Annotated in this window: 438 protein-coding genes, 7 tRNA genes, 1 other RNA gene, 1 pseudogene and 2 riboswitches (1 of these 449 only partly in view); of the genes and pseudogenes, 228 read left to right on the forward strand and 219 right to left on the reverse strand. The window is 59.2% G+C overall.

What is annotated here, in order from left to right; genetic code table 11:
- The coding region (locus AGR7B_RS26080; protein WP_208616007.1) for a hypothetical protein at positions 1-182 on the reverse strand (182 nt) is incomplete at its 3' end.
- Positions 183-204: 22 nt separating this feature from the next.
- Here AGR7B_RS26080 and recQ point away from each other — a divergent pair.
- Positions 205-2,013: a DNA helicase RecQ gene (gene recQ / locus AGR7B_RS00005; protein ID WP_078053952.1), complete on the forward strand. Its 1,809-nt coding sequence runs from the start codon at positions 205-207 to the stop codon at positions 2,011-2,013.
- 54 nt (positions 2,014-2,067) lie between these two features.
- Here the strand turns inward: recQ and AGR7B_RS00010 are convergent, their stop codons facing one another.
- Positions 2,068-3,300 carry an ROK family transcriptional regulator gene (locus AGR7B_RS00010; RefSeq protein ID WP_065656364.1) on the reverse strand — a complete coding sequence of 411 codons (1,233 nt, stop codon included), beginning with the start codon at positions 3,298-3,300 and terminating at the stop codon, positions 2,068-2,070.
- Positions 3,301-3,564: 264 nt separating this feature from the next.
- Here AGR7B_RS00010 and AGR7B_RS00015 point away from each other — a divergent pair, with 264 nt between their 5' ends.
- The 8 genes from AGR7B_RS00015 to nrdF all read left to right on the forward strand — a co-directional run bounded on the left by AGR7B_RS00015 (position 3,565) and on the right by nrdF (position 11,711).
- On the forward strand, positions 3,565-4,587 hold the full coding sequence (locus AGR7B_RS00015; RefSeq protein ID WP_003524279.1) for a sugar ABC transporter substrate-binding protein: 1,023 nt from the start codon (positions 3,565-3,567) through the stop codon (positions 4,585-4,587).
- Between the two features lie 223 nt (positions 4,588-4,810).
- Positions 4,811-5,893 carry an ABC transporter permease gene (locus tag AGR7B_RS00020; protein ID WP_078053951.1) on the forward strand — a complete coding sequence of 361 codons (1,083 nt, stop codon included), beginning with the start codon at positions 4,811-4,813 and terminating at the stop codon, positions 5,891-5,893.
- Entirely contained in the window at positions 5,893-6,675 is a 783-nt protein-coding gene (locus tag AGR7B_RS00025; RefSeq protein WP_003524281.1) for an ATP-binding cassette domain-containing protein, read from the forward strand. Before AGR7B_RS00020 ends, AGR7B_RS00025 begins: the two co-directional genes overlap by 1 nt.
- Positions 6,672-7,301 carry a nucleoside triphosphate hydrolase gene (locus AGR7B_RS00030; RefSeq protein WP_080855737.1) on the forward strand — a complete coding sequence of 210 codons (630 nt, stop codon included), beginning with the start codon at positions 6,672-6,674 and terminating at the stop codon, positions 7,299-7,301. Before AGR7B_RS00025 ends, AGR7B_RS00030 begins: the two co-directional genes overlap by 4 nt.
- Positions 7,302-7,434: 133 nt before the next feature.
- A riboswitch (cobalamin riboswitch) is annotated at positions 7,435-7,658 on the forward strand.
- A gap of 255 nt (positions 7,659-7,913) precedes the next feature.
- On the forward strand, positions 7,914-8,135 hold the full coding sequence (gene nrdH, locus AGR7B_RS00035) for a glutaredoxin-like protein NrdH (RefSeq protein WP_003524283.1): 222 nt from the start codon (positions 7,914-7,916) through the stop codon (positions 8,133-8,135).
- Positions 8,136-8,147: 12 nt separating this feature from the next.
- Positions 8,148-8,546, forward strand: coding sequence for a class Ib ribonucleoside-diphosphate reductase assembly flavoprotein NrdI (gene nrdI, locus AGR7B_RS00040; protein ID WP_080855738.1), 399 nt, complete (start codon positions 8,148-8,150; stop codon positions 8,544-8,546).
- Positions 8,534-10,720 (forward strand): class 1b ribonucleoside-diphosphate reductase subunit alpha, encoded by a 2,187-nt coding sequence (nrdE, locus tag AGR7B_RS00045; RefSeq protein ID WP_080855739.1) that lies wholly within the window; start codon positions 8,534-8,536, stop codon positions 10,718-10,720. The genes nrdI and nrdE overlap by 13 nt, the downstream gene beginning before the upstream one ends.
- Positions 10,721-10,736: 16 nt before the next feature.
- Complete coding sequence (gene nrdF / locus AGR7B_RS00050; RefSeq protein WP_080855740.1) at positions 10,737-11,711, forward strand: class 1b ribonucleoside-diphosphate reductase subunit beta; 975 nt, start codon at positions 10,737-10,739, stop codon at positions 11,709-11,711.
- A gap of 28 nt (positions 11,712-11,739) precedes the next feature.
- Here the strand turns inward: nrdF and AGR7B_RS00055 are convergent, their stop codons facing one another.
- Entirely contained in the window at positions 11,740-12,843 is a 1,104-nt protein-coding gene (locus tag AGR7B_RS00055) for an alpha/beta hydrolase (RefSeq protein ID WP_080855741.1), read from the reverse strand.
- A gap of 152 nt (positions 12,844-12,995) precedes the next feature.
- On the opposite strand from AGR7B_RS00055, the gene recF reads away from it, so the two are divergent.
- From recF to AGR7B_RS00070, 3 genes are read left to right on the forward strand one after another with little or no spacing between them, the layout of a single operon-like run.
- Entirely contained in the window at positions 12,996-14,123 is a 1,128-nt protein-coding gene (gene recF / locus AGR7B_RS00060) for a DNA replication/repair protein RecF (RefSeq protein ID WP_080855742.1), read from the forward strand.
- A gap of 22 nt (positions 14,124-14,145) precedes the next feature.
- The gene (locus AGR7B_RS00065) at positions 14,146-14,913 is read left to right on the forward strand and encodes a molybdopterin-synthase adenylyltransferase MoeB (protein ID WP_080856928.1); all 768 of its coding nucleotides are present in this window, start codon (positions 14,146-14,148) and stop codon (positions 14,911-14,913) included.
- Positions 14,910-15,386, forward strand: coding sequence for a GNAT family N-acetyltransferase (locus tag AGR7B_RS00070; protein WP_080855743.1), 477 nt, complete (start codon positions 14,910-14,912; stop codon positions 15,384-15,386). The genes AGR7B_RS00065 and AGR7B_RS00070 overlap by 4 nt, the downstream gene beginning before the upstream one ends.
- Positions 15,387-15,392: 6 nt before the next feature.
- Here the strand turns inward: AGR7B_RS00070 and AGR7B_RS00075 are convergent, their stop codons facing one another.
- Positions 15,393-16,397, reverse strand: coding sequence for a 2-hydroxyacid dehydrogenase (locus AGR7B_RS00075; protein WP_080855744.1), 1,005 nt, complete (start codon positions 16,395-16,397; stop codon positions 15,393-15,395).
- A 180-nt stretch (positions 16,398-16,577) separates the two neighbouring features.
- Here AGR7B_RS00075 and AGR7B_RS00080 point away from each other — a divergent pair, with 180 nt between their 5' ends.
- On the forward strand, positions 16,578-17,111 hold the full coding sequence (locus tag AGR7B_RS00080) for an SH3 domain-containing protein (RefSeq protein ID WP_162934144.1): 534 nt from the start codon (positions 16,578-16,580) through the stop codon (positions 17,109-17,111).
- Here the strand turns inward: AGR7B_RS00080 and AGR7B_RS00085 are convergent.
- Positions 17,104-18,096, reverse strand: coding sequence for an adenosine kinase (locus AGR7B_RS00085; RefSeq protein ID WP_080855746.1), 993 nt, complete (start codon positions 18,094-18,096; stop codon positions 17,104-17,106). The genes AGR7B_RS00080 and AGR7B_RS00085 overlap by 8 nt on opposite strands.
- 477 nt (positions 18,097-18,573) lie before the next feature.
- On the opposite strand from AGR7B_RS00085, the gene AGR7B_RS00090 reads away from it, so the two are divergent.
- The gene (locus AGR7B_RS00090) at positions 18,574-19,518 is read left to right on the forward strand and encodes an AEC family transporter (RefSeq protein WP_080855747.1); all 945 of its coding nucleotides are present in this window, start codon (positions 18,574-18,576) and stop codon (positions 19,516-19,518) included.
- A gap of 15 nt (positions 19,519-19,533) precedes the next feature.
- Here the strand turns inward: AGR7B_RS00090 and AGR7B_RS00095 are convergent, their stop codons facing one another.
- The 9 genes from AGR7B_RS00095 to rimP all read right to left on the reverse strand — a co-directional run bounded on the left by AGR7B_RS00095 (position 19,534) and on the right by rimP (position 30,804).
- Complete coding sequence (locus AGR7B_RS00095; protein ID WP_080855748.1) at positions 19,534-20,550, reverse strand: class I SAM-dependent methyltransferase; 1,017 nt, start codon at positions 20,548-20,550, stop codon at positions 19,534-19,536.
- A 75-nt stretch (positions 20,551-20,625) separates the two neighbouring features.
- Complete coding sequence (gene pnp / locus AGR7B_RS00100; protein ID WP_065656375.1) at positions 20,626-22,773, reverse strand: polyribonucleotide nucleotidyltransferase; 2,148 nt, start codon at positions 22,771-22,773, stop codon at positions 20,626-20,628.
- A 280-nt stretch (positions 22,774-23,053) separates the two neighbouring features.
- Positions 23,054-23,323, reverse strand: a complete 270-nt coding sequence (gene rpsO, locus AGR7B_RS00105; RefSeq protein WP_004439050.1) for a 30S ribosomal protein S15 — start codon at positions 23,321-23,323, stop codon at positions 23,054-23,056.
- Positions 23,324-23,486: 163 nt separating this feature from the next.
- A complete protein-coding gene (truB, locus tag AGR7B_RS00110; protein ID WP_080855749.1) occupies positions 23,487-24,434 on the reverse strand; it encodes a tRNA pseudouridine(55) synthase TruB in 948 nt (315 codons plus the stop codon).
- A gap of 3 nt (positions 24,435-24,437) precedes the next feature.
- Positions 24,438-24,854: a 30S ribosome-binding factor RbfA gene (rbfA, locus tag AGR7B_RS00115; protein WP_065656377.1), complete on the reverse strand. Its 417-nt coding sequence runs from the start codon at positions 24,852-24,854 to the stop codon at positions 24,438-24,440.
- Positions 24,855-24,987: 133 nt separating this feature from the next.
- Positions 24,988-27,726, reverse strand: coding sequence for a translation initiation factor IF-2 (gene infB, locus AGR7B_RS00120; protein ID WP_080855750.1), 2,739 nt, complete (start codon positions 27,724-27,726; stop codon positions 24,988-24,990).
- 102 nt (positions 27,727-27,828) lie between these two features.
- The gene (locus AGR7B_RS00125) at positions 27,829-28,530 is read right to left on the reverse strand and encodes an RNA-binding protein (RefSeq protein ID WP_080855751.1); all 702 of its coding nucleotides are present in this window, start codon (positions 28,528-28,530) and stop codon (positions 27,829-27,831) included.
- A complete protein-coding gene (nusA, locus tag AGR7B_RS00130; protein ID WP_059758923.1) occupies positions 28,527-30,143 on the reverse strand; it encodes a transcription termination factor NusA in 1,617 nt (538 codons plus the stop codon). Before nusA ends, AGR7B_RS00125 begins: the two co-directional genes overlap by 4 nt.
- Positions 30,144-30,207: 64 nt before the next feature.
- Entirely contained in the window at positions 30,208-30,804 is a 597-nt protein-coding gene (gene rimP / locus AGR7B_RS00135) for a ribosome maturation factor RimP (protein WP_059758925.1), read from the reverse strand.
- A 287-nt stretch (positions 30,805-31,091) separates the two neighbouring features.
- Here rimP and AGR7B_RS00140 point away from each other — a divergent pair, with 287 nt between their 5' ends.
- The gene (locus tag AGR7B_RS00140; protein ID WP_004439071.1) at positions 31,092-32,720 is read left to right on the forward strand and encodes an MFS transporter; all 1,629 of its coding nucleotides are present in this window, start codon (positions 31,092-31,094) and stop codon (positions 32,718-32,720) included.
- A 185-nt stretch (positions 32,721-32,905) separates the two neighbouring features.
- Here the strand turns inward: AGR7B_RS00140 and AGR7B_RS00145 are convergent, their stop codons facing one another.
- Positions 32,906-34,171 carry a lytic murein transglycosylase gene (locus AGR7B_RS00145; protein WP_080855752.1) on the reverse strand — a complete coding sequence of 422 codons (1,266 nt, stop codon included), beginning with the start codon at positions 34,169-34,171 and terminating at the stop codon, positions 32,906-32,908.
- A gap of 38 nt (positions 34,172-34,209) precedes the next feature.
- On the reverse strand, positions 34,210-34,815 hold the full coding sequence (gene recR, locus AGR7B_RS00150) for a recombination mediator RecR (protein ID WP_003524309.1): 606 nt from the start codon (positions 34,813-34,815) through the stop codon (positions 34,210-34,212).
- Between the two features lie 37 nt (positions 34,816-34,852).
- Between recR and AGR7B_RS00155 the strand changes: the two genes are divergently transcribed.
- Positions 34,853-35,488: an MOSC domain-containing protein gene (locus tag AGR7B_RS00155; RefSeq protein ID WP_162933996.1), complete on the forward strand. Its 636-nt coding sequence runs from the start codon at positions 34,853-34,855 to the stop codon at positions 35,486-35,488.
- 57 nt (positions 35,489-35,545) lie between these two features.
- On the opposite strand, the gene AGR7B_RS00160 is transcribed toward AGR7B_RS00155, so the two are convergent.
- The 3 genes from AGR7B_RS00160 to ffs all read right to left on the reverse strand — a co-directional run bounded on the left by AGR7B_RS00160 (position 35,546) and on the right by ffs (position 37,944).
- The gene (locus tag AGR7B_RS00160; RefSeq protein ID WP_003507179.1) at positions 35,546-35,869 is read right to left on the reverse strand and encodes a YbaB/EbfC family nucleoid-associated protein; all 324 of its coding nucleotides are present in this window, start codon (positions 35,867-35,869) and stop codon (positions 35,546-35,548) included.
- Positions 35,870-35,893: 24 nt separating this feature from the next.
- Positions 35,894-37,768, reverse strand: coding sequence for a DNA polymerase III subunit gamma/tau (locus AGR7B_RS00165; protein WP_078051463.1), 1,875 nt, complete (start codon positions 37,766-37,768; stop codon positions 35,894-35,896).
- Between the two features lie 79 nt (positions 37,769-37,847).
- An RNA gene (gene ffs / locus AGR7B_RS00170) (signal recognition particle sRNA small type) lies at positions 37,848-37,944 on the reverse strand.
- Between the two features lie 65 nt (positions 37,945-38,009).
- Between ffs and AGR7B_RS00175 the strand changes: the two genes are divergently transcribed.
- On the forward strand, positions 38,010-38,438 hold the full coding sequence (locus tag AGR7B_RS00175; protein WP_162933997.1) for an HIT domain-containing protein: 429 nt from the start codon (positions 38,010-38,012) through the stop codon (positions 38,436-38,438).
- Positions 38,438-39,400 carry an NAD(+) diphosphatase gene (nudC, locus tag AGR7B_RS00180; RefSeq protein WP_080855753.1) on the forward strand — a complete coding sequence of 321 codons (963 nt, stop codon included), beginning with the start codon at positions 38,438-38,440 and terminating at the stop codon, positions 39,398-39,400. The genes AGR7B_RS00175 and nudC overlap by 1 nt, the downstream gene beginning before the upstream one ends.
- 15 nt (positions 39,401-39,415) lie before the next feature.
- On the opposite strand, the gene AGR7B_RS00185 is transcribed toward nudC, so the two are convergent.
- Together AGR7B_RS00185 and AGR7B_RS00190 are read right to left on the reverse strand one after the other, a co-directional pair.
- Positions 39,416-40,279 carry a prephenate dehydratase gene (locus AGR7B_RS00185; RefSeq protein WP_003524315.1) on the reverse strand — a complete coding sequence of 288 codons (864 nt, stop codon included), beginning with the start codon at positions 40,277-40,279 and terminating at the stop codon, positions 39,416-39,418.
- A gap of 11 nt (positions 40,280-40,290) precedes the next feature.
- Positions 40,291-41,046: a 3-deoxy-manno-octulosonate cytidylyltransferase gene (locus AGR7B_RS00190; RefSeq protein ID WP_065654786.1), complete on the reverse strand. Its 756-nt coding sequence runs from the start codon at positions 41,044-41,046 to the stop codon at positions 40,291-40,293.
- Between the two features lie 149 nt (positions 41,047-41,195).
- Between AGR7B_RS00190 and AGR7B_RS00195 the strand changes: the two genes are divergently transcribed.
- Complete coding sequence (locus AGR7B_RS00195) at positions 41,196-41,771, forward strand: c-type cytochrome (RefSeq protein ID WP_065654785.1); 576 nt, start codon at positions 41,196-41,198, stop codon at positions 41,769-41,771.
- Positions 41,772-41,866: 95 nt separating this feature from the next.
- Here AGR7B_RS00195 and AGR7B_RS00200 read toward each other — a convergent pair whose 3' ends face one another.
- The 3 genes from AGR7B_RS00200 to AGR7B_RS00210 form a co-directional block, all read right to left on the reverse strand.
- Positions 41,867-42,595, reverse strand: a complete 729-nt coding sequence (locus AGR7B_RS00200; protein ID WP_080855754.1) for a sugar transferase — start codon at positions 42,593-42,595, stop codon at positions 41,867-41,869.
- A 289-nt stretch (positions 42,596-42,884) separates the two neighbouring features.
- On the reverse strand, positions 42,885-45,179 hold the full coding sequence (locus tag AGR7B_RS00205; RefSeq protein WP_065654783.1) for a transglycosylase domain-containing protein: 2,295 nt from the start codon (positions 45,177-45,179) through the stop codon (positions 42,885-42,887).
- Positions 45,180-45,328: 149 nt separating this feature from the next.
- On the reverse strand, positions 45,329-45,787 hold the full coding sequence (locus tag AGR7B_RS00210) for a YbaK/EbsC family protein (protein WP_080855755.1): 459 nt from the start codon (positions 45,785-45,787) through the stop codon (positions 45,329-45,331).
- A 470-nt stretch (positions 45,788-46,257) separates the two neighbouring features.
- On the opposite strand from AGR7B_RS00210, the gene AGR7B_RS00220 reads away from it, so the two are divergent.
- Entirely contained in the window at positions 46,258-46,467 is a 210-nt protein-coding gene (locus AGR7B_RS00220; RefSeq protein WP_003492998.1) for a cold-shock protein, read from the forward strand.
- A gap of 403 nt (positions 46,468-46,870) precedes the next feature.
- Here the strand turns inward: AGR7B_RS00220 and AGR7B_RS00225 are convergent, their stop codons facing one another.
- Positions 46,871-48,262 (reverse strand): dipeptidase, encoded by a 1,392-nt coding sequence (locus AGR7B_RS00225; protein WP_065654781.1) that lies wholly within the window; start codon positions 48,260-48,262, stop codon positions 46,871-46,873.
- A gap of 166 nt (positions 48,263-48,428) precedes the next feature.
- On the reverse strand, positions 48,429-48,863 hold the full coding sequence (locus AGR7B_RS00230) for a MarR family winged helix-turn-helix transcriptional regulator (protein ID WP_035259662.1): 435 nt from the start codon (positions 48,861-48,863) through the stop codon (positions 48,429-48,431).
- 414 nt (positions 48,864-49,277) lie between these two features.
- On the opposite strand from AGR7B_RS00230, the gene polA reads away from it, so the two are divergent.
- From polA to AGR7B_RS00280, 9 genes are all read left to right on the forward strand, one after another.
- Positions 49,278-52,277, forward strand: coding sequence for a DNA polymerase I (gene polA, locus AGR7B_RS00235; protein WP_080855757.1), 3,000 nt, complete (start codon positions 49,278-49,280; stop codon positions 52,275-52,277).
- Positions 52,278-52,543: 266 nt separating this feature from the next.
- Positions 52,544-52,729 carry a 50S ribosomal protein L32 gene (rpmF, locus tag AGR7B_RS00240; protein WP_003507205.1) on the forward strand — a complete coding sequence of 62 codons (186 nt, stop codon included), beginning with the start codon at positions 52,544-52,546 and terminating at the stop codon, positions 52,727-52,729.
- 187 nt (positions 52,730-52,916) lie between these two features.
- Positions 52,917-54,719, forward strand: coding sequence for a sensor histidine kinase (locus AGR7B_RS00245; RefSeq protein ID WP_065654778.1), 1,803 nt, complete (start codon positions 52,917-52,919; stop codon positions 54,717-54,719).
- Positions 54,716-56,062 (forward strand): sigma-54-dependent transcriptional regulator, encoded by a 1,347-nt coding sequence (locus tag AGR7B_RS00250; RefSeq protein WP_080855758.1) that lies wholly within the window; start codon positions 54,716-54,718, stop codon positions 56,060-56,062. Before AGR7B_RS00245 ends, AGR7B_RS00250 begins: the two co-directional genes overlap by 4 nt.
- 198 nt (positions 56,063-56,260) lie before the next feature.
- Entirely contained in the window at positions 56,261-57,244 is a 984-nt protein-coding gene (locus tag AGR7B_RS00260) for a tripartite tricarboxylate transporter substrate-binding protein (protein ID WP_065654776.1), read from the forward strand.
- Between the two features lie 101 nt (positions 57,245-57,345).
- A complete protein-coding gene (locus AGR7B_RS00265; protein WP_065654775.1) occupies positions 57,346-57,807 on the forward strand; it encodes a tripartite tricarboxylate transporter TctB family protein in 462 nt (153 codons plus the stop codon).
- A 9-nt stretch (positions 57,808-57,816) separates the two neighbouring features.
- Positions 57,817-59,322 (forward strand): tripartite tricarboxylate transporter permease, encoded by a 1,506-nt coding sequence (locus tag AGR7B_RS00270; RefSeq protein ID WP_065654774.1) that lies wholly within the window; start codon positions 57,817-57,819, stop codon positions 59,320-59,322.
- A gap of 148 nt (positions 59,323-59,470) precedes the next feature.
- Complete coding sequence (locus AGR7B_RS00275; protein ID WP_059759493.1) at positions 59,471-59,683, forward strand: SlyX family protein; 213 nt, start codon at positions 59,471-59,473, stop codon at positions 59,681-59,683.
- Positions 59,684-59,696: 13 nt separating this feature from the next.
- Entirely contained in the window at positions 59,697-60,248 is a 552-nt protein-coding gene (locus tag AGR7B_RS00280) for a DUF924 family protein (protein WP_080855759.1), read from the forward strand.
- A 66-nt stretch (positions 60,249-60,314) separates the two neighbouring features.
- Here the strand turns inward: AGR7B_RS00280 and dnaJ are convergent, their stop codons facing one another.
- The 3 genes from dnaJ to AGR7B_RS00300 form a co-directional block, all read right to left on the reverse strand.
- Positions 60,315-61,451, reverse strand: a complete 1,137-nt coding sequence (gene dnaJ / locus AGR7B_RS00285) for a molecular chaperone DnaJ (RefSeq protein WP_004439156.1) — start codon at positions 61,449-61,451, stop codon at positions 60,315-60,317.
- A gap of 90 nt (positions 61,452-61,541) precedes the next feature.
- Positions 61,542-63,443 (reverse strand): molecular chaperone DnaK, encoded by a 1,902-nt coding sequence (gene dnaK / locus AGR7B_RS00290; protein WP_065654771.1) that lies wholly within the window; start codon positions 63,441-63,443, stop codon positions 61,542-61,544.
- Positions 63,444-63,752: 309 nt separating this feature from the next.
- A tRNA-Ser gene (locus AGR7B_RS00300) sits at positions 63,753-63,842 on the reverse strand.
- 220 nt (positions 63,843-64,062) lie between these two features.
- On the opposite strand from AGR7B_RS00300, the gene AGR7B_RS00305 reads away from it, so the two are divergent.
- The 10 genes from AGR7B_RS00305 to deoA all read left to right on the forward strand — a co-directional run bounded on the left by AGR7B_RS00305 (position 64,063) and on the right by deoA (position 73,285).
- Positions 64,063-64,380: a hypothetical protein gene (locus AGR7B_RS00305; RefSeq protein ID WP_003524345.1), complete on the forward strand. Its 318-nt coding sequence runs from the start codon at positions 64,063-64,065 to the stop codon at positions 64,378-64,380.
- Positions 64,381-64,454: 74 nt separating this feature from the next.
- Complete coding sequence (gene msrA / locus AGR7B_RS00310) at positions 64,455-65,105, forward strand: peptide-methionine (S)-S-oxide reductase MsrA (protein WP_065654769.1); 651 nt, start codon at positions 64,455-64,457, stop codon at positions 65,103-65,105.
- 213 nt (positions 65,106-65,318) lie between these two features.
- Positions 65,319-66,311 carry a BMP family lipoprotein gene (locus tag AGR7B_RS00315; protein WP_003524348.1) on the forward strand — a complete coding sequence of 331 codons (993 nt, stop codon included), beginning with the start codon at positions 65,319-65,321 and terminating at the stop codon, positions 66,309-66,311.
- An 81-nt stretch (positions 66,312-66,392) separates the two neighbouring features.
- Positions 66,393-67,898 (forward strand): ABC transporter ATP-binding protein, encoded by a 1,506-nt coding sequence (locus AGR7B_RS00320; protein ID WP_080855761.1) that lies wholly within the window; start codon positions 66,393-66,395, stop codon positions 67,896-67,898.
- Positions 67,899-67,905: 7 nt separating this feature from the next.
- Positions 67,906-69,009: an ABC transporter permease gene (locus AGR7B_RS00325; protein ID WP_003524352.1), complete on the forward strand. Its 1,104-nt coding sequence runs from the start codon at positions 67,906-67,908 to the stop codon at positions 69,007-69,009.
- Positions 69,010-69,015: 6 nt separating this feature from the next.
- A complete protein-coding gene (locus AGR7B_RS00330; protein WP_003493080.1) occupies positions 69,016-69,987 on the forward strand; it encodes an ABC transporter permease in 972 nt (323 codons plus the stop codon).
- A gap of 19 nt (positions 69,988-70,006) precedes the next feature.
- Complete coding sequence (locus tag AGR7B_RS00335; RefSeq protein ID WP_003524353.1) at positions 70,007-70,396, forward strand: cytidine deaminase; 390 nt, start codon at positions 70,007-70,009, stop codon at positions 70,394-70,396.
- Positions 70,396-71,196 (forward strand): purine-nucleoside phosphorylase, encoded by an 801-nt coding sequence (locus AGR7B_RS00340; RefSeq protein WP_080855762.1) that lies wholly within the window; start codon positions 70,396-70,398, stop codon positions 71,194-71,196. Before AGR7B_RS00335 ends, AGR7B_RS00340 begins: the two co-directional genes overlap by 1 nt.
- A 2-nt stretch (positions 71,197-71,198) precedes the next feature.
- Positions 71,199-71,972, forward strand: a complete 774-nt coding sequence (gene deoC, locus AGR7B_RS00345; protein ID WP_003524355.1) for a deoxyribose-phosphate aldolase — start codon at positions 71,199-71,201, stop codon at positions 71,970-71,972.
- On the forward strand, positions 71,969-73,285 hold the full coding sequence (gene deoA / locus AGR7B_RS00350) for a thymidine phosphorylase (RefSeq protein ID WP_080855763.1): 1,317 nt from the start codon (positions 71,969-71,971) through the stop codon (positions 73,283-73,285). The genes deoC and deoA overlap by 4 nt, the downstream gene beginning before the upstream one ends.
- Here the strand turns inward: deoA and AGR7B_RS00355 are convergent.
- The 9 genes from AGR7B_RS00355 to cyoA all read right to left on the reverse strand — a co-directional run bounded on the left by AGR7B_RS00355 (position 73,278) and on the right by cyoA (position 82,247).
- On the reverse strand, positions 73,278-73,799 hold the full coding sequence (locus AGR7B_RS00355) for a TIGR02281 family clan AA aspartic protease (RefSeq protein WP_080855764.1): 522 nt from the start codon (positions 73,797-73,799) through the stop codon (positions 73,278-73,280). The two genes, deoA and AGR7B_RS00355, sit on opposite strands and share 8 nt — an antisense overlap.
- Positions 73,800-73,933: 134 nt before the next feature.
- Positions 73,934-74,563, reverse strand: a complete 630-nt coding sequence (gene upp / locus AGR7B_RS00360; RefSeq protein WP_003524359.1) for a uracil phosphoribosyltransferase — start codon at positions 74,561-74,563, stop codon at positions 73,934-73,936.
- 96 nt (positions 74,564-74,659) lie between these two features.
- Positions 74,660-75,637, reverse strand: coding sequence for an adenosine deaminase (locus tag AGR7B_RS00365; RefSeq protein WP_080855765.1), 978 nt, complete (start codon positions 75,635-75,637; stop codon positions 74,660-74,662).
- Positions 75,634-76,854, reverse strand: a complete 1,221-nt coding sequence (locus tag AGR7B_RS00370) for a phosphopentomutase (RefSeq protein WP_065654760.1) — start codon at positions 76,852-76,854, stop codon at positions 75,634-75,636. The genes AGR7B_RS00365 and AGR7B_RS00370 overlap by 4 nt, the downstream gene beginning before the upstream one ends.
- Before the next feature lie 113 nt (positions 76,855-76,967).
- Positions 76,968-77,729, reverse strand: a complete 762-nt coding sequence (locus AGR7B_RS00375; RefSeq protein WP_065654759.1) for an SURF1 family protein — start codon at positions 77,727-77,729, stop codon at positions 76,968-76,970.
- Positions 77,730-78,008: 279 nt separating this feature from the next.
- The gene (gene cyoD / locus AGR7B_RS00380) at positions 78,009-78,404 is read right to left on the reverse strand and encodes a cytochrome o ubiquinol oxidase subunit IV (protein WP_003514416.1); all 396 of its coding nucleotides are present in this window, start codon (positions 78,402-78,404) and stop codon (positions 78,009-78,011) included.
- Positions 78,404-79,030, reverse strand: coding sequence for a cytochrome o ubiquinol oxidase subunit III (cyoC, locus tag AGR7B_RS00385; protein ID WP_065654758.1), 627 nt, complete (start codon positions 79,028-79,030; stop codon positions 78,404-78,406). The genes cyoD and cyoC overlap by 1 nt, the downstream gene beginning before the upstream one ends.
- Before the next feature lie 6 nt (positions 79,031-79,036).
- Complete coding sequence (gene cyoB, locus AGR7B_RS00390; protein WP_065654757.1) at positions 79,037-81,040, reverse strand: cytochrome o ubiquinol oxidase subunit I; 2,004 nt, start codon at positions 81,038-81,040, stop codon at positions 79,037-79,039.
- A gap of 76 nt (positions 81,041-81,116) precedes the next feature.
- Positions 81,117-82,247, reverse strand: a complete 1,131-nt coding sequence (cyoA, locus tag AGR7B_RS00395) for a ubiquinol oxidase subunit II (protein WP_065654756.1) — start codon at positions 82,245-82,247, stop codon at positions 81,117-81,119.
- A gap of 249 nt (positions 82,248-82,496) precedes the next feature.
- Between cyoA and AGR7B_RS00400 the strand changes: the two genes are divergently transcribed.
- From AGR7B_RS00400 to AGR7B_RS00415, 3 genes are all read left to right on the forward strand, one after another.
- Entirely contained in the window at positions 82,497-83,825 is a 1,329-nt protein-coding gene (locus AGR7B_RS00400) for an MFS transporter (RefSeq protein WP_065654755.1), read from the forward strand.
- A gap of 406 nt (positions 83,826-84,231) precedes the next feature.
- Positions 84,232-89,574, forward strand: coding sequence for a glutamate synthase-related protein (locus tag AGR7B_RS00410; protein WP_080855768.1), 5,343 nt, complete (start codon positions 84,232-84,234; stop codon positions 89,572-89,574).
- Positions 89,571-91,340, forward strand: a complete 1,770-nt coding sequence (locus tag AGR7B_RS00415; protein WP_080855769.1) for a sulfite reductase subunit alpha — start codon at positions 89,571-89,573, stop codon at positions 91,338-91,340. Before AGR7B_RS00410 ends, AGR7B_RS00415 begins: the two co-directional genes overlap by 4 nt.
- 38 nt (positions 91,341-91,378) lie before the next feature.
- Here AGR7B_RS00415 and AGR7B_RS00420 read toward each other — a convergent pair whose 3' ends face one another.
- The 5 genes from AGR7B_RS00420 to fabA form a co-directional block, all read right to left on the reverse strand.
- Positions 91,379-91,972 carry a TadE/TadG family type IV pilus assembly protein gene (locus AGR7B_RS00420; protein ID WP_003524372.1) on the reverse strand — a complete coding sequence of 198 codons (594 nt, stop codon included), beginning with the start codon at positions 91,970-91,972 and terminating at the stop codon, positions 91,379-91,381.
- Entirely contained in the window at positions 91,969-92,565 is a 597-nt protein-coding gene (locus AGR7B_RS00425) for a TadE/TadG family type IV pilus assembly protein (protein ID WP_003524373.1), read from the reverse strand. The genes AGR7B_RS00420 and AGR7B_RS00425 overlap by 4 nt, the downstream gene beginning before the upstream one ends.
- 187 nt (positions 92,566-92,752) lie before the next feature.
- Complete coding sequence (gene fabI, locus AGR7B_RS00430; RefSeq protein WP_065654751.1) at positions 92,753-93,559, reverse strand: enoyl-ACP reductase FabI; 807 nt, start codon at positions 93,557-93,559, stop codon at positions 92,753-92,755.
- A gap of 6 nt (positions 93,560-93,565) precedes the next feature.
- A complete protein-coding gene (gene fabB / locus AGR7B_RS00435; protein WP_065654750.1) occupies positions 93,566-94,789 on the reverse strand; it encodes a beta-ketoacyl-ACP synthase I in 1,224 nt (407 codons plus the stop codon).
- A 75-nt stretch (positions 94,790-94,864) separates the two neighbouring features.
- Positions 94,865-95,380 (reverse strand): 3-hydroxyacyl-[acyl-carrier-protein] dehydratase FabA, encoded by a 516-nt coding sequence (gene fabA, locus AGR7B_RS00440; protein ID WP_003507274.1) that lies wholly within the window; start codon positions 95,378-95,380, stop codon positions 94,865-94,867.
- A gap of 317 nt (positions 95,381-95,697) precedes the next feature.
- Here fabA and irrA point away from each other — a divergent pair, with 317 nt between their 5' ends.
- The gene (irrA, locus tag AGR7B_RS00450; protein WP_003507276.1) at positions 95,698-96,117 is read left to right on the forward strand and encodes an iron response transcriptional regulator IrrA; all 420 of its coding nucleotides are present in this window, start codon (positions 95,698-95,700) and stop codon (positions 96,115-96,117) included.
- 75 nt (positions 96,118-96,192) lie between these two features.
- On the opposite strand, the gene AGR7B_RS00455 is transcribed toward irrA, so the two are convergent.
- Complete coding sequence (locus AGR7B_RS00455) at positions 96,193-96,831, reverse strand: trimeric intracellular cation channel family protein (protein ID WP_003524379.1); 639 nt, start codon at positions 96,829-96,831, stop codon at positions 96,193-96,195.
- Between the two features lie 78 nt (positions 96,832-96,909).
- Between AGR7B_RS00455 and AGR7B_RS00460 the strand changes: the two genes are divergently transcribed.
- The gene (locus AGR7B_RS00460; protein ID WP_003524381.1) at positions 96,910-97,428 is read left to right on the forward strand and encodes a hypothetical protein; all 519 of its coding nucleotides are present in this window, start codon (positions 96,910-96,912) and stop codon (positions 97,426-97,428) included.
- Positions 97,429-97,440: 12 nt separating this feature from the next.
- On the opposite strand, the gene AGR7B_RS00465 is transcribed toward AGR7B_RS00460, so the two are convergent.
- The gene (locus AGR7B_RS00465; RefSeq protein ID WP_078051438.1) at positions 97,441-98,151 is read right to left on the reverse strand and encodes a YoaK family protein; all 711 of its coding nucleotides are present in this window, start codon (positions 98,149-98,151) and stop codon (positions 97,441-97,443) included.
- Positions 98,152-98,357: 206 nt separating this feature from the next.
- Here AGR7B_RS00465 and AGR7B_RS00470 point away from each other — a divergent pair, with 206 nt between their 5' ends.
- The 8 genes from AGR7B_RS00470 to AGR7B_RS00505 all read left to right on the forward strand — a co-directional run bounded on the left by AGR7B_RS00470 (position 98,358) and on the right by AGR7B_RS00505 (position 105,725).
- Entirely contained in the window at positions 98,358-99,299 is a 942-nt protein-coding gene (locus AGR7B_RS00470) for an ABC transporter substrate-binding protein (RefSeq protein ID WP_065654746.1), read from the forward strand.
- A gap of 138 nt (positions 99,300-99,437) precedes the next feature.
- On the forward strand, positions 99,438-100,211 hold the full coding sequence (locus AGR7B_RS00475) for an ABC transporter permease (protein WP_059759013.1): 774 nt from the start codon (positions 99,438-99,440) through the stop codon (positions 100,209-100,211).
- On the forward strand, positions 100,211-100,996 hold the full coding sequence (locus tag AGR7B_RS00480) for an ABC transporter ATP-binding protein (RefSeq protein WP_020809178.1): 786 nt from the start codon (positions 100,211-100,213) through the stop codon (positions 100,994-100,996). The genes AGR7B_RS00475 and AGR7B_RS00480 overlap by 1 nt, the downstream gene beginning before the upstream one ends.
- A 34-nt stretch (positions 100,997-101,030) precedes the next feature.
- The gene (gene hutC / locus AGR7B_RS00485; RefSeq protein ID WP_080855770.1) at positions 101,031-101,768 is read left to right on the forward strand and encodes a histidine utilization transcriptional repressor HutC; all 738 of its coding nucleotides are present in this window, start codon (positions 101,031-101,033) and stop codon (positions 101,766-101,768) included.
- A 193-nt stretch (positions 101,769-101,961) separates the two neighbouring features.
- A complete protein-coding gene (gene exbB, locus AGR7B_RS00490; protein WP_162933999.1) occupies positions 101,962-103,179 on the forward strand; it encodes a tonB-system energizer ExbB in 1,218 nt (405 codons plus the stop codon).
- Between the two features lie 6 nt (positions 103,180-103,185).
- Positions 103,186-103,662, forward strand: coding sequence for a TonB system transport protein ExbD (exbD, locus tag AGR7B_RS00495; protein ID WP_065654742.1), 477 nt, complete (start codon positions 103,186-103,188; stop codon positions 103,660-103,662).
- Positions 103,659-104,585 (forward strand): cell envelope integrity protein TolA, encoded by a 927-nt coding sequence (gene tolA, locus AGR7B_RS00500; RefSeq protein ID WP_080855771.1) that lies wholly within the window; start codon positions 103,659-103,661, stop codon positions 104,583-104,585. The genes exbD and tolA overlap by 4 nt, the downstream gene beginning before the upstream one ends.
- 150 nt (positions 104,586-104,735) lie before the next feature.
- A complete protein-coding gene (locus AGR7B_RS00505) occupies positions 104,736-105,725 on the forward strand; it encodes an Ldh family oxidoreductase (protein ID WP_080855772.1) in 990 nt (329 codons plus the stop codon).
- A 219-nt stretch (positions 105,726-105,944) separates the two neighbouring features.
- On the opposite strand, the gene AGR7B_RS00510 is transcribed toward AGR7B_RS00505, so the two are convergent.
- The 16 genes from AGR7B_RS00510 to phnG form a co-directional block, all read right to left on the reverse strand.
- Positions 105,945-106,190 carry a helix-turn-helix domain-containing protein gene (locus AGR7B_RS00510; protein WP_078051433.1) on the reverse strand — a complete coding sequence of 82 codons (246 nt, stop codon included), beginning with the start codon at positions 106,188-106,190 and terminating at the stop codon, positions 105,945-105,947.
- Positions 106,191-106,654: 464 nt separating this feature from the next.
- Positions 106,655-107,695 carry an AraC family transcriptional regulator gene (locus AGR7B_RS00515; RefSeq protein ID WP_080852850.1) on the reverse strand — a complete coding sequence of 347 codons (1,041 nt, stop codon included), beginning with the start codon at positions 107,693-107,695 and terminating at the stop codon, positions 106,655-106,657.
- Positions 107,696-107,782: 87 nt separating this feature from the next.
- Entirely contained in the window at positions 107,783-108,382 is a 600-nt protein-coding gene (gene phnN, locus AGR7B_RS00520) for a phosphonate metabolism protein/1,5-bisphosphokinase (PRPP-forming) PhnN (RefSeq protein ID WP_162934000.1), read from the reverse strand.
- Positions 108,379-109,515, reverse strand: a complete 1,137-nt coding sequence (locus tag AGR7B_RS00525) for an alpha-D-ribose 1-methylphosphonate 5-triphosphate diphosphatase (RefSeq protein ID WP_078051431.1) — start codon at positions 109,513-109,515, stop codon at positions 108,379-108,381. Before AGR7B_RS00525 ends, phnN begins: the two co-directional genes overlap by 4 nt.
- Positions 109,512-110,210, reverse strand: coding sequence for a DUF1045 domain-containing protein (locus AGR7B_RS00530; RefSeq protein ID WP_174014058.1), 699 nt, complete (start codon positions 110,208-110,210; stop codon positions 109,512-109,514). Before AGR7B_RS00530 ends, AGR7B_RS00525 begins: the two co-directional genes overlap by 4 nt.
- A gap of 271 nt (positions 110,211-110,481) precedes the next feature.
- Positions 110,482-111,831 carry a phosphonate ABC transporter, permease protein PhnE gene (gene phnE / locus AGR7B_RS00535; protein WP_078051430.1) on the reverse strand — a complete coding sequence of 450 codons (1,350 nt, stop codon included), beginning with the start codon at positions 111,829-111,831 and terminating at the stop codon, positions 110,482-110,484.
- Positions 111,831-112,817, reverse strand: a complete 987-nt coding sequence (gene phnE, locus AGR7B_RS00540) for a phosphonate ABC transporter, permease protein PhnE (protein WP_080855773.1) — start codon at positions 112,815-112,817, stop codon at positions 111,831-111,833. Before phnE (AGR7B_RS00540) ends, phnE (AGR7B_RS00535) begins: the two co-directional genes overlap by 1 nt.
- Before the next feature lie 70 nt (positions 112,818-112,887).
- Positions 112,888-113,793 carry a phosphonate ABC transporter substrate-binding protein gene (phnD, locus tag AGR7B_RS00545; RefSeq protein WP_078051428.1) on the reverse strand — a complete coding sequence of 302 codons (906 nt, stop codon included), beginning with the start codon at positions 113,791-113,793 and terminating at the stop codon, positions 112,888-112,890.
- Positions 113,794-113,878: 85 nt separating this feature from the next.
- A complete protein-coding gene (phnC, locus tag AGR7B_RS00550; protein ID WP_080855774.1) occupies positions 113,879-114,739 on the reverse strand; it encodes a phosphonate ABC transporter ATP-binding protein in 861 nt (286 codons plus the stop codon).
- Positions 114,740-114,972: 233 nt separating this feature from the next.
- Complete coding sequence (locus AGR7B_RS00555) at positions 114,973-115,590, reverse strand: transferase hexapeptide repeat family protein (protein WP_080855775.1); 618 nt, start codon at positions 115,588-115,590, stop codon at positions 114,973-114,975.
- Positions 115,587-116,294, reverse strand: coding sequence for a phosphonate C-P lyase system protein PhnL (phnL, locus tag AGR7B_RS00560; RefSeq protein ID WP_003524417.1), 708 nt, complete (start codon positions 116,292-116,294; stop codon positions 115,587-115,589). Before phnL ends, AGR7B_RS00555 begins: the two co-directional genes overlap by 4 nt.
- Positions 116,295-116,298: 4 nt before the next feature.
- Positions 116,299-117,075: a phosphonate C-P lyase system protein PhnK gene (gene phnK / locus AGR7B_RS00565; protein WP_003524419.1), complete on the reverse strand. Its 777-nt coding sequence runs from the start codon at positions 117,073-117,075 to the stop codon at positions 116,299-116,301.
- Positions 117,072-117,974 carry an alpha-D-ribose 1-methylphosphonate 5-phosphate C-P-lyase PhnJ gene (locus tag AGR7B_RS00570; RefSeq protein WP_065654731.1) on the reverse strand — a complete coding sequence of 301 codons (903 nt, stop codon included), beginning with the start codon at positions 117,972-117,974 and terminating at the stop codon, positions 117,072-117,074. Before AGR7B_RS00570 ends, phnK begins: the two co-directional genes overlap by 4 nt.
- A gap of 133 nt (positions 117,975-118,107) precedes the next feature.
- Positions 118,108-119,217, reverse strand: coding sequence for a carbon-phosphorus lyase complex subunit (locus AGR7B_RS00575; protein ID WP_080855776.1), 1,110 nt, complete (start codon positions 119,215-119,217; stop codon positions 118,108-118,110).
- A gap of 1 nt (position 119,218) precedes the next feature.
- On the reverse strand, positions 119,219-119,827 hold the full coding sequence (gene phnH / locus AGR7B_RS00580) for a phosphonate C-P lyase system protein PhnH (RefSeq protein WP_162934001.1): 609 nt from the start codon (positions 119,825-119,827) through the stop codon (positions 119,219-119,221).
- Positions 119,827-120,288, reverse strand: coding sequence for a phosphonate C-P lyase system protein PhnG (gene phnG / locus AGR7B_RS00585; RefSeq protein ID WP_080855778.1), 462 nt, complete (start codon positions 120,286-120,288; stop codon positions 119,827-119,829). The genes phnH and phnG overlap by 1 nt, the downstream gene beginning before the upstream one ends.
- Before the next feature lie 82 nt (positions 120,289-120,370).
- Here phnG and phnF point away from each other — a divergent pair, with 82 nt between their 5' ends.
- On the forward strand, positions 120,371-121,108 hold the full coding sequence (gene phnF, locus AGR7B_RS00590) for a phosphonate metabolism transcriptional regulator PhnF (protein WP_078051423.1): 738 nt from the start codon (positions 120,371-120,373) through the stop codon (positions 121,106-121,108).
- Positions 121,109-121,116: 8 nt separating this feature from the next.
- Here phnF and dapB read toward each other — a convergent pair whose 3' ends face one another.
- The 4 genes from dapB to mepA form a co-directional block, all read right to left on the reverse strand.
- Positions 121,117-121,944 (reverse strand): 4-hydroxy-tetrahydrodipicolinate reductase, encoded by an 828-nt coding sequence (gene dapB / locus AGR7B_RS00595; protein WP_078051422.1) that lies wholly within the window; start codon positions 121,942-121,944, stop codon positions 121,117-121,119.
- 130 nt (positions 121,945-122,074) lie between these two features.
- Positions 122,075-123,097 (reverse strand): glucokinase, encoded by a 1,023-nt coding sequence (locus AGR7B_RS00600; protein ID WP_080856931.1) that lies wholly within the window; start codon positions 123,095-123,097, stop codon positions 122,075-122,077.
- A gap of 22 nt (positions 123,098-123,119) precedes the next feature.
- A complete protein-coding gene (locus AGR7B_RS00605; protein WP_020812947.1) occupies positions 123,120-123,503 on the reverse strand; it encodes a methylglyoxal synthase in 384 nt (127 codons plus the stop codon).
- Positions 123,504-123,603: 100 nt separating this feature from the next.
- On the reverse strand, positions 123,604-124,653 hold the full coding sequence (gene mepA / locus AGR7B_RS00610; RefSeq protein ID WP_080855779.1) for a penicillin-insensitive murein endopeptidase: 1,050 nt from the start codon (positions 124,651-124,653) through the stop codon (positions 123,604-123,606).
- 205 nt (positions 124,654-124,858) lie between these two features.
- Here mepA and AGR7B_RS00615 point away from each other — a divergent pair, with 205 nt between their 5' ends.
- The 7 genes from AGR7B_RS00615 to AGR7B_RS00645 all read left to right on the forward strand — a co-directional run bounded on the left by AGR7B_RS00615 (position 124,859) and on the right by AGR7B_RS00645 (position 134,997).
- Positions 124,859-126,703: an extracellular solute-binding protein gene (locus AGR7B_RS00615; RefSeq protein ID WP_080855780.1), complete on the forward strand. Its 1,845-nt coding sequence runs from the start codon at positions 124,859-124,861 to the stop codon at positions 126,701-126,703.
- A 140-nt stretch (positions 126,704-126,843) separates the two neighbouring features.
- Positions 126,844-127,938, forward strand: a complete 1,095-nt coding sequence (locus AGR7B_RS00620) for a microcin C ABC transporter permease YejB (RefSeq protein WP_065654722.1) — start codon at positions 126,844-126,846, stop codon at positions 127,936-127,938.
- The gene (locus tag AGR7B_RS00625; RefSeq protein WP_078051418.1) at positions 127,938-129,083 is read left to right on the forward strand and encodes an ABC transporter permease; all 1,146 of its coding nucleotides are present in this window, start codon (positions 127,938-127,940) and stop codon (positions 129,081-129,083) included. Before AGR7B_RS00620 ends, AGR7B_RS00625 begins: the two co-directional genes overlap by 1 nt.
- Positions 129,084-129,088: 5 nt before the next feature.
- Entirely contained in the window at positions 129,089-130,729 is a 1,641-nt protein-coding gene (locus AGR7B_RS00630) for an ABC transporter ATP-binding protein (protein ID WP_078051543.1), read from the forward strand.
- A gap of 101 nt (positions 130,730-130,830) precedes the next feature.
- Positions 130,831-132,078: an NAD(P)/FAD-dependent oxidoreductase gene (locus AGR7B_RS00635; RefSeq protein WP_078051417.1), complete on the forward strand. Its 1,248-nt coding sequence runs from the start codon at positions 130,831-130,833 to the stop codon at positions 132,076-132,078.
- Positions 132,079-132,332: 254 nt separating this feature from the next.
- A complete protein-coding gene (locus tag AGR7B_RS00640; protein WP_161987720.1) occupies positions 132,333-133,694 on the forward strand; it encodes a glutamine synthetase family protein in 1,362 nt (453 codons plus the stop codon).
- A gap of 1 nt (position 133,695) precedes the next feature.
- A complete protein-coding gene (locus AGR7B_RS00645) occupies positions 133,696-134,997 on the forward strand; it encodes an NAD(P)/FAD-dependent oxidoreductase (protein ID WP_162934003.1) in 1,302 nt (433 codons plus the stop codon).
- Here AGR7B_RS00645 and AGR7B_RS00650 read toward each other — a convergent pair.
- From AGR7B_RS00650 to rirA, 7 genes are all read right to left on the reverse strand, one after another.
- Positions 134,994-135,482 carry a gluconokinase gene (locus tag AGR7B_RS00650; protein ID WP_162934145.1) on the reverse strand — a complete coding sequence of 163 codons (489 nt, stop codon included), beginning with the start codon at positions 135,480-135,482 and terminating at the stop codon, positions 134,994-134,996. The two genes, AGR7B_RS00645 and AGR7B_RS00650, sit on opposite strands and share 4 nt — an antisense overlap.
- A gap of 108 nt (positions 135,483-135,590) precedes the next feature.
- A complete protein-coding gene (locus tag AGR7B_RS00655; protein WP_080855782.1) occupies positions 135,591-136,331 on the reverse strand; it encodes an ABC transporter permease in 741 nt (246 codons plus the stop codon).
- Entirely contained in the window at positions 136,328-137,266 is a 939-nt protein-coding gene (locus AGR7B_RS00660) for an ABC transporter ATP-binding protein (RefSeq protein WP_080855783.1), read from the reverse strand. Before AGR7B_RS00660 ends, AGR7B_RS00655 begins: the two co-directional genes overlap by 4 nt.
- A complete protein-coding gene (locus AGR7B_RS00665) occupies positions 137,263-138,429 on the reverse strand; it encodes an ABC transporter permease (RefSeq protein WP_162934004.1) in 1,167 nt (388 codons plus the stop codon). The genes AGR7B_RS00660 and AGR7B_RS00665 overlap by 4 nt, the downstream gene beginning before the upstream one ends.
- Positions 138,430-138,522: 93 nt before the next feature.
- Complete coding sequence (gene osmF, locus AGR7B_RS00670) at positions 138,523-139,434, reverse strand: glycine betaine ABC transporter substrate-binding protein OsmF (protein WP_003524447.1); 912 nt, start codon at positions 139,432-139,434, stop codon at positions 138,523-138,525.
- Between the two features lie 141 nt (positions 139,435-139,575).
- Entirely contained in the window at positions 139,576-140,622 is a 1,047-nt protein-coding gene (locus AGR7B_RS00675) for an AbrB family transcriptional regulator (RefSeq protein ID WP_080856934.1), read from the reverse strand.
- Positions 140,623-140,792: 170 nt separating this feature from the next.
- On the reverse strand, positions 140,793-141,263 hold the full coding sequence (gene rirA, locus AGR7B_RS00680; RefSeq protein WP_059759126.1) for an iron-responsive transcriptional regulator RirA: 471 nt from the start codon (positions 141,261-141,263) through the stop codon (positions 140,793-140,795).
- A gap of 173 nt (positions 141,264-141,436) precedes the next feature.
- On the opposite strand from rirA, the gene AGR7B_RS00685 reads away from it, so the two are divergent.
- Positions 141,437-142,486: a Fe(3+) ABC transporter substrate-binding protein gene (locus AGR7B_RS00685; protein ID WP_245317682.1), complete on the forward strand. Its 1,050-nt coding sequence runs from the start codon at positions 141,437-141,439 to the stop codon at positions 142,484-142,486.
- Positions 142,487-142,578: 92 nt separating this feature from the next.
- Here AGR7B_RS00685 and AGR7B_RS00690 read toward each other — a convergent pair whose 3' ends face one another.
- Positions 142,579-144,075 carry a CoA-acylating methylmalonate-semialdehyde dehydrogenase gene (locus tag AGR7B_RS00690; protein ID WP_003524451.1) on the reverse strand — a complete coding sequence of 499 codons (1,497 nt, stop codon included), beginning with the start codon at positions 144,073-144,075 and terminating at the stop codon, positions 142,579-142,581.
- A gap of 106 nt (positions 144,076-144,181) precedes the next feature.
- Between AGR7B_RS00690 and AGR7B_RS00695 the strand changes: the two genes are divergently transcribed.
- The 7 genes from AGR7B_RS00695 (at position 144,182) to pncB (ending at position 151,050) form a co-directional block, all read left to right on the forward strand.
- Positions 144,182-145,063, forward strand: a complete 882-nt coding sequence (locus AGR7B_RS00695) for a LysR family transcriptional regulator (RefSeq protein ID WP_080855785.1) — start codon at positions 144,182-144,184, stop codon at positions 145,061-145,063.
- Between the two features lie 123 nt (positions 145,064-145,186).
- The gene (locus tag AGR7B_RS00700) at positions 145,187-146,104 is read left to right on the forward strand and encodes a DMT family transporter (protein WP_121490394.1); all 918 of its coding nucleotides are present in this window, start codon (positions 145,187-145,189) and stop codon (positions 146,102-146,104) included.
- Positions 146,105-146,395: 291 nt separating this feature from the next.
- A complete protein-coding gene (locus tag AGR7B_RS00705; protein ID WP_065654712.1) occupies positions 146,396-147,502 on the forward strand; it encodes a DUF475 domain-containing protein in 1,107 nt (368 codons plus the stop codon).
- A gap of 363 nt (positions 147,503-147,865) precedes the next feature.
- Positions 147,866-148,210, forward strand: a complete 345-nt coding sequence (locus tag AGR7B_RS00710; RefSeq protein ID WP_080855786.1) for a MarR family winged helix-turn-helix transcriptional regulator — start codon at positions 147,866-147,868, stop codon at positions 148,208-148,210.
- Positions 148,211-148,228: 18 nt separating this feature from the next.
- Positions 148,229-149,080 carry a C40 family peptidase gene (locus tag AGR7B_RS00715; protein ID WP_080855787.1) on the forward strand — a complete coding sequence of 284 codons (852 nt, stop codon included), beginning with the start codon at positions 148,229-148,231 and terminating at the stop codon, positions 149,078-149,080.
- A gap of 95 nt (positions 149,081-149,175) precedes the next feature.
- Positions 149,176-149,535, forward strand: a complete 360-nt coding sequence (locus AGR7B_RS00720; protein WP_078051538.1) for a hypothetical protein — start codon at positions 149,176-149,178, stop codon at positions 149,533-149,535.
- 210 nt (positions 149,536-149,745) lie between these two features.
- On the forward strand, positions 149,746-151,050 hold the full coding sequence (gene pncB / locus AGR7B_RS00725; protein ID WP_065654709.1) for a nicotinate phosphoribosyltransferase: 1,305 nt from the start codon (positions 149,746-149,748) through the stop codon (positions 151,048-151,050).
- A 101-nt stretch (positions 151,051-151,151) separates the two neighbouring features.
- On the opposite strand, the gene AGR7B_RS00730 is transcribed toward pncB, so the two are convergent.
- A complete protein-coding gene (locus AGR7B_RS00730; RefSeq protein ID WP_035264577.1) occupies positions 151,152-152,546 on the reverse strand; it encodes a leucyl aminopeptidase family protein in 1,395 nt (464 codons plus the stop codon).
- 142 nt (positions 152,547-152,688) lie between these two features.
- Here AGR7B_RS00730 and AGR7B_RS00735 point away from each other — a divergent pair, with 142 nt between their 5' ends.
- A complete protein-coding gene (locus AGR7B_RS00735; protein WP_080855788.1) occupies positions 152,689-153,510 on the forward strand; it encodes a tetratricopeptide repeat protein in 822 nt (273 codons plus the stop codon).
- 72 nt (positions 153,511-153,582) lie between these two features.
- Here the strand turns inward: AGR7B_RS00735 and AGR7B_RS00740 are convergent, their stop codons facing one another.
- The 9 genes from AGR7B_RS00740 to AGR7B_RS00780 all read right to left on the reverse strand — a co-directional run bounded on the left by AGR7B_RS00740 (position 153,583) and on the right by AGR7B_RS00780 (position 162,485).
- Positions 153,583-154,569: a type II secretion system F family protein gene (locus AGR7B_RS00740; protein WP_065654708.1), complete on the reverse strand. Its 987-nt coding sequence runs from the start codon at positions 154,567-154,569 to the stop codon at positions 153,583-153,585.
- Between the two features lie 8 nt (positions 154,570-154,577).
- A complete protein-coding gene (locus AGR7B_RS00745; protein ID WP_080855789.1) occupies positions 154,578-155,582 on the reverse strand; it encodes a type II secretion system F family protein in 1,005 nt (334 codons plus the stop codon).
- A 15-nt stretch (positions 155,583-155,597) separates the two neighbouring features.
- Complete coding sequence (locus AGR7B_RS00750; protein ID WP_065654706.1) at positions 155,598-157,070, reverse strand: TadA family conjugal transfer-associated ATPase; 1,473 nt, start codon at positions 157,068-157,070, stop codon at positions 155,598-155,600.
- A 33-nt stretch (positions 157,071-157,103) separates the two neighbouring features.
- Complete coding sequence (locus tag AGR7B_RS00755) at positions 157,104-158,387, reverse strand: CpaE/TadZ family protein (protein WP_080855790.1); 1,284 nt, start codon at positions 158,385-158,387, stop codon at positions 157,104-157,106.
- Positions 158,388-158,421: 34 nt separating this feature from the next.
- A complete protein-coding gene (locus tag AGR7B_RS00760) occupies positions 158,422-159,111 on the reverse strand; it encodes a CpaD family pilus assembly protein (RefSeq protein ID WP_080855791.1) in 690 nt (229 codons plus the stop codon).
- Positions 159,112-159,167: 56 nt separating this feature from the next.
- Complete coding sequence (locus AGR7B_RS00765) at positions 159,168-160,751, reverse strand: type II and III secretion system protein family protein (RefSeq protein WP_080855792.1); 1,584 nt, start codon at positions 160,749-160,751, stop codon at positions 159,168-159,170.
- Positions 160,748-161,554 (reverse strand): Flp pilus assembly protein CpaB, encoded by an 807-nt coding sequence (gene cpaB, locus AGR7B_RS00770; RefSeq protein WP_078051407.1) that lies wholly within the window; start codon positions 161,552-161,554, stop codon positions 160,748-160,750. The genes AGR7B_RS00765 and cpaB overlap by 4 nt, the downstream gene beginning before the upstream one ends.
- A gap of 127 nt (positions 161,555-161,681) precedes the next feature.
- Positions 161,682-162,194 (reverse strand): A24 family peptidase, encoded by a 513-nt coding sequence (locus AGR7B_RS00775; protein WP_078051406.1) that lies wholly within the window; start codon positions 162,192-162,194, stop codon positions 161,682-161,684.
- 99 nt (positions 162,195-162,293) lie between these two features.
- Positions 162,294-162,485, reverse strand: coding sequence for a Flp family type IVb pilin (locus AGR7B_RS00780; RefSeq protein WP_003524475.1), 192 nt, complete (start codon positions 162,483-162,485; stop codon positions 162,294-162,296).
- Between the two features lie 413 nt (positions 162,486-162,898).
- Here AGR7B_RS00780 and AGR7B_RS00785 point away from each other — a divergent pair, with 413 nt between their 5' ends.
- Together AGR7B_RS00785 and AGR7B_RS00790 are read left to right on the forward strand one after the other, a co-directional pair.
- Positions 162,899-163,309 (forward strand): pilus assembly protein N-terminal domain-containing protein, encoded by a 411-nt coding sequence (locus AGR7B_RS00785; protein ID WP_020812471.1) that lies wholly within the window; start codon positions 162,899-162,901, stop codon positions 163,307-163,309.
- Between the two features lie 308 nt (positions 163,310-163,617).
- Positions 163,618-163,785, forward strand: a complete 168-nt coding sequence (locus AGR7B_RS00790; protein ID WP_162696018.1) for a hypothetical protein — start codon at positions 163,618-163,620, stop codon at positions 163,783-163,785.
- Positions 163,786-163,807: 22 nt separating this feature from the next.
- Here AGR7B_RS00790 and AGR7B_RS00795 read toward each other — a convergent pair whose 3' ends face one another.
- Positions 163,808-164,701 (reverse strand): hypothetical protein, encoded by an 894-nt coding sequence (locus AGR7B_RS00795; protein WP_080855794.1) that lies wholly within the window; start codon positions 164,699-164,701, stop codon positions 163,808-163,810.
- 103 nt (positions 164,702-164,804) lie between these two features.
- On the reverse strand, positions 164,805-165,377 hold the full coding sequence (locus AGR7B_RS00800) for a hypothetical protein (RefSeq protein ID WP_080855795.1): 573 nt from the start codon (positions 165,375-165,377) through the stop codon (positions 164,805-164,807).
- Positions 165,378-165,507: 130 nt separating this feature from the next.
- Here AGR7B_RS00800 and AGR7B_RS00805 point away from each other — a divergent pair, with 130 nt between their 5' ends.
- Together AGR7B_RS00805 and AGR7B_RS00810 are read left to right on the forward strand one after the other, a co-directional pair.
- Positions 165,508-166,074, forward strand: a complete 567-nt coding sequence (locus AGR7B_RS00805) for an AlbA family DNA-binding domain-containing protein (RefSeq protein ID WP_080855796.1) — start codon at positions 165,508-165,510, stop codon at positions 166,072-166,074.
- Positions 166,071-166,772 (forward strand): hypothetical protein, encoded by a 702-nt coding sequence (locus AGR7B_RS00810; protein ID WP_080855797.1) that lies wholly within the window; start codon positions 166,071-166,073, stop codon positions 166,770-166,772. The genes AGR7B_RS00805 and AGR7B_RS00810 overlap by 4 nt, the downstream gene beginning before the upstream one ends.
- A gap of 9 nt (positions 166,773-166,781) precedes the next feature.
- On the opposite strand, the gene AGR7B_RS00815 is transcribed toward AGR7B_RS00810, so the two are convergent.
- The 3 genes from AGR7B_RS00815 to AGR7B_RS00825 all read right to left on the reverse strand — a co-directional run bounded on the left by AGR7B_RS00815 (position 166,782) and on the right by AGR7B_RS00825 (position 169,014).
- Positions 166,782-167,384 (reverse strand): M48 family metalloprotease, encoded by a 603-nt coding sequence (locus AGR7B_RS00815; protein WP_162934005.1) that lies wholly within the window; start codon positions 167,382-167,384, stop codon positions 166,782-166,784.
- A 47-nt stretch (positions 167,385-167,431) separates the two neighbouring features.
- A complete protein-coding gene (locus AGR7B_RS00820; protein WP_245317683.1) occupies positions 167,432-168,388 on the reverse strand; it encodes an Abi family protein in 957 nt (318 codons plus the stop codon).
- A 116-nt stretch (positions 168,389-168,504) separates the two neighbouring features.
- Positions 168,505-169,014, reverse strand: a complete 510-nt coding sequence (locus AGR7B_RS00825) for a thermonuclease family protein (RefSeq protein WP_425352607.1) — start codon at positions 169,012-169,014, stop codon at positions 168,505-168,507.
- A gap of 146 nt (positions 169,015-169,160) precedes the next feature.
- Between AGR7B_RS00825 and AGR7B_RS00830 the strand changes: the two genes are divergently transcribed.
- Together AGR7B_RS00830 and AGR7B_RS00835 are read left to right on the forward strand one after the other, a co-directional pair.
- On the forward strand, positions 169,161-169,493 hold the full coding sequence (locus AGR7B_RS00830) for a hypothetical protein (protein ID WP_425352576.1): 333 nt from the start codon (positions 169,161-169,163) through the stop codon (positions 169,491-169,493).
- Positions 169,490-169,810: a hypothetical protein gene (locus AGR7B_RS00835; protein WP_080855802.1), complete on the forward strand. Its 321-nt coding sequence runs from the start codon at positions 169,490-169,492 to the stop codon at positions 169,808-169,810. Before AGR7B_RS00830 ends, AGR7B_RS00835 begins: the two co-directional genes overlap by 4 nt.
- A 393-nt stretch (positions 169,811-170,203) precedes the next feature.
- On the opposite strand, the gene AGR7B_RS00840 is transcribed toward AGR7B_RS00835, so the two are convergent.
- Positions 170,204-170,659 carry a hypothetical protein gene (locus AGR7B_RS00840; protein WP_080855803.1) on the reverse strand — a complete coding sequence of 152 codons (456 nt, stop codon included), beginning with the start codon at positions 170,657-170,659 and terminating at the stop codon, positions 170,204-170,206.
- Positions 170,660-170,987: 328 nt separating this feature from the next.
- On the opposite strand from AGR7B_RS00840, the gene AGR7B_RS25785 reads away from it, so the two are divergent.
- Positions 170,988-171,320 carry a hypothetical protein gene (locus tag AGR7B_RS25785; RefSeq protein ID WP_162934006.1) on the forward strand — a complete coding sequence of 111 codons (333 nt, stop codon included), beginning with the start codon at positions 170,988-170,990 and terminating at the stop codon, positions 171,318-171,320.
- 143 nt (positions 171,321-171,463) lie between these two features.
- On the opposite strand, the gene AGR7B_RS00850 is transcribed toward AGR7B_RS25785, so the two are convergent.
- The 12 genes from AGR7B_RS00850 to AGR7B_RS00905 form a co-directional block, all read right to left on the reverse strand.
- A complete protein-coding gene (locus tag AGR7B_RS00850; protein WP_080855805.1) occupies positions 171,464-171,829 on the reverse strand; it encodes a hypothetical protein in 366 nt (121 codons plus the stop codon).
- Complete coding sequence (locus tag AGR7B_RS00855; RefSeq protein ID WP_080855806.1) at positions 171,826-174,039, reverse strand: phage tail tape measure protein; 2,214 nt, start codon at positions 174,037-174,039, stop codon at positions 171,826-171,828. Before AGR7B_RS00855 ends, AGR7B_RS00850 begins: the two co-directional genes overlap by 4 nt.
- 2 nt (positions 174,040-174,041) lie before the next feature.
- A complete protein-coding gene (locus AGR7B_RS00860) occupies positions 174,042-174,617 on the reverse strand; it encodes a hypothetical protein (protein ID WP_080855807.1) in 576 nt (191 codons plus the stop codon).
- Between the two features lie 2 nt (positions 174,618-174,619).
- Positions 174,620-175,597, reverse strand: a complete 978-nt coding sequence (locus tag AGR7B_RS00865; protein ID WP_080855808.1) for a hypothetical protein — start codon at positions 175,595-175,597, stop codon at positions 174,620-174,622.
- A gap of 93 nt (positions 175,598-175,690) precedes the next feature.
- A complete protein-coding gene (locus AGR7B_RS00870) occupies positions 175,691-176,011 on the reverse strand; it encodes a hypothetical protein (protein ID WP_080855809.1) in 321 nt (106 codons plus the stop codon).
- A 7-nt stretch (positions 176,012-176,018) separates the two neighbouring features.
- Complete coding sequence (locus tag AGR7B_RS00875; RefSeq protein ID WP_080855810.1) at positions 176,019-176,339, reverse strand: hypothetical protein; 321 nt, start codon at positions 176,337-176,339, stop codon at positions 176,019-176,021.
- Complete coding sequence (locus tag AGR7B_RS00880) at positions 176,336-177,247, reverse strand: hypothetical protein (RefSeq protein WP_080855811.1); 912 nt, start codon at positions 177,245-177,247, stop codon at positions 176,336-176,338. Before AGR7B_RS00880 ends, AGR7B_RS00875 begins: the two co-directional genes overlap by 4 nt.
- Positions 177,237-177,551 carry a hypothetical protein gene (locus AGR7B_RS00885; protein WP_080855812.1) on the reverse strand — a complete coding sequence of 105 codons (315 nt, stop codon included), beginning with the start codon at positions 177,549-177,551 and terminating at the stop codon, positions 177,237-177,239. The genes AGR7B_RS00880 and AGR7B_RS00885 overlap by 11 nt, the downstream gene beginning before the upstream one ends.
- Complete coding sequence (locus tag AGR7B_RS00890; RefSeq protein ID WP_080855813.1) at positions 177,551-177,751, reverse strand: helix-turn-helix domain-containing protein; 201 nt, start codon at positions 177,749-177,751, stop codon at positions 177,551-177,553. The genes AGR7B_RS00885 and AGR7B_RS00890 overlap by 1 nt, the downstream gene beginning before the upstream one ends.
- Before the next feature lie 222 nt (positions 177,752-177,973).
- Positions 177,974-179,191, reverse strand: a complete 1,218-nt coding sequence (locus AGR7B_RS00895; protein ID WP_080856936.1) for a tyrosine-type recombinase/integrase — start codon at positions 179,189-179,191, stop codon at positions 177,974-177,976.
- A gap of 191 nt (positions 179,192-179,382) precedes the next feature.
- Positions 179,383-179,469: transfer RNA gene (locus AGR7B_RS00900), tRNA-Leu, on the reverse strand.
- A gap of 119 nt (positions 179,470-179,588) precedes the next feature.
- Positions 179,589-179,894: an Rdx family protein gene (locus tag AGR7B_RS00905; RefSeq protein ID WP_003524477.1), complete on the reverse strand. Its 306-nt coding sequence runs from the start codon at positions 179,892-179,894 to the stop codon at positions 179,589-179,591.
- Between the two features lie 145 nt (positions 179,895-180,039).
- Between AGR7B_RS00905 and AGR7B_RS00910 the strand changes: the two genes are divergently transcribed.
- The 4 genes from AGR7B_RS00910 (at position 180,040) to AGR7B_RS00930 (ending at position 182,890) form a co-directional block, all read left to right on the forward strand.
- Positions 180,040-180,489, forward strand: coding sequence for a DoxX family protein (locus tag AGR7B_RS00910; RefSeq protein WP_003524478.1), 450 nt, complete (start codon positions 180,040-180,042; stop codon positions 180,487-180,489).
- 137 nt (positions 180,490-180,626) lie between these two features.
- Positions 180,627-181,352: a type 1 glutamine amidotransferase gene (locus AGR7B_RS00920; RefSeq protein WP_162934007.1), complete on the forward strand. Its 726-nt coding sequence runs from the start codon at positions 180,627-180,629 to the stop codon at positions 181,350-181,352.
- Positions 181,353-181,410: 58 nt separating this feature from the next.
- On the forward strand, positions 181,411-181,599 hold the full coding sequence (locus tag AGR7B_RS00925) for a YegP family protein (RefSeq protein ID WP_059759498.1): 189 nt from the start codon (positions 181,411-181,413) through the stop codon (positions 181,597-181,599).
- Positions 181,600-181,777: 178 nt separating this feature from the next.
- Positions 181,778-182,890, forward strand: coding sequence for a glycoside hydrolase family 25 protein (locus AGR7B_RS00930; protein WP_080855815.1), 1,113 nt, complete (start codon positions 181,778-181,780; stop codon positions 182,888-182,890).
- Between the two features lie 12 nt (positions 182,891-182,902).
- On the opposite strand, the gene AGR7B_RS00935 is transcribed toward AGR7B_RS00930, so the two are convergent.
- The gene (locus AGR7B_RS00935; RefSeq protein WP_065654698.1) at positions 182,903-183,778 is read right to left on the reverse strand and encodes a DMT family transporter; all 876 of its coding nucleotides are present in this window, start codon (positions 183,776-183,778) and stop codon (positions 182,903-182,905) included.
- Positions 183,779-183,893: 115 nt separating this feature from the next.
- Between AGR7B_RS00935 and AGR7B_RS00940 the strand changes: the two genes are divergently transcribed.
- Together AGR7B_RS00940 and AGR7B_RS00945 are read left to right on the forward strand one after the other, a co-directional pair.
- Complete coding sequence (locus AGR7B_RS00940; RefSeq protein ID WP_162934008.1) at positions 183,894-185,306, forward strand: aminotransferase-like domain-containing protein; 1,413 nt, start codon at positions 183,894-183,896, stop codon at positions 185,304-185,306.
- A 72-nt stretch (positions 185,307-185,378) separates the two neighbouring features.
- Positions 185,379-185,696: a hypothetical protein gene (locus AGR7B_RS00945; RefSeq protein ID WP_003524488.1), complete on the forward strand. Its 318-nt coding sequence runs from the start codon at positions 185,379-185,381 to the stop codon at positions 185,694-185,696.
- A gap of 71 nt (positions 185,697-185,767) precedes the next feature.
- Here the strand turns inward: AGR7B_RS00945 and AGR7B_RS00950 are convergent, their stop codons facing one another.
- Positions 185,768-186,226, reverse strand: a complete 459-nt coding sequence (locus AGR7B_RS00950; protein ID WP_020808452.1) for an Rrf2 family transcriptional regulator — start codon at positions 186,224-186,226, stop codon at positions 185,768-185,770.
- Positions 186,227-186,380: 154 nt separating this feature from the next.
- Here AGR7B_RS00950 and AGR7B_RS00955 point away from each other — a divergent pair, with 154 nt between their 5' ends.
- On the forward strand, positions 186,381-187,268 hold the full coding sequence (locus tag AGR7B_RS00955) for an NAD(P)/FAD-dependent oxidoreductase (protein ID WP_080855816.1): 888 nt from the start codon (positions 186,381-186,383) through the stop codon (positions 187,266-187,268).
- On the opposite strand, the gene AGR7B_RS00960 is transcribed toward AGR7B_RS00955, so the two are convergent.
- Positions 187,269-188,045, reverse strand: coding sequence for an AraC family transcriptional regulator (locus tag AGR7B_RS00960; RefSeq protein ID WP_162934009.1), 777 nt, complete (start codon positions 188,043-188,045; stop codon positions 187,269-187,271).
- 94 nt (positions 188,046-188,139) lie between these two features.
- On the opposite strand from AGR7B_RS00960, the gene AGR7B_RS00965 reads away from it, so the two are divergent.
- A complete protein-coding gene (locus AGR7B_RS00965) occupies positions 188,140-188,547 on the forward strand; it encodes a DUF2000 family protein (RefSeq protein ID WP_078051400.1) in 408 nt (135 codons plus the stop codon).
- Positions 188,548-188,616: 69 nt separating this feature from the next.
- Here AGR7B_RS00965 and lepA read toward each other — a convergent pair whose 3' ends face one another.
- The 3 genes from lepA to AGR7B_RS00980 form a co-directional block, all read right to left on the reverse strand.
- Positions 188,617-190,455 (reverse strand): translation elongation factor 4, encoded by a 1,839-nt coding sequence (gene lepA / locus AGR7B_RS00970; RefSeq protein WP_035240402.1) that lies wholly within the window; start codon positions 190,453-190,455, stop codon positions 188,617-188,619.
- A 61-nt stretch (positions 190,456-190,516) separates the two neighbouring features.
- Positions 190,517-191,386, reverse strand: a complete 870-nt coding sequence (locus tag AGR7B_RS00975; protein ID WP_080855817.1) for a carbon-nitrogen hydrolase family protein — start codon at positions 191,384-191,386, stop codon at positions 190,517-190,519.
- Positions 191,383-191,991 (reverse strand): GNAT family N-acetyltransferase, encoded by a 609-nt coding sequence (locus AGR7B_RS00980; protein ID WP_162934010.1) that lies wholly within the window; start codon positions 191,989-191,991, stop codon positions 191,383-191,385. Before AGR7B_RS00980 ends, AGR7B_RS00975 begins: the two co-directional genes overlap by 4 nt.
- Positions 191,992-192,064: 73 nt before the next feature.
- Between AGR7B_RS00980 and AGR7B_RS00985 the strand changes: the two genes are divergently transcribed.
- From AGR7B_RS00985 to AGR7B_RS00995, 3 genes are all read left to right on the forward strand, one after another.
- Positions 192,065-192,466, forward strand: a complete 402-nt coding sequence (locus tag AGR7B_RS00985; protein WP_065654689.1) for a ketosteroid isomerase-related protein — start codon at positions 192,065-192,067, stop codon at positions 192,464-192,466.
- 95 nt (positions 192,467-192,561) lie between these two features.
- Positions 192,562-193,143: a helix-turn-helix domain-containing protein gene (locus tag AGR7B_RS00990; protein ID WP_080855819.1), complete on the forward strand. Its 582-nt coding sequence runs from the start codon at positions 192,562-192,564 to the stop codon at positions 193,141-193,143.
- Between the two features lie 20 nt (positions 193,144-193,163).
- Complete coding sequence (locus AGR7B_RS00995; RefSeq protein WP_065654687.1) at positions 193,164-193,682, forward strand: GNAT family N-acetyltransferase; 519 nt, start codon at positions 193,164-193,166, stop codon at positions 193,680-193,682.
- 18 nt (positions 193,683-193,700) lie between these two features.
- Here AGR7B_RS00995 and AGR7B_RS01000 read toward each other — a convergent pair whose 3' ends face one another.
- Positions 193,701-194,774 carry an alpha/beta hydrolase family protein gene (locus AGR7B_RS01000; protein ID WP_080856939.1) on the reverse strand — a complete coding sequence of 358 codons (1,074 nt, stop codon included), beginning with the start codon at positions 194,772-194,774 and terminating at the stop codon, positions 193,701-193,703.
- A gap of 146 nt (positions 194,775-194,920) precedes the next feature.
- Between AGR7B_RS01000 and AGR7B_RS01005 the strand changes: the two genes are divergently transcribed.
- Positions 194,921-196,015 carry a helix-turn-helix domain-containing protein gene (locus tag AGR7B_RS01005; protein ID WP_162934011.1) on the forward strand — a complete coding sequence of 365 codons (1,095 nt, stop codon included), beginning with the start codon at positions 194,921-194,923 and terminating at the stop codon, positions 196,013-196,015.
- 6 nt (positions 196,016-196,021) lie between these two features.
- Here AGR7B_RS01005 and AGR7B_RS01010 read toward each other — a convergent pair whose 3' ends face one another.
- On the reverse strand, positions 196,022-197,125 hold the full coding sequence (locus AGR7B_RS01010; protein WP_080855821.1) for a TRAP transporter substrate-binding protein: 1,104 nt from the start codon (positions 197,123-197,125) through the stop codon (positions 196,022-196,024).
- Positions 197,126-197,287: 162 nt separating this feature from the next.
- Entirely contained in the window at positions 197,288-197,758 is a 471-nt protein-coding gene (locus AGR7B_RS01015; RefSeq protein ID WP_121490395.1) for a group III truncated hemoglobin, read from the reverse strand.
- Between the two features lie 140 nt (positions 197,759-197,898).
- Between AGR7B_RS01015 and mbfA the strand changes: the two genes are divergently transcribed.
- Positions 197,899-198,882: an iron exporter MbfA gene (gene mbfA / locus AGR7B_RS01020; RefSeq protein ID WP_078051392.1), complete on the forward strand. Its 984-nt coding sequence runs from the start codon at positions 197,899-197,901 to the stop codon at positions 198,880-198,882.
- Positions 198,883-198,938: 56 nt separating this feature from the next.
- Here mbfA and AGR7B_RS01025 read toward each other — a convergent pair whose 3' ends face one another.
- Both AGR7B_RS01025 and AGR7B_RS01030 read right to left on the reverse strand, forming a co-directional pair.
- Positions 198,939-199,553 carry a transglutaminase-like cysteine peptidase gene (locus AGR7B_RS01025; protein WP_003524508.1) on the reverse strand — a complete coding sequence of 205 codons (615 nt, stop codon included), beginning with the start codon at positions 199,551-199,553 and terminating at the stop codon, positions 198,939-198,941.
- A 118-nt stretch (positions 199,554-199,671) separates the two neighbouring features.
- Positions 199,672-200,460 (reverse strand): alpha/beta hydrolase, encoded by a 789-nt coding sequence (locus AGR7B_RS01030; RefSeq protein ID WP_065654682.1) that lies wholly within the window; start codon positions 200,458-200,460, stop codon positions 199,672-199,674.
- A 187-nt stretch (positions 200,461-200,647) separates the two neighbouring features.
- Here AGR7B_RS01030 and infC point away from each other — a divergent pair, with 187 nt between their 5' ends.
- From infC to pheT, 6 genes are all read left to right on the forward strand, one after another.
- On the forward strand, positions 200,648-201,184 hold the full coding sequence (gene infC, locus AGR7B_RS01035) for a translation initiation factor IF-3 (RefSeq protein ID WP_078051391.1): 537 nt from the start codon (positions 200,648-200,650) through the stop codon (positions 201,182-201,184).
- A 189-nt stretch (positions 201,185-201,373) separates the two neighbouring features.
- On the forward strand, positions 201,374-201,577 hold the full coding sequence (rpmI, locus tag AGR7B_RS01040; RefSeq protein ID WP_035264590.1) for a 50S ribosomal protein L35: 204 nt from the start codon (positions 201,374-201,376) through the stop codon (positions 201,575-201,577).
- A 40-nt stretch (positions 201,578-201,617) separates the two neighbouring features.
- Positions 201,618-202,022, forward strand: coding sequence for a 50S ribosomal protein L20 (rplT, locus tag AGR7B_RS01045; RefSeq protein WP_003493358.1), 405 nt, complete (start codon positions 201,618-201,620; stop codon positions 202,020-202,022).
- A gap of 176 nt (positions 202,023-202,198) precedes the next feature.
- Positions 202,199-203,077 (forward strand): lipopolysaccharide kinase InaA family protein, encoded by an 879-nt coding sequence (locus AGR7B_RS01050; protein WP_078051390.1) that lies wholly within the window; start codon positions 202,199-202,201, stop codon positions 203,075-203,077.
- Positions 203,070-204,152 carry a phenylalanine--tRNA ligase subunit alpha gene (pheS, locus tag AGR7B_RS01055; RefSeq protein ID WP_078051389.1) on the forward strand — a complete coding sequence of 361 codons (1,083 nt, stop codon included), beginning with the start codon at positions 203,070-203,072 and terminating at the stop codon, positions 204,150-204,152. The genes AGR7B_RS01050 and pheS overlap by 8 nt, the downstream gene beginning before the upstream one ends.
- A gap of 24 nt (positions 204,153-204,176) precedes the next feature.
- Positions 204,177-206,600, forward strand: a complete 2,424-nt coding sequence (gene pheT / locus AGR7B_RS01060) for a phenylalanine--tRNA ligase subunit beta (RefSeq protein WP_078051388.1) — start codon at positions 204,177-204,179, stop codon at positions 206,598-206,600.
- Between the two features lie 59 nt (positions 206,601-206,659).
- Here the strand turns inward: pheT and AGR7B_RS01065 are convergent, their stop codons facing one another.
- Entirely contained in the window at positions 206,660-207,661 is a 1,002-nt protein-coding gene (locus AGR7B_RS01065) for an aldo/keto reductase (protein WP_080855822.1), read from the reverse strand.
- A 115-nt stretch (positions 207,662-207,776) separates the two neighbouring features.
- Between AGR7B_RS01065 and AGR7B_RS01070 the strand changes: the two genes are divergently transcribed.
- Positions 207,777-208,667, forward strand: a complete 891-nt coding sequence (locus AGR7B_RS01070) for a LysR family transcriptional regulator (protein ID WP_080855823.1) — start codon at positions 207,777-207,779, stop codon at positions 208,665-208,667.
- Here AGR7B_RS01070 and AGR7B_RS01075 read toward each other — a convergent pair whose 3' ends face one another.
- The 4 genes from AGR7B_RS01075 to AGR7B_RS01090 form a co-directional block, all read right to left on the reverse strand.
- Positions 208,668-209,111, reverse strand: coding sequence for a GNAT family N-acetyltransferase (locus tag AGR7B_RS01075; protein ID WP_080855824.1), 444 nt, complete (start codon positions 209,109-209,111; stop codon positions 208,668-208,670).
- Position 209,112: 1 nt separating this feature from the next.
- Entirely contained in the window at positions 209,113-210,063 is a 951-nt protein-coding gene (locus tag AGR7B_RS01080) for an aldo/keto reductase (RefSeq protein ID WP_080855825.1), read from the reverse strand.
- Positions 210,064-210,171: 108 nt separating this feature from the next.
- Positions 210,172-211,155 (reverse strand): GlxA family transcriptional regulator, encoded by a 984-nt coding sequence (locus AGR7B_RS01085; RefSeq protein WP_080855826.1) that lies wholly within the window; start codon positions 211,153-211,155, stop codon positions 210,172-210,174.
- Complete coding sequence (locus tag AGR7B_RS01090; protein ID WP_080855827.1) at positions 211,155-211,715, reverse strand: cysteine hydrolase family protein; 561 nt, start codon at positions 211,713-211,715, stop codon at positions 211,155-211,157. The genes AGR7B_RS01085 and AGR7B_RS01090 overlap by 1 nt, the downstream gene beginning before the upstream one ends.
- 180 nt (positions 211,716-211,895) lie before the next feature.
- On the opposite strand from AGR7B_RS01090, the gene AGR7B_RS01095 reads away from it, so the two are divergent.
- Positions 211,896-212,879: a Gfo/Idh/MocA family protein gene (locus tag AGR7B_RS01095; protein ID WP_080855828.1), complete on the forward strand. Its 984-nt coding sequence runs from the start codon at positions 211,896-211,898 to the stop codon at positions 212,877-212,879.
- Here AGR7B_RS01095 and AGR7B_RS01100 read toward each other — a convergent pair.
- Entirely contained in the window at positions 212,876-213,247 is a 372-nt protein-coding gene (locus tag AGR7B_RS01100; RefSeq protein WP_065654671.1) for a hypothetical protein, read from the reverse strand. The two genes, AGR7B_RS01095 and AGR7B_RS01100, sit on opposite strands and share 4 nt — an antisense overlap.
- Before the next feature lie 12 nt (positions 213,248-213,259).
- Positions 213,260-213,502, reverse strand: a complete 243-nt coding sequence (locus AGR7B_RS01105; RefSeq protein WP_020812414.1) for a hypothetical protein — start codon at positions 213,500-213,502, stop codon at positions 213,260-213,262.
- Between the two features lie 189 nt (positions 213,503-213,691).
- On the opposite strand from AGR7B_RS01105, the gene xseA reads away from it, so the two are divergent.
- Positions 213,692-215,290, forward strand: coding sequence for an exodeoxyribonuclease VII large subunit (xseA, locus tag AGR7B_RS01110; RefSeq protein WP_080855829.1), 1,599 nt, complete (start codon positions 213,692-213,694; stop codon positions 215,288-215,290).
- Here xseA and AGR7B_RS01115 read toward each other — a convergent pair whose 3' ends face one another.
- The 3 genes from AGR7B_RS01115 to AGR7B_RS01125 all read right to left on the reverse strand — a co-directional run bounded on the left by AGR7B_RS01115 (position 215,291) and on the right by AGR7B_RS01125 (position 217,856).
- Positions 215,291-216,493, reverse strand: a complete 1,203-nt coding sequence (locus tag AGR7B_RS01115) for a mandelate racemase/muconate lactonizing enzyme family protein (RefSeq protein WP_080855830.1) — start codon at positions 216,491-216,493, stop codon at positions 215,291-215,293.
- Positions 216,494-216,540: 47 nt separating this feature from the next.
- Entirely contained in the window at positions 216,541-217,248 is a 708-nt protein-coding gene (locus AGR7B_RS01120; RefSeq protein WP_078051376.1) for a FadR/GntR family transcriptional regulator, read from the reverse strand.
- 107 nt (positions 217,249-217,355) lie between these two features.
- The gene (locus tag AGR7B_RS01125; protein ID WP_162934012.1) at positions 217,356-217,856 is read right to left on the reverse strand and encodes a MarR family winged helix-turn-helix transcriptional regulator; all 501 of its coding nucleotides are present in this window, start codon (positions 217,854-217,856) and stop codon (positions 217,356-217,358) included.
- 81 nt (positions 217,857-217,937) lie between these two features.
- Between AGR7B_RS01125 and pecM the strand changes: the two genes are divergently transcribed.
- Positions 217,938-218,801: a 4-hydroxybenzaldehyde efflux transporter PecM gene (gene pecM / locus AGR7B_RS01130; protein ID WP_080855831.1), complete on the forward strand. Its 864-nt coding sequence runs from the start codon at positions 217,938-217,940 to the stop codon at positions 218,799-218,801.
- Positions 218,802-218,807: 6 nt separating this feature from the next.
- Here the strand turns inward: pecM and AGR7B_RS01135 are convergent, their stop codons facing one another.
- The 3 genes from AGR7B_RS01135 to AGR7B_RS01145 all read right to left on the reverse strand — a co-directional run bounded on the left by AGR7B_RS01135 (position 218,808) and on the right by AGR7B_RS01145 (position 220,971).
- Positions 218,808-220,046, reverse strand: coding sequence for an aminopeptidase (locus AGR7B_RS01135; RefSeq protein ID WP_080855832.1), 1,239 nt, complete (start codon positions 220,044-220,046; stop codon positions 218,808-218,810).
- Between the two features lie 88 nt (positions 220,047-220,134).
- Positions 220,135-220,611 carry a Cys-tRNA(Pro) deacylase gene (gene ybaK / locus AGR7B_RS01140; RefSeq protein ID WP_020812408.1) on the reverse strand — a complete coding sequence of 159 codons (477 nt, stop codon included), beginning with the start codon at positions 220,609-220,611 and terminating at the stop codon, positions 220,135-220,137.
- Between the two features lie 12 nt (positions 220,612-220,623).
- Complete coding sequence (locus tag AGR7B_RS01145; protein WP_003520139.1) at positions 220,624-220,971, reverse strand: ArsC family reductase; 348 nt, start codon at positions 220,969-220,971, stop codon at positions 220,624-220,626.
- A gap of 237 nt (positions 220,972-221,208) precedes the next feature.
- On the opposite strand from AGR7B_RS01145, the gene AGR7B_RS25790 reads away from it, so the two are divergent.
- The gene (locus AGR7B_RS25790; RefSeq protein WP_003503889.1) at positions 221,209-221,376 is read left to right on the forward strand and encodes a hypothetical protein; all 168 of its coding nucleotides are present in this window, start codon (positions 221,209-221,211) and stop codon (positions 221,374-221,376) included.
- A 194-nt stretch (positions 221,377-221,570) separates the two neighbouring features.
- Here the strand turns inward: AGR7B_RS25790 and AGR7B_RS01155 are convergent, their stop codons facing one another.
- Entirely contained in the window at positions 221,571-222,287 is a 717-nt protein-coding gene (locus tag AGR7B_RS01155) for a 2'-5' RNA ligase family protein (RefSeq protein ID WP_080855833.1), read from the reverse strand.
- Between the two features lie 189 nt (positions 222,288-222,476).
- Here AGR7B_RS01155 and AGR7B_RS01160 point away from each other — a divergent pair, with 189 nt between their 5' ends.
- The gene (locus AGR7B_RS01160; RefSeq protein ID WP_065654664.1) at positions 222,477-223,055 is read left to right on the forward strand and encodes a TetR/AcrR family transcriptional regulator; all 579 of its coding nucleotides are present in this window, start codon (positions 222,477-222,479) and stop codon (positions 223,053-223,055) included.
- A gap of 143 nt (positions 223,056-223,198) precedes the next feature.
- Positions 223,199-223,687 carry a hypothetical protein gene (locus tag AGR7B_RS01165; RefSeq protein ID WP_065654663.1) on the forward strand — a complete coding sequence of 163 codons (489 nt, stop codon included), beginning with the start codon at positions 223,199-223,201 and terminating at the stop codon, positions 223,685-223,687.
- Positions 223,688-223,726: 39 nt separating this feature from the next.
- On the opposite strand, the gene guaA is transcribed toward AGR7B_RS01165, so the two are convergent.
- The 13 genes from guaA to AGR7B_RS01230 all read right to left on the reverse strand — a co-directional run bounded on the left by guaA (position 223,727) and on the right by AGR7B_RS01230 (position 237,288).
- Positions 223,727-225,304 carry a glutamine-hydrolyzing GMP synthase gene (gene guaA, locus AGR7B_RS01170; RefSeq protein WP_080855834.1) on the reverse strand — a complete coding sequence of 526 codons (1,578 nt, stop codon included), beginning with the start codon at positions 225,302-225,304 and terminating at the stop codon, positions 223,727-223,729.
- An 83-nt stretch (positions 225,305-225,387) separates the two neighbouring features.
- On the reverse strand, positions 225,388-226,026 hold the full coding sequence (locus AGR7B_RS01175) for a 5'-methylthioadenosine/S-adenosylhomocysteine nucleosidase (protein ID WP_065654614.1): 639 nt from the start codon (positions 226,024-226,026) through the stop codon (positions 225,388-225,390).
- A complete protein-coding gene (locus AGR7B_RS01180) occupies positions 226,023-226,472 on the reverse strand; it encodes a PaaI family thioesterase (protein ID WP_003520131.1) in 450 nt (149 codons plus the stop codon). Before AGR7B_RS01180 ends, AGR7B_RS01175 begins: the two co-directional genes overlap by 4 nt.
- 78 nt (positions 226,473-226,550) lie before the next feature.
- Complete coding sequence (locus AGR7B_RS01185) at positions 226,551-227,003, reverse strand: TspO/MBR family protein (RefSeq protein WP_080855835.1); 453 nt, start codon at positions 227,001-227,003, stop codon at positions 226,551-226,553.
- 51 nt (positions 227,004-227,054) lie between these two features.
- Complete coding sequence (locus AGR7B_RS01190; protein ID WP_080855836.1) at positions 227,055-228,149, reverse strand: DUF1513 domain-containing protein; 1,095 nt, start codon at positions 228,147-228,149, stop codon at positions 227,055-227,057.
- Between the two features lie 4 nt (positions 228,150-228,153).
- A complete protein-coding gene (locus tag AGR7B_RS01195) occupies positions 228,154-229,275 on the reverse strand; it encodes an imelysin family protein (RefSeq protein ID WP_080855837.1) in 1,122 nt (373 codons plus the stop codon).
- Entirely contained in the window at positions 229,275-230,798 is a 1,524-nt protein-coding gene (locus tag AGR7B_RS01200) for a di-heme oxidoreductase family protein (RefSeq protein WP_080855838.1), read from the reverse strand. The genes AGR7B_RS01195 and AGR7B_RS01200 overlap by 1 nt, the downstream gene beginning before the upstream one ends.
- Before the next feature lie 58 nt (positions 230,799-230,856).
- Complete coding sequence (locus tag AGR7B_RS01205; protein ID WP_080855839.1) at positions 230,857-232,134, reverse strand: imelysin family protein; 1,278 nt, start codon at positions 232,132-232,134, stop codon at positions 230,857-230,859.
- 155 nt (positions 232,135-232,289) lie between these two features.
- On the reverse strand, positions 232,290-233,579 hold the full coding sequence (locus AGR7B_RS01210) for an RsmB/NOP family class I SAM-dependent RNA methyltransferase (RefSeq protein WP_080855840.1): 1,290 nt from the start codon (positions 233,577-233,579) through the stop codon (positions 232,290-232,292).
- Positions 233,580-233,640: 61 nt separating this feature from the next.
- Positions 233,641-234,009 (reverse strand): septal ring lytic transglycosylase RlpA family protein, encoded by a 369-nt coding sequence (locus AGR7B_RS01215; protein WP_059759243.1) that lies wholly within the window; start codon positions 234,007-234,009, stop codon positions 233,641-233,643.
- Between the two features lie 428 nt (positions 234,010-234,437).
- On the reverse strand, positions 234,438-235,310 hold the full coding sequence (locus tag AGR7B_RS01220; protein ID WP_080855841.1) for an SDR family oxidoreductase: 873 nt from the start codon (positions 235,308-235,310) through the stop codon (positions 234,438-234,440).
- 3 nt (positions 235,311-235,313) lie between these two features.
- Positions 235,314-236,465 carry a tRNA epoxyqueuosine(34) reductase QueG gene (gene queG, locus AGR7B_RS01225; RefSeq protein WP_080855842.1) on the reverse strand — a complete coding sequence of 384 codons (1,152 nt, stop codon included), beginning with the start codon at positions 236,463-236,465 and terminating at the stop codon, positions 235,314-235,316.
- A 130-nt stretch (positions 236,466-236,595) separates the two neighbouring features.
- On the reverse strand, positions 236,596-237,288 hold the full coding sequence (locus AGR7B_RS01230) for a glutathione S-transferase family protein (protein WP_003520121.1): 693 nt from the start codon (positions 237,286-237,288) through the stop codon (positions 236,596-236,598).
- Between the two features lie 159 nt (positions 237,289-237,447).
- Between AGR7B_RS01230 and AGR7B_RS01235 the strand changes: the two genes are divergently transcribed.
- A complete protein-coding gene (locus AGR7B_RS01235) occupies positions 237,448-238,254 on the forward strand; it encodes an undecaprenyl-diphosphate phosphatase (protein WP_080855843.1) in 807 nt (268 codons plus the stop codon).
- Between the two features lie 606 nt (positions 238,255-238,860).
- On the opposite strand, the gene AGR7B_RS01245 is transcribed toward AGR7B_RS01235, so the two are convergent.
- The 6 genes from AGR7B_RS01245 to dnaN form a co-directional block, all read right to left on the reverse strand.
- On the reverse strand, positions 238,861-239,841 hold the full coding sequence (locus AGR7B_RS01245) for a complex I NDUFA9 subunit family protein (RefSeq protein WP_080855845.1): 981 nt from the start codon (positions 239,839-239,841) through the stop codon (positions 238,861-238,863).
- A 121-nt stretch (positions 239,842-239,962) separates the two neighbouring features.
- Positions 239,963-240,250, reverse strand: coding sequence for a DUF1330 domain-containing protein (locus AGR7B_RS01250; protein WP_065654603.1), 288 nt, complete (start codon positions 240,248-240,250; stop codon positions 239,963-239,965).
- Positions 240,251-240,270: 20 nt separating this feature from the next.
- Positions 240,271-240,978, reverse strand: coding sequence for an orotidine-5'-phosphate decarboxylase (gene pyrF, locus AGR7B_RS01255; RefSeq protein WP_003503850.1), 708 nt, complete (start codon positions 240,976-240,978; stop codon positions 240,271-240,273).
- Between the two features lie 4 nt (positions 240,979-240,982).
- Positions 240,983-241,579, reverse strand: coding sequence for a histidine phosphatase family protein (locus AGR7B_RS01260; protein WP_078051357.1), 597 nt, complete (start codon positions 241,577-241,579; stop codon positions 240,983-240,985).
- 95 nt (positions 241,580-241,674) lie between these two features.
- Positions 241,675-242,268 carry a phospholipid N-methyltransferase PmtA gene (gene pmtA, locus AGR7B_RS01265; protein WP_080855846.1) on the reverse strand — a complete coding sequence of 198 codons (594 nt, stop codon included), beginning with the start codon at positions 242,266-242,268 and terminating at the stop codon, positions 241,675-241,677.
- A 193-nt stretch (positions 242,269-242,461) separates the two neighbouring features.
- Positions 242,462-243,580 carry a DNA polymerase III subunit beta gene (dnaN, locus tag AGR7B_RS01270; RefSeq protein ID WP_065654600.1) on the reverse strand — a complete coding sequence of 373 codons (1,119 nt, stop codon included), beginning with the start codon at positions 243,578-243,580 and terminating at the stop codon, positions 242,462-242,464.
- 267 nt (positions 243,581-243,847) lie between these two features.
- Between dnaN and rsmI the strand changes: the two genes are divergently transcribed.
- From rsmI to AGR7B_RS01320, 10 genes are all read left to right on the forward strand, one after another.
- Positions 243,848-244,789, forward strand: a complete 942-nt coding sequence (gene rsmI / locus AGR7B_RS01275; RefSeq protein WP_065654599.1) for a 16S rRNA (cytidine(1402)-2'-O)-methyltransferase — start codon at positions 243,848-243,850, stop codon at positions 244,787-244,789.
- Complete coding sequence (locus tag AGR7B_RS01280; RefSeq protein ID WP_065654598.1) at positions 244,779-245,147, forward strand: YraN family protein; 369 nt, start codon at positions 244,779-244,781, stop codon at positions 245,145-245,147. Before rsmI ends, AGR7B_RS01280 begins: the two co-directional genes overlap by 11 nt.
- Before the next feature lie 13 nt (positions 245,148-245,160).
- Positions 245,161-245,721 carry a sugar O-acetyltransferase gene (locus AGR7B_RS01285; protein ID WP_078051355.1) on the forward strand — a complete coding sequence of 187 codons (561 nt, stop codon included), beginning with the start codon at positions 245,161-245,163 and terminating at the stop codon, positions 245,719-245,721.
- 108 nt (positions 245,722-245,829) lie between these two features.
- Positions 245,830-247,128, forward strand: a complete 1,299-nt coding sequence (locus AGR7B_RS01290; protein WP_080855847.1) for an extracellular solute-binding protein — start codon at positions 245,830-245,832, stop codon at positions 247,126-247,128.
- Between the two features lie 83 nt (positions 247,129-247,211).
- On the forward strand, positions 247,212-248,180 hold the full coding sequence (locus AGR7B_RS01295) for an ABC transporter permease subunit (protein WP_208616008.1): 969 nt from the start codon (positions 247,212-247,214) through the stop codon (positions 248,178-248,180).
- 11 nt (positions 248,181-248,191) lie between these two features.
- Positions 248,192-249,034, forward strand: a complete 843-nt coding sequence (gene ugpE, locus AGR7B_RS01300; protein ID WP_080855848.1) for a sn-glycerol-3-phosphate ABC transporter permease UgpE — start codon at positions 248,192-248,194, stop codon at positions 249,032-249,034.
- A gap of 10 nt (positions 249,035-249,044) precedes the next feature.
- Positions 249,045-250,145, forward strand: a complete 1,101-nt coding sequence (locus AGR7B_RS01305) for a sn-glycerol-3-phosphate import ATP-binding protein UgpC (protein WP_080855849.1) — start codon at positions 249,045-249,047, stop codon at positions 250,143-250,145.
- Positions 250,146-250,254: 109 nt separating this feature from the next.
- Positions 250,255-250,767 (forward strand): cupin domain-containing protein, encoded by a 513-nt coding sequence (locus AGR7B_RS01310; RefSeq protein WP_035264088.1) that lies wholly within the window; start codon positions 250,255-250,257, stop codon positions 250,765-250,767.
- A 244-nt stretch (positions 250,768-251,011) separates the two neighbouring features.
- Positions 251,012-251,971 carry a glutathione synthase gene (gene gshB / locus AGR7B_RS01315; RefSeq protein WP_065654862.1) on the forward strand — a complete coding sequence of 320 codons (960 nt, stop codon included), beginning with the start codon at positions 251,012-251,014 and terminating at the stop codon, positions 251,969-251,971.
- Positions 251,972-252,155: 184 nt separating this feature from the next.
- Complete coding sequence (locus AGR7B_RS01320; protein WP_080856942.1) at positions 252,156-253,688, forward strand: YifB family Mg chelatase-like AAA ATPase; 1,533 nt, start codon at positions 252,156-252,158, stop codon at positions 253,686-253,688.
- A 217-nt stretch (positions 253,689-253,905) separates the two neighbouring features.
- On the opposite strand, the gene cysK is transcribed toward AGR7B_RS01320, so the two are convergent.
- From cysK to dut, 3 genes are all read right to left on the reverse strand, one after another.
- Positions 253,906-254,874, reverse strand: a complete 969-nt coding sequence (gene cysK, locus AGR7B_RS01325) for a cysteine synthase A (protein ID WP_003520103.1) — start codon at positions 254,872-254,874, stop codon at positions 253,906-253,908.
- A gap of 141 nt (positions 254,875-255,015) precedes the next feature.
- On the reverse strand, positions 255,016-255,633 hold the full coding sequence (locus AGR7B_RS01330; RefSeq protein ID WP_080856943.1) for a LysE family translocator: 618 nt from the start codon (positions 255,631-255,633) through the stop codon (positions 255,016-255,018).
- A gap of 87 nt (positions 255,634-255,720) precedes the next feature.
- The gene (gene dut, locus AGR7B_RS01335; protein ID WP_080855850.1) at positions 255,721-256,191 is read right to left on the reverse strand and encodes a dUTP diphosphatase; all 471 of its coding nucleotides are present in this window, start codon (positions 256,189-256,191) and stop codon (positions 255,721-255,723) included.
- A gap of 90 nt (positions 256,192-256,281) precedes the next feature.
- Between dut and AGR7B_RS01340 the strand changes: the two genes are divergently transcribed.
- The 3 genes from AGR7B_RS01340 (at position 256,282) to AGR7B_RS01350 (ending at position 259,511) form a co-directional block, all read left to right on the forward strand.
- Positions 256,282-257,865 carry a peptide chain release factor 3 gene (locus AGR7B_RS01340; protein ID WP_003520100.1) on the forward strand — a complete coding sequence of 528 codons (1,584 nt, stop codon included), beginning with the start codon at positions 256,282-256,284 and terminating at the stop codon, positions 257,863-257,865.
- A gap of 69 nt (positions 257,866-257,934) precedes the next feature.
- Positions 257,935-259,140 (forward strand): bifunctional phosphopantothenoylcysteine decarboxylase/phosphopantothenate--cysteine ligase CoaBC, encoded by a 1,206-nt coding sequence (gene coaBC, locus AGR7B_RS01345; protein ID WP_080855851.1) that lies wholly within the window; start codon positions 257,935-257,937, stop codon positions 259,138-259,140.
- The gene (locus AGR7B_RS01350; protein WP_080855852.1) at positions 259,137-259,511 is read left to right on the forward strand and encodes an MmcQ/YjbR family DNA-binding protein; all 375 of its coding nucleotides are present in this window, start codon (positions 259,137-259,139) and stop codon (positions 259,509-259,511) included. Before coaBC ends, AGR7B_RS01350 begins: the two co-directional genes overlap by 4 nt.
- A 9-nt stretch (positions 259,512-259,520) precedes the next feature.
- On the opposite strand, the gene olsE is transcribed toward AGR7B_RS01350, so the two are convergent.
- The 3 genes from olsE to ubiE all read right to left on the reverse strand — a co-directional run bounded on the left by olsE (position 259,521) and on the right by ubiE (position 262,988).
- The gene (gene olsE / locus AGR7B_RS01355) at positions 259,521-260,435 is read right to left on the reverse strand and encodes an ornithine lipid hydroxylase OlsE (protein WP_080855853.1); all 915 of its coding nucleotides are present in this window, start codon (positions 260,433-260,435) and stop codon (positions 259,521-259,523) included.
- 165 nt (positions 260,436-260,600) lie between these two features.
- A complete protein-coding gene (gene ubiB / locus AGR7B_RS01360; RefSeq protein WP_080818093.1) occupies positions 260,601-262,175 on the reverse strand; it encodes a 2-polyprenylphenol 6-hydroxylase in 1,575 nt (524 codons plus the stop codon).
- 36 nt (positions 262,176-262,211) lie between these two features.
- Positions 262,212-262,988, reverse strand: a complete 777-nt coding sequence (ubiE, locus tag AGR7B_RS01365; RefSeq protein ID WP_080855854.1) for a bifunctional demethylmenaquinone methyltransferase/2-methoxy-6-polyprenyl-1,4-benzoquinol methylase UbiE — start codon at positions 262,986-262,988, stop codon at positions 262,212-262,214.
- A gap of 143 nt (positions 262,989-263,131) precedes the next feature.
- Here ubiE and mutM point away from each other — a divergent pair, with 143 nt between their 5' ends.
- The 4 genes from mutM (at position 263,132) to dnaA (ending at position 267,624) form a co-directional block, all read left to right on the forward strand.
- A complete protein-coding gene (gene mutM / locus AGR7B_RS01370) occupies positions 263,132-264,028 on the forward strand; it encodes a bifunctional DNA-formamidopyrimidine glycosylase/DNA-(apurinic or apyrimidinic site) lyase (protein ID WP_078051346.1) in 897 nt (298 codons plus the stop codon).
- Positions 264,029-264,059: 31 nt separating this feature from the next.
- On the forward strand, positions 264,060-264,833 hold the full coding sequence (locus AGR7B_RS01375; RefSeq protein WP_065654587.1) for an enoyl-CoA hydratase: 774 nt from the start codon (positions 264,060-264,062) through the stop codon (positions 264,831-264,833).
- Between the two features lie 195 nt (positions 264,834-265,028).
- Positions 265,029-265,295, forward strand: a complete 267-nt coding sequence (gene rpsT, locus AGR7B_RS01380; RefSeq protein ID WP_006310170.1) for a 30S ribosomal protein S20 — start codon at positions 265,029-265,031, stop codon at positions 265,293-265,295.
- Positions 265,296-266,163: 868 nt separating this feature from the next.
- Positions 266,164-267,624 carry a chromosomal replication initiator protein DnaA gene (gene dnaA, locus AGR7B_RS01385; RefSeq protein WP_003520091.1) on the forward strand — a complete coding sequence of 487 codons (1,461 nt, stop codon included), beginning with the start codon at positions 266,164-266,166 and terminating at the stop codon, positions 267,622-267,624.
- Positions 267,625-267,696: 72 nt separating this feature from the next.
- Here dnaA and hemW read toward each other — a convergent pair whose 3' ends face one another.
- The 3 genes from hemW to rph are packed head-to-tail and all read right to left on the reverse strand — an operon-like array spanning position 267,697 to position 270,280.
- A complete protein-coding gene (gene hemW, locus AGR7B_RS01390; protein ID WP_065654859.1) occupies positions 267,697-268,896 on the reverse strand; it encodes a radical SAM family heme chaperone HemW in 1,200 nt (399 codons plus the stop codon).
- 5 nt (positions 268,897-268,901) lie between these two features.
- A complete protein-coding gene (gene rdgB / locus AGR7B_RS01395; RefSeq protein WP_003520089.1) occupies positions 268,902-269,546 on the reverse strand; it encodes an RdgB/HAM1 family non-canonical purine NTP pyrophosphatase in 645 nt (214 codons plus the stop codon).
- Between the two features lie 17 nt (positions 269,547-269,563).
- Entirely contained in the window at positions 269,564-270,280 is a 717-nt protein-coding gene (rph, locus tag AGR7B_RS01400; RefSeq protein WP_003503798.1) for a ribonuclease PH, read from the reverse strand.
- Positions 270,281-270,415: 135 nt separating this feature from the next.
- Here rph and hrcA point away from each other — a divergent pair, with 135 nt between their 5' ends.
- Positions 270,416-271,507 carry a heat-inducible transcriptional repressor HrcA gene (gene hrcA, locus AGR7B_RS01405; RefSeq protein WP_080855855.1) on the forward strand — a complete coding sequence of 364 codons (1,092 nt, stop codon included), beginning with the start codon at positions 270,416-270,418 and terminating at the stop codon, positions 271,505-271,507.
- A gap of 112 nt (positions 271,508-271,619) precedes the next feature.
- On the forward strand, positions 271,620-272,255 hold the full coding sequence (gene grpE / locus AGR7B_RS01410; RefSeq protein WP_078051343.1) for a nucleotide exchange factor GrpE: 636 nt from the start codon (positions 271,620-271,622) through the stop codon (positions 272,253-272,255).
- Positions 272,256-272,336: 81 nt separating this feature from the next.
- Here grpE and ptsN read toward each other — a convergent pair whose 3' ends face one another.
- The 6 genes from ptsN to lptC all read right to left on the reverse strand — a co-directional run bounded on the left by ptsN (position 272,337) and on the right by lptC (position 277,567).
- Positions 272,337-272,798, reverse strand: coding sequence for a PTS IIA-like nitrogen regulatory protein PtsN (gene ptsN, locus AGR7B_RS01415; protein WP_003503792.1), 462 nt, complete (start codon positions 272,796-272,798; stop codon positions 272,337-272,339).
- A gap of 82 nt (positions 272,799-272,880) precedes the next feature.
- Positions 272,881-273,453, reverse strand: coding sequence for a ribosome hibernation-promoting factor, HPF/YfiA family (gene hpf, locus AGR7B_RS01420; RefSeq protein ID WP_003520085.1), 573 nt, complete (start codon positions 273,451-273,453; stop codon positions 272,881-272,883).
- A gap of 234 nt (positions 273,454-273,687) precedes the next feature.
- Positions 273,688-275,238, reverse strand: a complete 1,551-nt coding sequence (rpoN, locus tag AGR7B_RS01425; protein ID WP_080855856.1) for an RNA polymerase factor sigma-54 — start codon at positions 275,236-275,238, stop codon at positions 273,688-273,690.
- A gap of 267 nt (positions 275,239-275,505) precedes the next feature.
- Positions 275,506-276,315, reverse strand: coding sequence for an LPS export ABC transporter ATP-binding protein (gene lptB, locus AGR7B_RS01430; protein WP_003520083.1), 810 nt, complete (start codon positions 276,313-276,315; stop codon positions 275,506-275,508).
- A 9-nt stretch (positions 276,316-276,324) separates the two neighbouring features.
- Positions 276,325-276,888 carry an LptA/OstA family protein gene (locus AGR7B_RS01435; protein ID WP_003503784.1) on the reverse strand — a complete coding sequence of 188 codons (564 nt, stop codon included), beginning with the start codon at positions 276,886-276,888 and terminating at the stop codon, positions 276,325-276,327.
- 13 nt (positions 276,889-276,901) lie between these two features.
- Positions 276,902-277,567, reverse strand: a complete 666-nt coding sequence (gene lptC / locus AGR7B_RS01440; protein ID WP_059759327.1) for an LPS export ABC transporter periplasmic protein LptC — start codon at positions 277,565-277,567, stop codon at positions 276,902-276,904.
- 234 nt (positions 277,568-277,801) lie between these two features.
- Here lptC and sppA point away from each other — a divergent pair, with 234 nt between their 5' ends.
- The 27 genes from sppA (at position 277,802) to trmB (ending at position 307,069) form a co-directional block, all read left to right on the forward strand.
- Entirely contained in the window at positions 277,802-278,755 is a 954-nt protein-coding gene (gene sppA / locus AGR7B_RS01445; protein ID WP_080856944.1) for a signal peptide peptidase SppA, read from the forward strand.
- A gap of 2 nt (positions 278,756-278,757) precedes the next feature.
- On the forward strand, positions 278,758-279,084 hold the full coding sequence (locus AGR7B_RS01450) for an integration host factor subunit beta (RefSeq protein ID WP_219256707.1): 327 nt from the start codon (positions 278,758-278,760) through the stop codon (positions 279,082-279,084).
- A gap of 62 nt (positions 279,085-279,146) precedes the next feature.
- Positions 279,147-279,488, forward strand: a complete 342-nt coding sequence (locus AGR7B_RS01455; protein ID WP_065654584.1) for a LapA family protein — start codon at positions 279,147-279,149, stop codon at positions 279,486-279,488.
- Positions 279,489-279,581: 93 nt separating this feature from the next.
- Complete coding sequence (locus tag AGR7B_RS01460; RefSeq protein ID WP_121490396.1) at positions 279,582-280,715, forward strand: class I SAM-dependent methyltransferase; 1,134 nt, start codon at positions 279,582-279,584, stop codon at positions 280,713-280,715.
- Complete coding sequence (locus AGR7B_RS01465) at positions 280,712-281,572, forward strand: TrmH family RNA methyltransferase (protein ID WP_080855857.1); 861 nt, start codon at positions 280,712-280,714, stop codon at positions 281,570-281,572. Before AGR7B_RS01460 ends, AGR7B_RS01465 begins: the two co-directional genes overlap by 4 nt.
- Positions 281,572-282,060, forward strand: a complete 489-nt coding sequence (gene lspA, locus AGR7B_RS01470; RefSeq protein ID WP_078051339.1) for a signal peptidase II — start codon at positions 281,572-281,574, stop codon at positions 282,058-282,060. The genes AGR7B_RS01465 and lspA overlap by 1 nt, the downstream gene beginning before the upstream one ends.
- 55 nt (positions 282,061-282,115) lie before the next feature.
- The gene (locus tag AGR7B_RS01475; RefSeq protein ID WP_078051338.1) at positions 282,116-284,362 is read left to right on the forward strand and encodes a hybrid sensor histidine kinase/response regulator; all 2,247 of its coding nucleotides are present in this window, start codon (positions 282,116-282,118) and stop codon (positions 284,360-284,362) included.
- A gap of 94 nt (positions 284,363-284,456) precedes the next feature.
- Positions 284,457-285,338 carry a l-ornithine N(alpha)-acyltransferase gene (gene olsB / locus AGR7B_RS01480; protein WP_065654580.1) on the forward strand — a complete coding sequence of 294 codons (882 nt, stop codon included), beginning with the start codon at positions 284,457-284,459 and terminating at the stop codon, positions 285,336-285,338.
- Positions 285,339-285,528: 190 nt separating this feature from the next.
- Entirely contained in the window at positions 285,529-288,180 is a 2,652-nt protein-coding gene (gene mutS, locus AGR7B_RS01485) for a DNA mismatch repair protein MutS (RefSeq protein WP_080856945.1), read from the forward strand.
- A 96-nt stretch (positions 288,181-288,276) separates the two neighbouring features.
- A complete protein-coding gene (locus tag AGR7B_RS01490) occupies positions 288,277-291,105 on the forward strand; it encodes a [protein-PII] uridylyltransferase (RefSeq protein ID WP_080855858.1) in 2,829 nt (942 codons plus the stop codon).
- Positions 291,106-291,109: 4 nt separating this feature from the next.
- On the forward strand, positions 291,110-292,699 hold the full coding sequence (gene murJ, locus AGR7B_RS01495; RefSeq protein ID WP_080855859.1) for a murein biosynthesis integral membrane protein MurJ: 1,590 nt from the start codon (positions 291,110-291,112) through the stop codon (positions 292,697-292,699).
- Positions 292,699-293,106 (forward strand): VOC family protein, encoded by a 408-nt coding sequence (locus tag AGR7B_RS01500; RefSeq protein WP_078051335.1) that lies wholly within the window; start codon positions 292,699-292,701, stop codon positions 293,104-293,106. The genes murJ and AGR7B_RS01500 overlap by 1 nt, the downstream gene beginning before the upstream one ends.
- Before the next feature lie 100 nt (positions 293,107-293,206).
- A complete protein-coding gene (gene trpS / locus AGR7B_RS01505; RefSeq protein ID WP_059759352.1) occupies positions 293,207-294,271 on the forward strand; it encodes a tryptophan--tRNA ligase in 1,065 nt (354 codons plus the stop codon).
- Positions 294,272-294,385: 114 nt separating this feature from the next.
- Positions 294,386-294,877 (forward strand): universal stress protein, encoded by a 492-nt coding sequence (locus AGR7B_RS01510; RefSeq protein ID WP_003503758.1) that lies wholly within the window; start codon positions 294,386-294,388, stop codon positions 294,875-294,877.
- Between the two features lie 145 nt (positions 294,878-295,022).
- Positions 295,023-295,586, forward strand: a complete 564-nt coding sequence (locus tag AGR7B_RS01515) for a NifU family protein (protein ID WP_020812436.1) — start codon at positions 295,023-295,025, stop codon at positions 295,584-295,586.
- A gap of 19 nt (positions 295,587-295,605) precedes the next feature.
- The gene (gene tsaB, locus AGR7B_RS01520; protein ID WP_080855860.1) at positions 295,606-296,274 is read left to right on the forward strand and encodes a tRNA (adenosine(37)-N6)-threonylcarbamoyltransferase complex dimerization subunit type 1 TsaB; all 669 of its coding nucleotides are present in this window, start codon (positions 295,606-295,608) and stop codon (positions 296,272-296,274) included.
- 52 nt (positions 296,275-296,326) lie between these two features.
- Positions 296,327-296,821, forward strand: coding sequence for a GNAT family N-acetyltransferase (locus AGR7B_RS01525; protein WP_020812438.1), 495 nt, complete (start codon positions 296,327-296,329; stop codon positions 296,819-296,821).
- A gap of 63 nt (positions 296,822-296,884) precedes the next feature.
- Positions 296,885-297,313, forward strand: coding sequence for a Fur family transcriptional regulator (locus AGR7B_RS01530; protein WP_003503749.1), 429 nt, complete (start codon positions 296,885-296,887; stop codon positions 297,311-297,313).
- 30 nt (positions 297,314-297,343) lie between these two features.
- Positions 297,344-298,138 (forward strand): lyso-ornithine lipid O-acyltransferase, encoded by a 795-nt coding sequence (olsA, locus tag AGR7B_RS01535; RefSeq protein ID WP_080855861.1) that lies wholly within the window; start codon positions 297,344-297,346, stop codon positions 298,136-298,138.
- A gap of 65 nt (positions 298,139-298,203) precedes the next feature.
- Complete coding sequence (miaB, locus tag AGR7B_RS01540) at positions 298,204-299,607, forward strand: tRNA (N6-isopentenyl adenosine(37)-C2)-methylthiotransferase MiaB (RefSeq protein ID WP_065654573.1); 1,404 nt, start codon at positions 298,204-298,206, stop codon at positions 299,605-299,607.
- A gap of 40 nt (positions 299,608-299,647) precedes the next feature.
- Positions 299,648-300,703, forward strand: a complete 1,056-nt coding sequence (locus tag AGR7B_RS01545) for a PhoH family protein (protein ID WP_080855862.1) — start codon at positions 299,648-299,650, stop codon at positions 300,701-300,703.
- Positions 300,704-300,712: 9 nt separating this feature from the next.
- Entirely contained in the window at positions 300,713-301,219 is a 507-nt protein-coding gene (gene ybeY, locus AGR7B_RS01550) for an rRNA maturation RNase YbeY (RefSeq protein ID WP_080855863.1), read from the forward strand.
- 15 nt (positions 301,220-301,234) lie between these two features.
- The gene (locus AGR7B_RS01555) at positions 301,235-302,380 is read left to right on the forward strand and encodes a hemolysin family protein (RefSeq protein ID WP_080855864.1); all 1,146 of its coding nucleotides are present in this window, start codon (positions 301,235-301,237) and stop codon (positions 302,378-302,380) included.
- A 223-nt stretch (positions 302,381-302,603) separates the two neighbouring features.
- Positions 302,604-304,193, forward strand: coding sequence for an apolipoprotein N-acyltransferase (gene lnt / locus AGR7B_RS01560; RefSeq protein ID WP_080855865.1), 1,590 nt, complete (start codon positions 302,604-302,606; stop codon positions 304,191-304,193).
- 133 nt (positions 304,194-304,326) lie between these two features.
- Entirely contained in the window at positions 304,327-304,746 is a 420-nt protein-coding gene (locus AGR7B_RS01565; RefSeq protein ID WP_003520055.1) for a helix-turn-helix domain-containing protein, read from the forward strand.
- A 190-nt stretch (positions 304,747-304,936) separates the two neighbouring features.
- Entirely contained in the window at positions 304,937-306,199 is a 1,263-nt protein-coding gene (gene metK / locus AGR7B_RS01570; RefSeq protein WP_003520054.1) for a methionine adenosyltransferase, read from the forward strand.
- Between the two features lie 171 nt (positions 306,200-306,370).
- Positions 306,371-307,069: a tRNA (guanosine(46)-N7)-methyltransferase TrmB gene (trmB, locus tag AGR7B_RS01575; RefSeq protein WP_080855866.1), complete on the forward strand. Its 699-nt coding sequence runs from the start codon at positions 306,371-306,373 to the stop codon at positions 307,067-307,069.
- A gap of 12 nt (positions 307,070-307,081) precedes the next feature.
- Here trmB and AGR7B_RS01580 read toward each other — a convergent pair whose 3' ends face one another.
- On the reverse strand, positions 307,082-307,981 hold the full coding sequence (locus tag AGR7B_RS01580; RefSeq protein ID WP_080856946.1) for a ribokinase: 900 nt from the start codon (positions 307,979-307,981) through the stop codon (positions 307,082-307,084).
- A gap of 53 nt (positions 307,982-308,034) precedes the next feature.
- Entirely contained in the window at positions 308,035-309,228 is a 1,194-nt protein-coding gene (locus AGR7B_RS01585) for a DNA recombination protein RmuC (protein WP_003520050.1), read from the reverse strand.
- Positions 309,229-309,376: 148 nt separating this feature from the next.
- Here AGR7B_RS01585 and def point away from each other — a divergent pair, with 148 nt between their 5' ends.
- Genes def through truA form a run of 3 tightly spaced genes read left to right on the forward strand, consistent with a single transcriptional unit; the run spans position 309,377 to position 311,673 of the window.
- A complete protein-coding gene (gene def, locus AGR7B_RS01590; RefSeq protein WP_003503724.1) occupies positions 309,377-309,889 on the forward strand; it encodes a peptide deformylase in 513 nt (170 codons plus the stop codon).
- Positions 309,890-309,934: 45 nt separating this feature from the next.
- Complete coding sequence (gene fmt / locus AGR7B_RS01595; RefSeq protein ID WP_080855867.1) at positions 309,935-310,870, forward strand: methionyl-tRNA formyltransferase; 936 nt, start codon at positions 309,935-309,937, stop codon at positions 310,868-310,870.
- Positions 310,870-311,673: a tRNA pseudouridine(38-40) synthase TruA gene (truA, locus tag AGR7B_RS01600; RefSeq protein WP_080855868.1), complete on the forward strand. Its 804-nt coding sequence runs from the start codon at positions 310,870-310,872 to the stop codon at positions 311,671-311,673. Before fmt ends, truA begins: the two co-directional genes overlap by 1 nt.
- 22 nt (positions 311,674-311,695) lie before the next feature.
- Here the strand turns inward: truA and AGR7B_RS01605 are convergent, their stop codons facing one another.
- The 3 genes from AGR7B_RS01605 to dapD are packed head-to-tail and all read right to left on the reverse strand — an operon-like array spanning position 311,696 to position 314,342.
- Positions 311,696-312,292 carry a hypothetical protein gene (locus tag AGR7B_RS01605; RefSeq protein WP_003520047.1) on the reverse strand — a complete coding sequence of 199 codons (597 nt, stop codon included), beginning with the start codon at positions 312,290-312,292 and terminating at the stop codon, positions 311,696-311,698.
- Entirely contained in the window at positions 312,276-313,472 is a 1,197-nt protein-coding gene (gene dapE, locus AGR7B_RS01610; protein WP_080855869.1) for a succinyl-diaminopimelate desuccinylase, read from the reverse strand. The genes AGR7B_RS01605 and dapE overlap by 17 nt, the downstream gene beginning before the upstream one ends.
- A 15-nt stretch (positions 313,473-313,487) precedes the next feature.
- Positions 313,488-314,342 carry a 2,3,4,5-tetrahydropyridine-2,6-dicarboxylate N-succinyltransferase gene (dapD, locus tag AGR7B_RS01615; protein ID WP_003520045.1) on the reverse strand — a complete coding sequence of 285 codons (855 nt, stop codon included), beginning with the start codon at positions 314,340-314,342 and terminating at the stop codon, positions 313,488-313,490.
- Positions 314,343-314,480: 138 nt separating this feature from the next.
- Between dapD and AGR7B_RS01620 the strand changes: the two genes are divergently transcribed.
- Entirely contained in the window at positions 314,481-315,347 is an 867-nt protein-coding gene (locus AGR7B_RS01620) for an LOG family protein (RefSeq protein ID WP_423748603.1), read from the forward strand.
- A 166-nt stretch (positions 315,348-315,513) separates the two neighbouring features.
- A complete protein-coding gene (locus AGR7B_RS01625; RefSeq protein WP_080855870.1) occupies positions 315,514-317,847 on the forward strand; it encodes a methyl-accepting chemotaxis protein in 2,334 nt (777 codons plus the stop codon).
- Positions 317,848-317,917: 70 nt separating this feature from the next.
- Here the strand turns inward: AGR7B_RS01625 and AGR7B_RS01630 are convergent, their stop codons facing one another.
- The gene (locus AGR7B_RS01630) at positions 317,918-318,862 is read right to left on the reverse strand and encodes a nucleoside hydrolase (protein WP_080855871.1); all 945 of its coding nucleotides are present in this window, start codon (positions 318,860-318,862) and stop codon (positions 317,918-317,920) included.
- 205 nt (positions 318,863-319,067) lie between these two features.
- Here AGR7B_RS01630 and AGR7B_RS01635 point away from each other — a divergent pair, with 205 nt between their 5' ends.
- Complete coding sequence (locus AGR7B_RS01635; protein WP_080855872.1) at positions 319,068-319,493, forward strand: Hsp20 family protein; 426 nt, start codon at positions 319,068-319,070, stop codon at positions 319,491-319,493.
- 56 nt (positions 319,494-319,549) lie between these two features.
- Positions 319,550-319,807 carry a BQ00720 family protein gene (locus tag AGR7B_RS01640; RefSeq protein WP_003520040.1) on the forward strand — a complete coding sequence of 86 codons (258 nt, stop codon included), beginning with the start codon at positions 319,550-319,552 and terminating at the stop codon, positions 319,805-319,807.
- Positions 319,808-319,847: 40 nt separating this feature from the next.
- Here AGR7B_RS01640 and AGR7B_RS01645 read toward each other — a convergent pair whose 3' ends face one another.
- Positions 319,848-320,465, reverse strand: a complete 618-nt coding sequence (locus AGR7B_RS01645) for an EF-hand domain-containing protein (RefSeq protein WP_080855873.1) — start codon at positions 320,463-320,465, stop codon at positions 319,848-319,850.
- 100 nt (positions 320,466-320,565) lie between these two features.
- Complete coding sequence (locus AGR7B_RS01650) at positions 320,566-321,279, reverse strand: pyrimidine 5'-nucleotidase (protein WP_078051319.1); 714 nt, start codon at positions 321,277-321,279, stop codon at positions 320,566-320,568.
- Between the two features lie 106 nt (positions 321,280-321,385).
- Between AGR7B_RS01650 and AGR7B_RS01655 the strand changes: the two genes are divergently transcribed.
- A complete protein-coding gene (locus AGR7B_RS01655) occupies positions 321,386-322,303 on the forward strand; it encodes an EamA family transporter (protein ID WP_080856947.1) in 918 nt (305 codons plus the stop codon).
- Between the two features lie 46 nt (positions 322,304-322,349).
- Here AGR7B_RS01655 and argB read toward each other — a convergent pair whose 3' ends face one another.
- Positions 322,350-323,234, reverse strand: coding sequence for an acetylglutamate kinase (gene argB / locus AGR7B_RS01660; protein ID WP_003503698.1), 885 nt, complete (start codon positions 323,232-323,234; stop codon positions 322,350-322,352).
- A gap of 270 nt (positions 323,235-323,504) precedes the next feature.
- On the opposite strand from argB, the gene AGR7B_RS01665 reads away from it, so the two are divergent.
- Positions 323,505-323,882: a hypothetical protein gene (locus tag AGR7B_RS01665; RefSeq protein WP_065654560.1), complete on the forward strand. Its 378-nt coding sequence runs from the start codon at positions 323,505-323,507 to the stop codon at positions 323,880-323,882.
- Positions 323,883-323,894: 12 nt separating this feature from the next.
- Here the strand turns inward: AGR7B_RS01665 and yihA are convergent, their stop codons facing one another.
- Genes yihA through rpmH form a run of 4 tightly spaced genes read right to left on the reverse strand, consistent with a single transcriptional unit; the run spans position 323,895 to position 326,904 of the window.
- The gene (gene yihA / locus AGR7B_RS01670; protein ID WP_035263945.1) at positions 323,895-324,548 is read right to left on the reverse strand and encodes a ribosome biogenesis GTP-binding protein YihA/YsxC; all 654 of its coding nucleotides are present in this window, start codon (positions 324,546-324,548) and stop codon (positions 323,895-323,897) included.
- Positions 324,545-326,347 (reverse strand): membrane protein insertase YidC, encoded by a 1,803-nt coding sequence (gene yidC / locus AGR7B_RS01675; RefSeq protein WP_078051316.1) that lies wholly within the window; start codon positions 326,345-326,347, stop codon positions 324,545-324,547. The genes yihA and yidC overlap by 4 nt, the downstream gene beginning before the upstream one ends.
- Complete coding sequence (gene rnpA / locus AGR7B_RS01680) at positions 326,347-326,730, reverse strand: ribonuclease P protein component (protein WP_003520031.1); 384 nt, start codon at positions 326,728-326,730, stop codon at positions 326,347-326,349. The genes yidC and rnpA overlap by 1 nt, the downstream gene beginning before the upstream one ends.
- A 36-nt stretch (positions 326,731-326,766) precedes the next feature.
- Positions 326,767-326,904: a 50S ribosomal protein L34 gene (gene rpmH / locus AGR7B_RS01685; RefSeq protein ID WP_003493611.1), complete on the reverse strand. Its 138-nt coding sequence runs from the start codon at positions 326,902-326,904 to the stop codon at positions 326,767-326,769.
- 352 nt (positions 326,905-327,256) lie between these two features.
- On the opposite strand from rpmH, the gene AGR7B_RS01690 reads away from it, so the two are divergent.
- From AGR7B_RS01690 to AGR7B_RS01775, 17 genes are all read left to right on the forward strand, one after another.
- A complete protein-coding gene (locus AGR7B_RS01690; RefSeq protein WP_080855874.1) occupies positions 327,257-329,305 on the forward strand; it encodes a methyl-accepting chemotaxis protein in 2,049 nt (682 codons plus the stop codon).
- Between the two features lie 250 nt (positions 329,306-329,555).
- Positions 329,556-330,974 carry an ATP-binding protein gene (locus AGR7B_RS01695; protein WP_162934014.1) on the forward strand — a complete coding sequence of 473 codons (1,419 nt, stop codon included), beginning with the start codon at positions 329,556-329,558 and terminating at the stop codon, positions 330,972-330,974.
- A 217-nt stretch (positions 330,975-331,191) separates the two neighbouring features.
- A tRNA-Arg gene (locus tag AGR7B_RS01705) sits at positions 331,192-331,268 on the forward strand.
- 174 nt (positions 331,269-331,442) lie between these two features.
- Positions 331,443-332,255 carry a class I SAM-dependent methyltransferase gene (locus AGR7B_RS01710; RefSeq protein ID WP_080855876.1) on the forward strand — a complete coding sequence of 271 codons (813 nt, stop codon included), beginning with the start codon at positions 331,443-331,445 and terminating at the stop codon, positions 332,253-332,255.
- A gap of 217 nt (positions 332,256-332,472) precedes the next feature.
- Entirely contained in the window at positions 332,473-333,618 is a 1,146-nt protein-coding gene (locus tag AGR7B_RS01715) for an ABC transporter ATP-binding protein (protein ID WP_020811732.1), read from the forward strand.
- A complete protein-coding gene (locus AGR7B_RS01720; RefSeq protein ID WP_003520025.1) occupies positions 333,615-334,541 on the forward strand; it encodes a carbohydrate ABC transporter permease in 927 nt (308 codons plus the stop codon). Before AGR7B_RS01715 ends, AGR7B_RS01720 begins: the two co-directional genes overlap by 4 nt.
- Positions 334,541-335,362, forward strand: coding sequence for a carbohydrate ABC transporter permease (locus tag AGR7B_RS01725; RefSeq protein ID WP_065654553.1), 822 nt, complete (start codon positions 334,541-334,543; stop codon positions 335,360-335,362). The genes AGR7B_RS01720 and AGR7B_RS01725 overlap by 1 nt, the downstream gene beginning before the upstream one ends.
- 42 nt (positions 335,363-335,404) lie before the next feature.
- The gene (locus tag AGR7B_RS01730; protein WP_003503651.1) at positions 335,405-336,697 is read left to right on the forward strand and encodes an ABC transporter substrate-binding protein; all 1,293 of its coding nucleotides are present in this window, start codon (positions 335,405-335,407) and stop codon (positions 336,695-336,697) included.
- Positions 336,698-336,763: 66 nt separating this feature from the next.
- Entirely contained in the window at positions 336,764-337,564 is an 801-nt protein-coding gene (locus AGR7B_RS01735) for a phosphodiesterase (RefSeq protein ID WP_080855877.1), read from the forward strand.
- Positions 337,565-337,854: 290 nt separating this feature from the next.
- On the forward strand, positions 337,855-339,351 hold the full coding sequence (gene scpC, locus AGR7B_RS01740) for a succinyl-CoA:acetate CoA-transferase ScpC (protein ID WP_080855878.1): 1,497 nt from the start codon (positions 337,855-337,857) through the stop codon (positions 339,349-339,351).
- A 186-nt stretch (positions 339,352-339,537) separates the two neighbouring features.
- Positions 339,538-340,860, forward strand: coding sequence for an alpha/beta hydrolase (locus AGR7B_RS01745; protein ID WP_080855879.1), 1,323 nt, complete (start codon positions 339,538-339,540; stop codon positions 340,858-340,860).
- 129 nt (positions 340,861-340,989) lie between these two features.
- A complete protein-coding gene (locus AGR7B_RS01750; protein WP_080855880.1) occupies positions 340,990-342,027 on the forward strand; it encodes a 4-hydroxyproline epimerase in 1,038 nt (345 codons plus the stop codon).
- 113 nt (positions 342,028-342,140) lie between these two features.
- Entirely contained in the window at positions 342,141-343,178 is a 1,038-nt protein-coding gene (pyrC, locus tag AGR7B_RS01755; protein ID WP_080856948.1) for a dihydroorotase, read from the forward strand.
- A 164-nt stretch (positions 343,179-343,342) separates the two neighbouring features.
- Positions 343,343-344,041 (forward strand): orotate phosphoribosyltransferase, encoded by a 699-nt coding sequence (locus tag AGR7B_RS01760; RefSeq protein WP_003520012.1) that lies wholly within the window; start codon positions 343,343-343,345, stop codon positions 344,039-344,041.
- A gap of 100 nt (positions 344,042-344,141) precedes the next feature.
- Positions 344,142-345,068, forward strand: a complete 927-nt coding sequence (locus tag AGR7B_RS01765; RefSeq protein WP_080855881.1) for a carbohydrate kinase family protein — start codon at positions 344,142-344,144, stop codon at positions 345,066-345,068.
- Between the two features lie 124 nt (positions 345,069-345,192).
- Positions 345,193-346,158 (forward strand): acetylxylan esterase, encoded by a 966-nt coding sequence (locus AGR7B_RS01770; protein ID WP_080856949.1) that lies wholly within the window; start codon positions 345,193-345,195, stop codon positions 346,156-346,158.
- Positions 346,155-346,883, forward strand: coding sequence for an esterase family protein (locus tag AGR7B_RS01775; RefSeq protein ID WP_080855882.1), 729 nt, complete (start codon positions 346,155-346,157; stop codon positions 346,881-346,883). Before AGR7B_RS01770 ends, AGR7B_RS01775 begins: the two co-directional genes overlap by 4 nt.
- Positions 346,884-346,943: 60 nt before the next feature.
- Here the strand turns inward: AGR7B_RS01775 and pgi are convergent, their stop codons facing one another.
- Together pgi and AGR7B_RS01785 are read right to left on the reverse strand one after the other, a co-directional pair.
- Positions 346,944-348,569, reverse strand: coding sequence for a glucose-6-phosphate isomerase (pgi, locus tag AGR7B_RS01780; RefSeq protein ID WP_080855883.1), 1,626 nt, complete (start codon positions 348,567-348,569; stop codon positions 346,944-346,946).
- A 139-nt stretch (positions 348,570-348,708) separates the two neighbouring features.
- Positions 348,709-350,421, reverse strand: a complete 1,713-nt coding sequence (locus tag AGR7B_RS01785; RefSeq protein ID WP_065654545.1) for a long-chain fatty acid--CoA ligase — start codon at positions 350,419-350,421, stop codon at positions 348,709-348,711.
- Between the two features lie 359 nt (positions 350,422-350,780).
- Here AGR7B_RS01785 and AGR7B_RS01790 point away from each other — a divergent pair, with 359 nt between their 5' ends.
- From AGR7B_RS01790 to AGR7B_RS01815, 6 genes are all read left to right on the forward strand, one after another.
- Positions 350,781-351,836: an ABC transporter ATP-binding protein gene (locus AGR7B_RS01790; protein WP_080855884.1), complete on the forward strand. Its 1,056-nt coding sequence runs from the start codon at positions 350,781-350,783 to the stop codon at positions 351,834-351,836.
- A gap of 149 nt (positions 351,837-351,985) precedes the next feature.
- Complete coding sequence (locus AGR7B_RS01795) at positions 351,986-353,002, forward strand: extracellular solute-binding protein (protein WP_080855885.1); 1,017 nt, start codon at positions 351,986-351,988, stop codon at positions 353,000-353,002.
- Between the two features lie 73 nt (positions 353,003-353,075).
- On the forward strand, positions 353,076-354,752 hold the full coding sequence (locus AGR7B_RS01800) for an ABC transporter permease (RefSeq protein WP_080855886.1): 1,677 nt from the start codon (positions 353,076-353,078) through the stop codon (positions 354,750-354,752).
- Positions 354,753-354,931: 179 nt separating this feature from the next.
- Positions 354,932-357,121, forward strand: a complete 2,190-nt coding sequence (locus AGR7B_RS01805) for a TonB-dependent siderophore receptor (RefSeq protein ID WP_080855887.1) — start codon at positions 354,932-354,934, stop codon at positions 357,119-357,121.
- Positions 357,122-357,230: 109 nt separating this feature from the next.
- Positions 357,231-358,112 (forward strand): helix-turn-helix domain-containing protein, encoded by an 882-nt coding sequence (locus AGR7B_RS01810; protein ID WP_162934015.1) that lies wholly within the window; start codon positions 357,231-357,233, stop codon positions 358,110-358,112.
- A gap of 126 nt (positions 358,113-358,238) precedes the next feature.
- The gene (locus AGR7B_RS01815; RefSeq protein ID WP_020810556.1) at positions 358,239-358,631 is read left to right on the forward strand and encodes a PRC-barrel domain-containing protein; all 393 of its coding nucleotides are present in this window, start codon (positions 358,239-358,241) and stop codon (positions 358,629-358,631) included.
- Between the two features lie 82 nt (positions 358,632-358,713).
- On the opposite strand, the gene AGR7B_RS01820 is transcribed toward AGR7B_RS01815, so the two are convergent.
- Entirely contained in the window at positions 358,714-358,956 is a 243-nt protein-coding gene (locus AGR7B_RS01820; RefSeq protein WP_065654540.1) for a DUF982 domain-containing protein, read from the reverse strand.
- Between the two features lie 317 nt (positions 358,957-359,273).
- The gene (locus tag AGR7B_RS01825; RefSeq protein WP_020811433.1) at positions 359,274-359,432 is read right to left on the reverse strand and encodes a YqaE/Pmp3 family membrane protein; all 159 of its coding nucleotides are present in this window, start codon (positions 359,430-359,432) and stop codon (positions 359,274-359,276) included.
- Between the two features lie 262 nt (positions 359,433-359,694).
- Between AGR7B_RS01825 and AGR7B_RS01830 the strand changes: the two genes are divergently transcribed.
- Positions 359,695-359,958, forward strand: a complete 264-nt coding sequence (locus AGR7B_RS01830; RefSeq protein ID WP_078051301.1) for a hypothetical protein — start codon at positions 359,695-359,697, stop codon at positions 359,956-359,958.
- Positions 359,959-360,056: 98 nt separating this feature from the next.
- Here AGR7B_RS01830 and AGR7B_RS01835 read toward each other — a convergent pair.
- Together AGR7B_RS01835 and AGR7B_RS01840 are read right to left on the reverse strand one after the other, a co-directional pair.
- Positions 360,057-360,132, reverse strand: a tRNA-Thr gene (locus AGR7B_RS01835).
- A 136-nt stretch (positions 360,133-360,268) separates the two neighbouring features.
- Positions 360,269-361,231 (reverse strand): NAD(P)H-dependent flavin oxidoreductase, encoded by a 963-nt coding sequence (locus AGR7B_RS01840; RefSeq protein WP_080855888.1) that lies wholly within the window; start codon positions 361,229-361,231, stop codon positions 360,269-360,271.
- A gap of 255 nt (positions 361,232-361,486) precedes the next feature.
- Between AGR7B_RS01840 and AGR7B_RS01845 the strand changes: the two genes are divergently transcribed.
- Complete coding sequence (locus AGR7B_RS01845) at positions 361,487-362,632, forward strand: hypothetical protein (protein ID WP_080855889.1); 1,146 nt, start codon at positions 361,487-361,489, stop codon at positions 362,630-362,632.
- Between the two features lie 49 nt (positions 362,633-362,681).
- On the opposite strand, the gene ppk2 is transcribed toward AGR7B_RS01845, so the two are convergent.
- Complete coding sequence (ppk2, locus tag AGR7B_RS01850) at positions 362,682-363,563, reverse strand: polyphosphate kinase 2 (RefSeq protein WP_080855890.1); 882 nt, start codon at positions 363,561-363,563, stop codon at positions 362,682-362,684.
- A gap of 233 nt (positions 363,564-363,796) precedes the next feature.
- On the opposite strand from ppk2, the gene phoR reads away from it, so the two are divergent.
- The 7 genes from phoR (at position 363,797) to phoB (ending at position 371,731) form a co-directional block, all read left to right on the forward strand.
- Entirely contained in the window at positions 363,797-365,068 is a 1,272-nt protein-coding gene (gene phoR, locus AGR7B_RS01855; RefSeq protein ID WP_080855891.1) for a phosphate regulon sensor histidine kinase PhoR, read from the forward strand.
- A gap of 195 nt (positions 365,069-365,263) precedes the next feature.
- Positions 365,264-366,298 carry a substrate-binding domain-containing protein gene (locus tag AGR7B_RS01860; RefSeq protein ID WP_065654533.1) on the forward strand — a complete coding sequence of 345 codons (1,035 nt, stop codon included), beginning with the start codon at positions 365,264-365,266 and terminating at the stop codon, positions 366,296-366,298.
- Positions 366,299-366,561: 263 nt separating this feature from the next.
- Complete coding sequence (pstC, locus tag AGR7B_RS01865) at positions 366,562-368,046, forward strand: phosphate ABC transporter permease subunit PstC (protein ID WP_080855892.1); 1,485 nt, start codon at positions 366,562-366,564, stop codon at positions 368,044-368,046.
- Positions 368,043-369,365: a phosphate ABC transporter permease PstA gene (gene pstA / locus AGR7B_RS01870; protein ID WP_003519987.1), complete on the forward strand. Its 1,323-nt coding sequence runs from the start codon at positions 368,043-368,045 to the stop codon at positions 369,363-369,365. Before pstC ends, pstA begins: the two co-directional genes overlap by 4 nt.
- A gap of 14 nt (positions 369,366-369,379) precedes the next feature.
- The gene (pstB, locus tag AGR7B_RS01875) at positions 369,380-370,195 is read left to right on the forward strand and encodes a phosphate ABC transporter ATP-binding protein PstB (RefSeq protein WP_003519986.1); all 816 of its coding nucleotides are present in this window, start codon (positions 369,380-369,382) and stop codon (positions 370,193-370,195) included.
- Between the two features lie 96 nt (positions 370,196-370,291).
- On the forward strand, positions 370,292-371,017 hold the full coding sequence (gene phoU, locus AGR7B_RS01880; RefSeq protein ID WP_065654531.1) for a phosphate signaling complex protein PhoU: 726 nt from the start codon (positions 370,292-370,294) through the stop codon (positions 371,015-371,017).
- 30 nt (positions 371,018-371,047) lie between these two features.
- Positions 371,048-371,731, forward strand: coding sequence for a phosphate regulon transcriptional regulator PhoB (gene phoB / locus AGR7B_RS01885; RefSeq protein WP_003493692.1), 684 nt, complete (start codon positions 371,048-371,050; stop codon positions 371,729-371,731).
- A 379-nt stretch (positions 371,732-372,110) separates the two neighbouring features.
- On the opposite strand, the gene AGR7B_RS01890 is transcribed toward phoB, so the two are convergent.
- Entirely contained in the window at positions 372,111-372,644 is a 534-nt protein-coding gene (locus AGR7B_RS01890) for a GcrA family cell cycle regulator (RefSeq protein WP_080855893.1), read from the reverse strand.
- Between the two features lie 431 nt (positions 372,645-373,075).
- On the opposite strand from AGR7B_RS01890, the gene AGR7B_RS01900 reads away from it, so the two are divergent.
- From AGR7B_RS01900 to AGR7B_RS01910, 3 genes are all read left to right on the forward strand, one after another.
- A complete protein-coding gene (locus AGR7B_RS01900) occupies positions 373,076-374,275 on the forward strand; it encodes an aspartate aminotransferase family protein (protein ID WP_035265073.1) in 1,200 nt (399 codons plus the stop codon).
- 57 nt (positions 374,276-374,332) lie between these two features.
- On the forward strand, positions 374,333-375,250 hold the full coding sequence (gene argF / locus AGR7B_RS01905; protein WP_003519982.1) for an ornithine carbamoyltransferase: 918 nt from the start codon (positions 374,333-374,335) through the stop codon (positions 375,248-375,250).
- A gap of 242 nt (positions 375,251-375,492) precedes the next feature.
- Complete coding sequence (locus AGR7B_RS01910) at positions 375,493-376,482, forward strand: Hsp33 family molecular chaperone (protein ID WP_065654528.1); 990 nt, start codon at positions 375,493-375,495, stop codon at positions 376,480-376,482.
- A gap of 49 nt (positions 376,483-376,531) precedes the next feature.
- Here AGR7B_RS01910 and apaG read toward each other — a convergent pair whose 3' ends face one another.
- Positions 376,532-376,924, reverse strand: a complete 393-nt coding sequence (gene apaG / locus AGR7B_RS01915) for a Co2+/Mg2+ efflux facilitator ApaG/CorD (RefSeq protein WP_003503545.1) — start codon at positions 376,922-376,924, stop codon at positions 376,532-376,534.
- A 233-nt stretch (positions 376,925-377,157) separates the two neighbouring features.
- Positions 377,158-378,342, reverse strand: coding sequence for an O-succinylhomoserine sulfhydrylase (locus AGR7B_RS01920; RefSeq protein WP_078051292.1), 1,185 nt, complete (start codon positions 378,340-378,342; stop codon positions 377,158-377,160).
- Positions 378,343-378,385: 43 nt separating this feature from the next.
- Positions 378,386-378,464, reverse strand: a riboswitch (SAM riboswitch).
- 73 nt (positions 378,465-378,537) lie between these two features.
- Here AGR7B_RS01920 and AGR7B_RS01925 point away from each other — a divergent pair.
- The 9 genes from AGR7B_RS01925 to AGR7B_RS01965 all read left to right on the forward strand — a co-directional run bounded on the left by AGR7B_RS01925 (position 378,538) and on the right by AGR7B_RS01965 (position 389,514).
- The gene (locus AGR7B_RS01925) at positions 378,538-379,635 is read left to right on the forward strand and encodes a 2'-deoxycytidine 5'-triphosphate deaminase (RefSeq protein ID WP_080856951.1); all 1,098 of its coding nucleotides are present in this window, start codon (positions 378,538-378,540) and stop codon (positions 379,633-379,635) included.
- Positions 379,636-379,691: 56 nt separating this feature from the next.
- Positions 379,692-379,765: transfer RNA gene (locus AGR7B_RS01930), tRNA-Gly, on the forward strand.
- A gap of 163 nt (positions 379,766-379,928) precedes the next feature.
- Complete coding sequence (locus AGR7B_RS01935; protein ID WP_080855895.1) at positions 379,929-381,161, forward strand: tyrosine-type recombinase/integrase; 1,233 nt, start codon at positions 379,929-379,931, stop codon at positions 381,159-381,161.
- 184 nt (positions 381,162-381,345) lie between these two features.
- Positions 381,346-384,369, forward strand: a complete 3,024-nt coding sequence (locus AGR7B_RS01940; protein WP_121490397.1) for a type I restriction endonuclease subunit R — start codon at positions 381,346-381,348, stop codon at positions 384,367-384,369.
- Complete coding sequence (locus tag AGR7B_RS01945; protein WP_080855897.1) at positions 384,359-385,636, forward strand: restriction endonuclease subunit S; 1,278 nt, start codon at positions 384,359-384,361, stop codon at positions 385,634-385,636. Before AGR7B_RS01940 ends, AGR7B_RS01945 begins: the two co-directional genes overlap by 11 nt.
- Positions 385,633-386,862, forward strand: coding sequence for an AAA family ATPase (locus AGR7B_RS01950; RefSeq protein ID WP_080855898.1), 1,230 nt, complete (start codon positions 385,633-385,635; stop codon positions 386,860-386,862). Before AGR7B_RS01945 ends, AGR7B_RS01950 begins: the two co-directional genes overlap by 4 nt.
- Positions 386,859-388,502 carry a type I restriction-modification system subunit M gene (locus AGR7B_RS01955; protein ID WP_080855899.1) on the forward strand — a complete coding sequence of 548 codons (1,644 nt, stop codon included), beginning with the start codon at positions 386,859-386,861 and terminating at the stop codon, positions 388,500-388,502. The genes AGR7B_RS01950 and AGR7B_RS01955 overlap by 4 nt, the downstream gene beginning before the upstream one ends.
- Before the next feature lie 113 nt (positions 388,503-388,615).
- Positions 388,616-388,705: transfer RNA gene (locus tag AGR7B_RS01960), tRNA-OTHER, on the forward strand.
- Positions 388,666-389,514, forward strand: coding sequence for a hypothetical protein (locus tag AGR7B_RS01965; RefSeq protein ID WP_162934016.1), 849 nt, complete (start codon positions 388,666-388,668; stop codon positions 389,512-389,514). The genes AGR7B_RS01960 and AGR7B_RS01965 overlap by 40 nt, the downstream gene beginning before the upstream one ends.
- A gap of 123 nt (positions 389,515-389,637) precedes the next feature.
- Here the strand turns inward: AGR7B_RS01965 and AGR7B_RS01970 are convergent, their stop codons facing one another.
- The 5 genes from AGR7B_RS01970 to AGR7B_RS01990 form a co-directional block, all read right to left on the reverse strand.
- A complete protein-coding gene (locus AGR7B_RS01970) occupies positions 389,638-390,189 on the reverse strand; it encodes a recombinase family protein (RefSeq protein ID WP_080855901.1) in 552 nt (183 codons plus the stop codon).
- A gap of 206 nt (positions 390,190-390,395) precedes the next feature.
- Positions 390,396-392,051 (reverse strand): IS66-like element IS66 family transposase, encoded by a 1,656-nt coding sequence (locus AGR7B_RS01975; protein ID WP_080855902.1) that lies wholly within the window; start codon positions 392,049-392,051, stop codon positions 390,396-390,398.
- 45 nt (positions 392,052-392,096) lie between these two features.
- The gene (gene tnpB / locus AGR7B_RS01980; RefSeq protein ID WP_425352577.1) at positions 392,097-392,462 is read right to left on the reverse strand and encodes an IS66 family insertion sequence element accessory protein TnpB; all 366 of its coding nucleotides are present in this window, start codon (positions 392,460-392,462) and stop codon (positions 392,097-392,099) included.
- A complete protein-coding gene (gene tnpA, locus AGR7B_RS01985; protein ID WP_080855904.1) occupies positions 392,441-392,848 on the reverse strand; it encodes an IS66-like element accessory protein TnpA in 408 nt (135 codons plus the stop codon). The genes tnpB and tnpA overlap by 22 nt, the downstream gene beginning before the upstream one ends.
- Positions 392,849-393,232: 384 nt before the next feature.
- The gene (locus tag AGR7B_RS01990) at positions 393,233-395,089 is read right to left on the reverse strand and encodes an SEC-C metal-binding domain-containing protein (protein WP_080855905.1); all 1,857 of its coding nucleotides are present in this window, start codon (positions 395,087-395,089) and stop codon (positions 393,233-393,235) included.
- A 600-nt stretch (positions 395,090-395,689) separates the two neighbouring features.
- Here AGR7B_RS01990 and AGR7B_RS01995 point away from each other — a divergent pair.
- Together AGR7B_RS01995 and AGR7B_RS02000 are read left to right on the forward strand one after the other, a co-directional pair.
- Positions 395,690-396,844: an MBL fold metallo-hydrolase gene (locus tag AGR7B_RS01995; protein WP_080855906.1), complete on the forward strand. Its 1,155-nt coding sequence runs from the start codon at positions 395,690-395,692 to the stop codon at positions 396,842-396,844.
- A gap of 190 nt (positions 396,845-397,034) precedes the next feature.
- Positions 397,035-397,364, forward strand: a complete 330-nt coding sequence (locus AGR7B_RS02000; protein ID WP_080855907.1) for a hypothetical protein — start codon at positions 397,035-397,037, stop codon at positions 397,362-397,364.
- A gap of 213 nt (positions 397,365-397,577) precedes the next feature.
- Here AGR7B_RS02000 and AGR7B_RS26135 read toward each other — a convergent pair whose 3' ends face one another.
- From AGR7B_RS26135 to AGR7B_RS02015, 3 genes are read right to left on the reverse strand one after another with little or no spacing between them, the layout of a single operon-like run.
- Positions 397,578-398,009, reverse strand: a complete 432-nt coding sequence (locus AGR7B_RS26135) for a ubiquitination-like system serine protease family protein (RefSeq protein ID WP_080855908.1) — start codon at positions 398,007-398,009, stop codon at positions 397,578-397,580.
- Positions 398,006-399,196 (reverse strand): ThiF family adenylyltransferase, encoded by a 1,191-nt coding sequence (locus AGR7B_RS02010; protein WP_080855909.1) that lies wholly within the window; start codon positions 399,194-399,196, stop codon positions 398,006-398,008. The genes AGR7B_RS26135 and AGR7B_RS02010 overlap by 4 nt, the downstream gene beginning before the upstream one ends.
- Positions 399,171-399,830 carry a multiubiquitin domain-containing protein gene (locus AGR7B_RS02015; RefSeq protein ID WP_080855910.1) on the reverse strand — a complete coding sequence of 220 codons (660 nt, stop codon included), beginning with the start codon at positions 399,828-399,830 and terminating at the stop codon, positions 399,171-399,173. The genes AGR7B_RS02010 and AGR7B_RS02015 overlap by 26 nt, the downstream gene beginning before the upstream one ends.
- A 141-nt stretch (positions 399,831-399,971) precedes the next feature.
- Here AGR7B_RS02015 and AGR7B_RS02020 point away from each other — a divergent pair, with 141 nt between their 5' ends.
- A complete protein-coding gene (locus tag AGR7B_RS02020; RefSeq protein WP_080855911.1) occupies positions 399,972-400,361 on the forward strand; it encodes an MbcA/ParS/Xre antitoxin family protein in 390 nt (129 codons plus the stop codon).
- On the forward strand, positions 400,351-401,064 hold the full coding sequence (locus AGR7B_RS02025; protein ID WP_245317685.1) for an RES family NAD+ phosphorylase: 714 nt from the start codon (positions 400,351-400,353) through the stop codon (positions 401,062-401,064). Before AGR7B_RS02020 ends, AGR7B_RS02025 begins: the two co-directional genes overlap by 11 nt.
- Before the next feature lie 209 nt (positions 401,065-401,273).
- Here AGR7B_RS02025 and AGR7B_RS02030 read toward each other — a convergent pair whose 3' ends face one another.
- From AGR7B_RS02030 to AGR7B_RS02040, 3 genes are read right to left on the reverse strand one after another with little or no spacing between them, the layout of a single operon-like run.
- Positions 401,274-402,707: a hypothetical protein gene (locus AGR7B_RS02030; protein WP_080855913.1), complete on the reverse strand. Its 1,434-nt coding sequence runs from the start codon at positions 402,705-402,707 to the stop codon at positions 401,274-401,276.
- Positions 402,704-403,249: a DUF805 domain-containing protein gene (locus AGR7B_RS02035; protein ID WP_080855914.1), complete on the reverse strand. Its 546-nt coding sequence runs from the start codon at positions 403,247-403,249 to the stop codon at positions 402,704-402,706. The genes AGR7B_RS02030 and AGR7B_RS02035 overlap by 4 nt, the downstream gene beginning before the upstream one ends.
- A gap of 48 nt (positions 403,250-403,297) precedes the next feature.
- Positions 403,298-403,648: a hypothetical protein gene (locus AGR7B_RS02040; protein ID WP_080855915.1), complete on the reverse strand. Its 351-nt coding sequence runs from the start codon at positions 403,646-403,648 to the stop codon at positions 403,298-403,300.
- Between the two features lie 104 nt (positions 403,649-403,752).
- Here AGR7B_RS02040 and AGR7B_RS02045 point away from each other — a divergent pair, with 104 nt between their 5' ends.
- A complete protein-coding gene (locus AGR7B_RS02045; RefSeq protein WP_080855916.1) occupies positions 403,753-404,019 on the forward strand; it encodes a helix-turn-helix domain-containing protein in 267 nt (88 codons plus the stop codon).
- Positions 404,020-404,044: 25 nt separating this feature from the next.
- Here AGR7B_RS02045 and AGR7B_RS02050 read toward each other — a convergent pair whose 3' ends face one another.
- Together AGR7B_RS02050 and AGR7B_RS02055 are read right to left on the reverse strand one after the other, a co-directional pair.
- Positions 404,045-404,410: a DUF3768 domain-containing protein gene (locus AGR7B_RS02050; protein WP_080855917.1), complete on the reverse strand. Its 366-nt coding sequence runs from the start codon at positions 404,408-404,410 to the stop codon at positions 404,045-404,047.
- A gap of 5 nt (positions 404,411-404,415) precedes the next feature.
- Complete coding sequence (locus tag AGR7B_RS02055) at positions 404,416-405,021, reverse strand: hypothetical protein (RefSeq protein WP_080855918.1); 606 nt, start codon at positions 405,019-405,021, stop codon at positions 404,416-404,418.
- Positions 405,022-405,318: 297 nt separating this feature from the next.
- Here AGR7B_RS02055 and AGR7B_RS02065 point away from each other — a divergent pair, with 297 nt between their 5' ends.
- Positions 405,319-408,222, forward strand: coding sequence for a UvrD-helicase domain-containing protein (locus AGR7B_RS02065; protein WP_245317686.1), 2,904 nt, complete (start codon positions 405,319-405,321; stop codon positions 408,220-408,222).
- Between the two features lie 20 nt (positions 408,223-408,242).
- Here AGR7B_RS02065 and AGR7B_RS02070 read toward each other — a convergent pair whose 3' ends face one another.
- From AGR7B_RS02070 to AGR7B_RS02090, 4 genes and pseudogenes are all read right to left on the reverse strand, one after another.
- Positions 408,243-409,145 carry a hypothetical protein gene (locus tag AGR7B_RS02070; RefSeq protein WP_080855921.1) on the reverse strand — a complete coding sequence of 301 codons (903 nt, stop codon included), beginning with the start codon at positions 409,143-409,145 and terminating at the stop codon, positions 408,243-408,245.
- A gap of 120 nt (positions 409,146-409,265) precedes the next feature.
- Positions 409,266-409,934 carry a hypothetical protein gene (locus tag AGR7B_RS02075; RefSeq protein WP_080855922.1) on the reverse strand — a complete coding sequence of 223 codons (669 nt, stop codon included), beginning with the start codon at positions 409,932-409,934 and terminating at the stop codon, positions 409,266-409,268.
- A 252-nt stretch (positions 409,935-410,186) separates the two neighbouring features.
- Positions 410,187-411,311, reverse strand: a pseudogene (locus tag AGR7B_RS02085) (IS3 family transposase).
- A 686-nt stretch (positions 411,312-411,997) separates the two neighbouring features.
- A complete protein-coding gene (locus AGR7B_RS02090) occupies positions 411,998-412,981 on the reverse strand; it encodes a hypothetical protein (protein ID WP_080855923.1) in 984 nt (327 codons plus the stop codon).
- A gap of 381 nt (positions 412,982-413,362) precedes the next feature.
- Between AGR7B_RS02090 and aqpZ the strand changes: the two genes are divergently transcribed.
- A complete protein-coding gene (aqpZ, locus tag AGR7B_RS02095; protein WP_080855924.1) occupies positions 413,363-414,088 on the forward strand; it encodes an aquaporin Z in 726 nt (241 codons plus the stop codon).
- 52 nt (positions 414,089-414,140) lie between these two features.
- Positions 414,141-414,434 carry a hypothetical protein gene (locus AGR7B_RS02100; RefSeq protein WP_003519942.1) on the forward strand — a complete coding sequence of 98 codons (294 nt, stop codon included), beginning with the start codon at positions 414,141-414,143 and terminating at the stop codon, positions 414,432-414,434.
- 177 nt (positions 414,435-414,611) lie between these two features.
- Here the strand turns inward: AGR7B_RS02100 and AGR7B_RS02105 are convergent, their stop codons facing one another.
- Complete coding sequence (locus AGR7B_RS02105) at positions 414,612-416,582, reverse strand: glycosyltransferase family 2 protein (protein WP_162934017.1); 1,971 nt, start codon at positions 416,580-416,582, stop codon at positions 414,612-414,614.
- Between the two features lie 170 nt (positions 416,583-416,752).
- Between AGR7B_RS02105 and AGR7B_RS02110 the strand changes: the two genes are divergently transcribed.
- A complete protein-coding gene (locus tag AGR7B_RS02110) occupies positions 416,753-417,514 on the forward strand; it encodes a transporter substrate-binding domain-containing protein (protein WP_078051290.1) in 762 nt (253 codons plus the stop codon).
- 36 nt (positions 417,515-417,550) lie between these two features.
- On the opposite strand, the gene uppX is transcribed toward AGR7B_RS02110, so the two are convergent.
- Positions 417,551-418,843 carry a Wzx-type polysaccharide biosynthesis protein UppX gene (uppX, locus tag AGR7B_RS02115; RefSeq protein WP_162934018.1) on the reverse strand — a complete coding sequence of 431 codons (1,293 nt, stop codon included), beginning with the start codon at positions 418,841-418,843 and terminating at the stop codon, positions 417,551-417,553.
- A 287-nt stretch (positions 418,844-419,130) separates the two neighbouring features.
- Between uppX and uppY the strand changes: the two genes are divergently transcribed.
- Together uppY and AGR7B_RS02125 are read left to right on the forward strand one after the other, a co-directional pair.
- Positions 419,131-420,426, forward strand: coding sequence for a Wzy-type polysaccharide biosynthesis protein UppY (uppY, locus tag AGR7B_RS02120; RefSeq protein ID WP_078051518.1), 1,296 nt, complete (start codon positions 419,131-419,133; stop codon positions 420,424-420,426).
- A gap of 26 nt (positions 420,427-420,452) precedes the next feature.
- Positions 420,453-421,205 carry a polysaccharide deacetylase family protein gene (locus AGR7B_RS02125; RefSeq protein WP_078051289.1) on the forward strand — a complete coding sequence of 251 codons (753 nt, stop codon included), beginning with the start codon at positions 420,453-420,455 and terminating at the stop codon, positions 421,203-421,205.
- Positions 421,206-421,260: 55 nt separating this feature from the next.
- Here the strand turns inward: AGR7B_RS02125 and AGR7B_RS02130 are convergent, their stop codons facing one another.
- Together AGR7B_RS02130 and AGR7B_RS02135 are read right to left on the reverse strand one after the other, a co-directional pair.
- Positions 421,261-421,911 carry a S24 family peptidase gene (locus AGR7B_RS02130; protein WP_003519935.1) on the reverse strand — a complete coding sequence of 217 codons (651 nt, stop codon included), beginning with the start codon at positions 421,909-421,911 and terminating at the stop codon, positions 421,261-421,263.
- A gap of 112 nt (positions 421,912-422,023) precedes the next feature.
- Complete coding sequence (locus tag AGR7B_RS02135) at positions 422,024-422,674, reverse strand: response regulator (RefSeq protein ID WP_035265127.1); 651 nt, start codon at positions 422,672-422,674, stop codon at positions 422,024-422,026.
- A 244-nt stretch (positions 422,675-422,918) separates the two neighbouring features.
- Here AGR7B_RS02135 and AGR7B_RS02140 point away from each other — a divergent pair, with 244 nt between their 5' ends.
- Positions 422,919-423,272 carry a DUF952 domain-containing protein gene (locus tag AGR7B_RS02140; protein ID WP_078051288.1) on the forward strand — a complete coding sequence of 118 codons (354 nt, stop codon included), beginning with the start codon at positions 422,919-422,921 and terminating at the stop codon, positions 423,270-423,272.
- Positions 423,272-424,363 carry a quinone-dependent dihydroorotate dehydrogenase gene (locus tag AGR7B_RS02145; RefSeq protein ID WP_080855925.1) on the forward strand — a complete coding sequence of 364 codons (1,092 nt, stop codon included), beginning with the start codon at positions 423,272-423,274 and terminating at the stop codon, positions 424,361-424,363. Before AGR7B_RS02140 ends, AGR7B_RS02145 begins: the two co-directional genes overlap by 1 nt.
- Before the next feature lie 190 nt (positions 424,364-424,553).
- Here the strand turns inward: AGR7B_RS02145 and AGR7B_RS02150 are convergent, their stop codons facing one another.
- Both AGR7B_RS02150 and AGR7B_RS02155 read right to left on the reverse strand, forming a co-directional pair.
- The gene (locus AGR7B_RS02150) at positions 424,554-425,051 is read right to left on the reverse strand and encodes a CAP domain-containing protein (protein WP_080855926.1); all 498 of its coding nucleotides are present in this window, start codon (positions 425,049-425,051) and stop codon (positions 424,554-424,556) included.
- A 1-nt stretch (position 425,052) separates the two neighbouring features.
- A complete protein-coding gene (locus tag AGR7B_RS02155; protein ID WP_003493739.1) occupies positions 425,053-425,319 on the reverse strand; it encodes a DUF6460 domain-containing protein in 267 nt (88 codons plus the stop codon).
- Between the two features lie 168 nt (positions 425,320-425,487).
- On the opposite strand from AGR7B_RS02155, the gene AGR7B_RS02160 reads away from it, so the two are divergent.
- The 3 genes from AGR7B_RS02160 to AGR7B_RS02170 all read left to right on the forward strand — a co-directional run bounded on the left by AGR7B_RS02160 (position 425,488) and on the right by AGR7B_RS02170 (position 427,888).
- Entirely contained in the window at positions 425,488-426,429 is a 942-nt protein-coding gene (locus AGR7B_RS02160) for a class I SAM-dependent methyltransferase (protein WP_162934020.1), read from the forward strand.
- 134 nt (positions 426,430-426,563) lie between these two features.
- A complete protein-coding gene (locus AGR7B_RS02165; protein WP_035236585.1) occupies positions 426,564-427,175 on the forward strand; it encodes a YitT family protein in 612 nt (203 codons plus the stop codon).
- A 71-nt stretch (positions 427,176-427,246) separates the two neighbouring features.
- Positions 427,247-427,888 (forward strand): YitT family protein, encoded by a 642-nt coding sequence (locus AGR7B_RS02170; protein ID WP_035236609.1) that lies wholly within the window; start codon positions 427,247-427,249, stop codon positions 427,886-427,888.
- Between the two features lie 26 nt (positions 427,889-427,914).
- On the opposite strand, the gene AGR7B_RS02175 is transcribed toward AGR7B_RS02170, so the two are convergent.
- Together AGR7B_RS02175 and AGR7B_RS02180 are read right to left on the reverse strand one after the other, a co-directional pair.
- Positions 427,915-428,376, reverse strand: coding sequence for a carboxymuconolactone decarboxylase family protein (locus AGR7B_RS02175; RefSeq protein ID WP_035227571.1), 462 nt, complete (start codon positions 428,374-428,376; stop codon positions 427,915-427,917).
- Positions 428,377-428,473: 97 nt separating this feature from the next.
- Positions 428,474-428,977, reverse strand: coding sequence for an RrF2 family transcriptional regulator (locus tag AGR7B_RS02180; protein ID WP_080855927.1), 504 nt, complete (start codon positions 428,975-428,977; stop codon positions 428,474-428,476).
- Positions 428,978-429,098: 121 nt separating this feature from the next.
- Between AGR7B_RS02180 and AGR7B_RS02185 the strand changes: the two genes are divergently transcribed.
- Entirely contained in the window at positions 429,099-431,618 is a 2,520-nt protein-coding gene (locus AGR7B_RS02185; protein WP_065654495.1) for a ligase-associated DNA damage response DEXH box helicase, read from the forward strand.
- A 34-nt stretch (positions 431,619-431,652) separates the two neighbouring features.
- A complete protein-coding gene (pdeM, locus tag AGR7B_RS02190) occupies positions 431,653-432,381 on the forward strand; it encodes a ligase-associated DNA damage response endonuclease PdeM (protein WP_080855928.1) in 729 nt (242 codons plus the stop codon).
- Positions 432,382-432,429: 48 nt separating this feature from the next.
- On the opposite strand, the gene AGR7B_RS02195 is transcribed toward pdeM, so the two are convergent.
- The 4 genes from AGR7B_RS02195 to podJ form a co-directional block, all read right to left on the reverse strand.
- On the reverse strand, positions 432,430-432,867 hold the full coding sequence (locus AGR7B_RS02195; protein ID WP_003522788.1) for a universal stress protein: 438 nt from the start codon (positions 432,865-432,867) through the stop codon (positions 432,430-432,432).
- 160 nt (positions 432,868-433,027) lie between these two features.
- Positions 433,028-433,855: a TIGR02186 family protein gene (locus AGR7B_RS02200; RefSeq protein WP_065654492.1), complete on the reverse strand. Its 828-nt coding sequence runs from the start codon at positions 433,853-433,855 to the stop codon at positions 433,028-433,030.
- Positions 433,852-434,778: a sulfite exporter TauE/SafE family protein gene (locus AGR7B_RS02205; protein WP_080855929.1), complete on the reverse strand. Its 927-nt coding sequence runs from the start codon at positions 434,776-434,778 to the stop codon at positions 433,852-433,854. Before AGR7B_RS02205 ends, AGR7B_RS02200 begins: the two co-directional genes overlap by 4 nt.
- 263 nt (positions 434,779-435,041) lie before the next feature.
- Positions 435,042-438,791: a cell division protein PodJ gene (podJ, locus tag AGR7B_RS02210; RefSeq protein ID WP_080855930.1), complete on the reverse strand. Its 3,750-nt coding sequence runs from the start codon at positions 438,789-438,791 to the stop codon at positions 435,042-435,044.
- Positions 438,792-439,167: 376 nt separating this feature from the next.
- Between podJ and AGR7B_RS02220 the strand changes: the two genes are divergently transcribed.
- From AGR7B_RS02220 to AGR7B_RS02260, 7 genes are all read left to right on the forward strand, one after another.
- Complete coding sequence (locus AGR7B_RS02220; protein WP_080855931.1) at positions 439,168-440,964, forward strand: acyl-CoA dehydrogenase C-terminal domain-containing protein; 1,797 nt, start codon at positions 439,168-439,170, stop codon at positions 440,962-440,964.
- 36 nt (positions 440,965-441,000) lie between these two features.
- Positions 441,001-442,209, forward strand: coding sequence for an acetyl-CoA C-acetyltransferase (locus AGR7B_RS02225; protein ID WP_080855932.1), 1,209 nt, complete (start codon positions 441,001-441,003; stop codon positions 442,207-442,209).
- 254 nt (positions 442,210-442,463) lie between these two features.
- Complete coding sequence (locus AGR7B_RS02235; protein ID WP_080855933.1) at positions 442,464-444,680, forward strand: 3-hydroxyacyl-CoA dehydrogenase NAD-binding domain-containing protein; 2,217 nt, start codon at positions 442,464-442,466, stop codon at positions 444,678-444,680.
- A gap of 153 nt (positions 444,681-444,833) precedes the next feature.
- Positions 444,834-445,259: a hypothetical protein gene (locus AGR7B_RS02240; RefSeq protein ID WP_003522779.1), complete on the forward strand. Its 426-nt coding sequence runs from the start codon at positions 444,834-444,836 to the stop codon at positions 445,257-445,259.
- A 239-nt stretch (positions 445,260-445,498) separates the two neighbouring features.
- A tRNA-Phe gene (locus tag AGR7B_RS02250) sits at positions 445,499-445,574 on the forward strand.
- A 169-nt stretch (positions 445,575-445,743) separates the two neighbouring features.
- The gene (locus tag AGR7B_RS26520) at positions 445,744-446,250 is read left to right on the forward strand and encodes a Panacea domain-containing protein (RefSeq protein WP_080855935.1); all 507 of its coding nucleotides are present in this window, start codon (positions 445,744-445,746) and stop codon (positions 446,248-446,250) included.
- A 12-nt stretch (positions 446,251-446,262) separates the two neighbouring features.
- Positions 446,263-446,982, forward strand: coding sequence for a hypothetical protein (locus tag AGR7B_RS02260; protein WP_080855936.1), 720 nt, complete (start codon positions 446,263-446,265; stop codon positions 446,980-446,982).
- A 28-nt stretch (positions 446,983-447,010) separates the two neighbouring features.
- Here the strand turns inward: AGR7B_RS02260 and AGR7B_RS02265 are convergent, their stop codons facing one another.
- Positions 447,011-447,343 (reverse strand): helix-turn-helix domain-containing protein, encoded by a 333-nt coding sequence (locus AGR7B_RS02265; RefSeq protein ID WP_208616010.1) that lies wholly within the window; start codon positions 447,341-447,343, stop codon positions 447,011-447,013.
- 126 nt (positions 447,344-447,469) lie between these two features.
- On the opposite strand from AGR7B_RS02265, the gene AGR7B_RS02270 reads away from it, so the two are divergent.
- Positions 447,470-447,748, forward strand: a complete 279-nt coding sequence (locus tag AGR7B_RS02270) for a hypothetical protein (RefSeq protein WP_080855938.1) — start codon at positions 447,470-447,472, stop codon at positions 447,746-447,748.
- Here AGR7B_RS02270 and mnhG read toward each other — a convergent pair whose 3' ends face one another.
- The 6 genes in view from mnhG to AGR7B_RS02300 are tightly spaced (each overlapping or abutting the next) and all read right to left on the reverse strand, a layout consistent with a single transcriptional unit that may run on beyond the window.
- A complete protein-coding gene (mnhG, locus tag AGR7B_RS02275; protein WP_003522773.1) occupies positions 447,749-448,093 on the reverse strand; it encodes a monovalent cation/H(+) antiporter subunit G in 345 nt (114 codons plus the stop codon).
- Positions 448,090-448,371 (reverse strand): K+/H+ antiporter subunit F, encoded by a 282-nt coding sequence (locus AGR7B_RS02280; RefSeq protein WP_078051276.1) that lies wholly within the window; start codon positions 448,369-448,371, stop codon positions 448,090-448,092. The genes mnhG and AGR7B_RS02280 overlap by 4 nt, the downstream gene beginning before the upstream one ends.
- Positions 448,368-448,856: a Na+/H+ antiporter subunit E gene (locus AGR7B_RS02285; protein WP_162934021.1), complete on the reverse strand. Its 489-nt coding sequence runs from the start codon at positions 448,854-448,856 to the stop codon at positions 448,368-448,370. The genes AGR7B_RS02280 and AGR7B_RS02285 overlap by 4 nt, the downstream gene beginning before the upstream one ends.
- Entirely contained in the window at positions 448,853-450,499 is a 1,647-nt protein-coding gene (locus AGR7B_RS02290) for a monovalent cation/H+ antiporter subunit D (protein WP_162934022.1), read from the reverse strand. The genes AGR7B_RS02285 and AGR7B_RS02290 overlap by 4 nt, the downstream gene beginning before the upstream one ends.
- A complete protein-coding gene (locus tag AGR7B_RS02295) occupies positions 450,496-450,831 on the reverse strand; it encodes a Na+/H+ antiporter subunit C (RefSeq protein ID WP_020810384.1) in 336 nt (111 codons plus the stop codon). The genes AGR7B_RS02290 and AGR7B_RS02295 overlap by 4 nt, the downstream gene beginning before the upstream one ends.
- On the reverse strand, positions 450,831-451,587 hold the end of the coding sequence (locus AGR7B_RS02300) for a monovalent cation/H+ antiporter subunit A (protein WP_080855940.1). It continues 2,162 nt past the right edge of the window; only the last 757 of its 2,919 coding nucleotides appear in the window; its start codon lies beyond the right edge, outside the window — the gene reads right to left on this strand; the stop codon is at positions 450,831-450,833. The genes AGR7B_RS02295 and AGR7B_RS02300 overlap by 1 nt, the downstream gene beginning before the upstream one ends.

Consider the following 451,587-nt stretch of genomic DNA (forward strand, 5'->3'; position numbering starts at 1 on the left):
AATAGCAAAACAAAACCCCGTGCACCCGCGACGGGGTTTTTTGTGTTTCTGGACTTATGAAATTGTGCCGTCAGGGAGAAACTAGGCCGCTGATCACAAAGCCAATCCCACAATCTCCTTCCATGAACAAAGCCATCTTCGCCATTGCCATCGATCAGAAAACGGTGATGATGCGCCATCATTCCATTTCGGATAAAAAATGCCGTGACCGCTGATCCCTTGCATATCCTCAAGACCGTCTATGGATACGATGCGTTTCGTGGAAGGCAGGCCGATATCATTCGGCATGTGGTGGCGGGAAACAATGCCTTCGTTTTGATGCCGACGGGCGGTGGGAAGTCGCTTTGTTACCAGATCCCGGCGCTTGCTCGTAATGGCATGGGGTTGATCGTTTCGCCGCTCATCGCATTGATGGTCGATCAGGTTGCAGCCCTGCGTCAGGCCGGCGTGCGGGCCGAAGCTCTCAATTCCGATCTTTCTCCGGAAGAGCGGCGCGCGCTTTGGCGGGACATGCGGGCCGGCAAGGTCGATATTCTTTACGCCGCGCCGGAAACCCTGCTCAAGCCTGATGTCCTCGATGCGCTGCAATCCATCGACCTGTCGCTGATCGCGGTCGATGAGGCCCATTGTCTCTCTCAATGGGGACATGATTTCCGGCCGCCCTACCGCCAGCTAGACACGCTGATCGAGCGTTTTCCCGATACGCCGCGCATGGCGCTGACGGCGACGGCCGACGAGCCCACGCGCGCCGAAATTCTCGGCCACCTGGGGATTGAAGAGCACGATGCCTTCATCGCCGGGTTCGACCGGCCCAATATCCGCTATGCGATCATGGAAAAGGATAATCCGCGCGCGCAGCTGAAGCGCTTTTTGAAGGATCGCGACAGTGAGAGCGGTATCGTCTATTGCCTTTCCAAACGCAAGGTGGACGAAACGGCCGCATGGCTGCGGGAGGAGGGTCGCGATGCGCTGCCCTATCACGCTGGCATGGACAAGGCTGCCCGCGAGGAGAACCAGACCCGTTTCCAGCACGGCGAGGCGGTCATCATTGTCGCGACCGTCGCTTTCGGCATGGGCATAGACAAGCCGGATGTGCGCTTCGTGGTTCATATCGACCTGCCTGGCAGCATCGAGGCCTATTATCAGGAAACGGGCCGAGCCGGTCGCGATGGTCTGCCGTCGGACGTGCTCATGCTGTACGGCTACGAAGATATTGCCCTGCGCAATCGTTTCATCGAAGAATCTGATGCCGCGGATCAGCGCAAATATATGGAGCGCCAGAAGCTCGATGCGCTGCTTGGCCTCGCAGAAACGGCGAGTTGCCGCCGGCAGGTTCTGCTCTCCTATTTCGGCGACCGGTGTGAGCCCTGCGGCAATTGCGATACCTGCGCCGAGCCGCCGGACCTGTTTGATGGGGCCATCGCCGCTCAGAAACTTCTGTCCTGTATTTATCGCACGGGTGAACGTTTTGGCCAGGCCTATGTCATCCGCGTATTGCTGGGTGTCGAGGACGAGCGGATTTGCCGCTTCGGACATGATCAAATCACCACCTACGGGATAGGCAAGGAGCATGACAACCGCACATGGCGCGCCATTTTGCGTCAGCTGGTTGCGTTACGCATGATTGAAGTGGATCTGTCCGGACATGGCGGCCTTTCCATCTCCGAGGATGGACGGCGATTCCTGCGCGAAAAACCGGCATTGATGCTGAGGATCCCATCCGCTCCCCGTTCCGCACGGCAGCAGACGCCCCGCAACACGGCATCGACGGTCTTGCCGGAATCCGATCGCAGTCTTTTTGAGGCGCTGCGTGCGAAGCGTATGGAAATTGCCCGGGCACAGAACGTTCCGCCCTATGTGATTTTCCACGACAAGACCCTCATAGAACTTGCGGCGGCAAAACCGGCCTCGGCGCAGGAAATGGCTGGGATTCCCGGCGTCGGAGATACCAAGCTCGAGCGATACGGACCTGCCTTTCTGGCGGCGATCATGCAGCACGCCGCTGGCGAATGACCGGCAGATCCAAATTAATAGCCGAGTAATAAAACCGCAGAGCGTTGCGAAGGCTCAGCCGGTCGTGTCCTTGAACAGAACGTTCTGATCGATGAGATAGCGCGAAAACAGGGGCAGGCTCGCGCCGCCGATTGCCCGCGCCTGGCTACCAACCGCGCCTTCGATGATGTCAGGCACCGTGACACCCTGCAGATCGTGGTGTTTAAGGGCAAGGCGGGTGGCGGCGACGATTCTGGTTCTGACCCAGTCGGGAAAACCGCCATCGATGATGACGCTCGAAAAATCGATGATGGAGGCGGCGGCAATGACGGCCTGCGCCAGCGCCGCGGCGGTTTTCCTGATCCAGCTTTCCAGCGGCTCGCCGAAATCGATCCACTCGTCCGGAGAAAACCACAGGGGGCGCGGATCGATGCCCTTTTCGCGCAGCATGTTTTCCAGAACGAAGATCGACGCGATTTTCAGAAGCTGGACGGTATTGCCGTCCTGCCCCTGCACCGGCAGGGGGCCGATGGCGCCGGCCGTTCCCGTCTTTCCGGAAAATAGCGCCGAATTCAAAACAACGCCGCCGCCTATGAAGGAGCCGATGAAGACGTAAAGAAAATCCGGATAGTGCTGGCCTGCGCCAAAAACCAGTTCGGCGCCGCAGGCGCTGGTCGCGTCGTTCTGCAGAAAAACCGGATAGCTGACGTTTTCGGCAATTTCCGACCGGATATCGACGCCCCGCCATCTCTCCATTTCGATCTGTGGAGCGCCCACTTCCTGCGCCCAGTTCCACAATTCGAATGGAGCGGCGATGCCGACACCGGCAATTTTCTCCCGCTCGGCAGGGGAAAGCTTCGATTCAAGTTCCGTTATGCCGTCGATTACGAAAGGTAGTATCCATTCCGGAAGAGGGTAGGGGTAGGTTCTGCGCAGCTTGAGCCTGATCCGGCCGACAAAATCCATCAGCACGAGATCGACGCTGCGTCGGCCGATCTTCACACCGAAAGAAAAGACGGCGTCGGGATTAAGCCGCATCGGCGTCGATGGCTGGCCGACTTTGCCACGCAGTCTTTCACCGCGAATGAGAAGCCCGTCCTTTTCAAGCGAGCGCATGATGACCGAGACGGTCTGCGCTGAAAGGCCGCAAAGTCTTGATATCTCCGCTTTTGACAGTCCGCCGTGACGGCGAACGAGAGACAGCACGAGCCGCTCATTATAAGCGCGCACTCCGATCTGGTTGGCGCCGCCGCTTATATCCATGGTGGTGGGCGACGCCGGCGGCGCCGTCTCGACAGATTGTCTCATAGTGTCATCCTCCCGCCCGCCCTATCCGCCGTGACCGATACAGCAGGCTTTATGGCAATCTTGCTATCGCAACGTTAAACGACGTGGCGATATTCCTCCCTGCCGCATATCAGAATGCCATAGGGAATTAATAATTCAACCGGATTTATTTATTGACAGGCGTTTCCTTTGGTGGTTCCATCTGAGCCAACGGTCGTCGATCTCGGAGGAGACGGGATCGTCGGGTAACCGTCACGGTGCTCAAATATCCATTGGGAGGATCTCATGAAGACCACTGTTTCCGCTCTTCTGGGCGCGCTTGCGCTTGGCGTTTCTTTCGCTTCCGTTGCGTCTGCGGCCGATACTTCGGTTTGCCTCATCACCAAAACCGATACCAATCCCTTTTTCGTCAAGATGAAAGAAGGCGCGACCGCCAAGGCTAAAGAACTTGGCGTGACGCTGAAATCCTATGCAGGCAAGATCGACGGCGATTCCGAAAGCCAGGTAGCCGCCATCGAGACCTGCATCGCCGATGGTGCCAAGGGTATCCTGATCACCGCATCGGATACCAAGGGTATTGTTCCGGCCGTTCAGAAGGCGCGTGATGCCGGTCTTCTGGTCATTGCGCTCGATACGCCGCTGGAACCCGTCGATGCCGCCGATTCCACCTTCGCCACGGACAATCTTCTGGCTGGTGAGCTGATCGGCAAATGGGCTGCCGGCAGCCTCGGCGACAAGGCAAAGGATGCGAAAATCGCCTTCCTTAACCTTACCCCCTCCCAGCCGACGGTGGATGTGCTGCGCAACCAGGGCTTCATGAAGGGCTTTGGCATTGACGTGAAGGACATCAACAAGATCGGCGATGAAAACGATCCGCGTATCGTCGGCCATGATGTCACCAATGGTAACGAAGAAGGCGGCCGCGCGGCGATGGAAAATCTGCTGCAGAAGGACCCGACCATCAACGTCGTCCACACCATCAATGAACCTGCGGCTGCCGGCGCTTATGAGGCGCTGAAAGCGGTCGGCCGTGAAAAGGATGTTCTGATCGTTTCCGTCGATGGCGGTTGCCCGGGCGTCAAGAACGTCGCGGAAGGCGTGATCGGCGCGACCTCGCAGCAATATCCGCTGCTGATGGCGGCGCTTGGCGTCGAGGCCGTCAAGAAGTTTGCCGACACCGGTGAAAAGCCGAAGCCGACTGAAGGCAAGAACTTCGTCGATACCGGCGTGACGCTGGTAACCGACAAGCCGGTCAAGGGCCTCGACTCCATCGATACGAAGGAAGGTCTCAACAAGTGCTGGGGCTGATGCCTCGCCGTTGAAACCCGCGGGGGCATTCGTGCCCCCGCCCTTGGACGAGAATGATTCAGGCACGATCCGGGGGATCGGACAAAGGAACAAACGAGCGCGTCACGCGTCCTGCGGGGATGGCACAGGCCGCTTCACAACACTTTGAAATCTATGCATCATTCTCTTCGGAGATAGACCCGGTGTCAGGGCTGGTGCGATAGAGCGATCGGGAGGAAAATCCATGAGCGATCAGCCGGTGCGGGCTCAGCCGCATAATGAATTTGAAAAAGTGCTTTCGGGAAGCTCGACGCAGGTCGCCGCTTTCGATACGCACGACAAGAGTGTGCTGGAAAAACTGCAGCACTTTCTCCACTCCAGCCCGGCGGCCGTTCCGCTTATCGTTCTGGTGCTGTCGCTGATTGTTTTCGGCCTGCTTCTCGGCGGCAAGTTTTTCTCGGCCTTCACGCTGACCCTTATTTTGCAGCAGGTCGCCATCGTCGGTATTGTCGGCGCGGCGCAGTCGCTGGTCATCCTGACGGCGGGCATCGATCTGTCGGTCGGCGCGATCATGGTCCTGTCTTCCGTTGTCATGGGACAGTTCACCTTCCGTTACGGCTTACCGGCGGAACTTTCCATTCTCTGTGGCCTTGCCGTCGGCGCATTTTGCGGCTTCATCAACGGTATTCTGGTCTCGCGCATGCGCCTGCCGCCCTTCATCGTCACGCTCGGCATGTGGCAGATCGTCTTGGCGACCAACTTCCTCTATTCCGCAAACGAGACGATCCGCGCCCAGGATATCGCCCAGCAGGCGCCGATCCTGCAATTCTTCGGCGCCAATATCCGGGTCGGCGGCGCGGTCTTCACCTATGGCGTCATCGCCATGGTTCTGCTCGTCGCCCTGCTCTGGTATGTGCTGAACCGCACCGCCTGGGGCCGCCATCTTTATGCTGTCGGTGACGATCCGGATGCCGCCGAACTTGCCGGTGTCAACGTCAAGCGCATGCTGACCACCGTTTACACGCTGTCCGGCCTCACCTGCGCCTTCGCTGGCTGGGCCCTCATCGGCCGCATCGGCTCGGTTTCGCCGACCGCCGGTCAATTCGCCAATATCGAATCCATTACCGCAGTGGTTATCGGCGGCCTGTCGCTGTTCGGTGGACGCGGCTCCATCATGGGCATGATTTTCGGTGCCCTGATCGTCGGCGTCTTTTCGCTCGGCCTCAGGCTCATCGGAACAGACCCGCAATGGACCTATCTGTTGATCGGCGTCCTCATCATCATGGCTGTCGCAATCGACCAGTGGATCAGAAAGGTAGCAGGCTGATGGCAAAAGAACCCATTCTCACAGCACGCAATCTCGTCAAGCGCTATGGTCGTGTGACCGCCCTCGACCACGCCGATTTCGATCTCTATCCGGGCGAAATCCTGGCGGTGATCGGTGATAACGGCGCCGGCAAATCCTCTCTCATCAAGGCGATTTCCGGCGCGGTGACACCCGATGAAGGGGAAATCCGGCTGGAAGGCCAGCCCGTCCAATTCCGCTCGCCGATAGAGGCGCGCAAGGCTGGCATCGAGACGGTCTATCAGAACCTCGCGCTTTCGCCGGCGCTTTCCATAGCCGACAATATGTTTCTCGGCCGCGAAATCCGTAAACCCGGCATTCAGGGCAGCCTGTTCCGGGCCCTTGACCGCCCCGCCATGGAAAAATTCGCACGCGAGAAACTGTCGGAACTCGGCCTGATGACGATCCAGAACATCAATCAGGCGGTGGAAACCCTCTCCGGGGGTCAGCGTCAGGGTGTGGCGGTGGCGCGTGCAGCCGCCTTCGGCTCCAAGGTCGTTATCCTCGACGAGCCGACGGCAGCACTCGGCGTGAAGGAAAGCCGGCGTGTTCTGGAGCTTATTCTGGACGTGCGTTCGCGCGGCCTGCCGATCGTCCTCATCTCGCACAACATGCCGCATGTTTTCGAGGTCGCGGATCGCATCCATATCCACCGGCTCGGCAAGCGCCTGTGTGTTATCAATCCGAAGGACTACTCCATGTCCGACGCCGTCGCCTTCATGACCGGCGCCAAGGAAGCGCCGAAGGAAACGCTTGCCGCATGACGCTGAAGCTTGAAACCATCGCCGAAGACGTTCTTCGGCGGGCAGAAGGTAGATCCCGTTTTATCGTCGCTATTGCCGGTCCCCCTGGGGCCGGCAAATCCACGCTGGCGGATGCCCTTTGTGATGCTTTGCTGGCACGGGGCGAAACGGCCGCCGTGCTGCCCATGGACGGCTTCCATATGGACAATGGCATCCTTGAAGAACGGGGGCTGCTGCCGCAAAAGGGCGCACCCGAAACCTTCGACGTGCGTGGTTTCCTCGATATCGTCTCCGCCGTCCGCAAGGGCGGGCAGGAGGTGCTTGTTCCGGTTTTCGACCGTTCCCGTGAAATCGCGATAGCGTCCGCCCGGGCGATTGCGCCGGAAACACGCTTTATCCTTGCTGAAGGCAATTATCTTCTGCTGGACGAGGCGCCGTGGACAACTCTTTCCAAAAGCTTCGACCTCACCGTTTTTGTAGGGCCGTCCGTCGACGTGCTTGAGGAGAGGCTACGGAAAAGGTGGCAGGGCTATGGTCTCGACGAGGCTGCGATCCACGCCAAACTTTTCGAAAACGATCTTCCGAACGGAAAAAGGGTGATTGAGAACGCCCGTCCCGCCGATATCCGCATCGATATCTGGGAATAGATTAACGCTTTTCTCTCTTTGAGCGGCGGCATGCATGCGCCGTTAAGCCTTTGTTGACCATGTGTTGAATCTTTTTGATCCACAGGGTGGGGCTTTTGTGTGTCTATTCATTGACGCGAAAATTTCCTCATATACTATATGTGGTGTTCGAGGTTCTTCCGATTCGCAAGGGTTGGGAGCTAAGACGGGAATTCGGTGCGTAACGCCATCATGGTGGAGCAAGGCCGAAACTGCCCCCGCAACTGTAAGCGGTGAGCATCGTTCCGATTTGGGTCACTGGGGCTGAAAGCTCCGGGAAGGCCGGAATAGATGTTGTGACCCGCAAGTCAGGAGACCTGCCTTGAGCGCAAACGTCCACGGGCGGGGTGTCCGGAGGAAGGTGTATGACGCAAATGATTTGCGAGCGCCCTTTTCTGCCCCCTCCAGAACAAGCTTCGGGGTGAAGTCATGCCAGTGCATTTGTTTGAGTTGCTGCGCTCGTCGGCGTAGAGAGCGATTTTACGCGGCTAAAGCCGCGCACGCCCACCTTAATGACAGATCCATCGCCGCCCGATTGCGATTGCAATCGGCAATGTTGAGCCGTGTCCGAAACCGGCTTCGAAAGAGGAAATTATGACCGTCACCGTTTACAGCAAGCCCGCCTGCGTCCAGTGCACCGCCACCTATCGTGCGCTCGACCGCATCGGCGTCCCCTATGAGATTGTCGATATTTCCGAAGATGCGGATGCGCTCGATCATGTCCGCGGTCTCGGTTACATGCAGGTGCCCGTCGTTGTTGCCGGTGAGCGCCATTGGGCGGGTTTCCGGCCGGATATGATCGGCTCGATCAGCTGAGGCGGCGGGGCGATGGGCCTGATCGTCTATTATTCCAGCCGCTCTGAAAACACCCATCGTTTCCTTCTGAAACTGGGACGGCGTCTGTTTCGCCTGCCGCTTGGCGTTGAGGAAGATGTTCCCCATGTGTCCGAGCCCTATGTGCTGGTCACCCCCACCTATGGGGGTGGTGGCACCAAAGGGGCCGTCCCGAAACCGGTCATCCGGTTTTTGAACGAGCCCTCCAACCGAAATCTCATTCGCGGCGTCATCGCGGCGGGAAACACGAATTTTGGCGCAGCTTTCGCATCCGCCGGAGATATCGTCTCGCGCAAATGCGCCGTGCCGTTTCTCTATCGCTTCGAGCTTCTCGGCACGGAGGAAGATGTCGTCAACGTCAAACATGGATTGGAACGATTTTGGACACGCTGACCTCAAGCGCGCTGCGCAAGGACGCCAAACAGCCGGCAACCGCAACCCAGAAACCGCTCGATGCGGCTCTGGACTACCACGCGCTGAACGCGATGCTGAACCTTTACGACGAGAACGGAAAGATCCAGCTCGACAAGGATCGCCTTGCCGCCCGGCAATATTTCCTTCAGCACGTCAACCAGAATACCGTCTTTTTCCATAACCTTAGGGAAAAGCTCGATTATCTGGTGACGGAGGGATATTACGAGCAGGAGGTGCTGGATCAGTACTCCTTCAATTTCGTCCGCGACCTCTATGACGAGGCCTATGCCCGGAAATTCCGCTTTCCGACCTTTCTCGGCGCCTTCAAATATTACACCTCCTACACGCTGAAGACCTTCGACGGAAAACGTTATCTGGAGCGTTACGAGGATCGCGTCTGCATGGTGGCGCTGGCCCTTGCGCGCGGTGATGAGCAGCTTGCGCGCAATCTGGTCGATGAAATCATTTCAGGCCGCTTCCAGCCGGCAACGCCGACATTCCTAAACGCCGGCAAGAAGAGTCGCGGTGAGCTGGTCTCATGTTTTCTGCTGCGTGTGGAAGACAATATGGAAAGCATCGGCCGCTCCATCAATTCGGCCCTGCAGCTTTCCAAGCGCGGCGGCGGCGTGGCGCTGTCCTTGACCAATATTCGCGAATTCGGAGCGCCGATCAAACAGATCGAAAACCAGTCTTCCGGCGTCATTCCTGTCATGAAGCTTCTGGAAGACAGCTTTTCCTACGCCAACCAGCTCGGTGCGCGTCAGGGCGCGGGCGCAGTCTACCTGCATGCCCACCACCCTGACATCATGCGTTTCCTCGACACGAAGCGCGAAAACGCCGACGAAAAAATCCGCATCAAGACCCTGTCGCTCGGTGTGGTGATCCCCGATATTACTTTCGAACTCGCCCGCAACAATGAGGATATGTACTTGTTCTCGCCCTATGATGTGGAGCGGGTCTATGGCGTGGCTTTCACCGAAATCTCGGTCACCGAGAAATATCACGAGATGGTCGCCGACAGCCGAATCCGAAAGAAGAAGATCAAGGCGCGCGAATTCTTCCAGGTGATCGCCGAAATCCAGTTTGAGAGCGGCTACCCCTACATCATGTTCGAGGATACGGTGAACCGCGCCAATCCGGTCGCCGGCCGCATCAGCATGAGCAATCTCTGCTCGGAAATCCTGCAGGTCAGCGAGGCGAGTGAGTTCAACCCCGATCTCTCCTATAGCCATATGGGCAAGGATATCTCGTGCAATCTCGGCTCGCTCAACATCGCCTCTGCCATGGACTCCGCAGATTTCGGCAAGACGATCGAGACCTCCATCCGGGCGCTGACAGCCGTGTCGGATATGAGCCACATTTCCTCCGTTCCCTCGGTGGAAAGGGGCAATGATGCCAGCCACGCCATCGGGCTAGGCCAGATGAACCTGCACGGTTATCTGGCGCGCGAACGCATCTTTTACGGTTCGGAAGAAGGCGTCGATTTCACTAATATTTATTTTTACACTGTCACCTATCACGCCATCCGCGCCAGCAACCGGTTGGCCGTGGAACGGGGCCAGAGCTTCAAGGGCTTTGAAAACTCCAAATATGCCTCTGGCGAATATTTCGACAAATATACCGAGCAGGAATGGGTGCCCGCGACGGAAAAGGTTCGCGACCTGTTCGAGAAAGCGGGCATTGCCATTCCAACGCAGGAAGACTGGACGGCGTTGAAGCAGGATGTGATGGCATCAGGTCTCTATAACCAGAACCTTCAGGCCGTACCGCCGACGGGCTCGATCTCCTATATCAACCACTCCACTTCCTCCATTCATCCGATCGTCTCGAAGATCGAAATCCGCAAAGAGGGCAAGATCGGCCGCGTTTATTACCCGGCTTCCTATCTCTCGAACGACAATCTCGAATATTATCAGGACGCCTATGAAATCGGCCCGGAAAAGATCATAGACACCTATGCAGCCGCGACCCAGCATGTCGATCAGGGCCTGTCGCTGACGCTGTTCTTCCGCGATACGGCAACGACGCGCGATATCAACCGGGCGCAGATCTACGCCTGGAAAAAGGGCATCAAGACCATCTACTACATCCGTTTGCGCCAGATGGCGCTGGAAGGCACGCAGGTTCAGGGCTGCGTTTCCTGCACGCTCTGAATTGAGGGACAAGACAATGAATATCGCCGTAAAACCCGTGTCCCGCATTCGTGCGGTCAACTGGAACCGCATCGAGGACGACAAGGACCTCGAAGTCTGGAACCGCCTGACCTCGAATTTTTGGCTGCCGGAAAAGGTGCCGCTCTCCAATGACATCCCCTCCTGGGGAACGCTGAAGCCGGAAGAGCAGAAACTGACAATCCGTGTCTTCACCGGCCTGACTTTGCTCGACACCATCCAGAACGGTGTCGGCGCCGTGCGCCTGATGGCGGATTCGGCAACGCCGCATGAGGAGGCGGTGCTTTCCAACATCTCCTTCATGGAGGCGGTACACGCCCGCTCCTATTCATCGATCTTCTCGACGCTGTGCCTCACCCCTGACGTTGACGACGCCTATCGCTGGTCTGAGGAAAACGAGTTCCTGCAGCGTAAATCCGCGCTCATCATGCGGGAATATGACAGCGGCGATCCGCTGAAAAAGAAGATCGCCAGCGTGTTTCTGGAAAGTTTCCTGTTCTATTCCGGCTTCTATCTGCCAATGTTCTGGTCAAGCCGCGCCAAGCTCACCAACACGGCGGATTTGATCCGCCTCATCATTCGCGATGAGGCCGTGCATGGTTATTATATCGGCTACAAGTTCCAGCGGGCGCTGGAGCGTCTCAGCGAAACGCAGAGACAGGAGATCAAGGATTTCGCCTTCGATCTCCTGCTCGAACTTTACGACAACGAAGCGAAATATACCGAAGACCTCTATGACGGCGTCGGCCTGACGGAGGACGTCAAGCAGTTCCTGCATTACAACGCGAACAAGGCCCTGATGAATCTGGGTTATGAGGCGCTGTTTCCGGCCGAGGCCTGCCGGGTCAACCCCGCGATCCTCTCGGCGCTTTCTCCGAATGCCGACGAGAACCACGACTTCTTTTCCGGTTCCGGCTCCTCTTATGTCATCGGCAAGGCGGTTGCGACCGAAGACGAAGACTGGGATTTCTGAAACCGGCTTGTCGGAAGGACCCGCAAAACTATTGCGGGTTCACCACCTGGCTCGCAAGGCGGAAGGGGCTGGAGACAGTGGCGCCGATCGCATCGAAAACGAAGGCTCCGGCACTGTTGATATCGCCCCCGCGCCTGCTTGCCTCCAGCTGCGGCACCATGGAGGCCAGCGCCGCGTAGCGGTCGTGGTTGAGCGGGTCCGACGCCTTCAGATTGGAGATGTCGACGAATTGCACGCCCTCCTTGAGAGCGGCTTCCTGCACTTGGCGGTCAGTCACATCCAGCGCACCGATACGGGTAACGTCGGCGCCAAGGATGGAAGAGGCTTTCAGCGCACGGTCATCCTTGGAAACGAGAACGGTGAGCGGCGGGCTGAGCCGGCCGACAACCTCGATCTGCTTGCGGAAGACATCGGCGTCAATATCAGGCGCAGCCAGCACCACCTGCAGCTTGGCGATGACATCGTTTCTGCCCTGGAAACGCAATTGCCGCAGCGCCTCCATGACCAGCCAGCCGCCCATGCTGTGACCGAACACGACGACGCTCTTCTTAGGGGTCTGCCGGGTGAGATCGATCAACATCGCGGCGAGCGCATCGCGTGAAAAAGTCGCGGACTCCTTGTCGGCCACATAACCGGCGACGGAGGCTTGCGACGGCCAGGAAAAGACCAGCGGCACGCCGTTCATATTGGCATCCGCCGCCATCTGCGCCGCGCGGAACAGAGCTTCCTGATAGCTGTAATTATAGCCGTGTACAAAAAGTGCGATCTGCTTGCCAGAGCGGGCTATGTCGCCAAGATCGGCATTAAAGCGCGTCTTCGTCAGCATATCGGCCCTGGTGACGACGAAATCCTTGTTCGGGTCCGGCTTGCCGCTGGCCCATTCGATTTTCCCGCTTTTATGGGTGGGCGGAATGGAAATATCGAAACTGGCGTAGTTCGGCTCCATTGCCCGCTCCGTGCCGAAGCCCTTTTTTGCGTCCGTGTTTTTCTCTCGCGTGCTCGCCACGAAGGCGGTCACGATTTTCGTGTCTCGGGTCCTGGTGTTGACGGCCTCCAGCACATCCGCCCCCGGTCGGCCTGCGCAGGAGGAGAGAAGACCGAGGGTGAGAAAGAGAGAAAAGATCAGGCGCATGAAGGGGCTACCGGTGATGAGGACCGGTTCATAAATAACCGGCGACTAAAAAAGTTGCTACTGAAGAATGAAGTGCACTCTAGCGGCTGTCTTCGGTGCGGACGGACGTTCCCCACCTTGCTATCCGTCCCTCTTCGTTTTAGGCCGTACACATGACGAACAAGGTGTCGCTTTTACGGCTGAAACTCACAGACTTCCGCAATTATGCGGCGGCTGCGCTCACGCTCGATGAACGCCATGTTGTGCTGACGGGCGACAACGGTTCCGGCAAAACCAATCTTCTGGAGGCCGTCTCCTTTCTTTCACCCGGAAGGGGCCTGCGCCGCGCCACCTTGTCTGATGTGACGCGGGTAGGGGCCGAAGCCACCGGTTTCTCGATCTTCGCCGATGTCGAGGGCATGGATGGCGAAGTTGCCATCGGTACGGGAATTGAAGGCGATGGCGAGGTGGTGTCGCGTCGCTTGAGACTGAACGGGACGCCGGTGAAATCCGTCGATGAGCTGACCGACCATCTGCGGGTATTGTGGCTGACGCCCGCGATGGACGGCCTCTTTACCGGCTCGTCCTCGGACCGCCGGCGTTTCCTCGACCGGCTGGTGCTGTCGCTCGATCCCGCCCATGGAAGGCGGGCAAGCGATTTCGAAAAGGCCATGCGCGGCCGTAACCGGCTACTTTCGGAAGGCCGCTTCGATCCGGTCTGGCTGGACGGCATCGAAAAGCAGATGGCCGAACTCGGCATCTCCATGGCGGTTGCCCGTTACGAGATGCTCGGCCTCTTGAAGAGCCTCATCGAGGGGCGGGCGGGCAATGCCGCTTTTCCCTCGGCGGCGCTTTCTCTCTCCGGTTTCATGGACGATGGGCTCAATCGTCCCGCCGTCGATCTGGAGGATGAATACAGGCTTATATTGCGCGATGGCCGGTATCGTGACGCCGCTGCCGGCCGCACACTGGATGGGCCGCACCGCGTCGATCTCTTCGTGCGCCATGCGGAAAAAGACATGGAGGCCGAGCGCTGTTCAACCGGGGAACAGAAGGCGCTGCTTGTGGGGCTGGTGCTTGCACATGCGCAGCTGACCGCCAATATGACTGGCCATGCGCCGGTTCTGCTGTTGGACGAGATCGCCGCCCATCTGGATGAGGGCAGGCGGGCGGCTCTGTTCGATCTCATTCATGCGCTTGGCGGCCAGAGTTTTATGACCGGAACGGATACGGCGATGTTCTCCGCCCTTGGCGACAGGGCGCAATTCTTCAATGTTTCCCATGGGAGCATCACGGCATGACGGCTAAAAGATGGAGGGCGACATGGACCCGCTGAGCCCGGAAGAAATCGAACGCTACAAGCGCCATATCCTGTTGCCGGAAATCGGCGGCGTGGGCCAGCAGCGGCTGAAGGCGGCGCGTGTGCTGGTCATCGGGGCCGGCGGTCTCGGCGCTCCTGTCCTGCATTATCTTGCCGCCGCCGGTGTCGGCACGCTCGGCATGATCGATGACGATGTGGTTTCCCTGTCCAATCTGCAGCGACAGGTGATCCACGATACCGGTACGATTGGGGAGCTGAAGACGGAGAGCGCGCGCAAGGCCATCGCCCGGCTCAATCCGCATGTCCGCACGCTTGTTTATGAAGAGCGCTTTTCGCAGGTCTGGGCGCATGACCATCTGCCATCCTTCGATCTTCTGATCGACGGCTCGGACAATTTCGATACGCGTTATACTGCCGCCGATGCGGCGGAGGCTGCGAAAAGACCGTTGGTAACGGGAGCTGTCGGCCGTTTCGATGGTTCGGTGACGGTGCTGAAACCCTATGAGGCGAATGCCGAGGGTGCTCTGCTGCCCGGCTATCGCGACCTGTTTCCGGAACCGCCACCGCAGGGCCTCATTCCCAATTGCGCGGAAACAGGCATTGTCGGCGCGCTGACAGGGGTTATCGGCACGCTTATGGCCATGGAGGCGATCAAGGTTATCACCAGTGCCGGCGAGCCGTTAATCGGCCGTCTGCTCCTCTATGACGCCCTGTCGGCCCGTTTCGAAACCGTGCGATACAAGCGGCGGGCAACTGGGAAGAAACCATGATCGAGATCGCTAAGATCGGGGAAGAATTCAATCGCTGGCAGGAATTGCTGGCACTTATCATGTCCTCCTTCGCCTATATGGATGGCGTCATCGATCCGCCGTCGTCGGCTCATCGCCTGACGCTTGAAAATCTGGCGGAGAAGGCAAGGGTGGAGATCGCTTTCGTGGCGCCTGATGGCGATGAGATTGTCGGCTGCCTGTTTTGCCGGCCGGAGCCGCCCGCCTGTCTTTATGTCGGCAAACTCTGTGTTTCCCCGAAAGCGCAGGGAAAGGGTATAGGCAGGATGCTTCTGGAGCAGGCCGAAGCGCTGGCCCGCGAATTGGCGTTACCGGCGCTGCGGCTGGAAACCCGTATCGAGCTTATCGCCAATCATACCAAATTCGCCGCCTGGGGTTTCGTCAAGACCGCCGAAAACTCCCATGCCGGCTATAATCGCACGACCTCGATCGAAATGACCAAATTCCTCGGCTGAAGCGGCTCAGTTCCGCCCCGGCAGCACCCGGTTCGGCGGCCGGTGGCCATCGAACAGCGTGCGGATGTTGATGATGACCTTATCGCCCATATCGATACGGCCCTCAATCGTCGCAGAGCCCATATGCGGAAGCAGCACGACCTTGCCTTCCTTGGCGAGCTTGATGAGCTTGGGGTTCACCGCAGGCTCATTCTCATAGACATCGAGACCGGCGCCGGCGATCTTGCCTTCGCGCAGGCACTGGATCATCGCCGCTTCATCGATGATATCGCCGCGTGCGGTATTCACGATGTAGCTGGTCGGCTGCATCAGCGCCAGCCGCCGCGCTGAAATCAGGTGATAGGTTGCGGGCGTCGAGGGGCAATTGACGGAGACGATATCCACCCGCGCCAGCATCTGGTCGAGGCTGTCCCAATAGGTCGCCTCAAGCTCCGCTTCCGTCGCTGGATTGACGCGTTTGCGGTTGTGATAATGAATGGAAAGGCCGAAGGCCTTGGCACGCCGCGCAACCGCGGTTCCGATGCGGCCCATGCCGACAATGCCGATGCGCTTGCCGGAAATCCGCCGCCCGAGCATCCAGGTCGGCGACCAGCCCAGCCATTCGTCCGCGCCATTGGCGAGCACCCTTGTACCTTCGATCATACGGCGCGGCACGGCGAGCACCAGCGCCATGGTGATATCGGCGCTGTCCTCGGTCAGTACATTGGGCGTATTGGTGACGGTAATGCCCTTTCGGGCCGCCGCATCCACATCCACATGGTCGATGCCGTTGGAAAAGCTGGCGATCAGCTTCAGTTGCGGCCCTGCCTGCTCGATCATCGCGGCGGTGATGCGGTCGGTGACGGTCGGCACGAGCACGTCCACCCTTCGCATGGCGGCGACAAGCTCCGCCTCGCTGCGCGGGGTATCGTCGATATTCAGTTCGGCATCGAAGAGTTCGCGCATTCTGGTTTCGACGACGTCAGGCAATTTGCGGGTCATATAGACTGTCGGTCTCTTCTTGTGGGTCATCGTTTGCCGCTGCCTTGTTCAGAAGTCATTAACCAGAAAGAGCGATAATTTCTTTCAATCAGGGCGTTTCTACCAGACCCACCGGCGAAGACAAACAAAACTCGCTGAAGCTTGAGGCATGTGGAAACGAGCCTCCTTAAATATCATCCGGTTTGCAGAAGGCGGGAAACGGAAATGGGCATGCGCAGTGTGGTTTCGATCGTTTGCATGGCATTGTCTTTGGGCCTCCTCGGTGCGGCAACCGACGCCATGGCGCAGGGTGCCGCCAAAGGCGCAAGCGGCCTGCCGCTGCCGCGTTTTGTCAGCCTGAAATCCAAGCGCGTCAACATGCGCATCGGACCGAGCACGGATTATGCCGTGTCATGGATGTATCTGAAATCGGGAATGCCGGTGGAAATCATTCAGGAATATGAGAACTGGCGGCGTATCCGCGATGCCGACGGCACGGAAGGCTGGGTCAACCAGGCTCTGCTTTCCGGTGAGCGCACGGCCGTTGCGGCTCCGTGGATGCGTGGCAAGGGTAAGGAAGTTTATGTGAACATGCGCCGTGAGGCGCAGTCGGGCGCTTCCGTCGTTGCGCGGCTTGAGCCGGGCGTCGTCTTCAGGATCGGTGAATGCAATGGCGACTGGTGCCGCGCCGAGGCCGGCCAGGCCTCGGGCTGGGTTTCGCAGGGCGAAATCTGGGGTGCTTACCCCGGTGAAGCCTTTAAATAAGGCCGTGCTTCTCGCCAAGCGCCTTGAGCGATGACATCGGGCGCGGGCCAACCTGCTGAATGACGGCGGCAGCGGCAAGGCAGCCGAGCTTGCCGCAATCTTCAAGCGACCGGTCCTGCGTATAACCGAACAGGAAGCCCGCAGCGAAAAGATCGCCGGCGCCCGTGGTGTCCACCACATCATGCACCGGATAGGCTTCAACCTTCACACGTTCCGTGCCGCGCAGGATGACGGCGCCTTCCTCGCTCATCGTCACCGCTGCGGTCTTGCAGTCGGCTGCGATTTTGGTCAGCGCAAGCTCGAAATCGTCGGTTTCGTAAAGCGAAAGCGCTTCCTGCTTGTTGGCGAAAACAATGTCCACAGTACCCGAACGCATCAGGTCGAGGAATTCGTCGCGATAGCGGCCAACGCAGAAGCTGTCGGACAGCGTCATGGAGACTTCGCGGCCGTTTTCATGGGCAATGCGGGCGCATTCGCGAATGGCGTCCTTGGCGCGCGGCGGGTCCCAAAGGTAACCCTCGAAGTAGGTGACTTTCGTATCCGCCACCACGTCTTCTTCCACGTCTTCAGGACCGAGATCGACGCAGGCGCCGAGATAGGTGTTCATCGAACGCTCACCATCTTCGGTCACGAAGATCATCGAACGCGCAGTCGGCGGGAAGGTGCCTTCCGGCTTGGTTTCGAAATAGACGCCCTGCGCGCGGATATCGTGCTGGAAGATTTCGCCGAGCTGGTCTTGTGCCACCTTGCCGAAATAGGCGGCCTTGCCGCCGAAATTGGCCACACCCGCCGCCGTGTTACCAGCGCTGCCGCCGGAGGCTTCGAGAGCCGGTCCCATCAGCGAGTAAAGCAACTCGGCCCGTTCCGCATCGATGAGGTTCATCGCGCCTTTGGTAATGGCATTGTCGTTGAGGAAGCGATCGTCGCAGCGGGAAATGATGTCGACGATGGCATTGCCGACAGTCAGTACGTCGAATTTCGTCATAGGCCCTATCCGTTTCGCACGGGGTGTGCGTATTTTTCGAAAGGTCTTAAACATTTCTGGCGGCAAGAAAAGCCCAAACAGAAAATATGCCGTTCTCCGCGAGGAGCGAAAACGCGTCATCTGCCTGTAATGTGGTTAAGCTATTTCATTTGTCAGAGCAAAAGGTGTGTGAATGCATACCGGAATGGAAGACATCATGGTCTTCTTGCTCAACCGTTATCTCCGCCACGGATGTACTGGCGGCATATAACGGACATAAAAGGCGGGGGAGACCCCGCTTTTTCTTTTTGGGCAACGTTCGGCCTTGCGAATTTTACGGGCCAAGACGCGCTTTCTGCCCAAAGCGGCTCACGAGTTTTGTCTTTCTTGGACGCGATGTGGCGAAAACAAAGAGTGGGAGCGTTTTCGCGATTCCATTCCCGTGGAAAAGGCTCTAAAGCGGAGTATCTCCCGCAAAGCCGCGAAAGCTTTCCCTCCATGTCTGCCGTTGCCGCGAATGTCGCCCCGATTTTCATTCTCATCCTGATCGGCTGGCTCACCGTCAAGGCCGGTCTCTTCAGGGCCGATGCCGGCGATATTCTCAGCGATTTCGTGTTCAAGATCGCCGTGCCGACCTTGATCTTCCGCACACTTGCGGAAGCGAATTTTCACGGTGCTTCGCCCTTCCGGCTCTGGATCACCTATTTCGCTGGCGTGGCCATCACCTGGACGGTCGGGCATATCGTCACCCGTTATGTCTTCAAGCAGGATGTCCGCATCGCCGTTATCGCCGGCATTTCCTCGGCCTTTGCGAACAATATCTTCATCGGCCTGCCGCTGGTCGGCAGGTCAGTGGGGGATGAGGGGCTGGTCGCTCTCTCCATCCTGCTGGCCATCCATCTACCTGTGATGATGATCGCTGGCACGATCCTGATGGAAAACGCCACGCACAAGGCGGTCGGCGGGGAAAAGCGAAGCATGGCGGCGGTGTTCAAGCAAGTGGGCCGCAATCTCGTTACCAATCCGCTGGTGATCGGCCTTGTCATCGGGCTTTCGACCAATGTTTCCAGCGTGGCGCTGACGCCCATCCTGAAAACCGTGGTCGATCAGATCGCCTCCATGGCGGGGCCGGCGGCGCTTATCTCGCTCGGCATGGCGCTGACGAAATATACCATCCGAGGCAACATGGGCATTGCCGTCACCATGACGGTGTTCAAGCTGCTGCTGCTGCCCGCCTGCGTTTGGGCAATGGGTCATGCGCTCGGTCTCAGCCGGGAATGGACTGCGGCGCTCGTGCTTACCTCGTCGGTGCCGACTGGGGTCAATGCCTGGCTTATCGCCAATCGCTTCGGCATCGGCCACAGCGTTGCCGCCTCCACCATCAGCATTTCCACAGCGACCGGCGTTCTCTCCGTGTCGCTATGGGCATGGCTGCTGAGTTGATTTCTGCCGAGTTGATTATTTCTGGGCGCTCATAATCTTGAAGCGGGCATTGCGGCACACCTCAGTGCTGGTGCGGAATTCCGCCGCGAGCACCGGCTCATAGGGCATGCCGCGATTGGCGACCATCAGCAGCTTGCCGCCGCTGCGCAGCGCGCCGGCGGCAGCCTTGATGAAGGCTTGGCCCAGGGCAGGTTCTGCTGCCTGCCCCGCCGCATGGAAAGGCGGGTTCATGATGATGAGGTCGTATTTTTCCTTCGGCGGCTCGTTTGCCAGGTCCTGCCAGAAGAAGCGCGCCGTCAGCCTCGGATTGTTTTCGAGAAGATTGGTTTTGGCGAATTCCAGCGCATTCCAGTCCGCCTCGAACAGATCGATACGGGCCGTGCGCGGCGATTTCTCGGCCAGCATGACGGAAAGATAACCCCAGCCGGCACCGAAATCGGCGGCGTTGCCGTCAAAATCTGTGGGCAGGCGCGATGCGAGCAGTTCCGAGCCGTCATCCACGCGGTCATGGGAGAACATGCCGGGCAGGGCGGTGAAGCGGCCTTCGACCGTCACCGGCTTCTGGGCGAGCTTCGACATGGCAGATGCAATATCGTCCGGCCGTTTGAACCAGAGGGCGACGCCGTGATACTTCGGCGTGGATTCCGCCTCGATGCCAAGCTTTGCCAGCGTCTTGCGCAGCGTCACGATGCCGTCTTCCTTCGATCCGGCCGCGACGATCGGGCCTCCGGCCTTCACGCGCGAAAGCGCTTCGGCGACGCGGTTTTCATTCTCGCCGCGATGTTTGCCGCAAAGCAGCAGCGCCGCATCGTAATTCTCGCCCGAAATATCCGGTGTCACTTCCGCACCCTGAGCCTGCAGAGCACGATAAAGCGGCCGTAGATGCTGAACCGCGACGATCTCCGCGTCAAAACCGTCAAGCCGGGGACCGGCTTCCGCTCCCAGAAACAGAACGCGTTCGCCCTCTTTCGGCATGGAAAGCATGTCCGAGGCAAAGGGATGGAAAAGGGTTTTCACGGCGTCACGGCTCATGGGAGCATCCTTAAGGTCGAATAGAAAAAAGGCGCGGGCAAAACCCGCGCCTCGATAGGGTCTGGCGGCGCGGCCTTATTCGGCAGCGGCTTCGCCGTCTTCCTTCTTTTTGTCGGCAGCGACTTCCTTGCCGGTTGCCTGGTCGACAACCTTCATGGACAGGCGAACCTTGCCACGCTCGTCGAAGCCCATCAGCTTCACCCAGACCTTGTCGCCTTCCTTGACGACGTCAGAGGTCTTGGCGACACGCTCGGAAGCGAGCTGCGAGATGTGGACGAGGCCGTCACGGGCACCGAAGAAGTTGACGAAAGCGCCGAAGTCAGCGGTCTTCACAACCGTGCCTTCGTAGATCTGGCCGACTTCCGGTTCCGCAACGATGGAGTGGATCCACTTGCGGGCCGCTTCGATTTCCTTGCCGGAAGAAGAAGCGATCTTGACGGTGCCGTCGTCTTCGATGTTGATCTTCGCACCGGTCTTTTCGACGATTTCGCGAATGACCTTGCCGCCGGAACCGATGACTTCACGGATCTTGTCGACCGGAATGTTCATCACTTCGATGCGCGGTGCGAATTCGCCGAGCTGGCTGCGGCTCTCGGTGATGGCATTGGCCATTTCGCCGAGGATGTGCTTGCGGCCACCCTGTGCCTGCTCCAGAGCGATCTTCATGATCTCTTCGGTGATGCCGGCGATCTTGATGTCCATCTGCAGCGAGGTGATGCCGTCGGCCGTACCCGCAACCTTGAAGTCCATGTCGCCGAGGTGGTCTTCGTCGCCGAGGATGTCGGAGAGCACCGCAAAGCGCTCGCCTTCAAGGATGAGGCCCATGGCGATACCGGCAACCGGCTTGGCCAGCGGAACGCCGGCATCCATCAGTGCGAGCGAGGTGCCGCAAACCGTTGCCATCGACGAGGAGCCGTTGGACTCGGTGATTTCGGAAACGACGCGCAGCGTGTAGGGGAACTGTTCCGCAGTCGGCAGCATCGGGCGGATAGCGCGCCATGCGAGCTTGCCATGGCCGATTTCGCGACGGCCCGGGGAACCCATGCGGCCTGTTTCGCCGACCGAGTAGGGCGGGAAGTTGTAGTGCAGCAGGAAGCGTTCCTTGTACATGCCGGTGAGGCTGTCGACATACTGCTCGTCTTCGCCGGTGCCGAGGGTCGCGACAACGATCGCCTGGGTTTCACCGCGGGTGAACAGCGCCGAACCGTGGGTGCGCGGCAGCAGGCCAACTTCCGAGATGATCGGACGAACGGTCGATAGGTCGCGGCCATCGATACGGCTCTTGGTGTCGAGAACGTTCCAGCGAACGATTTTTGCCTGAAGGTGCTTGAAGACAGCGCCGATTTCTTCCGGCGTGTACTTGGCTTCGCCTTCTTCCGGCAGGAAGTGCGCCTTCACCTTTGCCTTAACTGCGTCGACGGCGGCGTAGCGGGCTGCCTTTTCGGTGATCTTGTAGGCATCGCGCAGTTCGGCTTCGGCGAGCGCCAGCATTTCGTTTTCGAGCGCGGAGAAATCTTCCGGTTCGAATTCGCGCGGTTCCTTGGCAGCAACTTCGGCGAGCTTGATGATCGCGTCGATAACCGGCTGGAAGCCGCGATGACCGAACATGACGGCACCGAGCATGATTTCTTCGTTGAGTTCCTTGGCCTCGGACTCAACCATCAAAACGGCGTCCTGCGTACCGGCAACGACGAGGTCGAGAACAGACTCGTCCATTTCGTCCAGATGCGGGTTAAGAACATACTCACCGTTGATGTAGCCAACGCGCGCGCCGCCAACCGGTCCCATGAAGGGAACGCCAGAGAGCGTCAGCGCTGCGGAAGCCGCAACCATCGACAGGACGTCCGGGTTGTTTTCCAGATCGTGCTGGATGACGGTGACGACGACCTGCGTGTCGTTCTTGTAGCCTTCCGGGAAAAGCGGGCGGATCGGACGGTCGATCAGGCGCGAAACCAGCGTTTCGTTTTCGCTCGGACGGCCTTCGCGCTTGAAGTAACCACCGGGGATCTTGCCGGCTGCGTAGGTCTTTTCCTGATAGTTGACTGTCAGCGGGAAGAAGTCCTGGCCGGGCTTCGGAGACTTTGCGGAAACCACGGTCGCGAGAACCATCGTCTCGCCGTAGGTTGCGATGACGGCGCCGTCAGCCTGACGGGCAACCTTGCCGGTCTCGAGCTTCAGCGGGCGGCCTGCCCATTCGATTTCCACGGAGTGTTGATTGAACATATCTTGTCCTTGGTTGTGGCTGCCCGCTCCGGCGTCGTGACCGGCGGAAGCAGCGCTGTGACTCAATCACGGGCAAGACAGCGGGAGGCTTCGAAAAGCAAGCATCCGGCAATCCTGCCCCATGACAGGTCTGCGGTTGAAAAAGGCGGCGCCGGCCCATCCGGGTCACCCTTATCGTCCGGGGGCCACATCAGCGGCGAACGCCCGGAAATTCATGCGGCCTCACAAGACCGGATATAAAAACCGGCGGGCATCGTTGCGAAACCCGCCGGAGAAGTTATTAGCGGCGAATGCCGAGAGCACCGATCAGCTTGGTGTAACGGGCTTCGTCCTTCTTCTTCAGATAGTCGAGAAGCGAACGACGGCTCGAAACCAGCGTCAGAAGGCCACGACGGGAGTGGTTGTCCTTCTTGTGGTCCTTGAAGTGACCGGTCAGGTTGTTGATCCGCTCGGTCAGGATTGCGACCTGAACTTCCGGCGAACCGGTGTCGCCTTCCTTCGTGGCATATTCCTTGATGAGGGCGGCTTTGCGCTCTGCAGTAATCGACATCGGACGATCCTTTCTGTTTTAAGGAAAAATGGGACGCCTAAAGCCGGGATGTCGTCCAGCTCTGGCCATTCAGCAGCATAGGCAAAGCCCAAGCTGGCGCTGCCTATAAACTATTCCGGGTGCAATTGAAAGAGGCGATTGACAGCCCCTCTCGAGCCTTGACTTAGCCGAAAACGCGCTTCGGCCGGAATTCGCCTTCGCCGATTTCGCCAATGGCGACGAGCTTGCCATGCGCGGTGGCATAGGCTTCCGGATGGTTGGCCGGTGCATCGCGCCCGCGCAGCAGTATGGGGTTGCCCATTTTCAGCCGGTGCGCCTGGTCGTCGTTGATGATGAGGCGGGGAAGGGCGGAAAGCGCCTCGGCCGTGTCGATCAGGAAGGCATCCAGCGCCTCCAGTCGTTCGTCGCGATCCTCCACGGCTTCCAGCGCCGTCAACGTTTCGAGCGGCACCATCATGTCTTCACCGAAGGGGGCGACCATGGTGCGGCGCAGTTCCGAAATATGGCCGAAACAGCCGAGATCGCGGCCCATGTCGCGCGCCAGCGCCCGCACATAAGTGCCCTTGCCGCATTCCACTTCGAAATGCGCGGTGTTGGCGTCCGGACTGGCAAGCAGCGTCAGGCGATGGATCTCCACTTCACGTGCGGGAATTTCCACCGTCTCGCCGTCACGCGCCAGATCGTAGGCGCGCTCGCCGGCGATCTTGATGGCGGAAAATTGCGGCGGTGTCTGGAGGATCACGCCGGTATAATTGGGCAGGATATCGCGGATCGCCTGTTCATCCGGGCGTTGATCGGAGGAATCGACCACTTCGCCTTCCAGATCGTCGGTCGAGCGTTGCTCGCCCCAGGTGACGGTAAACTCGTAGATTTTCCGGCCGTCCATCACGTAGGGCACGGTTTTGGTGGCATCGCCAAGCGCGATGGGCAGCATTCCGGAAGCGAGCGGATCGAGCGTGCCGGCATGGCCGGCCTTCTGGGCGTTGAACAGCCATTTGATCTTGGAAACGGCCTCGGTCGAGCCGAAATCCAGCGGCTTGTCGAGAATGAGCCAACCGGAAATCGGGCGGCCCTTGGGTTTACGGTTCTGCTGTTTGCGTGGTTTGGACATGCTTCAGTTCTGTTCGTCGTCTTTTTCGTTCGAAGGTCCAAGATCGCGCTGTACTTCGGGCGAGCGCAGAAGCGCGTCGATCTTCTGGTAATTGTCGAAACTCGTATCATCGCGGAAACGCAGTTCCGGCATGTATTTCATCTGCCGAAGCTGCGGGCCGAGACGGCCGCGCATGTATTTTGCATGGCGGTTCAGGGCGCTGATGATATCGGTGTGGTCGGCAACGCCGAGCGGCGTCACGTAGGCGGTGGCGATCTTCAGATCGGGCGACATGCGCACTTCCGAAATGGAAATGACGGTGCTTTCGATCAGATCGTCGCGGACTTCACCGCGCTGGAGAATCTGGGTCAGTGCGGCGCGCACCTGTTCGCCGACGCGCAGCATGCGTTGCGAAGGGGCCGATGATGTAGCTTTTGCCATTGGTTATGCCTCAAACGGAGCGAGCGCCGGTAAGCCGGCGCCCGACAGTAAATTCCTGTTTTGCGGCGAGAACGCTCTTTGTTCTAATCGCATTTCCGGACGGAAAACCGGGGTCCACTTTCCTTGGAATGCTTTAGAGCGTTCTCGTGATGTGTTCGACGCGGAAGCACTCGATGGTGTCGCCGGCGCGGATGTCTTCGTAGTTTTCGAAGGCCATACCGCATTCCTGACCGACCGGCACTTCTGCCACTTCGTCCTTGAAGCGCTTGAGGGTCTTGAGCTTGCCTTCGTGGATGACGACGTTGTCGCGTACCAGACGCACACCCGCACCACGCTCCACCTTGCCTTCGACGACGCGGCAACCTGCGACCTTGCCGACCTTGGTGATGTTGAACACCTCGAGGATTTCCGCGTTGCCGAGGAAGGTCTCGCGACGCTCCGGCGAAAGCAGGCCCGACATCGCTGCCTTCACGTCATCCACCAGATCGTAGATGATGTTGTAGTAGCGGATCTCGATGCCGGCGCGTTCGGAAGCCGTACGTGCCTGTGCGTTGGCGCGAACGTTGAAGCCGATGATCGCGGCGTTGGATGCCTCGGCAAGCGAGATATCCGATTCCGTGATGGCGCCAGCGCCCGAGTGAACGATACGAGCGCGGACTTCGTCGGTGCCGAGCTTGTCGAGCGAAGCGATAATGGCTTCGACCGAACCCTGCACGTCTGCCTTGATGACCAGCGGGAATTCCTTCATTCCCGAAGTCTGCAGCTGGCTCATCATCTGTTCCAGCGAACCGCGCTGGCCGGTCTGACGTGCGACAGCCTTGTCACGTGCCAGACGCTGGCGGTACTCGGAAATCTCGCGAGCGCGGCTTTCGTTTTCGACAACCGCGAAACGGTCACCGGCAGATGGCGTGCCGGAAAGACCGAGAATCTCGACAGGCATGGCCGGACCGGCTTCCTTGACGTGTTCACCCTTGTCGTTGACGAGGGCGCGAACGCGGCCCCACTGGTCGCCGGCCACGATGATCTGACCAGGCTTCAGCGTACCCTTCTGCACGAGAACTGTGGCGACGGCACCACGGCCGCGGTCGAGTTCCGCTTCGATGACGGTACCTTCTGCGGTACGGTTCGGATCTGCCTTGAGGTCGAGAATTTCCGCCTGCAGCAGGATCGCTTCAAGCAGTTTGTCGAGACCGAGCTGTTTCTTGGCGGAAACTTCCACGTCAAGCACTTCACCGCCCATCGATTCCACGAACACTTCGTGCTGCAGAAGCTGCTGGCGAACCTTTTCGGGGTTTGCCTCGTGCTTGTCGATCTTGTTGATCGCAACGACGATCGGAACACCGGCCGCCTTGGCATGGTTGATGGACTCGATCGTCTGCGGCATCACGCTGTCATCAGCGGCGACCACCAGAACGGCGATATCCGTCGCCTGCGCACCGCGGGCACGCATGGCCGTAAAGGCGGCGTGGCCGGGGGTATCGATGAAGGTGATCTTCTGGCCGTTCTTTTCGACCTGATACGCACCGATATGCTGGGTGATGCCACCGGCTTCGCCCGCAACCACATTCGCCTGACGAATGGCGTCGAGCAGCGAGGTCTTGCCGTGGTCGACGTGGCCCATGATCGTGACAACCGGCGGACGCGGCAGCATTTCGCCTTCGTCGTCTGCCTGGTTGAAGATGCCTTCTTCCACGTCGGATTCAGAAACGCGCTTGACGGTGTGGCCGAATTCGACGGCGATCAGTTCCGCCAGATCGGCGTCGATCACGTCGCCCGGCTTCATCATCTGGCCTTCCTTCATCAGGAACTTGATGACGTCGACGGCGCGTTCGGACATGCGCTGCGACAGTTCCTGAATGGTGATGGTTTCCGGCAGGATCACTTCGCGCATGACCTTTTCACGGGTCTCCTGCATCTGGCTGCGGCGGAATTTTTCCTGGCGGCGGCGCATGGATGCCATGGAGCGTCCGCGCGGCGTGCCGTCTTCATCCAGGTTGGACGAGGTGACGGTCAGCTTGCCGCGACGGCGTTCTTCTTCCGTCTTCAGGCGTGCAGCCGGCTTTGCCGGTGCAGGCGCGGCGACCTTGCCACGAACCGGCAGGTTGCCACGGCGTGCACCGCGATCGTCCTCGTCGTCGCCATCGGTACGACGTCCGCGTGGAGCAGCGGTTTCGGGAGTTGCGCGAGAAGGGGCGGCAGCGGCGGGCTGAGGACGAGCCTCGGCGCGCGGCGCCGGCTGGGCGGCGGCAGCCGGCTTTTCATCGACCGGTTCCGACTTTGCTTCCACGGCGGGCTGGCTTGCGGCCAGCTTGGCGGCTGCGGCCTCTTCGACGGCACGGCGTGCGGCCTCTTCCTTTTCGGCGGCGATGCGGCGCTCTTCTTCCACCTTGCGGCGCGCTTCGTCTTCGGCGCGCTGCTTGGCTTCGATCACGTCGCGGGCCTGTGCTTCCATCAGAGCGCGGCGGCGGGCTTCCATCTCGCCTGCCGAAAGGTCGTGCAGGACGTTGCCGCGCGGACGCTCAGGCTGGCGCTGCTGCGGTGCGGACGCGCCGGGACGCTGCTGCGGCTGGGAGGAACCCGGACGCTGCTGCTGGCCGCTTGGCTGGTGGATGCGCTGCTGCGGCGCCTGCGGACGCGGTGCTGCCGCGGCGGCAGGAGCGGCCGGCTTCGGAGCGGGCGCTGCAACCGAATGAACCTGCTTCTCGTCTTCAGGACGCATGGGGCGGCGCTTGCGTGTTTCCACGACAACCGCGTTCGTGCGACCTCGACCCATATCCTGCCGCACGGTGCCCTGATTCATCCCGCCCGGCTTGAGGGTGAGAGTCTTCTTAGGCTGTGCGTTAAGTGTCTTGTCGTCGTTGTTGTCGGTCATTCCGTTCCCGTTCCTTCGGACGAGAACCGGATGACGTTCATCAGGTCTCGTCGTTCAATTGCTGCATCGGAACGCGGCGACCGTTCATGTCGGGCAACCGCGTCATTGTTCTGTCCGGGCAGCGTCGCGTTCCGCCTGAGATTGGCCGCCAAGGCGGTACCGCTCAAGCATCGTTGCGCGCTTCACTACACCCTCACCCGCCTGCCCTGCAAGCGCGCAGGCATGGATAAAAGCATTCTGGCCCATCAACTCGTCCATTTCGGCGCCGCTGAAGAGCCGGAAGGACGGAATTTCATTGCCGGCATCGCTGCCGAGTGCCCAGGCCTTGCGGGCCTGGTCCAGTTTTCTGACGCCGTCAGCCGCAGCATCGGTTGCATGAAACACGGCAATCGCGTGTCCCGAACGGACGGCGGCGTCGACTTTCATCGCGCCGCTGATGAACTGGCCCGCCTTGCGCGCCATGTTCATCATGCCTGCAAGCTGCTGCGCCATCAGCCGGTCGAGAAGAGCAAGAAGCTCCGGCCCGGCCTTGACGTCGCGTTTGAGAGCCCGTGCGAAGAGCTTCTTCGCGATGGCTTTCTCGATCAGGGCGCGCTCGGGTGTTACCCAGCAACCGCGCCCCGGCAATTGGCGTTTCAGGTCCGGAACGACGTTGCCGTCCGGGCCTGCGACGAAGCGGATCAGCTCATCCGGCGATCCGCTCTGCCGTGTCACAATGCACATACGTCCGTTGACGTCGCCCTTGATCCGCCCGTCATCGTCAGTCTCGGGCAGATCGTCCGGCTCATGCGCCTGCGATGTCATTCCTGCTCGGCGGTATCCGCCTCCTCGGCAGCCTCAGGATCGGCTTCCTCTGCGGAAGCAAGCTCCTCGGCGGTGATCCAGCCTGCCAGAAGACGGGCCTGCACCACCATGTTCTCGGCTTCGACGCGCGAAACATCGAGCTTGGAGAAGATGCCTTCGAACTTCTTGGTCTCGCCGTCCTTGCGCTCGCTCCAGCCGACCAGGTCGTCCGCCGCGCAACCGGCAAAGTCCTCGATGGTCTTGATGCCGTCTTCACCCAGCGCCACCATCATTTGCGAGGTCAGGCCGTCAATCTGGCGCAGCTCGTCGGAAACGCCGAGTTCCTTGCGCTTGGCGTCCATTTCGGCTTCCAGGCGCTCCAGATATTCGCGGGCGCGGGTCTGGATTTCATCGGCGGTGTCCTCATCGAAACCGTCGATCGAGGAAATTTCGTCGAGATCGACATAGGCCAGCTCTTCGACCTGCGCGAAGCCTTCGGAGGCCAGAACCTGACCGACCATTTCGTCGACATCGAGCGCTTCCATGAAGAGTGCCGTGCGCTCGTTGAATTCCTTCTGGCGGCGCTCGGATTCTTCCTGTTCGGTCATGATGTCGATATCCCAGCCGGTCAGCTGAGACGCCAGACGCACGTTCTGGCCGCGACGGCCGATGGCGAGCGACAGCTGCTCATCCGGAACCACCACTTCGATGCGCTCGGATTCCTCATCCAGAACGACCTTGGCGACTTCCGCCGGCTGCAGGGCGTTGACGATGAAGGAGGCCGGTTCCTGGCTCCACGGAATGATATCGATCTTTTCGCCCTGGAGTTCGCCGACAACGGCCTGAACGCGCGAACCGCGCATACCGACGCAGGCGCCGACCGGATCGATCGACGAGTCGTTGGAGATGACGGCGATCTTGGCGCGCGAACCGGGATCACGGGCAACCGACTTGATCTGGATGATGCCGTCGTAAATTTCCGGAACTTCCATGGTGAAGAGCTTCACCATGAACTGCGGATGGGTACGCGACAGGAAAATCTGCGGGCCACGCTGTTCGCGGCGAACGTCGTAGACGTAAGCGCGCACGCGGTCGCCGTAACGCATGTTTTCCCGCGGGATCATCTCGTCACGACGGATGATGCCTTCGCCACGGCCGAGATCGACGATGACATTGCCATATTCAACGCGCTTGACGGTGCCGTTGACGATTTCGCCGATGCGGTCCTTGAACTCGTCATACTGGCGGTCACGCTCGGCTTCGCGCACCTTCTGCACGATGACCTGCTTGGCGGACTGGGCGGCGATACGGCCGAAATCCATCGGCGGCAGCGGGTCGGCAATGAAGTCGCCGAGCTTGGCATCCGGGTTGCGGTCGCGGGCAAGCTCCAGCGGGATCTGGGTCGAATAATCCTCGGCGGCCTCGACAACTTCCAGAAGACGCTGCAGGCGGATTTCGCCGGTCTTGGAGTTGATGTCGGCGCGGATGTTGGTTTCCGAACCATAGCGCGAGCGGGCGGCTTTCTGGATAGCGTCGGCCATTGCGGCAAGCACGATTTCGCGGTCGATGACCTTTTCGCGCGCCACAGCATCGGCGATCTGCAGAAGCTCAAGCCGGTTAGCACTCACTGCCATTTTTCTATCTCCGTAAGTCGCATGATTGCGGGGTTCGCCCTTGTTTCCGGGCTTTACGTTGGAATTAGTCTTCGTCTGCTTCGTTTTCGTCGTTCTGGTTTGCGGCGGCGGCCTTGGCCGCCTTGTCTGCCCGCAGCGCATCACGAATAAGATCGTCCGTCAGAATGAGCTTCGCATCCGAAAGCGCGCTGAACGGAATGATGACTGTCGGTTCCTCGCCATAGGCGATCTGGTCGCGTTCCAGCTTGAAGCCGTCCGCATTGACCTCGACGATCTTGCCGCGAAACCGCTTGCGGTTCTCGACCAGAATGGAGGTTTCGACCTTCACCAGATGACCCTGCCAGCGGGTGAAATCCGATTTGCGAACCATCGGCCGGTCGATGCCGGGCGAGGAAACTTCGAGATGATACGCTTTATCGACCGGATCTTCCACATCAAGAACCGGTGAAATCGCCATGGAGACGGCTTCGCAGTCCTCGACGGTCATGGTGCCGTCTTCGCGCTCGGCCATGATCTGAAGCGTCATGCCGTTCTGGTTGGAGAGCCGCACGCGCACCAGAAGATATCCCATGCCCGTCAAAACAGGCTCGATGATCTCGGCGATACGCTGGTCGATGCCCGTTTCGGTTATCAGTCGCGGTTCATGTGCGGTGTCTGCCATCTGGCCTTCCGGTCTTTGATGTTCACCGGGCCTTCTGCCCGTCGTTTCCGGTTCGCCTAACGAAAAAGAGCGGAGCCTTGCGGCCCCACTCTTCATCAAGCGATCAAGAATTTCAGGGGTCATATAGACCCATCGGGGCGGGATTGCAAGGTTTTAGCGGGCTCTTCCGCTTCGGGTGCCGCCTCCGTCACATTTTCACCCTTACCATGTCGGAAAGGCTGGCATGATCGCTGGCACTGTCTATAGTTGCCTTTTGACAAATCGCAGTTGCATTAAGTGGACAGAGCGTGCCTGACCGTAAATCGCCACTCGCGCCTTTAAGGCATTTGACTTACAGACGAATCTGGATCGCCAGCCTTGCCTCGAATTTCGGCGGACTGATCCAGGCGGTGGGCGCCGCATGGATGATGACCTCGCTTTCGAGTTCCGAAAACATGATCGCGCTGGTGCAGGCCTCCACCTCTTTGCCGATCATGCTGTTCTCGTTGATTTCAGGCGCGCTGGCCGACAGTTTCGACCGTCGCCGCATCATGATTTCGGCGCAGCTCCTGATGCTGACGGCCTCCGTGCTGCTCACCGTCTTTGCCTGGTCCGGCTGGCTCACGCCCTGGCTGCTTCTCTTCTTCACCTTCATGATCGGCTGCGGCACCGCGCTCAACAATCCGTCCTGGCAGGCATCCGTCGGCGAGATGGTTCCACGCGAGGATTTGCCCGCCGCCGTGACGCTCAACAGCGTCGGTTTCAATATCACCCGCAGTGTCGGCCCGGCCATCGGCGGCATCATCGTCGCGGCCGCCGGTGCTGCCGCCGCGTTTTTTGTGAATGCGCTGAGCTATTTCACCCTGATCTATGCGCTGTTTCGCTGGCAACCGCCGAAATATGCCTCGACCCTGCCACGCGAGCAGCTTCTGGCCGCCATTTCGGCCGGCATGCGTTATGTGGCGATGTCGCCCAATATCGGCAAGGTGCTGGTGCGCGGCTTCCTTTTCGGCCTTTCCGCCAGCGCCATCCTTGCCTTGATGCCCATCGTCGCCCGCGATCTGGTCGAGGGCGGCCCTCTGACCTATGGCGTCATGCTGGGCGCCTTCGGCGTCGGCGCGATTGGCGGTGCGCTGATCAGCGCCAGATTGCGCGAGGTCCTGTCCAGCGAATGGATCGTGCGCGTCGCATTTCTAGGCTTCGCCTTCAGCGCTGGCGTAACGGCGGTGAGCACGAGTGCGATCATCACGTCGCTGGTGCTCACCGTTGCCGGTGCCTGCTGGGTTCTGGCGCTGTCGCTCTTCAACACCATCGTCCAGCTCTCCACCCCGCGCTGGGTGGTTGGCCGGGCGCTCTCGCTCTACCAGACGCTCACCTTCGGCGGCATTGCGGTCGGCAGCTGGCTGTGGGGCGAGCTGGCGGAAGATTACGGCATTTCCTATTCGCTGCTCTGTTCGTGCGCGCTGATGTTGCTTGGCGTCGTCGTCGGCCTAAAGCTCGCCATGCCGGCCTTTGCTTCGCTCAACCTCGATCCGCTCAACCGCTTCGTTGAACCGCCGCTGAGGTTGGATATCAAGCCGCGCAGCGGCCCCATCGCCATCCTCATCGACTATGAAATCCATGACGAGGACCTCGGCGAATTTCTGCCACTGATGGCCGAGCGTCGCCGTATCCGCATCCGGGACGGTGCCCGCAACTGGAACCTTATGCGCGATCTCGAAAACCCTGACATCTGGACCGAAAGTTACCATGTGCCGACATGGGTGGAATATGTCCGCCACAACCACCGCCGCACCCAGGCGGATGCGGAGGCCTGGGACCGGCTGCTGGAGCTTCACCGCGGCAAGACACGGCCGCGCGTGCACCGGATGATCGAGCGGCAGACCATTCCGCCGACCGACGATATCTTTCACAAGCCCCATACGGATCAGCATTGAGAGGCCGGGAGAGGCAGAAACGGGCCAGGTAAAAAAGGCTATTGGGTCCTTGCCATAACCCTCGACGTCATCCTCGGGCTTGTCCCGAGGATCCAACCACGTATCGTTAAATCAATCGGTTGCAGATGCTCGGGACAAGCCCGAGCATGACGACGGGGAGGTTTTCCGACGTCGCCCGTAACGTGCTATTTCAGCTTAGCCTTCAGGCTTGCATCCGGAAAACATGTCGGCGCAAGGCCGTTTTTCGCCTGCCAGTCGCCGAGTGAGCGACGCGTCTTGAAACCGGCCAGCCCATCTGCCTTGCCGACATCGTAACCCTTGGCAACCAGAGCCTTCTGCATGGCCAGCACGTCGGAGCGCAGCATCGATCCGACATTGCCCCATTCACCCTTGAACGGGCCTGCCCCATGGGCGATGCGGTCGGCGAGATTGCCGATGAACAGCGCGTAGAGATCGGAGTTATTATATTCCTTGATGACGTAAAAATTAGGCGTCACCACAAATTCCGGTCCATGCCGCCCAGCCGGCACCAGCATCATGCCGTCGGCGGTCAGGTCGTTGGCGGGAAAGGCTTTTCCGGAAATGCGGGCAATGCCCATCTTCGCCCAGTCGGCCACCGGCCGGGCAAGATCAGGGCCTTCCTGCGCGCAGGAGACATTGGCGGGGATCGATACTTCGAAACCCCAGTCACGATTACGTTGCCAGCCGCGCTGCGAAAGATAGTTTGCTATGGATGCCAGCGCATCCGGCACGGAGTTCCAGATATCGCGATGGCCGTCGCCATCGAAATCCACGGCATATTTGAGATAGCTCGACGGCATGAATTGCGGCTGGCCGAGCGCGCCGGCCCAGGAGCCCATCATGCGCGAAGCTGCGATATCGCCGCTTTCGACGATCTTCAGCGCATCGATCAGCTCGGCGCGGAACATCTCCTTGCGGGTCGACATATAGGCTTTTGTGGCCAGAACATCGACCACGGAATGCGGCAGTTTTGCCCGGCCGAAGCCGGATTCGCGGCCCCAGATCGCAACGACGATATCACCGGGCACGCCGTATTTCGCCTCGATCCTGCGCAGCGTCGCGGCGTGGGTGGCGGCAAGCGAGCGGCCGGTGCCCGCCAATCCCTGCAGCCGTTTTTCCGAGAAATAGGCGCCCGGCGAGGAGAATTCCGCCTGACTCTGGCTCTGTTCCTTCGGGGGCTTCTGGCCGGGAATGACGAGATCAGGCAGGTTCCAGCTGATGGAAAGACCGCTGAGCGTGGCCTCAAGTGTTTTCTGCGATATGCCGGCCTTGCGGGCTTCCGGCCAGATTTCCTTTTTCAGCCAGACGTTAAATTCGGCGTCGTATCGGGCCGCGGCTGCACCTGTCGGTGCCGATTGCGCCAAGGCCGTCGTTGCTGAAAAAACGGAAAGAAGTGCAGCCAGTGCCTTCGGGGCAAAATGGTTTCGCATTCGGTCTCCTCTTTGAATAACGGGGAGGGAGGGTGGCTTCAGATCGTCGTGCGCGCCCGAAGCGCCGCCGTCAATGTGCCTTCGTCGAGATAATCGAGCTCACCACCCACCGGCACGCCATGCGCAAGCCGGGTGATCTTGATGTCGAGACCGGAAAGGCGGTCGGTGATGTAGTGGGCGGTTGCCTGCCCCTCCACCGTCGCATTGACGGCGATGATAAGCTCGCGGATACCGCCGGCGCTGACACGGTCGATCAGGCCCTTGATATTCAAATCCTCCGGCCCGACGCCGTCGAGCGGCGACAGCGTGCCGCCCAGCACGTGATAGGCGGTGTTCATCGCACCCGTCCGCTCCAGCGCCCAAAGATCCGACACGTCTTCCACCACGATGATGACCGACTGGTCGCGCCGGTCGTCAGTGCAGACGGTGCAGGGATCGATCGTATCGACATTGCCGCAGCAGGAGCAGATCTTCACCTTGTCATAGGCCTCGCCCATGGCATGACCCAGCGGCCCGAGAAGCTGTTCCTTCTTCTTGATCAGATGCAACGCCGCCCGCCGCGCCGAACGGGGCCCAAGCCCCGGCACTTTTGCCAGAAGCTGGATCAGTTTTTCGATTTCGGGACCGGTGACTCGTTTTGCCATGAGCGCTTTCTACTGCATAAATCGGGAAACGGGAATCATGAAGCGCAAAGGGCAGTCCATGAAAATCAGGGCGGTATGCCGGGGCGAGGCAAAAAGCCTGCCGGGAAAGACGGCGAAGACGGGAATCTTCAAACATGCCGTGCAGGGCCCGGTCATGGTGGATGCCGAAGGTATCGTCAGCGACGCCGTCTGCAATCGCAAACATCACGGCGGTCCGGATCAGGCGATTTACGTTATGGGGTCCGTCGATCTCGATTTCTGGTCACGCACGCTGGGTTTTGTCGTCGAACCCGGATTTTTCGGCGAAAACCTCGTGCTGGAGGGGGTGGACAGCGCGAAACTCCATGTCGGCGACAGGTTCTCGGCCAGCGAAGTCGTGCTGGAGGTAACCGCCGCCCGCATTCCCTGCGCCACCCTGTCGGCCCGCATCGGCGATCCGGACTTCGCACCGCGCTTCCGGCAGGCGGGCCAGCCGGGTTTTTATTGCCGGGTGCTGAAAGGTGGAATGCTCGCCGCCGGGGAGGATATCGCCTTCGCACCCTATCAGGGAACGAAACTGCCGATACCGACTATTCTCCAGCGCTTCCGCCCCATGCAGTTCAATATGGCTGAACGCGCAGCCTATCTCGAAACGCCGCTTGCCACCCGGTTCCGCGCGATGCTGGAAGTCTAGACCTTTTCCAGACGTGAGGACGGCGTGCATCACGCCATCCTCTTCGATCGGATTATATCAGAATGGGAACTTCATGCCGGGCGGCAGCGGCAGGCCGGCGGTCAGGCCGGCCATCTTTTCCTGCGCCTGCGCTTCGCCCTTTTCTTTGGCGTCCTTGTGAGCAGCCACGATCAGGTCTTCGAGGATTTCCACCTCGTCTTCCTTGAACAGCGAAGGATCGATTTTCAGGCCGCGCATTTCGCCCTTGCCGTTGAGAATGACGGTCACGAGACCGCCGCCAGCCCTGCCTTCGACTTCAAGGGCAGCGATTTCTTCCTGCACCTTCTCCATCTTGGACTGCATTTCCTTGACCTTGCCCATCATGCCCATGATGTCACGCATGTGCCAATCTCCTGTTCTTTTTGTTTAAAACTCGATGTCGTCGCCGGGAAGGATGTCGCCTTCGCTCGATTCGGCAACCGATGGCGGCGCGATTTCTTCCGCCTCATCCTGTGCGGCGGCGCGGATGCGCACATCGGTGATCTTTGCGCCGGGAAACTGCGCCAGAATGGCGGCAACGTCAGGATCCTGACGCGCATCGACAAGACGGGCATCCCGGGCGTTGCCTTCGGCCTCGACAAGGGTCGGCTCGCCCTGTTCCTTGCTGAGGCTGATGATCCAGTGGATACCGGTCCATTCCTTGAGCTTGACGCCGAGTTCGCCGGGAAGCGATCCGGGCGCGCCTTCGCCGAGGCGCATATCAAGCCGGCCGGGCTCCAGCCGCACCAGCCGCACAAAGTTGCGCACCTTCGCCCGCATGACGGGATCGCGGTTCTTCTGGCACAGATCGGCAATATCCTGCACCGAAGTAACGGGAACCTTCGGCTCCGGCCGTTCTTCGGTTTTCGGTGCCGCGACCTGCATCTCCTGCGGGCGGCTATCCGGAACGGCGCGCAGCACGGCGGAGGTCTGCGGCGTCGCCTGGCGCTGGGCGGGAAGATCGACAGGTCTTCCCGCGGCCACGGCCTGTCCCGACGAATAGGCGCGCGCACCGCCGCCATTGCCGCCACCCGAAGGTCCGCCATTGGCGTAACCGCCGTCACCGTTCGAAAGCTCCGCCAAGCGCCGGGCAGCGTCTTCCGGAGCCGGCAGATTGGCGGCGTGCGAAAGCCGGATCAGCACCATTTCGGCCGCACCCGCCGGGCGCGAGGCGTTTTCCGTTTCCGGAATGCCCTTCAGCAACATCTGCCAGATGCGCGACAGCGCCGTTACCGCAATCGTCTCGGCAAATTCCGCACCCCGCACGCGCTCGATCTCGGAAAGCGAGGGATCTTCCGCCGCGTCAGGCACATATTTCATGCGGGTGACGAGATGGGTGAAATCGGCAAGATCGTTCAATACGACAACGGGGTTTGCACCCGCCTCATATTGCCCGTTGAATTCCGAAAGGGCGGCTGCGACATCGCCTTTGACGACATGCTGGAAGAGATCGACGATACGTGCACGGTCGGCAAGGCCGAGCATGCCCCGCACCGCTTCGGCTTCCACGCGCCCGCCGCCATGGGCAATGGCCTGATCGAGCAGGGAAAGGCCGTCACGCGCGGAACCTTCGGCAGCGCGGGCGATCATCGAAAGCGCCTGCGGGTCGGCCTCGAAACCTTCCTTGCCGGCAATGGCGGTGAACAGGCCGACCAGATCGGCGGCGCTGATGCGACGCAGATCGAAGCGCTGGCACCGCGACAGAACGGTGATAGGAACCTTGCGGATTTCGGTGGTTGCGAAGATGAATTTCACATGCTCCGGCGGCTCTTCCAAGGTCTTCAGAAGACCGTTGAAAGCCTGCGTCGAGAGCATGTGCACTTCGTCGATGATATAGACCTTGTAGCGCGCCGAAACCGGGCGGTAACGCACCTGTTCGATGATCTCGCGAATATCGTCGATACCGGTATGGGAGGCGGCGTCCATCTCGATCACGTCGACATGCCGGCCTTCCATGATCGCCTGGCAATGTTCACCGGGAATGCGCAGGTCGATGGTCGGCTTGTCGATGGTGTCGGTCTTGTAGTTCAGCGCGCGGGCGAGAATGCGGGCCGTGGTCGTCTTGCCCACGCCGCGAACGCCGGTCAGCATATAGGCCTGCGCGATACGCCCCGTCTCGAAGGCATTGGTCAGCGTGCGGACCATCGGCTCCTGGCCGACCATCAGATCGGAAAAATCCTTGGGGCGATATTTGCGCGCCAGTACCCGGTAGCCGGTCCCGACCTGGGATTCGCTTGATGTGGTGGGTACGGTGTCGCTCATTGCCTCGCCAGTTTGTTTTGCCAGTTGTCTTGGGGCGCTGAACTGGCCCGGCGAAAGCTGAGCACGTCTTTTAAAAAAGGTGGGAGGCTGGCACGGCGACCCGTGCCGGGCTCGTTAGGGCTGCTTCCTTCCGGACCTGACCCGGTTGGCGAGTGGCTCGTCCACCACCAACCTCCCGGGGCCACATATCGGCAATATCGAAAGCAAATGCAAGCCAAGCCTTCAAAAAACTGCTATCACAATGAAAACAAACATGGAGGACACCTTGGAGACATTCCGGCTGGACGACAGACTGGCGCGCGACAGTGTGCTTGTGACGCGTTTGGGACTATGTGAACTGCGTTTGCAAAACGACAACCGCTGGCCCTGGCTGGTGCTGGTGCCGCAGCGAGACGGTGTCAGTGAACTATTCGATCTCACCCCGCTTGATCAGGCCGTGCTGACATTCGAGACCAATCTCGTCGCGTCTGCCTTGAAAGAAATCACCCGAGCCACCAAGATCAATGTCGGTGCTTTGGGCAATATCGTCCGGCAGCTTCATGTCCACATAATCGCTCGCAATGAAGGCGACACCTGCTGGCCGGGTCCAATCTGGGGTCACGGAACGCCTGTGCCCTATGCCGCGGGCGAAAAGGAAAGCTTGATGAAAAAAATCTCCGGCGCGCTCTGATGATTTCCATGAAAATTTTTGAAACCACTGCCCCCCATCCCGAAGCAAGCCTGCTGACAGCCTTTTCCAAGAACGCCCTCGACCGTTTCGCTGAAAAGCGGACGGAAGAGTGCGTTGCCGATGCGCTGAAAGTAGACGGCACCCATATTTTCGCTTTCTCGGGCAACCGGCTGGTCCTGAAGCATGACGAACAGGTCATCGACCCCCTGTTTTCCGCCTACGAGCTGGCCGAATTGCAGCCGGATTTCGACAATGCCGTGCTTCTCGGATATCGCGAAACCGGCGAGCCGAGAATTGCGGTGCCGGTTGCCGTTGCCGAAGACCAACTGGCGAGCCACTACAAGCTTGCCGACGCCCGCACGCTTTATCGCGACCATCTTCTCGATGAGGAATTGCTGAGCGAGGTTGCCCAGGCCGTCAGCCTTACCCACTGGAACGCCGACAATCGGTTTTGTGGAAAGTGCGGCGGCACCATGGAGCCGCGTATCGGCGGCTACAAGCGTATCTGCGCCGCCTGCAATCACACCATTTTTCCCCGCACCGATCCCGTCGTCATCATGATGACGATCGATATCGAGCGCGATCTTTGCCTGCTTGGCCGTGGTGCGCATTTTGCACCGGGCATGTATTCGTGCCTTGCCGGTTTTGTGGAGCCGGGGGAAACCCTCGAGCAGGCCGTCCGCCGCGAAACGCATGAGGAATCCGGCGTCGAAATCGGCCGCGTACGGTATCACGCCTCCCAGCCCTGGCCGATGCCGCATACGCTGATGATCGGCTGTTATGCCGAGGCACTGTCTTTCGATATTGCCCGCGATGAGATCGAACTGGAGGATTGCCGCTGGTTCACACGGGCGGAAGTCGCCAAGATGCTGGAGACGGCAACGGGCGAGGGCTTTTCCGCGCCTCCCGGCGGCGCAATAGCGCACCGTTTGATGCGCGACTGGGTGGAATGGACGAAATAATCGCGTTCGGCAGGCTCAACCCTGGTTGAGCTTGCCGCGCATCGCATGGCCCTTGTAGACGCCGAGAATGCGAACTTTTTCGGAGAAAAAGCGCAACTCGTCCAGCGCATGCCGCACCGGCTCGTCATCGGGATGGCCTTCAATATCGGCATAAAACTGCGTCGCCACGAATTTGCCGCCGAGCTGGTAGCTTTCGAGCTTCGTCATGTTGATGCCGTTCGTCGCAAAGCCGCCCATGGCCTTGTAGAGCGCGGCCGGAATGTTACGGACGTTGAAGACAAAGGTGGTGACGACGATTTCGTCGCTCGACTGACGCTTGGCCCAGTTTTCATCGCGGGAAAGCACCACGAAACGCGTGACGTTGTTTTCCGAATCCTCGACGTTTTCAGCGAGAATATCGAGGCCGTAGAGATTGGCGGCAAGGCGCGGCGCAAGTGCCGCCATGCTGCGGTCGCCCTTTTCGGACACCAGTCTCGCGGAACCCGCCGTATCGCCGGCGATGACGGGCTTCCAGCCGTTCGAACGGATGATTTTCCGGCACTGACCAAGCGCGTGAATGTGGCTGTGGACGGTGCGGATCTCGTCCTTCTTCACGCCCGGCATCACCATCAACTGGAAGCGGATCGGCATGAAATATTCGCCGATGATGTGCAGGCGCGATTCCGGTAGCAGGTGATGAATATCCGCAACGCGGCCGGCCAGCGTGTTCTCTATCGGGATCATGCCGAGATCGGCTTCGCCATTTTCAATGGCGTTGAAGGCATCCTCGAATGTCGGGCACGGCAAAGGCTCCATATCCGGGAACATGTCGCGGCAGGCCATATCGGAATTCGCGCCGAATTCGCCCTGGAAGGCAATGCGATTTGTGCTCAAGGTCATGGGACTGTCCGTTAGAGGGTTCTGCTTGCGAGAATTTTGCGGGCTTTTTCCAGATCGTGCGGCGTGTCCACGCCGAGCGGTACGGAACTGACGATTTCGACGTCGATGCGCATCCCCGCTTCCAGCGCGCGCAGCTGTTCCAGCCGCTCGCGTTTTTCCAGCGGCGAGGGCGGCAGGCTCACGAATGTCTCGAGTGCTGCGCGGCGATAGGTATAAAGTCCGATGTGATGATAAAGCGGGCCATCGCCATAAGGGGCGGTGGTGCGGGTAAAATAAAGCGCGCGCAATCGCGATTCGGAAAGCGGGCTGCCCACCACTTTTACCACGTTCGGATTGGTTTTTTCTTCCTCGTCGGTGATTTCGACCGTCAGTGTCGCAATATCGACGGCGGCATTTTCCAGCGGACGCAGCGAAGCGCGGATCGTCTCCGCTTCGATGGTCGGAAGATCGCCTTGGACATTGATGACATATTCCGCCTTGCCATAGGGATCGGCTTTCTGCAGCGCTTCGAAAATGCGGTCCGAGCCGGATTGATGGTCGTCGCGGGTCATCATCACGTCGAAACCGGCATTTTTGACGGCCGAAAACACCTGTTCGTCATCGACGGCCACAACGATTCGCTCCGCGCCGGCCTCGCGCGCGCGCAGCGCCACCTGCACGATCATCGGCTTGCCCCCGATGTCGGCGAGCGGCTTGCCCGGCAGGCGCGTGGATGCCATCCGCGCCGGTATGAGGACGACAGCTTTCTCGAAATCCCGATTCTTCATCCGACACCCTTCAAATCCCGCCCGAAAAGTGTCAAAACGTCACGGTGTGGGGAGCATTATTCAAGTTGCGCAGGCTGTGCAAAAGCCATAGCTTTCGAGCAATTTCAAGATGCCCGTTATATCAAGCGGATGCGAGGGAGCGCATATAGATGAATTCTTATGTAAATATGGGCGTTGGGGCGTTGCTTGGCACGGTTTTCGTCCTGATGTCGGTGTCGATTGCGTCTGAGGGCATTTTCCATGCGCCTGCGCCCGAAAAGGAAGGTTACGCCATTGCTGCGGCAGAGGGTGGCGGCGAAGCAGCCGGCGGAGAAACCGCTGCCGCGGCGACGCCGATTGCGCAATTGCTTGCGAGCGCCGATGCAGCCAAGGGCGAGACGGTCTTCAAGAAGTGTACGAGCTGTCATACCGGAGAGAGTGGTGGTGCAAACAAGGTCGGCCCCAATCTCTTCGATATCGTCAACCGGCCGATCGCCAGCCATGAAGGTTTCAGCTACTCCGCAGGGATGAAGGATTTCTCCAAGGGCGGTTCCGTGCATTGGGATTACGATCATCTCAGCTTCTTCCTCGAAGCTCCCAAGAAACACGTTCCCGGCACGGCCATGGGCTTTGCGGGCGTGAAGAAGGAGACGGAACGCGCCGATCTCATCGCTTATCTGCGGACGCTGTCGGCAAACCCGGCGCCGCTTCCGGATCCCGCTGCGGCTCCCGCGCCGACAAACTGATTGTCATGATGATCTCATGAAAAAAGCCCGGCATCGCTGCCGGGCTTTTTATTGTTGCATCGGCCGATCGCGGCCGCGGAAGTGGCACCTGAAAATCAGAATCCCTTGCCGCCGCGCAACTCGGAAATCACAGTTCCGACCATGATCTTGATATCCAGCCAGAGCGAAAAATTGTCGACGTAATAAAGATCGGAGACGATTCGGGCCCGCGCCTTGTCGCTGCGATCCGTCGGGCCACGCAATCCCCGCATCTGGGCAAGGCCGGTAATGCCCGGCCGCACCCGGTGCCGCATGTGGTAGTGCGGCACCAGCTCCTCATAAAGACGGCCGGCCGCCAGCATGCCGATGGCATGGCAGCGGGGCCCGACCAGCGACATATCGCCTTTCAGTACATTAAGAAGCTGCGGTAGTTCGTCGATATTCGTGCGGCGAAGAACCGCGCCGATCCTGGTTATTCTGGGGTCGTTCTTCACCGTCTGCGCCACGCCGGTAGCGTCGCAAAGATCGGTCCTCATGGAGCGGAATTTATAGACACGGATTTTCCGCCCGTTCATGCCCCAGCGGACCTGCGAAAACAGGACCGGTCCCTTGCTGTCGAGTTTGACCATCACTGCCACGATGAGCAGCACCGGTGCGAGTGCGACAAGGGCGATGGACGCCCCCGCAATATCCATCGTTCTTTTGAGCGCGAACTGGCCGCGCAGGAATGCGGAGACGGTTTTTTCCGAAGAGGGAGGTTGCGTTTCCGGCGATTCGAAAGTGGTGGCTGCGGAATAGGAGGCACCGTAAAAAACGGCATGCGATGAGCCTTTAGTACCCAGCATAATATAAAGCCCTGAAAAGTTATTTTGATAGAAGAAAATTAATTTATATGAACGATTGATAATTCATTTACCGTAAAAAGTCATCCGAAATGTAACCGCCCCGGTGCAAATGGCAATCTACGGTTAATGCAACTGCACGCAGATGTTGCAGGGCCGACATCCTCTCCGCCCGTGGCTGCGGAGACGGCCTGTCCCATGGAACCAAAACCTGCAAAATCGGGAATTTTCGTGCCGCGCTGGCGAAACGCCAGCGGCCCTGAGCCAAGCGCCTTTCGACCACTCTAAGCCGTCAGTTTCCCATCAGAATATCGAGCAGGGTCGTCTGCTTCGGTCCGGATGGTGCCTGACCGCCGATATCGGCCGGTGGTACAGGCCCGTTGCCGGCTGAATAGCCGGGTTCGATATCGCGGGAAGGGATATTTGCCGGCGGCATCGGCACACCGGGCTGATTCGGGTTTGGTGCAACCGGGGCTTCGGGATAGGCGCGCGTATCCACCGTTCCGCCGCCGAGCGCATTGGAAATGATATCGCCGATGGAGGAGGGCGCGCTTTCCGGCGCCGGCTGCTGCATTTCCCCAAGCGGCGGCACGCCGCCGGCGCCAAGCCCGAAGAGCGGTGAGGGCGAAAGCCCTGAATGGGCGGCGGTCATGAAATCTTTCCAGGCCTTTGCGGGAAGCCCGCCACCGGTGACCTTCTTCATCGACGTGCCGTCGTCATTGCCGAACCAGACGCCGGTGGTCAGGTTGCTTGTGTAGCCGACAAAAAGGGCGTCGCGGAACGATTGCGTCGTGCCGGATTTTCCTGCCGCCTGCCAGCCCTGTAGCCGTGCCGCCTTGCCGGTGCCTTCGGTAATGACGCGCGACAGCATGCTGTTCATGGTCGCGGCTATCTCTTCGCTCAGGACGCGCGGCGGGTTGTCGTATTTGTTTTCGTAAAGCACCTTGCCATCCGCATCGGTGATGCGTTTGACGATATGCGGCGTCGCCTTGTAGCCTCCATTCATGAAGGGGGCGTAGGAGGCCGTCAGCTCCATCAGCGACACTTCCGAGGTGCCGAGCGCGATGGAGGCATTGTTCTGCAGCTCGGATTCGATGCCCATGCGATGCGCCACCTGGGTCACACGATCCGGACCCACTTCCATCACCAGCTGCGCGGCAATGGTGTTCAGCGAATTGGCGAGCGCGGTGGCGAGCGTCACTTCGCCTCGATATTTCTTCTCGTAATTTTCCGGGGTCCAGTTGCCGATACGAACAGGCGCGTCGTTACGAACGGTATAGGGAGTGAGCCCGGATTCGAGCGCGGCGACGTAAACGAAGGGCTTGAATGCGGAGCCGGGTTGCCGTTTTGCCTTGGCGGCGCGGTTGAACTGGCTTTCGGCATAATCCGCCCCGCCCACCACGGCCCGGATCGCGCCCGTGCCATCGATGGAAACCAGCGCCGCCTGCGAAGCGCCCTGCTTCTTGCCATCGCCCTGCAGCACGTGGGTTAGCGCCTTTTCGGCGTCGCGCTCGAGATTGGGATCGATGGTCGTGTCGACCACGATGTCCTGCTTGACCTCGCCAACGAGGTTGCGCACTTCCTCCAGCACCATATCGGCGGCGTAATGTTCGGCGCCAGACCAGAACCGTTTCGCCTTGGTCGGCGGCTGCGACATGGCGGTCTTGATTTCATCGTCGGTGATGAAGCCGACATCGCGCATGGATTGCAGCACGACCTGCGCCCGCTCTTCCGCCGCCTGCGGATCGCGTGCCGGCGAAAGGCGCGAGGGCGCTTTAAGAAGCCCGGCGAGCATGGCCGCCTCGCCCAGATTGACGTCGCGCGCGGATTTGTTGAAGTAGCGCCGCGAGGCCGCCTCGACGCCATAGGCGTTGGAGCCGAAATAGACGCGATTGAGATACATCGCGAGAATCTGGTCCTTGGTGAATTTATGCTCCAGCCAGAAGGACAGCAGCACTTCCTGAACTTTGCGTTCCAGCGTGCGATCCGGCGAGAGGAACAGGTTTTTCGCGAGCTGCTGCGTCAGCGTCGAGCCGCCCTGCACGGTTCGTCCCGTCAGCACATTCGTGACGATGGCGCGTCCCAGACCGAGCGGATCGACCCCAAAATGCGAATAAAACCGCCGGTCCTCAATGGCCATGACGGCCTGCGGAATATAGGGCGACATATCTTCCAGCGCGAGCGCCTCGCCGCCGGTGGTGCCGCGATTGGCCAGCACGCTGCCATTCACCGAAACGATCTTCACATTCGGCGGGCGTTCGGGAATGGACCAGCTGCTGGCGCTCGGCATGCGCGCGCCGTAATAGAGAACGAGACCTGCAACACCGATGCCGCCCCAGATGCCAAGTACGATGCACCAATAGACGAGGGAGCGAATGAAGCCCGTCGCGCCGCGGCCGGAGCTGCGGGTGCGCTTTTCTTTTTTCGTGGATTTGGTGCGGCCGGATGTCGGCTTCGGTTTTCCGGCTTGCTGCTTTGTGGTTCCGCTGATGCGCTCGCTGGCGTCGAGGCGCAGGTCATCACCGGACTCGTGGAAATCCCCGAAGGAGGGTTCTACCCGTTCGCGTGATTTACCCTTGCCTGCCATCCAGCCGAAGTCGCTCCTATTCGCGAAACCGCGCGCATCCCGTTCGTGTTTTTTCAGGCTCCTATGCCTGCGCGATCCTTAATCCAGGATGAAGAGTTTAAATGCGGCAATTTAAGGCGGGGTTAAGTCCTGTCCGGATCAAATCGGCGTCATTGGCAGACGTCGACCCATTCCGCTCCCGTCAATTCGGCCATCACCTCCGGCGAAATCTTCACCGCCGCATTGGTGGCGCCGGCCGCGGGAACCACCTCATGATAGTTTTTCAGGGAGACATCGCAAAACACCGGAAGCGGGGAGGGCAGGCCGAAAGGGCACACGCCGCCGATGGGATGGCTGGTCACCGCAACCACCTCTTCCGGCCCGAGCATGCGCGGCTTTGCGCCGAAATGATCGCGGAATTTGCGGTTGTCGAGCCGCTTCGTGCCGGCAGCGACGACGAGAAGAATGGTTTCACCCGCCTTCAGGCAAATGGTTTTCGCAATCTGGTCGGGGTCGACACCATGCGCTTTAGCGGCCAGCGCAACCGTCGCCGAACTCGTTTCGGTTTCGATCACGGCAACCTCGGGCGACTTTTCGGTGAAAAAGGCTCTTACGGATTCGATGGACATGCGTATTTATTAGGCGTTACGCGGAGAAGCTTCAAGTCACCCCGGAACAGCTATGCATTTAGCGCAATGCTGCGCTGCGATGAAACGTCTGTTTTTTAAGCGGCGATCCTGTATCTTCAAATCATCGAAGCGACGCACTCCTCCTCCCAGCGTCGCCCGATTGGACTGACAATACTCCTCCTCCCAATTGTCAGTCAGTTTCAAGAACCCGGCGCACCTCCTCCCGCGCCGGGTTTTTGCTTTTTGGCGTTCCTGTTGTCTGGCTCCCTGCTGAACCCTGACAAGATGGTCGTGTTCAAAGAAACTTGACTTTCAGCCCCTTCCAACCTAGGTACTTCGCCATCGATATTTGTTTGACGACCAGAGCTTCGGCGTCTTTTTAGACGCTCACGACGATCTTTTCCTTCAAATTCGACCCAAGTCCGCACTGCTCGCAGTGCAAATACAATTGCCAACGGAAGGAAATCGTTATGGCGACTGGTACAGTAAAGTGGTTCAACGCAACCAAGGGCTACGGCTTCATTCAGCCTGACGACGGTTCGCAGGACGTATTCGTTCACATCTCCGCTGTTGAGCGCGCTGGTCTGACCGCCCTCAACGACGGCCAGAAGCTCTCCTACGAGCTGATGCAGGATCGCCGCTCGGGCAAGATGTCCGCAGGCAACCTCGTTGCTGCCTGATAAGCGCTTTGGCCCGAAAGGGTCATTCGTATGAATGGAAAGGCCGGATTTTTCCGGCCTTTTTCTTTTGCAGGAAGGGGCTGGACCGGTTGCCCTTGAAAAAGCCGGGTCACATACCAATATAGGGTTCAACAGTGCTTCGGACCGGAACTGCCGGGAATGGCGCTTTTAAAAGTGCCGCTGCTGTTGCGTTAACCAAAGATTAACCAAAGCAGCCGATCCTGAGTTGGAAAGCAGCGTCGATATCTTTGACGCGCTCTGGAGCATCAGACCGTTTGAACGCTTTGACCACGGATGTACTGGCATTGACGGAAAACGGATGGAAAGGTCGGGCTTGCCCGGCCTTTTTGTTTATGTGCCGAGGAGGTGCCGAATATTCGGCACCTCCTCCTTATTTTCAGGATTATTTCGCCGCGAGCGCGTCGAGAATACGGACCCAGGAGCGAATGCCCTTGTGGAAGGACTGCAGGTCGTATTTTTCATTCGGCGAATGAATACGGTCATCGGTAAGTCCGAAGCCGACAAGCAGCGAATCCATTCCCAGCATCTTCTGGAAATCGCCGACGATCGGGATCGAGCCACCCATACCGATGACGACGGCAGGTTTTGGCCACTCTTCCGAAAGCGCGTTTTTGGCTTTGGTCAGTACGGGCGAATCGTAGGACAGCTGGATGGCGGGTGAGCCGCCATGTTCGTGGAACTCCACGGAGCAATCGGCGGGAATCTTCGAGCGCACATAGGCCCGGAAGCTTTCACGAATGGCCGCAGGGTCCTGCTCGCCGACGAGGCGGAAAGACACCTTGGCGGAGGCCTTGGCGGCGATCACGGTCTTGAAACCATCGCCGGTATAGCCGCCGATAATGCCGTTGACTTCCGCCGTCGGCCGCGCCCAGGTCTGCTCCAGCACGGAGCGACCCTTTTCACCCGAGGGAACCGAAAGGCCGACTTCGCCGAGAAAGGCTTCGGCCGTGCGGCCCAGAGTCTCCCAGGAGGCCTTGATGTTAGCGGGGGTTTCTTCCACGCCGTCATAAAAGCCGGAAAGCGTTACCCGGCCAGTCTCGTCATGCAGGCCGGCGAGAATGTCGGTGAGGATGTGAATGGGGTTTGCCGCCGCCCCACCGAACAGACCGGAATGCAGATCGCGGTCGGCTGCGGTGATTACGACTTCTTCGCCGACCAGGCCGCGAAGGGCTGCGGCAATGGCGGGTGTATCCCGGTCCCACATGCCGGTATCGCAGACCAGCGCATAATCGGCCTTCAGTTCTTCCGCATTGGCTTCGAGGAAAGGCTTCAGCGACGGCGAGCCGGATTCTTCTTCGCCTTCAAAGAGAATGGTGACGCGCACCGGCATGCCGCCATTGACAGCCTTGTACGCCCGGCATGCCTCCACGAAGGTCATCAGCTGGCCCTTGTCGTCCGCCGTTCCGCGTCCGGTAATCACCTGCCGGCCGGCGCCGATATCCTTGACCGCGGGTTCGAACGGATCGTTTTCCCAAAGCTCGAGCGGATCGACCGGCTGGACGTCATAATGGCCGTAGAAAAGCACATGCGGCGCGTCCTTGGTGGCCGCATCGTGATGCGCCACGACCATGGGGTGGCCGGCGGTATCGCGCACGGAGGCCGTAAAGCCGAGCGCCGAAAGCGTTCTGACCAGCCACTCCGCCGCCTTGCGGCATTCCGCCTTGTAAGCGGGGTCCGTCGAAATCGACGGAATGCGTACGAGCTCGAACAGTCGCTCAAGGCTGGAGGTGAGATTGTTGTCGGCGGTGGAAAGAATGGGGGAAACGTCTGTCATCGCTGATCCTGTCATGTCTGTCGTGACCCGGCGATAAGACGAAACATCCGGGCATCGCGCATCGCGGGAAACAAGGGGGCCGGCGCGTCGTGAATCGGCAAACGTGCGGCCGGCGGAACGATAGAGCAGTTCAGGGAAAGTGCGAAGCGGTTTCGGGCTGTAAATGCTATTTCGCTTTTTTGGCGCTTTCGATCGCCCGGCGCATATATTCCAGCAGAAGCTGCCTCTCGAAACGCCGGAAATCCTTGAGCAGCGCGTCTTCGGTGGCTTCGGAGGCGGCAATGGCGTTGGCTTCCAGATCCCTGCCGCGCTGGGTCAGTTCGATGATCTGGGCACGGCGGTCGCTTGGATGGGATTTGCGGACGATCAGCCCGTCGCGCTCCATGCGCGAGAGCGTATTGGCGAGTGTCGCCTGTTCGACATCGATTCTATCGAGCAATTGCCGCTGGGTCAGGCCGTCCTCATGCCAGAGTTCGATGAGGATGGGGAATTGTCCGGGCGAGAAACCCAGGGCGGCGGCTCTTTTCTGCAGCGCCATGGTAAATTCCCGCGCCATTTTCGAAGCGAGATAGATTGCCGATTCGTCCCGGGAAAAACCCATTTTTCCGCCCATAAAGCATCACGGCCGGCTAAGCCCGGCAAGTCGATAGCGCGATATATATCGCATGATATGTTTAGGCCAGCCTAAACAGGGCGCAAAATAAAACCGCCATGGCCGGGAGGGGTCGGCCATGGCGGTCATATTGGAGGACAAAGGCCCGGAGAGGGGGAAAGGCCTTTGTCCGGTCTGACGCGGCGGGGGACGAGCCAGCTATCAGACTACGGCGTGATCAGGCGCCGTCCCCTATGAAATGTGTCTGCAAATGCGGCTTTTCAAGGGAAGGGCGGATTACAAATCGGTAACGTTCAAGTGAATTTTGCAGGCCTGTGGTACCGCCTCATTCCCCGCTCTTTACGGTGCGTTGTGCGAAGTTTCGGTAGACGTCAAAACGGCCCCGCGCTATCCATGCTACCCATGAAAAAAGGCGATCATCTCTTCCTCGTTGACGGTTCCGGTTTCATTTTCCGGGCCTTCCATGCAATCCCGCCGCTGAACCGCAAGTCGGACGGGCTGCCGGTCAACGCCGTCTCCGGGTTCTGCAACATGTTGTGGAAGCTGCTGAAGGATGCGCGCAATACCGATGTCGGCGTGACGCCCACCCATTTTGCGGTGATTTTCGACTATTCGTCGAAGACTTTCCGTAACGAGCTTTATGATCTCTACAAGGCCAACCGCACAGCGCCGCCGGAAGATCTGGTGCCGCAATTCGGCCTGATCCGGGAGGCGACGCGCGCCTTCAACCTTCCCTGCATCGAGACCGAAGGCTTCGAGGCGGACGATATCATCGCCACCTATGCCCGGCAGGCCGAGGCGATCGGCGCCGATGTTACGATCATCTCCTCCGACAAGGATCTGATGCAGCTCGTCACGGCCAATGTACACATGTACGACGCCATGAAGGACAAGCAGATCGGCATTCCGGACGTTGTCGAGAAGTGGGGCGTAGGCCCTGAAAAGATGATCGACCTGCAGGCGATGACCGGCGATTCCACCGATAATGTTCCGGGCATTCCCGGCATCGGCCCGAAGACGGCGGCGCAATTGCTGGAGGAATACGGCGATCTCGATACGCTGCTGGCGCGGGCAGGCGAAATCAAGCAGCAGAAGCGCCGCGAAAATATCATCGCCAATGCGGAGCTTGCGCGCCTTTCCAGACAGCTTGTAGCGCTCAGAACCGATGTGCCGCTGGATCAGTCTCTCGAAGCGCTGGTGCTCGAACCGCAGAACGGCCCGAAACTGATCGCCTTCCTGAAGGCGATGGAATTCACGACGTTGACACGCCGGGTTGCCGAGGCAACCGAAACCGACGCTTCCGCCATCGACCCCGCCAATGTGCCGGTACAATGGGGTGCCGATGCCCATGGTCCCGATCTCGATGCGCCGGCCGCTGCCGTGAAGGCTGGCGAAGTGGCCACTAGCGTCGCCGGCGCTTCGGCTTGGCCTGCCGCTCCGGCAAGGAAAGTAACGGGGGAGGGCAGCGCCCCCGCTGATCTCGCCACAGCGCGACAGGCGCTTTTTTCCGCCGCCAAGATCGATACGAATGCCTATCTGACGATCAGGGACCTTGCGACGCTCGACCGCTGGATCGCGGCCGCCCGGGAAACAGGCGTCGTCGCCTTCGATACGGAAACGACCTCGCTCGACCCGATGCAGGCGGAACTTGTCGGTTTTTCTCTGGCGATTGCCGATAACGGCAAGGATGCCACGGGCACCGATATCCGGGCCGCTTATGTTCCTTTGACGCACAAGACCGGTTCCGGCGGCGATCTCTTCAGCGACGGCATCAAACTGGCCGAAGGGCAGGTGCCCTTTGCCGAGGCGCTGGCGCGTCTGAAGGACCTGCTCGAGGATGAGGCCGTTCTGAAGGTCGCGCAGAACCTGAAATATGACTATCTGCTGATGAAACGCCACGGCGTCATCATGCAGAGCTTCGACGACACGATGCTGATTTCTTATGTCCTCGAGGCCGGCAAGGCCACGCATGGCATGGATTCGCTGTCCGAACGCTGGCTCGGCCACACGCCGATCGCCTATAAGGACGTGGCGGGATCGGGTAAGTCGAGCGTCACCTTCGATTTTGTCGATATCGACAAGGCAACCGCTTATGCTGCGGAAGATGCCGATGTCACCCTGCGGCTCTGGATGGCGCTGAAGCCGAGGCTTGTTTCGGAACGGCTGACCAAGGTTTACGAGCGGCTGGAGCGCCCCCTCGTGCCGGTTCTGGCGCATATGGAAGAGCGCGGCATCACCGTCGACCGGCAGATTCTCTCGCGTCTTTCCGGCGAACTCGCCCAGAAGGCTGCGTCCTTCGAAGAGGAAATCTACGAGCTGGCGGGCGAGCGTTTCAACATCGGATCGCCAAAGCAGCTTGGCGATATTCTGTTTGGCAAGATGGGCCTGCCGGGCGGTTCCAAAACCAAGACCGGGCAATGGTCGACATCAGCGCAGGTTCTCGAAGATCTCGCGGCGGAAGGCGTTGAACTGCCACGCAAGATCGTCGACTGGCGGCAGCTGACGAAGCTGAAATCCACCTATACGGATGCACTGCCCGGATATATCCATCCCGAGACGAAACGGGTGCATACGTCCTATGCGCTCGCCTCCACCACCACCGGACGCCTGTCTTCCTCGGAGCCGAACCTTCAGAACATCCCGGTTCGCACCGCCGAAGGCCGCAAGATCCGCACGGCCTTCATCACCACGCCAGGACACAAGCTTCTGTCGGCCGATTACAGCCAGATCGAACTGCGCGTGCTGGCCCATGTTGCCGATATTCCGCAGCTGCGCAACGCCTTCGAAAACGGCATCGACATTCATGCCATGACGGCATCGGAAATGTTCGGCGTGCCGGTGGAAGGCATGCCGTCGGAAGTGCGCCGCCGCGCCAAGGCCATAAACTTCGGCATCATCTACGGCATTTCCGCCTTTGGCCTCGCCAACCAGCTCAGCATCGCCCGCTCCGAAGCCGGCGACTATATCAAGAAATATTTCGAGCGCTTTCCCGGCATTCGCGATTACATGGAGGCGACCAAAGCCTTCGCCCGCGAAAACGGCTATGTCGAAACGATTTTCGGCCGCCGCGCGCATTATCCGGAAATCCGCTCTTCCAATCCTTCGGTAAAAGCCTTCAACGAACGCGCGGCCATCAACGCGCCGATCCAGGGCTCGGCTGCCGATATCATCCGCCGGGCCATGGTCCGCATCGAGCCTGCGCTGGAGGCCGAAAAGCTTTCCGCCCGCATGCTTTTGCAGGTGCATGACGAACTCATCTTCGAAGTCGAGGAAGCGGAAATCGAAAAGACCTTGCCGGTCGTCGTCTCCGTCATGGAAAACGCGGCCATGCCGGCGATTTCCATGAGGGTGCCGCTCAAGGTGGATGCCCGTGCGGCTGACAATTGGGATGAGGCGCACTAACTGGCGAACCGGCTTTCTGTGGATTCCGGGATATGAACCACTTCAAGGGGCATGTCGTTTTCGATAGGACGTGAGCCGTGATTTGCGATGCCTGAGGGCGGCTCGCCGCGCTGATTCCGTTGAATCGGAAAAAATGTGCGTCAGGGCTGGTCAAAGTCCGTTTGGGCATGTATAAGCGCGCCAAATTTCCGATATCGAGACATCCGACATTCGGCCTTTGGTTCTGGCCGGTTCCGTTGTTTCGCCGCTTAAGTGGAGTAACAAAAATGGCTGTACCAAAAAGAAAAACAAGCCCGTCCAAGCGCGGTATGCGCCGCTCGGCTGACGGTCTCAAGTCTGCGACCTACGTTGAAGACAAGAACTCCGGCGAACTGCGCCGTCCGCACCATATCGATCTGAAGACCGGTATGTATCGCGGCCGTCAGGTTCTGACGCCGAAGGAAAGCGCATAAGCTTTTCTGAAATCATCGTTGCAAAAAACCGGTCCTTGTGGCCGGTTTTTTGTTTTCAGGACCGTCCACCTGCCTTTTCCGCTCACTTGGAAAATTCGGCCGCTCCTCCTACACTCTTTCAGGGAGAGCAGGTCTCGATGCCTGCAACAGGAGGGGAGCTTCGGTGAAATATCGCTGGATTTTATTGATGCTTCTCAGCCTCGGTCTCGGTTACGGCGCCGTGACGAGAGGTGGCGGTATCATCGCGGAAAGCTATTTCGGCGAAATGTCCGAGCAGGGTCGCACGACGCTGCGGCTGGCCGTCTCTGCTCTCGGCGGGCTTTTGAACCGTTACGAGCCGCTGCCGGCCCTGATTGCCGATCATGACGACATTGAGGAGCTGGTCGCACATCCCAAGGATGCCGAACTGCGCCAGCGCGCCAATATCTACCTCAAATCCATCAACACCCTGCTGGAATCCTCCGATATCTACATCATCACGCTGGATGGGGAGACCATCGCCGCCAGCAACTATGATGGGCCGACGAGTTTCGTCGGTGAGAATTTCAGCTACCGTCCCTATTTTCAGGATGCCGCCAAGGGCTTCCAGTCACGCTTCTTCGCGCTTGGCACCACTTCCCACAAGCGTGGCTATTATTTTTCAGCGCCCATTCTCTTCAACGAGGAGATCAAGGGCGTCATCGTCTTCAAGGTCGATATTGAAGGCATAGAAGCGTCATTCGGCGATGGTGAGAACCGAATTCTGGTATCGGACCCGGAAGGCATCATCTTCATGACCGGAACGCCGCAATGGCTTTATTCCGGCCTCATGCCGCTGACACCCGAAAGGCTGGCGCGAACCGAGGCTTCCCGCCGCTACGCCAATGCCACCCTTAAGGAATTGCCCCTGAAAAACGGCAATTTCGGTTCGCATCAGCTGATGACCATCAGCCAGGATGACGGTGAAAGGGAATATATGGTCCTGTCGCAGCCGATGCCGGACGCGGGCTGGACAGTCAGCGTGCTGATGGACACGGGTTCGCTCCGAACGCAGGTGAAGACGGCTATGATAGCCATCATCCTCTGCCTCTGCCTGGCGGCCGCCCTCATCGCCGCCATGCTGCAGAGGCGTCGTCGTCTGCGGGAGCGCCTGACCCATCAGGCGGAGGCGCAGGCGGAGCTGGAACGCCGGGTGGAGGAGCGCACGGCCGATCTGGCGCGGGTCAATCAGGAGATCGAGCACGAAATCGCCGAACGCCGCCAGACGGAAAAACAATTGCGCAAGATGCAGAACGATCTGGTGCAGGCGGGCAAGCTAGCAGCGCTCGGGCAGATGTCGGCAGCGTTGTCGCATGAGTTCAACCAGCCGCTTGCAGCCGCCAAGAATTACGCTGAAAACGCCTCGCTTCTCGTGGAGCGGGGACGGCTGGAGGAGGTGACGGAAAACCTCAGGCGCATTTCGGGCCTTATCGACCGTATGGCCTCCATCAGCAAGCATCTCAGGAATTTCGCCCGCAAGCCCAATGAAAAAATGGCCGCGGTAAGTCTGGAAGCCGTCCTTCGCGATACGCTTGAAATCGTCGGTGCGCGGCTGAAGGCCGCCGATGCGGTGCTGGATGTGGATCTCGGCCGGGTGCCGCTTGCCGTGAAGGCCGGCCCGGTGCGGCTGCAGCAGGTGCTCGTCAACATCATCTCAAATGCTGCCGATGCGGTGGAGGGGCGGGAGGATCGCCGCATTGCGCTGCGTGCCGTGCAGCATGGCCAGTCGGTGTCGATTTTCATTCGTGATCGCGGTCCGGGCGTGCCGGCGGCGATTTCAGAACGAATTTTCGATCCTTTCTTCACCACCAAGGGCGTGGGACGCGGCCTCGGTCTTGGCCTGTCCATCTCCTATAACATCATCAAGGATTTTGGCGGCCAGCTCCGTGTCAGAAACCATGACGAGGGCGGGGCTGAGTTCGAGATCGAATTGCCGGCCGCCGCCTGGCGCGTGGAGGCTGCTGCGGAATGACCATGTCGCGGGTTCTGTTGATCGATGATGAGGAAGAACTGCGCTTTTCCACCGCGCAGGCGCTGGAGCTTTCCGGTTTTGCCGTCACCATGCTCGCAAGCGCAGAACATGCGCTCGAACTCATCGGCTACAGCTTCGATGGCGTCGTGGTCAGCGATATCAGGATGCCAGGCATGGATGGCATGACGCTGCTGCAGAAGGTGCGGGAGCTCGATCCTGAAATACCTGTCATCCTGATGACGGGCCACGGCGATGTGCAGCTCGCGGTCAACGCCATGCGCAACGGCGCGTATGATTTCATCGAAAAGCCGTTCACGCCGCAATATCTCGCCGGCATCATCAAAAGGGCGAATGATCGGCGGGCGCTGGTACTGGAAAACCGCCGCCTCAAGGCGGTAGCGGGCAAGCATGACGATCTCGAAACGCGTCTGCCCGGCAGAACCCAGATCATGGTCGATCTGCGGTATCGTATCCGCGCCATCGGTGCGACGGACGCCGATACGCTGATCGTCGGTGATACGGGCGCGGGCAAGGAGGTCGTGGCACGGGCGCTTCACGATATCAGCGCCAGAGCCAACCGGCCCTTCGTGGCGATCAATTGCGCCGCCCTTCCGCAGACACTGATTGAAAGTGAACTATTCGGCCATGAGGCCGGTGCGTTTCCCGGCGCGCTGCGCCCACGCTACGGCAAGTTCGAACATGCCCGCGGCGGCACCATATTGCTGGATGAGATAGGCTCCATGCCCTTCGAATTGCAGGGCCGCTTCCTGCGTGTCTTGCAGGAACGGGTGATTACCCGTCTCGGCTCGAATGAAACGGTCGAACTCGATGTCCGTTTCATCGCCACCAGCAAGGTCGATCTGGAACAGGAAGTCGCGGCTGGCCGGTTCCGCGCCGATCTTCTTTATCGGCTCAACGTGGCGACACTTCTCGTGCCATCGCTCTCGCAGCGCAGCGCAGATATACCGCTACTTTTCCTGCATCTCGTGCGGGAAGCCGCTGCCCGTTACGGGCGGGAAGACACTGAGGTGCCGCAAAGTCTGCTTTCGGCCGTCTCCCTGCGCGAGTGGCCGGGCAATGTGCGTGAATTGCGCAATGCCGCAGACCGCTTCGTTCTCGGTCTGGAAAGCGATGTTTCTGAAGCCTCGCTGCCGTTTCAGGGTGACGGAAAAGCGGCCCTTTCCGCACGGGTCGCGGCTTACGAAAAAAGCCTGATCGCACATGCAATCGCCGCACATGGCGGAAATCTGAAGTCCGTCTATGAGAATCTCGGCATTTCGCGCAAAACGCTCTACGAAAAAATGCAGAAATACGGGCTGCAGCGGCACATGACCGAGGTCTGATGGGTGGATTTCCACCCATGGATGAGCCCCTATGGGTAGAAATCCACCCATTGCCGTTCAGGGACAGCAATAAAAGCGCACCTCACGACAAGACCGCCATTGCTGAACGGCGATCCCGGATCGCAAATATCTCACCCCGGTCGCCATGGAGGAGCATGCGCGGCTGAAGTGGCGAACATTTTCATCCGGGAGGAATCGATGAAAATACTGAAGACAGTCACCGGCCTTGCTGCTGCCGCTGCCGTTTCCCTTTTTGCGCTGTCCGCATCCGCTCAGAACTATCCGGAGCGCAACATCACCATGGTCGTGCCCTTTGCCGCGGGCGGCCCGACGGATACGGTTGCGCGCCTTGTCGCTGAATCCATGTCGAAGGACCTTGGCCAGCAGATCATCGTTGAAAATGTCGGCGGCGCAGGCGGCACGCTGGGTGCTGGTCGTGTGGCATCGTCCGATCCGGACGGCTACACCGTTCTTCTCCACCATATCGGCATGGCCACCAGCGCCACGCTCTACCGCAAGCTCGCCTACGACACGCTGAACGCCTTCGAATATGTCGGCCTCGTTACCGAAGTGCCGATGACCATCCTGTCGCGCAAGAACCTCGAGACGACGGATCTGAAAGGTCTGATCGAATACGCCAAGGCGAACAAGGACAAGGTCACCGTCGCCAATGCCGGCATCGGCGCCGCCTCGCATCTGTGCGGCATGCTGTTCATGAGCGCCATCGAAACCCCGCTCGTCACAGTCCCTTACAAGGGTACGGGCCCGGCCATGACCGATCTGCTCGGCGGCCAGGTAGACATCATGTGCGACCAGACCACCAATACCACCAAGCAGATTCAGGGCGGCACGGTGAAGGCTTACGCCGTAACCACCGCCAAGCGGCTGGATGTGCTGCCTGATGTGCCGACAGTCGTTGAAGCGGGCCTGCCGAAACTCGAGGTCGGCATCTGGCACGGCATTTACACGCCTAAGGGCACGCCTGCCGAAATCAATGAAAAGCTCTCCAAGTCGCTCCAGGCCGCGCTGAAGGACAAGAATGTCGCGGCCCGGTTCGCCGAACTCGGCACGACGCCTTCCCCGGAAAGCGATGCGACGCCTGCGGCGCTGAAGGCCAAGCTCGAAAGCGAAATCGCTCGCTGGAAGCCGGTCATCGAGTCCGCCGGCCAATACGCCGACTGATGGAGCAACGGAATGACCGGCGGCGCTATGCCGCCGGTTTTCTGCTGTCGTTTTAACGCGCGGAACGGTGTGTCGCTGGCCGCAGTGGAGGGGCATCTTTCATGAAGTCGTTTTTTATTGACCCTGCCGAAGCAGCCTGCGGGGCAATTTTCATCGGTTTTGGCGCTTTTTTCGCCTTGCAGTCCTACGGGCTTGATTTGGGAACCACATTCCGCATGGGGCCGGGTTACTTTCCACTCGTTCTCGCCATCGTCTTGATCCTGCTTGGAAGCGTCATATTTCTTCGCGCTACCCGGGTGCAGGGAGACGCCATCGGAGCCATCGCCTGGCGGGGGATCTTTTTCATTCTGCCCGCACCCATCTTTTTCGGCCTCACGGTCCGGGGACTTGGTTTCGTACCGGCACTGTTTTTCAGCGCCCTCATCGCAGCCTTTGCCTCGCACAAGATGAGCCCGCTGATGGCCGTTGCCATTTCCGCGGCCATCACGGTCTTTTCCGTCGCAGTGTTCAACTACGGTCTCGGGCTGCCTTTCCAGCGCTTTGGCCCATGGCTTAACTTTTAAGGTGCCGTGATGGAGCTGTTCAATAATCTCGCACTCGGTTTTTCGACGGCGTCGTCGCTGGAAAACCTGTTTTTCTGCCTCATTGGTGTGCTGCTCGGCACGCTCATCGGCGTGTTGCCTGGCATCGGCGCAACGGCCACCATCGCCATGCTGTTGCCGATCACCTTCCAGCTGGAGCCAGTCTCTTCGCTGATCATGCTCGCCGGCATCTATTACGGCGCGCAATATGGCGGTTCCACCACCGCAATCCTTATCAACATGCCGGGCGAATCCTCCTCCGCCGTCACGGCCATCGATGGGTATCAGATGGCGCGCAAGGGCAAGGCGGGCGCCGCACTCGCCATTGCCGCCATCGGCTCGTTCTTCGCCGGCACGGTTTCCACCTTCCTCGTGGCGATTTTCGCTCCGCCTCTGACGGCGATTGCGCTTGAATTCGGCGCGGCGGAATATTTCTCGCTAATGGTCGTCGGCCTCGTTTCTTCCATTGCGCTTGCCCATGGCTCCATCGTCAAGGCGCTGGCCATGGTGGTGCTGGGCCTGCTGCTGGGTTTGGTCGGCACCGATATCTATAGCGGCACACCGCGTTTCACCCTCGGCATCCGCGAATATGCCGACGGTCTGAACTTCGTGGCCGTGGCCGTCGGCGTCTTCGGTATCGCCGAAATCCTGCGCAATCTCGAAAATGAGCGCACCCGTTCGGTGCTGATCGCCAAGGTCAGCGGCCTGATGCCGACACGGGAGGATTTCAGGAAAATGATCGCGCCGGTGCTGCGCGGCACGGTCATTGGTTCCGCTCTCGGCATTCTTCCGGGCGGCGGCGCGATCCTTGCGGCCTTCGCTTCCTATACGGTGGAAAAACGCGTCTCCAAGAACCCGGAAGAATTCGGGCATGGCGCGGTTGCCGGCGTGGCCGGTCCGGAATCCGCCAACAATGCCGGCGCCCAGACGTCCTTCATCCCGCTGCTCACGCTGGGCATTCCCGCCAATCCGGTGATGGCGCTGATGATCGGCGCGATGATCATTCAGGGTATCGTGCCAGGTCCGAACGTTGCGACTGAACAGCCGGCGCTGTTCTGGGGCATCATTGCCTCCATGTGGATCGGCAACCTGATGCTCGTCATCCTGAACCTGCCGCTGATCGGGCTATGGGTAAAGCTTCTGACGGTGCCCTATTATGTGCTGTTCCCCATCATCATGGCCTTCTGCGCCATCGGGGTCTACAGCGTCAATTCCAACGTCTTCGATCTCTATGCCGTCGCCTTCTTCGGCTTCATCGGTTACGTGCTGGTGAAACTGCGCTGCGAGCCGGCGCCGCTGCTCCTGGGCTTCGTGCTTGGGCCGCTGCTGGAGGAGAACCTGCGCCGCGCCATGATCCTGTCGCGCGGCGATCCGACCACCTTCGTTACCCGGCCGATCAGCGCCACCCTGCTCTTCATTGCTCTGGCCGTGCTGATCGTCGTCTTCCTGCCCAGCGTGAAGAAGAAGCGTGAGGAGGTTTTCGTAGAAGAAGACTGAGGAAAGCCAAGAACTCGGATGCCGGCGATGGAAACATCGCCGGCTTTTTCCGTTTCTGGATCGCCGTGACGAATTCGCTTCACCAAAGCGACATATGGTTGACTCAGGTGCTTTTAGGCCCAAGGAAGGGCTGGAAAGAGAGGTCGATATGACGTCGGAAACCGAAAAAAGGATCATCGCGCTCGAGGAAACGGCCGCGCATCAGGCGAAGGTGATAGAGGAGCTGTCCGATCAGCTGGCAGAACAATGGAAGGTGGTGGAGCAGACCCGCGCCAAGCTCGACCGCCTGACGGAGAGGTTCCTGAGCCTGGAGGAGCAATCGCTGGACGCGCCCGCGATCACTCGACCGCCGCATTATTGACAGGGAAGAGCCAATGAAAAACGAAACCGCCGCGCTGGCCGCCGATATCGTCGATTTCTGGAAGAAGGCCGGACCGGACAAGTGGTTCGACAAGGACGCGGCCTTCGATAACCACTTTCACGACCGTTTCCGCGATGCCCATTTTGCTGCCGCCAGACGCGAATTGGACAAGTGGCTGGAGGGTGCGGAAAGCAGTCTCGCGCTGATGCTTCTGCTGGATCAATTTCCGCGCAACTGCTTTCGCGGCACCGCTCACATGTATGCAACCGACCCGCTGGCGCGGCTCTTTGCCGATGAGGCCATCCGCTGCGGGCATGATCAGGCGGTGGGCGGGGATTTGCGCGTTTTCTTCTACCTGCCCTTTTCCCATGCGGAGGATATCGCCGCCCAGCGGCGTGCCTGCGACCTGAACCAGCCACTTGGCGGGCTTTATCTTCATCATGCCGAAGAACATCGCGATATCATCGAGCGTTTCGGCCGCTTTCCGCATCGCAACGACATTTTGCTGCGGGAAACGACGCCGGAGGAACGGCAATATCTGGAAGAAGGCGGCTTTTCCGGCTGAGTCGGAAATGAAAACGCCGCCAGTCCCGAAGGATGGCGGCGTTCTTAAAGCATGGGGCGGCGACAATCAGCCGTCGAAGAATTCCTTCATCCGGGCGAAGAAGCCCGTCGATTCCGGATTGTTCTCCTTGGAGGAGAGCTGCTCGAACTCCTGCAACAGCTCGCGCTGACGCTTGCTGAGTTTCTGCGGCGTTTCGATCTGAATCTGTATATAGAGGTCGCCCGTCTGCGCCGAACGCAGAACCGGCATTCCCTTACCCTTCAGACGGAACTGTTTGCCCGGCTGGGTTCCTTCCGGAACCGTAACGCGCGATTTGGTGCCGTCGAGCGTCGTGACGTCGAAGGTGCCGCCAAGTGCTGCCGTCGTCATGGAGATCGGTACGGTGCAATAAAGGTCGGCGCCGTCGCGCTGGAAGAATTCATGCGGACGCACGGACAGGAAAATATAAAGATCACCCGCCGGACCGCCACGCATGCCAGCCTCGCCTTCGCCCTGCAGGCGAATGCGGGTGCCGTCCTCGATGCCCGAGGGAATGTTGACGGAAAGCGAACGCTCTTCCGTTACACGGCCCTGACCGTGGCACTTGCCGCAGGGATCGGAGATCGTCTGCCCGCGACCATGGCAGGTGGGGCAGGTGCGTTCCACCGAGAAGAAGCCCTGCGCTGCGCGCACGCGACCGGAACCCTGACAGGTCGCGCAGGTCTTCGGCTGCGTGCCGGGCTTTGCACCCGAACCGGAACAGACATCGCAGGTGATCGAGGTCGGAACCCTGATCTGCGCCGTCTTGCCGGTGAAGGCCTCTTCCAGCGTGATTTCCATATTGTAGCGAAGGTCGGCGCCGCGCTCGCGTCCGCCGGAAGAGCGGCGCGCACGGCCACCGCCCATCATCTCGCCGAAGATGTCTTCGAAAATATCCGAGAAGCCGCCATTGGCAAAACCGCCGCCGCCAAAGCCGCCACCGCCGCCCATGCCGCCGTTTTCAAAGGCCGCGTGGCCGAAACGGTCATAGGCCGCGCGTTTCTGCGGGTCCTTCAACGTTTCGTATGCTTCGTTGATTTCTTTGAATTTCCGTTCGGAATCGGCATCATCAGGGTTTTTGTCCGGATGGTACTTCATCGCGAGTTTGCGGAAGGCGCTTTTCAGCTCTTTTTCGTCCGCGGTCTTGCTGACGCCGAGTGTTTCGTAAAAGTCTGCTTTCGCCATTAAGATAACAAGCCCCGCAAATGGATTTCCGGCTGCACGTCGGCAGCCGGATGTCTTGCATATGGTGTGAGGAGTCGGGAAGTCGCGCTATTATGCGGACTTCTTATCGTCCTTGATTTCTTCATAGTCGGCGTCGACGACGTCGTCCTTGCCTTCTGCAGAAGCATCGCCGGCCTCGGCCTGCTGCGCTTCGTAGATGGCCTGACCGAGCTTCATGGAGACTTCCATGAGGGTCTGGGTCTTCGCCTGAATGTCGTCTGCGTCAGGCTCAGCGGCTTCGACAGCGGTCTTCAGGGCGGCAATGGCGTCTTCGATCGCCTTGCGGTCGGTCTCGGAAACCTTGTCACCATATTCCTTCACCGACTTCTCGGTGGAGTGGATGAGGCTTTCGGCCTGATTCTTGGCTTCCACACCCGCACGACGCTTCTTGTCGGCTTCGGCATTGGCTTCGGCGTCCTTCACCATCTTCTCGATGTCCGCGTCGGAGAGACCGCCGGAAGCCTGGATGCGGATCTGCTGTTCCTTGCCGGTGCCCTTGTCTTTCGCCGAAACCTGCACGATGCCGTTGGCGTCGATATCGAAGGTTACTTCGATCTGCGGAACGCCACGCGGTGCCGGCGGCAGGCCGACGAGGTCGAACTGGCCGAGCAGCTTGTTGTCCTGGGCCATTTCACGCTCGCCCTGCGAGACGCGGATGGTCACGGCAGACTGGTTGTCTTCGGCGGTCGAGAAGGTCTGGCTCTTCTTGGTCGGGATCGTCGTGTTGCGATCAATCAGACGGGTGAAGACGCCACCCAGCGTTTCGATGCCGAGCGACAGCGGGGTCACGTCGAGCAGCAGAACGTCCTTGACGTCGCCCTGCAGAACGCCGGCCTGGATGGCGGCGCCCATGGCGACCACTTCATCCGGATTCACACCCTTGTGCGGCTCCTTGCCGAACAGCTGCTTGACGACTTCCTGTACCTTCGGCATGCGGCTCATGCCACCGACGAGAACGACTTCGTCGATCTCGGAAGCGGAGACGCCGGCATCCTTGAGCGCTGCCTTGCACGGCGCAACGGTGCGCTGCACGAGGTCATCGACCAAGCTTTCGAACTTGGCGCGGGTCAGCTTCAGCGTCAGGTGCTTTGGACCGGAGGCGTCAGCCGTGATGAACGGCAGGTTGATTTCGGTCTGCTGCGAGGACGACAGCTCGATCTTCGCCTTTTCGGCTGCTTCCTTCAGGCGCTGCAGGGCAAGCTTGTCGTTCTTCAGGTCGATGCCCTGATCCTTCTTGAACTCGCCGGCCAGATATTCCACCAGACGCATGTCGAAGTCTTCACCGCCAAGGAAGGTATCGCCATTGGTGGACTTCACTTCGAAGACGCCGTCGCCGATTTCCAGCACGGAAATATCGAAGGTGCCGCCGCCAAGGTCGTAAACGGCAATCGTCTTGCCGTCCTTCTTGTCGAGGCCATAGGCGAGTGCCGCCGCAGTCGGCTCGTTGATGATGCGCAGAACATCCAGACCGGCGATGCGGCCGGCATCCTTGGTTGCCTGACGCTGGGCGTCGTTGAAGTAGGCAGGAACCGTGATAACGGCCTTCTCGACCTTTTCGCCGAGATAGGATTCAGCCGTTTCCTTCATCTTCTGAAGGATCATCGCGGAAATCTGCGAAGGGGAATAGGGCTTGTCCTGCGCCTTCACCCATGCGTCGCCATTGTCACCCTTGACGATTTCAAAGGGGACCAGAGCCTTGTCCTTTTCGACAGTCGGGTCTTCATAACGGCGGCCGATCAGGCGCTTGACCGCAAACAAGGTGTTGGTCGGGTTGGTGACCGCCTGTCGCTTGGCCGGCTGGCCGACAAGGCGCTCGCCATCGTCGGAAAATGCCACCATGGACGGCGTGGTACGCGCGCCTTCCGCGTTTTCAATTACTTTCGTGTCCTTGCCGTCCATCACTGCGACGCAGGAATTGGTCGTGCCAAGGTCGATACCGATTACTTTTGCCATGCTCTTCTCTCCTTGAAGCGAGCTGCCGGAACCCCGTGAGGCATTCTTGTGGCAACTCCTTGACTTGGATTTGCAGCCTTCGCTGCTGTTATGCGGCGTATATAAGGAGCGATTTTTCCTGCTGCAAGGCGCAAGACAGGGGGAAGCGCAGCAAAAAAGCGCAGGAAACCCCTGTCTGTGCAGAAGCATAGCCATCACGGCTTGCGGAAGCGAGAAAACGCGGCTCGGGCTCTACACGGCGCTGCCGGTCGGCATCGCGGCGAGCGACCCATTGAGACTGGCTTTTAACGGTATTAGGGTGGGGTGAAATGGCGGACAGGGTGGGATTCGAACCCACGGTACGCTTTCACGCACACACGCGTTCCAGGCGTGCGCCTTAAACCACTCGGCCACCTGTCCTTTTTCAAATCTGCATGTTTTGAAGAATGCAAATCACTGGAACGGCGCGATATATACCGATGAATTCGCAGGGATCAACACGAATCTGACAGTTTTTTGAAATGTCGGCAATTTCCTGTGTTCCGATGCGATTGCAAACCGGTTTTCCCGCCTTTATCGATGCATTATAGATTTCAAAATATCGCTGTCTGACCGGCAGATCGTAAACGAGGTGTCCCTGATGAAAGCTTTTTTGCGGTTTTTGAGCTTTCTTTTCCTCGTGGCGGCGGTTTTTCTGGGTGTGCTCGATTCGGTCCGCTCGGTTTCCACCTCCTCGGTCAACATCACCGGCATCCTGTCCGTCTGGAACTATCTGCTTCCTGCCTCGCGCACCATGGTGGAAGCGGCCATGGCTCACTATATTCACCCTGAAGCGTGGCGCTTCATTGAAAATGCCCTGTCGGCGGTGCCCGCATTTGCCGTTTCCCTGGCGCTTTCCCTGCTCTGCTGGATGGCGGGTTACAGGAAACACAAGGCGATGAGGCGTTTATCGGCCTGACTTGTATCTGTCGAAATGGGCGCCCGCAGACGTGAACCATGAGAAGCGGCGGAACTGGCCGCATGGAGGACCGAATGTTCCTGTTCGATACGCTTTCAAAAAAAACGACGATGCCGACCGAAGAAACCGCCTTGCCCGGCCGTGAAGAGGCGCTTGCGGTGCCGGAAGCCCATTTCGTCAATGGCCGGCCTTTGAAGGGGCCTTATCCGGATGGTCTTGAAACCATCTATCTCGGCATGGGCTGCTTCTGGGGTGCGGAACGATTGTTCTGGAAAACGCCGGGCGTGTGGGTGACAGCGGTGGGTTATGCCGGCGGCTTCACCCGCAACCCCACCTATCAGGAGACGACCACGGGCCAGACGGGCCACGCCGAAGTGGTCAAGGTTGTCTACGATCCGGCCGTGATCTCGCTCCCGGGCCTGCTGAAGATATTCTTCGAGGAGCATGATCCGACACAAGGGATGCGCCAGGGCAACGATGTCGGCACGACCTATCGTTCCGCCATTTACGCGACGACGGAAGGGCAGTTGCAGCAGGCGCAGAAGGCGAGCGATGCTTTTCAACAGGCTTTGGACGAGGCCGGCCATGGCAGCGCCATCACCACCGAGATCGGGCCGCTTGAAAAGTTTTATTACGCTGAAGACTACCATCAGCAATATCTTGCCAAGAACCCGGGCGGCTACTGCGGCCTGAGGGGAACCGGCGTAAGCTGCAATATCGACTAGATTTTTTGCAGGTCGCCCCGGTGGAAAGACCAAAAAAGCGCCAGAATAAAGTTTTTCCACCGGGTCAAAAAAACCGGATGAATTTTTCATTGAGCCATGCAAGGATATGAGGCAAGCACAGCCGGGAAACGGCTGGCGGTTCCGCAGACATTCCCGGTCAACGGGATTGCGGGAGGACCCTTATAATATCAATTGCAACAACAGGGCTGCACAATGAAAAAATCCCTTCTGACGCTTTTTGCGCTTGCCGCAATGTCGGCTTCCGCGCTCGCCGCGGATATCAAGCCGGCGCTGGTCTATGGCACGGGCGGCAAGTTCGACAAGTCGTTCAACGAGGCCGCTGCGGCCGGCGCTGAAAAGTTCAAGGCGGAAACGGGCATCGAGTTCCGCGATTTCGAGCCGACCAGCGACACGCAGGGCGAACAGGCCATCCGCAACTTCGCCAGCAAGGGCTTCAACCCGGTCGTTGCCGTGTCTTTTGCCTGGACCTCGGCCATGGAAAAGGTCGCCGCCGAATTCCCCGACACCAAGTTCGTCATCGTCGATTCCGTCGTCGAGCTGCCGAATGTTCGCTCCGTCGTATACAAGGAGCACGAAGGCTCCTATCTCGTCGGTCTTCTGGCCGGCATGGCCTCCAAGACCGGCAAGGTCGGCTTCATCGGCGGCATGGATATTCCGCTGATCCGTAAGTTCGCCTGTGGTTATGCGCAGGGCGCCAAGGCGGCCAACGACAAGATCGAAGTCTTCCAGAACATGACCGGCACCACGGGTGCTGCCTGGAACGATCCGGTGCGCGGCGGCGAACTCACCAAGAACCAGATCGACCAGGGTGCGGACGTGATTTACGCGGCAGCCGGTGCGACCGGTATCGGCGTGCTGCAGACCGCCGCCGACAACAAGAAGTTCTCGATCGGCGTCGATTCCAACCAGAACCACCTGCATCCGGGTTCGGTTCTGACCTCCATGGTCAAGCGCGTCGATCTGGCCGTCTACAATGCCTACAAGGATGCCAAGGACGACAAGTTCACCCCCGGCATCGTTGCGCTCGGCGTCAAGGAAGATGGCGTCGCCTACGCGGTCGACGACAACAACAAGGCCCTGATCACGCCGGAAATGACCGCCGCCGTGGACAAGGCGAAGGCCGATATCATCTCCGGCGCCGTCAAGGTTCATGACTATATGGCGGATAATTCCTGCCCGAAATGATATGATATGCACGGGGGCGCATGATGTTTTTCATCTTGCGCCCTTTTCATATCCAGCCTTCGGAGAGGTTTCGGTTTGAGTATGGACCCTGCAATCGAACTGGTGGGCATCGACAAGAAATTCGGTGCCGTTCACGCCAACAAGAATATCAATCTGACCGTCGCCAAGGGCACGATCCACGGCATTATCGGGGAAAACGGTGCCGGGAAATCGACCCTGATGTCGATCCTCTATGGCTTTTACCAGGCGGACGCCGGTGAAATCCGGGTGAATGGCACGCCCGTCGCGATCCGTGACAGCCAGACGGCCATCAATGCCGGCATCGGCATGGTGCATCAGCACTTCATGTTGGTGGAAAATTTCACCGTGCTGGAAAACGTCATGCTCGGCGCAGAAGGCGGCGCATCGCTCGCCAAGGGCCGGGCGGCGGCCCGCAAGGAGTTGCAGCGCCTAGAGGACGATTACGGTCTGGAAGTCGATCCGGATGCGGTCATCGAGGAATTGCCGGTCGGTCTGCAGCAGCGCGTCGAAATCCTCAAAGCCATGTATCGTGGCGCCGAAATCCTGATCCTCGATGAGCCGACCGGCGTTCTGACGCCGGCCGAGGCCGATCACCTTTTCAAGATTCTCGGCGTCCTGCGCGAGCAGGGCAAGACCGTCATCCTCATCACCCATAAGCTGCGCGAAATCATGGCGATCACGGATTCCGTCTCCGTCATGCGCCGCGGTGAAATGGTCGCGACCTGCAAGACCTCCGAAACCAGCGTCGAGGAACTGGCCGAACTGATGGTTGGCCGCCGCGTGCTGCTCAGGGTGGAAAAGGGCGAGACGACGCCGGGCGATGTTCTGCTCTCCATCCGCAATCTGACTGTCAAGGACAGTCGCGGCGTCACCATGGTGGATGATGTCTCGCTCGATGTCCGTGCCGGTGAAATCGTCGGCATTGCCGGCGTGGCGGGCAATGGTCAGTCGGAGCTGCTCGAAGCCATCGCGGGCATCCGCAAGCCCCATTCGGGCGAGATATGGGTGGATGGCCAGAAGGTCGACCGACCCGATCCGGCCATTCTGCGCAGGCTCGGCCTCGCGCATATCCCGGAAGACCGCCACCATATGGGGCTGGTACTGAAATTCGAGGAATATGAGAACTCCATCCTCGGTTATCACCATGATGAGCGTTATGGCAAAGGGCCTTTCCTCAACCCCGAGGCCATCCGCAGGGATGCGGTCGAAAAGATCGAGAAATACGACATTCGCCCGCCAAATCCGCAGTTGAAGACCGCCAATTTTTCCGGCGGCAATCAGCAGAAGATCGTCGTCGCCCGCGAAATCGAGCGCGATCCCAAGATGCTGATCATCGGTCAGCCGACCCGCGGCGTGGATATCGGCGCCATCGAATTCATCCATCGCCGTATCATTGAAATGCGCGATGCCGGTAAGGCGATTTTGCTGGTTTCTGTCGAACTCGATGAAATCCGTTCCCTTTCGGATCGGATCATGGTCATGTTCGCCGGCCGTGTCGTTGGAGAAAAAACGGCGGAAGCCGAAGAACAGACGCTGGGCCTGATGATGGCCGGCATCGCCGCATGAGGCATGAATGAGCACCGCTTCCGTACCCCTACCAAACTGGATCAGCTACGGCCTGCTGCCGTTGCTGAACGTTGTTACTGCCTTTCTGATTTCCGGCCTCGTTGTCTGGTCCATCGGGGAAAGCCCGCTGGCGGCGCTGCGCCTGCTCATCGAAGGTGCGCTTGGCCGTGGCGATGCTATCGGCTTCACGCTGTTCTATACGACGAGCTTCATCTTCACCGGCCTTTCCGTCGCCGTGGCCTTCCATGCCGGCCTCTTCAATATCGGCTCCGAAGGTCAGGCCTATATTGGCGGTCTGGGTGCGGCGCTGGTGGCGCTGGCGCTTGATCGTTACGTGCCGTGGTATGTGACGATGCCTTTCGCCGTCATCGGTGCCGCGCTTTTCGGCGCGGCCTGGGCCTTCATTCCGGCATGGTTGCAGGCAAAACGCGGCAGCCACGTCGTCATCACCACCATCATGTTCAACTTCATCGCAGCTGCACTGATGGTCTATCTGCTGGTGAATGTGCTGATCGTGCCGGGCAAGATGGCGCCGGAAACGCGCACCTTCCTGCCGGGCGGGCAATTGCCGAAATTGGACTGGCTGATGGCGCTGTTCGGCCTCAAGCTCGGGCCGGCGCCGTTCAACGTCTCCTTCATCATCGCGCTGGTCATGTGTTTCCTCGTCTGGGTGCTGATCTGGCGCACCAAGCTCGGTTATGAGATGCGCACGCTCGGCATCAGCCCGTCGGCCGCCATCTATGCCGGCATTCCCTATGCGCGCACGGTCATCATCGCCATGCTGATTTCCGGCGGTCTGGCGGGCATGATGGCGCTGAACCCGGTCATGGGCGCTTCCGCCCGCCTGCAGGTGGAATTTGTCGGCGGTGCTGGCTTCGTGGGCATCGCCGTGTCGCTGATGGGGCGAAGCCATCCGCTCGGCATCATCTTCGCGGCATTGCTGTTCGGTATTCTCTATCAGGGCGGTGCGGATCTTTCTTTCGAGATGCCGAACATTACCCGCGAGATGATCGTGGTCATTCAGGGTCTGGTGATCCTGTTTGCCGGCGCGCTGGAATATATGTACCGGCCGGCGGTCGTCCGCATCTACCAGCGTTTGGCAAAGGGGTGAGCTGATATGGATTTCTTCGATATGCTGGTCAGCATCCTCGGCTCGACCGTCCGTCTCACCATCCCGCTGCTCTTCACCGCACTTGCCGGGCTCTTTTCCGAACGCGCGGGCGTGTTCGATATCGGCCTTGAAGGCAAGATGCTGGCGGCGGCCTTCGCCTCCGCCTGCGTCGCCTATCTCACGGCAGATCCATGGGCCGGTCTGCTGGCGGGCATCACTGTTTCCATCCTCTTCTCGTTGATCCATGGTTTCGCCGTCATCACCAATCGCGGCAACCAGATCGTGTCGGGCGTGGCGCTGAACTTCATCGCCGCCGGCCTGACGGTGGTTCTGGGGCAAGCCTGGTTCGGGCAGGGCGGCCGCACGCCGCAATTGCCGTCCGAGGGCCGCTTTGCGCCGATCATCCTGCCGGGTGCGGATGCGATGCGCGAGGTGCCCTTCATCGGCCCGCTCTATGCCAATGTCATTTCCGGCAACAATATCCTCACCTATCTCGCCTTTCTGGCTGTGCCGCTCTCCTGGTGGGTGCTTTATCGCACCCGTTTTGGCCTGCGTCTGCGCGCCGTGGGTGAAAACCCGGGCGCGGTGGATACGGCCGGCATTTCGGTGACATGGATGCGCTTCCGCGCCGTCATCGTCGCCGGTTTCCTCTGCGGTTTTTCAGGCGCCTATCTCGCCGTTGCGCAGTCGGCGGCCTTCATCGCCAACATGTCGGCCGGCAAGGGCTATATAGCGCTTGCGGCGCTGATCTTCGCGAAATGGAAGCCGGTGCCGGTCATGTTCGCCTGCCTGCTTTTCGGTTTTCTGGATGCCTTCGCCAACTTCATGCAGGGCAAATCCGTGCCCGGTATCGGCGAGGTGCCGGTGCAGATTTTCCAGGCCATGCCCTATATTCTGACCTGCATCCTGCTTGCCGGTTTCATCGGCGTCGCCAAGCCCCCCAAGGCCGGTGGCGTTGCCTATGCGAAGGAGCGTTAAATCCATGTCCCGAGATCCGATGTCCCATGCCCTGTTCGAGGCAGCGGTGGAGGCCATGGCCTTTGCCCACGCGCCCTATTCGAAATTTCCGGTCGGTGCGGCGATCCGCGCCGAAGACGGCAAGATTTACAAGGGCGCCAACATCGAGAACCTCTCCTTCCCGCAGGGCTGGTGCGCTGAACCTTCCGCCATCAGCGCCATGATCATGGGTGGGGCAAAGAAGATCAGCGAAATCGCGGTCATCGCCGAAAAGCTTGCTCTTTGCCCACCCTGCGGCGGCTGCCGGCAGAAGATCGCCGAATTCGCGACGCCGGACACGAAAGTCTATCTCTGCGACGAAACCGGCGTGCAGAAGGTCATGACCATGGAAGAGCTTTTGCCCTTCAGCTTCAAGACAGAGCTGCCCTGATGCCGGATACGCTGATCGATATTCTGGTGGAGCGCCTGAACGGCCTGATGCCGCGCGTCGCCATTGTCCTCGGCTCGGGCCTCGGTTCGCTGGTGGAAGACGTCAGCGATCCGATCCGGGTGCCCTATGCCGAACTTCCCGGTTTTCCCGCAAGCGGCGTTTCCGGCCATGCGGGCGAGCTGGTGGCGGGATATCTTGGGGGTGAGCCGGTCATGATGCTCTCCGGCCGGGTGCATTATTACGAAAAGGGCGATCCGTCCGCCATGCGCGCGATCATCGGGGCGCTGGCCGGTCTCGGCGTGCAGTCGCTCATCCTCACCAATTCGGCAGGTTCGGTCAGACAGGATATGCCGCCCGGCTCGGTCATGCAGATCACCGATCACATCAACTATTCCGGCATGAACCCGCTGATCGGCGAGGAAAGCGACCGCCGCTTCGTCGGCATGACCACCGCTTACGATCCCGATCTGATGCTTGCCATGCGCAACGCCGCCATCCGTGCCACAGTGCCTTTGTTCGGCGGCGTCTATATGTGGTTTTCCGGCCCGAGCTTCGAAACACCGGCGGAAATCCGCCTGGCGCGGCTGCTGGGGGCGGATGCCGTTGGCATGTCCACCGTGCCGGAAGTCATCCTTGCGCGCTTTTTCGGGATGCGCGTCGCCGCCGCATCGGTTATTACCAATTACGGTGCCGGCATGACCGGCGCGGAACTGAGCCATGAAGAAACCAAGGACATGGCTCCCGTGGGCGGCAAGAGGCTTGCCGCCATTCTGAAGGAAATGATCGCAGGAGGAGCGTGACCATGGAACTCCAGCGTCCGCGCGAAGCGGCTGCCCTCACCCTGTCCTTGCTGGACCTGACCAATCTCAAGGAAGACTGCACGCCCGAGCAGATTGCCGCTCTGTGCCAGCGGGCGCATACAGAGTATGGCAATACGGCCGCAATCTGCATCTGGCCGCGCTTCGTGGCGCAGGCCCGTGCGGCGTTTGGAAAAGACCACGCTATCCGCATCGCCACGGTCGTCAATTTTCCTTCGGGCGATCTCGACATCGCGACCGTGGTTGCGGAAACCGAGGCGGCGATCCGCGACGGCGCTGACGAAATCGATCTCGTCATTCCCTATCGCAAATTCATAGCCGGCGATGAAACGGCGGTGTCCACCATGGTGGCGGCCGTTCGCAAGGCCTGCGTTGCACCCGTGCTGCTCAAGGTCATTCTTGAAACCGGCGAGTTGAAGGACAAGGCGCTCATCCGTCGCGCATCGGAACTCGCCATTGCCGAAGGGGCCGATTTCATCAAGACCTCGACCGGCAAGGTTGCCATCAACGCCACGCTGGAGGCCGCCGACATCATGTTGCAGGCGATCCGCGACAGCCGGCAGAAGGTGGGCTTCAAGCCCGCCGGCGGCATCGGCACGGTGGAGGACGCCACGCTTTACCTCAGGCTTGCGGAAACCATCATGGCGCCCAACTGGGCCATGCCGTCCACCTTCCGTTTCGGCGCTTCCGGTGTTCTCGATGATGTGCTGAACGTGCTGGCCGGCGGCGAGCCCGCCAAGGCCGCCAGCGGGTATTGAGCTTGATCCCGCAGGAAATCATCCGGCGCAAACGCGATGGCCTGTCACTTGAGCCTCGGGAGATTGCCGCTTTCATAGAGGCGCTTTCGAAAGACGGCATCTCTGAAGGGCAGGCGGCTGCTTTTGCCATGGCGGTCTTCTTTCGCGGCATGAACCGGGATGAGATGGTGGCGCTGACCCTGGCGATGCGCGACAGCGGTGAGGTCCTGTCCTGGAGCGATCTCGGCAGGCCGGTGGCGGACAAGCATTCCACCGGCGGCGTCGGCGATAATGTCTCCCTGATGCTCGCCCCCATCGTGGCCGCCTGCGGTCTCGCCGTGCCGATGATTTCCGGCCGGGGCCTTGGCCATACCGGCGGCACGCTGGACAAGCTGGAAGCGATCCCCGCTTACGACGTCATGCCGGACGAGGCGTTGTTTCGCCGGACGGTAAAGACGGTCGGCTGCGCCATCATCGGCCAGACGGGCGATCTCGCCCCAGCCGATAAACGCCTCTATGCCATTCGCGATGTGACCGCGACGGTGGATTCCATACCGCTGATCACGGCCTCCATCCTGTCGAAAAAGCTTGCGGCCGGGCTACAGACGCTGGTTCTGGATGTGAAGGTCGGCAACGGTGCTTTCATGCAGAGCGTCGAGGATGCCCGCAATCTCGCCCACGCGCTGGTCGATGTGGCGAACGGCGCAGGCCTGCCGACAACGGCGCTGATAACCGACATGAACGAGCCGCTTGGCGATGCCGCCGGCAATGCGGTCGAAATCGTCAATTGTCTGGATTTTCTGGCCGGCCGCAAGGCAGGCACCCGTCTTGAAAAGGTCGTCCTGTCCTTTGCGGCGGAAATGCTGATGCAGGCGCAAAAGGCGGCCACGCTGGAGGAAGGAGAGGCGCTGGCGTCAGCTGCGCTCTCCTCCGGCCGGGCGTTGGAAATCTTTGCACGGATGGTTTCGGCACTCGGCGGCCCATCGGATTTCGTTGAGCATCCGTCCCGTTATCTGCCCTCTGCGCCGGTCATTCTCCCGGTTCTGGCGGAGCGCAGCGGGTTGCTCGCCTCCTGCGCCACGCGCGATCTTGGCATGGTTGTCGTTGAACTCGGTGGCGGCAGGAAAAAGCCATCGGACACGATCAATCCTTCCGTCGGTATCTCGGACATCCTGCCGCTCGGCGCGAAAGTGGAAAAGGGCGCGCGGATCGCTACCGTTCATGCCGCTTCGAGGGACGAAGCGCAACATGCCATGAAAAGGGTAGCTGCCTGCTACGGAATTGCTGACAGCGCGCCTGAGATCGGTGCGGCCGTTCTTGAGCGGATCACCTGACCAGCCGCATCTCGCCGCCCGATACCTTGAAGGACGATAGTTGTTTGAGGAAGCTCATGCCGATCAGCATGTTGCCGAGCGCATTGTCCTTCAGCACCATGGCGTCGACATTCTGAACCCGGATAGTGCCTATCTCCACCCGGTCCAGTTTCACATAGGCAGCCATGGTCTGACCATTCGCCGTTGAAATCGCATATTTATAATCGAGGCTGTTGACGCCGTAACCGAGCCGGCGCGCAATCGTCTCGTTGATGGCGACCATGGAAGCGCCGGTATCGACAAGCCCGTCGAAGGATTTGCCGTTGACGCGGAAGGCGGCATTGAAGTGGCCGCGCGCATCCGCTTTCAGACTGACGCCGCCAAGGGAGACGGACTCCGGCTTGGCTGCTTCGGGTCTGGCTTCCGCTTTCTCGATGCTGGCTTCCGGGCGCGGCTGAAATTTTTCCACCAGAGCCGGAATCTGCGTCGCACCGACCGAAAGCCCAACAAGCAGAAAAATCGCGCGCGTCAGCAAGTCTTTGCTCCTCCAGGGGCAGGTTATTCTTGCCCAGAATAGACGCAAAACATGCTGAATCCTTAAAAGAAAAAGCCATTCGCCGCTGGTGGAAGCGGCGAATGGCTCAAACGGTTAAGCGATGATGAACGGGTTTATTTAGTGCCGTACATGCGGTCGCCGGCATCGCCGAGACCGGGAACGATATAACCCTTCTCGTTCAGATGGCTGTCGATCGCGGCGGTGTAGATATGCACATCGGGATGCGCTTCACGGAAGTTCTTGATGCCCTCGGGCGCCGCCAGCAGACACAGGAAGCGGATGTTCTTCGCACCGCGCTCCTTCAGCTTCTCAACGGCGGCGATAGAGGAATTGCCGGTTGCCAGCATCGGATCGACAACGATGATAAGGCGCGCATCGAGGCTTTCTGGAGCCTTGAAGTAATATTCGACGGCTTCCAGCGTGTCATGATCGCGATAAACACCGATATGGGAAACACGCGCCGAAGGCACGAGCTCGAGCATGCCTTCCAAGAGGCCGTTGCCGGCGCGCAGGATGGAGGCGAAAACCAGCTTCTTGCCTTCGAGCACGGGGGCCTCGATGGTTTCGAGCGGCGTATCGATGGTTTCCATCGTCATCTCAAGGTCGCGCGTCACTTCATAGCAGAGCAGCGTCGAAATTTCCCTGAGCAGGCGGCGGAAGCCGGCGGTGGAAGTTTCCTTCTTGCGCATGATGGTAAGTTTGTGCCGCACCAGCGGATGTTCGATGACTGTGACGCCGTCCATGAAACTGGCCTTCCTTTTTATCTTATGCCCTGTAATTCACCGAAAGTGCGTTTTTCGCAAGCCTTCTTCGCGGTTTTACCCCCGCGAACCGCAGCGTCAGGCGCCATCGAGTTTCGCAAGCAGTCGCGCACGTGTTGCCTCGTCCACGAAGGCGCATTCCAGTGCGGTCCGTGTCATGCGATTGATCTCGGCATCGCTGAAGCCGAACTCGTCCGCAGCCAGCGCATATTCCCGTGCAAGCGACGTGAAGAAGAACGGCGGGTCGTCGGAACTGATGCAGACGCGCACCCCGGCGTCGCTCAGAGCTTTCAGCGGGTGGCTGGCAAAATCGGGATAGACGTTGAGCGCGATGTTAGAGCCGGGGCAGACTTCCAGAACCGTTCCCGCCTCGACCAGCCGGGCGATGAGACCGGCATCTTCGATGGCGCGCACGCCATGCCCGATGCGGGACGGCTTGACGAGGTCGAGCGCATCGGCAACGCTTTCCGGTCCGCAAACCTCGCCGGCATGAATGGTCAGCCCAAGGCCGGCATCGCGGGCGATGTCGAAGGCGGGTGCATAATCGGCGACGCGGCCCATGCGCTCCTCGCCGGCCATGTTGAAGCCCGTCACCAGCGGATGTTGAGCGCGTGCCGCAAATTCCGCCGCGGCGATTACCCGTTCCGGGCCGAAGTGACGCTCGCCGGTGACAATGATGCGGGTTTCGATCCCCGTTTTTTCCCTTGCGATGCGGATGCCTTCGGCAATGCCGGCCAGATAGGCGTCGGCGCCAAGCCCGATGCGGTCGCCGTGATCGGGCGAAATGATCAGCTCGCTATAGATGGTATTGGCTTGCGCAAGTTCGGTCAGGTAGGTTTCAGTCAGGACGGCATAATCCTCATCCGTCTTGAACACCTGCGCCACCGCGTCATAACAACGGATGAATTCGGCGAAATCCGACCAGACATATTGGCCGTCCCTCAGAAAACCGCTGGTGTCGATACCGTATTTCTCCGCCTGTTTAGCGACGAGGGCGGGCGGGGCCGCACCTTCGATGTGGCAGTGAATTTCCGCCTTCAGCAAATGCGATGTCAAATGAAGCTCCTGCCGTGAGAACCGGCCTCGATGCCAAGATGGTGGGCGATGCTTTCGCCGATATCGGCGTAGCTTGAACGGATGCCGACATCGCGTGAGCGAATGCCCGGTCCGAATGCCATGATCGGCACCCTTTCCCGTGTATGGTCGGTGCCCCGCCAGGTGGGGTCGCAACCGTGATCGGCGGTCAGAAGGGCGATGTCACCCGGCGCCATCTTGCGATGGATTTCGGGGATTCGCGCATCGAAGGCCTCAAGGGCGGCGGCGTAACCGGCAACGTCCCGGCGATGGCCATAAAGCATGTCGAAATCGACGAAATTGGTGAAGACGAGATCGCCGTTTTCGGCCTCATCGATAGCCTGCAACGTCGCATCCATCAGGGCGCTGTTGCCATTTGCCTTGATGACGCGCGTCACACCCTGATGGGCGTAGATATCGCCGATCTTGCCGATGGCGTGCACTTTTCGGCCGGCCTCCACAAGCCTGTCGAGCAGGGTCGGTTCCGGTGGCAGAACGGAGAAATCGCGACGGTTGCCGGTGCGTTCGAAGGTCGCCACCGTTTCGCCGATGAAGGGGCGGGCGATGACGCGGCCGATATTCAAAGGATCGAGCAGCTTGCGCACCGTCTCGCAGAGCGAGATGAGGCGCTCCAGACCGAAATGCGTTTCGTGCGCGGCGATCTGGAAAACGGAATCGGATGAGGTGTAGCAGATCGGTTTACCGGTCCTGATATGCTCTTCGCCGAGCGCAGCGATGATCTCGGTACCGGAAGCATGGCAATTGCCGAGGATGCCGGGAATATTAGCCTCCCTGCAGATCGCCTCCACCAGTTCCGGCGAAAACGCATCGCCTTCCGTCGGGAAATATCCCCAGTCGAAGGTGACGGGCGTACCGGCGATCTCCCAGTGGCCGGACGGCGTGTCCTTGCCCTTGGAGATTTCGCTGGCGGAACCGTGCAGGCCGAAAATGCGCTCCGGCGGTTCCATGCCGGCGGGAATGTCGCCGCTTGCCTGCCGCGCAATCTCCAGCAGGCCGAGCGAACACATGTTCGGCAGTTTTAACGGACCCGAGCGAAGCCCCGCTTTGTTGGCAGCGCCTGCTGCACAGAATTCCGCGATATGGCCGAGCGTGTTTGCGCCAAGATCGCCATAGCGCTCCGCGTCGGGTGCGCCGCCGACGCCGAAGGAATCCAGAACGAGAAGAAATGCTCTTGCCATAACTCACCGAAACAAAATGCGCCGACGGGCAATGTCAGGCCGAACTGTCGTTATAGATCAGCAAAACGTGAAGAAGAAAGTGATTTTATGAACCATCCGGTAAAACCGGCTGCTCAATCCTCGTCCCGTTTCGGTTTGGGGGCGTTGAGGTTGCGCAGGACATACCAGCCCGCAGCCACCACCATCGCCGCCAGAATATACCACGTAACGGCATAGGAGAGATGGTTGTTGGGGAAGGTGAGCATGGTCTTGCCGCCGACCGGCAGGCCGCCCGGATTGGGTGTCGCATCGGCATCGACATAAAACGGCGCGACATCGGAAAGGCCGGATGCCTGCGAGATTTGCGGGATGTTGCGGGAATACCAGCGGCCATTTGCCGGATCGTTGGTGCGCAGGAAAAGCCCACCGGTTTCGGGCGCGCGCATCAGCCCGACGACCTCGACATTTCCGGCCGGTTCGCCTTCCTGGCGGGAGGACGGGTCGCGCCTGTCGGACGGCACGAAGCCGCGATTGACGATGATGCTGGAGCCATCGTCCCGCTTGAGCGGCGTCATCACCCAGTAACCGGGGCCGAGGTCCGTGACCGTATAGACCTGAACCTCCCTGTCATTGAGGAAGGTGCCGGACAGTTTCACACGGCGATATTCGTATTCCGCCGGATCGCCGAGCGCCAGCCATTCTTTGGCGGCAGGGGCGTCGACGGGATCGGCATGGGCACGGGCTTCGACCCGCTCGATAAGATCGAGCTTCCAGGAAAGGCGCTTGACCTGCCAAGTGCCGAGCGCGAGCAGCAGACCCGTCAGAACAACGGTCAGGAACAGGACGACGATGGCCGCAGGGCGGATGCGCCGGTTATGGGGTGTGGTTTCGCTCATGTCACGGTCCTTGCGAAGCGCGCCCGGCAGAGACCAGTCTGCTTTGGCGGGTTTCCTGGAGCATTTCCAGGAAAAGTGGAACCCGGTTTTCCGTCCGGAAATGCGCTAAAACAAAGAGTTAGAGTGTTTTTGCGATTCGAGGAAAAGCAAAAAAACTCTAGCGCCCGCCATGCGCTTCTTCCAGCAAATAACCCCATAAATCGCACCAGGATTCATGGGGTTATGTGTTGGCGCGAAGGCGGCCCGCCGGAAACCCGGCAGGCCGTAGGTCTCTGCTGCTCAGGGCAGGTTTTTCACATCCTCGATGTGCAGCGGCATCATGTTCTTGTTCATGTTGTACATGACCCAGAGCGAGCCGGAGAGCGTGATCAGGAGCACCACGACGGTGAAGATCAGCGCCATGAAGGTCCAGCCGCCTTCGGACTTGGTGTCCATGTGCAGGAAGTAGATCATGTGCACAAAAATCTGGATGACGCCGAGACCCATGATGGCGATGACCAGCAGGGTCTTGTTTTCAAGAACGTCGCCCATGACCAGCCAGAAGGGGATCGCCGTCAGGATAACCGACAGGACGAAGCCGATCATGTAGCTCTTGAAGGTGCCATGGCTCGCGCCATCATGGTGATGATGGTCGTCGCCATGCGCGTCGTGATGTGCGTGTGCTTCGGAACTCATCAAAGAACTCCCATGAGGTAAACGAAGGAGAAGACGCCGATCCAGATGACGTCAAGGAAGTGCCAGAACATCGACAGGCACATCAGGCGACGCTTGTTTGCCGCGATCAGGCCGTGCTTGGCGACCTGGAACATGAGCGTGACGAGCCAGATGATGCCGAAGGTGACGTGCAGACCGTGCGTGCCGACCAGCGCGAAGAAGGCCGACAGGAACGCCGAACGCTGCGGACCGGCACCTTCCGCGATCAGGTGATGGAACTCGTAGAGTTCGACCGCGAGGAAGGCGAGGCCGAAGAGGCCGGTCACACCCAGCCAGAGCAGCGTGGCCTTTACCTTCTGCTTTTCCATTTCCAGCATGGCGAAGCCATAGGTGATGGAGGAGAAAAGCAGGAAGCCGGTATTGATCGCCACCAGCTTCAGGTCGAACAGGTCGGCGCCGGAAGGGCCGGCCGCGTAGTTGCGGCCGACAACGGCATAGGTGGCAAACAGCGTCGCGAAGATGAGGCAGTCGCTCATCAGGTAGAGCCAGAAGCCCAGCGAGGTGCCGTTCTCCGGGTGATGGTCTTCCTTCAGGTAGAAGACCGGTGGTTCAGCGCCGTCGACGCTTTGTGCAGGTGTATGAGACATGTTCCGTTACGCCTGTTCCGCGAGCAGCTTGGTACGTTCCGCTTCGACCGTCGAAACGTCGGAAGCTGGAATGTAATAATCGCGATTGTAGTTGAAGGTATGGGCGATGGAGACCGCGATGATGGCGAGCATCGACAGAGCCGCAAGCCACCAGATGTGCCATACCAGGGCGAAGCCGAGAACCACGCTGATGGCGCTGATGATCACGCCGGCGCCGGTGTTCTTCGGCATATGGATCGGGATGAAGCCTTCCTTGGGACGGCTGTAACCGCGCTTCTTCATATCCGCCCAAGCGTCGACATCATGGATGACGGGCGTGAAGGCGAAGTTGTAGGCGGGCGGCGGCGAAGACGTCGACCATTCCAGCGTACGGCCGTTATAGGGGTCGCCGGTCACGTCACGCAGCTGGTCGCGCTTCAGGAAACTGACAATGAGCTGGATGACGAAGGAGGCGATGCCGAGCGCGATCAGGAAGGCGCCGAAGGCGGCGATCACGAACCAGATCTGGAGGGAATTATCCTCGAACTGGCTGATACGGCGGGTAATCCCCATCAGGCCGAGAATATAGAGCGGCATGAAGGCGAAATAGAAACCGATGAACCAGAACCAGAAGGACAGCTTGCCCCAGAAGGGATCGAGACGGTAACCGAAGGCCTTCGGGAACCAGTAGACGATACCCGCGAGCACACCGAACACAACGCCACCGATGATGGTGTTGTGGAAGTGGGCGATCAGGAACAGCGAGTTGTGCAGCACGAAGTCCGCCGGCGGAACGGCGAGGAGAACGCCGGTCATGCCGCCGATGACGAAGGTGATCATGAAGCCGATCGTCCACAGCATCGGGACATCGAACTTGATGCGGCCCTTATACATGGTGAAGAGCCAGTTGAAGATCTTGGCACCCGTCGGGATCGAGATGATCATCGTGGTGATGCCGAAGAAAGCATTCACGCTTGCACCGGAACCCATGGTGAAGAAGTGGTGCAGCCACACGATATAGGCGAGGATGGTGATGACGCCCGTGGCGTAAACCATCGAGGCATAACCGAAGAGACGCTTGCGGGAGAACGTCGCAACGATTTCCGAGAAGACGCCGAATGCCGGCAGAACCAGGATGTAGACTTCGGGGTGGCCCCAGATCCAGATGAGGTTGACATACATCATCGGGTTGCCGCCGAGATCGTTGGTGAAGAAGTTGGTGCCAACGTAGCGGTCGAGGGTGAGAAGTGCCAGCGTGCCGGTCAGGATCGGGAAGGAGGCCACGATGAGGATGTTCGAACACAGCGATGTCCAGACGAAGATCGGCAGGCGCATCATGGTCATGCCAGGCGCGCGCATCTTGATGATCGTCACGATCAGGTTGATGCCCGATAGCGTCGTTCCCACACCGGCGATCTGCAGACCCCAGATGTAATAATCCACCCCGACTCCCGGGCTTCCATCGATGCCGGAAAGCGGCGGATAGGCCAGCCAGCCGGTCTGCGCATATTCACCGATGAACAGCGAGATCATGGTGATGACGGCGCCGGCCGTGGTCATCCAGAAGGAGAAGTTGTTGAGGAAGGGGAACGAAACGTCGCGGGCGCCGATCTGCAGCGGCACGACGAAGTTCATCAGACCCGTGATCATCGGCATGGCCATGAAGAAGATCATGATGACGCCGTGGGCCGTGAAGATCTGGTCGTAATGGTGCGGCGGAAGGTAACCTTCCGATCCGCCCGACGCGATCGCCTGCTGGACGCGCATCATGATGGCATCGGCGAAACCGCGCAGCAGCATGACGAGCGCCAGAATGATGTACATGATACCGATCTTCTTGTGATCGATGCTCGTGAACCATTCATTCCAGAGGTAGCCCCAGAGGCGGAAATAGGTGAGGGCGCCGACGACGGCGATACCGCCCAGAGCCACCGCCGCGAAGGTTGCGACAAGAATGGGCTCGTGAAGCGGGATGGACTCCCATGTCAGCTTCCCGAACAGGAACGACGTTTGATCGGAATTGACGATCATTTTTAGCCTCTTGCGATTCTAAGACATAAGATCGGCGCAGCCATTGGCCGCGCCGCATAATGCCGGGACGTATCCGTCAGCCAGCGACTTGTTTCGTTTCCGGCAGCGCCGCAGGCTCGAAAGTCTGTCCTTCGAGCGCAGCCGGAGTGGATTGGGGACCGCTGGCGACGCCAAAGGGCGCAAGCGGCGTGCAGACGACGGAATTCAGCGCCTTGGCGATGTCGATGCCTTCCTTGCCGCCGCCGCCATTGGCGTCGATATGCATCATGTCACGCATGCAGAGCTTGTTGGGCTCGACGCAGCGGTTGAGGATGGCGCTGTAGAGTTCGGGATCGACCGAAGCGAAATATTGTACCGGCTCGCGCTCCGAAGGCTTGGCAAATTCCAGATATTCCTGGCGGCCGAAGCCCTTGCCGCCCTCTTTCGCCTTGGCAACCCACTGGTCGAAGCCCTGCTGGCTGAGGCCATGGAACTTGAAGCGCATGTGGGAGAAGCCGGGGCCGGAGAAGTTGGCCGAGAAGCCGTCATAAACGCCTTCCTTGTTGATGACCGCGTGCAGCTTGGTCTGCATGCCGCCCATGGCGTAGATCTGGCCGGCGAGCGCGGGCACGAAGAAGGAGTTCATTGCCGTCGTGCCGGTGATCTTGAAATTGATCGGAACATCGACCGGAGCGGCGAATTCATTGACGCTGCCAATGCCGAGTTCGGGATAGAAGAACAGCCACTTCCAGTCCATGGCCACCACTTCCACCGTGATCGGTTTGACATCGGCGGTCACCTGACGGTTCTCGTCGATACGCTCCAGCGGACGATAGGGGTCGAGACGGTGAGTGGAAATCCAGGTCACCGTGCCGAGCATCAGGATGATGGCGACCGGAGCCGACCAGATCACCATTTCAAGGCGCGTGGAGTGGTGCCATTCGGGATCGTAATCCTCGGCCTTTGCCGATTCCCGATATTTCCATGCGAAGAAAATCGTCAGGACGATGACGGGGACGATGATCAGCAGCATCAAGACCGTGGACGTGATGATAAGATCGCGCTGCTGGATGGCGACGTCGCCCGAAGGGTTCATCACCACGAGGTTACAGCCGCTGAGCAGCAGCAGAGCCGGGATTGCCAGAAGGGCGGATAGGATTTTTTTGATCGTGCGCACGTTCTTTGAACTCGTACAGTTTGGATTATGCCGCGAATAATTGCCGAACATCATTTTTCAAATGAGGTATATTGTCGCGGTGCAGCGAAACCTTCGCGATGCACCATGTCTCGGGCAGAGCTGCGTTTAAGGACGGAGCGCGTGCATTATCGCATGGTCAGCTGAGTGGGCAACCCTTTATTGCCAAACTTCAATTGACGTTACGTAGGGTGCGTGTGACAATCCGCCGCATCGTAACGCAACGGAAGAGGAGCCGGCGCGTTACAGGAAATGGTTCGTCCATGACGCAGGAGGGATATTATGAGTTATACGAATGCTGCTCCATCCTTTGGGCAGGCGCCGGAGGCGAACGGAAATGGGGTCGGTCCCGTCAAGGTCGATCCGGATCGCATCACGATTGCGGTCATTCTCGCGAGAATGACGGAATTCTTTGACTTTTTCATCTATGCCATCGCCTCCGCGCTCGTTTTCCCCCACGTCTTCTTTTCTTTCGTCGACCCGCTGACGGCGACGCTCTATTCCTTCGCGGTTTTCTCACTGGCCTTTATCGCAAGGCCTATCGGCTCGCTGATCTTCCTCCAGATCGACCGCAAATTCGGGCGCGCCGTGAAGCTGATGGCCGCTCTCTTCACGCTCTGTGGTTCCACCATGGCGATCAGCTTTCTTCCGTCCTATGCGGAAGCGGGCATGCTTGCCCCCTGTCTTCTGGCGGTATTCCGCATCGGCCAGGGCCTTGGGCTCGGCGGAGCATGGGACGGTCTGGTTTCGCTGCTCGCCATGAATGCGCCGCAGAAACAGCGCGGCTGGTACGCCATGATGCCGCAGATCGGTGCGGCCATGGGCTTCGGTCTCGCCAGCGCCTTTTTCATCGTCTTCGTCACACAGCTTTCCAATGCGGAATTCCTCGCCTGGGGCTGGCGTTTCCCCTTCTTCGTGGCGCTGGCACTGAATGTTCTCGCGCTCTTCGCCCGCCTGCGCATGATCGTGACGCCGGAATTCCAGGCCATGCTGGAACAGCACGAGCTGGAACCGCGCCCCATGTTCAAGATGCTGCGCTCGCAGTTTCCGGTGGTCCTCACGGGAGCGTTCGTGCCGCTGGCAAGCTTCGCGCTCTTCCATCTGGTCACCGTCTTCCCGCTGAGTTGGGTTTCGCTCAACACCAGCCAGCGTGTCTCGGACTTCCTGTTCGTGCAATTCGTCAGCGCCATCATCGCCGGCGGGATGATCGTGGTCTCCGGTATTCTGGCCGACAGGATCGGCCGGCGGAAGCTTCTGGCCATCGCGGCGGTGCTGATCGGCCTTTTCAGTCTGGTTGCACCGGTTCTTCTTGGTTCCGGCGATATTGGCCGTTATCTCTTTGTGCTGATCGGCTTTTCGCTGCTTGGCCTTTCCTTCGGTCAGGCGGGTGGCGCGCTTGCTTCCCGCTTCAGCCGTGAGTACCGCTATACCGGTGCGTCGCTCACGTCGGATATTTCCTGGCTGATCGGCGCCGGTTTCGCACCGCTCGTCGCGCTCGGATTTTCGTCCAAATTCGGCCTTTTCGCGGTCGGCATTTACCTGATGTCGGGTGCGCTCTGCACGCTGATTGCCCTGTGGTTCAGCCGCACGCTGGACATGCCTTCGGAGTGATCCGGGCAATTTAAAAATCCCTGCAGCCATCGCGCCGCGGAATCCTGTCGGATTTCGCGGCGTTTTTGTTTTTTTATTGCGTCGGGTCGATTTTAATCTTGACTTGGTCGATCATGAAATATTATGTAAGCAATACTGACGTAATTCAGTGTATCTCACTGCCGGAAAGCCGGCCTTCAGGGAACGCGATGCGAACGACGACGATCATTATTTGCGAAAAAGCGGCCATCGCCGCCAAGCCGTTTGACGGCCGCAAAGCGACCGTTCGCGCCATTAAACGCCGATAAGCAAAAGAATGAGGAGCAGCCAGGTCGCCTGCGGCTCCGCCCGCAGAGTGCCGGCTGACGCGCCGGGTTTCGGGAAAGAGGGCGATGCCGCGCGAAATGCGCAACGAGAGGAGAGTGCCTTGAGTGTGACGGAGCAAAAATTCGGCCTTTACGATGCGGCTTTTGAAAAAAGCAGCTGTGGTGTCGGTTTCATCACCCGCAAGGACGGCGTGCAGACGCATGATGTGTTGAAGCGCGGCCACGAGGCTCTCTGTGCCGTGCCGCATCGCGGCGGCATGTCGGCGGAAGGTGTCGGGGATGGCGCGGGCGTATCGCTGGATTTGTCGCTTTCCTTCTTTCGGGAATTGACGGGTGAGGACGGGTTGCAGGCCGGCCGTTTCGGCGTCGGCAATTTTTTCCTGCCGCAAAATCCGGCTTTCCACGGCGAGGCTGTCGGTATCATCGCAAACGCCCTTAAAGAGCGGGGCTTTTCAATCCTGCTCGTTCGCGATGTGCCGGTGAATGATGCGGCCATCCGTCCCGCAGCTATCCCCTACCAGTTGCCGATCCGCCAATGGGTCTTTTCGGCTCCGGCCGAATGCGCAACCCTTACCGAATTTGACTGGCGCATCCACAAGGCGTTGCTGGCCATCGAGGCGCTTGCCTATACGGTGCCGGAACTCGCTGGCTTTTATCCGCTGTCGCTCAGCGCCCGCACGCAGGTTCTGAAAGGCCGCCTGAACTCCCATGAGGTCATGCCCTATTTCTGCGACCTCACAGATCCGCGCCATGAAGTGCATACGATGTATTTCCACACGCGGTTCTCCACCAATACCGATCCGCATCCTTCCATGGCGCAGCCCTTCCGTCTGATGGCGCATAATGGCGAGCTCAACACCGACAAGAAGAACCGGCTGTCGGAAGCGGCCGTGGCGCTGGCAAAGAATGCCAGCATCATCCGGCCGAAAGGCCAGTCGGACAGCTGCCGTCTGGATCAGACCCTGCAGGCACGGGTGATGGAAGACGGTCTCGACCTCGTCACCGCCGTGGTCTCGATGATGCCGCCAGCCTGGGAAAATGACGATACCCTGTCACCGGGTGTGAAGGCGATGCTGGAATATTTCTCGCTCTATGAGGAGAAGAATGACGGCCCGGCCGCGCTGATCTTCGGCGACGGCACCATAATCGGCGCGCGGCTCGATCGCCTCGGCCTGCGCCCGCTGCGCACCGTCGAGACGGAAGATTATCTCTGCGTCATGTCGGAGGCCGGGCAGATCGCCTTTCCGGCGGAAAGCGTCATCCGCCGCGGCCGCATCGAGGCGGGCGGCATGCTTTATTACGACCATGCAGAACGCCGCGCCTTTTCCACCGTCGAGGCGCTGGAGCTTCTCGCCTCACGCCGCGAATATTCATCCCTGTTGCGCGAAGCCCGTGTCATGCTGGAAGATCTGCCGGAAGTGCCGGCGGAAAAGCAGGGCTCGCCGCTGCGTTACAATGGCGATCTGGAGCGCCACCAGCGTTATGTCGCCTATTCGCACAATCAGGAAAGCTTCAAATTCCTGATGGACCCGATGCTGGCCTCAGGCGCGGAAAAGATTTCGGCGATGGGTTACGGCAATGCCATCAACGCACTGTCCGATCAGGAAGGCGGCGTCGCAAAGTATTTCTCACAACGTTTCGCGCAGGTCACCAATCCTCCGCTCGACAGTATTCGTGAGGCCGACGGCATGACGTTGCGTGTGGCCCTCGGTGCGAAGCCGAACAGCGGGGCGAAGAAGGCCCGCCAGATCGTCGTGCGTTCCCCGATCTTGACCCATCTCGATATGCTGCGCATTCGCGAGCAGTCGGAGACGCCCCTTCGCCGTTTCGAAATGCTCTATTCGCCGGTCTTCGATGTTGCGGAGGCCAATGAAACGGCCCTGCGGCAGGCAATCGATGGTCTCTGCGATGAGGTTGTGGCTTTTGCGGCCAAGGAAGGCGGCATCGCCGTCATCACTGACCGGCATGTCTCGGCAGGCCGCGCGGCTCTGCCGATGATCATGGTCGTTTCCGCCATCAATCAGCGGCTGATCGAGGAGGGTCTGCGGCTGCGCATTTCCCTGATCGTCGAAAGCGGTCAGTTTTCGTCCTCCCATCATATCGCAGCCGGCCTCGGCTTCGGCGCCTCTGCCGTCTATCCGCTTGGCGTGCAGTTCCGCGCCGAGGAGAAATTCGGTGCCGATGCCGACAAGGCCTTCAAGCGTTTTGCCAAGGCGGCGGAAAAGTCGCTGATGAAGACCATGGGCAAGGTCGGCCTGTGCACGGCGGAAAGCTATATCGGCGGCGAGTTCTTCGAACCGAACTTCCTCGATACCGACGATGCGGTACTGAAGCGCTATTTCCCCAATGTGAAGACCCCGGTGGGCGGCGTCAACTTCGCCGTCATCGCGCAGGCCGTGGCGGACTGGCACCGCAAGGCGCTGTCCGTGAAGGGCGAAAACGACATTCCGCTGCTCGGTCTCTTCAAGGAGCGTGCGGAAGGCGCCGGCCATTCCTATGGCACGACGGCGGTACGCGGTTTCGTGGACATGACGGAGGAGAAGATCGGTTTCGACAAGGGAACCGAAAACGAGGAGGCTTTGCGCCTGCTGCCGCTCAACCGGTTGGAAGATGCCTTCGGTCTCAACGATGCGGCCTATTATCACAACAGCTTCGACCGGCTGACCCCGGAGGCCATCGACAAATTCGAGGTGACGCCCGGTTACCGCGCCTTCGCCCGCATGATGGCCGAGGAAAGGGCGCGCCGCCCGGCCGCCCTGCGCGATGTTCTGGAATTGCCGGCCGACGTCACATTCGCCGGTTCCGCAGAAGAATTCCGCCGGGAAATGGGCCGTTTTTCCCGGCAGGGCAATAACAGCTTCATGGTGCGCGGATTGCGTTGCGAAGAGGCGGGAGACGGCGCTTTCCGGCTGCACTTGACCGGCCCGCACGGTCATGAGCTTGCCCGGCTTGCCGCACTCGGCCAGTCGTTGCTCGACCGTTTCGGTGCGGATATTCCCGGCCACTGGCTGGAAGGTGGCGCGCTCATGGTTCAGGCGCAGGGTGAAGCATCCGCCTATCTCTCGCTTATCCGCACTGCACCGGAAAGCATTCCGCTCGATGCCGTACAGAAGGCGAGCGAGATCACCAAGACCCTGGCATCGGGCGCCATGAGCCACGGCGCGCTGGTTGCCGCCGCCCATGAGGCGGTTGCCCATGGCACCAACATGGTCGGCGGCATGTCGAATTCGGGCGAGGGCGGCGAGCATATTTCCCGTTACGGCACCATCCGTGCCTCGCGCATCAAGCAGTTCGCTTCCGGCCGTTTTGGCGTCTGGGCTGGTTATCTTGCCGATCCGATGCTGGAAGAGATCGAGATCAAGATCGGTCAGGGCGCAAAGCCGGGCGAGGGCGGGCAGTTGCCGTCTCCCAAGGTGACGGTGGAAATCGCCGCCGCACGCGGTGGCACGCCGGGCGTCGAGCTTGTCTCGCCGCCGCCGCATCACGACACCTATTCGATCGAGGATCTGGCCCAGCTCATCCATGACGCCAAGGCGGCGCGCGTGCGCGTCATCGTCAAGCTGGTCTCGTCGGAAGGCATCGGCACGATTGCGGTCGGTGTCGCCAAGGCGGGTGCGGATGTGATCAATGTCGCCGGCAATACCGGCGGCACGGGTGCGGCGGCTGTCACCAGCCTCAAATATACCGGCCGCGCGGCGGAAATCGGTATCGCAGAAGTGCATCAGGCGCTTTGCGCCACCGGCCTGCGCGCCAAGGTGCTGCTGCGCTGCTCCGGCGCGCACCAGACGGCGAGCGATGTGGTGAAATCCGCACTTCTCGGTGGCGACAGCTTCGAATTCGGCACGACGGCGCTGATGATGCTGAAATGCGTCATGGCGAAGAACTGCAACATCAAGTGCCCGGCCGGTCTCACCACCAATCAGGAGGCCTTCAACGGCGATCCGCGCGCGCTGGCGCAATATCTCATGAACATCGCCCATGAAACGCGCGAGATTTTGGCCGGGCTTGGGGTTGCCTCGTTGCGGGAGGCACGCGGCCGTTCCGATCTTCTTCATCTCCTCGATCATCCGGCAAGCGTCGGCCAGCTTGACCTCAGGGCAATGCTCGCCGTGGTCGAAGAGGTGAAGATCGACAGCCCGGTCTATATGGAAAAGGACTTTGCACTGGACGATGCCTTCATCGAACTCGTGCGCTCGGCCCTGGTCGACAGCCGGCGCGAGAACATCGAACTTGGCGGCAATCGTTTCCTCAACAATTGCAACAAGAGCGTCGGGGGGCAGCTTGCCGTCGATATCGAACGCATGCTGAACCATGAACTTTCCGACGAAGAGGCGGATGCTCTGCCGGCCGTGAAGCGGGACAGCCGTGGCCGCCGGTTCCTGGAGGCGGGTTCGGTGCGCATCGATACCTCCGGTTCCGCCGGGCAGTCCTTCGGCGCCACCGGCGGCCGCACCTTCGTGGAGGGGCAGGCGGGCGACCGTTTCGCGGTGCGTAACTCCGGCGCCACCGCCGTCGTCGAAGGCGTGGGTGATTTCGCCTGCGAATATATGACCAACGGCGCGGTCCTGAACCTCGGCAGCTTCGGCAAGGGTTTCGGCAACGGCATGAGCGGCGGCTTCGTCTACCAGTATGATCCATACGGCGATCTGCCGAAGAAAGTCAGCCACGATTCCATCCTGCTCGGTTCAGTCACCGGTGAGGATGAACAGGCCGCCATTCATAATCAGGCAATCCACCAGCTTCTGACCTGGCATGTCGCAGAAACCGGCTCGGCCAAGGCGGCATGGCTTCTGGAAAACTGGGAAAGTGAACAGCATAATTTCGTCTATGGCATGCCACGCGCCCTGCTGCTTTATCAGGATAGCGATGAAATTCTGAAGGCGAAGCCCCGCAAGGAACTGCTGGAGGAACTGGCATCCGCGCTTGCCGCTCATCAACTGCGAAAGTTCAAGCTCGCCTATCGCGACCGCAAGGCCGTCCTGAACGGAACGGTGCCGGGTTATGGCGAGACGGATACCGAAGAAATGTACGCGCTGCTCAACAATTATACCGTGTTGAGCATGGCGCAGGCCATCGCCCTGCAGCGGCTGCCGATGGCGTCGGGTCCTTCCGACCCGGCAATTGAAAAAGCCGTGCGCAATCTCATCCTCACGGAAGACTATGCGCTGATGCAGCGGTTACTGAAATATGCCCGCGAGGCGCTTTCGGACCATGGCGATGAACAGCTTGCGGTGATGATCGCCGCCAAGCGCCTCGACGATTACAAGCAGGCGCTGGCGCGCAGGAACATCTGGTCGGTGGACAGCCCCGGCACCTATGGCTGGATCATTCAGCAGAACCGGAAAAACGTCGAGAAGATCGGCCGTCTGCCGGGCTTCGAGGAGCTTTTCGCAGCCCGTGCCATTCCCGACCTCGCCACCGCATCCAGCCACAGGGCAGCATGATGAAGATACCTTATATTCCCGAAGACGCGCCCTTCAACGGTGATCAGCGCGCATGGCTTTCCGGTTTTCTGGCGGGGCTCCATTCCCGCGCCGCCATCGGCCTGGAGACATCGGTTGCCGCCGCTGCTCCCCGGTCGGCGGCCAGCGTGCTGAATATTCTCTTCGGCACCCAGACCGGCAATGCGGAGGCGCTGGCGATGGATATTGCCGCCGCCGCCCGCGCGCAGGGCATGCAGCCGGTGGTGACGGCACTCGATGATGTCTCGATGGACAGTCTCGGCGCCATGAAGCGGGTCATCGTCGTCACCTCGACCTATGGCGAAGGTGAAATGCCTGATAATGCCCAGCTTTTCTGGGAAGCGCTCGCCGCGGACAGCGCGCCGCGTCTGGACGAGATGAATTTTGCCGTGCTCGCGCTCGGCGATACCGGCTATGACGGCTTCTGCCAGGCGGGCAAGCTTATCGATACGCGGTTCGAACAACTCGGCGGCAAGCGTATGAAGACGCGTATCGATTGCGATATCGACTTCGAAGATGCCGCCGCCGCATGGATCGGCGAGACCCTGCCGCTCGCGCTTGCTGTCGATGGCGGCAATGCGGCATCTGTCACCGTGCCCGACATCGCCGAGCCGCCCGTGCGGGCAAAACAGGGCTGGGGCCGCAAAAATCCCTATTCGGCTGAGGTAAGCGTCAATCGCCGCCTGTCCGGTCCCGGCTCATCCAAGGAAATTCGCCACTATGAATTCGATCTCGGCGAAAGCGGCCTGGACTATGAGGCGGGTGACGCTCTTGGTGTCGTGCCCCTGAACGATCCGAAACTGGTCGGCGCGCTGCTGGAACACTTCGGGGCGGCTGCGGAAAGCCAAATCGCCGGGCTGGACCGGCCGGTCGGCGATGCGCTTCTCAACATGTTCGAGATATCGACGCCTTCGCGCGAACTCGTCGCCGAAATCGGCAAGCGGGCGGGGCATGACGAACTCAGCCACATTCTCGCAAACGGAGACAGGGAGCAACTGGCCGCCTTTCTCTGGAGCAAGGATATTCTCGACCTCATCAATCTCGGCGGAAAGCCGCTATTCGATGTTGCTGAATTTGTAACATTCCTGAAACCCCTGCAACATCGCGCCTATTCCATTTCTTCCAGCCCGCTCGTCGCAAAAAACAGCGTGCATCTGACCATAGCCAGCGTGCGTTATCGCGCCGAGGGCCGTGAGCGTGGGGGCGTGTGCTCCACCTATCTCGCCGACCGCGTGGAGGCCGGGCAGAGTGCCGGGATTTTCGTCTCGCCGAATAAGGCGTTTCGTGTGCCGCAGGACAATGACGCGCCTATGATCATGGTGGGACCGGGTACGGGCATCGCGCCCTTCCGGGCTTTTTTGCAGGAACGGCAAGCCCGAGGCGCAAACGGCAAAAACTGGCTGTTTTTCGGCGACCAGCACCGGCAGTCGGATTTCATCTATGAAAACGAGCTTGGCGACATGAGCCGCGATGGTGTGCTCACCCGCCTCGACCTTGCTTTCTCGCGGGATCAGGCGGAGAAGATCTATGTCCAGACCCGCATGCGGCAGAACGGCAAGGCGCTCTATCAATGGCTTGAAGAGGGCGGTTATTTCTACGTCTGCGGCGACGCGACCCGCATGGCGAAGGACGTCGATGATGCCCTGCACGGCATCGTCAGCGAGGAGGCCGGCATCTCCGCTGAGGCGGCGAGCGAGTATGTGAACCGGCTGAAACGCGAAAAACGTTATCTGCGCGACGTCTACTAACTATTGCCATGACGAGACCGTTCTGGCGCACCGATTGCTCAGCAATTGGTGCAGACGGTCTCGGCGTCGCGTTGCTTAAAGAAATACTCCCGGCCGATGGTGATCGACTTCACCCCGGACGAGGCAAGATCGGGCATGAACATCAGCAATTCATGCGGGATGGAAAGTTCGACGTGGATGAGAAAGCTGTTTTCCACGAGCAGGCGCGTCGGAACGGCGACCGGTGACCCCACCGCATAGGGTCTCAGATTTTTCTCATCCCAGGACCAGGTGATTTTCGCCTGTTTTTGCGCGTCGATCTTGATGCCGCTGATCTTCAGCTGCAGACCCTTGGTGCTGTAGGGCGCAAACACGGCGGCTGCGACGTCCTGCATGCCCGCGAGATAGGTTTTATCGACGGAACCTGTTTTCGATATCAGATCGTTGATGGAGGCTGCAGCGGTGCTTGCCCGCTTGTAGGTGTTGTATCCGATCGTCAATTCGAACGAGGTCAGATAAAGCGCAAGCAATATCGGAAAGAGGATCGCGAACTCCACCGCACCCACGCCACGGCGATCTTTGGCAAAGCGTGAAACGAGCGCCATCAGGCGTCGTTTGCCGTTTGCCGCAACGGACACCAGCCCTGCCATCATGAGCCCCCGCCTGTGATGTATTTCTCGTTCATGAACGCATTTGTCGCGACGATGAGGAAATGTGAGGGCATCGATCCGTCGGCCGGACGTATTTTCGTCAGGTATGGTCGGATGATATCGGCAACCACACGCCAGCGATAATAGACACGCAACATGTTGATGGTTTCCGGCCCGCCCGGCTTGAAGCCGAATTGGGCGGTGTCGAGATCGTAATATTCGCCATAGGCCTTCAGCGGTATCGTGGTCGGAATATCCTTGAAGGCGGTAAAGGAGCGAAGATCGATATAGAGCTTCTGTTCTTTTTGGATTTCATCCGCTGAGCAGGTGATCATCACCGAGACTTCATTGCAGAAGCTCTTGCGGAAATCCTCTTTCGAAATCGAGCTGCTGATCTGCCCGGTGCGCAGACGCCGCGCCATGTTTTCGGTGGCATTGGCGACGACCTGTTCCGCCATCAGGGCGATGAAGGTCTCGATGATCGCAAAGACGACGAGGAAATACGGGATCGCGAGTATCGCGAATTCTATAGCCGCTGTCCCGTCGCGCGAGACTCCGAATTTTTCCAGCAATGGCTTCAGTCTGGCCAGTCGCATGAGGCGATATCGATCTCTAAGAATATGCGGCAAGCGCAACCGTTGAATTTGTTGCGGACCATAACCACCCGATGTTTAAATTCAGTTACTCCAATGAATTATACTTTAGTGATTTCCGAAATTGATACGGCCCAAAATATAAAAGCCCGGCACATGGCCGGGCTTTTGTTGACGCTGAAACGGGCGCTTATTCCGCATCCGCTTTGGAGAGAACCTCCAGCGTGGGTGTGGAAGTGATGTTATAACCACAGTCCACATAATGGCATTCGCCGGTTACGCCGCGCGACAGATTGGACAGCAGGTAAAGCGCCGATCCGCCGATATCGTCGATATCCGCGGTCCGCCGAAGCGGTGCGTTTTTCTGGTTCCATGCGTAGATCGCCCGCGCATCCGAGATGCCGGCGCCCGCCAGCGTGCGGACCGGACCGGCCGAGATGGCGTTGACGCGAATATCGCGCGGGCCGTAATCGGCGGCGAGATAACGCACGGACGCCTCGAGAGCCGCCTTGGCGACGCCCATGACGTTGTAGTTCGGGATGACGCGCTGCGATCCATTGTAGGTCAGCGTCAGCATGGAGCCGCCATTTGTCATCAACTCGGCGGCGCGCTTGGCGATTTCCGTGAAGGAGAAACAGGAAATGACCATGGTGCGGCTGAAATTCTCGCGTGTCGTGTCGGCGTAGAGACCTTTCAGCTCGTTCTTGTCGGAAAAGCCGATGGCGTGCACGACGAAATCCAGAGAGCCCCATTTTTCGCGGATCGTCGCGAACAGGGCGTCGACCGAGGCGATATCCTCGACATCGCACGGTACGATGAAATCGGATCCGAGCTCGGCGGCGAGCGGTTTCACACGCTTGCCGAGCGCTTCACCCTGATAGGTGAAGGCCAGTTCCGCGCCCTGTGCCGCAAGCGCCTTGGAGATACCCCAGGCGATGGAATGATTGTTTGCGACGCCCATGATGAGGCCGCGTTTACCCTGCATGATGCCGTTCATGGGCAATTATCCGTTATGACGCTGGAAGACGAGCGTGGCGTTGGTGCCGCCGAAGCCGAAGGAGTTGGAAAGGATGGTGTCGATCTTGGCGTTGTCGATGCGGCTGCGAACGATCGGAACGCCCGCAAATTCGGGATCGAGCTCGGAAATATGCGCGCTTTCGCCGATGAAGCGTTCCTGCATCATCAACAGGCCGTAGATCGATTCCTGCACGCCGGCCGCACCCAGCGAATGGCCGGTGAGCGACTTGGTCGACTGGATATGCGGAATCTTGTCGCCGAAGACTTCCCGGATCGCGCCGATTTCCTTGCTGTCGCCAACCGGCGTCGATGTGCCGTGGGTATTGATGTAGTCAATGTCACCCTTCACGGTGGAAAGCGCCTGCCGCATGCAGCGGATCGCGCCTTCGCCTGAAGGCGCCACCATGTCGTAACCATCCGAGGTCGCGCCGTAACCGACGATTTCGGCGTAAATCTTCGCGCCGCGCGCCTTGGCATGTTCCAGCTCTTCGAGAACCAGCACGCCCGCACCGCCGGCAATCACGAAACCGTCGCGGTTGACGTCATAGGCGCGCGAGGCGGCGCTCGGTGTCTCGTTATATTTGGACGACATGGCGCCCATGGCGTCGAAGAGGTTGGACATGGACCAGTCGAGATCCTCATGGCCGCCCGCAAACATCACGTCCTGCTTGCCCCACTGGATCATTTCGGCAGCGTTGCCGATGCAATGCGCCGAGGTGGAGCAGGCCGACGAGATGGAGTAGTTGACGCCATGAATCTTGAACCAGGTGGCAAGCGTGGCCGATGCGGTGGAGGACATCGCCTTCGGCACGGCAAAGGGACCGATGCGCTTCGGGCTGTTGTTCTTCAGCGTAATATCGGCCGCCTCGACGATGGTGCGGGTGGAAGGACCGCCCGAACCCATGATGATGCCGGTGCGCTCATTGCCGCTGATGTCGCTCTCTTCGAGACCGGAATCGGCGATGGCCTGCTTCATGGCGACATGGTTCCACGCACCGCCCTGCGACAGGAAGCGCATGGCGCGGCGGTCGACCAGATCGGTCGGGTCGAGAGACGGCTTGCCCCAGACCTGGCATTTGAAACCGTGTTCGGCAAAATCCGGCGAAAATGAAATGCCGGATTTGGCATTGCGCAGCGATGCGGTGACTTCAGCGGCATCACCGCCGATGGAAGAAACAATACCGAGGCCGGTGACAACAACTCGTCTCATGAAAGGGACCTTTTCTTAAGATTTCGGCTGGACGACCGAAGCCGCCCGGCGTTTGTCAGGACTATTCCGTCTGCCTCAGGCAGCCTTTTCCTTCGACAGGCCTACGCGCAGGTCCGTCGCCTGATAAATGGTTTCGCCGTCCGCCTTGAGCCAGCCGTCGGCGGTTCCGAGCACCAGACGGCCGCGCATCACGCGCTTGAAATCAATACCATATTGAAGGAGCTTCGTGTGAGGGCGAACCATGCCCTTGAACTTCACTTCGCCGGTGGAAAGCGCCATGCCGCGACCTTCTTCGCCCAGCCAGCCGAGGAAGAAACCGGTCAGCTGCCACATGCCGTCAAGGCCCAGGCACCCCGGCATGATCGGGTTGCCCTGGAAGTGGCAGGGGAAATACCAGTCGTCCGGGCTGACATCGTATTCGGCGCGGATGAAACCCTTGTCGAAGGCGCCGCCGGTTTCGGAAATTTCGGTAATGCGATGGACCATGAGCATGGGGGGCAATGGGAGCTGTGCATTTCCCGGGCCGAACAATTCGCCGCGACCGCAGGACAGGATCTCCTCGTAATTGTAACTTGATTGCCTCGTTGCCATACCGCTTTCACTTCCCCAGTTACTGGTGTTGATCGACTTCACTAGAGCAAGTTAGGTTCAAAATGAAGCGCTGCAAGGGCAGAGGCCGCTCTGCCCCCATTCTTTGTCTTCGAACCTTCTTCGCAGAAGTCATTACCTCAATATGCCGTCCGCATACAGGAACCGTACGGCTGGAACCAGAGGAAATTTGCAGGAATGGCCGGTTTGCCGCCATTTGCCACGCCTAAGCCACGCTGAAACTATTGAAAGCACCCGCCGCAAAAGATATATGCTAATGCAATTGGTAAGTTTCATACCTCTGTTTGGAATGGGATTGCATGGCATTTGACGCCACATTGGATATCGGAACGAGGTTGCGGCGCTCGGGGCTGCGGCCCACGCGCCAGCGCGTTGCTTTGGGCGATCTTCTTTTCGCAAAGGGCGATCGCCATCTGACGGTCGAGGAACTGCACGATGAGGCGGTTACCGCCGGCGTGCCCGTTTCTCTCGCCACCGTCTACAATACGCTGCACCAGTTCACCGAAGCCGGCCTCATCCGTGTTCTCGCCGTGGAAGGCGCCCGCACCTATTTCGACACCAACGTCTCGGATCACCACCACTTCTTCGTGGAGGGCGAGAACGAGGTTCTGGATATTCCCGTCAATAACCTCCAGATCGACAATTTGCCGGAAGCGCCCGAGGGCATGGAAATCGCCCATGTGGACGTGGTCATCCGCCTTCGCCGCAAGCGCGGATAAGGCTTCAGTCCGATCGCGGATGTGAAAATGGCGCCCACGGGCGCCATCTCTGTTTTCGGCGGTCATTTCTATTTGTCACTTCATCACATCTTCCGGCCGCCTGCCGGGCTTTGCCTTGTAGGGCGGAAAAGTCCAGCCGAAGATCAGCGCACCGGACCGGACTGCGAAGGCCGTCAGGACGCCTGCGGCTGATGCGGCATAAAGCGGTGCGCCGAGGAAATAGACGACAATGAATGTGGAGGAGCCCAGGAGCGCGCAGGTGATGTAGATTTCCGGCCGCAGCAGCACGGAAGGCTCGCCGGCGAGAATATCGCGCAACACACCACCGAACGTCGCCGTCAGAACGCCGGTGACGATGGCGACGGTTGCGGAGCCGCTGGCGGCAAGCCCCTTGGCTGCTCCCATGACGCAATAAGCGGAAAGGCCCAGCGCATCGAGCCAGATCAGTACGCGGTAACGGGATTCGAACAGATGCGCGGTGAAGAACAGCAGCACCGCGACCGAGACGCAGACGAGGATATAGGTCGGGTTCACCACCCAGAATACAGGCGTCCTGCCAAGCACCAGATCGCGGACCGTGCCGCCGCCGATGCCGGTTGCGGCGGCGAAAAACAGGAAGCCGATCAGGTCGAGCTGCTTGCGCGAGGCGGCGAGCGCGCCCGTTGCGGCAAAGATGGCGACCCCGGCATAGTCGAGAAAACCCAGAAGCGTCATGAAAAGGTTCCCCCCGGAAACACGGGCTGCGAACACGTCAGTGTCGCGCAAGCACTAAACTCTAGGCTGGCCGCCCGGATGATCGCAACATCCATAACCGAAACGGATGCAAAGGAAAATGCCGTGCGAATCGCTCTCGTTGCCGCTCTTCAGGCGCTGGTTCTCTTGATGTTTCCGGTGGCGCTCTCGGCGCAGCAGCAGCTGGTGAACGACCCCGAGATCTACGAGAAGGACCATTTCCGCAACGAGTGCAAGGTGGCGGCCTTCGGCGACGATTTCGTCACGCGGCTGGATATCAACAATGACGGGCTGATGGACGCCGTCGTCAATCACGGTGTTCTCGATTGTGACGGCGAAAAGGGCCGCAGCTGCGACGACGAGGGATGCCCTTATAATTTCTATGTCCAGGTGAAAGAGGGCGGTTATCTGATGATCGCGACGGCCCGGATTTACGACTATGATTTCATCAAGCGCTTCGGCAACATGGTTTTCGTGCTGAAGATGCATCCGCGTTATTGCGAGCGTACCGACAAGGAACCCTGCCTGATGACGGTGCGGGTGCGGGGCACGAAATTCGTCACCATCTCGCGAAAGTGACGGCGATGATTTTCAGGGCGTAATCCGCCGGATTTTGACCCTTTGATTGTAGCGCTGGCGAAGCGAGCGCGGAATGATGAAAGTGGCGATGGCGACGACGAAAACCGTGGCCGCGACCACCCAAAGGGCGTTCGATTGCAGGGTGGCGGCAAGAATAGCGCCGCAGATCGCGCCGCATATCATTCCAAGCCATGGCACGATCTGAATGCCCCAGTCGAGGCTCCGTTCGCCGAGAAGAAAACGACCGATGCCGCGGCCGAAACGGGAAAGCGCGCCGGTCACATAGGTAAGCCCGATTGGCAGTCCCTCAATATGCTCAACGGCGGCGTTGACCATGCCCATGGCGAAAACGACGAGATAAAATTGCGCAAGAGCGGAAGTCTCGCCGCCGAGCAGCGCGGCAATTGTTACCAGCAATCCCACCGCCATCAGAACGGCGAAGATGCGCCGGTCGAACTTATGCGCGACCACGATGCCGCCGGCATTGCCCGCCACGAAGGCAATGATTGCGAAAAGCAGTTTCGCGGCGTGGGAATAGAGGCCAGCCTCTATCGAGACTGCGGCGCGCGTGGTGTTGCCGGTCATGAAGGATACGAAGTCGCCTGAAATATGCAGGCCCACCGCATCCGTCATGCCCGCGATGAAGGAAATGGCGGCAACCAGCGCAATTCCGGTTCCGGTTCGCCTTGCCCTGATGATACTGCGACGTCTTTGTCTGGTCATGGAAAGCTCGATATGGAAAAACGGCGGGCCTGCGCGCGGGGCCGTGTTATCCTATGTCTAGAATGCCGGGTGGTGTATTTGCAATCTTTCCGGAGGCCTTCGGAAACTTCTATTTTGTCTAGACAAATATAAAATCCCTGCCTACGATGCCTCAAATAAAGCGATAAACAACATCGCACAAAAATAAATCAAAAGGGGTTCAGATCATGAAGAAAACATGGGTACTCGCCACAGTCGCCGCGCTCTTTTCATCCGCTTCCGCCTATGCCGAGACGTCGGTGACGATTGGCATGTCCGGCTGGACCGGTTTTGCGCCGTTGACGCTCGCCAAACAGGCCGGCATTTTCGAAAAGAACGGTCTGAAAGTCGATATCAAGAAAATCCCGCAGGCGAGCCGCCATCTGGCCCTTGCTTCCGGTGACATCCAGTGCGCTGCCACTACGGTGGAAACATGGATCGCGTGGAATGCCAATGGCGTGAAATCCACCCAGATTTTCCAGATGGACAAGTCGCATGGCGCCGATGGCATTGCGGTGCGCAGTGATGTTGCAAAGGTCGCGGACCTTAAGGGCAAGACGGTTGCCGCTTCCGCGCCGGGCACCTCCCCTTATTTCTTCCTTGCCTGGATACTCAAGGAAAACGGCCTCACCCTGAAGGACGTCAAGGTCGTCAACCTCGAGCCGGGACCGGCCGCGCAGGCATTCGTTGCCGGTCAAAATGATGCGGCCATGACCTATGAGCCCTATCTGTCCACTGTCCGCGCCGCCCCCGATAAGGGCAAAATCCTCGCCACGACGCTGGATTATCCCGCCGTCATGGATACGTTCGGTTGCACCCCGGATTTCCTGAAGGCCAATCCGCAGGCGGCGAAAGCACTGGCGGACAGCTATTTCCAGGCGCTCGAGCTCATCAAGGCCGATCCCGAAAAGTCCTATGCGACGATGGGCGCGGATGTGAAGCAGACCGGCGAGGCCTTTGCCGCTTCGGCAAAGTTCCTCGAATGGCAGGACAAGGCCGCCAACCAGAAGTTTTTCGAAGGTGAGTTCAAGACATTCTCGGAAAAATCGGCGGACCTGCTGCTGGAAATCGGCGTGATAAAGTCGAAACCCGATCTTTCGACCCTCGCGGATACGTCCTTCATCAAGTAACAGAAAAGGCGGCCGCGTTCCCTGCAGGGAATATTGCAGCCAAAGACAGGTGAGTGCGTCGATTGTGCGTCACGAGACGCGCACGGCGTTCTGATGGCGCGGCGAAGGTGCCGCGCCGGTTTTCCGGACAGGGGACAGATGCAACCTCTTCAACCCATAAGGAACAGCACGAGAATTGCTCTTGGCATCCTGTTCTTCGTGCTGTTTTTTTCCGCCTGGGGCTTTGCCACTCTGGGCGGTTTCGTATCGCCGACCTTTCTGGCCGACCCCATCACCATGCTGAAGGACGGCATCTATCTGCTGACCGATCAGGGTTTTGCCAGCGATATCGGCATGACGATCTGGCGCGTGGTCGGCGGTTTCGTGCTGGCATCGCTCATTGCCGTGCCCGTCGGCATCGCCATGGGGGCCTATAAGCCCATCGAGGCGCTGCTTGAGCCTTTCGTCTCCTTCGCGCGCTATCTCCCTGCTTCCGCCTTCGTGCCGCTCCTCATTCTCTGGGCCGGCATCGGCGAGATGCAGAAGCTGCTGGTGATCTTCATCGGCGCTGTGTTCCAGATCATCCTGATGGTGGCCGTGGCTGTCGCCGGCACAAGACGGGATCTGGTGGAGGCGGCCTATACGCTTGGTGCGAAGGACCGGGGCGTTGTTCGCCGTGTTCTCATTCCCGCCAATGCGCCCGATATTGCGGAAATCCTCCGTCTCGTTCTCGGCTGGGCCTGGACCTATGTCATAGTCGCGGAACTGATCGGCGCCTCCTCGGGTATCGGCTATATGATTATCAACAGCCAGGCGCTGATGGCGACCGGGCAGATCATCTTCGGCATCATCGTCATCGGCATTATCGGACTTATTTCGGACTTCGCGTTCAAATCGCTGAACCGGAAGCTTTTCGCCTGGAGGCTTGCCTGATGAGCGAACTCGTTATCAAGGGCGTCAGTCGCACTTTTCCGGGTGTGCAGGGCGGGCAGCCGACGCTGGCCCTCCAGCCCACCGATCTGGAAATCCCCCGCAATGATTTCGTCACCATCCTCGGCCCGTCGGGATGCGGAAAATCGACCTTGCTGCGCATCATCGCCGGTCTCGACCGCCCGACGACGGGCGAAGTGCTGCTGTCCGGTAGGGCGGTGACGGGGCCGGGGGCGGATCGCGGCATGGTGTTCCAGTCCTATACGCTGTTTCCCTGGCTGACGATCCGCGAAAACGTCGCCTTCGGCCTGCGCGAACGCGGCGTTGCCGAGAAGGAAAAATGGGAGATTGTCGATAGCTATATCGACAAGGTCGGCCTGCGCGGCTTCGAGAACCATTGGCCGAAACAGCTCTCCGGCGGCATGCAGCAGAGAACGGCCATCGCCCGCGCCCTGGCGAACGGCCCGAAAATCCTGCTGCTCGACGAGCCTTTCGGCGCTCTCGACAACCAGACGCGCGGGCTGATGCAGGAATTGCTGCTCGGTATCTGGGAGCGGGAGCAGAAGACGGTCATTTTCGTCACCCACGATATCGAAGAGGCAGTTTTCATGGCGTCGCGTGTGGTGACTATGTCCGCAAGGCCGGGTCGCATCAAGTCGATCACGCCGGTCGACCTGCCGCATCCGCGTCACTACACCGTCAAGGCCAGTCCGGAATTTTCTGAGCTGCGCGCCAAGCTTACGGAGGAAATCCGCAGCGAGGCGATTGCCGCCGCTGCCCATGGATAGTTGATCCGGCAAAGGGGAGGATAAAAGCATCGGGATGAGGAGCACAGGCGCCGATCTTCAGGAAAAATCGCTGCACGAGCGCATCCGCAATGATGTCGAGCGCCACATCATGTCGGGCGAATGGCCGCCGGGTTATCGTATTCCCTTCGAACACGAGATGACCCGGCAATATGCCTGTTCGCGCATGACGGTGAACAAGGCTCTCGGCGAACTGGTGCAGCGCGGACTGATCGAAAGACGCCGCCGTCTCGGCACCTTCGTTCGCCAGCCCCATGCGCAATCGGCCGTTCTGGAAATCCACGATATCGAGCGGGAGGTGCAGGCGCTGGGTCTGGTCTACGGTTACCGTCTCGACAAACGACGGCTGCGCCCTGCGGGTGAAGAAGACGGCGCGGCAATGGCGCTTGCCGCCGAGGCCCCGGTCCTGGAACTCACCTGCACGCACTTCGCCGGCGGCGTTCCCTTTTGCCTTGAAGAGCGCATCGTCAATGTCACCGCCGTTCCGGAGGCGGAAGCCGCGGATTTTTCACAGATCGGGCCGGGGACATGGCTGCTGAAAATGGTGCCCTGGAGTGCGGCCGAACATCGTATCAGCGCCGTTTCCGCCGACCGTAAAAATGCAGCGGCGCTCGGTATTGCTTCCGGTGCTGCCTGTCTGGTCATCGATCGGCGGACCTGGCATGGGGCCGATTATATCACCCGCGTCCGTGTCACCTATCCCGGTGACCGGCATGCTCTCATTGCGCAGTTTTCGCCCTCGCAAAACGGCTGAAGGCCGTCGATCGGTCAATTTTTTGTAAAGAAGAGTTTACGGGTGGTCTTTTGACAATATAATAGTTGTCAAAAGAACTCAGGTTTATTATCGGAACGTCAAGCTTTCACGACGGTATCCGTTCATGACCCCGGTTTTCAGGAGCCGGTCAATCTGCGGATGAGTTCATCGACGGAAATCCGGGATAAAAATTATGTCAGCTGAGACCTCAACTTCTTCCGCATCCTTCAACAAGGCAAACACGACAAGGCATCTCTCCCTTGCCATGACTGTCACCTTGCTGGCCGGCCTGAGTGCTGGCTTGAGTGCCGGCGCGGTTTTCGCTCAGACGGCACCGGAAACCCAGATACAGCCGGCACCGCAAACGGAAGCGATTCAGCCAGCACAGCCGGCGGCTCCTGCAACGCCGGGCGCTCCGGCCGCCGCGCCCGTCCAGCCTTCCGCGACTGCACCGGAACAGCCGGCCGCCACCGCACCCTCGCAGCCTCAGTCAACTCAGCCCGCATCGGCCCAGCCTGCCCCTGCTCAGCCCGCGACGAACACCGCACCGGGCGCCGAAGGCCTGGCGCCGCAGTCGACGCAGACCGAGCAACCCGCACAGACGGGCCAGACGACCGCGCCGAATGAAGCCGCGACCCCGATAGAGCCTGTCAGCACCGAGCCCGCGAGCGCCGAACATCGTGCGGATATCCCGCACAACCTTTCTCCCTGGGGCATGTTCATGGCGGCCGACTGGGTCGTGAAGGGTGTCATGATCGGTCTTGCCTTCGCATCTCTGGTCACGTGGACGGTCTGGGTCGCGAAGTCTATCGAGCTTGCAGGTGCGCGGGTGCGCGCCGGCGCGACGCTCAAGGTCATTCGCAGGGCAAAAACCCTGACGGAGGCCACCGAGGCCGTCGAAAAGAAGGGCGGGCCGGCAGCACTGATGTTGCGCATGGCGACCCACGAAATGCAGCTTTCCGATGCGGTGGTCGAACACACGGATGGCGGCGGTATCAAGGAGCGTGTCTCGTCGGCGCTTTCGCGTATCGAAACCCATGCGGGTCGCCGCATGTCGCGCGGAACGGGTGTTCTGGCGACCATCGGTTCCACCGCTCCCTTCGTCGGCCTGTTCGGCACCGTCTGGGGCATCATGAACTCCTTCATCAGCATTTCGGAATCGCAGACGACCAATCTTGCCGTCGTCGCGCCGGGCATCGCCGAAGCGCTGCTCGCCACCGCCATCGGCCTTGTCGCCGCTATTCCGGCCGTGGTGATCTACAACGTCTTCGCCCGCTCCATCACCGGGTACCGCCATCTGCTGGCGGATGCCGCAGCCGGTGTGGAACGCCTCGTCAGCCGCGATCTCGATTTCCGCCGTATTCCCCCGGGCAGCACCAGCAAGCCCGCGGTATCGCTGGTAGGACGGTGATCGGCCATGGCTGGCGGTATTCGCGAAAATAGCGGAGACGATCTCTCCGAAAACCACGAGATCAATGTCACGCCCTTCATCGACGTGATGCTGGTTCTGCTCATCATCTTCATGGTGGCGGCACCGCTCGCCACCGTCGATGTGAATGTCGATCTGCCCGCATCCACCGCAAAGCCGGCGGAACGCCCGGAGGAGCCGCTTTATCTGACGGTCAAGGACGACCTCTCGCTCAATCTCGGCAATGATGCGGTTGCCCGCGAAGCACTGGCCGCCGCCATCGACCGGCAGACGGGCGGCAAGAAGGATACGCGCATCTTCCTGCGGGCCGACAAGGCGGTCGATTACGGCCACTTCATGGAAATCATGAACCTGCTGAGAGATGCCGGTTATCTGAAGATCGCCCTCGTAGGACTGGAAAACGCGGCTGCCGCATCGCAGCCGGCCGCCGTTGGCCAACCCGCAGCGCCGGGAACCACGCCATGACTGAAAACGGCTACCCGCAGGCCCGGCATTCCCGTCTCGGGGAAGTAACGCTGTGGTCCGTCGCGGCGCTGCTCATGCTGGGCGTTCACGCTGGTTTTGCCTATTATCTGATGCAGGAGCCCGAAGAGCAGGAAGCCGGCGGGCCGCCTCCTGCTGCGATCATGATCGAAATGGCGGCGATACCGGAGGCCGTAAAGACCGAAGAAACGACGCCCGCGCAAGATGTTGAGGACGCAGAAGAGGTGAAGAGCGACAGCAGCGAACCGGTGGAGGAAGCCGCCCCGGAAGAGCCGCCGCCACCGGAGCCGGTTGCGGAAACGCCGCCGCCGCCAGAGCCTGTGCAGCCGCCTGAACCGCCGGTCGAGGAGATCGTCGAACCGCAGGAAATTCCCGAACCCGTGGAGCCGGTCGATCCCGTTCAGGAGCAGATGATGGCGGAACTCGAAAGTGTGGAGGTCCCTCTGCCTGTCATGCGTCCTCCGCCGCCGCCCGTCGAAAAGAAGGTGGAAAAGAAAGAGCCGGAAGAGAAAAAGAAGGTCGAGCGCCAGCGTCCCAAACCGCAGCAGGCATCGGAACTGCGCGAAACGGCGAAGGCTGAAGCCCAGCAGTCCGACCGGACGGCGGCATCGCGCAGCAATGCCGGCTCCTTCTCGTCCTCGTCCATGTCAAATGCCGATTGGGGTGCGAAAGTGCGCTCGGCGATGCAGCGGCGACTGATGCGTTCGGCTGGAAAATCGGGGATGACCATTACGGTTTCATTCAAGATAGACAGCGGTGGTTCCGTCGGCGGTGCGAGGATTATTTCATCCACCGGTGACTCGGCGATGGATCAGAAGCTTCTGGCCGTCATACAAAGAGCGTCCGTCTCGCCGCCGCCGCCAGGCGCAAATACGAGTTTTACCCTGCCGATTCTTTTCAAGTAGGGTGAAAAAGCCCAACCGCATAAGGGCATCCCAACTCTGGAGAGGATGGGATGCCCGATTTATTTTCCATGTTGATTTGCAGCGACCGTATACCGCAAAGTAGGACCAATCCGTCCCACCGCATGCAAGCCAACAGGAACCACGAAAATCATGAAATTCTCAATCGCAGAGGCGGAGGATCTCGTATCCTCTATCTTTGAGCGCAACGGCGTTCTGCCGCAAAACGCCCGTTCGGTGGCAAAGGCGCTCGTCGCCTCCGAGGCGGCCGGCCAGGGTGGTCACGGTTTTCGCCGCATCCCCGTTTATGTCCGGCAGGCGCGGGTTGGAAAGGTCGATGGTAAGGCGCGTCCGGTGGCGACCCGCGTGAAGCCGGGCGTGCTCTCGGTTGATGCCAATCACGGCTATGCCTATCCGGCGATCGATTGCGCCCTTGAGGAATTGCCGGACATGGTTCGGCAGCAGGGCATTGCGCTTGCCGCCATCCACCGTTCCCACCATGCGGGTGTCATGGCGCTGACCGTCGAGCGCCTCGCCGAAATGGGTTTTGTCGCGCTCATGTTCGCCAACGCACCGGCGTCAATGGCGCCCTGGGGCGGAAGCAAACCGCTTTATGGAACCAATCCAATTGCCTTCGCCACCCCCGTCGGCGGCGCCGATCCGCTGGTCATCGATCTCGCGCTCTCCAAGGTCGCGCGCGGAAAGATCATGGCGGCCCGCCAGAAGGGTGAAACCATCCCCGGCGACTGGGCGCTCGACCGAAACGGCCGGCCGACGACCGATCCCGAAGAGGCCATAGAGGGAACCATGGTGCCCGCAGGCGAGGCCAAGGGCGCTGCACTGGCATTGATGGTGGAGATCTTGGCCGCTGCGATTACCGGCGGAAACTTCGCATTCGAGGCATCTTCCCTTCTCGATGACAAGGGAGCGCCACCCTCTCTCGGCCACACGATCATCGCCATAGACCCGGTATCGTCAGGCGGTACGGCCTTTACCGAGCGGCTGGGGCTCATAGCCGGCGAGATAGAAAAGCAGGAAAATGTGCGTCTGCCCGGCCGCCGCAGCCAGGGGATTCGCAAGCAGGCGCTGGACAGCGGCATCGTGATCGAAAGCGATATTCTGGCCGAAATTCAATCGCTCTGATGCGACAATTAAAACCCGGCGGGTCGACTATGACCCGCCGGGCAAACCGTAAATGGCTGCTTCGCATTTGCGTCGATAGGGCCGGCCATCATGTCCAGCCCGCTTTGGTCCGCCATCCCTCCATTGATATGGAAGGATTTTGACGCAGAAAGCCGCTCATTCGGTTTTCAGCTTACGGGAGGGGACGTTTCGCGTAAGCTTGGATGATCAGGTTGGCGACTATGCGTCCTGCACGATCAGGCCGCGCAGCAGGGCGATGCTGACGGCATTCAGCAGATTGGTGGCGCCCAATCTGTGGCGCACCCTTTCAAGAGTATCCTTCACGTCCGCTTCGTCCGCGCCGGTTATCAGGGCGACGTGGGACGGATGCTTGCCCCGCGCGACCAGCCCCAGATAATGCCGCTCACGCTCCGAAAGGATGATTTCATGCGTCTGGCGATGTTCATGCGGCGTGTTTGAAGACATTTTCTTTCAGCCTTAAAAGAGATTGGCCTTCCCGGGGCACGATCAGTCAATGATTCATTCCCCGAAACCAGCTCGTTTACCGCTCTGTCTATACGCGAACAGAAACGCTAATTTCGCCAATAGGTTTCATCGGGCATTGGTAATTATGCAATAAGGGCCGCTTTCGCAGCCAGCCGATCCTGACGCGGACGCTCTATTCTGTGCACTGAAGGGAACTGCAACACCGATATCGCCAGAGACCACAATGGGTCTGGCGTGAAATGCAGCTTCAAAGCTCTGGAATGTTTTCGTCACACCCCGAAGGATATGCGGCGCTCTAATAGGCGATGTGCCTCACCGAGAGAATAACATCTCGCGCCAAGTTTTTCGTTTTATTGTTATGTTTCGGCACACAACGCGATGAGCGCCGACATATTTCTCAAATTTAATACATCATTTCGAAATATTGATGCCCTCAACATGTATCATCCGGCGGAATGATGCGCGTGTTTCTTGCGAATGTCGGTCGGTGTTGCCCCGAACCAGCGGGAGACGGAACGCGAAAACGCACCGGGCGTCGAATAGCCAAGCCTGTAACTGATGTCGGATACCGGAAGATCGCTTTCCACGAGGAGTTTGAAACCGGCATTTTTGCGAATGGCATCCTTTATCTCGTTGAGATTGGTGCCGAGCTCTGCGAGCCGCCGTTGAAAACTCCGTTCCGACAGGTTGAAATAGGGAGCAATCTCGCCGAGCGAAAGCTCGGCATCCGAGAGCCGCATCTGCATATACCGCTTCACCTGGTCAATGAAATGGGTCGCGTCCGCCGATGTTTCCGGTCGCAACATACGGCATTGCAGGTTCATCAGCTCGAACAGCCGCTCATCCGCATTCGGATTGACGACATCGAGAAGCGATACCGGAAGACGCATGGTATGGATCGGCTGGGAAAAACTGACGCGCCTGGTCATTCTTTCTTTAAATAGCTGAATATTATTCGGTTTCGGTCGCTCCAGACCGATCTCGATTTGGTTGATACGATCTCCGAGAATATCACGGAGACGTTGTACCAGGACGGCGAGCGACAAATCCACATATTGATCGCGCTTGGCAATAACCGGCGCGAAGGACCATGACAGGGTTACCTGCGTGGCATCCGTTACCATGGTGAAATTGCTGTTATTGGTCGCGTAATAAACATGGTCCTGAAGAAAACGCAGGAACGCCCTAACCGTCGGTGCGCTGATCAGCCCATATCCGAACGCGCCGGATGCACCCGCTGGAAAGGTGGAGGCGCATTGCAGACCGAAAGCGTCGTCGCCGGAAATCAGTGCACAGGTTTCGAGCAGCCGGGAAAATCTATCGAGGCTGATACGTTCCGTCAGGCTGCTGAATATGGCTGGATCAATGTCCAGAGCCTTGCAGATCGGTGCGATATCGATGCCCCGTGACCGGGCATAATTGCTGACGCCGGCAGCCAGACCGGCCACCACACTTATCTCGTCGCTGACCCTTTTCTCGGGCATCCCTCGCCTTGGCGTACCATGTTTGGAAATTGTCGCCTGATGGTAAGCCTTGAGAGAGCGTTTGTCGAGCAGCCCGGCTTCGGGATATTAAGTGCGGTCGGTGTCTGCGCTTTGCTCCAGCACCTGCATGATGGCTTTGCCGGCATCTTCGATAGCGCCGCTATTATCGACGGTCGTGACGTCGAAGTCTCCAGCGACTGTCAACGAACTGCGTTCCAGCCGCCGGAGAATATCGTCCCGGCTTTCCCGCCCGCGCTGCTCCAGGCGCATTGCCAAAACCTCCGGCCGAGCGACGATGTTCACGACCTTGAGACGGGAAAAGGCGGTGCCGAAATGCGGCAGGGCGGAACGCGAACCGTTGGCGATGACCACGTCTCCCGCATTGAGGTGACGATAGACCGCGGCCGGGATGCCATATTTCAGCCCATGCGCCTGCCAGGACACCGCGAAGGCGCCCTCATCTTCCAGCCGGTTGAACTCCTGCATCGAAACGGCATCGTGGTTTTCACCCCCCGCATCGCCGCTGCGGGTAATGACGCGGCGGGTGAAGTGAAAGCCCGGCCGTCCGCACAATCGCGCTGCGGCATAGTCCATCAGTGTGTCCTTGCCGGCCCCGCTCGGGCCGACAATCACGATCATCGTGCCGGGCGATGCCGCGCGCCGGCTATCCTGCCCATCGTCGGTCATGCCACGCGCTTGCCCTGACGCCAGACGGAACGGGCGACCGGCACACCATCCTCGCGGTGAACCCGGACCAGATCGGCCCGCAATCCCGTCGCGATACGACCGCGATCGAGAAGGCCGACGGTGCGCGCCGGCGTGGCGGTGACCATGCGCAGCGCCTCCGGCAGGCTGATGGCTTCCACCTGATCGGCGAGCAGGAATGGCGCGAAGAGCAGGCTGAAGGGCACATAGTCGGAAGAAAGAACATCCAGCACGCCGATCTCGGCGAGGTCGCGGGCGGCGATGTTGCCGGAGTGGGACTTGCCGCGAACGATGTTCGGCGCGCCCATCAGCACGCTCATGCCGGCGCTGTGGGAGGCTTTTGCGGCTTCGACGCTGGTGGGGAATTCCGCCAGTTTCACGCCGTGGCCGATAGCTTCGCCGACATGCGCCTCGGTGGCGTCGTCATGGCTTGCGACGGTGATGCCGCGCTCGGCGCAGCGGGCCGCCAGATAATCGCGGTGCTTGGCGGAATATTCCGCCGACGCCGCCTGCCGGCGCCGCACGAACTCGGCGAAAGCCTCGTCGCTCAGCCCACGCTTCTTCTGGTAATAGAAGATATATTGATCCATCGACTGGAACTGGCGCTGCCCCGGGGAGTGGTCCATCAGCGAAATCAGCCGCACGCGCGGATCGGTTTCGAAGTCTTCGAAATGGTCCAGCACATCCGAGGAGGCGACTTCACAGCGCAGATGGAGCAGGTGATCAGAACGAAGGCGGTTCTGATCCGCCGCGGCCTCGATGGCGTCAGCCATTTCGCGCATCTCACCCTTCTTGAAGCCGCCGTCCTCATCCGAGCCGAGCCGCAGGCAGTCGAATACGGTGGTAATGCCGGAGGCGGCCACCTGGGCGTCATGGGCCTGAATGGCGGCGATCTTGTCCCAGATCACGCCGGGGCGCGGCGAATAATGCTGCTCAAGATGGTCGGTATGCAGTTCCACCAGACCCGGGATCAAATAATCACCTTCCAGATCTTCGCCGGTTTTGGAGGCACCTTCGCTGATATCGGCGATCTTGCCGTCACGGATGAGGACGGAGCCCAGAATAATATCGTCTTCCAGAACGATACGGGCATTGGAAAGGGCGTGCTCGGTCATGGGTTCGCATCTTTCTTTGGTGGCTGGCCAAGGGGGTGCCAGCTATGAACGGTAAAGGGCGCGCCGCGCGTTTCTTCAATGAACAAGGCGAGGCCGGAAATGCTGAGGGGTCGATCGGTGAATTCGGAAAACCGCGCCGAAAGCACCTTGTGCATGGCGGGCTGCTCGCTCTCGTCGATGCGGCCGGTCAGCGTCATATGAAAACGGAAATCATCCATGACATGCGGATAACCCCAGAGTGACAGATTCTGCCGCTGGCTCTCCGTCAGCATCTGTGGCCGCCGACGGGCAATATCGGTCTCTGACAGGGGCGCGCGAAACCGGTCGAAATGATCGACGATCTCGGCGGCAAAATCCTGCAGCGGCTGATAGGTGCGGTCCGGGACCAGTGCGAAAAAAGGCCCGAGCGCACCGACGACGACACGCGGAATTTCGAAAGTGGACTGGCTGGCCGCGAAATCTTCGAAGGCCGTGAGCAGCTCCGCTTCGCTGTATTTTTCGGCAAGCTCGAAAGGAGCCTTCAGGGTCGCGTGGAAACCGTAACGGCGCGGCTCCTCCGTGATCTCGGCATAGTCGTCGTGGTCGTCATGCAGCGTGCCGGAAAATGCGTTGCGGCCCAGCCAGCGTGACGCTGCCTCAGTCAGCGGGTGATCTTTAGCCGGAGAAAAATAGATGGCATAGCGCACGGCAAGCACTCTTCAGTGTCATGGGAGACCAGGGATGAGAAGCTATTTGGCGTGACTCGCCAGCTTCCCGCAAGGTCAGGAGTGCGAGGTAATTGGTTTCCGTGACAGAATGATGATGCCGAAGGAAAAAAGCGCATTGGAAATGCGGCAAGCTTCCTAATGTGCTGAAGACACAGGCGGACATGATGACGGGATAGGGCCGGCATAAATTGGGACTGCGCGAGTGTCTGGCGGAGATGACGAACATCGTTACGAGGTTCGTCATTCCATCCCTTCAGACCTAGTGTTGTGTTTTGCCGATCAGGCGTGAACGCAGCGAATTGGAGATGTGGTCGAACAGGAAAACGACGAAGAGAATAAGCAGGACCATATAGGCGACCTTGTCCCAGTCGGCATTGGTGCCCATCGCTTCCAGCAGTTTCAGACCGATGCCGCCGGCGCCCACCGCGCCGATGATGGTGGCGGAGCGGGTATTGCTTTCCCAGAAATAGAGTGACTGCGAAATGAAGACCGGCAGGACCTGCGGCAGCACACCGAAGCGGTTGACCGCAATCGGGGAAGCGCCGACCGATTTGACACCCTCGCGCTGCTTGTCGTCGACATTTTCCAGTGCCTCGGCATAGACCTTGCCGAGCGCTCCGGTATCGGTGAAGAAGATCGCGGCAATGCCGGGGATCGGTCCGGGGCCGAAGCTGCGGGTGAAGAACAGCGCCCAGATCAGCATGTCGATGGAACGCAGGAAGTCGAATAACCGCTTCATGCCCCAGTTTGCGGCCCTGTTGGCGGTAATGTTGCGCGCGGCGATGAAGGCGAGCGGCAGGGCGACGACCGTGCCGAACAGCGTGCCCACAAAGGCCATGACCAGCGTCTGCATCAGCTTGGAAAGAATATCGGCATGTTGCCAGACGCTGTTGTCGAGGAAATCATCCACCATGTGGCCGATATTGGAGCGCTCGGGATCGAGCCTTTCTCCCCACAGCGCGAGAGCGGCGAGTTCACCATAGCCCTTGCCCCAGAATTCCGATTTGGTGTCGAACAGGAAATTCGCCCATCCGAGGAACCGACGCTGGACATAGACCTGACTGGTGCGGATTTCCGCCTGTCCGGCAAAACCAAAATGCACGAGAACCTTGTTGCCGTCCTGCTGGATTTCCTGCGGCACGTCGTCGGATGCCCGGGCCTGTTCTCCATTGATGATGACGGGATAATTCTTGCCGTCGACATAGACATCCACCCGGGTCGGGGTCACGTCGAGGCGGTTTTCCATGCCCGCATAAACGACGCTGTAGCCGCCATCAGGCAGGGGCTGCAGCCAGTCGATTTTTGCATCGACCGGATATTGCCCGCGGCTGGACCATTGCGGCTCCACCTTGCCGTCTTCGAAACGCAGGCGCGGCTGGGCACGCCAGGAATACCAGTCCTGAATATAGCTCGAGGCACGATCCCACCGGCCCTGCATGAAGGCCGGGCCGACATTGAAGAAGAAAAAGCAGCCGATGAGATAGACGGTGACGGCGAGAAGGCCGACGAGCAGACCATATCGCTGCATGAAACCGCGATTGAACACGTGCGGATGCGCGGCCGTCAATCTCTCGCGGTCGGCGGTGTTGAGAATGAAGCTGGACGACATCAGGCCGCTCCCCGTCCGAATTCGAAGGATTGATGACCGATCAGCCTGCGGCGCAGCCAGCCGGAAAACTGGTCGACGGCGATGATGGTGATCAGCAGAAGGATGATGATGGCATAGGTCTTCGACGCATGATCGTTACCGATCGACAGGCGGAAGACCTCGCCGATACCGCCGCCGCCCACGGCACCGATGATGGTGGAGGCGCGCACGTTGATTTCGGCGCGCAGCAGCGCGTAAGAGACGAAATTGGGCAGAACTTGCGGCACGATGGCGAAGCGCACTCGTTCCAGCCAGTTGGCGCCGGCGGCGCGCAAGCCTTCATCCGGCTTCATGTCGGCATTTTCCACCACTTCGAAGAACAGCTTGCCCAGAGCGCCGATCGTGTGGACTGAAATCGCGATGATCGCGGCGATCGGGCCGATCGACAGGATGGCGGTGAGCAACCCGGCGACGACGATTTCCGGAAAGGCGCGCAGGACTTCCATTACCCGGCGCACCACCCAGCGCACGAGGCCGGCACCGACGAGATTTGTGGAGGCAAAAAAGCACAGCACGAAGGCAAAACTGGTGCCGATGATTGTCGAAACCATCGCGATGTTGAGCGTGATGATCAGCTGATAGATGAAATGCGGGATGTAGAAGCTGTCAGTGATGTAAACACGATCCGCAACGTAATTATATTTCAGCGAACCGTCCGCATAGGGCGACGGCAGGTCGAACATCGCCCGGAAAATTTCAAGCGGGCTGTCCGGCACGAAGGTTTTCATGAAGTCGAAGAAATAGGGCAGGCGCTCGAAGAATTTACCAGAATTGGCCGCGTTGGCAAAATTCAGGGAAGCGGCGAGGATGGCGAGGAAGATCACAAGCGAAATAACGGTATAGATCCGTTTTGTCGCAAGCTGCTGTTGATAATGACGCATGACCGTCTGGGACGATGCGCTCAATCCCTTGGGGGAGAGGGTGTCATGATGCAGTGTGGTCGCCATGCCGCTTTTCCTTTATTGGCAAAAGCGGCGGCGCCGCAAGGCACCGCCGCTTCCGGGTATGATCGCAGGATCAGCCGCCGATAACGGACTTACGGGCGTCGATGATCGTCTGGTAGAAGGACGGATCGACCTTGATGTAGGCGGTGTTCTTGCCCTGGGTGAAACCCTGGAAGCAGGCAAGGTCCTTCTTCGGCAGTTCCATGAAGAAGTCTTCGACCTTCTGCTTCATCGCGTCGCCGAGCTTGTTGGTGACCATCAGCGGGCCGTTCGGGATCAGCGGCGACTTCCAGACTTCGACGATATCGTCCATGTCGAGGTTGCCCTTCTTGACCATCTGGTAGAGGTTGCCGGCGGTGTAGCCTTCTTCCCACTTGCCGACGCCCGAACCGAAGGTGGTGCCGACATCGAATTTCTTGTCGAGAACGGCAAGAACGAGGTTCTCATGGCCGCCGCCGAAACCGGTTTCGGAGAAGTATTCCTTCACCGGAACACCGGTTTCCTTCGGGATAGCCACGTTCGGAACGAGGAAGCCGGAGGTGGAATCCGGATCGGCAAAGCCGATCTTCTTGCCCTTGGCGTCAGCCAGCGTCTTGATACCGCTGTCCTTGCGGGCAACCATGATCGTGTAATAGCCGGTCGAACCATCGGCGCCAGCGGTGGTCAGGATAGGGTCGACGGCCTTCGGATCGGCAAGAGCGATCTTGGCATAGGAGGAAGCGCCCATGGAAGCGATGTCGATGGTGCCGCCGAGAAGACCCTGGATGACGCCGTTATAGTCCGGCGACGGGAAAACCTGAACTTCGGCAACGCCGGTCGCGGCCTTCAGGCCATCGGCAACGCACTTGGTGTTGCGGATCTGGTCGGCTTCGTTTTCGGAGCCGTCGAGACCGATGCGCAGAACCTTGACGTCCTGAGCCATGGCGGAACCGGCCAGAACGCCAAGCGCGACTGCCGAAAGAAGGACTTTCTTCAACATGGACTTTCTCCTGTTTCCCGGCGAGCCGGAGTTTGTTGTGAAGTATCGGCCCTTGACGCGGGCGCAAACGATGCTGAGCGGTTCCTCAGAGCCCGGCGAGAGCGAGCGGTTCGGGGCCGGCAGATTGCTGCACCGGACGCGCGGGAAGCTGCGCGCCGGGAATATTGATGCTGGTCGAGGTCATGGTCTCGTCGATGCCCGACCCTTGAGAATCGGTTCCGTAAATCTCCGTGACGGCCGCAGCCGTCAGCTCCGCCGGCGTTCCGTCGAAGACGACGCGGCCCTGAGACATGCCGATGATGCGTTCGCAATAATTGCGTGCCGTATCCAGCGTATGCAGGTTGGTGATGACCGTGATGCCTTCGCGTTCGTTGATGTCGCGCAGCGCGTCCATCACGATCTTGGCGTTCAGCGGGTCGAGGGAAGCGATAGGCTCGTCGGCCAGAACCATCTTCGGAGACTGCATAAGGGCGCGGGCGATGGCGACGCGCTGCTGCTGACCGCCGGAAAGCGTGCCGGCCGCCTGCATGGCCACATGTTCGATGCCAAGCCTTTCCAGGGCGGCGATCGCCATCAGGCGCTCGTCATTGGTAAAGATGTTGAACAGGCTGAGCGCCGTCGAGCGGTGGTTGAGGCGGCCGAGCATGACATTGGTGAGCACATCGAGGCGCGGCACCAGATTAAACTGCTGGAAAATCATGGCGCAGTCGCGCTGCCAGCTACGAAGCGCAGCACCCTTCAGCGCCGAAACTTCCGTGTCGTTGAAATGCATGGAACCCGAGGACGGATCGACGAGGCGGTTGATCATGCGCAGCAGCGTCGATTTTCCCGCACCCGAGCGTCCGATAACGCCGACCATCTGGCCCTGCGGAATTTCGACATTCACGGAATCGACCGCAGTGTGATTGCCGAAACGGCGCGTGACTTGCTTCAGGTGAAAGCTCATTTCCCCGTCCAATCTTCTTTTTGACGGGATTCGGCGTAACAGCGGTGCGTGAAGTGTGGATGTCAGTTTGATGAATAAAATATTACAGAATTCGCAGATACGACGCCCAGGGGTTCGCCGACAAAGCTTTCTGGAGGAATCTTGAGACCGTTCAAATCCGCGTGTCTTTTTTGATCGCATAAAAAAATCCCGGGGGTATCCCGGGATTTGCAGGTGGTCGGCAGAGGGAGGTTTCATCCGCCATATTTCGTGACGAAAACCTCGGCGTCCAGATTGCGGAAATCGTCGAGAGCGACGCGCAATGCCGCGTGATCCCAGTCCCACCACTTGAGATTATCCATTTGCCGGCCCAGTTCCGCCGGGAAGCGTTCCCGGATCAGCCGGGCGGGTACGCCGCCGACGATGGTATAGGGCGCGACATCTTTTGAGACGACTGCACCCGCCCCGATCACAGCGCCGTTTCCCACCGTGACGCCGGGCAGGATCGTCGCACCATGGCCGATCCATACATCGTGGCCGATGACGACGCGCTTGGCGCGGCGGGCGGCAAAGAAGTCCGTCTCATCCTCCGCATCGTCCCAATAGTTGTTGGCACGATAGGTGAAGTGATGCAGCGTCGCCCGCTGCATCGGGTGATTGGTGGCATTGATGCGGACGGAGGCGGCGATGTTGACGAATTTGCCGATGGTGGCGCACCAGATCGCACCATCCTGCATGACATAGGAGTAGTCGCCCATCTCGACTTCCTCGATGCGGCAGCGTTCCGAAATTTCGGTATAACGGCCGATCGCGGAGTTGCTGACACGGGCGGTCTCATGGATGACCGGTTCCAGACCCACCTTGACGCTCATGCCGCTGCTTTCCTGGGAGAAAACTGTGAGACGTCCAGAATGCGGTCGGCCACGGCCTCCCGCACCTCCTCGTCATGGAAAATGCCGAGCAGTGCCGTGCCCTTCTGTTTTTTCTCGACGATCATATCGACGACGACACGCCGGTTGAGGGCGTCCAGCGAGGCCGTCGGCTCGTCCAGAAGCAGAATCGCATGGTCGGTGATGAAACCGCGGGCGATATTCACGCGCTGCTGCTCGCCGCCCGAAAAGGTTGCGGGCGGAAGCGACCATAGTTCCCGTGGCAGGTTGAGCTTCGAAAGCAGCATGGCTGCGTGTTCGCGGGCTTCATCGGCGGCAACCTTGCGCGCCAGAAGCGGTTCGGCGACGACATCTATGGCAGCGACACGCGGCACGGTGCGCAGGAACTGGCTGACATAACCGATGGTGCGGTGGCGGATATCGAGGATCGTGCGCGGCGAGGCGTTGCCGATATCGACGACCTGGCCCTCATGACGAACAAGAATCTGCCCGCTGTCGATGGCATAGTTGCCATAGAGCATTTTCAGGATCGAGCTTTTGCCGATGCCGGAGGGCCCCCCGAGCACGACACATTCGCCGCCGCAAACGGAGAAATTGACATCGCGCACAACGGGCAATTCGATACCGTCGCGAAGATGCATGGTGAAGCTTTTGAAGACTTCCGAAACGATAAGAGGCGTCGGCATGGCATCAAACCTGCAGAATAGAGGAAACAAGCAATTGCGTGTAGGGCTCGCGCGGATCGTCCAGCACCCGGTCGGTCAGACCATGTTCGATGACGTCGCCGCCCTTCATCACCATCATGCGATGGGAAAGCAGCCGCGCCACCGCAAGATCATGGGTGACGACGACGACGGCGAGACCGAGATCGTTGACGAGACCGCGGACCAGATCGAGCAGGCGCGCCTGCACGGAAACATCGAGGCCGCCGGTCGGTTCGTCCATGAAGACGAGGCGCGGCGAGGTGACGAGGTTGCGGGCGATCTGCAGGCGCTGTCGCATGCCGCCGGAAAAGGCGCGTGGTTGGTCGTCGATGCGGTCGGTGCCGATTTCCACCCGTTCCAGCCATTCGCTGGCCGATTGCCGGATATTGCCGTAATGCCGGTTACCGACGGCCATCAGCCGCTCGCCGACATTGGCGCCGGCCGAAACCGCCATGCGCAGCCCGTCCGCCGGGTTCTGGTGCACGAAACCCCAGTCGGTCCGCATCAGGAAACGCCGTTCGGCCTCGCCCATATGATAGAGGTCACGTACCGAACCGTCGCGCATGCGATACTCCACACTGCCCGCCGTCGGCATCAGCCGGGTGGAAATGCAGTTGAGAAGCGTGGTCTTGCCGGAACCGGATTCGCCGACGATGGCAAGCACCTCGCCCGGGTAAAGCTCGAAGGAGACATTGCGGCAACCGGCGCGGTCACCGTAATATTTGGAAACGTCCCGGACTTTCAGAAGCGGTGCGTCGCTCATTCTGCGGCCTCCTTCACATCCGCCAGCAGGTGGCCCTTGTGGCCATGGGCGCGGCGGTCCTCGCAATGGTCGGTATCGGAGCAGACGAACATCCGCCCGCCCTTATCATCAAGCACCACCTCGTCCAGATAGACATTCTCCGCACCGCACAGCGCGCAGGGCTTGTCGAAGCGCTGGATTTCGAAGGGATGGTCTTCGAAATCGAGGCTGACGACGTCGGTATAGGGCGGCACGGCATAGATGCGCTTTTCGCGTCCTGCACCGAAGAGTTGCAGGGCGTCCGAGAGATGCATTTTCGGATTGTCGAATTTCGGGGTAGGCGACGGATCCATCACGTAACGCCCGGCCACCTTCACCGGATAGGCATAGGTGGTGGAGATGCGTCCGTTGCGGGCGATATCCTCGTAAAGCTTGACGTGCATCAGGCCGTATTCCTCCAGCGCGTGCATGACACGCGTTTCGGTCTCGCGCGGTTCGAGGAAGCGCAAGGGCTCGGGAATGGGAACCTGATAGACGAGGACCTGACCCGAATGCAGTTCCTCTTCGGGAATGCGATGCCGCGTCTGGATGATAGTTGCATCCTTGGTGCGGGTGGTGACGGCAACATTCGCCACCTTCTGGAAAAAGGCGCGGATGGAAACCGCATTGGTCGTGTCGTCCGCACCCTGATCGATAACCTTCAGCACATCGTCTGGGCCGAGAATGGAAGCGGTTACCTGCACACCGCCGGTGCCCCAGCCATAGGGCATGGGCATTTCGCGGGAAGCGAAGGGAACCTGATAACCGGGAATGGCGATGGCCTTCAGGATCGCCCGGCGGATCATTCGCTTGGTCTGTTCGTCCAGATAGGCGAAGTTGTAGGCAGCCAGCCCGTCGTCAAATGAAACTTCTTCAAGCATTGCGCGTTAGCCTTGTGAAAAAAGGAGTACAAGCTCATGGAGATTGGAATTCTTGTAGCCGTGTTCTTTGCTGTGTTTGCAGCATCGACCGTCTTTTGCGCTTACTGGTTTGGCGAGCAGCACAGCCGCTGAGCTATTCGGCCGCATCGCCCAGCCACTCCGCGCCATTGGCGTTGATCGCCTCGAAATCGGCACGCATTTTCCTGACCAGACCGAGTTCGGCCTGAAAATCCACGTAATGCGGCAGTTTCAGATGTTCGACGAAACCTGTCGCCTGAACGTTGTCGGCGTGTGAAATGACGAATTCCTCGTCCTGCGCGGGGGCCACCACATCCTCGCCGAATTCGCCTGCCCGCAGCGCCCGGTCGACCAGCGACATGGCCATCGCCTTGCGTTCGCTCTGGCCGAACACCAGACCGTAGCCGCGTGTGAATTGCGGTGGCGCCTTGGCAGAACCCTTGAACTGGTTCACCATCTGGCATTCGGTGACCTGTATGTCGCCAAGCGAGACGGCAAAGCCGAGTTCTGGCACCTCCAGTTCCACCTCCACTTCGCCGATGCGGATTTCACCGACGAACGGATGGGTGCGGCCGTAACCGCGCTGCGTCGAATAAGCGAGCGCCAGAAGGAAACCTTCGTCACCACGTGCCAGCGATTGCAGGCGCAGGTCACGCGGCATTGGAAATTCCATCGGCTCCCGCGTTAGGTCGCCGGCAATATGGTCAGCCGGCATATCGCCGTCGGTTTCGATCAGTCCTTCTTGCGCCAGAATGTCTGAGACGCGCATGACATGTTCCGGCTCGCCTTCGCGCTGGGTGGCTGTCTCAACGACTTCATCCTCCAGAAGCGAAGGATCGAGCAGGCGATGGGTGTAATCGAAGGTCGGTCCGAGCAATTGTCCGCCCGGCAAATCCTTATAGGTCGCGGAAACGCGCCGCTGCACCGTCATGTCAGCGGTATCGACCGGAACCGAATAACCGAAACGCGGCAGGGTCGTGCGATAGGCGCGCAGCAGGAAGATGGCCTCGATCATGTCGCCGCGGGCCTGCTTGACGGCAAGGGCTGCAAGCGACAGATCGTAAAGAGACGCTTCCGCCATCACCCGGTCGACGGCGAGCGAAAGCTGCGAAACGATCTGCGAAACCGTCATCGCGGGCAGGTGGCGGTCTCCGCGCCGCCTGTCGGCCAGAAGCCGGTGGGCGTTGGCAATGGCGGTTTCCCCGCCTTTGACAGCAACATACATCTTACGCCTCCACGGGTTGAATGCGCGTCGTGCGCGGCAGGCAGACAAATCTGTCGGCGGATGTCAGGATGACGTCGACGCCGCGCGGAAAAATGGCGTTGTTCTCCGCCCACAGCCGCGGGAATATGTCCGGCAGGCCCGTGGGGCTGATGATGTTGACGTGACGGATACCGGGGCCGGAGAGCAGCAATTCCCGTCCTCCATCCAGATCAGGCAGCTCGATGATGAGCGTGGTGGAGCGGTCGGGATATTCCTGACTTCCCTGGGCGAAGAGACCGAAGGAGGCTATGGCGCTGCCCGCTTCGATGACGGCGAAATGCGCTGCGCTTTTTTCATCCGTCGCAACCGCGCCGGTATGAAATCCGATCCAGCCGGGGACGGTTGTTTTCCGCAGGGCGCCGCTCAGCCAGAACGGCGTATCGTGATCGCAGAGCGCCAACAGGACCGCGCCGGTGGCGGGGGCGAGAGGCAATGGTGGGGCGACTGCGGTTTCGATTGTCTGCGGCGTGCCCGGCCGGGCCATGCCATCCATGAGTTTCTTGAAAATCCGTTGGGAATCGAAGACGGCGTCGGAAAAACCGCCCGTCAATGCTTCGGCCTTGACGCTCATCAATCTTCTCCTCGAACCATGGTGAAGAAATCGACCCGGGTGGCGGCGGTCTCTTTTGTTTTCCTGTCCTTCTCCTCGGCCAGTCGTTTCTCGACCGGTGAAAGAAGCTCGGTCTCGACAAAGCTGCGGGTCGGGCTTTCCTGCCAGAGCGCATCGAAAACGGCGGCGTACCAGGCCTTCTTGCGGCCGGTGCCGAGAACATGGGCGTGACCCACTGTGCCAGAGGCAAGCCTGACGGTTGCCCGGGTCACGGTCGTCTCGCCCAGATTGAAGGGCGCGCCGCCGCCGCCGATACGGCCCTTGACCATGACGAGGCCGGTTTCCGGCCCGCGTACATTTTCCGTCCGGGGGCTCTCATCCTGTCGGTTCCAGACGGTTTCGAGTTCCTGCACGGTGGCGCGGGCAAGAAGCGCCGCCACCCGCTTTCTGTCTGCATGCAAGTCTGCAGTTTCGTGAATCATCGCTTGACCTCTAATGTCTATTGATATAGACAACTATACAATATAAGGTACATTTAACGTTCGTGAATGACAAGCGTGTGACATGGGCCCTTCGGCAGCGATGAAAAGAAAGAACGGCGTGGCGCTCTGGCGGCAGATCGCCGACCGGATCAGAGGCGAGATCGCGGCGGGCGATCACGATGAAACCGGCATGTTGCCGCCGGAAATGATGCTGGCCGAAAAATTCGGCGTCAACCGCCATACCGTCAGAAGCGCTATTGCGGCGCTGGCCAGTGAAGGCATTCTCGAGCCGATGCAGGGGCGCGGCACGATGATCGCCCGCAAGGAGCGCCTGAGTTTTCCGATTTCACGGCGCACGCGATTTACGGCGGGCATCGGCGATCAGGTCAAGGAAATGGAAGCGCTGCTTCTTTCCCACACGACCGAACCGGCCAATGCCGATCTGGCGGCACGGCTGCAATTGCCGGCGGGTGCGCCGCTCATACGTCTGGAAACGCTGCGCAAGGCCGATAATCGCCCGGTCTCCCGTTCGACCACATGGTTCCCGGCCGATCGTTTCGCCGGAATAGGAGAGGCCTATCAGAAGAGCGGCTCGATTACGGCTGCCTTCAATATGCTGGGCGTGGCGGATTACGTGCGTATTTCAACCGTCATTTCCGCCAGCCATGCGGACACGCAGGATCTGGCCGATCTGGAGCTGTCGCCGGGTGCAATCCTGCTCGTCACCCAGGCGCTGAATGCCGATATGGATGGCGTACCGGTGCAATATGCCATCAGCCGCTTCTCGGCTGATACGGTCGAATTCACGGTGGAGAATTAAGGCGAAGCTTACTCCGCCTGCGAAAGCCCCAGCACATCCAGCATGGAATAGAAGCCTGGCTTCTTGTCGAAGGCCCAGACGGCTGCAGCAATCGCGCCGCGTGCGAAAATGGAGCGGTCGCCGGCATAGTGCGAAAGCTCGACGCGCTCGCCCTCTCCGGCGAAGATCACAGAGTGTTCGCCGATCACCGAGCCGCCGCGCAGCGTGGCGAAACCGATGGTCCCGGCTTCACGCGCGCCCGTATGCCCGTCGCGCACGCGAACGGACGATGTAGTGAGGTCGACCTTGCGGCCCGCCGCCGCCGCCTCGCCGAGCAGAAGGGCGGTACCTGAGGGCGCATCCACCTTGTGCTTGTGATGCATTTCAAGGATTTCGATATCCCAGTTCTGCGCATCCAGCGCCTGCGCTGCCTGCTGTGTGAGAACACTGAGCAGGTTGACGCCGAGGCTCATATTTCCCGACTTGACGATGCGGGCATGGCGCGACGCCGCCTTGAATTTTTCCTCGTCTTCCGCCGAGCAACCCGTGGTGCCGATGACATGCACGATGCGGGCCTGTGCGGCGAGGCCGGCAAAGGTGACGCTGGTTGCCGGCGAGGTGAAATCAATCACCCCTTCCGCATGCAGAAATGCCTGCAGCGGATCGCTGGTGATTTCGACGTCTATCGGGCCGAGACCGGCGATTTCGCCCGCATCGCGGCCGACAAAGGCGGAGCCTTCGCGCGCGACGGCGGCATGCAGCTGGACGCCGGGGGTCTGGTGAATGAGGCGGATCAGCGCCTGTCCCATGCGGCCCGCCGCGCCGACCACCACCAGTTTCATGCCGCTGCTGCCCATGCTGTCACTCACTTTTCATCTCGGGCGGATCGAGATCCGCCGGTATCGGTCGATTGATGTTTTCAGCAGCGACGTTAAAGACCGCCCGCCTGCTTCGCAAGCATCACAAAGGGCTGACCGTTGGAAACGATCAGGCCCTCCAGCGTCGTCCGTCCAGCGACAGGCCGAAATCGGACGGCGTTCTCGAATAGGTGGCAAGCCCGGAAAGCGCCGCCTGCGGATGGGTGACGACGAAGGTGGGGATGGTCCGCATCAGCGCGCTGTGCGGCGCCTTGTCTTCGAAGGCAGCCCGGAATTCCGGGCTCTTCAGCGCCGGAATGATCTTCTGCGAAATACCGCCGGCCAGATAGACACCGCCCTTGGCCATGAAGATCAGCGCGAGGTCACCGGCCACGCGGCCGAGATAGGTGCTGAAAAGGGACAGGGTCTCTTTAGCCTGCGGGTTGTCGCCCAAAAGCCCTTGAGAAGTAATGTCGGCCGGATCGGAAAAGACAGGCTCGATGCCATCGGCGGTGCAGACGGCCCGGTAAAGATTGACCAGCCCGCGCCCGCACAGGATCTGCTCCCCGGCGACACGGCCCTCGATGGTTTCGATATGCGGGAAAACCGCATAGTCACGCGCGCTTCTCGGTCCGATATCGATATGGCCGCCCTCACCAGGCACCGGGAACCACATATGACGCGCGTAAACCAGCCCGGCGACGCCAAGCCCCGTGCCGGGTCCGAGAACGACGCGCGATGCCAGCACATCCTTGCGGCCGGAGCCGATGGATTCGCGGTTGTTGTCGTCAAGCGCTGCAATCGCCAGAGCCTGCGCCTCGAAGTCGTTGATGACGATGACATCCTTCAGGCCAAGATTGGCCAGCATGTCCTTTGGCTTGACGACCCAATGGCAATTGGTGAGCGGTATCTCGTCACCTTCGATCGGGCCGGCAATCGCCAGAATGGTCGAGACCGGCTGAAGCGAGGTCTTGTCCAGAACCGCCTGCTGAATGGCGTCGTCGATCGTCGGATATTCCGCCGTCTTCACGGTGGTGAGGTGCACCGGTTCGGCAAAGGAATCGATCAGAATGGAAAAGCGGGCATTGGTGCCGCCGATGTCGCCAAGCAGGATCGGAAAGGACAGATATTCGGTATCGGACGTCTTCGGCATTGCCTGTTCCATGTTGGGAGGTTCAGTTGGCGACGTGGAAGTCGATGAGATTTTCTGCGGTGGCGCGGTTGAGCGCCATGGGAATATCGTAAACCGTAGCAAGCCGCGTCAGTGCCTTCACATCCACATCATGCGGCATGGCCGTCAGCGGGTCGGTGAAGAAGATCAGCATGTCCACCTCGCCGGTGGCGATCATCGCGCCGATCTGCTGGTCGCCGCCGAGAGGTCCGCTTTTGAGGCGAATGACTTCGAGCCCCGGACAGGCTTCCTGTACCCGTCCGCCGGTGGTGCCGGTGGCGACGATCCTGAAACCGGCAAGCGCTTTCTGGTGATGACGGGCGAAATCCGCCATATCGTCCTTCTTCTCGTCATGAGCGATGAGCGCGATACAGCGTTGTTCTTCCATGGTCCCAGCCCGTTCCATCAAGAATTAAATCGATTTGAAGCCTTCTATAACAGCTTGCCGCCATTTGAAAAGGGAAGCTGTTGAATGCCCCATTTCTGTTTCAGTTCAATGTCGGGCGCTGGGTGGGAAGCGGAATATCCGAAGGCGGCTGCAGGGCGGGGGCTGCCTGAATGACCTGTTCCACGCTTTGCTGGCGCGTTGCCGGAGCAGGCGAATAGGCCTGGGCCGCAAGTCCCTCGGGATTGGCGGAAGGGGCGGCAGCCACGGCGGCGCAGGCCGAGGGCAGATCGGAAACCATGACCGGGCGCGGTTTCACCGGCTTGGCATTGGGGTCCTTTTTCGGCGGCGCCCATGGTTCCTTGCTGAACCACCAGGCCAGCGACTTGTCGCAGCCGTCGCCTTTGCCCACGGCCGCCTGCGGTTTGCAGTTGGGCGCGCCGGGCGGGCATTCGAGACGGATGTGGAAATGCTCGTCATGGCCGTAGATCGGCCTGATCTTGCCCATGAAGGTGCGGTCGCCCGTCCATGTCTGGCAGAGTTTCTGCTTGATGGCCGGGTTCACGAAGACACGCTCCACCTGCGGGTAGCTTGCCGCCATCATCACCAGCCGGGCATTGAGCGGTGACCACTTGCGGTCATCGACCGTCAGGAACTTGCTCTTGTCCAGCATGGAGATGAAAGGCACCGTTTCGCGCTGCTCCACGCTCAGCCGCGGGGTCGGCATCGGCCGCCACCATATGTCGACATCGAGGCCGATCTGGTGCGAAGCATGGCCGGTCAGCATCGGCCCGCCGCGCGGCTGGGAAATATCGCCCAGCAGCAAGCCCGGCCAGCCGATCTTCTGGGCATCCTGCGAAAATTGTTCGAGGAAGGAAATCATCTGCGGTTGGCCCCAGCGCCGGTTGCGGGAAAGGCGCATGGCCTGCCAGCCGGGACCGTCCGTCGGCATGGCGATGGCGCCGGACTGGCAACCCTTGGCATAGGAGCCTATCGGCTGCGAGCCTGTGGCGGAAGGCAGCGCCATGTGGCCGAACACCTCTTTCGCGGGCCTGTCCTCGGCCGATGCGGTTTCCATCTGCAACTGCAGCGCGGAGACGACCGAAATCGCCAGCATGGCCGCCTTGAAAACTCTCGATGATCCCGCCGTCATATAGTCGTGCCCGTCCGATCAGATGATTCTCTTCCCCTTAAGATAAACTGGAACGGGATTTTGTTGAAACCATGTTTCGCCCCGCCTGTTGCAAAGCGGGAGGATAAGGACGCCGATAAAGAGCTTGTGAGCCAGCGCATCTGTTTTTTGCCAATCTTTGTTTTATGCTCTCTTCAACAAACGCGAAAACAGGGACATTCCCCCGATGATATTGGCGCCACTGAAATCCCGTCTCCTCATTGCTCTTGCGGCATCCGCCCTGCTGATACCGGCGGCGGCCTCCGCACAATCGGCCGATGTGTGGCGAAAGGGGATTTCGACGGTTGGGGAACTGAAACACCCCGATGGCTTCGATCATTTCGACTATGTGAACACCAAGGCGCCGAAAGGCGGCACCCTTCGCCTGTCGACGGCGGGCACTTTCGATACCCTCAATCCGCTGCTTGCCAAGGGCGAGGCGGCGACCGGCCTTTCGTTCGTTTTCGATACATTGATGAAATCGACGGAAGAGGAGCTGTCGGCTTCCTACGGTCTTCTGGCGGAGGGCGTGAGCTATCCCGACGATATTTCGAAAGCCACCTTCCGGCTGCGCGCGGAGGCCAAATGGGCCGATGGCAAGCCGGTGACGCCGGAAGATGTCGTCTTCAGCTTCGAAAAAGCCAAGGATTTGAGCCCGCAGCTTGCGACATACTACACTCATGTCACCAAGGCGGAGGTGAGCGGGGAAAGGGACATCACCTTCACTTTCGACGAAAAGAACAATCGCGAATTGCCGCAGATTGTCGGGCAATTGCTGATCGTTCCCAAGCACTGGTGGGAAGCCGCCGGCCCGGATGGCAAGCCGCGCGACATATCGCGTGGCACGCTGGAACCGGTGATGGGTTCCGGCCCCTACAAGATTGCCTCAGTCTCTCCCGGCTCGACAATCGCTTACGAACGCCGCGACGACTACTGGGGCAAGGACGTCAATGTGAATGTGGGGATGAACAATTTCAAAACCATCGCCTACACCTTCTTTGCCGATCAGGATGTGGAATTCCAGGCCTTCAAGTCCGGCACCGTTGATTTCCGCCAAGAAGCCTCCTCCAGCCGCTGGGTCACGGGTTATGATTTCCCGGCCGTCAAGGAAGGCCGCGTCAAGAAGGAAGAACTGCCGAATATCTATCGTTCCGTCGGTATCATGCAGGCCTTTGTGCCGAACATGCGCCGCGAAAAGTTCCAGAACCCGAACCTGCGCAAGGCACTCAACTACGCCTTCGATTTCGAGGAGCTGAACCGAACGCTGGCTTACGGCCAGTTCCAGCGCATCAACAGCTTTTTCATGGGCAGTGAGCTGGCCTCTTCCGGCCTGCCGACCGGTCGCGAGCTGGAAATTCTTCAGGAACTGAAGGATCAGATTCCGCCGGAGGTTTTCACCACCGAATACCGCAACCCCGTGGCAGGCGACCCCGCCAAGCAGCGCGACAATCTGCGCGAAGCGGTCAGGCTGATGAAGGAAGCCGGTTACGAGCTGCGCGGCAACCGCATGGTCAATGCGAAAACCGGACAGCCGCTCGACATGGAGTTTCTGATCGATTCCGCCGGCATGGAAAGAACCATCCTTCCCTATGTCCAGAATCTGAAGAAGATCGGCATCAACGCGACGATCCGGACCGTCGACGCCTCGCAATATACCAACCGCACCCGCAGCTTCGACTATGACGTGATCGTCAAGCTCTGGGCGACTTCGGCGAACCCCGGGAACGAACAGGCGGATTTCTGGGGCTCGGCCGCCGCTGACCGGCAGGGTTCCAACAATATTGCCGGAATCAAGAATCCCGCCGTCGACGCGTTGGTCAGGAAGGTCATATTTGCGCCCAACCGGGATGAACAGGTGGCCGCCGCACGCGCGCTCGACCGGGTGCTTCTGGCAAACAGCTATGTCATCCCGCAATTCTATCGCGGCGAGATGTTCATCGCCTACTGGAACACGCTTATCCGTCCGGAAAACCTGCCCCAATATGGCGTCGGTTTTCCCGATGCATGGTGGTCCAGTCAGGCCGGAAACTGACGCCGGCCTTGCTTTCGTGGCGAAGGCTTGATTCACATAGGGCGAGACGAATCGCTTAAAGCGCAGGCAGGCGCTTTCAGGAAAGGACCGGGTTTGACAGAAACGAAAACCGCTGACGTATCGGCCGGGAGCAGAGGCTGATGGGCGCCTATATCCTCAGACGTCTGGCGCTGATGATCCCGACCATCATCGGCATTATGGGCATTTCGTTTCTCGTCATCCAGTTCGCGCCGGGCGGGCCGGTGGAACAGGTCGTCGCGCAATTGACCGGGCAGGGCGACAGCGCCTCCGACCGGCTATCGGGCGGCGGCGATCTCATGGGCCAGTCCGGCGGTTTCGATGATAGCGGTTCGAAATATCGCGGTGCGCAGGGTCTTGATCCGGAACTGATCGCCAAGCTCGAAAAACAGTTCGGTTTCGACAAACCGCCGCTCACCCGTTTTCTCGAAATGATGTGGAATTACATCCGCTTCGATTTTGGCGACAGTTTCTTCCGCAATTCCTCGGTGATCGATCTCATCATCGACAAACTGCCGGTCTCGGCCTCGCTCGGCTTCTGGATCCTGATCATTTCCTACATCATCTCCATTCCGCTCGGCATCAAGAAGGCCGTGTCCGACGGCTCGACCTTCGATGTCTGGACCTCCGGCATCATCATCATCGGTTATGCCGTGCCGAGCTTCCTGTTCGGTATCCTGCTTATCGTCCTCTTCGCCGGCGGATCCTTCTTCGACTGGTTCCCGCTGCGCGGTCTGGTGTCGGATAATTTTGATCAGCTGAACTGGTGGCAGAAGATCATCGACTATTTTTGGCACCTGACCCTGCCGCTCATCGCGCTGTCGCTTTCGGCCTTCGCTACAACGACGCTTCTGACCAAGAACTCCTTCATCGACGAAATCAAGAAACAATATGTCATCACCGCCCGCGCCAAGGGCCTTACCGAGCGCAGGGTTCTTTATGGTCATGTCTTTCGCAACGCGATGCTGATCGTGATCGCCGGTTTTCCCGGCGCCTTCATCTCGGCCTTCTTCACCGGATCGCTGCTGATCGAGAATATCTTCTCGCTCGACGGTCTAGGTCGCCTCGGTTATCTCTCGGTCGTCAACCGCGATTACCCGATCGTCTTCGGCACGCTCTTCATCTTCTCGCTGATGGGCCTCGTCGTCGGCCTTATTTCCGACCTGATCTATACATGGATCGATCCGCGTATCGATTTCGAGCGGAGGGATGTGTGATGACACTTGCCCATGCCGCCGAAACGGAAACGCTGGTAAAACCGAAGCGCCCGTGGTTTTCGCCGACCACCAAGCGCCGCTGGCAAAATTTCAAGGCAAACCGGCGCGGTTACTGGTCTTTCTGGCTGTTCCTGCTCCTGTTTTTCCTGAGCCTGATTGCGGAATTCATTGCCAATGACAAACCCATTCTCGCTTCCTACAAGGGCGAGTTGTTGGTGCCGGTCATGGTCGATTATCCGGAGGAAAAATTCGGCGGCTTCCTTGCCCAGACCGATTACAAATCCTCCTTCATTCAGGATGAGATCAACGCCAATGGCTGGATGATCTGGCCGCCGATCCGCTATTCCTATCAGACGGTGAATTCCAATATTCCCCATTCGGCGCCCACTGCGCCCTTCTGGCTGATGGATAAAAAGGATCGCTGCTCGGCTTACCCGCAGGGCGATGCCGATCCCGGCTGCACGCTTGGCAATCTCAACTGGCTCGGAACCGACAATCAGGCGCGCGATGTCACGGCGCGGATGATCTACGGTTTCCGCATTTCCGTGCTGTTCGGTCTGACGCTGACCATCGCGTCGGCCCTTGTCGGCGTTACCGCCGGTGCGATCCAGGGTTATTTCGGCGGCTGGACCGACCTTTTGTTGCAGCGTTTCATCGAAATCTGGTCGTCCATGCCGGTGCTTTATATCCTGCTCATCATCGCGGCCATCCTGCCGCCGGGCTTCTTCGTGCTGCTCGGCATCATGCTGCTTTTTTCATGGGTCGGCTTCGTCGGCATTGTGCGCGCGGAATTCCTGCGGGCCAGAAACTTCGAATATGTCCGCGCCGCCCGTGCGCTTGGCGTCGGTAACTGGACGATCATGTTCCGCCACCTTCTGCCAAACGCCATGGTGGCGACTCTGACCTTCCTGCCCTTCATCCTCTCCGGTTCGATCACGACGCTCACCTCGCTCGATTTCCTCGGCTTCGGCATGCCGCCGGGTTCGCCGTCGCTGGGCGAGATGATCGCGCAGGGCAAGAACAACCTTCAGGCCCCCTGGCTTGGCCTCACTGCGTTTTTCACCATGTCCATCATGCTGTCACTGTTGATTTTCGTCGGTGAAGCGGTGCGCGACGCCTTCGACCCACGCAAGACGTTCCGGTGATCGCCATGACGGAAACAAAGACCCAACCGCTTCTCTCCGTCCGCGATCTCTCCGTCGCCTTTCATCAGGGCGGCGCGACGAGCATCGCTGTCGATCATGTGTCCTTCGATCTGATGCCGGGCGAAGTCGTTGCCCTCGTCGGCGAGTCCGGTTCCGGCAAGTCCGTGACGGCGAACTCCATTCTCAAATTGCTGCCCTATCCGGCGGCAAGCCATCCCTCGGGGAAAATCCTGTTCGACGGCAAGGATATGCTGACTTTGCCGGAACGCTCCCTGCGCGCGGTCCGCGGCAACGACGTCACCATGATTTTCCAGGAGCCGATGACCTCGCTCAACCCGCTCCACACCATCGAGCGGCAGATCGGCGAGATTCTGGAACTGCATCAGGCAATCACCGGAGCGCAGTTGCGGGCGCGCACGCTGGAACTGTTGTTGCAGGTTGGCATCCGTGAACCGGAAAAACGCCTGAAGGCCTATCCGCATGAATTGTCCGGCGGCCAGCGGCAGCGCGTGATGATTGCCATGGCGCTTGCCAACCGGCCGAAACTGCTGATCGCCGATGAACCGACGACGGCGCTCGACGTGACGGTTCAGGCCCAGATTCTGGAGCTGCTCGGCGATCTGAAAAGGCAGCACGGCATGTCCATGCTGTTCATCACCCACGATCTCGGCATCGTTCGCAAGTTTGCCGATCGCGTCTGCGTCATGACCAAGGGCAAGATTGTCGAGACTGGCACCGTGGAGCAGGTTTTCAACGATCCGCAGCACGCCTATACGCGCCATCTTCTGGCGGCGGAGCCGAAGGGCGAGCCGCCACATTCCGACGCCAGCAAACCCGTGGTCATGCAGGGTGACGATATCAAGGTCTGGTTTCCCATCAAGGCGGGGCTGATGCGCCGGGTGGTCGACCATGTGAAGGCGGTCGATGGCATCGATATTACCCTCCGCGCCGGCCAGACGGTGGGCGTGGTGGGCGAATCCGGTTCCGGCAAGACCACGCTCGGTCTGGCGCTCTCGCGGTTGATTGCGTCTGAAGGGCGTATCAGCTTCATCGGCCAGTCGATCGACCACTATTCCTATGAAATGATGAAGCCGCTCAGAAACCGGCTGCAGGTGGTGTTTCAGGATCCTTACGGTTCGCTCAGTCCACGAATGTCGGTCGGCGAGATTGTCGCGGAAGGCCTGAAGGTGCATGAGCGGTCTCTGTCTGCCGACGAGCGCGATACGCGTGTCGCCACCGCGCTGGAAGAGGTCGGCCTCGATCCGGCCACCCGCTGGCGGTATCCGCATGAATTTTCCGGCGGCCAGCGCCAGCGCATCGCTATTGCCCGCGCCATGGTGCTGAAACCGCGTTTCGTCATGTTGGATGAGCCGACCTCCGCGCTTGACATGAGCGTGCAGGCGCAGGTGGTCGATCTGCTGCGCGATCTGCAGGCGAAGCACGAACTCGCCTATCTCTTCATCAGCCACGATCTGAAGGTGGTGAAGGCGCTCGCCAACGACCTGATCGTCATGCGCCATGGCAAGGTGGTGGAGAGCGGCCCGGCGGCGGAAATCTTCGCTGACCCGCAGCAGGACTATACCAAGGCGTTGCTGGCGGCCGCCTTCAACATCGAGGCGATGAAAACGAACGCTATAAGCCACTAGGCTGCATTGCTGTTTCTGTTAAGGTGATGATTTTTCTGTTGCTTCGCGGAAAATGCCGACCCATGTTGAGGGGCATGTGACGCGGAAACGGATTGATTGCCATGGCAGCGGATGTGATCGTTTTGGGGGCAGGGATCATCGGGGTCTCCATCGCCTTGCAACTGGCCCGCAGGGGTAAGTCGGTGGTGCTGGTCGACCGGCGCGGGCCGGGTGAGGAGACCTCGTTCGGCAATGCCGGGCTGATCCAGAGAGAAGGCGTCGTGCCTTATGCCTTCCCGCAGGATCTCGCCCTGTTGCTGCGCTATTCCCTGAACAACAGCATCGATGCCCGCTATCACCTCTCCGCTTTGCCGAAGATCGCGCCTTTTCTCGGCCGCTACTGGTACAATTCCGCAGCCTCGCGCCACGCGGCAATTGCCCGCGCCTATGCGCCGCTGATCGAGCATTCGGTTTCGGAGCACAATATCCTGATCGAGGAGGCGAAAGCCGGTGATCTGATCGTCAAGAACGGCTGGATGGAGGCGTACAGAACCGCCGCAAGGCGGGATGCCGATTTTGCTTTCGCCGAGCGTCTGGCGCGCGACCATGGCATTTCCCATACGAAACTCGACGCCGAGGAGCTTGCCGCAGCCGAGCCGCATCTGAGCCATGATTTCGTCGGCGGCCTGAAATGGAACGATCCCTGGTCGGTGCGCGATCCGCATGCGCTGACGCTCGCTTATGTCCGGCTGTTCGAGAGCCTCGGCGGAAGCTTCGTCAGGGGCGATGCCTCCACCCTCAGCCAGACGGTGAGCGGGTGGACGGTGCGCACCGAAACCGGCGCGGTCGAGGCCGAACATGCCGTCGTGGCACTTGGCCCCTGGGCGGATATCGTTACGGAACGGCTGGGTTACCGCTTTCCACTCGGTGTGAAACGCGGTTACCACATGCATTATGCGCCGCAGGAGGGCACGAAGCTCAATAACTGGCTGATCGACGCCGAGCGCGGTTATTTCCTCGCGCCGATGCGAAAGGGCATCCGCCTGACGACGGGCGCGGAATTTGCTGAACGCGATGCACCGAAATCTCCCGTGCAGATCGAGCGGGCAGAGCGGGTGGCGCGCACCGTCTTTCCTCTCGGCGGCCGGCTGGATGCGGAACCGTGGATGGGTGCGAGGCCCTGCACGCCGGATATGATGCCGATCATCGGCAAAGCGCCGCGCCATAAAACATTGTGGTTTGCTTTCGGGCACGCCCACCATGGCCTTACACTTGGGCCGATCACCGGCCGTGTATTGGCGGAAACCATGCTGGGTGAAACGCCGGTTATCGCCATCGACGCCTATCGCCCTGAAAGGTTCAATCCCTGATAGCTAAATCCGCTGGCCTTCCGGGGACAGGCCACGTAACATGGTCGCATGCTGGGGCGGGATGGCGAAAAGTGTAAGCGGTTTTCGCCTGAAATCCCGTTCTAACTATATAATTTAGATCATGTAATGATCTAAAGGGGAAAAGGGGCGAAACGTCATCATGGTGGCGAGGTTTCTCATCTATCAGCAGCAGGACGACTTTCGTTAGCGCAACTCGCTGCGCATGAAACGAGATGGAAACGGCTGGCTGGTGCATGATGGATGATATTGAAAACGCAAAGAAATTTTTCGCCGATAACCCCGATATCGAAATTCTCGAAGCTTTCGTCATAGACGCGAACGGCGTGCCGCGCGGCAAATGGATTCCGCGCGAACGGGCAATCGACGTTCTTGAAAAGGGAATGGCCATTCCCCGGTCGGTCTATGCGCTGGATATCTGGGGCCGGGATGTGCATGCCGCAGGCCTTGCGGAAGGCACGGGCGATCCGGACGGGTTTTGTTTCCCCGTTCCAGGCACGCTGTCGCGGGTGACATGGCTTGGCCGCCCGACGGCGCAGGTTCTGCTGGCAATGAAAAATCCGGATGGAACCGGCTTTTATGGCGATCCGCGCCATGTTCTGGCGCAGGTTCTGAACGCTTATAAAAAGGCCGGTCTCACACCGGTCGTTGCCACCGAACTCGAATTTTACTTGATCGATCCCGTCCGCTCCGCGCTCGATCCCGTCCGTCCGCCGCATAGCCGCGAGGGCCGCTGGCACACGGGCCAGACCCAGGTTCTGTCGATTTCCGAACTGCAGGATTTCGAGGACGTCTTCCATGATATTGCCACGGCCTGCCGCGCACAGGGCGTGCTTGCCGATACGACGTTGCGGGAAAACGGTCCCGGCCAATATGAGATCAACCTCAATCATGTTCCGGATGCGTTGCAGGCGGCCGATTTCGCGGTCTTTCTGAAACGTATCGTCAAGGGCGTGGCGCGGCGGCATGATCTCGACGCCACCTTCATGGCCAAGCCTTATGGGTTGCAGGCCGGCAACGGCATGCACGTGCATTTTTCCGTTCTCGACAGGGACGGCAGGAACATCTACGCCGGAGAGGATGGCCCATCGGATGCTTTGATGCATTCGGTCGGCGGCCTCTTGGAAAACATGGGTGAAAGCATGGCGATCTTCGCCCCCCATGCCAATTCCTATCGTCGTCTGACCCCCAGCGAACACGCACCGACCTACGCCTCCTGGGGCATCGACAACCGCTCGGCGGCTGTGCGTGTCATCGTTGCCAGCAAGGCCGCGACCCGTATCGAACACCGGGTCGCCGGCGCCGATACCAATCCCTATCTCGTTGTCGCGATGATCCTGAGCGCCGCATTGGCCGGCATGAAGGAGAAGCGCCAACCGGGGGGCGCGATTGCCGGCGACAGCCACGCGATCAATCACGAGCCGCTGCCCACCAACTGGGACTATGCGTTGCAACGTTTCACGCGGTCGAGCTTTGCCTATGCGACGCTTGGCCAGAAGTACCGCACGCTGTTTTCCGCCTGCAAACAGCAGGAGCTTTCCGAATTTTCCCTGCGTGTAACCGACGTCGAATATGACGCCTATATCAGGACGGTGTGAAATGGCTGAGGTAACGAACATTCCCAATCCCGGCCACACATCGTCATGGTATGCGGCCTCGGCCAATGTCAAAACCGTGCGGCCGACGCTCGAAGGCGGGCTGGACGCCGATGTCTGCATCATCGGCGGTGGCTTTACCGGCATTTCCGCCGCGCTGGAACTCAGTGAGCGCGGCTATTCCGTCATCGTTCTGGAAGGCGTCCGCGTCGGCTTCGGCGCTTCGGGTCGCAATGGCGGCCAGATCGTCAACGGCTATAGCCGCGATCTCGAAACCATCGCTGGCCGCTATGGGCATGACAAGGCGGTGAAACTCGGCGAAATGTCGCTTGAAGGCGGCGCGATCATCCGCAACCGCATCGCCAAATACGCCATCGATTGCGATCTCGTCGATGGCGGTTTCTTCGCCGCCTTCACGCCGAAACAGATCCGCGAGATGGAGGCTCACAAAACCCATTGGGAGAAACACGGCCATGGCGGGCTCGAAATGGTCTCGAAGGCGGATGTCGGCAACTATGTGAAGACCGATCGATATGCCGGCGGCATGATCGACCGCTTCGGCGGGCATATCCACCCGCTCAATCTGGTGCAGGGCGAAGCGGCGGCGGCGGAAAGCCTCGGTGCTCGCATATTCGAAAATTCGCGGGTCATTGCGGTGGAGCAGGGCGCAAACCCCGTGGTGCGCACGGCAACAGGCAGCGTCAAGACGAAATATGTCCTCGTCTGCGGCAACGCCTATCTCGGCAAACTCTTGCCGGAAATCGGCGACCGCATGATGCCGGTCTCAAGCCAGGTCATGGCGACGGAGCCGCTCGATGCCGATCTGATCGAGGCCCTTCTGCCCGCCAATTATTGCGTCGAGGATGCCAATTACATTCTCGATTATTACCGCCGCACCTCGGATAACCGCCTGCTCTACGGCGGCGGCATCGGTTATGGCGGCAGCGATCCGGCTGACCTTACGGGCGTGATCCGCCCGAACATGCTCAAAACCTTCCCGCAACTGGAAAAAACGAAGATCGACTTTGCCTGGAGCGGCAATTTCGCGCTGACCCTGACGCGCATTCCGCATATGGGCAGGCTGTCGGACAATATCTATTTCTCGCATGGCGACAGCGGCCATGGTGTGACGACAACCCATCTGCTCGGCAAGATACTGGGCGAGGCCGTTGCCGGCCACGCCGAACGTTTCGATATCTGGAGCTCGCTGCCGAATTATCCGTTCCCCGGCGGCAAGACCTTCCGGGTGCCGCTGACCGTGCTTGGCGCATGGTGGTACGGCCTGCGCGACAGGCTCGGATTTTAGAACGTCACCGTCTTCAAACCGGAAAGTGCGTTATTCGCAATATCCTCCGGTGTGGCATCGATGCTGACGGTCACGACACCCGGTTCGCCGGTCGGCACTTCCAGCGTGGCAAGCTGGGTTTGAAGCAGCGAAAGCGGCATGAAATGGCCCTTGCGTTCGCCCATGCGCCGGCTGAGAAGCTCCAGGCTGCCATCCAGATAGACGAAAGCCAGCGGGCCGCCAGTGGCCTTGCGAAGCCGGTCACGATAGATTTTCTTGAGCGCCGAGCAGGAAACGACGACACCGTTGCTTTCGCTGCCCTTGCGCAGTTCCGCGCCGATAAGATCGAGCCAGGGCCAGCGGTCTTCGTCCGTCAGCGGAATACCCTCGGACATTTTATCGACGTTGGATTTCGGGTGAAGCTTGTCGCCCTCTATGAAAGCAACGCCCAGTTTCTCCGCCACTGCTTCCGCGACCGTGGACTTGCCGGAGCCGCTCACTCCCATCACGACAATTGCCTGTGTCACCCGAACCTCGAATGTTTCTGTTTCGACGGTCAGCCCCTACCATGTGCGGCATGTATCGGGAATATAAAAATGCGGGGCTTGCCTGTGTCAGTGCCCGGTTTTGCGCGCCGCACTCTTCTCCAGGGCGGAAAAGGCAGCGTGAATCAGGATCGCCAGCGCCGCAACGATCAGCCCGCCCTGAAGAATGAAGGCCAGATTATTGGATTGCAGGCCGGCAATGATCACTTCGCCGAGGGTGCGCGCCGCGACGGTCGAGCCGATGGTCGCGGTCGAAAGGCTGATGACCGCCGAAAGCCGGATGCCGGCGAGAATGGCTGGAAGGGCAAGCGGCAACTCCACTTTGACAAGGCGTTGCCAGCCGGTCATGCCGCTGCCTCTCGCGGCATCCATCACCGCGGCGGGCAGGGTTGTAAGACCCGTCAGCGCATTTTCGAATACCGGTAAGAGCGCATAGAGAAACAGGGCAATGAGCGTTGGTTTTTCGCCAAAACCGATCATCGGTACGGCCAGCGCCAGCACCGCTACCGGCGGAAAGGTCTGGCCGATATTGACGATGCTGCGCGACAGCGGCAGGAAATCCGCCCCGAACGGCCGGGTGACGAGAACCGCGAGCGCTCCCGCCGTGAGCGTGGCCAGCCCCGTGGCAATCGCCACAATGGTCAGATGCGACAGCGTGAGGGAAAACAGATTGGCCTGCGTGTAGATTGCCGGCGCATTGGCCTGCACGAGAGGGCGGAACAACGGTGCGAAGACCTGTGGCACGGCAAGGAAGATGGCCAGCGCCAGCGTCAGGAAACCGAGGGCAAACAAGGATAAGGCGTTTTTCATGGGGCTCCGGCGGCACGCTGGAGGAGAACGTCACGCCGAACCCGGCCGGCGGGTTGCCCATTGTCCCTGACGACCGGCAAGGCATCGCAGCCCGCCCATAACATAGCCGACAGAGCGTCGCGCTGGCTTGTATGTTCGCTGAGCGGTTCGCCCTCTGCGTTTCCCGGCTCCACGACATCGGCAACGGAGAGAACGGACAGCAGTTTCAGCGCCCGTTCGTTTTCGCCGATCATGGTGCGCACGAAATCCGTCGCCGGTTTCAGCACCAGTTCGGCCGGCGGGCAGTCCTGCACGATGCGGCCCTTGTCCATCACGGCGATACGATCCGCCAGATGAAAGGCCTCGTCCATATCGTGCGTGACGAGAACGACGGTCACGCCGAGCTTTTTCTGGATATCGAGAAGATCGTTCTGGGCCTTGGCGCGGATCACCGGGTCCAGCGCGCCGAAGGGTTCGTCCATCAGAAGAATGTTCGGCTCGGCGGCCAGCGCACGCGCCACGCCGACACGCTGCTGCTGACCGCCTGAGAGTTCATGCGGGAAACGGTCGGCATAAAGCGCGGGATCGAGCTGGAAGAGCTGCATCAGCGCGTGGATCTTCGCCTCGATCCGCTTGCGATCCCAGCCGATCAGCTGCGGAACGGTCGCGATATTTTCGGCCACCGTCCGGTGCGGAAACAGGCCATGGCCCTGAATGGCGTAGCCGATCTGGCGGCGCAGCTTGAAACCGGGTATCGCGCTGACATCCTCACCATCGATACGGATCGTGCCGGAGGTGGGCTCCACCAGCCGGTTTATCATGCGCAGCAGAGTGGTCTTTCCCGAGCCGGAGGTGCCGACGATGACGGTGACGGTGCGCGGCGCGACAGTCAGCGATACCTGATCCACGACGGCTGCATCGCCATATCTTTTCGTGATGGTGTCGATTTCGATCATGCCTTTTGCCTTCCGCCTGCGCTGAAGAGATTGCTGTCGATGATGGCGTCGAGTGTCATCGCGGCCGCAAAGCCGAGAAGAACCGTCGGCACGGTGCCGAGCAGCACGAGGTCCATCGCTGTCTGCCCGATGCCCTGAAATACGAAAACGCCAAAGCCGCCGCCGCCGATCAGGGCGGCAATCGTCGCCAGGCCGATATTCTGCACCAGTACGATGCGAATGCCGGTGAGGATGACCGGCATGGCCAGCGGAAATTCCACCCGCAGCAGCCGTTGCACCGGCGTCATGCCAAGCCCGCGCGCCGCTTCCCGGACCGCCTGCGAAACACCGGAAAGACCGACCACCGTGTTGGAAACCACCGGCAGCAGCGAATAAAGAAACAGTGCCAGGAAAGCGGGCGCCATGCCGATGCCGGCAATGCCGACTCTCGCGGCACCCGGCACAGTGGCCGCGATCCACCCGAGCGGTGCGATCAAAAGGCCGAAAAGGGCGATGGAGGGAATGGTCTGGACGATGTTGAGGCTGTTCAGTACGCCTGCGCGCAACCGCTCGACCTTGTAACAGAGTATCCCCAGGGGGATGCCCACCACGGTCGCTGCGATCAGCGAGCCGATGGCAAGTTCCACATGCCGCAAAGCCTCGGTCCAGAATGTATCGGCCCGGCCGGTATATTCCTTGATGATGGAGAGGTCGTTCCAGAGGCCGCTTATCAGCACGGCAGCGAGCGCGGCGATGGCCACCAGCAGCAGCAAAATCCGGGCAGCGGGCTTCGGCTCAAGACGGGCAATACAATCCGTAGCGAGCAGAGCCAGCCCGGCAAATATCAGCCAGAAGCCGCTGGCAGGTGAAACGCGGGCAAAACCGTTGCCCTCCGGCATGAGGAAAGATGCCGCCTGCCCGACGAAAACCGCCAGTGCCGCAAGACCGGTGAGCGCGAATACGAGTTTCAATCGCGTGGGAAAGCGGAAAAAGGCGATGAAGGCCGAAAGAAGAACGATGGTGACGAGAACAGTTGCAGCCGAACCCGGAAGAGCTTCAAAGACCGTTCGTGTCTCGCCCTGAACGATCCGGTTGGCACGGAATGTCATGAAAGGTGAGGCAAAAAGCGCATAAAGAAGCAGGCACGAAATCACAACGCCCACTTTGTCAGGCCATTTCGTCAAATCCTGCTCCCCTGTCTTTTGGCCCGTGTATGATTTGGGAGGGGACCACAGGAACGCACCGGTTCCCGCAACCCCCTCCGGCACCGCGAGCGGCTACTTGACGAAGCCGTTCTTTGTCAGAAAGTCGAGCGCCACGGTCTTGGCCTGTTCGCCGCCCACCTGAACGCGGGCGTTCAGATCCTGCAGCGTTGCGAGATCGAGTTTTTCGAACACCGGTTTCAGCAGCTCTTCGATATTCGGGTGCTTTTTCAGAACCTCTTCGCGAATGATCGGCGCTGGCTGATAGACCGGCTGCACATGTTTGTCGTCCTCCAGCACCACAAGACCGGAGGGCGCGATGCCGCCATCCGTGCCATAGACCATGGCGGCATTGGCATTGTTGGTCTGGTTGGCGGCGGCGGCAATCGTGGCCGCGGTGTCGCCGCCGGAAAGCGTGATCAGCTGGTCAGGCTTCATGGTGAAGCCATAGGTGGTTTGAAATGCAGGGAGCGCGGCGGCGGAGTTGACGAATTCGGAAGATGCGGCAAGCACGACTTCGCCGCCATCGGCGACATATTTGCCAAAATCGGAAAGCGTCTTCAAATTGTTCTTGTCGGCGACATCCTTGCGCAGCGCAATCGCCCAGGTGTTGTTTGCCGGCGATGGCGTCAGCCAGACGATCTTGTTGGCATCGAAGTCGAGTGTTTTCGCCTCTTCATAGCCCTTGGCTGCATCTTTCCAGAGCGGATCGTCCGCCTTGGAGAAAAAGAACGCGGCGTTGCCGGTATATTCCGGATAGATGTCGATCTCACCGGCCGTTATCGCCTTTCGCACAACCGGCGTGGCGCCAAGCTGGATGCGATCCGTCGTTTCGATCTTGTTCTGGTTAAGGACGGCGAGGATGATGTTGCCGAGAACACCGCCTTCCGTGTCGATCTTCGACGACACGACCACCTGCGCCTGAGCGATGGAAACAGAAAGGGCAAGCGCAAGTCCGGCGCCCGTCAACGTCATCAAGCGGTTCATGAATGTTCCTCCGGTGGGTCAGCCTGCCGAACAGGCAAAAGATCGCCGCCGCAATTGCGGCCGAATATAAACGGCCGGGAGGAAAAATGGTTGCATGCCGTCTGCGTTTTCGCGCCGATGGCTCCGGCTACACGCCGACGGTCAGGTTTCGCCGTCGCGCTTGCGCGCATCCTTGCCCATGACCAGCGGCATTAGAACCGAAAGAAACAGGAGCCTGATGACGTGGTGGGAGCCGACATAGGCGGTATCGGCATGCATCATCACCGCCATCGCCGCCATCGTCTCCAGGCCGCCCGGCGAATAGGCGATCATGACGGCATTGAGCGGAACGCCGGTCACCCCGGAAATCATCCAGGCAATGCTTCCGGCGATCAGCATCACGGCGATGGTAACGACGAAGCCGGCCAGAAAGCCTTTCCGCACGTCCATCAGTGAGACATTCGAAAAGCGGGTGCCGATAAGGCAGCCGATCAGCACATAGACGGGCAGGCTGAGCCAGGTGGGAACGCCGCCTTCGGTAAGGCCGGTAATGTGGGTGCCGATGGAAATGGCGACGCCGCCAAGCAGCAGCGCGGCCGGAAACTTCCAGCGCAGGAAAAGCCAGCCGGTCAGAAGCGATGCGCCGATGGTCAGCGCCAGCGTGAAAAGGCCCATTGGCGGGTTGGCCACAAGCGGTTCCGTGCTGACGAGATCGAAATATTCGACGATCAGCGGCACGGAAAGCGTCAGTGCCAGCACCCGCACGCTTTGCACGATGCTGACGGTCGCAAGGTCGCTTTTCGTCTCGGCGCCGAGGCTGATGATATAGCTGAGATGACCGGGAGAGGCGCCCAGCATCGCCGTTGTCCGGTCGTAACCGAAGCCGTAATGCAGGATCCAGTAGGCGACATAGAGCATGATAACGACAGCGGCGAGCACAACGACGAAGCTCACGGGCCAGGTCTTTGCCGCGTCGATCACGGAGGGCGTCACGCTCGTTCCCATAGAAATGCCGACGACGACGAAACAGGCATTGCGGATGAAGGCGGGAACACCAAGCCTTACACCGGCCAGCCCCGTGATCGTCACCGCAAGTGCCGGGCCGGAAAGAAAAGGCGCCGGAATATCGATGAGGCTGGCGAGTAGCGCCCCTATGCTGCCGACGAGCGCGGTGAGTGCAAATGTATGGAATTCAGGCTTGATGATCATTGCGACGCTGATTGGTTGCTTGAAAAAGCTCGCGACCAAATGCGCCGCTTCCATTCGCGACGTCAACACGCAGGATCAAAAATATTACGTTTCATGCGTATTCTATAAAAGAAAAGCCCGTGGCCTGAAGGACACGGGCTATGGCAATTGCCGATGCGGCAATGGGATGATCAGGCAGCCGGAAGGGCGGCGATCTTCGGCATTTCCGTATCGAGGCCCAGCAGGAAGTTGATCTGGGGCCGAGCCTTGACGAGATCGTCGATCGAATATTCCGCCAGAACGTCGAAAAAGGCATTGAGCGCCTTGCGAAGGGCCGAGTTGAGGCCGCAGCTATCCACGAGCGGACATTCCACAGCACCGTCCTCGAAGCATTCGGCCATGGCGAAGCTGTCTTCAGTCACCTTCACTACGTCGAACAGGCTGATCTTTTCGGCGGGTTTGCCAAGGCGCACGCCGCCGTTGCGACCGCGCACGGTTTCCACCAGGCCCGCCTTGTTGAGCGGCTGCAGGATTTTGAACAGGAACAGCTCCGAAACGCCATAAGCCTTGGCGATCTCGGGAATGCGGCTCAGATGGCCTTCATTGGCGGCGCAATACATCAACATGCGAACGGCATAGTTGGTCTGTTTGGTCAAGCGCATGCTGGTCTCCTAACTCTCAATGTGGAGTTATATAGTCTCTTTTTCAGTTTAGAACAATTCCAGAAACTGAAAAAACTGGCACCCATCCGATATTTCTCGAACAGCCTTGTTGACCGTCCGGATGATTCATGAACAAACAAGTCAAGAATCGGAATGTAATGGAGGCATTCATAATGGCAAGCTTGAAATCATACTTTTCCGCTGCCGTTTTTTCAGGGTTGACGATCCTTGTCGCCGCGCCCGTCGCTCTGGCAGAAGGGGAGGTTAACGTCTATTCCTATCGCCAGCCTGAATTGATCCAGCCGCTGCTCGATGCTTTCACGAAGGAAACCGGGATAGAGGCGAATGTGCTTTTTCTCGATAAGGGGCTGGTGGAACGCATTCAGGCCGAGGGCGTCAATTCGCCCGCGGATGTGCTGCTGACGGTCGATATCGCCCGTCTCGTCGAGGCGAAGGAGGGCAAGGTTACCCAGCCGGTGCTCAACGATCCCGTCATCGAAAAGGATATTCCCGCCAATCTGCGCGATCCCGAGGGCGAATGGTTTGGTCTCACCACGCGCGGTCGGGTGGTCTATGCGTCGAAGGAGCGGGTGACCCAGAAGGACATTACCTATGAGGAGCTTGCCGATCCGAAATGGAAGGGCAAGATCTGCATTCGCGACGGCCAGCATTCCTATAATATCGCGCTGATCGCCTCGATGATTGCCCATCACGGCGTCGATTATACCCGCACATGGCTGACCGACCTGAAGAACAATCTCGCCCGCAAGCCTGACGGAACCGACCGCAGCCAGGCGAAATCGATCTTTTCCGGTGAATGCGACATCGCGCTCGGCAACACCTATTATGTCGGCCTGATGCTGACCAATGATCGCGAGCCGGAAGAAAAGGAATGGGCTGGATCGGTGCGGGTGATCTTCCCCAATGCGGGCGATCGCGGCACACATGTAAATATTTCCGGCATGGCGCTGACGAAGTACGCCCCCAACAAAGACAATGCGCTGAAGCTTATGGAATTCCTGGCCTCCCGCGAGGCGCAGGAAATCTATGCCAAGCAGGTCTTCGAATATCCGGTGCTGCCCGGCGCGGAGCCATCCGATGTCGTGAAGGGCTTCGGCCCCATCAATCCGGACAAGCTGCCGCTGACGGACATAGCCGCCCATCGCAAGCAGGCGTCCGAACTGGTGGATGAAGTGGGTTTCAACGACGGCCCGACCAACTGATCCCGGCGCAGCCCTTACCGCCCAGCCGAAATCAAATAAAAAGCCCCGCTGTTTTTCCAGCGGGGCTTTTGCTTGTGTACCGGCTTCCCGGCTTACTTCATTGTCGGCATCACGAATTCAGCGCCCGACTTGATACCCGACGGCCAGCGCGAGGTGATCGTCTTGGTCTTTGTCCAGAACTTGATCGAATCCGTCCCGTGCTGGTTGAGGTCGCCGAAGCTCGAAGCCTTCCAGCCGCCGAAGGAGTGATAGGCAAGCGGAACCGGGATCGGAACGTTGACGCCGATCATGCCGATATTGACGCGGCTTGCGAAGTCGCGGGCGGCATCGCCGTCGCGGGTATAGATGGCAACGCCGTTGCCATATTCATGCTTCATCGGCAGTTCCAGCGCGTCTTCGTAATTCTTGGCGCGAACAACGGAGAGAACGGGTCCGAAGATTTCCGTCTTGTAGATGTCCATGTCAGGGGTCACGTGGTCGAACAGGCAGCCGCCGACGAAATAGCCGTCCTCATAGCCCTGCAGCTTGAAGTCGCGGCCATCGACCAGAAGCTTCGCACCCTGTGCGACGCCGCTGTCGATCAGGCCCTTGACGCGCGTCTGCGCTTCCTTGGTGACGAGCGGACCCATATCGGCCTTGTCGTCGGTATAGGGGCCGATTCTCAGGCTTTCGATCTGCGGAATGAGCTTTTCGACGAGACGGTTTGCCGTCTCCTCACCAACCGGAACCGCAACGGAAACAGCCATGCAGCGCTCGCCCGCCGAACCGTAACCTGCGCCCATCAGCGCGTTTACCGCCTGGTCGAGATCGGCATCCGGCATGATGATCATGTGGTTCTTCGCACCGCCGAAGCACTGCGCGCGCTTGCCGTTCATGGCGGCCGTGCCATAGACGTAACGGGCGATCGGCGTCGAGCCGACGAAGGAGACCGCGCCGATATCGGGATCGGTCAGAATGGCGTCGACAGCGCCCTTGTCGCCGTTGACGACGTTCAGGATGCCGGCCGGAAGACCGGCTTCGATCATCAGTTCGGCAAGACGGATCGGCAGCGATGGGTCGCGCTCGGAAGGCTTGAGGATGAAGGCGTTGCCGCAGGCAATTGCCGGCGCGAACATCCACATCGGGATCATGCCGGGGAAGTTGAACGGGGTGATGCCCGCGCCGATGCCAACCGGCTGGCGGATCGAGTACATGTCGATTGCAGGGCCGGCGCCTTCGGTGAATTCGCCCTTCTGCAGGTGCGGAATGCCGCAGACGAATTCGCAGACTTCGAGGCCGCGCACGATATCGCCCTTGGAATCTTCAACGGTCTTGCCATGCTCGCTGGAGAGCAGCACTGCCAGTTCGTTCATGTCGCGGTTCAGAAGTTCGACGAACTTGAAGAAAACGCGGGCGCGACGCTGCGGGTTGGTGGCGGCCCATTTCGGCTGCGCAGCCTTGGCGCTCTCCACGGCGGCGCGCAGTTCGGCGTCGCTTGCAAGCGCGACAGTTGCCTGAACTTCGCCGGTGGCCGGGTTGTAGACATTCGATGTGCGGCCGCTGGTGCCCGGCACATGCTTGCCGTTAATGAAATGACCAATTTCCTTCATGGGTTTTCCTCCAGAATGTGATGGCGCAGCATTACCTTTCGATTTGCACAAATCAATCGCCTGAAATAAGCATCCATTGTGCAAAAATAGACACAAAGAGGGTGCCGTGAACTGGGATGATGTGCGTTTGTTTCTAAGCGTCGCTAGAAGCGGCCAGTTTCTTTCGGCGGCCAGAAAGCTTGGCGTCAACCATGCCACCCTCAGCCGGCGCATTTCCGCACTGGAAGCGGCCATCGGCACGCAGCTCTTCCTGCGCAGCACCAATGGCTGCGAGTTGACCGAAGAGGGGCAGCGCCTTCTTGCCGGCGCCGAGCGCATGGAAACCGAAATGCTGAATGCCCAGGCAAATCTCGGCCGCGTCGATACGGCGGTGGCGGGAACGGTGCGCATCGGCGCGCCGGATGGTCTCGGCGTCTCCTTCCTCGCGCCGCGGCTCGGCCGGCTGACGGCGCGTTATCCCGATCTGAAAATCCAGCTCGTGCCGGTGCCGCGTTCCTTCTCACTGTCGCAGCGTGAGGCCGATATAGCCATCACCATCGAAAGGCCGGAGCAGGGCAGGCTGATGTTTTCAAAGCTCACCGACTATTCGCTGGGCCTCTATGCCTCGGCGGATTATCTGGCCGATTATGGAACGCCTGATGATGTCGAGGCGCTGAAGCGCCACCGGCGGATCGGCTACGTGGAGGACCTGATCTTTTCGCCTTCACTGAACTTTACCGGTGAGATCATGCGCGACTGGGACGCCGCCTTTGAAATCTCCAGCGCCACCGGGCAGACCGAGGCGGTGCGTTCCGGTGCGGGCATCGGCATCCTGCACAATTACATCGCCGGGCAATATCCCGAACTTCTGCGGATCATGCCGCACCTCACCATCAGCCGGTCCTACTGGACCGCCTATCACGAATCCGCCCGTCAACTGGTCCGCGTCCGCACGGTGGTCGATTTTCTCCAGGAACTGGTGGCCGAAGAACGGCGAATCTTCACCTGACATCCAACACGCCGACATTATTAGTACTATTAATTATTCCGGCCCGGCAGTTCGGGGCTTGACAAAGGATGGCAGGCTGGACGACCAATGCAGCCATTGGGAGAGATCGGAACTGACATGTCTATGATACGTAAGCTTTCGCCGACTGGCCTCGGCGTGGCCGTCATGCTGCTTGGAATGCTGCTTTTCGCACTGAACGACGCCATGGGGAAATGGCTCGTAGCCACCTATAGCCAGGGTCAGGTGATCCTCATTCGCAGTGCGGCGGCGCTTATTATCCTCGTTCCGATCGTCTGGCGTGCCGGCCTCTCCGGCCTTGTCAGAATTGAACGTCCCGGCCTTCAGTTTGCGCGCGTTTTCTTTTCCACCGCAGAGCTTTTCTGTTTCTATTTCGCGGTCGCGGCCCTGCCGCTCGCCGATGTCATGACCTATTGGCTGGCCGCCCCCATCTATGTGGCGGCGCTCTCGCCGTTTCTGCTCGGAGAAAAAGTGGGCTGGCGTCGCTGGACGGCCATTGCCATCGGTTTTGTCGGCGTTCTCATTGCGCTCAAACCCAGTTCGGCAAGCCTCACCTCCGCAGCATTGTTTTCGATCCTCGGCAGCGCCGCCTTTGCCTTCATGATGTTGTCTGGCCGCCAGCTGCGCAATACGCCGGATACGGTGCTTGCCTTCTGGCAGATCATCGGTGCGGCGCTTGCGGGCATTGTCGCGGTATTCCTCACGCCATCGGGATGGCTGCCGGTTCAGTCCAGTTTCGATCTCGCCTTCCTCGGCCTGCTCGGCGTCGTCGCCATGACGGCCCATGTGCTGGTCAACCGGGCGCTTAAACTCGCCGATGCCGCCACCGTCGCGCCGCTGCAATATACGCTGTTGCTCTGGGCGGTAATTTTCGGCTGGCTGTTCTTCGGCGACGTGCCGCAGACGAGTATCGTCGTCGGCGCGGGTCTGATCGTTCTTTCCGGCCTTTATATCTTCTTCCGCGAAAATACTCTCAAACGCCGCCGCGAAACCGCTGAAGATCTGGCCGCAGAGCAGGTTTGATCTTCCTCAAGGCCTTGATCACGATCACGGGACTTGACGAAGGCGTGATCTTCAGGGAGTAAGAAAGAGCCCTGCGATGATTTGTCTCGCAACGGCAGAGGAAACAAAGGTGCCGGGCCCCTCTGGCGAGAGTTTTACGGCGCTCTCGCGATGTCGGTACCGCCTGCAAAAATTGGCCGGCGGATTAAAAACTATGAAAAACCTGAATGTGCTTCGCGCGCGTGCTTTCTGCGTGCGGCCTGACGCCCTGCGTCGGCCCCTGAACGCCCTCTTTATGGGAGGCGACCGGACATGAGCGCTGCCCAGAAAAACACGCTTACCTACTTCAAGTGGGCTTTTATCGTCACCGTGGTCGGTTTGATCCTCGGCGGTTATCTCGGTTGGGAAATGACCGGAACGGTCGGCGGTACGGCGACGATCTTCTTCATCTGCGTCGTGCTGGCGGTGCTGGAAATCTCGCTCTCCTTCGACAACGCCATCGTCAACGCCAATAAGCTCAAGGATATGACACCGGTCTGGCAGCATCGCTTCCTGACCTGGGGTATCCTGATTGCCGTTTTCGGCATGCGTATCGTCTTCCCGCTGCTCATAGTCGTCGTCGCGGCCAATGTCGGCCCGTGGACGGCGATTGTCATGGCGGCCACGCAGCCGGAACGTTACGCGGAAATCATGCGTGACGCCCATCTGCCGATTGCGGCTTTCGGCGGCACCTTCCTGATGATGGTCGGTCTCAACTTCTTCTTCGACCATGAAAAGGACGTGCACTGGGTGCGCTGGATCGAGGAAAAGGCTGCAACCTATTCCTCCGTCAAGGGCATCGAGATTGCCTTCGTGCTGGTCGTCATGCTGATCTTTTCCCGCATCATCGGTGCTAGCGACAATCCGGAACTTGGTCCGGTCGCGGCCAACACCTTCTTCCATTCGGCGATCTGGGGTCTTTTGACCTTCCTGCTGGTGGAAGTCGTCGGCGGCATTCTCGACCGCAGCCAGGAAATGCTGGAAGGCGCGGCGAAAGGCGGCTTCGGTGCGTTTCTTTATCTCGAAGTGCTGGATGCCAGCTTCTCCTTCGACGGCGTTATCGGCGCTTTCGCGCTGACGCAGAACCTCTTCATCATCGCCATCGGGCTCGGCATCGGCGCCATGTATGTGCGTTCGATGACCATCATGCTGGTCGAGAAGGGAACCCTGGCCGAATATCGCTATCTGGAGCACGGTGCCTTTTATGCAATCCTTATCCTGTCCGTCATCATGTACGTGCAGACCATGGTGCATATACCGGAGGTCATCACGGGCCTTGGCGGCGCGGGCCTGATCGGCATCTCGCTCTGGTCGTCGATCCGCTATAACCGGCGACAGAATGTCGATGCGGTCGAGGCTGCGCGCGGCGCGGAGATCTGATCCGCATTTACCCATGCCTTCCGCTGTCGCGGCGGAAGGCAGTTTTTAATCATTGAATTATTTTTTGCCTGTTTTTGTTGCTAGTTGTCCTTTGCGGAAAATTTCGCCACAAGGCGGAGTTCATGCCTTAAGTTGCTGTTTTTACGGGTATTTGTGCGCTGCATCAAAACTGGCACGCTTCCTGCATCCCATTCTGCAAGTCCAGAGGGGACATTATGGCTCGAAAACGGGTCAACAAATACCGCCGCGCCGCGCGATCTTTCTGATCTGCGCCGTGCGGCGGTTCTGTTTGTGCGGGATGGTTCTTGAGTTTTCCGTTCGGTTGAATGAAAACGATAAGACAACGACTGGAAGGGTCACGGTTTGCCTGCACAATTGTCGCCCACGGAGGCACTGGGTCTCTGGCATCGTGTATCCACGGCGCAGGTCATTGACGATCAGCCGGATTTGACCTTGCGTCAAACCGCCATCCTGCTGCAGATTTATCTCGTGCCGCCGCCGCACACCGTGCGCGGTATCGCCGCCATGCTGGGTGTGACCAAACCGGTTATTACCCGCGCCCTCGACAGTCTGGGTGCTCTCGGACTGGTCGACCGGGTTCGGGATGAGCGGGACAAGCGCAATGTCGTGATAAAACGCACGGTGGCCGGTGCGCTTTATCTGGAAAAATTCGGCGATCTGATTATTGATCAGGCACGCAAGATCTAACCTCTGGATGTGAAACCCATGATGCTCGACCGCCGCCTGAATGTCTTCCGCTCCGATCTCGCCGATGAAAAGCTGCAGGGCGTGGTGCAGGCCGAGCGTTTTGTCAGCGGCTCGCCCGCGCAGATCGCTGTGCCGGTTGTTGGCCTGCGGCCGACGCCAGACCTTGCCGCCGGCATCGATACCGAGCTGCTGTCTGGCGAAACCATCCGTGTTTTCGAGCACGCGAACGGCTGGGCATGGGTGCAGGCGGATGCAGATGGTTATGCCGGCTATGTGCCGGAAACGGCGATTGGCGATGTCGTTGTCGCCACACATCGGGTGATTGCACCGCGCACTTTTCTCTATCCAGCCGCTGAATTGCGCAAACCGCCGGTCGCCGCGCTGTCCATGGGCAGTCTCATCCGCATCGTCGGCGAGGCGGAGACACGCGGCACCCGTTACCTGCTGACCGAAAAGGGCGAAGGCATCATCGCCGCCCATTGTCGCGCCGTGGATGAGGCGCTTGAAGAGGATTATGTGGCGGTAGCACTGCGCTTTATCGAGACCCCCTATCTCTGGGGCGGCCGTTCCGGTTTCGGCATCGATTGCTCCGGCCTCGTGCAGCTTTCCATGGCCATGGCGGGCCGGCGGGTTCTGCGCGATACCGACATGCAGGTGAAGTCGCTCGGCGTCGAAATAGAGCGGGATGAATTGCGCCGCGGCGATCTCGTCTTCTGGAAGGGCCATGTCGGCCTCATGGAAAACGAGGGAGTTCTGCTGCATGCCAATGGCCATACGATGAATGTCGCACGCGAAAATCTCGATGCGGCCATCGAGCGCATCGGCTGGCTTTACGAAAAGCCGACGGCTTTCCGCCGCCTGGAAGACTGAAAAGGCGGCTTTCACGAAATTGTGCCTGTACGGCCCTTTGTGCGAGAGCCGCCGACAGCCTACATCGGTTGGATGATGGTTCGGGACCGACATCGATGAAGACAAGAACGGCGACACGATTGGCAGCGATCCTCGCGGCGGTTTTGCTGAGCGCGTCGGCGCAGGCGCAGACTGTTTTCCAGAATGGTTTTGCTCCCGCGCCGGATGCCTATGCAAATCTGCCAGGCGTCAAGGATCCGCGCACGCTGCAGCCAAAGGTCCGTTACAATTGCCACAGCGCTCTTGGCTCGACCGGATATTCGCGCGGCCCCTACCGGAATGTTTTTGGCAGCCGTGGACTTCCCGTTCAGGGTTACCGTTGCACCGATGAAAACGGAATTTCCAGCTTCGGCGGCAGAAACCCGGTTTCCAAGGACTGGTATCCCGGCATAAACCCCGTAGACCCGACCTTCTGAGGCGGCATCGCTCCAGCAGCGGACCGAAAACCCCATTGCGCTCTTCGGAAAATCGATGCGCGGGCGGTGGCGGCGGGCATTTGCCTGGCCGGTGCTCTGGACTTGTTGTCGCTTTTTCAGATAAATCTTCCGCATGACAGGTTGATACCTGCCGGGGTGCGGAGTGACATCGGCTATTCTGACCTTTGGCCGATATTGGGGAATGCGAGTATGACGAAGACCGATATAGCCACCCGTGTCCATAATCATACCTGGAAACTCGACCCTATCGTCCGCAGCCTGATCGATACGGATTTCTACAAGCTCTTGATGTTGCAGATGATCTGGAAGCTCTATCCGGAGGTCGACGCGACGTTTTCGCTGATCAACCGCACGAAGACGGTGCGGCTGGCGGAAGAAATCGACGAGATGGAGCTGCGCGAACAGCTCGATCATGCACGCACCCTGCGTCTTTCCAAAAAGGAAAACATCTGGCTTGCGGGTAACACGTTTTACGGCCGCTCGCAGATTTTCGAGCCGGAATTCCTCTCCTGGCTGTCGAGCTATCAATTGCCGGAATATGAGCTTTTCAAGCGCGACGGGCAATATGAGCTGAATTTTCATGGCCGCTGGATGGACACGACGCTCTGGGAAATCCCGGCGCTCGCCATCATCAACGAGTTGCGCTCGCGCAGCGCCATGCGCTCGCTCGGTTATTTCACGCTCGATGTGCTTTATGCCCGCGCAAAGGCCAAGATGTGGGAGAAGGTGGAGCGGCTGCGGGAGCTGCCGGGCCTGCGCATTTCCGATTTCGGCACCCGTCGCCGCCACAGCTTCCTTTGGCAACGCTGGTGCGTCGAAGCGCTGAAGGAAGGCATCGGGCCCGCCTTTACCGGTACGAGTAACGTCCTGCTCGCCATGGATTCCGATCTCGAAGCCGTCGGCACGAACGCGCATGAACTGCCGATGGTGGTCGCGGCGCTGGCGCAGACGGATGAGGAGCTCGCCGCAGCACCCTATCAGGTTCTGAAGGACTGGAACCGGCTTTATGGCGGCAACCTGCTGATCGTACTGCCGGATGCCTTCGGCACGGCGGCTTTCCTGCGCAACGCGCCGGAATGGGTGGCAGACTGGACGGGTTTCCGTCCCGACAGTGCGCCGCCGATCGAAGGTGGGGAAAAGATCATCGAGTGGTGGCAGAAGATGGGCCGCGATCCGCGCAAGAAGATGCTGATCTTCTCCGACGGTCTCGATGTCGACGCCATCATCGATACCTACAGGCATTTCGAAGGCCGTGTCCGCATGAGCTTCGGTTGGGGCACCAACCTCACCAATGATTTTGCAGGTTGCGCGCCAAAAACCATCGCCAGCCTCAAGCCGATTTCCATCGTCTGCAAGGTGAGCGACGCCAATGGCCGGCCGGCGGTGAAGCTCTCGGACAATCCGCAAAAGGCCACCGGCGACCCAGCCGAAGTGGAGCGTTACCTGAAGTTCTTCGGCGAAGAGGACCATAAGGAACAGAAGGTTCTGGTTTAGAGCTTTTGTGGAGCCCGGTTTTCCGCCCGGAAAATGCTCTGAATTGAGAACGGGCGCTCCGGTTGAGGAAGCGCCCGTGGAAGCCTGCACCTATAAGCAGATTACTTCGCAAACTGATGTGCGATGTAATGGAAGAGTGCGCGGATACCCTGCGCCTCCCCGCCGATCGATGAATGATGCCTCTCGCTCAGAGACCAGCCGTAAATATCGAAATGCGCCCAGCGCCTGGTATTGGTAACGAAACGCTTCAGGAACAGGGCGGCGGTGATCGATCCGCCCATGCCGCCCGAAGGCGCGTTGGTGATATCGGCTGCGCGTGAGCGGATATCCTTGTCGTAGCCCATATAGAGCGGCATGCGCCACAGCGGATCGTCCGTATCGATGCTGGCTTCCGCGATATCATGCGCCAGATCCTCATCATCAGTGTAGAAGGGCGGCAGATCCGGGCCGAGCGCGACGCGTGCGGCACCCGTCAGCGTTGCCATGTCGATCATCAGGTCCGGCGCATCTTCGTCCGCATAGGCCAGCGCATCCGCCAGAACAAGACGGCCTTCAGCGTCGGTATTGTCGATCTGCACCGTCAGCCCCTTGCGGCTGCGGTAGATATCGCCGGGGCGGAAGGCATTGGAGGAGATGGAGTTTTCGACCGCGGGCACGAGAACGCGAAGATCGACCGGCAGCTTCGCATCCATGATCATCAGCGCAAGGCCGAGCACATTGGCCGCGCCTCCCATATCCTTCTTCATCAGCGCCATGGAGGCGGCAGGTTTAATATCGAGGCCACCTGTATCGAAGCAGACGCCCTTGCCGACAAGGGTGAGGCGCGGATTGCCCTTCTTGCCCCAGTTCATCTCCAGAAGCCGCGGCGCGCTTTCGCTGGCCCGGCCGACAGCATGGATCAGTGGTAAGTTTTCCTTGAGCAGATCATCGCCGGTGGTGACCTTCACCTTTGCCTTGTAGTGGGCGGCAAGCGCGCGGAAGGCAATCTCAAGCTCATCCGGTCCCATATCGTTGGCCGGAACATTGATGAGGTCGCGCGCAAGGAAAACGCCGGCCAGAACGCGCTTGATCTCGCCGTCTTCCGCATCCTGCGGAATGAGAAGCTTTGCCCCGTTCGTCTTGGTGGTCTTGTATTTGTCGAAGCGGTAGCTGCCGAGACCGAAACCGAGAGCGAGGCGATTGGCCGTCAGGGGTGCGGTCTCGATGTGCCATTCGCCTTCCGGCAGTTCACGGGCGAGTTTCCCGGTGATGAAGGGGATTTCCGAGGGATTGCCGCCGAGGCCGAGAAGCACGCCGCCCAGCGAACCATCGGCGGAAGGAACGAGCAGGATGGCGCCTGCCTCCGCCTTGAACCCCGCCTTCTTCGCCCAATCCAGAGCGACAGGGTCGATGGCGCCCTGTTCGATATGGGCCGGTGTGACGGCGAAAACCGGCAATGTGCTGCCGGCCTTGGAGCTGAAAGGGGTCGGGCGTTCGATGAACTGATAGGGCGCCATTGTATGCTTCCGTAAATGTCGAGAATCGGTGCGATTAACGCTCTGTTAGGGTTAACAGATTATTGCTTAAGCGAAAGTTGCGTCATGTGAGTCTGTCGTGTGTCGGGCGCAAGATCGATCATTCTTGGGCGGGGGCGCTGCCATGACTGCATTTTCTTTGGAGACAGGCCGAACAGGGTTGCTACGGGGAGCATGTCTTGCCGCATTGGTTCTTGCGGTTTCGGGATGCGCGAGCACCAACAAGCCTGATCGCATGTCCACCGGCTCCATTCCCGCCGCCACGCGCTCCTATGATCACATGAACATGGAGCAGCTTCGGCAGGCGGAGGAGAGCGCCGGCAAAGCCTATGAACGCAGCCCCAAGGATAAATCGGTCGGCATGAATTATGCCAGCGTGCTGATGATGACCGGCAAGAACACACAGGCTCTCGCCGTCATGCAGCAGATCGCCATCGCCAATCCGGCCGACCGCGATGTCCTTGCCGCCTATGGCAAATCGCAGGCCGCTGCCGGCCAGCTGGAACAGGCGCTTTCGACCATCCAGCGGGCGCAGACGCCGGACAGGCCCGACTGGCGGCTTTATTCCGCCGAGGGCGCCGTGCTCGATCAGCTTGGACGCTCGAACGAGGCGCGTTCCCGCTACAGGCAGGCGCTTGACCTGAAGCCGAACGACCCGAGCGTATTGTCCAACCTCGGCATGTCCTATGTCCTGTCGAGTGATCCGCGCACTGCCGAAACATATCTGCAATCCGCCATCGCCCAGCCGGGCGCCGATAGCCGCGTTCGCCAGAACCTTGCGCTCGTGGTCGGTCTACAGGGCCGCTTTGCCGAAGCCGAGCGCATCGCGGTTCAGGAACTCTCGCCACAGCAGGCACAGGCAAACCTCACCTATCTGCGTGCCATGCTTTCGCAGCAGAACTCCTGGCAGCAACTGGCGAAAAAGGACGGCAAGCCGGCTGGTTGATACGCTTTCGCAGGTATAGAAGGGTTGCCCTGATCGAACGATTTCCGGTTTCGCTCCTGCGCGTTTCCGTCGTTAGAACGTGTCGGCGACACGAATGCCGGCAGGCCCGAGAATAACGGCGATGAGAACCGGCAGGAAGAACACTATCATCGGTACAGTCAGTTTGGGCGGCAGCGCTGCGGCCTTTTTCTCAGCTTCATTCATTCGCTCGTCTCGACCTTCCTGCGCCAGAACACGCAGAGCCTGTGCGAGCGGCGTGCCATATCGTTCCGCCTGGATGAGGGCCTGCACCACGCTTTTGACACCGTCCAGTTGTGTGCGCATACCAAAATTCTCAAGCGCGACACGCCTGTCCTGAAGGAAGGACAATTCCGCTGTCGTCAGGATCATTTCTTCCGCAAGTTCAGGCGACTGTTCTCCCATCTCTTCCGCCACGCGGCGCATGGCCGCTTCCATCGAAACACCGGATTCGATGCAGATCAGCATCAGATCAAGTGCATCTGGCCAAGCCCGCTTGATCGAGACCTGTCGCTTGGTCATGCGGTTAGAAACGTAGATATTGGGAGCATAAAAGCCGATATAGCCGAAAAGAAGAACGGCCATCAGTCGAATGAAGAAGGCTTTATCCGCAAGATTTCCGAGAACGAAAATCCAGGTGAATGCGACGGCCAGAAAAATGAACGGCAATATGAATCGGGCGGCAAGAAATGTATTAAGCGCATTTTGCGAACGAAAACCGGCCGCTCGCAGCTTGTTCATTGTGTTCTTGTCGGCGAGCGCTTCCTGGAGATTGAATTTTTCGACGATTCGCCGTGCGGACTTGTTGTTGTTGCCACGCAGGGAGGCCTTGCCGTCTCTGGTTGCAGTTGCCAGACGCTCGCGCTCGCGGCTGCGAATAAGTTCCCGTTCGGACGATACGGCCTTCATTCGCTTGGCAAAGTCCTTTCGTTCGAAGAAAGGCGTAATGAGCGTATAAAGGGTGGCGAAAACTGCCACTGTTACGAGAATCGCAATGATAGTTTGCGGATTCGTCAGGTCTGAAAGGAGATTTCCCGTCATCGGTGACCTCAAATATCGAAATTGATCATTTGGCGCATGATGAAAATTCCGATGAGCATCCATAGTCCGGATGCACCCAGAATGATGTGCCCGCGCATATCCGTGAAGAGGACTGCAAGATAGTCGGGCGATGTGAAGTGCACCAGCAGCATCACAATGAAAGGCAATGCGCCGATAATGACGGCCGACGCTTTTGCCTCCATCGATAGAGCGTTCACTTTGGCGCGCATTTTCTTTCGGTCACGCAATACCTTCGAAAGGTTGGATAAAGCCTCCGAAAGATTGCCGCCTGCCTGTGCCTGGATATTGATGACGGTGCTGAAGAAGCTGACTTCGAAAAGCGGCATGGTCAGCATCATGCGCTCTATCCCTTGGGGAATCCCGATACCAACCTGCTGCGCATCTACGACCCGCTGAAACTCTGTTTTCACCGGCTCCTGACCATCCGACGCGATCAGTCGCACGGCGTCATTCAGCGGCAATCCGGATTTGATTGAGCGGCACATGACATCCAGCGCATTGGGAAACTCCTCAAGGAATTTTTTCTGCCGGCGCTTGAGGATAAACGCCAATACCCAACGGGGCAGCCCTAAAGCTACCACTGCGCCTATGAGCAGGGCGGTTATTAATGATAGATCATATAGAAGCGCGATCAGAGTGGCGAAAGCCGAAGCACCTGCGCTCACGAGATGAAATTGCCGAACGGAGATTGCCAGCCCAGCCTGCACGAGTTTATCGCGCAGGCTGACATTCTTCGCTTTTTTCGCCTTTTCATTTTGTTTCTTTTCCATATCCCGCAGGCTGTCCTGCATGGATTTGCGGCGCTTGCTGAGTTCCTGGACCCGATCGCGTGCAGCTTTGATATTTACGTGATCCGTCTCTGCCGCCTGCACCCGCTTGAAACGGCTTGTGGTCTTTTTCTCGACCTCTATTTGCTGGAAAAGAAAGACGTAGGCGAGTGCTCCTGCCGAGATGGCGACAAGTACGGCCAGTAACGCTATTGTCGGGTCCATGGCAGTCGCTTTCCCTTAGGATGTCTTTTCCATCTCATCGAGCGCGGCTGCCAGGCGTTTCTCTTCGCCGTAATAGCGTGCACGATCCCAGAAATTGGGCTTGCTGATGCCGGTCGATACGTGCCTGCCGATCAGCTTGCCGTTCGCATCTTCGCCTTCGATTTCGTATCGCATCAGATCCTGCGTGACGATGACATCGCCTTCCATACCGATCACTTCCGTAATCTGGGTTATCCGGCGCGAGCCGTCACGCAGACGCGCTGCCTGAATGACGACATCGATCGATCCCGAAATGATTTCACGCACGGTCTTGGCCGGCAGGGTGAAGCCGCCCATGGCGATCATCGATTCGATACGGCTGAGGCATTCGCGTGGCGTATTGGCGTGCAGCGTTCCCATCGAACCGTCGTGACCGGTGTTCATGGCCTGGAGAAGGTCGAAAACTTCCGGTCCGCGCACTTCGCCGACGATGATGCGTTCGGGCCGCATGCGAAGGCAGTTCTTGACGAGATCGCGCATTGTGATCTCGCCTTCCCCTTCGATATTGGGCGGACGCGTTTCGAGCCTCACCACATGCGGTTGCTGCAGCTGCAGTTCGGCGGTGTCTTCACAGGTGATGACGCGTTCATCCTTGTCGATGAAGCTCGTCAGGCAGTTAAGAAGCGTCGTCTTACCCGAGCCGGTGCCGCCCGAGATAACGACATTGCAGCGGACGCGACCGATGATCTTGAGCAATGTAGCGCCTTCCGGCGTGATCGCTCCGAAACGTACGAGCTGGTCGAGTGTCAGCTTGTCCTTCTTGAATTTTCGGATCGTCAGCGCCGGACCGTCGATGGCAAGCGGTGGAGCGATGACGTTGACGCGCGACCCATCCGGAAGGCGGGCGTCGCATATCGGGCTCGATTCATCCACGCGTCGGCCGACCTGGCTGACGATGCGCTGGCAGATGGAAAGCAACTGCGCATTGTCACGAAAACGGATATCGGATTCGATGGTCTTGCCGCCGACTTCGATGAAGGTCTGGCCGGAACCGTTGACCATGATATCGGCAATATCGTCGCGTGCGAGAAGCGGCTCCAGCGGCCCGTAACCAAGAACGTCGTTGCAGATATCTTCGAGCAGCTCTTCCTGCTCGGCAATCGACATGGCGAAATTCTTGATCGTGATAATGTCGTTGACGATATCGCGAATTTCCTCGCGCGCGCTTTCCGCGTCAAGCTTGGCGAGCTGCGAAAGGTCGATCGTATCGATAAGCGCGGAAAATACCTGGCTCTTGGTATTGTAGTAGTCTTCCGTGCGGGCGCGTTTTCTCTGCGCGAGCGGTGCACTTGCGGTTGCTTGACGCACCACCGGTGATTGGCCGGGTTCAAGAGTGTCAAGTGCAGCAGAACGAGGTTCAGGCGCCGCCGTTACCTGCATGGGCACAGGTGCAGCAAGATCCGGCTTCGTGCTTCTGGCTGGGCCTTCAGGCCCGCGTTTTCCGAACATCGGCGTTTCCGTCTAAGGACGCAGGCAGAAGGCCTACTTGCGCTTGAGAATATTCTTCAGTTTTTCCAGACCGCCGCGCCTGCTTTTGCGCAGCACGGAGCGGCCGGTGATGGTATGGGCGATTTGCGAAAAGGTTTCCGCCGTCTGGGATTTTTCATCCATCTCGCTGATCATGCGTCCGCTATTGGCGGCGTTTCCGAACAATTGTGCGTCGAATGGGATAATCGCAATCGGCGCGATTTCCAGCGGCTCAAGGAAGTCCGCCGGCGCGATTTCCGGGCGCTTGGGCATGCCGACCTGATTGAGAACGAGGTGCGGCAATTTATCGTTGGGTCTCAGCTTGATGAGAGCGTCGAAGAGATTCTTCGTATTGCGCAGATTTGCGAGATCGGGAACCGCCGTTATGACCACCTCATCGGCTTCCGCAAGGACTGCGCGCGTCCAGTCGCACCACTGGTGTGGAAGATCGAGAACCGCAACCGGGGCACTGCGCTGCAAAACCTCGAGGATCGGCAGAAAAGCCTGACGATCGAGATCGTAGGTTCTGTCGAGAAGAGACGGTGCCGCCAAAAGCGACAGATGATCGGAACATTTCGTCAAAAGACGGTCGAGAAATACCTCGTCCAGCCGCTCCGGCGAAAAGACCGCTTCAGCCATGCCCTGGGCAGGGTCCTGATCGAAATCGATATTCGCCGTTCCATAGGCAAGATCCATATCCGCCAGAATGGTTTCCGTGGAGAAAAGACTCGAAATGCCGAAGGCGCAATTATGCGCGATGGTCGATGAACCTACGCCGCCCTTGGCACCAATGAAGGCGATGTTGCGGCCGAGCGGCTCCGCTTCCGGATCGACGAAGATCGCGGCGATCGAAGCCAGGAGATCGGCCATATTGACCGGGGCGACGAGATATTCGGAAATGCCGTTGCGGATGAGATCGCGATAAAGCGTGATGTCGTTGTGTCGGCCGACAATGATGACACGCGTGGAGGGATCACAAACCTCCGCCAGGGGCGCGAGATCGTCCAGCAGCGAGGCGGTTGAGCTTGCCGTTTCAAGAACGATGAGATTGGGCGTGGGCGACGTGGAAAACATCGTGGCTGCCGCATTGATATCGCCCTTGGTCACCCGTAGGGTAACCTTGCTCATGCGCCGGTCGCTGGACAATGCGTCCATGACGCCTTGCATGTTGTCGCTGACGCAGAAAGCGTGAACGGAAATGCGGGGCAGGGGGCGCAGGCGATCCATATCCGAAGCGCGCACGGGCGGCTCGGCTTCTCCGTCGCCGCTAGGTTTGATATCGTATTCTACAGCGCTCATCGTCTATCCTGCCGTGACAAATTTTGGGTCTGCATCAATCTGTTGCCGCGGTCGAAGTCTTGCCGCGATAGGTGTCGATGACGACGGCACGGCGCTCGGCATCGATCGGGCTCATGCCGCGCGGGCCGACCAGATCCATGGGATTGGCGATCTGCGCTGCGAGATTGCTTTGGGACGCGCACCCGAAATTGTACCAGTTCTTATTAGCGAAGGTATTGTCCGAGAGATCCTCTGGCCATTGGCCGCACTGACCGGTCATGGCGGTAACGGCGACATAACTCAGGCGGATGGGGGAGGCGTCGCCATTGGGGGAAGCGGCATAACGCGTCTCCATGATCTTGCCCGGCGCCACACCCGCGCCGGAAAGCGTCGAGCGAATCTGTTTCGCCATTCGCGATGCGGCCGCCGAGTTGGCCGATCCCGACGGGGTCTGAATATTGATTATCCCGGTGGACATCGACGCATAATTCTGGGCAAAACCGCGAACATTATCGGCCATCGCTGTGGTCAGCCGGCTGTCGCTGGCCGAGACCGGAATATCCAGCGAATGCTCCGCTTCCGACAGGGTAATCGGGTGGCGTGTGCGATAATCGTCGGGAATGGCGTTGGTGGTCATCGGATCGCGTGCGCAGCCCTGCAACAGGCTGGCGGCTAGCGCGGCAACGACGACGAAGCCGGTCCGTCTTCCGGAAAGGTGGGGGGAAGAGGAATAGGGTTCCTTCATGACGTTTCCTGCCCTGACCGGGCTTGCTGTGAAGAGGGGATTTTGTGTGCGTGTCGTCATTTGTAGATGAACCCCACTGACCCCTGATAGGGCGCGGCCTGAACCTGATCCTTGCGGCCATAGACCTTGTTGACGCGGTTCATGAAATACATGGCAGCGTCGTTTTCCGGATTGAAGTTATCATCTGGCCGGGCGATCTGATTGCGGGCAACGGGCCGCACCAGATAGGGCGTTGCGATAATGACCAGTTCGGTTTCGTTGCGCAGGAAGTCCTTGCTGCGGAAAAGCGTGCCGAAAATCGGGATTTTCGACATGCCCGGAAGCCCGGACATGGCCTGGCGGACATTGTCTTGAACGAGACCTGCGATCACGATCGATCCGCCGGAGGGAAGCTCGACCGTTGTGGAGGTCTCACGCTTTCTGACCGACATGTAGGTCGAACCTGGGACCGTGCGGCCCGAATTACCAGTTACAACATTGCCTTCATAGGTGGGCTCGGAAACATTGGTTTCAATTTTGAGACTTATTCGGCCTGGCGAAAGCACCACGGGCTTGAAGTTTAACGTGATGCCATAATCGACAGTATTGGTCGTGCGCGTAATTGTGGGCCGCCCGGTGTCCTCGTCGATGTCGACTTCCTGTTCTCCGGCAATCCTGAAATCGCCTCCGACGTAGAACTTTGCCTGCTCTCCGGAAATAGCCGTCAGGCTTGGTTCCGCCAATGTACGCATGACGCCCGCCTGCTCCATTGCAGTGAGATAAGAAGCGAATCTGAGAGACCCCGAGCCTATCGCACCACTGGCAATTCTTGACGCGCCATCGATCACATTGCCAAGATTAGACGGATTCGCAAATTCGAAACCATTACCGCTTGTTGAACTGCTGATGGAGCCGTTGAAGCCGAGTTGCTTCAGAACCTGTCTGCTCACCTCGGCGACGGTAACCTTCAGTGTTACCTGATCTTCACCCTGAATCGTCAGCATGTTCACAATTTGCGATACCTGCCGGCGCTCCGCAAAAATCGCTGCATCGCCGCCATTGTCACCGCCTGTCAGAGATATATTACGGGTGGTGGCCTCACCGCCTTTTAGAAATGCGTCTGCAAGTTGAACGGCGCGTGCGGAGTCCTGCGGTGTACGCACCGATCCTGTAAGAACGATGTTGTCTGAAACGATTTCTACCTTGATATCCGACTCGGGAATGAAACGGCGAATATTCGCCTCGAGTCCGGAGATGTCCCGCTCTACTTCCAGATCGAGACTGACGATTTCCCGGCCGCCCTCACCAAAAATGAAAATGTTGGTCTGTCCTACCGTTTTACCGAAAAGATAAATACGTCTGGACGTGCGGGTGACGGCATCGGCAAGACTCGGATCGGCAACGAGAATGTCGTGTGCATCTTCGGGCAGGTCGATGACCAACGCCTTGTTTAAACCCAGCTTTAAGCGCTTGCGAATGCCTGTGCCGCTTTCGGTAATCCGCACGATGCTTGCGCTTTGCGCCTCCGCTTCGCTGACGCGCAGAAACTTGGGGGAATGCTGGCCGGGAACGCCTGAAAAGGCCAGGCAGAATGCGAGCCCACCCGCCATCGATGAACGCAGGCGTTGGTTGAGACGATTTGTCATGAGCCTTCCGGTCATTGTGATGCTCCTTGACCGCTCTTCACGATCGAGCCGGATTTGATCACCTGGATTTCCGGCTGTCCGGAACCGCCGCTGAGAAGATGGCCAGCCGAAAGCGTATCGTTTTCCTGCGCATCGGCGACGGAGCGCAAAGCAAGCGTGAGACGGTCCGCCATTTGCTGCGCCACCGTTATGATCTTCGCCTGTTCCGGTGTGAGTTCGAGCGTGGCGGTTGCGCCGACCACTGCCGACGTTCCGTCCTCGCCTTCCTTGATCTGCTGATCGATTGCCAGGACACGAACATTGTTCAAAACATTTTCGGTCAGAAAGTTATTATTGTCGCCCTTGCGGACCATGATCACATCGACCCGGTCGTTCGGCAGCACGAAACCGCCTGCGCCTGTCGAGACGGAAATCTCGGTGGCGACAGCGCGTTTCCCGGCCGGCAAAAGGGAGGACATGATGCGCGTGCTGGAATCGACCACTTTTTCCGGCCGGATCGGTTCACCTTCGAACAGAGGCAGCCGCACGACCGCACCGGTGAGTTCGGTAATGGCGTCAGGCCTTTTTACTTCCGTTATGAAACTGTCGACCACATTGCCCTGTGGCCAGGGTGTCCAGCGCACGGAACTGTCGTTCAGGCGGCTACCGACGGGCAGATTGACCGAAGAGACGAGAACGTTGACCGTCGGTTCTTTCTGGATGATCGTTTCTGCTTTTTCGATGACCTGCTTCGCGCCGGAAATCTGCATGGCGACAAGGCCGGCAAGACCGGCGGCCACCAGAGCAACGGAAAGAATAAAGATACGCGACGGTTTCATGCTCGATCCTTGAGGGAATCAGATTCTTCTTCCCCGAGGATGGCGCGCGATTGGTATAATTATGGTTAATAGTGTGCTTGGATTTGTAGTTAACAATTCTATAAACGATTGGGATCGAAATCCTGATCTAGTATAGGCTTGTGATCGCCGCTTTTACGAGGGGGCAATTCCCATAGGTCAGGAGTCCCGCTGCAGCGATACCGATACCGTATGGAATCTTCTTTGCAACCATAAGGGAATCAGGGATCGGTATGCCGATGGCTACGATTTCCTGTGACCGTGATCTCAGCAGTAGTATGCCAACTGTCAATGCGCCGCCGATCAGCGTCACCGCAAGTAAAAATTCTATGAGAGAAATGTTGAAGCCGTACCAGACTGCCGCTCCAGTCAGCAGTTTTGCGTCTCCTCCGCCCATGACATTGGCAGCGAAGAGCACAAAACAGCAGAGAAAAACGGCGAGGCCGCCTGCGAGACTTAAGATAAAAGTCTGCAAATCCATTCCCGACAGGGGCGCAACGAAAGCGAAAGACAGCAAGAGCACGACGGTTATCGAGTTGGGGATCGTCATGCTGAAAAGATCGTTCAAGGCCGCGAAACTGAGGCAGAGCGGGACAATAAGAAAAATCGCTGCGACGATCATGATTACCCTGCCTTAATCTATCCAATTCAGCTGGAAGAATAGCAAATGCAGGTGATTTCCCAATTCTGGGTAAATCACCTGCATTATACTTTTTATCAATCAAACGCCGCCGGTGGAGGCTTTCGAGTTCGTGAACGAGGTGCTGATGAAAGTGAAAGTGTCTTTCAGCTTACCGCCGACTGCCGTTGTACCACCGATAATGCCAACGGAAATAAGTGCAGCAATCAAACCATATTCGATTGCAGTGGCGCCGGATTCGTCTTTCAGGAAACGAGCGAAAATCTTGGTCATAGGGTCTCTCCTAACTTGTGTTGGTTCAGCACGCCGACAACTGTTCTCCGTTGTTCGGTTGGGTTCAAACTACAACGGAGCGATTTCCAAGCGCTTAAAAAAAACGATTAACTCAAAGTAAACGGCAGGATGAGTTTCTCTTGGTAAATAAACATAAAAAGTATTGTCTGCATTTTTATATTTGCTGATAAACGAATATATTTCGAAGCTGACCACTTCTCTCGTCCGGCTAAGTTTCGGTTGAAAGAGGCGCAGCTGTTCAGTTTTGACGCGGGGCGGAGAGACGTGAAAATATCAATACATTACGAATGGTTACCGTCCTCGTTGCGGATTTCCGCCATTTAACGCTTCATTCACTAAAACCGCGCATTCTGTGGAGAATAAAGTGCGGGTAGTGAGCAAGGGCCAAACGCGTGTCATCCGGAAAACTGGCGAAAATTGTGGTCGGCTTGTCCGTCTTTCTATCGGGTTCGCTGCAGCCCGCCTTTGCTGAGGATGACATCTTGCGCGTCTCGATGAATCACGCCCGTGTCCTTCGTCTCGACCGCGCCGTCAGCAAGGTTATCGTCGGCAACTCCAAAGTCGCCGACGCCACGGTTGCCGATGCCACCACGATTGTTCTGACGGGTCGCAGTTTCGGCACGACCAATCTCGTGCTTCTGGATGCCGATGGCAATCCAATCGTGGATGAACGCATTCTCGTCTCCATCGACGAGGGCAATACGGTTCGTGTTTTCCGCCAAACGGAGCGGACGGTTCTGTCCTGTACGCCGAATTGCGAACAGCATTCGCAAAATAGTGGCGATAAAGACGCTCAGCCATAACAGGCAAGGTCGATCATATTTCAGACAGGACAACAGGCCTTCCGACAAAAACGGAAGCGGCCTGTTCGTAGCTTTTCTGTAAGTGGAAAAGGCGAAAAAGCAACACGCTTCCCGGCGTTTACCGGTCGGCTATATGTTGCTGTTTTTTCGGCTAAGTTCTTGATCTGGCTAAGATCAAAAATGGAATGGTGCCAGAAGAGGCGTAAAATTTATCGCCTATCTGTCGGAAATACATAGTATTTTTTTGTCCGCACAAGTGTAGATACCATGTGAAATACCATGGGCCGCTTTTGCGTAATGAGCGTATCGTGGCCTCAATAGACTGCGAGAAGTCGATCTATGAAGCTGCGGTATCTCGTTTTCAGTTGATGGAGGCGCTGTTGCGCCTCTTTATCGGATATTTTGCCCCGGATGTGCAGGTCACGTATTTCAGCAGCTTCGTCATTGAGCTCCTTCATACGCTTGGAACGTTCTGACGCATTACCTTGTACCCGGCTACTATGTTTTCTGAGGCTTACGGGCATTTTGTGGCTCCTGAATGAGTTCCTTTATGTGGTTAAGGACTGGCTCACACGTAACGACTATATCATTGGATCGGTTGCCGTAGAAGGCATAGGGTTTCTTGCAATCGATCGAAATGAACCCCTTTATAAATTTTCCTTCTTTTCCGTCGATCTCAAGCGGATAAAAGAAGATCGATCTATACTCCATCTTTGATTGCGTGGGGCTTGAGACTTTTCGCTTTCCAAGCTCTCTCACATCATCAAGCACCTGCGGGAGCGCTCCGTACTCACAGACGCGGTGGCCAAGAAGACCGTCTGCTTTTATGTCGCGACCAGTTGGACGCTCATTTCCCGGATTTCTGTGACGAATATTCAGATTTGACTTGCTGCTTCCCTGATACAAAACAACGGAAACCGAAACGTCGCCTTTTTTTGATTTGGTGGTTTGTCGGGTGAATATTTCCAGTATGCCCAAGCACGCCCGTATAGCGTCGTCTTTTGCGTCTACTGCGAGGTTCCCCTTTTGGCGATGGGCAGCAAGGAGGTCACCGAAGCGAACAATCACATCACTTTGATTGTCACTTGTTGAAGAAGACTTTTCTTTTGAAAGGGCGTCGAGAAGGCCTACGACGCTGTGAAGACCGGCAATAGCTGCGGTGGCGATCAGGACAACGCCTACGGTCTGGATCGTGCCATAATACCATGCGAAAACAGGCGGCGACGCGGCAAGTCCGGTCTTTGCACCCCAATGTAGAAAGCCAAAAAAGCGAAGCCGTTGTGGCGCTTTATTGAAATATAGGCTTTTAACAGGGCGTGAAATCTTACCCCACAGCGACCGCTTTCCTGACAACCAGTCATCAGCTGCTTGTTCGAAGCTTTTTGTCTTCACGATCTTTCGGCTGCCTCACCACAAATCACCTGATTTGCATATTAAGAGACTGGCAGAAGTCAAAAATCTATAGAAGAACGGGCTTATCAACCGAGAATTGCTTCTAGACCCAGCTTTGATCGCATGGATTTATCGAAATTTTATCGACACGTTCCTTCCGCAATAAAGCGATAACTGCAAGTTGGCGATATCTTGCCATCGCCTTCGGGCTGCTCGATACCGGGTTGATCTCGATTGCCTTGAGGCCGTCGATGTCGCCAGCTTCGACAAGCTCGATCAGCTTCACCAGCCTCGGGCGGAAGCGCCGATGTGTAGCGGCTGTGAAGTCAGGCGGATTGGGCAGGACGCCGCGCTGTGCGGCCTCAAGGGCCGCAGCGCGCTTCCCCGCCGCCTTTCTCTGCATCGGGACTGCGGGCGTTTCTTCGCTGCCGCGCGCAGCTTCGACCATTTCCTTCGGGACGAAGACCGTCATCTTGTCCGGCGTGATGGCGTAGACCATCGGCGCTTTCTTGAATTCGGCGGTGATCTCGTCGGCGATCTTCGCGGCATCGGCCAGCGTGGCGGCTTCGCGATTGATCTTGTTAGTGGGGCTGCGGCGCAGGTGCACGTTGAAGTGCGCAGCGGTTGCGATCTTGGCGCGGTCGGCAGCGTCGGCGGGGTGCAATTTCTTCGGCATGGGGCTACTCCTTATCGGTGGTGGTGTGTTATGACCACGACTAAAAAGTGCAACTCCGTTCGCAGTCGCCGGGAGCGAGCGTGGTAGCGGGGATGAAGTTTATCGTCGGGAAGCGGGGAGGTCGGCTGCGTTGACGACAGAAGAACTTGAGGAGCTTTTGGAAGGGGCGGAAGAAACTGACGCCTTAGAGTTCAAGCAGGCAATGGTTTGGGAAGATGGCCTCGTTAAAGACATCCTCGCCATGGCAAACATTGAAGACGGCGGTCGCATCGTCATAGGCATTGAAGATGGAACGTTTGCTCGACAAGGCCTCTCCGATGACCAGCTAAACTCGTTCAACGGCGACCAGATCAAAGATGTGGTTGGCGGCTTCGCTGATCCTTTCGTGGAGTTTGCCATCAGCAAGACGCCTGACAAGGTTGGGCTGATGTTTGTGGTGATAACAGTCGCGCCATTCACCTATACGCCTGTCATCTGCAAGAGGGACGGCGGCAGAAAAAACGAATTGCGGAAGGGCGAGATTTATTTCCGCAGCAAAACGCGTCGCCCATGCAGCGAAAGGATCAGCAATTCATCGGAGATGCGCGATCTATTAGACCGCGCCACAGTTCTCCGCATGCGCCATCTTCAAGGGCTTGGCCTACAGGCAGTGCCAGAGGAGCGCTACGACTTCGATAGGGAGCTTGGTGGGCTATGATGCCAGAAGGATTTATTGATCGAATAAAAGCTACTGGATACACCCGCGTCGTCATTCGTCCCATTGATACGCCCGAGGCGCTCACCGTTGCTCAAGCGCGCGAAGCGGTGGAGAAAGCCAGCGTGTCGCTCCGTGGGTGGGATTATCCGCACGTCGCTCACCGGGACGACGAGCACGGCGGCTCAGAGACGTTCGCTGAGTTCGCGCAAGATTGGTGCGATTGGCATCATCACCGGGAATTCTGGCGGATGTATAAGAGTGGGCAATTCCTTCATTACAAGTCTCTTCGAGAGGACTTGTCCAAGGACGGAAGTGTCCCGAAGGATGGGCCGGTGCTCGCAACTGGAAGCTTGGTTTATACCGTCACCGAGGTGACTGAGTTTGCTCACCGGCTTTTCCGGCATGGCTTGTATAAGCGCGGAGCCGATATCGAACTGACCATTGGCCAAACTCGCGGTCGTCAGCTTTGGGTTGATGATCCCATGCGCATGCCTTTCAGCATGCCGCGCATCACGTCATCCGAAGCTATTACCGTCAAAAGATCGCTGTCGCCAACGGACCTTGAAGCTGGCGATCCGAAAGACCCCGCGCTGTCGATGCTCATGGAGATTTTCGACGCGTTTGGCTGGAAGGCCTCACCGGAGCAGCTTCGCAAGCAACAAGACCAGCTATACGGCTTGGGCTTTGGGCGGGGTTGAGACCGCCAATCATTCCCGGCAGGATTTCCCGAGTTCGGGCTGCGTCCATCCTGCCGTGATCGCTCTGACGCGATCCGCCCGGCCCGGATGGGATTTCGACGGCCTTGCGTCAAGGATCGGAACGGCAGCAAGCGCCTGATTGAGCGTGTATCCAGCGTTTCGCATTGCTGCTCCCGCGAAGCGATCCGCCTCAAGCTCATCGCGAGGATCGACTTTCTTGCCGATGTGATGGCAATAGTGGTGTCCGAGTTCGTGGGCGATGATCATCATCGCCCCCTCATATCCGACCTCGGGGCTTAGACGGCGGTCGTAGACAATGAGCCGATTACCTTCCCGCTCCGTAGCTATGGCGTTCAGGCCTATCTCGGCATTCATGGGGTAGATGCTGCATTCATCTTCGATCTTGAGCTTCATCGCGTCGCAGAGATCGAAAAACATTTCCGAATAGTCCTCGAATGCGGGCGTGGCGATCACGATCTGATCGCCGACCGGCATGTGCAGCGCTGGACTGTTTTTCCCGAGGTTCAGTTTGACGCCATCTTCGGCAGATGCGTCAAATGTCAATGACACGAGGAGTAATACGGCGACGGCGCGTATTTCACGTTTCCTCATATCAGCGACCTGTTTCTTTCGGATAAAAAGCGTTGTGAGATTATCGCCTAAGACCAGAGCGGAAGCTTTTCCCAATCCTTCGGGAACCCCATTGTATTGAGCGTGACATATGGATTTTCGGGAAAAGTCGCGATGTGATCCTTGAGGCGCTGTGACCACTGAGTTCGCGGGTTGACTGCAAGAAGCAAATAGCGGGCAATGGCGCAGGCGGCATAGATACGCTTGTTGGAGTGAGGCGACGCCGCCAGATGATCCAACAAAGGTATCTCCCCCTTTGATGGAAATTTCGGCTGGTCGATGAGCGGCTTGTTCCAGAGACGAGCATGGTGCGCGCAGGTGTTGCGCACTACGGAAAGAGATCGAACCCAACTTGTGAAAAGATCAGGCCGGGGAACACCGCATGTCGCGGCGATGGTATTGGCATCGGCCCATTTCAGCCCTGACAGAAAGTGTGAAAGCGGCCCGAAGTCGAGAAGCTCAACAGCAATCCAGATGGGCATGTGAGAAGTCGGATAGCGGCTACGAAAATGGCCTGCGAACTCCTCTTTTGAGGTATTGGCTTTCTCATCAAGACGAGAAAGCCACTCGGTATGCGGCACTTTTCCGGTCTTGGCGTTCTTTGATGTGAACCGGCGATCAAGAATTTTCGGATCGCGATGCGACCATGGATCATGCTGGCCGACAGTCAAAGCGACACCAGTACGGACGAAAACTTCTATCCTTTCCAGCACATCGAGCAGTTGAAGGCGAAGCGCTTTATCGAAGGCGTATAGATCGGTGGCCCACTTGAATTCGGTGCCATCCTTGAAATCATCAAAAACAGTAAGAGTGCCGTTTTCGAACTTTGAATTGCGGAAGGGATACCAATAGGCGCTAAGCCGATAATACCCCAAACGGGAGAGGTATTCTGTCGCCTTAGGGATGTCTTCAATGACCATGCCTCGGTGTTGAAGAAGGGCTATTTGGTCTGCCACCGATAAATACGGCTTGGTATACTGCGACAACCGTTTCCGACCCCCCAAAAACGAAGAAGGCCCACCCTTGCAAGCAGAGGGGCGGGCCGTGTTGGCTCATATGTGGCTTATTCGCCCCCCCGTGTCAAGCTGCCCGCAACAAATGTTCAGCACGCGGGAGCGCGCTTCGTGCGCGCAGCCCGCGCGATGCATGGCTGCTCGAATTTTCCCTGCCAGATGCCCCGGCGCTCGGCCTTGGCCGCTGCCTGCTCCTTCGCGTACTGGCCCTTGGAATAGCGGACCCAATCGACGGCATGCCCCTGCCGAACAAGCCAACCATTCACCGGCTCGCCGTCAGCCCCGAAGCAATCGGCGACGATCCTGCCGTAGCGATCCTGATCGACCTCGAGGCATGTCGTCGGGCGCGACGCTGAGAGGAGCTGGTCCAGCGCAAAAGCGGCATCCTTTCCGCAGCGATATTCCCGGCCCTTCCCATCGCGGCATTGCTGCCAGCATTCAGGGGCATCGATCCCGTTGAGCCGAATGCGCTGGCCGGAGATTTCTATGGTATCGCCATCGATCACGGATGCTCTGCCTGTGAGATCAGCGGCTTGGACGGGAGAAGCAACAAGGGTTGCAACGAAAATCAAATGGCGAATAAGCATGTGGTCTTCCAGTGCCAATGCAACCCATGGGTAAGTTGTTGGTACTGACGCTTTAGCTTATTGAATTCAAGTAAAATAGCGATTGCTGATTTTATGTGCTTCTGTCATCTGTTGCGAGGCGGGGATATACACCTCTCTTGGGGGATTTGGGGGACATTGTGAAAAATTATGCAACTATGCTGGCGTGTGCGCTGGCTCTGACGGCTTGTGCAAAAAGACCGGATGCAATCGTCCCGGTTGATATTCCGATGGCCGCTTATACGAACCTTGGCTGTCCAGCACTCGCGCAGGAACTCGCAAGAGAAAAGGCTGTACTCGCGTCTGTGTCGAAGCAACAGCACGATGCGGCTACAGGTGACGCGATGGGCGTGTTCCTGATCGGCGTGCCGATGTCCAGCACCTTCTGCGGCGACAAAGAAGGTCAGGTCGCGGTCGCAAAGGGCAAGGTAAACGCTATTGAAAGCACGCAGAAAAGTAAGGGCTGCAAATGAGGCTGATTGCGCCGCTGGCTGCAATGATCGCACTCGCATCGAATAATGCGTCTGCAATTTCGCTTCTGGATGAATGCCGCAATCACCGAGGCATTGGCGATCTGTTGCAGAAGAAAATTCAGCGACCAGAACCTCCTTCATGCATTCGATTTTCAACGTCGTTGAACGACGACGTGAGCTTTCAGATGTGCCGGACGGACATGGTGAGATATCAAATGGAGGTGGACAGTTATTTGAAATGTCTGAAATGGGAGAGCGGCGAAGTCGTTGACGAATTCAACGAGAACGTAAACCGCTTCAATTCCATGGCTCAATAAAAAGCCTGCCGAAATGCAGAACGGCAGGCTTTCATCCAGCAAAGGAGCCTCGTCGCCCGCATGAAGCTAAGAGGATGCAATCAATATGCCGCTTCGCTCGCGTAACCACAATCGAATTGTGGAATTTGATTTCGCGAAATGTTGCGGTGATCCGGTTGGTTAAAAACCAAATCCGCAATTCATCTGAAATACGCTGTTTTCTTCCAAGTATTGCGCGGAATGGTCGCTTGCTGGGCGGGCGGCTGTTCCTTGGGCGAAATCCCGGCCCACGGCAGCCGTCTGCGCGCGCGAAGCGAATTTGCGATGGATGACGGCGGGGAAGCTGGAATGCCCGCTGACGGCCTTGTCAGGGCTATTTCCTGCGATTGGTTTTTATTCCAACAATTTAGGAGCTTAATGCCTTCCGAATTCGATCCCATAGTCGGTCAGGCCCATAGCAATCACTGCGAGAGCTTTGTCTCGGGCGCGATAGGCGGTCGGCCTGCTCCATCCACGGCGCTTGATTGCTTCGCCGAACGTGAAGCCCTTCGTCAGCTTTGCCCGCACCCAATGTTTCAGGACGCGGGCGGCTCCCGGTTCTTCCTTGAGGAAATCAGCCTGCCACCACAGCACCCGTTCGAATTGGCTGACGCGGGAAGGCGGGACCATTCGCTTCATCGGCTGTGGCTCAAGCATGCTGATCGGAGGCCAGCCCTCGAAATCACGGTCCTGTGAGATCATGGCAAGTTCTGGCATTGACGAGCGAACGCGCGCTGGCCCGACGGGGCCGGAAGCGCGGTTCGCCCAACGGACGGCTTCGAGCAGTTCGTCGCCGACGAGTTGCGGCGTCCAGATGCCTTCAAGATGCAAAGCAAACTCCGAAAAATGTTCTGACGGGGAGGCTGATGTCTATCTGATTTCAGCTATCGCGTCACGTACACGCGCGCTCGTGCGTGGTATTGTTAAACACTTCTACTACGACAAATGGTTTTACGTCAGAACGTTATCTGTCTTCATAAAACAACAGCGCATGCGCCGCCTTGGAGGCGGCTCGCGCTGTTGTTAAGACTGTCGGGTTATTTACTCAACAGAGGAGCGTGACATTCAAAATCACCAGAAATGTCACGCTACGTCACGCTAGAAGCAATGATGTCACGCAAAGGCGTCACGCTCGGCAGGTTCGGGCGTCCGGCGCGGGATGGATCGTGGCATTGAGATCGCCACGCGCTGCTGCTCAAGCTTCACGATTATGAAGCCGCGCTCGGCCAAGCGAAAAAGCGCACCCCTTACGGACGGCCCGGTCGTCCCGGAAGCAGCGGCGATCTCGATCAGTCGAGACTTCAATCGTCCTTCCGCCGGGATCATGCCCGAGAGCGCGAAAGCGATCCGAAATTGCAAAGCGGAAACACCCGGATCGCGGCAGACCGCTTCCAACCATTCCCGACGACCAAAAGGCAATATTCCCGAACTCAAAAGCGACCTCCTTCACGGTGCAATTCTTTGTTTTTCAATGCCTTTCCGGCGCAACTGATTGATTTCATGAAGCAAAGCAAAGTCCGAAATCGAAAAATGGAAACACACGCAAAGATCGGGGGGCGGCGGCTCCGCATAGGGAGAGGGCTGCGAAAGGTACCTAAAGTCTTTTTCCGCCGCCCTTTTCTGTCCGCCCACACCTCATCCTGACCTGCGATCCGACATCGATATGACCTTGCCGCCATCGCCTGCGGGTTTGCTGACCCGCAGTGCTGCGATTATCGATCCGTGGTCCAGCCCCTCGGATAGGAGCTTGAGGGCTTCCCGTTCCCGGCCACGACACACAGGGTCAGACAAGATGATTCCGGCAAGCCGGAGAGCGTCGTCAGCGCCCTCGCTGTAGCCATGGCACCATATCGCTGCGACCTCGCTGTCATCGGTGCCAATGCCGGGCAGGGCGGTGAAGCGTAGCAATCCTCGCCCGAACCAGCGCCGACCCGTCATGGAGGCGTCCTGCACGCCTAGTGCCGCGATGAAGCGGGTGAACCGGTCTGTAACCCCCATCATGAGTATGCCCCGGCATCGGCGTGCGCCCCGCGAAGAAGCTGATCGACGCCATCAGAGACGGCGCGGCGAACGCGCGCCTCAAGCTCGGCAGCATCACCCGAGATACCGTGAAACGTGAATGGGCCGATGCTGACGCTGCCCCCGGCCTTGCTCATCGGAGTGATCGTCCCCGCCGTCTTCGGCGTGAAGATTTCCGGCTCGCCGCCATCGCCGACGACGAACGATCCGCCCGGCCAGACAGGGCCGCCGGTCGCCCGGTGGCCTGTCGGGTTGCCCATGGCATCGTAGGACGGCATTTCAACGCTGCCGTCGCCGCCGCCCCACGTCATCAATCCGCCGAGCGTTGACTTCAAATTGACGGCCCACTCGACCGCTGCCTTGATGCCGCCGATCAAGCGCTCAATTGCCCCGACCACCGAGTTCACGGCACCCGCGACGACGCCGCCGACCGTCTCGCCCCACGATTTGAAAGCGCCGTTCGTATCGTTGATGGGGCCAAGCAGGCCTGATACCCACTTAAAGAGATCGCCGAAGCCCGACACGATGGGTTGCAGCGTCGGCCCCACGCCCTCAAACGCCTTGGAAAATCCCTCAGCAAAGCCGGAGAAGAAATTCGCGAGGTTCTGCCAATTGTTGTAAATCCACGTCGCCGCCGCGCCGATGGCGAGGCCGACAAACGAGAGCTTCGTCAGCGTCCAGACCACGCGCCCGCCCGCCGCAGCTACCGCACGGAAGACGGTCCCGAACTTCTCCCAACCTGTCAGCGCTCGCCCCATCTGCGCCGTGCCGAGGGCGTTCTGCAAAGCCACGACTTCGCGGATGCGGCGGATACCGCCACCCATGCCCGCCGCAGCCCTGCCAATAGTGTTGAAGCCAAAGGCGAGCGCTGAAAGCGCGCCGCCTTTGCCCAAAAGCCCGATGAACCGGAGGCCAGAGAGCGCAATGCGGAAGCCGATCAATGCGCCGGTCGTCCCGACAATGGCAGAGGTGAGGCGAGGATATTTCCCGACCAGATCGGCGATTTTTCCGGCAATAGGAACCAACCGGTCAGCCAGATCGGCGAGGGCCGGAGTGATTGCGGAACCGAGTGCGATTGCAATGGCCTCGAATGCGTTCCGAAGGCGCGCGAGCGCATTCGCGGTCGTCTTCGCGCGGACCTGAAACTCACGCTGGACTGATCCTGCCGTCTTCGCCTCATCAGCGATGGCGGCATAGTTTTCGCGAAGGATGCCGAGATTTTCCAGAGTGGGACCGAGAGCGCGGGCTTCGTCGCCAAAAATCTGAGAGATAAGCGAAACTCGGTTTTCTGCGGGTGCCTTCTGGATGGCTTCGAGCACGGCCATAGTCGTGCCGAGCGCATCTTTCTGCATGCCCTTCGCCAGCTTTTTAGCATCGAGGCCAAGGGCTGCGAACGCTGCGCGCTGCGCCTTCGTGGCGCTCGCGCCCTTCGTCAGAGCGCGAGTGAGGTTCAAGAACGATGTTGCCGCGACATCAGGCTGTGCGCCTGCGGAAATCATGGCAGAGCCGAGCGCGAGGGTTTCCTTCGATGAAAATCCGGCGGCTTTGCCCATGGCGAGGGTCCGGCGCGCATATTCGAGGAGATCAGTCGAGGAAGCGGCGGTGCTATCGGAAAGGACGTTGATTTCGTCTGCGAATTGGCGGGTTTGATCGACGGTCCAGCCCATCGCGGTTCCGATTTTGGCAAGCGCTTCACCAGCGGCGTCGCCCGTCACATCCCACGCGACCGCGACCTTCAAGACCATTTCGCTGTAGGCTTCCAGATCATCGACGGCGATGCCTGCCTGTGCGGCGGCTGCCATCGTCGCAGCAACTTCGCCCTGGGATCGCGAAGTCGCCGCCGAAACGCGCTTCACGGCGGCTTCCAGCGCCTTCATTCCGGCATCGTCAACATTCGCGACCTTGCGCAGATCGGCCAGCTTTTCCTCAAGCGCGATGGTCGGGCCGATCACCGAGTTGACAGCGCCCTTGAAGGCATACAACCCGGCAATAGCGTCAATCATGCCGCCGCGAGCGTCCGCGAGTGCGGCGTTGTTGCGTTCCTGCGCCGTAGCAAGCCGGGCGGACACGCCCGCTATGCCGCCAGTGGTTTTGCCAAGACCGGCGAGCGATTGCCCCACCTTCTTCGCAGGCGCAGTGACATTATCGATCAGACGGACGACGAGGCTGCTGGTGAGAGTTCTGCCTGCCATGGTCAGCCTCCCGCCTGCGCTGTTGCGAACGCCTTTTTCCAGCCGTCCGCAGCCATGCTTTTAGGGGTGACGGGCGCTTCGTGGCTGCTGCCAAATTCTTCCTGTCCCGCTGCACGTTCAGCGATTGTCGGCGTGCGGCGTCCTTCCGGCGGAAGATTTTCCCGCGCGGTCTGGATTGCCCGCGTACCTTCGTCGAGCGAAACGGTCGTGGCGGCGAGCGCGTCGGCCATCGCTTCCAACCGAGGGCCAGCAATCGCCCGGAAGGCAATCTGGCGGTTTTCGAAGGACATCGGCGCGGGAGGGGCCAACGCTTCGGATGTAGGCGGCTCCGGCACGGCGATGGGGTTGACCGCCAGCACCGGAGCCGTTTCCCCGGCTAACGCCGGAATGGACCGGAAGATTGCGGCAAGCTGGCCGCGCAGCACCTCTCCCGAAAAGTCTATCGCATCGGGCAGGTTGATCGGCTGGCCGGAAGATGCGGCGCGCAGGAGCGCGCGCGCATCGGCCTCGGAAATCTCGGTGTGACGGTCGAGAAACCGGCTAAGGTCCGAAATCGACTGCGGTGTGATTGCGCTCATGGTCAAACCCTCGCCATATCGTCGAGGCCGACATCGTGGCGCGACCGCCAGCCGGGCGTCAGTTCCTCGATACCAAGGACTGCGCGGGGATCAGCATCCGAGCGGCGGAAGATGACCATTCCGACTTCTGCGGCGGCTTCGATGGCTGCTTCTTCCCGCCTACCGGCAGCAAGGATTTCGGCGGCGAGCCGCTCAAGGGCGGCATCGCGTTCGGTGTCGCTCATGGCTCCTTCCGGCTCCACAGAACCGATGAGCGTCACGGCCTTCGCGACAGCTTCATCGCGAAGCAGCCAAATGATTGTTTCGGCGATCCGAGGACCACGTTCCGAGTTGACGATACCCAATGCCCGGTCCAGCCGGAGCGGCGAGACCTCGCGGGCTGTAAAGCTCAACCTCGGGCGACCGCGATCTGCAATTTCATCGATTTCGCGCGCGATGGCTTCGCGAATGACGGACAAGGGCTGCGGAGCGCTTTCCACGCGATAAAGCTGGTCCGTCAGGTCCGAAAGTTCATTGCGTGCTTCTTCGACCTCCCGGCGATGATCCTTGGCGGTCAGCTTGACCGGCGCAGCATCCCGCAGCTTTACGCCTGCGCGCATCGCGTCGGCGATCCAGTATCCGCATGACTGAACGACGCCCTGCGCCTGAAACACTGCGTTTGCCCTGTCGAGCCGGGGCTGCAAGCGCTCGGCAATCTCGATTTCGATTTTCGCAAAGGCCGGATCGATCTCCGCGTCACCTTCGGCCAACAGCTTCCGCAGCCTTTCGAGCGGATGCCGCACCGTTCCGGTGCGGGTATGTTTTCCAGATGTCTGAGCATTCCGCTCTGCAAGGTCGCGGCGCAGCCATGCGTCTTCCAAATCACTCTGCGCCGCCTTTACCGCAGCGCCAGCGGCATCGAAGTCTTCATCAAGCCGGATAGCCTTTGAGCGTGCCTTCTCAGGCAAGAAGTTGAGCATCGCCTCAGTAAAAATCGCCATGATCGCTCCTTTCCAATTGAGGAAAGAATACCTCACGGCCAGCTTAAAGTGCGAACGATGAAATCCGCAAAATCCGCAAGCAAAAGGCCGGAACTATGTCCGGACTTTCAAAAACCATCCATCGAAATAGTAGCGACCGCGTAGTTTTATCCCTGCATTTTCATCAACGATCATCCGAATGATCGTGTCAGGCGAGACGTTCTTTCTCGGAGCGACCTCTTTTGGGGTAAGCCAGCGCCGCGAGCCGTCCGGCAGGCGCTCGTCGAGATCGACCATCGTCGGGTCGATGGGATCGAGATCGGGAAGCAACGCGAACTGCGCCGGGCGCTGCTCGCCCGCGCGCTTTGCGAGGATCGCTCCTGCCTTTGCGATGATGGCAGCGAGATCGGAGGACGAGAGCTTTTCAAGTTCCATCCGAACCTCACTGCAAAAGCGCCGGACCGGACGGAAGGCGGATCGCATCGCCGAGGCTGGCGTATTGCTTTTCGAGAACGGCGTCGGAAAGCGTCTCTCCGGTTCCACGATGGACGCCATCGGCCCAGCCGAGTGCGTACGCCTTGGCCGCGATATGGGCCGCGTCAGGCTTCAATCCGGCGGCAATGAACAAGTCGATGACCGAGCTTTCAAGCGTCGTGGTCAGCGATGTGATGTGCCGCAGTTCATCCGCGCCTTGCGTTTTCCGGTCACGAGCGACGGCGGCAGCGAGGCGGATGATCTGTGCTTCAATGAGTTTCAGGATCATGCGCGCCTCCGTTCTTTGGTCGCGAAGGCTACGAGGCTATCGCGGGCGGTTTTCACGACGCGATCCACGACCCCCGGCATCCGTTCGGAAATTGCAGCTAAGTCGTCCAGCGTCGTGGCGAAGCGGGGCGCGTCCGGCTTCAAGCCGGAAAGCGATCCCGCGATGGGAGCGGCCTGCGGCGCGTGCGCGGCTTGAGGCCGCTGCGCCTTCGCCGCCGGGAAACTCGCGTACCCGTGGGTAATAGTAATAGAGGGGACGCCATTTTCCCGCGTCTCTGCAACCGCTACCATACCCTTCGCGATCCAGTTCCGAACGGTCTTCTCGGTCACTCTATTCGCGGCAGCAAAGCGTGCGATTGCCTCTCTTTTTGCGCTCTCATCCGCGCGTCTCTGGTCAAGGTTCCGAGGGCGTGCACGCCTTTTGCGCGCCGCCCGACGCCGCTTGTCCTCCGACTTCATGAAGGCCGCGTACTCGTCGTCTGCGAGATCGCAAGCGCCGATCATCGCCAGCCCGAGCGATTGGCGTTCTTCAAGGCTTACCCGCAGGAGCCGCGCAACATCTTGGCTGCTCATCGCGCAAGCGTCTGCTGCCAACGCGAGCAGTTCGCCGAGGTCGAAATCAGGAAAGGCGTTCGCCGTGAACTTAGCGGCGATAGAGCGATTGCCTGCCTGCTCCCACATCAGCGTAAAAAGCAGCGCACGCACGAAGGGTTCGGCCTCCTGCTTGTTGGGCTGTCCGTCGCGGAAGCGATGATCGAGCACCGCCATAATGTCATCGACCCGGCGGCGTGCGAGTTGCTGACGCCTATAGGCGTCACGCGCGGCAGCGGCTTCCGCCTCTGCAAGCTCGATATTTGTGTCGGCCTGTTTGATCCGGTTCTTCGTTTTGACCCGTGCCTCAATCCGCATCTGCACCCTCCGTCAACTGGATGCGAACGATGCGGGCTTCGATTGCTTCCTTGAGGTTCTCGATATCCTGACGGGCGGCTTCCTTTTCAACGCCCCACCTTGCGAGATCGCCGATGCGACGGTTCAGCCAGCCTTGAACGCCGGGCGAACGGCCCGCGATGATGGCGCGGGCAGCGCGATCCACTTCGCGGTGAAAGCGGGCGGCGGGGAACGGGATCGGCCCGCCTGTGGGTGATCCAAGCTCGTAGTGCAGAACCCAAGGGTCACGCAGTTCGTCGAATGTGAATTTGCGGGAGGCACCCATCAGACGGCCTCCTCTTCCAGCTTCGTGAGGAAGCGACGCAACTCCGCGTCGGTGATGACGGTGCGACCCAAGATTTTCACCGGCTTGAGGCCACCGGCCTTTATCAAGTTGTAGACGCTCGCCCGGCAGATACCGAGACGCGCTGCGGCCTCGGGAATGGAGAAAGCGAGGCGCTCAATGCGCTGCGATTGATCGGACATAGTAACCCCATGATCGTAATCGGTCTGGTCAATTCATGGAGTTGAGGTCAATTGTGATTGGAGCGACCTTTGCCAAGCACATGCAATATACATGAGCGTGGACAGTGATAGCTTCAACTGAAATGTACTTATACGGCGCTGGATGCATGACATTTCTGACAATGAAGTCATAAATATTGGCGCATAACCGATGCAAGCAATTCCATTGATCGGGAATGAAAGCTACGCGGTCGCTGCAAGATCGATTACGTCAGCGCCCCTGAGCATTACTTCGATTTCCCCTTGCCACCACGCCGCCATTCTGAGGCGTTCATCCCAATAGGTGGCGCGGTGATAGGCCCGTCGCACTTGATCGGTACTGACGTGGGCAAGCTCGGCCTCGACGGCATCGGGCGACCAAAGCCCGCACTCATTCAGCAATGACGACGCGGAGGCGCGGAAGCCATGGGAGGTCGCTTCTTCGCCCGTGTACCCGAGACGGCGAAGAGCCGCATTCAGGGTATTCTCGCTCATTGGGCGTTTGGTGGTGTGGAAGGCCGGGAAAGCGAACGTCCCATAGCCCGTCAGTTTATGCAGATCGCGCAGGATTTCGACTGCGAGTGGCGGGAGGGGCTTCTTATGCTCCCGGCGCATTTTGGTCCGCTCGGCAGGGATCGTCCAAACAGCCTTATCGAGATCGAACTCGGGCCATTCTGCCATACGAAGCTCGCCGGGCCGGGGATACAGAAGGGCCATGAGCATCAGGCCCGCCTTCGTCGTTGCCTGCCCTTTGTAACCCCACACTGCCCGGATCAGCCCGGCAAACGCGGATCGATCTGTCAGCGCGGCCCGATGCTTCACCGTGGGCGCGACAAGCGCACCGCGCAAACCGAATGTCGGGTCGTTCTCTGCTCGCGCTGTCGCGATGGCGTACCGAAAAATCTGACCTATTGTCGAGCGGAGCCTTCGGGCGCTCTCAAGATTACCCTTCGCTTCGACCTTTCGAAGCGAGGTCAGGATTTCGACGGCGGTAATGTCGCCGATGGGGCGCGAGCCGAGATCGGCGCACGCCATATCGAGGAGCCAACGCTTTTTCGTCAGCGTGGCGTCGGCCTTCCCCTCCTTTTCGATCTTCGCGACGAACTCGTCGGCAATAGCCTTGAAGGTGTTCGCGACCTCTGTTTTTCGCTTGAGCTTTTCGACTTTTGCGATCTGGGAAGGATCGTCGCCCGCCGCCAACTGCGCGCGCGCGGCGTCACGCCGTTTGCGCGCATCGGCGAGGCTGACCTCGGGATATTTCCCGAAGGCCAACGTCTTCTGCTTCCCATGATAGGAGAAGTTCATGCGCCATAGCTTCGACCCTCTGAGGTCGATCATTAAGTAAAGCCCGCCCCCATCGGATAGCTTTTGGACCTTGTCTGCGGGCTTGGCATTTCGGATGCGCGTATCGTTGAGAAGCATGGTATCCGCCCTTGGTATCGTCTCCGGAACGTTAACCAGAGATACCATCAATACCAACCAAAATACCATGAAATCGGTTTGATGCGGATAGACGAGCTAAGACGAGCGCAGCCGCGAAACGCAAAAAAGCCCCGGAAACCGGGGCTTTTTAAAGATGATATAGAAGTCCGTAGACAACTGTATCAGGAAATTGGTGCCCAGAAGAGGACTCGAACCTCCACACCCTTGCGAGTACCAGCACCTGAAGCTGGCGCGTCTACCAATTCCGCCATCTGGGCGACGGAGAGCGATGTACGAGGGCAGCCGCCCGGTGTCAACAGGCTTTTTGAACTTTTATGACGATCATTGATTTTAAAGGGAAAAAACTTGGTTGGGGCTGTTGAAACATGTCGCCGGGTCAGGTGTCGAGCCCTTCATGCTTCGTTCTGTCCACATGACCGAGGTCGCGCTCCGGGTCGATGATGTCACGGATTCTCTGTTTGAGTTCTTTTGGGCCGGGAAAACCGCCATCGCGTTTGCGTTCCCATATGGTCGTGCCGTCCACGGTGATCTCGAACAGGCCGCCGGTTGAGGGAACGAGGCTGACTTCGCCGACATCGGAAGCGAAGGTCTGAAGGATTTCCTGCGCCATCCAGCCTGCCCGGAGCAGCCAGTTGCATTGCGTGCAATAGCGGATGGTTATGCGGGGTTTTGTCTCGGTCATCCTCAGGTCTCCTTCACCGCGCAGCGGCAATAATGTTCACGATAATGTCAACCATAATACTCATGTTTTTACCGGGCGTACGCTTGTTCTTATCATGCGGCTTTGCGAACAGAGAAGCTGTCGAAGGCTGAAACGTGGAGATCCTATGGCCCAGTTCGAGAATAATCGTCAGCGTCTTTTCGTTCCGGCGGTCGCACCGCTTTATAATGCGACACATGATCTGGTGGAGACGATCCTGCGCGTCACGGCCGGGCTTCTTCTTGTCACCCATGGTTTCGGCAAGATCGTCAATCCTTTCGGCGCAGTCGGCATGGTGGAGAGCCTCGGTTTTTATCCCGGCGTCTTCTGGTCGCCGCTGCTTGCCGCCACGGAATTTTTCGGCGGCATTCTGGTCGCCATCGGCCTGTTCACACGGCCGGCATCTTTCGCGGCCATGATCGTTCTTCTGGTAACGGTTTATTTTCACGGCATCGTAAAGGCGGAAGGTCTGGGCGGCGCGGAAAAATCGATACTGTGGGCTGCGATTTTCCTGTTCTTCGCAGTTCGTGGCGGCAACCGGCATTCCGCAGACGCCAAGCTGGCGCGTGAATTCTAAGGCGCATAGGTCAGGTCATCCGCCTGTCGTCGCACTGACGACGCCGCGGCTCTTGAAAATCGATTTTTCTCGTGGTGAAGCTGGATTCGATCGGCACTCTTGGCCGGTTGAATCCATTGTCGTCTCCACGAGGTCTTATGCGCGTCGCAATCATAGAAAACATGGCGGGTACGCCGCATGGGCAACTCGGCGTAGCGCTGGAAGAAGCGGCGGCGGAAATCCATGTGATCCGCGCCTATGCGGGTGAGCCTCTCCCAACGGATGCCGCCGACCATGATGCGCTTGTCGTTCTGGGCGGCGAACAAAACGCGCTTGACGATGCGCTTTATCCCTATCTGGCTGATCTCGCCCTTCTCATGAAAGCCTTTGGCGATGCTGGTAAAGCGGTCATGGGTGTGTGCCTCGGCAGCCAGTTGCTGGCGCGCGCCTATGGCGGAGAGAATATTCTCTCGGGACCGCCGGAATTCGGCTGGCAGGATGTCTCCCTGACGGAAGAGGGCGTGTCTGATCCGCTATTGGCGGGGTTGGAAAAGACCTTTCCTATTTTTCAGTGGCATTGCGATACATTTACGCTTCCGCCGGACGCCACGCGGCTTGCGACCAATGGCGCGACACGAAATCAGGCCTTTCGCATCGGCCGGGCGGTCTATGGCACGCAATTCCATTTCGAGGCCTCGACCGCCGTGGTTGATGGCTGGTGCCAGGCGTTTCCTGCTTCCGTCGAAAGAATGTCGCCGGGCTGGCTGGAGAATTATCGTGACCACCGTGGCTTGCGCGCAGAAATGGCCGATGCAGCCGGGCTGGAGATCGCTCGAGCCTGGGTGCGGCTCATTCAGATCGGCGATTTTCCGTTGCGAAAGTGACCGAGGCCGAACAGAGTTGCGGCTGATGGACTACCGCGCGAAAGGAGGCGCAAAGATTATGTACAAATTCGAAATCTATCAGGACAAGGCCGGCGAATATCGTTTCCGCTTCAAGGCATCCAACGGGGAGACAATGTTCTCGTCGGAAGGGTACAAGGCGAAGGCGTCGGCCATCCATGCGATCGAATCGATCAAGAGAAACTCCCCCGGCGCCGACACTGTCGATCTGACCGCCATGACGGCCTGAGCCGCGCCACGACGCGAGAACTCGAACCGTTTCGCCTGCCAGAAATGACGGGCGCATCGGCGTGTGCCGACGTAAAGATAAGATTCAGTCTTTTTTGATAATCTTCCGTTAGCATTTGTATTTCGAGGTCTCCGGGCGGCATCAGAGTGCCCCCGATTTGTTTTGCGTACGGGTTCTCATGCGTTCATCGGCTGTGCCAGCACTTTTCTTCGGTTGCTTCCTGCTTGGAGGCTGCACGTCCAGTTCCGGGCCGGAAAGCCTGATGGCCGGTTTGCCCTCGAAGGAAACGACGAGTTCGGTCACGCCATCCGCGCCGGTGCCGCAGGCAAGTGTCGGTACCCAGCCCATTTCAGCAAAGCCACGGCAGGAAGTTCTGGCATGGGGCGGGCCGGTGCCTGACGAACCCAAGGCCTTTTCCGCTGTCACCCCCAGGGCGTCGTTAACGCAGAATGCGCCTGAAATCCGTTTGCCGGTTCCGTCACAGGCGGCGGGAATGGTGCGGCCGGCGGAGCGCCCCACGATCAACCAGATGGAGCGCCCGGTCCAGTTGGCCATGGCTGCGGCCCCGGCGGCGAGCGCCGGTGCGCAAATCCGCTCGCGCATTTTCCGCTCCAGCTTCAGCGATGCCAAGCCGATCAATTTCGGCAAGGTCCAGCCGCGTCATTTCCAGGTCCACGGGGTGGATGTATCCCGCTGGCAGGCCAATATAAACTGGCCGCAGCTGCGCACACGCGGCGCCAATTTCGCCTTCATCAAGGCGACGGATGGCGGCGACCATCTCGATCCGATGTTCCGCACCAACTGGCAGCGCGCGAAGGAAGCGGGCATTCGCCGCGGCGCTTACCACTTCTTCTACTGGTGCCGCAACGCCAGCGAACAGGCGGACTGGTTCATTCGCAATGTACCGCGCGACCCGGAAGCCCTGCCGCCGGTCATCGACGTGGAATATAACGGCGAATCGAGCTGCAAGATGCGCCATTCCCGTGAACGCGTTCTGGAAAAGATGCGCGTCTTCATGGACAAGCTTGAGCGCCATTACGGCCAGCGGCCGATCATTTATACGGCGCCCGATTTTTACAAGGACAACCTCCAGGGCGAATTCCAGGATTATCCCTTCTGGCTGCGCGCCGTCGCCCAGCATCCATCGGTGGTTTATCCCGGCCGCAAGTGGCTGTTCTGGCAATATTCCGGTTCCGGCCTGTCGCACGGCGTCGATGGTCGCATCGATCTCAATGTCTTCAACGGCAGTGAGGATGCATGGCATCGCTGGGTGGACCGCCGTTCGAGCTGACGATGGCAGCCGTCAGCGCGCGAATTTTCGCGCGCCTGCAACACAGAGCACCACCACAAGCGTAACGGCGATCATGGCCGGGCTCACCTCCTCATGCAGCAGGGTCGCGGCAAGTGCCAGCCCGAAGAAGGGCTGAAGCAGTTGCAGCTGGCCGACGGCTGCGATGCCGCCAAGCGCCAGTCCGCGATACCAGAAGATGAAGCCGATCAGCATGCTGAACAGGGAAACATAGGCAAGGCCGGCCCAGGCCTGCGGGTCGATGCCGGCAAGCGTTTCCGGCCCGGTGAAGAAAGCAAGCGGCAGCATTACCGGCAGGGAAAGAACCAGCGCCCAGGAAATGACCTGCCAGCCGCCCAGCTTGCGGGAAAGGGCAGCACCTTCCGCATAGCCAAGCCCGCAGACGATGATTGCGCCGAGCATCAGAAGATCGCCGGCAAGCGACGCCTCGATCCCGGCGGCAAACGAATTCGACAGCGAAAACCCCGCAACAAGCGCGCTTCCAAGACAGGAAAAGAGCCAGAAGACGGGGCGTGGGCGTTCTCCACCGCGCAGCACCGCGAAGATTGCTGTCGCGAGCGGCAAGAGCCCCACGAAAACGATGGAATGCGCCGAGGTGACATGCCGCAGGGCGAGTGCGGTCAGTAACGGGAAGCCCACCACGACACCGAGCGAGACGATGAAAAGCGATGTCAGGTCATCGCTCGCCGGGCGCTTTTGCCTGAACAGAAACAGCAGCGCCAGCGCCAGCAGGCCGGCAATGCTGGCGCGGGCGACGGTCAGGAACACCGGATCGAAACCCGTTACCGCAATGCGTGTCGCGGGCAGCGAACCGCTGAATATCACCACGCCTGTCAGACCGCTCAGCCAGCCGCTCGTCGTCTTGTCCATTGTCAACTCCTGCGTTTTGCCTTTCTTGATCCGGAATGGCTGGCAGGAACAGCGACAATCATATACAATTTCAACAAACTGTTATGGTATCATAAGCGGTACAGTTGGAGGAAGTGTGGACGGACAAGTCGCTGCGGGCACGCGCATAGAGAAGGTGATGGCAAGTGTGCGGCAACGCATCGCCTCGCGCAGCCTCGTTCCTGGCGCGCGCCTGCCGTCGGTCAGGGCGCTGGCGAAGACCATGCAGGTTTCCACCTCCACCGTTGTCGAGGCTTATGACCGGCTCGTGGCGGATGGTACGATAAGCTCGCGCCCCGGCTCCGGTTTTTTCGTTTCGGGCCCGCTTGCGCCCCTGTCGCTTGCCGATATCGAGCCGCAGCTTGACAGGGCGGTGGATCCTCTATGGGTCTCGCGGCAGGCGCTCGATGAAGGTTCCGTTCTCGCCAAACCCGGCTGCGGCTGGCTTCCCGCATCGTGGATGCCGCAGGAGGCGTTGAGGCGGGCGATGCGCGGGCTTGCCCGCGCCGACGCCGCCCTGCTGACGGATTATGGCAGTCCGATGGGGCTGTTGCCGCTACGGCAGCTTCTGTCACGCCGGCTGGCCGAACACGGGGTACAGGCGGGCGCCAGCCAGATCATGCTCACCGATTCAGGCACGCAGGCGATCGATCTTCTGTGCCGTTTCCTGCTGCAGCCGGGCGATACGGTTGTTGTCGATGATCCCTGTTATTTCAATTTTCACGCCCTCTTGCGGGCGCATCGGGTGAAGATCGTCGGTGTTCCCTATACGCCGACCGGACCGGATCTCGCACTCTTCGAGCAGGCGCTGAAAGACCATCAGCCCCGGCTTTATATTACCAATTCCGCAATCCATAATCCGACAGGTGCAAGGCTTTCCGCCGTTTCCGCCCATCGCCTGCTAATACTCGCCGAACAAGTGGGGCTGACCATCATCGAGGATGATATTTTTGCCGATTTCGAAACCCAGGCCGCGCCCCGGCTGGCGGCCTTCGACGGTCTGAACCGCGTCGTCCAGATAGGCAGTTTTTCAAAAACACTGTCGGCCTCCGTGCGGTGCGGTTTCATTGCGGCACCCATGGCTTGGGTGGAAGCCCTGACCGATCTCAAGATCGCCACCACTTTTGGCGGAACGCATTTTTCGGCGGCGCTGATCCTGTCGCTTTTGACCGATGGCAGTTACCGCAAGCATATTGAGGCGCTGAGGCAGCGTCTTGCGGCAACGATGCCGGAGGTGGCGGCGCGTCTGAGGTCGGTCGGATGTGTGCCGTGGATCGAACCGCAGGCGGGCATGTTTTTATGGTGCCGCCTACCGGACGGGGTTGATGCCGCCGATGTGGCGCGCCGCGCGCTTTCGCGGCAGGTGGTGCTGGCCCCCGGCAATGTGTTCAGTTCCTCGCAGAACGCCTCCGGTTTCATGCGTTTCAATGTGTCGCAAATGGCAGGTCCGCAGGTCATGACGGTGCTGGCGGAGGCGCTTCAGCAAGCGCCCGAACCTCGTCGGTTGTAAGCGTTCTGGAAGGAATCGGAACAAAATCCCGTGAACGTCGTTTTCTCCGCAGAATGAAGAGGAGGAAACACCATGACATTCGATCCCAACAACCCGCGTCCGGACCGCGATCTTCGTCCGGAAGTGAATATCAGCAATGAACCGCGTGCCCGCACGTCGTCGTCCTGGGTGCCGTGGTTGGCGATCATCGTCGTCGTATTGGTGGGCGTTTTCGCCTGGTCGCAGATGAGCGGCCCGACCACCGATCCGGCCACGACATCCTCCACCACGCCGCCTGCGGCAACGGATCAGGCACCGGCGCCCATGGCTCCAACCGCTCCGGCAACACCGCCTGCGAACAACACCGCACCGGCAAGCCCGAATACGGGCGGCACGCAGACCCAGCCGTAACGGGCCTACTGATATGATAAAACCGCCTGCCTCCGGGCAGGCGGTTTTTCTTTGCGGCCCTTTTCCGCGCCCTAAAGCTGCTCCATCGCGGAAGGGTGGTTGGAAACCCTGGACCAACGGCTGATGGATTCCTGTGCCAGTTGCGAAAGGGCAATGCTCCCGAAACGGGATAGCAGAATGTTTTCCGCCTCTTTCATGGCGTCGAAAAGTGCTGCATTGACGGCCTGTTCGATGACGCAGTTCGGGTTGTCGCCCGCCAGCCCGATCGAGAACAGTTCCGGCGCGCCAAGCGCCCGGTAAATATCGAGCAGCGTGATTTCGCTGAGCGGCCGCGCCAGCACCCACCCGCCGCCATGGCCTTTTTCCGAAGAGACATAACCATGCTCGCGCAAGCCGGCCATCGTCCTGCGCACCACCACCGGGTTGGTCTGAAGCATCGCCGCGATGCTCTCGGATGTCGCCGCACCCTTATGATTTTCCATATGGATCAGAATATGCAGCACCCGTGAAAGGCGCGTGTCGTGTCTCATTGTCCAAACCCGTCTGTTTACACCGACGCTATCACTTTCGAGATGACGTAACAATATAAGTTGCGTGACTATTGACTCCGAAAATCACGTAACAATATAAGTATCGTGAAATGAACGGGCACTTCCGCCTCTTTCCTGAAACGATGGGTGCATCATGAAATTCGACGTCATCATTATCGGCGGCAGCTATGCCGGCCTCTCAGCCGCCCTGCAGCTGGGACGCGCCAGAAAAAACATTCTGGTGGTGGACGCTGGGGAACGGAGAAACCGTTTCGCCAGCCATTCCCACGGTTTTCTCGGCCAGGATGGAAAGGCGCCGGGTGAAATTATCGCCGAGGCGCGCCGCCAGATCGAACGTTACCCGACCATAGATTGGGCTGAGGGCAGGGTGACCGATGCCGAAGGCTCCTTCGGCGATTTTGTAGTCGAGATCGATGGCAGCCGCCGTGAGACAGCGGACCGGCTGATCCTCGCCATGGGCGTCACCGATGAATTGCCTACTGTTGCCGGGCTGAAAGAGCGTTGGGGCTCTTCGGTCTTCCATTGCCCCTATTGCCATGGTTACGAGCTCAATCAGGAAAAGATCGGTGTCATCGCCGCTTCACCTTTGGCCATTCACCACGCATTGATGCTGCCCGACTGGGGCGAGACGACCTTTTTCACCAATGGCGTATTCGAGCCGGATGGGGATCAGCAGGCATTGTTGGCGGCCCGGGGCGTGCGGGTGGAAACAACCCGCATCCGGGAAATTACGGGGCATGCGGATGTCGTTCTGGCGGATGGACGCAGCATCCCATTGGCTGGCCTTTTCACCCAGCCGAAATTGCGGATCGCCTCGAACTGGCTGGAAAAACTTGGCTGCGCCGTGGAGGAGGGGCCGATGGGATCGACCATCGTGACAGATCCCATGAAACAGACCACCGCCCGCGGCATCTTCGCCTGCGGTGATGTGGCAAGGCCTGCCGGCTCGGTCGCCCTTTCGGTGGGAGACGGCGCCATGGCGGGTGCTGCGGCTCACCGGTCAATCCTGTTTCCGGAATGATCAATGCGAAACAAGATTGAGCCAGCGGCCCGGCGGCATGCCGAAGGCATTTTTGAAATGTCGGGTAAAATGCGCCTGATCCGCAAAACCGCAGGCAAATGCCGTTTCCGCAAGGCCCGCACCCGCACGCATCATCTCTTTGCATTTTTGCAGCCGGCGCATGATGAGATAACGGTGCGGGCTGGTGCCGAACAGGCAGCGAAAGTGCCGAAAGAGCGTGAAGCGGTCGAGCCCGCTTATCCGTTCCAGCTCTTCGGAACCGACGGTGTCGGCGCTATTCTCCAGCAGATAGTCCCGGCACCGTAAAACGGCGATCCGGTCGATCCGTTTGATGGTTCTGGCGCTTCCGTTTGAATGTTTCCAGAGCAAATCCGCCAGTCTCGACTGCCAGTCGGTGAGAAGCAGATTGTCCGGCGCGCCTTCCAGATTGCCAAGCGCCTCGATGAGGCATTGCCGGAATTCCTCATCCTCGATGACGGGATTCTGGGCGAAAGGCAGCGCATTATATCCCGCCTCAGTCGCTTTTTCGGGCGGAAGATAAAGCATACGGTAGCGCAGGCCTTCATCGGTGCCTGCGCCACCATCGTGGACTTCGTCCGGATGCAGCACGATTACCCTTCCGGGCGTGCTGAAATGCGATTGCCCCCGATAGGAAAAAGTCTGGACGCCGGAAAGCGTGACACCCAGCGCATAGGTATCATGACGGTGCGGCGCATAGGCGTTGCCATGAAAACGCGCTTCGATGCGCTCTATGCCTTCGCTGGAGGGTGCCTGCACGATCCCTTCGAATTTGCACGAACGTTCAAGATCGCCGACGCCCCGAGGCGCTAGGATCGCTTCTCTTTCGTAACCACAGCCAGATTGAGTTCGCATGTTTGATACCAAGATCGCCGTCATCCTTCGCGATGACCTTGCCGTGTGGCAAAAACTGAACGTTACCGCATTTCTCATGTCCGGGATCGTCGCCCAGACCAAGGAGATCATTGGAGAACCATACCGCGACGGGGCGGGCAACGTCTATAATCCCCTGTCCATCCAGCCGATTGTCGTCATGGCGACGGATCAGGAGGCGTTGCGCAAAATCCACCAGCGATCCCTCGAGCGCGATGTTACGACATCGCTTTATATCGAGGAAATGTTCGCCACGGGGCACGATGTCGCCAATCGCCAGGTATTTTCGGAGTTTTCACCGGAGAATGCCAAGGTGGTCGGCATGGCGCTGAGGGCCGACAGGAAGATCGTCGACAAGATTACCAAGGGTGCGAAGCTGCACGCGTGATAGAAGCCTAAACGCAAAAGGGAGGCGATGGGCCTCCCTTCAATCGCGACGGCAATATGATTTTGCCGCTTATTCGTCGTTCATCTTCAGCGCAGCGATAAAGGCTTCCTGCGGAATTTCCACCTTGCCGAACTGGCGCATGCGCTTTTTGCCTTCCTTCTGCTTGTCGAGAAGTTTGCGTTTGCGCGTCGCGTCGCCGCCATAGCATTTCGCCGTCACGTCCTTGCGCAGCGCGCGCACGGTTTCGCGGGCAATGACCTTGCCGCCGATGGCCGCCTGGATCGGGATCTGGAACATGTGCGGCGGAATGAGTTCCTTCAGCTTTTCGCACATGCCACGCCCGCGCCGGTCGGCCGCCGAGCGGTGAACGAGCATGGAGAGCGCATCCACCGGATCGCCGTTGACGAGGATCGACATCTTGACGAGATCGCCTTCGCGATAGTCGATGATGTTGTAATCGAACGAGGCGTAACCCTTGGAGATGGATTTCAGCCGGTCGTAGAAATCGAACACCACTTCGTTGAGCGGCAGTTCATAGGTGATCATCGCACGGTTGCCGACATAGGTCAGCTCCGTCTGCAGGCCGCGCCGGTCCTGACAGAGTTTCAGGATGCCGCCGAGATATTCGTCCGGCGTCATGATCGTCGCCTTGATCCACGGCTCGCGGATTTCCTTGATCTTCACAACGTCGGGCATGTCGGCCGGGTTGTGCAGTTCCTTCTCCGTGCCATCGGTCAGCGTCATTTCATAGACGACCGAGGGCGCGGTGGCGACGAGATCGAGATTGAACTCGCGCTCGAGGCGTTCCTGAATGATTTCGAGATGCAGCAGGCCGAGGAAGCCGCAGCGGAAACCGAAACCGAGGGCGGCGGAGGACTCCATTTCGAAGGAGAAGGAAGCGTCGTTGAGGCGAAGCTTGCCCACCGCCGCGCGCAAATCTTCGAAGTCGGCCGCATCGACCGGGAAGAGGCCGCAGAACACCACGGGCTGCGCGGGCTTGAAGCCGGGCAGGGCCTGCGCCGTCGGGCGCTTGTCGTCGGTGATGGTGTCGCCAACACGCGTATCGGCAACTTCCTTGATCGAGGCGGTGATGAAGCCGATCTCGCCGGGGCCGAGGCTGTCGACATTGACCATCTTCGGGGTCAGCACGCCGACGCGCTCGATGCCGTATTTCGCGCCCGAGCCCATCATGCGGATCTGCTGGCCCTTGCTCAGCACGCCATCGATGACGCGCACCAGAACCATGACGCCGAGATAGGTGTCATACCAGCTATCGACCAGCAGCGCTTTCAGCGGTCCGTTTTCGCCGACTTCGCTCTTCGGCGGCGGCAGACGGTGGACGATGGCTTCCAGAACGTCGGGAATGCCAAGACCGGTCTTGGCGGAAATCATCACGGCGTCGGAGGCGTCGATGCCGATCACCTCTTCGATCTGCTCCTTGATACGGTCGGGTTCGGCCGCCGGCAGGTCGATCTTGTTGAGCACGGTGACCAGCTCGTGATTGTTGTCGATCGCCTGATAAACGTTGGCAAGCGTCTGGGCTTCCACGCCCTGCGATGCGTCGACCACCAGCAGCGAACCTTCACAGGCCGAAAGCGAGCGGGACACTTCGTAGGCGAAGTCGACGTGGCCGGGCGTGTCGATGAGGTTCAGCACATAGGTCTCGCCGTTATTCGCCTTGTAGTGCAGGCGCACGGTCTGGGCCTTGATGGTGATGCCGCGTTCGCGCTCGATATCCATCGAATCGAGAACCTGTTCCGACATGTCGCGTTCCGCAAGGCCGCCCGTCGACTGGATCAACCGGTCGGCCAGCGTCGATTTGCCATGATCGATGTGGGCAACGATCGAGAAGTTGCGGATATGGTCCAGGGGCGTGCGGGTCGAATTTGTGCTCATGTCCCGCGCTATAGCAGGGGCTTGTCACACCGCAAAGCGGGAATTTGGTTAAAAGCCCTTTAAAATGGGCTTTTCAGATCGCAAATTGCTCAGGCCAGTCGCGCCGGGTGGCCACCTGTCCTTCAGTGCGGAGCCTTGCGACGGCGGCAAGATCGATATCGGCGATCAGCAGCGAGCTTTGCGTGACCGCATCACGCTCGCTTTCCGCAATGACGCCGGATGCCGGCATGCCATAGTCCGAAGGCACGTAAAGGGCGGCGCGGCCGCGATTCTCATCGACGGCGGGAGACCATGGGGCTTCCCCCGCCGTGGGGGCGGAAAGAACGGCATATTGATTTTCCAGCGCCCGTGCCTGCGCGCCGATCCGCACCCGGTAAGCGCCCGCCAGCGTATCGGTGCAACTCGGCGCGAGCACGAGTTCGACGCCGAGCTCCGCCAGTCTGCGGCCCAGCATCGGGAACTCGTTGTCGTAACAGATGAGGATGCCCAGCCTGCCTATCGGCGTCTCGAAGGCTTTCAGGCCCTCGATGCCGGCATGAATGTTCCATTGCTCCCGCTCGAAACGGGTCATGATCTGCTTGTCCTGATAACCGATCAGCCCATCCGGGCCGAACAGCCATGCGCGGTTGCGGAACTTGCCGTCCGGGTCCTTCACCGGCGCGCTGCCCGGCTGGAAGAGGATTTGATGTTGCCGCGCCAGCTCCTCGCAAAGCTCTACCCAGGAAGGGATCAACGGCTGTATCTCTTCGATGGAACGGTGCAGGTCGGAGCGCGCGGCGGGCGGCAACTGCCCGGTCAGCGTCATTGCCGAATATTCCGGCAAAAGCAGCAACTCAGCGCCTTTTTCCTTCGCCTCGCGAACGATGGCGGAAAGATGTGCGGCGTAAGCCTCCCATGTCTCGATCAGCTCGATGGCATATTGGCTGGCGGCAAGGCGTGTCATTGGTCTCTGTCTCCGGCAGGAATGGTCTTCATCCAGAAGGACAGCGGTTTCGGGCTTTCAACGCTTTCGTCGAGGTCCTGCCATGTGAAGCTGGTGCGCAGTTCCGGGTGATGGCTATAGCCGCGCTTTTCCCAGAAGGCGTTCAGCGGCACGTAGTCCGCCGGGCGTCTTGGATGGTCTGCGGGTCGCTCCACAGCACAGAAAGTGCACCTGTCGAAACCGAGCCGTTTCGCGTGCGCCTCCCGTTCTTCGAAGAAACGCACCCCAATGCCGTGGCCGCGATAGTCGGGCAGAAGTACGCTTTCACCGAAGTAGAATATCCGGTCCGGATCGTAACCTGCTTTGACGAAGGGCTCCTTCACCTCTTCGGTCTCTGCCGCCATCGGCATGCCGGTGGACATGCCGATCACTTTACGGTCGTCGAGCGCCAGCAAGAAGACGGCGCCGTCCGTATCGGCATAGGTCGCGAGATATTTGCGCTCATAGTCCAGCGAGCCGTCATAGAGATAGGGAAAGGCGCGAAATACTTCGATCCGCAGGCGCGCGAGGTCATCGAAATAGGGTGTGGCGTCAATGCCGGAAAGAGACTTGATTTCGACGGTCATGGGCATTTTCACTTTCGGTTGCACTGGTTATACCGTCATGGAAAACCCGCGCAAGCATTGAACGGAGAAGACGATGACCGCTGCCGAGACCATCCGCGCCTACTACGAAGCTTTCAACCGTCAGGACATGGATGCCTTTCTGGCGCTTCTTCACGATGAGGTGGTGCACGACATCAATCAGGGCGAGCGCCAGACCGGCAAGGCCGCCTTCGCCTCCTTCATGGACCATATGAACCGCTGCTATAAGGAAAATCTCACCGACATGGTCATCATGGCGAGCGAAGATGGCAAGCGTGCTTCCGCAGAATTCATCGTCAACGGCGAATATCTCAAGACCGACGAGGGATTGCCCGAGGCGAATGGCCAGAAATACGTACTACCGGCCGGTGCCTTTTTCGACCTGAGGGACGGAAAAGTTAGCCGAGTAACGAACTACTATAATCTGAACGACTGGATTGCCCAGGTCGGCGCCTGAGACGTTCTTTTGCCGCAAAGCGACCAGCGGCAAAGAAGATGATAGTTTCCATTATCGTGGATATTGACTCCATCATATGAGAGTGCAATTCTCATATGATGGAAAACGAAGATCATATTCTCGAACGCTCGATCGGCGAGCGGATCAAAACATTGCGGGCCGAAAACGGTTTGACGCTGGACCGGCTTGCGTCCGAATCCGGCGTCAGCCGCGCCATGATTTCCCGCATCGAGCGCGGTGAGGCGAGCCCCACGGCCTCGCTGCTGGCCCGCATCTGCGCAGCCCTTGGTCTGTCGCTTTCCGGTTTCTTCGCCGAAAACGAAGAGGCTGTTTCCCCGCTCATGAAAAAGCGTGATCAGCAGCTCTGGAAAGATCCCGAAACCGGTTATGTCCGCCGCGCCATCTCCCCGCCACGTGTGGGATCCGATGTCGATATCGTCGAAGTCGAATTTCCGCCCGGCGCGCGCGTCGGCTTCCCTCCACATGCGGCGAGCCGGGGGATGACGCAATATGTCTGGCTTTTTGAAGGTGTACTGGAAATGACGAGCGGCGGAGACGTTCACCGGCTGGAACCCGGCGATTGCCTTTTCATGCCGGTTGGTGAGGGGCATGTTTTCCACAATCCTACCGAAAAACCTGCTCGTTATGCCGTCGTGCTGGACCAAAGACAGCGCTGATTTCCCCGACAGGAGTTTTTATGACCACCATCCGCGTGTTGAACCGGGAAGAGACCATCGATGTCTTGCCCGAACTCTGTGAGGTTCTGGCGGCCTGCGTGAACGGGGGCGCATCCGTCGGCTTCATGTTGCCCTTTTCACCGCAGGATGCGCAGCCTTTCTGGCAGTCAGTTGCAGAAGCGGCGGGCGAGGGCAGCACCATTCACGTGGTGGCGGAGGTAGATGGCAGGGTGGTGGGCACCGTTCAGGTCGGCCTTGCCTCCAAACCCAACCAGCCGCATCGCGGCGATCTGATGAAGCTCCTCGTGCACCCGTCCGCGCGAGGCCTCGGGCTTGCCCGCAAACTCATGCAAAAAGTGGAAGAGGAGGCGGCGAAACGCGGTCGTACCCTTTTGGTGCTGGATACGGCCACGGGCAGCGATGCCGAGGCGATTTATCCTCGCCTCGGCTGGGAGCGGGTCGGCGTCATCCCCGATTACGCCCTGTTTCCTGATGGACGCTTTTGCGGCACGACCCTTTTCTATAAGCGGATCGGCTAGGCCTTTCAGTCTGCCGCCTTACTGACCCGGCTTCAGTGTACGGTTGAAGGCGGCAGCGATAATCGTCTCCAATTGTGCGTGAATATCCGCGCGGTCCCGCGGTCCGGCCGGTTCGCAGATGGGATCGCGCTCGCCGACGGATTTGAGAAAGGCGTCGGCATCCGGTTTGCACAACGGCAGGAAGCTGAAATGATTGGCCTCGTCCACTTGCTGATAGGTCGCGCCGGGCACTTCGTTCGCGAGTTTATCTGCAAGCACGGCGGGTGGAATTTTGCCCTTACTGCCGAGATTGATGAAGGTGAGCGGAATATCGATCTGCTTCAGGTTGTCAGGCCGAAAGGCGAGCGCCAGACCGGGATCGACCAGTACGGCGGACCGAATACGGGGATCGCGGTTCTGCTGCTCGAAACGTGCCTTGTCGATGGTTCTGAGATCGAGCTTCGGCACGCTGACCGGCTCGCCATTGAGGTAACCCCGGCCACCGGCGAACCATTGGCAATCCATCATCGTGGCATAGTCTTCGCAATAGCGCGCATAGGCATCGAGATCGGCGCGCGCGCCCGAAATCTCCATCGCCGCGCTGCCGCCGAGCGAAAAGCCGAGCACGCCGATCCTTTGCGCGTCGATAGCACTCGACCATTTGCCCTTTGCCGTTAGAACAGTGACAATCGTGGAGAGATCATCCGTTCGCTCCCAGATTTTCGGTGTATCGGCGGGTGTGGAATCGCCGCTGGTGGTGCCGGGGTGGTTGGCTCCGGCCACAATGAAACCTTCGCTCGCAAGCTTCGCTGCGATCCATGCCATGCCGGACACTCGTGAACCCGAGCCGTGAGACAGAAGCACAAGCGGCAGCCGACCCGGTTTCACAGCACCATCCTTGAACACGGGCGCGCCCTGAAAAATCCGGTCATCGCCGGAAAGCGTCTGCGTGCCCTTTCCGTCGGAGGGATACCAGATGGTGACGGCAAGGTCCTTGCCGCGTGCCGGCGAATGGATGGTGGTTTCGTTGACGCCGACAGCCTCGCCTGCAAAAACAGGCTGGGTTACGAGAGCGGAAAACAGGATAGTCGTGATGGAAGTGATAGGGCGCATGAAAACCTCGTGCAGTTGGAAAGAACGGGGTTCAATCTGCGCTGCCACATATGTTTTGCGATCCTTGATCGTGTTAAAGGTCGTCCCGAAACGCGATCTGGTCCATGAATTGGCAATATAAGCCGTTGTTTCGAGGATATTCATTCGTGCTGTTCATTCCGCTGCCTTTCGTCGTGGCGCTTCTGCTGGTTGTCATGTTCATCGTTTTCTTTCGAGGCGGAGACGATGTGCGAACCAATCGGGCCTTTCTGACGCTGATCGCGCTTTGTGCCCTTCAATCCGTCCTTGTCGGACTGCGCTGGGGGTATGGCGTCAGTGAAGCGCGTTATGTTTTGCCGGTCCTCGCCGCCTGCCTGCCGCCGCTCGTCTATATCGCTTTTCGTGGGCTGATGAGAGTGGCGGCGGAGAGCAGGATAGCGATGCTTGCCAACCTTGCTTTGTCGCCTTTGCTCATCGTCATCATGGAATTCATCTGGCCGATGGCGATCGATCTTGCGCTGATCGTCATCTTTGTCGGACACGCCATTGCCCTGGTTCTTCTTGGCAGAAAGGGGCCGGATGGGCTGGACGAGGCGCAATTTGCCAGCGTCACCTCGGCGCACCGGGCGCTTATTATCGCTGCAATCGCTCTTTGTGTTTCTGCCCTGTTCGATCTGCTCGTGTTTTTCGATTTCGAATGGGCGCATGGGCAGAATGTTGCAGCGCTGGTCAGTAACGCCAATCTTTTTGGCCTGCTGTTGATTGGCCTCATGGCCGCGCTGGCCGGCAAGAGCAAGGGACCGCAAACAGGCATAGAACCTGTCGCGGAATTGTCAGCATCGGCGGAGCCATCGGAACAGGACCGCGATATCGTCGCAAGGGTTGATCGGCTGATGGAGACACAGGCGCTTTACCGTGACGAGAATCTCAACCTGTCGCGGCTTGCAAGACGCCTCGGCCTGCCGAGCCGGCAGATATCAGGCGCGATCAACCGCTCGCTCGGCGTCAATGTCTCGCAATATGTCAATCAGTTGCGCATCCGCGAAGCCTGCCGGTTGCTGGAAGAGACGGAGCAATCGGTGACGGCGATCATGCTGTCCTCCGGCTTTCAGACCAAGTCCAACTTCAACCGCGAATTTCGCCGCGTCACCGGCATGAGCCCGGTCGACTGGCGGGAGCGTGAAGTGTGGAAGCTGGTCTCGCCAAACAAAACGGTCACCCGGCAGATGCCGGATGACCGTTTGAAGATCGTCGGGAAATGATGGGGATCAGAGCGTGCCGTTGCGCTGCTGGATCATCATGTAGGTGTCAAAGGTGTATTCGGCGATCTGCGCCCAGAGATAGGCGTCCTTTTTGAAGGCCTGCTGGCTCTCGTAGATTTTCTTGAAGCTCTCGTTCTTGGCAGAAATCTCCGCATAGGTGTCCTGTGCCGCCTTGTGGCAGACATCGAGGATTTCCTGGCTGAAGGGGCGCAGGATAGCGCCCTGCGCCACGAGTTCCTTCAGTGCCTTCGGATTGCGGGCGTCGTAACGCTCCAGCATGCTGGCGCTGCCGGCGGCGCAGGCGTCTTTCAGGATGCGCTTGTAGTTCTCCGGAAGCTCGTTGAACTTCTGCAGGTTCACGAAGGCATGCACGGCCGGGCCGCCTTCCCACCATGCCGGGTAGTAATAATATTTCGCGACCTTGTAGAAGCCGAGCTTCTGGTCGTCATAGGGGCCGACGAATTCGGTGGCGTCGATCGTGCCCTTTTCCAGAGCCGCATAGACATCGCCGCCGGCGATCTGCTGCGGCGTGACACCGACCTTCTGCATCACCTGACCGGTCAGGCCGGCGATACGCATCTTCAGACCCTTCAGGTCGTCGATGGTGTTGATTTCCTTGCGGAACCAGCCGCCCATCTGGGCACCGGTATTGCCGAGCAGGATCGAGTAGATATTGTGCTGGGCAAGGAATTCGTTGAGCAGCTCATTGCCGCCGGCCTGGTTGAACCAGGCATTCGTCTGGCGTGCATTGAGACCGAAGGGAACCGAAGTTCCGAGCGCGAAGGTCGGGTCCTTGCCGACGTAATAATAGGAGCAGGTATGCGCCATTTCGACGGTCCCGGCCGTCACCGCATCCGCCGCCTGCAGCGCCGGCACGATTTCGCCGCCGGCAAAGTGCTGAATGACGAAGTTGCCGCCGGAGGCTTCCTTGACATGGTCGGCGACGATCTGGCCCGCGCCGAAAAGAATGTCGAGGCCCTTGGTGAAGGACGACGTCATGCGCCAGGTGATCTTGGGGTTTTCCTGTGCGATGGCCGGAGCGGCAAGCGCCGTTGCGGTAACACCGGCGCCGAGAGCGCCCGCCTTGCGGATAAATGATCTGCGATCCATGTCGATAAGCCCCGTTATGTCTGCATATTACAGGCGAACCGCACGGTACGCCTCCCGCAGGTTACTAATCATTTATCCCCGCAGCCATCAAGAGGGAATGTTCGAAACTTGCGTGATCTCCGGTGATGCTTGGCGAATGTTGCTTCGTCACGTCTTTCCGCGTCACTTGCTGCGCATCAACGCCGGGTCGTCCATTGCGGGATTGTAAAACAGTGAAAGCGTCAGGCTTCTGGCGATGCGTTCCGCCGTTTCCATGAACCAGTCGTGGGCCTCTTTGCTTGGCGCAATATCATCAAGCGTAGCGGAAAACAGCGCAAGCCATTGCGGGAAAAGCTCCGCCGACATGCCCTTTACGCCGAGATGCGCCTGCACGGGTTTGCCGCCATAACCACCATTCTTGAACGCGACAGCCGCCCAGAACTGTTTCATCCTGGCCATATGCTCCGGCCAGCGCCCGGCAAGCCGCGCATCAAAAACCGGGCCGAGCGTGGGATGTTCAAGAACGCGGCCGTAGAATGTCTCCACCAGCAAATCGATGAAACCGGCATCGACGCCGATCTCCGCCATGGCTTTTTCCGCCCTGTCCTGAATTTCCGCGCTGTGAGCGGCTCTGGCCGCAACGTCGTCCTGCATGGTGTTTCCTTTTTTGCGAATTTACCCCGCTGCGATGCGGCCCGCAATGCGACCCTTTGCCTTATTAGAATTATTCTAAGAAGGCTTGATCCCGGTGCGATGCGGATGTATTTAGAATTATTCTAAAAAAGGTCTCAGCCATGTTTCGCAGTCTTTTTTCCCTGTCCAAACGTCCCTTTTCCTCCCTTGGCGAACAGGAAATCCTCGCGCTCGCCATTTCATCCGAGGAGGACGATTCCCGCATCTATCGCTCCTATGCCGATCATCTGCGCGCGCAATATCCGCAATCCGCCAAAGTCTTCGAGGATATGGCCGAGGTCGAGCAGCAGCATCGAAACGTGCTGATCGATATGCATCGCCGCCGCTTCGGAGAAACCATCCCGCTGATCCGCCGCGAACATGTGCGTGGTTTCTATGAGCGCACCCCGGACTGGCTGGTGAAGAACCTGTCGCTCGAAAAAATCCGCGCCCAGGCCGAATTGATGGAAGCGCAGGCGATCCGCTTCTACGATGAGGCCGTCAAGCGTACCAGCGATGCCTCAACACGCAAGCTCCTCGGCGATCTGGCCGAGGCGGAGCGGGGTCACGAAGACATTGCGCAGATGCTGCAAGAAAAACACCTCGATGAAAACGGCAAGACCGAAGAGGCGGAAACCGCAAAACGGCAATTTCTTCTGACCTATATTCAGCCGGGTCTTGCGGGGCTTATGGATGGCTCTGTCTCGACGCTCGCGCCGATTTTCGCGGCCGCCTTTGCCACGCAGGATACCTGGCAGACCTTCCTCATCGGCCTCTCGGCCTCCGTCGGCGCGGGTATTTCCATGGGCTTCACCGAAGCCGCCCATGATGATGGCAAGCTTTCTGGCCGCGGTTCTCCGGTAAAGCGGGGCCTGGCCTCCGGCATCATGACGGCCATAGGCGGCCTCGGCCACGCATTGCCCTATCTCATTCCGCATTTCTGGACAGCGACCGCGATTGCCGCCGTCGTCGTTTTCGTGGAACTCTGGGCCATCGCCTTCATTCAGAACCGCTTCATGGAAACGCCGTTCCTGCGCGCGGTGTTTCAGGTGGTCCTCGGCGGCTCACTGGTGCTTGCGGCCGGCATTATCATCGGCAATGGGTGAAAAAAGAAAGAGCCCGCAACAGCGGGCTCTTAATTCCTTCGAACCTGGCACAGGCGTCAGCGCAATGCGCCGACCAGCACGTCGCGACCGTCTTCGATCGAGACCCAGCGGCCCGTATTGAAGGACGCCTGCCGCTTCAGATAGGTGTAGTTGGTGTCGGTCCACAGCTTCACGTCGTCGGTGAGATTATCGAGAATATAATCGCCGTCGGTGGTGCGAAGGGTCAGCACGGCATGGCCCTCGCCATCCGGCTTGCGCACGACGGTGATCAGAAGATCAGCCACGGAAAAACCACGCTCGACCAGCTTCTTTCGCTTCAGTAGCACGAAATCTTCGCAGTCGCCGGCGGTCGTCGGATATTCCCAGACTTCGTCCTTGCCGTAGATTTCCTGATCGGTCATCGCCACGATGGTGGTATTGACGGACGTATTGACCTCGCGAATGACATCCCAGCCATAATCCGTGACGCGCGGCGGCGGCGTCGCCTTGCTGCGAATATTGCATTCATCGGCATATTTCTGACAGAACTCATAATGGCCGATAGGCTGGGAGGTAATCCCCCCCGTCACCATGGAAGGGCTTCCCTTGGTTTCCGCCGTGGCGGAGGCAGCAGTCATTAGCCCGGCGGCAACTGCAAACAGCAGCGCACGCGCCAGCGGTGCGTTCATCATGAAACCCGTCCCTTAATTCTTAACGAAAAGTTAAGAGGGATAGGGGGCTTGAGTCAATCGCTAGCAATCGGCGGCGCGCAAGACTCGTCGAATATGGTTAAGAGCGTTGCGCAAATGCCTATATTGCAAGGGCTTTGACCGCGGCGAGCATCCGCTCGATATCCTGCGGCCGGGAAAGCCGATGGTCGCCGTCGCGGATCAGCGTCAGCACGACGTCGTCGGACGGAAGATGTTCGATAAGCTTCAGTGCATGCTGATAGGGAACATCCGGGTCGCGCATGCCCTGCAGGATGTGAACGGGGCAGCCGGTGGTGATGATACCCTGCAGCACGCGGTTCTGCTTCCCGTCCTCCATCAGCGCGCGGGTGAAGATGTTGGGCTCGGGGCTATATTCCGAATGTTCCTCGAAATAACCCTTTTCCGCCAGAGAGGTTTTTTCCGCATCCGAAAGGCTGGGCTCTATCAGCTCCTGCGTGAAATCCGGCGCTGGCGCAATGAGGACGAGACCGGCGACGGATGGCGCGCTGCCCGCCTTGCGCAGCTCCTCGACCATGCGTAGCGCAATCCATCCGCCCATGGAGGAGCCGATGAGAACGACGCGCGACGGCGCCTTTGCGCGCACCACGGCAAGCGCCTCTTCCAGCCAGCGGGAAATCGTGCCCTTCCTGAAGTCGCCGCCGGAGGCGCCATGGCCGGAATAGTCGAGCCGCAGGCAGGCAAGGCCGTTTTCAGCGGCGAAGCGATCGAGTTCAACCGCCTTGGTTCCGGTCATGTCGGAACGATAGCCGCCGAGCCATACCAGCATCGGCATATTCTCGCCCGAAGCCGCCGGGCGATGAAGGAAAGCGATGTCGCGAGTGTCGTTGTCGGGGCCTACGCGCAGGAATTCAGCGGCTTGTTCGGTCATGTATATGCAATTCTCCTGATTTTGGTGCAACAACGGCGGCGTATTTGCAAAAACCGTGACAACAGGTGATCTTTTCGGGCAGATATGCTATTGACTTCGCCACGGCAATAACGACATTTCCGCCGCTTGTACCAAACAAGCTGTTTTTTGCTGACGTGATCCAGAAACAGATCAGGAGAATACGACCATTCGCAGACCTTTCAAAGCCGATGCCCCCGTCAAGGAGGGGCCGCGCTCCAACCGGGAAATTCGGGTTCCCAGAGTTCAGCTTATTGATGAAGAGGGCCAGAACCTCGGTAGCATGCCGACGGATCAGGCTTTGAAACTGGCGGAGGAGGCCGGTCTCGATCTCGTTGAGATTTCGCCGAACGCTGAACCGCCGGTATGCAAGATCCTCGATCTCGGCAAGCTGAAGTACTCGACCCAGAAAAAGGCCGCTGAAGCGCGCAAGAAACAGAAGATCGTCGAAGTTAAAGAAATCAAGATGCGCCCCAACATCGACACGCATGACTATGACGTGAAGATGAAGGCGATGGGCCGTTTCTTTGACGATGGCGACAAGGTGAAGGTAACGCTGAAGTTCCGCGGCCGCGAAATGGCCCACCAGGAACTCGGCATGAAGCTTCTCCTTCAGGTGAAGGAAGACACCCAGGCGATTGCCAAGGTGGAGGCCGAGCCGAAGCTGGAAGGCCGTCAGATGATGATGGTTCTCGCCCCGAAATAATTTGCGCCAGCCTTTTAAGGCCGCATGAATCGCCATCGCAAGGGGAAGTTTGCTTTCCCCGTTGCGCTTTTAGCCGACTGCGGTTATAAGCGCGCGTCCGAACGGTCCGGCAGGGCATGCCGAGGCCGTTCCTGAATAGCTTGAAATAGGCCTCGTCTGCCTGTTTCGATACAAAAACGGAGTAGCAAAATGCCCAAGATGAAGACGAAGTCCGCTGCAAAAAAGCGGTTCAAGATCACCGCAACCGGCAAGGTTGTTGCAGCCGCCGCCGGCAAGCGCCACGGCATGATCAAGCGTACCAACAAGTTCATTCGCGACGCGCGCGGAACCATGGTTCTCGCCGACGCTGACGGCAAGAAGGTCGTCAAGAACTACCTGCCGAACGGTCTCTGAGACTTTTCCGCACATTTGGACACTTTAAGGAGATCATGACATGGCACGCGTAAAACGTGGCGTAACTTCCCGCGCCAAGCACACCAAGACACTCAAGGCAGCCAAGGGCTTCTACGGCCGCCGCAAGAACACCATCCGCGCAGCAAAGGCTGCCGTGGATCGTTCCAAGCAGTACGCTTACCGCGACCGCAAGGTCAACAAGCGCAACTTCCGCGCTCTGTGGATCCAGCGTATCAACGCTGCCGTTCGCGAATTCGGCCTGACCTATGGCCGCTTCATCGACGGCCTGAACAAGGCTGGCATCGAAGTCGACCGCAAGGTTCTGTCCGACATGGCTATCCACGAGCCGGCAGCATTCGGCGCGCTCGTCGAAGCAGCAAAGAAGGCGCTTGAGTACCTCAAGGATGCTGGTACGGCCAACGAGTTTGAAACCGCTGTAAAGTAATTACGGCGCGGACAATCTGTTGTTCATTTGAAACCCGCGCCGGTTCTCCGGCGCGGGTTTTGCGTTTGGCTGATGCACCCGCCTGGTCGAGAATGTATCGTAGTTTTTAATTTAGAAATTTAGGAAAAATAGAGTATCCAGCGCGTCTGCCCTGAAAAATCTCCTGGTGGACGAGAATGCTGGTTAATGAAAATCAGGCTGAAACAGCCGAAGGGTTTCGAGTACATCTTGATGATGCAGATATTGCCACTCTCATGCACGCTTTGTTAAAAAGTGAGCGGCGGGTCCAGAAGGTTGAGCTGTCGCAACTGACAGTATGGATCAAGCGCCAGGGCACGGAAACGCCGTCCTGGTGGATAAAGCTGCAGACCTTTCTCGCAAAGCTGCTTCCTTACACCTTCATGCGCCCTTCGCCGCCGCTCGACGGTGCCGGCCTGATGCGTCGCGAACTCGACACCCTGCAGGCCTTCAAGGCCAGTGGTTTTCCGGTTCCGCCCGTGATCTATTCTTCCCGGACCGCAGTTGTGCTGGGCGACGTTGGCCCCACCATCATCGAGCGCATGGACGCTATAAAGGCAGCCGCGCCGACGGAACATGATGCCCTGCTGGTAAAATCTGCCGAGGCACTCGGCGAATTGCATGCGGCAGGCCTTTGCCATGGGCGCCCGCATGTGCGCGACTTTTTTCTCGAAGACGGCCGCGTCGGTTTCATGGATTTCGAGGAGCGCCCGCAGGAAGTCATGCCGCTCGAGACGGCGCAGGCCCGCGATATCTGGCTGCTGTTTTTACAGGTCGCGACCCGCGCCTGCGATGCGCGGAAAACCTGCGATGCCGCCTTCACCCGCTGGCGGGAAAACGCCCCGCCCCGGGCGCTGGAAGAATTGTGCCGTCTGACCGGCATTCTGGGGCGTTTTTTACCGGTTGCCCGGTTGATCGGGCGCGTGCGGATGGGTAGTGATCTGCGACGCTTTATCATGGCGACCGACTATCTCATGAATGCTGTGAACCCCGAAGCCGCTGTTAAAAAGACCGGCAAGGCAGGAAAAGATGACTGAACTTGATACCTTGAAATCGCAATTGATGTCGGAGATCGCCACGGCTGCCGATGAGCCGGCCATCGAAGCCGTGCGCCTTTCCGCGCTTGGCAAGAAGGGCTCGGTTTCGGAGCTTCTCAAGACGCTTGGCAGCATGACGCCGGAAGAGCGCCAGACCCGCGGCGCCGCGATTAACCAGCTCAAGACTGAAATCACCGACCTCATCGGCGAGCGCAAGAACGCGCTGAAGGACGCTGCCATCGCCGCCCGGCTGAAAGCGGAAACGGTGGATGTCAGCCTGCCGGTCCGCCAGTCTCCGGCCGAGCGCGGCCGCATTCATCCGATCAGCCAGATCGTCGATGAAATCACCGCGATCTTCGCGGATATGGGTTTCTCTATCGCCGAAGGTCCAGATATCGAAACCGACTATTACAACTTCACGGCGCTGAATTTCCCGGAAGGCCATCCGGCCCGCGAGATGCACGATACCTTCTTCTTCCAGCCGGATGAAAAGGGCGAGCGCAAGGTGCTGCGCACCCACACTTCGCCAGTGCAGATCCGCACCATGGAAAGCCAGAAGCCGCCGATCCGCATCGTCATTCCCGGCAAGACCTATCGCCAGGATTCCGACGCCACCCATTCGCCGATGTTCCATCAGGTCGAAGGCCTTGTCATCGACAAGAAGGCGCATGTCGGCAATCTGCGCTGGATTCTGGAAGAATTCTGCAAGACCTTCTTCGAGGTCGACAGCGTCGTCATGCGCTTCCGCCCGTCCTTCTTCCCCTTCACGGAGCCGAGCTTCGAGGTGGACATCCAGTGCGACCGTTCCGGCCCGATCGTGAAGTTCGGCGAAGGCACGGACTGGATGGAAATCCTCGGTTGCGGCATGGTGCACCCCAATGTGCTGCGTGCTGGCGGGCTGGACCCGGATGAATATCAGGGCTTTGCCTGGGGCATGGGCCTCGACCGCATCGCCATGCTGAAATACGGCATGCCGGACCTGCGTGATTTCTTCAACGCCGATGTCCGTTGGATGACCCATTACGGCTTCCGCCCGCTCGACATGCCGACGCTGTTCGGCGGTCTGAGCGTTTAATCCGGTTAGCCAAGGAGCAAAGACATGAAATTCACTCTTTCCTGGCTGAAAGAGCATCTCGATACCGATGCGACGCTGGACGAGATTTGCGAGCGGCTGACGGCAATCGGCCTTGAGGTCGAGGACGTTGACGACAAGGCGGCCTACAAGCCTTTCGTCATCGCCAAGGTGCTCTCCGCCGAGAAGCACCCGGAAGCTGACCGCCTGAAGGTTCTCTCCGTTGACGCCGGAGACGGCAAGCCGGTGCAGATCGTCTGCGGCGCTCCGAATGCACGCGCCGGCCTCGTCGGTGCGCTCGCGCGTCCGGGCGTGTATGTTCCGGGCATCGACGTCACCCTTGCCGTCGGCAAGATACGCGGCGTGGAAAGCCACGGCATGATGTGCTCCGAAAAGGAGCTGAACATTTCCGACGATCACGACGGCATCATCGACCTGCCGGAAGATGCGCCGGTCGGCACCTCTTTCGCCGCCTATGCCGGGCTCGACGATCCGGTCATCGAAATCAACCTGACCCCGAACCGCCCGGACTGCACCTCGATCTACGGTATTGCCCGCGATCTCGCCGCTTCCGGTCTCGGCAAGCTGAAGACGAGACCCGCGCCGTCCTTCAAGATCGAAGGCGCAACCCCGGTCGACGTGAAGCTTGAGCTGGACGATGCGGCGCTTTGCCCCGGCTTTTCGCTGCGCATCGTTCGTGGCGTGAAGAACGGCCCCAGCCCGAAATGGATGCAGCAGCGCCTGCTGGCAATCGGCCTGCGTCCCATCAATGCGCTTGTCGACATCACCAACTACATGACCTTCGATCAGGGCCGGCCGATGCACGTCTTCGACGCCGCAAAGGTCAAGGGCGATCTCACGGTTCGCCGCGCAAAAGAGGGCGAGACGATCCTCGCGCTCGACCAGCGTGAATATAAGCTCGGCCCGAACAATGTCGTCATCGCCGATGAGAAAGGTCTCGAATCCATCGGCGGCGTCATGGGCGGCGAACATTCCGGCTGCGATGACAATACTGTCGACGTGCTGATCGAATCCGCTCTCTGGGATCCGATCAACATTGCCAAGACCGGCCGTTCGCTCGGCATCATCACCGATGCGCGTTATCGTTTCGAGCGTGGCGTCGATCCGGAATATATGGTTCCGGGTCTGGAGCGTACCACCGAGCTGGTTCTCGAACTGTGCGGCGGCATTGCCGGCGAGGCGAAGGTCGTTGGTTACAAGGGGCATCAGCCCAAGGTCGTGGATTTCCCGCTCGCGGAAGTAAAGCGCCTGACAGGTCTGGAAGTCTCGGCGGAAGAGAGCCTCGCCATTCTCAAAGGCCTGGGTTTCAGCGTCGAGGGAACGGGCGAGCGCGTCTCCGTCACCGTGCCGTCCTGGCGTCCGGATGTCGATGGCAAGGCCGATCTGGTGGAAGAGGTCATGCGCATCCATGGCGTCGACAACATCAAGCCCGAGCCGTTGGAAAGCTTCGGCGCGGTCAACGGCCGTATCCTGACCACGCTGCAGATCCGCACCCGCACCGCGCGCCGTGCGCTGGCAAGCCGCGGCATGCTCGAGGCCGTCACCTGGTCCTTCATCCCGGAAGCGCAGGCGAAACTCTTCGGCGGTGGTTCGCCGGCCCTCAAGCTCGCAAACCCGATTGCGGCCGATATGTCGGACATGCGGCCCTCGCTGCTGCCCGGCCTGCTGACTGCCGCACAGCGCAATGCCGACAAGGGCTATGGTGACGTCGCGATCTTCGAGGTTTCCGGCACCTATGAGGGCGATACACCTGATAAGCAACGCCGCGTTGCCGGCGGTGTTCGTCGTGGCACGGCCTCGCTCGCAGGCAGCGGCCGCATGTGGTCCAATGCTTTGAAGGGCGGCGGCAAGCCCGTGGATGTCTATGACGCCAAGGCCGATGCGCTCTCGGTGCTGGAAGCTGGCGGCCTGCCCATGGCCAATGTGCAGATCGAAGCCGGCGGCCCCGGCTGGTATCATCCCGGCCGCTCCGGAACCATCAAGATGGGTCCGAAGGTCGTGCTCGGCTATTTCGGCGAGTTCCATCCGAAGACGCTCTCCGAACTGGATGTCTCCGGCGCCTATTGCGGTTTCGAGATTTATCTCGACGCCATGCAGGAGCCGAAGAAGAAGGCCACCCGCACCAAGCCTGCGCTCGAGCTTTCGCCCTTCCAGGCGGTGAAGCGCGACTTCGCCTTCGTGGTCGACAAGTCGGTAGAGGCGGGCGCCATCATCAAGGCTGCAACGAGCGCTGACCGCAAGCTGATCACCGGCGTCAATGTCTTCGATATTTTCGAGGGCGCATCGCTCGGCGAAAACCGCAAGTCGGTCGCCATCGAAGTTCAGATCCAGCCGGTCGACAAGACGCTGACGGACGAGGATTTCGAGGCGCTGACGGCCAAGATCGTCGGCAATGTCGAGAAATCGACGGGCGGCGTCCTGCGCGCCTGAGTCTGAAAGCAGCTGACGGAATGAAAAAAGCCGCGGCAATTGCCGCGGCTTTTTTGTTTTTATCGGTTGGCCATCCGTGACATCTGTTCTGGATAACGTGCGCCGGCGACTTTTGCGGGCGAGAGCAGCGCGCCGAGGCTGGCGGCTTCTTCTGCCGTCAGCGATACCTCCGCCGCGGCAACATTCTTCTCCAGATTGGCGATTTTTGTCGTGCCGGGAATAGGAACGATGAAGTCGCCCTGTGCCAGCACCCAGGCCAGCGCCAGTTGTCCGGCGGTCACACCCTTCTCAGTCGCCATGTCCTCCAGAAGCTTGATGAGCGCCAGATTGGCGTCGAAGTTTCCGCTCTGGAAGCGCGGCAGGCCGCGGCGGAAGTCGTCGGATGCAAGGCCGTCGAGCGACTTCAGCGCGCCCGTCAAGGCACCGCGCCCGAGCGGGCTGAAGGGGACGAAACCAATGCCAAGCTCACGGCAGGTTTCCAGCACGCCGTTTTCCTCCACGTCGCGGGTCCACAGCGAATATTCGCTCTGTATGGCCGCGATCGGATGAACGGCGTGTGCCTTGCGAAGTGTCTCGGCGCTTGCTTCCGACAGGCCGAGATGCTTCACCTTGCCCTGCCGGACCAGCTCGGCCATGGCGCCTACCGTGTCTTCGATCGGGACATTTGGATCGACGCGATGCTGGTAGAACAGGTCGATCTCATCGACGCCAAGGCGTTTGAGAGAGGCTTCGGCGACGGCGCGCACATTTTCCGGGCGGCTGTCGGTACCCACCATCATCTGGCCAGCGGGTTTGCTGGTGTCGATTTTGAAGCCGAACTTGGTGGCGATGACCACCCTGTCGCGATAGGGCTTCAAACCCTTGCCGACAAGAATCTCGTTATTGTAGGGCCCGTAAACCTCCGCCGTATCGAAAAAGGTGACGCCGAGTTCGACGGCGCGGTGCAGCGTTGCAATTGCGCTGCTCTCATCGCCGGTCGGGCTATAGGCATGTGTCATGCCCATGCAGCCGAGGCCAAGCGCCGAAACGGAAAGGTTGTTTCCAAGGGTTCTTTTTTTCATCTGTTCGTCCTTCCAAAGGAACCGCCCGTCATCAGGGCGTTATGAGAAAATAGCGTCTCATGGCGGTAAAAATAATCGCTGCAAATCCGCGTGGGTTGTTCTATCATTTAGAACAATGAACCGTGTGCAACTCTCCCAACTGGCTGTTCTCGCTGCCGTTGCCGAAGGCCGCAGCTTTCGCAAGGCCGCCGCCGAACTTGCCATTGCCCCTTCCGCCGTCAGCCATGCGGTGTCGTCGCTGGAGGCGAGTCTTGGCTTGCGTCTGCTTCATCGTACCACCCGCAGCGTTTCGCCGACAGAGGAGGGCAGGCGGCTTCTTGAAACACTTGGTCCGGCACTTGCCGATATCGATGCGGTCATCGAGACGCTTGCCGAGCAGGGCGGAAGACCGGCCGGCCCCCTGCGCATCACCCTGCCGCGGCTTGCTGCCGAGGACCTCATCGTGCCCCGGCTGGGTGAGTTCCTGCGGCTCTATCCCGATATTTCACTCGAAATCTCAACGGATGATCGTTTCGAGGATATTGTCGCGAAAGGTTTCGATGCGGGTTTGCGGCTTGGCGAGCACCTCGATGCGGATATGATTGCGGTAAAAGCCAGCGGCGCATGGCGCGGCGCGATTGTCGGCGCGCCCTCCTATTTCTCAGAAAATCCACCACCGCAGGATCCAAGGGATCTCATCCGGCATCGCTGTATCCGCCGGCGTTTCGCCAGCGGCCTTATCTATCGCTGGGAACTGGAGAAGAATGGCAAGCCATTGGTGGTTGATGTGCAGGGGCCGCTGATCCTGTCGGACCAGAGCCTTATTCGCCGGGCTGCCATCGACGGGGCAGGGCTTGCGTTCGTTTTCGAGCAGCGTGTTGAAGACGATATCCGGGCGGGCAGGCTTATCCGCGTGCTTGACGACTGGTGCGCCCCGTTCGACGGTTTTTACATTTATTATCCCTCGCGCCGGCAGATGAGGCCGGCGCTGAGGGCTTTCGTGGATTTCTTCCGCTTCAGGATTTGATCAGAACTTGATGCGATAGCGGATATGGCCGTCGCTCTTCACATAGCTGTCGTAGAGCTTCTGGGCGCGGTGATTGTCCTCGCCGGTGTGCCAGTACAGCCGTGACCAGCCCTTGTCCTTGCAGATGGCGACAAGATCATCCATCAGCGCCCGGCCCGTTCCCTTGCCGCGGATTTCGCCATCGACAAATAGGTCTTCCAGATAGCAGTCGGGCGTCTTTACCCAGGTGGAATCATGGAAGTGGTGAATGGCGAAACCGGCCATGCGGTCGCCGAGCATGGCCACGCGCATGGAAACACGGGATGCGGGATCGAGAATGCGTGCCCAGGTGTGCTCGGTCACCTCATCGGCAAGTTCGACATCATAAAAGGCAAGATAGTCGTTCCACAGGCGCAGCCATTCCGTCCGGTCAGCCGGCTGCGCATCGCGAATTCTGAGCTCCATGTTACGCACCCGCCTTGTCGAGCAGTGTCATCATCTCATCCGTCAGCTTTAACTCGACGGCGCGTTTGAAGCTTTCAAGCTGAGACAGGCTGGTGGCGCTGGCGATCGGCGCGGTTATCGCCTTCTTGCGCAACAGCCAGGCCAGTGCGATGTCGGCAAGTTTGGCCCCGGTTTCCACTGCCACGGCATCCATGGCGCCCAGAATGGCAAGCCCGCGCGTATTGACATATTCACCCACGCGATAGCTGCGGGCGACGCCTTCCGTATCGGCCTTGGCACGATATTTCCCGGTGAGGAAGCCGGCGGCGAGGCTGTAATAATTGATGACGCCGATTTCTTCCTTCTGGCAAAGCTCGGCAAGCGGACCTTCGAAATCCTTGCGGTTATAGAGATTATACTCCGGCTGCAGCACGTCATAACGGGGAAGATTGTTTTTTGCGGCCGTGTCCAGCGCTTCCTGAAGCTGGCTTGCGGAATAATTGGAGCAGCCGATGGCGCGGATTTTTCCCTGCTCCTTCAGCTTGCCGAAAGCGGCGAGCGTTTCCTCCAGCGGCACATCCGCATCCGGCTTGTGGGCGAGGTAAAGGTCGATGTAGTCGGTTTGCAGCCGCTTCAGCGACGCCTCCACGGCCTCTGCGATCCACTTGGCGCTGAGGCCTGTCTTTTGGCCGCGATTGTCAAAACCGACCTTGGTGACGATTACCGCATCTTCGCGCTTCACGCTCGACTGCTTCAGCCATTTGCCGATGATCGTCTCGGACTCGCCGCCCACATGTCCGTCCACCCATGCGGAATAGACATCCGCCGTGTCGATGGCGTTGAACCCGGCGTCGAAAAAGGCGTCGAGCAGGGCAAAGGAAGTCTTCTCATCCGCTGTCCAGCCGAACACGTTGCCGCCGAAGACGATCGGGGCGATGGAGAGGCCGGTGCGGCCGAGGCTTCGTTTTTCCACGGGGAATGCTCCTGTTGCTGTCTTGGTGGCAAGGTAGCAACTGCTCATCCGCATAACCATTCAATTCCTTTGATGGCATTCATCAGGCAGCGACAGGGTTTGAGATTATCAGGCCTGAAAACCGCGATAATGGCTGGGCGGGTAACGATTATGCTGCTGCCAGACACGCCGTAAATGCCGGGCGGAGGCAAAGCCCGCCCGTTCGGCAATGGCTTCCATATCCAGGCGACTGTTGGCGAGAATGTCGCGGGCGAGATTGACCCGCATCAGGTTGACGTAGTCGATGACGCTGATGCCGGTATGCTCGCGAAACAGTCGCGACAAATGCCTTTCGCTGAGCGCCGCAATATCGGCCAGCCGCTCCAGCGACCAGTCCTGCGCCGGCTCGGCCATCACACGGTCCTGAACCCGGTGAATGGCGGGGTGGATGTGGTTGCGGCCGGTCATCCAGGGGGAGATTTGCGGATCGTTGCCGCTGCGTCTGAGATAAACCACCATGGTTTTGGCAATACGCGCGGCGACAGCCGGGGATGTCAGCCGGGAAACCACATGCAGCATCAGATCGACGCCGGTGGAAATTCCGGCGCTTGAGAAGCGGTTGCCATCCTCGACGAAAAGGCGGTTTTCGGCCACCTGGGACAGCGGCGCGATGCGACGCAGCCCTTCAAGGCAATCGGCATGGGTCGTGCAGCTGCGCCCATCGAAAAGCCCGGCTTCGCCCGCCAGCAGCGCGCCGGAACAGATGGAAATGACTGTCGTATCGGGGCGCACAACACGGCGCAGCCATGCCGCCAGCACTTGCCGCTCTCGCCCTGTCTCCGGATCGTTGTCGAAGCGTGATGTGCTGCCGGAGATCAGCAGGAAAGCATTTTCCGGCAGGGTCGCAGGCAAGTTCTCCAGCCCTGAAAGCGCAAGACCGATGGAAGATTGCTGTTTGTCAGTCGCAGCAATGTAGCGGCAGTCGAAATGGATGTCCCGCTGTTCCCCATTGGCATAACGGATCACTTCGAGCGGGCCGGCAATATCGAGCAACAGCGCATGTGGCGGGACAAGCGTATAAAAGGGAATGGTGCGCGTGCCGCCTTTATCCATCAGGCGGCCTCTTTGACGGTGGCCAGTGCGTCATCGACGGTTACGATGCGCGCGAAGCGGCCGGCCAGTACCAGCTCGGTCCGCTTGCGGATATCGTCCGGGCTGAAGACGGTGCCGGAAGCATGTGTCATCGGGAAAGTCAGCGTCGCTTCGGTGACGTAATCGACGCTGTAACCAAGATCGGAAGCATGCCGGGTGGTGGTTTCGCAGCATTGTTCGGTGCGGATGCCGGAGACGATCAGCCGGTTGATGCCCTTCTGCGTCAGCCAGATTTCGAGGCCGGTGCCGGCAAAAGCCGAATGGCGGTTTTTGTGAAAGGTTACATCAGGGGTAATCCGCACACCCTCCAGCGCCCGGATATAGCCGCTGTCTTTTGAAAAGGCCCTGTCGCCATCGACGTGGAAGATTTGTACGACGGGAATGCCCGCAGCCCTGGCGCCGTCGATCAGTGCCTGCTGCTTCTCCAGATAGTCGGCAAGCTCGCTTTCCTCGAAGTAAGGGGCGTGCCGAAAGGACTCCTGAACGTCGATAACAAGCAGCGCTGTACGAGAAGAGGACATTTCATGTTTCTCCATTGGGTTCATGCATAGCATAATTCTTCTTATCCAGATCGGAGAAAAGCAGGCATTCCGACAAAGACAGGACACATTCAGCCATACTCTGCTCTGTCATGCATGTGCGGCTTGCCAGACCGTGTGACGATGGTAAGTTTCCGGCGGATGGCAGAGCGGGAGATTGGAATGCTGCGTTTCGGAATAATCTCAACGGCGAAAATCGCTCAGGATCACGTCATTCCGGCGATACAGGATGCGCAGAACTGCGTGGTCAGTGCTATCGCCAGCCGTGACCTCGCCAAGGCGCGCGCGGTGGCGGATCGTTTTTCCGTGCCCCACGCCTTCGGCTCCTATGAGGAGATGCTGGCCTCGGATGTGATCGACGCCGTCTATATCCCGCTTCCGACCTCGCAGCACGTGGAATGGACCATCAAGGCCGCCGATTCCGGCAAGCATGTTCTGTGCGAAAAGCCGATTGCATTGAAGGCTGGGGAGATCGACACCCTCATCGCCGCGCGTGACCGCAACCGTGTTGTCATTTCGGAAGCTTTCATGGTCACCTATGCGCCCGTCTGGGCGAAGGTGAAGGAGTTGCTGGCGTCCGGCGCGATAGGCACACTGAAGCATGTTCAGGGCGCTTTCAGCTATTTCAACCGCGATCCCGGCAATATGCGCAATATTCCCGAACTGGGTGGGGGAGCCTTGCCGGATATCGGCGTTTACCCGACCATCGTGACGCGCTTCGCTACCGGCGCGGAGCCCCGGCGCGTACAGGCCACCGTCGAGCGCGATAAGGAATTCGGCACAGATATCTATTCCAGTGTCAGGGCCGATTTCGGCGATTTCGAACTGAGTTTTTATTTGGCCACACAGCTTGCCGCCCGTCAGCTCATGGTTTTCCATGGCACTGAGGGGTACATTGAGGTCAAATCTCCCTTCAACGCCAATCGCTGGGGTGCGGAAGAGATCGAACTGACCAATCAGGCCCATAACCAGTCGCAAATCTTCCGGTTTCAGGACAGCCGCCAATATAAGCTGGAGGCGGAGGCCTTTGCCCGTGCGGCGAAGGGCGAAGGCGACGTCGTGACGCTGGAAAGCTCGAGAAAGAACCAGCTTTTCATCGACGCTATCTACCGGGCAGCGGAAAAGGATGGCTGGGAGACGGTTTAGTCCTGATCTTGCCGTTGCTTTTGAAGCCGCCAATAGCCGTAAAGCGCCAGCGCCAGCGCTGCGATTATTGAAAAGGCAAGCGGGACGAGCGGCTGCACGAGAGGATTGCGCCATTGCAGCAGGGCAAACAGGCCGACACTGACGATACGTGAGGTGAGCGTGACGGCATTCATCAGAAAGCTGTTCAGCCCGGCTGATGCCGCACCATTTGCACGGTTCAGCCGCCAGCTTGTTGCAAGCCCCGTTGCTGCACCCGGCAAACGGGCGGCCAGCGGATCGACGCCGAGATAGAAAATAAGCAGACAGGTAACGGCAAGGTCGGCGGCCAGTCCGCAAATCTCGGTCAGCGCAAAGTGCGGACGCCTCAAGACCGTGGGCTTTTATAAGGTTGGCTGGGTGGAACGCGGGCGCTGCAACACCAGAAGGCCGAGGACGACACCCACGACACCGAAATTGTAACCGGCGAGCGCCAGAAGCAGCGACATCAAGGGCACGGCCGTGGAAGAAAGTGCAATCGCCACGCCATAGGCACCGATAATCATCATGCAGATGAAAACGATGCTGAAAACCGAACGAAGCGCAACTGCGGTTACGCCGAGTGCTGTGGCGGTAAGAAAAATCATGATGCCGCCTCCTCTTTGGTTATCGGGCCTGGGGCAAGACGTAACGCCGTTTTCCCTAACGAACCCTTGTTTCCTCCTCCAATCCCCATTTTCCTAACTCGTTAGTTGAGGATATGGTTTCATCGCCGTTAAAATGAGGCTGGCTGGCGCCGGCATTTCCGAATCGACGGGTTTTGGTTACAAACGGGCATGAGCGATATCTTCTCCCACGCAGCATTGAGCAATCTTGCCGAGTTCTCGGTCTCCGAACTGTCGGGTTCCATCAAGCGCACGGTGGAGACGGCTTTCGAACAGGTGCGGGTGCGTGGCGAGATTTCCGGCTATCGCGGTCCGCATTCTTCAGGACATGCCTATTTCTCGCTGAAAGACGACCGCGCCCGTATCGATGCGGTGATCTGGAAAGGCACCTTCTCGCGGCTGAAGTTCCGCCCGGAAGAGGGCATGGAAGTCATTGCCACCGGCAAGGTCACAACTTTTCCCGGCTCGTCGAAATACCAGATCGTCATAGAAAGCCTCGAGCCTGCCGGCGCCGGCGCGCTGATGGCGCTCTTGGAAGATCGCCGCCGGCGTCTGGCGGCGGAAGGGCTGTTCGATGCGGCCCGCAAGCGCCGGCTGCCCTTCATGCCGCATGTCATCGGCGTCGTTACCTCGCCCACGGGCGCTGTCATTCGCGATATTCTTCACCGCATTTCGGATCGATTTCCTGTCCATGTGGTCGTCTGGCCGGTCAAGGTGCAGGGCGAAGGTTCGGGCGAAGAAGTGGCGAACGCCATTCGCGGTTTCAATGCGCTTCAGCCCGGCGGTGAGATTGCGCGGCCGGATGTGCTGATTGTCGCGCGTGGCGGCGGCAGTCTGGAGGACCTCTGGAGCTTCAACGACGAAATCGTCGTACGCGCCGCTGCCGAAAGCGAAATCCCGCTGATTTCCGCCGTCGGGCATGAAACCGATACGACCTTGATCGACTACGCTGCCGATGTGCGTGCGCCGACCCCGACGGGGGCCGCCGAAATGGCCGTGCCGGTGCGGGCTGAACTGGAAGCGCAGCTTTCCGGTCTTGCCGCCCGTCTTTCAGGCTCTGTATCGCGGCAGATGGACAATCGCCGTCAGGGCGTGCGGGCGCTGGTGCGCGCGTTGCCGTCGCTCGATCAGCTTCTGGCCCTGCCGCGCCGCAGGTTCGACGAGGCCGCGAGCGGTCTCGGGCGTGGACTGGAATTGACAACCCTGAACAAGCGCCGCGCTTTTGAGCGGTCCGCTTCGGGTCTCAGGCCGGAAACCCTGCTGAACGGTCTCAAACAGCACAGGCAACGGATTACCGAGCGCATGCACCGGGCCGAGACCCTGGTGGAGCGCCGTCTGCTGCAGGGTAAAGGCCGTGTCGATGCCTTCGATTCCGCGCTGCGTTCGCTTCCCGCCCGGCTGCTCGGCCAGGTGGAGCGGCAGAAGGAGCGGGTCGTCACTGGTGCGCGCCGGGCCGATACGGCCGTATTGCACCGCATGACGCAGAATCGTGCGGGCCTTGCCGCCCATGACCGCATCCTGCAATCGCTCTCTTATAAAAACGTGCTGAAACGCGGTTATGCCGTGATCCGCGATGAGGAGAACAGGCCGCTGACCCGCGCTGCCGCTATTGCTTCAGGTGCTGTGGTCTCGATGGAATTTGCCGATGGCCGCGTCTCGGCCATCACGACGGGGGAGGGAGCGCCATCCCCGGATAACCCCATAGTGCCAAAAAAGAAGCCGGCGAAACCGGCTTCTTCCGATCCGGGCAATCAGGGCAGCCTGTTCTGATCAGATCGACGCCGCATCCGAAAAACGGCGGCTGACGGTGAAGGTCTTTTCGATATCGGGGTGCAGTTCCATGCCAAGGCCGGCGCCTGGCGGCACGGTTATCGTGCCGTTCTTCACCTCAGGCAATGCGGTGACGAGATCGCGATACCAGGTCTTGTAGAAGGCGCGCACGCTTTCCTGCACCAGCGCGTTTGGCGCGTTGAGCGACAGATGGGTGGAGGCGCAGAGCACCACCGGCCCGGTGCAATCATGCGGGGCGACGGGCAGATGCCAGGCTTCCGCCATAGAAGCGATCTTGCGCGCCTCCGAAAGCCCGCCGCACCAGCTGATGTCCAGCATCACCACACCGGCAGCACCTGTCTCCAGCAGATCGCGGAAGGCCCAGCGGGAGCCGAGTGTTTCCGAGGCGGAAATCGGCGCGGGTGAAACGGCGGCATAACGCGTCAGGCTGGAAAGACTGTCCATCTTGATCGGGTCTTCATGCCAGAAGGTCTGGTAGGGGGTGAGCGCCTTGGCGATCTGCATGGCGGGCAGAAGCTGCCACATGGAGTGAAACTCCACCATGATATCCATCTTGTCACCCACTGCCTTGCGGATTTTTTCAAATGGCTCGAGCGCGCTTTTCAGGTCCGGCATCGAGATATATTGCCCGCGCGTCTTTTCCGCCGCCGCGTCAAAGGGCCAGATCTTCATGGCGGTGATGCCGTCTTCCAGCAGCGAATGGGCAAGCTCGTCCGCCCGGTGCAGGAAGCCGTTCAGGTCGTCATAATCCTTGCCGCCGGAAAGGCCATAATTGGCGGTCTGCTGCCCGGTCGCCTTCTTGATATATTCGGTGCCCGCGCAGGTGTTGTAGGTGCGGATTTCCTTGCGGCTGAAACCGCCGAGAAGCTGGGCGATGGGCTGGTTTGTCGCCTTGCCGAAAATATCCCACAGCGCAATATCGAAGGCGGAATTGCCGCGCACTTCCGCGCCCGATGAACGGAAGCCGAGATAACCGACGAGGTCCTGCGCCAGAAGGTCGATCTGCAGCGGGTCGCGGCCGATCACGCGGGGGGCGATGTATTCGTGCACATAGGTCTCCACCGTCTCGGCGCCATAAAAGGTTTCGCCAAGCCCGGTAATGCCCTCATCGGTGTGGACCAGAACCCAGAGCAGGTTTGCCCGTTCCGCCACACGGACGGTCTCGAGTTTCGTGATTTTCATGAAAGTGTCTCCTCCAGAAATTTTCGTCTGGGATTGCGTTGAAAAAATCAGGCTATGCCGGCGGCCAGAAGCGCATGCACGCTTTCATCGAAATGCCGCGCCATCAGCGTTGAGGCCGTTTGCGGGTCACCGGCGGCAATGGCCTGCCCGATGGCGATATGAAGTTCCCCGGCTGCATGACGCTGCGCGTCGGATGTTCGGCTCTTCCATCCGATCGGCCATGTCTGGCGCGTCACGTTTTGAAAGGCGCCGAGAATGAGTTCGAAAACCGGGTTCTTCGAGGCTCGGGCAACGGCGAGGTGAAAAGCAAGGTCGTGTTCCATGACCTTGTCATTGTCACCGAAATCCCGCTCCATATTGTTGGCATGGTCGAGAATGGTGAGCGCTTCCGCATCCGTTCGCCTCAGTGCCGCGAGCGTCACGGTTCTGACTTCGATCGTGCGGCGCACGTCGTAAATCTGCTGGATGTTGATCTGTTCGGTGTGAATGCCATGTTCGAACATCAAGGACATTGCACCGTGATCCAGCGTCGCCACCGTCGCGCGCTTGCCGGCACTCACGTCGATCAACCGCATGGCCGAGAGGGACCGGAAAGCCTCGCGAACGACGGTGCGGGAGACACCTAGCTGCTGCGAGAGCGAAAGCTCGCTGGGGAGCTTCGCTCCCGGTGCAAGTTCGTTTTCGCGGATATGGCGGGTGATAGCGCCGATCGTGCTGCTGACGAGACCGGACTCATGCGAAATGGCAGTTAACATTTTTCCTCCAACCTGTAGTACAGGTTTATGGAAAATTGCTTACAGGATTTTTCGGAGCGAAACAAGCGCCATCCCGGAGCCATTGTGTGTTTGTCGGGCCGAAAAGCCTACTTTTCGAAATCCCGCAAAAACCGTTTCAGCAGTCGGTTCAGCGTCACACGCTCTTCTTCGCTGAGACCGGCGACCAGGCGATGCTGGTTTTCGACGTGAGCGCCTGCCGCTTCCTCGACAATGGCAAATCCCCGTTCCGTCAACGATATCAGGACGCTGCGCCGGTCGTTCGGGTTACGGATACGCTCCACCAGCCCGGCTTTCTCGAGTTGGTCGATCCGGTTGGTCATGGTGCCGGAACTCACCATCGTCATGGCCAAAAGATCGCCAGGGGAGAGCCTGTAGGGGGAGCCGGAGCGCCGCAATGTCGCCAGCACATCGAAAGCGGACGAGGAAAGCCCGTGCTTCAGCAGCACCGCCTCCACCTCCCGGCCGAGATGGGTGGCGAGCCGGTTCAGGCGCCCGAGCAGCCCCATGGGACCGACATCGAGATCGGGCCGCTCCCTGCGCCATTGCGCCAGAATGTGATCGACATGGTCCAACGGTTCTTTGCTCATCACCAAGGCATAACAATTGATGTCTTGACGTCAAGATAAAATCGGCTAGATTGCATTTATCTTGATATAGAGATTCTTGAAATGAAGAAAAATCCGACCTATGCCGCCGATGTGGTGGTGACCGCCCTTGCCCCCGCCATCTGGGGAACCACCTATTTCGTGACGACCGAATTTTTGCCGCACGGCTATCCCTTTCATGTCGCGATGCTGCGCGCATTCCCGGCCGGCGTGCTTTTGCTGCTTTTTGTAAGAAAGCTGCCGCACGGTATCTGGTGGCCGCGCAGCTTCATTCTCGGGGCGCTGAATTTCTCGTTCTTCTGGGCGATGCTTTTTGTGTCGGCCTATCGGCTGCCGGGCGGCGTGGCGGCAACGGTGGGTGCAGTCCAGCCCCTGATCGTGATTGGCCTTTCCCGGCTGTTTCTCGCCGCACCCGTCCGGCCGCTTGCCATCGCGGCCGGTTTTCTGGGCATTGTCGGCGTCGCGCTTCTGGTTCTGGCGCCGGGCGCTGCGCTGGATGGTATCGGTGTGGCGGCAGGTCTTGCCGGTGCCGTCTCCATGGCTTTCGGAACGGTGTTGACCCGCAAATGGCGGCCGCCGGTGTCGAACCTCACATTCACCGCCTGGCAATTGACGGCGGGCGGCCTTCTGTTGCTGCCGGTCGCCTATTTCCTGGAGCCGGCCCTGCCGACGCCGACAGCGGCCAATATTCTCGGCATGGCCTATCTGGGACTTGTCGGTGCTGCCCTGACCTATTTTCTGTGGTTTCGCGGGCTTGCCCGCATCGAACCTTCCGCCGCCGCATCGCTCGGCTTCCTAAGCCCGGTCGTTGCAACCCTGCTCGGCTGGCTGGCGCTCGGCCAAAGCCTCACGCCAGCGCAGATCGTCGGTTTCGTTGCGGTGCTTTTCAGCATCTGGCTCAGTCAGCGCAGCCAGTTGCCGAGATAGGTGTCGTCAGGCCCATTCGCCCTTGCGCATCACCGGAACCGTGGAGCCGTCCGGCTTCACACCGTCAATATCCACATTGTCGGAGCCGATCATCCAGTCAATGTGGATCAGGCTTGAGTTGCCGCCCTGCGCCTTGATTTCATCCTGCGACAGCGAAGCGCCGTCGAGGAAGCATTTCGAATAGCATTGGCCGAGCGCAATGTGGCAGGAGGCGTTTTCATCGAACAGCGTATTGTAGAACAGGATGCCGCTTGCAGAGATCGGCGAGGAATGCGGCACCAGCGCCACTTCGCCGAGACGCCGCGCGCCCTCGTCGGTGTCGAGCACCTTGTTCAGCACCGCTTCGCCCTTCGAAGCCTTGGCTTCGACGATGCGGCCGGCTTCGAACTTCACCTGGATGTCGTCAATCAGCGTTCCTTGATGCGATAGCGGCTTGGTGCTGGAGACGTAACCGTCGACACGCAGCGCATGCGGGGTGGTGAAGACCTCTTCCGTTGGGATATTCGGGTTGCAGGTCACGCCATTCTTGGCGGTGGAGGCGCCGCCATGCCATTCATGGCCGTCGGCGAGACCGATCTTCACATCCGTGCCGGGGCCGGTGAAATGCAGCGCAGAGAAGCGCTCACCGTTCAGCCATGCCGAACGTTTGGCGAGATTGGCATTGTGCTCGGCCCAGGCCGCGACCGGATCGGTCAGATCCACCCGCGACGCGGCGAAGATGGCGTCCGCGAGCTTGCGGACCGCTTCGTCTTCCGCGAGACCGGGGAAAACCTGCTTTGCCCAGGAGGGGTTCGGATAGGAGATGATGTTCCAGTTGATGTCGAAATTAGAAATCTTCTCCAGCGCCGGCTTGTAGGCCGTGGAGTTGGCCTTGTTGGCGCGGGCTACCTTGGCGGGGTCCTGTTCGGCCAGCAGCATGGGATTGTCGCCGGCAATCGCCAGCCGCGCCGCGCCATTGGCATAGGCCTTCGCCATGCCTTCATAAAGCCAGCCGGAAGCCCGGTCGAAATTGGCGTCGCTGGCGTGGCGATAGCGGGCAAGCGTGGTTTCTTCGTCGGAATAGAAAGTGGTGACCAGTCCGCCACCCGCCATATAGGCGTGTTTGGTCAAAAATCGCACCAGCGGCAGGGCTGCCAGCGGTGCGGTAATCACCAGATCCTGATCCTTCTGCAATTGCAGGCCGACCTTGACGGCGACTTCGGCCAGTTTTTCGAGTTTGACGGGATCGATGGGGGAAACGGTCATGATCTGCCTTCGTCTATTTCAATAGGAGGCGCCGACCATAGCCCATTCCTTCCGAAAGCCAAATGCTTTCAGGCGCGCATCCCGCGCTTCAATCGGCGACCAGCGGCGCGGCAATCGCCTTCAGTGCGCTTTGGGCATCGCGGGGCGAAAGCCTAACCTGCAGGCCGCGTTGTCCGCCATTCATGTAGACATAATCATGCGCCATGGCCCCGGCCTCAATGGCCGTTGGCACCTGTTTCTTCTGCCCGAAAGGGCTGATGCCACCGACATGATAACCGGTGGCGCGCTCCGCATCGGCAGGCTTCATCATGCTGGCGGATTTGCCTCCGAAGGCGGCGGCTAGCTTCTTCATGCTGACCTCGCGATCCGAAGGGACGACGACGCAGACCGGCTTGCCATCCAGCTCCGCCATCAGCGTTTTCAGCACCAGATGCGGTGGTTCACCGATCGCCTCGGCCGCCTGCAGGCCGATGCGGTCGGCATTCGGGTCGTAATCATAGGTGACGGTGGTGAAGGCAACGCCGGCCTTGGTCAGCATTTGGGTGGCACGGGTTGTTTTGGACATGGCGGGCTGCGTTCACGCAAAAAGGGTCTGGTAGGTTTCAGGCTTGAAGCCGACGGTTATCCTGCCCTTCGCTTCCAGCACGGGACGCTTGATCATGGAGGGCTGTTCCAGCATCAGCCCGATGGCCTTCTCACGGGTGAGATCGGCCTTCTGGCCGTCATCGAGTTTCTTGAAGGTCGTGCCGGCGCGGTTGAGAACCGTTTCCCAGCCCGCGGCATCGCACCATGTTTCCAGATGAGCACGGTCGATGCCGGCCGCCTTATAGTCATGGAAAGAATAGTCGACACCGTTGGCTTCCAGCCAGCTTCTGGCCTTCTTCATCGTGTCGCAGTTCTTGATGCCGTAAATCGTGACCGTCATGCCATCTGCCTCGTCGTCTCTAAAAGCACTTCCGGCATAACAAAATATCCGTCTTATTCAACCCGCCTCCTGAAGTGCCCTGCGCATATACCCCGTCCTGCCGCTTAAGCCATGCAAAATCGCAATGGCTGATATCCAAACGAGCGCGAGCAAAGCTGCATGGCTTCCCTGCTGCATCATGAGTTGTAGAACGGGCCGGAAATGCCCATTATCTGGGCATCAAAGATGGAGAGAAAAATGCGTCAGGTTGCAAAGACATCGCGTAACTTCTTCGGTGAAACTTTCGCCGTTCTCGGTGCAGCGCTCTCGGTTTCGGCCGCTGTTCGCGCACATCGTAAGCCCGCCCGCGCCGATCTCGAAGCCCTCGGCATCGACGGCAAGGCTTTCGACAAGGTACAGCTCTAAGCTGGTCATCATCCGTTGCGAGGCGATATCGCCTCGCTTGCGTTCGATAACCGGATCGGTTTTCGGCTGGCGCGGCGGATATGCGGCTGGCGCAAAAAAAGCGCCGGATTCGCACAAGAAGGCTCCGCATAGTTCCCCATGGAGAGTGCGGAAAAATTGTCGGTATCAGAGCGCTACGCCGCTTCAGGTGCATGTTATCGCACTGACGCCCTTTGTGTCGGCCGTTTCGAAGGTCCGATCACTTTTTCCGGCAAATGGAGCTGGCTTTCAGGCCGTTCATAACGCTCCGCTTTCGGCGAGAGTGCGAAGCGCCCGAGCAGTTCATGCCGTGTTTCGCCATTGTGGCTGAAAACGAGTTCGAAGCTCCCCGCAAGCCAGCTATAGGGTTTGTCAGCCGGCATCAACTCAATTTTCCCGCAGCCGTAGATAACGGTGAGATGTGGCGTAAACGACGATGCGGCGACATAGGGCAGGTTTGCCCGCCGCAGGGCGCGCTGCACCATTTTCGCCAGAGCCCTAAGTTCCTGCATCTCGCGGCTGCTGTGTAGCGCCAGACTGTTGCGATTGCCGAAAAGCGATGTTCCATCGAATGTGATCGGAACGGGCCGAGCCTTGATCTCCCCCAGCGCTGCCTTCAGCCTTTCTACTAGCCCGTGAGGCACGGTCTCGAAACCTCCGATACAGAGCAGGGTTATGTGCAGAAGCTCCGGCGGATAGGCCTCACGCTTCGTCCGCCCTGCGGCATGGCGCGCCGCATCGGCAAAAATTCGTTCCGCCAGGGCGGCCGGCGGTTTCACCGTGATCAAGAGCTTGCTGCTAAATCGCGGATTGAAACGCCGTATTTTCTCCGGCTCCCATCCTTCGAAGAAAAGCTGCCTTAAACCTCCTTCATTTGCCAACCCAAAACCCATAGCGATGCTCCACGGCCTTTGCCTGGGCCGGGATATTATCACCAACGGCAATAATTAAAAGAACAAAAAGAGAACAAAAGCCTTGGGTGCTTACCCGATGCCGGGAAATAGCCGGGAGCGCCTTTTCGCAGCCGCAGGTAAAAACCGCCTGATATTGACATTCTACCTACTAATTGGTAGGCAGCTCTCATGAAAAATCCACAGACCAAAGCCGATGAAATCCTCCGTTGCGCACGCTCCCTGATCATAAAGGGCGGCTACAACAGTTTCAGCTATGCCGACGTTTCCGCCGTGGTCGGCATTCGCAATGCGAGCATTCACCATCACTTTCCCAGCAAGTCCGATCTGGTCCAAAAACTCGTTGCGCAATACAGGCAGGAGGCGGAAGCGGGTATCGCCGAACTGGAGCAAAACATTTCCGACCCGCTCGAACAGCTCCGCGCCTATATCGGCTATTGGGAGGGCTGTATCGCCGAGGCCACTCACCCCTTCTGCGTCTGCGCTCTGCTCGCCAGTGAAATTCCGGTTCTTCCTGAAACAGTCGCTCTTGAAGTGCGCACGCATTTTCGAAGTCTCTCCGACTGGCTCACCGCCGTTCTGGAACGTGGCGTTGCCCAGGGGCGCCTCGCGCTGAACGGAACCGCCAGAGCCAATGCTGAAATCTTCATGGCTACCGTGCATGGCGCGATGCTTTCCGCCCGTGCCCATGGTGATGCGACGACTTTTGGCGCAATAACCCGCCCCATGCTGGAGCGCATGGCCGCTTGAAACTGCAGTTTCGCGAGGGAGCTCGATGCATGACCCGAGCGGCACGCCACCGAAAAAATAGACCGTAGTAAGCTGGCAGATTTGTCGATGACGGACTGCTTCCCGGACCACCACGTCCTTTTGGACGAGAAAGGCAATCTCTCATGTTCGGAATTTCTCCGCTCGGCTGGATCCATACGCTTGGAAGCCTGCCGGCCATTCCCGCCGCCATTTACATGTTTGCCCGCCACGGTCGAATCGTTCCCCGATCAGCGCCAGGCACTCTTTATCTTGTCTCCATGCTGATTGGCGCTGCGACGGTCTTCCTCGTGGCGCATCAGCCGATCAGTTACGGCGTTGGCGTCCTGACCATCCTGTTCCTGCTCGCAGGTTACGGCATCGAAGGCGTTCTGGGTTCAACGCGCATGGCCAGATATATCGAAACCATCTGTCTCAGCATCAGTGCGTTTCTTTTGATGGTCCCGACGGTGAGCGAAATCCTGCGTCGTGTTCCAGACGGTCACCCTCTGGTTACGGACCTGAAATCGCCGCTGCTTCTCGGCGCTCAGGCAGGGTTGCTGGCGATCCTCGTGGTTGGCCTGACCGCCCAGATCATCTATCTCGCACGGCAAAACAGAAACGCCGCGAACTAGTCGCGGCGTCATCTTTATAGGACCTGTCGAGTATAGTCCTTATTCCCACTCGATCGTGCCGGGCGGCTTGCTCGTCACGTCATAGACGACGCGATTGATGCCGCGCACTTCGTTGATGATGCGGGTTGCTGCGCGGCCAAGGAAATTCATGTCGTAGGGATAGAAATCCGCCGTCATGCCATCCACCGAGGTCACGGCGCGAAGCGCGCAGACGAAGTCATAGGTACGGTAATCGCCCATGACGCCCACGGTCTGCACCGGCAGCAGCACGGCGAAAGCCTGCCAGATGGTGTCGTAGAGACCGGCTTTGCGGATTTCATCGAGATAGATCGCATCCGCCTTGCGCAGAATATCGAGCTTCTCGCGTGTGATCGCGCCGGGGCAGCGGATTGCGAGACCCGGACCCGGGAAGGGGTGGCGGCCGATGAAGCTGTCCGGCAGGCCGAGTTCACGGCCGAGCGCGCGCACTTCATCCTTGAAGAGTTCGCGCAGCGGCTCGACAAGCTGCATGTTCATCCGCTCGGGAAGGCCGCCGACATTGTGGTGACTCTTGATGGTGACCGAGGGGCCGCCGGAGAAGGAGACGCTTTCGATGACGTCAGGGTAAAGCGTGCCCTGCGCCAGGAAATTCGGTGCGCCCTTGCCATCGGCAGCAATCTTGGCCGCTTCGGCCTCGAAGACCTCAATGAACAGGCGGCCGATGGTCTTGCGCTTCACTTCCGGATCGGAAACGCCCGACAGTTCGCCGAGGAACAGGTCGGCGGCATCCACATGCACCAGCGGAATATTGTAGTGGTCGCGGAACATGCCGACGACCTGCTCGCTTTCGCCAAGCCGCATCAGGCCGTGGTCGACATAAACGCAGGTCAGCTGGTCGCCGATCGCCTCATGAATGAGGATGGCCGCAACCGAGGAATCGACGCCGCCAGAAAGCGCGCATAGAACGCGGCCTGTGCCGACCTGATCGCGGATCTTGCGGATCATTTCGGCGCGATAGGCGGCCATCGTCCAGTCGGATTTGAGGCCGACGATCTTGTGCACGAAATTGGAGAGCAGCTTGCCGCCGTCCGGCGTATGCACCACTTCCGGGTGGAACATGGTGGAGTAGTAGTGACGCGTCTCGTCCGCGGCGATGGCGAAAGGTGCGTTCTCGGAGGTCGCGATGACCTCGAAACCTTCCGGCAGCTTCGTCACGCGGTCGCCATGGCTCATCCAGACCGGATAGCTCTTGCCCTGCTCCCAGAAGCCTTCGAAAAGCGGGCTCGCCTTTTTGATGTCGATATCGGCGCGGCCGAATTCCGCCGCATGGCCACCCTCGACCACACCGCCGAGCTGCGTGCAGAGCGTCTGCTGGCCGTAGCAGATGCCGAGGATCGGAACCTTGCTGTCGAACACCGCCTGCGGTGCGCGCGGGCTTCCTTCCGCCGTGACAGATGCGGGGCCGCCGGAGAAGATCACGCCCTTGGGCTGAAGCTTCTCGAACGCCTCTGCGGCATTCTGAAACGGATGGATTTCGCAATAGACCCCGGCTTCGCGGATGCGGCGCGCAATCAGCTGCGTCACCTGGCTGCCGAAATCGATGATGAGAATGCTGTCGGGATGGGCTATCTGGGTCATGGCGAGCCTTTAAAGAAAATGGCGGCTTTAGGCAACCCGGAAGCGGGCGTCAAACAGCGGAAATTTGCGAAAATCGCAAGGTTCTAAAGGGCAATCACGCCGTCCTCGATGGCGCGGCAAAGCCGATGGACGGCATCCGCCAGCTTTTCATCGATGATGTGCAGGTACTCCGTCCAGTCGTCCACATGGTTCACATCCACCTTGCCATCGGAAATGCCGCGCAGACTGACGAGCGGTACGCCGAAGCGCTGGCAGGCTCTTAAAACCGCGAAGGTTTCCATTTCCACCATATCGGCGTCGATCAGCCCGTAGGCCTCACCCGAAACGACATTGGCGCCCGTGGAAAGCCGCGCCTCGGCAATTTCAGGTATTCGAAAAGGCAAGGCCACTTCGGCGGGCAGATCGAGCAGCGGCGTGCAGCCCTTTTCGAAACCGAAGGCGGAGGCGTCCATGTCGCGATAGGAAACCGAAATCGCCTGATAGATGCCGGTTTGCTCCAGCGTCCGCGAACCGGCCGAACCGAGCGAAACGACGAGGTCCGGCAGGTGATCGGCCGCATCGAGACCGGCAAGAACGGCCGTGACCGCAATCGCCGCCTCGACCGGGCCGATACCGGTCATCAGCGGCGCAATGCGTGCCTGGAGATGGGGACCGTATTCGGGGGAAGCGGCCATGACAAAGAGGACGGATTTATCCGCGACATGCAAAAGCCGGTAGCTCATCCGGTAATATCCTCGCGACCCTTCACCACCATCATCGTGCCCGTCATGGAGGCGATCAGCTTCGCCGGTCCGTCGGACAGCGCATAGGCGCGGCCATCGGCGACGATCAGGTTGTTCCCTGGCTTGATGATCTCGCCGCGAAACAGGAACCGCTCGCCGCGCCCGGGCGACATGAGGTTGACCTTGAACTCGATGGTCAGCAGCGAGGCTTCCGGCTCGATGATCGTATAAGCGGCATAGGTGCAGGCCGTATCCAGACCGGCGGCGATGACGCCCGCATGTAATATGCCGTGCTGCTGCGTCAGCTTTTCATGAAAAGGAAGCTCGATTTCCACCAGCCTGTGTTCGATACGGCTGATCTCGGCGTTAATCGCCTGCACCACGCCCTGCCGCGCAAAGCTTCTTTCTATCCGCTGACGAAAATCGCCGGGATCCGTGATCTCCATGTCCTACCCGCCTGCTTCTGCCTCATCGCAAACTGACATGGCGCGTGGCGGCAGGCAAGGCAAGGGCGGTGCGGGGATTTAGTTCAACATGCCGATGCTTGCATTCAGCACCGTGGCAAAGGCGACCCATACGGCATAGGGCACGAAAAGCCACATGGATAGGCGGTCACGGCGGCAGGTGAGCGCCATAAAGGCGACGATGCAGATCAGCATCGGAACGATGATGACGAGCGCCCCCGCCGGGCTTTGCATTCCGAAAAAAATCGGAGACCACAGGAAGTTCAGCACCATCTGCGTGAACCACAGCCGCATGCGCGTTCCCATCGGCTTGCGGATCCATGTCCGTGCGCCGGCAATGCCGATCAGCACGTAAAGCGCGGTCCAGACGGGCCCGAAAATCCAGTTGGGCGGATTGAAGAAAGGCTTCTGCAGCGATTGATACCATTCGCCGGGCACATTGTTGACGCCGATCAGCGCCCCCACGGCAACAACAACAACCACAAAAATGACATAGACGGCAAGGTTTCTCATGATCCGTCAAATGCGCCGGCCGTGCTTTTGTTCCCCTGTCTTTTCAGTATTTTAGCTGGACAGACGCACGATGTGCTGATCCCACGCCACGTCGCTGCGCCGGGTCTCGAAAAATCCGTCATAGGAAGAAACCGCAATGCCTCTCGCGGCGGGCGCGACGCCTGCCGCTTCCCGCACGGTCGTCTCGGAAACGACGCGCCCGGTTTTCGCATCCAGCGTCACGGCGGCGTTGCCGTTCGGTGATGTCAGGCCCACCAGCCCATCGCGCCGGTTGACGGCAATGGCCCCGACATAATTGGCAAGGCGCACCGTCGTTTCTTCCGGCAGATCGACGAAGGTGAGAGCCTCGCCCCTGGAGAAATGGCCGACAAGCGGCGGGAGATCGTTGCGCGGTCCCTCATATTGGCAGGCGAACCAGATACGCCCGTCATCGCCGAGATCGACATGGCGGGTGGAAAGCTGCCGCAGATGGGCCGGCATGGCGTGTTTCTGGATCACTTGCCCGGTCGCCGCATCCAGAAGCACGAGGGACGGCTGCATGTTGTCGATATTGAGCTTGGTTCGGCCGAAATCCGGATGGGTTTCGATGCCGCCATTGGCGATCACGATCAGCCGCCCGTCATCGCTCACCGTCATGTCATGCGTGCCGATGCCATGCGCATCATATTCGCCGATGCGGGTAAAGCCGTTGCGGGCGTCATACAGCCCGATAACGCCGCGATTGCCGTCGAAGTCGTTTTCGCTGGCATAGAGGATTGCGTCGTCAGGGGAGAATTGCCCGTGGCCGTAGAAGTGGCGGTTTTCCGGCGTGTGCATCACGATCGGTTCGCCGCGTCGCGCGGGGTCGAAGGCCATGAAGAAGGTGCCGGGCCGGCGCGCAAAGGCCACGGTCATGCCGGTCGTGTGGCTCGTCGCCATTCCATGGGCGCGGGCAGGAAGCGCGACACGGTCGATGATCTCGCCGCGTTCGCTCACCGTCGCAATGCCGTAGGACCCGTCACGGGCGCGGAAGGCGGAGGCAAAGACCGCGTCTGTCCGCTCCAGCGCAAAAAGTGAACGGGGAGCCAGCGCGGCGAGGAAGGGAACTCCCGCCGCTTTGATGAAGCTGCGGCGATCTATCAGCATCCGTTTGGTGCCGGAGATCATCGGCTCAGTCCCCATCGGCGAAGGAGAAGCCGGAGCTGAGGCCGATCGCGCCGCCATATTGATCGTTCAAGCGGTAGATCAGGTCTTTGCCATTGAGCAGCAGATAATCCACCTTGGCGCGCTGATCGTCCTGATCCAGCGCCTTTTGCACATCCGTATTGATGGTCCCGGCAACGCGGATCATCGATTTGGCGATGAAATCGATGGAGTTGACGATGGAGCGCTGATCGGGCGGTACGAGTTCGACCATATCCGCCGTGTGCAGCAGGGTCTGAACCGCCTTGATATTGGTGGCAATGCTCTGCCATGTCAGGCCGGAGCGCCAATAAATGGCGGTGCGGGGAAATCTTGCCTTGTCCGGTCCCTTGTAGAAGGTTTCGATCCGCTGGTCGCGAATGGCTTCGGAGCCATGGACAAGAATGCCGAGCAGGGCGACCAGCGCCTCGCGCTCGTCACGAAAGACGGGGTTGTCCGCTCCGGGCTGCGTCCAGTTTTTCTGCGCGCCGTCAGTCGCATTCCAGCTGTCAGAAAGTTCCGTTGCCACATTGGCGATATTGCCGGCGATAGCGGCGCCATAGCGGCAGCGGAAATCACCCTTCCTGTCGAGCAACTCTTCCGCTCCGGTTCCGTAAAGCACGAACTCAAGAGCGCCGAGCCCCTGCGCCGCAACGCTCTTGCCGCTCAGGCCATCCGCACTCGTGACGCTTTCATCCTTTTCGGTGAGATAACGCTGCACCTGCTTCAGCCCGAGACCCTTCTTGTCGGGATAATAAAGCACGCGTTCGAAACGGTTCTTCTCGATGACAGGGCCGACACGCACGATCTCGATGGTCGACCAGCTTGACACCGTATCGACAAAGGCCGCCTTGGCCGCCGCTGCGGTCGTTTCGGAGGGAGCGGTGCAGAAAGCTTTCATGCGGCCTTCCAGCGTCTCCGCCGACTGCCGGAAGCGGTCATAGCCGGGACGGATGAAGCCGTTCACCGCCTTTTCCATCACGCCCTGCACCTGAACCGGGTCGAGCGGCGGCGGCGGCATCAGCTCCACATCCTGCGCCCTTGCCGGCGGCGTGGTCAGAAGCAGCAGCACGGACATGACGCCAGAAATTTTTCGCATGGCATTTTTCATCAAAGGGACTCCAGAAAGGCCAGCAAAGCCTGCCGGTCGGATTTTTGCAAGGCGGCAAAGGCGTCGCGCGCTTTTTGCCCTTCGCCGCCGTGCCACAATATCGCTTCCGTCAGGCTGCGCGCCCGCCCGTCATGCAGGTAAAAACCGTTGCCATTGACCTTTTGCGTCAGGCCTATGCCCCAGAGCGGCTGGGTTCGCCACTGCCGTCCGCTGGCTTCGCCCACCTGCTGGCCATCGGCAAGTCCTTCGCCCATGTCATGCAGCAGAAAATCGGAATAGGGCCAGATCAGCTGGAAAGCATGCATTGGGTCGGCGGTGTCGCGGCGTGTGACGAATTTCGGGGTGTGGCAGGCCGTACAGCCGGAGGCGTAGAAAAGCTGCTTTCCCCGCAGAACCGTCGGATCATCGACGTTGCGGCGTCGCGGCACGGCGAGGTTTTCGGTGTAGAAGGTCACGAGATCGAGAACCGGATCAGGCGCCTCCACCGGCCCGAGCCTCAGCTGCACGCCGGTCGGCATGGCAAGACAGTCCTTCTGGACACCGGTACAGTCGCCATAGGCATTCGGCGCATCCGGTGAGGAAATGCCGATATCGTGGGAGAAGGCGCTGGCGCTCTGGTCTCGCACGCTCGCATTCTGCGCTTTCCAGCCAAACCGCCCGAGTTTCACCTCGCCGGTCCGATGGTCTTTGACCCATGCGGGACGCCCGGCAATGCCGTCGCCATTGTTGTCGTCCGGGTCGGCCCTGGCCAGAATATCGGCCTCGGCAATGGCCTCGATCAGGCCAAGACCGAGGGTGGGCATGGCAATGCGCGCCGAAAGCGTCGTGTCGGCGCCAAGCGGACCATATTGCAGGTTCTCCACGGCATAGCTGGGCTTGCGCAGCATCACCACCTCACCATCCGCCAGCTGAACCGGCTCTTCCGTATAGGTGATGACCGGCTTGCCTTCGGCGGCGAGGCCGGGAATGGCCAGGTTCTGAAGCTGCCGGCCATAGGTCTCATCGGGAAAATTTAAGGTCTGGTGGCTGGCAATGGCCTGTCGTTCGGCTTCATTGCGCGCCGGTCGCGCCAGCCGCAGAAACAGCGAGACGGCGTCTTCTCCGGCAAAGGGCGGTCGACCCCTGCCATCCTTCACATGGCAGGTCTGGCAGGATCGGGCGTTGAAGAGCGGCCCGAGCCCGTCCGAGGCCTGTGTGGAGGACGGAGAGGAGACCCAGAGCTTCTGGAACAGTGCGTTGCCGAGCTTGAAATCCTGCTTCCGTTCGAGCGGCATTGTAGCGGAAGGATGGGAGAACGCGCCGCTGTCGGCCCTGTTGGTGCTGGTTGTTGCTCCGCCGGACATGGCTTCGAAAGGTTCCGGCCCGGTAAAATCTGCCGTTGGCGCAGTCACGGCCAGCACGCGGCTTCGATCTTTCTCCGTCAGATCGTTGCGCAGCGGTTCGGCAAGCGCCATCGACGCCACAAGGCAGGCTGCCCCGGCGAAGAAGAATGGCTTGCGGATCGGCGGCAGCAAAAATTGCATGACAAGAAGGGCGGGTGAAAAGTGACGGGCCGCAGCGACCTGCGACCCGTTTTACCGCTTATTTGAAGACGGCGTTCGGATTGTCGAGGCTGTCGGAGCCTTCAAGCTCGATCTTGCCGAGATCGAGCGCCGCGATGACGCGTTCGACAGTCTTCGTCTGGTCGAGAAGGCCGTCGATGGCCGTCTGAACCACGGCGTTGCCTTCCTTGTTGCCTTCGCCAATCATCTGGTCATAGGCCTCGACGGTCTGCGCGCGCTTTTCCATGGCATGCATGGCGTCGAGCGTCTTGTTCAGCTTCGCCAGCATCTCGTCGTTCAGTGCCTTGTCCTTGACGCCGACCAGTTCCGACAGCGAGGCGCCCGTCATCTTCGTTCCGTCCACGCGGGTATAGTCGCCGGTATAGGCCGAGGCGATGCCGATCGCGTCGTAAAGATGCGAATTGTACGTGTTGTCGGAGAAGCAATCGTGCTCCTCTTCCGGATCGTGCAGCAGAAGGCCGAGCTTCATGCGCTCACCCGCCAGCTCGCCATAGGAAAGCGAACCCATGCCGGTGAGAATGGCGGTCAGGCCGGCTTTCGGACCGGCTTCCACCGTTTTCGTGGCTTCGCCTTGCGGTGCCCAGGCATCCACCATCTCCTGAAGATCCTTGATCAGCAGGGTCGAGGCGGATTTCAGGTAATCGGCCCGGCGGTCGCAATTACCGTTCGTGCATTTCGCCTTGTCGTAATCGGTATAGGGGCGGTTACCCGCGCCCGGTCCGGTGCCGTTCAGATCCTGGCCCCAGAGCAGGAATTCGATGGCGTGGTAACCGGTCGTCACATTGGCTTCGACATCGCCCGCCTCGTGCAGGCTTTCGATCAGCTCGGGGGTGATCTTGGAGGCGTCGACCTCTTCACCGCTGATCTTGATCTTCGGATTGGCGATGATGTTGGCAACGTAAAGCTCGTTCTCGTCGCTTTCCGTGCCATAAGAACCGTCGACATAGTCGATCAGGCCTTCATCCAGTGGCCATGCATTCACCTTGCCTTCCCAATCGTCGACGATCGGGTTGCCGAAACGATAGACTTCCGACTGCTGATAGGGAACGCGGGCCTTGATCCATGCTTCCCGGGCGGCCTTCAGGGTTTCTTCGCTCGGCGTTGCGATCAGCGCATCGATGGCCTTGTCCAGCGCCTTCGCCGTGGTCAGCGAATCCTCATATTTCGCATGCGCGACATCGGCATAATGCTTGACGACGGCGGCCGCGTCTGTAGCGGCCCGGGCGGGAAGCGCGGTGAAAGCCGCAGAAGCGGCAAGAAGCGCAAAAGAAGCGCTGAGAATGGTTTTGCGGATCATGATCCCTCTCCTTCGGCAGGCGCGAAATGACTTCGCGCCGCGGCAAGCGAGTTCTGACCCAATCACAAACTTGTGTCAAACATTCTAGTTTAGAATGCTTTGAAACAAGACCTGGTGCTGTTTTCCAAGTAAAATCAGTGCTTGCAAAGACAGCGTTATGCTTTGCGTTTCATCAAGCAGAAGAAGAAGCCATCCGTATCTGTGGTTGCAGGCGTCAGCGTCACTGTCTTGCCGTCGGAAGAATGCGGTTTATTTGCGTTGCCGCCGAAAGTCGTCTGCCAGCGTTCCAGTGCGGAGCCGATGGAAAATTCCGGATTTTCCGCGCAGAAGCGCCTTACCTGCTGTTCGTTTTCTTCGGGAAGCACCGAACAGGTGACATAAAGCAGCTCGCCGCCCGGGCGTACGAACCCCTTGGCCTGCGAAAGCGCCTCGCCCTGCTGCTGTACGCGCTCTTCCAGATTGCGGGCCGTCAGCCGCCATTTGGTGTCGGGCCGGCGGCGCCATGTCCCGGTGCCGGTGCAGGGCGCGTCGACCAGAACGCGGTCGAACTTCTCCTGAAACGGCGTAAGGCCGGAGGCGCGGTCGTGCACCTGCACATTTCGCGTGCCAGCCCGCTTCAGCCGTTCGATGATCGGCGCAAGGCGCTTGCGGTCGGCGTCGAAGGCGTGGACCTGGCCCTTATTGTTCATGCTGGCCGCCATGGCCAGCGTCTTGCCGCCGCCGCCGGCGCAATAATCGAGGATCTGTTCGCCTTCATGCGCGCCGGCAAGATCGGCAACGATCTGGGAGCCTTCGTCCTGTACTTCGAACCAGCCCTTCTGGAAGGAAAGTTCGGCGGTAACGTTTGGCAGGCGAGAAGGACCTTCGCCGGCGGGAATGCGCACGCCCTGTCGGGCGATATGCGTGGCTTCCGCGCCGCTTTCCTCCAGAGCCTTCAGCACCTTGTCACGCGTCGCTTTCAAGGTGTTGGCGCGCAGATCAAGCGTGGGCCGCTCGTTCAGGGCCTGCGCCTCGGCGAGCCAGCGATCGCTAAAGGCGGTTTCGAAGGAGGATTGCACCCATTCGGGTATGTCGCCCTGAATATGGGCCGGTGCATCGCTGAGGGAACGGGACAGAAAGGCCTGCTGCCTTTGTTCATCCGGTGCGGCGGGGGCGAATTTGTCGCCGTCGAATTCCGCCGAAAGGTCCGAAAAGCTTTTGCCCCATTGGCGCAGCAGCACGGCATAACCAAGCGAGGCAGCGCTGTCGTCATCCATCAGCCAGGCGTGCGACAGTTTCATGCGCAGCGCGTCATAGACGATGTTGCCGATTGCAGCCCTGTCGCCGGAGCCGGCGAAACGATGGGCAAGGCCCCAATCTTTCAGAGCATCGGCGACGGGACGCCTGCGTCCCTCAATATCCGCCAATACTTCGATTGCTCCGGCCAAACGCCCGCCTAAACGCATTGTCTACCTCGTTCTTGTGCTAAGCCCGGTTGGTAGACGCGAATGGCGGCGAGGGCAAGGCTCAATCGGCCTTGACGACCTCGTAGCAGACCTTGGCGGTGCCGGAGTTGATCATGCCGATGTTCTTGGCGGCTGCCTTGGAAAGATCGAGAACGCGGCCCTTGATGAACGGCCCACGGTCATTGATGCGCACCACAACGGCCTTGCCATTGCGCGCATTGGTCACCTTGACCTTGGTGCCGAACCGCAGCGAGCGGTGGGCGGCGGTCAGGTTGGCGGCGTTCATGCGCTCGCCCGAAGCAGTCTTGGAGGTCAACGCATACCACGATGCGCCTCCACAACCATTTGCCGCATTCGCCTGAAGAGGCGCAATGATGGAACAGGCGGCGATAGTTGCAGCGGTGAAAGTTATACGACGGATATTCAACAAACTGTGCTTCCCTGAAAATCGGCCCCGCGCCGATTGATTGTGCCCTTGCTAAACGGCCATGAACTGGCCTGAACGCCTTTTGATGCGAGATTGTAGGGCGAGGGAAAAATGGCGAAAAAAAGCTGACCTCAAATCACGAACTGTTACAGTCTGTAATATTCGTGATCGTTAGCCGGAAAGCTGTCGGCAGGGCGTCCCCTCCAAAAGCTGGAAAAAATAACACAGAATCAATGGATAACGGAAATGCTGTTGCGGGTCACGGCTTCGTGAATCCAGTTCACGAAATGTGAGTGAAATATTTTTCTAATGACTACGATTTTAGTGATTTTTGGATGGTTAATAAAATCCTAATTGGCTGAAATAAGACGAAAACCATCCGCAAAAGCGGGATTGGAAGGATTTTTCATCGCTTTTCAGGGTGGGATTTTTCAGCCCCGCCAGAGGCCGTTTTCCCACAATTGTCTCAGGGACAACCTGTACTCGGGAAAGCGGAAATCAAAGCCGAGATTGCGTATTCTGGCGTTGGAAACGCGCTTGTTCTCGCCATAAAAAGAGCGCGCCATCGGCGTCAGATCGGCGGTCTCGAAGGCCTGCTCGGGTGGCGGTTCCACACCCATCAGCGCTGCTGCAAAGCTCACCACATCCTGCGGCGGGCAGGGTTCGTCGTCGGTCACGTTGAAGATGCCGCGTTCGTTTTTCCGTGCCAGAAAGGCAAGTGCGGCACCGATATCCTCGACCCGGATGCGATTGAACACCTGGTCCTTCTTCACCAGCCGCCGCGCCGTTCCTTTCTCGAAATTCATGAAGGCATTGCGTCCGGGGCCGTAAATTCCGGAAAGGCGCAGGATGGCAAGCGGCACATCCGCCTTTTCCGCTGCCGCAGTCCAGGCGGTTTCCGCAGCCACCCGTTCCACGGATCGCGCGGAGACCGGGCGGCAGGGCGTTGTCTCGTCCACCCAGGCGCCGCCATGGTCGCCATAAACGCCGACGGTGGAAAGATAAGCGACCCATTTCAGATTGGGCGTGAGCTTTTTCAGATCGCCACCCAGAAGCGCAAGCAGCGGATCGCCATCCTTGCCCGGCGCGACGGATTGTACGAGATGCGTGATGTTGCCCATTGCGGCGACGAGTTCGTCATTGAGATGAACGCCGTCAAAGAGGAGGGGCGTCATGCCTGCGGCGGCGAGGTTTGGGAACTTGTCCTGGCTTCGTGTGGTTCCGGAAACGCTCGCTGCTTCGGTCCTCAGCGCGTTAGCGATGGCTTTCCCCGAAAATCCCGCGCCGAAAATCATCACATGCATGCGTCACGCCTCTGCCAGTTGCCATTCCATTTCCGCCTCCGGATCAGGCTCCGGCGCGCGACCGGCAGAGTATGTACGGAATTCGTCCCTGTCCATAAGCCGTGACAAAGCCCATGCGGCCATGCCGCGTACTTCGGGCGAAGGGTCGGCTTCGGCAAGCGCCTTGCATTGTTCCACGAATTGCCGGTCTGCGGAGTTACCCGCCGCGATCAGCACGTTGCGGATGAAGCGATTGCGGCCGATGCGCTTGACAGGTGAGCCGCTGAAGAAACTGCGAAAGGCGGCGTCATCGAGCGTGAGCAGGAAGGCGATGGAAGGTTCCTTCAGATCCTCGCGTGCCTGCAATTTCATCTCGGAGGCGCTGGCCGCGAATTTGTTCCATGGACAGGCGGCAAGGCAGTCGTCGCAGCCATAGATGCGATTGCCGATCATCGGCCGGAATTCGTGCGGGATCGGCCCCTTGTGCTCGATGGTGAGATAGGAGATGCAGCGGCGCGCATCCAGTTGATAGGGTGCGGGGAAAGCGGCCGTCGGACAGGCATCGAGACAGGCGCGGCAGGAGCCGCAATGGTCCCTCTCAGCCTCGTCAAGACAGAGTTCGGCCGTGGTGAACATGCTACCGAGAAACAGCCACGAACCATGGGTGCGGCTGACGAGATTGGTGTGCTTGCCCTGCCAGCCGAGACCGGCGGCGGCGGCAAGCGGCTTTTCCATTACGGGTGCGGTATCGACAAAGACTTTCACATCCTCGCCGGCGCGCGCGGCAAAACGGGTGGCGATTTCCTTCAGCCGCCCCTTGATGATGTCGTGATAATCGCGATTGCGGGCATAGACCGAAATGGCAGCCTTGTCGGGTTTGGAAAGCAGGCCGCGTGGGTCTTCCTCGGGGCCGTAGTTCAGCCCGAACATGACGATGGAGCGCACGTCTCCCCAGAGCGTTTTCGGCTCTGCCCGGCGGGCCTCGGTTTCCTCCATCCACGCCATCGTACCGTGATAGCCCTTGTCGAGAAACTGTCTCAGCCGTTCGGGTGCGAGCGGAATGCTGTCCGGCGCGGTGATGCGACACAGATCGAAGCCAAGCGAAAGCGCTTCCTGACGAACGAAGTCCGTCAGTTTACGCGCGCGTATTCGCTGCTTTTCGCTCGCGACGTCGATGGTCGTTTCTCCTGCGGGTTATTCTGCGGCATATATAATGCATGTCGCCCGAAAGTGTGCAGCGGTTTCGGGACAACGACATGCTTTAGATAAAACCGCAGGCCACAGCAAATAACCGGGAGGCCAGACCTCAGAAGTCCAGATCGGCGTAGTGGGAGGAAGGGGCAAGGCGCGGAATGCGTTCGCTGAGGAACGGCCGAAAGGAAGGACGGGATTTCACCCGCTGATACCATTCCTTGGCAATCGGCGCTTCGAGCCAGTTGATCTCACCGAGATAATCCAGCACCGAGACCGCGGCAGCCGCGGCAAGATCGGCATAGCTCAACCGGTCGCCGGCAAGCCAGGTGCGTGAGCCAGCCAGCCATTCCAGATATTTGATGTGCTGGCGAATGTTGTTGCGGGCCGTGCGCAGCAGCTTGGAATCCGGCGGTCCGCCACCCTGCGCCGCCGTCATCTGCAATTTATAGACCCTTTCCCGCACCAGCGGCCGGGTCACGTCGTTTTCCATCTTCTGCAGAAACCATTCCGTCAGCCGGCGGATTTCCGCACGCTGAAACGGGTCTTCGGCGAGAAGCCGACGGTCGCGCTTCAGAACCCCATGCGTTTCGTCAAGAAATTCCGCAAGCACATAGGGCCCGCTCAGCGAGCGCATATTGTCGTCCAGATAGACCGGCAGGGTGCCGGCCGGATTGAGCGCCAGAAACTCCCGCCGTCTTTCCCACGGCTGCTCCTCCACGAGATCGGTCTGGAACCCGTATTCCGCGAGGATCAGACGAACGAACCGGGATGCGGTCGACATCGGAGAGTGATAGAGAGTTGGCATCGGTACTCAATTTTTACGATTGGTTGTCATGATCGGCATTTGCCGAAAAACTTTTTCAGTTTCGCTTCATCAAGACGCTATAAGAGCTTGGCTACTTTAAAACAAGTTTAACGCAATTGCCTTCCATTGCCACTTTCCCCCTGAAAAGAAGGATACCTCATGGGTGACCAATCGATCATCAGCGCGCTTCTGCTGGGCATTATCGAGGGTCTGACGGAGTTCATTCCCGTCTCCTCAACGGCGCACGTGCTGCTGGCCGGGCATTTCCTCGGCTTCAAATCACCCGGCAACACCTTTGCCGTTCTCATTCAGCTCGGCGCGATCCTTGCGATCCTTCTTGTTTATTTTCAAAAGCTTGTGTCGATTGCGCTCGCTCTGCCGACAAGCGCGAAAGCGCGCCGTTTCGTGCTGGCCGTCGCTCTCGCTTTCCTGCCGGCGGCGATAATCGGCGCTGTGGCGCATGACTTCATCAAGACCGTGCTGTTTGAAACGCCGATGCTCATCTGCGTGGTGCTGATCATCGGCGGCGTCATTCTGCTCGGCGTCGACCGCATGCCGCTGAAACCGAAATATACCGACATCATGGACTATCCGCCGTCGCTTGCCTTCAAGATCGGCCTCTTCCAATGCATTGCGATGATTCCCGGCACGTCGCGGTCCGGCGCCACAATCGTCGGGTCGTTGCTGATGGGAACGGACAAGCGCTCCGCCGCCGAATTTTCGTTCTTCCTGGCGATGCCGACCATGCTCGGCGCTTTCACGCTCGATCTTTACAAGAACCGCGATGCGCTGAGCTTCGATGACGGTGCGCTGATCGCCGTGGGTTTCATCGCCGCTTTCGTTTCGGGCCTCTTCGTTGTTCGCTCCCTGCTGGATTTCGTATCGCGGCGGGGCTTTGCACCCTTCGCCTGGTGGCGCATCGCCATCGGTTCGCTGGGACTGGTGGCACTTCTGGTTCTGGGTTGAACCAGGGGCGGGAATAATCTCCGCCCGCGACGAACGAACAGAAAAAGAAAAAGCGTCCCCGGAGAACCGGCGGCGCTTTTTCTTTGAAACTTTTAAAGGCCGATCAGTTGGTGCTGATCGAAGCCGTTGCGCAGGGGTCGACGCCATAGGCGGGAGCGCAACCGCTCTTGCCCGCTGCAACCGTTCCCGGCGCCATAAAAGAACCCGCCAGAACCACCAAAGCCGCACACGCAAAAAAGAGTGCGATAGATCTGCCCATTTTATGATTGCCTTTCAGACGTTCGTTCGCGCGGATCATGCCGCCGTGTGTGAATTGAGTGGTCGGGATATGTTTGGAATGTGGCGAATATCAATAAAGCAGCTTGTTGAATACCGGGTTAATACGAAGTCTTTTCCACAGTTGCGCTTGTGCCACGCTTGCCTGCGGAGGCCGGACGACCGTTAGCTTTTACCCGGCTTTGCAAAACAGCCCTATTTCATTCAACACCTCCCCTGCAGTTGAGGGGAAAATGCACGAATAGCGGTTTGGTTGCGATTGAATTGCGCAAAAACAAAAAGCGGGAATGGCTCCCGCTTTGTTGTGTTCGATGAGGCTGAAGATGGGCTTCAGGCCGCTTTTCCGGCATTGGAGAACTGGCCGTGCGGGCGGTATTGCACCATGTAGGAAGGCAGAATGGACGCGACGCGAATGGGGGTGATGCCAATGCCTTCCAGCGTCAGGCCGTTCTTTTCGGCGTCAGTGGAAACGACATTGTCCTTTTTCAGCATGGTCACCTGATCGGGCGTCAGCGGCGGCGCAATCAGCGGCACCATTGAAGCGATCTTGCCAATCATCGACGCGACGCCGAAGGGCAGGTTGACGAAGGGACGCTCCCGGTAGGTCGCGGCAAGAACCGCCTCGAGACAGTCACGGAATGTCATGACATCCTGACCGCCGAGTTCATAGATCGCGCCGGGCTTCAGCTTGCCATCGACGCCAAGGGCGACGGCTTCCGCGACATCCTCTACATAGACCGGCTGGAACCTGGTTTTCCCGCCACCGATCAGCGGCAGGAACGGCATGCTGCGGGCCATTTTTGCGAACTTGTTGAAGAAATCGTCTTCCGGTCCAAAAATGATCGACGGGCGCAAGATCACGGCGCCAGGCAGGATGGAATGGATGGCGGCCTCGGCGCGGCCCTTCGTGCGGCCATAACCGGTCGGCGAACCGGCATCCGCGCCGATGGCGGAGATATGCGTCAGCGTGGCGCCGGCATCGCGGGCCGCCTCGGCAATGGCTTTCGCACCAAATTCCTGTACGGCGTCAAAGGTGTTGCGGCCGCTTTCGGTCAGGATGCCGACGCAATTGACCACATGGTCGGCGTCTTCCACGGCTTTGACGATGGAATCGCGATAACGCAGGTTCGCCTGGGCGAAGGAAATCTGGCCGACATTGCCGAGCGGCTGCAGGAAACCGGCGAGATCCGGGCGGCGAACGGCGACGCGGATGCGGTAACCGCGCTTCGCAAGTATCCGCACGACATGCCGCCCGACAAAACCCGAACCGCCGAAAACGGTGACGAGGGGTGGAAGGTTGGCCAAGGTCATGGGAGGCTCCTCAGAAGCTGTCGATAAAGCGTTTTTCAGTCTCTTAGCCCAAAGCCGCGCGCGCGTGAAGAGATGTTGTCGCGAGGCTGGAAGACGGTTTGGGAAATGCGGTTGACGGACGTCAAATTCCTTCGACGATCATCATCTCCGCATCCGCGACTTCCTGGCGGATTTTGGCCGCGGCCTGATATTCGGGAGAATTATAGCAGTCGATGGCGTGCTGCACCGACGGGAACTCGATGATGACGTTGCGCGCACGCGCCTTGCCCTCCAGCTCGGTCAGCGCGCCGCCACGGGCCAGGAAATTGGCGCCGAACCGCTCGAAAGCGGGCTTAGCCGTCGTGACATAGTCCTTGTAACGCTCACTATCGCGCACATCGACGCGGGCGATCCAATATCCCTTTGCCATTTCATCTCCTCCGATTGTCGTTACTGATTGGCCGGAAAGCTGGCGCGCAGCATGTCGTCAAGAATGGCGCGGGCCGCCGCTTTCGGGTCTTCCGCCCTGACGATCGGGCGGGCGACGACCAGATGGCTCGATCCGGCCTTGATGGCGTCGTAGGGTGTCATCACCCGCTTCTGATCGCCGAGATCCGCGCCGGCCGGGCGAATGCCGGGGGTGACGACGGCAAGGTCCGGGCCGAGGATTTCGCGCACGGCGGTCGATTCTTCCGCCGAACAGACGATGCCGCCCATGCCAGCCTCGCGTGCCTGCTCCGCCCGGCGCAGCACCAGCGAACGGGCGTCAGAGGCATAACCTGCCTCGGCGAGATCGACGTCGTCCATCGACGTCAGCACGGTGACGCCCAGCAGGCAGAGACCGGAGCCTTCGGCCGCTTTGACCGCGGCGCGCATGGCCTTCGGATAGGCATGCAGCGTCAGCATCGACATGCCCATGCGGGCGATGTTTTCGACGCCGGAGGCGACGGTATTGTCGATATCGAGCAGTTTCATGTCGAGAAAGACCTTCTTGCCGCTCTGGACAAGGTCGCGCGCAAATTCGAGACCGCCGGCAAAGACCAGCTGATAACCGATCTTGTAGAACAGAACCTCGTCGCCGATTTTCGACACGATGTCTTCGGCTTGCTGCACAGTCGGAACATCCAGCCCGACGATGAGTTTTTCGCGCGCGGTCATTGTCTTATCCCTGCCATGTTTCCATTGCCGTCCAGTCGCATGTGGGGGACGCGGCTGCAAGTGAAAAGTCGGCGATGGAGAAGCGAAAGAGATTGCCGCCGCCGGACGGCTGGTCCTTGCTGCGGCTGATGCCGCGGCCTTCGATATGGCATTTCAGAAGCGTACCTACGCCACCATGTCCGACAAAGGCGATTGGCTGCTGCGGGTCGTGCCGGCCGAGAACGGCTTTGACCGCCCCGACGATCCGCGCCTGCGCGTCGATTGCACGCTCCCAGCCGTGAAAGCTTTCCTCGGGATGGGCGAAGAACCAGTCCGCCGCCTTTTCGAATTCCGGCGGCGGCAGAAAACCGGTGGCGGACCGGTCGTTTTCATGCATCGCCTCGACGATGTCCATTTCCGCCCCGGAGGTTTCAGCCAGGATGCGGGCGGTTTCGATCGCCTTGGTCTCGGCGCTGGAAACGATGCGGCGTAATGACCGCGCCCAGGGCAGGCGGCTTGCCTCGCGCGTCCGCTCGGCACCCCTGTCCGAAAGCCCCCATTCGGGAACGGGAACAGCCGGATCGATCTTGACCTGGGGATGGGTGATGTAGAGCGCATGCATGACAATCGGTCCTCAAGGACGATGGAAAGGGCAAATCGACACCCTAACCATTCGTCACGACCGGGAAATGACGAGTTCCCGCCCTCTGTCGAAGATCAGGCCCGCGTATAGGTCCACAATTGCGCCGGTGGAATATTGCGCACGATGAAATCGAAATGGCGGATGTGGTAGAGATGCGGCTGCGCGACGATGGGTGAAATCGGGCCGTAGGATATCTGCACGACGGGGCGGCCATGAGGCACGCGCTTCAGCAATTCATCGAGAAGCTTGATACGGGCGGCCATGGGGAAATTCAGCATCGGCACGGCGGAAACGACGCTGTCGAACATCTGGCCCGTGTGTTCGCCAAGCGTCGCATCGAGATCGAAGGCGTCGCCATTGACGAAATTGACGCCCGGATAGCTCCTGAGGAGCTGATTGTAGAAATCGGTCGAATATTCGATGGCGGTCAGGTTCTCCGGCTTGATGCCGCGCGCCAGAATGGCCTTGGTGATGACACCGGTGCCCGGGCCGAGTTCGAGAACCGGCAGGCCGGAATGGGGATTGATGACACTCGCCATTTTTTTCGCCGTGATGGACGATGTCGGCACAATGGCACCGACTTTTTTCGGCTGGCTGACCATGCCCTTGAAAAAGCGGATTTCTTCTTCAAATTTCTGTTCAAGCCGTTGCTTCAGGTTAAGTGCCATAGTTCCCTCAGATGCTTTTGGTCATTGTCAAAAAACTGTTACGCAATGTTGATCCCATTTGGCGCAAAAACAAGGCAAAATGTCGTAACTGGAAAAATTCGCGTACGGTTTGAAATACACCGTCGCCGAATCAAAAAAAGCCGGTGAAGCGTTCCACCGGCTTTTTTGATGAAACCTGCAAAAAAGTCCCGTTTCAAACGCGCATCGGCATCAGAACATAAAGCGCATCGTCGCCAGCGGTGTCGCGAACGAGCGTCGGCGAGCCGGCGTCGGCCAGCAGGAAAATCGCGTCGTCGCCGGAAAGCTGCGAGGTGATGTCGAGGAGATATTTGGCGTTGAAGCCGATTTCCATCGAATCATTGTCGTAACCGACAGCCACTTCTTCCGTCGCACTTCCCGAATCCGGGTTGTTGACGGTCAGCGTCAGCTGGCCGTTGGTGAGCGCGAGCTTCACGGCGCGGCCGCGCTCGGAGGAAATGGTCGAGACGCGGTCGACAGCCTGCGCGAAGGTCTGGCAATCGACCCGCATTTCCTTGTCGTTGCCGGTCGGGATCACGCGCTGATAATCCGGGAAGGTGCCGTCGATCAGCTTCGAGGTCAGGACGACCGAGCCGATGGTCAGGCGGATTTTCGCATCCGAGACTTCGACGGTGACTTCCAGCTCAGGGTTGTCCATCAACTTCTGCAACTCGCCGACGGTCTTGCGCGGTATGATGATACCCGGCATGCCTTCGGAACCGGAAGGCGCATCCACATCGGCGCGCGCCAGGCGGTGGCCATCGGTCGCGACGGCGCGCAGCTTCAGGTCGCCATTGCTTTCGATGGTATGGAAGAAAATGCCGTTCAGGTAATAACGCGTTTCTTCGGTCGAGATCGCAAATTGCGTCCGGTCGATCAGCATCTTCAGATCGGTCGCCTTCAGTTTGAAGGTGTGGCTGAAGGTGCCGGCCGTGAGGTCGGGGAAGTCCCCTTCCGGCAGGCATTGCAGCGAGAATTTCGAACGGCCGGAGGCAACCGTCATCGATGAGCCGTCCGGATTGGTGGCCAGAAGCACTTCGGAACCGTCCGGCAGCTTGCGCACGATTTCATAAAGCAGATGCGCCGGCACGGTGGTGGCGCCTGCCTGCTCCACCATGGCCGGTGTCGCTTCGGTGATTTCGAGATCGAGGTCGGTCGCCTTCATGTCCAGATTGGCGCCGGATGCGCGCAGCAGGACGTTGGACAGGATCGGGATCGTGTTGCGACGCTCGACGACCCGGTGGACGTGGTTCAGCGATTTCAGAAGGTTCGACCGCTCAAGAGTAATACGCATGGACGCTACCGCTTTCAACCGTTGCGAACCGGCCACCGCCGGATCGGCAAGAAGAGTCTTCACCGGCCAGAAAGCCGGATAATGTGGACGGGCAAAATGGCAGAGTTATTGCAGGAAATGCAAGAGCCGAGTGCATCTGCCGCGGGTCATTTTGCTGCTATACAGCATGATCCACAGGCTGGGGGCGTCCGTGGACCTTGTTCGCCGGTTTTCTATTGCCCATAAAGAGAGGAAACCAGAGCGACCGGCCGCGAATAATCGGCCAGAATGATTGGAAGCCGTGTGACGGAAGAAATATCGAACAGCGACTTGAGAGATGCAACAAAGAGCTTCAGGATCGGCACGGCCACCATTCCGGCCCGGCCGCTGGAGCCTGCGCTTTATCTCGTGGCCACGCCCATCGGCAATCTTGGCGATATCACCATCCGCGCGCTGGAAACGCTGGCCTCGGCCGATGTTCTCGCCTGCGAGGATACCCGCGTCACCCGCATCCTGCTCGAACGTTACGGCATCCGTACCCGCCCGCTCGCATATCATGAGCACAACGCAAACGAAGCGGGGCCGAAGCTCATTGCGGCGCTTGAGGCGGGAAAATCCGTGGCGCTGGTCTCGGATGCCGGAACGCCGCTCGTTTCCGATCCCGGTTACCGCCTCGGCCAGCTCGCGCTCGAGGCCGGGCATCGTGTCGTGCCGGTGCCGGGGGCATCCGCGCCGCTCGCCGCCCTCGTGGGTTCGGGAATGCCGAGCGATGCTTTCCTGTTTGCGGGCTTCCTGCCGGTGAAGGATCGGGGCAAGCGCGACCGTTTTGCCGAACTCGCAAAAATCCCGGCCACCTTGATCTTCTTTGAATCGCCGCATCGCATTGGCGCTTCCGTCAAGGTCGCGTCCGAAGTGCTCGGCCACGACCGCCGCGCCGTGGTCTGCCGCGAGCTGACCAAGACCTTCGAGGAGTTCCGGCGCGGCACGCTTGGCGAGCTTGCGGATTATTACGGTGGTGACCGTGTGGTGAAGGGTGAGATCGTGCTTCTGGTGGAGCCGCCCTCTTATGACGAGATTCCCGATATCGAGGATGTCGAGAAGCTGCTGAAGGACCTCGTCGCCACCATGCCCGCCGCCAAGGCGGCAGGCGAAGCCGCCAAGCTGACGGGCCTGCCGCGCAAGGAGCTTTATCAAAGGCTGCTGGATATGAAGGAAACGGATGGCCGCTGACGGGCGAAGCAATAACAGGCGCAAGGCCGAGCGACGCGGCCATGCCGCGGAATATTGGGCGGCACTTTATCTGCTGCTGAAGGGATATCGCATCCTCGCCATTCGTTATCGTACCCGGCTGGGGGAAATCGATCTCATCGCCCGCAAGAAGGACCTCGTCGCCATTGTCGAGGTCAAGGCGCGAACGTCCGGCGAAGGTGCCGTGGATGCCGTCGGTTTCCATTCGCAGCAACGCATTCGGGCGGCGGCCGATCTGTGGCTCGCCCGTCGCAAGGATGCCGCGCGGTTTTCGCTGCGTTTCGATATCATCGCCGTTTTGCCACGACGCCTGCCGCAGCATTTTATCGACGCCTTTTAAAGGGGAGGGAAACATGTCCACCGAGCGGGAAAAAATGGCCGCGGGCGAATGGTACAGCTGCATGGATGCCGAGCTGGATATATTGCGCTGGCGGGCACGAGGGGCCGTCCACCAGCACAATACGATGCCGCCGGATGAGCGCGGGGCAGTGGCCCCGTTGCTAAGGGCTCTGTTCGCTTCTGTTGGTGAAGGGGCATTTATCGAAGCGCCGTTTCATTGCGCTTACGGCTTCAACATCACACTTGGTAAAAATGTTTATCTCAATGCCGGCTGCACCATTCTGGATTCCGCGAAAGTTACGATAGCCGACGGCGCGATGCTAGGGCCTGCGGTGCAGATCTATTGTGCGGAACACCATCTGGACCCGGTGCCGCGAGCGCAAGGCATTGAAATCGCAAAGCCCGTGACGATCAGCCGTGATGTCTGGATCGGCGGCGGAGCGATCGTTCTGGCTGGCATCACTATTGGTGACGGCGCGATTGTCGGCGCCGGTTCGGTGGTGACGCGCAATGTGCCGCCGGGCGTGACGGTGGTCGGAAATCCGGCTCGGCCGATAAAGCGCATGACCGACTGAGATTTTCGTCAGTCGCTGTAATAAATCTGACATGGAACTGTCAAAGAGGCGTCATGGAACGTCTCTATTCGCATCCTCATCCCAATAAATGGTGGAGAGGATTTAGTAATGTTGAAGAAGATTTCCATGGCCGCAGTGGCCGTCAGCATTTCGGCGACGTCTTCCATGGCTGCTACCAACATCACCTGGTGGCACGGCATGGGCGGCCGCAATGGCGAAGTCATCAACGAAGTCGCCCAGAAGTTCAACGAAGCCCAGAAAGAATGCGCTCTGACGCCGGTTTCCAAGGGCTCCTACGAAGAAGCCCTGGCCAGCGGCATCGCTGCTTTCCGCTCTGGCGAACAGCCGAACATCCTCCAGGTTTTCGATGCTGGCGCCGCGACCATCATCAACGCCAAGGGCGCTGTCATTCCCGCCGAAGATCTCATCAACAAGGCCGGTTACAAGTTCGACCGCGATGCCTTCATCAACGGCGTGCGTTATTTCTACGCTGCCGCTGACGGTAAGTTCGTCGGCATGCCGTTCAACTCCTCCGCTCCCATCATGTACGTCAACGACGAAGCCCTGAAAAAGGCCGGCGTCGAAGCGCCGAAGACCTGGGAAGAGTTCGAGCAGGTTGCGCCGAAGCTGAAGGAAGCCGGCTACATTCCGCTCGTTCAGTCGCAGCTCACCTGGCAGTTCACGGAGAACTTCTTCTCCCGCAACAACATCCAGTTCGCCACCAACAATAACGGCTATGACAGCGTCACCGACACCAAGCTCAAGGTCACCGACCCGAACCTCGTCATGATGTTCGACAAGCTGAAGGACTGGAAGGACAAGGGCCTGTTCGCCTATTACGGCGCTGGCTGGAACGACAACCAGAAGCCGTTTGAAGAAGGCAAGGTTGCTTTCTGGATCGGTTCTTCCGGTTCGTTCGGTGGCCTGCAGAAGACCGCAACCATGCCGTTCTCGGCAACCTTCCTCCCCTACTGGGGCTCCATCAAGGGCGCTGGCACCAACTCCTTCATCGGCGGCGCGGCGCTCTTTGCAATGTCGGGCAAGTCTGAAGCCGAAAACAAGTGCGTGGCCGACTTCTTCCAGTTCCTGACCTCGCCGGAAATCCAGGTGTTCTACCACAAGGCAACCGGTTACGTCGCCATCACCAAGGCGGCTTACGAAAGGGCCAAGGCTGAAGGCTTCTACAAGGAAAAGCCGGTCGCGGAAGTCGGTATCCAGCAGCTCTCGCTGCCGGGCGGCGAGTGGTCCAAGGGTTACCGCCTCGGTTTCTACCCGCAGATTCGCGCCGTCATGGAACGCGAATATAACCGCATCTTCTCCGGCGAAGTCACGCCGAAGGCCGCTTTCGAGATCATCGAGAAGGAAGGCAACGACCTGCTCGCCCGTTTCGCCAAGACGGCCGGCTGATCGTCTGTTTCGAAACCAATGACCATTGCCGAGCCTCCTTTCTCACGGAAGGGAGGCTCGCTCTCGGATAAGGAAGCGCAAGCGTGGCCTATACATCGTCTCAACCGCGCCGGTTTTTGTCCGGCTGGTCCGCAAAGGCTGGAAAGCCAGCCAAATCTGCCGACGCCGGCATGAAGCGCGTGCAGTTCTCCTCGTCCTACGTACCTTACCTGTTTCTGGCGCCGCAGCTTGCGGTGATTTTCATCTTCTTCTACTGGCCATCGGTTCAGGCCATACATTCGTCCTTCTATATCGAAGACCCGTTCGGTTTCGGCGCTTCCTTCGTCGGACTTGCCAATTATTCGGATGCGATCTTCAGCCCCGAATATCTCAGCATCGCCAAATTCACGGTTGTCTTCACCGTGCTGGTCACCTTCTTTTCGCTGGCGCTCGGCCTGCTGCTCGCCGTCAAGGCCGACGCAGTCATTCGCGGCAGCTCGACATACAAGACGCTGCTGATTTCCGTCTATGCCATCGCGCCGCCGGTCGCCGGTCTCATCGGAATGATGTTTTTCGACCAGCATATTGGCCCCTTCGTGAAGATGGCCGCATTCCTCGGCTGGGACATGAAGGTCGGCCTCAATTATTTCGATACGGCCTTCGCCATGATCGTTGTCGCGGTCTGGAAGCAGATCCCTTACAACTTCATTTTCTTCCTCTCCGGTCTTCAGGGCGTTCCGGTCTCCGTGCGGGAAGCCGCCGCCATCGACTGCCGTTCTGGCTTTCGCCGGTTCTGGACGGTGATCATGCCGCTTCTGGCGCCCACGGCCTTCTTCCTGCTGATCATCAACATCACCTATGCACTCTTCGACACGTTCGGCGTCATCGACGTGATGGTGAAGGACAAGGCTGCCAACAACCCGATCACGCTGGTCTACAAGGTGTTTCTGGATGGTTTCCGCGGCAATGACATCGGTGGCTCTTCGGCCCAGTCCGTCATCCTGATGCTGGTCGTCTTCGTTCTCACCATCATCCAGTTCCGCTTCATCGAAAAGCGCATCCATTACAATTGAGGGAAAAGACCATGTACAAGACAAAACCCCTCGATCATCTGGTGCTGATCATCGGCGCGCTGTTCCTGATATTGCCGGTCATCGTGGCCTTCATGACCTCCACCCACACCGCTGCGGAAATCCACCGCAGCGGTCTGACGACGGTTCCCGGCGACAATTTCATCGAGACTTATGAAAAGGTTCTGACCCAGAAGGGCGGCTTCACCGGGCAGATCACGGGTCTCAACATGGTGCTGAATTCGTTGATCCTCGGCATCGGTTTTGCCGTCGGCAAGATCGTCCTGTCGATGACGGCGGCCTATGCGATCGTTTATTTCCGGTTCCGGTTCGCAACGCTCGCCTTCTGGATCATTTTCACCACGCTGCTTCTGCCGCTCGAAGTGCGCATCATGCCCTCCTACGAGGTGATGAGCAAACTTGGCCTTCTGAACTCCTATACCGGCCTCATCGTGCCGCTTCTCGCTTCGGCGACAGGCACCTTCTATTTCCGGCAGTTCTTCAAATCCGTGCCGGAGGAGTTGCTGGAGGCTGCCCGCATTGACGGCGCAGGGCCGGTGAAATTCTTCATCGACGTTCTCATCCCGCTGTCCCGCACCATGATGGCGGCGATCTTCATCATCATGTTCGTTTACGGCTGGAACCAGTATCTCTGGCCCATGCTGATGACGACGGATGAGGGCTTCTTCACCCTGATGCGCGGCATCAAGTCGATCCTGCAGGTCTGGGTCGGTTCGCAAATTCCCGATTACAACGAAGCTTTCGCGCTCGCCGTGCTGGCCATGCTGCCGCCGGTGCTGATCGTCGTCATTTTCCAGCGCTGGTTCATCAAGGGCCTGACCGAAAGCGATAAATAAGGAGACCGAAATGGCCGCGATAGAAATCAGTCAGGTCTGCAAGGATTATCACGGCGGCGTGCGCGCCGTGCATCACGTCGATATCGACATCAGGGACGGCGAGTTCATCGTTCTCGTTGGCCCTTCCGGCTGCGGCAAATCCACGCTTCTGCGCATGGTCGCAGGGCTTGAGGATATTTCCGAAGGCACTGTGAAGATCGGTGACCGGGTGGTCAATCAGGCCGATCCGGCCGACCGTGATATCGCCATGGTGTTTCAGAACTACGCGCTTTACCCGCATATGTCGGTGCGCCAGAACCTGGAATACGGGTTGAAGAACCGCAAGACGCCGAAGACGGAGATCGATGCGCGTGTGGCCGAAGCCGCGCGTATGCTGCAACTTGAGCCCTATCTGGACCGCAAGCCGCGCGCCCTTTCCGGCGGCCAGCGGCAGCGTGTCGCCATGGGGCGCGCCATCGTTCGCAAACCGGCGGCCTTCCTGTTCGACGAGCCTTTGTCCAATCTCGATGCCAAGCTGCGCGTTTCCATGCGCGGCGAGATCAAGCGCCTGCAAAAGCGTCTCGGCACCACCTCGATCTACGTCACCCACGATCAGCTGGAGGCCATGACGCTCGCCGATCGTCTTGTGGTGTTGAATGGCGGCCGTATCGAACAGATCGGCGCACCGCTGGATGTCTATCATACGCCTGCCTCGACCTTCGTTGCGAGTTTCATCGGCTCTCCCGCCATGAACCTGCTGAACGCCGAGTTGCATGGCGATAGCCTCGCTATCGGCCCGTCGCTCTTTGCGCTCAACGGTTTCGCGCCTGCCTCCGGCCCCGTGACGGTGGGCATGCGGGCGGAAGATTTCCGCCTCGCAGCGGCAGGTGAGCAGAGCTTTCCGCTTCGGGTCGATTACATCGAGGAGCTGGGGTCGCAGCGCCTTATCCACGGCATGATCGGCGACCAGAGCCTGACAGTTGCTTTCCCGCCGGATGTCGAGGTTCCGTCTGCGCTCTCCGTCACGATCGCGCCGGAAAAACTGCATTTCTTCTCCAGCGAAACCGGCAAGCGCATCGCCGGCAAAGCGGAGCAGCTGGCGGCGCAGCCCGCGCAAATGGCGACAGCCTGAGTGCTTCGCAGAAATCGGCGCGATGACTAAAATTGCGCCGATTGTCAAAACCGCTTCGTTACGATCCCGATGATAGAAGATCTCCAATATTTCACGGGGGTTTTCTAATATGTCCTTCAAAATGATGTTCGCTGCCGCAGCAACGATGGCGGTCCGCACCGTGCCGATATTGCCGGCCTATTTGCGCCGGTCAAAAGACGAGGCTGTCGTCAGCGCATCCTGCACCGATCTGCGGCTTCAGCCGGCCCCCATCAATCCGGAATGGATCATTTCCGGCAACCCCCAGGCGCGCGCGGCGGATCATTCCAGAAGCGGCGACCGTGCGTCCAGCACCGCCATGTGGGATTGCACGGCGGGTGAGTTCCGCTGGTTCTTCGGCTGGGATGAAACCGTCTACATTCTCGAAGGCGAAGTGCATGTGACCGCGGAAGACGGTTCCATCAGCATCCTGCGGGTCGGCGATGTCGCTTATTTCCCTGCGGGAACATGGGCCACCTGGCGGGTGGATGATTATGTCCGCAAGGTCGCTTTCATGCGCCGTCCGTTCCCCAAGGCGCTGGCTTTTGCCTATCGCGTCAAGAACAAGCTGTTTGCCGGCCGTTCCTATAAGCTGGCGGCCTGAGCCCATAAAACATTCCAGTCGGCGGGTGCCTGCATGGCTTCGCCGACGGAATTGTGAAGGTTCAATAAAACTCACACAAACCACCGCTTGCAGCAGTTGCCTTTGAATGGTCGCTGCCCTACACCTTCAGGGTTTTCTGAAGCATTTCCGGGTTTCTACCGGTCCTGCAGGGAAGCTTGAAAAGGCGAGGCAATGGGCACCGCGGGCCGACAAAGTGTCCGCATGCTGCAAGAGGAACATGCGCATGGCGAAGATCAAGAACGTCGCGATCCAGATGGATCATGTCTCCGGCATCAATATCGCCGGTGACTCCACCTTCGCCATGAGCCTTGAGGCGCAGGCGCGGGGATACCGGCTGTTCCATTATACCCCCGAGCGCCTCTCCATGCGCGATGGCAAGATTTACGCCACTGTCGAGCAGATGGAACTGCGTGACATCAAGGGTGACCATTTCTCGCTCTCCGAACCGGAGCGCGTCGATCTGTCGACCATGGATGTCATCCATCTGCGTCAGGATCCGCCATTCGACATGGCTTACATCACCTCGACCCATCTGCTGGAGCGCATTCATCCGAAAACGCTGGTGGTCAACGATCCCGTCTGGGTGCGCAACTCGCCTGAAAAGATTTTCGTCACCGAATTCGCCGATCTGATGCCGAAGACGCTGATCACCAAGGATGTGGCCGAAATCGCCCGCTTTCGTAATGAAATGGGCGATATCATCCTCAAGCCGCTTTACGGCAATGGTGGCGCCGGCGTCTTCCATTCGGCGCGCGACGACCGCAATTTCTCCTCGCTGCTGGAAATGTTCGGCCAGATGTTCCGCGAGCCTTATATCGCCCAGCAATATCTGCCTGACGTCCGCAAGGGCGACAAGCGTATCCTCCTGGTGGATGGCGAGCCGGTTGGCGCAATCAACCGTGTGCCGGCGGAAAACGACGCCCGCTCCAACATGCATGCCGGTGGCCGGCCGGAACCGACGGAACTGACGGCGCGCGAGAAGGAAATCTGCCGCCGCATCGGCCCTGCCTTGCGCGAGCGTGGTTTCCTCTTCGTCGGTATCGATGTGATTGGCGACTATATGACGGAAATCAACGTCACCTCGCCGACCGGCATTCGCGAAGTGCGGAAATTCGGCGGTGCCGATGTCGCAAGCCTGCTGTGGGATGCGATCGAGAAAAAGCGCGAAGCCCAGGATTTCTGAGGCGGGCTTTCGCCGGTCCAGCTTTGTTCCGCGAGTACAACTAGACACAACTAAAATACATCGTCAGCGAGAAATTGTTCGCTGGATGTTCTTGTTTTATTCTTTGCCCTGTGGCACGTTGCTTGCGGGTGGCCGTGATAAGGGTATGAAGCTCTGTTATGCGGCCGGTTTGCGGGGGCAGGCCATGGTGGCAAGGGTCAATACGGTTGCATTTCAGGGCATAGAGGGTGTGCCCGTCGAGGTGCAGGTCATGGTCGCGCCGGGAAAGGTGGGCATCCAGATTGTCGGCCTGCCCGACAAGGCGGTGGCCGAAAGCCGCGAGCGGGTGCAGGCCGCCCTGCATGCCTCCGGTCTGGCACTGCCGGCAAAAAAAGTCACCGTCAATCTCGCGCCTGCCGATCTGCCCAAGGAAGGATCGCATTTCGATCTTCCCATTGCGCTTGGCCTCATGGCCGCTTTAGGCGCGATACCGGCAGAAATGCTGGCACGTTATGTGGTTCTCGGCGAACTCAATCTCGATGGCACCATCGGTATGGTTTCGGGCGCCCTGCCGGCGGCGATCGGCGCAAATGCGCTTGGCAAGGGGCTGATCTGCCCGGCTGAAAGCGGACCGGAAGCGGCCTGGGCCGGCGCCGGTATCGATATTCTCGCCCCGCGCAGCCTGATTGCGCTGGCCAATCATTTTCGCGGCACCCAGCTTCTCTCGCGCCCGACGCCCGCCATTCGCGCCAACCCGGTCAATCTGCCGGATTTAGCGGATATCAAAGGACAGGAGAGCGCCCGGCGCGCGCTGGAGGTGGCAGCCGCCGGCGGCCACAACCTGCTCATGGTTGGGCCGCCCGGCTCCGGCAAATCCATGCTCGCAGCCCGCCTGCCTTCCATCCTGCCGCCGCTGGAGGCGGCGGAATTGCTGGAAGTGTCGATGGTCCATTCCATCGCCGGCCAATTATCCGGCGGCAAGCTTTCGGACCGCAGGCCGTTCCGCACCCCGCATCACTCCGCCACCATGGCGGCGTTGATCGGCGGAGGGCTTCGCGCCAAGCCGGGTGAGGCTTCGCTTGCTCATAACGGCGTTCTGTTTCTGGATGAGTTCCCGGAATTTTCGCCGCAGGTGTTGGATGCGCTGCGCCAGCCGCTGGAAACGGGCGAATGCATCATTGCGCGGGCCAATCATCGCGTCAGCTATCCGGCGGAAATCCAGCTCGTTGCGGCGATGAATCCCTGCCGTTGCGGCATGGCGGGAGAGCCGGGTTTCACCTGCGCCCGAGGCCCGCGTTGTGTGACGGATTATCAGGCCCGCATTTCCGGCCCGCTGCTGGATCGTATCGATATCCGCATCGACGTTCCCGCCGTCTCCGCCGCCGATCTCATCCGCCCCGTCCCGTCCGAGCCGAGTGCGGCGGTTGCCGCCCGTGTCGCCCGGGCGCGCCTTGCGCAGCAGGAACGTTACGCGGCGGCGGGATTTGCCGCCATTCGCACCAATGCCCGCTGCACGACGACCCTGATAGAAAAATATGCCGAGCCGGATGCATCCGGGCTGCAATTGCTGCGCGATGCGGCCGAGCGGCTGAAGTTCTCCGCGCGCGGTTATCATCGCATTCTCAAGGTTGCCCGCACCCTGGCCGATCTGGATGGCAAACAGACGGTCGGCCGCATCCATGTGGCGGAAGCCGTGTCCTATCGTATCGCTGGCGAAAGGCTGACGGCGGCGGCCTAGAGTATTTCCAGTAAAAATGCGAGGCGGTTTTGCGTCAGGAAAGTTTGTAAAAACAATTAGTTATAGAACGTCCAACGATTCCGTTTAAACCGGATATGCTGCAGAAGGTCGCCGTTTGTGCCTTCCCTGAAAAAAACTGTGCCGCCAGCGGAAGCCGGCGGCACATAAGAATATTCGCTACTCTGGCGCGCGATTCTACCGCGCTTGAAATCTTGTCTTAAAGCCCGAGGCCTTCGAAAAGCGCTGTCGAAAGGTAGCGTTCCGCAAAGGAAGGAATGATGACGACGATGTTCTTGCCGGCATTTTCTTCCCGCGCGCCGACCTTGATTGCCGCCGCCAGCGCCGCACCCGAGGAGATGCCGACCGGCACGCCTTCCAGCCTTGCCGCCAGACGTGCGGTTTCGAAAGCCTCGTCATTGGTCACGGTGACGATCTCGTCATAAATGCCGGTATCGAGGATGGCGGGTGCAAAACCGGCGCCAATGCCCTGAATCTTGTGCGGGCCGGGGTTGCCGCCGGAAAGAACCGGGCTGTCGGCAGGTTCGACGGCAATGACCTTCACCTCGGGCTTGCGGGATTTCAGCACCTGACCCGTGCCGGTGATGGTGCCGCCGGTGCCGATGCCCGAGACGAGAATATCGACCGTGCCCTCGGTGTCGTTCCAGATTTCTTCAGCCGTCGTCTTGCGGTGAATATCGGGATTGGCGGGGTTTTCGAACTGCTGCGGAATGATGGCGTCGGGCAGGGTCTCGGCCAGTTCCTGCGCCTTGGCGATGGCGCCCTTCATGCCCTTGGGGCCTTCGGTCAACACCAATTCGGCGCCGAGCAGGGCCAGCATTTTCCGGCGTTCAACCGACATGGTTTCAGGCATGGTCAGGATCAGCTTGTAGCCCTTCGCGGCGGCGGCGAAGGCAAGCGCGATGCCCGTGTTGCCGGATGTCGGCTCCACCAGCGTGGTTTTGCCGGGGGTGATCTTGCCCTGCGCTTCCAGAGCTTCGATCATGGCAACGCCGATGCGGTCCTTCACGGAAGCGATGGGATTGAAAAATTCGAGTTTGGCGAGAAGGTTGGCCTTCACGCCCTTCTCCTTCGCCAGCTTGTCGAGCCGCACGATCGGTGTGTCGCCGATTGTTTCCGTAATCGAGGAATAGACGCGTCCGCGTCCGGGCTTTCTGGCTTCGGGCATGATGCTCTCCTGTGTAAAGACCGCAAGATTTGAGCGGCAGAATAGGAGCAATAGCTTTCGCAAGCTAGCGAACGTTCGTCCTAATATCCCTAAATTGCAGGAATAATTTCACGATAAATCGCATAAATGCACGAATTTGTTTTACGTGCTGCGGATCGCGATCATGGTCGCGGTTCCGGCCAGAATACCCGCCGCCGTACGGTTGAGGATCGTCAAGGCGCTCGGCCTTTTCAGGAGGTTACGCGCCTTGGCCGCAAGCAGGATGTAAGGCAGGAGAACCGCCATCAGCACGATGAAGGTGATGGCGAGAAGTGTCGCATAGTCCGAAGGGCCGATCATGCGGATATCGATCAGTGTCGGCACCAGTGCCACATAAAAAAGCATGGTTTTGGGATTGCCGAGGGTGATCAGCAGGCCGGACAGGAAGGACATGGACATGCTGGTGCTTTTCTTGGCCTTCAGCTCCTGCGGCAGCAGGCCGGCGGTCCAAAGCTTCCAGGCGATATAAAGGAGATAGGCCGCGCCCGCGAATTTCAGCACCATGAAGGCTTCCTGAAAGGTCTGCGCGACGAAGGCCAGGCCCAGGATCACAGCGGTCAGGTAAATCATGTCGCCCAGCACCAGCCCGAGACCCATGAAGAAGGTTTCGCGAAAGCCCGAACCCAGCGCCCGCGCCACGATCGCCGTCATGCCGGGGCCGGGAATGGCAGCGGCGATGAAGAGGGCGGTGGCATAGGCGAAAAGGGTCGTCAGCGTCATGATCGTGTTTCCCGAAAAATCCGCCAAATCCATAACGAAATTGCCGGGTAAAGACAATCAGTCCGCGCGTCTGTACCAGCGACGTCGCTAAACGCCGGTGGAGCCGAAACCGCCGGCGCCCCGCGCCGTCTCAGAGGTCTCCGTCACCTCGCTCACAACAACCTGGGTTACCGGCGCGATCACCATCTGCGCAATGCGCATGCCGCGCTCGATGATAAAAATCTCCTGACCCAGATTGGCGAGGATGACTTTTACCTCGCCGCGATAATCGCTATCCACCGTGCCGGGAGAGTTGAGGCAGGTAATGCCGTTCTTGATGGCGAGGCCGGAGCGGGGGCGGATTTGCGCCTCGTATCCCTGCGGAACTTCGAAGATGAAACCGGTTGGGACCAGCGCGCGTTCGCCCGGTTGCAGGGTCAGCGGTTCACCGGCAGGTACGGCAGCGCGCAGGTCCATGCCGGCGGCGCCACGGGTCTCATAGGACGGCAATTCGAGGTCAGCGCCATTGGCGAGGCGGACGAGCCGGAGAGGGGGGCGATTGTCGTTTTGAAGGGTCATCCGGCATTAGTTTGCCGAGATCGCGGCAAGGTCAATTGCAAATGCGGGCCTGAAACGCTAGATAGCCCGCAATTCCACAGGATTTGTCAGATGGCCGAAACACTTGCCGAGGCGGTCTCCCGCCGCCGCACCTTTGCTATTATCGCGCACCCGGACGCGGGTAAGACTACGCTCACCGAAAAACTGCTGCTGTTCGGCGGAGCGATCCAGCTTGCCGGTGAGGTGAAGGCGAAGAAGGATCGCATCCAGACCCGTTCGGACTGGATGAAGATCGAGCGCGAGCGCGGCATTTCGGTCGTCACCTCGGTCATGACCTTCGAATATAATGACCGGGTCTTCAACATCCTCGATACGCCCGGCCACGAGGACTTCGCCGACGACACCTACCGCACGCTGACGGCGGTGGATGCGGCGATCATGGTTATCGATGCCGCCAAGGGTATCGAGCCGCGCACGCTGAAGCTCTTCGAAGTCTGCCGCATGCGCGATATTCCGATCATCACCTTCATCAACAAGATGGACCGCGAAAGCCGCGACCCCTTCGAGATTCTGGATGAGGTGGAAGAGAAGCTCGCACTCGATACCGCGCCCATCACCTGGCCGGTCGGTCGGGCAAAGACCTTCTGCGGCGCCTATAATCTCGCCGACAGCACCTTCCGTGGTGTCGATACGCAGGTGGAAGCCATGCCGGTCAACGGTCCGCAGGCGGTTGCCGATCGCCTGCCGGAAAATGAGCGCCATCTTTTCGTCGAAGAAACCGAACTGGCGCTGGAAGCCTGCCGTCCTTTCGATCGTCAGGCGTTTCTCGAAGGTCATATGACGCCGGTGTTCTTCGGTTCGGCGCTGCGCAATTTCGGTGTGCGTGATCTCATCAATGCGCTTGGCGATTTCGCACCGCCGCCGCGCGATCAGGTGGCGGACACCCGCACCGTCCATGCAGCTGAAGAGAAAATGACGGCCTTTGTCTTCAAGATTCAGGCCAATATGGACCCGAACCATCGCGACCGCATCGCTTTTGCCCGCATCTGCTCCGGCAAGCTGGAGCGCGGCATGAAGGCGCGGCTTGCTCGCACCGGCAAACAGATGGGCCTCACTGCGCCGCAGTTCTTCTTCGCCTCGCAGCGCCAGCTTGCCGATACGGCCTTTGCGGGTGACGTGGTGGGCATCCCGAACCACGGCACGCTGCGCATCGGCGATACGCTGACCGAGGGTGAAAACCTCGTCTTCCAAGGCGTGCCGAATTTCTCTCCGGAAATTCTCCGCCGCGTGCGTCTTGAGGACGCCATGAAGGCGAAGAAGCTGAAGGAAGCCCTGCAGCAGATGGCGGAAGAAGGCGTCGTGCAGCTCTTTTCGCCGGAAGACGGCTCGCCGGCCATCGTCGGTGTTGTCGGTGCGCTGCAGCTCGACGTGTTGAAGGAGCGTCTGATGGGCGAATATGGCCTGCCGGTCTCGTTCGAAATGTCGCGCTTTTCCGTCTGCCGCTGGATTTCCTCCGATCAGCCGGCGGAAATGGACAAGTTCCTCAACGTCAAGCGCGGCGATATCGCCCGCGATCTGGATGGCGATCCGGTGTTTCTGGCGCAGGACGCCTTCTCGCTCCGCTATGAGTCCGAGCGTTTTCCGGCGATCAAGATGGTCGCGATCAAGGAATATCACGTCGCCAAGGCGGCGTGACAAAGGCGTGATTGCACTTTGTATGCCAAGGGCTTAGTTTCCCCTCAAACGGGAAACTGGTCCGGCATCATGACGCTTTCAGGCAAACATATTCTCCTCATCATCTCCGGTGGCATCGCAGCCTATAAAAGCCTCGATCTCATCCGCCGCCTGAAAGAGCGCGGCGCGAAGGTGACGCCGGTGATGACGAAGGGCGCCCAGGAATTCGTCACGCCGCTTGCCGTCGGTGCACTTTCCGCCACCCATGTCTTCACCGAGCTCTTTTCCCGGCAGGATGAACAGGATGTCGGCCATATCAGGCTGGCGCGTGACTGCGACCTCGTGCTTGTGGCGCCCGCCACCGCCGATCTGATGGCGAAGATGGTACATGGTCTGGCAGACGATCTTGCCTCCACCATTCTTCTCGCGACGGATCGAAAGGTGCTGGTGGCACCGGCGATGAACCCAAAAATGTGGGCGGCGAAGCCCACGCTGCGTAATGTCGAAACGCTGAAAGAAGATGGCGTGTTTTTCATCGGCCCGATGGCCGGTGAGATGGCAGAGAAAGGCGAGGCTGGTTTTGGCCGCATGGCCGAGCCATTGCAGATCGTCGAAGCCGCCGCCGCACTGCTGGATGAGGGGCCAAAGCCCCTGAAGGGCAGAACGGCGATCGTCACCTCCGGCCCCACGCATGAACCGATCGACCCGGTGCGCTACATCGCCAACCGCTCCTCCGGCAAGCAGGGCCATGCCATTGCGGCGGCTCTGGCGGAACTGGGGGCAGAGGTCACGCTGGTTTCCGGTCCGGTCACCATCGCCGATCCTGCCGGGGTCACGACGATCCATGTCGAGCGCGCCGAGGAGATGCGCGATGCGGTGATATCGAGACTGCCGACGGATATCGCCGTCATGGTCGCCGCCGTCGCCGACTGGCGGGTGACGGGCTCGTCGGAGCAGAAGATCAAGAAGCAGCCGGGCGATGCGCCGCCGGCGCTACAACTGACGGAAAATCCCGATATTCTCAAAACCGTCGGCCATCATGAAAAGCGCCCGAGGATTGTGGTGGGCTTCGCCGCCGAAACGCAGGATGTCGAGAAGAACGGCCGGGCGAAGCTGGAGCGCAAAGGGGCGGATTATATCGTCGCAAATGATGTTTCGGCGGAAACCGGCATCATGGGCGGAGACCGCAACAGCGTGAAGATCATTTCCGCAGATGGCATCGACGTCTGGCCGGATCTCGACAAGGCCGACGTTGCAAAACGTCTGGCGGCCCTGATCGCGGAGAAACTCGCATGAGCCTGTTCGATCGCAAGACTTTCGACAGGGTGCTCGGCAAATGGCCGGGCGTGCGTTTTGTCGATCAATGGGATTCCCATGTCGCCAAGGTGGGCGACAAGGTCTTTGCCGTGCTTGGCGAGCGGGAGGACTGGCGGCTGGTCGTGAAATGCTCGGAAGAGAGCTTCGAAATATTGACCTCGCTGGAAGGCATAGGGCAGGCGCCCTATTTCGCCAAACGCAAATGGATATCGATTGGCGATCATTCCCCGTTGGAACAGGAAGAACTGGAGCATTATGTGCGCCGCTCCTATGAGCTTGTCGCAGCCGGTCTGACCAAAAAACTGCGGGGCGAACTGGGTATCGTGATCGAGACTGCGCGTGCCCTGTAGTTTTTCGGTTCAGTCGAGCTTGGTGTCCTTGCCGATGATCTGGCGGACGCCTTCCTTGGTGAAGGGCTGCAGGAGCTGCGGCAGGAATCCTTTCGCAATCTTGCCCTTGATGCCGATATCGGTGGAAGAAGGCCTGTCGGGATTATGGTAGGAGCCGAAGATCAAATCGAAGAAGACGAGATTCTCGCCGTAATTGGTGTTTCCTTCCGGAAGCTGTTTTGAATGGTGCCAGCGGTGCAGGCGCGGGGTGCTGAATACGTAATCGAGCGGCCCCGTTTTCATATCGACGTTGCAATGGGTCAAAATACCGATGAATGCGGTAACGGCGCCCAGCCACCAGAAAACCTGTAGCGGCGCACCCATGAAATAGAGCGGAATCTGGCTGAGCGCGATCTTGAACAGGGAATCGGCCACATGGAACCGTCCCGTATTGACGACCCAGAGCCGCACGACGCTGTGATGCAGTGCATGGAAACGCCAGAAGAATACGGTTTCATGCGCAATACGGTGGGACCAGTAGAGGCCGAATTCGGCAATTGTCACCGCAAGGGCGACCTGAACGATCATCGGCAGATGAGACGGCCACAGGTCGAACCGTATGGCGGCGAGCGGCTGCAGCACATTGGCGGTCACCATCGGGAAGATTGCCGCTGCGGCGGCTGCGAGCTGGACGAGCCCTTTCGTCAAAAGCGTGTGGCCGATGCTGTTCACGGTCTCGCCATCACCCTCAAGCCATTGGATTTCGTAGGGAATATAACGTTCGAGAAGAAACAGGCTTAAAACCGCGCCCGCGTAGACGGTCAAAAAGGCCGCGATGGGATGGCTGCTCGTGAAAGCGAAATAGGACCCCACGAGGCCGCCGACGAACACCAGCGGCCACGACGAATAGGAAAGGGCCTCTTTCAGTACTTGCGCTTTTGCCATCAAAATCAAATCCCGTCCGGCATCGTCCGTCTATACCGCCGGCGCAATTCCGCGCAGGCATCAAAGCAGCCCTTACCCCGCATCGATCACCTGTCTCGATTGGAGATCAGGCCCTTATCGCTCCAATGCATTACACAAACATGGCACTCACCGGTGCCGAGATGCTCAGCTTATCCTGATTGCGATGTAAAGAAGCGTCAGCGCTATGACCCAGAGTGCCGCCCGTCCCCATTTGGTGTGGCGCGCTTCCGCCTTGCCGATAGCTTCCGCCGTCTGCGCGTCGAAACGCAGGCCGTTCTCGCTCATATACATCAACTCGGAATGCAGCTTTTCGGTCTTGGCGGCGATCTCCGGCGCTGCCTCGGCAAGCTTGAGGGCCGCCTTCACGCCGTCCTTCAGATCGGTGACGATGCGTTTCGGGCCGAGATTGTCCCTGATCCAGCCGCCGACGACGGGGTCTGCCGCCTTCCACATGTTGAAGCGTGGATTGAGCATGCGCGACACGCCCTCCACCACCACCATGGTCTTTTGCAGCATCACCAGTTCCGGCCGCGTTTCCATGTCGAAAAGCTCGGTCACTTCGAACAGCAGCGTCAAAAGCTTGCCCATGGAGATCGTTTCGGCCGGCTGGCCGTGGATCGGCTCGCCAATGGCGCGGATCGCCTGGGCGAAGCTTGCTATATCGTGATGGCCCGGCACGTAACCGGCCTCGAAATGCACTTCCGCCACCCGCATGTAGTCGCGGGTAATGAAGCCGTAGAGGATCTCGGCAAGGAAGCGGCGTTCCTTTTTGCCGAGACGTCCGGCAATGCCCATGTCGACGGCGACGATCTCGCCCTCAGCATCGACGAAGAGATTGCCGGGATGCATGTCTGCATGGAAGAAGCCATCGCGCAGCGTGTGCCGCAGGAAGGACTGGATCAGCGTGTCGGCAAGTTTGTTCAGGTCGTGGCCGGCGGCCTTCAACCCTTCGATATCCGACATCTTGACGCCGTCGATCCACTCCATGGTGACGACATCGCGCCCGGTGCGTTCCCAGTCGACCTCGGGCACTCGGAATCCGGGATCGTCCCTGGTGTTTTCCGCAAGTTCGGAAAGGGCGGCGGCCTCGAGCCGCAGATCCATCTCGATCTTGGTGGTCTGCTCCAGCGTGCGTGTCACCTCGACGGGGCGCAGGCGACGTGCGGAGCGGACGAAACGCTGCTGCAGATCGGCGATCAGATACATCGCCTCGAGATCGTTCTGGAAACGCTGGCGCACGCCAGGGCGGATGACCTTGACGGCCACCTTGCGCGGCCCCTTCGGCGTATCCACCATTGCCGGATGAACCTGGGCAATGGAGGCGGCGGCGATAGGATCGCCGAACTCCCTGTAGAGATCGGACACCGAACGGCCGAGCGAGCCTTCGATATTGGCTTTCGCCGCAGCCGCCGGGAAAAAGGCCATGCGGTCCTGAAGGCTCGCGAGATCGTCGGCGAAGTCGGCGCCCACCACATCCGGCCGGGTGGCGAGAAACTGACCCATCTTCACATAGGAGGGCCCGAGCCGCTCCACAGCCACCGCCAGACGGTCGCTGCGCTGCGCTCTTTTCGCCTTGCTGCGGGCGAACGGCTTTAGCAGCGCTTTCAACAATTGGGCGGGAGCAGGCAGGTCATCGGAAGGCAGGGCCAGCACGACGCCTTCGCGCACGAGAACCCAGCCAACCCTTGCGAGGCGGAAATATGCGCCCAAAGTACTCATGCTTATGCTTGTCTCCTGCGTCTGCCGGCCATGGTTTTAAAGCTTCCAGCCGGAATGCAGGGCGGCGATGCCGCCGGTGTAATTGGTATAGGTGACGCGGGAGAAGCCGGCGGTGCGGATCATCGTCGCGAAATCCTCCTGATTGGGGAATTTGCGGATCGATTCGACCAGATATTGATAGGGCTCGGCGTCACCCGTGATCATTTTGCCGAATTGCGGAATGGCGTTGAACGACCAGGCGTCATAAACGCGGTCAAGCAATGGCATTTCGACCTCGGAAAATTCCAGCACCAGCAGCCGCCCGCCGCGCTTCAGCACGCGATGGGCTTCCTTCAGCGCGACGTCGATGCGCGGCACATTGCGGATGCCGAAGGCGACCGTATAGGCGTCGAAACTGTTTGCCTCGAAAGGCAGTTCCTCGGCATTGGCCTCTACGAAGGTCAGATTGTCGGAAAGCTTCTTTTTTACCGCGCGTTCTTCGCCGACGGCAAGCATCGAGCCGTTGATGTCGAGAACGGTGGCATGCGCCAGGCGGTTGGAGGCTTCGATGATACGGAAGGCGATATCGCCGGTGCCGCCGGCAACATCCAGAACCTTGTAGGACGCATCCTTGCGCGGCGAAAGCGAAGAGACCATGGCGTCTTTCCACAGCCGGTGCAGGCCGGCCGACATCACATCGTTCATGATGTCGTAGCGTTTGGCCACCTTGTGGAAGACCTCGTTGACCAGCCCCTGCTTTTTGCCTTCGTCCACCTTGTGGAAGCCATAGGACGTTTCCATGCCGCCTTGGGCAGTGGTACGGGCGTCGGTCATCGTCTGTCTCCATATTTATTGCGTGGCGGACCATAGCGGAAACGCCATGGCAACGCTATCTGTTGCCGCATCGCCTGGGCGCGACATTTCGCGTGCACTGTATAGACCACATGGTCCTAACGATAAACTGTCGGATAAGCCAGATGCCAGAATTGCCAGAAGTCGAAACCGTCAGACGTGGCCTTGCGCCCGCCATGGAAGGCGCAAGGGTCCGCAGGCTCCATCTCGGCCGCCCCGATTTGCGCTTTCCATTCCCGCAGGATTTCGCAGCACTTATCGAAGGCAAGACGATCCTGTCGCTCGGGCGCAGGGCGAAATATCTTCTGATCGAACTGGAGGATGGGCTGACCATCGTTTCCCACCTCGGCATGTCCGGCTCGTTCCGTATCGAGGCGGAGGCAGATGAGGCCGGCGATGCTCCCGGCGTGTTTCACCATGCCCGTTCCAAGGACGGCAAGCATGACCATGTCGTCTTTCATCTGGATAAAGGAGAAAAGCGCGTCTGCGTCATCTATAATGATCCGCGCCGCTTCGGCTTCATGCATCTGGTGGAGCGCAACAAGCTCGACCTTTACCCCGCTTTTGCCGAGCTCGGCCCGGAGCCGACAGGCAATGCGCTGAGCGCGGATTATCTGGCGAGCCGGTTTGAAGGCAAAAGCCAGCCCCTGAAAAGCACATTGCTCGACCAGAAGGTCATTGCCGGTCTCGGCAATATCTATGTCTGCGAGGCGCTGTGGCGCGCGCATCTTTCGCCTTTGCGGGCGGCGGGGACGCTGGTGACGAAAGGTGGCAAGCCCAAAGCGCAGCTCGTCGATCTGACGGAGAAAATCCGCGACGTGATCGCGGATGCGATCGCCGCTGGCGGCTCCTCATTGCGAGACCATATACAGACGGACGGAACGCTCGGTTATTTCCAGCATTCCTTTTCGGTCTACGATCAGGAAGGCCAGCCTTGCCGGACGCCCGGCTGCCGGGGTACGGTTGAAAGGGTGGTGCAGGCCGGTCGTTCGACCTTTTATTGCGCCGCCTGCCAGAAGTAACGGAGCCGGAGTGCCGGAAGGGGAGATTGCCGTGGACTATGAAACGATACTGGTCGAGAAACGCGATGAGGTGGGTGTCATCACCCTCAACCGCCCCAAGGCGCTCAACGCTCTCAATTCGGTGCTTCTGAAAGAGCTGCGGCACATTCTGTCTTCGTTTTCCGCCGATGATTCCATCGGTGCGATCATTATTACCGGTTCGGAAAAGGCATTTGCGGCAGGCGCCGATATCAAGGAAATGCAGGGGCTGGATTTCGTCGATGCCTATGTCGGTGATTTTCTCGGCGGCTGGGACGAGGTTGCGGCCACCCGCAAGCCAGTCATCGCCGCCGTATCCGGCTTTGCGCTTGGCGGCGGCTGCGAACTGGCGATGATGTGCGATTTCATCATCGCTTCGGACACGGCAAAATTCGGCCAGCCGGAAATCACCCTCGGGGTCATTCCGGGCATGGGCGGCTCGCAGCGGCTGACACGGGCGGTCGGCAAGGCGAAGGCCATGGACCTGGTTCTGACCGGGCGCATGATGGATGCGGCGGAAGCTGAGCGGGCCGGTCTCGTGTCGCGTGTCGTGCCGGCTGCAAATCTCATGGACGAGGCGGTGGAGGCGGCAACCCGCATCGCTTCCCTGTCGCGTGCTTCCGTTCTCATGGCCAAGGAAAGCGTCAATCGCTCCTTCGAGGTGCCGCTTGCGGAAGGACTGAGATATGAAAGACGATCCTTCCAGTCGCTCTTTGCGACAGCGGATCAGAAGGAGGGCATGGCCGCCTTCGTGGAAAAGCGCAAACCCGCTTTCCGGAATCGCTAAGGATTCGGAATATCGGCGCTTTTAAGCGTTTTGCGCGTTGACGGGCGTAAGCTTTAGCGGTATATGCCCGCCCACGGTTAAGGAAAGCCATCCGGCTTGTCCGAAATTACTCCCGCATTCTTGGGTTACGTGAGGTCTTCGAACGACCCGATCCTATGGTTGCGGAATTTGGTTTGAATTCGAAGAGAGGCATACATGGCCAATACAACTTCGGCGAAAAAGGCGACCCGCAAGATCGCTCGCCGTACCGCAGTCAACAAGGCTCGCCGTTCGCGCGTTCGCGGCTTCATCCGCAAGGTCGAGGAAGCAATCGCTACCGGTGATCTCGCAGTCGCTACCGAAGCTCTGAAGGCAGCTCAGCCCGAGATCCAGCGCGCAGCGACCCGTGGCGTTCTGCATGGCAACACGGCATCCCGCAAGGTGTCGCGTCTTGCCCAGCGCGTTAAGGCACTTTCCGCCTAATCCGGCTAATCACAAATAATTATTCAAAAAGCCTGGTCTTTTGACCGGGCTTTTTGTGATTCTAACCGCCCGTTAACTATTGCTGCCGTAACGTGACAAACGCATGTCAGATGGACGACAGGAAATTTGTAATAAAAACAACGGCTTGCTGGAGGTCTCTGGAAAACTCGGGGGCTTTCTCTACGGAAGTCGCGGCCAGTTTTGAGTCAAGAAGATTTTTATTTTTTTGCCAAAATCAGCTCTCAAAAATTGCCAAAATTGAATCTCATTGATTCATAAGCGATTCTGCTTCGCACCCTGTCGGTGATGCAAAACGGCCTTTGCGAGTCAATGGCCGATCTGAGTTTTTGCAGAAAAAACGCCATTGATCTCTCCCCACGATCCTGCCTAAATGCATTTCAACAAGGGGTGCGGATCTCAGTCCACAGATTATCTCGATGATCGTATCGACGATATTCACCTTCTTGCTGGCGGGTCTTTCGGGGTCCGTTTTTTCAGGTCATGGAGCTTTTTGTGCCGTTTCGGTCTCCGGAACGGGCGGGAGCTTTTGTCCTCAAGAATGCGCCTTAAGGTTGTAACGAAAGGAGCGTTTTAGCGTGTCGCAGGCCTCTCCATGAGGGGGAGGGAAATGGGATAACCGGCTCGCAAACGAGTAGTCGCCTTTGACGTTCTTTCGAGGGGAACGCTGGAGGCAAAAATATACGAGGGGGATCTCTGGCGATCGATCTTTGATCGTCAGGCTATGATTGGCAATTTGAAAGGCGGCAATATGCAATTGAATTTGGCGATGGGTGCGGTGGCTGATGGGGACCGCGCACCGAAGACGCGTGATGCAGCTTGCTCAGATGCGGCAGGGGACAAATCGGCAATGACGCACGATGCGCTGTTTGAACGTTTTAGCGCGCGGCTCAAGGCACAGGTTGGTCCGGAAGTCTATGCAAGCTGGTTTGCACGGCTCAAACTCCATTCCGTTTCGAAAAGCGTCGTCCGTTTTACCGTTCCGACGACCTTTTTGAAGTCCTGGATCAACAACCGTTACATGGATCTGATCACGAACCTCGTCCAGAGCGAGGATCCGGATGTGCTGAAGGTGGAGATTCTGGTCCGCTCGGCCAGCCGCCCGGTCCGTCCGGCACAGACGGAGGAAAGGGCGCAGCCCGTTCCGGAAGTCGGCGCGGTTCAGCGTAACAAGTCCTTCATTCCGTCGCAGCCCGCGACGCCTGCCGCACAGCCTGCGGCTTCGCAGGCGACCCTGCGTCAGGGCGGTTCCGGGCCGTTGTTCGGTTCGCCGCTCGACACCCGTTTCACCTTCGATACCTTTGTCGAAGGCTCGTCCAACCGCGTCGCGCTCGCGGCGGCAAAGACGATCGCCGAAGCGGGTGCCGGCGCCGTGCGCTTCAACCCGCTGTTCATCCATGCGGGTGTCGGCCTCGGCAAGACGCATCTTCTGCAGGCAATCGCCAATGCCGCCATAGACAGCCCGCGCAATCCGCGCGTGGTCTATCTGACGGCAGAATATTTCATGTGGCGTTTCGCCACTGCGATCCGCGATAATGACGCGCTGACGCTGAAGGATACGCTGCGCAATATCGACCTGCTCGTCATCGACGACATGCAGTTCCTGCAGGGCAAGATGATCCAGCACGAATTCTGCCATCTGCTGAACATGCTGCTCGACAGCGCCAAGCAGGTCGTGGTTGCGGCTGACCGTGCGCCGTGGGAGCTGGAATCGCTCGATCCGCGTGTCCGTTCCCGCCTTCAGGGCGGCATGGCCATCGAGATCGAAGGTCCCGATTACGATATGCGCTATGAAATGCTCAACCGCCGCCTCGGCTCGGCCCGTCAGGACGATCCGTCCTTCGAGATTTCGGATGAAATCCTGACTCATGTGGCCAAGAGCGTGACGGCAAGCGGACGCGAGCTTGAAGGCGCCTTCAACCAGCTGATGTTCCGTCGCTCCTTCGAGCCGAACCTCTCGGTTGATCGTGTCGATGAGCTGCTGTCGCATCTCGTCGGAACGGGTGAGGCCAAGCGTGTACGCATCGAGGATATTCAGCGCATCGTCGCCAAGCACTATAATGTGTCGCGACAGGAGCTGGTGTCCAACCGCCGCACCCGCGTCATCGTCAAGCCGCGCCAGATCGCCATGTATCTGGCAAAGATGCTGACGCCGCGTTCTTTCCCCGAGATCGGTCGCCGTTTCGGCGGTCGCGATCACACCACGGTTCTGCATGCCGTGCGCAAGATCGAGGAACTGATTTCCGGCGACACCAAGCTCGGCCATGAGGTTGAGCTGTTGAAACGCCTGATCAACGAAAACAACGCATGAAAAAAGCGGCCTTCGGGCCGCTTTTTTATTGTCGTCTTGTTTATTGGGCTAAAGCTGGGGTGGAGGCTGGCGTCAGCAGGCGAGATCGGCCACCACCGCATCCAGAATAAGCATGCCGGACGGCGTGCAGCGCAGGCGGGAATTGCCGAGCCTCTCCACGAAACCGTGCTGAAGGAGAAATTCCTCCTTCTCCGGATCGAGATCGCGGCCGGAAAGGTCGCTCCAGCGGGCGAGATCGATGCCTTCGCGCAGGCGAAGTCCCATCAGCAGCAATTCATCGGCCTGCTCGTCGACGCCGAGCAGCTCCTGATCGACCATGCCGTGGCCTTCCCGCTCGACGGTTTCGAGCCAGTTTTCCGGGTGGCGCTCGGTGGCGGTTGCGAGCTTGGAAGCGCCTCGCGTCAGGCGTCCATGCGCGCCGGGGCCGATGCCGGCGTAATCGCCATAACGCCAGTAGGTCAGGTTGTGGCGGCTTTCAGCCCCCGGCCGTGCATGGTTGGAGACCTCATAGGCCGGCATGCCGTAACGCTCGGTGATTTCCTGCGTCGCTTCATAAAGCACGGCCGAATGTTCGCCATCCGGCACGATGAGCTTGCCGGCCTTGTGCAGCCCGTAGAAGGGCGTGCCTTCCTCGATGGTCAGCTGATAGAGCGACAGATGGTCGACAGCGTAGGAGACAGCCTCTTTCAGCTCTGCGTCCCATTCGGCCACCGTCTGGTTCGGGCGGGCATAGATGAGATCGAATGACATGCGCGGAAAAATCTCCCGCGCCAGCCGGATGGCTTTCAAGGCATCGGCAACATCATGCAGGCGGCCGAGGAACTTCAGGTCCCGGTCGTTCAGCGCCTGCACGCCGAGCGAGACGCGATTGACGCCCGCCGCGCGGTAACCGCGAAAACGCTCCGCCTCGACGCTGGAAGGATTGGCTTCCATGGTGATCTCGATACCATCCGGCACATGCCAGAAGCGCGAGACGCCATCGAGAAGTGCGCCTACCGTCTGCGGGTCCATCAGCGATGGCGTGCCGCCGCCCATGAAGATGCTGGTCACGACGCGCGGACCGCTCAGCGTCCGCATATGCTCCATTTCACGGAGAAAGGCCGCCGTAAACCGTTCCTGATCCACCGGCCGGTGGCGGACATGGCTGTTGAAATCGCAATAGGGACATTTGGCCGCACAGAAGGGCCAGTGCAGATAGATCCCGAAACCGGGATCGCCCGTATCCGGCAAAAGCGACGCGCCGGGGGCAGAAAGTTGATGCTCCCCGACCATCGGGTTCATGCCTCCAGGCAGGTTTCTACGAATTTTTTAAACGCCCGGGCACGGTGGGAAAGCGCGAAGGCGTCGCCGTGTTTCCAGCCGTGTTTTTCATCCGCGCTCATCTCACCGAATGTGGTGTCGTATCCTTCCGGTTTGAAGACCGGATCGTAACCGAAACCGCTCGTTCCGCGCGGCGGCCACACCACCGTGCCTTCCACCTCGCCGCGAAAATATTCGAGATGCCCGTCAGGCCAGGCGAGGCACAGCACGCTGACGAAGCGGCCGGTGCGGTCTTCCGGCTTCGATGCGCCTCGCTCGGCCAGCGCATCCTCGACCTTCTGCATCGCCATGGCAAAGTCGCGGGTGCCATCGGCCGTTTCCGCCCAATTGGCGGTATAGACACCCGGCGCACCATCCAGCGCATCGATGACCAGACCGGAATCGTCGGACAAAGCCGGAAGACCCGATGCCTTCGCGGAGGCAAGCGCCTTGATGGCGGCATTTTCCTCGAAGGTCGTACCCGTCTCATCCGGCTCTTCGAAATTCAGCTCCGCCGCCGATTTGGCGGAGAATCCGAAAGGCCCGATCAGATCGGCGATTTCGGCGATCTTGCCCTTGTTGTGGCTGGCGACGACGATCGTTCTGGTATCGAGCTTGCGCATGGTGCTTTCCTGTCGGCTCAGGCGATCGCCTGTTTCTGAAGGGCAACCAGTTCGCTGCAACCGGCCTTGGCAAGACCGAGCAGTGTCAGGAATTCCTCCTCGGAGAAGGGCGCGCCTTCCGCCGTGCCCTGAACCTCAACGATGCCGCCAGAGCCGGTGATGACGAAATTTGCGTCGGTCTCGGCGGAGGAATCCTCGAGGTAATCGAGATCGATCACCGGCTGGTTGGCGAAGATGCCGCAGGAGATCGCGGCGATATGGTCCTTCAGAACCTTCTCGACCTTGATCATGTTACGGGTTTCCATCCATTTCAGGCAATCGTGGAGCGCAATCCACGCGCCGGTGATGGAGGCGGTGCGAGTGCCGCCATCGGCCTGGATCACGTCGCAGTCGATGCTGATCTGGCGCTCACCCAGCGCCTGCAGATCGACGACGGCGCGCAGCGAACGGCCGATGAGGCGCTGGATTTCCTGCGTGCGACCGCCCTGCTTGCCGGAAGCGGCCTCGCGCTTCATGCGCTCATGGGTGGAGCGCGGCAGCATGCCATATTCGGCGGTGACCCAGCCCTTGCCGCTGTTGCGCAGCCATGGCGGCGTCTTTTCCTCAAGGCTTGCGGTGACGAGCACATGCGTGTCGCCGAATTTCACGAGACAGGAACCTTCGGCATGTTTCGAGAAATTGCGCTCGAAGGAAACCTTGCGCATCTGGTCGGTTTTTCTGCCTGAAGGCCGCATATGATCCACTCTCCATGTTGGTCCCTGCCTTCTAAGGCGAGGTCCGGGCTTTTGCAAAGCCAATTTCCATTTTGCCGCGGCGTTGCAACGCATTATATTGATGTGAGCTGGTTTGAACGACAAAGAACGGACGAAATGGGTTTTTCCGCACCGCTATCAAAAGATCAGGCATCGCTGCTGGATGAACGGTCTCGGGAAATTTTCCGGCGCATCGTAGAAGGTTATCTCGATACGGGCGAGCCGCTCGGATCGCGCAGCCTGTCGCGGTTGTTGCCGATGTCGCTTTCACCCGCCTCCGTCCGCAATGTCATGAGCGATCTCGAAGAGCTCGGCCTCATCTATTCGCCGCATATCAGCGCCGGTCGCCTGCCGACCCAGACGGGGCTACGCTTCTTTGTTGACGCTTTCATGCAGGTGGGTGACCTGCCCGCCGAGGAAAGGGCGACTATCGATCGCCAGATCGGGCCGATCGCCGGCCACGAACAGTCGCTGGAAGGGCTTTTGACGGAGGCTAGCCGCATGCTGTCCGGCATGTCGCGCGGCGCGGGCCTCGTATTGACGGCGAAGAACGATGTCATCCTCAAGCATGTCGAATTCATAAGGCTGGAACCCACCAAGGCGCTCGCCGTGCTGGTGGGCGACCACAATCAGGTCGAAAACCGCATCATCGAATTGCCGGCCGGCATCTCTTCGTCGCAATTGACCGAAGCGGCGAATTTCATCAATGCCCATCTATCCGGTCAGACGCTGCATGAGTTGCGCGGTCAGTTCCAGACGCAGCGGGCCGAACTGCAATCGGAACTCGGCATATTGGCGCAGGACCTCGTGGAGCGCGGTCTGGCGGTATGGGCAGGAGACAATGAGGAGGGCAAGCTCGGCCGCCTCATCGTTCGCGGTCGCTCCAACCTGCTCGAAGGTCTCGCCGGTGAGGAAGATATCGATCGGGTGCGCCTGCTGTTCGACGACCTGGAGCGCAAGGAAAATCTCATCGAAATCCTCAATCTCGCGGAAAGCGGCTCGGGGGTCAGGATTTTCATCGGCTCGGAAAACAAGCTGTTTTCGCTGTCCGGTTCGTCGCTGATCGTCGCGCCCTATCGCGATGAGGACAATCGGGTCGTGGGTGCGGTCGGCGTCATTGGCCCGACCCGGCTGAATTACGCCCGTATCGTGCCGATGGTGGATTATACGGCGCAGATCATGGCCCGCCTTTCCCGCAAGCAGAGATAGGACAGACCCGCAAGGTCAGGGAATGCGGCAAGCTTTTCGCCGCAAGCCTTGATTTTTGCCCGTCAAAGCTCGATATCGGGCGCAACCAACATATTCAAATCTGGAGAACGTCATGACCGACGATACAAAAAAGCCCGGACCTGACGCGGACGTCGCGGAAGAGTTTGTCGATCTTGCTCAGGCAGGTGAAGAACAGGCCGAAACGGCAGAGCCTGATCCGGTGGAGCTGCTCAAGGCTGAGAACGCCGATCTGCGCGATAAATTTCTGCGCCTTGCCGCCGAGATGGACAATCTTCGCCGCCGCACCGAGCGTGATGTCAAGGACGCCAAGGCCTATTCGCTGGCTGCCTTTGCACGCGACATGCTTGCCGTTTCGGATAATCTTCGCCGCGCGCTTGAAGCCATTCCCGATGAACTCAAGACCAATGGCGAAGCCGGTCTCAATGGTTTGATCGAAGGCGTCGAGATGACGGAACGTTCGATGCTGTCGACGCTGGAACGCCACGGCGTGAAGAAGATCGATGCCGAGGGCCAGAAGTTCGACCCGAACTTCCATCAGGCCATGTTCGAAATTCCGAATCCGGCAGTTCCGAACAATACCGTGCTGCAGGTGGTTCAGGCCGGTTTCACCATCGGCGACCGCGTTCTGCGCCCGGCAATGGTCGGCGTCGCCAAGGGCGGCCCGAAGGCGGAAGTTGCCGCATCGGCCGAGCCGGGCACCTCGTCTCTCAACGAAAAAGACGCGTAAGGCATCTATCCTTACGTCATAAAAAACGCGCCTTCAGGGCGCGTTTTTTATTGCCGTTAAACTGAGGGAGTTAGCCCGCGATCAGGCCGCCGTCGCCTGTTCCTGATTGAGGAAGGCGTAGATTGCGGTGTCGGAATCGGTGGCGCGCAGCTTGGCGACCAGTTCAGGGTCGCGCAGGGCGCGTGCAATTCTGGACAAAGCCTTCAGGTGATCCGCGCCGGCGCCCTCGGGCGCGAGCAGCAGGAAAACCAGATCGACGGGCTGGTCGTCCAGCGCTTCGAAATCGACCGGTGTTTCAAGACGTGCGAAGACGCCGGTGATCTGATGGATGCTGTTGAGCTTGCCATGCGGAATGGCGATGCCGTGGCCCACACCGGTGGAGCCGAGTTTCTCACGCTGGAGGATGACGTCGAAAACTTCCCGTTCCGAGACTCCGGTAATTCTGGCTGCCTTTGCGGCCAGCTCCTGAAGCAACTGCTTTTTGGAATTCACCTTGAGGGCGGGAATAATCGCATCTTGTTGCAGCAAATCTGCCAACGCCATTCTCTTTTTCCTTCATGCCATCGAGACGATGCAGGAGGCAGATGCGCTTTCGCGCTCTGCCTCCCACGTCTTGTCAGACTGTTCAGCTCTTGATCGTTTCCGCGTCGATCCAGCCAATATTGCCGTCATGACGCCGGTAAACGATGTTGAGATATTCCTTGCCCGGGCTGCGGAACAGCAGAACGGGTTCGTCCGTCATGTCGAGCGCCATCACGGCGCTGGCGACGGACATTGTCTTAATCTGTTTCGAACTCTCTGCCACAATGGTGGGTGCGTAATCCTCAGGAACCTCGTGGTCCTCATCGGGAATAGCATCCATCACCGTATAGGCGATTTCCTGCGACACGCCATTCGCACCATTGTGGTGGTCCTTAAGCTTGCGCTTGTAGCGGCGCAGGCGCTTCTCGATCCGCTCTGCGGCGGCATCGAAGCTGGCCTGCGGATCATTTGCCTGACCCGCCGCATGCAATACAACGCCGGTATCGAGATGCAGCTTGCAGTCGGCGGCAAAACGCGATCCGGACTTCTCCACGGTCACCTGGCCTGAATACCCCCCATCGAAGTATTTGGTAACCGCCAGACCTATATTGTCCTCGATCCGCTGACGGAAAGATTCACCGATCTCCATATGTTTACCAGATACACGCACACTCATGGAAATTTTCCTTTTTGTAGTGATTTGCGAGTACCAGCTTACGTCAAGCCGCGCGCGCATCCAAGCGTTTCGAAGACCTTAAAAAGCCCTCATTCGAATTTTACGCCCATGGACGGTGGAGATGAATCCGTTACAAATGACCTTGCTTACGTGTGCGGCGGGCTTCTAGCCCTTGCCGTGACAAGAGTCAATGGTGCGGCAAAAAACCGCCATAAACGTGATCGCGGCCGCCGCTCAGAAGGTGGACAGCTTGGCCATCGCCTTCTTTTCCCGGCGCCTTTGCACGGAGGAGGGGATGTTCATCGCCTCGCGATATTTGGCGACGGTGCGGCGGGCGATATCGATGCCGCTCTTTTTCAGATTGTCGACGATATCATCGTCTGAAAGAACCGCCTCGGCGGCCTCCTGCGAGATCATGGCCTTGATGCGGTGGCGCACCGCTTCTGCCGAATGGCTGTCTCCGCCTTCCACGGCGCTGATCGACACGCTGAAGAAATATTTCAGCTCGAACAGACCGCGCGGCGTCAGCATGTATTTTTTCGATGTCACCCGGCTGACGGTGGATTCGTGCATCTTGATGGCGTCTGCCACCGTCTTGAGGTTCAGCGGGCGCAGATGATCCACGCCATTGACGAGAAAGGCGTCCTGCTGGCGCACGATTTCCGTCGCGACCTTCATGATTGTCCGGGCGCGCTGATCGAGGCTGCGGGTCAGCCAATGTGCCGTCTGCATGCACTCAGTCAGAAAATCCTGATCCTCGCCTGCACGTGCCTTATGTTTCGACACCTCGGCGAAATAACTCTGGTTGATGAGCACGCGCGGCAGGGTCTCGGGATTGATTTCCACCAGCCAGCCGCCGGTGGAAGAGGGACGAACGATAATGTCGGGAACGATGGTCTCCGAAACCATCGAATCGTAACCCGCGCCGGGGCGGGGATTGAGCGTGCGGATTTCCGCCAGCATGTCGAGGAGGTCTTCCTCATCGACGCCGCAGATTTTTTTCAAGGAGGCGAAATCGCGTTTCGCCAGAAGTTCCAGATTGTCGACGAAAGCCCGCATGGCCGGGTCGAGCCGGTCCTTCTGGGCAAGCTGGATTGCCAGACATTCGCTTAAGGAACGGGAGAATACACCCGGTGGGTCGAAACCCTGAAGCGTCTTCAGAACGTGCTCGACCGCTGACGGGGCCGCCCCCAGCCGTTCGGCGACGTCGTCGACGGCATCCGCCGCAATATAGCCGGTCTCGTCAAGCTGGCCGATCAGCGCATCGGCGATCATCCGGTCCTCGGCGGTGGATATGGCGAGCGGCAGTTGCTGATTGAGATGGTCGCCAAGACTCTGTCTGGCGGCGACGAAATCGTCGAGATCGTAACTTTCCCCCGACTCCTGGCCGGGCATGGATTTCCATTGGCCGGCCAGTTCGGGCGCATCGGCCTTTCTGGGCTCGGCATCGTCGGGAAAGACGTTTTCGAAGCTGGTGTCCAGTTGCTCGCCGAGATTTGTGGCGCGGTCGCCATACCAGTCGTCGCTGTCGGACGTCACCGTCGTGGATCTCTCCGGGCCTTCGCCGTCCACGTCACCGAAACTCTCAGTCTCTGCCGGGGCATCGCTGCTCAAATCGCCATCGTTTGCCGCAATTTCCAGCAGTGGATTGCGCTCCACCTCCTGCGCAATGAACTGCGTCAGCTCGAAATGCGTCATCTGAAGCAGCTGGATGGACTGCATCAGTTGCGGTGTCATCACGAGAGACTGGTTTTGACGCAGCAAAAGGCTGGCAGACAATGCCATGGCGGACGCGAAACTCCCCTTACAGCTTCTCCATCGCCTTATTTTCCAGAAATTTTACTGAGACGACGGAACTTGGCCCAAAAATTGCTTTTTTATCTCATTTGGTCAAGCGTCAGGGCGGGGCGCGATGAAGAATCTTTCGCGCGCCGATCATGATGATTTTAGGTCGAAACGACCTAAAATCTTAAATCATGATCTAGATCATATAATTAGAGCGGGATTTCAAGCGAAAACCGCAGACGCTTTTCGCGATCCCGCTCCAGGCGTTCAAAGGCTGAAATTATTGCCGAGATAGAGACGGCGTACATCCGGATTGTTGACGATATCGTCCGGACGTCCATGCGTCAGCACCTCGCCGGCATGGATGATGTAGGCGCGGTCGATAAGACCGAGCGTCTCACGGACATTGTGGTCAGTCACGAGAACGCCGATGCCGCGCGCTGTCAGGTGTCTCACCAGATTCTGGATATCGCTGACCGAAATCGGATCGACGCCCGCGAAAGGTTCGTCGAGCAGCATGAAGGTCGGATCGGTCGCGAGTGCGCGCGCGATTTCCAGACGTCGCCGCTCGCCACCCGAAAGCGCCACTGCAGGCGACTTTCGCAGTTGCGCGATATGAAACTCTTCCAGCAGCTCATCGAGCTTGCGGTTGCGCTTGGCAGCGTCCGGCTCATGCACTTCCAGCACGGCGCGGATGTTTTCCTCGACCGTCAATCCCCGGAAGATCGATGCTTCCTGCGGGAGATAACCGACGCCGAGACGGGCGCGTCGATACATCGGCATGGTGGTGACATCATTGCCGTTGATGGCGATCTTGCCAGTATCCACGGGCACCAGGCCCGTGATCATGTAAAAACAGGTGGTTTTACCCGCACCGTTCGGGCCGAGCAGTCCCACGGCCTCGCCTCGGCGCACGACCAGCGAAACCCCGTTGACGACACGGCGCGTATTATAGGTCTTCGTCAGGCCATGCGCGATCAGCGTGCCCTGATAGGGGGTCTTGTCCGCCGGCGAGGCCGCATCCGCGGATCGGCTGCGCCCGCCGCCGAATATCTTTGAGATCGAGGGTATCTTCACGAGGAAAGACTACTGTTTTTTCTGCGATTTCGGATCGAGCATGATCCGGACAGGGCCGCCGCAGCTTTCCAGCTTGGCCTGTCCCGTATTCATCAGAACGGTGAGCTTGCAGCCGGTGAAGACATTCGTGCCTTCGGACAGCACGACTTGCTTGCCGGTCAGGATGAAGGTCTGCGCCGCCATGTCGAATTCGCCGTGATCGGCCGTCGCCTTCTGGGTCTCGGACGTCAGATAGACATTATTGTCGACGAAGATTTTTTCGATATTGGCGTCGCCGCTGGTGAGCGAAGAACCCTCGCCCTTGTAATTCACGGTCATCTTGCCGGCCTGAAGGGTGGTCGTTCCCTGCACCACTTTCACATTGCCGGTGAAATAGGCCTTGCGCTCCTGATCGCGAATCTCGAGCTGATCGCTTTCAATCGCGATAGGCTGGTCGCCTGAGAGCTTGACGCCCTGCATGTTGCTGGTGGTGTTCTGGGCGAAAGCCACAGTTGCAAGACACGAAAAGACAAGGCCTGCGGCTGCAAGGCCGGCGGATTTGCCAAGGGAAACGGGACGGGAAATTTGCATCATCTGGACCGGGCTCTCACTTGCCTTCATTCTTGATATTGGATGCAGCGATACGTGCCCGTACCTGCCCCGAAAATGTAATTGTCTTGCCATTATCGGCGATGTCAATCGATTGCGCAACAATCGAGCCGTCGTTTGTTTTGATCGAAACCGGCTCCTGGCTGCTCATTTTTCCGGCCTTCAGATCGACATCCGCAGACTGGAACTTCGCTTGTATGCCATTGCTGAGATTGATGTCAAAAGGGGCGGTCATCTTCAGCTTGTTGGTCGCCCGGTCGAAAATGCCTTCCTGGGCGATCACCTGCGCGACACTGTCGTTCACCGGCACTGCCGCCAGAACCTTCTCAAGCGTCATGAGATTGGGGTTGGCGATGTCCTGCAACGCACGGTCGGCGTTCATGGAATAATCGATCCCCTTCTCGTTGCGGCCGGCAACAGCGGGTTTTTCCATCACGATCTTGCCGTCTTCAATTCGTGCGCTCTCCAGAGAGACCTCATCGGGCGCCCAGGTTCGGATAACCGAAACGGCGATGAAGGCGAGCGAAATGATTGCCGCGCCGAGCGGCAGAATGATTTTCAGCCGCTTCACGCGCGCAGAATGCCGCAGCGCGGTGTCATAGGCGCCGTTCTGGTCATTGGGCAGCGAAAATGCTGGCGCGGGTTCGCGGAGTCTTTCGAGCATAAGAGTGGGTCCGGAATGCTTCTAGGGCGCCATTGTGGCGCACAATCGAAGCTTGTGTCTCTATCTAAATGTCTTTGGCATGAGTGCTTTGTCCTGCCAATATGGTTTTTGTCTGGAGAGGTGCAAGGGAAATGCGAATTTTATCGTAATTCTGGTTTCCTTATTGTTTCCTTGCGGCTTCGCGTTAGAAGAACCATATGGCCTGAAGCGCAAAAGCGGATGACAGAGGTTTTTATGGACAATATGGCGATAGCGGATCGCAGGCGGTTGCGCCGCAAGCTGACTTTCTGGCGGGTTACCGCCGTTCTCCTGCTTGTCGCCGGCGCTTTCGGTCTTTACCGGTTTTTATGGGATGGACCGCAGCAAAGCGCGAAGCCCCATATTGCCCGCGTCGAGGTCTCCGGCCTGATCACCGACAATACCGAACTTCTCGAGCGGCTCGACAAGATCGCCAAGAGCGAGAATGTCAAAGGGCTGATCGTGTCGATTTCCTCGCCAGGCGGCACCACCTATGGCGGTGAGCGCATCTTCAAGGCCATTCGAGGCGTTGCGGAAAAGAAGCCGGTTGTCTCGGATGTGCGCACGCTCGCCGCTTCGGCAGGTTATATGATCGCATCGGCAGGCGATGTCATCGTCGCCGGCGAGACCTCGATCACCGGCTCCATCGGCGTGATCTTCCAGTACCCCCAGCTTGGCCAGTTGATGGAAAAGCTCGGCGTTTCGTTGCAGGAAATCAAGTCGTCGCCGATGAAGGCGGAGCCTTCGCCGTTCCACGAGGCGCCGGAGGAAGCGAAGACGATGATCCGCACCATGGTGATGGACAGCTACGGCTGGTTCGTCGATCTTGTGGCCGATCGCCGCAAGCTGCCGCGCGAAGACGTGCTGAAACTGGCGGATGGATCGATTTTCACCGGCAGACAGGCGCTCGCCAACAAGCTGGTCGATACGCTTGGAGGCGAAAAGGAAATTCGCAGCTATTTCGAAACACGCGGTGTTGCCAAGGATTTGCCGATCGTCGAATGGCGTGCGCCGTCATCCCGCTCGCCTTTTGCGGTTTTCAGTGTTGCGCAAATAGCGAAGTTTCTGGGATATGACGATTTAATTCCCTTCGCAGGCCCCGGCCAGCTCGGTACGGACAAGTTGTTTCTTGACGGTCTTGTTTCCGTTTGGCAGGTTGAGCCGCGTTAAAAATCCAATTCTTTCAGGGGGCAACCGTGATCAAATCTGAACTGGTGCAGATCGTTGCTGCGCGTAACCCGCACCTTTATCACCGCGATGTGGAAAACATCGTCAATGCGGTGCTGGATGAAATCACCGACGCCCTGGCGGCAGGAAATCGTGTCGAGCTTCGTGGTTTCGGCGCATTTTCGGTGAAAAACCGTCCGTCGCGTTCCGGTCGGAACCCGCGCACGGGTGAGTCGGTTTTCGTCGAGGAAAAATGGGTGCCTTTCTTCAAGACGGGCAAGGAACTGCGCGAGCGCCTGAACCCCGGCATGGGTGACGAAGAGGACGATTGATCGTCCTCAGCCCGCGCCGGAAACGGAGCGAGCGGAGCCCCGCAGCGATGGAGTATTCTCGGATGTCGAAAAAAATCATCAACCTCATCATCCTGCTTCCGCTGGCGATTATTCTCGTCATCCTGTGCGTGGCCAATCGTCAATCCGTGACGCTGGCGCTCAATCCATTCCGACCGGAAGATGGTGTTCTATCCTTTACCGCGCCGTTTTTCGTTTTCCTCTTTCTGGCGGTCATTTTTGGCGTTCTCCTGGGGTCGGCGGCTACATGGTTCGCTCAGGGCAAACATCGCAAACGCGCTCGTATCGAAGCCAAAGAAGCCGTTCGCTGGCACGATGAGGCGAACCGCCAGAAGGCGGCCGCAACCGGGCAGCTGCCGCATGCGGGCCAACTCCCGGCAAAGTGATGGTGCCGACAGTCGCTCCGGCTCTAGTCGAGCGGCGTTCGGAATGCTATTTGCTGGCGCAATAAGACGCGGGCAGAAGCGGAAAGATTTCCATTGAAGAAAAAAGACAGCCGGCCGGGCAATCGCGCGCGCGCCGGGAGCGATAAAAAACAGGTCCATGCCGCAAAGCCGGCGCGCCGTGCGGATGCCGCACCGAAAAGGCGCGAGCCCGATGCGGTGCGCAACGTGCAGAAGGCCGCGCCGAAGGAAAAAACCGTTGTAGCGGTCGCTGTTGAACAGGTTCCTGCGCGCGCGCTTATGCAGCGCACCGGTGAACTGCCGGCAGAACAGGTTCCAGTCATTCTGGAATCAAGCGGCGCGGGCGATTTTCATCTGATTGACAGCGGCAACGGCCTGAAGCTCGAACAGTACGGTGACTACCGCGTCGTTCGTCCCGAGGCGCAGGCGCTGTGGCAGCCTTCCGGTCCTGATCGTGTGTGGCAGAATGCCGATGCCGTCTTTACCGGCGACACGGATGAGGACGGTATGGGGCGCTGGCGTTTCCCCAAGGCGGCTCTGGGTGAAACCTGGCCTCTCTCCCTGCTCGGGGTCGACTTTCTTGGCCGTTTCACCGCTTTCCGTCACGTCGGCGTCTTTCCGGAACAGATCGTCCATTGGGAATGGCTGAAAAATGCCGTCGAGACCGCAGACCGTCCGCTGAAAGTGCTGAACCTCTTCGGTTACACCGGCGTCGCGTCGCTGGTCGCGGCGGCCGCAGGCGCTGAAGTCACCCACGTGGATGCCTCCAAGAAGGCGATTGGCTGGGCGAAGGAAAATCAGGCGCTTGCCGGGCTCGAACAGGCGCCGATCCGCTGGATTTGCGAAGACGCGATGAAGTTTATACAGCGCGAGGAACGTCGCGGCAGCACATACGACATCATCCTCACCGACCCGCCGAAATTCGGCCGCGGCACCCATGGCGAGGTCTGGCAATTGTTCGACCATCTGCCGCTGATGCTCGATATCTGCCGGGAAATCCTGTCGCCCAAGGCGCTCGGCCTTGTGCTTACGGCCTATTCGATCCGGGCCAGCTTCTATTCGATGCATGAGTTGATGCGTGAAACCATGCGCGGCGCCGGTGGCGTCGTCGCGTCCGGCGAACTCGTCATTCGCGAGGCCGGGCTTGATGGCAAGACGCCGGGCCGTGTGCTTTCCACATCGCTGTTCAGCCGCTGGGAGCCGAAATGATGAAAGATATGCGCGAAAACACCACGCGCCGGGTTGGCCAGGTCAAGGAAGTGACCAGCCTTGCCAATCCCATCATCAAGGATATCAAGGCGCTCACCCAGAAAAAGGGCAGGGAAGAGACCGGCGCCTTCATGGCGGAAGGCCTGAAGCTGGTCATCGACGCGCTTGAACTCGGCTGGACGATCAAGACGCTGGTTTATGCCAAGGCCGCCAAGGGCAAGCCGCTGGTGGAGCAGGCGGCGGTGAAGACGGTCGCATCGGGCGGTTTGGTGCTCGAAGTCAGCGAAAAGGTTATCGCCTCGATCACCCGCCGCGACAATCCACAGATGGTCGTCGGCATTTTCGAACAGAAATGGAAGGCGCTGAAGGATATCCGCCCGGAAAAGGGCGAGACCTATATCGCGCTCGACCGGGTCCGCGATCCCGGCAATCTCGGCACCATCATCCGCACGGCTGATGCGGCGGGTGCTTCAGGCGTCATTCTCGTCGGGGATTGCACTGATCCGTTTTCGCTGGAAACGGTGCGCGCCACCATGGGGTCGGTTTTCGCCACGCCCGTCGCCCGCGCTTCGGTCGAGGAATTCCTGTCATGGAAAAAATCGGCGCAGGTCAGCGTCGTCGCCACCCATCTGGCCGGCTCGGTGGATTATCGAAAGATCGATTATGCCGGAAAGCCGGTCGTGCTCCTGATGGGTAATGAACAATCCGGCCTGCCGCCGGAACTCGCCGGCAAGGCCGACCAGCTTGCGCGCATTCCCCAGCAGGGCCGCGCCGACAGCCTCAATCTCGCCATCGCAACTGCCGTCATGCTGTTTGAAGCACGGCGACATCTCCTCGAACTCGCACCGGTGAAGTAATGCCCAAAGCGGCTTTGTTCTCGAAATTCGGCCCGGCCTTTGCTCTGATCGTCGCCGCACTGGTGCTGGACCAGATCGTCAAGCAGCTGGTCGAAGCCTATCTGCCGCTGCAGGAGATGGTTCCCGTTGCCCCGTTCCTGGCGCTTTACCGCACCTATAATCTCGGCGTGGCCTTTTCGATGCTGGAGGACATGCATGGCTGGTTCATCGTCAGCATGCGGCTCGTCATCGTGGTCTTCGTCTTATGGCTGTGGCGCAAGACGGCGGCGGACCGCACCTTTGCCCATCTCGGCTTTGCCTTCATTATCGCAGGTGCTGCCGGCAATCTGCTCGACCGTTTTTTTTATGGACATGTCATCGACTATATCCTGTTTCATACGCAGACATGGTCTTTCGCGGTCTTCAATCTGGCTGACAGTTTCATAACCATCGGCGCAGCCTGCGTCATTCTCGACGAGTTTTTGCACGCCCGGACGGCTAAAAAGTAAAATTTTAGGGTTTCAGCCAAACATATCAAAACCGCTGCCGTGGTAGCGGTTGCCTATGAGCGAACTGGCAAGACTTCGGCAGAAGGTTTCAGACGAGCTGGGCCTGGCCGCGACGGCGGCGCAGCCGGCGGATCGTGTCGAGGCAACAACGCGCCATGCTGATGAAGAACATGCGACCGATACCAGGTCGATTGCGCTCTATGTCGCCGCGTCGTTATCGGTCGGGGCTTTTTCCGCAGCCCTGATCGCGCTTGCGGTGCCTTATGCGGTTACCGTTGCGCTGGCGACCTTCTTTGGCGCGGTTCTCGTCGGTGTGCTGCTCTATGCGCTCTTTGATGAATCTTTCCATCAGCCCACCGTGCGGGCTGCGGATTCCGATCTTCAGCTGCGGCAAACGCAAAACCGCTCGCTGATTGCCGAGATGCAGGAATTCATGGGCGATATCGTCGTGATCCGTGACATGAACCGGCGCATTGTCGAAGCGAACCGGGTCTTTCGCGAAATGACCGGCTGTGCGGCGCCCGAAGGGCTGAGCTGCGAGGAAATCGGCATCGCTTTCCGTCCGGGCGACAAGGTCCATGCCTATGATGTGGAGATCGCAACCCCGTTCGGTCAGCGCATCTTTTCCTGGCATGATGTCGTGACCCGCGATCTGGCAAGCAGCCGTCTTCTCATCAGCAGCGTCGCCCGAGACGTGACCGAAGAGCGGCTTGCGCTCGGCGAGCGCGAGGACGCCCGGCTGCGCGCCGAAAAGGCCGATGCCGAAAAGGCGCGGCTGCTTGCCACCGTAAGCCATGAAATTCGCCTGCCGCTTTCCGGCATGCTCGGCATGAACCATCTTCTGTCGCAGACGAGGCTCAACGAGGAGCAGCGAAATTATCTCGATGGCATGCGGCAATCCGGCCAGTCGCTGGTGCAGCTTGTCGAGGATCTGCTGGATTATTCGACCATGGAGGCCGGCCGTTTCAGGCTCAATCCGCGCGCGGAAAACCTGCGCCGGCTGATCGAGAGCATCGTCGAGATGCTGGCCCATCGCGCCCATGAAAAAGGCATAGAAATCACCTCCTTCGTTGCGCCGAATGTGCCCGATCATCTCGATTTCGACCCGGCGAGGCTACGTCAGGTCCTCTTCAATCTCCTCGGCAATGCCGTCAAATTCACGCAGGAAGGCGGCGTCGTCATCCGGGCGCGCATGGCCGACGACGAATTGCACATTGCCGTCGAGGATACCGGCCCGGGCATGAGCCGGGCGGAACAGGCCCGTATTTTTGGGGAATTCGAGCAGGCGGGCCCGTTGTCGCAGCGAAGTGCCGGCACCGGCCTTGGACTTGCGATTTCCGCCCGTATTGTGCGGGAATTCGGTGGCCGCCTCACGGTTTCCAGCCGCAAGGGCAAGGGCAGCACTTTCAAATTGGCGTTTCGCCCGGCGGGTGCGCCTGCCGAAATGGCGGATCCGGGACGGCGTCATTGCCTGCGGCATACAAATGTCCTGCTCATCGCACCGAAGGGCGTCGCGGCGGCGGTGACGATGGAGGCGATCGAGGCTTTCGGCGGTCAATGCACTCTCATCCATCAGCCTGAGGATCTGGAAAAGCTGAGGAAGGTTTCTGCCACGCGAGCGGCCGACCTTACCGATATCATCGTCGACCGGCGCATTTCGCCGCTCTTCAGGGACGCCCTGAAGGATTGGCCGCAACAGAATGTCCGCCGCACGCTGCTGGTCAGCCCCGAAGAGCGGCCGTCGACCATGCATGTGGCCTTCGATGCCTGGTTGATCCGGCCATTGCGGGAAAAATCCCTGATCGACGTCCTGTGCGGCCGTCTGCGCGGCATTGAGAGGCGCGACGCCATCAACGACAACCACCCGGATGTGGGATTTTCCTCGCGGGTGGCGGAAGGGGCGAGCGGTATCGAGATACTCGTGGCCGAAGACGATGCCGTCAATCAGCGCATCATCCGCGCCGTTCTGGAAAAAAGCGGCTATATCGTCCGCGCTGTCGAGGATTTTGAGGCGTTGCGGCTTTCTGTGGAGCCGGGCGCAACCCGCCTGCCTGATCTCATCGTCTCCGATCTCAACATGCCGGGCGGCGAGGGGCTCGATGTGCTTCCCGACCTTCTCCATAAGATGAAGGGCGAAAGAAATATTCCCGTCATCGTGCTCAGCGCAGATGCAAGTGACGCGACTGCCGAAATCCTGCTTGGGGCCGGTGTCGGTGCGGTTTTGACCAAGCCTGCCGACCCGCGACGGCTGGTTGAGGAAATTCGCCGTCTGCTGGAGGCGAAACGCCTGTCGCTATCATAACTTGACAGACTCGCGCTGGCGGCATTTTGTCACTATTCTGTCGTCAATTAGTGATTTATGACAGGAAAATTCTTTGGTGGCGGAGCGATTCCCCATGGTTGCCGAAATCCTCAATCACGACATTTGTGAAAACAATGTTGTCATTCATCCTCGTCCCGAGGCAGCTCAGGACAATGAGGGTCTTTTCGGCCGTATCGGCACGCTGGAAACACGGCTCGCCAGAAATGAACGCGAGATCGATGCCGCGCAATCCGTGCGTTACCGGGTTTTCGTCGAGGAAATGAAGGCGCGGCTTCCCGCGGAAGCCATGCGCCGCAAGCGCGACATCGACGCCTGGGACAGTGTCTGCGATCATCTGCTGGTGCTCGACAAGGCGATCGAAGGCGACAGCGAAGACCAGATCGTCGGCACCTATCGCCTGCTGCGGCAGGAAATCGCGCTTGCCAATAACGGTTTTTATTCCGCCAGCGAATTCGACATCGCCGGTCTCGTTGCGCGCCATCCGGGCAAGCGTTTCATGGAGCTTGGCCGTTCCTGCGTGCTGCCCGAATATCGCACCAAACGCACCGTCGAGCTTCTGTGGCAGGGCAACTGGGCCTATGCCGTGAAACACCGCATGGATGCCATGATCGGTTGCGCCTCCTTCCCCGGCGTGCAGCCGGAAGCCCACGCGCTTGCCCTGTCTTTCCTGCACCATAATTGCGTGGCCAAGGGTGAGTGGGAAGCTTCCGCCCTTCCCGAGCTTTATCATGAGATGGACCTTGTGCCGGCAGAGGCGCTCAACGCCCGCAAGGCGCTGAACGCCATGCCGCCGCTGATCAAAGGCTATATGCGCCTCGGCGCCATGTTCGGCTCCGGCGCGGTCGTGGACCATGCCTTCAATACCACAGACGTCCTCGTAGTCCTGCCGGTTTCGTCCATCGCCGGCCGTTACATCAGCTATTATGGCGGCGAGGCCGAGCGCATCAACGGCTGACCGAGTTTCGGCGCAGCTGGGCGGGATGTTCCTGTGGGCAGCGTTCCCGCGCGTGTTGTATTGAGGTGGAGATTGCCGCTAGTGTCGGCCCTTCTTTTCCGCAACACGATATGACATCGGCAGACCATTGACGGACGTTCTGACAACCGCTTCCCTGATCTCGGAAGAGAGCCGCGCGACGGCCACTCCGATGATGGAGCAATATATCGAGATCAAGGCGAACAATCCCGGTTCGCTGCTGTTTTACCGCATGGGCGATTTTTACGAATTGTTCTTCGACGATGCGGTCGAAGCCTCCCGCGCTCTGGGCATCACGCTGACGAAACGCGGCCAGCATATGGGTCACGATATTCCCATGTGCGGCGTCCCCGTCCATGCGGCGGATGATTATCTGCAGAAACTCATCCTGCGCGGTTATCGCGTCGCCGTCTGCGAACAGGTGGAAGATCCGGCGGAAGCCAAGAAGCGCGGATCGAAATCCGTGGTCAAGCGTGATGTGGTGCGGCTTGTCACGCCCGGCACGCTGACCGAGGAAAAACTGCTGTCGCCGACGGAATCCAACTATCTGATGGCGCTCGCCCGCATTCGCGGCAGTGCCGAGGCGCAGTTTGCGCTCGCCTGGATCGATATTTCCACCGGCGTCTTCCGTCTGGCGGAAACGACGCTGACGCGGCTTCTGGCCGATATCTGGCGCATCGATCCGCGCGAGCTGATCGTCGCCGACAGCCTCTTCCATGACGAGGAACTGCGGCCGGTCTTCGATGTGCTTGGCCGCGTGGCCGTGCCGCAGCCGGCGATCCTCTTCGACAGCGCCACGGCGGAAGGGCGCATCGCGCGTTATTTCAACGTCTCAACGCTGGACGGCTTCGGCACCTTTTCGCGTGTGGAAATGGCGGCCGCCGCCGCTGCCGTCGCCTATGTCGAAAAGACCCAGATCGCCGAGCGCCCGCCACTCGGTGCGCCGGAGCGCGAAAGCGCCGCTTCGACCCTTTTCATCGATCCCGCCACCCGCGCCAATCTGGAACTGGTGAAGACGCTGTCGGGCGAAAGGGACGGATCGCTGCTGCATGCCCTGAACCGCACGGTAACAGGAGGTGGCGCGCGGCTTCTCGCCGAGCGGCTGATGTCGCCCTTGACCGACCCGGAAAAAATAAATGCTCGCCTCGATGCGGTCGCCTATCTGATCGATGACGTCTCGCTCTGTGACGGCCTGCGTGATGCGCTGAAACAGGTTGCGGATATGCCGCGTGCGCTCTCCCGCCTTGCGCTGGAGCGCGGCGGCCCGCGCGATCTCGGCGCCATCAGGCAGGGGCTGGCTTCTGCCGAGAAGATTGCCGCCATTCTCGATCAGGGATTGTTGCCGGACGAGCTGGCGGCGGCGCTCGCGGATTTGAAAGCCCTGCCCGGCGGTCTCGAAGCCATGCTCGGCTCGATGCTTGCCGACGATCTCCCGCTTCTGAAGCGTGATGGCGGTTTCCTGCGTGAAGGCGCCAATCCCGAACTCGACGAGGTGCGGGCGCTGCGCGACCAGTCGCGTCGGGTGATTGCCGGGCTGCAACTGAAATATGCCGATGAGACCGGCATCAAGTCGCTCAAGATCAAGCACAACAATGTGCTTGGCTATTTCATCGAGGTGACGGCAGGCAATGCCGATGTGATGATGGCGACGGACGAGGCCAAGGCGCGTTTTATCCACCGCCAGACCATGGCGGGCGCCATGCGCTTCACCACCACCGAGCTTGCCGATCTTGAAAGCCGCATCGCCAATGCCGCTGCGCAGGCTTTAACCATGGAACTGGAAGCCTTCGAGCGCATGGTCAAGGCTGTGGTGCACCAGGCGGAAGCGATCAAGGCCGGCGCACTGGCGCTTGCTGTGATCGATGTCGCCTCTAGCCTTGCTTATCTCGCGACCGAACAGGCCTATTGCCGCCCGATTGTTGATGCCTCCATGACCTTTGCGATCAAGGGCGGGCGGCATCCGGTGGTGGAGCAGGCGTTGCGGCGGCAGTCTGCCGGACCCTTCATCGCCAATAATTGCGATCTGTCAGCCGTCAACGGTGGTAAGAACGGCGCGATATGGCTGCTCACCGGCCCGAATATGGGCGGTAAATCCACCTTCCTGCGCCAGAATGCGCTGATCGCCATCCTCGCGCAGATCGGTTCCTTCGTTCCGGCGGAAGCCGCCCATATCGGTGTCGTCGATCGGTTGTTTTCCCGTGTCGGCGCATCGGACGATCTGGCGCGCGGCCGATCGACCTTCATGGTGGAAATGGTGGAAACGGCCGCCATTCTCAATCAGGCGACGGATCGCTCGCTGGTCATTCTGGACGAGATCGGCCGGGGCACCGCAACTTTTGACGGTCTTTCCATCGCCTGGGCGGCGGTGGAGCATCTGCATGAGGTCAATCGTTGCCGTGGTCTCTTCGCCACCCACTTCCACGAATTGACCGTGCTGTCGGAAAAACTCGGCCGCCTTTCCAATGCCACGATGCGGGTGAAGGAGTGGGAAGGTGACGTGATCTTCCTGCACGAGGTCGGACCGGGTGCTGCGGATCGTTCCTATGGCATTCAGGTGGCCCGGCTTGCGGGCTTGCCTGCATCGGTAGTGGAGCGCGCCCGCGAGGTGCTGACGAAGCTTGAAGATGCCGACCGCAAGAACCCGGCCAGCCAGTTGATCGACGATCTGCCGCTGTTCCAGATCGCGGTTCGCCGCGAGGAAACCCGCAAGGCCGGACCGTCGAAGCTGGAGGAAGCTCTAAAAGGCTTCAACCCCGACGAAATGACGCCGCGTGAGGCATTGGACGCGCTCTATGCGTTGAAGAAAGAACTTGGCAAGGCTTAAGAGGATAGACTGCCTGTCCATCGCCTTTAAAACTCGCTATAGGACACTCCCATCGCAAGTGGTGGGATTTCCCACAGGACATGGATACCGGCATAGATGGCCATCAAGGACCTGGATTTTTCCGACATTCTCGATGTATCGGCGCTGAAGCGCGACTGTGACATCATCTTCAAGGAAGACGGCAAACGCATCGCCGATATCAAGTCCGATCTACTGCCGATCTTCCGCAAGGCCAGTACGGAAGGCCGGGAAAAGGCCAGAGAATTGCTGAAAGCCGATGGCAGCGGCATTGACTGCGCCCGGCGCATCTCCTGGCTCCAGGATCGGCTGATCGAAACACTCTATGATCTCTCATGCCAATACGTCTATCCGAAAGATGCGCCGCAGATCGCTGTCGCCGCGGTTGGCGGTTATGGACGCGGCACGCTGGCGCCGGGATCGGATATCGACCTCCTGTTCCTGCTTCCCACCAAGAACACACCTGACATGCACAAGGCCGTGGAGTTCGTGCTCTACCTCCTCTGGGACCTCGGTTTCAAGGTCGGCCACGCCACCCGCACGGTGGATGAATGCATTCGCCTCTCCAAATCCGACATGACGATCCGCACGGCGATTCTGGAAGTGCGGGCGATCTGCGGCAAGAAATCCCTGACCGACGATCTCGAAAAACGCTTCGAGTCAGAAGTCGTCACCGGAACCGGCCCGGAATTCATCGCCGCCAAGCTCGCCGAGCGCGACCAGCGCCACCGCAAGGCTGGCGACACGCGTTATCTGGTGGAGCCGAACGTCAAGGAAGGCAAGGGCGGCTTGCGTGACCTGCACACGCTGTTCTGGATCGCCAAATATTATTATCACGTCCGCGACACGGCCGATCTGGTCAAGCTCGGCGTCCTGTCGCGGCCTGAACTCAGGCTGTTCGAAAAGGCCGATGATTTTCTCTGGGCTGTGCGTTGCCAGATGCATTTCATCACCGGCAAGGCGGAAGAGCGCCTTTCCTTCGACATCCAGCGCGAAATCGCCGATGCCCTGAATTATCAGCCGCGCCCCGGCCTCTCCGCCGTTGAGCGTTTCATGAAGCACTATTTTCTCGTGGCGAAGGATGTCGGCGATCTGACGCGCATCGTCTGCGCCGCACTGGAAGACCGGCAGGCGAAGGACGTGCCGGGCCTTTCCGGTGTGCTGAGCCGCTTTGCCCATCGCGTGCGTAAAATCCCCGGCTCGGTGGAATTCGTCGAGGATCGGGGGCGTATCGCGCTTGCCAAACCCGATGTCTTCAAGAACGACCCGGTCAATCTGATCCGGCTGTTCCACATTGCCGATATCAACAATCTCGAACTGCATCCCGATGCGCTGCGTGTCGTCACCCGCTCGCTGTCGCTCATCAATGACGAGCTTCGCGAAAACGAGGAGGCTAATCGGCTTTTCCTGTCGATCCTGACGTCGCGCCGCGATCCGGCGTTGACCCTGCGCCGCATGAACGAGGCCGGCGTACTCGGCAAATTCATTCCCGAATTCGGCAAGATCGTCGCGATGATGCAGTTCAACATGTATCACCACTATACGGTGGATGAGCATCTGATCCGCTCCGTTGGCGTGCTCTCGGAAGTGGACAAGGGAACGGCTGTCGATGCCCACCCGCTCGCCAACCAGCTGATGCCCAGCGTCGAGGAACGCGAGGCGCTTTATGTCGCCGTTCTGTTGCACGATGTGGCAAAGGGCCGGCAGGAAGACCACTCGATTGCCGGCGCGCGTGTGGCCCGCAAGCTCTGCCAGCGTTTTCGCCTCACCGGCAAGCAGACCGAAACGGTGGTCTGGCTGATCGAGCAGCATCTTTTGATGTCCATGGTCGCCCAGACGCGCGATCTGCATGACCGCAAGACCATCACCGATTTTGCCGATAAGGTGCAGTCCATGGAGCGGCTGAAGATGCTGCTCATCTTGACGGTCTGCGATATCCGCGCCGTCGGTCCGGGCGTGTGGAACGGCTGGAAGGGGCAGCTGCTGCGCTCACTTTATTACGAGACCGAACTGCTGCTGTCGGGCGGCTTCTCGGAGGTCTCCCGCAAGGAGCGCGCGCAGATTGCCCGGCAGGCGCTCTACGACGCCCTCGAAGACTGGGGCCAGAAGGCGCGGCGCAAATATACCAAGCTGCACTACGAGCCCTATCTGCTGACCGTGGCGCTCGAAGACCAGGTGCGCCATACCCGCTTCATCCGTGAGGCCGACAAGCAGGAAAAAGCGCTGTCGACCATGGTGCGCACCCATTCCTTCCATGCCATCACCGAAATCACCGTGCTGGCGCCCGACCATCCGCGTCTGCTGTCGATCATCACCGGTGCCTGTGCGGCGGCCGGCGCCAATATCGCCGATGCGCAAATCTTCACGACGTCCGACGGGCGGGCGCTGGATACGATCCTGATCAACCGCGAATTTCCGATCGATGAGGACGAGACACGGCGCGGCAACAATGTCGGCAAGCTCATCGAGGAGGTTCTGTCCGGCAAGCAGCGCCTGCCGGAAATGATCGCTACCCGCACCAAGAGCCGCAAGAAGAAGAGCGCCTTCACCATTCCGCCCTCGGTCATCATCTCCAACGGGCTGTCGAACAAGTTCACCGTCATCGAAGTGGAATGCCTCGACCGGCCGGGGCTTCTGGCGGATATGACGGCCGTTATCGCGGATCTGTCGCTCGATATTCACTCCGCCCGCATCACAACTTTCGGCGAAAAGGTCATCGACACCTTCTATGTGACGGACCTCTTCGGCCAGAAGGTGACGAACGACAACCGGCAGGCCAGCATCGCCACGCGCCTGAAGGCGGTGATGAGCGAGCAGGAAGACGAATTGCGAGACCGTATGCCGAACGGCATCATCGCCCATCCAGACGTGGCGGCCCTGCCGGCCGCGCGAACGGCAAAGGCTTGAGATTATGAGCCTGATCGGCAAGTTCGCCACAGTCGGCACAGCCACGCTCGGCAGCCGCATCTTCGGCTTCCTGCGCGAAACCCTGATGGCCGCCGCCGTCGGCACCGGCCCGGTGGCGGATGCCTTCAATGCTGCTTTCCGTTTCCCCAATACCTTCCGGCGGCTGTTTGCCGAAGGCGCTTTCAACTCGGCCTTCGTGCCGCTATTCGCCAAGGAAATCGAGGCGAACGGCATGGAAGGCGCGAGGCGCTTTTCCGAGGAAGTCTTCGGCGTCCTGTTCACCGTGCTTCTGGCCCTGACGATCCTGATGGAACTGTCGATGCCGTTCATCGTGCGCACGGTGATCGCGCCGGGCTTTCTGGACGACCCGGTGAAATTCGACAACACCGTCCATCTCGCCACCATCATGTTCCCCTATCTCGCCTGCATGTCTCTGGCGGCAATGATGGGCGGCATGCTGAACTCATTGCATCGTTATTTCGCAGCCGCAATTGCTCCTGTTTTTCTCAACATCATCCTCATCGGCGTGCTCGCTTTGGCATGGTGGAAGAACTACGATCCGCTGCAGGTAGGTTATGCGCTCTCCTGGGGTGTGATGGCGGCGGGTCTGGTGCAGCTTGCCATCGTCTGGATCGCCGTGCGCAATGCCGGCATGCGCATCGGTTTCCGCAGGCCCCGGCTGACGAAGAATGTGCAGCGCCTCCTGGTTCTTGCGCTGCCGGCAGCGATTACCGGCGGCATCACCCAGATCAATCTGCTGATCAACACCAATATCGCCTCTGCCGGCGAGGGCGTGATCTCGTCGCTTGCCTATGCCGACCGAATCTACCAGCTGCCGCTCGGCGTCGTCGGCATCGCGGTGGCCACCGTGCTTCTGCCGGAATTGGCGCGGGCGTTGCGCGGCGGGCATATGGTGGAGGCCGGAAGCCTGCAGAACCGCTCGGTCGAATTCGTACTGTTCCTGACATTGCCGGCTGCCGCAGCACTTCTCGTCATGGCGGAGCCTATCGTTCGTTTTCTTTACGAGCGCGGCAATTTCTCGCCTTCAGCCACTGTCACCGTCGCGCAAATCCTTGGTATCTATGGTCTTGGTCTGCCGGCTTTTGTGCTGATTAAGGCCTTCATTCCGGGCTTCTTCGCCCGTGAGGATACGCGCACACCAATGATCTTCGCGGCGATTTCCGTCGTCGTGAACGTATCCCTGGCGCTGACGCTCTTCCCGCGTCTTGGCGGTCCGGGCATCGCCATCGCCGAAATCTCCGCCGGCTGGGTCAATGCCGCCCTTCTGTTCGGCATGCTTTTGTGGCGCGGGCACTGGCATGTGGATATTCCGCTGCTCACCCGCATTCCGCGTTTGCTGCTGGCTGCGGCGTTGATGGCTGTTTTCGTGCACTACGCGTTGACCTGGCTGACTTTCGAACTGTCTTCCGCCTCGTCCATTTTCGTGCGGGCGGGCACCATCATGGCTCTCGTTTTCGCAGCCATGCTGGTCTATTTCGTGCTGGCCTTTGTTTCGGGTGGAGCCGATATCGGCATGGTCAAGCGAGCCATCCGCAAGCGCGGCAAAAAGAACGTCGAAACGGAGGCGGGCTGATGTCCTTTGCCGAGAACCGCCGCATCGCGCTCGTCACGCTTGTCGTGGACGATTACGATCGGGCGAAGGCGTTTTATTGCGACATTCTCGGGTTCGAATGCCTGTCCGATCAGCCGCTTGGCGACGGCAAGCGGTGGCTGGTGGTGAAGCCGCAAGGAACCGATGGCGGGGGCCTGCTGCTTGCCGAGGCCGATGGCGAAGAGCAGCGCCTTGCGATCGGCAACCAGACCGGCGGCCGTGTCGGATTTTTCCTGCACACCGATAATTTCCAGCGCGATTACGAGACCATGCTCGCCCGCGGCGTGCGCTTTCTGGAAGAGCCGCGCCATGAGGTTTATGGTTCCGTCGCGGTCTTTGCCGACCCTTACGGAAATCGCTGGGACCTCCTTCAGCCGCGCCTTGGATAGCCCTTGAAACCGCTTGATTGCGAGGGGCTGCGGGTGCATAAGCGCGCGTGCAATTCCAATCACGGGGCGGGGCCCTCCACAAGCCTTTTCGAGGACGACAATGAACGCATTCAAGCCGCTGGTTTTCTCGGGCGTCCAGCCGACCGGCAATCTGCATCTCGGTAATTATCTCGGCGCCATCCGCAAATTCGTGGCGCTGCAGGAAGATAACGACTGCATCTATTGCGTCGTCGATATGCATGCCATCACCGCCCAGCTCGTTCATACGGACCTGAAGGCGCAGACCCGCTCGATTGCGGCCGCCTTCATCGCCTCGGGCATCGACCCTGTAAAACATATCGTCTTCAACCAGTCGGCCGTGCCGCAGCATGCGGAACTCGCATGGGTGTTCAACTGCGTGGCGCGCATCGGCTGGATGGAGCGCATGACGCAGTTCAAGGACAAGTCCGGCAAGAATGCCGAACAGGTCTCGCTCGGCCTGCTGGCCTATCCGAGCCTGATGGCTGCCGACATTCTCGTCTATCGCGCCACGCATGTTCCGGTTGGTGATGACCAGAAGCAGCATCTGGAACTTGCCCGCGATATCGCCCAGAAGTTCAATATCGATTTCGGCGATCATATCCGCAAGGCGGGTCTCGGGCTCGATATCACCGTGGGCGATGAGCCGGTGCACGCCTATTTCCCGATGGTGGAGCCGTTGATCGGCGGCCCGGCGCCGCGCGTGATGTCGCTCAAGGACGGCACCAAGAAAATGTCGAAGTCCGACCCTTCCGATCTTTCGCGCATCAACCTGATGGATGATGTCGATGCCATCTCGAAGAAGATCAAGAAGGCAAAGACCGATCCGGACGCGCTGCCGAGCGAAGTGGAAGGCCTCAAAGGTCGCCCCGAGGCCGAAAACCTCGTCGGCATCTATGCTGCTCTCTCCGACAGGACCAAGGCGGATGTTCTTTCCGAATTCGGCGGACAGCAGTTCTCGGCGTTCAAGCCGGCCCTCGTCGAGCTTGCCGTCAATGTTCTGGCCCCCGTCAACAACGAGATGCGCCGCCTTCTCGATGACCCGACCCATATCGACGCCATCCTCAAACAGGGCGGCGAGCGGGCACGCACCATCGCCGAAAAGACGATGAACGAGGTACGCGACATCATCGGCTTCCTGCGCTGACAGGTCGCTGCTGCGCGAATGCGGCGGGCGGTTTGCGCCTGCCGTGATTTGATATAATCTCCGCCCGAACCGTCGGGCGGTTTTACGGATCACGGCGGACCTAGGGAGTGCAGAATGGTTTCAAAACGGCTGTCGCGTCTGGAAGGGCATCGTCGCAAATTTCTCGCTGTTATCGATGACACACCGGAATGCGAAAGGGCCGTGCACTATGCCGGTCGTCGTGCCAAGAACTCCAATGGCGGGCTGGTGCTGCTCTACATGATCCCGGAAGGCGATTTCCAGCAATGGCTGGGTGTCGAGCAGATCATGCGGGCCGAAGCGCGTGAGGAGGCGGAAGCCACGCTTGCCAAGATCGCCCAGAAGGTGCGCGAGACCATCGGCATCGAGCCGGAAGCGGTGATCCGCGAAGGCAGCGCCACCGAGCAAATCCACGGGCTGATCGAGGAAGACCGCGATATCGCGATTCTCGTTCTGGCAGCAGGTTCGACGAAGGAAGGGCCGGGACCGCTTGTTTCCTCCATCGCCGGACGTGGGGCAGCCTTTCCCATTCCCGTCACCGTGTTGCCGGATACGCTGTCGGACGAGGAAATCGACGCGCTCTGCTGATCCTGGTTTCGGGCAAGATCTTGGGGCTGACGATTTCTTGAATGTAATTATCATGTCAGGGCTTGAAGTGCAGCTTCGCCGGGCGTATTTTTTGGAAGAATTCTAAATTACGGGGCGTGAACGGCGACCTCGAAGGAGACAGACGATGTTCATTCAGACGGAAGCCACGCCGAACCCGACAACGCTGAAGTTCCTGCCGGGCAAGGTGGTGCTGGAAAGCGGTACGGCTGAGTTTCTCAACCCGTCGCAGGCGCAGGCTTCGCCGCTGGCGGAGCGCCTCTTCACCATTCCGGGCGTGACCGGCGTTTATTTCGGTTTCGATTTCATCACCGTCACCAAGGACGGTGCGGAATGGCAGCACCTGAAGCCTGCTATTCTGGGCTCGATCATGGAACATTTCATGTCCGGCCGCCCGATCATGGGCACGGCTGTTGCGGCTGAAGTGTCGGATGAGGAGGGCGAATTCTTCGAAGAGGGTGACGAAACCATCGTCGCCACCATCAAGGAGTTGCTGGATACCCGCGTTCGCCCCGCCGTGGCGCAGGATGGCGGCGATATCACCTTCCGCGGTTTCCGCGACGGCACGGTGTTCCTGAACATGAAGGGCGCCTGCTCGGGTTGCCCGTCCTCCACTGCCACGCTGAAGCATGGCGTTCAGAATCTGCTTCGCCATTTCGTGCCGGAAGTGCGCGAAGTCGAAGCGGTATAAAAGCGCAAGCCAGGCCATCATGATTGTTCTCGCACTCGACACCTCAGGTGTGGATTGTTCCGCCTGCGTTTATGACAGCGCCTCCGACAGGGTGCTCGGCGAGGTATGCGAAACGATCGGCAAGGGCCATGCCGAAAGGTTGATGGCGGTGATCGACGGTGCTCTGGAGCAGGCGCAACTGGCGCTCCAGAATGTCGGGCGCATCGCCGTGACCATCGGGCCGGGGTCTTTCACCGGTATCCGCGTCGGGGTCGCCGCCGCGCGCGGCTTTGCCCTGTCGCTCGGCGTCGAGGCCGTGGGCGTCACCACGCTTGAAACGCTGGCGCTTCATCATCTGCTTGCAAATCCCGGCCGGCCCGTGGCCGTCGCGCTGGATGCCAAACGCGGCGAAGCCTATCTGCAGACATTCGGTGCGGATGGATCGCCGCTGCGCGAAGCTGCACTTCTGTCTCTGGACAACGCCAAAACGGTCACTACCGGTTTCGATGGCGTCGTTATCGGTTCAGCCGCGCCGCTTTTGGCGGGGTTGGAGGCGGGTTCGGGACCGGATCACTTCCCGATTGCCTCGGTCGCGCGTGCTGCTGCGCGCAAGCCAGCTGGCCAGCCGAAACCCGCGCCGCTTTATCTGCGCGGGCCGGATGCCCGGCCGCAGACCGGTTTTGCGCTGGCACGTCAGGGCGTGGCCTGATAGGGCATTCGTCAACATGTGCGAATGATTCCTGTGATGCCCGATTCCTGTTATGTTTGACGACTATCTGACCTGGAAGCCCTATTTCGAGATCGTGCCGATGCAGCATGAGGATTGCGCCGCGGTGGCGGAGTTGCATGCGCTGCGCTTTCCGCGCCCGTGGAACGACGGGGAGTTTTCCGGGCTGCTCACACAAGGGTCGGTTTTTGGTGCTGTCGCACGCCAGACCAACGCCTTTTTCAGCAAGCCGCTCGGTGGTTTCGTGCTGGCGCGGGAAGTGGCGGGTGAGGCGGAAATCCTGACCGTTGCCGTGGCGGACAAGTTCGCACGCGCCGGTCTCGGCTGGCGTCTGATGCAGTCGGCCATCCGCGAGGCGATGATGCGCGGCGCCGAAACCATGTTTCTTGAGGTGGATAATAATAATGCCTCTGCGCTGGGGCTTTACAGGAAGCTCGGCTTCAAAACCGTCGCGGAACGCAAGGCCTATTACACCGCAAAGGATGGAACGAAGTCGACGGCGCTTGTCATGCGCCGCGATCTTCGCTAGTTCCCTGCGACAGGCATTTTTCGGCGAAAGCCGCAAACCGGAATTCTCAAAAGGCCAGAAGACGTGACAGACCTTTCGAAAACGCTGGAGGAGCTTTGCGCCGAACGCGGCATGCGGATGACGGATCAACGCCGTGTCATCGCCCGCGTCCTTCAGGAGTCAGCCGACCATCCCGATGTCGAGGAGCTTTACCGCCGCTCCTCCGCCGTGGATCCGCGCATCTCGATTTCCACCGTCTACAGAACGGTGAAGCTGTTCGAGGATGCCGGCATCATCGAGCGTCACGATTTTCGCGACGGCCGTTCGCGCTATGAGACCGTGCCCGAGGAACATCACGATCACCTGATCGACTTGAAGAACGGCGTGGTCATCGAATTTCATTCCGCCGAGATCGAGGCACTTCAGGAAAAGATCGCCAGGGAACACGGCTTCAAGCTCGTGGATCACCGGCTGGAACTTTACGGCGTGCCGTTGAAGCCCGGCGAACACTGAGACGCCGGTGAGCAGACGGGCGTTCCAATCATGATGTGGCTCCGGACAGCCTATATCGCGGTCGTTCTTCTGATCGTCACGCTCATATTGCTGCCGCTGCAACTATTGGGCCTTGCCTTCAACTGGCGGCTTCGCCGCCGCATTCCGCGCATCTGGCATCGCATCGCCTGCCATGTTCTCGGCATCCGCGTGCATGTGCATGGCGATGTGGAGCGGGCGAAACCGCTGATGCTTGCGGTCAATCACGCCTCGTGGAAGGACATCCTCGTTTTGGGCAGCATTGCCGACGTGGTGTTCATCGCCAAGACGGAAGTGCGGGACTGGCCGGTGTTCGGCTGGCTTGCCCGCTTGCAGAAAAGCATCTTTGTTCAGCGTGAGCAGAAACGCAGCACCGGCGCGCAGGTGAGCGAGATCGCCAGCCGCATGGCCGATGGCGAGATCGTCGTTCTGTTTCCCGAAGGCACCACCTCGGACGGCAACCGCATGCTTGCCGTCAAATCCTCGCTGTTCGGTGCGGCCTCCACCGCCGCTGAACAGGTGCCGGGCAAGCTGGTTTATGTGCAGCCGGTCGCCATCGCCTATACCAGGGTGCAGGGCATGGCCATGGGGCGCTACCATCGCGTCATCGCCGCCTGGCCGGGCAGCATCACGCTCGTGCCGCATCTTCTCGGCATCATCAGGGCCGGCGCCATCGATGTTGACGTGACCTTCGGTGACAGCGTCCCGTTTCACAGCACGGATAATCGCAAGCGCCTGGCGACCGATATCGCCGCCTCCATCCGCTCCATGCTGGCCTTCAGCCTGCGCGGCGGCTGGCGGAATTAGCGAGATCGTAGCTTTTCCGGCATTTTTCTGTTTAATCTGGCCGTGAAAAACACTAGATAGCCGCCATGACCCAGGAAACGCTTGGCCTCGACGCCCCACCCATGATCGCCCGCGAGGGCTCTAACAGCAGAAAGGTCTTCATCAAGACCTATGGCTGTCAGATGAACGTCTACGATTCCGTCCGTATGAGCGATGCGCTGGCGAAGGACGGCTACGTTCAGACGGAAGATATGGGCGAGGCGGATCTGGTTCTGCTGAACACCTGTCATATCCGCGAAAAGGCGGCTGAAAAGGTCTACTCGGCGCTAGGCCGCCTGCGCGACATGAAAAAATCGCGCGAAGAGCAGGGCCGCGAATTCATGATCGGCGTTGCCGGTTGCGTTGCGCAGGCGGAAGGCGAGGAAATCCTTCGCCGTGCGCCCGCCGTTGATGTCGTCATCGGCCCGCAGACCTATCATCGCCTGCCGGACGCCCTGAAGCGGGTGCGCGGCGGCGAGCGTGTCATCGAGACCGAATATGCGGTCGAGGATAAGTTCGAGCACCTGCCTGTCGCCGAAAAGGCGACGCTGCGCACGCGCGGCGTAACGGCGTTTCTGACGGTGCAGGAAGGTTGCGACAAGTTCTGTACCTTCTGTGTCGTGCCCTATACGCGCGGTTCGGAAGTCTCCCGCCCCGTGCGCCAGATCGTCGATGAGGCGATGAAGCTCGTCGATGCCGGCGTGCGCGAGATCACGCTGCTCGGCCAAAACGTCAATGCCTGGCAGGGCGAAGGCCCGAAGGGTGAGAAATGGGGCCTTGCCGAGCTGCTTTACCGGCTGGCGGAAATTCCCGGCCTTGCACGGCTTCGCTACACCACCAGCCATCCGCGCGACATGGACGAGCGCCTGATCGGCGCGCATCGCGATCTGCGCATCCTGATGCCCTATCTGCATCTGCCGGTGCAATCGGGTTCGGACCGCATTCTGAAAGCGATGAACCGTCGCCATACGGGTGAGGAATATATCCAGCTTATCGAAAAAATCCGCGCTGCCCGCCCTGATATTGCCATGTCGGGGGACTTTATTGTCGGTTTCCCCGGTGAGACGGATCGCGATTTCGAAGATACGATGGCGATGGTCGAGACGGTGAAATATGCGCAGGCCTTCTCGTTCAAATATTCCACCCGTCCCGGCACGCCGGGAGCCGATCTCACCGATCAGGTTGCGGAAGAGGTGAAGGCCGAGCGACTGGAAAGATTGCAGGCCCTGTTGCTGCGGCAGCAGAAGGAATTTGCGGAATCGCTGGTCGGAAAAACCATGGATGTGCTGCTGGAAAAGCCCGGCCGCATGCCTGAGCAGTTGATAGGTCGCTCTCCATGGCTGCAATCCGTGAATCTTGATGCAAAGACGTTGAAAATCGGTGACATTGTTAATGTACGAATCACCGCAACGGGTCCAAACAGCTTGTTTGCCGAGGTGGCAGGGAGTTAGAGTGAGGAGCCGACACTGATTGGGACAGGAGTCTGACCGCTTGAACGCACACGAATTGGTATCAAATTCATCGCGCCAGCCACGCCAAGCCGCGACCGACGCCAATCACTTCGTCCTCACGTTCGAGAATAACAGGATAGCGGGAGAGCTATTCGGTCAGTTCGATCAGAACCTGAAGCTTCTGGAACAGCGCCTCAATATCGACGCTCGCCCGCGCGGTAATTCCGTTGCCATCACCGGCGATGTCGTTGCCACCAATCAGGCTCGTCGGGCGCTGGATTTCCTTTATGAACGGCTGCTCAAAGGCGGAACCGCCGAGGTTTCCGATGTCGAAGGCGCGATCCGCATGGCCATGGCCGCGGACGACCAGCTGACCTTGCCGACGATGGAACGCAAGGCGAAGATTTCCATGGCACAGATTTCCACCCGCAAGAAGACCATCGCTGCCCGCACGCCGACACAGGATGTCTACATGCGGGCACTGGAGCAGTCCGAACTGGTTTTCGGCGTCGGCCCCGCCGGCACCGGCAAGACCTATCTTGCCGTGGCGCATGCGGCGCAGCTTCTGGAGCGCGGCGCGGTTGACCGCATCATCCTGTCGCGCCCCGCCGTCGAAGCGGGTGAGCGCCTGGGCTTCCTGCCGGGCGACATGAAGGAAAAGGTCGATCCTTATCTGCGTCCGCTTTACGACGCGCTTTATGACATGATGCCGGGCGACAAGGTGGAGCGCGCCATTCAGGCGGGCGTCATCGAAATCGCGCCGCTGGCCTTCATGCGCGGTCGTACCCTTGCCAACGCCGCCGTCATTCTGGACGAAGCCCAGAACACCACGACCATGCAGATGAAGATGTTCCTCACCCGTCTTGGTGAGAACGGCCGCATGATCGTGACCGGTGACCCAAGCCAGGTGGATTTGCCGCGCGGCGTGAAATCCGGTCTTGTCGAGGCCCTGCAAATCCTCAGCGATGTCGAAGGCGTGTCCGTCGTGCGCTTCAAGGATGTCGATGTCGTTCGTCATCCGATGGTGGCGCGTATCGTCCGGGCTTACGAATCCCACACGGCCGTGCCGGATGAAAGCCTCGTAAAGGGCAGCTGACGTAAAGCAATGACAGCTCTGGATATTCAAATCAGCGTCGAGGCCGAAGGCTGGTCCTCGGAAGAGGATCTGCTGACCTTCGCCACCAGGGTGCTGGATGTGGCGGTCGATTTCCTGAAGCGGGAAGAGGACCAACCCTTCCCGAAAATGCCGGTGGAACTGTCGCTGGTCTTCACCGACGACGAAAATATTCGCGAAATCAACGCTGAGTGGCGCGACAAGGACAAGGCAACCAATGTCCTGTCTTTCCCGGCTTTTCCGCTGGAGCCGGGAGGAATACCGGGCCCCATGCTGGGCGATATCGTCATCGCGCGCGAGACGGTTGAACGCGAGGCCCTTGAACTTGAGAAGAGTTTCGGGGATCATCTGACCCATCTGCTCGTTCATGGGTTCCTGCATTTGTTCGGTTACGACCACATGGACGAGGAAGAAGCGGAAGAAATGGAGTCGCTTGAGACTCGCATTTTGGCGGTGCTTGGCCTATCTGATCCTTACGCGGGTCAGGAACCGCTTTAAATATTGTCTGGAGCCATGAACGAACATTCTGCACGACCTGCCAATGAGGGCAGAGAAAACGGCGAGCAGTCCTCTTCGGAGGAGGGCAGTAGTCACTTACGTCACGACTACAACGCCAAGCCGAAATCGACCATCTGGTCACGCATCGCACGGTTGCTGAAACCATCCCAGGGCGAGCGCCTGCGCGAGGATTTGACCGACGCGCTGATGGACGACACCGAAATCGGTGCGGCCTTTTCGCCCGAAGAACGGGCGATGCTCAACAATATCCTGCGTTTCCGCGAGATTCGGGTCGAAGATATCATGATCCCGCGTGTGGACATCGACGGTCTCGATGAGAATATGACGATCGGCGATGCGCTGATCCTCTTTGAGGAAACCGGGCGTTCGCGCATGCCGGTCTATGACGAGACGCTGGATAATCCGAAGGGCATGATCCACATTCGCGATCTGCTGGCCTATGTCGCCAAGCAGGCCCGCAACAAGCGCCGTGCCGGTTCGCGGAGCGTCGCTTACGGTGAGGTAAAGGCGCCGCGTTCACCGCGGCCGAATTTCGACCTGGCGCGTGTCGATCTGGAGCAGACGGTTGCCGCTGCCGGGTTGGTGCGCAAAATTCTTTTCGCACCGCCCTCGATGCTCGCCTCCGACCTTTTGAAGACGATGCAGGCCCAGAGAACCCAGCTTGCGCTGGTGATCGATGAATATGGCGGCACCGACGGTCTCGTCAGCCACGAGGATATCGTCGAGATGGTCGTGGGTGATATCGATGACGAGCACGACAAGGACGAGGCGATGTTTTCGCGTCTTTCAGCCGACGTGCTTGTCGCGGATGCACGCGCGGAACTCACCGAACTTGCCGAGGCGATCGGGCCGGAATTCGATGTGCGTGAACATCTGGAGGAAATCGATACGCTCGGCGGTCTCATCTTCTTCGCGCTCGGCCGCATTCCGGCCAAGGGCGAGGTGGTCCGGGCCGTGCCCGGTTTCGAGTTCCAGATCCTCGATGCGGACAGCAGGCGTATCAAGGGCGTTCGTATCGTCCGGGATCACGGCTCCGAAGGTGAGGATGATCGCGCTCCGGGCGAAGCGGGCGCCAATGAGGTGATTGCGCTGTCTGCGCCGGATGTTCGCCTTATCACGCACCAGCAGAACGCCGATTAAGAAAGGGTGACGGGGTTTTTCCCCGTCGCTTCCACCTTTCGACATATCAATGCGACAGGTATGAATGCCCGTGTTCGGCGTCGAAAAGAACAAGTGGCGCTTCGGTCGCCACGCCTCCTGTGGACTGCGAATCTTTTTTCCTTTACGTCGGGTCTGAGGGGAAATTCCGTGGCGCGGCCTTGTCGGCGGCGGGCTTTTCCGGACGCGCATAAACGGAGATGGCATGGAGCGTCTTGCAGGCAGGGTAATGCTGGCCGGCGGCATGAGCCGCGCAGTTATGGCGATTGCTGCAGGTGCGGTCGGGGCGCTCGCTTTGCCTCCATTCGGCTTTTTTGCAGCGCTGTTTTTCTCTTTCACTCTGCTTGTCTGGCTTGTGGATGGCTGCACTGGAAAACCGGGCGGCGGCCTCTTCAGCCGCATCCTGCCAGCCTTCGGCATCGGCTGGTGTTTCGGGCTTGGTTACTTCGTCGCGGGCCTGTGGTGGCTCGGCAATGCTCTCCTGCTGGAAGCCGATGAATTCGCCTGGGCGCTGCCGCTCGCCATCCTTGGTCTTCCCGCTTTTCTGGCGTTGTTTTACGGTTTTGCGGTTGCCGCAGCCAATCTCCTCTGGTCGGAGGGCCTCGGCCGTATCGCTGCACTTGCTGCCGCGTTCGGCTTTTCGGAATGGCTGCGCAGCTTCCTAGCCACCGGCTTTCCCTGGAACGCCATCGGTTACGGCATCATGCCCATCCCGATCATGATGCAGTCGGCACATCTGCTTGGTCTTTTCAGCGTGACGACGCTTGCGGTTTTCATATTCGCCTCGCCGGCGCTGATAGGCACGAAAAAAGGAATGTGGTCGGGTCTCGTTGTGGCGGGGCTACTACTGGCCGGCCATTTCGGTTATGGCTTCTACCGTCTCCAGACGCCGGCGGAGGTGCCCGCAGACGCACTGACCGTTCGGATCGTGCAGCCTTCCATCGATCAGTCACGCAAGATGCTGAACGCGGACAGGGCGGAGATTTTTGGCGAGCACCTGCGGCTCTCGGCTCTGCCGCCCGGCGAAGGGAAAAAGCGCCCTGATATCATCGTCTGGCCGGAAACCTCGGTGCCGTTCATTCTGACGCAAAACCCGGATGCTCTGGCGGAAATCGCCAAAACGCTGGAAGATGGGCAGGTGCTGTTCACCGGCGCCGTGAGAATGGAAGATCAGGGGGCAGGCCGCCCGCCGCGTTATTATAATTCGGTCTATGCGATCGACAGCCAGGGCGAGATCATCGGCGCGACCGACAAGGTGCATCTCACTCCTTTTGGCGAATATGTCCCCTTTGAAGGCATCCTGCGGGAGTTCGGCATCGACAATGTCATCGCCCTGCCGGGAGGTTTTTCCGCCGCTTCCTCGCGCACGCCGCTCACGCTTCCTTCGGGCAAGACCTTCTATCCTCTCATCTGTTACGAGATCATTTTCCCGGGTGAGATGACGCCGGGGCTGGCCGGCTCGGCCGCCATCCTGAATGTGACCAATGATGGCTGGTTCGGTGATACGCCCGGCCCCTATCAGCATTTTCTGCAGGCGAGGGTCCGGGCCGTTGAGACGGGCGTGCCGGTGATTCGCGGTGCCAATACCGGAATTTCCGCCGTCATAGACCCCTATGGCCGCATTATTGCGGGGCTCGATTACGGCCGGGTGGGAATTGTTGACGCCACTTTGAGTGGTGGGTCAAACGACGCATTTACTTACGACATACATCGGACGTATTTCTGGTTGATTTTTTCTATCTTGATGATCGTTGCGGTATTTCCCGCCTTGAGTTTCGCTCGGCGCCAGAATTGACCGGGAACCCCTGTAATTGCATAGTGAATACGTCAGTCGTAAAACAAGTTTAGACGCTGTCGAATTGCCGACTCATTTCTTCGAATAGTAATGAAGCGAGATATCAACCCTTTCCGAGTGTCAGGACCGCATGATGACCGAGAATAAGAAAAAGCCTAACCCCATCGACATTCATGTCGGAAGCCGAATTCGCCTTCGCAGAACCATGCTCGGAATGAGCCAGGAGAAGCTGGGTGAAAGTCTCGGAATTACCTTTCAGCAAATCCAGAAGTATGAAAAAGGCACGAACCGCGTTGGCGCCAGCCGCCTCCAGAATATTTCCGCGATCCTTAATGTGCCCGTTTCCTTTTTTTTCGAAGATGCACCCGGCGATCAGGCTGGCGGCACACCCGGCATGGCGGAGGCGTCGAGCTCCAACTATGTGGTCGACTTTCTGTCCTCGGCTGAAGGTCTGCAGCTGAACCGCGCCTTCGTGAAGATCGCCGACCCGAAGGTTCGCCGCCGTCTCGTCGATCTCGTCAAGGCGCTCGCCGCCGAAGGTGACGCCGAGTAAGCGCAGCCCGCGCGACGCAGAAAATTTCCGGCACGGGATGCCGGGCACTCAACGGTCCGCAAGGACCGTTTTTTTGTGCCCGATTGGAAAGGAATTCTCACATAAAGATATATTTATGTGGTTGTGTCCTTGTTTTTCACGGCCGAAATGACTAACAAACTCCAAGACCGTTCTTTGAGGGGAATCCCGCATGCGTGCCAATTATCTGTTCACCAGCGAGTCCGTGGCCGAGGGTCATCCGGACAAGGTTTGTGATCGTATTTCCGATGAAATTGTGGATCTCATCTATCGTGAAGCGTCCAAGACGGGCGTTGACCCGTGGACCGTGCGCATTGCCTGCGAAACGCTTGCGACGACCAACCGCGTCGTTATCGCCGGTGAGGTTCGGGTTCCCGATACGCTTCTGAAGAAGGACAAGGACGGCAAGGTCCTCAAGGACGCCGCTGGCCATCCAGTCATCAACCCCTCGAAGTTCAAGTCCGCCGCCCGCAAGGCGATCCGCGACATCGGCTACGAGCAGGATGGTTTCCACTGGAAGACCGCCAAGATCGACGTTCTCCTGCATCCGCAGTCCGCTGATATCGCGCAGGGCGTGGACAACGCCTCCGACAAGCAGGGCGACGAGGGCGCCGGCGACCAGGGCATCATGTTCGGTTACGCCTGCAAGGAAACGCCGGACCTCATGCCGGCTCCGATCTATTATTCCCATCGTATCCTGCAGCTGCTCGCCACCGCCCGTAAAAGCGGCGAAGGCGAGGCGGCCAAGCTCGGCCCCGACGCCAAGAGCCAGGTCACGGTTCGTTACGTCGACGGCAAGGCGGCCGAAGCCGTATCCATCGTTCTGTCCACGCAGCACCTCGATGCAAGCTGGGATTCGAAGAAGGTTCGCGCCGTTGTCGAACCCTATATTCGCGAAGCTCTGGGCGACCTGAAGATCGCTGACGATTGCCAGTGGTACATCAACCCGACCGGCAAGTTCGTCATCGGCGGTCCCGATGGTGACGCCGGCCTGACGGGTCGCAAGATCATCGTCGACACCTATGGCGGCGCCGCGCCCCATGGCGGCGGTGCATTCTCCGGCAAGGACACGACCAAGGTCGACCGTTCCGCCGCCTATGCCGCCCGTTATCTCGCCAAGAACGTCGTGGCTGCCGGTCTCGCCGAGCGCTGCACGATCCAGATTTCCTACGCAATCGGCATCGCCCAGCCGCTGTCGATCTATGTCGATCTGCATGGCACCGGCAAGGTCAGCGAAGATCAGGTCGAGGCCGCGATCCGCAAGGTCATGGACCTGTCGCCGTCGGGCATCCGCCGTCATCTCGATCTCAACAAGCCGATCTACGCCAAGACGTCTTCCTACGGCCATTTCGGCCGCAAGGCCGGCCGTGACGGCTCCTTCTCATGGGAGAAGCTCGATCTGGTGAAGCCGCTCAAGGAAGCTTTGAGCGCTTGAAGCATTTCCGGTAAAATCGCGTAGCGGTTTTACGTCCGGAAAATGCGTCAACCAGATATCGCGCTTGTTATTTGACGGCGATTGAGAGATACCGTCACCAACTTTGTAACCCGCACAGTGCCTCATGTGGCGCTGTGCGGGTTTAAGTCTATTTGTTCTTGAGAGTATGAGATGACGGAAGAACGGCGTTCGCGCGCGACGGAAGCATTTTTTGGCAGACGCAGGGGCAAGCCCCTGCGCAATCAGCAGGTCGACACAATCGAGAACCTGTTGCCTTTGCTGAAAATCGATCTGGAAAGCGCCCCGCCGCAAAATCTCGCCGCTCTTTTTCCCGCGGATGTGCGGTCGATCCGTCTGGAGATAGGCTTTGGCGGCGGCGAGCATCTCGCCCACCGCGCGGTTGAAAACCCGGAGACGGGTTTCATCGGCGTGGAGCCCTTCGTCAATTCCATGGCCAAGCTGCTCGCCGCCGTGCGCGAACGCGAGCTGATGAATATCCGCCTTTACGACGATGATGCGACGCAATTGCTGGACTGGCTGCCCGAGGGATCGATCGATCATATCGACCTTCTCTATCCTGACCCGTGGCCGAAGAAGAAGCACTGGAAGCGTCGTTTCGTTTCAGACGTCAACCTTGCTCGCTTTCATCGCGTGCTGAAATCCGGCGGAAAGTTCTGCTTCGCTTCCGATATCGATACTTACGTCAACTGGACGCTGCAGCATTGCGCCCGCCATGGCGGCTTCGAATGGACGGCGACGAGTGCTGATGACTGGCGCACGCCCTACGCCAACTGGCCGGGCACGCGTTATGAGAACAAGGCGAAAAGAGAAGGCCGCAGCTCGGCCTATCTCACCTTCATTCGTCGTTGAGCGGCTGATCCCTTAGAGTGCCGCATCCACTTCCGCGGCAAGCGGAATGGAAGGCTGGGCGCCGGCGCGGGTGCAGGCGAGCGAGCCTGCGACGGCGGCGCGCTTCAGCGCCTTTTCGAAATCCATCCCCTGATCGAGGCTGGCGGCGAGATAACCGCAGAAGGTGTCGCCCGCACCGACCGTATCGACCGGTTCGATCTTGAGGCCGGAAGCTCGGAAAACCTTGCCGTTGCGCATGGCGATCACGCCATCGGCACCGAGCGTCACGATCAATGTCTGGCCGCTCCTGTCATGCAGGGCTTTCAGTTCGGTTTCCCGCTCAGAACCGGAAAGGCCGTTCTTTCCGATCAGCAATTCGAACTCGGTTTCGTTGGCGATGACGATATCGGCAAGGCCCGCAAGCCGCGGCCCATCGGCGGTCAGTGGCGCAGTATTGATGACGGTGGTGACGCGCTTTGCCTTCGCAGCCGTCAGCGCCGCTTCGATAGCGGGCGCGGGTATCTCGAACTGCAGCATCAAAATATCGCCCGCCGACATTTCCGCCAGGGCTTTCGCGGCGTCGGCTGCGGAGACTTCACCATTGGCGGCGGGAATGACCGAGATCATGTTTTCCCCGCCTTCGCCGATAAGGATCACTGCCGTACCGGTAGGGCCGGGCGTGGTCTTCACGAGTGAGAGATCGGTGCCGGCGTCGCGCAGCAATGTCAGCACCGGCGCGGCAAAGGTGTCATCGCCCGCAGCTCCTGCCATCTTGACCGTGGCGCCCGCACGCCGTGCGGCCAGCGCCTGGTTGGCTCCCTTGCCGCCGGCGGCCGTGGAGAAGGTCTCGCCCGTCACGGTTTCACCCGGCTTGGGCAGGCGTTTGGCGGTGGCGACGAGGTCCATGTTGATGGAGCCGAAAACAGTAATCATGGAGGGCGTATCCGTATAGAATTCAAGCAAGGCGGCGACTTTGCCCGAGCGGATCACTCGTCGTCAACCACCCGCAACTTTGCCGTTCCCGCCCTGTTCTCGGCAAAGCGTCGAGCCTGCTCTATTTCCCCATGCGACGTCTCTTTTTCCGTCGGTGAAAAATCGAGACCTTCGATTTTCTGGCCGCGCGCCAGCACCTTGTCGGAGGAGATCAGCATCATGTCGATATCCTTTTGCGCCAATCCAAAATGGGCCTGCAGCTTGCGCGTCCGGTCGTCCAGCCGCCGCACATCGTCCATCAGCAATGCCACTTCACCCTGAATGAGATGCGCCTGCTCGCGCATGCGCTGATCCTTGAGCACGGACTGGATGACCTGTACCGACAGCATCAGAAGTGACGGCGAAACGATGACGACGCGGGCGCGGTGAGCGCGCTGCACCAGATATTCGAAGTGCTGGTGGATATCGGCGAAGATCGATTCGGACGGCACGAAAATGAAGGCCGTATCCTGGGTTTCGCCGCGAATGAGATACTTCTCGGCGACATCGCGAATATGCACCTCCATATCGCGGCGGAACTGCTGCACGGCGGCGCGTTTGGTTTCGGGCGTCTCGTCCGCCTTGATGGCGTTCCACGCCTCCAGCGGAAACTTGGCGTCGATGACGAGCGGCGGGGCATTGTTGGGCATCTTGATGGTGCAGTCCGGCCGATAACCGTTCGAAAGCGTCGGCTGCAACTGGAAGGCCCCGGCCGGAAGCGCATCGGCAATCAGCGTCTCCATGCGGGCCTGTCCAAAGGCGCCGCGCGTCTGCTTGTTGGAAAGGATGGCCTGCAACCCGACGACGTCCTTGGCCAGATCCTGAATATTGCCCTGCGCGGCATCGATGACCGCGAGGCGCTCCTGCAGGCGGCTCAGATTCTCATGCGTCGACCGGGTCTGCTCCGTCAGTGTTTCGCCAAGGCGCTGCGACATGCCGTCGAGGCGCTGGTTCAGCGTCTGGCTCATCTCGGTCTGGCGGGTGCCGAGCGTTTCCGCCATGGCGGCGATGCGGCCATGCAGTTCGGACTGTGTTTTCAGGAGGTCGGAGATTTCGCCGTCGGCTCCTGCTTTTTTCGCACGGTTCGCCGTCACCAGCCAGGTCGTGACCAGACCGAAAACCAGAGCCGCGAGCAGCGCGCCGAAGCTGATGTCGACGGAGCCGGCCCGTAACGCGGGATCGAGGAGAACGGAGAAATCTATGCTCATAATTAAATCTAGCAGGTTTCTTGTGATTCGGAAGATCAAAACAAGAACATTCCTGCGGCGGAAATGAGTCGGGCGGGACGGATGCCGGAGGCTGATTGAACCTCGTGTTTTTTATTTCCTCCGCGCAAGAGATACGTTATGGGAAGCCATGACCATCAAACCGCTTATCATTTTGCCCGATCCCGTGCTGCGCCAGCAATCGAAGCCCATCGAAAAGGTGGATGCCGAGGTGCTGCGTCTTGCCGACGACATGCTGGAAACCATGTATGATGCGCCGGGTATCGGCCTCGCCGCCATTCAGATCGGCGTGGCGCGCCGCATGCTGGTGATCGACGTTGCGCGTGAAGGCGAGGAAAAGACCCCGATCGTCTTCATCAATCCGGAAATCCTCAAGGTGTCGGACGATGTCTCGACCTATGAGGAGGGCTGCCTCTCCATCCCCGATTATTACGCCGAGGTGGAGCGTCCCGCGTCGCTCACGGTGCAATATGTCGGCCGTGACGGCAAGCAGCAGACGGTCGAGGCGGACGGCCTGCTCGCCACCTGCCTGCAGCACGAGATCGATCACCTGAACGGCGTTCTCTTCATCGACCATATTTCGCGGCTGAAGCGCGACATGGTCATCAAGAAATTCACGAAAGCGGCCCGCGCAAAGATCTGATCCGTACTCTGCGGACCGGAATGGATGACGGGGCAGGGGGCGACGATGGCTCTTCGCATCATTTTTATGGGTACGCCGGATTTTTCCGTTCCCACCCTGCGTGCACTGGTGGAGGCCGGCCACGAGATCGTTGCCGTCTACACCCAACCGCCGCGTCCCGGCGGCCGTCGTGGCCTGGATCTGCAGAAGTCCCCGGTGCATCAGGCCGCCGAACTGTTGGGCCTGCCTGTGCTGACGCCGGTGAACTTCAAGGCAGAGGAAGACCGACAGCAGTTCCGGGATTTCAATGCCGATGTTGCGGTTGTCGTGGCTTACGGGTTGCTGCTGCCTGAAGCGATCCTCAGCGGCACGCGCCTTGGCTGTTATAACGGCCACGCCTCGCTGCTGCCGCGCTGGCGTGGCGCTGCCCCCATCCAGCGGGCCATCATGGCCGGCGATGCCGAGACCGGCATGATGGTCATGAAAATGGAAAAGGGGCTCGATACCGGCCCCGTCGCACTGACCGCCAAGGTCGCGATCGATGAGAACATGACCGCCGGAGAATTGCATAACAGCCTGATGCTGGCCGGCGCGCGGCTGATGCGGCAGGCTATGGACAAGCTGGAAACCGGTGACCTGCCGCTTGTCACGCAGGCGGAAGAAGGCGTGCTCTATGCCGCGAAGATCGACAAGGGCGAGACCCGCATCGATTTTTCGAGGCCGGCGCAGGACGTGCATAACCACATTCGCGGCCTTTCGCCGTTTCCCGGCGCATGGCTGGAAATGGACATCGGCGGCAAGGCGGAGCGCGTGAAGGTTCTGGCCTCCGAACTGGCAAGCGGCATGGGAGAAGCGGGCGCGGCGCTGGATGACGCCCTTACCATTGCCTGCGGCAGCGGCGCCGTGCGGCTCACCCGTCTGCAGAAGGCGGGCGGCAAGCCGATGTCGGCGGCCGATTTCGTGCGCGGCACACCGGTTCCGACCACAACGAGGCTCGGCTGATGCCACGTTTCCGCATGACTGTCGAATATGACGGCACGCCCTATTATGGCTGGCAGAGACAGGATAACGGCCCCTCGGTTCAGGGTGCGCTGGAGGCTGCGGTTCGCTCGTTGACGGGAGAGAGCGTCTCCATTCGCGGCGCCGGCCGCACCGATTCCGGTGTGCATGCCGTCGGGCAGGTCGTCCACGTGGATCTTTCCCGAGACTGGGAGCCCTACAAGCTTCGCAACGCGCTCAATGCGCATCTCGCCATGGCGGGTGAAGCCGTGGCCGTCCTCGATGCTGCTTCCGTGACCGAGGATTTCGACGCCCGGTTTTCCGCCCTTCGTCGGCACTACCTTTACCGCATCATCTGCCGCAAGGCCCGGCTGGCGCTGGAGCACAAGCGAGCATGGTGGGTGTCGAAGGACATGGACCATGAGCGCATGCATGAAGCCGCCCAGATGCTCGTCGGCCGGCATGATTTCACGACCTTCCGCTCCGTGCATTGTCAGGCGAACAGCCCGGTGCGCACGCTCGACCGGCTGGATGTGACGCGCACCGGCGATCTCATCGAGATACGTGCGACCGCGCAGAGCTTCCTGCATAACCAGATCCGCTCTTTTGCGGGCACGCTGAAACTGGCGGGTGAAGGCACGATGACGCCCGAGGATGTGCGCGCCGCACTGGAGGCGCGCGATCGCAAGGCCTGCGGCCCGGTCGCGCCGCCGGACGGTCTCTATTTCATGCAGGTCGATTATCCCGACGTCATTCCGCCGCGTCGCAGGTACCCTGAAGCCGATATGGTTGAGGACGCGGATTGACCGCTAAAACCCACGCCGGTTCTCAGGCCGGATAAACGCCGAGAAAGCGCTGCAGCGCTTCCGACAGAAGCATGCCGGGCACCAGCAGCGTCATGACGATGGCCGAGACGAGCAGCGACTGGTCGCGGATGAAGAACCGCACGATCCGCGAGAAAGCGAAGACCAGCGACAGAAGCAGCGCCAGCCAGAGAATGGCGATCAGCCCCTGCAAGGGCGGCAGGAAGAATGCGATCAGGATCAGAACCGCATAGGCGTAGGAAAATGGCAGCGACAGCCAGTTCATGGTGGTGACGAGCGGCGCGAATTTTTCCCGTGCGCCGAAGGCAAACAGCAGCATGCCGATCAACAGCAGCGGCACGATCCAGCAGATGGCCTCGACCATCGCCAGACGGAAGAAAAAGATGAAGCCCGTTCCGGTGCCGGGCGGATAGCTGGCGAGAAAGGCGGCGCGCAGCCACAGCCAGGAAACCAGCATGGCCGGCAGGCACCAGAGGGCGGAATAGAAGGACCGCCACATGCCGCGCTCTGAAAGGTCCAGATAACGCGCACCATTATGGTCACCCAGCAGCAGAAGCCACAAGCCCGTCAGATAGAGCCTTATTTCACTTGCCGTCGGCATGGGCGAACCAGCGTTCGATAAAGGTCTCGTAAATGCGCGTCAGCGTCTCGAGATCGGCAACCGCCACACGCTCATCGACCATATGCATGGTCTGCCCGACGAGGCCGAATTCCACCACCGGGCAATAATCCTTGATGAAGCGCGCATCCGAGGTGCCGCCGGTGGTCGAAAGCTTCGGTTCCTTGCCCGTCACGGCTTCCACCGCGCCGGAAAGCGACGAGATGAGGGCATTGTTCCGGGTAAGAAAGACATGGGCCGGGCGGTCAGCCCAGACGATATCGTATTTCACCGGTGCACGGTGGGGGCGAAGCTCGCCTTCCGCCGCGGCGGTATCGAGGCGGCGGATGATTTCCGCGCGCAGGCTCTCTGCAGTCCACGTATCGTTGAAACGGATGTTGAAGGAGGCCGTCGCCCGCGCCGGGATTACATTGGCGGCGGCATTGCCGGTATCGACTGTGGTTACTTCCAGATTGGAGGGCTGGAAATTGTCGGTGCCATGATCGAAGGGTGGATGCATCAGCGCATGGGTCAGTTGCAGCAGACCGCGAATGGGGTTGTCGGCGAGATGCGGATAGGCCGCATGGCCCTGCACGCCATGAACCGTGATGCGGCCGGAAAGCGATCCCCGGCGGCCGATCTTGATCATGTCGCCAAGCTGGTCGGGATTGGTCGGCTCGCCCACCACGCAGGCATCCCATGTCTCGCCCTTGGCGGCCGCCCATTCCAGCAGCTTGGAGGTGCCGTTGATCGACGGGCCTTCCTCATCGCCTGTAATCAGGAAGGAAACGGAGCCCTGCGGTTTGCCGTGTTTTTCAATATGGCGGGCGATGGCGGCAACGAAACAGGCGATGCCGCCCTTCATGTCCACTGCACCACGACCGAACATTTCGCCGCCGGCGATTTCGGCCGCAAAGGGCGGATGGCTCCATGCGGCCTCATCGCCCACCGGAACGACATCCGTATGGCCCGCAAACATCAGATGCGGACCCTCGGTGCCGAGCCGGGCGTAAAGGTTCTCCACGTCAGGCGTTCCCGCCTCGCTCGCCACCATCCTGTCCACCTGGAAACCAAGCGGTGAAAGCAGGGTGTCGAGCAGGGAAAGCGCGCCGCCTTCCGCAGGCGTCACCGAAGGGCAACGGATGAGGGCGGCGAGATTGGCAACGGGATCGGTCGTGGTCATGGCAGTCGCTTTATATCAGTCGCGCAGAAGCTCATTGATGCCGGTCTTGGAGCGGGTCTTTTCATCGACGCGCTTGACGATGACCGCACAATAAAGGCTCGGGCCCGGTTCGCCGTTCGGGAAAGGCTTGCCCGGCATGGTGCCCGCAACGACGACGGAATAGGGCGGCACTTCGCCATAGGTGATCTCACCGGTGGCGCGGTCGACGATCTTGGTGGACTTGCCGATGAAGACGCCCATGCCGAGAACGGCGCCTTCACGCACGATGCAGCCTTCGACGACTTCCGAACGTGCGCCGATAAAGCAATTGTCCTCGATGATCGTCGGGCCCGCCTGCAAGGGCTCCAGAACGCCGCCGATGCCGACGCCGCCGGAGAGGTGCACATTCTTGCCGATCTGCGCGCAGGAGCCGACGGTTGCCCAGGTGTCGACCATCGTGCCTTCATCGACATAGGCGCCGAGATTGACGAAGGAAGGCATCAGCACCACGTTCTTGGCGACATAGGCGGAGCGGCGCACGACGGCGTTCGGCACGGCGCGGAAACCGGCGGCGCGGAACTGGTTTTCACCCCAGTTTTCGAACTTCGACGGCACCTTGTCCCACCAGGTAGATTCGCCCGGTCCGCCGGTCACGATCTCCATGTCGTTCAGGCGGAAGGAGAGAAGAACGGCCTTTTTCAGCCACTGGTTCACCTTCCAGCTTCCGTCAGCCTGCTTTTCGGCCACGCGTGCCTTGCCGCTATCGAGAAGTTGAAGAGATGTGTCCACGGCGTCGCGAACCTCGCCCTTCGTCGATACGTTCACACCATCGCGGTTGTCGAAGGCGGTTTCGATGATGGTTTCGAGGGAGGTGAGATCCGTAAGGCTCATGGAAAATTCCTTAAAGTCGCGTGGTGTTCGTGGTCACGGATGGTCCCGCGCCGCTGGAAGGCTTTGGTCATTTGATCTAAGGGAGTGTTGGAAAGGCGTCAATGTGATTTGGGTGATTTGGCGCGTCAGACGAAAGGCATGGAAATGACACGACTGAAAAACGGCAAGTTGCGGCGCAAGGACGGGGTATGGGACCCGTTGAAGCGCAGTGCCGTGGACAAGCAGCAGGCCGAGGTCGTTCAAAAAACACCGCAGTCGGATTCCCCGTCCTATCGCCTCGCCTATGTGGACATGGATTTCCTCTGCCGCGAGGAATTGCGCCCCGTCAGGCTTCAACTGGAACTGCTGAAGACGGAAATGGCGCTGACCGAGCGCGGCATCAAATCCACCGTCGTCATGTTCGGCGGCGCCCGCATTCCCGAACCCGGCGGCGAAGCCTGGGCGGCGCGCAATGAGACGCAGAAGCGCAATCTGGAGCAATCCTCGGTCTATTACGACGAAGCGCGCAAATTCGCTCGCCTTTGCACCGACTACGGCGCGAAATCCGGTCACCTGGAATATGTGGTTGTCACCGGCGGCGGTCCCGGCGTCATGGAGGCGGGTAACCGAGGCGCCATGGATGCCGGAGGACCCTCCATCGGCCTCAATATCGTCCTGCCGCACGAACAAGCGCCCAACCCTTATGTAACGCCGGAACTGAGCTTCAATTTCCACTATTTCGCGATCCGGAAAATGCACTTCCTGATGCGGGCGAAGGCCGTGGTGGTTTTCCCCGGCGGTTTTGGTACGCTGGATGAGCTTTTCGAGGCTTTGACGCTGATCCAGACCAAGCGAATGGCCCCGATCCCTCTCATTCTTTTTGGAGAAAAGTTTTGGCGATCCGTCGTCAATTTTGAGTTTTTGGCGGATTTCGGCACCATCGCTCCCGAGGATATGAATCTCCTGCACTTTGCCGAAACGGCGGACGATGCCTGGAAAATCATTTCCGACTACTACGAACATTGAAGATGCACGGCGCGGCGAAGTAATATTAGGGCTTAATTAGCAATCATATTCTAATTTTGCCCCGTCGCGCTGCAGCGCACTGTCCCATGCGGACGGGCCTCCATGACGGAGATTGTCATCCGTTGACGTCAGCTCCTTCGGGTTGACGATTTCCATTGGGGCCTAAATGTTCAATCTCAAAGTGAAGTCGCTTGCGACCAAGCTGATCCTCGTAACCGGCTGTGCCATCACCACGGTTCTCGTTGCATCCAATTCTTTCCTCATCTCCCAGACCAGTGAGCGCGTGCACGCGCTGACCATGGATCAGGCCAATACGGAAGCCCGCGCCATCGCCAACGTAATCGCCGCCGATGTCGGTGAACTTGGCAGCGCCGCGCGCTCCATGGCCGGCGTCATCGGCCGTGCGCATCAGGCGAAATCGATGGATCGCCCCGGCATCGTCAACATCCTCAAGGCCAATGTCGAGCAGAATGCCTTCGCTTTCGGAAGCTGGTTCTGCGAGCAGCTCGGTCTCTTTGACGGGCAGAGCAAGGAGATTGCGGGCAGGCTCGATCTCGGCACCAATGAAAACGGTGCGTTTGCGCCCTATTGGTCGAAGACCCAGAAGGGCGACATCCAGTTCTCGACCTTCAAGAATGATTATGCGGCGGAATGGTATGCGCTCGCTTCCAAATCCGGTAAGGGCGCCATTACCCAGCCCTATCTCGCAGAGGGCACGGAAGTACCCACAACCATGACCTCGCTTGCCTATCCGGTCATGTCGGACGGCAAGATGATCGGCGTGGCGGGTGTCGATATTTCGCTGGCCTCGCTGTCGCAGAAGCTGCAGGCGCTGCACCCTTTTGAGACCGGCCGCGTAACGCTCGTTTCGCAGGGTGGCCAGTGGCTGGTGCCGCCGACACCCGCGCAGAATATGAAAGCCTATGACGGAGACGGCGCGAGCACCGTTCAGGCGGCGATTACGTCCGGCAAGCAGGGCCTCATCGAAAATCTCGGCCTCGATACGGACGCGCCCTATAATCGTCTCGTTTATCCCTTCGCCGTTCCGGGTCTCAACGCGACCTGGGTGGTGCTGGTGGATATTCCCCATCAGGCCCTGAACGCACCGGTTCAGGAACAGACCTACATGATGATCATCGGCGCGATCGTCATTCTCGCCGCCGTCATCACCGCGCTTTATTTCGCCGTGCGCCATTTCGTCCGCAATCCGCTTGCCTCCCTGGTGTCCGACGTCAGGACGCTGAGCGACGGTCGCTACGATGTGCCCGTTTCCGGACAGGAACGCCGGGATGAGACGGGTGCCGTGGCTACTGCGCTTGAAGGTTTCCGCGCGAAGCTTGCTGGCATCCGCGAGATGGAGGCCGAAGCCGAGGCCCAGCGTGGTCAAGCGGAAACGGCGCGCCAGCGCTCGGAATCCGAGCGTACTGAAAACAGCCGGATGCAGCAGCACATTGTCGGCGTGCTGGGTGCAGGCCTCAATGCGCTTTCGCAGGGCAATCTCACCTACCGCATCGAGGACGAGTTCCCCGGCGAATATGCGAAGCTGCGCGAGGACTTCAACTCGGCGCTTGCGAGCCTCGAGGAAACCGTTTCCACCGTCAATGCAACCGTCGTCAGCATCGGTAACGGCACGGGCGAGATCACTCGCGCCGCCAGCGATCTTTCGCACCGCACGGAACAGCAGGCCGCAAGCCTGGAAGAAACCGCCGCCGCCCTCAATGAGCTGACGGCGCAGGTCAATTCCAGCGCGGAAAACGCCGCAGAGGCGGCCGGAGCCGTCAGCCATGCCTGCGACGACGCAGGCAAGTCGGGTGAGGTCGTGCAGCAGGCCGTAAACTCCATGGAAGGCATCGCGCAATCCTCGGCCGAAATCTCGCGCATCATCGGGGTTATCGATGAGATCGCTTTCCAGACCAACCTCCTGGCGCTGAATGCGGGCGTCGAGGCAGCCCGCGCCGGTGATGCCGGCAAGGGCTTTGCCGTCGTCGCACAGGAAGTGCGCGAACTGGCGCAGCGGTCCGCCACTGCCGCCAAGGAGATCAAGGGTCTCATCAACACCTCGGCCATGCAGGTGGGCGAGGGCGTCCAGCTGGTCGGCAAGGCCGGTGAGACGATGAAAAAGATCGCCGATCAGGTTCTGCAGATCAACCAGTTGATACGGCAGATTTCCGCTTCCGCCAGCGAGCAGGCAGTCGGCCTCAAGGAGATCAACTCCGCCGTCACCCAGATGGATCAGGTGACCCAGCAGAATGCGGCGATGGTGGAAGAAACTACCGCTGCGAGTGTGACGCTGAACAGCGAGGCCGAAACGCTGAAGTCGCTCGTTGCCGGTTTCTCCGTTTCCGGCGGCCATTCCAGCCAGCAACTGCGCGCCACGGCGGCGGCAATGCGCGCACCCGCCGCTCCGACCCAGGCGTCGGGCCGCCCGGCCGCGCCCCGCGCCCGTCCGAGAACCAGCGGCGCAAACGCGCTGGCGCAGGATGACTGGACGGAATTCTGACGCGCCATTTCCGTCTCAAATAAAAAGGGCCGCTGGTATCGCCAGCGGCCCTTTTTCATGTCCGCTTCCGTTACAGACGGGCGAAACGTTCCGTCAGCAATTCGAAGAAGCCGTCGGCATCCACATTGCGCATCACGCGGGCATTGGCGGGCCGTTCGGTAACCTTCCACCAGTCCACCACGGTCATGCCCATGGTGAGTTCGGAGTGGACCTCGATTTCGACATTGCACTCGCGACCCTGAAACAGTTCGGGTTTGACGAGATAGGCAATGACAGTCGGATCATGCAGCGGGCCGCCATCCGAGCCGTATTTTTCGATGTCGAAACGCTCGAAGAATTCCAGCATTTCCGCCATGGCGATGGCCGGCCGCGTGCCAATGTCGCGAATGCGGCTGACCCGAGCCTTGGTTGTCAGCAACTGATGGGTGACGTCGAGCGGCATCATGACGATCGGCATGCCGGAGCGGAAGACGATATCGGCGGCCTGCGGGTCGACATAGATGTTGAATTCCGCCGCCGGGGTGATGTTGCCGCCCTCGAAGAAACCGCCGCCCATCATCACCAGTTCCTTGACGCGGTCGGCGATTTCCGGCGCCTTCAGGAGCGCCAGCGCCACATTGGTCAGCGCGCCGAGCGTGCAGAGCGTTACGGTGCCGGCGGGTTCCCGCATCAGCGTTTCGATGATGAAATCGACCGCGTGCTGCTTTTGCGCTTCCATGGTCGGCTCATCGAGAACCGGGCCATCGAGGCCGGTGCTGCCGTGAACGTGCTCGGCGGTGATGGGCTTGCGCACCAGCGGCTTCTCGGCGCCCTCATAGACGGGAATATCGGTGCGGCCGCACAATTCGCTGATGATGCGGATGTTGCGGCTGGTCAGCTTCAGCGGAACGTTGCCGGCGACGGCGCACAATCCGAGAATGTCGATTTCCTCCGGGCTTGCGAAGGCGAGCATGATTGCCGCCGCATCGTCCTGGCCCGGATCGGTGTCGATAATGATTTTTCTGCGTTCTGCCATGTCTTGCCCGCCGTTGAGATGAGCGCTTTTTTCGAGCGGCGGGTGCTCACTTGTCAAGCCTCATTCCCGGTGTTCCCTTTGCTCGTCGCCGCGTCTTGCGTATTGCGGTTGTGCTTCCCATATTGCAGGGGCCGGTGCGATTGACCGGCGAGGTTGCCGGAAGCGGGACCGCGAAACGTCGCTTGGTTGCAAGGACAAAAGAGACATGAGCCGCATGACGCCATTCACCCACCCGCTTTTGCTGGGTTTTGATGCCATGGAAAAAACGCTGGAGCGCATGGCGAAGGCCCATGACGGCTATCCTCCCTATAATATCGAGCGCCTGCCGGGCAGCGGCGATGTGCCGGAACGCCTGCGCATCACCATCGCGGTTGCCGGTTTCTCGCAGGACGATCTGGATGTGACGACGGCCGATAACCAGCTCGTCATTCGCGGACGCCAGCAGGAACAGGAGAAACGCGATTTTCTCTATCGCGGCATCGCGGCGCGCCAGTTCCAGCGGGTTTTCGTGCTTGCCGATGGCATGCAGGTCAGGGAAGCGCGTCTGCGCAACGGGCTTCTTTCCATCGATCTGGTGCGGCCGGAAATTTCAAACGTGGTGAAGAAAATTAATATTTCCGTCTCAGAGTAGAACGTGAACGCCGGAATCCGACACGAATCGCTCGGCGTGAAGAAGGAGGCTGAAATATGCTGTTGAAAGAAGCGCATGCGCGTCTCACCCAATCCCAGCTCGCCCATATCGGCGAAGGAGAAGTGGGATATATCCGCAAGATCCGCGCGGAAGACGTCAGCCGCTGTTTCCCGGAAGCGCCCGATCTCGATCCGCAATTGGACCTTTGGGCGCTGTTCGGTGCAGATGGTACGCCGATCCTCCTGACGGACAACCGGTCCAGTACGTTTTTCAAGGCTGCCGAAGACGATCTCCAGACCGTCAGCCTGCATTGAAGAAAAAGCCCGCTTTTGAGCGGGCTTTTTCTTTAGCGGGTTAAAGGAACGGGCGGTCCGGCATGTCGTCGATGGAGATGACGCCGTCCTTGTTCTTGTCCAGCCGTTCGAACATCTTTTCGCCGGCGGCGGTGAATTCCGCCTTGCTGACCTGACCGTTCTCGTCGGTATCGGCCCAGCGGATCAGCGCGAAACCTGCGCCCTTGCCGCCATGCTTGCCCCAGCCCTTATGGCCGAAACGGCCGCCATGTTCGCGCTCGGCATGTCTTTCGGCGCGCTTGCCCTCGGGCCCCTTGCCGTCTTCGGCTTTGGCGTCTTCACGCTCGGGGCGCGGATTGGCGGCGCGGAAAGCTTCCATCTTCGCCTGACGATACTCACGCATTTCCTTCGGCGTGATCGAGCCGTCCTTGTCCTTGTCGATCTCGGTGAAGAGCGCGTCCTGACGTGCGGCGAATTCCTCCTTGGAAATCTTGCCGTCCTTATTGCTGTCGGCCACCTTCAGCAGGTGAACGAAGGCCGCTTCCTGGCGGATCGGCATGCGCTCGCCATGGCCTTTGCCCGGAGCGGGCGGAGCGGCAAAGCTTGCCGTCGCGGCCGTGCCGATCAAAAGGGCTGCGCCAAGAGCAGACAGGGCGATTTTTCGTGTGGTCATCGTCATTACCTTTCTTTGGTGTCCCTGAAGAGAAGATAATGACGTCCCGCACGCCTCACCACTTAAACATCCGTAAGGTGCATGAAGCTTCGGTAATGTTCGCTGCTCAGCCTGCGATGGTTTTCGTCAGGAAGCCGGTCAGGTCGTCGGTGATGTAGTCGATATGCGCATCCGTGGCCGCTGGGATTTCCCAGCGTTCCATGATGACGCCCTCGAGATTGGCGGGGACGAGCAGAACGGTCTTCATGCCGAGCGCCTTGGGCGCCGCGAGATTGCGCGGCAAATCCTCGAACATGGCGGCTTTTTGCGTGTCGAGTTTCGCAAGCGCCGCGAACTTCTCATAGGTCGCGCTGGCCGGTTTCGGCAGATAGCCCGCAGCGACGATATCGAAAATATCCTCGAAATGATCGAGAATTCCGAGCGCACCGGCCGCCGCCTGCGCATGTTTGACGCTGCCGTTGGTAAGGATGAATTTGCGGCCCGGCAAAGCCTTGATCGCCTCGCCGAGTTCCGGATGCGGCTTCAGCGCCGAATAATCGATGGCATGGGCGCGTTCCAGAAACTCGTCCGGGCTGATGCCGTAATGGATCATCAGGCCCTGAAGCGTCGTGCCGTGGTCGTGATAATAGCGCTTCTGCAGTGCCCGGGCCTCGTCGGGATCGAGCTTCAGAAGCTCCGCCACATAGGCCGTCATGTTACGGTCGATCTGCGAAAACAGATTGATGTGATGCGGATAGAGCGTGTTGTCGAGATCGAAGACCCATTCGCTCACATGGTCGAAATCGGCGGCTTCGGGCAGGTTTTTCGGCTTTGTGTCCATGGGCTGCTTTATGCCCGTTTCGAAGGCCAAAGAAAATCGAAAAGACGACGATTGATCAGAAAATCGGGCTTGGCTGGGGCCTCCGGTGCATGATACCGCCAAGGCCATGGAACTCTGGATAGGCATCACTTTCGCAAGCGCGTTCTTGCAGAACCTGCGCTCGACCCTGCAAAAGCACCTCAAGGGCATGATGGGCACCACGGGCGCGACCTTCGTGCGCTTCGTTTTCGGCATGCCTTTCGCTCTCGTCTACCTTGCTTTTCTGCATTTCGGGCTCGGCCGCCCTCTGCCGGTGCCGAACATGTCCTTTGCCGTGTGGGCGACGGTCGGCGCCATGGCGCAGATTGCCGCCACCTTCCTGCTGGTGCACCTGTTCTCGTTTCGCAACTTCGCGGTTGGAACGGCCTATTCCCGCACCGAGCCGGCGCAGGCGGCGCTGTTTGCGCTTATTTTCATCGGGGAAAGCGTCAATGGCGGCACATTGGCGGCCATCGCCATCTCGGTCGCCGGCGTCATGCTTATTTCGGTGGCGCGCACGGAAGTCACGCCCGCTTCCTTCTTCACGTCGATCTTCAGCCGGACAGCGGGTATCGGCCTTGCCTCGGGGGCTTTCTTCGGCCTGTCATCGGTTGCCTATCGATCGGCATCGCTTGCGCTTGCGCCGAGCCTTCCCGCTCCGGACGCGATGATGCAGGCAGGCTTTACCCTCGTTGTCGTCATCGTCATGCAGACGGTTTCGATGTTCCTGTGGATCGTCTGGCGCGAGCGTGAGGAGCTGCGGCGCATCGCGAAGGTGTGGAAACCGTCGCTTGCGGTCGGTTTCGTGGGCGCTACGGCCTCGTTCGGCTGGTTCACGGCGATGACCCTGCAGCAGGCCGCCGTGGTGAAGGCATTGGCGCAGGTGGAGATGCTCTTCGCCTTCGCCTCGACCGTGCTTTTCTTCAAGGAGAAGATCAACAGGCTCGAACTGTCCGGCTGCCTGCTGATTGTCGTGGGCGTGCTGTCACTTTTGGCATTCGGCTGAATGCCAGTTGTGGCGGACAGGCTTGCCGTCCGCCACCTGAAGCCTGTCAGGGCACGATGAGCGTGCCGGCGCCTTCCGTGAAGATTTCCAGAAGGACGGAATGCGGCGTCTTGCCGTTGAGGATCACCACGCCCTGAACACCGGCCTTGATGGCGTCGATGCAAGTCTCGACCTTCGGGATCATACCGCCGGAAATCGTGCCGTCCTTGATGAGCGCACGCGCCTGCGAGACGGTGAGTTCCTTGATGAGTTCCTTGTTCTTGTCGAGAACGCCGGGAACGTCGGTGAGAAACAGCAGACGCGAGGCGTGAAGCGCACCCGCAATCGCGCCGGCGAAGGTATCGGCATTGATATTGTAGGTGGCACCATCGCGGCCAGGCGCGACCGGGGCGATGACCGGGATCATTTCCGACTTGGCGAGCAGGTCGAGCAGGGTGCGGTCGACCTCCGTGACTTCGCCGACAAAGCCGAGATCGAGCACACGTTCGATATTGCTGTCGGGATCGATGACGGTCTTTTTCGCCTTTTCGGCGAAGACCATGTTGCCGTCCTTGCCGCACAGGCCGATGGCCCATTCGCCCGTCTGGTTGATGAGGGCGACGATTTCCTTGTTGATCGAGCCGGCCAGAACCATTTCGACGATCTCGACCGTCTTGGCGTCAGTGACGCGCAGGCCGCCCTCGAATTTCGATTCGATGCCCATCTTGGTCAGCATCGCGCCGATCTGCGGGCCGCCGCCATGCACGACGATGGGGTTGATGCCCGATTGCTTCAACAGGGCGATGTCTTCCGCGAAAGCCTTGCCGAGCGTGGAATCCCCCATGGCGTGGCCGCCATATTTCACCACGATGGTCTTGTTCTCGTATTTCTGCATGAAAGGCAGAGCCTGTGCGAGCAGCCGCGCCTGAGTTTCGCTTTCGGAAGACGTCATCTAAAAACCTCGGTCTGTGGTTGCGGCCGTTGAAAGCCTGTCACCGCTCTAAAGCAAGTCTTTGACGGATGAAATAACCTCCTGGCCTTATTGTGTCGGCAGCGGTCAAATTTCTTTTTTTTGGCTGTCCCGGCCCCGTAATGAGATTGACATAAAGGCCCAATGGGACCAGCCTTCCATGGAAAGGGGAGGGGTTAATTCAGGGCGATATGGGATGTCGCGCGCCGCGGGAGCGATGCTGACCTGAACGACCGAGGAGCGAGAGACCACATGACGGCACCCGATAGAGACAAGCAAAGCGGTTTGCGGGATGAAGTCCTTGCGGGCGAATATGTGCTGGGTGCCCTGCCGCCGGAAAGCATGGCGGAGCTAGCCAAGCGCGTCAAACGCGACCGCCAGTTCGCGGCCATGGTCAGGCGCTGGCGGGACAATCTGGCGGAAACCGAACATCGCGAAAACGCGACCGTCGCCGCGCTGCTGGAACGGGACCCAGGCCGCTCCGGCCTGCCATTCAGGGGCCAGCCGCTACGGGGTGGCAGCATGTTCGCAGCCATGCTTTCCGAGGTCTGGCATTCCGTGCGCTTCTGGCGCCTTCTGGCGTTGACGGCGATGCTCTGGACCGCCGTTCTGCTTTTCACCATCGCCTGAGAGGCGTGTCTTTCAAAGAGAGATCGTTCTGACGATCTCGGCCCGCAGGCTATCCAGCCCGAATGATTTTTCCGAGGATGTGGCGAGAACTTCCGGATAGGCGGCGGGACGCTTGCGGATTTTCTCCAGCGTTTCGCCGATCAGCCGCGGAACGCCGGCATCCTTGATCTTGTCCGTCTTCGTCAGCACGATCTGGTAGGAAACGGCCGCCTTGTCGAGCAGGGTCAGAACCTCCTCGTCGTTCTTTTTCACGCCATGGCGGGAATCGATCAGCACGTAAACGCGCTTCAGCGTCGCACGGCCGCGCAGATAATCGAAGACGAGCTTGGTCCAGGCATCGACCTGATCCTTCGGGGCCTGCGCATAACCGTAACCGGGCATGTCGACCAGCGCCATCGGCGGCAGATCGCCAGCTTCGCCGGAATAACCATCTGGAACGAAATAGTTCAGTTCCTGCGTGCGTCCGGGCGTATTGGACGTGCGGGCAAGCCCTTTGTGGCCCACCAGCGCATTGATGAGCGAGGACTTGCCGACATTCGAGCGACCGGCGAAGGCAATCTCCGGCGGGCCTTCGGGCGGCAGGAATTTCATTGCGGGAACGCCGCGAATGAAAATCCAGGGTCGCCCGAACAGGGGCTTTTCGGTTGCCGTGCCGGTCTCACTCATTTCGATTGCACCGGCTTTCGCTTGAACAGTCCCTTGATATTGTCGAACAGTTCGATCTTGGCGCCCTGGCGCTTCATGATGACGGCCTGCTGGGTGATGGAGAGCGTATTGTTCCATGCCCAGTAGATGACCAAACCGGCCGGAAAGGAGGCCAGCATGAAGGTGAAGATCAGCGGCATCCAGTTGAAGATCATCGCCTGCGTCGGATCGGGCGGCGTCGGGTTCATGCGCATCTGCAGGAACATGGTGATGCCCATGACAAGCGGCCAGACACCGATCATCAGGAAGTGCGGCACATCATAAGGCAGAAGGCCGAAGAGGTTGAACAGCGACGTCGGATCCGGCGCGGAAAGGTCGTGAATCCAGCCGAAGAACGGCGCATGCCGCATTTCGATGGTGACGTAGATGACCTTGTAGAGCGCGAAGAAGACCGGGATCTGCAAAAGCATCGGCCAGCAGCCGGCAACAGGATTGATCTTCTCTTCCTTGTAGAGCTGCATCATCGCCTGCTGCATGGCCATGCGGTCATCGCCATGCTTGGCCTTCAGCTCTTCCATCTTCGGCTGCACGCGCTTCATGTTCGCCATGGAAGCATATTGCTTGCTGGCGAGCGGGAAGAAGAGAGCCTTGACGACGATGGTGGTGAGCAGGATCGCCACGCCGAAATTACCAAAATAACGGAAGAAGAAATCCATCAGTTTGAACATCGGCTTGGTGATGAAGTAGAACCAGCCCCAGTCGATCAGAAGGTCGAACTTCGGAATGGCGTAGGTCGTCTCGTAACGGTCGACCAGCGGCACTTCCTTGGCGCCGGCGAAAACGAGGCTCTTCAGCTCGATCGACTGGCCGGGCTCGACCGTCAGCGGGTCGCTCTTGAAATCGGCCTGATAGCTCGGCTGATTGCCGGTGATGTGCGAATAACGGGTCTCGAACGGCGTCGTCTGTGGCGGAACGATGGCCGCGGCCCAATATTTGTCGGTGATGCCGAGCCAGCCGCCGGTCGCCTTGGCAACCGTTACCGGTGCTTCCTCGACGTCCTTGTATTTTTCTTCCGTCAGGCTGCCGTCTTTGCCCGAAACGCCGAGGAAACCTTCATGGATGACGAAGACCGGGGGGACTGCGGGCTTGTTGTTGCGCGTCACGCGGCCATAGGTGGCAAAGGAGATCGCCGCCTGTCCGGGGTTCTCCACCTTGTCGGCGACCGAGATCATGTAATGCTCGTCGATCGAAACCGTACGGGAGAAAATCACGCCCTTGGAATTGGTGTAGGTGAGGGTGACCGGGGTGGTTTCCGTCAGCTTTTCGCCGCTTGCCAGCGTCCACACGGTGGTCGGGCCGGGAACGCCGCCGACTTCCTGTGCTGCAACGTAACCGAGTTCGGTGAAGTAGCCGTCCTTGGTGTCGGAGGGCGAGAACAGCGTGATGATCGGGCTCGAGTCATCGACGGTCTCATGGTAGTCCTTGAGCCGGATGTCATCGAAGCGGGCGCCGGTAAGGTTGATCGAGCCGGCGATGGCGTTGGTCTCGATGGCCACGCGCTGGGTTCTTGCAATCGACTCTTCGCGGGTCGCCGTGGCGGCAGTCTGCGGTGAGGAGGCAGGCGGTGCGCCTTCAACGGCAGCACCTGGTGCGGCGCCCGGCGCCGGCTGCTGTTGCTGCGTCGTCTGCTGCTGCGCCTGGCGGGCCTCTTCGGCGCGGCGCTGCTGCTCGATACGCGGATTCATGTAAAGGAATTGCCAGGCGAGGACGATGACAACCGAAAGGGCTATCGCGATGAAGTAATTACGGTTCTTTTCCATCATTCTTTCCTGGAGCGGGTCTCCTGGGACCGTTTCGGTTTCGCCGTTCCTTCAATTCGCTCGTTAAGGAGAGACTGAAGTTTCGGGAAGGCCGTATCGAGCACGTCCCTGCGGGCGACAATCACATAGTCATGACCGGGCTTCATTGCGAATCCGGCAGAAAGCCTGACGGCTTCCTTGAGACGGCGGCGCATGCGATTTCGCTCGACCGCGTTGCCTTGTCTTTTCGTTACGGTAAAACCGACGCGAGGCTCGGTTTCCGGGGCTTTCCGGTCAAGCACTTCCAGAAGAAAGGTGCCTCCCCGCCGTTTTTCTCCTGCCTGAACGGCAAGGAAATCCGACCGGTTTTTAAGCCGGCCGGGCAGTTTTCCTGTCTTACTCATGTGCCCGCGACTTTCACCGGGTCACAGAGGCGGCAATTAAGCCGAAAGACGAGCGCGGCCGCGCGCACGGCGGGCTGCGAGAACCTTGCGGCCGCCGGCGGTAGCCATACGGGCGCGGAAGCCATGGCGACGCTTGCGGACAAGCTTGGACGGTTGGTAAGTACGCTTCGACATTTATTTAATACCGCGGTGTGCGGCCCTTCTTGAATTTGCAATAATTTGCAAGAGCGTTTCGTTTTTTGCACGGCTAACCCCGCCTGGGCGAGCTTTCAATGGCCGAGCGTGCGCGGCTTATAAGGGCATAGGCCGAGCAAAGTCAATTGCCGAAGGGGTTTTCGCGCTTCACCTTTTGCGGAAAACGCACCGCCATCTCCTTCGCCGACCGCCGATGGAGGCCGATTCCGGCGCGCAATCGATAAAATCCGAAATTCTTTCTTAACGCAGCGTTGATAAATCTTGTGACGCGAAAAAGTTATGCCAGCTTCCCATTTTCATCGCGCGGCTGGTTTTTGTTGGGGGAACGAAGTTGAGAATTCGCGGTCGTATCAATCTACTTGTCGGGCTGATGAGCCTTGTGGCCTGTACCATTGGCGGGTTGTCCATCTATGCGATCAACGAATTCTGGGTTCGGTCGCATCATTTCGAGGGAACCGCCGAAAGGGCCTATAAGGGCGAGGCGCTCAACCGTCTGGTAACGGCAGTCGTCATGGAGGCACGCGGTGTCTATGCGGCAGCCGATGTGGCGGCAGCCACCCCCTTTGCCGACGGCATGGTCAAAAACCTCGACGCCATGGAAAAGCTCATTGCCAGCTGGGCGCCGCTCGTGCCGGCGGAACAACAGGCGAGTTTCGACAAGCTTGTCGGCCGGTCCAAGGAATTCCGCACTTTCCGTCTGGAAACCGTGCGGCTGGCGAAGGAAAACGGGCCGCAGGCGGCCAGCCAGCAGGGCAATAACGAGGCGAACCGCGCCAACCGCAAAGCCTATCAGGCGGAGATCGACAGCGTCGTGAAAAACGACCTCGCCGAACTCGAAGTCGTGAAGGCAGGAGTAGATTCTTTCAGCACCGCGATATTCTGGGTGATCGTCGCGGTGACGGTTGCCGGTGTCGGCGCGGGAGCCGCCTTCGGTCTCTACATCGGAACGCGGCAGCTCAGCGCACCCATCCGCAGGGTTTCGCAGGTGATGAATGCCGTGGCCGATGGAAATCTCGACGCGGAGGTCCCCTATCTCGGCCGCAACGACGAAATCGGCGAAATGGCTGCGGCCGTCGAGGTCTTTAAGAAAAACGGCAGCGAAGTGCGCCGCATGAATGCGCAGGAAGCCGCCATGCGCGCCAAGAGCGACGATCTGCAGGCCGGCATGGCCATCGTCGTCGACGCTGCGGCCCAGGGCGATTTCAGCCGCCGCATCAACAAGGACTATGGCGACGACAACCTCAATCGTTTCGCCGCGACGATCAATTCGCTCCTCACCGGTGTCCATAATGGCGTATCCGAGACCAGTCGCGTCATCGAAGGCCTTGCGCGGGGCGATCTGACGGAGAGAATGGATGGCGAGTTCCGGGGCGTCTTTGCCGAACTCCAGGGGAACGTCAACCAGACGCTGACCAAGCTGCGCGAGACGATGCGCGAAGTGCGCGGCAGCACAGAGGGCATCAGCGGCAACGCGAACGAATTGCGCTCGGCGGCCGACGACCTGTCGAAGCGGACCGAACAGCAGGCGGCGGCGCTGGAGGAAACCTCCGCCGCTCTGGATGAGATTACCGCCGTCGTCCGCAATTCGACCGACCGTGCGCAGGAAGCCAGCGCCATGGTTGCCGAAACGAAGCAGAAGACGGAAGAGTCCGCCAATGTCGTGCGCGACGCCGTGTCCGCCATGGATCGCATCGAGCATGCCTCGCGCGAAATCAGCCAGATCATCAACGTCATCGACGAAATCGCCTTCCAGACCAACCTTCTGGCGCTGAATGCCGGCGTGGAAGCCGCCCGTGCGGGTGAAGCGGGCAAGGGCTTTGCCGTCGTCGCTCAGGAAGTGCGAGAACTTGCGCAACGATCCGCAACGGCAGCGAAGGACATCAAGGCGCTGATCACCAAATCCGGCGAAGAGGTCGGGCGTGGCGTATCGCTGGTGCAGAGAACCGGCGGCGCACTGAGCGAGATCGAGACCCGCGTTCTGGCAATCAACGAGCACATCCATTCGATCGCCACGGCCGCCAGGGAGCAGTCCACCGGCCTGCATGAGGTGAATACCGCCATCAACCAGATGGACCAGGTAACGCAGCGCAACGCCGCCATGGTGGAGGAGACCTCGGCCGCAACCCATAAGCTCAGCAGCGAGGCCGACCATCTCGTGACGCTCGTGGCGCGCTTCAACGTCGGCGCGGAGAATGTGCAGCGCGCGCCCCGCATCGAGCAGCCCGCGAGGCCGATGACGGTCTCCGCCGGACCGGTGGCAGTCTCCGGCAGGACGCCGGCGGTGGCGTCTCCGGCCCGCAAATTGATGAACAGCGTCAGCCGCGCCCTCAATGCCCAGCCTGCGGCGGCACCCGCGCATGGTGACTGGCAGGAGTTCTAGGCGACCAGCGGTTCGCTTCAAAACCGGCTTACCTTCGAACGCCGCCCCTGCCGGGCGGCGTTTGTTTTTCCGGCAATGAAAACCTTTATTTTGCAGCGCATTGGAAAAATATCCATTAGGTCCTATTATCATCGCTGGATATAAACCGAGCCGTTCCACGCAAGCAGCGGCGCGCATACAGGATCATGGCCCGGTGTTTTCTAAAGGCGTAGACAGCTTGGACCGCACGCAAGACGATCCGGTGCATTGCATGCCGGGATTGACCGCCGGTCTTTCGGGACGGCTGCTGCTGCTCACTGTCATCTTCGTGATGATCGCCGAAGTGCTGATCTTCGTGCCTTCCGTCGCCAATATGCGACTTTCGTGGTTGCGCGACCGCCTGAATACGGCCGCGGCCGCCGGCGCTGTCATCGACGGCCTGCAGGCCGAACTGCCGCGAAGCGTGCAGAACGACACGCTGATGGCAACCGGGGCGAAGCTTATCGCGCTGCGCAAGGACGGCACCTCACGCCTGCTCGCCGTGGCGGAAACGCCTCCTGGCGTCGATGAGCAATATGACCTTTCCGACGTTTCGCAGGTGGCGGCGGTGCGGGACGCCTTTTCCACCCTGCTGTTCGGCGGCAACCGCGTCATCCGTGTTTTCGATGTCGTCGGCGACAGCGATACGATCATCGAACTGGTGCTCGGCGAAAACAAGCTGCGGGCGGCAATGCTTGCCTATGCGCGCAACGTTTTCCTGATTTCCATTGTCCTGTCGCTGATCACCGCAGGCCTGATCTTCATCTCCATCAACCGCATCATGATCCGGCCCATACGCCGGCTGACGCTCGGCATGCAGAACTTCTCGGAGGATCCGGGCAATCCCGAGCGGATTTTCGTACCTGAGGAGGGAACGGATGAACTATCGGTTGCCGGCCGCCACCTCGCCGACATGCAGACCGAACTGCAGAAGACCCTGCGCCAGCAGAAAAACCTCGTGGATCTCGGCCTCGCGGTCTCGAAGATCAATCACGACATGCGCAACATCCTGTCTTCCGCGCAGCTCATGTCGGACCGTCTTGTGGATGCAAAGGATCCGATGGTCAGGAGCTTTGCGCCGAAACTGCTGCGCACCATCGACCGCGCCGTGGCCTATACCGGCGAGGTTCTGGCCTATGGCCAGGCGACCGAAGGCGCACCGAAACGCAAGATGGTGCAGTTGAGCCTTCTGGTGCGGGATGTGCGCGATATTCTTGCGCTCGATCCGGATAGTGGCATCGAATTTCAGGACAGCGTTCCATCCGACCTCACAGTCGATGCGGATTCCGAGCAGCTTTTCAGGGTCATCCACAATCTCTGTCGCAATGCCGTTCAGGCCCTGCAATCCGATACCGCGAATGCCGGGCTTCGGTATCTCTCCATCTCGGCCCAGAGGGCCGGCAGCGTCGTCAGCATCGTCATCGACGACAATGGGCCGGGCATGCCGCGCAAGGCCAAGGAAAACCTGTTCTCCGCTTTCAGGGGTTCGGCGCGCTCCGGAGGCACGGGCCTCGGGCTGGTCATTGCCCGCGAACTCGTGCTTGCCCATGGCGGCACGATCGCGCTCGTCGAAAAGCCCGGTCCCGGCACGCAGTTCCGCATCGAGATAGCCGACCGCGCCGCCTCCGTACAGGCGGCCAGAACCGCCTGAAAAACCAGCTCCGCAGCCGGTTCGCGCAGTCATTCTCCCCGCCCAAACGGACAGGGTATCTGGCCCGTGGAAAATGATCCGCATGGAATTTATAATAAAATCAATGAGATACATGAATTGCTGCGGAAAAGTGACAATTTCGAAGCGAAATCGCTTGCATTCGGAATGAGGACGTTTTAGAGGATCGCCACGCCACCGGAAACGACCGGAACGGCACGCACCCGTAGCTCAGCTGGATAGAGCACCAGACTACGAATCTGGGGGTCAGGAGTTCGAATCTCTTCGGGTGCGCCATTTCTCTTCCCATAAAATTAAGTCCCGAGACAATCGCCGTCACGCGCGATATGGCTGATATCGGCAAGTCCGTTCAGGCGGATGCTTCGACGCTCCGCAGGGCCGAGTGAATTCCGAACGTCCCGAATATGTGCTAAAGTCACCCCGTCATCAGCTGTTCCCGGGGTGAAAGCCATGTTGGAAGCGGACAAGGTGTTTGCGGGTTCGATTCCGGAAAATTACGACCGCTATATGGTGCCGCTGATTTTTGCGCCATTCGCCGCCGATCTGGCGCGTCGGGCGGCGGCCTTGATGCCGATTGATATTCTGGAAATCGCCGCAGGCACCGGCGCCGTCACGCGCGAATTGGCCCCCCGATTATTGCCCGCGGCAAACTATGTGGTAACCGACCTCAACCAGCCGATGCTCGATTTTGCGGCGTCGCAACAGGCGCCGGATCGCCGCATAAAATGGCAGCAGGTGGATGCTCAGACGTTGCCTTTTGAAAACGCTGTGTTCGATCTCGTTTTCTGCCAGTTCGGCGCGATGTTTTTTACTGACCGCTTGTCGGCCTATCGCGAGGCAAAGCGGGTATTGAAGCCCGGCGGACATTATCTATTCAATGTATGGGACCGCATCGAGGAAAATCACTTCGCGGATGACGTGACGAACGCCCTGGCGCGCCTGTTCCCCGATGATCCGCCGCGCTTCATGCTCCGTACCCCGCACGGTTATCATGACACGGCACTCATTCGCCGCGAGCTGGAGGAGGCCGGTTTTTCCCGCGTGACGATTGAGACGGTGGCCGCGCAGAGCCGCGCCTCTTCACCGCGCATTCCGGCCATGGCTTATTGTCAGGGAACCGTGCTTCGGACGGAAATTGAGGCGAGAGTACCGGGAGGGCTCGACACCGCGACAGATTGTGCCGCCGCGGCCATCGAAGCGCGGCATGGCGGTGGCGCGGTTGCCGCGAAAATTCAGGCCCATGTGATTCTCGCCGCCGTTTAAACCGACGCTGCCGGCCCGCTTCTCAGTCTATAAGTGCGAACGGGGAATATTTGAGCAATACCCCCCTAAATATTAGTGGTTTTGGGTGGAGGCCTGTACCAAAGGATTTTCCGATAGTCCGAGATTACCGGGCTTTCGAGTGTCATCGAACTTTCCGCAAACCTTCGTCATATTGTCATACAATATAAGCATATGCGCTCCAGAAAAGGAGCGCAGAATGACGCCACAATCACTTGAACTTTCGGGCATCGGCAAAGGCTTCGGGGCTGACGATGTTCTGAAAGAGATCGATCTCTCCATCCGTCCCGGAGAGTTTTTGTCTCTCGTCGGCATGTCGGGCTGCGGCAAGTCCACGCTTCTGCGTATCATTGCGGGGCTGGAAACACCGGATCGCGGTTCGGTCTCCATCGGCGATCAGGATGTGACAGAGGTTGATCCGAGCGATCGCAACCTGGCGATGGTTTTCCAGTCCTACGCCCTTTATCCGCATATGAGCGTGCGCCAGAACATTGCCACACCGCTCAGGATGCGGCGTTTGCCCTTCGCCGCCCGCCTGCCGCTGGTCGGACGGTTTGCGGCCCCGGCAGAAACGCTAAGCCAGATCGACGCCGCCGTCGAACAGGCGGCCGAGACGCTACAGATCGCGCATTTGCTGGATCGCAAGCCGGCGCAGCTTTCCGGCGGCCAGCGTCAGCGCGTGGCGCTCGCCCGGGCGCTGGTGCGTTCGCCCGCTGCCTTCCTGATGGACGAGCCGCTCTCCAACCTCGATGCGAAGCTCCGCGCCCACATGCGTGAGGAACTGGCCGGCCTGCACCGTCGGCTGGGGGCGACCTTCATCTATGTCACCCACGACCAGATCGAAGCCATGACCATGTCCGACCGCATCGCGTTGATGTCGGAAGGCCGCATCGAGCAGCTTGGCACGCCGGACGAGCTTTACCGCAAGCCCGCGACGCTGACGGTCGCGCGTTTCATCGGCACGCCATCGATCAACCTGCTGCCGGTCGAAATCGACGCGCAGGGTAAAGTCACGGCCTTTGGGCGCGATCTTGGCATCGAGGGTGTGGGCCGCGATGCTGGCCCGGCGACGCTCGGCCTTCGTGCCGAAGATTTGCGCCCGGGCGAAGAAGGTTTTGCAGTGCGCGTGGTGCGCAGCGAAACCCACGGCGCCGACCGCTTCGTGAGCTGCCGCCTGCTGAGCGACGAGACGGTCGCCATCACCCTGCGTCAGGGCGCCGGCGATGCCGTGGGCGCGGATATGAATGGCGTGATGAATCTTGGCTTTGCACCGGAACGCGCGCATCTGTTCGCGGCCGATGGCCTGCGCCGCAAGGTGACGGTGCGCGAACGGGTGCCGGCATGACGGCGGTCGATTTTTCCACGGCCGCGCGGGCGAAGGCTCGCCCGCGGCTGTCAAAGGCGGACCGGCGGATGATCTGGCGCGGCCTGATGTTTGCTGCCCCCGCAAGCCTGCTGCTTCTGGCAATTTATATCGTTCCGATGCTCGTTCTGGCCGGTTTTTCCGTCACCGATTACCAGCTCGGTTCGCTCTCCACCCGCTTTGTCGGCCTCGGAAACTTCGTCAAGGCGTTTCAGGATCCGGTCTTCCTGCGCTCTCTCGCCAATACCGCCATCTATGCGCTCATCGTCATTCCCTTCGGTGTGTTTCTGGCGCTCGGCGTGGCTTTGCTCGTTTATAACCGCAAGCGCAGCCGTGCTTTCTGGGAGGTGGCTTATTTCCTCCCCGTCACCGCAACCCTCGTTGCCATGGCGACCGTGTGGCAGTTCCTGCTGCATCCCTCGCTCGGTCCGGTGAATGCGGCGATCAAATGGCTGGGCTTCGAGCCGGTCGCCTTCCTCTCCAATCCCGTCCTCCTCATTCCCACCATGGCGCTGATGGGCGTCTGGCAGATCCTGGGTTTCAACATGGTGCTGTTCCTCGCGGGCCTCACCGCCATTTCGAAGGATCTGCACGAGGCGGCGCGGCTGGATGGGGCCAAGAACCCGATCGACCGCTTCCTGACCGTGACTTGGCCGATGCTCGGGCCGACGACCATGTTCGTGGTGGTCACTACCTCCATCTCGGCCTTCAAAGTGTTCGAGACGGTGGCTGTGCTCACCAAGGGCCGCTTCGGATCGGAAACTCTGCTGTTCGATCTCTATCTCGAAGGTTTCGAATATTCGAACACCGGTTATGCCGCCGCGCTGACGATTATCTTCCTCGCGATCGTGCTGGTCCTGTCTATCGGCCAGACGCTGCACATGGACCGGAAGGTGCATTACTGATGGCCGCACTCCGCAAATATCTCCCACATCTCGTGCTTGCCCTTGGCGCTTTCGTGATGCTCCTGCCGTTCTACTGGATGGTGTTGACCTCGATCCGCTCACCGGCAGAGATTTTCGATGTCTCGCTCTGGCCAATCCCGCAGAAATTCGACGCGGCCGATAATTACGCCCGGGCGGCGGGTCAGGTGCCGATGGCGCGTTTCATGCTGAACGGCGTCATCGTCTGCGTCGGCATTCTCGTCGTGCAGATCCTGACTTCGGTTCCGGCTGCCTATGCGCTGGCGAAGCTCCGGTTCCCGGGCCGCAAGCTGCTGCTGGGCCTCGTCATTGCGGCGCTCTGCGTTCCCATTCAGGCGCTGGCGTTACCGCTCTTCGTCGGTTTGGCCAAGACGCAGCTTCTCAACACCTATTTTGCGATGATGATGCCGTTCTTCCTTTCGGTCTTCGCCATCTTCCTGTTCAACCAGTCCTTCCGCAGCTATCCGAATGAGATCATCGAGGCTGCCCGCATGGATGGGTTCTCGGAAATGGAGATTTGCTGGGGGCTGGTCCTTCGCGGGTCGCTGCCTTCGCTCGCCGCTTTCTCGATCTTTTCGCTCGTCGCCCACTGGAACGACCTTTATTGGCCGATGATCGTTGTCTCCGACACCAATCTCGCCCCGCCGCCGCTCGGCATGATGCTTTTCGCCGACGTCGAATCCGGCGCGAATTACGGTGCGCTGATGGCGGGCGCCACACTGATTACCGCGCCGATGGTGCTGTGCTTCCTCCTCGCACGGCGGCACTTCATCGCCGGTATTACCATGACCGGCGTCAAGTGACGCCGTTCAGATTTCCTCCTCCCAACCTCTCTGGAGACTGACATGAAACTCAACCGACGCGCTGTGATGGGCGGTCTGGCTCTCGGCATGGCTTTTGCGGGCCTCGCTCAGCCGGTTCTGGCCAATGAAATCACGCTCAACGTTCTTTACAACCTGCCGGGCTTCACCAAGTTCCATCAGCCGCTGGCCGATGAATTCATGAAGAAGAACCCGGACGTAAAGATCAACTTCCTCGCTCCGGCCGCCGGTTATAATGAAGGCCAGCAGCAGGTTCTGCGTTCCGCCGTAACGGGCAATCTGCCGGATGTTTATTTCTCGGGTTACAACCTGACGGCGGAACTCGTTCACACGCTCGCACCGCGCAACCAGATCACCGATCTTGGCCCGTTCATTCAGGCTGAAGGCGGTCAGGCCTTCCTCGACAAGAACTACAGCCCGAAGATGGCGGCTCTCGGCCAGATCGACGGCAAGCAGTATGGTCTGCCGGTCAACGCGTCCTCGCCGATCATCTACATCAACTCCGACCTCGTCACCAAGGCTGGCGGCGATCCGGACAAGATGCCGACGACCTTTGCGGAACTTATTGCTCTCGCAAAGAAGATCAAGGCTCTCGACCCCAAGTTCGCCGGCATGAGCTACGACATCAACGGCTGGCCGGATGACTGGTTGTGGCAGGCGCTTATCGTCGAACAGGGCGGCAAGCTCGTTGACGAGAAGGCCAAGACCGTTGGCTTCGACAACGAGATCGGCCTCAACGCCCTGAAGATGACCCGTCAGTTCGTCACCGAAGGCGGCCAGAACCTGCTCGACTGGGATCAGTCGCGCCAGCAGTTCGGTGCAGGCCTCACCGGTTTCATTTTCTCGACGCCTGCCCATGTTCAGACGATACAGGGTCTGGTCGGCGACCGCTTCAAGCTGAAGACCGCGACCTTCCCGCTCGACAACAAGGAAAAGGGCGGCGTTCCGACCGGCGGCAACTCGGCTGTTATCCTGACCCAGGAAAAGGCCAAGCAGGACGCTGCCTGGAAGTACCTGAAGTGGATCACCGGTCCGGAAGCGCAGAACACCATCGTTCGCATCACCGGTTACCTGCCGACCAACAAGCTGGCCACCGGCCCGGACTTCCTCGCTCCTTATTATGTCGAGAACCCGAATGTGAAGACCGCTTCGCTTCAGGCTGACCGTTCTCTGCCCTGGGCCGGTTATCCGGGTGGCGATTCCGTCCGCATCTGGCGCACCCAGCGCGACATCATCGGCACCGTCATGCGCGGTGAGGTGACGCCGGAAGCCGGTCTCAAGCAGATCGTCGAGCAGACCAACGCCCTGCTGAAATAAGCAAAACCATCGAAAAGGCTGCGGGGAAATCCGTTCCCGCAGCCATTTTGCGCAGAAAGACCTGTTATGAAGATCATCCAGATCACCGACACCCATCTCGTACCCCCCGGCATTGCTGTAAACGGCGTCGACCCGGAAAAGCAGCTGCGCGCGGCGGTGGCCGATATTGTCGAAAAACATGCCGACGCCGATCTTCTTGTGATGACGGGTGATCTTTGCAATTACGGCGAGCCGGAAGCCTATGAGCTGCTTCGCGACATCCTCGCGCCCGTTTCGATCCCCGTTCAGTTGATGCTCGGCAATCACGACCGCCGCCCGGAATTCGTCGCGGCTTTTCCGGAACAGCCGCGTGACGATAACGGCTACATCCAGTCCTTCATCGATACCGAATTCGGTCGGCTGCTGTTTCTCGACAGCCACGAGGCCGATGTGATCGGCGGCATATATGGTGCGGATCGTCTGGGATGGCTGGAGAGTGCGCTGGAAGGCGCGGGCGACCTGCCGGTGACGGTGTTCATTCATCACCCGCCGATGGATTGCGGCATCCGCCATTTCGAACATATCGGCATGCATGATGACGGAGCTGTCATGCGCCGTCTCGCCGCTCATCCGGCCGGTATACGTCATATCATTTTTGGCCATATCCATGTGCCGATGGCAGGAACGACCGCCGAAGGCATCGCCTATAGTTCCGGTCAGGCCTGCGCGCACCGTTTCATCACCGATATCGATGTTGTCGATCCTCTGTGGACGGGCGGCAATCCCTGTTACCGGGTCATAAGCCTGGGCGTATTCGGTCTGCGCGCCTATGATGCGGAAGTGGGGCAGGTCGTGCTCGGTCAGGCGCCTGTCTGTGAAGGCCCCTGACACCGGACGTTTCCGTGTTGCACGGAGATGACCTTCACCCCGTCGCCTGTTGTCGGTGGTGAGGGAGAGATTTTTGACGATTGCAAGGCTGCGGTGGTGAGAAGGCCCCGCGGCCTGTCGCGCCGATGCGCCACTTCTGGTTTGTTGAACGGGATGTGATGCGTCGGAACCATGGTTCCGTGCGCACCCTTGATCTATGTCAGTTTCATCGATGAAACTGCACGTCATAGTCGCCGAAAGGTGGCCAGCCGAATGCCGTGCCATCGTGATGACAGATCATGGAGAATTGCATGCTTGAAAAGCGTATCCGCAACGCGTCCCTCTTGAACAGGATCGTCAGCGCCGAAGAGGCCGCCAGTCTCATTCAGGACGGCATGACGGTGGGCATGAGCGGCTTTACGCGGGCCGGCGAAGCGAAGGCGGTGCCGCTGGCGCTGGCCGAGCGCGCCAAGACGAACCCCATGAAAATCACCCTGATGACCGGCGCCTCCCTCGGCAACGACCTCGACAAGACAATGGTCGAGGCCGGCATGCTGGCGCGCCGCATGCCGTTCCAGTCGGATCCGGCTTTGCGCAAGGCGATCAATGACGGGAAGGTGATGTTCATCGATCAGCACCTTTCCGAAACGGTCGAGCAATTGCGCGGCGGCCAGATTCATGGGGTCGATATCGCTATCGTCGAGGCGGTGGCGATCACGGCGGAAGGCGGCATCGTGCCCACCACTTCCGTCGGCAATTCCGCAAGCTTCGCCATTCTGGCCGATAAGGTCATCGTCGAAATCAACCTGTCGCAGCCCGAGGTGCTGGAGGGGTTGCACGACATCTTCATTCCCGCCAGACGCCCGACCCGCATGCCCATTCCGGTAGTGGCGACGGATAGCCGTGTCGGCCTGCCATTCATTCCGGTGCCGCCGGAAAAGATCGCCGCCATCGTGCTGAGTGACAAGAGTGACAGTTTTTCAACGGTGCTGCCGCCGGATGACGAGACGAAGGCCATTGCCGGCCATCTCACCGAGTTCCTGCTGAACGAAGTGCGTCACGGCCGCATGACCCATGAACTCCAGCCGCTCCAGGCCGGCATCGGCACCATCGCCAATGCCGTGATGCACGGTTTCATCGATACGCCGTTTCACGATCTCAAAATGTATTCGGAGGTCCTGCAGGATTCGACTTTCGAACTGTTTGATGCGGGCAAGCTGACTTTCGCCTCGGGGTCGTCGATCACGCTGTCTTCCGCCATGAACGAGCAGGTGATGCCGCGACTGGCGGAATATAAGAGCAGGCTTATTCTGCGGCCGCAGGAGGTCAGCAACCACCCGGAAGTCATCCGCCGCCTCGGCATTATCGGCATCAACACGGCGCTGGAATTCGATATCTATGGAAACGTCAATTCCACCCATGTCGGCGGAACGCACATGATGAACGGCATCGGCGGCTCGGGGGATTTCGCCCGCAACGCCTATATGTCCATCTTCGTCACCAAATCGATCGCCAAGGGGGGGGCCATTTCAAGCGTCGTGCCGATGGTCAGCCATGTCGATCATACCGAACATGATGTCGATATTCTCGTCACCGAAATCGGGCTTGCCGATCTGCGTGGGCTGGCGCCTCGCGAGCGCGCGGCGGTCATCATCGCAAACTGCGTGCATCCTGATTATCGCGATTCGCTGACGGATTATTACCGGCGGGCGGTGGCGCGGGGTGGACATACGCCGCATCTCATCGAGGAAGCGCTCTCCTGGCATGCGGCTCTGCGCGAAAGGGGCACGATGCTGCCGCAGAAATAGGCCTGCATTTTAGAAGGCGCCCCGTTGCCGGTGTGACAGCCGTGCTATTGGGTCCGTTTGGACACACCGGGGCGGAAATTGTCCGCTCCGGTGCTGTGGTTGCTGGCGCGGCGGTTCCGCCTCCGGTAGAAAATCCTCTCCCCCGGCTGCTGTCCGGCTGCCTCTGGGTTGTAGGAGAGTAACGTGATGCCCATTCGCTTCGTGGCCATGATCGCCATTGTCGCCCTGCTCGCCGGCTGCGGGGGGCGTCCGATTGGGGTCATGACGCCGACCGGGCAGACCGTGGCGGGAACCACGCCGGTCAACCTTCTGGTCGCCACCACCCGCGCGCCATCGGAAAACGCCGCCGTGCTTTTTGGCGGCGAGCGTGGAACGGGTCTGAAGGTGGATGCGGTGACGGTTTCCATTCCGCCCAATGCCAACCGCAAGGTGGGGCAGGTGCAATGGCCGAAGAAACTGCCGCCGAACCCGCTGAAGGATTTCACCACGGTTGCGGTGGAGCCCATTCGCTCCGAAGCGGAGACACGAAGCTGGATCAGCAAGCATATCCAGAAAGACCGCCGCGTGCTGGTCTTCGTGCATGGTTTCAATAATCGTTACGAAGAATCCGTCTATCGCTTCGCCCAGATCGTCCATGATTCCGGCACGGATGTCGTGCCGGTGGTCTTCACCTGGCCGTCGCGGGCGAGCATTTTCGATTATAATTACGACAAGGAAAGCACCAACTACTCCCGTGATGCGCTGGAAGAAATGCTGACGCGACTCGCCAAGGACAAGTCCATCGGCGAGGTCACGGTCATGGCCCATTCCATGGGCACCTGGCTTGCGGTGGAGGCGCTGCGCCAGATGGCCATCCGCAATGGCCGTGTCGATTCGAAGATCAGCAATGTCATTCTCGCCGCGCCGGATCTGGATGTGGACGTGTTCAGCCGGCAGTTCGCAAGCCTCGGCAAAACCACGCCGAAATTCACCCTGTTCGTTTCGCAGGATGATCGCGCTCTCAGCCTGTCCCGCCGCATTTCCGGCAATGTCGATCGTCTCGGCCAGATCGACCCATCGGTCGAACCCTATCGCAGCGAGCTTGAAAAGGCCGGCATCACCGTTCTGGATTTGACCAAGCTGCAATCCGGCGACCGCCTGAACCATGGAAAATTTGCCGAAAGCCCCGAGGTTGTCCGGCTTATCGGCGACCGCCTTATCGCCGGGCAGACGGTGACGGATTCCGATGTCGGCTTGGGTGAGGCGCTGGGTGCCGTCAGCATCGGCGCTGCGCAAACCGTCGGGACGGCGGCGAGCGTCGTGGTCAGCGCGCCGATTGCGGTCTTTGATCCGCGCACGCGTGAAAATTACGGCAGGCAGGTGGAACGGCTCGGCCGCTCCGTGGAAAATACCGTCGGATCGGTGGGCGATACCGCCGGTTCCGTGGTGGACGATCAGGCTGTTCAGTCATCGAGAGTGAATTGCGAGGCGGCCCCCAATCGAAACCGGGCAGAGTGCCGTAACCGATAGACCAAAGATCAAGAGCGAGATGGTGAAACCGGAAGCGGTTTTCATCATCTCACTCTCGCAGATTTGTATACAGCTTGTATTTTTGTATGTATGGTCGGGTCAACAACCCAACTTCCGGAGTAGACCACCATGCGTTGGAAACGCACCCTCCAGCTTCTCGATGTTCATTGCGAAGGCGAAATCGGCCGTGTCGTCACCGGCGGCGCGCCGAAAATTCCCGGCAATACGGTGGCCGAACAGCTTCACTGGATGAACACCGATCCGCAGGGAGAGGCGCTTCGTCGCTTCCTGACGCTGGAGCCGCGCGGCACGCCGATGGGGTCGGTCAATCTACTCCTGCCGCCGAAGCACCCGGATGCGCACGCCGCCTTCGTCATTCTCCAGCCGGACCAGGCGCATGCCAGCTCCGGGTCCAATTCCATCTGCGCGACGACGGCGCTTCTGGAAAGCGGCATGGTGGAAATGCAGGAGCCGGAAACCGTTATCATCCTCGAAACGGCGGCCGGTCTGGTCAAGGCCACAGCCACCTGCCGCGACGGTCGTTGCGAAAAGGTCAAGCTGACCATGGTGCCATCCTTCGTGCATGAGCTGGATATCAGCATCGACACGCCCGAATGGGGCAGGGTGACGATGGATATTTCCTATGGCGGCATTTTTTATGCGCTGGTCGATGTCCGCCAGATCGGCCTCACCATCGAAAAGGCCAATGCGGCAAAGCTGGTCTCGGCGGGCATGATCCTGAAAGATCTGGTCAACCGCGAAATGACCGTCGTTCATCCGGAAATTCCGGCCATTTCCGGCGTTGCCTATGTCATGTTCCGCGATGTGGATGCGGATGGCTCCATCCGCACCTGCACCACCATGTGGCCGGGCCGGGCGGATCGCTCGCCCTGTGGCACCGGCAATTCGGCCAATCTCGCCACGCTATATGCGCGCGGCAAGGTGAAGGTGGGAGACGAGTATAAATCCCGCTCGATCATCGGTTCGGAATTCGATGTCGGCCTTTCCGCCGTCACCGAGGTGGCCGGCCGCCCGGCTGTCATCCCCACCATTGCCGGACGCGGCTTCACCTTCGGCCTGCATCAGGTGGGTCTCGATCCGTTTGATCCGCTGGCCGATGGTTTCGCGATGACCGATGTCTGGGGTCCGGAAGCGGGCAACATCTGAAGCGTGCTTTAAAAAAATGCCATTTACAGCCGCCGGATGGACTTTGGCGGCTGTTTTCCCGCGGCAAAAGATGCTAAGCGGGCGCCAATTCCGTCATGCTCCGAGGTATCCCGATGAAGTCGCTCACCCTGCGCCGCCCTGATGACTGGCACCTGCACCTGCGTGATGGGGCAATGCTGGAAGGGGTGATCGGGGATACGAGCCGCCATTTCGCCCGCGCCATCATCATGCCGAACCTGGTGCCGCCGGTCGTCACCACGGCCGATGCCCGCGCCTATCGCGAACGCATCGTCAAGGCCATTCCCGCGGGTGACCGTTTCGAGCCGCTGATGACCCTCTATCTGACCGAGGACACGCAGGCCGACGATGTGGAAGAGGGCAAAAAAAGCGGCCTCATCACTGCCGTAAAGCTTTACCCGGCGGGTGCGACCACCAATTCCCATGGCGGTGTGCGCGATTTCAACAAGGCCATGCCGGTTCTGGAACGCATGGCGAAGATCGGCCTGCCGCTTTGCGTGCATGGTGAGGTGACGACGCCGGAAGTCGATATTTTCGACCGCGAGAAGGTGTTCATCGATACGGTTCTGGAGCCTCTGCGCCAGCGCCTGCCGGAACTCAAGGTGACGATGGAACACATCACCACCCGCGATGGCGTGGATTACATCAAGTCGTCCAAGGCCAACATCGCCGGCTCCATCACCACCCATCACCTCATCATCAACCGCAATGCCATCTTGGTCGGCGGTATCAAGCCGCATTATTATTGCCTACCCGTCGCCAAGCGCGAAGAACACCGGCTGGCGCTACGGGCTGCCGCGACTTCGGGCGATGCACGCTTCTTCCTCGGCACGGATTCCGCTCCGCATGTGGACCCGCTGAAGGAATGCGCCTGCGGCTGCGCCGGCATCTATACCTCTATCAACACCATGAGCTGTCTTGCCCATGTCTTCGAGGACGAAAACGCCCTCGATAAGCTGGAAGCCTTCGCTTCGCTCAACGGCCCGGCCTGGTACGGTCTTGCGCCGAACGAGGAGACGATCACGCTGGTCAAGCGCGAGGAAGCGGTGGCCTTTCCTGAAAAAATCGAGACGGGCGCCGGGCCGGTCACCGTGTTCGATCCGATGTTCCCGCTCCATTGGGATGTGAGTTGATTTTTTAACCGCCGGCACTGCCGGCGGTTTTGTTATGGTCCTCAGGCATTCGCCCTTCGGCGCCGCCTGCGGATGCCTGCAATGCTGAACCGAGACGTTGTGCTTTCCGAAAACCGATCCGGGTTTTCGGAGCGATAAACCAAGGCCGAAAAAGGAGAACGCCTATGAACCATTTCACATTCACTGACCGCGCCGTCGTTGCGGAACTGGTTGCGAAGATGTTGTGGGAAATCAAGGCGGTCCATTTTAATTCGGAAAGCCCCTACACCTTCGCTTCGGGCATGAAGAGCCCGGTGTACATCGACATGCGCAAGCTCATCTCGTTCCCGCGCATCCGCTCCGCCGCCATGGATTTCGCGGCGGCGGCGGTGATGCGCGAGGCCGGTTTCGAGAAGTTTGACTGTGTGGCAGGCGGCGAGACGGCGGGCATTCCCTTTGCCGCTTTCCTTGCCGAGCGCCTCGGCCTGCCGATGATCTATTGCCGCAAGAAGCCGAAAGGCCATGGCCGCAACGCCCAGATCGAAGGCCATATGCCGGAAGGCGCCCGCGTTCTCGTCATCGAGGATCTGACGACGGCCGGCGGCTCGATGTTCACCTTCATCGACGCCATCCGTGCGGCGGGCGGCATTGTCGATCACGGTATCGCGCTGTTCTATTACGGCATCTTCGAAGAGGCTGAAGCACGCTTCGCCAACGGCAATGTCAAGCTGCATTACCTGACCACCTGGCGCGATGTTCTGGCGGTTGCCCGGGCTGAAAAACTGTTCGACGAAAAGACCCTCTCGGAGGTCGAAGCCTTCCTCGATAACCCGCTGCCATGGTCGGCAAAACGCGGCGGTGTCAGCGAATTGCCGCAATCTTAATTTCGGATGCGGCCAGCCCGGTTTTGCGGCTGGCCTTCCGATCGATCTTCGTCTAAATCGATTTAAGTCCATTTGATTTGCTGTTTTGAGGAGGACCGTAATGATCCTGTGTTGTGGTGAAGCCCTGATCGACATGCTGCCCCGGCAGACGACGCTGGGTGAGGCGGGTTTTGCCCCCTATGCAGGCGGAGCGGTCTTCAACACGGCGATTGCGCTTGGGCGTCTCGGCGTTCCATCCGCCTTCTTCACGGGTCTTTCCGATGACATGATGGGCGATATCCTGCGGGAAACCCTGCGCGCCAGCAATGTCGACTTCAGCTATTGCGCCACCCTTTCGCGGCCGACCACCATCGCCTTCGTGAAGCTGGTGGATGGCCATGCGACCTATGCCTTCTATGACGAAAACACCGCCGGGCGGATGATCACCGAAGCGGAGCTTCCGGCACTGGGCGCCGATTGCGAGGCGCTGCATTTCGGTGCGATCAGCCTCATCCCGGAGCCTTGCGGCAGCACCTATGAGGCGCTGATGACGCGCGAGCATGAAAGCCGTGTCATCTCGCTCGATCCGAATATCCGCCCCGGCTTCATCAAGGACAAGCAGTCCCACCTGGCCCGCATCCGCCGCATGGCGGCCATGTCGGATATCGTGAAATTCTCGGATGAGGACCTTGCCTGGTTCGGGCTGGAAGGCGATGAGGACACGCTTGCCCGCCACTGGCTGCACCATGGCGCGAAACTCGTCGTCGTCACCCGTGGCGCCAAGGGCGCGGTGGGGTATAGCGCCAATCTCAAGGTTGAAGTGGCCTCCGAGCGGGTGGAAGTGGTCGACACTGTCGGCGCGGGTGACACCTTCGATGCCGGCATTCTTGCCTCGCTGAAAATGCAGGGTTTGCTGACCAAGGCGCAGGTTGCCTCGCTGACGGAAGACCAGATCAGGAAGGCTCTGGCGCTCGGCGCGAAAGCGGCCGCTGTCACCGTTTCGCGGGCCGGCGCGAATCCACCCTTTGCGCATGAAATCGGTTTGTGATGAGCGCGGTTGAACCATTTTGAAAAGGTGGTTCAACACTCTTCGCGGCTTTAGAACCGTAAAAAACCGTTATTTCGATATTATGAAGCTTGTGTCCGCTGTTTTTTCACGAAACAAGCATCGCATGAGCCCTCCCAAGTCCCATCCTTTCGATTTTGACCCGACCTATGGCATGCAACGCGAGCAGCTGCTGGCCATTACCCCGCCCGAAGCGCCGCCGGGCTTTGATGATTTCTGGAAAAAGCGCTATCGCCGCGCGCTCGCCACGGATCCCCGGCCGGTGCTGCGCAAGAGCAGGCTCACCGACCCCCGCTGGCATGTCCTTGATATGACCTACACCTCCACCGGCGGTTTTCGCATCGGCGGGTGGCTGCTTTTGCCGCGCGAAGGGCAGGTGCGCCGCGGCCTCGTTGTCGGCCATGGTTATGGTGGGCGAGGGGAACCCGATTTCGACGTGCCGGTGGAAGAAACGGCCGTGCTGTTTCCCTGTTTTCGCGGGCTTTCGCTGAGCGCCTGTCCGCCGATTTCGTCCGACCCGTCGCTTCATGTTCTCTATAATATCGACAGGAAAGACGATTACATCATCGGCGGCTGCGTCGATGATCTGTGGGTTGCCGTTTCCACGCTCATCAGCCTCTATCCGTGGCTGGAAGGGCAGGTGGGTTATAGCGCCATCAGTTTCGGCGGCGGCATCGGTGCCCTGGCCATCCCTTTCGACGAGCGCATTGATCGCGGCCATCTTGTCGTGCCGACATTCGGTCACCGGCCGTTCTGGCTGACGTTGCCCACCGTTGGCAGCGCGGATGCGGTTCAGACCTATCAGAAGACCCATGCCAATGTGCTTGAGACGCTTCGCCTGTTCGACGCCGCCATTGCCGCCACCCGCATAAAAGTGCCGATGCTGGTCGCACCCGCGCTTTTCGATCCGGCGGTCGCGCCGCCCTGCCAGTTCGCGGTGGCCAATGCGCTGCCGAAATCAAAATTTAATGAAATATTCATCCTCGACGCCGGGCATTTCGATTACCCTGACAGCGCATCGCAAGATGCGGTCCATAAGGACAAGGTCAGACGGTTTTTCAAGGTGCCATGAAACGCGAATATCTCCGCTGGTATAGTCAAAGGCTCCATCGCGACATGGAGCTGTTAATATTCGGACATTCCGGCGCCAGGGTGATGATGTTTCCCACCCGCGACGGGCGTTTCTTCGAATATGAGGAACTGGGCCTTGTCAGCAGTCTGGCCGACAAGCTGGAGGCGGGCCACCTTCAGCTCTATTGCATAGAGGGGCTTGCCAGAGAGACCTTCTACGCGGCCTGGCATCATCCCGCCGATCGCATTCGCCGCCATGCCGCCTTCGAAGAGTATATTCTGAACGAAGTGCTGCCGCTGATGGCCGAGAAAAACCCGAATAGCGATACGATCGTGCAGGGTTGCAGCCTGGGTGCGTTTCAGGCCGCCAGTCTCGTTTTTCGCCACCCGCATCTTTTTCGCAAGCTCGTCGCCTTTTCCGGCCGTTACGATCTGACGATGAAGGTGGAATTCTTCGGCGATCTGTTCGATGGCTATTACGACGACGACATCTATTTCCACATGCCGAGCCATTTCCTGCCGGGCCTCGCCTGCCCATGGCGGCTTGAACACCTGCGCCACATCGACATGGTTTTCACCATCGGCGATGCTGACCCGTTTCTGGACAACAACCATCATCTGAGCCGGGTTCTATCGGAGAAGCAGGTGGGGCATCAAATGCATGTCTGGGATGGCCGCGCCCACCGGGCCGGAGCGTGGCGCAAGATGGCGGCGCTTTATATTTAAGGCCGCCGCATAAAAAAGCCGGAGGTGTCTCCGGCTTTTAGATTGCGGTCGTAACGTCACTCAGCCTGCCAGACCGGCCAGCGCCTTCACCAGTCCCTGCGTAGAGCTGTCATGGCCGGCAGCGCTTTCCTTGCCTTCCACGACCGGCAGCAGGCCGGTCGCCAGTTCCTTGCCCAGCTCCACGCCCCATTGGTCGAAGGAGTTGATGCGGAACAGCACACCTTCGACGAAAACGCGGTGCTCGTAGAGCGCGATCAGACGGCCAAGCGCGAACGGCGTCAGCTTGTCGTATACGAAGGTGATGGAGGGGCGGTTGCCGGTAAAGACGCGATGCGGCGCGATGAAATCGGCGAGTTTGTCTTCCATGCCCTTGGAGATGAGCTGGGCTTTTGCCTCAGCCAGCGTGCGGCCCTTCATCAGCGCTTCCGATTGCGCCAGGCAATTGGCAATGAGAAGCTGGTGCTGGTGGCGCAGTTCGGGCTCGAAACCGTTGGCGGCGATCATGAATTCGGCCGGAATGACGCTCGTGCCCTGGTGGATGAGCTGGTAGAAGGCGTGCTGGCCATTGGTGCCGGGCTCGCCCCAGACGACCGGGCCGGACTGGCCTTCGACGGGCGTGCCGTCGATAGTGACGCCCTTGCCGTTCGATTCCATGTCGAGCTGCTGCAGATAAGCCGGGAAACGCGACAGACGCTGGTCATAGGGCAGGATCGCCCGGGTCGGATAATTCAGCACGTTGCGGTTATAAAAGCCGATGAGGCCGAGCAGCATCGGCAGGTTTTCACGGATCGGCGCTTCGCGGAAGTGCCTGTCCATGGCATGCGCGCCATCCAGGAACTTGCCGAAATTATCCGGCCCGATGGCGATCATCAGCGGCAGGCCGATGGCCGACCAGATCGAATAACGTCCGCCAACCCAGTCCCAGAAACCGAAGATGCGGTCGCTTTCGATGCCGAAGGCGGCAACCTTGTCCAGCGCGGTGGAAACGGCGGCGAAGTGATGCTTGACAGCTGCCTCACCCAGTTTCTCGGCAATGAAGCGGCGCGCAGTGGCGGCATTCGTCATCGTCTCGATGGTGGTGAAGGTCTTCGACGCGACGATGAACAGCGAGGTTTCCGGGTCGATAAGCTTCAGAGTATCGGCGATATGGGCGCCATCGATGTTCGAGACGAAATGCGCACGCGGGCCGTCATGGAAAGGCGCAAGCGCCAGCGTCGCCATCACGGGGCCGAGGTCGGAACCGCCAATGCCGATATTGATGACGTCGGTAATCTTCTTACCGGTCGCACCCTTCAGCGAACCGGAGCGGATCGCATCGGCAAACTTGCCCATGGCGGTGAGAACGGCATTCACGTCAGGCATCACATCCTTGCCGTCCACGAGAACCGGCGTATTGGAACGGTTGCGCAGCGCGGTATGCAGCACGGCGCGGTCCTCGGTGAAGTTGATCGCCTTGCCCGAGAACATCTCCTCGCGCTTTGCCTCGACGCCACCTTCGCGTGCGAGCTGTTCGAGAAGCGTGACGATCTCTTCGTTCACGGCGCATTTGGAATAGTCCATCAGCAGGTCATCGAATTTGGCGCTGAAACGGCTGAATCTCTTGTCGTCGGCCGCAAAGGCGGCGCGAAGATCGGTTGCGGCTGTGCTGCTCGCCGTTGCTTTCAGTTTTTCGATGGTGGCCTGCATCTTGTGCTCCTCGGCTTCCGTGGAAGGATGAGGAAACTATTCTTTTTCAGGCGGCCAAATCAAGGCGACTTTGATAAAAGAAAAGGGCCGGGACGAAAGAAAGAGCCGGTCGCCCGGCTCTCCCCATTGCGCGAGACAATCAGTTCAGATTGCGCAATTCGCGCCGCAAGATTTTGCCGACATTCGATTTCGGCAACTCGGTGCGGAACTCGATGATTTTCGGCCTTTTGTAGTTCGTCAGGTTCTTGGCGCAAAAGGCCTTGAGCTCCGCTTCCGTGAGCGACTGGTCCTTCTTGACCACGAAAAGCTTGACGGTTTCGCCGGAATGTTCATCCGGAACACCGATTGCGGCGCATTCCAGCACGCCCGGATGGCTGGCGGCCACTTCTTCCACCTCGTTCGGATAGACGTTGAAACCGGAAACGAGGATCATGTCCTTCTTGCGATCAACGATCTTGGTGTAACCGCGCTCGTCCATGAAACCCATGTCGCCGGAACGGAAGAAGCCGTCGGCGGTCATGGCTTTTGCGGTTTCATCCGGCCGCTGCCAATAGCCTGCCATGACCTGCGGCCCGCGAATGCAGATTTCGCCGACTTCGCCTGTCGGCAGGCTGTTGCCGTCCTCATCGCGAATATCGATTTCGGTCGAGGAGATAGGCAGGCCGATGGTGCCGCTGAATTCAGTGGAATCGAGGCGGTTGACGGTGGCGACCGGGGACGTCTCGGAGAGGCCGTAGCCTTCTGCAATCGGGCAACCGACGATGGAAAGCCAGCGCTCCGCAACGGGCCTTTGCACCGCCATGCCGCCGCCGAGAACCAGAATAAGCGACGACAGATCGAGCTTGCGGAAATCCTCATTGTTCATCAGCGCGTTGAAAAGCGTGTTGATGCCAGGGAAAACATGCGGCTGATAATGCGTCAGCTCCTTCACGAAGCCGGGAATGTCGCGCGGATTGGCGATCAGCAGATTATGACCGCCGAGCGCAATGCCCATCAGCGAATTCACCGTCAATGCGAAGATGTGGCAGAGCGGCAGCGCGCAGATGAAGTTGAGAACTTCCGGGCGGTCCTTTCGGCCATTGAAAGCGGCGTCCAGCCACAGGCTGATCTGAAGCTTGTTGGCCAGAAGATTGGCATGGGTGAGAACCGCACCCTTGGATACGCCGGTTGTGCCGCCGGTATATTGCAGGAAGGCGATGTCCTGCGCCGTGAGGCTGACCGGCTTCAGCGAAAATCCCTGGCCTTCCTTCAGCATCGCCTTGAAGCTGATGGAACCGGGAATGGTGTAGGCGGGCACCAGTTTCTTGACCTTGCGAACCACCAGATTGACGATATGTCCCTTCAGGCCGAGGAGATCGCCCATCGCCGCGACGACCACATGCCGCACCGCGGTTTTCGGCACCGCCTGCTGAGCTACATGGGCGAAGTTTTCCAGAACGAAGATCGCCTTTGCGCCGGAATCCTTGAGCTGATGTTCCAGCTCGCGCGGTGTGTAGAGCGGATTGACATTGACCACGATCATGCCCGCCCGCAGGATCCCGTATACCGCGACGGGATTTTGCAGGATATTCGGCATCATCACGGCAACCCGGTCGCCTTTTTCCAGCCCTCTGGATTGCAGCCAGGCAGCGACCGCGCGGGTTTCAGCGTCCAGTTCGCGATAGGTCAGGGACTTTCCCATGCTGGAAAAGGCCTTGCGGTCGGCAAATTGCACACAGCTCTTTTCGAGAAGTTCGACAAGGGAGGCATGGGCGGATGCGGGGATTTCGGAAGGTACACCCGGCGGATAGGATGCCAGCCAACGCTTCTCTGCGCTGACGTTTTCCGGGTGTCCCAGGGACAGTTCACTCATGCTTCTCCTCCCAGAGTCTTTGTCGCGCCGCGCATTCCTTGAAACGCGTGAAGGGCGCTTTCGGCTGCCTGATGTTCACGAAGCTCCCGCATTCAGCCGGCCCAATCGGCCGGGTTGAGGGAACCTCATGTGGCGTCACCGGATCGACCGCTCCTCTCGCTCCCCGGTGACGAATGATAGACGCCTAATCCCTTGACGTCTATCTCGTCGGCAAAACCTATTTAACTCTAACGTAAACGTCAATATTGCTGCCGCACATCTCGCCAACTCGTGAAGGGAAAAGCATTTTGCCCGGCTTTTTTGACTTTAATCCTGATTTGAGCGATCAACATAATTCGCAAAGCAGGGCAGGATTGGAAATGGCAGGCAGGGCAGCGCTTGAACTGAAATCGGTCGGGAAGAGATTCGGCGAGACGGAAGTGCTGTCCGATATCGATCTTTCCGTCGAACGCGGCGAAATCATTTGTCTGGTGGGGCGCTCCGGCTGTGGAAAATCGACCCTGCTGCGCATCGTGGCGGGCGTGGAGACGCCGGACCACGGCAGCGTTTCCCTGAATGGTGCTGCCGTTGCCGGTCCCGCTGTTTTCATCGAGCCGGAAAAGCGCAATATCGGTTTTGTCTTTCAGGATTATGCGCTGTTTCCGCATCTGACCGTCGAGCAGAATGTGATGTTCGGTCTTCGGTCTTTGCCGAAGGTGGAAGCCCGCCGCCGCGCCGCAGAGATGATCGAACATGTTCACCTGCAGGAGCTGGCGAAACGTTATCCGCATACGCTTTCGGGTGGCGAGCAGCAGCGTGTGGCGCTCGCCCGCGCGCTTGCCCCGCAGCCCGGCCTGCTCCTGATGGACGAACCCTTTTCCAATCTGGACAGGGGATTGCGCGACAGCGTGCGCGAGGAAACGCTCGGCCTGTTGCGGCAACTGGGCACGACGGCGATCATGGTGACGCATGATCCGGAAGAGGCGCTTTCGGCAGGTGACCGCGTGGTTCTGATGCAGCGCGGGCGCATCGTGCAGAGCGGCACGGGTTACGAAATCCACGATCATCCCAAGACCCGTTATGCCGCCGATTTTTTCTGCGCCTTCAACAAGATCGAAGGCCGGGTAAAACAGGGAAGAGTCGAAACGCCGCTCGGGCTTCTGGGCGATGCGTCCGATCTGCCTGACGGTCTCGCCGCCGTTGCCTATGTTCGCCCAAATGCGATTTCGATCATCGAGGACGGTGCGGCGAAAGAAGGAATTGCCGGCGAAATATCGAGCCGTGTCTTCCTCGGGGAAATCGAGCAGCTTGGCATAGCCGTGCCCGGACTGTCGGCCGATCTGCGTGTGAGGACAATGCAGCGCACACCCGCCCGGACGACGGCGGTGCGCTTCGGTATCGACCCCAAGGGCGTGCTGATATTTACTGCAAGTTGAGTGAGCGGATTTGTATGTTTATTTCCGCTCCATTTTCAACTCTTGGTGATCGAATCCGCCCGAAAAACAGAGAAATAAAACTTGATTTGGGTCATCAGGTATGATGTCTGCTCCCTCTATATTGCCGCTATCGGAGAGGGAGACAAAACATGACGAAATTTACCAGATTTGCCCTGCTTGCCAGCACGGTTGCCTTTGCAGCTGGAACGGCCAGCGCTGCGGAACTCAACATTTACACCACCCGCGAACCGGGCCTGATCCAGCCGCTGCTGGAATCCTTCACCGCCTCGAGCGGCGTCAAGGTCAATACCGTGTTCCTGAAGGACGGTCTTGCCGAGCGCGTTCTGAGCGAGGGCGCAAGCTCGCCTGCCGACGTTCTGATGACGGTGGATGCCGGCAACCTCGTCGATCTCGCTGAAAAGGGCGTCACCCAGGCGGTCGAATCCGAAACGCTGACCAAGGCTATCCCGGCTGAACTTCGCGACGCCAAGGGTCATTGGTTCGCGCTCTCCATGCGCGCCCGCGTTCTTTATGCGGCGAAGGATATCGATCTCGCCTCCTTCAACTATGAAGATCTGGCGGATGCGAAGTGGAAGGGCAAGGTCTGCATCCGTGCCGGCCAGCACCCCTATAACACGGCGCTTTTTGCCGACTACATCGCCCATTACGGCGCTGCGGACACCGAAAAGTGGCTTGCCGGCGTCAAGGAAAACCTGGCCCGCAAGGCAGGCGGCGGCGACCGCGATGTCGCCAAGGACATCCTCGGCGGCATTTGCGATATCGGCATCGCCAACTCCTATTATGTCGGTCTGATGCGCTCGGGCAAGGGCGGCGAGGAGCAGGTGAAGTGGGGCGACGCCATCAAGGTGGTTCTGCCGACCTTCAAGAACGGCGGCACGCAGGTCAATATCAGCGGCGCGGCCGTGGCCAAGAATGCACCGAACAAGGCGGAAGCCGTGAAGCTGCTGGAATATCTCGTCTCCGACGAAGCCCAGAAGATCTATGCTGAAGCCAACTACGAATATCCGGTCAAGCAGGGTGCGGCTCTCAACGAGATCATCGCTTCCTTCGGCACGCTGAAGATCGATAACAAGCCGCTGACGGAAATCGTCTCGCACCGCAAGCAGGCGAGCGAGCTGGTCGACAAGGTCGGTTTCGACAAGTAAGGGCCAATCAGCGATAACATGGTGGAAGGCGTTCGCATTCGCGGGCGCCTTTCCGCGCATTTTCTAAAAGCACATGAATCCAGACGCCATCCAGCCATTGACACCTCGTGCCCGAGCCAGGTTTTCATCCTCCTTCTGGTGGCTGTGCCTTTCCGTGCTGGCGGTCTGCGGCGCCATGGTGCCGGTTCTGGCGCTTGTATCGCAGGCGTTGCAGGGTTCTGAAGGCCTGTGGGCGCATCTCGGCTCGACCGTGCTCTGGACGGCGCTTCCGGATACGGCGATCCTTCTCGCCGGGGTCGGGTTGCTGGCCGGCGTCGTCGGAACCTATGCCGCCTGGCTGGTCACCGCCTATGATTTTCCCGGCCGCAAAATATTGGAATGGGCGCTGCTGCTGCCGCTGGCCATGCCCACCTATATCGTCGCTTACGCCTATCTGGATATTCTGCATCCCATAGGACCGGTGCAGGGCGCGATCCGCTGGCTGCTCGGTTATTCCAGCCCGCGCGAATTTCGCCTGCCGGACATAAGGTCCATGACGGGCTGCATCGTCCTTCTCGGCTTCGTGCTGTTTCCTTATGTCTATATTCCCGTGCGCGCCATGTTCCTGACACAGGCGGGCAACCTGCTGGAAGCGGCGCGCACGCTCGGCGTTTCCAGACGCGCGGCCTTCTTCAAGGTCGCGGTGCCGCTGGCGCGCCCGGCGATTGCGGTCGGCATCAGCCTTGCCTTGATGGAAGCGCTGAACGATATAGGCGCATCGGAATTCCTCGGCGTCCGCACGCTCACCGTTTCCGTCTACACCACCTGGGTCACGAAATCCGACCTGCCGGGTGCGGCGCAGATCGCGCTTTCCATGCTGTTCATCGTTGTCGCCCTCGTGGCGCTCGAGCGCTGGGCGCGACGCAAGCAGCGTTATGCCGTTTCGGCGCAGAAGAGCAGGGAACTGGAGCCGCTGCGGCTCAACGGCCTGAAAGGCTGGGCCGCTTTCGTACTCGGCGGCCTGCCGGTCCTGATCGGCTTTGTGGCGCCGGCCAGCTATCTCGTCATCGAGGCATGGAAACGGTTCCGTTTCAGCGGCCTCTCCGCCCGCTTTGCCGATGAGGCTCTGAACACCATCGTCTTTGCCGGACTGGCGACGGTTATCACCCTTATCTTCGGTCTTGCGGTTGCTTACGCCATGCGCCTTGCACCGGGACGTCTATCCCTCTGGTCCTACCGGCTTTCGACGGTCGGATATGCGGCCCCCGGCACGGTCATCGCCATCGGCGTGCTGATCGCGCTTGGCGGCTTCGACGGGTTTGTCGACCAGACCATGCGTGACTGGTTCGGCATCTCTACCGGCCTCATCTTCATCGGCAGCGGTGCCGCGCTGATCTACGCCTATTCGGCGCGTTTCCTCACCATTGCGGCGGGCAGCGTGGATGCTGGCCTCAGCCGCATACCGCAATCCTTCGATCACGCTTCGCGAACGCTCGGGCGATCCGCGACGCAGACATTCCGCCAGATTCATCTGCCGCTATCCAAGGCGTCGCTTGCGGCAGCGGCGCTGCTGATCTTTGTCGATTGCGTCAAGGAGCTTCCCGCCACGCTTCTGTTGAGGCCGCTGAATTTCGAAACCTTCGCTACCCATCTTTATGGCGAAGCGGCGCGCGGCACCTATGAGGAGGCGGCAATCGCAGCGCTGGCAATCGTCGTCATCGGCATGCTTCCGGTCATGCAGCTTGCAAGGATCGGCCGGCGCAAGGGTTGATATCGAAGCCCTGTCCGATAAATCACGGGCGCAAAACTGTGCGAGAGGCCAATAAGCTTCAAATCCCGCCAGAAAACGACAAGCATCCTGCCTTAATCCTGATGTAAATACTCAGCTTAATTGAGGTGCCGCGGCCTGTCGAATTTGGACATCGGCCGCGATCTGTTTCGGGGCATATCTTGAAAAATTTGCATGGGATGTTTTTGAGCCGTCTGGCTTTGGGCACGGCCGCCGTTCTTTTGCTGGCGCCAGCGATGGGCCACGCGCAGGACACGACCGTTCTGCAGCAGATCACCGTCGAAGGGCAGGGCGCGGAAAACGCGACGGGTCCGGTCCGGGGTTATGTCGCGAAGAAAAGCGCGACCGGTTCGAAAACCGAGACGGAAACCAGGGATATTCCGCAATCCGTCTCGGTCGTCGGCCGCCAGGAAATGGATGACCGCGGCGCGGTGACGAAAATCGACGAGGTGCTGCGTTACACCCCGGGTGTGACGGCGGAGCCCTTCGGCACCGACCCGGACACGGACTGGATTTACATCCGTGGTTTTCAGGCCACCCAGACCGGCGTGTTTCTGGATGGTCTGAACCTGTTCAGCTACGGTTTCGGCGGTTTCCAGATGGATGCCTACGGTCTGGAGCGCGTGGAAATTTTGAAAGGCCCGGCCTCGGTGCTTTATGGCGGCGCCAATCCCGGCGGTATCGTGCAGATGGTCCGCAAGCGCACGCAGGATGAGCCGGTGCGCGAAACGGAAATCGGCATCAATAATTTCGGCAATGCCTTCTTCGGTTTCGATCTCGGCGACAAGGTCGATGGCGAAGGCGTGTGGAAATACCGCGTCACCGGCAAGGTTTCCGGCGGCGATAATTACACCGATTATTCCGAGGATTTGCGCGGCTTCATCATGCCGCAGATCACCTTCGAGCCGGACGCGCAGACAAGCGCCACGCTCTACGGCTATTTCTCGGCGCTCGATCAGGTTCATATCGGCAACGGCTTCCTGCCCTATGTTGGCACCGTGGTCGACGCGCCCTTCGGCAAGCTCGACCGAAAGGCGTTTTATGGCGAGCCGGATATCGACAATGGCCGCGTCTACCAGTCCATGGTGGGCTACGAGGTCAGCCACGAATTCGACAATGGCTGGAAGATCAGCCAGAACGCCCGCTATGGCCACCTCTACAAGCACGAAACCGGACCCTATGCCGGGGGCTGGGCCAATACAGATGCAAACGGCCAGCCGATCCTCGATGCCACCACCAACGACTATATGCTGACCCGCTTCGGTTATGATGGCGTGTCGAAAGTCGACAGTTTCGGCGTGGATAATCGGGTCGAAGGCCAGTTCGATACCGGCGCGGTCAATCACTCTCTGCTCTTCGGTCTCGACTATAAATATTACCGGCTGGACCAGGTGCAGGCCTGCTGCGGATCGAATGCCATCGGTGCGCGCAACCCGATCTATGGCTCGACGCAGGGAACGAATTTCGTTTATGCCGACAATATCGTGACCCAGCAGCAGATCGGCATCTACGCGCAGGACCAGCTGCGTTTCGGCGATGGCTGGCTGGTCACGCTCAATGGCCGTTACGACTATGTCGACACGGAACTGAACAACAGGCTGCCGGCGGGCCTCTCCCGTCGCTCGAATGACGATGCGTTGAGCGGCCGCGCCGGTCTCGCCTATGAATTCGACAATGGCCTGACACCCTATGTCTCGGCGGCCACTTTCTTCAATCCGCTCATCGATACGCTTGCGGATGGCACTCCCGCTTCGCCGGAGGAGGGACACCAGTTCGAGGCCGGTATCAAATATGAGCCGACCTTCTTCGATGGCAGCATCACGGCCTCCGTCTTCAAGCTGGTGAAGGACAATGCCATCGTTTCGTATACGGCCGGTGGTGTGACCACGAGCGGCCAGTTCGGGCAGGTGGAATCCACTGGCCTCGAGCTGGAGGCCAAGGCCAATCTCACCGACAACTGGAAGGCGATCGCCTCCTATTCCTATACGGATCTGGAGATTACCCGCGATGCCAATCCTAACCTTATCGGCAAATCGCCATGGATCGTGCCCGCTCACACCGCCTCGTTGTGGCTGGACTATGCCTTTACCACGGACGCGCTGGAGGGCCTCAGCCTCGGCGGCGGCGTACGGTATCAGGGCAAATCCTGGGCGGATGAGGCAAATACGTTGCGCGTTCCGGATGCTGCCGTCTTCGACGCCGCAATCCGCTATGAGAAGAACGACTGGACCGCATCGATCAACGTCGCCAATGTCTTCGACAAGGAATATGTGAAGAGCTGCGCCGGCGTCTCCGTCTGCGGCTGGGGCGATAGCCGCACCATCACCTTCAAGCTTTCCAAGAAGTGGTAAGACTTGGCTGAAGGCCGGCAGTTGCGGGGAAAGCAGTTTGCCACTATAAACATGAATAGATTTATCATGTTTATAGTGGCGCCATGGCGCCCTGCGGGATCGAGAGGCCATGGCTTTCCGCGTGCGGATGGAAAATGAGATCGAGGGTTTTGCCGTCATCGGTGGGCCACGCTCGCGGGTCTGGAACGGCATCGTCGCCGATCTCTGGGATGTGCGTTGTGCCCCGAAGGCCGGCGGCCGTTATGTCGGCAAGGATCCGCGTTTCGTTTTCCTGCTGGATATGGACGGGACGGATGACGGCCGGTTCATGATGAACCGCTGCCGTCGCGACAATTACGGGTCGTCCAAGGCGAACCGTATTTCCTTCGTGCCCGCCGATCTGGATGTGCATGCCGAACTGAGCAACGTCTCCTTCGTGCGCCACCTCGATCTGCATTTCGATGCAGGATTGCTGGGTGCCCGGCTGGTACAGGGCTTCGACCCGCACAGCCTGCTCGATCCGCATCTGATGTTCGAGGATGAGCGCCTGCTGGCGCTGGCGCGACTGATTGCCGCCGAATGCGACAATCCCGATCCGCTGCATGACCTTTATGGCGAAAGCCTCGTGCTGGCGCTATTGACGGATTTCCTGAAAGTGAAGCGGGAACCGGTCAAAAAGCGCAGCAAGCTCGCTGCCTGGCAGTTGAGGGCGGCGACGGATTACATCCGCGAACATTGCCTGCGGTCGATCCGGCTGGAGGAGCTGGCGGAACTCACCAATCTGTCGCAATCGCATTTCAGCCATGCCTTCAAGGCCTCCACCGGCGTGCCGCCCCACCAATGGCAGATGCAGGCGCGCATTGATCACGTCAAGGAACTGATGATGGGGACCGACATGGCACTGACCGACATCGCCATTGCCGCCGGGTTTTCGGATCAGGCGCATTTCTCCCGTGTCTTTCGCAAGATGGTCGGTGTTTCTCCCTCCGTCTGGCAGAAAATCCGCCAATAAGGTCGTTTTGTTCCATTCTCCTTCAAAAAATTCCCGCCGAAGCCCCTGAAACGCCGCGGAACGAATTGTCCGTCGAGGGGTTTACCAGACGTGACACAAACGAGGAAAATCAAGGAGGAAAGGCACATGATGCATCAGGAACCCCGCGCCGGACAGGACCCCTATGTCAAGGATACGCCGAGCCTGATCGCCAGCGACAAGGTGGAAGGCACGCGTGTTTACGGCGCCGACAGCAAGCATATCGGCTCGATCCAGCGCATCATTCTCGAAAAGCGCGGCGGCCGCGTTGCCTATGCGGTCTTGAGCTTTGGCGGCTTCCTCGGCATCGGTGACGACTATTATCCGCTGCCCTGGGAAAAGCTGCATTACGACGAAGAACTCGACGGCTACCGCATCGATCTCACCAAGGAAGAGATTGAAAATGCGCCGCACTTCGCCAATCTCGACGATAACGATCTGCTGAACGCCAAGGACCGCAAGGTCTATGATTATTACGGCGTCGCACCCTATTGGATGTAAAGCGCTTCCGGCCGTTCGATCGCCGAACGCGTCGTAAATAAAAGAACGGCTCCTTTTCAGGAGCCGTTTTCTTTTGGGTGCGTCAATGCGGGTTTTTCTGCATCTCGGAAACCGCGTCGGTGAAGCACTTGCGTGCTTCTTCGGGCGATTTACGTCCGTCAAGGGCGGCACGGCAGGCGCTTCTCGCTCTCACAAAGCTCAATCCGCCAGTTTTGGGCCAGCCTTCGGTCAATAATGTCAACGCTTCGAAGGGGCCGGCGATGACGCTCTTGCCATTCGCCTCGAGATTGACCTCGACAGGCTCTGTCCATCTCTCGTTCTTCATCGTGCACCTCCCAGAGCAACGCGATCCCGAAATACACCCGACAGCGAAGCAACCCATGAACGCAGTCGTGTGTCACTACTGCTTAGGATATGCGCAAGCGATCGAATTGACAACGGGGATCAGCGGAAGCCGAAAAACGACAGGATCGCCAGAACGATGACGACGAGGCCGACGATGTAGATGATCTGGTTCATGATTTTCTCCTTCGCTGATGTCATCACCATAACGTGAGGAAGAAGACGAGGTTCCAGCAGCCAATGAGAATTTAATCACGTACTAAAATGTTGCGGACGTCCGATCGCCGGTAAGAGCGGATATCACCTCCGCAGGATCACCCAGATCGCGTGGATAATGCCGGGAACATAACCGCACAGCGTCAGGAGAATATTAAGCCAGAAATGCAGGCCGAGCCCGACCTGAAGAAACACGCCGACGGGCGGAAGGATGATGGCGATCAGGATACGAATGACGTCCACGATGAGAGCTTTCAAGTTAACCAAACTAGACAATCAACGTGAGTGGAGCCCGGTTGGTTTCAGCGTGACGACGAATACCTACCTTCCATCGGTGTAGCCGGCAGCCGGAAGCCGCCAATTCTGATGAACCCACTCCCGTATGACGCATCAGGTCAGAGCGACCGGTATCATTCAGCCCTCGTTCAGGCCTGCCGCATCACTCTTCCTAACGGAACCGAGGACACGGACAGACGTTGAGGTCCGTTAGTGGGGAGATGAGTTCATGAAGATTCTAACCGCAGCAATCTGCCTCTTGTCGGTTGGCATCCTGAGCGGATGCGTTGACGATGGCGGCTACCGCACGGGCGGATATTATTCGTCCGGCGTCTATTATCGAGCTTATGATCGAGACAGATATTACCGCGACTATGACCGCCGGAACTGGCGGCAACACAGAGAGTGGCGGGATCGCAGGGAATGGCGCGGTGACTATCGCCACCGCCCGCGCCCACCGTATTACGGTCAGTACGGCGTGATTGTTCGTTAATCGCGGCGCTTTTATCTCGCGGGTCTGCACGGCCGGCCCTATGTCTCGGGCTGGTCCTGACAGCGCGTGTCTATTCGGATAATAGTCTGTGAGAAAAATGGTGCCGCTTACGTGACTCGAACACGTGACCCCGTCATTACGAATGACGTGCTCTACCAACTGAGCTAAAGCGGCCCGATTGTGACCCGTTTGTTGCGGATCAGCTTCATGGCGGGCTGATACAGGCAATGCCGATGGATTTCAAGCCTTGAATGTGCTGGTTTTGAAATTTCCGCAAAAAGCTTTGCCTGTCCATTGTTTGCCGGAGACGTCAGCCTTTCCCGCAGATGCGCTTTTTGGCCGTTTCATATTCATTTGCCAGACGATCGACGAGCGCCGCCACCGGTTCCACCGCCTTGACGGCGCCGATGCCTTGCCCTGCGCCCCAGATGTCTTTCCAGGCCTTGGCGCCGCCGGAGACCGTTTCGAAGTCCATTTTCGAAGGATCGGCCTCGGGCAGATTGTCGGGATCCATGCCGGAGGCGACGATCGAGCTTTTCAGGTAGTTTCCGTGTACGCCCGTGAAATAGTTCGAATAGACGATATCCTTGGCCTGCGCGTCCACAATCGCCTGCTTGTAGCCTTCGGAAGCGCGCGCTTCCTCGGTGGCGATGAAGGGGGAGCCGATATAGGCCATATCCGCGCCCATGGCCTGTGCCGCGAGAATGGAGCCGCCATTGGCGATGGCGCCGGCCAGCAGCAGCGGGCCGTCGAACCATTCGCGGATTTCCTGAACGAGGGCGAAGGGCGAAAGCGTGCCCGCATGTCCGCCGGCACCCGTCGCCACCGCGATCAGCCCATCCGCGCCCTTGCGAATGGCGGAGCGGGCATGGCGGTCGTTGATGACGTCATGCAGCACGATGCCGCCATAGGAATGCACGGCCGCATTGACCTCCGGCACCGCGCCAAGCGAGGAAATCACCACCGGCACCTTGTATTTAACGCAAAGGCCGAGATCGTGCTCCAGCCGCCGGTTGGACATGTGCACGATCTGGTTGACCGCGAAGGGCGCCGCCGGGCGCTCCGGATTGGCCCGGTTGTGAGCGTCAAGCTCCTCGGTGATCATTGCCAGCCACCCGTCGAGCTGGCTTTCAGGCCGCGCATTAAGCGCCGGGAAAGCGCCGATGACGCCTGCCTTGCATTGCGCCAGCGTTAGCTGCGGATGTGAAATGATGAATAGCGGTGATGCTATGACCGGAAGACGCAGATTGTCTTTCAGCACGGACGGTAGCATGTCTCCTCCCACGAATTACGTTTACGCGCACGTAAGTCAATATCGCGTTCAGCAGCAGATTGAAAGCGAAAACAGCGTGGCATTCGCCTCTCGAATCTGCGTTCGTAGCGCCACAATGAATTGATTTTCCCCAAGGCAATCCGGTCTTTATCACAAACGATGCTTGCGGAGGGGCGGTATAGCCGTTACCGAATCGTGAACCCATGGCGCAGCGCCGCATATTTTTTGCAAAGCGCAATAGAACAAGGATCGGTCGTGAGCGGACTGGAAACGGCAATCAGAAATGCTCTGGAAAAATCGGACAGATCGAACGCCGAAGTTCGTGCACGGATTTACCAATCCTCCCGTCAGGCACTGGAAGCGGGCCTGCGCAAGCAGGGCATAGACGATCCGCAGGTTGTCTCCCAGCAGCGCCAGCGGCTTGAAGGCCTGATCCACCAGATCGAGAATGAAGAGCGCAACCGGCTTCTGGACAGGGTGGAGCAGCAATTGCGCCCGCCCGCACCGGAAAGTCCGGCGCCGGACGATCACTCGGTCGATCCCGTTTCGCAGCCGTCCGATCACGGCGATATGGGTGTTGAGCCGGAACTGCGTGGCGAAACACGCGATGTCCGGCCGGGCGCCGCCGCTGCTGCGGAGCCGCTGAGTGCGGGGCAGCGCAATGGCAAGCCGCCGAAGAGAGGCTCCCGCGCGGGCGATTCTTCGCTTGCCTTCCGGCCGGAAGGCGCGGTTGGCCGCCGCAAGCGCCGGGGGCTGTTCGCCCGGCTTTTCATTTATGTGACTCTTCTGGCCTTTATCGGTTTCGGCGCCTGGTGGGTCTATTCCTCAGGCCTCCTGCTCTCGCCGGAGCAGCGCGATACCAGCGTGCCCAATCCGCCGGCGCAGGTGCAGGCGGAGGATTTCAACGGGACGGAGCCCGCGCCGAGCCTTTCCGCCGGTCGTGGTTTTTCCGATGACTGGGTGGAAGTCTTCAATGCGGAGCGTGGCAGTTCCGGTGTTTCGGCTGGTCCACGCGCCAATGTCGAAAACATTGCCACACCCGCCGGCAAGGCTATAAAGGTAACCTCGAGAAGTGTCTCGCAGGATGGCGCCGTCAGCGTCGAGGTTCCGGTGGAGGTGATGCGGGATATGGCGGGCAAGTCCTCGACCATTTCGATCACGCTGCAATCCTCCAGCGACCGTCAGACCCAGGTGTCCGTCGCCTGCGATTTCGCGACATTGGGCGATTGCTCCCGCCACCGCTTCACCGCCACGGCCGAGCGCGCGGACATGCTGCTGAACACGACATTCGAACGATCTCTCGCCCCCAATGCGCCGGGCAGGATCTTCATCAACAGCGACATCGATGGCAGCGGCCGCCCGGTCAATCTTTATTCCGTGCGCATTCTGCCGGGCCAGTAAGGGAAAGACAGGCGTCTCGAATGGAGGCGCCTGTCAGCGTCTTCCGGTCCTATTTGAGAAAATCCGGCCCAGATCCCAAAATCTTGTCGTCGATTTCGCCGATTGCCTTTTTGTCCTTGCCCTCATAGTCGAGCGCAAGGAGAATGTGACGGATGAGGTTTACCCGCGCGCGGCGCTTGTCGTTGGCGCGCACCACCGTCCAGGGGGCGGCATCGGTGTGGGTCTTTTCCAGCATTTCGTCGCGCTTTTGCGTGTAGTCGTCCCATTTCGTCAGCGCCGCTATGTCCATATCCGAAAGCTTCCAGCATTTCAGCGGGCTGTGGCGACGGTCATGGAAGCGTTCGATCTGCGTTTCGCGGCCGATGTCGAGCCAGAACTTGAACAGATGAACGTCCTCATGGACCAGCATCTTTTCCAGGCGCGGCGTTTCCTTGAGGAAACGCTTATGTTCCTCCGGCGTGCAGAAACCCATGACCGGCTCTACGCCTGCGCGGTTATACCACGAGCGGTCGAAGAGAACGAATTCGCCGGCGGTCGGAAAATGCGAGATATAGCGCTGGAAATACCATTGGCCGCGTTCGGTTTCCGTCGGTTTGGTCAGCGCCACCACGCGGGCATAGCGGGGGTTGAGATAGGCCCGGGTCGCGAAGATCGCGCCGCCCTTGCCCGCCGCATCGCGGCCCTCGAAAACCGCCATGACCCTTTTGCCGGTGGCCTGCAGCCAGAACTGCACCTTGACCAGCTCCACCTGCAGCGCCTCGAGGGTGCTGTCGTAGTCCTCCCGCTTCATCTTCTTGTCGTAGGGAAAATCGCCGGCGGAAAGTTTCTTTTCCTCAACCCAGTCAGGAAGAACCGGATCGTCGATGTCGAAGCTGCGCAGTTTGCCGCCTATGGTGATATCGACCGTCCGCTTCTTCGTTTCTTCGCCCATGGTTTCCTCCGGCTGTTGTTGTGTAAAGGCAACTCGACGCCAATGAGTTCACATCCATTGCCAGAATTCAAGTGAAACAGGAGCGCTTGACCGGGGTGCTGCGGCGGCAGCGATTGCGGCGTCGATTTCGCACATATACGTTGTGGAAAATGCGCGATGATGAATCTCTGTCATGAAACTGGCCTATGAGATTTCGATGCGCTGTCAGATGAAAGTGGAAAGAGCAGGCTGAAATGGCAGTCATGGAAGGCGATGGTGGGTTAAGGCGTTTGGGAAGGAAGCTCGGTCGAAACTGGTTGCCCGTTCTCATCGTCAGCATGCTCGCCATCGTGGCCGTTGCCGAGCTCAACACGCCCTATATGCCCGCCGCCCTGTGGCTTTGCGCCGTCATTGCCATCCTCGCCGCCCGGGAGGGGCCGGCGGCGGCTCCCCCAAAAGACGGGAGCCCGGCTGAGGAGGCAGATGAGCAAGAAGTGCCCGGCGAAAGCGTCATTTCCGGCGTAAGGGCGGGCCTCGCGGTTCTGGATACCCCCGTTTTCATTCTCGACAGGAACGCCAGCGTGCTGTTTCAGAACGGCGCGGCCGAGCGCGCCTTCGGCCAGTTGCCCGCCGGGGCGCATATTTCCGCCCGGCTGCGCTCTCCCGGCCTCCTGGATGTCATTCGCGAAACCATCACCACCGGCCAGCCTAACCAGGTCGAACATTCGGAGCGCTTCCCTTCCGAACGGGTCTTCATCGTTCGTATCGCCCGTGCGGATGCGGGAGAGGGGGCAGGCCCGCCATTCTATATCCTGTCGTTCCGCGACGTCTCGGAGCTTCGCCGCATCGACCGCATGCGCAGCGACTTCGTCGCCAATGCCAGCCATGAATTGCGCACACCGCTCGCCTCGCTGCGCGGTTTCATCGAAACCATGCAGGGGCCGGCGCGCAACGACCCGAAGGCGCAGGAACGTTTCCTTGCCATCATGCTGGATCAGGCAACCCGCATGAGCAGGCTGGTGGACGATCTCATGTCGCTGTCGCGGCTGGAATTGCGGGCCAACATCGCGCCCGACCAGAAGGTCGATCTCGTTCCCGTCATCGGCCATGTGCGCGATACCCTGCTGCCGCTTGCCGACGAGCTGGATGTGACCATCACGCTGCACTTGCCCGACCGGCCGGCAGAGGTGCAGGGAGACCGCGACGAGCTGGTGCAGGTATTCCAGAACCTCGTTGAAAATGCTTGCAAATACGGCCAGGAAGGCAAGGTCGTGGATGTCTGGCTGCGGGCCGAACCCGGCAAGCCGGTGGAGGTGAGCGTTATCGACAAGGGGCCCGGTATTCCCGCCGAACATGTGCCGCGTCTGACGGAGCGTTTTTATCGCGTCAGCGTCGCCGACAGCCGCTCGAAAAAGGGCACGGGTCTCGGACTTGCCATCGTCAAGCACATCCTCACCCGCCACCGCGCCCGCCTCATCATTAAATCGGAATTGGGCAGCGGCACGGACTTCACTGTGAGATTCTGACATAAAATATGTATCTGCTTTTAATGTCGCGCATATTTATAAATAAAATCAATAGGTTAGATTGTCACAAATCTTTCGTCAAAGTGACATAAAAGGATGGGGCTACGGTGGTTAAGAAAAGGTCGCCGAGCGCAAGCTAAGAGCGAGTGTCGCTATCGGCTGCGTCCACAACAAAGCCCACGACGGGAGAGACAAATGAACATCGTTAAATTTTCCGCAGCAGCTCTGGTGGCTTCTGTCGCCTTCGCTGGCGCCGCCGCTGCTCGCGACCAGATCCAGGTTGCCGGTTCCTCCACAGTTCTGCCTTACGCCAAGATCGTTGCCGAGACCTTTGCCGAAACCTTCCCGAACTTCAAGGCTCCCGTTGTTGAGTCCGGCGGCACGGGCGGCGGTCTGAAGGCTTTCTGCTCGGGCGTCGGCGAAGGCACCATCGACATTGCCAACGCTTCGCGCAAGATCAAGAGCGACGAACTGGCCGCCTGTAAGGCTGCTGGCGTTGCCGACGTTCAGGAAGTGAAGATCGGTTACGACGGTATCGTCTTCGCAATGGACTCTTCCAACAAGGACATCAAGCTCGAGCCGAAGGATCTGTACCTTGCGCTCGCCGCTGAAGTCGTCAAGGACGGCAAGCTCGTTGCCAACCCTTACAAGAAATGGTCGGAAATCAACAAGGAACTGCCTGATGTAGCAATCGCTGCTTACATCCCGGGTTCCAAGCACGGCACGCGCGAAGTCTTCGAAGAGAAGATCATGGCTGACGGCTGCAAGGAAGCCAAGGCGACCGACGTCATCAAGACGCTCATCACCGACGCCAAGCAGGCTGCTGCCAAGTGCGTTGCAGTCCGTAAGGACGGCGCGGCAGTCGACATCGACGGCGACTACACCGAAACGCTTGCTCGCATCGATGCCAACAAGACCGGCCTCGGCGTTTTCGGCCTCGCTTTCTATGAAAACAACGCTGACCGTCTGAAGGTCGCGACCGTTTCGGGCGTCGTTCCGTCCACCGAAACCGTCGCCAGCGGCAAGTACCCGGTTTCCCGCCCGCTGTTCTTCTACGTGAAGAAGGCTCACCTGGGCGTTATCCCGGGCCTTAAGGAATATGTCGAGTTCTTCGTTTCCGACGAAATGATCGGCCCGGATTCCCCGCTCGCCAACTACGGCCTGGTTGCTGCTCCGGACGCAGAGCGCGAAGAAATCCGCTCGAAGTTCTCGGCCGGCTCCACGATGTAATGAAGAAAGAGGGGTGCGGCTTTGCCGTGCCCCTCATTCGGCTTCGCTTGGGCCGTCGTCCGCGGTTGACAGTTCCTACTCATCGCCATCCACATGATTGTCGATGGATTACAGATGGATAGGATGTATCAACCTTGACGCTTGCCAGACTATGATACAGTCAGGCGGCAGGCATCATGGGATGGTCCAGCGGTCTCGTTTTGATGACTTTTTGATTTGCCCGATATCGCACCGTGCTCTTGAGGCACGCCGAGGGAACTCTAATGAACACATCGATCCTTTTGCTGGTACTGGCGCTCATCGGCATCGGCAGCTATCTGCTCGGCAGCCGCCGTGCCGTTGCCCTGTCTGGTGGTCGCCCCTCCAGCATGCATTCCCGTGCCGGTTATCACGGTTCCTACGCGGTCGTCTGGGCGGTGCTGCCCGCGGCGTTCATTCTCTGTGCCTGGCTCATTGTCAGCCCATTGCTCGTCACCTCGGCGGTGCGCGGTAGTTTCCCCGAGGATGTCCGGGCGCAATCCGAAGCGCAGCAGAGCCTGACCTACGGTATGGTGACCTCCATCGCCCGTGGCCTGCAGCGGCTGACGCCGGAGGAAACCGCGCAGGTCGAGGCCGATACGGCTGCGGTCCGGCCGCTTCTGGCGTCGAAGGGTGTTGCAATCGCCGGCGATCCCGAACGCTTCATGGTCGATGCCGCCCACACGCTCAACAGCATGACCTCCACCAGCCGTATCGCGATGATCGCCGTTGTGCTACTGGCCGCGCTCGGCGGCGGCGCCTATGCGCTGCGTGCAATCGCGCCGCGTTTCCGGGCGCGCAACCAGGTCGAGAAAGTCATTCTCGCGGCCCTGCTGGTCGCCTCGTCCATCGCCATCCTCACGACCATCGGCATCGTCCTTTCGATGCTGACGGAGGCGATCCAGTTCTTCACCATGGTCCCTGCGCACCAGTTCTTCTTCGGAACGGTCTGGGATCCGCGTTTTGCGGCGGCAGGCGCCACCGATTCCTCCGGCCAGTTCGGCCTGATCCCGCTGCTCGCCGGCACGCTTTATATCGGCTTCGTCGCCATGCTGGTTGCGGTTCCGGTCGGTCTCTTCTCGGCGATCTACATGGCGGAATATGCCTCGCCGCGCTTCCGCTCCATGGCAAAGCCGCTGCTTGAAGTGCTCGCCGGCATTCCCACCATCGTCTACGGCTTCTTCGCGCTCACGACGGTCGGTCCTTTCCTCAGAGACATTTCCACGCAGATCAACGGTCTGGCGACGGGCAACTACGCCAACTTCATCCAGGCGCAGAGCGTCATCACCGCCGGCTTCGTCATGGGCATCATGCTGATCCCCTATGTGTCGTCGCTGTCGGACGATATCATCACCGCCGTGCCGCGCTCGCTGCGTGACGGTTCGCTCGGTCTTGGCGCCACGCGTTCCGAGACGATCAAGAGGGTCATTATTCCGGCCGCTCTTCCCGGCATCGTCGGCGCCGTGCTGATGACGGCTTCGCGCGCCATCGGCGAAACCATGATCGTGGTTCTTGCGGCCGGTGTTGCTGCCCGCCTGCAGCTCAATCCCTTCGAGCCCATGACCACGGTGACGGTCAAGATCGTCAGCCAGCTTACCGGCGACCTTGAATTTACCTCGCCGCAGACGCTGGTTGCCTTTGCGCTCGGCATCACGCTTTTCGCCATCACGCTTTGCCTGAATATCTACGCGCTTTACATCGTGCGCAAATACCGGGAGCAATATGAATGACCGACATCGTCTCTCCCGCAGCCGGCGCGAGCGCCGTCAACAAGGCCACGCGCCGTGATATCGGCATCAAGCGCCGTTATGCCGCCGAACGCCGCTTCCGTGCCTACGGCATGGCAGCGATTTCCTTCGGCCTCATCTTTCTCTTCCTGCTGCTTTTCTCGGTGGTTTCCAAGGGTTACACCGCTTTCCAGCAGACGATGATCACCGTTCCGGTCGAGTTTTCCGAACAGATCATCGATCCGAAAAATGAGCGGGCCACCAATCCCACAAAGCTGATGACGGCCAATTATCCCGTCATCGCCCGCGATGCTGTCGCCAAGGTCCTTGGCGTTGCGCCGACGGACCGCGCCGGTCTTCGCGCCGTCAACCTCTTGATCTCCGACAGCGTGCGCACGCAGCTTCGCGATATCGTCGTCGCCGATCCCGCCGTCATCGGCACCACGCGCACCGTCACGCTGCTGGCGTCGGGCGACGTCGACAGCGCCTTCAAGGGCCAGGTCGACCTGACGGCGGATGAAGCCAATCGCCGTATCTCGAACCAGCAGCTCGGCTGGATGAACCAGCTCGCCGAAAGCGGCCAGCTCGGCAAACATTTCAACACCGGCATCTTCGTCAACGGCGCGTCGAGCCGTCCGGAAGCGGCGGGTGTCGGTGTGGCGCTGATCGGCTCCTTCTACATGATGCTGATCGTGCTGGTGCTGTCATTGCCGATTGGCGTTGCGGCCTCCATCTATCTCGAGGAATTCGCCCCGAAGAACCGTCTGACGGATCTTATCGAGGTGAATATCAACAATCTCGCGGCCGTTCCTTCGATTGTTTATGGTCTGCTCGGCCTCTCGGTCTTCATCAACTTCATGGGCTTTCCGCGCTCGGCCTCGCTGGTCGGCGGCCTCGTCCTGACGCTGATGACCCTGCCGACGATCATCATCGCGACGCGCGCTGCCCTGAAAGCCGTGCCGCCGTCTATCCGCGCCGCAGCCCTCGGCCTCGGCGCTTCCAAGATGCAGACGATCTTCCACCATGTGCTGCCGCTCGCCATGCCCGGCATTCTGACCGGCACCATCATCGGTCTCGCCCACGCGCTGGGCGAAACGGCGCCGCTGCTCCTGATCGGCATGGTGGCATTCGTTGCGAATTACCCGACAACGCCGATGGATCCGTCCACGGCCCTGCCGGTGCAGATTTACATGTGGGCGAACGAAGCCGAGCGCGCCTTTGTCGAAAGGACATCCGGCGCTATCATCATCCTGCTTCTGTTCCTCATCGTCATGAATGTTGGCGCAATCCTGTTGCGTCGCCGCTTCGAACGGCGCTGGTAGAGGGAGCTTGAGCAATGAACATGTTGTCGGAAGCAGCAGTTGAAAAGGCGCTGGACAAAAAAATGAATGAAGTCTCATACAAGATGATCGGCAAGGACGTTTCGGTTTATTACGGCGAAAAGCGCGCGCTTTACGACGTGAACCTCAACGTTCGGGAAAATACGGTGACCGCGCTTATCGGCCCGTCCGGCTGCGGCAAATCCACCTTCCTGCGTACCCTGAACCGTATGAACGACACGATCGACGGTTGCCGGGTCACCGGCAAGATCACGCTCGACACCGACGATATCTACGATCAGGCGATTGACGTCGTGGAATTGCGCGCCCGCGTCGGCATGGTGTTCCAGAAGCCGAACCCCTTCCCGAAGTCGATCTACGAAAACATTTCCTACGGTCCGCGCATCCATGGTCTCGCCCGCAATAAGGCGGATATGGACCAGATCGTCGAGCAGAGCCTGCAGAAGGCGGGTCTCTGGAACGAGGTTAAGGATCGTCTGCACGAATCCGGCACCGGTCTCTCCGGCGGTCAGCAGCAGCGTCTGTGCATCGCACGCGCAGTTGCCGTCAGCCCGGAAGTGATCCTGATGGACGAGCCCTGCTCGGCTCTCGACCCGATCGCGACCGCAAAGGTCGAAGAATTGATCCACGAGCTGCGCACCAATTACACCATCGTCATCGTCACGCACTCCATGCAGCAGGCGGCGCGTGTTTCCCAGCGCACGGCCATGTTCCATCTTGGTCATCTTGTCGAGGAAAACGAAACCGACAAGATGTTCACCAATCCGGACGACCAGCGCACGCAGGATTACATCATGGGCCGCTTCGGCTGATCCCGGTCGGCGCTTTATCGAAACCGAACAAGACTGGTGCTTCTGCCGTGCCCGCTTCCGGGTACGCGCATGCAGGCCAAGCCGGAGGACTAGACCATGACACAGACAACGACCCATTCGCATATTCTGTCGGCCTATGACGACGAACTGAAATTCCTTACGCGTCGTATCGCCGAAATGGGCGGTCTTGCGGAGCAGATGTGCGCCGACGCCGTGCGCGCGCTCGTCAATTCCGATGCCGCGCTCGCCCAGAAGGTCATTTCCGACGATGCGATCCTCGACCACGCCGAGCGCGAGATCGGCGACAAGGCCATCGTCACCATCGCCAAACGCCAGCCGATGGCGGCAGACCTTCGCGAGATCATCGGCACCCTGCGTATTGCAGCTGACCTTGAACGCGTCGGCGACCTTGGCAAAAACACAGCCAAGCGCGTCATCGCGGTTGCCGGCACCGGCGTGCCGCGCAAGCTCGCCCGTGGCATCGAACACCTGTCGGAACTGGCGCTGGTGCAGCTCAAGGAAGTGCTGGACGTCTATTCCACGCGTTCCGCCGAGAAGGCCAATGCCATTCGCGAGCGCGACGAAGAAATCGACGCCATGTACACGTCGCTCTTCCGTGAGCTTCTGACCTACATGATGGAAGATCCGCGCAACATCACCACCTGCACGCATCTTCTGTTCTGCGCCAAGAACATCGAGCGTATCGGCGACCACGCCACCAATATCGCCGAGACGATCTATTACATGACCACCGGCAGCCAGCCGGAAGGCGAGCGTCCGAAGGACGACAGTTCCAACACGCTCGGTTCGGTGACCGAGTAACAGACAGGCAGCGGCTTGCGGAGTTAGTATATGGTGCCCAAGATTGCAGTTGTGGAAGATGAGGAAGCGCTGAGCGTCCTGCTTCGTTACAATCTCGAGGCTGAGGGGTATGACGTCGACACGATACCCCGTGGAGACGAGGCAGAAATCAGGCTGCAGGAACGTATTCCGGACCTCCTTATCCTGGATTGGATGCTTCCCGGCGTTTCCGGTATCGAACTGTGCCGTCGGCTCAGGATGCGGCCGGAAACCGAGCGCCTGCCCATCATCATGCTGACGGCGCGCGGCGAGGAAAGCGAAAGGGTTCGCGGCCTCGCCACCGGCGCCGACGATTATGTCGTCAAGCCGTTCTCGACACCGGAACTCATGGCCCGCGTCAAGGCGATGCTGCGCCGCGCCCGCCCGGAGGTTCTGTCTTCGGTGCTGAAATGCGGCGATATCGAACTGGATCGCGAGACCCATCGCGTTCACCGCAAGAGCCGCGAAGTGCGCCTCGGCCCGACGGAATTCCGCCTGCTGGAATTCCTGATGACCTCTCCCGGCCGGGTGTTTTCCCGCTCGCAATTGCTGGATGGCGTCTGGGGTCACGATATCTATGTGGATGAACGTACCGTCGACGTGCATGTCGGACGTCTGCGCAAGGCGCTCAATTTTTCGCATATGCAGGATGTCATCCGCACCGTGCGCGGCGCCGGATATTCAATGGAAGCCTGAAAAACCGAAACCGATGGTTTCACTCGGGATAAATTCCCTAAAAATCAGAAGGCCCGAGACCGGAACGGTGTCGGGCCTTTCGATTTTGAACCTTCCGCACATGCGTATCCTTGTTCTTTTGAGCGATAGAAGGTCTGCTGAAAGCCGGATTGCGCGGTGAAACCTGTCGGGAGGAAGGGCGCGGCACGTCGCCGATAAATTCTGAGCATTTGCCGCAAGGGGCCCATCGCGGTTTTACATCCGGAGAATGCGCAAGAACAGGGATGGGGAGCGCCTCTTAGACAGCGTGCGCTCTGTTCCAGAACCACCTTGGATTTTACCGTAAAAAAACGGGCCCGAAGGCCCGTAGTTTTTGAGTGTCGAATGCGTGCCGCAACACTCAAGCCTTGCGACGCTCGCTTACCGGCTGGTAGGCAAGCTTTGCATGGAACTTGCAATAGGGCGAAGATTCCAGTGCTTCACAACCGCAGAAATGGAAATCATCCTTCAGCGGATCGCCGACCGGCCACTTGCAGGTGCGCTCCGTCAGTTCCGTCAGCGTCAGGCGGCGGGAGATCGGCGTAACGACATTTTTGGAGGGAACGTAATCGAGAACTTCGGCGGTCTCGATATCGATCTCCTCGTGCAGTGCCGTTACCGCGCTCGAGCGGTTCAGGGCGCGTGCAGGTGCTGCGCTGACGCGGGTTGCGAAATTCGTCGCGCGCGGGGCAGGGGCAGCGGTGCGCTTGGGCGCGGAACGCGCCGAGGTAACCGGGCCGCCGGCCTTCACGCGTCCCGGCAGGTTGAGGCGATGGACCTTGCCGATGACGGCATTGCGGCTCACGCCGCCCAGCTGTGCTGCTATCTGGCTGGCGCTAAGCCCCTCGGACCACAATTTCTTGAGTTTTTCGACCCGTTCGTCTGTCCAGTTCATGCCGCTTCTCCGCTCGTCGCGTATAATGTCGGCAGAATCCCTCTCCGCCTCGCGGGCGTGCCGCGAGCGTGGTCTCTGCCTGATTTTTGGTGACTAGTTCCGCCGCAATGCAGTCTAGTAATTAGCGATTAACCTAGTGCCACGCAGACTCCGTGGCAAGAGTCGCGGGAATCATCTCGAATCGATTTTCCGGTTTTCCCCAACTTGCTGGCGAGTTGAGTCTGAAAGGCAACACCTTGGGCCTCGTCCGTCGCTACCTACTAGGGCTTGAGAAGCCCGGGAAACGCGGACTTTTGTTGACATCGGCAGGCGAAGTGACAATAGTGCCCCTGCCGCCGCGAGGCGGCATTTTTGATTTTCAGGCAAGGGATAACCCCGAATGCCTATTGACAACCGTCTGACAGCGCATCCGCGCAAGGAGTGATACAGCCATGGCCGAAGCCGCCGCGCCATTGTTCGATACGTTTGCAAGAGCCCCCCTGCGCTTCGAGCGAGGCGAAGGCGTCTGGCTGTTCACGGAAAGCGGCGAACGATATCTGGATTTTGCGGCCGGCGTCGCGGTCAACTCGCTGGGCCATGCCCATCCGCACCTCGTGGAAGCGATCAAGACCCAGGCCGAGAAGGTCTGGCACGTCTCGAACCTTTATGAAGTGCCGGGCCAGGAAAAGCTTGCAAAGCGCCTGACGGAAGCGACATTCGCAGACAAGGTCTTCTTCACCAATTCCGGCGCGGAAGCGCTTGAATGCGCGATCAAGACCGCGCGCCGTTATCATTATTCCAAGGGGCATCCGGAAAAATTCCGGATTGTCACTTTCGAAGGCGCTTTCCATGGCCGCACGCTGGCGACGATTGCCGCCGGCGGCCAGCAGAAATATCTCGAAGGTTTCGGCCCCAAGGTCGAAGGTTTCGACCAGGTGCCCTTCGGTGACGTCGATGCGCTGAAAGCCGCCATCACGGCCGAGACGGCCGCGCTTCTGATCGAGCCCATTCAGGGTGAGGGCGGCATTCGCGCACCAGCCAAGGAATTCCTGCAGCTGCTGCGGTCGCTCTGCGACGAGCATGGCATGTTGCTGATTTTCGACGAGGTCCAGACCGGCGTTGGCCGTACGGGCAAACTCTTTGCCTATGAGCAGACGGGCGTTGCACCGGATATCATGGCGGTTGCCAAGGGTATCGGCGGCGGTTTCCCGCTCGGCGCCTGCCTTGCGACGGCGGATGCCGCTTCCGGCATGACGGCGGGCGTGCATGGCACCACCTATGGCGGCAACCCGCTGGCCATGGCTGTCGGCAACGCCGTGCTCGATGTCGTCCTCTCCGAGGGCTTTCTGGAAAAGGTTCGTGATGTCGCGCTGGTCTTCCGCCAGGGCCTTGCTTCGCTGAAGGATCGTTATCCTGACGTTATCGAGGAAATCCGTGGCGAAGGCCTGCTTCTCGGCATCAAGGCCAAGGTTCCATCGGGCGAGCTGTTGCAGGCCATGCGCGCCGAGCATCTGCTGGGTGTGCCGGCGGGCGACAACGTCATCCGTCTTCTGCCGCCGCTCGTCACCACGGCGGAAGAGGCCCGCGAGGGTCTGTCACGCGTGGAAGCGGCTGCCGCTTCCCTGACAGCGAAACAGGCAAAAATCGCCTGAGGAAACAATAAAGGGCGGGCTTCTTCCCCGAGGCTCGCGAGCATGGGACAGTTTGAAATGGCTTCACCTAAACATTTTCTTGACCTGTCGGCCGTCAGCTCGCAGGACCTGCGGGCAATTCTCGACGATGCCCGCGCACGCAAGGCGGCCACCAAGGCCGGAACGGCGGAAAAGCCGCTTGCCGGCAAGATGCTGGCTATGATCTTCGAAAAGCCTTCCACCCGCACCCGCGTCTCCTTCGATGTCGGCATGCGCCAGCTCGGGGGCGAGACGCTTTTCCTCTCCGGTACGGAAATGCAGCTCGGTCGCGCCGAAACGATCGGCGATACGGCCAAGGTGCTGTCGCGTTACGTCGACGCCATCATGATCCGCACGACGGATCATTCGCGCCTGCTGGAGCTTGCCGAACACGCGACGGTGCCAGTCATCAACGCCCTGACGGACGACACGCATCCCTGCCAGATCATGGCGGATATCATGACCTTCGAGGAACATCGCGGCCCGGTCAAAGGAAAGACCATTGCCTGGACGGGTGACGGCAATAACGTCCTGCATTCCTTCGTGGAGGGCTCGGCCCGTTTCGGTTACCGCATGACGATGGCCGTGCCGATGGGCTCCGAACCGCATGACAAGTTCCTGAACTGGGCGCGCAACAATGGCGGCGAGATCATGCTGTGCCATGATGCCGACAAGGCCGTTGCGGGTGCGGACTGCGTCGTCACCGATACCTGGGTGTCCATGAACCAGGAACACAAGGCGCGCGGCCACAACATCTTCCAGCCCTATCAGGTCAATGAAGCCCTGATGGCCAAGGCGGAAAAAGACGCGCTGTTCATGCATTGCCTGCCGGCCCATCGCGGTGAGGAAGTGACGGATGCCGTGATCGACGGTCCGCAATCCGTCGTCTTCGACGAGGCGGAAAACCGCCTCCACGCGCAGAAGTCCATCATTGCATGGTGCATGGGCGTCATTTGATGAGCAATCGCCCGGCCTGACACGCGTCACGCCGGGTGCTTGAACTTGACCGCATAGATTACCATCTGTGGGACTTCGAAGAGGCTCGTCGGTTTTGCTGGCGGGCCACATTCACGATTTGCACGTTTTTCCCCGGAAGCGGTTTCTCTTCCCGGGTCTCTGTGCGACAAGCGAAAAAAGCACATTTTAAAAGCCGGACTTTTGGACGGTAGCGGCGCCACGGCTGCGCCAGGGAGTATGACATGGCAGATGTAACGGTTGAACTGGACGATCTCGATTTTGCTGGCGACGACAAGGTTGTGCCCTTTCAGGTCGAAGGTCTGGATGTGCGCGGCCGCGCCGTACAGGTGGGTCCGCTGCTGAATGCCATCCTCGAACGGCATGACTATCCCCCGGCGGTCGCACGTCTGCTGGCGGAAGCGACCGTTCTGACGGCGCTGATCGGCACGTCGCTCAAGTTTTCCGGCAAGCTGACCGTCCAGACCAAGGGTGACGGCCCGGTCGACCTGCTGGTTGCGGATTTCACCGCACCGGAAAGCATGCGCGCTTATGCCCGTTTCGATGAGGAGCGGCTGGCGGAGGCGATTGCGGCCGGGGCGACGTCGCCCGAGCAATTGCTCGGCAACGGCATTCTGGCCTTCACGATCGATCAGGGTGCGGGCATGCAGCCTTATCAGGGTATCGTGCCGCTCGATGGCTCCTCGCTGGAAGATATTGCCGGGGTTTATTTCCGTCAGTCGGAACAGCTTCCCACCCGCGTGCGGCTGGGCGTTGCCGAATTCTTCGACCGTGATGGCGAAGGCAAGCCGCGACATGGTTGGCGTGCGGGCGGCGTTATCGCGCAGTTCCTGCCGCAGGCGCCTGAGCGGCTGCGCATGCGCGACCTGCATGGCGGCGATGGCGATGAAGGCGGTCACGAGGTGCAGGAAGACGATGCCTGGACGGAGGCGGTAACGCTGCTGAACACGGTGGATACCGACGAGCTGACCGATCCGCAGGTCCCGGTGGAACGTCTTCTCTTCCGGCTTTTCCACGAGAGCGGTGTGCGCATCTACGATCCGCAGGCGGTTTTCGACCGTTGCAGTTGCTCGCGGGACAAGATTAAGGGCGTCCTGTCCGGTTTCACTGCTGAGGAGATCGAGGCAAGCGAAGAAGACGGCGCCATTGCCGTGACCTGCGAGTTCTGCTCCACCACCTATCGCTACGATGTCAGCGAATTTGAGAATGCCTGAATGAAAGCCGCGTCCTGAAGGGCGCGGCTTTTTCGTTGCCGGGTGAATGTCAGTTCAGGACCCGCATCAGGCCGGGTGAATCCAGCGAAAAGGCGGGTATGGTGACGTTGAACACCTCGCCATTTTCCGTTTCCATTTCATAATGGCCGAACATCAGGCCGGAAGGTGTGTCCAGCGGGCAGCCGGAAGAATATTCGTAGCTGTCGCCCGGTTTCAGATGCGGCTTCTCACCCACAACGCCCGGCCCATAGACCTCATCCACCTGTCCGTTCTGATCGGTGATGTGCCAATAGCGATTGACGAGGGTAACCGGAATATCGGAATTGTTCGCGATCACGACTTTGTAGCCCCAGACGTAACGATCGTCATCCGGGTCGGATTGTTCCTCGAGATAATACGGATCGACCGTTACCTCGATATCCCTTGTCAGAGCACGATACATACGCGCCACACCTCGATATTATGCCTGCCGCCGCATCCTACACTATAGGCTCTGGCTATCGTCAAGAAAATGAATGACTTGACTGGCAGGAGGCGTCTCCTGTTGCGCTGTTTTCCACCGTTAGGGATAACGGTAAAGGTAAATATTGGTTGCCTGAAGCGGTCTTTTCGCACCGGACAGGCGAACCATGGCCCGACACGCGGTCAGGCCATGGTGCCTTGCGGATTGAATTTTCAGGCCGAAACGGCCGCCAGACCCTTCGCCAGATCCTCCAGCAGATCGTCGGTATCCTCGATGCCGCAGGAAAGGCGCAGGGTGCCGCCGGAAATGCCGAGTTCGGCACGCGCCTCGTCGGTGAGGTTCTTGTGCGTCGTCGTGCCGGGATGGGTGATGAGGCTCTTGGCGTCGCCGAGATTGTTGGAAATCTTCACGATCTCAAGCGCGTTCTGCAGCTTGAAGGCTGCTTCCTTGCCACCCTTCAGCTCGAAAGCCACCAGCGTCGAGCCGCCGGACATCTGCCGCGCGATGATATCGGCCTGCGGGTGATCGGCGCGGCCGGGATAGATGACCTTGGCGACCTTGACGCTGTCGGCGAGAAAATCGGCGATTTTGCCGGCATTGGCCGTCTGCTGTTTGACGCGCAGCGGCAGGGTCTCGATGCCTTTCAGAAGCGTCCAGGCATTGAAAGGCGACATGGCCGGGCCGGTATGGCGGAAATAATCCTGCAGCTCTTCTTCGATCCACTTCTTGTCGGAAAGGATCACGCCGCCAAGGCAGCGGCCCTGGCCATCAATATGTTTGGTGGCCGAATAAACCACGATATGGGCGCCAAGTTCGAGCGGCTTCTGGAAAAGCGGTGTGGCGAAGACGTTGTCGACCACCACCTTGGCGCCGATCTGGTTGGCGAGCTTTGCCACGCCGGCAATATCCACCACTTCAAGCGTCGGATTGGTCGGGCTTTCGAGGAAGAACAGCTTGGTGTTCGGCTGGATCGCCTTTTCCCAGTTGCCGAGATCGCGACCGTCGATCAGCGTGCATTCGATGCCATATTTCGGCGCAAGCGTTTCGACCACCCAGCGGCAGGAGCCGAAGAGGGCGCGGGCTGCAACGATATGGTCGCCGGCGCGCAGCTGGCACATGATGGCGGCGGTGACGGCGGCCATGCCAGAGGCAAGTGCGCGAGCGTCTTCAGCGCCTTCCAGCAGGCACATGCGCTTTTCGAACATGTCGTTGGTCGGGCTCGCATAGCGGGCGTAGATGAACCCATCCGTTTCACCCTTGAAGCGCGCTTCGGCGGCTTCGGAGTTTTCATAGACGAAACCCTGGGTCAGATAGATCGCTTCCGACGTTTCACCATAAGGGGAGCGTAGCGTACCGCCGTGAACGAGCTGGGTTGCCGGGCGCCATTTATTGCTCATGTGATCACCTTCAAAACAAAAAAACCGGCCGCAAAAGCAGACCGGTTCCTAGCACCCGGTCTTTTTAGCCACTTGTTTAACGTGGCTGCAAGCCGACCGGCCAAATCACCACGGGATAAGCTTGCCATACTGCCGTTACCGGCTTGCGTCAATGCTTTCCTTTTGGTTTTGTCGCCGTAAAAAGGAATGATGACCATGACCAGAACCACGGGCATTTTGGCGGATGGCGCAATCAAGGCGCTGTTTGCGGGCGGCAAGCTGAAGAGCGAGGCCGATCTCGATGCTGATCAGGTGCAGCCCGCCAGCCTCGATCTCAGGCTCGGCTCGAAGGCCTATCGCGTGCGCGCCAGCTTCATGCCCGGCCCCGGAAACCGCGTCATCGACAAGCTCAATCGTCTCAGCCTGCACGAGATCGACCTTACCCAGGGCGCGGTGCTGGAAACCGGTTGTGTCTATATCGTTCCCTTGATGGAAAGCCTTGCGCTGCCCGCGGACATGTCGGCCTCGGCCAATCCGAAAAGCTCGACCGGCCGTCTCGATATCTTCACCCGCGTCATGACTGACAGTGCGCAGGAATTCGACAAGATACCGGCCGGTTATGCCGGCCCGCTCTATCTGGAAATCAGCCCGCGCACCTTCCCGATCGTGGTGCGACGCGGCTCGCGCCTGTCGCAGATCCGCTTCCGCATCGGCCATTCGCTGCTCAACGAAAGTGAACTGCTGAAGCTGCATGAGACGGAAACGCTGGTTGCCAGCGACACGCCCAACGTGACCGGCGGCGGCATTGCGCTCTCGATCGACCTCAAGGGTTTCGGCGAAAACGGGTTGATCGGTTATCGCGGCAAACATCACACAGCCGTGGTGGATGTCGACAAGAAGGCCCAGCACGACGTTCTCGATTTCTGGGAGCCGCTCTACGCCCGTGGCCGCGCCGAACTGATCCTCGACCCGGATGAATTCTATATTCTCGTCTCGCGCGAAGCCGTGCACGTTCCACCGCTCTATGCGGCCGAAATGACACCCTTCGATCCATTGGTGGGCGAATTCCGCGTGCACTACGCCGGCTTCTTCGATCCCGGCTTCGGCCATGCGCAGGCCGGCGGCACCGGCAGCCGCGCCGTGCTGGAAGTGCGCAGCCACGAGGTTCCCTTCATCCTCGAACATGGCCAGATCGTCGGCCGGCTGGTTTACGAGCACATGCTGCAGAAACCGGAAGGCCTCTATGGCTCCGGCCTCGGCTCCAATTATCAGGCGCAGGGGCTGAAGCTCTCCAAGCATTTTCGAGCCGAATAACGACCCCGGCGGGTGCTTGACACCCGCTGCGAACTATCCGATGTCTTATGCGCGGTGCGGGTGTAGCTCAATGGTAGAGCAGCAGCTTCCCAAGCTGAATACGAGGGTTCGATTCCCTTCACCCGCTCCAGCGACCTTTCCAACAAGATCAACGACGTCCAACAAGCCCTGATTTTACAGCGTTTGTGCCTCGCGCGCGCGTAAGGTCGTGCAACGGTATGCAGTGACATCCAGCAATTTTGTCGGTAAAAATTACGGTATTCGTCATCGTGGTGGAAAGCCGATACCGTAAAATGGCACTGACAGACATTCAGGTTAAGAACGCCAAAGCAGACAGCAAACCGCGCAAGCTGTCTGATGAGAAGGGGCTTTACCTCTACATCTCGGTTGCCGGGGGCAAGTCCTGGCGGTTCGACTATGATTTTTTCGGAAAGCGAAAAACTCTCACAATCGGGGCGTACCCAACGGTTGGGCTGGCGGATGCCCGTCGATTGCGCGACGAGGCCAAGAAGAAGCTGGCCGAAGGTTTGGACCCGTCGCTGGCCAAAAAACGCGATCAGTTTGCCGCCAAAGCCGCTGCCGGGAATACCTTCGGTGTCATTGCGGATGAATTCATTGAGAAGCTGAAACGCGACAAGCGTGCAGAGCCGACCATCACGAAGAATAAATGGATGTTAAAGGATCTCGCCGAAAAGCTGGGGCCTTACCCGGTCACCCAGATTACCGCGCGTGATGTCCTTGCGGTGTTGACTGCCATCGAAAAGAGCGGCCGCGTGGAAAGTGCGCTGGCCACGCGTGCTGCCATTGGTCGTGTGTTTCGATATGCCATCGCAACGGCAAGGGCCGAGAACGATCCGACGTCGGCACTACGTGGGGCTCTCCAACGCCATGTGCCGGTCAACCATGCTGCATTAACGACGAAAGCAGAGATGGGCGGCTTGATGCGAGCTATTTACGGCTACGAGGGCTGGCCGTCGTTGGTTGCTGCCTTGAAAATCCAGGCCTTGTGTTTTGCCCGTCCCGGTGAAACGCGTTCGATGGAGTGGACAGAACTCGATTTTGACAACTCTGTATGGACCATACCTGCAGAGAAAACCAAGATGCGCCGGGAGCACCATGTGCCGCTTTCCAAGCAGGCGCTTGAAGTCCTGAGGGAGATGAAGGCAGTTTTTGGCGATAAATCATATGTCTTCCCCTCAATGATGTCTGGTAAGAAAACTCTATCGGAAAACTCCATGAACTCCGCTTTGAGACGTATGGGCGTAACCCATGCCCAGCATACGGCCCATGGGTTTCGTTCATCTGCAAGCAGCATTTTGAACGAGTCGGGACAATTCAACATCGATGCGATTGAGGCTCAACTTGCGCATCTCGACACGCGGGCAGTTCGGCGCATCTATAACCGTGCAACCTACTGGGACGAGCGAGTAAGGATGATGCAGTGGTGGGCCGACTTGCTGGATGAATGGCGTGCTTGCCTAATCGGCCCATTAGGCCCATCAAATTCAACGCTCAAGGTTACGTAACGGCATTTGTCTCGCGTGACCCGAGATTTCTTTATGGGAAACACTTTTGTGTGCTTTGGCTTTCATGCACAATCAATGTCCTGACACGCCAACGCGAGGCTCCCATTTTTTGTAATCAACCGCTATAGGTATCGAATCTTGGTAGATGCACACATGCTTAGGCCGTTGCGGAGTGACATGCATTATGAATAGACTCGAGAATGAGTTAGAAGCGTCACTTCTCACCAAACTCCGAGACCTCAAATACGAACATCGTCCGGACATCCGGGACCGCGTGACGTTGGAACGGAACTTTCGTGAGAAGTTCGAGTCGCTCAATCGAGTCCGCCTGACCGATGCGGAATTCTCGCGCCTCATGGATGAGATTGTCACGCCGGACGTCTTCACTGCGGCCCGCACACTTCGGGAACGAAACAGCTTTATCCGTGATGACGGCACGCCGCTCAATTACACGCTCGTCAACATCAAGGACTGGTGCAAGAATTCCTTTGAAGTGGTCAACCAGCTACGCATCAACACGGACAACAGCCATCATCGGTACGATGTCATTCTCCTGATCAACGGGGTGCCAGTCGTTCAGATCGAACTGAAGACTCTCGGCATAAGCCCACGTCGCGCTATGGAGCAGATCGTCGACTACAAAAACGACCCCGGGAACGGCTATACCAAGACAATCCTGTGTTTTCTGCAGCTCTTCATTGTCAGCAACCGCGATCGGACATTCTATTTCGCTAACAACAACGCACGACATTTCGCGTTCAACGCCGAGGAGCGGTTTCTCCCTGTTTACGAATTCGCCGATGTCGACAACAAAAAGATCGTCCATCTCGATAGCTTCGCCGAGACCTTCCTTGTCAAATGTACGCTCGGCCAGACCATAAGCCGCTATATGGTTCTGGTGGCAAGTGAGCAGAAGCTCCTGATGATGCGGCCTTACCAAGTCTACGCCGTAAAGGCGATTGTCGACTCCATCGCACAAGATTGCGGCAATGGCTATGTCTGGCACACCACCGGCAGCGGCAAGACGCTGACTTCCTTCAAGGCGTCAACGCTCTTGAAGGACAGTCCGGACATCGACAAGTGCCTCTTTGTTGTAGACCGAAAAGACCTGGATCGGCAGACACGCGAAGAGTTCAACAAGTTTCAGGAAGGCTGTGTAGAGGAAAACACTAACACCGCATCCCTTGTCCGCCGCCTGCTCTCGGACGACTATGCCGACAAGGTGATCGTCTGCACCATCCAGAAGCTCGGACTGGCACTTGATGAAAACAGCAAGCGCAACAAACAGCAGAAGAAAGACGGCAAGAAGAGCTTCAAGGAACAGCTGGAACCCCTGCGCGACAAGCGCATCGCCTTTATCTTCGACGAATGCCACCGGTCGCAGTTCGGCGAGAACCACAAGGCCATCAAGGATTTCTTCCCGCGCGCCCAGCTCTTCGGCTTCACCGGGACGCCCATCTTCGATCGGAACGCCGCTCAGCAGAAGATCGAAGACACCCAAGCGAGCATGAGGACGACGGAAGACCTCTTCCAGCAGCGTCTTCACACCTACACGATCACCCACGCCATCGAGGACGGCAACGTCCTTCGGTTCCACGTCGATTACTTCAAGCCGCAGGGCAAGACCCTGCCGAAGCCGGGGGAACCGCTGGCCAAGCGGGCGGTCATCGAGGCGATCTTTGCGAAACACGACGCGGCCACGGGTCAGCGCCGGTTCAACGCCCTGCTCGCCACATCGTCGATAAATGACGCCATTGAGTATCACACCCTCTTCAAGACGATGCAGGCCGAGAAGCTGGTCGCCGATCCCAGCTTCCAGCCGTTGAACATCGCCTGCGTTTTCTCCCCGCCTGCCGAAGGCGATCCTGATGTAAGGCAGATTCAGGAAGACCTGCCGCAGGAAAAGGAAGACAACGCGGTGGAGCCGGAGAAAAAGAAGGAGGCCCTGAAAGCTATCCTTGCGGACTACAACGCTCACTATGGCACCAACCATAAGATCGGCGAGTTCGACCTCTATTATCAGGACCTGCAGAAGCGCATAAAAGACCAACAGTGGCCCGAAGCCGATCTGCGGAAAGCGTATCCGAATGTGCCGCATCACAAGATCGACATCACCATTGTTGTCGACATGCTGCTCACGGGCTTTGACTCCAAGTTCCTTAACACCCTCTACGTCGATAAAAATCTGAAGCACCACGGCCTGATCCAGGCCTTCTCGCGCACCAACCGCGTGCTGAACGCCACCAAGCCCTATGGCAATATCCTCGACTTCCGCCAGCAGCAGGGCGCGGTCGATGCCGCCATCGCCCTGTTTTCGGGCGAAGCCGCTGCCGAAAAGGCCCGCGAGATTTGGCTGGTGGACAAGGCCCCCGTGGTCATCCAGAAACTGGAAACCGCGGTCCAGAAGCTCGATACCTTCATGAAGTCGCAGGGTCTCGCTTGCGCGCCCGAAGCTGTGCCAAACCTGAAGGGCGACGCGGCCCGCGCAGCCTTCATCGAGCATTTCAAGGAGGTCCAGCGCCTCAAGACCCAGCTTGACCAGTACACCGACCTGACCGACGAAAACCGCAGTACCATCGAACAGGTCCTGCCGCGCGACAACCTTCTGGGCTTTCGCGGCGCCTATCTGGAAACCGCGCAGCGGCTTCGGGCCCAGCAGGCCAAGGGGGCGGACAAGCCGACGCCCGAGGCCGACCAGCTGGATTTCGAGTTCGTCCTATTCGCCTCGGCCGTCATCGATTATGACTACATCATGGGCCTGATCGCCCGCTATTCCGAGGCGACACCCGGCAAGCAGAAGATGAGCCGCGAGGAGCTGATCGGCCTGATCCAGTCCGACGCCAAGTTCATGGACGAGCGTGAGGATATCGCTGCCTATATCGCCACGCTCAAGGCGGGAGAGGGCTTAAGCGAAAAGGCCATCCGCGATGGCTACAGCCGCTTTAAGGCGGAGAAGAACGCGGCGGAACTTGCAGGCATCGCGGGCAAACATGGGCTGGCCACCGAGGCGCTGGAAGGCTTTGTCGACACCATTCTGCAACGCATGATCTTTGACGGCGAGGCGCTGACCGACCTGATGGAACCCCTTGGCCTGAACTGGAAGGCGCGACGGGTGAAGGAGTTGGACCTGATGGCCGACCTGATACCGCTGCTGCTGCGGCGCGCCGGTGGGCGCGAAATCTCGGGGCTGAGCGCTTATGAGCAGTAAGGTGAAATCGTCTGCCGCGACGGGCGGTGTTTCCGCTTTGGTGCCGACGCTGCGCTTTCCGGAGTTTCAGGGTTCTCCGGCATGGGAGCCGGTGAGCCTGCGAAGAGCGTCGGTTCCGGTTGCTGAACGCGTCGGCGAAAGGAAGCTTACCCCAGTCAGTATTTCGGCTGGTATTGGATTTGTGCCCCAGGCCGAGAAGTTCGGGCGCGATATCTCGGGAAACCAGTATCAGCTTTACACGCTGGTTCGAGATGGCGACTTTGTCTTCAACAAAGGCAATTCGCTGAAGTTTCCTCAAGGGTGCATCTATCTTTTGCAAGGCTGGGGTCAAGTGGCTGCGCCTAACGTATTCATCGCCTTCCGTCTCAAGGACGGCTATTTGAACGGTTTCTTTCGGAACTGCTTTGAGCAGAACCAGCACGGAAAGCAGCTCAAGAAGCACATCACCAGCGGTGCGCGCAGCAACGGCTTGCTGAACATCAGCAAAGAGACGTTCTTCAACGTCGAAATTCCAGCACCGAGCCTACCTGAACAGCGAAAGATCGCCGACTGTCTGGACTCGGTGGACGCGTTGATTGCTGCGCAGGGGCGGAAGGTGGAGGCGCTGAGGGCCCACAAGAAGGGCCTGATGCAGCAGCTTTTCCCCCAGGAAGGCGAATCCCAACCCCGCCTCCGCTTCCCCGAGTTTCGGGATGCGGGGGATTGGGTGAAAGCCAAGCTTGGCAACCACGTAGCAATCGGGAGTGGAGGCAGTCCATCGAATTTCACGCTTTCATCCGCAGGCAAATACGCCTTTGTGAAAGTGGAGGACCTAAACAACTGCACCAAGTATCAGATCACAGGAAGGGAGTTCTGCAACGATTCAGCTGGCACAATTCCGACGAATTCAATCGTCTTTCCTAAGCGCGGAGCCGCTATTGAACTCAACAAAATCAGAATCACTGCAGCAGAGATTCTGATTGACACTAATTTAATGGCGCTAACTCCAAAGAATGGGCTTGCAACAGAGTTTCTATATTATAGCATTGCCAATGTCGGACTTTCTCACATTGCCGACACTTCGACCATTCCGCAGATCAATAATAAGCACATTATTCCATTCGACTTTCTCTTGCCGACTCGTCCTGAACAGCAACGCATCGCCGACAGCCTCTCCTCACTCGACGACCTCATCGCCGCTGAGATCCAAAAGCTCGACAGGCTCATGACCCACAAGAAGGGACTGATGCAACAGCTTTTCCCTCAGCTCGGGGAGGCTGACGCATGAGCACCTACAAGAATCTGAAAAGCCTGGTAGCCCGGCTTCGTGACGATCTGAATAATCCCACAGGACCAGCCTCTCTGCTATTGATCTACGCTTACAACCGCACCGGTAAAACCCGCTTGTCGATGGAGTTCAAGGACGCGGGGAAACGCAAGAACAAGAGGAACCCGACCGGAACGCCCGACACGCTTTATTTCAACGCCTTCACCGAGGATCTGTTTGTCTGGGAAAATGACCTTGAAGGCGACAGCGTGCGCCGCCTTCAATTGAACGAGAAGTCGTCCTTCTTCAATGCGATGACGGAACTCGCGCTGGACGAGACGATTGCCCGCTATCTCTCCCGCTACGCCGATTTCGAATTCGACTTCACCTACAAGGAAGTTCAGCAGGGCAAGGATACAGTCTCCAAGCCCGATTTCGTTAGCTTTCGAAAGGGCGATCAGACCAACATCAAGGTGTCACGGGGCGAACAGAACATCTTCATCTGGTGCATCTTCATGGCCATCTGCGAACGGATGCTGGATGGGCATGAATCCTATCAGGGGAAGAAGTACCTTTATATCGACGACCCGATCTCATCACTGGATGACAACAACGCGATTTCGGTGGCCTGCGACCTGGCCAAACTCCTCCGCCGGGCCGCCACGCGTAAGAATGCCACCGGTGCGTCCGCCCCGATCAAGGTGATCTTCTCTTCCCACCATGCGTTGTTCTTCAACGTCATGTGCAACGAAGTCGGCAGAAAGATTGATGACGCGCCTTCTGTCGACCATCGGCGCTATTTCCTTCACCGCCCAAATGGCGATGGTGCCTACACGCTGCAAGCGACCGAGGATACGCCCTTCTTTCACCATGTGGCGACGCTCGCCGAATTGCAGCGTGCCGCTGATCCAAAGAAGGGGAGGCTCTATACCTTCCACTTCAACGCGCTGCGCAGTGTCATGGAGAAGACGGCATCTTTCTTCGGACACCCGAGCATAATCTTCTGCCTGAAGGCGCTGGACAACGACGATGATAGAGCGCTGTTCAATCGCGCCCTGAACCTTTTGAGCCACGGCGCCTATGCCATCCACGAGCCCACGGAGATGGGCGAGGACAATAAAGAACTTTTCCGCCGCATCCTGCGCGAATTCATCACGCGGTTTGAATTCGCTTTACCAGGAATGGTTCCGGTCCAGGCCACAGCACCGGCGCCTGCGCCCGCCCCCGAGGAAGTACCTGCACAATGAACGAGCAAACTCAAAAGCAACTGGGCAAGACGCTCTGGAACATCGCCGATACGCTTCGCGGGGCGATGAACGCGGACGACTTCCGCGATTACATGCTGTCTTTCCTGTTCTTGCGCTACCTCTCGGACAATTACGAGATGGCCGCCAGGAAGGAGCTTGGGCGCGACTACCCAGATCCCAAAGCGATCGGCAATGGCGGGCGCTCGCCCCTATCTGTTTGGTACGCGCAGAACCCCGATGATGTTGAGGCTTTTGAAAAGCAGATGCGCCTCAAGGCGCATTACGTCATCAAGCCGGAACATCTCTGGATCAGCATCGCCTATATGGCGCGCACCCAGAACGACGACCTGCTGAATACGCTGCAGGCGGGCTTCAAATATATCGAGAACGAGTCCTTCCAGAGCACCTTCAATGGTCTTTTCTCCGAGATCAATCTCGGCTCGGATAAGCTCGGACGGACCTATGCGGACCGCAATGCCAAGCTGTGTGCCATCATCGCGGAGATCGCCAAAGGGCTCGCGGACTTCTCCTCCGATGTCGATGCGCTGGGCGACGCCTATGAATATCTGATCGGCCAATTCGCAGCCGGGTCCGGCAAGAAAGCGGGCGAATTTTATACGCCGCAGCAGGTGTCTGGCATTCTCTCCGGGATCGTAACGCTCGACAGCCAGGAACCGGCCACCGGCAAGAAGGATCGGCTGACCAGCGTTCTGGACTTTGCTTGCGGCTCCGGCTCGCTATTGCTTAACGTGCGCAAGCGCATGGGGCCGCATGGCATTGGCAAGATTTACGGGCAGGAAAAGAACATCACCACTTACAACCTCGCCCGCATGAACATGCTGCTGCACGGCGTTAAAGACACGGAATTCGAAATCTACCACGGCGACACGCTGGCCAATGACTGGGATATCCTGCGCGAGTTGAATCCCGCCAAGAAGCCCTCCTTCGATGCGATCGTGGCCAACCCACCCTTCAGTCTCCGCTGGGAGCCGACTGAGGCGATGGGCGACGATGTGCGGTTTAAGAACTACGGGCTGGCGCCCAAGTCTGCCGCCGACTTCGCCTTCCTGCTGCACGGTTTCCACTACCTGAAGGATGAGGGCGTGATGGCCATCATCCTCCCTCACGGAGTGCTGTTCCGAGGAGGAGCGGAAGAGCGCATCCGTACCAAACTTTTGAAGGATGGTCACATCGACACGGTGATCGGCCTGCCTGCGAACCTGTTCTACTCGACGGGCATCCCGGTCTGCATCCTTGTGCTGAAGAAGTGCAAGAAGCCGGATGACGTGCTCTTCATCAACGCGGCGGAACATTTTTCGAAGGGCAAGCGTCAGAATCAATTGGGAGATGGCAAGAATGGGACGCCGGATCACATCGGCAAAATTGTCTCTACCTACCAGTTCCGAAAGGAAGAGGACCGCTATTCCAAGCGAGTCAGCATGGAACGCATTGCTGAGGAAGGCTACAATCTCAACATCTCGCGCTACATCAGCTCCACTATCGGCGAGGAAGAGATTGAATTGGCGGCCACACAGAGGGAGTTGGTCGAGATTGAGAAGCAGGTCCGTGCGGCAACACTGAAGCACAACGCGTTTCTACAGGAACTTGGGCTGCCCCTTTTACCCCTAGCCGATAAGTGATTTGAGCGCTTAAATTATGGGCGCTGTCGCAACGCAAGATCTGAGCTTGATTGGCTGTGGGAGAAGAAAGTTACATGTCTTGCAAGGAGCATGCACGGATGGTAACTAAGATTGCCGCCGTGGTGTAATGGTAGCACACCCGTCTAGAATGGGGTTTTCCAAGTTGAAAGCGGGAAGTACAGGTTCGAATCCAGGCGGCGGCGCCGCCAAACTACCGGTGTCAGCCGCTCTTACTCATTTGCTCGACGATATCGGAAAAGCATCCTTTTACCTCAACACTATAGTGGTCGGCCTTGATGCGGTAGAGCGCGGCCATGAGAAACCTGAGGCTCTGGATATAAAGTGGGAGCCCACCGATCCTATATCCGCTGCGCGCATGGCCAGACATTTTGCTGTCGAAGCGTTTATGGTTCGCGCGTCGGAGGCACTCTCAGCCTTCATTAAAGCGTATTCTGCGTTGCCTCGGTTTGCCCCCATAACTGGTAAGTGGACTAAAGACACCGGCCTGGCGGAAAAGGTAGATGATATTGCATCTGCATTGCTTGGCGGCAAAAACTATCTCGTCGCCGGCGCCGTCGTTCTCGTGCACTGGCGCAACCGCATCGTCCATAATGGAAGCTTCTCGCTTCAACCGAAGCATACCGCAACTCTCACCCTTGATGCTCAGAAAATCCACGACGCATACCGAAACTTGGACATTGCAATGCTTTTGGACCATGCTCGGGTAGGCCGGCCCACTCTGAAGGATGTATCGTGCCTAATCGCGATGACCATCAATCTCGCAAGAAGAATGGATGAGCTCGTGTACACGTCATTTGGCAAAGACGATGTAGTCGCATGGATCTTCCATTTCGGGCTTGAACCAGCAATCAAAAAAGTTATTCGGGAAACTTCCCGCGAACGCGTCGCTGACTCTATACGGCGAGTTCTCAAGTCTAATGCACCTAGACTTGAAACGGATTTTTCTCGGTTTTGCGAACCTGATGGAAGCGACCTTATCAAGGAGATGTAAGTCTATTGTAGATTTACCGGCATTTTAACGACAGATATAAAGTTCGATATGCCGCGGTAATAAGCTGCGAAGGATGAGCCTTCTGTCTAATGCTGCCAACAGATGACTGCACCGGCGAAATCGTCAAGATCTCGACGCGGCAAGCACACGATAGACTTGCATGCGAGAGCACCCAACTGCCTTGGATATTGCCGAGGCACCCATTCCTCCAGCATCAAGCTGTTTGATAAGCCCGTGATCCAAGCGAATCTTACCGCCTTTGTAAGCCTGGCAGGCTTTAGCTCGCTCGATGCCTTCTCGTTGTCGTTCTTTGATAAAGCGCCTCTCCATCTGAGCTACCATGCCGAGAACCGTAAGGATAATGTGTCCCATCTCGCCACGCGTCGAAACGTGCGGGTCCAGAACGGTTAGAAACGCGCCTCGCTGCTGGCACTCGTGGGCAATATTGAGCACGTCGCGCGTATCTCGGCCCAGGCGGTCAAGCCGGGTGACGACCAGCTCATCTCCTTCGCGCAGGAATTCGATCACTGTAGCAAGTTCGGTACGACCTTCGCGGCTGCCACCCGAAACCTTTTCTGATCGGACAATCTCGCAACCTTCTGACCGCAGTCGATCGAGCTGAACCTTCAAATCCTGGTCGGTGGTGCTGACGCGCGCGTAACCAATTCGAGCCATACATGTAACCTCAAGCTTTAGGCCCTAGGCTACCTCGTCACAAATAGGTGCCGTCAACCCGGAAGTTACATCGTTGACGACGCGAGCGATGCGTCACTTGGGGGTATACCCCAGTGCAACAGGTTGGCGTTATCCATGGTCGCCTGTCTTACGACAGCTTTGCGCCGATACTGTTGAAAGAGTAAGCCTCCGGTGAAGGCCACAGGTCAGGCAGCTTGAGCGTTGACGGTCGGCGGCGTCCAATTCCACGGAAGCAACTGCTCCAGCCTGGTAATCGGCGTGTCGGCGATGCGGGCAAGAACGTCGGCCAGCCACGCCTGCGGATCGATGTCGTTGAGCTTTGCCGTCATGATCAACGTGGCCATGAAGGCTGCACGATCCGCGCCGCGGTCTGATCCGGCGAAGAGCCAGGACTTCCTACCGAGTGCGAAGCCTCGCAGGGCTCGCTCCGCGGCGTTGTTCGTGAGGCAAATCCGGCCATCCTCCAGGAATGACGTGAAGCCATCCCAACGCTTGAGCATGTAATCGATCGCCTCGGCGACCGGAGAACTGCGCGACAGTTTTGCACGCTCGGTTTGAAGCCAGGCCTGCAGATTGTCGACGAGCGGCAGGCTTTCCTTGCGGCGACGTTCCAGGCGTTGATCGGCCGTAAGCCCGTTGATCTCCCGCTCGATATCGAACAGGCCGTCGATCCGTTTGACGGCTTCGAGCGCCATAGGCGAGATCGGCGCGGCGTTCTTTCCACGCTTGGCGTTCGCATTAATGTCTGCGAGCACGAAGAACTTGCGACGCGCGTGTGCCCAACAAAACGCCTGTCTTAGCGGATTTGGATCGCGATCACCCTTGAACAGCGGATTGTAGCCGCCATAGGCGTCCGCCTGCAGAATACCGGTGAAGGTCTTCAGGTGGCGTTCCGGATGCTCCTGCCGTCGATCGCGCGAGGCATAGTAAAGGGCTGCCGGCGGTGAGAGGCCTCCGAACGGCCGATCATCCCGGACATAGGTCCAAATGCGGCCCGTATCTGTCTTTCCCTTGGCCAGGATTGGCACGGTCGTGTCGTCGCCGTGCAGACGTTCGGCGGCAAGGACATGCGCTTCGATCAGAGAATGAAGTGGCTTCAACGCCGCGGCGCAAGCTCCGACCTGATCTGCAAGCGTCGATAAACTAAGGTCGACGCCCTCGCGAGCATAGCGTTCGCTTTGACGATTGAGCGGCTGGTGCTGGGCAAACTTCTCGAACAGGATCATCGCCAGCAGGTTTGGCCCGGCAAAGCCGCGTGGCGTTACATGGAAGGGTGCTGGTGGCTGCGTGATCTTCTCGCACTCGCGACAGGTAAACTTCTCCCGCACCGTCTGGATGACCTTCCACTGGCGCGGGATGACCTCCAGTGTCTCGGTGATGTCCTCGCCAAGCTTCGACAATTTGGCCGATCCGCAGCAGGCGCAATTGGCGGGAGCGGCGATGACGATGCGCTCGCGTGGCAGATGTTCGGGAAAGGGCTTGCGTGACGGACGCCTGCGCTCGAAGGCTTTGACGGTTGAAGCTTTGGCTGCGATCTCCGCCACCAGTTCATCTTCACCGGCGTCCGTTTCCAACTCCTCGAGCTGCAGTTCCAACTGCTCCAGGAGCCGCGCCTTGCGCTCGGACCGGCTGCCGTAGAGTTCACGGCGAACCTTGTCGATCTCCAGCTTCAGCCGTGCGATCAGCGCCTCGGAATGCGATACGAGTGCCTTTGCACTGGCGGCTTCTGCCTTGGCGGTTGCCGCTTCTGCTTCGGCTGCAACACGTCGAGCGCGTTCCTGGGCCAGCAATGCGAGGGCACTGGCAAGGTCGTCCGGAAGCTCTTCGGTCGCGTCGCTCATGACAGGATGGAATCATATTTGACCCCATCATTCCAGTGTTTTTGCTCATCCGACCGACGTCGGCCGCCAGGTCTTTTGCGGCATACGCCAGTCGATGCCCTCCAGCAGATAACCGAGCTGCGCAGGCGTGATCACCACCGTGCCATCGGCCGCTGACGGCCAGATGAAGCGTCCTCGCTCAAGCTTCTTCGTGAACAGGCAAGCTCCCTGGCCGTCATGCCAGATCACCTTGATCAGGCCACCGCCGCGGCCGCGGAATACGAACAAGTGCCCACACATCGGGTCACGCTTCAGCGCCTCCTGCACCATCAACGACAGACCGGGGAAGCCCTTGCGCATGTCCGTATAGCCCGTGGCCAGCCAGACCTTCACACCACTCGGAACCGGGATCATCGCAGACCCAATACGCAATCGAGAATCCGGCCAAGCGCGTCCGTGTCGATGTCGCTTTCCACGCGGACGCGTCGGCCCCGACCTAGTTCGATTGTTACATCGCTGCGCTTCCGACGAGGATGGAATTTGGTGGGTGGTTCCGGCTGAGCGGGGGAGACTGTCGAAGCGGCCTCGGACACGATCACCGGCACCAAAGCCGCAGTGTCAGATCTTGGCTCCTCGATCCGACAAAGCTCTTTGCGCCAACGGAACAACTGGCTGACATGGATCCCGGCCGCGCGGGCAATCTCCGAGATGACCGCGTCTGGCTCAAAGCACGCAGCGACGAGCCGCTCTTTATCTTCGCGTGACCAGCGCCGACGGCGCTCTACGGAGGTGATCACCTCAATTGCATGCTTCGTCATATGACTACTCCTAGTGTTACCACTAGGACTGGCAGTCAGAAGGCCGTCATCGCAAGACGGCCTTCACCGTGGGCTTACTTGAAAGACGCGTACCCGTCAATTGCAATAAGCTGCGGCTCGACCGCGATTGCGCGGGCACCGCGAAAGTTCAGGAGTTAAGTTTCCACAATTCTGCACCGATGAAATCCCTTTTTAGCCAGGGATAATTAGGCAAGCGCGACAGGGCGTCTAATGATGTTTTTCGACAATATCTGCCAGAGCGGACACAAGTTGCGTGTCTCCGGGTTCTTTATGGGGCCCGTGACCGGCCTGCCGCCCGCCGTTTGAGTGCATGGCCGGCGGGCGCGCATTCAGACCATACGCGTCCACTTCGCGCCGGCACGTTCATTGCTGCGGGCCTGTCGTGGACTCCTTCGCATCAACGAGAGCAAACCGGTAGGATGACCGAAAGTAATGAATCAAATCGTTAGCGACTGCGACAGCCCATGTTGCGAAAGATGGAGTCAACAGTCGAATAGGCCAACTACGGTGCACGTCACGCAATGTGATTTCCGGTGGTAAGTTACGTAGATGCTCTGGCAAATGCTTCTCGGCAGGAGCAACTCGTGCAAACCCCTCGGCTTTGTAATGAACTAACTCGTTTCTTAGCTGAACCAACCGCACAAAATTGCTCCAGAGCGGCGCGGGAGGTGGCCATTGTTTACATAGGGCCGCACCAAGTAGATCCCATTTTTGAGTCAGTTCGGTAAAGCGCTGAAAATCGTATGCTCCGTCTAGAAGGGCTTGTGGTAACGTCATGGCACGCTCAGGTGCGGCTTCTTTCGCGAAATAGATCGTGGTGTTGATGAATGCTTCCAACGCACTAACGGCCAGCATCGCGCAAGCAATTGGCTCATTAACGGCGTCTTCCTGCTCAGCTGCTTGGGCGGCAAGCGACTCCGCCGCATTTAGATGCATGTTCGCCATATCCGGAAGTTCGAACATCTCAAACCAGCCATCATGGCCTCGCATCTCCGACCAGGCGATCCTTCTCCGGGATTCAGAAGTATTTCTCATTGCAAAATCGAGCTGGATTGGTGTCAGCCCAGCATCTTCCAAAGCCTCTTTAATTTCATCGACATCTTCGGATACGCCGCCGATTGGCATTCTCAATGCAATCGGCTCATGATCTGCTCGCCCGCAGCAATCAATGTAATTTTTGCCGGAATTGCACGCACAATCTGCCAACTTTCCGATGCCAATTTTATTCGCACCGGCGAACCGCCCTACTTCCTCAATTTGCTCTGAAATAGCACTGCATTTATCTAGAATATCGGGATTCTGTAATCGCTCGCCAATTGCCTTAGCCTCATTGTTGTATCGTCTTGCCTCCGTAAGTTGTAGCGCTTGTAGATAAATGCTCGCCATATTGCCAAGGGTGCTTGCGATTAGTCTTTCGTCACCGACGAAACGCGACAATTTAAGGTCTTTTCGTCCATACGCGATCGCCTTCTCAAAACGGCCGCGCGAAAAGTGGTGTAGGCTGAGCTGACAGAAATTCGTAGACGCTCCTTCTGCGTCGCCAATGGATATTTTTAAGTCACAGGCTTCCTCAAGAAGCCTTTCTCCGAGTTCGACCTCATCCTCTTTCTCGGATTTCAGCATAAAGCTTGCTAGATTGGACTTAGCCCTGATCAGATGCTCAAGCTCGCCTTTCGTCTCGAAGGACGCAGCAGCGCTGTTTGTAACCCGGATTGCATCCTTAATTCGCCCGGCAAGGTAATACGTCCGACCAGCCTCTAGTTCCCACCAACCTGAAGCTAAAGGGTTAGCGGAAGCGGGATGCGCGAAAACTTGATCGAAGAGGGCTGCTGCATCGTCATATTTGCCGAGCTGGGTAAGAGATACTGCCGTTAGAGACATAACCTGGACTACAGCTTCCGAACCCGAGCTTAGTTTGATCGCCTTCAAGAGTTCAAGCGCCTCATTATGATCGCCACGCCGTTGAACAACCCCGACCAAGGACAGAGAGGCATTGAGGCGATCGTCCTTGGTAGCGCGCTGATCTTGAAGTAATTGCCTGAGTGTCTGTTCGGCGCGATCACGCTCGCTTCGTTGGGCCTCAAGTCCTCTCCGACCGGCCTCAAGGATAAGTGAACTTATCCCCGTGTCTGTTGTCGTCGTATCGCGCCGCAAGCAACAATTCTTGTACTTTTTCCCGCTGCCACAATCGCACTTTTCGTTTCTGCCTTGCGCGGACATATGATTCCCTTATCCCGATATGCTAAGAAAACCTAAGGCCGGACCAAAATCCGCACAAGCAGATGCGTGAGTTTAGCCTTCGATTTTCCTCGTAATTGCTGCCTTGCTAGCTGATAAAATTTCTGGCTTCATCCTGTCCGACGCCGGTGAGCTGCTCGTGACTGATATGGCGCGCAGAACCGCCTTTACATGATCACTCTCGAAGCAAAAGCAGACATGCAGGCGAACGCCGTCTTGCGCCGTCATCTTTAAGCCGTGCGGAACGGTGCACTAGAGATGGCGGTTGTGACGAATGTCCAGAAAGGGCTGACCAGATTGGAAGATGGGTGCGGAAGCTTCCACCCTAGTTCGTATTAGCAAGTAAGATTTTGTTGCGCTTGGCCCGCAGCGAAATAATATCATTCTTTGAGCGGAAGGATAAAGCTAAGGATACACTTGACTATTTTTTCCGGTGTTAAGCGTTTTGGCGATTACGAACTAGGCGCGGCCGAATATTGTGACAGGACAGAGGCCGAAATTTGAAAAAGAGATGATAGATGCTTGTAAAGATGGTGCAACATGCGGTTGGTCAGGGTGGCTTGCATTGCGGGGAGTTGACGCTTGGACAAAAACCAGCTTCGCTGGGTCTATGATTGCGGGTCGAATCAGGTCGATGCATTGATACGAGAGGTTGGCTCAGTCGCCAGTGGCGGCGATATCGACCTGCTTTTTCTCTCACACTTTGACAGTGACCACGTTAACGGTGTCGATCTTTTACTGTCTCAGGTAAAAGTAAGACAGGTGGTATTGCCCTATCTAGATGAGGAAGCTGTAGTCGCGATCATCGCGCGTGATGCTGCCCGTGGCTCGTTAACTGGAGTATTTGTTGAGGCCGCAAGCGATCTGCCGCGTTGGTTTGGAAGCCGTGGCGTTGAGACCGTCACTTTCATCGAATACAGTGACGATGACGGTGTCGAAGGCCCAGACGTGCCTGGCGCGCCGGATGGAGGCGACGAGGGCGACATTACCTTGAAATGGACGGGCGGCAAGGAACCTATCCTGGCCTCTGGCACCACCGCTCAAACCGGCGAAGGTACCGCGCAACTGCAGAGAGTTTCTCCAGGAGCGGCTCTCGTTTTTACGACATGGGGCGGACTGCTCAACTGGGTGCTAGTCCCATATGCCCACAAACCTTCGGCTACTCTAATGAAAGCGTTCAATGACGCCCTGGATGCCGAATTCGGTAAGAGCATGGACAAGAAGACTATAGCTCAAATGGCGAAGGACCCGGCGATAAGAGCGAGGTTGCGCAATTGTTATGATGAGCTATGGGCCAATCACAACCTAATCTCCATGACGCTGTATTGCGGTCCAATAAAACCTGAAAAAATGAACATAGAAATTTGTACTTTCAAACAACATTCCTATTGGGACGGTACTCACGCTTGGTTCGCCGGTGGTGGGTGGATGCTCACTGGGGACGCGCATTTCGATGGTCTGCGCCGACGACAACGTTTTCTAAAGTTCTATCAACGATTCTTAGGACTGACTAACGTATTGATGCTTCCGCATCACGGATCGATCCACAACCATAGCAACGAGCTCTTGAATGCCATGCCGAAACTGCGCGTGGGCTTTGCCGCGGCCGGACCGAACAACTATGGGCATCCTCATAATGCAGTTCGTTATGCTGTCCGGGCCCAACCCCACGCCATTTTTCACCAAGTAGATGAGAGGCAATTCAGACAAATTGTGATGAAAGTCACGAAACGCTGATCAGGCCAATCTCGTGCCGCCGAGTTTTTGGAGAGACAGATTTGGATCGCAATCAACTAGATGAAATAATCAGCAAATGTCTACAAGAACTCTACGATCAGGGTGCCCAAAAATTAGCTCAAGACGTTGGTGAGCGGGCACCATCCGGGCGATTGGCTATGTTGATGGGCCTAGATTTCCGGAGTACAATGTGGACATTGAGTACAATCGGAAGGGACCCGGACTTGAACCGAAAGACATTAAGATGCCGGATGAGAACGGTGACTTGACGACTAATCGAGTTTTTCCGGATATCATTGTGCATGAACCTGGGCACAATCTTCGCAATCTACTGGCCGTTGAAGTGAAGAAATCCACCAACCCCGCCGGTGACGAACATGATCACGCGAAGTTGCAGGCGCTATGTGATCGACTGCGGTACCAAAACGGATTGTTCTTGCGTTTATCGACCGGGGCCAGGTTGCCGCATATCAGCGGTTCAACGCAACTGGTTCGAAAGACTGTGATCGGTGAGCTCTGAACGACGACTCCCAAGAAGCTGCGGTGAAGCAAAAACGGGTGTAACGAATGTCGGCTTTGGCCAGAATTGGCCAGGTTGCTCAGTACTGCCTATCACAGCAGAAGGCCGTCTTTGAGTACGATGCTGCCATCCATCGAATTCTCTCGGCGGTTAACCGCAATGCACTGCACGTTAGAACGATGCAGGTCGTTGCTAACTTGCGTCAGCGGCCTGTCAGTTGAAGAACTTTCGGAAAATGAACTTGAGCCAGCCGTATAGATCTCTGGTTTTCGGCCCCCCCGTTTCTCCAACGGGGAAATGCTGAGCCGCGGGCGGTCGCTTAAGAAGTCGATCCTTCTCCCGACCAGCCTCGATTGCAGCCCGTGACATCTTGTTCGCCCAAACTATCATCCCTCTATGGATAACGTAGTGCGAAGCGCAGGCAAAGTCGTGATTGCCGATCGATGGCCAGAGCGATGCATCGTCGCCGTGCATAGTTAACCTGTATTCGGTTGCAACAAGAGGCGTCGATACTTCCTCACCGCACCCGCACGCGCAATTGTGGAGCGCGACGCGGCACTCCCGCGAAACATACAAAACCCCGTCGTCGAGAGTTTCAGGGATCTCCGCCGTGAAGACAGTCCTCAGCCTGTCGACTCGCATCATATCGCAGCTCTGTTTGAGATATTGTTTCCCTCGATCATGTAAACCGAATTCATCTCATTACGCTCATCACGAAAATAGTCTGCCCACCGCTGCCATCGCATGATCGCCATGACTGCGTTTAGTGAGTTGACGGCCGCGATCTGGATATCCGTCCGATAGACATCGTCATCTTCTACATCATCGCCAAAGGGAAGCAGCCTCTCGACCTCGCGCCAGTCGGTGCCTGGAGGAATAAATGACGCTCTGGCGCATCCGTCAAGCCTTCCTTCCTCCAGGCCAACGCCGATCCCGGTGTCAACAAATGGAATCGACAACCGCACCAGCCCCGCAGCAATCTCGCGACGAGACGAACCTTTATCGATGCAGACAAAGACGAAGTCGAAGCCCGAGAGTTCGTCAACATTGCCGCATGTTATGCGGACCGGGTGGGGAGCGATGCCCTTGTGAATACGCGCGTAAACCTGCGCGTAGTAGTTCACCTTGAAAGGGAATTCCTTGAGTAGCTCCATTTCAGGTGAGCCAGGCGACCGGAACAGATTGTGATTAAGAAGCTGATCTCCGTCATACAAGTGGATCTCAGTGACCCATGTCTTGGCAAGAAGGTCGAGCAGGTAGGAGCCGGTGCCGCCAAGGCCGATGATGGCGACCCGCCCCATAAGCTTTCGGTTTACTGCGCCGATACGGTATCGGGCCGAGGCAGAGTCAGGGATTGCAAATGGGCTGTTGTCATTCGATATCAGCCCGCAGGCATGCGTTCTGGCGTTGGCCGTTCGGTCCAATGATCTCGCTGCACCACCGATCAATCCCTCGTAGGCCGATACCTTGTCATAGATATTCTCGTAGCGATGAGTGATCTCTGGCTTCGACGATAAGTAATAGTTAACATCGATGTCACCGAAGCGCTGCTGGGCGGCGCTGTGGACGATATTATTCATCGGCTTCCCATCGCGATGACATGGCATCCCACCTGCGAAATACATTGTGTGATCACCCTGCGGGGTCGATGTCAGTCCTGAGGACGCTTCAAGCGAGAGGGCGCAGGTGAGGACGCCGCGGGCCAGCGAGCCATCGACTGTCACATAAGGGATGCTACGGACAATCAAATGACCATTGCTCACCTCAAGCTCGAAGCCTTCGTCTTCGAGCTGTTTCAGAAACGGGTCACGACTTATCAGATCGGCGGACATTGAACACCATCCCATTCTTGACCATGATAGATTCACCCTCAACGAGATCGCCCTCTGCACCTCCGACCCCATGGAGATATGTCGTGGTGTAGTTGAAGTTTTCGAAGTCGGGATTCGGATAAGCAATCGCTGCGATTTCGCGATAGCTATGGCGACGCTTCTCAACGGTTCGCGGTCGCCCGTTGACTTTGATTGTCACGGTTTTGGGTTCGCGGCTCCGGACGCGCTCTACGCCCTTGCTGCTCAAATCGAGTTTGCCATCGACCGGGATGATCGAATCACCATCGCTATCGAGAACCAGTTCACGGTCCTCATCGATCTCCGCGTGAAGATAGATATCGGCGGCAGCGATTGCTGCCGCGCCCCATTCCCAACCACGCTCATCAACAGTGAAGTTGAAGACTCGATCGCTCTGGAAAGACAGGAATACCGCTGCCTCACCGTGGACAAACTTCACGTCATCCTCCAGGCCAATCGAGCGCCCGGATTTATCCACGATCTGTATCAGCACAAACTCACTAGCGGGCACTTTGCCCGCAGTCTCGCGAATCTGACTTCCGTCCATGACTTTATCGCCGGTGCTGTAAAGCGCGCCGTCGACGGTGAATTCATATTTCTTGTGATCTTTTACCATAACTGCGCTCCGTTCTCCGGCGACTCTTGATCGTGATTCGCTGTTGGACTACACTGCGATTCAGGTCCCGATGTGGACTAATCTATATCAGGACTAATTCGTAGATCAAGTCCAAATCGGGACTTTTGGGGAGAATTGCGCGTGGCTAATGTCGAACCCGTCGCCGTAGCGGCCGAAGGGCGATCATCGATTCCCGCAGTCATGGAGGCATTTCAAGGACTTGCGGAGTTGTGGGGCCTTTCAACCGAAGACCAACTTCTTCTACTCGGATCGCCCGGTCGATCTACCTTCTTTAAATGGAAAAAAGAAGGAGGCTCCATGCCACGAGACACCGTCGAGCGAGTCTCTCACCTGCTCGCGATCCATAAAGCCCTCGAGATTCTACTTCCCGATCACAGAGCTGCTGACACTTGGATCCGAAGACCAAACCATTTTTTCCGCGGGCAAAGCGCTCTCGATGTGATGCGCGGCGGCCAGGTGATGGATATATTCCGTGTCAGACAGTATGTGGACGCACAGCGTGGCGGCTAACTCTTTTATTGTGATCGATGTCAAGCAAACGTTCTTTACTCTCATTCCCTCGCGGTTTCCGACGATTGACGTTTTCGCGCGAGTAGCGAGCGATCGTAGCAAGGAGTTGGCTGAGATTGAGTCCCTGACCAATCCGCGCCTGAAAGAGCGTGAGCGCATTCTCAGGGGCGGCGCTGCGATTGTCGACGATAGCGCCCCACTCCTTCAGAACTGGAATCATGCCCCGTTCACATATCATAACCCTGAGGGCTCGCGGTTTTTCGGCCCCGAACATCCGGTGCTAGAATTATCTAACGACATTCAAACAGCCCTTTCTGTTTCTATACGGAAACGGGAAACATTCCTGTCTCGCACCGCCGAGGCACCGATTGGGCTTGAGATGCGAGAATTGTCGCGCGCCGTGAAAGGTCGGTTCGTTGACGGTCGAGATTGGGATCCGGGCCTTGATATAGAGACGAGGTTCAGGTGTGGTCAGGAGATTATGGCCGCAGGTTTCGACGGGCTGCTCTATCGGCCGCCAGAGCGAGCCACTGGTTTTTGCGTCTGCGTGCTTCGAGGTGAGGTTCTGGATCGAGCTGTTCAGGGCAACCACTTCAAGTTCGTATGGGATGGCAGGCACGTAAGTCGGATCTATTCCTTCGGCTCGGGTAAAGAATATGCACCCGACGACCTGCGGGGTAGCGAGCTCGTCATTGCGGCATAAGCTCGATGCCAAATATATATTCTCAGTTGCGCAGCCCGACATTTCAAATTTGTGGACTGCATCTCCAAGTTGGTCAGTTAAAACAAATCACTAAATTTTTTTCACCAGCGGTAGGTCTATCAAATCCACCAAATCTTTATTGATACCAAATCACCAATCTGCTTCCGCGCCATGCCGTTTACATTTTTCGCCTAAATACCGACGTTAACTCATTCATTGCCAGCACAAACCCGCACACTTCTATTCTTCCAGCATTTGCCATCACGCTTCATTTCTCCAAGATCGGAATGCGCATGGGTACTGCCCGGCGTCTTGTTCCACGCGCCGTTCGCGCCAGTTGTGTCAATGCCGATGAGTGCAAAGAACCCATTTGCCTCCATCACGAAGCTGCCGTCCATACTCCCGTAAGGCCCCCAATAGCATGCACCATCTATCGCTTTTCTTCCGTCGACTTCCAGAACGCAGCCCTTCCGATTTGGAGGTGTTTGCTTCGCAGAGGGATAATTGCTCGCCTTTTCGGCCGTTGGAGCAGCTTTGTTGAAGCACATTTGAAACTGAGCGAAAGGGGCGGTGGCATTGGCGAGGCTTATGGTTATCGTCTTGCCATCAAGGTCAGCGATTTCCAGTTTTTTGCCTTTCTTGCCTTCATCAAGGATTTGCGGTGAGAGTTCGTAGAAGCCGTGCCAGCCGAAATAGTCTTCTGGATGGCCGTTGGACATTTGCGCCGCCTTGTCATCGACCTGCCAAGACGCGCGAACAATGCCGTCAAAATTTCCATTCTCCACGAACGCAACGAAATCCTTGCCCGGTGCACCCATAAAGCCAACCGTTACGTCGTCCTGCTTGGCTTCCACAAAACAAGTATCGCCCCAATCCTCCTCGCGTTGTTCGAACGTCCACGATGATGTTGAGGCGGCGGTGGCTGCGGCTGACTTCGGCGGCGGGTTTTGAAGCATGACGCTGCGGTTTGCAGGCGCTTGCGCGGCTGTTCCGGCACCTTCGCCTGACGGTTGGGCAAATGGCGACGTGGACGAGGCCCCGGGGGCCTTAAACACTGATGGGGCAAGCTCGGTTAAGGTGGATATGCAGGTATCGAAGCCAGTCCCTAGCGCTATTGCCTCTTTATAGCTCATCACCGGCACAAGCCACGGCGGCTCATTTCCTTGGAAGGTGATTGCCAATGGCACCGGCTTGTTTGTCGAGATGGCTGTGCCCAGAATGGTGGTGATCTTGAAGCCACCCCCGTCTTCCGCAACGGTCTCGGGGATTTCGCCGTAAAGCTCATCGCCATTGACCACTTTTGAGACGAACTGAATGTTACCCGCCCATTCGGTGCCAATGCTGACATGGGTTGTCTGGCCAGCGGGCAGGTTCCAGTTTTGCTTGGTGACGCGCAGCCGAGGGACGATTTTGTCGATGCCGATCAGCGTGTATTCGAGCGCGACCGACTTCCCTGACCACGCCGTACTGCGAAAACCGCAAAATGCTTCATCGCCAAAAGGGTCTGGCGTCTTCAGTATGACCTGCCAGCTATTACCCTTGTGGTAGGAGTGTTCTCCGGCCACGGCAGGCGTAGAGATTGAACCTGCGACAGCAGCGCTCAGGCTAAGTACGGTAAGAAGTAGTCCAGCATTCTTGGTCATGATGGTTTTTCCATGGGGTTGGCGGCGGTTCGGCGCTCTCCAGAAAACTGGTCGCTGCCGATGATGCCTGCCTTCATCGTTTCAAATTCCTCGTCGGTGATCGCACCTGAAGAGCGCAGTGCCGCGAGTTTTTCGATGCGATCAATCTGTTGATCCGAGTCAGAGGAGGCCCAAGGCGGGGCAGGGCGCTGATCGCGGGTCCCGATAGAGTCAGTTGCGGCATGCGCCGACGGGGTGCTCCCGATCACGATGAATGCAACGATCCCAACGAGCGGTATTAGGCAGGTCAGCACAAGCCAGCCGCTTTTCTCAAGGTCATGCAGACGCCTGACGATAACGGCGAGCGATGGAACATAGTGGCCCATGACGATCAATGCGGAAACGAGAGGCTGCGGCTCGCGTGGCCCGGCAATGGCCACGTCGATCATCAGTCCGCCGATGGCTAAGCCCAGCAACACGAGGTGGTGGTACCAAAATTCCTTTCGTGTGGATCGGCCCGAAAAGGTGGCGTAGCGACGCAGGGCGTCAAGGTAGGCGCTCATGAATATCCCCGTGTATCCCTGATTGTTGTCCGAGTGCGCTTAGCGTCTTCACACCACGGGCTGGTTTTTCTTCCGCTTGGTCGAGCGCCACGTGAAGAAGCCCATGACGGTGAGCAGGAGGGCGATGACGCCCCAAACCGACATATCCCCGAAGGTGCCTTGCGACGACGCGATAAAGGCCATCAGCGCCGATACGAGGAAGATGATGGCACCCACTAGCGGCAGGCCGAAGGAGAACGCGCCACCGATCACCAACAGTACGCCGGTGAGCATGCCGACCGCGCCGGCGCTGCCTGTGGCTTGATCGTTCAGCAGCCCGCTTCCCGCCGTGACTGCGCATGATTGCAGCAGCACCAACAAGCCGAGGAAGAGCCCGATAATTCCAACTGCGATTTTCATGAATACCCCCTTAAGTGAAGTGATCGAGTCAATGCTCGTTTAAGATTTAATATGGGACTGTTGGTCCGTCGATTGTCAAGCCGTGAATATGGCCTTCTGCGCTCATGGATGTTCGCAAAACAATCGGTTGGAACTTACGACGCCTGCGCGTCGACAAAGGCCTCTCGCAAGAACGGCTGGCTTTAGAGGCTGGTATTGACAGGTCGTATGTTGGGCGAGTCGAACGCGGTATGGAAAACGTGACTGTTTCCACGCTTGAAGCGATATCGCTCACCCTTGATGTCCACGTATCGGAGCTCTTTGCGGCCGTTGACGACAAGTTGGCTTCGCCCAAGCCATTGAGAGCAGGGCGAAAGCCGAAGGCTGGGTAGCACCCACGGATACAGCCGCCACGGCTCAATACTCATCTGCCCGCATGACGGTGAGCACCCGGCAGGTTACATCGTCATCTGCTGGATCGGATGATCCGAATTGCAGGTCAGAGTCGTAATAGTAGATCTTCCAAAAGAACACGGCGTCTTCAAGCGTGACCGCACCAAAATCGTGCTCGCCGTAAGGGTCGTTGTCTGGCGAGAAATCATCGAACGTCTGCACCGCCACTATGACCGCTCGCCGTTGTTCGTCGCTGAGGTTTGTGACTCCCGGCGTCAGCAGCACTCGTCCGCCGGAGAAGCTTTTTCGAAAGGCGTCGTTTTTATCGCGGATGGCTGCGGCCCGATTGGCCGCATCCTCGCTGTGGTTCTGTTTCAAAGCGCAGCCCATGACGATCACTTCTCGACATAGGCAGGGTGAATGAGGGCCACCTGATCGACGCGGCGGGTGAAAGGCAGCATGTCGAGATAATCGCGCCACTTGAGGCGAAGCCCTGTGTCGCCCTCGATCTTGATGACGGTGGCTTCATACCACCCCTCCAAAGGGCCTTCAGTCGCCAGCACGAGGCTGCCCACCGTCAACTGGTCCCAGCTTTCGGGCATATTTTTGGGCGGAACAGGGTAGCCCGTTTCGGGCGCGGGGTTGTCCGGTACCACACGCGGCTGCTCCAGCCGTTCGCGCTCCTCATCGGACAGGTGGGCGGCGATGGCCTGATAGAGGTCTTGCTTCACAAACGGCACGAAGGCCTTGCCGCTATCGAACAGCTTGCCCTGCGGCAACCGGCCAAGAAACGCCCTGAGTTCGTCGCCTTCCACCTTGAGCGCCACCATGCCCATCAGTTCGGCGGCTTTCTCTGCGGCGCGGGTGTCGGTGGCGGGAAAGAATGAGGCGTGGGGCCTGCCGTTGTCGTCACGGCCTAGGATGATGACAGGGCAGGGCAGGGTGACGGCAGGGGTGGCGAGTAAGGCGGTGGTCGTGGGTGTAGGGGTTGAAACGTTCATGGTTGCAGCTCTCCAAAACAAGAAGAGGGGCCAAACGGCCCCTCACACCGACAGTAGCATCGGCTGCGTAATAGTATATCATAACAACTTAGGATTGTCAAATTTGTCGACCGATGCGCTTTTTGAGAGTGACAACCTAAAATTTACAACAGCTGATATACGAGTCCTTTCAGTGGCGTTCATTTTCAAATGATGGCGTCGTCAGAGCGAAAAAATAAGGCTCCACCATTGGCCCGATTGCAGCAACGTCCCTTACTTGGAATCCTCATAAATCCCCTTGGCAAGAACATCGGGGGCTTGGAGCTGAATAAGCAGGATCTATCGCTTTTGAGGCGCGATCAAATGTCGTCAGTGTCCCTGCAAACAATCACATCGCCACCAGTCGTCTACAAGAACTGGCTCGGAGCCAGTTTAAGCATTTCGCTATCGGGATCGGAGGATGCTGTTCTCAAGGGGACTAGGCATTCCGAAGCTCTGGCCTTTGCAGAAGAGGTGAAAAAGGCTTGGGTTGCGGTCAATCTTGACCTGTTCAAGACGGAAGAAGCACGCATATCTCGAATTCATGACGCCATTGTCGGCTTGTCCCAACCAACTCATTACCCCGCTGCATGCATTCTTTCTCCATTATTGAATGAAGCAACGGCCCTTGATGCGAAGATTTTGTCGAAGCTTCAGCCTAAGGCAATAGGCCCTGACGCGACTGCACGGGTCGATCTTGTTAGACAGTTCGCCGCGCACCCTGGAGCATTGAGGAAGACCGCGGCCGAAACTTTTGTCGCGTCCAGTCTTGAGCGCTGGAAAGAATTTTTCGATACCATTGAGAGCAAACCGTTGACGCCTGAGCAGCGCCTGTCTGTGGTCGTTGATGAAGATGCGACATTGGTTCTTGCGGGGGCTGGCTCTGGCAAAACCAGTGTCATCACCGCCAAGGCGGCATATCTCGTGAAAGCAGGTATACGACGGCCGGACGAAATCCTGCTCCTGGCATTTGCCAAGGATGCGGCGGCGGAAATGTCGAAACGCGTAAGCGAGAGGTCCGGCGTGCCGATCAAGGCACAGACGTTTCACGCACTTGCGTATGGAATAATCGGCAAGGTGGAGGGCTCAAAACCCGCCCTAGCCCCTCAAGCCAGCGACGATTTACTTTTCGTCAATGTCATCAAGCAGATCCTCATGGAACTGTTTTTCAAGCTGACAGAGGTCGCAAAGGCCGTCATTCAATGGTTCTCCCATTTCTTGGTCGAGCCCAAGACGGAATGGGATTTCAAGACGAAGCATGACTTCTACAAGCACATCGAGCAGCAGGACCTTCGAACACTCCAAGGCGAAACTGTCAAAAGTTATGAGGAATTGCAGATCGCCAATTGGCTCTACGAAAATGGGGTAGAGTACGAATATGAGCCCAATTACGAGCACAAGGTTCCCACTGGAGGTCGCCGAGATTATTGTCCGGATTTTCGATTGACGGAAAGCGGCGTTTACATCGAGCATTTCGGTGTTAGACGACAGAGAATGCCTGATGGCAATGACCGGCTTTTCACCGCTCCCTTTATAGATTGCGACGAATATCTCCGGGGTATGACGTGGAAACGACAGGTCCATGCTGAAAACCAAACGACCCTCATCGAAACCTACAGCTACGAACGGCAGGAGGGTACTCTACTATCCGGGCTTGCGAAAAAGCTGTCACCGCACGTTGCCCTGCAACCCCGACCCCTTGAAACGATTTTTGATCGCGTCGTGCAGTTGAGACAGGTTGATAGCTTTTCCCATCTCCTCACGGCTTTCCTTCGAAAATTCAAAGGCGGCGGATATAGTCTAGCGGATTGCGAAGCCAAGTCCGTTCGGATGAAGTTTGCCCCTCGCGCCAAGGCGTTTCTTGCGGTCTTTGAACCGGTTTATCAGGAATATCAGAGGCGGCTTGATGGGCGTATCGACTTTGAGGACATGGTTCTGAGAGCGGCACGTTATGTTGAGACAGGCCGATATGTCAGTCCTTTTCGCCATATCCTTGTTGATGAATTCCAGGATATTTCACAAGGTCGCGCGAAATTGGTGAAGGCTCTGAAGGCTCAGCATCGGGATGCGCGTATTTTCGCGGTTGGTGACGACTGGCAATCGATCTTCCGCTTTGCAGGCTCTGATATTCATCTCATGCGGTATTTCGGCGATGAGTTCGGCGGAACATTCAATGGTGAAACTGGCGTGCATAGAACAGTTGATCTCGGTCGCACCTTCCGCTCTGTTGACCAGATCGCGTTGGCGGCAAAAACGTTTGTATTGAAGAATCCTGCGCAGATATCAAAAAACATCATACCGGCGGGTAAGGCAACCGAACCCGCCATTAATATCGTGATGACGCAGAAGAACCGGGAGGACAAAGCGCTTCGCGACTTGCTTTCCGACATATCTGGAAAGGCTTCACGTGAAGCTCAAACCAGTGTTTTGCTGCTGGGTCGATATCGTTCGATCAAGCCAGATATCGCCACGCTGCAACCTCAGTTTCCGAAGCTGCGCATTAGTTTTAAAACGATACACGCGTCGAAAGGTCTTGAGGCTGACCATGTAATTCTGTTGAAAGCAGATAGTGGTCGAATGGGTTTCCCATCGGAAATGGTCGATGATCCTCTGCTCAGCTTGGTCTCCCCCGAGCAGGAACCATTCGAATATGCGGAGGAGCGACGGGTGATGTACGTCGCAATGACGCGTGCCCGCCACACGTTGACGATCCTTGCATCTGAGGCAAAACCATCCTCATTCGTCATGGAACTGATGCAGGAGCCAGCATATGCCTCTAAGGTCGTTTCAGGCGAAGAAGCGGTTGTGTATGGCTGCAGAGAGTGTGGGGGCCGTTTATTATCGTCGCAGAGTCAGGCTGGCCGCAGCTTCCATAGCTGTGAGCATACAAGTCACTGTAAAAACTGGCTTCCTGCCTGCTCCGCTTGCGGCAGCGCGATACCCGAGAGAAGCAATGGCTCAGCTGAAGCGCGTTGCCGTTGTGGCCAAGTCTACCCCGCATGCAATGAATGCCAAAGCGGATGGATGGTTGAGCGGAGCGGCAAGTATGGAAAATTTCTCAGGTGCGTTAGATACAAAGTGTGTGATGGGAAAGCACGGATTAAGGCTTCTGGCGCACCGGGTGAAAAGCGAGCCCAACCATCTAGGACCCGCCGCCCACGCCAATCGCCCGACCCCATCTAGTGCTGCGTGCCGACGTGCTTTCAGGGCGGTGTTGATGAGCCCAACAGCCGGCGTCTAATGCGATCGTCCTTTGCTGCAGCCTCGGCACGAAGTAACGCGACGGTTTGTTTGAATATCTGTTTTCGTAGCGGTTTTCCCTTCCCACCTGCGAAAGTTACCTGCTTCAGAGTTTTGTTCTCAAACACTGGGAAGGCACGGAGAAAGCCGGAATGTCTAATCTCTCTTTTCCGATTCCTCCATTTGCCTGACGGCTGGGCGATGATCTCACCTGTTGCCCCGTCGATTGTCTCCCGCTTCTTCGGGTACGCTGTGTATTCCTTCACGATATTCTTTGTCATGTAGCGGCAATAGGAAAGCGCTACAGTAGGGGAAATACGACGAACGTGAGCAGCTTTGTACCCGGGCACAAAAGCAATCATCCGTTCGTTGGCAGCGCGTACCCGCTCCGCAATTTCCCGTCGTGAGACGCCCCACACGAGGGCATGCGAATGCCAGGAAACTTGTGGTTCTTTCCGCTGCGCAAATGGGGCTGTATAATAATAGGCGCCTTCCACAACGCCGATGAAATCTAGGTCGTTCAAAAGGTATGCCATAGAGGTCTTGCAGCCGGTGATATCGAACGCTGCGGCTTTTCCCAAAGGAAAGGCCTGTTCTTGCTGCACGACTGTCACGAAGAACACCTCCTTGACATCATTGGTGGCACAGTGGTCCTCAAAACCTGCTGTAAAAGCCTCTGAAAAAGCTATTCTCGCGTAGAAATTTATCGCTTTAAGCGACATTGCTGACGACTGAGAAAGGTGGTCTCGCATTGCAAGGGTAAAGGTCTCACGACCCTTTTTCGTCAAGCTGAACTTATGCAGTTTGTCATTCAAGTCTCGATGAGTCTTCACAAAATCACTGTTGGTTATCTCTAGGGTGCTCATGCTTCACCTCTAACGACAGGCAAAGCGATGCCTACAAAGCCGGGGGCCTTGCCTGTCGTTTGGTTATGTTGAAGGTGTGGGTGTATTTATTTTCGGTGGGCGTAAAACTGTACTACAAGGCTATTTTTGCTTGGGTTTACGGGGCACCAATCTGCTAACATATGCCCAGCTTATTCCCTCAGTAATAGGCTTGATCCTGATGCGAGCTTTGAATTCCGTTTCTTCTGCCACGTTAAAAATCTTCCTTTTCGAGATAGGCGCCATGTTGAAACGGATCTCTGGTTTTGGTGCAGGTTTTGACGCCTGCCTCAATTTTTCAATTCCACCTGCTTCGCGAATTCGATCAGGAATTTCTGCTGCTGGGACGTCTTGCTCAAACAAAGGCTGGAGCGCTGTGATGTAGCGGTTGACAGTGCTGTTGGACTTCGGACCGTCGAAACCGACCGCCAATCGTACCGCAGCTCTCAAAGGATCATCTCTCTTCGGTTTAGCCTTAGGGTGATCGATCCATTCTTTTGCTTCGCAAAGTGCACTCCATTCGTCATCGTCCTCCTGAACGATGATTGCCGCTGCATATACAGTTGCCAGCGTGGTCGCGAGCTTCAGGTCTGTATTATTGAGGAGGTCAGCGATGCCGTCCTTTGCATTTTTCAGTGCCTTAACCACGCCGACCTCTTTAACGGAGCGAAAAAGATCGTCCGCCGCATTGGGAACTTGGTTGTCGCTAAGCTCAGCTGCACTGCTCGCAGATTTCAGTTTCTGTTTTTTCGACTTTTCTTTCTTGGCCATTTTAGATTTTACCTTCTTCGATCTTTTCAATAAGCGCGTTGATGTCTTCGACGCGCCACACCGTGACGCGCGGTGATATTTTACGGGGCTGTGGGAACTTTCCGCTTTTGACACCGGCCCAGAAGCCTGACTTGCTAATTGGCAGAGGGCCATCAGGACCAACAATTTGGCTCAGGCGAACAAAGCCTGTCTGCGGGAGGGATGGCTTTACATACCCTCTGAATAGCCCCGAGTTTCGTAGACACCCTCGGGTTAGATTTTCTGCTGCTTCTCGAACTCGACGGGCGACAGCATCCCGTTCCTGACGTGTTTGCGTTTCGGGTTGTAGAACATTTCGATGTAGTCGAACACGTCCTGGCGTGCTTCATCGCGTGAACGGTAGACTTTGCGCCGTATCCGCTCTCGCTTCAGAAGATTGAAGAAGCTCTCGGCCACCGCATTGTCATGGCAGTTGCCGCGTCGGCTCATCGAGTGAACCAGATTGTGGTGCCTGAGGAACGAGGCCCAGTCCATGCTGGTAAACTGCGAGCCCTGATCCGAGTGGATCAGCACCTTGTCTTTCGGTTTGCGTCGCCACACCGCCATGAGCAGAGCCTGCAATACGACGTCCGTGGTCTGTCGGCTCTGCATCGCCCAGCCGATGACCCGGCGAGAATAGAGGTCGATGACAACCGCAAGGTAAGCGAAACCTTCGCAGGTTCGAATGTAAGTGATGTCCGTGACCCAGGCCTTGTCCGGAGCTGCTACGTCGAATTGCCGGTCGAGCTTATTATCGACGACGACAGACGGTCTGCCGCCATAGATGCCGGGACGGCGTTTGTAGCCGATCTGCGCCTTTATCCCGGCGAGACGCGTCAGGCGCGCGACCCGGTTCGGGCAGCACATCTCTCCCTGATCGAGAAGGTCGTCGTGCAGCTTGCGATAACCGTAGACCTTGCCGCTCTCCCCATGCCTTCAGGAGGAGATCGGTCTGTCGCTTGTCCTCATTGGCTCGCCTGCTCAGCGGGTTCTTCAGCCAGGTGTAAAATCCACTCGGGTGAACCCGCAGAAGGCGGCACATCGTCCGCACCGAAAACTGCAAGCGATGCAAAGCAATGAACGCGTACTTCACTTTGCATCCCTGGCGAAATACGCGGCCGCTTTTTTTAGGATATCGCGTTCCTCAGTGACGCGAGCCAGTTCCTTCTTCAGCCGCCTGATCTCCTCGGCCTCGTCGTTGCCCTTGGAGTCCGACCCAGCAAACTTCTTCTTCCATTCATACAGCGAATGCTGGCTGACGCCGAGACGCTGCGACACCTCAGCCACCGGATAGCCACGCTCCGTGATCTGCCGCACCGCGTCACGCTTAAACTCTTCGCTGAAATTCGATTTGCCCATGATGCTCTTCTTGCCTCAAAATTAGGAAAGAAGGTGTCTACAAATCGCGGGGCTATTCACTCCATGTGATTGTTCTTGAAAACGTAGGTGTTTCATCTCTTCTCCTGTGAGCTAATTGATCACGGAGGAAGATTGGCCCGAAAGTTATCGATTTAAAATTCTGTACGCATCCATGGACATGGTATCCAAAAATGGACAATCTTTTTGTGTTTAGCCTTTGATTATCTTTTGAAAAATTTTATTGAAAGATTCAGTCTCTATATCATTAAGCTTAGCAGGTGCGAACGCGGTGGGTGGCCCGTCGTAACGAGGCGCATAGACTTCCGTTTGAGATCCGCGCAAGCGGCAATATAGCGAGCGCGGCACACCCAACTGTCGAGGTAACGTGTCCAGCGAGATGCTGGGCATCTGGAGTGAGCTCCGGTGCGGAGCCGTCTGCGCGGGTTGGTCGCTTCCTGCGCCTGCTCTTGGATATTGAGCGGATCAAATCGGTAGACAAATCGGCGTATTCAACGACGATTCACTGCCTTTGCCTCCTCCGGGGCAAGTGAGCACCCTTCCAGGAACACTAACTCCAGTGCCTCAGCTCCGTTGACCTATTGACTGGGCGCCGTTCGGTATCAGCGGACGTCAACAGCAAGGTGTGTCCATGGACAGGGTGTCGAGAACGGACAAGTGGGATACCGTTAACTTTGGATAATATCGCGAAAAGCCTTATCAAAAGCTGCAGTCTCGACACCGTTGAGCTTTGGAGGCGAAAATATGCTCGCTGGCCCTTCTCCTACGAGGCCTATGGTCTTCCGCTCGAGGTCAGGGTCTCCCATCCGTGCAAAGATGTGGGCGGCAATATAGCGAGTCCGGCGCACCCAAACGTCGAGGTAGGGCTGGTGGTCATGGTAAGAGAAGAAGCCACCGAGAATGAGTTGCAGCAACGTTTTCCGGTTGATGCGGATTGTTGATGCCGCATAAAGCAGGGCCAATGTTTGCTTGTTTTGGCTCCACCGTTGATGAAGCAAGGACCTTGACACGTATTTCTCTTTGTACGGGAATGGTGGCTTCGTCGCCTTTAACTCGTCCAACGCAAGCACCGCTTTGTTGAGGCTTGGAACGAAGGGCCGACCACGAGCGCTGAACCGGTCAACGGCATGATGAAGAAAGCGCAAGGCGAGGATAGCGGTGTTTATAACTTTTTCGTCCCGCTCGAACGTTATCCAAAGCGCCTCAAAGGACGGATTCTCGGCGAAAGCTTGATAGCCGCCCAAGCAGTCATAGATTTCGACCAAAAAGTCCATGCTTGTGAGGAGATAACGGGCTGTTATATCCCGCTCCAAATTCAACTCGCCTTCGCCTAAATTCAACTCGGCTTCATGCATGTGATCAAGAGCTGCATGCATCATGAGAACTTCTCGCACCCGACGCTCTCGAGGCATAATGAGCCACCCCCCGAAACTTGCGGCCAAAACCTCCTTGTAGCCACGGTAATACTCACGGTTGTTGAGCAGCACCTGCAAGATCTCTTTGGCTTTGTATTTGCCGACAAGGGCGAGGACGGTTGGGCGGACGTGATCGATAGCTTGGTGCTGGGGAGCCCATCGCCGTTTCAGCGCATCAAGAGCCGTGATTACATCTCGCATCTCCTTTGATTCAATCACTTCGTTGATATCGATCATGCTATCCCGCCTATCTTGGTGAACGAGGAAAGCGTATCTGATTCATGGAGTTTTATGCAGTACGGGTGCGGTGTCCTGCTTTTTGAAACAGCTTTAAGGGTTGAAGCTAAGATCGAACGAGCTCCGGTTCGTCCAGCAACATCCAACAAATTTACGGTATATTGCACGGTAGAATGACTTATATAGAGAAATTATACGCAATTTTTCAGTTGCTTACATTATCGTTTTGGTTCCCTTCACCCGCTCCATTTTCCATCTGACACTCTTCCTGTGCTGCGTTTAGCCGCCATTGTGTCGGTAGCCACGCGAATATGCAATTTAGCTTGACTACGATTAAATTGCACGTAATAGTTGATGCGGTCGTAACATGGGGGAAGTGTTATGAGTCGCAAACTTCTTTCAGAATTTCTGGGAACCTTTTGGCTCGTGTTCGGAGGATGCGGCAGTGCGGTTTTTGCCGCCGGCTTTCCTGAGCTCGGCATTGGCTTCCTTGGTGTCGCTTTCGCTTTTGGTCTGACGGTTTTGACCATGGCCTATGCGGTTGGCGGTATTTCGGGCGGTCATTTCAATCCGGCCGTTTCAGTCGGCCTCACTGTTGCCGGTAAGTTCCCGGCGGCGAACCTCGTGCCTTACATAGTGGCGCAAGTTCTGGGGGCGATCGTCGCGGCTGCGGCGCTTTATGTCATCCTCACCGGCAAAGCGGGGGCTGAAATCGGCGGTTTTGCCGCCAATGGTTATGGTGAACATTCGCCGGGCGGATATTCTCTCGTATCGGCGCTGTTGATCGAAGTCATCCTGACGGCGTTTTTCCTGATCGTCATTCTGGGCGCTACGCATGGCAGGGTCCCTGCCGGCTTCGCGCCGATCGCCATCGGTCTTGCCCTTACCCTTATTCATCTGATTTCCATTCCGGTCACCAACACATCCGTCAATCCGGCCCGCTCCACGGGACAGGCATTGTTCGTTGGCGGATGGGCGCTGCAGCAGCTCTGGCTGTTCTGGCTCGCTCCGATCCTCGGCGGCGCCATCGGGGCCGTGATCTGGAAAATCTTCGGCGAGGAAGAGAAGGCCGGCCATGCCGGTTCGGTTCAACCTGCGCAGACTTGAATAAGAGGCTTTGTTTCCTCGAATAGTCGGGGAAACGACTGAGGAGGATGACATGGATCTTGCTTCGATATTGGCCCAGATCGTCGGCGGTGCGGTAGGCGGCACGGCAGGCGGAAAGATAGTGAAGGACTCCGATCTTGGTTCGCTCGGCAATCTGATTGCCGGCGCCATCGGCGGCCTCGGCGGCGGAACCGTGCTCGGTTCGCTGCTCGGCGCGGCGGGCGATGCGGCAGCCGGAGGCGTGGATATCGGCGCTCTCGCCGGCCAGCTCGTTGGCGGCGGTGTCGGCGGTCTGATCGTGCAGATCATCGTCGGCCTGATCAAGAACAAGCTCGTTACCAAGTAGAGCGGTTCGGCCGTCTTCAGGATGAAATGACGGTCCTTGCCGAGGGAGGAGCTTCGTTCGGCAAGGCACTGGCTGCCGTTATCGATGTCTGCAGTAACGTAAGGCCTGAAGCGGCTTTGCCGGAGCAGCAATGTGATTGAAGCCGTGAGCGGCTGTCGCGGCTGATCGGAAAAAGTATCAGGAATGTTTCGGCTCTGCCGAAGATGCCGGATCATGAGTATTTTTGGCGACAGGCGCGTGTGGCGTCTTGTTCCATGCGAAGGGTTTGGTGTTGAGTTCCACCACGGCCCGCCAGGCCGCGATGGACAGCATCAGCCAATATGCGGGTATTGCCAGCCACCGCCTTCCGACATGCCTTCTTTCATAGGCAATCATTCTGCCGCGGCCCATCAGCACGAAGATCGTGTAGCTTCCGACGATATTCAGCACATCGATAAAAAACAGAAGACCCTGCCAGGTGAGCAGCAGGTCAGCGCCATTTTCCCGGAGGGCGATGGTCATGAATGCGAGCGAAACGAAGAGCAGGGGGTGCGCCAGCGACGACAGAAGCATGCCGCCGATCAGCAGTTGAAAGACCACATAGGCAAACCATCCCATGTCGCGCGCGGTCGCAAAGGGCGCACGGGTCATCACCAGCCAGCTTTGCAGCCAGCCCTTGTACCAGCGTGTTCGCTGGTTCAGCCACACGGGTAGCGAGGTCGGCGCATCCTCCAGCGTCTGTCGCCGGATGACGCCGCAGCGATAACCCAGCCGATGCAGCCGGAGGCCGATATCGGCATCCTCAGTTACATTATAGGGGTCCCAGGCGCCGGCCTTCCGCAGCACGGCGGTCCGGAAATGATTGGAGGTGCCGCCAAGCGGCAGCGGCAAGCCGTGTGCGGCAAGGGCAGGCAACATGCAGCGGAAGAGACCGGAATATTCCAGTGCGAAACAGGCGCTGAGCCAGGAGGAAGAGGCATTGCTGACGATGAGCGGCGCCTGCAGGCAGGCCACCTCGTCCGGCTCGTTGCGGAAGGTGGCATAGGCTTCACGCAATTGCTGCGGATGGGGCCGATCCTCGGCATCATAGACCGCAACGAATGCGCCACGCGCGCCGGAAAGCGCGTAAGTGAGGGCCTTTGGTTTGGTGCGCGGCAGGGAGGGCGGCACCCTGACGACCTCTATGTGCGGGCCGGGATTTATCCGCTGGATCGCCTCGATCGTCGCGGCGTCGTCTGCTTCGCAGACAAGCTTGATGTCCAGCCGGGATTTGGGCCAGTCCAGACGTTCCAATGCGACGATGAGCTGCCCGACGATAGCCTCTTCCCGGTAAAGCGCCACCAGAACGGTATAGACAGGCAATTCGTTTTCCTGCCGAAGAGGCAAGACGTTCTTCGCGTCGTTTCCCCGGGGCGCATGGACGAGTGCGAACAGCCTGAAAAGCAGGGTAAAAAGGTAAAGCATCGTCAGGGTGACGTGCAGATAAGCAAATGCCGCTTCCGTGTAAAATAGCAGCGACAGAATGAGCAGGGTAAGGAGGACGCCGCTGTAAAAACCCTGCTGGCCCTGTAGCGTGATCCTGGCGGAATGGTGCGGCGCCGTGTTGAAAAGCCGCTGCTGGGTTTCCGCCGAGCGGCGGGCCTCGCCCGCTTTCCAGATTGCGCTGCGCATGGCCTGCGGGGTTGTCACGGCAAATTCGTCGAGAAGACGCGGACGTTGATCCAGCATGTTTTTCAGCGACGCCATTCGCGCCAGTTCCGGTACGATCAGCAGCGTTGGCGTGCCGTTCAGCGGTGTCAGCCGCAGAAACCTCGGTTCGGAGAGCTGAGTGTCCAGCTTATTCAAATCCGTCACACGGTCCGGGCCGATTTCGGGGAGAAACGGCAATCGCAGGAAGCGGGCGAAAGCGCCGAAATAGGCATCCGTCGTGACGAGACCGCTTGCCAGCAATTCGTCCTCCAAAGTCGAGCCATTTTCCAGAGCCCGTTGTTCGAATGCCTCGATGTAGGGCCTGCCAAATCCCAGCGAAGAGAGAAAGCGGGCCTGTCCGGCCTGGTCCTGTTCGGGAGCGGTTGAAAGCGGATTTTCACTGGCGTGGGAAAATGTAATTTTTCGTGTCGCCGGCGTCGTGCGAAACGAATCTCGTGTATATTGCCTAAAATAATCCATGCATCGCCGCCGCCGTCATGGTAACGCCCCACTTCCTGTCACGGATAGTATAGATGAGAATGACGAATGTAACGCGGAATATAGGTCTCGGATTTACTTTAGCTTTCGCTTTACAATTTACTGGTTTTTTTAGCGATGTACGCGCGGAGGGCCTGTCGGACGGGAACCGGATGCCGGTGCTTTTCGATGCGCAGGAGCGGTTTCCGGGCGGCGATCTTTCTTCCGTTCCCCGCATCAGATTTCTGATGTCGGTCGATTTCCCGCCCTTCAATTTTACCGATCAGGAAGGCCGGCTTGCGGGTTTCCATGTCGATCTGGTGCGTGAAATCTGCGCGCAACTGAAGGTCGAAAGCAAATGCCAGGTGCAGGCGCTGCCGTTTGATGAGCTGGAGGCGGCTTTGGAAATGGGCGAGGGCGAAGCGGTGATTTCCGGCCTCGCCACCACCGCCGACCTGCGCAAGAGTTTTACCTTCTCGCGGCCCTATCTCCTGATGCCCGCCCGTCTTGCGGTGAACAAGGCGGCCAAATTCACCGGCGCGGGTGCCGATGCGCTTTCGGGAAAGAAGGTGGGTGTGGTTGCCGGCTCGCGGCACGAACAGATGCTGAAGGCATTCTTTCCAAAGGCCGCGGCTGAGGGCTTCGATGGTTACGAGCCGATGTATGACGCGCTGAAGAAAGGCAAGGTGGACGCCATCTTCGCCGACGGCCTGCGCCTGCCTTTCTGGGTTTCAGGAAGCGCTTCCGAAGGCTGTTGCGCACTCTTCGGCGGTCCCTATATGTCCGACAGGTTTCTCGGTGAAGGCCTGTCCATCATGACTGTCGATCCCGATAACGTGCTCGTTCCGGCTTTCGATCAGGCGCTGGCGGCCCTTTCCCGCAACGGCCGGCTGGAAGAAATCTACCGGCGTTATTTCCCTTATGGGCTCTATTAGGGAGAGCAGGCCACCGGATCGGTTCCTGTGCCGCTCCTATTTGGCTGGCGCGAAAACTTCTTCATTGCGGCGCAGTCGTAGCAGCGCGATCCATACGGCGGCGGCGATGGCGGTTTCCACCATGAAATAGCTGCCGATCGTTCCTGAAATGCTGAAGGACCAGGTGAAGAAAGCGACGATGACGGAGCCGATGAGGTTGCCGCTGTTCCAGATCTTCGCGCGAATATCCTGCCGCCCGGATGCGCCGAGCGCCTCGAGCGCGGTGGCGGCAACGGCCATGGGCAGAACCGCCCAGCAAAGCACGCGGGTGATGATGGGCAGCGAAACATATTCATCGCCGAACAAAAGTGGCAGGAAGGGCGCGATGATGAAAATGACGAGCGCACTGCCGGTCGCGATGAAAAGTGCGGCCTTCAGCACGTTATAGGCGCGTTCTATGGTTTTGCTGATACCTTGCAGGGCGGCGGAAGCCGAACCCGGATAGATCAGCCGGTTGAGGGCCTCGACGGAGAGATAGGAACTGTCGAGAATGCGCCGGGCGATGGAATAGCTGCCCAGCACCTCGGCGCTGGCAATGGCGCCGAGAACGAGAATATCGGCATTGCCGCGCACGGCCTTGAACAGGAACTGGGTGGAAAACAGGACGCCGATGCGGATTTCCTCACGCACGATGCGGAACACCGGGCGGCCGAGTCTCGCTATCGCCTTGACCGAGATCATGGCTGCAATGGTGTGGGCGGCAAGGTTCCATAGCGCCCAGGCCTCCACTGTTTCCACCTTGAAGATGAGGCAGGCGACCACCGCGGCAATGGTGCGGGCGACGGCAAACATCACTTCCAGCTTGTTGGCGGAGGCGAAGTCGGAATGGGCGATGAAGCTCTGCGTGGAAAGCGAGATGACTTTCAGGAGGACGAGGTTCGTGAACAGGATCAGGAAGGTGGTGATCAGCGTGTGCAGCAATGTTTCCGAGGTCGGGAAAAATACCGGGATCGTCACCATGCCGATGATGGTCAGCACCACGCCTGTCGCGGCGCTCAAAAGATAGCTGTGGCCGAGCATGACGGGAAACATGCTGCGATCCTGTGCGACACGGCGGATCAGCGATTCCTGCGAGCCGATACCGCAGATCTGGACGCCGAGATTGGTGACGGCCGTGATGGAGGCGTAAAGCGCGAATTGTTCGACACCGAGATGGCGGGCAAGCAGCGCAAAGGTCAGAAGCTGGGCGGCGCTGGACATGAGGAGCGCTCCGCCGGATGCCATGTAGGTCAATCCCAATCTGACTAGATGGCCGAGCCGCGGCGTATTGAACGACACCTCATTCTCCATGTTTTCCGGCATTGCCGGGCGAATTCAAAAATGACTGCGCTGCTTTTTAAAATCTGGCGAACTGAAAAAGCCGCAACCGGCCAATAAAGCGAAAGTCCGCGACCCGAATGAATGGCAGTTTATCCTGTCTTATCCCTCTTGAGGTAAGAGAGGGTTAAAGCAATTGCATAATAATGATGATAATGACTGTTTATGGTTATTTGGACATGGCCCTGTTTCAGAAGGGTTTCGTTGTTCGTCACAAGGCAGGCCAATGATCCGACTATCCATTTTCGATGCAGGCGACCATGCCGCGTTTGGCTGATACGCAGCCCGTCTCTGCGCAAGGCAGCGCCATTTCCCTTGCCGGCGGCCGGCGCGACGCGTTTTTCTTCGTCGCCACCATGCTCTATATCTGGATTTCCGTCGCGCCTTTCGAAAATCTCGCAGCACCGCCGGTGCCGCACGCTGCCGCAAACCAGCTGACCGGCCTCGTGATCGCATTGATCCTCGGCGTTTTTGCGCTGCGCCACCGGCTGACGGGGCTTCTGCTGCGGCCGCGGCTGCCCATTCTGCTGCTGTTTTTCTGGCTGGCGATATGCTCGGTGGTCGGAACCCAGCCCGGCACGTCGCTGCAACGTCTAATCTTCACGGCGCTCCTGTGCTTCATAACCAGCGTCCTTGTCGTCATGCCGCGCGACCGGCGGCAGTTCGACCGGATGATGGCCATCTTCGCGATCATTCTCTTGGCGCTGTGCTATCTGGGGGTGATCTTCCTTAGCTCGCGCTCGATCCATCAGCCCTATGATCTCGATGAAAAAGCGCTGGCGGGTGATTGGCGCGGTATCTTCAATCACAAGAATGCCGCCGCGCCGGCGATGATCATTCTCTTCATGATCGGGCTTTACCTGCGCAATGCCTGGTCGACGCTGGGCGGCCTCGCCATCACGCTGCTGGCGGGGTTTTTCCTTTGGAAGACCAACGGAAAAACCGCGGCCATGCTGCTGCCCGTCACCGTGGCGCTGATCTGGATCATGGAAAGGCATGCCAACCGTACTTTGTTGATGATCGGCGGTCTTCTGGCCTTCATCAACATATCCGCGGTCGGCTCCACCTATTTTCCGAGTATACAGAATTTCGTCGAAGGCCTGGGCATCGATTCCACCTTCACCGGGCGGACGGACATATGGCGGCTATCCTTCGACACTTTCGCGCAATCGCCGATCTTCGGGCAGGGGTTCCAGGCATTCTGGACGAGCGACAGGCTCCTGTCGCAGGCCGATATTGCCGGCACCTGGGCGGTAACGGCCTTCCATGCCCATAATGGCTATATTGAAAGCCTGCTGAATGGCGGCCTGCCGGCCTTCATTCTCACCGTCATCTGGCTGGTCATCATACCCGCGAACGATTTCCGCACTGCGGTGGACAAGGGCACGGACCCGGCACTTACCCGACTTTTTGCCAGAATTTGGGTGTATGCGTTACTTTCTTCGTGTTTAGAGAGCAATTTCTTTACCGGAACCGGGCCTATCTGGTCTTCTCTTCTAATCGCCATCTATTGTTTGAGGCATCAGGCTTACGACATACTCGAAGAGGGACAGTAATTTGCAGACAGGCCGGGGGGCTTTGTATGACGCAAAAAATCGGGACTTTTACCGACCGGATCAATAACCGGCTGGTGCGCTATTTCCCGGGACCGGCGGTGCGGATCGAAACGTCCGAACCGATCGTGTCCTTCACATTCGACGATGTGCCGGCAAGCGCCTGGACGGCGGGTGCGCGCATTCTGGAAAACGAGGGCGTTTGCGGCACGTTTTATATCGCCGGCGTGTTTATCGACCAATACGATGAACAGCAGCAGATGATTTCCGCGAAAGGCTGCTCGGAACTGGCGGCAGCCGGCCATGAGCTTGCCTGCCACACCTTTTCCCATCGCAAACTCTCGAGCTTTTCCCGACGGGGGCTTGAGGAGGATCTCGATCGCAATGACCGCGTGCTCGGCTCATTCGATACAAGCCGCCACGGGCGCAATTTTTCCGTTCCCTTCGGCATGGCTTCACCGGTCATGCAGCCGCTGCTGCGACGCCGGTTCAGGACGGCGCGCGGCATCATGCCAGGGATCAACCGGGGCAGTGTCGACCCGCATAATCTTGCCGCAGTCGAGTTGCGTTCGGATCAAAACTATCTCGACGCCGCCGATGGCTGGCTGGAGGATGTTCTGCAAAAAGGCGGCTGGCTCATCATCTTCACCCATGATGTTTCGCAGACGCCGAGCTTTTACGGTTGCCCGGAAGGCAGATTTCAGGGCCTCGTCCGCAGGGCGGTGTCGGGTGGCGCGAAGATCATGACGGTCGATGCCGCCGCAAGGACACTCGGTCTTTAGAGGAATATTCTCAGCGCGCGTGCCCGGTCGATACCGCGGAAAACGCAGTTGCGGGTTATTGGCTGGCCCAGATGATGCGGGCGATCCATTCCACATCGGCCATGTCGAAGCTGCGGTTCGGATGTTCCGGGTTGAGCGAAAGAAGCTCGATGTTTTTGGGGCTTTGCCGCGCCAGCACCTTGGCCATCACTTCGCCGTCGCGGCTTTTCAGCACCACGCGGTCGCCGCGCCGCACCTGCGCGCCGGGCTCCACGATGAGGATATCTCCGTCGCGGTAGAGCGGCATCATGCTCTCGCCCTGCACTTCCAGTGCATAGACGCCCTGCCTGCGCTCTGGAGAGGAGGGGAATTCCACCACATCCCAGCCCTGACCCGCCGGAAAACCGCCATCGTCGAAAAAGCCGCCGGAGCCCGCCTGGGCGAAACCGAGCAGGGGAATGGCGTTGTCGGCGCCGGAAGGCTGCATGGTCTGCGCCCTGCCGAAAGCATAACCGAAAAACTGGTCGACGCTTGCCCCCGTCGCCTCCAGCACCTTGGAGACGGATTCAGTCGAAGGCCAGCGTTTGCGGCCATCCGGCCCGAAACGTTTCGATTTATTGAACGAGGTGGGATCGAGGCCGGCGCGCTTCGCCAATGCCGAAGGCGTTAGCTGGTGGCGTTCGGCAAGCGTATCGATGGCGCTCCAGATCGTCTCGTGTGACAGCATGATAGAAAGCCCGCAAGTGGAGCCGATAGCGGAAAAGCTCCTGTCGTTTACTGACCGGAATCTAGACCATATCCGGTCAGGAGTAAAGCAAGGAAAGGAATAAAATCCTTTTCTACGCCACCATGGCCGATGTATTTATCTTGGCGAGCTGGATCACCGCCTGGGTGCGGCTGTCGACCTTGAGCTTCAGCAGGATTGCGGAGACATGCGCCTTGATGGTGGCTTCGGAAACATTGAGCTCATAGGCGATCTGCTTGTTCAGCAACCCTTCGGCCAGCATGCCCAGAACCCGGCTTTGCTGCGGCGTCAGTGTTCTGAGCCGGCCGATGAGATCGGCCACGTCAGGATCCTGTTCCTTATCGCCCTGATGACCCGCCGGTATCCAGACATCGCCCTCCAGAACCGCGCGGATGCCGTCCCTGATATCGTCGATACCCGAGGATTTGGAAATGAAACCGGAAGCACCGAGTTCGATGGAGCGGCGCACGGTGGTCGCATCGTCCGTTGCCGAAACGATGACGATCGGCAGGCTGGAGAATTCCGCCCGGAGCGCCATCAGGCCTGAAAATCCGCTGACCCCCGGCATTGCGAGGTCGAGAAGCATGAGATCGGCGTCGTTGCGCGCTGCGGCTGCACTGCGGGCGGCCTCGAAATCCCCGGCTTCAATAATGCTCTGTTGCCCGTCGAGGCCGGATACGGCCTGTTTCAGGGCGCCGCGAAAAAGCGGGTGGTCATCTGCGATGATAATGACAAGTTCCGACATTCTGGCCCCCTCCCAAGGGCGTTATGCGGTTCTTTTTCTGATACTGGCTCACTCCCATTTGCCGGCGGTCGAAAACACGTCCGGCTCCTCCGCGAAAGGTTGCGCCAATCGGTTCCGCATTACAAGGAAAAGCTTGTGGACAGGCGGTCTTTCAGGCTCTCCGCAATAAAAATGCCGTGGAAACTGTGGACAATCTTCGAGCTTTGCGGCAAATCCCGCTGAGTGGAAAGCCTTGGAGAGCCCTATGCAGGAAACGCCCGCGATCATCTATAAAATCGTGCCGGAGACGTTATGGAGCGCGGCAAAGGCGAAGGGCGTCTTCGAAGGTGCGGCCATCGACCTGACCGACGGCTTCATTCATTTTTCAACGGCAAAACAGGCGGCAGAGACCGCCGCGCGGCATTTTTCCGGCCAGGTCGATCTGCTTCTGATCGCGGTCGACGGCGCGGCCCTCGGCGACAGGCTGGTTTATGAACCCTCCAGAGGCGGCGATCTTTTCCCGCATCTTTATGCGCCTCTTCCCCTGACCGCCGTGCTTTGGGAAACGCCGCTTTCGCTCGGTCACGACGGCCAGCACCAGTTTCCGGAGATTTTGTGATGAGCGGATTATTTTCCTCTATCGGCCGCAAGGGCCTGTTTCTGGTCGATCCGGAAAAGGCGCATGGCCTGTCCATTGCGGCGCTGAAAAGCGGCTTCCTGCCCACCTGCATGGTGCCGCACGATCCCCGTCTGCAGCAGACCGTGGCTGGCCTCGTCTTCCCCAATCCGCTTGGCATGGCGGCGGGTTACGACAAGAATGCGGAAGTGCCGGGGCCGCTTCTGAGGCTCGGTTTCGGCTTTACCGAAATCGGCACCGTCACGCCAAAGGCGCAATCCGGCAATCCCAGGCCGCGTATCTTCCGTCTGGTCGAAGACGAAGGTGTCATCAATCGCCTCGGCTTCAACAATGAAGGCCATGCGGCCGCGCTGGAGCGCCTGAAGCAGGCAAAGCTGCGTGGCATCGTCGGTGTCAATATCGGCGCCAACAAGGATAGCGAAGACCGCATTGCCGATTATGTGCAGGGCATCGAGGCGTTTTATTCGGTTGCATCCTATTTCACCGTCAATATTTCCTCGCCCAACACGCCCGGCCTGCGCGATCTTCAGGCGCGCGAAAGCCTTGCCGCGCTTCTCGCCGCCGTGCTGGAACGCCGGAAAGTGGAAGCCGACCGTTTCGGCAAACGCATCCCGGTTTTCCTCAAGATCGCCCCCGATCTGACCGAAGAGGGGTTGGACGACGTTGCCGAAGAGGCGCTCGCCCATGATCTCGATGGCCTGATCGTCTCGAACACCACGCTTTCCCGCGAAGGCCTGAGGCCCGGCCCGCACAAGGGCGAGGCAGGCGGTCTCTCTGGCAGGCCGCTCTTCGAGCTTTCCACCACGGTTCTCGCCAAGATGCGCCGCCGCGTCGGCGGCAACCTGCCGATCATCGGCGTCGGCGGTGTGTCATCCGCAGAAACCGCTTTGGAAAAGGTGAGGGCAGGGGCCGATCTCGTGCAGCTCTATTCCTGCATGGTCTATGAAGGCCCCGGCCTGCCCTCGGCCATCGTCAAGGGCCTGTCGAAGCTGGTCGCCCGCGAGGGCGTACAGTCCATTCGTGACCTGCGCGACAGCGCGGTGGACCGCTGGGCGGATCGCAAGCTTAGCTGACAGCGGACCCTGGACGGCCGGCAGCGCTTCCTCAGGAGCTCTCCTTCCTCATCCCTGTGCTTGTCACAGGGATCCAGCCAGCCCAAGTCCTTGGGCTAAAAGGAGTCTTTCCGTCGCGCAGACGCGCGTCGGCTGTATTCCTGTGACAGGCAAAGGAATGAGGGAAGAGGGTGGTTCCCGTCGCTTTACCTCAGGCGCAGAGCACCATCGCCCAATAGGGCCGGTTGCGGCTGGCCGCGTCATAAGCGACCGCGACGCCGAGGCCGTTATAAGGCCCTAGCATGTTTTCGAGGTGATGTTGTGAGCCGATCCAGGCCTTCACCACCCGCTCGACGCTGTCCTGCCCGGCGGCCACGTTTTCCGCTGCCGGAAGCGGCACATTGCCGTCTTTCATGCGGATCAGGAAACTGTCGGTCAGGCCGATCAGATGCGCCATCTTCTGCGCCTTGACCATGCGGCCGGCCTGATAGGCGGCAGCACCGCTTGCCGCGCCATTGACGGCAAGCGGCGAAAGCCCCTTGGAGCGGCGCAGATCGTTGACCATGGGAAGCGCCGCCGCCGTCTCGTCGCGGGTGCCGGAGGGCATGCCCTTGTTGGTGGGCATGGAGACGCAGGCGGAAAGAACGGAGCCAGCGGACATCAGCACGAAGCCGCGCCGTGAAAGCGTTTGAAACGGGGAGTGTGTCATGTCAGCGGCGGTAGCTCAGCAGGCGCAGGATGATGAAAACCGGAATGACGATCGTTGCCCCGAGGATCAGATAGTCGCCGATTGCGCCCAGCGCATGGAAACCGCTGCGCCACAGGTCGACCACGAAATCGCGCGCGCCGTAGATGATGTTCCATGGCGTCAATCCGAAGATCGCCATCAGAAAGCCGACGAGCAATGAAACCACCAGCAGCTTCACCACGGTACGGGCCACCGTGTCACCCAGCATTTTGTTGACCTCACCGGCCATCAGCACGTCTCCTGTTTTGTCCTGACATATGAAGCACGACGCTTCGATGCAAGTTTCGGCGCACTATATCGCGTCAAATTCGCCAATTCCACGAGGCCGCCATGAAATAGGACTTGAGTTTTTTTATGGCTTGATAAATGACAGCCGACATCTTCTCAGGAATCTTGAATGGCCCCAAACCAGTTTTCTTCCGGTGACGTCATTGCCGACCGCCGGGCGGACTATGCCCGCATGCTGGCGGAGAGCGGTGACTTTCCCGCCGCCGCCGAACTCATGGAACAGGCGCTGGAGCTTGCGCCGCGGTGGACGGCGGGCTGGTTTCGCTTCGGGGAATATCACGAAAAAGCGGGTGAAACGGAAAAAGCCGTCGCGGCTTACGGGAAAGTCGCCCAACTGGACACCGAAGGACTTTTTGCAGCCGAGCTGAAACTCGCGGTTCTCGGCGCCGCCGAAACGCCCGAGCAACCGCCAAGCCGCTATGTGGAAGGGCTCTTCGACGATTATGCCGACCGTTTCGAAACCTCGCTTGTGGAAAAGCTGGATTACAGTGTGCCGCAAAAGCTGGCGGAACTGATCGGCAAGGCAGCGGAAGGCGGCGTCTTCGACACCATTGTCGATATTGGCTGCGGCACCGGTCTCCTTGGCGTTGAAATCCGCGCTTTCGCGAACCGGCTGGAAGGTTTCGATCTTTCCCAGAATATGCTGGCCAAGGCGGAGGAAAAGGGGCTTTACGATCATCTCGACCAGGCCGATCTTTCGCTGGAGCCGGAGGCCTCGGGGCTCTTTACCCCCACGCTTGCCCAGCACCGCGCCGGCCTTGTGGCCGCCGCCGATGTGATGATGTATCTCGGCAGTCTCGAAACCGTCATGCCGCTCGTTTCCGCCCTGCTTGCACCCCCCGGTTTCTTTGCCTTTTCGGTGGAGGATGCGGGGGAGGAAGACGGTTTCGTGCTTCGGGAATCCCTTCGTTACGCCCACTCGAAGAGCTATGTAAGCGAGCTTCTTGAGCGGACGGGCTTTTCCCTCATCGAAATCCGCAAAACCACCATTCGCAAGGATGCTGGAAAACCCCTTTCCGGCATTCTTTTTCTTGCCCAAGCCAAAGGCTGAACATTCCGTTTCTTGCCATTTTCGCGATAGGTCAGGCTTCCTTACGTATCCATCTTGCTCAGATGTTTTTTGCAGTGCAAAATATGCCTGAAGCTGAGGAAAAAAGCGTGAGCAGAACGAGAAGTGTTTACGGCATGTGGAGTTCCGATCCGGCCAAACATGCGCCGGTGGAAGATGTGCAGGGCATCGTTACCGGTGCCATCGTCTCGGCGCTCGGCTTTTATCTTCTGAACAAGGTCGGCCTTCTGACCGGCGGCACCGCCGGCGTCGCCTTCCTGCTTCATTATGCTTTCGGCATCAGCTTCGGCCTCCTGTTCTTCCTCGTCAATCTGCCCTTCTATTACCTGTCCTTCCGCCGCCTCGGTCTTGCCTTTTCCTTCAAGACCTTCATCGCCATCGGCCTTGTTTCGGTGCTGACGGAAGTCGAAGCGCGCTGGATGGTGATCGACAGCATCAACCCGCTCTGGGCGGCGCTGCTCGGCGGCCTGCTGCTGGGTTACGGCTTGCTGGCGCTTTATCGTCACCGCGCCAGCCTCGGCGGCATCGGCATTCTCGCCATCTATATTCAGGATCGCTTCGGCATCCGCGCCGGTCTCATCCAGCTCGCCTTCGACGCCTTCGTGATGCTCTGCGCCTTCCTCGTCATCGATCCGGCCACCGTCGTTTATTCGATTGTCGGCGCTTTCGTGCTCAACATGTTTCTGGCCATCAATCACCGCTCGGACAGATATATCGTCGTGCGCTGAGCGACAGCGGTTGAAATCCGTCGCGCTTCGGCGCAATAGCTCGGCAGGGGCCGAAAGACAGGGGAATGGGCATGGATGATACGACTGCGCGCAGGCGTCTGAACCTTTGGGCCTCCGCGCCGGATCGTCATTCCTTGCTGGAAGACGCGCAGGGCGTTCTCGCGGGCAGCATGCTGGTTTCACTGGGCGTCACGTTGTTTTCCGCTGCCGGCCTTTTGACGGGCGGCACGGTCGGGCTGGCATTTCTCGTGCATTACGGCACCGATCTAAGCTTCGGCGCGGTGTTCTTCCTCGTCAATCTGCCGTTTTATTATCTCGCCTTCCGTCGTCTCGGGCTTGCCTTCACGGTCAAGACCTTCTGCGCCATCGCCATGACGGCGCTGCTGTCGGAATATATGCCCGGCTTTTTCGCCTTTCAGAGCATCAATCCGGTTGCTGCGGCACTTTTCGGTGGGCTGACGGTCGCAGCCGGCATGCTGGCGCTGTTTCGCCACCGCACCAGCCTTGGCGGTTTCGGCATATTGGCGCTTTATCTGCAGGATCGTTTCGGCTGGCGTGCAGGCCTCGTGCAGCTCGCCTTTGATGGCATGGTGCTGGCCTGCTCTTTTTTCGTGGCCACACCTTTCGTCATCATCTGCTCCGTCCTCGGCGCGCTGGTCATGAACCTCACGCTCGCCATCAATCACAGAAACGACCGCTACATTGCCATGTAGCGGCCGCCCGTTTCGGGTTTAAGGGGTCACGCTGCCTTCGCAGCCGCATCCACCGGATGCTGCGAGCGGAAACCGACGGCGATGCGGTTCCAGGTGTTGATCGCGCCGATGGCGACGGTGATCTTCACGATATCCTCATCGGAAAAATGCGCCTTCAGCGTCTCGAAGGCGTCATCCGGGGCGCCGGTTTCGGCAATCTTCGTCACCGCGTCCACCCAGCCGAGCAGCGCCCGTTCCTGCTGGGTATAAACGGGGGATTCCCGCCACACGCTCATCAGGTTGATCCATTGTTCGGAAAGCCCGTCATGGCGGCTCTCCTTCACATGCATGTCCACACAGAAAGCGCAGCCGTTGATGATCGAGGCACGCAGCTTGATGAGGTGAACGAAGCGGCGCTCCAGTCCGCTGCCCTGAACGTAATTCTCCAGAGCCATGACGGCCTTGAAGGCTTCGGGGGATGCTTTGGCATAGTTGATACGGGTTTTCATGGGTCTCTCCATTGGTTGGGTCTGTTTGAAGTCATGCGTCATCGGTCCGGAAAGCTGTGAGGCTTCCGGTTTTTCGGTAATCCTGTCTTTTCGGGTCTCAGCGCGTCGCTGTTTTGCGCTCGTTCAGCTCCAGAAAGGCGCAGCCGCGCGCGGCGATCCCGCCATCGTCATTGGCGGCGAGATCGCCCAGAATGTCGGCGATGGTGGTCTTGGCGAGTTCGGCTCGATAGGCCTTTTCCGCTTTCAGCATCGCGGCATTGATGCCGCAGGGCTTGGTGAAATAACGCCCCGGCAAGGGGTTCGGCCCACGCTGGCGGATTTCCGCGCAGCGGAAGGCAGGCTGCGGCCCTTCGACGGCCAGCACGATATCGAGCAGGGTGATCCTGTCGATCGCCCTAGCAAGACGGTAACCGCCCTTCGGCCCCGGCACGGTGGCGACAATCCCGGCATTTGACAGCGACTGGAGATGCTTCAGCAGATAGCTCGTGGAAACGCCGTGAAATTCCGCCAGCGCCGCTGCCGACAGCACGCCGCCTTCGGAAAGTCCCGCCAGCATGCCTACGCTGTGAATGGCCTGTTCCACGCCGTCGCCGAGTTTCATCCGACTTGTCCCTGTGCGGTTCGTTTCAATATCATGGATAAAATTTATCCGCGATTATGCTTTCTGTCAAGCGGCCCCGTTCCGCCCTTCTTTTTTGCAGGTTTTTCACTACCTTGAAGATGTGAAACACACCGAGTCTCCCATTTCCGGCACCCATGTCGGCGCTTTACCCCTTCCATTCCAGAAATGGTTTGCCGAAAAGGGGTGGTCTCCGCGCGCGCATCAATTGGAGCTGATGGCGCGCGCACGCGGCGGCGAGAACATGCTGCTGATCGCGCCCACGGGCGCCGGCAAGACGCTGGGCGGCTTCATGGCTTCTCTCACCGATCTGGCAGAACGCGGCAAGGTGCCGCCGGGCTCCGGCTTCGTCGGCGTGCACACGCTCTATATCTCGCCGCTCAAGGCGCTGGCGGTGGATATCGAACGCAACCTCACCAGACCCGTCTCCGAAATGGGCCTGCCGATTTCCATCGAGACCCGCACCGGCGATACGCCGCAGGGCAAACGCCAGCGCCAGAAGGTAAAGCCGCCGGATATTCTGCTGACGACACCGGAACAGGTCTCGCTGCTGCTCGCCAACAAGGAGGCCGAGCGCTTTTTCCGCGATCTGAAATATGTGGTGCTCGACGAGTTGCATTCGCTCGTCACCTCCAAACGCGGCCATTTGCTGGCGCTGGCGCTCGCCCGTGTGCGCCGGCACGCACCCGATGTGCGCTTCATCGGCCTTTCGGCCACGGTGGCGGAGCCGATGGATTTGCGCCGTTATCTCGCGCCGCAGGGGCAGGATGAGCCGCCCGCCGGCCTCATCACCGTCGAAGGCGGGGCAAAGCCGGATATCTCCATCCTGAGCACGGAAGAGCGCATCCCATGGTCCGGCCACTCGGCCCGTTACGCCATGAAGGATTTGTATGCCGCGCTGAAGGACCATCAGACGACGCTGATCTTCGTCAACACCCGCTCGCAGGCGGAGCTGATCTTCCAGGAGCTCTGGACCATCAATGACGACAATCTGCCGATTGCACTGCATCACGGTTCGCTGGATGCCGGCCAGCGCCGCAGGGTGGAAGCGGCCATGGCGGAAAACAAATTGCGCGCCGTCGTCGCCACCTCCACGCTCGATCTCGGCATAGACTGGGGCGATGTCGATCTCGTCGTGCATGTCGGCGCGCCAAAGGGGGCAAGCCGCCTTGCCCAGCGCATAGGCCGCGCCAATCACCGCATGGACGAGCCGTCAAAGGCCATCCTCGTTCCCGCCAACCGTTTCGAGGTGATGGAGTGCCGGGCAGCGCTTGATGCGAACTATATCGGCGCGCAGGATACGCCGCCGATTGCCGAGGGCGCGCTCGATGTTCTCGCCCAGCATGTGCTCGGCATGGCCTGCGCCGAGCCTTTCGATGCGGACGATCTCTATCGTGAAGTAACCAGCGCTTCGCCCTATGCCGACCTGCCGCGCGCCACCTTCGACCGGGTGGTGGATTTCACCGCCACCGGTGGTTATGCGCTGCGCACCTATGAGCGTTACGCCCGCATCCGCCAGATGAAGGACGGTCGCTGGCGCGTCTCCAATCCGGCGGTCGCACAGCAATATCGCCTGAACCTCGGCACCATCGTCGAGGCGGCGGAACTCAATGTCCGCATGGTCAAGCGCAATGCCAAGGGCACGGTCGGGCGCGGCGGCATGTCTCTCGGCAAGGTCGAGGAGTATTTCCTTGAGCAACTGGTGCAGGGCGATACGTTCCTCTTCGCCGGCAAGGTGTTGCGCTTCGAGGGTATCAGGGAGAATGAATGCCTGGTCTCCCAGGCCTTCTCGATGGACCCGAAAATTCCCTCCTATGCCGGCGGCAAGTTTCCGCTCTCCACCTATCTCGCGGATCAGGTGCGCTCCATGCTCTCGGACCCGACGCGCTGGCATGCGCTGCCGGATCAGGTGCGCGACTGGCTGGCGATCCAGAAGGAAAAGTCGATCATTCCCAAGCGCGACGAGTTGCTGGTGGAGACCTTTCCCTTCCGCAAGCGCTTCTTCATGGTCATGTATCCCTTCGAGGGACGCTTGGCGCACCAGACGCTCGGCATGCTGCTGACGCGGCGGCTGGAACGGGCGGGCGCAAAACCCATGGGTTTCGTCGCCACCGATTATTCACTCGCCATCTGGGCCATGGAGGATATCGGCATGCGGCTGAAATCCCGCCGCCTGTCGCTGGCCGACCTTCTCGATGAGGACATGCTGGGCGACGATCTGGAAGCGTGGCTCGACGAATCCTTCATGCTGAAGCGGACCTTCCGCAACTGCGCCGTCATTTCCGGTCTGATCGAACGCCGCCATCCCGGCAAGGAAAAGACGGGCCGGCAGGTGACGGTCTCCGCCGATCTTATTTATGACGTACTTCGCAGCCATGAGCCGGATCATATCCTGCTGGAAGCGACGCGGCGCGATGCCGCAGCGGGACTTTTGGACATTGGCCGTCTTGGCGATATGCTGAAGCGAATCAAGGGCCACACCACCCATCGCGCGCTGGAACATGTCTCGCCGCTTGCCGTTCCGGTCATGCTGGAAATCGGTCGCGAGACGGTGGCGGGTGAGGCGATGGACGATGTGCTGGCCGAGGCTGCAGACGAGCTGATCGCCGAGGCCATGTCCTGAAACATATGGGCGGAATGAAGGAACAAAGGCAAAAGTGCTGAGTCGGCTGACATTGAGCGACAGGTTTTCCAATGGCTTCGAATGCCTCGGCAGCGAAACTGCCATCAATGGCGTCGCCGCCTGGTGCGATCCTTTGGGCGGACTTTACCTGCCGGACCTGTCGCTGCTCGTCGTTTCCGACCTGCATCTGGAAAAGGGCGCGGCCTTTGCAAGGCGCGGACGCATGCTGCCGCCTTACGACACTATCGCCACGCTTAAAATCCTCTCCTCCCTTGTCAGCCGTTACGATCCGAAGATCGTGGTCAGCCTCGGCGATAATTTCCACGACCGGGTCGGTTCCGAGCACCTGCCGCTGCCGCTGCGCGAACTCATTCGCGACATGGCCCGTGGTCGCGAATGGATATGGATCAACGGCAATCACGATCCCGACGGCACGGTCGATCTGCCGGGCTCTTCGGTGGACGAAATGTTTTACGGCACTCTCGTCTTTCGCCACGAGCCGAAACCGGACGATGCCGCCGGCGAGATCGCCGGGCACCTGCATCCCTCTGCCACGGTCCGCCGCCGTGAAAAGACGGTGCGGCGGCCCTGTTTCGCCACCGACGGTTCGCGTCTGTTGATGCCGGCTTTCGGGGTGATGAGCGGCGGGCTGGATTTGCGGCACAAAGCCATGCGCGGCCTGTTCGATCATGCCGCTCTCGTCGCGCATCTGATGGGGAGGGACCGCATCTATTCGGTGCGGTTTTCAAATCTTCTCGGCTGAGCGTCTCTTCCGGACGTAAAACCGCAACGCAGCTTTACTGGAAATGCTCTATTGCCGGTAGACCAGCACCGGTATCTTCGAATTCTTCAGCACCTTGGCCGTGACACTGCCGAGCAGCATCTCCACGAAGCTCCTGCGCCGGTGCGAGGCCATGGCGATGAGATCGCAGCCGCTCCTGTTGGCGGCTTCGATGATCGCCTCGTCGGGCCTTCCCGCACGCGCCAGCAGCGCTTCGCAATCCAGCCCCATGGAAGTGGCCTGCGCCTGCGTATCCCTCAGCAGATGTTCCGCTTCCTCGCAGCGGTGGAATTCTTCTTCGGCAATGGCGGCAATGTCCTCGACATCGCTGGCAATCACGTGAAAGGGTTCCGATACCGTCACGACGGTCACCTTTGCGCCTGCCTCCTTGGCGAGAGCGAACCCTTGGTCGATTGCGATCTGCGCCAGCGGCGAGCCATCGGTGGGAATGAGAATGTGCTTGAACATGACATTTCTCCTTTTCATCCCGGTCACAACCACACATGCTCGCCTGGAGCTGCACGTATGATTGTAACGCCTTGAATTTTACTGCAAACCGACGGCGGAAGCGAATGCTATCTTTGCCGACAGGGGCGGCAGACGCTCTCTTTTGCGGGATGAAAACCGATCAGTCCTTGCGGAAGATGATGCTGGCGCCCCAGCCGGTCACGACGGCAAGCAGAACGCAGAGCGCGCCATAGGCAAGCGGCGTCTGATGCGCGGCGTCGGTGATCGCCTGTTCCATGCCGGTCTTGACGACGCGCAGTTTCAGTTCGCGTTGGGCGATGAATTTGCCGCTCTTGAAGAGATAGGCGCGTGCGGTGTGCACACCGTTCGGCACGTTGGCCGGCAGGCGCAAAGTCGCCCAGAACAGGCCGGTGCGTTCCAGCCGCACCCCGGTCGTATCGTTGCGATAGATGCCGCTGGAAAGCTTCAGACGCCGATAGGCTTCCTGAAAATCGAAGACATTGTCGGGCACGCCGGAAAAGACCGCGCTTTTCAGTGACAGATGATCGACGCCAAGCCCCATGGCGCGCAGCGTTCCGGGCGAGGCGACATCGCTTATATTGCGCGTGCTGGCCATGGAATAGGATTCCGGCAGCGGTGTGAAGGTGATGGCGCTGGTATTGATCCAGATGCCTGCAACGCGTTCCTTTTTGCGCACCGTCATATAGTCGCTCGGACCCTCGAGCGTCACGACGATATCGTATTGCCCGATGGCGAGCAGCAACTGGTCGGTATTGTTCAGCGCGCCGAAAAGCGTGAAATCCGCGCCGCGAAAATCGGAAGCAATTGGAATTTCGGTCGTCGATGCGCCGATTTCGATATTTTCCAGCAGGGATCGCTGCTGCGGGCCCGGCGGCAGGGCAAGCGGCGGCGTCTGGGCCCAAGCGGTCTGCCCGAAAGTGAGACATGAGGCCAGCGCAAGGGCGGCAAGCAGCAAATGGCGGGTCAATAACCTAACCCCCCGACGGCAACCGAAAACAGGTCTTCGGGCCGCACCACCAGCGATACGGCAAGGCGAAGCGCAACAGCGAGAACGAGAAGCGCCAGCAGGGCGCGCAGCTGTTCGCCGCGCAGTTTCTGGCCGACGCGCACGCCATATTGCGCGCCGATGACACCCGCCACCATCAGGATGAAGGCCAGCACCACATCGACGGAATAGTTGGTCGCCGCCTGAACCACGGTCGTATAGGCGGTTACGAAAATGATCTGGAACAGCGAGGTGCCGACAACCACGCTGGTGGGGATGCGTAAGAGATAGATCATTGCCGGCACCATGATGAAGCCGCCGCCCACACCCATGATCGAGGTGAGGATGCCGATGCCGAAACCCAGCGTGACGATGGGAATGATGCTGAGATAGATCTTCGATTTCTTGAACCGCATTTTCAGCGGCAGGCGGTGCACCCAGTTGTGATGGCCCGGCCGGCGCAGCGTCACGGTTTCGTTGCGGGCGGCGCGGCGAAGCGCCGAAATGCTTTCCTTCAGCATCAGCCCGCCGACGGTGCCGAGCAGGATGACATAAAGCAGCGAGACGATGAGATCGAGCTGGCCGATGCTGCGCAGGAAGGAGAATATCCACACGCCGACCGTCGCCCCCACGAGACCGCCCACAAGCAGCATGCTGCCGAGCTTGACGTCGAGCGTGCCGCGCCGGAAATGCGTGATCGAGCCTGACACGGAGGAGGCGACCACCTGGTTTGCCCCTGTCGCCACGGCCACCACAGGCGGAATATTGTAGAAGATCAGAAGCGGGGTAATCAGAAAGCCGCCGCCTACGCCGAACATGCCGGAAAGAAAACCGACGGCCGCGCCCATGCCGAGAATGATGAAAATATTCACCGACAGTTCTGCGATCGGCAGATAGACAGTCACGGCTCGGACCTCGGGCAAATGGTTCCGGGCGGCAGGGCTTGTCCGGGTGAGGGGGCCGCGCCGCGATTTACACTTTCTGTCTGAAAAGACCGGGCATGCCCGGCCTTCATCCGTCATGCCCGCGAGGGCCTGACCTGTCAACATTCAACGGTAAATACGTTGATAATTTGGAAAGATAGCGGCCGTGTGTCGGCAGCCGGCCACATTCCTGCGCCGGGCTGATCGAAAGCGGCCCGGGGGCCGCTTCGCCGGTTCTCGAATGTTTATTTGTTGCGGGCGAGGAGCGCGGTTACCAGCTCGTTGGTAATGCGGCCGTCCGGCGTCTGGCCCACGGACTTCTGGAAGTCCTTGATGGCCGTCACCGTGTTCTTGCCGAGCTTGCCGTCAGGCTGGCCGGCATCGAAACCGTTCTTGTTCAGGATCGCCTGAATGTTGCGGATCGCCTTTTCCATGTCCACGGAGGCAGTTTTCACGCCTTCCTTGCCGGCCCATTCCTCGGGCGGGTTGACGCTGTTGGCATCTTCCGAAAGCGGCTTGACCTTCCAGGCGTCCACCTTGGCCTTGGCGCTCTGAAGCTGCTGCGGGTTCAGGGCCCCTGCCACTTCGTCGCGCTTCTGGGCGGCGTCGGCGTCGCCATCCTTAGCTGCGATGGCGAACCACTTGTAGGATTCCTCGATGTCCTGCTTCACGCCGCTGCCGCGCGCATAGAGAATGGCGAGGTTGAACTGGCTGTCACGAACGCCGAGGTCGGAAGCCTTGATGAACCATTGCGCGGCGGCGGCGAAATCCGGCTGACCGGCCGCATCGGAAGCAAGCAGCACGGCAAGATTGTGCATGGCGCCCGCATTGCCCTGTTCCGCGGCCAGCGTGTAATAGCGCTTGGCTTCGGGAAGGTTGCGTTCGACGCCGTTCGCCTTCTCGTAGAGATTGGCGAGACGATATTGCGCGGGTGCAAGGCCGCGATCAGCGGCGAGCTTGTACCACTTTGCCGCCTCGGTGCGGTCGGCGGCAACGCCGCGGCCATCGGTGTAGCGGGCTGCGATCTCGAACAGCGCCTGCGTGTCGCCCTTGGCGGCCGCTTCGGCAAGAGATGCCGGCTCGATGCCGGCGGGAACGGTGATGGCGTCCTGGGCGGGAGCAGCCGTGGCGGCGGCCTGTGCCGGAGCCGAAGGTTCGTTCTGCGCGAGGGTGCCGGAATTTGCCGCATCCACGGCAGGAACGTCGGCAACCGGCGGCTCGTCAGGCAGCGGTGCGCCGCCGACGGTGCGGGGATCGATGGCGTTTTCCGCCGGTGCGGTGTTTTCGATGCTGTCGGCGGATGCTGCCTGTTCCGGATCGATGGCGAGATCGGACGGAATGGTCACGGCCTTGTCGCCCGCTTCAGGAAGCGCGGAGACCGGGCTATTGTCCTGCTTCTGCTCGATGACCGGAGCCGGAGCTTCCGCGCCGCCGATCAGCGTCTTGACGAGCGGCATGGCCATCATCGCCAGAAGAATGGCGCCGATGCCGAGCAGCAGCGGGCGGCGATAGCGCGAGAGCCCCGATGCCTCGGCCTTGCGGCCCTTCTTGCCGGTATCAAGCTTCTCCGGCGATGTTTCCATGGCGGCGGCCTGCGCCGCACGACGGGCGGCGGCAATGAAATCCGTCCGTCCTTCGGCGTCTGCGGCCTTGCCGCTGGCGGCCACCTGGCTGGCGCGCACGCGCTCGAGGATTTTCTTGATATCGGGCGCACCCGAACCCGGCTCCAGAAGTTCGTTCTCCTGACCCGCCGGCAGAACGTCGATCGGATCGAGCGACGGGGCGGACTCGACCTGCGTGCGGGCGGAGGAGGAGGCCGATACGGGTTCTTCCGCGGCTTTGACGGTCTTTGCCGTACCCGTCTTGAAACGCTTCGTCAGGCCGGCAAGCAGGCTCTTTTTTTCCGCCTTCGCGGGCTTTGCCGCAGCGGGAGGCACGATGGCATCCCCATCTTTCCCGTCGGCGTCGAGAATGGCCTGTTCTTCGGCGATATAACCCTCTTCCGGGAAGATGGCGGCCGGCATGGATACATCTTCGTGCGCGGGGGCCGACACAGGCTTCGCGACGTTGCGGGGCGCGGCCTCTTCGCGGTAGACGGGGGCATTGTCGAGGTTATCCAGCCGGCCGGCGATCTGCACCAGCGTCTCGTGCAGCGCTTCGAATGTGCGGTGCGTGCGTTCCTCGGTGTTGCGGCTCAAGGCTTCGAGATTGCGCAGATCGGTCGCAAGATCGGTCAGCATGGTCATGTCGGCAAGGTTTGCGCCGGCCGAGAGATTGTTACGGGTATAGGCGTCGAGAACAGCCTCGGCCGCCTGCCGGGCTGCTTCGATGATATATTCGTCGTTGGACGCCATGTAGTCTTCGATGGCCGCCATGCGGACATCGAGTTCAGGCGGCATGCCTGCGGCCTGCATCTGCACCGGCTGGCTGATCAGCGTCGAGAGATGGGCGATCTGGTTTTCGAGGCTTGCCAGCGCGTGGCTGTCGGCGGGCGCGGCATGGGCGGTCTCGTCGAGACGGGCGGCAATATTGCCGAGCCGCTCTTCCAGACGCGAGAAGGCGCTTTCGCTGAGGCCCGATGCCGGCTGCGGCTGGCTGTAGCGATAATCGAGGTCCTCGATCCGGCGCGAGAGCAGGTCGAGCCGCTCTGCCAGACCGTCATTGACGGCGCCGTGATCCAGCGCATCGATTTTGCGGGAAATGTCGCTGAGGAAAGACGTCAGCTCCGCCTGTTGCGAGGGGCGCTGCGAACGCTCCAGAAGCAGGGAAAGCTGGTCCAGCCGCTCATGCAACTGGGCGGCGTCGCGGGCGGTGCTGAGTTCGTCGATCTTGCCGGCCAGCGCTTCAAGACGGGCGGTCAGGTCCAGCGCCGGTTCAGGTTTTGCGGCGGCAAGGCGGTTGATGTCGCCGAGCTGTTCGGCAAGGCCGTTCAGCCGGTTTTCCAGACGCTGCGCCAGCGCATTGTCCGTTGCCTGCGCATTGGCGCGCGTGCCGGTTGCGGCAATGGCGCGGCTGATTTCGTCCAGCCGCTGGTCGAGGCCGGAAAATTGTTCGGTAAAGGCCGCTTCGTTCGGCTGCATATGCTTGCCGAGTTGCTCCACGGCGCTGGCAATGGCGATCAGCTTGTCTTCGAGCACGCGCACGGCCGGATTGTTGCTCATGCCGCCGAGCTGAGTCTTGATGTCATCGAGACGATAGGCGAGCGAAACGATCTCATCCTGCAACGCGCCGGCGTCGAAACCGCGCAGCGTGTCTTCCACATTGTTCCAGCGGCTTTCGATCCGGTGCACGCTGTCCTCGCGCGCAAGCTGGTCGATCGTCAGGCGCAGGTCCTCGAATTCGTTGCGCAGCCCGTAGGCATCCGGAGACGCCAGATTGCCGAGCTGGTCGATGCTGCCGGCCAGCCGTGCGATATCGTCGCGCAGATCGCCGATGAACTGCTGGTCTTCCGCCACCGCGCGAATATTGCGGATTTCGGCGCGCAGTCCCTGTGCTTCGCGGGCGACGCCTTCGGCAATGTCGTGCTTCAGCTCATGCCGCAGATTGACGAGCGCCTGGGCGATTTCCTGCAGGGCTGCGTCATTGCGTTGTTGTTCCTGATGGGGCGGAATGGCGCGGGCCCGCGGTGCGGAAGCGGCCGCCTGCTGGGCGTCCCTCGGCCGGTATTCCGGTGCAAGCGGTCTGGTAATCGTCCGTTCCGGGCGGGCGGCGGGTTCCTGCGGGCGCTGGAAGCTCGCTTCGAGGAGACGCTGGCGCTGGCGGATTTCGTTGACGGGATCGAGCTGCGGCGGAGTAACACTGGCGCGCGGTTCGCGCGACGCGGCGTAAGCCTCGTTTTTGGGCTCGGCTTGCGCGCTCGCGGCCCGGGGGTCGCGCGGGAACTTCTGGCTCATCAGCCCTTCGATACGGGCTTCGAGGCCTTCAATGGTGCGATTGAGCGCATCAAGAGACGATCTGTCGCTTGGCTGTTGGGTTTTCGATCGCAATCCGTTCATCTTTTCGCTCGCTTCGCTTCCGCCCGCCGTGCCCGGTTATCTGTCGCGACGTTGCCTGCCTGGACACGCCGTCGCCGCAACACGCAGCAATCCTAGAGCCGGTATTCGCCCCCGTTGAGGAAAATGCGCCGGAGTACGAAGCAGTTACCTCTGTCGGGAGAATTCACGAAACGTGGTAAAGAAGTGGTTAACTATGGTCGGAATTTTTTAACTTTTACGGCAGGCGACAGCCCTGCGCCGGGTCGGAGGTCCATTCCGCGAAAAAGGAGAAGGATATTCCGCTGAAATTTATTTGACGTTTACGCGCACGTCAAATATTGTCATCCCATATCGGCCGGATTATTGCCGGCGCCCACGATGCGGAGGAACATCGGTAATGCCTGTTTACAAGGCCCCAGTTAAAGACACGCTTTTTATCCTGAACGACGTTCTCGGCCTAGAGCGGTATAACAACCTGCCCGGCTTCGAGGATGCAACCCCCGACATGATCGAGGCCATTACCGGCGAAGCCGCAAAGCTTGCCGAAGAGCGGCTTTTCCCGCTCAACCTTTCCGGCGACCAACAGGGTTGCAAGCGCGCCGATGACGGTTCGGTTTCCGTGCCGGATGGTTTCAAGGAGGCCTATGACGCCTATTGCGAAGGCGGCTGGATCGGCCTTGCCGTTCCGCCGGAATTCGGCGGTCAGGGCCTGCCTTATACGCTGCACGCCGCCATTGGCGAATATATGTCGTCGGCCAACCTGTCGCTGATGATGTATCCCGGTCTGACGCAGGGTGCGATTGCCGCCATTCTGGTGCATGGCACGCAGGAGCAGAAGGACACCTACCTGCCGAAGATGGTGGAAGGCACATGGTCCGGCACCATGAACCTGACCGAACCCCATTGCGGCACCGATCTCGGCATGCTGCGCACCAAGGCTGTGCCGCAGGCTGACGGCAGCTACAAAATTTCCGGCCAGAAGATATTCATCTCCGCCGGCGAACATTCCATGACGAACAATATCGTTCATCTGGTAATCGCCCGCATCGAAGGCGCGCCTGAGGGCACCAAGGGCATTTCGCTCTTCATCGTACCGAAGTTCCTGGTGAAGGAAGACGGCACGCCGGGCGAGCGCAACGGCGTCACCTGCGGTGCCATCGAACACAAGATGGGCATTCACGGTAACGCCACCTGCGTCATGAACTACGATGACGCGACCGGTTATCTGCTCGGCGCTGAGAACAAGGGCCTTTCGGCCATGTTCGTGATGATGAACGAAGCCCGCCTCGGCGTCGGCCTTCAGGGTCTTTCCGTTGGCGAGATCGCCTACCAGAACGCGGTCGAATATGCCCGTGAGCGCATTCAGGGCCGCTCGCTCTCCGGAGCGAAATTCCCCGACAGGAAGGCCGACCCGATCATCGTGCATCCCGATATCCGCCGCACGCTGATGACCATCAAGGCCTATAATGAGGCCGGCCGCGCCTTCCTTCTGTGGACCGCGCTGCAATCCGACATCGCCCACCGCGCCACTGACGAAAAGCAGCGGCAGGCGGCGGACGACCTGCTCGGCCTCGTCACCCCGATCCTGAAAGGTGTCCTGACCGACAAGGGCTTCGAACACGCCGTGATGGCGCAGCAGGTCTTCGGCGGCCATGGCTACATCGAGGAACATGGCATGAGCCAATATGTCCGCGATGCGCGCATCACCATGATCTATGAGGGCGCGAACGGCATTCAAGCGCTCGATCTGGTCGGCCGCAAGCTCGGCATGAATGGCGGCCGCGCCGTCATGGCGCTGTTCAAGGAAATCGGCGATTTCTGCGAGGAAAACCGCGCCGATGAAAAGCTGACCCTCTACACCAAGGGCCTGAAGAAGGGCTTGAACGACCTGCAGGCCGCAACCATGTGGTTCATGCAGAACGCCATGGCGAAACCCGACAATGCCGGTGCCGGCTCGACAGACTATATGCGTCTCTTCGGTATCGTGGTGCTGGGCTACATGCAGGCGCGCATGGCGAAAGCCGCCAGCGAAGCGCTTGCAGCCGGCAGCGCTTCGGACGAGGATTACCTCAAGACCAAGCTTGTCACGGCGAAGTTTTATATGGAGCGCATCATGCCGGAAACGGCGCTGCGCAAGGCCCGCATCGAAACCGGCGCGGACACCATGATGGAACTGGCTGCGGAAGCATTCTGAGAAATCTGGCGTTCATAACGCCACAGGGAGAGAGTTATGACCGACGTATTTATCTACGACCATGTCCGCACCCCGCGCGGACGCGGCAAGAAGGATGGCAGCCTGCATGAGGTGCCTTCCGTTCGCCTTGCCGCCAAGACACTGGAAGCCCTCCGCGACCGCAACGGACTTGATACATCCACGGTAGACGACATCATCATGGGATGCGTCGATCCCGTTATGGATGCCGGCGCGGTGATCCCGAAAGCCGCCGCCTTCGAGGCGGGTTACTCCAACAAGGCCCCGGGCATGCAGATCTCGCGCTTCTGCGCCTCTGGTCTCGATGCCATCAACTTCGCCGCCGGCAAGGTCAAGGCGGGGTCGGACGATATCGTCATCGCCGGCGGTGTCGAAAGCATGTCGCGCGTTGGTATGGGCATGTCGGGCGGTGCCTGGTACATGGACCCTTCGGTCAACTTCCCGGCCTTCTTCATGCCGCAGGGCGTATCTGCCGATCTCATCGCCACGAAGTATGGTTTCTCCCGTGACGATGTCGACGCCTACGCCGTCGAAAGCCAGAAGCGTGCGGCGCACGCCTGGGAAAAAGGCTATTTCAACAAGTCGGTCATTCCGGTGAAGGACCAGAACGGCCTGACGATCCTCGACCGTGACGAGCATATGCGCCCCGGCACGGACATGCAGGCGCTGGCCTCCCTCAACCCATCCTTCCAGATGCCGGGTGAAATGGGCGGCTTCGAAGCCGTTGGCATCATGGCGCATCCGGAAGTGGAGCGCATCAACTACGTCCACCATGCCGGCAATTCATCCGGTATCGTCGATGGCGCTGCCGCCGTGCTGGTCGGTTCGAAGGCGGGCGGCGAGGCAATGGGCGTGAAACCGCGTGCCCGCATCAAGGCATTCGCCAATATCGGCTCCGATCCGGCGCTGATGCTCACCGGCCCGGTGGATGTGACCGAAAAGCTCCTGAAAAAGACCGGAATGTCGCTTGCCGACATTGATCTTTTCGAACTCAACGAAGCCTTCGCCGCCGTGGTCCTGCGTTACATGCAGGCCTTCGACATCGATCACGACCGGATGAACGTCAATGGCGGCGCCATCGCCATGGGCCATCCGCTCGGTGCAACCGGCGCGATGATCCTCGGCACGGTGCTGGACGAGCTGGAACGGCGCGATCTGAACACCGCGCTCGTCACGCTCTGCATCGGCGCCGGCATGGGCACGGCGACGGTTATCGAGCGGGTTTGAGGCTGGTCATGAGGCGCGAGGTTTACGAGCGGCCCAAGAATGAGGTTGAACAGCAGCTGGCTCGGCACAATCTGGAAAAGGACATGGCACAGGATCATAGGGCGTCCATCCGCCCTGTTTCCCCTGTCCAGATCCGGCGGCTCCGGGCAGAGCGTTGGGGTTTGATCGTGTTTCTCGTTCTTGTGGTCGGTTGTGTCGGCCTCGCACTCGGACTGTCGTGACCGCAGGGAAATTTGAGGGAAGAGGAATCCCAAATGAGCACTTATACCAATTTCACCATCGAGACGGACGCAGACGGTATTGCCCTCGTGACCTGGGACATGCCGGAAAAATCCATGAACGTCTTCACGTCAGAAGTGATGGACGAGCTGAAAGCGATTGTTGATGCCACCGTCGCCGACAGCGCCGTCAAGGGCGTTGTCTTCACGTCAGGCAAAAGCACCTTTTCCGGCGGCGCCGATCTTTCGATGATCAAGTCGATGTTCTCCTTCTATAATGATGAGAAGACGAAGAACCCCGATCAGGCGGCGGCAAGGCTGTTCGAACTGGTTGGCCGCATGACGGGCCTGTTCCGCAAGATCGAGACCAACGGCAAGCCCTGGGTTTCCGCCATCAACGGCACCTGCATGGGCGGCGCGTTTGAGCTGTCGCTCGCCTGCCACGGCCGCGTGGCCTCCAGCGCCAAGAACCTCAAGATCGCCCTGCCGGAAGTCAAGGTCGGCATCTTCCCCGGCGCCGGCGGCACCCAGCGTGTGCCGCGTCTGACGGATGCGCAATCGGCATTGCAGATGATGACGACCGGCCAGTCGCTGACCGGCGCGCGCGCCAAGGCTATGGGTCTGGTGCATCAGGTGGTGGAGCCGGATCAGCTGGTCTCCACTGCTAAGCAGATGATCAAGGACGGCCTGAAACCAGTCGCGCCCTGGGATGAAAAGGGCTTCAAGGCCCCCGGCGGCGGCATCTGGACGCCGGCCGCTGCCCAGCTCTGGCCCGCAGCACCGGCCATTCTGCGCCGTGAAAGCGCCGGCAACTATCCGGCCGCCCTCGCCATCCTCAAATGCGTTTATGAAGGCCTGCAATTGCCCTTCGATACGGCGCTGAAGGTGGAGCAGCGTTATTTCACCGAAATCCTTCGCTCGAAGGAAGCCTTTGGCATGATCCGCTCGCTGTTCATTTCCATGCAGGAACTGGGCAAGGGCGCGCGCCGCCCGGCCGGCCAGCCGAAGACCGAGTTCAAGAAGGTTGGCGTCGTTGGTGCGGGCTTCATGGGCGCTGCCGTCGCTTATGTCACGGCTGCCGCCGGCATCCCCGTCACGCTGGTGGATCGCGATCAGGAAGCCGCCGACAAGGGCAAGGGTCATTGCGAAGAAAGCGTCAAGGCGGCCATCGGCAAGGGCAGGCTGACGCAGGAGGAGGGCAAGGCTCTGCTCGACCTCGTCACCCCGACGGCGGATTACAAGGCGCTCTCCGATGCCGATCTCGTCATCGAGGCCGTCTTTGAAGACCGCGACGTGAAGAAGGCCGTCATCGAAGCCGTGGAAGCCGTGCTGCCGCAGGGCGCTATCTTCGCTTCCAACACCTCCACTTTGCCGATCACCGGCCTTGCGAAGAACTCGAAGCGCCCGGCGGATTTCATCGGCATCCACTTCTTCTCGCCGGTCGAGAAGATGATGCTGACGGAAGTGATCCTCGGCAAGGAAACCGGCGACAAGGCGCTCGCCGTCGCGCTGGACTATGTGGCCAAGATCAAGAAAACCCCGATTGTGGTCAACGATACGCGCGGCTTCTTCGTCAATCGCTGCGTGCTGCGCTACATGGCGGAAAGCTACGATATGCTGATCGAAGGCGTACCCGCCGCCATGATCGAAAATGCCGCGAAATTCGCCGGCATGCCGGTCGGCCCGCTGGCGCTGAACGATGAGGTGGCCATCGATCTTTCCTACAAGATCCTGAAAGCCACCGTCGCCGATCTCGGCGAAAAGGCCGTCGATCCGCGCCATATGGAGCTGGTGAAGACGCTGGTGGAAGGCGAGGGCCGTTTCGGCCGCAAGAACGCCAAAGGTTTTTACGACTATCCGCCAAAGCCTGCCAAAAAATCCCTCTGGCCCGGCCTGAAGGACCTTTATCCGCAGCAGAAGCCTGAAGCGGTGGATATGGAGGTGCTGAAACAGCGCTTCCTCGTCACAGTCGCTCTGGAAGCCGCCCGCACGGTGGAAGAAGGCATCGTCACCGACCCGCGTGAGGCGGATGTCGGCTCCATCCTCGGTTTCGGCTTTGCGCCCTATACCGGCGGCGCGCTGTCCTACATCGACGGCATGGGCGTGAAGAACTTCGTGGCACTCGCCGAGAAGCTCAGCGAGACCTACGGCCCACGCTTCAAGCCGACACCGCTGCTAAAGGACATGGCCGCCAAGGGCGAGACCTTCTACGGCCGCTTCGATCCCTATGCCAGCGCCGCCAAGGCGGCCTGAGGCTCCGCGAGACATTGAACAGGCCCTTCGGGGCCTGTTTTATTATGCCGGTCTCCCCGCTTTTCGTGCATCCTTTGCCCGACTGAGGCGTTGAAAAGGCTGACCGGGCAAAAGCGCCCGCCGCCGCAATTCAGCACGCCCCAGGAGACAGCGATGAAAGCACCACTGCGATCCCACGGTTTCGACAAGCCCTCGGACCTTGACGACCATCTGGCCGAACTGGACGAAGAGGCCGCGGAGAAGGAGGCTGCAAAACCCGCTGCTGCCCGAAGGGCGCGTGCCGCCGCCCCGGCGGAATCATCCTTGCGGGCGGAGTTGGAAGACCTTCGCAAACAGCTCGAAAAAATTCGCCGCGACGTCAAACGGCTGGAAGCCGCCTCCAACACGCCGCATCATAAATCCGCCGATGCCCGGCACGAGCGCGACCGCGAGAATTCGCGCCTGATGACGGTGGTGCGCTCGGTTGCCGTCACCTCGCTGGCAAGCCGCATCTTCGCCTCCTCGCCCGTCATGGCGGCGCTGGTGGCCGTGGTGCCAATTGCGCTTGGCCTTGCCGCACGGCGCAATGAGGGGGCGTAAGCCGCCACCTGCCGCGTCGCCGCCCGCTGGCCCGGCGGATGCCCAGGAGCGGGTTTCCCGCCGCAATCCGGCCTTCGCCGGGCATAGATTTCAACCATCCACAGGCGCCGTGAAAAAACTGTCAAAAAACTTCGCGATGGCGCTTGCCATGTCCGAACAAGATGTTATAACCCCGCTCACTTTCGGGGCACCAAACAGCCCCGCCCGCCAAAAGCGGAGGTTCTTCAAGGACCTGAAGTGCCCGGATAGCTCAGTTGGTAGAGCAGCGGATTGAAAATCCGCGTGTCGGTGGTTCAAATCCGCCTCCGGGCACCATTTATTATTCAGTGAAATGAGTGTTGCCTGTGTAGGGCGTTGCGCACGGTTTTGAGTCAATGGGCCATGATAAGCTTCAGGCGAAGTTTGTTCCGCATATTGGACTTAAACGGCGCAATTTGCTTTGTGCTTCAGAATCGTTTAGAACGTATCAGGAACGGGCGGGGTTATGGCGACTGGCTATGATGGACGAGCGGTAGCAAACTTTATTCTTGACTTTTGCAATAGCCGAGGCCGGAATGTTACGCATTTAGATTTGCAAAAGATCATATACTTCTGTCACGTATGGTCTTTAATTCGCTTGGAAATGCCGTTGATAAGGCACAAATTTGAAGCTTGGGAGTATGGCCCTGTACTTCCATATCTCTATAGAGAGTTTAAAAGCTTCGAACGCGCACCGATTACTACTCGTGCCCGCGAAATTGATCCATTGACAGGTGTAAAGAAGGTGGTCGCGTATAGTTTTAATGATACGACGGAGGCTCTTCTTAGTGAGGTCGTGGATTTTTACAGTCGCATACGGACTGGAAATCTTGTGGAACTAAGCCATGTGGAGGGAGGACCTTGGTATAAGGTGTGGTATCATTGTGGTAACTCGAATCCCGGCATGAAATTAAATGATGAAGATATTGCCGAGTTCTATTCGAGAGTTTTGTGCCCGTTTTCGGTTCAATAGCGGAAAGTGATTATGGCAGAGATAAGAGTCCCGACGCTTCAGCACTTGGCCCGAAATTGGCGCCTGAACTCCCAATTGATTACCAAAGCTCTTGTTAGGTTGGCGGAGGATCCACCTCGTTTTAATTATAATCCTCTCTATGGTGCCGTTCGCGATCTTCTGATCCTTCGCGTGCCTTATGAACAGGTTGAAGCAGGTATCCGTAAAATTCCGCGCGAAAAAGTTCGCAACAATCTGTTAAGCATTCTCCCGTTAGTTCGTGACCACTTTTCTGACATTCAACCGGACTTCTTTCAGGTCGTGGGGCGACGTTATTATCCGGTGGGACGTGGTCTTATGGTGCCCTTTGAGCCTCCGATGATCTACGGTATCGGGGGACAGCTCTATTTTCCGTGGTTCAGCTTTTGGCGTTCAAATCCGCTAGCCGATGAAAGACTGTCATTGTTTGTCACCCTAGTTGAAGAGGTTTTGCTGCAAGACCCGGACCTAGAAGCAGCCAAGTTTGAAATATTGGATTTCAGTGCCCCTGACAGCAAGTCTCCTCGTGAATTACAAGTCATTGACGCGCAGGATGTGCCGAGGCTGAGCGAGGCAAGAAAAGCCGAAATGTTGGACATCTTTGCAGAAGGGTATTTTAGGGCTGTGGACGAGTTGGCCGGTAAGACATCTTCTTCTCCCAAGGACCGGCCCGAAGATCGCCCCGATCCCGATCAACCTTCTTTTCTATTCTGACCTCTCTATAATATAGGGAAGTCCCGGATTACTTGCCGGTGAACGCCTCAAGCATGCGGGTGACTCGCACAAGGTCGTCCTCATTCATATTCGCAAGTGCCGCATTCACACGATGAAGCAGATGACCGCGTTCGCCTTCCGGCGCGATAACAGTACCGGTGCCAAAGAACGCGATGGCGGGAAGGCCGAGGGCTTTTGCGATACTCTCGATGGTTTCAAACGAAGGCGAGGCGTCGCCCCGTTCCAGACGCCCCATCATCTCAATCGAAAGGTCGGCCTTTTCGGCAAGGGCTTCTTGCGTCAGGCCCATCGCTTTTCGGTGATGGCGAATATTGCTGCCGAAAATCTTTCTAAGTTCCAATCGTTTCCCTCCGAACTGAAGGGACAGTCGTCTTTGCGACTTCGCGACTTAAGGCATTGCTATTGCTGAAAATCAGAAATATGCAATAATGGTGCAGTATATGAAGTTTCTGTCGTGAGATTGCAGATGTCCTCTATCCACGCGGACCATTTCCCGCCCCTCGCGTTCGGCGCGTTCGTGCTGATAGTCTTCCTGTGGGTGAAGTGGGAAAGCTTTATCCGGCCGATGTTCATTCCCCGTGTGGAAATAAAACGAATAGTCGACGAACTGGTCCAGCAACATGAAGAACGCGCCGCAGAAATAGCCTGCATGGAGGAAGATCGCGCTTGGCGATGTTCGCAGAACTTCGAGCAGGGCAAATGGCGGCGGGTACGCCAAGAGCTTAGGCGGCGGAAAGCACCTTAATTAAAGATGCTCCCGATTATCCGTATTCTGCTCCGCCCGGTCCCGATAAAGCGCAGCGCGCCCCAGCAGCATCAGGGAAACCGGCGTCGTCACCGTCATGAAAATGCCGATGAAGATTTCGTGGAAGGCGAAACGGTCGCCGGAGACGGAAAAATAGATGATCGAGGCCATGACGATGCCGCCGGTGCCCCAGCTGGTGCCCAGTGTGGGCGCATGCAGGCGCTCATAGAAGCTGTTGAGCCTGGCAAAGCCGATGGTGCCGATCAGTGTCAGCGAGGCGCCGAGCAGGACGAAGAAGGCCACGGCAATGGCGGCCCAGAGGGGAAATTCGTGCGCCTCGCTCATTCGATCACCTCCCCGCGCATCAGGAATTTGGAAAGGGCGACGGTGGAGACGAAGCCGAGGATGGCGATCAGCAGCGATGCCTCGAAATAGATGTCATTGCCGGTGCGCAGGCCGAAGGTCAAAAGAAGCAGCATGGCGTTGACATAGAGCGTATCCATGCCCAGCACGCGGTCCTGCGCGCGCGGGCCAATGGCGATGCGATAGACCGAGATCGCCATGGCGATGGCGAGCATGAACTGCGCCAGCGAAAAGGACCAGAAAAGGATAATCGAACTCATTCGAATATCTCCATCAGCAGTTTTTCATAACGGTTCTTGATGAGGCTTATCCAGGCTGCCTCATCCACATCGTCGAGAACGTGAAGCAGCAGCGTGCCCTGGCTGGAATTATATTCGAGCCATGCGCTTCCCGGCGTCGAGGTCAGGATCGTCGCCAGCACCGCAAGCGCCATCGGGTCGCGAATATCGAGCGGCACGGCCAGGAAGCCGGATTTGCGGTCCCTCTCGCGTTTGAACAGGATGATCTTCACGACCGAGAGATTGGATCTGACAATATCGTAAAGCACGATCAGGATCAGTTGCACCAGCCTGTGCCAGTTGCGGATGCGCGGCTTGGCGGGCCGGAGCGACGCCATCGCCCAGGAGGCGACAAGCGCAACCCCGGTGCCGAGCAGCAGATGCCCCGGCGAAAAGCTGTTGATCGTCATCCAGAAGAAGATCAGCGAGACCGTCAGCAGCGGGTAGGGCAGGACACGGCTTATCATGGCTCTGCCTCCGGGTTGCTGCCCGCTCGGGGTGCGGAAATGACGCCCTGAATATAGCTCGCCGGCAGATCGAGAATACGTGCCGTTTCCTGCATGTATCGCATCACCGGTCCTGCCTGCACGGTCATGGCAAGGGTCAGTCCGAGCAGCAGCATCACGGGGGCGATTTCGATGACGAGCACGCGCGGCACGGTGCCTTCGATGGAGGCCCAGAAGGTGCGGATGCCGGCGCGCGTCATCGAGATCAGCGAGGCGAAACCGGCAAAGACGATCAGGAAGACCAGCCACCAGGAAAGCGTCGAGACGCTGTCATTGGCGCCAAGGCCCGAAGGGTTGAGAATGGCGGTCAGCATCGAGAATTTGGCGATGAAGCCCGAAAGCGGCGGCAGGCCGGCCAGAAGAATGCCACAGGCGGCAAAACAGGCGCCGAGCACCGCCATGGTGGCAGGCATGGTCACGCCGACCTCTTCTTCCTCTTCTTCCTCCTCACCTTCGCCATAGGCCTCCATGGTCACGGCCAGAACGTTTGCGCCGGCATCCTGTCCGCGTTCCACCAGTTCGATCAGCATGAAGAAGGCGCTGATGGTGAGGGTGGAGCTGACCATGTAATAAAGCGCGCCGGCCGCAACCGTGGGATTGCCGGTGCCCATGGCGGCGAGCAGCGTTCCCGACGAGACGAGAACCGAAAAGCCGGCCAGCCGCCCCAGCGCCTGCGACGCCAGAACGCCGATGGCCCCGAAGATGATGGTGGCGATGCCGCCGACCAGCAGGGCATCATGGCCGAAACCGGCCGATTCCCCGGCCGTCTGTCCGAAAAGCAGGAAGGACAGGCGGGCGATGACATAAATCCCGACCTTGCTCATGATGGCGAAGAGCCCGCCCACCGGGGCCGATGCCGCGCCATAGGCGGAGGGCAGCCAGAAATTCAGCGGCCACATGCCGGCCTTGACCAGAAAGGCGATGCCGAGGATGGCCGAGCCGGTTTCCAAGAGCATGCGCTGATCGGGGTTGAGGCCCTCGATGCGATGGGCGAGATCGCCCATGTTCAGCGTGCCGGTAACGCCATAGATGAGGCTGACGCCGATCAGGAAGAACAGGGCGGCGACGAGGTTGATGGCGATATAATGCAGCCCGGCCTTGACGCGCTGCTGGCCGGAGCCGTGCAGCAACAGACCATAGGACGCGGCCAGCATCACTTCGAAGAAAACAAAGAGGTTGAAGAGGTCCCCGGTCAGGAACGCGCCGTTGACGCCCATCAGCATCATCTGGAACAGCGAATGGAAATGCGCGCCCGACCTGTGCCACTTCGCCATCGAATAGATCAAGGACGGGATGGCAAGCAGCGCCGTCAGCAGCACCATGAGGCCCGAAAGACGGTCGGCGACGAGCACGATGCCGAAGGGCGCCGGCCAGTTGCCGAGCAGATAGACGCCGCTCGAAACCACGGCGGCGATCTCGGTATTGACCGTCGAGTTGACCTCGCGGAACAGCAATATGGCGACCACCAGCAACAGCACGGTCGAGGTGAGGCTGATGGCGGCTTTCGCCACGCGCTGGCGCTCGTCGAAGAACAGCAGAAAGGCCGCGGTAATCAGCGGCAGCAGGATAGGCGCGATGACGATGTGGAAGGGGAACGACATCATTTCGTCTCCCTCCCATCCACATGGTCGGTGCCGGTGAGGCCGCGGGCGGCAAGCAGCACGACAAGGAACAATGCGGTGGTGGCAAAGCCGATGACGATGGCCGTCAGCACCAGCGCCTGCGGCACGGGGTCGGCAAGCGTGGAGCTGTCGACGCCGTTGACCAGCACCGGCGGCGCATTGGTCTTGATGCCGCCGACGCCGAAGATGAAGAGGTTGACGGCGTAAGACAGCAGCGAAAGTCCGACGATGACCTGATAGGTGCGCGGGCGCAGCACCAGCCAGACGCCGGAGCCGGTCATGATGCCGATGCCGATGGCGAGAATGAGTTCCATTACACGTCCTCCGCTTTTGCGGCTTCAGGCGTGCGAACGCGGTAGTTACGCAACGATTGGTGTGCCAGTGCGATCAGGATAAGAACAACGGAGCCGACGACCAGCGAGAAGACGCCGAGGTCGAACAGCAGGGCGGATGCCGTCGGCATTTTGCCGATATAGGGTATCTCCGTATACTGGAAATAGGAGGTCAGGAACGGGTAGCCGAAATACCAGGAGCCGATACCCGTCGCCGCCGCCATCAAAAGGCCGAAACCCATCCAGCGCAGCGGCAGGATGCGGATGCGGTCCTCCGCCCAGCGTGCCCCGCCGGCAAGATATTGCAGCAGGAAGCCTATGGCCATGGTGATGCCGGCCGCAAAGCCGCCGCCCGGCAGGTCGTGCCCGCGCATGAACAGGAAGATCGAGAAGGTGATGATGACCGGGAACATCCACTGCATCACGATGGACGGCACATAGAGATAGTCGCGAACCGTATCGCCATTGCTGCGGTCCGGCCGTTCGGCATCGAAGGCGTTCTGCATCTGCTGCTGCTCTGGCACCCCGATGCTTTCATGGGCGGGGCGGAAACGGCGAAGCAGCGCAAAGACCGTGAGCGCCACGATGGCCAGCACCGCGATTTCGCCGAAGGTGTCGAAGCCACGGAAGTCGACGAGGATGACGTTGACGACATTGGTGCCGCCGCCTTCGGTATAGGCGCGTTCGAGGAAATAGGTCGCAATCGCGTTCGGCACAGGCAGCGTCATCACGGCATAG

It is taken from the genome of Agrobacterium deltaense RV3, from assembly GCF_900013505.1.
GTDB classification, from domain to species: Bacteria; Pseudomonadota; Alphaproteobacteria; order Rhizobiales; family Rhizobiaceae; genus Agrobacterium; species Agrobacterium leguminum.

What these genes read in the sequence shown, in the direction of transcription:
- AGR7B_RS00010 (WP_065656364.1), bottom strand. Translation starts at nt 3,300, where the DNA reads ATGAGACAATCTGTCGAGACGGCGCCGCCGGCGTCGCCCACCACCATG.
- AGR7B_RS00015 (WP_003524279.1), top strand. Translation starts at nt 3,565, where the DNA reads ATGAAGACCACTGTTTCCGCTCTTCTGGGCGCGCTTGCGCTTGGCGTT.
- AGR7B_RS00020 (WP_078053951.1), top strand. Translation starts at nt 4,811, where the DNA reads ATGAGCGATCAGCCGGTGCGGGCTCAGCCGCATAATGAATTTGAAAAA.
- AGR7B_RS00025 (WP_003524281.1), top strand. Translation starts at nt 5,893, where the DNA reads ATGGCAAAAGAACCCATTCTCACAGCACGCAATCTCGTCAAGCGCTAT.
- AGR7B_RS00030 (WP_080855737.1), top strand. Translation starts at nt 6,672, where the DNA reads ATGACGCTGAAGCTTGAAACCATCGCCGAAGACGTTCTTCGGCGGGCA.
- nrdH (WP_003524283.1), top strand. Translation starts at nt 7,914, where the DNA reads ATGACCGTCACCGTTTACAGCAAGCCCGCCTGCGTCCAGTGCACCGCC.
- nrdI (WP_080855738.1), top strand. Translation starts at nt 8,148, where the DNA reads ATGGGCCTGATCGTCTATTATTCCAGCCGCTCTGAAAACACCCATCGT.
- nrdF (WP_080855740.1), top strand. Translation starts at nt 10,737, where the DNA reads ATGAATATCGCCGTAAAACCCGTGTCCCGCATTCGTGCGGTCAACTGG.
- AGR7B_RS00055 (WP_080855741.1), bottom strand. Translation starts at nt 12,843, where the DNA reads ATGCGCCTGATCTTTTCTCTCTTTCTCACCCTCGGTCTTCTCTCCTCC.
- recF (WP_080855742.1), top strand. Translation starts at nt 12,996, where the DNA reads ATGACGAACAAGGTGTCGCTTTTACGGCTGAAACTCACAGACTTCCGC.
- AGR7B_RS00065 (WP_080856928.1), top strand. Translation starts at nt 14,146, where the DNA reads ATGGACCCGCTGAGCCCGGAAGAAATCGAACGCTACAAGCGCCATATC.
- AGR7B_RS00070 (WP_080855743.1), top strand. Translation starts at nt 14,910, where the DNA reads ATGATCGAGATCGCTAAGATCGGGGAAGAATTCAATCGCTGGCAGGAA.
- AGR7B_RS00075 (WP_080855744.1), bottom strand. Translation starts at nt 16,397, where the DNA reads ATGACCCACAAGAAGAGACCGACAGTCTATATGACCCGCAAATTGCCT.
- AGR7B_RS00080 (WP_162934144.1), top strand. Translation starts at nt 16,578, where the DNA reads ATGCGCAGTGTGGTTTCGATCGTTTGCATGGCATTGTCTTTGGGCCTC.
- AGR7B_RS00085 (WP_080855746.1), bottom strand. Translation starts at nt 18,096, where the DNA reads ATGACGAAATTCGACGTACTGACTGTCGGCAATGCCATCGTCGACATC.
- AGR7B_RS00090 (WP_080855747.1), top strand. Translation starts at nt 18,574, where the DNA reads ATGTCTGCCGTTGCCGCGAATGTCGCCCCGATTTTCATTCTCATCCTG.
- AGR7B_RS00095 (WP_080855748.1), bottom strand. Translation starts at nt 20,550, where the DNA reads ATGAGCCGTGACGCCGTGAAAACCCTTTTCCATCCCTTTGCCTCGGAC.
- pnp (WP_065656375.1), bottom strand. Translation starts at nt 22,773, where the DNA reads ATGTTCAATCAACACTCCGTGGAAATCGAATGGGCAGGCCGCCCGCTG.
- rpsO (WP_004439050.1), bottom strand. Translation starts at nt 23,323, where the DNA reads ATGTCGATTACTGCAGAGCGCAAAGCCGCCCTCATCAAGGAATATGCC.
- truB (WP_080855749.1), bottom strand. Translation starts at nt 24,434, where the DNA reads ATGTCCAAACCACGCAAACAGCAGAACCGTAAACCCAAGGGCCGCCCG.
- rbfA (WP_065656377.1), bottom strand. Translation starts at nt 24,854, where the DNA reads ATGGCAAAAGCTACATCATCGGCCCCTTCGCAACGCATGCTGCGCGTC.
- infB (WP_080855750.1), bottom strand. Translation starts at nt 27,726, where the DNA reads ATGACCGACAACAACGACGACAAGACACTTAACGCACAGCCTAAGAAG.
- AGR7B_RS00125 (WP_080855751.1), bottom strand. Translation starts at nt 28,530, where the DNA reads ATGACATCGCAGGCGCATGAGCCGGACGATCTGCCCGAGACTGACGAT.
- nusA (WP_059758923.1), bottom strand. Translation starts at nt 30,143, where the DNA reads ATGGCAGTGAGTGCTAACCGGCTTGAGCTTCTGCAGATCGCCGATGCT.
- rimP (WP_059758925.1), bottom strand. Translation starts at nt 30,804, where the DNA reads ATGGCAGACACCGCACATGAACCGCGACTGATAACCGAAACGGGCATC.
- AGR7B_RS00145 (WP_080855752.1), bottom strand. Translation starts at nt 34,171, where the DNA reads ATGCGAAACCATTTTGCCCCGAAGGCACTGGCTGCACTTCTTTCCGTT.
- recR (WP_003524309.1), bottom strand. Translation starts at nt 34,815, where the DNA reads ATGGCAAAACGAGTCACCGGTCCCGAAATCGAAAAACTGATCCAGCTT.
- AGR7B_RS00155 (WP_162933996.1), top strand. Translation starts at nt 34,853, where the DNA reads ATGAAGCGCAAAGGGCAGTCCATGAAAATCAGGGCGGTATGCCGGGGC.
- AGR7B_RS00160 (WP_003507179.1), bottom strand. Translation starts at nt 35,869, where the DNA reads ATGCGTGACATCATGGGCATGATGGGCAAGGTCAAGGAAATGCAGTCC.
- AGR7B_RS00165 (WP_078051463.1), bottom strand. Translation starts at nt 37,768, where the DNA reads ATGAGCGACACCGTACCCACCACATCAAGCGAATCCCAGGTCGGGACC.
- AGR7B_RS00175 (WP_162933997.1), top strand. Translation starts at nt 38,010, where the DNA reads ATGAAAACAAACATGGAGGACACCTTGGAGACATTCCGGCTGGACGAC.
- nudC (WP_080855753.1), top strand. Translation starts at nt 38,438, where the DNA reads ATGATTTCCATGAAAATTTTTGAAACCACTGCCCCCCATCCCGAAGCA.
- AGR7B_RS00185 (WP_003524315.1), bottom strand. Translation starts at nt 40,279, where the DNA reads ATGACCTTGAGCACAAATCGCATTGCCTTCCAGGGCGAATTCGGCGCG.
- AGR7B_RS00190 (WP_065654786.1), bottom strand. Translation starts at nt 41,046, where the DNA reads ATGAAGAATCGGGATTTCGAGAAAGCTGTCGTCCTCATACCGGCGCGG.
- AGR7B_RS00195 (WP_065654785.1), top strand. Translation starts at nt 41,196, where the DNA reads ATGAATTCTTATGTAAATATGGGCGTTGGGGCGTTGCTTGGCACGGTT.
- AGR7B_RS00200 (WP_080855754.1), bottom strand. Translation starts at nt 42,595, where the DNA reads ATGCTGGGTACTAAAGGCTCATCGCATGCCGTTTTTTACGGTGCCTCC.
- AGR7B_RS00205 (WP_065654783.1), bottom strand. Translation starts at nt 45,179, where the DNA reads ATGGCAGGCAAGGGTAAATCACGCGAACGGGTAGAACCCTCCTTCGGG.
- AGR7B_RS00210 (WP_080855755.1), bottom strand. Translation starts at nt 45,787, where the DNA reads ATGTCCATCGAATCCGTAAGAGCCTTTTTCACCGAAAAGTCGCCCGAG.
- AGR7B_RS00220 (WP_003492998.1), top strand. Translation starts at nt 46,258, where the DNA reads ATGGCGACTGGTACAGTAAAGTGGTTCAACGCAACCAAGGGCTACGGC.
- AGR7B_RS00225 (WP_065654781.1), bottom strand. Translation starts at nt 48,262, where the DNA reads ATGACAGACGTTTCCCCCATTCTTTCCACCGCCGACAACAATCTCACC.
- AGR7B_RS00230 (WP_035259662.1), bottom strand. Translation starts at nt 48,863, where the DNA reads ATGGGTTTTTCCCGGGACGAATCGGCAATCTATCTCGCTTCGAAAATG.
- polA (WP_080855757.1), top strand. Translation starts at nt 49,278, where the DNA reads ATGAAAAAAGGCGATCATCTCTTCCTCGTTGACGGTTCCGGTTTCATT.
- rpmF (WP_003507205.1), top strand. Translation starts at nt 52,544, where the DNA reads ATGGCTGTACCAAAAAGAAAAACAAGCCCGTCCAAGCGCGGTATGCGC.
- AGR7B_RS00245 (WP_065654778.1), top strand. Translation starts at nt 52,917, where the DNA reads ATGCTTCTCAGCCTCGGTCTCGGTTACGGCGCCGTGACGAGAGGTGGC.
- AGR7B_RS00250 (WP_080855758.1), top strand. Translation starts at nt 54,716, where the DNA reads ATGACCATGTCGCGGGTTCTGTTGATCGATGATGAGGAAGAACTGCGC.
- AGR7B_RS00260 (WP_065654776.1), top strand. Translation starts at nt 56,261, where the DNA reads ATGAAAATACTGAAGACAGTCACCGGCCTTGCTGCTGCCGCTGCCGTT.
- AGR7B_RS00265 (WP_065654775.1), top strand. Translation starts at nt 57,346, where the DNA reads ATGAAGTCGTTTTTTATTGACCCTGCCGAAGCAGCCTGCGGGGCAATT.
- AGR7B_RS00270 (WP_065654774.1), top strand. Translation starts at nt 57,817, where the DNA reads ATGGAGCTGTTCAATAATCTCGCACTCGGTTTTTCGACGGCGTCGTCG.
- AGR7B_RS00275 (WP_059759493.1), top strand. Translation starts at nt 59,471, where the DNA reads ATGACGTCGGAAACCGAAAAAAGGATCATCGCGCTCGAGGAAACGGCC.
- AGR7B_RS00280 (WP_080855759.1), top strand. Translation starts at nt 59,697, where the DNA reads ATGAAAAACGAAACCGCCGCGCTGGCCGCCGATATCGTCGATTTCTGG.
- dnaJ (WP_004439156.1), bottom strand. Translation starts at nt 61,451, where the DNA reads ATGGCGAAAGCAGACTTTTACGAAACACTCGGCGTCAGCAAGACCGCG.
- dnaK (WP_065654771.1), bottom strand. Translation starts at nt 63,443, where the DNA reads ATGGCAAAAGTAATCGGTATCGACCTTGGCACGACCAATTCCTGCGTC.
- AGR7B_RS00305 (WP_003524345.1), top strand. Translation starts at nt 64,063, where the DNA reads ATGAAAGCTTTTTTGCGGTTTTTGAGCTTTCTTTTCCTCGTGGCGGCG.
- msrA (WP_065654769.1), top strand. Translation starts at nt 64,455, where the DNA reads ATGTTCCTGTTCGATACGCTTTCAAAAAAAACGACGATGCCGACCGAA.
- AGR7B_RS00315 (WP_003524348.1), top strand. Translation starts at nt 65,319, where the DNA reads ATGAAAAAATCCCTTCTGACGCTTTTTGCGCTTGCCGCAATGTCGGCT.
- AGR7B_RS00320 (WP_080855761.1), top strand. Translation starts at nt 66,393, where the DNA reads ATGGACCCTGCAATCGAACTGGTGGGCATCGACAAGAAATTCGGTGCC.
- AGR7B_RS00325 (WP_003524352.1), top strand. Translation starts at nt 67,906, where the DNA reads ATGAGCACCGCTTCCGTACCCCTACCAAACTGGATCAGCTACGGCCTG.
- AGR7B_RS00330 (WP_003493080.1), top strand. Translation starts at nt 69,016, where the DNA reads ATGGATTTCTTCGATATGCTGGTCAGCATCCTCGGCTCGACCGTCCGT.
- AGR7B_RS00335 (WP_003524353.1), top strand. Translation starts at nt 70,007, where the DNA reads ATGTCCCATGCCCTGTTCGAGGCAGCGGTGGAGGCCATGGCCTTTGCC.
- AGR7B_RS00340 (WP_080855762.1), top strand. Translation starts at nt 70,396, where the DNA reads ATGCCGGATACGCTGATCGATATTCTGGTGGAGCGCCTGAACGGCCTG.
- deoC (WP_003524355.1), top strand. Translation starts at nt 71,199, where the DNA reads ATGGAACTCCAGCGTCCGCGCGAAGCGGCTGCCCTCACCCTGTCCTTG.
- upp (WP_003524359.1), bottom strand. Translation starts at nt 74,563, where the DNA reads ATGGACGGCGTCACAGTCATCGAACATCCGCTGGTGCGGCACAAACTT.
- AGR7B_RS00370 (WP_065654760.1), bottom strand. Translation starts at nt 76,854, where the DNA reads ATGGCAAGAGCATTTCTTCTCGTTCTGGATTCCTTCGGCGTCGGCGGC.
- AGR7B_RS00375 (WP_065654759.1), bottom strand. Translation starts at nt 77,729, where the DNA reads ATGAGCGAAACCACACCCCATAACCGGCGCATCCGCCCTGCGGCCATC.
- cyoD (WP_003514416.1), bottom strand. Translation starts at nt 78,404, where the DNA reads ATGAGTTCCGAAGCACACGCACATCACGACGCGCATGGCGACGACCAT.
- cyoC (WP_065654758.1), bottom strand. Translation starts at nt 79,030, where the DNA reads ATGTCTCATACACCTGCACAAAGCGTCGACGGCGCTGAACCACCGGTC.
- cyoB (WP_065654757.1), bottom strand. Translation starts at nt 81,040, where the DNA reads ATGATCGTCAATTCCGATCAAACGTCGTTCCTGTTCGGGAAGCTGACA.
- cyoA (WP_065654756.1), bottom strand. Translation starts at nt 82,247, where the DNA reads ATGTTCGGCAATTATTCGCGGCATAATCCAAACTGTACGAGTTCAAAG.
- AGR7B_RS00400 (WP_065654755.1), top strand. Translation starts at nt 82,497, where the DNA reads ATGAGTTATACGAATGCTGCTCCATCCTTTGGGCAGGCGCCGGAGGCG.
- AGR7B_RS00415 (WP_080855769.1), top strand. Translation starts at nt 89,571, where the DNA reads ATGATGAAGATACCTTATATTCCCGAAGACGCGCCCTTCAACGGTGAT.
- AGR7B_RS00420 (WP_003524372.1), bottom strand. Translation starts at nt 91,972, where the DNA reads ATGATGGCAGGGCTGGTGTCCGTTGCGGCAAACGGCAAACGACGCCTG.
- AGR7B_RS00425 (WP_003524373.1), bottom strand. Translation starts at nt 92,565, where the DNA reads ATGCGACTGGCCAGACTGAAGCCATTGCTGGAAAAATTCGGAGTCTCG.
- fabI (WP_065654751.1), bottom strand. Translation starts at nt 93,559, where the DNA reads ATGAACGGCATCATGCAGGGTAAACGCGGCCTCATCATGGGCGTCGCA.
- fabB (WP_065654750.1), bottom strand. Translation starts at nt 94,789, where the DNA reads ATGAGACGAGTTGTTGTCACCGGCCTCGGTATTGTTTCTTCCATCGGC.
- fabA (WP_003507274.1), bottom strand. Translation starts at nt 95,380, where the DNA reads ATGGCAACGAGGCAATCAAGTTACAATTACGAGGAGATCCTGTCCTGC.
- irrA (WP_003507276.1), top strand. Translation starts at nt 95,698, where the DNA reads ATGGCATTTGACGCCACATTGGATATCGGAACGAGGTTGCGGCGCTCG.
- AGR7B_RS00455 (WP_003524379.1), bottom strand. Translation starts at nt 96,831, where the DNA reads ATGACGCTTCTGGGTTTTCTCGACTATGCCGGGGTCGCCATCTTTGCC.
- AGR7B_RS00460 (WP_003524381.1), top strand. Translation starts at nt 96,910, where the DNA reads ATGATCGCAACATCCATAACCGAAACGGATGCAAAGGAAAATGCCGTG.
- AGR7B_RS00465 (WP_078051438.1), bottom strand. Translation starts at nt 98,151, where the DNA reads ATGACCAGACAAAGACGTCGCAGTATCATCAGGGCAAGGCGAACCGGA.
- AGR7B_RS00470 (WP_065654746.1), top strand. Translation starts at nt 98,358, where the DNA reads ATGAAGAAAACATGGGTACTCGCCACAGTCGCCGCGCTCTTTTCATCC.
- AGR7B_RS00475 (WP_059759013.1), top strand. Translation starts at nt 99,438, where the DNA reads ATGCAACCTCTTCAACCCATAAGGAACAGCACGAGAATTGCTCTTGGC.
- AGR7B_RS00480 (WP_020809178.1), top strand. Translation starts at nt 100,211, where the DNA reads ATGAGCGAACTCGTTATCAAGGGCGTCAGTCGCACTTTTCCGGGTGTG.
- hutC (WP_080855770.1), top strand. Translation starts at nt 101,031, where the DNA reads ATGAGGAGCACAGGCGCCGATCTTCAGGAAAAATCGCTGCACGAGCGC.
- exbB (WP_162933999.1), top strand. Translation starts at nt 101,962, where the DNA reads ATGTCAGCTGAGACCTCAACTTCTTCCGCATCCTTCAACAAGGCAAAC.
- exbD (WP_065654742.1), top strand. Translation starts at nt 103,186, where the DNA reads ATGGCTGGCGGTATTCGCGAAAATAGCGGAGACGATCTCTCCGAAAAC.
- tolA (WP_080855771.1), top strand. Translation starts at nt 103,659, where the DNA reads ATGACTGAAAACGGCTACCCGCAGGCCCGGCATTCCCGTCTCGGGGAA.
- AGR7B_RS00505 (WP_080855772.1), top strand. Translation starts at nt 104,736, where the DNA reads ATGAAATTCTCAATCGCAGAGGCGGAGGATCTCGTATCCTCTATCTTT.
- AGR7B_RS00510 (WP_078051433.1), bottom strand. Translation starts at nt 106,190, where the DNA reads ATGTCTTCAAACACGCCGCATGAACATCGCCAGACGCATGAAATCATC.
- AGR7B_RS00515 (WP_080852850.1), bottom strand. Translation starts at nt 107,695, where the DNA reads ATGCCCGAGAAAAGGGTCAGCGACGAGATAAGTGTGGTGGCCGGTCTG.
- phnN (WP_162934000.1), bottom strand. Translation starts at nt 108,382, where the DNA reads ATGACCGACGATGGGCAGGATAGCCGGCGCGCGGCATCGCCCGGCACG.
- AGR7B_RS00525 (WP_078051431.1), bottom strand. Translation starts at nt 109,515, where the DNA reads ATGACCGAGCACGCCCTTTCCAATGCCCGTATCGTTCTGGAAGACGAT.
- phnE (WP_078051430.1), bottom strand. Translation starts at nt 111,831, where the DNA reads ATGTCGTCCAGCTTCATTCTCAACACCGCCGACCGCGAGAGATTGACG.
- phnE (WP_080855773.1), bottom strand. Translation starts at nt 112,817, where the DNA reads ATGGCGACCACACTGCATCATGACACCCTCTCCCCCAAGGGATTGAGC.
- phnD (WP_078051428.1), bottom strand. Translation starts at nt 113,793, where the DNA reads ATGTTGAAGAAAGTCCTTCTTTCGGCAGTCGCGCTTGGCGTTCTGGCC.
- phnC (WP_080855774.1), bottom strand. Translation starts at nt 114,739, where the DNA reads ATGAGCTTTCACCTGAAGCAAGTCACGCGCCGTTTCGGCAATCACACT.
- AGR7B_RS00555 (WP_080855775.1), bottom strand. Translation starts at nt 115,590, where the DNA reads ATGAGCGTCAAGGTGGGTCTGGAACCGGTCATCCATGAGACCGCCCGT.
- phnL (WP_003524417.1), bottom strand. Translation starts at nt 116,294, where the DNA reads ATGCCGACGCCTCTTATCGTTTCGGAAGTCTTCAAAAGCTTCACCATG.
- phnK (WP_003524419.1), bottom strand. Translation starts at nt 117,075, where the DNA reads ATGAGCGACGCACCGCTTCTGAAAGTCCGGGACGTTTCCAAATATTAC.
- AGR7B_RS00570 (WP_065654731.1), bottom strand. Translation starts at nt 117,974, where the DNA reads ATGCTTGAAGAAGTTTCATTTGACGACGGGCTGGCTGCCTACAACTTC.
- AGR7B_RS00575 (WP_080855776.1), bottom strand. Translation starts at nt 119,217, where the DNA reads ATGTATGTTGCTGTCAAAGGCGGGGAAACCGCCATTGCCAACGCCCAC.
- phnH (WP_162934001.1), bottom strand. Translation starts at nt 119,827, where the DNA reads ATGAGCGTCAAGGCCGAAGCATTGACGGGCGGTTTTTCCGACGCCGTC.
- phnG (WP_080855778.1), bottom strand. Translation starts at nt 120,288, where the DNA reads ATGATTCACGAAACTGCAGACTTGCATGCAGACAGAAAGCGGGTGGCG.
- phnF (WP_078051423.1), top strand. Translation starts at nt 120,371, where the DNA reads ATGGGCCCTTCGGCAGCGATGAAAAGAAAGAACGGCGTGGCGCTCTGG.
- dapB (WP_078051422.1), bottom strand. Translation starts at nt 121,944, where the DNA reads ATGGGCAGCAGCGGCATGAAACTGGTGGTGGTCGGCGCGGCGGGCCGC.
- AGR7B_RS00600 (WP_080856931.1), bottom strand. Translation starts at nt 123,097, where the DNA reads ATGCCGAAGACGTCCGATACCGAATATCTGTCCTTTCCGATCCTGCTT.
- AGR7B_RS00605 (WP_020812947.1), bottom strand. Translation starts at nt 123,503, where the DNA reads ATGGAAGAACAACGCTGTATCGCGCTCATCGCTCATGACGAGAAGAAG.
- mepA (WP_080855779.1), bottom strand. Translation starts at nt 124,653, where the DNA reads ATGACGGCGGGATCATCGAGAGTTTTCAAGGCGGCCATGCTGGCGATT.
- AGR7B_RS00615 (WP_080855780.1), top strand. Translation starts at nt 124,859, where the DNA reads ATGATATTGGCGCCACTGAAATCCCGTCTCCTCATTGCTCTTGCGGCA.
- AGR7B_RS00620 (WP_065654722.1), top strand. Translation starts at nt 126,844, where the DNA reads ATGGGCGCCTATATCCTCAGACGTCTGGCGCTGATGATCCCGACCATC.
- AGR7B_RS00625 (WP_078051418.1), top strand. Translation starts at nt 127,938, where the DNA reads ATGACACTTGCCCATGCCGCCGAAACGGAAACGCTGGTAAAACCGAAG.
- AGR7B_RS00630 (WP_078051543.1), top strand. Translation starts at nt 129,089, where the DNA reads ATGACGGAAACAAAGACCCAACCGCTTCTCTCCGTCCGCGATCTCTCC.
- AGR7B_RS00635 (WP_078051417.1), top strand. Translation starts at nt 130,831, where the DNA reads ATGGCAGCGGATGTGATCGTTTTGGGGGCAGGGATCATCGGGGTCTCC.
- AGR7B_RS00640 (WP_161987720.1), top strand. Translation starts at nt 132,333, where the DNA reads ATGATGGATGATATTGAAAACGCAAAGAAATTTTTCGCCGATAACCCC.
- AGR7B_RS00645 (WP_162934003.1), top strand. Translation starts at nt 133,696, where the DNA reads ATGGCTGAGGTAACGAACATTCCCAATCCCGGCCACACATCGTCATGG.
- AGR7B_RS00650 (WP_162934145.1), bottom strand. Translation starts at nt 135,482, where the DNA reads ATGGGAGTGAGCGGCTCCGGCAAGTCCACGGTCGCGGAAGCAGTGGCG.
- AGR7B_RS00655 (WP_080855782.1), bottom strand. Translation starts at nt 136,331, where the DNA reads ATGAAAAACGCCTTATCCTTGTTTGCCCTCGGTTTCCTGACGCTGGCG.
- AGR7B_RS00660 (WP_080855783.1), bottom strand. Translation starts at nt 137,266, where the DNA reads ATGATCGAAATCGACACCATCACGAAAAGATATGGCGATGCAGCCGTC.
- osmF (WP_003524447.1), bottom strand. Translation starts at nt 139,434, where the DNA reads ATGAACCGCTTGATGACGTTGACGGGCGCCGGACTTGCGCTTGCCCTT.
- AGR7B_RS00675 (WP_080856934.1), bottom strand. Translation starts at nt 140,622, where the DNA reads ATGATCATCAAGCCTGAATTCCATACATTTGCACTCACCGCGCTCGTC.
- rirA (WP_059759126.1), bottom strand. Translation starts at nt 141,263, where the DNA reads ATGCGCTTGACCAAACAGACCAACTATGCCGTTCGCATGTTGATGTAT.
- AGR7B_RS00685 (WP_245317682.1), top strand. Translation starts at nt 141,437, where the DNA reads ATGGCAAGCTTGAAATCATACTTTTCCGCTGCCGTTTTTTCAGGGTTG.
- AGR7B_RS00690 (WP_003524451.1), bottom strand. Translation starts at nt 144,075, where the DNA reads ATGAAGGAAATTGGTCATTTCATTAACGGCAAGCATGTGCCGGGCACC.
- AGR7B_RS00700 (WP_121490394.1), top strand. Translation starts at nt 145,187, where the DNA reads ATGATACGTAAGCTTTCGCCGACTGGCCTCGGCGTGGCCGTCATGCTG.
- AGR7B_RS00705 (WP_065654712.1), top strand. Translation starts at nt 146,396, where the DNA reads ATGAGCGCTGCCCAGAAAAACACGCTTACCTACTTCAAGTGGGCTTTT.
- AGR7B_RS00715 (WP_080855787.1), top strand. Translation starts at nt 148,229, where the DNA reads ATGATGCTCGACCGCCGCCTGAATGTCTTCCGCTCCGATCTCGCCGAT.
- AGR7B_RS00720 (WP_078051538.1), top strand. Translation starts at nt 149,176, where the DNA reads ATGAAGACAAGAACGGCGACACGATTGGCAGCGATCCTCGCGGCGGTT.
- pncB (WP_065654709.1), top strand. Translation starts at nt 149,746, where the DNA reads ATGACGAAGACCGATATAGCCACCCGTGTCCATAATCATACCTGGAAA.
- AGR7B_RS00730 (WP_035264577.1), bottom strand. Translation starts at nt 152,546, where the DNA reads ATGGCGCCCTATCAGTTCATCGAACGCCCGACCCCTTTCAGCTCCAAG.
- AGR7B_RS00735 (WP_080855788.1), top strand. Translation starts at nt 152,689, where the DNA reads ATGACTGCATTTTCTTTGGAGACAGGCCGAACAGGGTTGCTACGGGGA.
- AGR7B_RS00740 (WP_065654708.1), bottom strand. Translation starts at nt 154,569, where the DNA reads ATGACGGGAAATCTCCTTTCAGACCTGACGAATCCGCAAACTATCATT.
- AGR7B_RS00745 (WP_080855789.1), bottom strand. Translation starts at nt 155,582, where the DNA reads ATGGACCCGACAATAGCGTTACTGGCCGTACTTGTCGCCATCTCGGCA.
- AGR7B_RS00750 (WP_065654706.1), bottom strand. Translation starts at nt 157,070, where the DNA reads ATGTTCGGAAAACGCGGGCCTGAAGGCCCAGCCAGAAGCACGAAGCCG.
- AGR7B_RS00755 (WP_080855790.1), bottom strand. Translation starts at nt 158,387, where the DNA reads ATGAGCGCTGTAGAATACGATATCAAACCTAGCGGCGACGGAGAAGCC.
- AGR7B_RS00760 (WP_080855791.1), bottom strand. Translation starts at nt 159,111, where the DNA reads ATGAAGGAACCCTATTCCTCTTCCCCCCACCTTTCCGGAAGACGGACC.
- AGR7B_RS00765 (WP_080855792.1), bottom strand. Translation starts at nt 160,751, where the DNA reads ATGACCGGAAGGCTCATGACAAATCGTCTCAACCAACGCCTGCGTTCA.
- cpaB (WP_078051407.1), bottom strand. Translation starts at nt 161,554, where the DNA reads ATGAAACCGTCGCGTATCTTTATTCTTTCCGTTGCTCTGGTGGCCGCC.
- AGR7B_RS00775 (WP_078051406.1), bottom strand. Translation starts at nt 162,194, where the DNA reads ATGATCGTCGCAGCGATTTTTCTTATTGTCCCGCTCTGCCTCAGTTTC.
- AGR7B_RS00780 (WP_003524475.1), bottom strand. Translation starts at nt 162,485, where the DNA reads ATGACCAAGATTTTCGCTCGTTTCCTGAAAGACGAATCCGGCGCCACT.
- AGR7B_RS00800 (WP_080855795.1), bottom strand. Translation starts at nt 165,377, where the DNA reads ATGCCGAAGAAATTGCACCCCGCCGACGCTGCCGACCGCGCCAAGATC.
- AGR7B_RS00810 (WP_080855797.1), top strand. Translation starts at nt 166,071, where the DNA reads ATGATGCCAGAAGGATTTATTGATCGAATAAAAGCTACTGGATACACC.
- AGR7B_RS00815 (WP_162934005.1), bottom strand. Translation starts at nt 167,384, where the DNA reads ATGAGGAAACGTGAAATACGCGCCGTCGCCGTATTACTCCTCGTGTCA.
- AGR7B_RS00835 (WP_080855802.1), top strand. Translation starts at nt 169,490, where the DNA reads ATGAGGCTGATTGCGCCGCTGGCTGCAATGATCGCACTCGCATCGAAT.
- AGR7B_RS25785 (WP_162934006.1), top strand. Translation starts at nt 170,988, where the DNA reads ATGGATCGTGGCATTGAGATCGCCACGCGCTGCTGCTCAAGCTTCACG.
- AGR7B_RS00850 (WP_080855805.1), bottom strand. Translation starts at nt 171,829, where the DNA reads ATGATGGGGGTTACAGACCGGTTCACCCGCTTCATCGCGGCACTAGGC.
- AGR7B_RS00855 (WP_080855806.1), bottom strand. Translation starts at nt 174,039, where the DNA reads ATGGCAGGCAGAACTCTCACCAGCAGCCTCGTCGTCCGTCTGATCGAT.
- AGR7B_RS00860 (WP_080855807.1), bottom strand. Translation starts at nt 174,617, where the DNA reads ATGAGCGCAATCACACCGCAGTCGATTTCGGACCTTAGCCGGTTTCTC.
- AGR7B_RS00865 (WP_080855808.1), bottom strand. Translation starts at nt 175,597, where the DNA reads ATGGCGATTTTTACTGAGGCGATGCTCAACTTCTTGCCTGAGAAGGCA.
- AGR7B_RS00870 (WP_080855809.1), bottom strand. Translation starts at nt 176,011, where the DNA reads ATGGAACTTGAAAAGCTCTCGTCCTCCGATCTCGCTGCCATCATCGCA.
- AGR7B_RS00875 (WP_080855810.1), bottom strand. Translation starts at nt 176,339, where the DNA reads ATGATCCTGAAACTCATTGAAGCACAGATCATCCGCCTCGCTGCCGCC.
- AGR7B_RS00880 (WP_080855811.1), bottom strand. Translation starts at nt 177,247, where the DNA reads ATGCGGATTGAGGCACGGGTCAAAACGAAGAACCGGATCAAACAGGCC.
- AGR7B_RS00885 (WP_080855812.1), bottom strand. Translation starts at nt 177,551, where the DNA reads ATGGGTGCCTCCCGCAAATTCACATTCGACGAACTGCGTGACCCTTGG.
- AGR7B_RS00890 (WP_080855813.1), bottom strand. Translation starts at nt 177,751, where the DNA reads ATGTCCGATCAATCGCAGCGCATTGAGCGCCTCGCTTTCTCCATTCCC.
- AGR7B_RS00895 (WP_080856936.1), bottom strand. Translation starts at nt 179,191, where the DNA reads ATGCTTCTCAACGATACGCGCATCCGAAATGCCAAGCCCGCAGACAAG.
- AGR7B_RS00905 (WP_003524477.1), bottom strand. Translation starts at nt 179,894, where the DNA reads ATGACCGAGACAAAACCCCGCATAACCATCCGCTATTGCACGCAATGC.
- AGR7B_RS00910 (WP_003524478.1), top strand. Translation starts at nt 180,040, where the DNA reads ATGGCCCAGTTCGAGAATAATCGTCAGCGTCTTTTCGTTCCGGCGGTC.
- AGR7B_RS00920 (WP_162934007.1), top strand. Translation starts at nt 180,627, where the DNA reads ATGCGCGTCGCAATCATAGAAAACATGGCGGGTACGCCGCATGGGCAA.
- AGR7B_RS00925 (WP_059759498.1), top strand. Translation starts at nt 181,411, where the DNA reads ATGTACAAATTCGAAATCTATCAGGACAAGGCCGGCGAATATCGTTTC.
- AGR7B_RS00930 (WP_080855815.1), top strand. Translation starts at nt 181,778, where the DNA reads ATGCGTTCATCGGCTGTGCCAGCACTTTTCTTCGGTTGCTTCCTGCTT.
- AGR7B_RS00935 (WP_065654698.1), bottom strand. Translation starts at nt 183,778, where the DNA reads ATGGACAAGACGACGAGCGGCTGGCTGAGCGGTCTGACAGGCGTGGTG.
- AGR7B_RS00945 (WP_003524488.1), top strand. Translation starts at nt 185,379, where the DNA reads ATGACATTCGATCCCAACAACCCGCGTCCGGACCGCGATCTTCGTCCG.
- AGR7B_RS00950 (WP_020808452.1), bottom strand. Translation starts at nt 186,226, where the DNA reads ATGAGACACGACACGCGCCTTTCACGGGTGCTGCATATTCTGATCCAT.
- AGR7B_RS00955 (WP_080855816.1), top strand. Translation starts at nt 186,381, where the DNA reads ATGAAATTCGACGTCATCATTATCGGCGGCAGCTATGCCGGCCTCTCA.
- AGR7B_RS00965 (WP_078051400.1), top strand. Translation starts at nt 188,140, where the DNA reads ATGTTTGATACCAAGATCGCCGTCATCCTTCGCGATGACCTTGCCGTG.
- AGR7B_RS00975 (WP_080855817.1), bottom strand. Translation starts at nt 191,386, where the DNA reads ATGACACGCCTTGCCGCCAGCCAATATGCCATCGAGCTGATCGAGACA.
- AGR7B_RS00980 (WP_162934010.1), bottom strand. Translation starts at nt 191,991, where the DNA reads ATGACCGTCGAAATCAAGTCTCTTTCCGGCATTGACGCCACACCCTAT.
- AGR7B_RS00985 (WP_065654689.1), top strand. Translation starts at nt 192,065, where the DNA reads ATGACCGCTGCCGAGACCATCCGCGCCTACTACGAAGCTTTCAACCGT.
- AGR7B_RS00990 (WP_080855819.1), top strand. Translation starts at nt 192,562, where the DNA reads ATGATGGAAAACGAAGATCATATTCTCGAACGCTCGATCGGCGAGCGG.
- AGR7B_RS00995 (WP_065654687.1), top strand. Translation starts at nt 193,164, where the DNA reads ATGACCACCATCCGCGTGTTGAACCGGGAAGAGACCATCGATGTCTTG.
- AGR7B_RS01000 (WP_080856939.1), bottom strand. Translation starts at nt 194,774, where the DNA reads ATGCGCCCTATCACTTCCATCACGACTATCCTGTTTTCCGCTCTCGTA.
- AGR7B_RS01010 (WP_080855821.1), bottom strand. Translation starts at nt 197,125, where the DNA reads ATGGATCGCAGATCATTTATCCGCAAGGCGGGCGCTCTCGGCGCCGGT.
- AGR7B_RS01015 (WP_121490395.1), bottom strand. Translation starts at nt 197,758, where the DNA reads ATGCAGGACGACGTTGCGGCCAGAGCCGCTCACAGCGCGGAAATTCAG.
- mbfA (WP_078051392.1), top strand. Translation starts at nt 197,899, where the DNA reads ATGTTTCGCAGTCTTTTTTCCCTGTCCAAACGTCCCTTTTCCTCCCTT.
- AGR7B_RS01025 (WP_003524508.1), bottom strand. Translation starts at nt 199,553, where the DNA reads ATGATGAACGCACCGCTGGCGCGTGCGCTGCTGTTTGCAGTTGCCGCC.
- AGR7B_RS01030 (WP_065654682.1), bottom strand. Translation starts at nt 200,460, where the DNA reads ATGACCGAACAAGCCGCTGAATTCCTGCGCGTAGGCCCCGACAACGAC.
- rpmI (WP_035264590.1), top strand. Translation starts at nt 201,374, where the DNA reads ATGCCCAAGATGAAGACGAAGTCCGCTGCAAAAAAGCGGTTCAAGATC.
- rplT (WP_003493358.1), top strand. Translation starts at nt 201,618, where the DNA reads ATGGCACGCGTAAAACGTGGCGTAACTTCCCGCGCCAAGCACACCAAG.
- AGR7B_RS01050 (WP_078051390.1), top strand. Translation starts at nt 202,199, where the DNA reads ATGCTGGTTAATGAAAATCAGGCTGAAACAGCCGAAGGGTTTCGAGTA.
- pheS (WP_078051389.1), top strand. Translation starts at nt 203,070, where the DNA reads ATGACTGAACTTGATACCTTGAAATCGCAATTGATGTCGGAGATCGCC.
- pheT (WP_078051388.1), top strand. Translation starts at nt 204,177, where the DNA reads ATGAAATTCACTCTTTCCTGGCTGAAAGAGCATCTCGATACCGATGCG.
- AGR7B_RS01065 (WP_080855822.1), bottom strand. Translation starts at nt 207,661, where the DNA reads ATGAAAAAAAGAACCCTTGGAAACAACCTTTCCGTTTCGGCGCTTGGC.
- AGR7B_RS01070 (WP_080855823.1), top strand. Translation starts at nt 207,777, where the DNA reads ATGAACCGTGTGCAACTCTCCCAACTGGCTGTTCTCGCTGCCGTTGCC.
- AGR7B_RS01075 (WP_080855824.1), bottom strand. Translation starts at nt 209,111, where the DNA reads ATGGAGCTCAGAATTCGCGATGCGCAGCCGGCTGACCGGACGGAATGG.
- AGR7B_RS01085 (WP_080855826.1), bottom strand. Translation starts at nt 211,155, where the DNA reads ATGGATAAAGGCGGCACGCGCACCATTCCCTTTTATACGCTTGTCCCG.
- AGR7B_RS01090 (WP_080855827.1), bottom strand. Translation starts at nt 211,715, where the DNA reads ATGTCCTCTTCTCGTACAGCGCTGCTTGTTATCGACGTTCAGGAGTCC.
- AGR7B_RS01095 (WP_080855828.1), top strand. Translation starts at nt 211,896, where the DNA reads ATGCTGCGTTTCGGAATAATCTCAACGGCGAAAATCGCTCAGGATCAC.
- AGR7B_RS01105 (WP_020812414.1), bottom strand. Translation starts at nt 213,502, where the DNA reads ATGATTTTTCTTACCGCCACAGCACTCGGCGTAACCGCAGTTGCGCTT.
- xseA (WP_080855829.1), top strand. Translation starts at nt 213,692, where the DNA reads ATGAGCGATATCTTCTCCCACGCAGCATTGAGCAATCTTGCCGAGTTC.
- AGR7B_RS01115 (WP_080855830.1), bottom strand. Translation starts at nt 216,493, where the DNA reads ATGAAAATCACGAAACTCGAGACCGTCCGTGTGGCGGAACGGGCAAAC.
- AGR7B_RS01120 (WP_078051376.1), bottom strand. Translation starts at nt 217,248, where the DNA reads ATGTTAACTGCCATTTCGCATGAGTCCGGTCTCGTCAGCAGCACGATC.
- AGR7B_RS01125 (WP_162934012.1), bottom strand. Translation starts at nt 217,856, where the DNA reads ATGAGCAAAGAACCGTTGGACCATGTCGATCACATTCTGGCGCAATGG.
- pecM (WP_080855831.1), top strand. Translation starts at nt 217,938, where the DNA reads ATGAAGAAAAATCCGACCTATGCCGCCGATGTGGTGGTGACCGCCCTT.
- AGR7B_RS01135 (WP_080855832.1), bottom strand. Translation starts at nt 220,046, where the DNA reads ATGACCGTTTCCCCCATCGATCCCGTCAAACTCGAAAAACTGGCCGAA.
- ybaK (WP_020812408.1), bottom strand. Translation starts at nt 220,611, where the DNA reads ATGTCCAAAACAACCCGTGCCACCCAAATGCTGACCAAGGCCGGCGTT.
- AGR7B_RS01145 (WP_003520139.1), bottom strand. Translation starts at nt 220,971, where the DNA reads ATGACGGTCACGATTTACGGCATCAAGAACTGCGACACGATGAAGAAG.
- AGR7B_RS25790 (WP_003503889.1), top strand. Translation starts at nt 221,209, where the DNA reads ATGCGTCAGGTTGCAAAGACATCGCGTAACTTCTTCGGTGAAACTTTC.
- AGR7B_RS01155 (WP_080855833.1), bottom strand. Translation starts at nt 222,287, where the DNA reads ATGGGTTTTGGGTTGGCAAATGAAGGAGGTTTAAGGCAGCTTTTCTTC.
- AGR7B_RS01160 (WP_065654664.1), top strand. Translation starts at nt 222,477, where the DNA reads ATGAAAAATCCACAGACCAAAGCCGATGAAATCCTCCGTTGCGCACGC.
- AGR7B_RS01165 (WP_065654663.1), top strand. Translation starts at nt 223,199, where the DNA reads ATGTTCGGAATTTCTCCGCTCGGCTGGATCCATACGCTTGGAAGCCTG.
- guaA (WP_080855834.1), bottom strand. Translation starts at nt 225,304, where the DNA reads ATGACCCAGATAGCCCATCCCGACAGCATTCTCATCATCGATTTCGGC.
- AGR7B_RS01175 (WP_065654614.1), bottom strand. Translation starts at nt 226,026, where the DNA reads ATGAGCTACCGGCTTTTGCATGTCGCGGATAAATCCGTCCTCTTTGTC.
- AGR7B_RS01180 (WP_003520131.1), bottom strand. Translation starts at nt 226,472, where the DNA reads ATGGAGATCACGGATCCCGGCGATTTTCGTCAGCGGATAGAAAGAAGC.
- AGR7B_RS01185 (WP_080855835.1), bottom strand. Translation starts at nt 227,003, where the DNA reads ATGAGAAACCTTGCCGTCTATGTCATTTTTGTGGTTGTTGTTGTTGCC.
- AGR7B_RS01190 (WP_080855836.1), bottom strand. Translation starts at nt 228,149, where the DNA reads ATGATCTCCGGCACCAAACGGATGCTGATAGATCGCCGCAGCTTCATC.
- AGR7B_RS01195 (WP_080855837.1), bottom strand. Translation starts at nt 229,275, where the DNA reads ATGAAAAATGCCATGCGAAAAATTTCTGGCGTCATGTCCGTGCTGCTG.
- AGR7B_RS01200 (WP_080855838.1), bottom strand. Translation starts at nt 230,798, where the DNA reads ATGCAATTTTTGCTGCCGCCGATCCGCAAGCCATTCTTCTTCGCCGGG.
- AGR7B_RS01205 (WP_080855839.1), bottom strand. Translation starts at nt 232,134, where the DNA reads ATGATCCGCAAAACCATTCTCAGCGCTTCTTTTGCGCTTCTTGCCGCT.
- AGR7B_RS01210 (WP_080855840.1), bottom strand. Translation starts at nt 233,579, where the DNA reads ATGCGTTTAGGCGGGCGTTTGGCCGGAGCAATCGAAGTATTGGCGGAT.
- AGR7B_RS01220 (WP_080855841.1), bottom strand. Translation starts at nt 235,310, where the DNA reads ATGCATGTGATGATTTTCGGCGCGGGATTTTCGGGGAAAGCCATCGCT.
- AGR7B_RS01230 (WP_003520121.1), bottom strand. Translation starts at nt 237,288, where the DNA reads ATGCCAACTCTCTATCACTCTCCGATGTCGACCGCATCCCGGTTCGTT.
- AGR7B_RS01235 (WP_080855843.1), top strand. Translation starts at nt 237,448, where the DNA reads ATGGGTGACCAATCGATCATCAGCGCGCTTCTGCTGGGCATTATCGAG.
- AGR7B_RS01245 (WP_080855845.1), bottom strand. Translation starts at nt 239,841, where the DNA reads ATGACCTTGGCCAACCTTCCACCCCTCGTCACCGTTTTCGGCGGTTCG.
- AGR7B_RS01250 (WP_065654603.1), bottom strand. Translation starts at nt 240,250, where the DNA reads ATGGCAAAGGGATATTGGATCGCCCGCGTCGATGTGCGCGATAGTGAG.
- pyrF (WP_003503850.1), bottom strand. Translation starts at nt 240,978, where the DNA reads ATGACCGCGCGCGAAAAACTCATCGTCGGGCTGGATGTTCCGACTGTG.
- AGR7B_RS01260 (WP_078051357.1), bottom strand. Translation starts at nt 241,579, where the DNA reads ATGCATGCGCTCTACATCACCCATCCCCAGGTCAAGATCGATCCGGCT.
- pmtA (WP_080855846.1), bottom strand. Translation starts at nt 242,268, where the DNA reads ATGGCACTTAACCTGAAGCAACGGCTTGAACAGAAATTTGAAGAAGAA.
- dnaN (WP_065654600.1), bottom strand. Translation starts at nt 243,580, where the DNA reads ATGCGTATTACTCTTGAGCGGTCGAACCTTCTGAAATCGCTGAACCAC.
- rsmI (WP_065654599.1), top strand. Translation starts at nt 243,848, where the DNA reads ATGATTGGAAGCCGTGTGACGGAAGAAATATCGAACAGCGACTTGAGA.
- AGR7B_RS01280 (WP_065654598.1), top strand. Translation starts at nt 244,779, where the DNA reads ATGGCCGCTGACGGGCGAAGCAATAACAGGCGCAAGGCCGAGCGACGC.
- AGR7B_RS01285 (WP_078051355.1), top strand. Translation starts at nt 245,161, where the DNA reads ATGTCCACCGAGCGGGAAAAAATGGCCGCGGGCGAATGGTACAGCTGC.
- AGR7B_RS01290 (WP_080855847.1), top strand. Translation starts at nt 245,830, where the DNA reads ATGTTGAAGAAGATTTCCATGGCCGCAGTGGCCGTCAGCATTTCGGCG.
- ugpE (WP_080855848.1), top strand. Translation starts at nt 248,192, where the DNA reads ATGTACAAGACAAAACCCCTCGATCATCTGGTGCTGATCATCGGCGCG.
- AGR7B_RS01305 (WP_080855849.1), top strand. Translation starts at nt 249,045, where the DNA reads ATGGCCGCGATAGAAATCAGTCAGGTCTGCAAGGATTATCACGGCGGC.
- AGR7B_RS01310 (WP_035264088.1), top strand. Translation starts at nt 250,255, where the DNA reads ATGTCCTTCAAAATGATGTTCGCTGCCGCAGCAACGATGGCGGTCCGC.
- gshB (WP_065654862.1), top strand. Translation starts at nt 251,012, where the DNA reads ATGGCGAAGATCAAGAACGTCGCGATCCAGATGGATCATGTCTCCGGC.
- AGR7B_RS01320 (WP_080856942.1), top strand. Translation starts at nt 252,156, where the DNA reads ATGGTGGCAAGGGTCAATACGGTTGCATTTCAGGGCATAGAGGGTGTG.
- cysK (WP_003520103.1), bottom strand. Translation starts at nt 254,874, where the DNA reads ATGCCCGAAGCCAGAAAGCCCGGACGCGGACGCGTCTATTCCTCGATT.
- AGR7B_RS01330 (WP_080856943.1), bottom strand. Translation starts at nt 255,633, where the DNA reads ATGACGCTGACGACCCTTTTCGCCTATGCCACCGCCCTCTTCATCGCC.
- dut (WP_080855850.1), bottom strand. Translation starts at nt 256,191, where the DNA reads ATGACCCTTCAAAACGACAATCGCCCCCCTCTCCGGCTCGTCCGCCTC.
- AGR7B_RS01340 (WP_003520100.1), top strand. Translation starts at nt 256,282, where the DNA reads ATGGCCGAAACACTTGCCGAGGCGGTCTCCCGCCGCCGCACCTTTGCT.
- coaBC (WP_080855851.1), top strand. Translation starts at nt 257,935, where the DNA reads ATGACGCTTTCAGGCAAACATATTCTCCTCATCATCTCCGGTGGCATC.
- AGR7B_RS01350 (WP_080855852.1), top strand. Translation starts at nt 259,137, where the DNA reads ATGAGCCTGTTCGATCGCAAGACTTTCGACAGGGTGCTCGGCAAATGG.
- olsE (WP_080855853.1), bottom strand. Translation starts at nt 260,435, where the DNA reads ATGGCAAAAGCGCAAGTACTGAAAGAGGCCCTTTCCTATTCGTCGTGG.
- ubiB (WP_080818093.1), bottom strand. Translation starts at nt 262,175, where the DNA reads ATGAGTACTTTGGGCGCATATTTCCGCCTCGCAAGGGTTGGCTGGGTT.
- ubiE (WP_080855854.1), bottom strand. Translation starts at nt 262,988, where the DNA reads ATGACCGACGCCCGTACCACTGCCCAAGGCGGCATGGAAACGTCCTAT.
- mutM (WP_078051346.1), top strand. Translation starts at nt 263,132, where the DNA reads ATGCCAGAATTGCCAGAAGTCGAAACCGTCAGACGTGGCCTTGCGCCC.
- rpsT (WP_006310170.1), top strand. Translation starts at nt 265,029, where the DNA reads ATGGCCAATACAACTTCGGCGAAAAAGGCGACCCGCAAGATCGCTCGC.
- dnaA (WP_003520091.1), top strand. Translation starts at nt 266,164, where the DNA reads ATGACGCACGATGCGCTGTTTGAACGTTTTAGCGCGCGGCTCAAGGCA.
- hemW (WP_065654859.1), bottom strand. Translation starts at nt 268,896, where the DNA reads ATGGTCGGGGAGCATCAACTTTCTGCCCCCGGCGCGTCGCTTTTGCCG.
- rdgB (WP_003520089.1), bottom strand. Translation starts at nt 269,546, where the DNA reads ATGCGCAAGCTCGATACCAGAACGATCGTCGTCGCCAGCCACAACAAG.
- rph (WP_003503798.1), bottom strand. Translation starts at nt 270,280, where the DNA reads ATGCGGCCTTCAGGCAGAAAAACCGACCAGATGCGCAAGGTTTCCTTC.
- hrcA (WP_080855855.1), top strand. Translation starts at nt 270,416, where the DNA reads ATGGGTTTTTCCGCACCGCTATCAAAAGATCAGGCATCGCTGCTGGAT.
- grpE (WP_078051343.1), top strand. Translation starts at nt 271,620, where the DNA reads ATGACCGACGATACAAAAAAGCCCGGACCTGACGCGGACGTCGCGGAA.
- ptsN (WP_003503792.1), bottom strand. Translation starts at nt 272,798, where the DNA reads ATGGCGTTGGCAGATTTGCTGCAACAAGATGCGATTATTCCCGCCCTC.
- hpf (WP_003520085.1), bottom strand. Translation starts at nt 273,453, where the DNA reads ATGAGTGTGCGTGTATCTGGTAAACATATGGAGATCGGTGAATCTTTC.
- rpoN (WP_080855856.1), bottom strand. Translation starts at nt 275,238, where the DNA reads ATGGCATTGTCTGCCAGCCTTTTGCTGCGTCAAAACCAGTCTCTCGTG.
- AGR7B_RS01435 (WP_003503784.1), bottom strand. Translation starts at nt 276,888, where the DNA reads ATGATGCAAATTTCCCGTCCCGTTTCCCTTGGCAAATCCGCCGGCCTT.
- lptC (WP_059759327.1), bottom strand. Translation starts at nt 277,567, where the DNA reads ATGCTCGAAAGACTCCGCGAACCCGCGCCAGCATTTTCGCTGCCCAAT.
- sppA (WP_080856944.1), top strand. Translation starts at nt 277,802, where the DNA reads ATGGACAATATGGCGATAGCGGATCGCAGGCGGTTGCGCCGCAAGCTG.
- AGR7B_RS01455 (WP_065654584.1), top strand. Translation starts at nt 279,147, where the DNA reads ATGTCGAAAAAAATCATCAACCTCATCATCCTGCTTCCGCTGGCGATT.
- AGR7B_RS01465 (WP_080855857.1), top strand. Translation starts at nt 280,712, where the DNA reads ATGATGAAAGATATGCGCGAAAACACCACGCGCCGGGTTGGCCAGGTC.
- lspA (WP_078051339.1), top strand. Translation starts at nt 281,572, where the DNA reads ATGCCCAAAGCGGCTTTGTTCTCGAAATTCGGCCCGGCCTTTGCTCTG.
- AGR7B_RS01475 (WP_078051338.1), top strand. Translation starts at nt 282,116, where the DNA reads ATGAGCGAACTGGCAAGACTTCGGCAGAAGGTTTCAGACGAGCTGGGC.
- olsB (WP_065654580.1), top strand. Translation starts at nt 284,457, where the DNA reads ATGGTTGCCGAAATCCTCAATCACGACATTTGTGAAAACAATGTTGTC.
- mutS (WP_080856945.1), top strand. Translation starts at nt 285,529, where the DNA reads ATGATGGAGCAATATATCGAGATCAAGGCGAACAATCCCGGTTCGCTG.
- AGR7B_RS01490 (WP_080855858.1), top strand. Translation starts at nt 288,277, where the DNA reads ATGGCCATCAAGGACCTGGATTTTTCCGACATTCTCGATGTATCGGCG.
- murJ (WP_080855859.1), top strand. Translation starts at nt 291,110, where the DNA reads ATGAGCCTGATCGGCAAGTTCGCCACAGTCGGCACAGCCACGCTCGGC.
- AGR7B_RS01500 (WP_078051335.1), top strand. Translation starts at nt 292,699, where the DNA reads ATGTCCTTTGCCGAGAACCGCCGCATCGCGCTCGTCACGCTTGTCGTG.
- trpS (WP_059759352.1), top strand. Translation starts at nt 293,207, where the DNA reads ATGAACGCATTCAAGCCGCTGGTTTTCTCGGGCGTCCAGCCGACCGGC.
- AGR7B_RS01510 (WP_003503758.1), top strand. Translation starts at nt 294,386, where the DNA reads ATGGTTTCAAAACGGCTGTCGCGTCTGGAAGGGCATCGTCGCAAATTT.
- AGR7B_RS01515 (WP_020812436.1), top strand. Translation starts at nt 295,023, where the DNA reads ATGTTCATTCAGACGGAAGCCACGCCGAACCCGACAACGCTGAAGTTC.
- tsaB (WP_080855860.1), top strand. Translation starts at nt 295,606, where the DNA reads ATGATTGTTCTCGCACTCGACACCTCAGGTGTGGATTGTTCCGCCTGC.
- AGR7B_RS01525 (WP_020812438.1), top strand. Translation starts at nt 296,327, where the DNA reads ATGTTTGACGACTATCTGACCTGGAAGCCCTATTTCGAGATCGTGCCG.
- olsA (WP_080855861.1), top strand. Translation starts at nt 297,344, where the DNA reads ATGATGTGGCTCCGGACAGCCTATATCGCGGTCGTTCTTCTGATCGTC.
- miaB (WP_065654573.1), top strand. Translation starts at nt 298,204, where the DNA reads ATGACCCAGGAAACGCTTGGCCTCGACGCCCCACCCATGATCGCCCGC.
- ybeY (WP_080855863.1), top strand. Translation starts at nt 300,713, where the DNA reads ATGACAGCTCTGGATATTCAAATCAGCGTCGAGGCCGAAGGCTGGTCC.
- AGR7B_RS01555 (WP_080855864.1), top strand. Translation starts at nt 301,235, where the DNA reads ATGAACGAACATTCTGCACGACCTGCCAATGAGGGCAGAGAAAACGGC.
- lnt (WP_080855865.1), top strand. Translation starts at nt 302,604, where the DNA reads ATGGAGCGTCTTGCAGGCAGGGTAATGCTGGCCGGCGGCATGAGCCGC.
- AGR7B_RS01565 (WP_003520055.1), top strand. Translation starts at nt 304,327, where the DNA reads ATGACCGAGAATAAGAAAAAGCCTAACCCCATCGACATTCATGTCGGA.
- metK (WP_003520054.1), top strand. Translation starts at nt 304,937, where the DNA reads ATGCGTGCCAATTATCTGTTCACCAGCGAGTCCGTGGCCGAGGGTCAT.
- trmB (WP_080855866.1), top strand. Translation starts at nt 306,371, where the DNA reads ATGACGGAAGAACGGCGTTCGCGCGCGACGGAAGCATTTTTTGGCAGA.
- AGR7B_RS01580 (WP_080856946.1), bottom strand. Translation starts at nt 307,981, where the DNA reads ATGATTACTGTTTTCGGCTCCATCAACATGGACCTCGTCGCCACCGCC.
- AGR7B_RS01585 (WP_003520050.1), bottom strand. Translation starts at nt 309,228, where the DNA reads ATGAGCATAGATTTCTCCGTTCTCCTCGATCCCGCGTTACGGGCCGGC.
- def (WP_003503724.1), top strand. Translation starts at nt 309,377, where the DNA reads ATGACCATCAAACCGCTTATCATTTTGCCCGATCCCGTGCTGCGCCAG.
- fmt (WP_080855867.1), top strand. Translation starts at nt 309,935, where the DNA reads ATGGCTCTTCGCATCATTTTTATGGGTACGCCGGATTTTTCCGTTCCC.
- truA (WP_080855868.1), top strand. Translation starts at nt 310,870, where the DNA reads ATGCCACGTTTCCGCATGACTGTCGAATATGACGGCACGCCCTATTAT.
- AGR7B_RS01605 (WP_003520047.1), bottom strand. Translation starts at nt 312,292, where the DNA reads ATGCCGACGGCAAGTGAAATAAGGCTCTATCTGACGGGCTTGTGGCTT.
- dapE (WP_080855869.1), bottom strand. Translation starts at nt 313,472, where the DNA reads ATGACCACGACCGATCCCGTTGCCAATCTCGCCGCCCTCATCCGTTGC.
- dapD (WP_003520045.1), bottom strand. Translation starts at nt 314,342, where the DNA reads ATGAGCCTTACGGATCTCACCTCCCTCGAAACCATCATCGAAACCGCC.
- AGR7B_RS01620 (WP_423748603.1), top strand. Translation starts at nt 314,481, where the DNA reads ATGGAAATGACACGACTGAAAAACGGCAAGTTGCGGCGCAAGGACGGG.
- AGR7B_RS01625 (WP_080855870.1), top strand. Translation starts at nt 315,514, where the DNA reads ATGTTCAATCTCAAAGTGAAGTCGCTTGCGACCAAGCTGATCCTCGTA.
- AGR7B_RS01630 (WP_080855871.1), bottom strand. Translation starts at nt 318,862, where the DNA reads ATGGCAGAACGCAGAAAAATCATTATCGACACCGATCCGGGCCAGGAC.
- AGR7B_RS01635 (WP_080855872.1), top strand. Translation starts at nt 319,068, where the DNA reads ATGAGCCGCATGACGCCATTCACCCACCCGCTTTTGCTGGGTTTTGAT.
- AGR7B_RS01640 (WP_003520040.1), top strand. Translation starts at nt 319,550, where the DNA reads ATGCTGTTGAAAGAAGCGCATGCGCGTCTCACCCAATCCCAGCTCGCC.
- AGR7B_RS01645 (WP_080855873.1), bottom strand. Translation starts at nt 320,465, where the DNA reads ATGACGATGACCACACGAAAAATCGCCCTGTCTGCTCTTGGCGCAGCC.
- AGR7B_RS01650 (WP_078051319.1), bottom strand. Translation starts at nt 321,279, where the DNA reads ATGGACACAAAGCCGAAAAACCTGCCCGAAGCCGCCGATTTCGACCAT.
- AGR7B_RS01655 (WP_080856947.1), top strand. Translation starts at nt 321,386, where the DNA reads ATGGAACTCTGGATAGGCATCACTTTCGCAAGCGCGTTCTTGCAGAAC.
- argB (WP_003503698.1), bottom strand. Translation starts at nt 323,234, where the DNA reads ATGACGTCTTCCGAAAGCGAAACTCAGGCGCGGCTGCTCGCACAGGCT.
- AGR7B_RS01665 (WP_065654560.1), top strand. Translation starts at nt 323,505, where the DNA reads ATGACGGCACCCGATAGAGACAAGCAAAGCGGTTTGCGGGATGAAGTC.
- yihA (WP_035263945.1), bottom strand. Translation starts at nt 324,548, where the DNA reads ATGAGTGAGACCGGCACGGCAACCGAAAAGCCCCTGTTCGGGCGACCC.
- yidC (WP_078051316.1), bottom strand. Translation starts at nt 326,347, where the DNA reads ATGGAAAAGAACCGTAATTACTTCATCGCGATAGCCCTTTCGGTTGTC.
- rnpA (WP_003520031.1), bottom strand. Translation starts at nt 326,730, where the DNA reads ATGAGTAAGACAGGAAAACTGCCCGGCCGGCTTAAAAACCGGTCGGAT.
- rpmH (WP_003493611.1), bottom strand. Translation starts at nt 326,904, where the DNA reads ATGTCGAAGCGTACTTACCAACCGTCCAAGCTTGTCCGCAAGCGTCGC.
- AGR7B_RS01695 (WP_162934014.1), top strand. Translation starts at nt 329,556, where the DNA reads ATGCCGGGATTGACCGCCGGTCTTTCGGGACGGCTGCTGCTGCTCACT.
- AGR7B_RS01710 (WP_080855876.1), top strand. Translation starts at nt 331,443, where the DNA reads ATGTTGGAAGCGGACAAGGTGTTTGCGGGTTCGATTCCGGAAAATTAC.
- AGR7B_RS01715 (WP_020811732.1), top strand. Translation starts at nt 332,473, where the DNA reads ATGACGCCACAATCACTTGAACTTTCGGGCATCGGCAAAGGCTTCGGG.
- AGR7B_RS01720 (WP_003520025.1), top strand. Translation starts at nt 333,615, where the DNA reads ATGACGGCGGTCGATTTTTCCACGGCCGCGCGGGCGAAGGCTCGCCCG.
- AGR7B_RS01725 (WP_065654553.1), top strand. Translation starts at nt 334,541, where the DNA reads ATGGCCGCACTCCGCAAATATCTCCCACATCTCGTGCTTGCCCTTGGC.
- AGR7B_RS01730 (WP_003503651.1), top strand. Translation starts at nt 335,405, where the DNA reads ATGAAACTCAACCGACGCGCTGTGATGGGCGGTCTGGCTCTCGGCATG.
- AGR7B_RS01735 (WP_080855877.1), top strand. Translation starts at nt 336,764, where the DNA reads ATGAAGATCATCCAGATCACCGACACCCATCTCGTACCCCCCGGCATT.
- scpC (WP_080855878.1), top strand. Translation starts at nt 337,855, where the DNA reads ATGCTTGAAAAGCGTATCCGCAACGCGTCCCTCTTGAACAGGATCGTC.
- AGR7B_RS01745 (WP_080855879.1), top strand. Translation starts at nt 339,538, where the DNA reads ATGCCCATTCGCTTCGTGGCCATGATCGCCATTGTCGCCCTGCTCGCC.
- AGR7B_RS01750 (WP_080855880.1), top strand. Translation starts at nt 340,990, where the DNA reads ATGCGTTGGAAACGCACCCTCCAGCTTCTCGATGTTCATTGCGAAGGC.
- pyrC (WP_080856948.1), top strand. Translation starts at nt 342,141, where the DNA reads ATGAAGTCGCTCACCCTGCGCCGCCCTGATGACTGGCACCTGCACCTG.
- AGR7B_RS01760 (WP_003520012.1), top strand. Translation starts at nt 343,343, where the DNA reads ATGAACCATTTCACATTCACTGACCGCGCCGTCGTTGCGGAACTGGTT.
- AGR7B_RS01765 (WP_080855881.1), top strand. Translation starts at nt 344,142, where the DNA reads ATGATCCTGTGTTGTGGTGAAGCCCTGATCGACATGCTGCCCCGGCAG.
- AGR7B_RS01770 (WP_080856949.1), top strand. Translation starts at nt 345,193, where the DNA reads ATGAGCCCTCCCAAGTCCCATCCTTTCGATTTTGACCCGACCTATGGC.
- AGR7B_RS01775 (WP_080855882.1), top strand. Translation starts at nt 346,155, where the DNA reads ATGAAACGCGAATATCTCCGCTGGTATAGTCAAAGGCTCCATCGCGAC.
- pgi (WP_080855883.1), bottom strand. Translation starts at nt 348,569, where the DNA reads ATGCAGGCCACCATCGAAAAACTGAAAGCAACGGCGAGCAGCACAGCC.
- AGR7B_RS01785 (WP_065654545.1), bottom strand. Translation starts at nt 350,421, where the DNA reads ATGAGTGAACTGTCCCTGGGACACCCGGAAAACGTCAGCGCAGAGAAG.
- AGR7B_RS01790 (WP_080855884.1), top strand. Translation starts at nt 350,781, where the DNA reads ATGGCAGGCAGGGCAGCGCTTGAACTGAAATCGGTCGGGAAGAGATTC.
- AGR7B_RS01795 (WP_080855885.1), top strand. Translation starts at nt 351,986, where the DNA reads ATGACGAAATTTACCAGATTTGCCCTGCTTGCCAGCACGGTTGCCTTT.
- AGR7B_RS01800 (WP_080855886.1), top strand. Translation starts at nt 353,076, where the DNA reads ATGAATCCAGACGCCATCCAGCCATTGACACCTCGTGCCCGAGCCAGG.
- AGR7B_RS01810 (WP_162934015.1), top strand. Translation starts at nt 357,231, where the DNA reads ATGGCTTTCCGCGTGCGGATGGAAAATGAGATCGAGGGTTTTGCCGTC.
- AGR7B_RS01815 (WP_020810556.1), top strand. Translation starts at nt 358,239, where the DNA reads ATGATGCATCAGGAACCCCGCGCCGGACAGGACCCCTATGTCAAGGAT.
- AGR7B_RS01820 (WP_065654540.1), bottom strand. Translation starts at nt 358,956, where the DNA reads ATGAAGAACGAGAGATGGACAGAGCCTGTCGAGGTCAATCTCGAGGCG.
- AGR7B_RS01830 (WP_078051301.1), top strand. Translation starts at nt 359,695, where the DNA reads ATGAAGATTCTAACCGCAGCAATCTGCCTCTTGTCGGTTGGCATCCTG.
- AGR7B_RS01840 (WP_080855888.1), bottom strand. Translation starts at nt 361,231, where the DNA reads ATGCTACCGTCCGTGCTGAAAGACAATCTGCGTCTTCCGGTCATAGCA.
- ppk2 (WP_080855890.1), bottom strand. Translation starts at nt 363,563, where the DNA reads ATGGGCGAAGAAACGAAGAAGCGGACGGTCGATATCACCATAGGCGGC.
- phoR (WP_080855891.1), top strand. Translation starts at nt 363,797, where the DNA reads ATGGCAGTCATGGAAGGCGATGGTGGGTTAAGGCGTTTGGGAAGGAAG.
- AGR7B_RS01860 (WP_065654533.1), top strand. Translation starts at nt 365,264, where the DNA reads ATGAACATCGTTAAATTTTCCGCAGCAGCTCTGGTGGCTTCTGTCGCC.
- pstC (WP_080855892.1), top strand. Translation starts at nt 366,562, where the DNA reads ATGAACACATCGATCCTTTTGCTGGTACTGGCGCTCATCGGCATCGGC.
- pstA (WP_003519987.1), top strand. Translation starts at nt 368,043, where the DNA reads ATGACCGACATCGTCTCTCCCGCAGCCGGCGCGAGCGCCGTCAACAAG.
- pstB (WP_003519986.1), top strand. Translation starts at nt 369,380, where the DNA reads ATGAACATGTTGTCGGAAGCAGCAGTTGAAAAGGCGCTGGACAAAAAA.
- phoU (WP_065654531.1), top strand. Translation starts at nt 370,292, where the DNA reads ATGACACAGACAACGACCCATTCGCATATTCTGTCGGCCTATGACGAC.
- phoB (WP_003493692.1), top strand. Translation starts at nt 371,048, where the DNA reads ATGGTGCCCAAGATTGCAGTTGTGGAAGATGAGGAAGCGCTGAGCGTC.
- AGR7B_RS01890 (WP_080855893.1), bottom strand. Translation starts at nt 372,644, where the DNA reads ATGAACTGGACAGACGAACGGGTCGAAAAACTCAAGAAATTGTGGTCC.
- AGR7B_RS01900 (WP_035265073.1), top strand. Translation starts at nt 373,076, where the DNA reads ATGGCCGAAGCCGCCGCGCCATTGTTCGATACGTTTGCAAGAGCCCCC.
- argF (WP_003519982.1), top strand. Translation starts at nt 374,333, where the DNA reads ATGGCTTCACCTAAACATTTTCTTGACCTGTCGGCCGTCAGCTCGCAG.
- AGR7B_RS01910 (WP_065654528.1), top strand. Translation starts at nt 375,493, where the DNA reads ATGGCAGATGTAACGGTTGAACTGGACGATCTCGATTTTGCTGGCGAC.
- apaG (WP_003503545.1), bottom strand. Translation starts at nt 376,924, where the DNA reads ATGTATCGTGCTCTGACAAGGGATATCGAGGTAACGGTCGATCCGTAT.
- AGR7B_RS01920 (WP_078051292.1), bottom strand. Translation starts at nt 378,342, where the DNA reads ATGAGCAATAAATGGCGCCCGGCAACCCAGCTCGTTCACGGCGGTACG.
- AGR7B_RS01925 (WP_080856951.1), top strand. Translation starts at nt 378,538, where the DNA reads ATGACCAGAACCACGGGCATTTTGGCGGATGGCGCAATCAAGGCGCTG.
- AGR7B_RS01935 (WP_080855895.1), top strand. Translation starts at nt 379,929, where the DNA reads ATGGCACTGACAGACATTCAGGTTAAGAACGCCAAAGCAGACAGCAAA.
- AGR7B_RS01940 (WP_121490397.1), top strand. Translation starts at nt 381,346, where the DNA reads ATGAATAGACTCGAGAATGAGTTAGAAGCGTCACTTCTCACCAAACTC.
- AGR7B_RS01945 (WP_080855897.1), top strand. Translation starts at nt 384,359, where the DNA reads ATGAGCAGTAAGGTGAAATCGTCTGCCGCGACGGGCGGTGTTTCCGCT.
- AGR7B_RS01950 (WP_080855898.1), top strand. Translation starts at nt 385,633, where the DNA reads ATGAGCACCTACAAGAATCTGAAAAGCCTGGTAGCCCGGCTTCGTGAC.
- AGR7B_RS01955 (WP_080855899.1), top strand. Translation starts at nt 386,859, where the DNA reads ATGAACGAGCAAACTCAAAAGCAACTGGGCAAGACGCTCTGGAACATC.
- AGR7B_RS01970 (WP_080855901.1), bottom strand. Translation starts at nt 390,189, where the DNA reads ATGGCTCGAATTGGTTACGCGCGCGTCAGCACCACCGACCAGGATTTG.
- AGR7B_RS01975 (WP_080855902.1), bottom strand. Translation starts at nt 392,051, where the DNA reads ATGAGCGACGCGACCGAAGAGCTTCCGGACGACCTTGCCAGTGCCCTC.
- tnpA (WP_080855904.1), bottom strand. Translation starts at nt 392,848, where the DNA reads ATGACGAAGCATGCAATTGAGGTGATCACCTCCGTAGAGCGCCGTCGG.
- AGR7B_RS01990 (WP_080855905.1), bottom strand. Translation starts at nt 395,089, where the DNA reads ATGTCCGCGCAAGGCAGAAACGAAAAGTGCGATTGTGGCAGCGGGAAA.
- AGR7B_RS26135 (WP_080855908.1), bottom strand. Translation starts at nt 398,009, where the DNA reads ATGATGCGAGTCGACAGGCTGAGGACTGTCTTCACGGCGGAGATCCCT.
- AGR7B_RS02010 (WP_080855909.1), bottom strand. Translation starts at nt 399,196, where the DNA reads ATGTCCGCCGATCTGATAAGTCGTGACCCGTTTCTGAAACAGCTCGAA.
- AGR7B_RS02015 (WP_080855910.1), bottom strand. Translation starts at nt 399,830, where the DNA reads ATGGTAAAAGATCACAAGAAATATGAATTCACCGTCGACGGCGCGCTT.
- AGR7B_RS02030 (WP_080855913.1), bottom strand. Translation starts at nt 402,707, where the DNA reads ATGACCAAGAATGCTGGACTACTTCTTACCGTACTTAGCCTGAGCGCT.
- AGR7B_RS02035 (WP_080855914.1), bottom strand. Translation starts at nt 403,249, where the DNA reads ATGAGCGCCTACCTTGACGCCCTGCGTCGCTACGCCACCTTTTCGGGC.
- AGR7B_RS02040 (WP_080855915.1), bottom strand. Translation starts at nt 403,648, where the DNA reads ATGAAAATCGCAGTTGGAATTATCGGGCTCTTCCTCGGCTTGTTGGTG.
- AGR7B_RS02045 (WP_080855916.1), top strand. Translation starts at nt 403,753, where the DNA reads ATGGATGTTCGCAAAACAATCGGTTGGAACTTACGACGCCTGCGCGTC.
- AGR7B_RS02050 (WP_080855917.1), bottom strand. Translation starts at nt 404,410, where the DNA reads ATGGGCTGCGCTTTGAAACAGAACCACAGCGAGGATGCGGCCAATCGG.
- AGR7B_RS02055 (WP_080855918.1), bottom strand. Translation starts at nt 405,021, where the DNA reads ATGAACGTTTCAACCCCTACACCCACGACCACCGCCTTACTCGCCACC.
- AGR7B_RS02070 (WP_080855921.1), bottom strand. Translation starts at nt 409,145, where the DNA reads ATGAGCACCCTAGAGATAACCAACAGTGATTTTGTGAAGACTCATCGA.
- AGR7B_RS02075 (WP_080855922.1), bottom strand. Translation starts at nt 409,934, where the DNA reads ATGGCCAAGAAAGAAAAGTCGAAAAAACAGAAACTGAAATCTGCGAGC.
- AGR7B_RS02090 (WP_080855923.1), bottom strand. Translation starts at nt 412,981, where the DNA reads ATGATCGATATCAACGAAGTGATTGAATCAAAGGAGATGCGAGATGTA.
- aqpZ (WP_080855924.1), top strand. Translation starts at nt 413,363, where the DNA reads ATGAGTCGCAAACTTCTTTCAGAATTTCTGGGAACCTTTTGGCTCGTG.
- AGR7B_RS02100 (WP_003519942.1), top strand. Translation starts at nt 414,141, where the DNA reads ATGGATCTTGCTTCGATATTGGCCCAGATCGTCGGCGGTGCGGTAGGC.
- AGR7B_RS02105 (WP_162934017.1), bottom strand. Translation starts at nt 416,582, where the DNA reads ATGGATTATTTTAGGCAATATACACGAGATTCGTTTCGCACGACGCCG.
- AGR7B_RS02110 (WP_078051290.1), top strand. Translation starts at nt 416,753, where the DNA reads ATGCCGGTGCTTTTCGATGCGCAGGAGCGGTTTCCGGGCGGCGATCTT.
- uppX (WP_162934018.1), bottom strand. Translation starts at nt 418,843, where the DNA reads ATGGAGAATGAGGTGTCGTTCAATACGCCGCGGCTCGGCCATCTAGTC.
- uppY (WP_078051518.1), top strand. Translation starts at nt 419,131, where the DNA reads ATGCCGCGTTTGGCTGATACGCAGCCCGTCTCTGCGCAAGGCAGCGCC.
- AGR7B_RS02125 (WP_078051289.1), top strand. Translation starts at nt 420,453, where the DNA reads ATGACGCAAAAAATCGGGACTTTTACCGACCGGATCAATAACCGGCTG.
- AGR7B_RS02130 (WP_003519935.1), bottom strand. Translation starts at nt 421,911, where the DNA reads ATGCTGTCACACGAGACGATCTGGAGCGCCATCGATACGCTTGCCGAA.
- AGR7B_RS02135 (WP_035265127.1), bottom strand. Translation starts at nt 422,674, where the DNA reads ATGTCGGAACTTGTCATTATCATCGCAGATGACCACCCGCTTTTTCGC.
- AGR7B_RS02140 (WP_078051288.1), top strand. Translation starts at nt 422,919, where the DNA reads ATGCAGGAAACGCCCGCGATCATCTATAAAATCGTGCCGGAGACGTTA.
- AGR7B_RS02145 (WP_080855925.1), top strand. Translation starts at nt 423,272, where the DNA reads ATGAGCGGATTATTTTCCTCTATCGGCCGCAAGGGCCTGTTTCTGGTC.
- AGR7B_RS02150 (WP_080855926.1), bottom strand. Translation starts at nt 425,051, where the DNA reads ATGACACACTCCCCGTTTCAAACGCTTTCACGGCGCGGCTTCGTGCTG.
- AGR7B_RS02155 (WP_003493739.1), bottom strand. Translation starts at nt 425,319, where the DNA reads ATGGCCGGTGAGGTCAACAAAATGCTGGGTGACACGGTGGCCCGTACC.
- AGR7B_RS02160 (WP_162934020.1), top strand. Translation starts at nt 425,488, where the DNA reads ATGGCCCCAAACCAGTTTTCTTCCGGTGACGTCATTGCCGACCGCCGG.
- AGR7B_RS02165 (WP_035236585.1), top strand. Translation starts at nt 426,564, where the DNA reads ATGTGGAGTTCCGATCCGGCCAAACATGCGCCGGTGGAAGATGTGCAG.
- AGR7B_RS02170 (WP_035236609.1), top strand. Translation starts at nt 427,247, where the DNA reads ATGGATGATACGACTGCGCGCAGGCGTCTGAACCTTTGGGCCTCCGCG.
- AGR7B_RS02175 (WP_035227571.1), bottom strand. Translation starts at nt 428,376, where the DNA reads ATGAAAACCCGTATCAACTATGCCAAAGCATCCCCCGAAGCCTTCAAG.
- AGR7B_RS02180 (WP_080855927.1), bottom strand. Translation starts at nt 428,977, where the DNA reads ATGAAACTCGGCGACGGCGTGGAACAGGCCATTCACAGCGTAGGCATG.
- AGR7B_RS02195 (WP_003522788.1), bottom strand. Translation starts at nt 432,867, where the DNA reads ATGTTCAAGCACATTCTCATTCCCACCGATGGCTCGCCGCTGGCGCAG.
- podJ (WP_080855930.1), bottom strand. Translation starts at nt 438,791, where the DNA reads ATGAACGGATTGCGATCGAAAACCCAACAGCCAAGCGACAGATCGTCT.
- AGR7B_RS02220 (WP_080855931.1), top strand. Translation starts at nt 439,168, where the DNA reads ATGCCTGTTTACAAGGCCCCAGTTAAAGACACGCTTTTTATCCTGAAC.
- AGR7B_RS02225 (WP_080855932.1), top strand. Translation starts at nt 441,001, where the DNA reads ATGACCGACGTATTTATCTACGACCATGTCCGCACCCCGCGCGGACGC.
- AGR7B_RS02235 (WP_080855933.1), top strand. Translation starts at nt 442,464, where the DNA reads ATGAGCACTTATACCAATTTCACCATCGAGACGGACGCAGACGGTATT.
- AGR7B_RS02240 (WP_003522779.1), top strand. Translation starts at nt 444,834, where the DNA reads ATGAAAGCACCACTGCGATCCCACGGTTTCGACAAGCCCTCGGACCTT.
- AGR7B_RS26520 (WP_080855935.1), top strand. Translation starts at nt 445,744, where the DNA reads ATGGCGACTGGCTATGATGGACGAGCGGTAGCAAACTTTATTCTTGAC.
- AGR7B_RS02260 (WP_080855936.1), top strand. Translation starts at nt 446,263, where the DNA reads ATGGCAGAGATAAGAGTCCCGACGCTTCAGCACTTGGCCCGAAATTGG.
- AGR7B_RS02270 (WP_080855938.1), top strand. Translation starts at nt 447,470, where the DNA reads ATGTCCTCTATCCACGCGGACCATTTCCCGCCCCTCGCGTTCGGCGCG.
- mnhG (WP_003522773.1), bottom strand. Translation starts at nt 448,093, where the DNA reads ATGAGCGAGGCGCACGAATTTCCCCTCTGGGCCGCCATTGCCGTGGCC.
- AGR7B_RS02280 (WP_078051276.1), bottom strand. Translation starts at nt 448,371, where the DNA reads ATGAGTTCGATTATCCTTTTCTGGTCCTTTTCGCTGGCGCAGTTCATG.
- AGR7B_RS02285 (WP_162934021.1), bottom strand. Translation starts at nt 448,856, where the DNA reads ATGATAAGCCGTGTCCTGCCCTACCCGCTGCTGACGGTCTCGCTGATC.
- AGR7B_RS02290 (WP_162934022.1), bottom strand. Translation starts at nt 450,499, where the DNA reads ATGATGTCGTTCCCCTTCCACATCGTCATCGCGCCTATCCTGCTGCCG.
- AGR7B_RS02295 (WP_020810384.1), bottom strand. Translation starts at nt 450,831, where the DNA reads ATGGAACTCATTCTCGCCATCGGCATCGGCATCATGACCGGCTCCGGC.